Annotated in this window: 413 protein-coding genes, 9 tRNA genes and 22 pseudogenes (1 of these 444 only partly in view); 257 read left to right on the top strand and 187 right to left on the bottom strand. The window is 43.1% G+C overall.

The window, feature by feature from the left end; translation table 11 throughout:
• Together macA and macB are read left to right on the top strand one after the other, a co-directional pair.
• Positions 1 to 871, top strand: partial view of a macrolide transporter subunit MacA gene (gene macA, locus Xish_RS02180; protein ID WP_099116507.1) — the 3' portion only. The gene continues 275 nt to the left of window position 1, outside the view; only the last 871 of its 1,146 coding nucleotides appear in the window; its start codon lies beyond the left edge, outside the window; it ends in the stop codon at positions 869 to 871.
• A 2-nt stretch (positions 872 to 873) separates the two neighbouring features.
• A pseudogene (macB, locus tag Xish_RS02175) lies at positions 874 to 2,828 on the top strand (macrolide ABC transporter ATP-binding protein/permease MacB).
• 82 nt (positions 2,829 to 2,910) lie between these two features.
• On the opposite strand, the gene cspD reads toward macB, so the two are convergent.
• A complete protein-coding gene (gene cspD / locus Xish_RS02170) occupies positions 2,911 to 3,123 on the bottom strand; it encodes a cold shock-like protein CspD (RefSeq protein WP_099116506.1) in 213 nt (70 codons plus the stop codon).
• Positions 3,124 to 3,450: 327 nt separating this feature from the next.
• Here cspD and clpS point away from each other — a divergent pair, with 327 nt between their 5' ends.
• Both clpS and clpA read left to right on the top strand, forming a co-directional pair.
• The gene (clpS, locus tag Xish_RS02165; RefSeq protein ID WP_099116505.1) at positions 3,451 to 3,771 is read left to right on the top strand and encodes an ATP-dependent Clp protease adapter ClpS; all 321 of its coding nucleotides are present in this window, start codon (positions 3,451 to 3,453) and stop codon (positions 3,769 to 3,771) included.
• Positions 3,772 to 3,803: 32 nt separating this feature from the next.
• Complete coding sequence (gene clpA, locus Xish_RS02160; RefSeq protein ID WP_099116504.1) at positions 3,804 to 6,089, top strand: ATP-dependent Clp protease ATP-binding subunit ClpA; 2,286 nt, start codon at positions 3,804 to 3,806, stop codon at positions 6,087 to 6,089.
• 116 nt (positions 6,090 to 6,205) lie between these two features.
• Here clpA and infA read toward each other — a convergent pair whose 3' ends face one another.
• The 5 genes from infA to trxB all read right to left on the bottom strand — a co-directional run bounded on the left by infA (position 6,206) and on the right by trxB (position 11,882).
• Positions 6,206 to 6,427 (bottom strand): translation initiation factor IF-1, encoded by a 222-nt coding sequence (gene infA, locus Xish_RS02155; RefSeq protein ID WP_045969938.1) that lies wholly within the window; start codon positions 6,425 to 6,427, stop codon positions 6,206 to 6,208.
• Between the two features lie 165 nt (positions 6,428 to 6,592).
• Positions 6,593 to 7,204 carry a leucyl/phenylalanyl-tRNA--protein transferase gene (aat, locus tag Xish_RS02150; protein ID WP_244185891.1) on the bottom strand — a complete coding sequence of 204 codons (612 nt, stop codon included), beginning with the start codon at positions 7,202 to 7,204 and terminating at the stop codon, positions 6,593 to 6,595.
• 82 nt (positions 7,205 to 7,286) lie between these two features.
• Positions 7,287 to 9,047 carry a heme ABC transporter ATP-binding protein/permease CydC gene (gene cydC / locus Xish_RS02145; protein ID WP_099116502.1) on the bottom strand — a complete coding sequence of 587 codons (1,761 nt, stop codon included), beginning with the start codon at positions 9,045 to 9,047 and terminating at the stop codon, positions 7,287 to 7,289.
• A gap of 2 nt (positions 9,048 to 9,049) precedes the next feature.
• Positions 9,050 to 10,819, bottom strand: a complete 1,770-nt coding sequence (gene cydD / locus Xish_RS02140) for a heme ABC transporter permease/ATP-binding protein CydD (protein ID WP_099116501.1) — start codon at positions 10,817 to 10,819, stop codon at positions 9,050 to 9,052.
• 103 nt (positions 10,820 to 10,922) lie between these two features.
• Positions 10,923 to 11,882: a thioredoxin-disulfide reductase gene (gene trxB / locus Xish_RS02135; RefSeq protein ID WP_099116500.1), complete on the bottom strand. Its 960-nt coding sequence runs from the start codon at positions 11,880 to 11,882 to the stop codon at positions 10,923 to 10,925.
• Between the two features lie 851 nt (positions 11,883 to 12,733).
• On the opposite strand from trxB, the gene lrp reads away from it, so the two are divergent.
• From lrp to serS, 5 genes are all read left to right on the top strand, one after another.
• A complete protein-coding gene (gene lrp / locus Xish_RS02130) occupies positions 12,734 to 13,228 on the top strand; it encodes a leucine-responsive transcriptional regulator Lrp (protein ID WP_004256338.1) in 495 nt (164 codons plus the stop codon).
• Between the two features lie 21 nt (positions 13,229 to 13,249).
• Positions 13,250 to 16,672: a DNA translocase FtsK 4TM domain-containing protein gene (locus Xish_RS02125; RefSeq protein WP_425274971.1), complete on the top strand. Its 3,423-nt coding sequence runs from the start codon at positions 13,250 to 13,252 to the stop codon at positions 16,670 to 16,672.
• A 71-nt stretch (positions 16,673 to 16,743) separates the two neighbouring features.
• Complete coding sequence (gene lolA, locus Xish_RS02120; protein WP_099116499.1) at positions 16,744 to 17,355, top strand: outer membrane lipoprotein periplasmic chaperone LolA; 612 nt, start codon at positions 16,744 to 16,746, stop codon at positions 17,353 to 17,355.
• Between the two features lie 7 nt (positions 17,356 to 17,362).
• A complete protein-coding gene (locus tag Xish_RS02115; protein ID WP_099116498.1) occupies positions 17,363 to 18,706 on the top strand; it encodes a replication-associated recombination protein A in 1,344 nt (447 codons plus the stop codon).
• Positions 18,707 to 18,796: 90 nt separating this feature from the next.
• Positions 18,797 to 20,086, top strand: coding sequence for a serine--tRNA ligase (gene serS / locus Xish_RS02110; protein WP_099116497.1), 1,290 nt, complete (start codon positions 18,797 to 18,799; stop codon positions 20,084 to 20,086).
• Between the two features lie 69 nt (positions 20,087 to 20,155).
• Here the strand turns inward: serS and Xish_RS02105 are convergent, their stop codons facing one another.
• The 5 genes from Xish_RS02105 to ycaO form a co-directional block, all read right to left on the bottom strand.
• A complete protein-coding gene (locus Xish_RS02105) occupies positions 20,156 to 20,971 on the bottom strand; it encodes a BPSS1780 family membrane protein (protein WP_099116496.1) in 816 nt (271 codons plus the stop codon).
• Between the two features lie 344 nt (positions 20,972 to 21,315).
• Positions 21,316 to 22,056: a pyruvate formate lyase 1-activating protein gene (pflA, locus tag Xish_RS02100; RefSeq protein ID WP_099116495.1), complete on the bottom strand. Its 741-nt coding sequence runs from the start codon at positions 22,054 to 22,056 to the stop codon at positions 21,316 to 21,318.
• A 129-nt stretch (positions 22,057 to 22,185) separates the two neighbouring features.
• A complete protein-coding gene (gene pflB / locus Xish_RS02095; RefSeq protein WP_099116494.1) occupies positions 22,186 to 24,468 on the bottom strand; it encodes a formate C-acetyltransferase in 2,283 nt (760 codons plus the stop codon).
• A gap of 54 nt (positions 24,469 to 24,522) precedes the next feature.
• A complete protein-coding gene (focA, locus tag Xish_RS02090) occupies positions 24,523 to 25,380 on the bottom strand; it encodes a formate transporter FocA (RefSeq protein WP_099116493.1) in 858 nt (285 codons plus the stop codon).
• A gap of 325 nt (positions 25,381 to 25,705) precedes the next feature.
• A complete protein-coding gene (ycaO, locus tag Xish_RS02085) occupies positions 25,706 to 27,469 on the bottom strand; it encodes a 30S ribosomal protein S12 methylthiotransferase accessory factor YcaO (RefSeq protein ID WP_099116492.1) in 1,764 nt (587 codons plus the stop codon).
• Positions 27,470 to 27,615: 146 nt separating this feature from the next.
• Between ycaO and ansB the strand changes: the two genes are divergently transcribed.
• The 11 genes from ansB (at position 27,616) to kdsB (ending at position 41,546) form a co-directional block, all read left to right on the top strand.
• Positions 27,616 to 28,659, top strand: coding sequence for an L-asparaginase 2 (gene ansB / locus Xish_RS02080; protein ID WP_099116491.1), 1,044 nt, complete (start codon positions 27,616 to 27,618; stop codon positions 28,657 to 28,659).
• 921 nt (positions 28,660 to 29,580) lie between these two features.
• Positions 29,581 to 30,669, top strand: a complete 1,089-nt coding sequence (serC, locus tag Xish_RS02075; RefSeq protein WP_099116490.1) for a 3-phosphoserine/phosphohydroxythreonine transaminase — start codon at positions 29,581 to 29,583, stop codon at positions 30,667 to 30,669.
• Positions 30,670 to 30,760: 91 nt separating this feature from the next.
• Positions 30,761 to 32,047 carry a 3-phosphoshikimate 1-carboxyvinyltransferase gene (gene aroA / locus Xish_RS02070; protein ID WP_167383202.1) on the top strand — a complete coding sequence of 429 codons (1,287 nt, stop codon included), beginning with the start codon at positions 30,761 to 30,763 and terminating at the stop codon, positions 32,045 to 32,047.
• 172 nt (positions 32,048 to 32,219) lie between these two features.
• Positions 32,220 to 32,906: a (d)CMP kinase gene (gene cmk / locus Xish_RS02065; protein WP_099116488.1), complete on the top strand. Its 687-nt coding sequence runs from the start codon at positions 32,220 to 32,222 to the stop codon at positions 32,904 to 32,906.
• Between the two features lie 192 nt (positions 32,907 to 33,098).
• Positions 33,099 to 34,772 carry a 30S ribosomal protein S1 gene (gene rpsA, locus Xish_RS02060; protein ID WP_099116487.1) on the top strand — a complete coding sequence of 558 codons (1,674 nt, stop codon included), beginning with the start codon at positions 33,099 to 33,101 and terminating at the stop codon, positions 34,770 to 34,772.
• A gap of 74 nt (positions 34,773 to 34,846) precedes the next feature.
• Complete coding sequence (gene ihfB, locus Xish_RS02055; protein ID WP_045969974.1) at positions 34,847 to 35,137, top strand: integration host factor subunit beta; 291 nt, start codon at positions 34,847 to 34,849, stop codon at positions 35,135 to 35,137.
• Positions 35,138 to 35,358: 221 nt separating this feature from the next.
• The gene (locus tag Xish_RS02050) at positions 35,359 to 37,710 is read left to right on the top strand and encodes a ComEC family protein (RefSeq protein ID WP_099116486.1); all 2,352 of its coding nucleotides are present in this window, start codon (positions 35,359 to 35,361) and stop codon (positions 37,708 to 37,710) included.
• 35 nt (positions 37,711 to 37,745) lie between these two features.
• Positions 37,746 to 39,494: a lipid A ABC transporter ATP-binding protein/permease MsbA gene (gene msbA, locus Xish_RS02045; protein WP_099116485.1), complete on the top strand. Its 1,749-nt coding sequence runs from the start codon at positions 37,746 to 37,748 to the stop codon at positions 39,492 to 39,494.
• A complete protein-coding gene (gene lpxK, locus Xish_RS02040; RefSeq protein WP_099116484.1) occupies positions 39,491 to 40,486 on the top strand; it encodes a tetraacyldisaccharide 4'-kinase in 996 nt (331 codons plus the stop codon). The genes msbA and lpxK overlap by 4 nt, the downstream gene beginning before the upstream one ends.
• A 127-nt stretch (positions 40,487 to 40,613) precedes the next feature.
• Positions 40,614 to 40,793, top strand: coding sequence for a Trm112 family protein (locus tag Xish_RS02035; protein ID WP_099116483.1), 180 nt, complete (start codon positions 40,614 to 40,616; stop codon positions 40,791 to 40,793).
• A 3-nt stretch (positions 40,794 to 40,796) separates the two neighbouring features.
• A complete protein-coding gene (gene kdsB / locus Xish_RS02030; RefSeq protein WP_099116482.1) occupies positions 40,797 to 41,546 on the top strand; it encodes a 3-deoxy-manno-octulosonate cytidylyltransferase in 750 nt (249 codons plus the stop codon).
• 124 nt (positions 41,547 to 41,670) lie between these two features.
• Here the strand turns inward: kdsB and elyC are convergent, their stop codons facing one another.
• Positions 41,671 to 42,489, bottom strand: a complete 819-nt coding sequence (gene elyC / locus Xish_RS02025; RefSeq protein ID WP_099116481.1) for an envelope biogenesis factor ElyC — start codon at positions 42,487 to 42,489, stop codon at positions 41,671 to 41,673.
• A gap of 168 nt (positions 42,490 to 42,657) precedes the next feature.
• On the opposite strand from elyC, the gene cmoM reads away from it, so the two are divergent.
• The 8 genes from cmoM (at position 42,658) to Xish_RS01985 (ending at position 54,388) form a co-directional block, all read left to right on the top strand.
• Positions 42,658 to 43,443: a tRNA uridine 5-oxyacetic acid(34) methyltransferase CmoM gene (cmoM, locus tag Xish_RS02020; protein ID WP_099116480.1), complete on the top strand. Its 786-nt coding sequence runs from the start codon at positions 42,658 to 42,660 to the stop codon at positions 43,441 to 43,443.
• Positions 43,440 to 44,762, top strand: a complete 1,323-nt coding sequence (gene mukF / locus Xish_RS02015) for a chromosome partition protein MukF (RefSeq protein WP_099116479.1) — start codon at positions 43,440 to 43,442, stop codon at positions 44,760 to 44,762. The genes cmoM and mukF overlap by 4 nt, the downstream gene beginning before the upstream one ends.
• Positions 44,743 to 45,465, top strand: coding sequence for a chromosome partition protein MukE (mukE, locus tag Xish_RS02010; protein ID WP_099116478.1), 723 nt, complete (start codon positions 44,743 to 44,745; stop codon positions 45,463 to 45,465). The genes mukF and mukE overlap by 20 nt, the downstream gene beginning before the upstream one ends.
• Positions 45,462 to 49,925: a chromosome partition protein MukB gene (gene mukB, locus Xish_RS02005; RefSeq protein ID WP_099116477.1), complete on the top strand. Its 4,464-nt coding sequence runs from the start codon at positions 45,462 to 45,464 to the stop codon at positions 49,923 to 49,925. The genes mukE and mukB overlap by 4 nt, the downstream gene beginning before the upstream one ends.
• 171 nt (positions 49,926 to 50,096) lie before the next feature.
• The gene (gene aphA / locus Xish_RS02000; protein WP_099116476.1) at positions 50,097 to 50,810 is read left to right on the top strand and encodes an acid phosphatase AphA; all 714 of its coding nucleotides are present in this window, start codon (positions 50,097 to 50,099) and stop codon (positions 50,808 to 50,810) included.
• A 283-nt stretch (positions 50,811 to 51,093) separates the two neighbouring features.
• The gene (ldtD, locus tag Xish_RS01995) at positions 51,094 to 52,812 is read left to right on the top strand and encodes a L,D-transpeptidase (protein ID WP_099116475.1); all 1,719 of its coding nucleotides are present in this window, start codon (positions 51,094 to 51,096) and stop codon (positions 52,810 to 52,812) included.
• A gap of 349 nt (positions 52,813 to 53,161) precedes the next feature.
• A complete protein-coding gene (gene mepK / locus Xish_RS01990; protein ID WP_099116474.1) occupies positions 53,162 to 53,710 on the top strand; it encodes a peptidoglycan L,D-endopeptidase MepK in 549 nt (182 codons plus the stop codon).
• Between the two features lie 45 nt (positions 53,711 to 53,755).
• Positions 53,756 to 54,388 (top strand): MBL fold metallo-hydrolase, encoded by a 633-nt coding sequence (locus Xish_RS01985; RefSeq protein ID WP_099116473.1) that lies wholly within the window; start codon positions 53,756 to 53,758, stop codon positions 54,386 to 54,388.
• Between the two features lie 84 nt (positions 54,389 to 54,472).
• On the opposite strand, the gene Xish_RS01980 is transcribed toward Xish_RS01985, so the two are convergent.
• The 4 genes from Xish_RS01980 to pncB all read right to left on the bottom strand — a co-directional run bounded on the left by Xish_RS01980 (position 54,473) and on the right by pncB (position 60,178).
• Positions 54,473 to 55,663 (bottom strand): amino acid aminotransferase, encoded by a 1,191-nt coding sequence (locus Xish_RS01980; RefSeq protein ID WP_099116472.1) that lies wholly within the window; start codon positions 55,661 to 55,663, stop codon positions 54,473 to 54,475.
• Between the two features lie 243 nt (positions 55,664 to 55,906).
• Positions 55,907 to 57,034 (bottom strand): porin, encoded by a 1,128-nt coding sequence (locus tag Xish_RS01975; protein ID WP_099116471.1) that lies wholly within the window; start codon positions 57,032 to 57,034, stop codon positions 55,907 to 55,909.
• Between the two features lie 308 nt (positions 57,035 to 57,342).
• Positions 57,343 to 58,743 (bottom strand): asparagine--tRNA ligase, encoded by a 1,401-nt coding sequence (asnS, locus tag Xish_RS01970; RefSeq protein ID WP_099116470.1) that lies wholly within the window; start codon positions 58,741 to 58,743, stop codon positions 57,343 to 57,345.
• 220 nt (positions 58,744 to 58,963) lie between these two features.
• Positions 58,964 to 60,178, bottom strand: a complete 1,215-nt coding sequence (gene pncB / locus Xish_RS01965) for a nicotinate phosphoribosyltransferase (RefSeq protein ID WP_099116469.1) — start codon at positions 60,176 to 60,178, stop codon at positions 58,964 to 58,966.
• Positions 60,179 to 60,504: 326 nt separating this feature from the next.
• Here pncB and pepN point away from each other — a divergent pair, with 326 nt between their 5' ends.
• From pepN to Xish_RS01950, 3 genes are all read left to right on the top strand, one after another.
• Positions 60,505 to 63,123: an aminopeptidase N gene (gene pepN / locus Xish_RS01960; protein WP_099116468.1), complete on the top strand. Its 2,619-nt coding sequence runs from the start codon at positions 60,505 to 60,507 to the stop codon at positions 63,121 to 63,123.
• A 235-nt stretch (positions 63,124 to 63,358) separates the two neighbouring features.
• On the top strand, positions 63,359 to 64,369 hold the full coding sequence (pyrD, locus tag Xish_RS01955; RefSeq protein WP_099116467.1) for a quinone-dependent dihydroorotate dehydrogenase: 1,011 nt from the start codon (positions 63,359 to 63,361) through the stop codon (positions 64,367 to 64,369).
• A gap of 164 nt (positions 64,370 to 64,533) precedes the next feature.
• Positions 64,534 to 65,085: a cell division protein ZapC gene (locus Xish_RS01950; RefSeq protein ID WP_099116466.1), complete on the top strand. Its 552-nt coding sequence runs from the start codon at positions 64,534 to 64,536 to the stop codon at positions 65,083 to 65,085.
• Between the two features lie 231 nt (positions 65,086 to 65,316).
• Here the strand turns inward: Xish_RS01950 and Xish_RS01945 are convergent.
• Positions 65,317 to 66,429, bottom strand: a pseudogene (locus tag Xish_RS01945) (YcbX family protein).
• Between the two features lie 138 nt (positions 66,430 to 66,567).
• On the opposite strand from Xish_RS01945, the gene rlmKL reads away from it, so the two are divergent.
• The 6 genes and pseudogenes from rlmKL to rmf all read left to right on the top strand — a co-directional run bounded on the left by rlmKL (position 66,568) and on the right by rmf (position 74,465).
• The gene (rlmKL, locus tag Xish_RS01940) at positions 66,568 to 68,703 is read left to right on the top strand and encodes a bifunctional 23S rRNA (guanine(2069)-N(7))-methyltransferase RlmK/23S rRNA (guanine(2445)-N(2))-methyltransferase RlmL (RefSeq protein ID WP_099118634.1); all 2,136 of its coding nucleotides are present in this window, start codon (positions 66,568 to 66,570) and stop codon (positions 68,701 to 68,703) included.
• Positions 68,704 to 68,707: 4 nt separating this feature from the next.
• Positions 68,708 to 70,614: pseudogene (locus Xish_RS01935) on the top strand (ABC transporter ATP-binding protein).
• 53 nt (positions 70,615 to 70,667) lie between these two features.
• A complete protein-coding gene (pqiA, locus tag Xish_RS01930) occupies positions 70,668 to 71,936 on the top strand; it encodes a membrane integrity-associated transporter subunit PqiA (protein WP_099116465.1) in 1,269 nt (422 codons plus the stop codon).
• 1 nt (position 71,937) lies between these two features.
• Positions 71,938 to 73,587 carry an intermembrane transport protein PqiB gene (pqiB, locus tag Xish_RS01925; protein ID WP_099116464.1) on the top strand — a complete coding sequence of 550 codons (1,650 nt, stop codon included), beginning with the start codon at positions 71,938 to 71,940 and terminating at the stop codon, positions 73,585 to 73,587.
• Positions 73,587 to 74,192 carry a membrane integrity-associated transporter subunit PqiC gene (gene pqiC / locus Xish_RS01920; protein ID WP_099116463.1) on the top strand — a complete coding sequence of 202 codons (606 nt, stop codon included), beginning with the start codon at positions 73,587 to 73,589 and terminating at the stop codon, positions 74,190 to 74,192. The genes pqiB and pqiC overlap by 1 nt, the downstream gene beginning before the upstream one ends.
• Positions 74,193 to 74,306: 114 nt before the next feature.
• Positions 74,307 to 74,465: a ribosome modulation factor gene (gene rmf / locus Xish_RS01915; protein WP_099116462.1), complete on the top strand. Its 159-nt coding sequence runs from the start codon at positions 74,307 to 74,309 to the stop codon at positions 74,463 to 74,465.
• Between the two features lie 98 nt (positions 74,466 to 74,563).
• On the opposite strand, the gene fabA is transcribed toward rmf, so the two are convergent.
• Both fabA and Xish_RS01905 read right to left on the bottom strand, forming a co-directional pair.
• Positions 74,564 to 75,082 carry a bifunctional 3-hydroxydecanoyl-ACP dehydratase/trans-2-decenoyl-ACP isomerase gene (gene fabA / locus Xish_RS01910; RefSeq protein WP_099116461.1) on the bottom strand — a complete coding sequence of 173 codons (519 nt, stop codon included), beginning with the start codon at positions 75,080 to 75,082 and terminating at the stop codon, positions 74,564 to 74,566.
• An 85-nt stretch (positions 75,083 to 75,167) separates the two neighbouring features.
• Positions 75,168 to 76,898 carry an AAA family ATPase gene (locus Xish_RS01905; protein ID WP_099118633.1) on the bottom strand — a complete coding sequence of 577 codons (1,731 nt, stop codon included), beginning with the start codon at positions 76,896 to 76,898 and terminating at the stop codon, positions 75,168 to 75,170.
• Between the two features lie 207 nt (positions 76,899 to 77,105).
• Here Xish_RS01905 and matP point away from each other — a divergent pair, with 207 nt between their 5' ends.
• Complete coding sequence (gene matP, locus Xish_RS01900) at positions 77,106 to 77,555, top strand: macrodomain Ter protein MatP (protein ID WP_099116460.1); 450 nt, start codon at positions 77,106 to 77,108, stop codon at positions 77,553 to 77,555.
• Positions 77,556 to 77,634: 79 nt separating this feature from the next.
• Here matP and ompA read toward each other — a convergent pair whose 3' ends face one another.
• Both ompA and sulA read right to left on the bottom strand, forming a co-directional pair.
• Entirely contained in the window at positions 77,635 to 78,753 is a 1,119-nt protein-coding gene (gene ompA, locus Xish_RS01895; protein WP_099116459.1) for a porin OmpA, read from the bottom strand.
• A gap of 356 nt (positions 78,754 to 79,109) precedes the next feature.
• Entirely contained in the window at positions 79,110 to 79,577 is a 468-nt protein-coding gene (sulA, locus tag Xish_RS01890; RefSeq protein ID WP_425275011.1) for an SOS-induced cell division inhibitor SulA, read from the bottom strand.
• Positions 79,578 to 79,920: 343 nt separating this feature from the next.
• Here sulA and Xish_RS01885 point away from each other — a divergent pair, with 343 nt between their 5' ends.
• The gene (locus Xish_RS01885) at positions 79,921 to 80,544 is read left to right on the top strand and encodes a TfoX/Sxy family DNA transformation protein (RefSeq protein ID WP_099116457.1); all 624 of its coding nucleotides are present in this window, start codon (positions 79,921 to 79,923) and stop codon (positions 80,542 to 80,544) included.
• 49 nt (positions 80,545 to 80,593) lie between these two features.
• Here the strand turns inward: Xish_RS01885 and Xish_RS01880 are convergent, their stop codons facing one another.
• From Xish_RS01880 to yccS, 11 genes are all read right to left on the bottom strand, one after another.
• Positions 80,594 to 81,121 (bottom strand): nucleoside 2-deoxyribosyltransferase, encoded by a 528-nt coding sequence (locus tag Xish_RS01880; RefSeq protein ID WP_099116456.1) that lies wholly within the window; start codon positions 81,119 to 81,121, stop codon positions 80,594 to 80,596.
• Between the two features lie 141 nt (positions 81,122 to 81,262).
• Positions 81,263 to 82,423: a hypothetical protein gene (locus tag Xish_RS01875; RefSeq protein WP_099116455.1), complete on the bottom strand. Its 1,161-nt coding sequence runs from the start codon at positions 82,421 to 82,423 to the stop codon at positions 81,263 to 81,265.
• A gap of 9 nt (positions 82,424 to 82,432) precedes the next feature.
• Complete coding sequence (locus Xish_RS01870; RefSeq protein ID WP_099116454.1) at positions 82,433 to 83,521, bottom strand: GNAT family N-acetyltransferase; 1,089 nt, start codon at positions 83,519 to 83,521, stop codon at positions 82,433 to 82,435.
• 1 nt (position 83,522) lies between these two features.
• Positions 83,523 to 84,383 (bottom strand): hypothetical protein, encoded by an 861-nt coding sequence (locus tag Xish_RS01865; RefSeq protein WP_099116453.1) that lies wholly within the window; start codon positions 84,381 to 84,383, stop codon positions 83,523 to 83,525.
• Positions 84,380 to 85,759: an AAA family ATPase gene (locus Xish_RS01860; protein WP_099116452.1), complete on the bottom strand. Its 1,380-nt coding sequence runs from the start codon at positions 85,757 to 85,759 to the stop codon at positions 84,380 to 84,382. Before Xish_RS01860 ends, Xish_RS01865 begins: the two co-directional genes overlap by 4 nt.
• Positions 85,749 to 86,600 carry a hypothetical protein gene (locus Xish_RS01855; protein ID WP_099116451.1) on the bottom strand — a complete coding sequence of 284 codons (852 nt, stop codon included), beginning with the start codon at positions 86,598 to 86,600 and terminating at the stop codon, positions 85,749 to 85,751. Before Xish_RS01855 ends, Xish_RS01860 begins: the two co-directional genes overlap by 11 nt.
• Positions 86,597 to 87,745 (bottom strand): DegT/DnrJ/EryC1/StrS family aminotransferase, encoded by a 1,149-nt coding sequence (locus Xish_RS01850; RefSeq protein WP_099116450.1) that lies wholly within the window; start codon positions 87,743 to 87,745, stop codon positions 86,597 to 86,599. The genes Xish_RS01855 and Xish_RS01850 overlap by 4 nt, the downstream gene beginning before the upstream one ends.
• A 34-nt stretch (positions 87,746 to 87,779) precedes the next feature.
• Positions 87,780 to 88,991 carry an MFS transporter gene (locus Xish_RS01845; protein ID WP_099116449.1) on the bottom strand — a complete coding sequence of 404 codons (1,212 nt, stop codon included), beginning with the start codon at positions 88,989 to 88,991 and terminating at the stop codon, positions 87,780 to 87,782.
• Positions 88,992 to 88,995: 4 nt separating this feature from the next.
• Positions 88,996 to 90,339, bottom strand: coding sequence for an ATP-grasp domain-containing protein (locus tag Xish_RS01840; RefSeq protein ID WP_099116448.1), 1,344 nt, complete (start codon positions 90,337 to 90,339; stop codon positions 88,996 to 88,998).
• Positions 90,340 to 90,343: 4 nt separating this feature from the next.
• A complete protein-coding gene (locus Xish_RS01835) occupies positions 90,344 to 91,372 on the bottom strand; it encodes a radical SAM protein (protein WP_099116447.1) in 1,029 nt (342 codons plus the stop codon).
• Between the two features lie 296 nt (positions 91,373 to 91,668).
• A complete protein-coding gene (gene yccS, locus Xish_RS01830) occupies positions 91,669 to 93,834 on the bottom strand; it encodes a YccS family putative transporter (protein WP_099116446.1) in 2,166 nt (721 codons plus the stop codon).
• Positions 93,835 to 93,900: 66 nt separating this feature from the next.
• On the opposite strand from yccS, the gene helD reads away from it, so the two are divergent.
• Positions 93,901 to 95,955 carry a DNA helicase IV gene (helD, locus tag Xish_RS01825; protein ID WP_099116445.1) on the top strand — a complete coding sequence of 685 codons (2,055 nt, stop codon included), beginning with the start codon at positions 93,901 to 93,903 and terminating at the stop codon, positions 95,953 to 95,955.
• Between the two features lie 23 nt (positions 95,956 to 95,978).
• On the opposite strand, the gene mgsA is transcribed toward helD, so the two are convergent.
• Together mgsA and hspQ are read right to left on the bottom strand one after the other, a co-directional pair.
• Entirely contained in the window at positions 95,979 to 96,437 is a 459-nt protein-coding gene (gene mgsA / locus Xish_RS01820) for a methylglyoxal synthase (RefSeq protein WP_099116444.1), read from the bottom strand.
• 246 nt (positions 96,438 to 96,683) lie between these two features.
• A complete protein-coding gene (gene hspQ, locus Xish_RS01815) occupies positions 96,684 to 97,004 on the bottom strand; it encodes a heat shock protein HspQ (protein ID WP_208614799.1) in 321 nt (106 codons plus the stop codon).
• A 229-nt stretch (positions 97,005 to 97,233) separates the two neighbouring features.
• Here hspQ and yccX point away from each other — a divergent pair, with 229 nt between their 5' ends.
• Positions 97,234 to 97,512 carry an acylphosphatase gene (yccX, locus tag Xish_RS01810; protein WP_099116443.1) on the top strand — a complete coding sequence of 93 codons (279 nt, stop codon included), beginning with the start codon at positions 97,234 to 97,236 and terminating at the stop codon, positions 97,510 to 97,512.
• A gap of 15 nt (positions 97,513 to 97,527) precedes the next feature.
• Here yccX and tusE read toward each other — a convergent pair whose 3' ends face one another.
• Positions 97,528 to 97,857 carry a sulfurtransferase TusE gene (gene tusE / locus Xish_RS01805; protein ID WP_167383201.1) on the bottom strand — a complete coding sequence of 110 codons (330 nt, stop codon included), beginning with the start codon at positions 97,855 to 97,857 and terminating at the stop codon, positions 97,528 to 97,530.
• 179 nt (positions 97,858 to 98,036) lie between these two features.
• Between tusE and Xish_RS01800 the strand changes: the two genes are divergently transcribed.
• A tRNA-Ser gene (locus Xish_RS01800) sits at positions 98,037 to 98,124 on the top strand.
• 174 nt (positions 98,125 to 98,298) lie between these two features.
• Positions 98,299 to 99,510: a tyrosine-type recombinase/integrase gene (locus Xish_RS01795; protein WP_099116442.1), complete on the top strand. Its 1,212-nt coding sequence runs from the start codon at positions 98,299 to 98,301 to the stop codon at positions 99,508 to 99,510.
• Here the strand turns inward: Xish_RS01795 and Xish_RS01790 are convergent, their stop codons facing one another.
• The 22 genes and pseudogenes from Xish_RS01790 to Xish_RS01695 form a co-directional block, all read right to left on the bottom strand.
• On the bottom strand, positions 99,511 to 99,717 hold the full coding sequence (locus Xish_RS01790; protein ID WP_099116441.1) for a helix-turn-helix transcriptional regulator: 207 nt from the start codon (positions 99,715 to 99,717) through the stop codon (positions 99,511 to 99,513). It abuts the gene before it with no gap.
• Entirely contained in the window at positions 99,707 to 100,069 is a 363-nt protein-coding gene (locus Xish_RS01785) for a hypothetical protein (RefSeq protein WP_244185888.1), read from the bottom strand. Before Xish_RS01785 ends, Xish_RS01790 begins: the two co-directional genes overlap by 11 nt.
• A gap of 195 nt (positions 100,070 to 100,264) precedes the next feature.
• On the bottom strand, positions 100,265 to 100,450 hold the full coding sequence (locus tag Xish_RS01775) for a hypothetical protein (RefSeq protein ID WP_099116439.1): 186 nt from the start codon (positions 100,448 to 100,450) through the stop codon (positions 100,265 to 100,267).
• Positions 100,447 to 100,983 carry a phage N-6-adenine-methyltransferase gene (locus Xish_RS01770; protein ID WP_099116438.1) on the bottom strand — a complete coding sequence of 179 codons (537 nt, stop codon included), beginning with the start codon at positions 100,981 to 100,983 and terminating at the stop codon, positions 100,447 to 100,449. The genes Xish_RS01775 and Xish_RS01770 overlap by 4 nt, the downstream gene beginning before the upstream one ends.
• A complete protein-coding gene (locus Xish_RS18505) occupies positions 100,976 to 101,146 on the bottom strand; it encodes a hypothetical protein (protein WP_167383200.1) in 171 nt (56 codons plus the stop codon). The genes Xish_RS01770 and Xish_RS18505 overlap by 8 nt, the downstream gene beginning before the upstream one ends.
• Before the next feature lie 11 nt (positions 101,147 to 101,157).
• Positions 101,158 to 101,343 (bottom strand): hypothetical protein, encoded by a 186-nt coding sequence (locus tag Xish_RS01765; RefSeq protein WP_099116437.1) that lies wholly within the window; start codon positions 101,341 to 101,343, stop codon positions 101,158 to 101,160.
• On the bottom strand, positions 101,336 to 101,599 hold the full coding sequence (locus tag Xish_RS01760; RefSeq protein WP_099116436.1) for a hypothetical protein: 264 nt from the start codon (positions 101,597 to 101,599) through the stop codon (positions 101,336 to 101,338). Before Xish_RS01760 ends, Xish_RS01765 begins: the two co-directional genes overlap by 8 nt.
• The gene (locus Xish_RS01755) at positions 101,596 to 101,925 is read right to left on the bottom strand and encodes a zinc-finger-containing protein (protein ID WP_244185886.1); all 330 of its coding nucleotides are present in this window, start codon (positions 101,923 to 101,925) and stop codon (positions 101,596 to 101,598) included. The genes Xish_RS01760 and Xish_RS01755 overlap by 4 nt, the downstream gene beginning before the upstream one ends.
• Before the next feature lie 101 nt (positions 101,926 to 102,026).
• A pseudogene (locus Xish_RS01750) lies at positions 102,027 to 102,479 on the bottom strand (SAM-dependent methyltransferase); the annotation flags it as partial.
• Positions 102,480 to 102,550: 71 nt separating this feature from the next.
• Positions 102,551 to 102,769, bottom strand: a complete 219-nt coding sequence (locus Xish_RS01745; protein ID WP_099116434.1) for a hypothetical protein — start codon at positions 102,767 to 102,769, stop codon at positions 102,551 to 102,553.
• Positions 102,766 to 103,386 carry a lambda exonuclease family protein gene (locus Xish_RS01740; protein ID WP_099116433.1) on the bottom strand — a complete coding sequence of 207 codons (621 nt, stop codon included), beginning with the start codon at positions 103,384 to 103,386 and terminating at the stop codon, positions 102,766 to 102,768. The genes Xish_RS01745 and Xish_RS01740 overlap by 4 nt, the downstream gene beginning before the upstream one ends.
• On the bottom strand, positions 103,367 to 104,104 hold the full coding sequence (bet, locus tag Xish_RS01735) for a phage recombination protein Bet (RefSeq protein ID WP_099116432.1): 738 nt from the start codon (positions 104,102 to 104,104) through the stop codon (positions 103,367 to 103,369). Before bet ends, Xish_RS01740 begins: the two co-directional genes overlap by 20 nt.
• Positions 104,101 to 104,319, bottom strand: a complete 219-nt coding sequence (locus tag Xish_RS01730; protein ID WP_141553929.1) for a hypothetical protein — start codon at positions 104,317 to 104,319, stop codon at positions 104,101 to 104,103. The genes bet and Xish_RS01730 overlap by 4 nt, the downstream gene beginning before the upstream one ends.
• Positions 104,320 to 104,372: 53 nt before the next feature.
• Positions 104,373 to 104,645: a hypothetical protein gene (locus Xish_RS01725; protein ID WP_099116430.1), complete on the bottom strand. Its 273-nt coding sequence runs from the start codon at positions 104,643 to 104,645 to the stop codon at positions 104,373 to 104,375.
• 9 nt (positions 104,646 to 104,654) lie between these two features.
• Positions 104,655 to 104,783, bottom strand: coding sequence for a hypothetical protein (locus Xish_RS19100; protein ID WP_279625591.1), 129 nt, complete (start codon positions 104,781 to 104,783; stop codon positions 104,655 to 104,657).
• A gap of 48 nt (positions 104,784 to 104,831) precedes the next feature.
• Entirely contained in the window at positions 104,832 to 105,230 is a 399-nt protein-coding gene (locus Xish_RS01720; RefSeq protein WP_099116429.1) for a hypothetical protein, read from the bottom strand.
• Complete coding sequence (locus Xish_RS01715; RefSeq protein ID WP_099116428.1) at positions 105,223 to 105,537, bottom strand: hypothetical protein; 315 nt, start codon at positions 105,535 to 105,537, stop codon at positions 105,223 to 105,225. The genes Xish_RS01720 and Xish_RS01715 overlap by 8 nt, the downstream gene beginning before the upstream one ends.
• 2 nt (positions 105,538 to 105,539) lie before the next feature.
• Complete coding sequence (locus Xish_RS18765) at positions 105,540 to 105,923, bottom strand: hypothetical protein (RefSeq protein ID WP_208614798.1); 384 nt, start codon at positions 105,921 to 105,923, stop codon at positions 105,540 to 105,542.
• Positions 105,924 to 105,992: 69 nt separating this feature from the next.
• Entirely contained in the window at positions 105,993 to 106,217 is a 225-nt protein-coding gene (locus tag Xish_RS01705) for a hypothetical protein (protein WP_099116427.1), read from the bottom strand.
• Positions 106,218 to 106,303: 86 nt separating this feature from the next.
• Positions 106,304 to 106,465: a hypothetical protein gene (locus tag Xish_RS18500; protein WP_167383199.1), complete on the bottom strand. Its 162-nt coding sequence runs from the start codon at positions 106,463 to 106,465 to the stop codon at positions 106,304 to 106,306.
• A 52-nt stretch (positions 106,466 to 106,517) separates the two neighbouring features.
• Complete coding sequence (locus tag Xish_RS01700) at positions 106,518 to 106,760, bottom strand: hypothetical protein (RefSeq protein ID WP_099116426.1); 243 nt, start codon at positions 106,758 to 106,760, stop codon at positions 106,518 to 106,520.
• Between the two features lie 379 nt (positions 106,761 to 107,139).
• Positions 107,140 to 107,382, bottom strand: a complete 243-nt coding sequence (locus Xish_RS01695) for a hypothetical protein (protein WP_099116425.1) — start codon at positions 107,380 to 107,382, stop codon at positions 107,140 to 107,142.
• Between the two features lie 731 nt (positions 107,383 to 108,113).
• On the opposite strand from Xish_RS01695, the gene Xish_RS01690 reads away from it, so the two are divergent.
• Positions 108,114 to 108,311, top strand: a complete 198-nt coding sequence (locus Xish_RS01690; protein ID WP_099116424.1) for a DUF2767 domain-containing protein — start codon at positions 108,114 to 108,116, stop codon at positions 108,309 to 108,311.
• Positions 108,312 to 108,336: 25 nt separating this feature from the next.
• Here Xish_RS01690 and Xish_RS01685 read toward each other — a convergent pair whose 3' ends face one another.
• The 3 genes from Xish_RS01685 to Xish_RS01675 all read right to left on the bottom strand — a co-directional run bounded on the left by Xish_RS01685 (position 108,337) and on the right by Xish_RS01675 (position 110,931).
• Positions 108,337 to 108,858: a DUF4411 family protein gene (locus Xish_RS01685; RefSeq protein ID WP_099116423.1), complete on the bottom strand. Its 522-nt coding sequence runs from the start codon at positions 108,856 to 108,858 to the stop codon at positions 108,337 to 108,339.
• Positions 108,858 to 110,024, bottom strand: a complete 1,167-nt coding sequence (locus Xish_RS01680; protein ID WP_099116422.1) for an XRE family transcriptional regulator — start codon at positions 110,022 to 110,024, stop codon at positions 108,858 to 108,860. The genes Xish_RS01685 and Xish_RS01680 overlap by 1 nt, the downstream gene beginning before the upstream one ends.
• Before the next feature lie 202 nt (positions 110,025 to 110,226).
• Positions 110,227 to 110,931, bottom strand: a complete 705-nt coding sequence (locus Xish_RS01675; protein WP_099116421.1) for an XRE family transcriptional regulator — start codon at positions 110,929 to 110,931, stop codon at positions 110,227 to 110,229.
• 103 nt (positions 110,932 to 111,034) lie between these two features.
• Between Xish_RS01675 and Xish_RS01670 the strand changes: the two genes are divergently transcribed.
• The 14 genes and pseudogenes from Xish_RS01670 (at position 111,035) to Xish_RS01605 (ending at position 120,168) form a co-directional block, all read left to right on the top strand.
• A complete protein-coding gene (locus tag Xish_RS01670; RefSeq protein WP_099116420.1) occupies positions 111,035 to 111,250 on the top strand; it encodes a transcriptional regulator in 216 nt (71 codons plus the stop codon).
• A 277-nt stretch (positions 111,251 to 111,527) separates the two neighbouring features.
• Entirely contained in the window at positions 111,528 to 112,259 is a 732-nt protein-coding gene (locus tag Xish_RS01665; RefSeq protein ID WP_099116419.1) for a helix-turn-helix domain-containing protein, read from the top strand.
• Entirely contained in the window at positions 112,260 to 113,111 is an 852-nt protein-coding gene (locus Xish_RS01660) for an ATP-binding protein (RefSeq protein WP_099116418.1), read from the top strand.
• Positions 113,112 to 113,133: 22 nt separating this feature from the next.
• A complete protein-coding gene (locus tag Xish_RS01655) occupies positions 113,134 to 113,550 on the top strand; it encodes a hypothetical protein (protein ID WP_099116417.1) in 417 nt (138 codons plus the stop codon).
• On the top strand, positions 113,547 to 113,882 hold the full coding sequence (locus Xish_RS01650; protein ID WP_099116416.1) for a nucleoside triphosphate pyrophosphohydrolase family protein: 336 nt from the start codon (positions 113,547 to 113,549) through the stop codon (positions 113,880 to 113,882). The genes Xish_RS01655 and Xish_RS01650 overlap by 4 nt, the downstream gene beginning before the upstream one ends.
• Positions 113,882 to 114,145 (top strand): hypothetical protein, encoded by a 264-nt coding sequence (locus tag Xish_RS01645; protein ID WP_099116415.1) that lies wholly within the window; start codon positions 113,882 to 113,884, stop codon positions 114,143 to 114,145. Before Xish_RS01650 ends, Xish_RS01645 begins: the two co-directional genes overlap by 1 nt.
• Positions 114,146 to 114,371: 226 nt before the next feature.
• Positions 114,372 to 114,815 (top strand): YbcN family protein, encoded by a 444-nt coding sequence (locus Xish_RS01640; RefSeq protein ID WP_099116414.1) that lies wholly within the window; start codon positions 114,372 to 114,374, stop codon positions 114,813 to 114,815.
• Between the two features lie 69 nt (positions 114,816 to 114,884).
• Positions 114,885 to 115,481: a recombination protein NinG gene (locus tag Xish_RS01635; RefSeq protein ID WP_099116413.1), complete on the top strand. Its 597-nt coding sequence runs from the start codon at positions 114,885 to 114,887 to the stop codon at positions 115,479 to 115,481.
• Complete coding sequence (locus tag Xish_RS01630; RefSeq protein ID WP_099116412.1) at positions 115,478 to 115,672, top strand: hypothetical protein; 195 nt, start codon at positions 115,478 to 115,480, stop codon at positions 115,670 to 115,672. The genes Xish_RS01635 and Xish_RS01630 overlap by 4 nt, the downstream gene beginning before the upstream one ends.
• A complete protein-coding gene (locus Xish_RS01625; RefSeq protein ID WP_099116411.1) occupies positions 115,669 to 116,307 on the top strand; it encodes a hypothetical protein in 639 nt (212 codons plus the stop codon). The genes Xish_RS01630 and Xish_RS01625 overlap by 4 nt, the downstream gene beginning before the upstream one ends.
• A gap of 910 nt (positions 116,308 to 117,217) precedes the next feature.
• A complete protein-coding gene (locus tag Xish_RS01620) occupies positions 117,218 to 117,451 on the top strand; it encodes a hypothetical protein (protein ID WP_099116410.1) in 234 nt (77 codons plus the stop codon).
• Complete coding sequence (locus Xish_RS01615) at positions 117,445 to 118,242, top strand: hypothetical protein (protein WP_099116409.1); 798 nt, start codon at positions 117,445 to 117,447, stop codon at positions 118,240 to 118,242. The genes Xish_RS01620 and Xish_RS01615 overlap by 7 nt, the downstream gene beginning before the upstream one ends.
• Before the next feature lie 123 nt (positions 118,243 to 118,365).
• Positions 118,366 to 119,811, top strand: a pseudogene (locus Xish_RS01610) (site-specific DNA-methyltransferase); the annotation flags it as partial.
• 39 nt (positions 119,812 to 119,850) lie between these two features.
• Positions 119,851 to 120,168 carry a hypothetical protein gene (locus tag Xish_RS01605; RefSeq protein WP_141553928.1) on the top strand — a complete coding sequence of 106 codons (318 nt, stop codon included), beginning with the start codon at positions 119,851 to 119,853 and terminating at the stop codon, positions 120,166 to 120,168.
• A 4-nt stretch (positions 120,169 to 120,172) separates the two neighbouring features.
• Here Xish_RS01605 and Xish_RS01600 read toward each other — a convergent pair whose 3' ends face one another.
• The gene (locus tag Xish_RS01600; protein WP_038193254.1) at positions 120,173 to 120,394 is read right to left on the bottom strand and encodes a hypothetical protein; all 222 of its coding nucleotides are present in this window, start codon (positions 120,392 to 120,394) and stop codon (positions 120,173 to 120,175) included.
• A 161-nt stretch (positions 120,395 to 120,555) separates the two neighbouring features.
• On the opposite strand from Xish_RS01600, the gene Xish_RS01595 reads away from it, so the two are divergent.
• The 5 genes and pseudogenes from Xish_RS01595 to Xish_RS01570 all read left to right on the top strand — a co-directional run.
• The gene (locus Xish_RS01595; protein WP_244185884.1) at positions 120,556 to 120,879 is read left to right on the top strand and encodes a phage holin, lambda family; all 324 of its coding nucleotides are present in this window, start codon (positions 120,556 to 120,558) and stop codon (positions 120,877 to 120,879) included.
• The gene (locus Xish_RS01590) at positions 120,876 to 121,271 is read left to right on the top strand and encodes a structural protein (protein WP_099116406.1); all 396 of its coding nucleotides are present in this window, start codon (positions 120,876 to 120,878) and stop codon (positions 121,269 to 121,271) included. The genes Xish_RS01595 and Xish_RS01590 overlap by 4 nt, the downstream gene beginning before the upstream one ends.
• Positions 121,268 to 121,729, top strand: a complete 462-nt coding sequence (locus tag Xish_RS01585) for a lysis protein (protein ID WP_099116175.1) — start codon at positions 121,268 to 121,270, stop codon at positions 121,727 to 121,729. Before Xish_RS01590 ends, Xish_RS01585 begins: the two co-directional genes overlap by 4 nt.
• Complete coding sequence (locus Xish_RS01580; RefSeq protein WP_244185847.1) at positions 121,722 to 121,988, top strand: DUF4752 family protein; 267 nt, start codon at positions 121,722 to 121,724, stop codon at positions 121,986 to 121,988. Before Xish_RS01585 ends, Xish_RS01580 begins: the two co-directional genes overlap by 8 nt.
• Before the next feature lie 857 nt (positions 121,989 to 122,845).
• Positions 122,846 to 123,163, top strand: a pseudogene (locus Xish_RS01570) (Rha family transcriptional regulator); the annotation flags it as partial.
• A gap of 11 nt (positions 123,164 to 123,174) precedes the next feature.
• On the opposite strand, the gene Xish_RS01565 reads toward Xish_RS01570, so the two are convergent.
• Together Xish_RS01565 and Xish_RS01560 are read right to left on the bottom strand one after the other, a co-directional pair.
• Positions 123,175 to 123,666 carry a transposase gene (locus Xish_RS01565; RefSeq protein ID WP_244186088.1) on the bottom strand — a complete coding sequence of 164 codons (492 nt, stop codon included), beginning with the start codon at positions 123,664 to 123,666 and terminating at the stop codon, positions 123,175 to 123,177.
• 22 nt (positions 123,667 to 123,688) lie between these two features.
• Complete coding sequence (locus tag Xish_RS01560; RefSeq protein ID WP_099116405.1) at positions 123,689 to 124,012, bottom strand: IS630 transposase-related protein; 324 nt, start codon at positions 124,010 to 124,012, stop codon at positions 123,689 to 123,691.
• Between the two features lie 84 nt (positions 124,013 to 124,096).
• Here Xish_RS01560 and Xish_RS01555 point away from each other — a divergent pair, with 84 nt between their 5' ends.
• From Xish_RS01555 to Xish_RS18495, 19 genes are all read left to right on the top strand, one after another.
• Positions 124,097 to 124,333, top strand: a complete 237-nt coding sequence (locus Xish_RS01555) for a hypothetical protein (protein ID WP_244185882.1) — start codon at positions 124,097 to 124,099, stop codon at positions 124,331 to 124,333.
• 31 nt (positions 124,334 to 124,364) lie between these two features.
• Positions 124,365 to 124,730, top strand: coding sequence for a hypothetical protein (locus tag Xish_RS01550; RefSeq protein ID WP_244185881.1), 366 nt, complete (start codon positions 124,365 to 124,367; stop codon positions 124,728 to 124,730).
• A 152-nt stretch (positions 124,731 to 124,882) separates the two neighbouring features.
• On the top strand, positions 124,883 to 125,062 hold the full coding sequence (locus Xish_RS01545; protein ID WP_099116403.1) for a hypothetical protein: 180 nt from the start codon (positions 124,883 to 124,885) through the stop codon (positions 125,060 to 125,062).
• A gap of 12 nt (positions 125,063 to 125,074) precedes the next feature.
• On the top strand, positions 125,075 to 125,707 hold the full coding sequence (locus Xish_RS01540) for a terminase small subunit (RefSeq protein ID WP_099116402.1): 633 nt from the start codon (positions 125,075 to 125,077) through the stop codon (positions 125,705 to 125,707).
• Positions 125,708 to 125,905: 198 nt separating this feature from the next.
• A complete protein-coding gene (gene terL / locus Xish_RS01535; RefSeq protein ID WP_099116401.1) occupies positions 125,906 to 127,348 on the top strand; it encodes a phage terminase large subunit in 1,443 nt (480 codons plus the stop codon).
• Positions 127,349 to 127,355: 7 nt separating this feature from the next.
• On the top strand, positions 127,356 to 128,456 hold the full coding sequence (locus tag Xish_RS01530) for a phage portal protein (RefSeq protein ID WP_099116400.1): 1,101 nt from the start codon (positions 127,356 to 127,358) through the stop codon (positions 128,454 to 128,456).
• Positions 128,416 to 129,375 (top strand): DUF2213 domain-containing protein, encoded by a 960-nt coding sequence (locus tag Xish_RS01525; protein ID WP_099116399.1) that lies wholly within the window; start codon positions 128,416 to 128,418, stop codon positions 129,373 to 129,375. The genes Xish_RS01530 and Xish_RS01525 overlap by 41 nt, the downstream gene beginning before the upstream one ends.
• 9 nt (positions 129,376 to 129,384) lie before the next feature.
• Complete coding sequence (locus Xish_RS01520; RefSeq protein ID WP_099116398.1) at positions 129,385 to 129,873, top strand: structural cement protein Gp24; 489 nt, start codon at positions 129,385 to 129,387, stop codon at positions 129,871 to 129,873.
• A gap of 78 nt (positions 129,874 to 129,951) precedes the next feature.
• Entirely contained in the window at positions 129,952 to 130,965 is a 1,014-nt protein-coding gene (locus tag Xish_RS01515; protein WP_099116397.1) for a major capsid family protein, read from the top strand.
• Between the two features lie 68 nt (positions 130,966 to 131,033).
• Complete coding sequence (locus Xish_RS01510) at positions 131,034 to 131,387, top strand: hypothetical protein (protein WP_099116396.1); 354 nt, start codon at positions 131,034 to 131,036, stop codon at positions 131,385 to 131,387.
• The gene (locus Xish_RS01505) at positions 131,387 to 131,800 is read left to right on the top strand and encodes a DUF4054 domain-containing protein (RefSeq protein ID WP_099116395.1); all 414 of its coding nucleotides are present in this window, start codon (positions 131,387 to 131,389) and stop codon (positions 131,798 to 131,800) included. The genes Xish_RS01510 and Xish_RS01505 overlap by 1 nt, the downstream gene beginning before the upstream one ends.
• 3 nt (positions 131,801 to 131,803) lie before the next feature.
• Complete coding sequence (locus Xish_RS01500) at positions 131,804 to 132,274, top strand: HK97-gp10 family putative phage morphogenesis protein (protein WP_208614796.1); 471 nt, start codon at positions 131,804 to 131,806, stop codon at positions 132,272 to 132,274.
• Positions 132,275 to 132,652 (top strand): hypothetical protein, encoded by a 378-nt coding sequence (locus tag Xish_RS01495; protein ID WP_099116394.1) that lies wholly within the window; start codon positions 132,275 to 132,277, stop codon positions 132,650 to 132,652. It begins immediately after the preceding gene.
• Positions 132,640 to 133,125 carry a phage neck terminator protein gene (locus Xish_RS01490; RefSeq protein WP_099116393.1) on the top strand — a complete coding sequence of 162 codons (486 nt, stop codon included), beginning with the start codon at positions 132,640 to 132,642 and terminating at the stop codon, positions 133,123 to 133,125. The genes Xish_RS01495 and Xish_RS01490 overlap by 13 nt, the downstream gene beginning before the upstream one ends.
• 14 nt (positions 133,126 to 133,139) lie before the next feature.
• Positions 133,140 to 134,603, top strand: a complete 1,464-nt coding sequence (locus Xish_RS01485; RefSeq protein ID WP_099116392.1) for a DUF3383 domain-containing protein — start codon at positions 133,140 to 133,142, stop codon at positions 134,601 to 134,603.
• An 11-nt stretch (positions 134,604 to 134,614) separates the two neighbouring features.
• Entirely contained in the window at positions 134,615 to 135,064 is a 450-nt protein-coding gene (locus Xish_RS01480; RefSeq protein WP_099116391.1) for a phage tail fiber protein, read from the top strand.
• Positions 135,064 to 135,477 (top strand): hypothetical protein, encoded by a 414-nt coding sequence (locus Xish_RS01475; RefSeq protein ID WP_099116390.1) that lies wholly within the window; start codon positions 135,064 to 135,066, stop codon positions 135,475 to 135,477. Before Xish_RS01480 ends, Xish_RS01475 begins: the two co-directional genes overlap by 1 nt.
• A 71-nt stretch (positions 135,478 to 135,548) precedes the next feature.
• The gene (locus tag Xish_RS01470) at positions 135,549 to 135,686 is read left to right on the top strand and encodes a hypothetical protein (protein ID WP_208614795.1); all 138 of its coding nucleotides are present in this window, start codon (positions 135,549 to 135,551) and stop codon (positions 135,684 to 135,686) included.
• Between the two features lie 218 nt (positions 135,687 to 135,904).
• Entirely contained in the window at positions 135,905 to 136,081 is a 177-nt protein-coding gene (locus Xish_RS18495) for a hypothetical protein (protein WP_167383198.1), read from the top strand.
• Here Xish_RS18495 and Xish_RS01465 read toward each other — a convergent pair.
• Complete coding sequence (locus tag Xish_RS01465; protein WP_141553926.1) at positions 136,078 to 136,269, bottom strand: hypothetical protein; 192 nt, start codon at positions 136,267 to 136,269, stop codon at positions 136,078 to 136,080. The genes Xish_RS18495 and Xish_RS01465 overlap by 4 nt on opposite strands.
• A gap of 165 nt (positions 136,270 to 136,434) precedes the next feature.
• Here Xish_RS01465 and Xish_RS01460 point away from each other — a divergent pair, with 165 nt between their 5' ends.
• The 5 genes from Xish_RS01460 (at position 136,435) to Xish_RS01440 (ending at position 141,130) form a co-directional block, all read left to right on the top strand.
• The gene (locus Xish_RS01460) at positions 136,435 to 136,956 is read left to right on the top strand and encodes a hypothetical protein (RefSeq protein WP_099116387.1); all 522 of its coding nucleotides are present in this window, start codon (positions 136,435 to 136,437) and stop codon (positions 136,954 to 136,956) included.
• A gap of 65 nt (positions 136,957 to 137,021) precedes the next feature.
• Positions 137,022 to 139,529 (top strand): hypothetical protein, encoded by a 2,508-nt coding sequence (locus Xish_RS01455; protein ID WP_099116386.1) that lies wholly within the window; start codon positions 137,022 to 137,024, stop codon positions 139,527 to 139,529.
• A 90-nt stretch (positions 139,530 to 139,619) separates the two neighbouring features.
• Positions 139,620 to 140,096 (top strand): hypothetical protein, encoded by a 477-nt coding sequence (locus tag Xish_RS01450; RefSeq protein WP_099116385.1) that lies wholly within the window; start codon positions 139,620 to 139,622, stop codon positions 140,094 to 140,096.
• An 86-nt stretch (positions 140,097 to 140,182) separates the two neighbouring features.
• A complete protein-coding gene (locus Xish_RS01445; RefSeq protein WP_099116384.1) occupies positions 140,183 to 140,581 on the top strand; it encodes a DUF4431 domain-containing protein in 399 nt (132 codons plus the stop codon).
• Positions 140,582 to 140,599: 18 nt separating this feature from the next.
• Positions 140,600 to 141,130 carry a hypothetical protein gene (locus Xish_RS01440; protein ID WP_099116383.1) on the top strand — a complete coding sequence of 177 codons (531 nt, stop codon included), beginning with the start codon at positions 140,600 to 140,602 and terminating at the stop codon, positions 141,128 to 141,130.
• Between the two features lie 18 nt (positions 141,131 to 141,148).
• Here the strand turns inward: Xish_RS01440 and Xish_RS01435 are convergent, their stop codons facing one another.
• Together Xish_RS01435 and Xish_RS01430 are read right to left on the bottom strand one after the other, a co-directional pair.
• A complete protein-coding gene (locus Xish_RS01435; RefSeq protein ID WP_244185879.1) occupies positions 141,149 to 141,409 on the bottom strand; it encodes an Arc family DNA-binding protein in 261 nt (86 codons plus the stop codon).
• Complete coding sequence (locus Xish_RS01430) at positions 141,390 to 141,638, bottom strand: Arc family DNA-binding protein (RefSeq protein ID WP_099116382.1); 249 nt, start codon at positions 141,636 to 141,638, stop codon at positions 141,390 to 141,392. The genes Xish_RS01435 and Xish_RS01430 overlap by 20 nt, the downstream gene beginning before the upstream one ends.
• Positions 141,639 to 141,749: 111 nt before the next feature.
• Between Xish_RS01430 and Xish_RS01425 the strand changes: the two genes are divergently transcribed.
• Positions 141,750 to 141,908: an Arc family DNA-binding protein gene (locus tag Xish_RS01425; protein WP_072059788.1), complete on the top strand. Its 159-nt coding sequence runs from the start codon at positions 141,750 to 141,752 to the stop codon at positions 141,906 to 141,908.
• 159 nt (positions 141,909 to 142,067) lie between these two features.
• Here Xish_RS01425 and Xish_RS01420 read toward each other — a convergent pair whose 3' ends face one another.
• Positions 142,068 to 142,352, bottom strand: coding sequence for an Arc family DNA-binding protein (locus Xish_RS01420; RefSeq protein WP_099116381.1), 285 nt, complete (start codon positions 142,350 to 142,352; stop codon positions 142,068 to 142,070).
• 42 nt (positions 142,353 to 142,394) lie between these two features.
• Here Xish_RS01420 and Xish_RS01415 point away from each other — a divergent pair, with 42 nt between their 5' ends.
• Positions 142,395 to 142,658 carry an Arc family DNA-binding protein gene (locus Xish_RS01415; protein WP_099116380.1) on the top strand — a complete coding sequence of 88 codons (264 nt, stop codon included), beginning with the start codon at positions 142,395 to 142,397 and terminating at the stop codon, positions 142,656 to 142,658.
• A 1-nt stretch (position 142,659) separates the two neighbouring features.
• Entirely contained in the window at positions 142,660 to 143,571 is a 912-nt protein-coding gene (locus tag Xish_RS01410; RefSeq protein WP_208614794.1) for a KilA-N domain-containing protein, read from the top strand.
• Positions 143,572 to 143,932: 361 nt separating this feature from the next.
• Here Xish_RS01410 and Xish_RS18850 read toward each other — a convergent pair whose 3' ends face one another.
• Positions 143,933 to 144,241, bottom strand: a complete 309-nt coding sequence (locus Xish_RS18850) for an Arc family DNA-binding protein (protein ID WP_244185878.1) — start codon at positions 144,239 to 144,241, stop codon at positions 143,933 to 143,935.
• Between the two features lie 110 nt (positions 144,242 to 144,351).
• Here Xish_RS18850 and Xish_RS01400 point away from each other — a divergent pair, with 110 nt between their 5' ends.
• The 13 genes from Xish_RS01400 (at position 144,352) to Xish_RS01335 (ending at position 153,993) form a co-directional block, all read left to right on the top strand.
• A complete protein-coding gene (locus Xish_RS01400) occupies positions 144,352 to 144,525 on the top strand; it encodes an Arc family DNA-binding protein (protein ID WP_099116379.1) in 174 nt (57 codons plus the stop codon).
• A complete protein-coding gene (locus Xish_RS18760; RefSeq protein ID WP_208614793.1) occupies positions 144,500 to 145,423 on the top strand; it encodes a phage antirepressor KilAC domain-containing protein in 924 nt (307 codons plus the stop codon). Before Xish_RS01400 ends, Xish_RS18760 begins: the two co-directional genes overlap by 26 nt.
• A gap of 200 nt (positions 145,424 to 145,623) precedes the next feature.
• Positions 145,624 to 146,382 (top strand): BRO-N domain-containing protein, encoded by a 759-nt coding sequence (locus tag Xish_RS01385; RefSeq protein WP_099116378.1) that lies wholly within the window; start codon positions 145,624 to 145,626, stop codon positions 146,380 to 146,382.
• A 271-nt stretch (positions 146,383 to 146,653) separates the two neighbouring features.
• Entirely contained in the window at positions 146,654 to 147,466 is an 813-nt protein-coding gene (locus tag Xish_RS01380) for a phage antirepressor N-terminal domain-containing protein (protein ID WP_099116377.1), read from the top strand.
• 79 nt (positions 147,467 to 147,545) lie between these two features.
• Complete coding sequence (locus tag Xish_RS01375) at positions 147,546 to 148,283, top strand: phage baseplate protein (protein WP_099116376.1); 738 nt, start codon at positions 147,546 to 147,548, stop codon at positions 148,281 to 148,283.
• The gene (locus Xish_RS01370) at positions 148,280 to 148,552 is read left to right on the top strand and encodes a phage baseplate plug family protein (RefSeq protein WP_099116375.1); all 273 of its coding nucleotides are present in this window, start codon (positions 148,280 to 148,282) and stop codon (positions 148,550 to 148,552) included. Before Xish_RS01375 ends, Xish_RS01370 begins: the two co-directional genes overlap by 4 nt.
• The gene (locus Xish_RS01365; protein ID WP_141553925.1) at positions 148,539 to 149,429 is read left to right on the top strand and encodes a baseplate hub protein; all 891 of its coding nucleotides are present in this window, start codon (positions 148,539 to 148,541) and stop codon (positions 149,427 to 149,429) included. Before Xish_RS01370 ends, Xish_RS01365 begins: the two co-directional genes overlap by 14 nt.
• Positions 149,410 to 150,102 carry a phage baseplate protein gene (locus tag Xish_RS01360; protein ID WP_208614792.1) on the top strand — a complete coding sequence of 231 codons (693 nt, stop codon included), beginning with the start codon at positions 149,410 to 149,412 and terminating at the stop codon, positions 150,100 to 150,102. The genes Xish_RS01365 and Xish_RS01360 overlap by 20 nt, the downstream gene beginning before the upstream one ends.
• Before the next feature lie 2 nt (positions 150,103 to 150,104).
• Positions 150,105 to 150,458, top strand: coding sequence for a hypothetical protein (locus Xish_RS01355; RefSeq protein WP_099116373.1), 354 nt, complete (start codon positions 150,105 to 150,107; stop codon positions 150,456 to 150,458).
• Entirely contained in the window at positions 150,455 to 151,645 is a 1,191-nt protein-coding gene (locus Xish_RS01350; RefSeq protein WP_099116372.1) for a baseplate J/gp47 family protein, read from the top strand. Before Xish_RS01355 ends, Xish_RS01350 begins: the two co-directional genes overlap by 4 nt.
• On the top strand, positions 151,645 to 152,271 hold the full coding sequence (locus Xish_RS01345) for a baseplate wedge 1 family protein (RefSeq protein WP_099116371.1): 627 nt from the start codon (positions 151,645 to 151,647) through the stop codon (positions 152,269 to 152,271). Before Xish_RS01350 ends, Xish_RS01345 begins: the two co-directional genes overlap by 1 nt.
• A 10-nt stretch (positions 152,272 to 152,281) precedes the next feature.
• The gene (locus Xish_RS01340; RefSeq protein ID WP_099116370.1) at positions 152,282 to 153,574 is read left to right on the top strand and encodes a gp53-like domain-containing protein; all 1,293 of its coding nucleotides are present in this window, start codon (positions 152,282 to 152,284) and stop codon (positions 153,572 to 153,574) included.
• 2 nt (positions 153,575 to 153,576) lie between these two features.
• Positions 153,577 to 153,993 (top strand): tail fiber assembly protein, encoded by a 417-nt coding sequence (locus Xish_RS01335; RefSeq protein ID WP_099116369.1) that lies wholly within the window; start codon positions 153,577 to 153,579, stop codon positions 153,991 to 153,993.
• Between the two features lie 103 nt (positions 153,994 to 154,096).
• On the opposite strand, the gene Xish_RS01330 is transcribed toward Xish_RS01335, so the two are convergent.
• On the bottom strand, positions 154,097 to 154,594 hold the full coding sequence (locus Xish_RS01330) for a hypothetical protein (protein ID WP_099116368.1): 498 nt from the start codon (positions 154,592 to 154,594) through the stop codon (positions 154,097 to 154,099).
• A gap of 37 nt (positions 154,595 to 154,631) precedes the next feature.
• On the bottom strand, positions 154,632 to 155,483 hold the full coding sequence (locus tag Xish_RS01325) for a hypothetical protein (RefSeq protein ID WP_099116367.1): 852 nt from the start codon (positions 155,481 to 155,483) through the stop codon (positions 154,632 to 154,634).
• Positions 155,484 to 156,509: 1,026 nt separating this feature from the next.
• Between Xish_RS01325 and Xish_RS01320 the strand changes: the two genes are divergently transcribed.
• Both Xish_RS01320 and Xish_RS01315 read left to right on the top strand, forming a co-directional pair.
• Positions 156,510 to 157,724, top strand: coding sequence for a tyrosine-type recombinase/integrase (locus Xish_RS01320; protein ID WP_099116366.1), 1,215 nt, complete (start codon positions 156,510 to 156,512; stop codon positions 157,722 to 157,724).
• 99 nt (positions 157,725 to 157,823) lie between these two features.
• Positions 157,824 to 159,545, top strand: a complete 1,722-nt coding sequence (locus Xish_RS01315) for a toprim domain-containing protein (RefSeq protein ID WP_483050726.1) — start codon at positions 157,824 to 157,826, stop codon at positions 159,543 to 159,545.
• Between the two features lie 446 nt (positions 159,546 to 159,991).
• On the opposite strand, the gene Xish_RS01310 is transcribed toward Xish_RS01315, so the two are convergent.
• Positions 159,992 to 160,771, bottom strand: a complete 780-nt coding sequence (locus tag Xish_RS01310) for a Thoeris anti-defense Tad2 family protein (protein WP_099116365.1) — start codon at positions 160,769 to 160,771, stop codon at positions 159,992 to 159,994.
• A gap of 609 nt (positions 160,772 to 161,380) precedes the next feature.
• Between Xish_RS01310 and Xish_RS01305 the strand changes: the two genes are divergently transcribed.
• The 11 genes and pseudogenes from Xish_RS01305 to Xish_RS19285 form a co-directional block, all read left to right on the top strand.
• Positions 161,381 to 162,040: a Fic family protein gene (locus Xish_RS01305; protein WP_244185876.1), complete on the top strand. Its 660-nt coding sequence runs from the start codon at positions 161,381 to 161,383 to the stop codon at positions 162,038 to 162,040.
• 42 nt (positions 162,041 to 162,082) lie between these two features.
• Entirely contained in the window at positions 162,083 to 163,120 is a 1,038-nt protein-coding gene (locus Xish_RS01300) for an IS630 family transposase (protein ID WP_141553924.1), read from the top strand.
• Position 163,121: 1 nt separating this feature from the next.
• Positions 163,122 to 163,835: a Fic family protein gene (locus Xish_RS01295; protein WP_244185874.1), complete on the top strand. Its 714-nt coding sequence runs from the start codon at positions 163,122 to 163,124 to the stop codon at positions 163,833 to 163,835.
• A gap of 65 nt (positions 163,836 to 163,900) precedes the next feature.
• Positions 163,901 to 164,668: a hypothetical protein gene (locus Xish_RS01290; RefSeq protein ID WP_099116363.1), complete on the top strand. Its 768-nt coding sequence runs from the start codon at positions 163,901 to 163,903 to the stop codon at positions 164,666 to 164,668.
• Positions 164,653 to 165,015 (top strand): DUF7079 family protein, encoded by a 363-nt coding sequence (locus Xish_RS01285; RefSeq protein WP_099116362.1) that lies wholly within the window; start codon positions 164,653 to 164,655, stop codon positions 165,013 to 165,015. Before Xish_RS01290 ends, Xish_RS01285 begins: the two co-directional genes overlap by 16 nt.
• Positions 165,016 to 165,103: 88 nt before the next feature.
• On the top strand, positions 165,104 to 165,601 hold the full coding sequence (locus Xish_RS01280; RefSeq protein WP_099116361.1) for a P-loop NTPase fold protein: 498 nt from the start codon (positions 165,104 to 165,106) through the stop codon (positions 165,599 to 165,601).
• A complete protein-coding gene (locus Xish_RS19290; protein WP_141553991.1) occupies positions 165,598 to 165,786 on the top strand; it encodes a P-loop NTPase fold protein in 189 nt (62 codons plus the stop codon). The genes Xish_RS01280 and Xish_RS19290 overlap by 4 nt, the downstream gene beginning before the upstream one ends.
• Before the next feature lie 78 nt (positions 165,787 to 165,864).
• Positions 165,865 to 166,626 (top strand): IS5 family transposase, encoded by a 762-nt coding sequence (locus Xish_RS01275; protein WP_099116360.1) that lies wholly within the window; start codon positions 165,865 to 165,867, stop codon positions 166,624 to 166,626.
• Entirely contained in the window at positions 166,623 to 166,997 is a 375-nt protein-coding gene (locus tag Xish_RS01270; protein WP_099116359.1) for a P-loop NTPase fold protein, read from the top strand. The genes Xish_RS01275 and Xish_RS01270 overlap by 4 nt, the downstream gene beginning before the upstream one ends.
• A gap of 34 nt (positions 166,998 to 167,031) precedes the next feature.
• Complete coding sequence (locus Xish_RS01265; protein WP_099116358.1) at positions 167,032 to 167,340, top strand: hypothetical protein; 309 nt, start codon at positions 167,032 to 167,034, stop codon at positions 167,338 to 167,340.
• Between the two features lie 190 nt (positions 167,341 to 167,530).
• Positions 167,531 to 167,620 (top strand): annotated as a pseudogene (locus Xish_RS19285) (IS982 family transposase); the annotation flags it as partial.
• Positions 167,621 to 167,645: 25 nt separating this feature from the next.
• On the opposite strand, the pseudogene Xish_RS01255 reads toward Xish_RS19285, so the two are convergent.
• From Xish_RS01255 to Xish_RS01250, 3 genes and pseudogenes are all read right to left on the bottom strand, one after another.
• Positions 167,646 to 168,017: pseudogene (locus tag Xish_RS01255) on the bottom strand (IS1 family transposase); the annotation flags it as partial.
• A gap of 18 nt (positions 168,018 to 168,035) precedes the next feature.
• On the bottom strand, positions 168,036 to 168,200 hold the full coding sequence (locus Xish_RS18490) for a hypothetical protein (protein ID WP_167383188.1): 165 nt from the start codon (positions 168,198 to 168,200) through the stop codon (positions 168,036 to 168,038).
• Positions 168,119 to 169,019: pseudogene (locus Xish_RS01250) on the bottom strand (reverse transcriptase domain-containing protein). Before Xish_RS01250 ends, Xish_RS18490 begins: the two are co-directional and overlap by 82 nt.
• Here Xish_RS01250 and Xish_RS18845 point away from each other — a divergent pair.
• On the top strand, positions 169,003 to 169,509 hold the full coding sequence (locus tag Xish_RS18845; protein WP_244185873.1) for a hypothetical protein: 507 nt from the start codon (positions 169,003 to 169,005) through the stop codon (positions 169,507 to 169,509). The pseudogene Xish_RS01250 and the gene Xish_RS18845 sit on opposite strands and share 17 nt — an antisense overlap.
• On the opposite strand, the pseudogene Xish_RS01240 reads toward Xish_RS18845, so the two are convergent.
• Positions 169,493 to 169,818, bottom strand: a pseudogene (locus tag Xish_RS01240) (IS1-like element transposase); the annotation flags it as partial. The gene Xish_RS18845 and the pseudogene Xish_RS01240 overlap by 17 nt on opposite strands.
• A gap of 114 nt (positions 169,819 to 169,932) precedes the next feature.
• Positions 169,933 to 170,643 carry a LexA family protein gene (locus Xish_RS01235; protein WP_099116356.1) on the bottom strand — a complete coding sequence of 237 codons (711 nt, stop codon included), beginning with the start codon at positions 170,641 to 170,643 and terminating at the stop codon, positions 169,933 to 169,935.
• A 100-nt stretch (positions 170,644 to 170,743) separates the two neighbouring features.
• Between Xish_RS01235 and Xish_RS01230 the strand changes: the two genes are divergently transcribed.
• The 8 genes from Xish_RS01230 (at position 170,744) to lldD (ending at position 177,012) form a co-directional block, all read left to right on the top strand.
• Positions 170,744 to 170,941 (top strand): Cro/CI family transcriptional regulator, encoded by a 198-nt coding sequence (locus Xish_RS01230; protein ID WP_099116355.1) that lies wholly within the window; start codon positions 170,744 to 170,746, stop codon positions 170,939 to 170,941.
• Positions 170,942 to 171,051: 110 nt separating this feature from the next.
• Entirely contained in the window at positions 171,052 to 171,504 is a 453-nt protein-coding gene (locus Xish_RS01225) for a DUF2335 domain-containing protein (protein ID WP_099116354.1), read from the top strand.
• A gap of 159 nt (positions 171,505 to 171,663) precedes the next feature.
• On the top strand, positions 171,664 to 172,206 hold the full coding sequence (locus Xish_RS01220; RefSeq protein ID WP_099116353.1) for an NADAR family protein: 543 nt from the start codon (positions 171,664 to 171,666) through the stop codon (positions 172,204 to 172,206).
• 103 nt (positions 172,207 to 172,309) lie between these two features.
• Entirely contained in the window at positions 172,310 to 173,065 is a 756-nt protein-coding gene (locus Xish_RS01215; protein WP_099116352.1) for a thioesterase II family protein, read from the top strand.
• Between the two features lie 181 nt (positions 173,066 to 173,246).
• A complete protein-coding gene (locus Xish_RS01210) occupies positions 173,247 to 174,146 on the top strand; it encodes an IS982 family transposase (RefSeq protein WP_099116351.1) in 900 nt (299 codons plus the stop codon).
• A gap of 40 nt (positions 174,147 to 174,186) precedes the next feature.
• The gene (locus tag Xish_RS01205; RefSeq protein WP_244185871.1) at positions 174,187 to 174,789 is read left to right on the top strand and encodes an RBBP9/YdeN family alpha/beta hydrolase; all 603 of its coding nucleotides are present in this window, start codon (positions 174,187 to 174,189) and stop codon (positions 174,787 to 174,789) included.
• A 219-nt stretch (positions 174,790 to 175,008) separates the two neighbouring features.
• The gene (locus Xish_RS01200; protein WP_099116350.1) at positions 175,009 to 175,788 is read left to right on the top strand and encodes a polysaccharide lyase; all 780 of its coding nucleotides are present in this window, start codon (positions 175,009 to 175,011) and stop codon (positions 175,786 to 175,788) included.
• 81 nt (positions 175,789 to 175,869) lie between these two features.
• Entirely contained in the window at positions 175,870 to 177,012 is a 1,143-nt protein-coding gene (gene lldD / locus Xish_RS01195) for an FMN-dependent L-lactate dehydrogenase LldD (RefSeq protein ID WP_099116349.1), read from the top strand.
• Between the two features lie 103 nt (positions 177,013 to 177,115).
• Here lldD and Xish_RS01190 read toward each other — a convergent pair whose 3' ends face one another.
• Positions 177,116 to 177,904 carry a PhzF family phenazine biosynthesis protein gene (locus Xish_RS01190; protein WP_099116348.1) on the bottom strand — a complete coding sequence of 263 codons (789 nt, stop codon included), beginning with the start codon at positions 177,902 to 177,904 and terminating at the stop codon, positions 177,116 to 177,118.
• Between the two features lie 112 nt (positions 177,905 to 178,016).
• On the opposite strand from Xish_RS01190, the gene Xish_RS01185 reads away from it, so the two are divergent.
• The 3 genes from Xish_RS01185 (at position 178,017) to Xish_RS01175 (ending at position 179,953) form a co-directional block, all read left to right on the top strand.
• Positions 178,017 to 178,778, top strand: a complete 762-nt coding sequence (locus Xish_RS01185) for an IS5 family transposase (protein WP_099116347.1) — start codon at positions 178,017 to 178,019, stop codon at positions 178,776 to 178,778.
• Between the two features lie 181 nt (positions 178,779 to 178,959).
• Positions 178,960 to 179,322, top strand: coding sequence for a hypothetical protein (locus Xish_RS01180; RefSeq protein WP_244185870.1), 363 nt, complete (start codon positions 178,960 to 178,962; stop codon positions 179,320 to 179,322).
• A gap of 187 nt (positions 179,323 to 179,509) precedes the next feature.
• Entirely contained in the window at positions 179,510 to 179,953 is a 444-nt protein-coding gene (locus Xish_RS01175; RefSeq protein ID WP_099116346.1) for a hypothetical protein, read from the top strand.
• Between the two features lie 173 nt (positions 179,954 to 180,126).
• On the opposite strand, the gene Xish_RS01170 is transcribed toward Xish_RS01175, so the two are convergent.
• The 3 genes from Xish_RS01170 to Xish_RS01160 all read right to left on the bottom strand — a co-directional run bounded on the left by Xish_RS01170 (position 180,127) and on the right by Xish_RS01160 (position 183,003).
• Complete coding sequence (locus Xish_RS01170) at positions 180,127 to 180,759, bottom strand: LysE family translocator (RefSeq protein ID WP_167383197.1); 633 nt, start codon at positions 180,757 to 180,759, stop codon at positions 180,127 to 180,129.
• 102 nt (positions 180,760 to 180,861) lie between these two features.
• A complete protein-coding gene (locus tag Xish_RS01165; RefSeq protein WP_099116344.1) occupies positions 180,862 to 181,797 on the bottom strand; it encodes a LysR family transcriptional regulator in 936 nt (311 codons plus the stop codon).
• Positions 181,798 to 182,061: 264 nt separating this feature from the next.
• Positions 182,062 to 183,003, bottom strand: coding sequence for a Kdo(2)-lipid IV(A) acyltransferase (locus Xish_RS01160; RefSeq protein ID WP_099116343.1), 942 nt, complete (start codon positions 183,001 to 183,003; stop codon positions 182,062 to 182,064).
• Between the two features lie 348 nt (positions 183,004 to 183,351).
• On the opposite strand from Xish_RS01160, the gene trhO reads away from it, so the two are divergent.
• A complete protein-coding gene (gene trhO, locus Xish_RS01155) occupies positions 183,352 to 184,410 on the top strand; it encodes an oxygen-dependent tRNA uridine(34) hydroxylase TrhO (RefSeq protein ID WP_099116342.1) in 1,059 nt (352 codons plus the stop codon).
• A gap of 261 nt (positions 184,411 to 184,671) precedes the next feature.
• Here trhO and bssS read toward each other — a convergent pair whose 3' ends face one another.
• From bssS to Xish_RS01120, 7 genes are all read right to left on the bottom strand, one after another.
• Complete coding sequence (bssS, locus tag Xish_RS01150; RefSeq protein WP_099116341.1) at positions 184,672 to 184,926, bottom strand: biofilm formation regulator BssS; 255 nt, start codon at positions 184,924 to 184,926, stop codon at positions 184,672 to 184,674.
• A gap of 237 nt (positions 184,927 to 185,163) precedes the next feature.
• On the bottom strand, positions 185,164 to 186,216 hold the full coding sequence (gene pyrC, locus Xish_RS01145) for a dihydroorotase (RefSeq protein ID WP_099116340.1): 1,053 nt from the start codon (positions 186,214 to 186,216) through the stop codon (positions 185,164 to 185,166).
• Positions 186,217 to 186,445: 229 nt separating this feature from the next.
• Positions 186,446 to 186,521 (bottom strand) — tRNA-Asn (locus Xish_RS01140).
• Positions 186,522 to 186,809: 288 nt separating this feature from the next.
• A tRNA-Asn gene (locus tag Xish_RS01135) sits at positions 186,810 to 186,885 on the bottom strand.
• Positions 186,886 to 187,180: 295 nt separating this feature from the next.
• Positions 187,181 to 187,256, bottom strand: a tRNA-Asn gene (locus tag Xish_RS01130).
• A gap of 459 nt (positions 187,257 to 187,715) precedes the next feature.
• Positions 187,716 to 187,791: transfer RNA gene (locus Xish_RS01125), tRNA-Asn, on the bottom strand.
• A 134-nt stretch (positions 187,792 to 187,925) separates the two neighbouring features.
• A complete protein-coding gene (locus tag Xish_RS01120) occupies positions 187,926 to 188,441 on the bottom strand; it encodes a YlaC family protein (protein WP_099116339.1) in 516 nt (171 codons plus the stop codon).
• A 506-nt stretch (positions 188,442 to 188,947) separates the two neighbouring features.
• On the opposite strand from Xish_RS01120, the gene cspE reads away from it, so the two are divergent.
• From cspE to Xish_RS01040, 16 genes are all read left to right on the top strand, one after another.
• Complete coding sequence (gene cspE / locus Xish_RS01115; protein ID WP_047766586.1) at positions 188,948 to 189,160, top strand: transcription antiterminator/RNA stability regulator CspE; 213 nt, start codon at positions 188,948 to 188,950, stop codon at positions 189,158 to 189,160.
• 818 nt (positions 189,161 to 189,978) lie between these two features.
• Positions 189,979 to 190,677: an MgtC family protein gene (locus Xish_RS01110; RefSeq protein WP_244185868.1), complete on the top strand. Its 699-nt coding sequence runs from the start codon at positions 189,979 to 189,981 to the stop codon at positions 190,675 to 190,677.
• Between the two features lie 206 nt (positions 190,678 to 190,883).
• A complete protein-coding gene (gene mgtA, locus Xish_RS01105; protein WP_099116337.1) occupies positions 190,884 to 193,583 on the top strand; it encodes a magnesium-translocating P-type ATPase in 2,700 nt (899 codons plus the stop codon).
• 1,549 nt (positions 193,584 to 195,132) lie between these two features.
• Positions 195,133 to 195,483, top strand: a complete 351-nt coding sequence (gene flhD / locus Xish_RS01100; protein ID WP_099116336.1) for a flagellar transcriptional regulator FlhD — start codon at positions 195,133 to 195,135, stop codon at positions 195,481 to 195,483.
• A gap of 2 nt (positions 195,484 to 195,485) precedes the next feature.
• Entirely contained in the window at positions 195,486 to 196,067 is a 582-nt protein-coding gene (gene flhC / locus Xish_RS01095; protein ID WP_099116335.1) for a flagellar transcriptional regulator FlhC, read from the top strand.
• A 134-nt stretch (positions 196,068 to 196,201) separates the two neighbouring features.
• Positions 196,202 to 197,083: a flagellar motor stator protein MotA gene (gene motA, locus Xish_RS01090; RefSeq protein ID WP_099116334.1), complete on the top strand. Its 882-nt coding sequence runs from the start codon at positions 196,202 to 196,204 to the stop codon at positions 197,081 to 197,083.
• 2 nt (positions 197,084 to 197,085) lie between these two features.
• Positions 197,086 to 198,102, top strand: coding sequence for a flagellar motor protein MotB (gene motB, locus Xish_RS01085; protein ID WP_099116333.1), 1,017 nt, complete (start codon positions 197,086 to 197,088; stop codon positions 198,100 to 198,102).
• 6 nt (positions 198,103 to 198,108) lie between these two features.
• The gene (cheA, locus tag Xish_RS01080) at positions 198,109 to 200,328 is read left to right on the top strand and encodes a chemotaxis protein CheA (RefSeq protein ID WP_099116332.1); all 2,220 of its coding nucleotides are present in this window, start codon (positions 198,109 to 198,111) and stop codon (positions 200,326 to 200,328) included.
• An 89-nt stretch (positions 200,329 to 200,417) separates the two neighbouring features.
• Positions 200,418 to 200,915 (top strand): chemotaxis protein CheW, encoded by a 498-nt coding sequence (gene cheW, locus Xish_RS01075; protein WP_099116331.1) that lies wholly within the window; start codon positions 200,418 to 200,420, stop codon positions 200,913 to 200,915.
• A gap of 177 nt (positions 200,916 to 201,092) precedes the next feature.
• Positions 201,093 to 202,796, top strand: a complete 1,704-nt coding sequence (locus Xish_RS01070; RefSeq protein WP_099116330.1) for a methyl-accepting chemotaxis protein — start codon at positions 201,093 to 201,095, stop codon at positions 202,794 to 202,796.
• Between the two features lie 55 nt (positions 202,797 to 202,851).
• A complete protein-coding gene (locus Xish_RS01065; protein ID WP_099116329.1) occupies positions 202,852 to 204,483 on the top strand; it encodes a methyl-accepting chemotaxis protein in 1,632 nt (543 codons plus the stop codon).
• Between the two features lie 6 nt (positions 204,484 to 204,489).
• On the top strand, positions 204,490 to 205,377 hold the full coding sequence (gene cheR / locus Xish_RS01060; protein ID WP_099116328.1) for a protein-glutamate O-methyltransferase CheR: 888 nt from the start codon (positions 204,490 to 204,492) through the stop codon (positions 205,375 to 205,377).
• Positions 205,370 to 206,422, top strand: coding sequence for a protein-glutamate methylesterase/protein-glutamine glutaminase (locus Xish_RS01055; protein WP_099116327.1), 1,053 nt, complete (start codon positions 205,370 to 205,372; stop codon positions 206,420 to 206,422). Before cheR ends, Xish_RS01055 begins: the two co-directional genes overlap by 8 nt.
• Before the next feature lie 80 nt (positions 206,423 to 206,502).
• On the top strand, positions 206,503 to 206,892 hold the full coding sequence (gene cheY / locus Xish_RS01050; protein WP_099116326.1) for a chemotaxis response regulator CheY: 390 nt from the start codon (positions 206,503 to 206,505) through the stop codon (positions 206,890 to 206,892).
• A 9-nt stretch (positions 206,893 to 206,901) separates the two neighbouring features.
• A complete protein-coding gene (gene cheZ / locus Xish_RS01045; RefSeq protein ID WP_099116325.1) occupies positions 206,902 to 207,558 on the top strand; it encodes a protein phosphatase CheZ in 657 nt (218 codons plus the stop codon).
• A gap of 113 nt (positions 207,559 to 207,671) precedes the next feature.
• Positions 207,672 to 208,475, top strand: a complete 804-nt coding sequence (locus Xish_RS01040) for an alpha/beta fold hydrolase (RefSeq protein WP_244185866.1) — start codon at positions 207,672 to 207,674, stop codon at positions 208,473 to 208,475.
• On the opposite strand, the gene Xish_RS01035 is transcribed toward Xish_RS01040, so the two are convergent.
• A complete protein-coding gene (locus Xish_RS01035) occupies positions 208,472 to 209,035 on the bottom strand; it encodes a recombinase family protein (protein ID WP_099116324.1) in 564 nt (187 codons plus the stop codon). The two genes, Xish_RS01040 and Xish_RS01035, sit on opposite strands and share 4 nt — an antisense overlap.
• A 318-nt stretch (positions 209,036 to 209,353) precedes the next feature.
• Between Xish_RS01035 and Xish_RS01030 the strand changes: the two genes are divergently transcribed.
• From Xish_RS01030 to Xish_RS00995, 8 genes are all read left to right on the top strand, one after another.
• The gene (locus Xish_RS01030; protein ID WP_099116323.1) at positions 209,354 to 210,730 is read left to right on the top strand and encodes an alanine/glycine:cation symporter family protein; all 1,377 of its coding nucleotides are present in this window, start codon (positions 209,354 to 209,356) and stop codon (positions 210,728 to 210,730) included.
• 195 nt (positions 210,731 to 210,925) lie between these two features.
• On the top strand, positions 210,926 to 212,077 hold the full coding sequence (gene flhB, locus Xish_RS01025) for a flagellar biosynthesis protein FlhB (RefSeq protein ID WP_099116322.1): 1,152 nt from the start codon (positions 210,926 to 210,928) through the stop codon (positions 212,075 to 212,077).
• Positions 212,070 to 214,172, top strand: coding sequence for a flagellar biosynthesis protein FlhA (gene flhA, locus Xish_RS01020; RefSeq protein WP_099116321.1), 2,103 nt, complete (start codon positions 212,070 to 212,072; stop codon positions 214,170 to 214,172). Before flhB ends, flhA begins: the two co-directional genes overlap by 8 nt.
• 374 nt (positions 214,173 to 214,546) lie before the next feature.
• Positions 214,547 to 215,557 (top strand): glycosyltransferase family 32 protein, encoded by a 1,011-nt coding sequence (locus Xish_RS01015; protein WP_099116320.1) that lies wholly within the window; start codon positions 214,547 to 214,549, stop codon positions 215,555 to 215,557.
• 908 nt (positions 215,558 to 216,465) lie between these two features.
• Positions 216,466 to 217,011, top strand: a complete 546-nt coding sequence (locus tag Xish_RS01010; protein WP_099116319.1) for a fimbrial protein — start codon at positions 216,466 to 216,468, stop codon at positions 217,009 to 217,011.
• A gap of 109 nt (positions 217,012 to 217,120) precedes the next feature.
• On the top strand, positions 217,121 to 217,825 hold the full coding sequence (locus Xish_RS01005; RefSeq protein WP_099116318.1) for a fimbrial biogenesis chaperone: 705 nt from the start codon (positions 217,121 to 217,123) through the stop codon (positions 217,823 to 217,825).
• Positions 217,826 to 217,855: 30 nt separating this feature from the next.
• A complete protein-coding gene (locus Xish_RS01000; RefSeq protein WP_099116317.1) occupies positions 217,856 to 220,348 on the top strand; it encodes a fimbria/pilus outer membrane usher protein in 2,493 nt (830 codons plus the stop codon).
• A gap of 63 nt (positions 220,349 to 220,411) precedes the next feature.
• Positions 220,412 to 221,431 (top strand): fimbrial protein, encoded by a 1,020-nt coding sequence (locus Xish_RS00995; RefSeq protein WP_244185865.1) that lies wholly within the window; start codon positions 220,412 to 220,414, stop codon positions 221,429 to 221,431.
• An 85-nt stretch (positions 221,432 to 221,516) separates the two neighbouring features.
• Here Xish_RS00995 and Xish_RS00990 read toward each other — a convergent pair whose 3' ends face one another.
• The 3 genes from Xish_RS00990 to flgA form a co-directional block, all read right to left on the bottom strand.
• Complete coding sequence (locus Xish_RS00990; RefSeq protein WP_099116316.1) at positions 221,517 to 221,957, bottom strand: flagella synthesis protein FlgN; 441 nt, start codon at positions 221,955 to 221,957, stop codon at positions 221,517 to 221,519.
• 24 nt (positions 221,958 to 221,981) lie between these two features.
• Positions 221,982 to 222,278, bottom strand: coding sequence for a flagellar biosynthesis anti-sigma factor FlgM (gene flgM, locus Xish_RS00985; protein WP_099116315.1), 297 nt, complete (start codon positions 222,276 to 222,278; stop codon positions 221,982 to 221,984).
• Positions 222,279 to 222,400: 122 nt separating this feature from the next.
• Positions 222,401 to 223,078, bottom strand: a complete 678-nt coding sequence (gene flgA, locus Xish_RS00980; protein ID WP_099116314.1) for a flagellar basal body P-ring formation chaperone FlgA — start codon at positions 223,076 to 223,078, stop codon at positions 222,401 to 222,403.
• A gap of 209 nt (positions 223,079 to 223,287) precedes the next feature.
• Here flgA and flgB point away from each other — a divergent pair, with 209 nt between their 5' ends.
• From flgB to budC, 15 genes are all read left to right on the top strand, one after another.
• A complete protein-coding gene (gene flgB / locus Xish_RS00975; RefSeq protein WP_074024371.1) occupies positions 223,288 to 223,704 on the top strand; it encodes a flagellar basal body rod protein FlgB in 417 nt (138 codons plus the stop codon).
• Positions 223,705 to 223,709: 5 nt separating this feature from the next.
• A complete protein-coding gene (gene flgC / locus Xish_RS00970) occupies positions 223,710 to 224,114 on the top strand; it encodes a flagellar basal body rod protein FlgC (protein WP_074024370.1) in 405 nt (134 codons plus the stop codon).
• A 13-nt stretch (positions 224,115 to 224,127) separates the two neighbouring features.
• Positions 224,128 to 224,847, top strand: a complete 720-nt coding sequence (locus Xish_RS00965; protein WP_099116313.1) for a flagellar hook assembly protein FlgD — start codon at positions 224,128 to 224,130, stop codon at positions 224,845 to 224,847.
• Positions 224,848 to 224,862: 15 nt separating this feature from the next.
• On the top strand, positions 224,863 to 226,059 hold the full coding sequence (flgE, locus tag Xish_RS00960) for a flagellar hook protein FlgE (protein ID WP_099116312.1): 1,197 nt from the start codon (positions 224,863 to 224,865) through the stop codon (positions 226,057 to 226,059).
• A gap of 21 nt (positions 226,060 to 226,080) precedes the next feature.
• Positions 226,081 to 226,836 carry a flagellar basal body rod protein FlgF gene (locus Xish_RS00955; RefSeq protein ID WP_099116311.1) on the top strand — a complete coding sequence of 252 codons (756 nt, stop codon included), beginning with the start codon at positions 226,081 to 226,083 and terminating at the stop codon, positions 226,834 to 226,836.
• A gap of 16 nt (positions 226,837 to 226,852) precedes the next feature.
• A complete protein-coding gene (flgG, locus tag Xish_RS00950; protein WP_074019644.1) occupies positions 226,853 to 227,635 on the top strand; it encodes a flagellar basal-body rod protein FlgG in 783 nt (260 codons plus the stop codon).
• 66 nt (positions 227,636 to 227,701) lie between these two features.
• The gene (locus tag Xish_RS00945; RefSeq protein ID WP_099116310.1) at positions 227,702 to 228,481 is read left to right on the top strand and encodes a flagellar basal body L-ring protein FlgH; all 780 of its coding nucleotides are present in this window, start codon (positions 227,702 to 227,704) and stop codon (positions 228,479 to 228,481) included.
• Positions 228,482 to 228,496: 15 nt separating this feature from the next.
• The gene (locus tag Xish_RS00940) at positions 228,497 to 229,615 is read left to right on the top strand and encodes a flagellar basal body P-ring protein FlgI (RefSeq protein ID WP_099116309.1); all 1,119 of its coding nucleotides are present in this window, start codon (positions 228,497 to 228,499) and stop codon (positions 229,613 to 229,615) included.
• Positions 229,612 to 230,628, top strand: a complete 1,017-nt coding sequence (gene flgJ / locus Xish_RS00935; protein WP_244186084.1) for a flagellar assembly peptidoglycan hydrolase FlgJ — start codon at positions 229,612 to 229,614, stop codon at positions 230,626 to 230,628. Before Xish_RS00940 ends, flgJ begins: the two co-directional genes overlap by 4 nt.
• 102 nt (positions 230,629 to 230,730) lie before the next feature.
• On the top strand, positions 230,731 to 232,368 hold the full coding sequence (gene flgK, locus Xish_RS00930) for a flagellar hook-associated protein FlgK (RefSeq protein ID WP_099116307.1): 1,638 nt from the start codon (positions 230,731 to 230,733) through the stop codon (positions 232,366 to 232,368).
• A gap of 38 nt (positions 232,369 to 232,406) precedes the next feature.
• The gene (flgL, locus tag Xish_RS00925; protein WP_099116306.1) at positions 232,407 to 233,369 is read left to right on the top strand and encodes a flagellar hook-associated protein FlgL; all 963 of its coding nucleotides are present in this window, start codon (positions 232,407 to 232,409) and stop codon (positions 233,367 to 233,369) included.
• Positions 233,370 to 233,853: 484 nt separating this feature from the next.
• The gene (locus Xish_RS00920) at positions 233,854 to 235,143 is read left to right on the top strand and encodes an HlyD family secretion protein (protein ID WP_099118619.1); all 1,290 of its coding nucleotides are present in this window, start codon (positions 233,854 to 233,856) and stop codon (positions 235,141 to 235,143) included.
• Positions 235,136 to 237,235, top strand: coding sequence for a peptidase domain-containing ABC transporter (locus Xish_RS00915; protein WP_099116305.1), 2,100 nt, complete (start codon positions 235,136 to 235,138; stop codon positions 237,233 to 237,235). Before Xish_RS00920 ends, Xish_RS00915 begins: the two co-directional genes overlap by 8 nt.
• Before the next feature lie 442 nt (positions 237,236 to 237,677).
• The gene (locus Xish_RS00910; RefSeq protein WP_099116304.1) at positions 237,678 to 237,902 is read left to right on the top strand and encodes a hypothetical protein; all 225 of its coding nucleotides are present in this window, start codon (positions 237,678 to 237,680) and stop codon (positions 237,900 to 237,902) included.
• 325 nt (positions 237,903 to 238,227) lie between these two features.
• Positions 238,228 to 238,986 carry a meso-2,3-butanediol dehydrogenase gene (budC, locus tag Xish_RS00905; RefSeq protein ID WP_244185863.1) on the top strand — a complete coding sequence of 253 codons (759 nt, stop codon included), beginning with the start codon at positions 238,228 to 238,230 and terminating at the stop codon, positions 238,984 to 238,986.
• A 109-nt stretch (positions 238,987 to 239,095) separates the two neighbouring features.
• Here the strand turns inward: budC and Xish_RS00900 are convergent, their stop codons facing one another.
• The 14 genes from Xish_RS00900 to fliF form a co-directional block, all read right to left on the bottom strand.
• The gene (locus Xish_RS00900; RefSeq protein WP_099116303.1) at positions 239,096 to 250,702 is read right to left on the bottom strand and encodes a non-ribosomal peptide synthetase; all 11,607 of its coding nucleotides are present in this window, start codon (positions 250,700 to 250,702) and stop codon (positions 239,096 to 239,098) included.
• Between the two features lie 338 nt (positions 250,703 to 251,040).
• On the bottom strand, positions 251,041 to 251,823 hold the full coding sequence (gene fliR, locus Xish_RS00895) for a flagellar biosynthetic protein FliR (protein ID WP_099116302.1): 783 nt from the start codon (positions 251,821 to 251,823) through the stop codon (positions 251,041 to 251,043).
• 2 nt (positions 251,824 to 251,825) lie between these two features.
• Complete coding sequence (gene fliQ, locus Xish_RS00890) at positions 251,826 to 252,095, bottom strand: flagellar biosynthesis protein FliQ (protein ID WP_099116301.1); 270 nt, start codon at positions 252,093 to 252,095, stop codon at positions 251,826 to 251,828.
• Positions 252,096 to 252,161: 66 nt separating this feature from the next.
• Positions 252,162 to 252,899: a flagellar type III secretion system pore protein FliP gene (fliP, locus tag Xish_RS00885; protein WP_099118617.1), complete on the bottom strand. Its 738-nt coding sequence runs from the start codon at positions 252,897 to 252,899 to the stop codon at positions 252,162 to 252,164.
• 46 nt (positions 252,900 to 252,945) lie between these two features.
• Positions 252,946 to 253,443: a flagellar biosynthetic protein FliO gene (fliO, locus tag Xish_RS00880; RefSeq protein WP_099116300.1), complete on the bottom strand. Its 498-nt coding sequence runs from the start codon at positions 253,441 to 253,443 to the stop codon at positions 252,946 to 252,948.
• 2 nt (positions 253,444 to 253,445) lie between these two features.
• Complete coding sequence (fliN, locus tag Xish_RS00875) at positions 253,446 to 253,853, bottom strand: flagellar motor switch protein FliN (protein WP_074023865.1); 408 nt, start codon at positions 253,851 to 253,853, stop codon at positions 253,446 to 253,448.
• Positions 253,846 to 254,853: a flagellar motor switch protein FliM gene (gene fliM, locus Xish_RS00870; protein ID WP_099116299.1), complete on the bottom strand. Its 1,008-nt coding sequence runs from the start codon at positions 254,851 to 254,853 to the stop codon at positions 253,846 to 253,848. Before fliM ends, fliN begins: the two co-directional genes overlap by 8 nt.
• 5 nt (positions 254,854 to 254,858) lie before the next feature.
• Positions 254,859 to 255,335, bottom strand: coding sequence for a flagellar basal body-associated protein FliL (fliL, locus tag Xish_RS00865; protein WP_099116298.1), 477 nt, complete (start codon positions 255,333 to 255,335; stop codon positions 254,859 to 254,861).
• A gap of 214 nt (positions 255,336 to 255,549) precedes the next feature.
• Positions 255,550 to 257,007 (bottom strand): flagellar hook-length control protein FliK, encoded by a 1,458-nt coding sequence (locus tag Xish_RS00860; protein ID WP_099116297.1) that lies wholly within the window; start codon positions 257,005 to 257,007, stop codon positions 255,550 to 255,552.
• Positions 257,004 to 257,450 (bottom strand): flagellar export protein FliJ, encoded by a 447-nt coding sequence (gene fliJ, locus Xish_RS00855; protein WP_099116296.1) that lies wholly within the window; start codon positions 257,448 to 257,450, stop codon positions 257,004 to 257,006. Before fliJ ends, Xish_RS00860 begins: the two co-directional genes overlap by 4 nt.
• 138 nt (positions 257,451 to 257,588) lie before the next feature.
• Positions 257,589 to 258,953, bottom strand: a complete 1,365-nt coding sequence (gene fliI / locus Xish_RS00850; RefSeq protein ID WP_099116295.1) for a flagellar protein export ATPase FliI — start codon at positions 258,951 to 258,953, stop codon at positions 257,589 to 257,591.
• Entirely contained in the window at positions 258,953 to 259,657 is a 705-nt protein-coding gene (gene fliH / locus Xish_RS00845; RefSeq protein ID WP_099116294.1) for a flagellar assembly protein FliH, read from the bottom strand. The genes fliI and fliH overlap by 1 nt, the downstream gene beginning before the upstream one ends.
• Positions 259,650 to 260,642, bottom strand: a complete 993-nt coding sequence (gene fliG / locus Xish_RS00840; protein ID WP_099116293.1) for a flagellar motor switch protein FliG — start codon at positions 260,640 to 260,642, stop codon at positions 259,650 to 259,652. Before fliG ends, fliH begins: the two co-directional genes overlap by 8 nt.
• A complete protein-coding gene (fliF, locus tag Xish_RS00835; RefSeq protein ID WP_099116292.1) occupies positions 260,639 to 262,351 on the bottom strand; it encodes a flagellar basal-body MS-ring/collar protein FliF in 1,713 nt (570 codons plus the stop codon). Before fliF ends, fliG begins: the two co-directional genes overlap by 4 nt.
• A gap of 239 nt (positions 262,352 to 262,590) precedes the next feature.
• On the opposite strand from fliF, the gene fliE reads away from it, so the two are divergent.
• Positions 262,591 to 262,902 carry a flagellar hook-basal body complex protein FliE gene (gene fliE / locus Xish_RS00830; protein ID WP_099116291.1) on the top strand — a complete coding sequence of 104 codons (312 nt, stop codon included), beginning with the start codon at positions 262,591 to 262,593 and terminating at the stop codon, positions 262,900 to 262,902.
• Between the two features lie 640 nt (positions 262,903 to 263,542).
• Here fliE and fliT read toward each other — a convergent pair.
• Genes fliT through fliD form a run of 3 tightly spaced genes read right to left on the bottom strand, consistent with a single transcriptional unit; the run spans position 263,543 to position 265,809 of the window.
• Positions 263,543 to 263,917, bottom strand: a complete 375-nt coding sequence (gene fliT / locus Xish_RS00825; RefSeq protein ID WP_099116290.1) for a flagella biosynthesis regulatory protein FliT — start codon at positions 263,915 to 263,917, stop codon at positions 263,543 to 263,545.
• Positions 263,917 to 264,327, bottom strand: a complete 411-nt coding sequence (gene fliS, locus Xish_RS00820; RefSeq protein WP_074023854.1) for a flagellar export chaperone FliS — start codon at positions 264,325 to 264,327, stop codon at positions 263,917 to 263,919. Before fliS ends, fliT begins: the two co-directional genes overlap by 1 nt.
• Positions 264,328 to 264,339: 12 nt before the next feature.
• Positions 264,340 to 265,809: a flagellar filament capping protein FliD gene (fliD, locus tag Xish_RS00815; protein ID WP_099116289.1), complete on the bottom strand. Its 1,470-nt coding sequence runs from the start codon at positions 265,807 to 265,809 to the stop codon at positions 264,340 to 264,342.
• Between the two features lie 275 nt (positions 265,810 to 266,084).
• Between fliD and Xish_RS00810 the strand changes: the two genes are divergently transcribed.
• The 3 genes from Xish_RS00810 (at position 266,085) to fliZ (ending at position 268,634) form a co-directional block, all read left to right on the top strand.
• Positions 266,085 to 267,068: a flagellin N-terminal helical domain-containing protein gene (locus Xish_RS00810; RefSeq protein WP_099116288.1), complete on the top strand. Its 984-nt coding sequence runs from the start codon at positions 266,085 to 266,087 to the stop codon at positions 267,066 to 267,068.
• 274 nt (positions 267,069 to 267,342) lie between these two features.
• Complete coding sequence (locus tag Xish_RS00805; protein WP_099116287.1) at positions 267,343 to 268,065, top strand: RNA polymerase sigma factor FliA; 723 nt, start codon at positions 267,343 to 267,345, stop codon at positions 268,063 to 268,065.
• A gap of 53 nt (positions 268,066 to 268,118) precedes the next feature.
• Complete coding sequence (fliZ, locus tag Xish_RS00800) at positions 268,119 to 268,634, top strand: flagella biosynthesis regulatory protein FliZ (RefSeq protein ID WP_099116286.1); 516 nt, start codon at positions 268,119 to 268,121, stop codon at positions 268,632 to 268,634.
• Positions 268,635 to 268,817: 183 nt separating this feature from the next.
• Here the strand turns inward: fliZ and putA are convergent, their stop codons facing one another.
• Positions 268,818 to 272,798, bottom strand: a complete 3,981-nt coding sequence (gene putA, locus Xish_RS00795) for a trifunctional transcriptional regulator/proline dehydrogenase/L-glutamate gamma-semialdehyde dehydrogenase (protein ID WP_099116285.1) — start codon at positions 272,796 to 272,798, stop codon at positions 268,818 to 268,820.
• 517 nt (positions 272,799 to 273,315) lie between these two features.
• Here putA and putP point away from each other — a divergent pair.
• Positions 273,316 to 274,800, top strand: coding sequence for a sodium/proline symporter PutP (putP, locus tag Xish_RS00790; protein WP_099116284.1), 1,485 nt, complete (start codon positions 273,316 to 273,318; stop codon positions 274,798 to 274,800).
• Positions 274,801 to 275,085: 285 nt separating this feature from the next.
• On the opposite strand, the gene Xish_RS00785 is transcribed toward putP, so the two are convergent.
• The 10 genes from Xish_RS00785 to Xish_RS00740 form a co-directional block, all read right to left on the bottom strand.
• The gene (locus Xish_RS00785) at positions 275,086 to 275,895 is read right to left on the bottom strand and encodes an OB-fold protein (RefSeq protein WP_099116283.1); all 810 of its coding nucleotides are present in this window, start codon (positions 275,893 to 275,895) and stop codon (positions 275,086 to 275,088) included.
• 135 nt (positions 275,896 to 276,030) lie between these two features.
• Positions 276,031 to 276,375 carry a hypothetical protein gene (locus Xish_RS00780; RefSeq protein WP_099116282.1) on the bottom strand — a complete coding sequence of 115 codons (345 nt, stop codon included), beginning with the start codon at positions 276,373 to 276,375 and terminating at the stop codon, positions 276,031 to 276,033.
• A 551-nt stretch (positions 276,376 to 276,926) separates the two neighbouring features.
• Positions 276,927 to 277,982 carry a FecCD family ABC transporter permease gene (locus tag Xish_RS00775; RefSeq protein WP_099116281.1) on the bottom strand — a complete coding sequence of 352 codons (1,056 nt, stop codon included), beginning with the start codon at positions 277,980 to 277,982 and terminating at the stop codon, positions 276,927 to 276,929.
• Complete coding sequence (locus Xish_RS00770) at positions 277,979 to 278,989, bottom strand: FecCD family ABC transporter permease (RefSeq protein ID WP_208614791.1); 1,011 nt, start codon at positions 278,987 to 278,989, stop codon at positions 277,979 to 277,981. Before Xish_RS00770 ends, Xish_RS00775 begins: the two co-directional genes overlap by 4 nt.
• Positions 278,990 to 278,991: 2 nt before the next feature.
• Positions 278,992 to 279,789: an ABC transporter ATP-binding protein gene (locus Xish_RS00765; protein WP_099116279.1), complete on the bottom strand. Its 798-nt coding sequence runs from the start codon at positions 279,787 to 279,789 to the stop codon at positions 278,992 to 278,994.
• Between the two features lie 106 nt (positions 279,790 to 279,895).
• Positions 279,896 to 281,050, bottom strand: coding sequence for a histidine decarboxylase (locus Xish_RS00760; protein WP_099116278.1), 1,155 nt, complete (start codon positions 281,048 to 281,050; stop codon positions 279,896 to 279,898).
• Positions 281,028 to 282,383, bottom strand: coding sequence for a putative histamine N-monooxygenase (basC, locus tag Xish_RS00755; RefSeq protein ID WP_099116277.1), 1,356 nt, complete (start codon positions 282,381 to 282,383; stop codon positions 281,028 to 281,030). Before basC ends, Xish_RS00760 begins: the two co-directional genes overlap by 23 nt.
• A 1-nt stretch (position 282,384) precedes the next feature.
• Positions 282,385 to 286,866: an amino acid adenylation domain-containing protein gene (locus Xish_RS00750; RefSeq protein WP_208614790.1), complete on the bottom strand. Its 4,482-nt coding sequence runs from the start codon at positions 286,864 to 286,866 to the stop codon at positions 282,385 to 282,387.
• 90 nt (positions 286,867 to 286,956) lie between these two features.
• A complete protein-coding gene (locus tag Xish_RS00745; protein ID WP_099116275.1) occupies positions 286,957 to 287,916 on the bottom strand; it encodes an ABC transporter substrate-binding protein in 960 nt (319 codons plus the stop codon).
• A gap of 58 nt (positions 287,917 to 287,974) precedes the next feature.
• Positions 287,975 to 290,824 (bottom strand): condensation domain-containing protein, encoded by a 2,850-nt coding sequence (locus Xish_RS00740; RefSeq protein WP_208614789.1) that lies wholly within the window; start codon positions 290,822 to 290,824, stop codon positions 287,975 to 287,977.
• Between the two features lie 239 nt (positions 290,825 to 291,063).
• Between Xish_RS00740 and Xish_RS00735 the strand changes: the two genes are divergently transcribed.
• Positions 291,064 to 293,187: a TonB-dependent receptor gene (locus tag Xish_RS00735; protein ID WP_208614788.1), complete on the top strand. Its 2,124-nt coding sequence runs from the start codon at positions 291,064 to 291,066 to the stop codon at positions 293,185 to 293,187.
• Between the two features lie 143 nt (positions 293,188 to 293,330).
• Here the strand turns inward: Xish_RS00735 and Xish_RS00730 are convergent, their stop codons facing one another.
• The 6 genes from Xish_RS00730 to Xish_RS00705 form a co-directional block, all read right to left on the bottom strand.
• Positions 293,331 to 293,672 (bottom strand): cupin domain-containing protein, encoded by a 342-nt coding sequence (locus tag Xish_RS00730; RefSeq protein ID WP_099118614.1) that lies wholly within the window; start codon positions 293,670 to 293,672, stop codon positions 293,331 to 293,333.
• 123 nt (positions 293,673 to 293,795) lie between these two features.
• Positions 293,796 to 294,539: a 2,3-dihydro-2,3-dihydroxybenzoate dehydrogenase gene (dhbA, locus tag Xish_RS00725; protein ID WP_099116274.1), complete on the bottom strand. Its 744-nt coding sequence runs from the start codon at positions 294,537 to 294,539 to the stop codon at positions 293,796 to 293,798.
• On the bottom strand, positions 294,536 to 295,420 hold the full coding sequence (locus Xish_RS00720; protein WP_099116273.1) for an isochorismatase family protein: 885 nt from the start codon (positions 295,418 to 295,420) through the stop codon (positions 294,536 to 294,538). Before Xish_RS00720 ends, dhbA begins: the two co-directional genes overlap by 4 nt.
• Positions 295,421 to 295,431: 11 nt before the next feature.
• On the bottom strand, positions 295,432 to 297,054 hold the full coding sequence (locus tag Xish_RS00715; protein ID WP_099116272.1) for a (2,3-dihydroxybenzoyl)adenylate synthase: 1,623 nt from the start codon (positions 297,052 to 297,054) through the stop codon (positions 295,432 to 295,434).
• Positions 297,048 to 298,217 (bottom strand): isochorismate synthase, encoded by a 1,170-nt coding sequence (locus Xish_RS00710; protein WP_244185862.1) that lies wholly within the window; start codon positions 298,215 to 298,217, stop codon positions 297,048 to 297,050. The genes Xish_RS00715 and Xish_RS00710 overlap by 7 nt, the downstream gene beginning before the upstream one ends.
• A 13-nt stretch (positions 298,218 to 298,230) precedes the next feature.
• Positions 298,231 to 298,887 carry a hypothetical protein gene (locus tag Xish_RS00705; protein ID WP_099116271.1) on the bottom strand — a complete coding sequence of 219 codons (657 nt, stop codon included), beginning with the start codon at positions 298,885 to 298,887 and terminating at the stop codon, positions 298,231 to 298,233.
• A 256-nt stretch (positions 298,888 to 299,143) separates the two neighbouring features.
• On the opposite strand from Xish_RS00705, the pseudogene Xish_RS00700 reads away from it, so the two are divergent.
• A pseudogene (locus Xish_RS00700) lies at positions 299,144 to 299,656 on the top strand (site-specific integrase); the annotation flags it as partial.
• A 22-nt stretch (positions 299,657 to 299,678) separates the two neighbouring features.
• Here the strand turns inward: Xish_RS00700 and Xish_RS00695 are convergent.
• Positions 299,679 to 299,754, bottom strand: a tRNA-Lys gene (locus Xish_RS00695).
• Between the two features lie 232 nt (positions 299,755 to 299,986).
• On the opposite strand from Xish_RS00695, the gene cycA reads away from it, so the two are divergent.
• Entirely contained in the window at positions 299,987 to 301,393 is a 1,407-nt protein-coding gene (cycA, locus tag Xish_RS00690) for a D-serine/D-alanine/glycine transporter (RefSeq protein ID WP_099116269.1), read from the top strand.
• Positions 301,394 to 301,451: 58 nt separating this feature from the next.
• On the opposite strand, the gene Xish_RS00685 is transcribed toward cycA, so the two are convergent.
• Positions 301,452 to 301,835, bottom strand: a complete 384-nt coding sequence (locus tag Xish_RS00685; RefSeq protein ID WP_099116268.1) for a nuclear transport factor 2 family protein — start codon at positions 301,833 to 301,835, stop codon at positions 301,452 to 301,454.
• Between the two features lie 142 nt (positions 301,836 to 301,977).
• Between Xish_RS00685 and Xish_RS00680 the strand changes: the two genes are divergently transcribed.
• Entirely contained in the window at positions 301,978 to 302,481 is a 504-nt protein-coding gene (locus Xish_RS00680) for a GNAT family N-acetyltransferase (RefSeq protein ID WP_099116267.1), read from the top strand.
• A gap of 550 nt (positions 302,482 to 303,031) precedes the next feature.
• On the opposite strand, the gene Xish_RS00675 is transcribed toward Xish_RS00680, so the two are convergent.
• Together Xish_RS00675 and Xish_RS00670 are read right to left on the bottom strand one after the other, a co-directional pair.
• Positions 303,032 to 304,024, bottom strand: coding sequence for a leucyl aminopeptidase (locus tag Xish_RS00675; RefSeq protein ID WP_099116266.1), 993 nt, complete (start codon positions 304,022 to 304,024; stop codon positions 303,032 to 303,034).
• A gap of 386 nt (positions 304,025 to 304,410) precedes the next feature.
• Positions 304,411 to 305,334 (bottom strand): LysR family transcriptional regulator, encoded by a 924-nt coding sequence (locus Xish_RS00670; RefSeq protein ID WP_099116265.1) that lies wholly within the window; start codon positions 305,332 to 305,334, stop codon positions 304,411 to 304,413.
• 61 nt (positions 305,335 to 305,395) lie between these two features.
• Between Xish_RS00670 and Xish_RS00665 the strand changes: the two genes are divergently transcribed.
• From Xish_RS00665 to Xish_RS00605, 13 genes are all read left to right on the top strand, one after another.
• Entirely contained in the window at positions 305,396 to 306,322 is a 927-nt protein-coding gene (locus tag Xish_RS00665; RefSeq protein ID WP_099116264.1) for a DMT family transporter, read from the top strand.
• A 43-nt stretch (positions 306,323 to 306,365) separates the two neighbouring features.
• Positions 306,366 to 306,752, top strand: coding sequence for a hypothetical protein (locus tag Xish_RS00660; protein ID WP_099116263.1), 387 nt, complete (start codon positions 306,366 to 306,368; stop codon positions 306,750 to 306,752).
• Between the two features lie 176 nt (positions 306,753 to 306,928).
• On the top strand, positions 306,929 to 307,330 hold the full coding sequence (locus Xish_RS00655; protein WP_099116262.1) for a GFA family protein: 402 nt from the start codon (positions 306,929 to 306,931) through the stop codon (positions 307,328 to 307,330).
• A 353-nt stretch (positions 307,331 to 307,683) separates the two neighbouring features.
• Entirely contained in the window at positions 307,684 to 308,781 is a 1,098-nt protein-coding gene (locus tag Xish_RS00650; protein ID WP_099116261.1) for an ISAs1 family transposase, read from the top strand.
• A 153-nt stretch (positions 308,782 to 308,934) separates the two neighbouring features.
• Positions 308,935 to 309,594 (top strand): UvrY/SirA/GacA family response regulator transcription factor, encoded by a 660-nt coding sequence (gene uvrY, locus Xish_RS00645; RefSeq protein WP_099116260.1) that lies wholly within the window; start codon positions 308,935 to 308,937, stop codon positions 309,592 to 309,594.
• A gap of 23 nt (positions 309,595 to 309,617) precedes the next feature.
• The gene (gene uvrC / locus Xish_RS00640; RefSeq protein ID WP_099116259.1) at positions 309,618 to 311,450 is read left to right on the top strand and encodes an excinuclease ABC subunit UvrC; all 1,833 of its coding nucleotides are present in this window, start codon (positions 309,618 to 309,620) and stop codon (positions 311,448 to 311,450) included.
• A gap of 56 nt (positions 311,451 to 311,506) precedes the next feature.
• Positions 311,507 to 312,055: a CDP-diacylglycerol--glycerol-3-phosphate 3-phosphatidyltransferase gene (gene pgsA / locus Xish_RS00635; protein ID WP_099116258.1), complete on the top strand. Its 549-nt coding sequence runs from the start codon at positions 311,507 to 311,509 to the stop codon at positions 312,053 to 312,055.
• 144 nt (positions 312,056 to 312,199) lie between these two features.
• Positions 312,200 to 312,275: transfer RNA gene (locus tag Xish_RS00630), tRNA-Gly, on the top strand.
• A 5-nt stretch (positions 312,276 to 312,280) separates the two neighbouring features.
• A tRNA-Cys gene (locus Xish_RS00625) sits at positions 312,281 to 312,354 on the top strand.
• Between the two features lie 6 nt (positions 312,355 to 312,360).
• Positions 312,361 to 312,447: transfer RNA gene (locus Xish_RS00620), tRNA-Leu, on the top strand.
• 163 nt (positions 312,448 to 312,610) lie between these two features.
• The gene (locus Xish_RS00615; RefSeq protein WP_099116257.1) at positions 312,611 to 313,876 is read left to right on the top strand and encodes a tyrosine-type recombinase/integrase; all 1,266 of its coding nucleotides are present in this window, start codon (positions 312,611 to 312,613) and stop codon (positions 313,874 to 313,876) included.
• 258 nt (positions 313,877 to 314,134) lie between these two features.
• A complete protein-coding gene (locus Xish_RS00610) occupies positions 314,135 to 314,569 on the top strand; it encodes a hypothetical protein (RefSeq protein WP_099116256.1) in 435 nt (144 codons plus the stop codon).
• Positions 314,570 to 315,012: 443 nt separating this feature from the next.
• Positions 315,013 to 315,222 (top strand): helix-turn-helix transcriptional regulator, encoded by a 210-nt coding sequence (locus tag Xish_RS00605; RefSeq protein WP_038190420.1) that lies wholly within the window; start codon positions 315,013 to 315,015, stop codon positions 315,220 to 315,222.
• Positions 315,223 to 315,294: 72 nt separating this feature from the next.
• On the opposite strand, the gene Xish_RS00600 is transcribed toward Xish_RS00605, so the two are convergent.
• On the bottom strand, positions 315,295 to 315,474 hold the full coding sequence (locus tag Xish_RS00600; RefSeq protein ID WP_099109885.1) for a YlcI/YnfO family protein: 180 nt from the start codon (positions 315,472 to 315,474) through the stop codon (positions 315,295 to 315,297).
• A 132-nt stretch (positions 315,475 to 315,606) separates the two neighbouring features.
• Here Xish_RS00600 and Xish_RS00595 point away from each other — a divergent pair, with 132 nt between their 5' ends.
• Entirely contained in the window at positions 315,607 to 318,381 is a 2,775-nt protein-coding gene (locus tag Xish_RS00595; RefSeq protein WP_099116255.1) for a DUF927 domain-containing protein, read from the top strand.
• A gap of 452 nt (positions 318,382 to 318,833) precedes the next feature.
• Here the strand turns inward: Xish_RS00595 and Xish_RS00590 are convergent, their stop codons facing one another.
• From Xish_RS00590 to Xish_RS00560, 7 genes are all read right to left on the bottom strand, one after another.
• Positions 318,834 to 319,097: a PAAR domain-containing protein gene (locus Xish_RS00590; protein WP_099116254.1), complete on the bottom strand. Its 264-nt coding sequence runs from the start codon at positions 319,095 to 319,097 to the stop codon at positions 318,834 to 318,836.
• A gap of 120 nt (positions 319,098 to 319,217) precedes the next feature.
• Positions 319,218 to 320,012: a hypothetical protein gene (locus Xish_RS00585; protein WP_099116253.1), complete on the bottom strand. Its 795-nt coding sequence runs from the start codon at positions 320,010 to 320,012 to the stop codon at positions 319,218 to 319,220.
• Between the two features lie 22 nt (positions 320,013 to 320,034).
• Complete coding sequence (locus Xish_RS00580) at positions 320,035 to 321,963, bottom strand: lipase family protein (protein WP_099116252.1); 1,929 nt, start codon at positions 321,961 to 321,963, stop codon at positions 320,035 to 320,037.
• Positions 321,963 to 322,763 carry a DUF4123 domain-containing protein gene (locus tag Xish_RS00575; RefSeq protein ID WP_099116251.1) on the bottom strand — a complete coding sequence of 267 codons (801 nt, stop codon included), beginning with the start codon at positions 322,761 to 322,763 and terminating at the stop codon, positions 321,963 to 321,965. The genes Xish_RS00580 and Xish_RS00575 overlap by 1 nt, the downstream gene beginning before the upstream one ends.
• A 5-nt stretch (positions 322,764 to 322,768) precedes the next feature.
• Positions 322,769 to 324,769, bottom strand: coding sequence for a type VI secretion system Vgr family protein (locus Xish_RS00570; RefSeq protein ID WP_099116250.1), 2,001 nt, complete (start codon positions 324,767 to 324,769; stop codon positions 322,769 to 322,771).
• A gap of 33 nt (positions 324,770 to 324,802) precedes the next feature.
• Positions 324,803 to 326,560: a type VI secretion system baseplate subunit TssF gene (locus tag Xish_RS00565; protein ID WP_099116249.1), complete on the bottom strand. Its 1,758-nt coding sequence runs from the start codon at positions 326,558 to 326,560 to the stop codon at positions 324,803 to 324,805.
• Positions 326,561 to 326,660: 100 nt separating this feature from the next.
• Entirely contained in the window at positions 326,661 to 326,948 is a 288-nt protein-coding gene (locus Xish_RS00560) for a hypothetical protein (RefSeq protein WP_099116248.1), read from the bottom strand.
• Between the two features lie 155 nt (positions 326,949 to 327,103).
• Between Xish_RS00560 and Xish_RS18305 the strand changes: the two genes are divergently transcribed.
• The 6 genes from Xish_RS18305 (at position 327,104) to Xish_RS00535 (ending at position 336,266) form a co-directional block, all read left to right on the top strand.
• Positions 327,104 to 327,391 (top strand): hypothetical protein, encoded by a 288-nt coding sequence (locus Xish_RS18305; RefSeq protein WP_141553923.1) that lies wholly within the window; start codon positions 327,104 to 327,106, stop codon positions 327,389 to 327,391.
• Positions 327,392 to 327,620: 229 nt separating this feature from the next.
• Positions 327,621 to 328,490, top strand: coding sequence for an integrase domain-containing protein (locus Xish_RS00555; RefSeq protein WP_099116247.1), 870 nt, complete (start codon positions 327,621 to 327,623; stop codon positions 328,488 to 328,490).
• Between the two features lie 480 nt (positions 328,491 to 328,970).
• On the top strand, positions 328,971 to 332,306 hold the full coding sequence (locus Xish_RS00550) for a P-loop NTPase fold protein (protein WP_099116246.1): 3,336 nt from the start codon (positions 328,971 to 328,973) through the stop codon (positions 332,304 to 332,306).
• A gap of 420 nt (positions 332,307 to 332,726) precedes the next feature.
• Entirely contained in the window at positions 332,727 to 332,996 is a 270-nt protein-coding gene (locus Xish_RS00545) for a helix-turn-helix domain-containing protein (protein WP_038221516.1), read from the top strand.
• A gap of 281 nt (positions 332,997 to 333,277) precedes the next feature.
• Positions 333,278 to 335,212: an HsdM family class I SAM-dependent methyltransferase gene (locus Xish_RS00540; RefSeq protein ID WP_099116245.1), complete on the top strand. Its 1,935-nt coding sequence runs from the start codon at positions 333,278 to 333,280 to the stop codon at positions 335,210 to 335,212.
• Positions 335,193 to 336,266, top strand: coding sequence for a restriction endonuclease subunit S (locus Xish_RS00535; RefSeq protein ID WP_099116244.1), 1,074 nt, complete (start codon positions 335,193 to 335,195; stop codon positions 336,264 to 336,266). Before Xish_RS00540 ends, Xish_RS00535 begins: the two co-directional genes overlap by 20 nt.
• Before the next feature lie 394 nt (positions 336,267 to 336,660).
• Here Xish_RS00535 and Xish_RS18840 read toward each other — a convergent pair.
• The 3 genes and pseudogenes from Xish_RS18840 to Xish_RS00520 form a co-directional block, all read right to left on the bottom strand.
• Positions 336,661 to 336,894 (bottom strand): annotated as a pseudogene (locus tag Xish_RS18840) (site-specific integrase); the annotation flags it as partial.
• 97 nt (positions 336,895 to 336,991) lie between these two features.
• A complete protein-coding gene (locus tag Xish_RS00525; RefSeq protein ID WP_099116243.1) occupies positions 336,992 to 337,738 on the bottom strand; it encodes a class I SAM-dependent methyltransferase in 747 nt (248 codons plus the stop codon).
• Positions 337,735 to 337,992 carry a hypothetical protein gene (locus tag Xish_RS00520; RefSeq protein WP_208614787.1) on the bottom strand — a complete coding sequence of 86 codons (258 nt, stop codon included), beginning with the start codon at positions 337,990 to 337,992 and terminating at the stop codon, positions 337,735 to 337,737. Before Xish_RS00520 ends, Xish_RS00525 begins: the two co-directional genes overlap by 4 nt.
• A 156-nt stretch (positions 337,993 to 338,148) precedes the next feature.
• On the opposite strand from Xish_RS00520, the pseudogene Xish_RS00515 reads away from it, so the two are divergent.
• Positions 338,149 to 338,580 (top strand): annotated as a pseudogene (locus tag Xish_RS00515) (transposase); the annotation flags it as partial.
• A 42-nt stretch (positions 338,581 to 338,622) separates the two neighbouring features.
• On the opposite strand, the gene Xish_RS00510 reads toward Xish_RS00515, so the two are convergent.
• On the bottom strand, positions 338,623 to 339,135 hold the full coding sequence (locus tag Xish_RS00510; protein ID WP_099116242.1) for a putative adhesin: 513 nt from the start codon (positions 339,133 to 339,135) through the stop codon (positions 338,623 to 338,625).
• A gap of 590 nt (positions 339,136 to 339,725) precedes the next feature.
• Between Xish_RS00510 and Xish_RS00505 the strand changes: the two genes are divergently transcribed.
• Both Xish_RS00505 and Xish_RS19250 read left to right on the top strand, forming a co-directional pair.
• Complete coding sequence (locus tag Xish_RS00505; RefSeq protein ID WP_099116241.1) at positions 339,726 to 340,643, top strand: hypothetical protein; 918 nt, start codon at positions 339,726 to 339,728, stop codon at positions 340,641 to 340,643.
• A gap of 93 nt (positions 340,644 to 340,736) precedes the next feature.
• Positions 340,737 to 340,864, top strand: a pseudogene (locus Xish_RS19250) (DUF1367 family protein); the annotation flags it as partial.
• A 122-nt stretch (positions 340,865 to 340,986) separates the two neighbouring features.
• Here the strand turns inward: Xish_RS19250 and guaA are convergent.
• Both guaA and guaB read right to left on the bottom strand, forming a co-directional pair.
• The gene (gene guaA / locus Xish_RS00495) at positions 340,987 to 342,564 is read right to left on the bottom strand and encodes a glutamine-hydrolyzing GMP synthase (RefSeq protein WP_099116240.1); all 1,578 of its coding nucleotides are present in this window, start codon (positions 342,562 to 342,564) and stop codon (positions 340,987 to 340,989) included.
• A 76-nt stretch (positions 342,565 to 342,640) separates the two neighbouring features.
• Positions 342,641 to 344,107 carry an IMP dehydrogenase gene (guaB, locus tag Xish_RS00490; protein WP_099116239.1) on the bottom strand — a complete coding sequence of 489 codons (1,467 nt, stop codon included), beginning with the start codon at positions 344,105 to 344,107 and terminating at the stop codon, positions 342,641 to 342,643.
• A 173-nt stretch (positions 344,108 to 344,280) separates the two neighbouring features.
• Between guaB and xseA the strand changes: the two genes are divergently transcribed.
• Complete coding sequence (gene xseA / locus Xish_RS00485) at positions 344,281 to 345,633, top strand: exodeoxyribonuclease VII large subunit (protein WP_099116238.1); 1,353 nt, start codon at positions 344,281 to 344,283, stop codon at positions 345,631 to 345,633.
• A gap of 223 nt (positions 345,634 to 345,856) precedes the next feature.
• Here the strand turns inward: xseA and speD are convergent, their stop codons facing one another.
• The 11 genes and pseudogenes from speD to panP form a co-directional block, all read right to left on the bottom strand.
• Positions 345,857 to 347,362: an adenosylmethionine decarboxylase gene (gene speD / locus Xish_RS00480; RefSeq protein ID WP_099116237.1), complete on the bottom strand. Its 1,506-nt coding sequence runs from the start codon at positions 347,360 to 347,362 to the stop codon at positions 345,857 to 345,859.
• A gap of 617 nt (positions 347,363 to 347,979) precedes the next feature.
• Positions 347,980 to 348,825, bottom strand: coding sequence for an S-formylglutathione hydrolase (gene fghA / locus Xish_RS00475; RefSeq protein ID WP_099116236.1), 846 nt, complete (start codon positions 348,823 to 348,825; stop codon positions 347,980 to 347,982).
• 100 nt (positions 348,826 to 348,925) lie between these two features.
• The gene (locus Xish_RS00470; protein WP_099116235.1) at positions 348,926 to 350,035 is read right to left on the bottom strand and encodes an S-(hydroxymethyl)glutathione dehydrogenase/class III alcohol dehydrogenase; all 1,110 of its coding nucleotides are present in this window, start codon (positions 350,033 to 350,035) and stop codon (positions 348,926 to 348,928) included.
• Between the two features lie 960 nt (positions 350,036 to 350,995).
• On the bottom strand, positions 350,996 to 356,800 hold the full coding sequence (locus Xish_RS19280) for an amino acid adenylation domain-containing protein (protein ID WP_425274968.1): 5,805 nt from the start codon (positions 356,798 to 356,800) through the stop codon (positions 350,996 to 350,998).
• Between the two features lie 143 nt (positions 356,801 to 356,943).
• A pseudogene (locus Xish_RS19455) lies at positions 356,944 to 359,220 on the bottom strand (condensation domain-containing protein); the annotation flags it as partial.
• 189 nt (positions 359,221 to 359,409) lie between these two features.
• A pseudogene (locus tag Xish_RS19450) lies at positions 359,410 to 364,044 on the bottom strand (amino acid adenylation domain-containing protein); the annotation flags it as partial.
• A 174-nt stretch (positions 364,045 to 364,218) separates the two neighbouring features.
• Positions 364,219 to 368,871, bottom strand: a pseudogene (locus Xish_RS19445) (non-ribosomal peptide synthetase); the annotation flags it as partial.
• A gap of 14 nt (positions 368,872 to 368,885) precedes the next feature.
• Entirely contained in the window at positions 368,886 to 369,908 is a 1,023-nt protein-coding gene (locus Xish_RS19245; RefSeq protein WP_341865748.1) for a non-ribosomal peptide synthetase, read from the bottom strand.
• A 26-nt stretch (positions 369,909 to 369,934) separates the two neighbouring features.
• Positions 369,935 to 377,458, bottom strand: a complete 7,524-nt coding sequence (locus tag Xish_RS19240; protein ID WP_341865747.1) for a non-ribosomal peptide synthetase — start codon at positions 377,456 to 377,458, stop codon at positions 369,935 to 369,937.
• Positions 377,413 to 391,536, bottom strand: coding sequence for a non-ribosomal peptide synthetase (locus Xish_RS19235; RefSeq protein WP_099116234.1), 14,124 nt, complete (start codon positions 391,534 to 391,536; stop codon positions 377,413 to 377,415). The genes Xish_RS19240 and Xish_RS19235 overlap by 46 nt, the downstream gene beginning before the upstream one ends.
• Before the next feature lie 277 nt (positions 391,537 to 391,813).
• Positions 391,814 to 393,493, bottom strand: a complete 1,680-nt coding sequence (panP, locus tag Xish_RS00450; RefSeq protein ID WP_099116233.1) for a pyridoxal-dependent aspartate 1-decarboxylase PanP — start codon at positions 393,491 to 393,493, stop codon at positions 391,814 to 391,816.
• Between the two features lie 415 nt (positions 393,494 to 393,908).
• Here panP and cspG point away from each other — a divergent pair, with 415 nt between their 5' ends.
• Positions 393,909 to 394,124: a cold shock protein CspG gene (gene cspG / locus Xish_RS00440; protein WP_074025031.1), complete on the top strand. Its 216-nt coding sequence runs from the start codon at positions 393,909 to 393,911 to the stop codon at positions 394,122 to 394,124.
• Positions 394,125 to 394,509: 385 nt separating this feature from the next.
• On the opposite strand, the gene Xish_RS00435 is transcribed toward cspG, so the two are convergent.
• Both Xish_RS00435 and Xish_RS00430 read right to left on the bottom strand, forming a co-directional pair.
• A complete protein-coding gene (locus Xish_RS00435) occupies positions 394,510 to 394,905 on the bottom strand; it encodes a structural protein (protein ID WP_099116231.1) in 396 nt (131 codons plus the stop codon).
• Positions 394,886 to 395,218: a phage holin, lambda family gene (locus tag Xish_RS00430; RefSeq protein WP_099116230.1), complete on the bottom strand. Its 333-nt coding sequence runs from the start codon at positions 395,216 to 395,218 to the stop codon at positions 394,886 to 394,888. Before Xish_RS00430 ends, Xish_RS00435 begins: the two co-directional genes overlap by 20 nt.
• A gap of 419 nt (positions 395,219 to 395,637) precedes the next feature.
• On the opposite strand from Xish_RS00430, the gene adiA reads away from it, so the two are divergent.
• The 5 genes from adiA (at position 395,638) to Xish_RS00405 (ending at position 401,857) form a co-directional block, all read left to right on the top strand.
• Complete coding sequence (gene adiA, locus Xish_RS00425; protein WP_099116229.1) at positions 395,638 to 397,911, top strand: arginine decarboxylase; 2,274 nt, start codon at positions 395,638 to 395,640, stop codon at positions 397,909 to 397,911.
• Between the two features lie 17 nt (positions 397,912 to 397,928).
• Positions 397,929 to 399,272 carry an arginine/agmatine antiporter gene (adiC, locus tag Xish_RS00420; protein ID WP_099116228.1) on the top strand — a complete coding sequence of 448 codons (1,344 nt, stop codon included), beginning with the start codon at positions 397,929 to 397,931 and terminating at the stop codon, positions 399,270 to 399,272.
• A 560-nt stretch (positions 399,273 to 399,832) separates the two neighbouring features.
• Positions 399,833 to 400,594, top strand: a complete 762-nt coding sequence (locus tag Xish_RS00415) for an enterotoxin A family protein (RefSeq protein WP_099116227.1) — start codon at positions 399,833 to 399,835, stop codon at positions 400,592 to 400,594.
• A 304-nt stretch (positions 400,595 to 400,898) separates the two neighbouring features.
• Positions 400,899 to 401,327: a universal stress protein gene (locus Xish_RS00410; protein ID WP_099116226.1), complete on the top strand. Its 429-nt coding sequence runs from the start codon at positions 400,899 to 400,901 to the stop codon at positions 401,325 to 401,327.
• A 92-nt stretch (positions 401,328 to 401,419) separates the two neighbouring features.
• Entirely contained in the window at positions 401,420 to 401,857 is a 438-nt protein-coding gene (locus tag Xish_RS00405; RefSeq protein WP_099116225.1) for a universal stress protein, read from the top strand.
• 144 nt (positions 401,858 to 402,001) lie between these two features.
• Here the strand turns inward: Xish_RS00405 and Xish_RS00400 are convergent, their stop codons facing one another.
• Positions 402,002 to 402,190: a hypothetical protein gene (locus Xish_RS00400; protein ID WP_244185859.1), complete on the bottom strand. Its 189-nt coding sequence runs from the start codon at positions 402,188 to 402,190 to the stop codon at positions 402,002 to 402,004.
• Positions 402,191 to 402,469: 279 nt separating this feature from the next.
• On the opposite strand from Xish_RS00400, the gene Xish_RS00395 reads away from it, so the two are divergent.
• The 3 genes from Xish_RS00395 (at position 402,470) to Xish_RS00385 (ending at position 405,768) form a co-directional block, all read left to right on the top strand.
• The gene (locus Xish_RS00395; RefSeq protein ID WP_099116224.1) at positions 402,470 to 403,510 is read left to right on the top strand and encodes an endonuclease; all 1,041 of its coding nucleotides are present in this window, start codon (positions 402,470 to 402,472) and stop codon (positions 403,508 to 403,510) included.
• Between the two features lie 327 nt (positions 403,511 to 403,837).
• The gene (gene phoH, locus Xish_RS00390; RefSeq protein WP_208614785.1) at positions 403,838 to 404,617 is read left to right on the top strand and encodes a phosphate starvation-inducible protein PhoH; all 780 of its coding nucleotides are present in this window, start codon (positions 403,838 to 403,840) and stop codon (positions 404,615 to 404,617) included.
• A gap of 275 nt (positions 404,618 to 404,892) precedes the next feature.
• Positions 404,893 to 405,768 carry a hypothetical protein gene (locus Xish_RS00385; protein ID WP_099116222.1) on the top strand — a complete coding sequence of 292 codons (876 nt, stop codon included), beginning with the start codon at positions 404,893 to 404,895 and terminating at the stop codon, positions 405,766 to 405,768.
• A gap of 171 nt (positions 405,769 to 405,939) precedes the next feature.
• Here the strand turns inward: Xish_RS00385 and Xish_RS00380 are convergent, their stop codons facing one another.
• Genes Xish_RS00380 through Xish_RS00370 form a run of 3 tightly spaced genes read right to left on the bottom strand, consistent with a single transcriptional unit; the run spans position 405,940 to position 408,425 of the window.
• Positions 405,940 to 406,122: a DUF2474 domain-containing protein gene (locus Xish_RS00380; protein WP_099116221.1), complete on the bottom strand. Its 183-nt coding sequence runs from the start codon at positions 406,120 to 406,122 to the stop codon at positions 405,940 to 405,942.
• A complete protein-coding gene (cydB, locus tag Xish_RS00375) occupies positions 406,079 to 407,086 on the bottom strand; it encodes a cytochrome d ubiquinol oxidase subunit II (protein ID WP_099116220.1) in 1,008 nt (335 codons plus the stop codon). Before cydB ends, Xish_RS00380 begins: the two co-directional genes overlap by 44 nt.
• Complete coding sequence (locus Xish_RS00370) at positions 407,076 to 408,425, bottom strand: cytochrome ubiquinol oxidase subunit I (protein WP_099116219.1); 1,350 nt, start codon at positions 408,423 to 408,425, stop codon at positions 407,076 to 407,078. The genes cydB and Xish_RS00370 overlap by 11 nt, the downstream gene beginning before the upstream one ends.
• 478 nt (positions 408,426 to 408,903) lie before the next feature.
• On the opposite strand from Xish_RS00370, the gene Xish_RS00365 reads away from it, so the two are divergent.
• The 3 genes from Xish_RS00365 (at position 408,904) to Xish_RS00355 (ending at position 410,763) form a co-directional block, all read left to right on the top strand.
• Complete coding sequence (locus Xish_RS00365) at positions 408,904 to 409,380, top strand: hypothetical protein (RefSeq protein ID WP_099116218.1); 477 nt, start codon at positions 408,904 to 408,906, stop codon at positions 409,378 to 409,380.
• Between the two features lie 138 nt (positions 409,381 to 409,518).
• Complete coding sequence (locus tag Xish_RS00360; protein ID WP_099116217.1) at positions 409,519 to 410,340, top strand: hypothetical protein; 822 nt, start codon at positions 409,519 to 409,521, stop codon at positions 410,338 to 410,340.
• Positions 410,341 to 410,367: 27 nt separating this feature from the next.
• Positions 410,368 to 410,763: a hypothetical protein gene (locus Xish_RS00355; protein ID WP_099116216.1), complete on the top strand. Its 396-nt coding sequence runs from the start codon at positions 410,368 to 410,370 to the stop codon at positions 410,761 to 410,763.
• A gap of 210 nt (positions 410,764 to 410,973) precedes the next feature.
• Here Xish_RS00355 and Xish_RS00350 read toward each other — a convergent pair whose 3' ends face one another.
• Positions 410,974 to 411,927: a hypothetical protein gene (locus tag Xish_RS00350; RefSeq protein ID WP_099116215.1), complete on the bottom strand. Its 954-nt coding sequence runs from the start codon at positions 411,925 to 411,927 to the stop codon at positions 410,974 to 410,976.
• Between the two features lie 530 nt (positions 411,928 to 412,457).
• On the bottom strand, positions 412,458 to 413,810 hold the full coding sequence (gene yegD, locus Xish_RS00345) for a molecular chaperone (RefSeq protein ID WP_099116214.1): 1,353 nt from the start codon (positions 413,808 to 413,810) through the stop codon (positions 412,458 to 412,460).
• Between the two features lie 438 nt (positions 413,811 to 414,248).
• On the opposite strand from yegD, the gene Xish_RS00340 reads away from it, so the two are divergent.
• The 3 genes from Xish_RS00340 (at position 414,249) to Xish_RS00330 (ending at position 417,412) form a co-directional block, all read left to right on the top strand.
• Positions 414,249 to 415,670 carry an aminotransferase-like domain-containing protein gene (locus Xish_RS00340; RefSeq protein ID WP_099116213.1) on the top strand — a complete coding sequence of 474 codons (1,422 nt, stop codon included), beginning with the start codon at positions 414,249 to 414,251 and terminating at the stop codon, positions 415,668 to 415,670.
• Between the two features lie 126 nt (positions 415,671 to 415,796).
• Positions 415,797 to 416,366, top strand: coding sequence for a HutD/Ves family protein (locus tag Xish_RS00335; RefSeq protein ID WP_099116212.1), 570 nt, complete (start codon positions 415,797 to 415,799; stop codon positions 416,364 to 416,366).
• 302 nt (positions 416,367 to 416,668) lie between these two features.
• Complete coding sequence (locus tag Xish_RS00330; RefSeq protein WP_099116211.1) at positions 416,669 to 417,412, top strand: omptin family outer membrane protease; 744 nt, start codon at positions 416,669 to 416,671, stop codon at positions 417,410 to 417,412.
• Between the two features lie 29 nt (positions 417,413 to 417,441).
• Here the strand turns inward: Xish_RS00330 and Xish_RS00325 are convergent, their stop codons facing one another.
• From Xish_RS00325 to Xish_RS19275, 4 genes and pseudogenes are all read right to left on the bottom strand, one after another.
• The gene (locus tag Xish_RS00325) at positions 417,442 to 417,660 is read right to left on the bottom strand and encodes an SDR family NAD(P)-dependent oxidoreductase (RefSeq protein WP_244185857.1); all 219 of its coding nucleotides are present in this window, start codon (positions 417,658 to 417,660) and stop codon (positions 417,442 to 417,444) included.
• Positions 417,661 to 417,711: 51 nt separating this feature from the next.
• Positions 417,712 to 418,902, bottom strand: coding sequence for a Bcr/CflA family efflux MFS transporter (locus tag Xish_RS00320; protein ID WP_099116210.1), 1,191 nt, complete (start codon positions 418,900 to 418,902; stop codon positions 417,712 to 417,714).
• 145 nt (positions 418,903 to 419,047) lie between these two features.
• Positions 419,048 to 419,182 carry a hypothetical protein gene (locus tag Xish_RS19090; protein WP_279625587.1) on the bottom strand — a complete coding sequence of 45 codons (135 nt, stop codon included), beginning with the start codon at positions 419,180 to 419,182 and terminating at the stop codon, positions 419,048 to 419,050.
• 516 nt (positions 419,183 to 419,698) lie between these two features.
• Positions 419,699 to 419,863 (bottom strand): annotated as a pseudogene (locus Xish_RS19275) (IS982 family transposase); the annotation flags it as partial.
• Positions 419,864 to 420,173: 310 nt separating this feature from the next.
• On the opposite strand from Xish_RS19275, the gene Xish_RS00310 reads away from it, so the two are divergent.
• Complete coding sequence (locus tag Xish_RS00310; RefSeq protein ID WP_099116209.1) at positions 420,174 to 420,734, top strand: hypothetical protein; 561 nt, start codon at positions 420,174 to 420,176, stop codon at positions 420,732 to 420,734.
• A gap of 387 nt (positions 420,735 to 421,121) precedes the next feature.
• Here the strand turns inward: Xish_RS00310 and lhgO are convergent, their stop codons facing one another.
• From lhgO to Xish_RS00295, 3 genes are all read right to left on the bottom strand, one after another.
• Positions 421,122 to 422,324 (bottom strand): L-2-hydroxyglutarate oxidase, encoded by a 1,203-nt coding sequence (lhgO, locus tag Xish_RS00305; protein WP_099116208.1) that lies wholly within the window; start codon positions 422,322 to 422,324, stop codon positions 421,122 to 421,124.
• Complete coding sequence (locus Xish_RS00300; RefSeq protein WP_099116207.1) at positions 422,317 to 424,287, bottom strand: TRAP transporter permease; 1,971 nt, start codon at positions 424,285 to 424,287, stop codon at positions 422,317 to 422,319. The genes lhgO and Xish_RS00300 overlap by 8 nt, the downstream gene beginning before the upstream one ends.
• Positions 424,288 to 424,362: 75 nt before the next feature.
• Positions 424,363 to 424,494 (bottom strand): TAXI family TRAP transporter solute-binding subunit, encoded by a 132-nt coding sequence (locus Xish_RS00295; RefSeq protein ID WP_279625650.1) that lies wholly within the window; start codon positions 424,492 to 424,494, stop codon positions 424,363 to 424,365.
• A 211-nt stretch (positions 424,495 to 424,705) separates the two neighbouring features.
• Here Xish_RS00295 and Xish_RS00290 point away from each other — a divergent pair, with 211 nt between their 5' ends.
• A complete protein-coding gene (locus tag Xish_RS00290) occupies positions 424,706 to 425,968 on the top strand; it encodes a tyrosine-type recombinase/integrase (protein WP_099116206.1) in 1,263 nt (420 codons plus the stop codon).
• Positions 425,969 to 426,106: 138 nt separating this feature from the next.
• Here Xish_RS00290 and Xish_RS00280 read toward each other — a convergent pair whose 3' ends face one another.
• From Xish_RS00280 to csrA, 13 genes are all read right to left on the bottom strand, one after another.
• Positions 426,107 to 426,424 (bottom strand): hypothetical protein, encoded by a 318-nt coding sequence (locus Xish_RS00280; RefSeq protein WP_099116204.1) that lies wholly within the window; start codon positions 426,422 to 426,424, stop codon positions 426,107 to 426,109.
• Positions 426,414 to 426,779 carry a hypothetical protein gene (locus Xish_RS00275; RefSeq protein WP_099116203.1) on the bottom strand — a complete coding sequence of 122 codons (366 nt, stop codon included), beginning with the start codon at positions 426,777 to 426,779 and terminating at the stop codon, positions 426,414 to 426,416. Before Xish_RS00275 ends, Xish_RS00280 begins: the two co-directional genes overlap by 11 nt.
• Positions 426,776 to 427,339 carry a hypothetical protein gene (locus tag Xish_RS00270; RefSeq protein WP_099116202.1) on the bottom strand — a complete coding sequence of 188 codons (564 nt, stop codon included), beginning with the start codon at positions 427,337 to 427,339 and terminating at the stop codon, positions 426,776 to 426,778. Before Xish_RS00270 ends, Xish_RS00275 begins: the two co-directional genes overlap by 4 nt.
• Before the next feature lie 12 nt (positions 427,340 to 427,351).
• Positions 427,352 to 427,954 carry a hypothetical protein gene (locus Xish_RS00265; RefSeq protein ID WP_099116201.1) on the bottom strand — a complete coding sequence of 201 codons (603 nt, stop codon included), beginning with the start codon at positions 427,952 to 427,954 and terminating at the stop codon, positions 427,352 to 427,354.
• Entirely contained in the window at positions 427,954 to 428,811 is an 858-nt protein-coding gene (locus Xish_RS00260; RefSeq protein ID WP_099116200.1) for an ORF6N domain-containing protein, read from the bottom strand. Before Xish_RS00260 ends, Xish_RS00265 begins: the two co-directional genes overlap by 1 nt.
• On the bottom strand, positions 428,811 to 429,029 hold the full coding sequence (locus Xish_RS00255; protein WP_099116199.1) for a hypothetical protein: 219 nt from the start codon (positions 429,027 to 429,029) through the stop codon (positions 428,811 to 428,813). Before Xish_RS00255 ends, Xish_RS00260 begins: the two co-directional genes overlap by 1 nt.
• Positions 429,029 to 429,217, bottom strand: a complete 189-nt coding sequence (locus tag Xish_RS00250) for a PerC family transcriptional regulator (protein ID WP_099116198.1) — start codon at positions 429,215 to 429,217, stop codon at positions 429,029 to 429,031. Before Xish_RS00250 ends, Xish_RS00255 begins: the two co-directional genes overlap by 1 nt.
• The gene (locus Xish_RS00245) at positions 429,204 to 429,485 is read right to left on the bottom strand and encodes an ANR family transcriptional regulator (RefSeq protein WP_099116197.1); all 282 of its coding nucleotides are present in this window, start codon (positions 429,483 to 429,485) and stop codon (positions 429,204 to 429,206) included. The genes Xish_RS00250 and Xish_RS00245 overlap by 14 nt, the downstream gene beginning before the upstream one ends.
• Entirely contained in the window at positions 429,482 to 429,817 is a 336-nt protein-coding gene (locus tag Xish_RS00240) for a hypothetical protein (protein ID WP_099116196.1), read from the bottom strand. Before Xish_RS00240 ends, Xish_RS00245 begins: the two co-directional genes overlap by 4 nt.
• A 70-nt stretch (positions 429,818 to 429,887) precedes the next feature.
• On the bottom strand, positions 429,888 to 430,304 hold the full coding sequence (locus tag Xish_RS00235; RefSeq protein WP_099116195.1) for a hypothetical protein: 417 nt from the start codon (positions 430,302 to 430,304) through the stop codon (positions 429,888 to 429,890).
• Between the two features lie 53 nt (positions 430,305 to 430,357).
• Positions 430,358 to 430,729 carry a hypothetical protein gene (locus Xish_RS00230; protein ID WP_099116194.1) on the bottom strand — a complete coding sequence of 124 codons (372 nt, stop codon included), beginning with the start codon at positions 430,727 to 430,729 and terminating at the stop codon, positions 430,358 to 430,360.
• A gap of 17 nt (positions 430,730 to 430,746) precedes the next feature.
• Positions 430,747 to 430,968 carry a hypothetical protein gene (locus tag Xish_RS00225; RefSeq protein WP_099116193.1) on the bottom strand — a complete coding sequence of 74 codons (222 nt, stop codon included), beginning with the start codon at positions 430,966 to 430,968 and terminating at the stop codon, positions 430,747 to 430,749.
• Positions 430,955 to 431,134, bottom strand: coding sequence for a carbon storage regulator CsrA (csrA, locus tag Xish_RS00220; RefSeq protein WP_099116192.1), 180 nt, complete (start codon positions 431,132 to 431,134; stop codon positions 430,955 to 430,957). Before csrA ends, Xish_RS00225 begins: the two co-directional genes overlap by 14 nt.
• 100 nt (positions 431,135 to 431,234) lie before the next feature.
• On the opposite strand from csrA, the gene Xish_RS00215 reads away from it, so the two are divergent.
• Positions 431,235 to 431,468 (top strand): hypothetical protein, encoded by a 234-nt coding sequence (locus Xish_RS00215; RefSeq protein ID WP_099116191.1) that lies wholly within the window; start codon positions 431,235 to 431,237, stop codon positions 431,466 to 431,468.
• Here the strand turns inward: Xish_RS00215 and Xish_RS00210 are convergent.
• From Xish_RS00210 to Xish_RS00200, 4 genes are all read right to left on the bottom strand, one after another.
• Entirely contained in the window at positions 431,446 to 431,703 is a 258-nt protein-coding gene (locus tag Xish_RS00210) for a hypothetical protein (RefSeq protein ID WP_099116190.1), read from the bottom strand. The genes Xish_RS00215 and Xish_RS00210 overlap by 23 nt on opposite strands.
• A gap of 23 nt (positions 431,704 to 431,726) precedes the next feature.
• Positions 431,727 to 431,897, bottom strand: coding sequence for a host cell division inhibitor Icd-like protein (locus Xish_RS18295; RefSeq protein WP_141553922.1), 171 nt, complete (start codon positions 431,895 to 431,897; stop codon positions 431,727 to 431,729).
• On the bottom strand, positions 431,894 to 432,157 hold the full coding sequence (locus tag Xish_RS00205) for a hypothetical protein (RefSeq protein WP_099116189.1): 264 nt from the start codon (positions 432,155 to 432,157) through the stop codon (positions 431,894 to 431,896). The genes Xish_RS18295 and Xish_RS00205 overlap by 4 nt, the downstream gene beginning before the upstream one ends.
• Positions 432,158 to 432,560: 403 nt before the next feature.
• On the bottom strand, positions 432,561 to 433,172 hold the full coding sequence (locus tag Xish_RS00200; protein WP_099116188.1) for a helix-turn-helix domain-containing protein: 612 nt from the start codon (positions 433,170 to 433,172) through the stop codon (positions 432,561 to 432,563).
• A gap of 123 nt (positions 433,173 to 433,295) precedes the next feature.
• Here Xish_RS00200 and Xish_RS00195 point away from each other — a divergent pair, with 123 nt between their 5' ends.
• From Xish_RS00195 to Xish_RS00150, 10 genes are all read left to right on the top strand, one after another.
• Positions 433,296 to 433,532, top strand: a complete 237-nt coding sequence (locus tag Xish_RS00195) for a transcriptional regulator (RefSeq protein ID WP_099116187.1) — start codon at positions 433,296 to 433,298, stop codon at positions 433,530 to 433,532.
• Between the two features lie 87 nt (positions 433,533 to 433,619).
• Complete coding sequence (locus Xish_RS00190) at positions 433,620 to 433,910, top strand: hypothetical protein (protein WP_244185854.1); 291 nt, start codon at positions 433,620 to 433,622, stop codon at positions 433,908 to 433,910.
• 228 nt (positions 433,911 to 434,138) lie between these two features.
• On the top strand, positions 434,139 to 434,513 hold the full coding sequence (locus tag Xish_RS00185) for a hypothetical protein (RefSeq protein ID WP_099116186.1): 375 nt from the start codon (positions 434,139 to 434,141) through the stop codon (positions 434,511 to 434,513).
• A 228-nt stretch (positions 434,514 to 434,741) separates the two neighbouring features.
• On the top strand, positions 434,742 to 436,373 hold the full coding sequence (locus tag Xish_RS00180; protein WP_099116185.1) for a DEAD/DEAH box helicase: 1,632 nt from the start codon (positions 434,742 to 434,744) through the stop codon (positions 436,371 to 436,373).
• Positions 436,370 to 437,347 (top strand): DUF7146 domain-containing protein, encoded by a 978-nt coding sequence (locus tag Xish_RS00175; protein ID WP_099116184.1) that lies wholly within the window; start codon positions 436,370 to 436,372, stop codon positions 437,345 to 437,347. The genes Xish_RS00180 and Xish_RS00175 overlap by 4 nt, the downstream gene beginning before the upstream one ends.
• Positions 437,347 to 437,766: an antiterminator Q family protein gene (locus Xish_RS00170; protein WP_099116183.1), complete on the top strand. Its 420-nt coding sequence runs from the start codon at positions 437,347 to 437,349 to the stop codon at positions 437,764 to 437,766. The genes Xish_RS00175 and Xish_RS00170 overlap by 1 nt, the downstream gene beginning before the upstream one ends.
• A 317-nt stretch (positions 437,767 to 438,083) precedes the next feature.
• Positions 438,084 to 438,485: a type II toxin-antitoxin system PemK/MazF family toxin gene (locus tag Xish_RS00165; RefSeq protein ID WP_099116182.1), complete on the top strand. Its 402-nt coding sequence runs from the start codon at positions 438,084 to 438,086 to the stop codon at positions 438,483 to 438,485.
• Positions 438,486 to 439,100: 615 nt separating this feature from the next.
• A complete protein-coding gene (locus Xish_RS18750) occupies positions 439,101 to 439,694 on the top strand; it encodes a hypothetical protein (RefSeq protein ID WP_208614784.1) in 594 nt (197 codons plus the stop codon).
• 145 nt (positions 439,695 to 439,839) lie between these two features.
• Positions 439,840 to 441,117 carry a site-specific DNA-methyltransferase gene (locus Xish_RS00155; protein ID WP_099116181.1) on the top strand — a complete coding sequence of 426 codons (1,278 nt, stop codon included), beginning with the start codon at positions 439,840 to 439,842 and terminating at the stop codon, positions 441,115 to 441,117.
• 16 nt (positions 441,118 to 441,133) lie between these two features.
• Entirely contained in the window at positions 441,134 to 441,451 is a 318-nt protein-coding gene (locus Xish_RS00150; RefSeq protein ID WP_141553921.1) for a hypothetical protein, read from the top strand.
• Positions 441,452 to 441,455: 4 nt separating this feature from the next.
• Here the strand turns inward: Xish_RS00150 and Xish_RS00145 are convergent, their stop codons facing one another.
• Complete coding sequence (locus tag Xish_RS00145) at positions 441,456 to 441,677, bottom strand: hypothetical protein (protein WP_099116179.1); 222 nt, start codon at positions 441,675 to 441,677, stop codon at positions 441,456 to 441,458.
• A gap of 317 nt (positions 441,678 to 441,994) precedes the next feature.
• Between Xish_RS00145 and Xish_RS18470 the strand changes: the two genes are divergently transcribed.
• The 28 genes and pseudogenes from Xish_RS18470 to Xish_RS00005 all read left to right on the top strand — a co-directional run.
• Positions 441,995 to 442,153: a LiaI-LiaF-like domain-containing protein gene (locus Xish_RS18470; RefSeq protein ID WP_167383195.1), complete on the top strand. Its 159-nt coding sequence runs from the start codon at positions 441,995 to 441,997 to the stop codon at positions 442,151 to 442,153.
• 65 nt (positions 442,154 to 442,218) lie between these two features.
• Entirely contained in the window at positions 442,219 to 442,605 is a 387-nt protein-coding gene (locus Xish_RS00140; protein ID WP_099116178.1) for a putative holin, read from the top strand.
• Positions 442,602 to 442,886, top strand: coding sequence for a phage holin family protein (locus Xish_RS00135; protein ID WP_099116177.1), 285 nt, complete (start codon positions 442,602 to 442,604; stop codon positions 442,884 to 442,886). Before Xish_RS00140 ends, Xish_RS00135 begins: the two co-directional genes overlap by 4 nt.
• Positions 442,879 to 443,289 carry a structural protein gene (locus Xish_RS00130; RefSeq protein WP_099116176.1) on the top strand — a complete coding sequence of 137 codons (411 nt, stop codon included), beginning with the start codon at positions 442,879 to 442,881 and terminating at the stop codon, positions 443,287 to 443,289. The genes Xish_RS00135 and Xish_RS00130 overlap by 8 nt, the downstream gene beginning before the upstream one ends.
• Positions 443,286 to 443,747 (top strand): lysis protein, encoded by a 462-nt coding sequence (locus tag Xish_RS00125; protein WP_099116175.1) that lies wholly within the window; start codon positions 443,286 to 443,288, stop codon positions 443,745 to 443,747. The genes Xish_RS00130 and Xish_RS00125 overlap by 4 nt, the downstream gene beginning before the upstream one ends.
• On the top strand, positions 443,740 to 444,006 hold the full coding sequence (locus tag Xish_RS00120; RefSeq protein ID WP_244185847.1) for a DUF4752 family protein: 267 nt from the start codon (positions 443,740 to 443,742) through the stop codon (positions 444,004 to 444,006). Before Xish_RS00125 ends, Xish_RS00120 begins: the two co-directional genes overlap by 8 nt.
• Positions 444,007 to 444,863: 857 nt before the next feature.
• Positions 444,864 to 445,433: a Rha family transcriptional regulator gene (locus Xish_RS00110; protein ID WP_099116173.1), complete on the top strand. Its 570-nt coding sequence runs from the start codon at positions 444,864 to 444,866 to the stop codon at positions 445,431 to 445,433.
• A 149-nt stretch (positions 445,434 to 445,582) separates the two neighbouring features.
• Entirely contained in the window at positions 445,583 to 445,933 is a 351-nt protein-coding gene (locus Xish_RS00105; protein ID WP_099116172.1) for an HNH endonuclease, read from the top strand.
• A gap of 289 nt (positions 445,934 to 446,222) precedes the next feature.
• Positions 446,223 to 446,684, top strand: coding sequence for a phage terminase small subunit P27 family (locus tag Xish_RS00100; protein WP_099116171.1), 462 nt, complete (start codon positions 446,223 to 446,225; stop codon positions 446,682 to 446,684).
• Between the two features lies 1 nt (position 446,685).
• Positions 446,686 to 447,702: pseudogene (locus Xish_RS18465) on the top strand (terminase large subunit); the annotation flags it as partial.
• Positions 447,703 to 447,862: 160 nt separating this feature from the next.
• A complete protein-coding gene (locus tag Xish_RS18460) occupies positions 447,863 to 449,089 on the top strand; it encodes a tyrosine-type recombinase/integrase (protein WP_099118794.1) in 1,227 nt (408 codons plus the stop codon).
• Complete coding sequence (locus Xish_RS00090; protein WP_099116170.1) at positions 449,067 to 449,291, top strand: helix-turn-helix transcriptional regulator; 225 nt, start codon at positions 449,067 to 449,069, stop codon at positions 449,289 to 449,291. The genes Xish_RS18460 and Xish_RS00090 overlap by 23 nt, the downstream gene beginning before the upstream one ends.
• A gap of 68 nt (positions 449,292 to 449,359) precedes the next feature.
• On the top strand, positions 449,360 to 449,641 hold the full coding sequence (locus tag Xish_RS00085) for a helix-turn-helix transcriptional regulator (protein ID WP_099116169.1): 282 nt from the start codon (positions 449,360 to 449,362) through the stop codon (positions 449,639 to 449,641).
• Between the two features lie 18 nt (positions 449,642 to 449,659).
• A complete protein-coding gene (locus Xish_RS00080) occupies positions 449,660 to 450,349 on the top strand; it encodes a Rha family transcriptional regulator (RefSeq protein WP_099116168.1) in 690 nt (229 codons plus the stop codon).
• 148 nt (positions 450,350 to 450,497) lie between these two features.
• Positions 450,498 to 451,517, top strand: a complete 1,020-nt coding sequence (locus tag Xish_RS18455; protein ID WP_167383187.1) for a hypothetical protein — start codon at positions 450,498 to 450,500, stop codon at positions 451,515 to 451,517.
• 15 nt (positions 451,518 to 451,532) lie between these two features.
• Positions 451,533 to 451,679 (top strand): annotated as a pseudogene (locus Xish_RS00065) (DUF4222 domain-containing protein); the annotation flags it as partial.
• A gap of 2 nt (positions 451,680 to 451,681) precedes the next feature.
• The gene (locus Xish_RS00060) at positions 451,682 to 451,987 is read left to right on the top strand and encodes a hypothetical protein (protein WP_099118608.1); all 306 of its coding nucleotides are present in this window, start codon (positions 451,682 to 451,684) and stop codon (positions 451,985 to 451,987) included.
• Positions 451,981 to 454,692 (top strand): DUF927 domain-containing protein, encoded by a 2,712-nt coding sequence (locus Xish_RS00055; RefSeq protein ID WP_099116164.1) that lies wholly within the window; start codon positions 451,981 to 451,983, stop codon positions 454,690 to 454,692. Before Xish_RS00060 ends, Xish_RS00055 begins: the two co-directional genes overlap by 7 nt.
• Before the next feature lie 433 nt (positions 454,693 to 455,125).
• Positions 455,126 to 455,359, top strand: a complete 234-nt coding sequence (locus Xish_RS00050; protein ID WP_099116163.1) for a hypothetical protein — start codon at positions 455,126 to 455,128, stop codon at positions 455,357 to 455,359.
• 18 nt (positions 455,360 to 455,377) lie between these two features.
• Positions 455,378 to 455,638, top strand: a complete 261-nt coding sequence (locus Xish_RS00045) for a hypothetical protein (RefSeq protein WP_099116162.1) — start codon at positions 455,378 to 455,380, stop codon at positions 455,636 to 455,638.
• Between the two features lie 229 nt (positions 455,639 to 455,867).
• Entirely contained in the window at positions 455,868 to 457,022 is a 1,155-nt protein-coding gene (locus Xish_RS00040) for a phage major capsid protein (protein WP_099116161.1), read from the top strand.
• Positions 457,023 to 457,063: 41 nt separating this feature from the next.
• Complete coding sequence (locus Xish_RS00035) at positions 457,064 to 457,612, top strand: HK97 family phage prohead protease (protein WP_099116160.1); 549 nt, start codon at positions 457,064 to 457,066, stop codon at positions 457,610 to 457,612.
• A gap of 2 nt (positions 457,613 to 457,614) precedes the next feature.
• Positions 457,615 to 458,830, top strand: a pseudogene (locus tag Xish_RS00030) (phage portal protein).
• Positions 458,823 to 459,125: a head-tail connector protein gene (locus Xish_RS00025; RefSeq protein ID WP_099116159.1), complete on the top strand. Its 303-nt coding sequence runs from the start codon at positions 458,823 to 458,825 to the stop codon at positions 459,123 to 459,125. The pseudogene Xish_RS00030 and the gene Xish_RS00025 overlap by 8 nt, the downstream one beginning before the upstream one ends.
• Complete coding sequence (locus tag Xish_RS00020; protein ID WP_099116158.1) at positions 459,125 to 459,571, top strand: HNH endonuclease; 447 nt, start codon at positions 459,125 to 459,127, stop codon at positions 459,569 to 459,571. Before Xish_RS00025 ends, Xish_RS00020 begins: the two co-directional genes overlap by 1 nt.
• Positions 459,549 to 459,716, top strand: a complete 168-nt coding sequence (locus tag Xish_RS18450; protein ID WP_167383186.1) for a hypothetical protein — start codon at positions 459,549 to 459,551, stop codon at positions 459,714 to 459,716. Before Xish_RS00020 ends, Xish_RS18450 begins: the two co-directional genes overlap by 23 nt.
• 128 nt (positions 459,717 to 459,844) lie before the next feature.
• A complete protein-coding gene (locus tag Xish_RS00010) occupies positions 459,845 to 460,204 on the top strand; it encodes a phage terminase small subunit P27 family (protein ID WP_099116156.1) in 360 nt (119 codons plus the stop codon).
• Positions 460,205 to 460,215: 11 nt separating this feature from the next.
• Positions 460,216 to 461,373: pseudogene (locus Xish_RS00005) on the top strand (terminase large subunit); the annotation flags it as partial.

Here is a 461,373-nt window from a genome sequence, read left to right as displayed (position 1 = left end):
CGATCCACAGACAGCAAAGAATGCTGTGGCGGAAATTCAGGAAACAGCAAAATCATTAGAGGCCAACCTTCGTGGGGCGCAGGCTGAACTAAGACTTGCACAGCTCAAAGTGAATCGCGTTAACCATTTGTTTAAATTACATTTAATATCTCATCAGGAATTAGATGCCAGCATAACGGATATGCAGTCTAAAGCTGCCAGAACTGACGATTTGGCCGCGCAAATTAAGCAAAATCAAGCCAAACTTGATACGGCAAAAACGAATTTGCAATATACCAAAATTATTGCCCCAATAGAGGGCATTGTGACAGATATTAAAACACTCCAGGGACAAACCGTGATTGCTGCACAGCAAGCGCCGACCATTCTGACACTTGCAAATCTCGATACCATGATTGTTAACGCAGAAGTATCGGAGGCTGATGTCATCAATTTAGAACCCGGACAAAAAGTCTCATTTACCATCTTAGGGGCACCAGGAAGGCAATTTCACAGCGTCCTGAAAGATATTCTACCAACACCGCAAACTGTGAATAATGCTATTTTCTACTATGCTCGCTTTGAAGTTCCTAATCCCCAACATATTTTGCGTTTGCAGATGACTGCTCAAGTAAAAGTAGAGCTTCAGACTCTGCATAATGCATTGATGATCCCAATTTCAGCTTTGGAGATATCTTCTCACCAATATACGTCTTCAACTCAATATTTACCTTCTACACAATATGAAGTGAGTGTCTTGCATAATGGCAAAGCAGAAAAACGTAAAATCACGATAGGGGCTTTTGATAACGCTAATGTTCAGGTGCTTTCAGGGTTGAAGGAAGGCGAACGAGTGATCATCAGTCGTAGCGATAGTAGCGTAGAGGAGTAATAATGAATACGTTACTGGAACTAAAAGGTGTTGGTCGTAGTTATCCGGCTGGAGAGAGTCAAGTCACTGTTCTGGATGATATTTCGTTATCTATACAGGCCGGAGAAATGGTGGCTATTGTTGGTGCTTCCGGCTCAGGTAAGTCTACTTTAATGAATATACTTGGCTGTTTGGATAAACCTAGCAGTGGAGAATATTGGGTTGCAGGAAGAAATATTGCTGACCTGGATAGTGATCAGTTGGCAGAGCTACGCAGGGAATATTTTGGGTTTATTTTTCAGCGCTACCATTTATTGACTCATTTAACTGCTCAACAAAATGTTGAGATTCCGGCAATTTATTCCGGTGTTTCCAAAATACAACGTCGTAAGCGGGCAGTTGAATTGCTAAATAGTCTTGGATTGGAAAATCGGATTAACTATCAACCAAGCCAGCTTTCCGGTGGACAACAACAACGAGTCAGTATTGCCAGGGCACTAATGAATGGTGGTCAGGTCATTCTTGCAGATGAACCGACAGGCGCATTGGATAGTACTTCCGGCCAGGAAATGATGGATATCTTGAAAAAGCTCTGTCAACGGGGGCATACGGTCGTTATTGTCACTCATGATCCTAATATTGCTGCACAGGTTCAAAGAGTGATTGAAATCAAAGATGGACGTATCATGAGTGAGGTACGCTCTTCTGAACAGCAAACCTTGCCTCATATTTCTTCTTCTGTAGATACAATTGTCGAGGTAAAAACCTCTTCAGTGCAACAAATATGGGGACGTTTTAATGAAGCTTTATTGATGGCATGGCGCGCCATGAATGTGAATAAGCTACGTACTCTGCTAACAATGCTTGGAATTATAATAGGCATTGCTTCTGTCGTAACGATTTTAGTGATTGGTGATGCAGCAAAATCAAAGGTGTTATCACATATCAAATCTATTGCCACTAACTCTATAACGATTTATCCGGGAAAAGATTTTGGCAGTGATAACGCTTTGGATATGCAGGCTCTGAAACTTACTGATATTCCGGCAATAAAATCTCAGCCCTATGTTCAGGCCGCTTCTCCCGAATTTGTGAATAGCGGGCGTTTACGTCAAGGCAATATGGATGCTAAAGCACAAATAACGGGGGTTGGAAGTAACTTTTTTCAGGTATATGCCATGAAATTTTCTCAAGGCATCCCTTTTACTTCAGATATGATTGAGAGTCAGTCTCAAGTGGTTATCATTGATGAGAATACACGTCAGAAGTTCTTTCCTTACCAGAATAATGTGATAGGCAAAAAGTTACTGTTAACAAATATGTCCTTGACGGTGATTGGTGTAATTGCTAAAGGGCAAAATCTTTATGGCAGTGATACATTACAAGTTTGGATGCCCTACAGCGCGATGAATAGCCGTTTGATGAATCAAAGCTATCTGAATTCGATTGTTGTCAGGTTGAAAGATGGCTATGAATCTAATGCAGCAGAAGAAAAACTTAATCAATTGCTCATATTCCGTCATGGTAAAAAAGACTTTCATACTTATAACATGAATAACACTATTAAAATCATGGATAAAACAACACAGACGCTGCAAATATTTTTAACGTTAGTTGCGGTAATATCCTTGGTTGTCGGAGGAATTGGTGTTATGAATATCATGTTGGTATCAGTTACCGAGCGTACAAGGGAGATTGGTATTCGTATGGCAGTAGGTGCCAGAACCAGTGACATTATGCAGCAATTCCTTATTGAAGCCATTTTGGTTTGTTTAATGGGGGGGTACTGGGGATTACTCTGTCATACAGTCTTTCTTTTATGGCGCAATTAATGTTACCGAACTGGAATTTCATTTATAACGTCACTGCATTTATCATCACATTTGGTTGTTCAACGACAATCGGGATAATCTTTGGTTTTCTGCCCGCAAGAAATGCAGCTCACCTCGATCCTATAGAGGCTCTGGCAAGGGAATAAAATATAGCACGCCACAAATAAGCTTATTGTCTATTTGTGGCGTGGAAATTACGAATTTATCGGGTGGCTATTCTTTTGATTTTTAACCACTTTCCAAAGGTACAATGAGACTGGCGTGGTTACCTTTGGGGCCTTGATGAACGCTAAAGTTCACTTTTTGACCTGCTTTCAGCGTCCTATAACCATCCATCTGAATGGTTGAATAGTGAGCGAATATATCCTCGCCCCCGCTGGCTGGGCAAATAAATCCAAAGCCCTTTGCATTATTGAACCATTTAACAGTACCTGTTTCCATACTTCTCTATCCCTCATATCACGATTTCGGGTTTAGGAGTCACTAAAAAATTTTAAAATATGAACAAACGTCCAGACAGAACGCGGTGTTCATAAAATATACTGTAGTGAAATTCGTTACGTCGTCAAGCATATAAACAACGTCAAGCTGTCTCAAATAACCAAAGTTTGATATAGATAACGGTATCTGATTTTTTAGATAAGATCCTGCTCTGTTAATCAAGGGAGGGATAAGCAGAGTGCTTTATGAAGTGATAAAATATATAGCAGTAGAATGAATTAGTTCATACTAAAATCCAGCGGACAGTTAATACCCAACGGAAGAATAATGACTGAGTTTTATAACGATTTGAAAGTTGAAGAATTTATTGAGGATGATGCAAAACAAAAACTACAGCCACCATCAATGTATATGGTTATTCTTAACAATGACGATTATACCCCTATGGAGTTTGTGGTTGACGTATTGCAAAAGTTCTTTTCTTATGATGTTGAACGAGCAATGCAACTAATGCTGGATGTCCATTACAAAGGGAAGGCAGTTTGCGGAATTTATACGGCAGAGGTCGCAGAAACTAAGGCTGCGCAAGTGAACATGTATGCTAAGGAGCACGAGCATCCGTTACTTTGCACGCTGGAAAAGATCTGATCTGGCTTACTGAAATTTAGGAGGAGGTGCTTATGCTCAATCAAGAACTGGAGCTTAGTCTCAATATTGCTTTTGCCAAAGCAAGGGATAACAGACATGAATTTATGACTGTAGAGCACCTGTTGCTGGCGTTGTTAAGTAACACATCAGCGCGAGAGGCATTGGAGGCTTGTAAAGTCGATTTGGCGATGTTACGCCAGGAATTAGAAAGTTTTATTGCACAAACTACCCCTTTGTTATCTGAGAATGATGACAGGGATACACAACCTACATTAAGTTTTCAGCGTGTTTTGCAACGTGCGGTATTTCATGTTCAATCTTCGGGGCGTTCGGAGGTTTCAGGGGCGAATGTCCTGGTTGCCATTTTTAGTGAACAGGAATCCCAGGCTGCTTATTTACTGCGTAAACATGACGTCAGTCGTTTGGATGTTGTGAATTTCATCTCTCATGGAACACGTAAAGATGAATCAGATAATGATGCCCACCCCAGTATCAATCCGGTTCCAGAAGAGCCGGTAATTAGTGAAGATCGGTTGGAAAATTTCACGACTAACCTGAATCAATTGGCGCAGAAAGGGCAAATTGATCCGCTTGTCGGCCGTCAAAATGAATTGGAAAGAGCTATTCAGGTGCTCTGTCGCCGCCGCAAGAATAACCCTCTGTTTGTTGGGGAATCGGGGGTTGGTAAGACAGCGATTGCTGAAGGGCTTGCATGGTGTATCGTGCAAAAGAATGTTCCCGAAGTGATGCAGGATTGTACTATCTATTCTCTGGATATTGGATCGTTATTAGCAGGTACAAAATATCGTGGCGATTTTGAGAAGCGCTTCAAGTCTTTGCTAAAAACATTGGAGCAGGACAATAAAAGCATTCTCTTTATTGACGAAATCCATACTATTATTGGTGCGGGTGCTGCCTCGGGTGGGCAGGTGGACGCAGCTAATCTTATTAAACCGCTGTTGTCCAGTGGACGTATACGGGTAATTGGCTCAACGACTTACCACGAATTCAGCAATATTTTTGAAAAAGATCGGGCTTTGGCTCGCCGGTTCCAAAAAATTGACATTCTTGAGCCTTCTTCTGAAGAAACGGTACAAATTATCAATGGACTGCGTGCTAAATATGAAGCACACCATGACGTTCGTTATACAGCGAAGGCCATTCGGGCAGCAGTTGAGTTATCTGTGAAGTACATTACCGATCGTCATTTACCGGATAAGGCCATTGATGTCATTGATGAAGCTGGTGCAAGAACCAGATTAGTGCCAGTTAGCCGCCGTAAGAAGACAATTAACGTTGCTGATATTGAAACTGTTGTTGCTCGCATAGCCCGTATTCCAGAAAAAACGGTGTCAGCCAGTGATAAAGATGTATTGAAAACATTGGATGAACGTTTGAAAATGTTGGTCTTTGGTCAGGACAAAGCGATTGCTGCTCTGACAGAAGCCATCAGGATGAGCCGTGCTGGATTGGGGCAGGATTATAAGCCAGTAGGATCTTTCTTATTTGCAGGGCCTACGGGAGTGGGGAAAACAGAAGTCACAGTCCAACTTGCCAAAGTATTGAATGTTAAATTATTGCGATTTGATATGTCAGAGTATATGGAGCGGCATACTGTCAGCCGTTTAATTGGTGCTCCTCCGGGTTATGTTGGATATGATCAGGGAGGATTATTGACCGATGCGATCATCAAACATCCTCATTCTGTACTGTTATTGGATGAGATTGAAAAAGCTCACCCTGATGTATTTAACCTGTTGTTACAGGTTATGGATAATGGCACATTGACTGACAATAATGGCCGTAAGGCGGATTTCCGCAATGTTATTTTAGTGATGACAACCAATGCAGGGGTACGTGAAATACAGCGTAAATCTATCGGGTTTACGGAGCAGGATAATAGCACTGATGGCATGGAAGAGATAAAACGGATTTTCACACCTGAATTCCGCAATCGCCTTGATAGCATCATCTGGTTTGATGCACTCTCTTCTGAAGTTATTCAGCAAGTTGTTGATAAATTTATTGTCGAGTTACAAGCCCAACTGGATGAAAAAGGTGTTTCTCTGGAAGTCAGTGCAGATGCTCGCCAATGGTTATGTGACAAAGGCTATGATAAGGCGATGGGCGCACGTCCTATGGCTCGTGTAATTCAGGACAATCTTAAAAAACCACTGGCGAATGAGTTGTTATTTGGTTCTTTGGTGCATGGAGGCTCAGTCAAAATTAAACTTGATAAAGCTAAACAGGCATTGGTGTATGACTTTAAGGGCGCTCAAAAATCAAATAAAAAGAGATCGGAAGATGCCGTGTTATAGATATAAATGGTATCAATGGTAGGAGCTGCTAATTGATGGATAGTAAAAATTAGTAGTGACCACACCACAGGTGAATTCTGAAAAATATATTCACCTGTGGTGTTAAGGGATCTTAATCAGCGGCTACGGAAAGTGATGCGTCCTTTTTCCGGATCATATGTAGTTAGCTCAACTGTAACTTTGTCTCCTGTCAGGATGCGGATGTAGTTTTTACGCATTTTTCCTGAGATATGAGCAGTGACAACGTGCCCGTTGTCTAATTCAACGCGAAACACGGTATTTGGCAGTGTTTCTAAAACAGTACCTTGCATTTCAAAATTAGTGTCTTCTTTGGCCATCTAATCCTCTAAATGTAACAACCATAGTTTTTAACCGGCAAGATAATGCCGAAAAACCATCATTATGTAAAGGAATGTCGTATTTTAAGCCATCATTTTACATACGGTAATATGATGGCTAATAACATCCCACCATGAACAGCATTTATTTCTAAGAGATGATTATCAATCCAGCTTTTGTACAGACCAGCAACCTGATTGCAATGGCTGCTTTCTTAATTGATAAAGATACTGGAGAAACTTTTCTCTCGGAATATTTTTAGCACCCAATGATTCTGTATGGTGATTTAGTACCTGACAATCAAATAGTTGACCACCATGACGTAAAAAATGGTGATAGAATGCGACAAAAGCACATTTGGAAGCATTCTCCATTTTACTAAACATCGATTCACCGCAAAATAGTGTACCGACACAAACGCCGTATAAACCACCTACAAGTTGGTGGTCATGCCAGACTTCAATTGAGTGAGCTAAACTTTCTTTATGTAAGGTTTGGTAACCTTTTTGAACATCGGTTCCAATCCAGGTGCCTTCTTGTCGTTGGGCGCAATTATATATTACTTCATCAAAGGCATAGTTTACCGTAATTTGGTAAGTATGTTTGCGAATAAATCGACGTAGCGTTCGGCCAATATGCAATTCTCCTGGAATCAACACGGCCCTGGGGTCGGGAGACCACCATAAAGGTGGCTCATCAGGCGAATACCACGGAAAAATCCCCTCATGATACGCTACTCGTAAACGTTCTGCACTTAGATCTCCTCCAAATGCCAATAAACCATTAGGTTCAACTAGCGCATTGGTAGGGGGGGGAATTCATATGAGTTACCCAATTGAGCTATCGACATAAGTTAGTTCACCTTTGCTCAGGATAACTCTGTAGCTGATAAAATTGTTGTCGCTGATAAAATTGATAGTAACGACCTTGTTGAGCTAGTAGCGTATTATGCTTACCTTGCTCGATAATGCGTCCTCCATCCATAACGCAGATCCGATCCATGTGTTGCAAGCCAGTGAGTCGATGGGTAACGATAATCAATGCCTTATGCTGACAACTACTGTGTAGCAGCGACAGAATTTGTTGTTCTGTATCTGCATCAAGCCCTTCAGTTGGTTCATCCAGCAGCATTAAAGGGGCATTGTGTAACAATGCTCTGGCAATACCCAAGCGACGCTGTTCTCCACCGGAAAGCTGGCGCCCACCCTCGCCCATCCAACAGTTTAGCTTTTTATCAGTGTCTAGCAAGTGTCCTAAACCTACTTGTTGCAGTACAGTTGTTAATTCATCGTCACGAGCATCTGGTTTTGCTAATAAGAGATTTTCACGCAAAGTATGACTAAAGACATGTATCCGTTGCGGAACGATAGACATCATTGAACGTAATGTAAACTCATCATAGTGGGAGATAGGGTGCTGATTGAGTTGAATCTCACCGCTATTGACGTCCCAGGCACGCGTCAATAATTGCAAAAGCGTTGATTTACCACATCCTGTTTTCCCCAATAAAGCAATATGTTCGCCTGATGTCAGGAACAGAGATATATTTTTCAATACTGGTTGTGGTTGGCCAGGGTAGGTGAAATCAACATTTTTTATTTCAAGGCTAAGCTTGTTATTTGCTTGCGGTCCCTGAGAAGGGAAAGTGACTTCTGGTTTTTGGTGCATCAACTGAGAGATACGAGTTGCAGATGCAATGACTTGCCCCATATGCTGGAATGCCACTGTGACTGGCCCAAGTGCTTCGAACGCAGCAAGGGTGCAGAATGTAAACAACGCTATTAATGCGCCCGCCTGACTATTTTCCCCCACACCAGCCGCGGCCAGCCACAAAATCAGAGTCACTGTAATACCAGTGGAAAAAATCATAATGGCTTGTGACAGTCCGGTTAAATCGGCTTGTTTTTGCTGGCTTTTCAACCAACTGTTTTCAATCTCTGTCATGGATTGACGAAAGCGTTTGAGTGCGCCAAACATGCTTAATTCAGCTTGTCCCTGCAAGGCGCTGGTAAGCAATGTACGATACTGACCGCGTTGTTGGGTAATGTTTCTACCATAATGTTTTCCTGCGTGGTAAAACACACAAGGTAATATCAGCAGCAGCCCTAACATAATACCGCCAATAGTATAGGCGAGGGTGACATCAAGGAAGCCTAAACCGAATGTCAGAGCGAGAATGACGACGAATGCGGCGAGGACAGGAGAAATAACTCGCAGATACAAGTGATCCAGCGTTTCGACATCCGCAACAAGCCTATTTAACAACTCACCTTGACGAAAACGGGCAATACCTCCAGGAGAAAGAGGTAGTATTTTTTGAAACGCGAAAACACGTAAATGTGCTAATACCCGGAATGTTGCATCATGGCTGACAAGCCGTTCACCATAACGGCCGGCAGTGCGAAAAATGGCTGCACCTCGAACACCAGCGGCTGGCAGCATATAGTTGAATGTATATAACCCTGCGAACCCGGCCAGGGCTGTACCAGCAAGGAACCAACCAGAGAGTGTTAGCAACCCAATACTGGCTAGCAGCGTCACAATTGCCAATGCCATACCTAAACTAATGAGAAACCAATGGCGGCGGTAGAGTGCGATAAATGGGAGTAATACACGCATGATTAAAGCTCCACACTACGGTGAGACAATAAACGAGAAAATACACTTTGAGACCGGCTTAAAGTTTGATAATCGCCTTGCTCAATAAATAATCCATTTTCCATTACCCAAATCTGGTCATACGATAGCGTTTCTTCTAACAAGTGAGTGACCAATAATGTGGTTTGTTGACATGAGGCTTGATTTAAAGCCATCATCACGCGCTGTTCGCTATGAGCATCAAGACTAGCGGCTGGTTCATCCAATAACAATAATTGGCAAGGATTTAACAACGCTCGTGCTACCGCAATACGCTGGGCTTGTCCAACAGACAAACGAGCAGCGTTGTCACCTATTACCGTATTAATTCCATCTGGAAGGCCGTTAATGAACTCGCTGACATAAGCCCGCTCCATCACATCATTGATTTGCTCTTGCGCTGCGTCATATTGACCAAGACGAATATTATCGAGCAATGTTTGTTCTGGCAGGTGTGGGTTTTGCCCAACCCAGCTTAAATGTTCGCGCCATTTGGTGAGATTGAGCTCACGCAACTCAATTCCATTGATTTTCAGGGAACCATGATAAGGCAAGAATCCCAGCAATACATTGATCAACGAACTTTTGCCCGCACCACTTTTTCCAACCAGAGCAATTCGTTGACGTTTATCAATGGTAAAATTCAAAGGACCGGCAAGACGATGCCCATCGTGGGACATAATTTCCAGACCACGAGCCTCAATGGCTACGGATCCTTTATCTGATAGTGTTTTCTCTCCGTTACTTGCGACTTGTTCTCCATCGCTGCTAAGTAAGGTGAAGAGCGATTCTGCCGCTCCGACTGCCTGAGCTTTGGCGTGATAAAACGTACCTAAATCGCGTAGTGGTTGAAAAAACTCAGGGGCAAGGATTAACGCGAGGAAACCTGCAAACAGCGTAACACCAACGCCATAGCTACCAAAGTGCAATTCTCCCAAGTAGGAAAAACCAAAATAAACAGCAACAACAGCAATGGAAATTGCAGCAAAAAATTCTAAAACTGCTGAAGATAGGAATGCCATGCGCAAAACTTCCATCGTTCTGTGGCGAAAGTTTTCTGTTGACTCCGTGATTTGTTCAACTTCCGCATCCCCTCGATGAAACAGACGCAAAGTATCCAAACCCCGTAAACGGTCAAGAAAATTACCGCTTAATCGGCTGAGAGCAACAAAATTGCGTCGATTAGCATCTGCGGCTCCTAATCCAACCAATGCCATAAACAGAGGAATCAATGGAGCGGTGACAAATAAAATCAATCCTGCGGCCCAATTAATTGGAAACACAGTAATCAGGATTAAGATAGGGATCATCGTAGCAAGAGCAATTTGGGGTAAATAGCGAGAGTAGAAATCTTGCATATCTTCTATCTGCTCCAGAATAATGGTTGCCCAGCTTCCGGCGGGTTTCCCCTTAACCCACATTGGGCCTAGTTGTTCGAGCTTATCCAGTACCATATTGCGAATTTGTTGGCGTACAACTTTGCCACAAATAAACCCGATTCGCTCCCGAACAGCATTAATAATCGCCCGTAATGTAAAAGTAGCGGCCAACATTAGAAATTGGTCAATAAGGTTTTCACGAGGAATATTGTCCATAATCAGGGCTTGGAGAATTGTCGCCAAGAGCCAGGCCTGAGAAATAATCAGCAATCCACTGATTAAGCCAAGTAGCATTGATAAACGAAGCCACCGACGGGCAGGTGCAGTTTGCTGCTTCAACCATCGAACAAGTTCAGATTGTCTTGTTTTGTCCATAAGAAAAATTTCTGATTAGGGGGTGATGATATGGAATATCAAACCAGGCTGTATGTTACCTGTTAAAAAGCGCTATCGAAATAGCGCCTTGGGGAAAGATAGATTATTTGGTTGCTAATCCGTCAAGGAAACGTTCAGCATCCAGTGCAGCCATACAGCCGGTACCTGCTGAGGTGATAGCTTGGCGATATACATGATCCATAACATCTCCGGCGGCAAAGATACCAGGAATAGACGTCTGGGTAGCATTACCCTGTAAGCCAGACTGGACCTTGATATATCCGTTTTCCAGCGCTAGTTGTCCATCAAAGATGCCAGTATTTGGACTATGACCGATGGCGATGAAAACGCCGGTAACACCTAGTTCTTCGGTGTTGTCACTTTTCGTATCACGAATGCGAATGCCGGTAACACCCATATCATCACCCAGAACTTCATCCAACGTACGATCAGTATGCAAAATGATATTACCGTTCTTCACTTTTTCCATCATGCGGTCAATCAGGATTTTCTCTGAACGGAAAGAATCACGACGGTGAATCAAATGTACTTCAGAAGCAATGTTCGCCAAATACAATGCTTCTTCAACGGCAGTATTACCTCCACCGACTACAGCAACTTTTTGTTTACGATAGAAAAACCCATCACATGTTGCACAGGCAGATACACCACGACCTTTGAAAGCCTCCTCGGAAGGCAATCCGAGATAACGGGCTGAAGCACCTGTCGCGATGATTAAAGCATCACAGGTATATTCCTGATCATCACCAAATAAACGGAATGGTTTGTTTGAGAAATCAACTTTCTGAATATGATCAGAAATGATTTCTGTTTGAAATTTTTCGGCGTGCTGGAACATGCGCTCCATCAAACCTGGGCCAGTCAGCCCCTCAGGATCACCTGGCCAGTTTTCAACCTCAGTCGTGGTGGTCAATTGGCCGCCTTTTTCAACTCCAGTAATAAGGACAGGATTTAGATTAGCGCGGGCTGCATACACAGCAGCAGTATAACCAGCAGGACCTGAGCCAAGAATGATAAGTTTACTGTGTTTGGCTGTGCTCATGAATACCTCATTTCCATTATCGCATATTGCAGATTTAGGGATTGTAGGAGAAATAATAAGTTAAAAAAAGCAATTATCAGATAAAATATTCATGTTATTAACGATTTTACCGATAGATAGTAACTATGATGTAATCGTATTGTAAGAGATGATAGTTTAATTTCCTGAATTGAACATCATTTATACACATGAGATATGAAATAAGCTATCGAAACGATTTACTGAAAATTTGTTTGGCAGGTTGTTCTGATTTTTGTTCATTTACTTTGACAATCGGCTGTGCATTTGCGAAAACATCAGTGTAAGAGATAATTATCTCCCCTGCTAATCAATTGTTTCTATAAAATGGATAAATTAGTGTGAGTGATTTTCTCATAGAATATAAAAATTGCCGTTAAGCTGTTTATGAAAAACCTAGTGTTTTTGGTGCTAGTATCTTGAGAGATAGTGTGCTGGGAAATGATGTTTCTGAGAGACGATGTTCTGGTAAATCGTGTCGTATTCCTAATGGATTTCAAGTTATAGTGCGGCGGCAAGGGAACAAAACCTCAAGCGCATAGAAACCAGTATGAGTTATGAGTGGCTGACATATGAGTAACTGAGTGATTGGGGTGAGTGAGCACAGCTAACATAGCAGCAACTTGGAAATCAAAAGGGATAATTAATCGAATTCTGGAAGATTGTAGTCTAGGAAGTTGTATTTTGGGAGATTATTTCTAAAAGTTATAGTAGTCCTTAAACCTTGGTTACAGATTGAGTTTTAACCTTTGAAGACATCTTTTCCAGCTCAACAGCTTGAAAGAGATAGGGAAAATGTTTTAGGTGTAGGAATATAAAGAGAGAGCAATAAGATGATAGATAATAAGAAGCGTCCAGGAAAAGATCTTGATCGTATAGATCGTAATATCCTTAATGAGTTGCAAAAAGATGGCCGTATTTCTAACGTGGAGTTATCCAAAAGAGTTGGTTTGTCACCAACACCTTGTCTGGAACGTGTGCGCCGCTTAGAGCGTCAGGGCTTTATCTCTGGCTATACGGCTTTGCTGAATCCTCATTATTTGGATGCATCCTTGCTGGTATTTGTTGAAATTACGCTGAACCGCGGTGCAGCAGATGTATTTGAACAATTTAATACTGCTGTCCAGAAACTAGAAGAAATCCAAGAGTGTCATTTAGTTTCTGGTGATTTTGACTACTTGCTAAAAACACGTGTACCAGATATGTCTGCATATCGTAAGTTGCTTGGCGAAACTTTGTTGCGTCTTCCCGGTGTTAACGATACCCGTACTTATGTTGTGATGGAAGAAGTGAAACAGAGTAATCGCTTGGTGATTAAGACTCGTTAAACTTTCATCTAAAATGTACAGATGCAAAACAGGAAAAACTTAGGTACACTCCTGTTTATGCATACAGTTCCAACGCTGAGCTACCCTCAGCGTTGTTCCATTTCATCAACAGAAAAACCTGGAGAGCCTTTCTTGAACCAGGAATATACAGAAGACAAACGTGTTAAGTTAAAGAAGATAAGCAGTGGCCGCCGGCTTCTGGAAGCCGTTCTATTGGTTATTGCTATCTGTGCTGTGTATTTGATAGTAGCGCTTATCAGCTTCAATCCATCTGATCCCAGTTGGTCACAAACGTCATGGCATGAACCTGTCCACAATTGGGGCGGCAGTGTTGGTGCCTGGTTATCTGACATTTTATTCTCGGCATTTGGTATTCTTGCCTATGCAGTCCCGCCATTTATGTTGTTAGGTTGTTGGAATGCTTTCCGTCAGAAAAATAGGCAAGAGTACATTGATTTCTTCACACTTTCATTACGCATTATTGGTGCGTTAGCCCTGATACTGACATCATGCGGTTTGGCTGCACTCAATGTTGATGATTTAAATGATTTTGCTGCTGGCGGAGTCATTGGCAATTTATTCAGTAATGCGATCCTGCCTTGGTTCAATATCCTGGGGGCAACATTGGCTCTGCTTGGCATTTGGGCCGTTGGATTCACATTGTTTACGGGATGGTCATGGCTCACGATTGCAGAAAAAATTGGCGCAGCTATTCTGGATTCATTGAGTTTTATGATCAATCGTGGCCGTAATCATGCTGAATGTGACGAAAATGATTTAGAGGATGCGTTAGTTTCCGAACGTATAGCCAGTGAACAAGCACATGCAGATAAACATGAAATGGTTAAATCTGCGGTTGCAACTGAAACAGCAGATGCAGATGATGTATTACTGACAGCCCCAACATTAGCCGAATTAGCGAATACAGCTCCGGTGTCACAACCTGCATCAGCCTCTCCGGCTATGGAAGAAAACGGCTCATCCGAGACAGCCGAACATTCACTTAAACCTGAAGATACACCGCAGCCAGCTATATTGACAGCGGCGACTGTTCCAGTATTTGATCAACCTCAGGAACAGGAACCTGTTCGCTATTCTTTTGAATTACCCGATGATTACCAATCAGATACACATCCACAATCAGACGATTTTTCTCAGGCTATTTCAAATCTATCCACAAACAGTTCTGCTGGCACGAATACGCATTCACAAGATGATGTAACCGATACATTTACGCTTCCTGAAAATGGTAATGTCAATGTGAAAAATGCGGCCGCGGATATTGCTAGCTCTGCTGTTATGGTGAGAAATCCGCAGGTTAAACAAGGTATTGGTCCTGAAATGCCGCGCCCTAATCCTGTTAGGATCCCAACACGTCGCGAATTGTATGGTATCAAAGTGCCTTCTCACCGTTTGGCAGAACATATGCAACGGAAAGAAAAAGAGAGGCAGAATGAGTTGATTGCAGAAGCTAATGAACAGCGAATGGATGTTCAACAGCAAGACATGTTGCGTCAGCAATTCCTCGAGCAGCAACGTGAGCGCTATGGCACTGATTTTGAAGAAGGAAACAGAGAGTCAGAGTCTCGTGAAGACAGTAGGCTGATAGATAAGCAACCAACGGTAGCTGATGAGTGGACGAAAAATAGCGCAGATGGACAGATTGTAGACGAACGGCCAGTAGATGAACAGCCAGTAGATGAACAAAAAGTACAGGAAGAAGCGTTGCGGATAGCGTTTGAAAAACAACAACGTGAACGTTACCAACTACATCAACCTGAGCCGACTGAATTTCTTATGCCAACAGAGCCACCGGCTCAACAAATTCAGGACAAAAATACAGCAATAGTTCTTGATTCTCACGAATCGAGAGATCAACATACTTTTGCACAGCAACCGCAGCAAGATAGCCTGTTCCATCCATTTTTGATGCGTAATGATCAGCCATTGCCAAAACCAACGACGCCGATGCCTTCTCTGGATCTTTTAGCGGAACCACCAGCAGAAGAAGAACCGGTTGATATGTTTGCGCTTGAGCAAACCTCTCGTTTAATTGAGGCGCGTTTGAACGATTATCGTGTTAAAGCAGATGTTGTTGGATTCTCTCCAGGGCCTGTAATTACACGATTTGACTTGGATTTAGCGCCTGGGGTGAAAGCTTCACGTATTTCTAACTTATCACGTGACCTTGCTCGTTCGCTTTCAGCGGTAGCCGTCCGTATCGTTGAAGTTATTCCGGGAAAACCTTATGTTGGTTTAGAATTACCTAATAAAAAACGCCAAACGGTTTATCTGCGGGAAGTTCTGGATTGTGATAAATTCCGTGATAACCCTTCACCATTAACTATCGTTTTAGGAAAGGACATTGCAGGACAGCCGGTTGTGGCTGATTTGGGTAAGATGCCTCATTTACTGGTAGCAGGAACTACTGGTTCGGGTAAATCGGTAGGGGTCAATGCGATGATCCTCAGTATTCTGTATAAAGCGAAACCAGAGGATGTGCGCTTTATTATGATTGACCCGAAAATGCTTGAATTATCGGTTTATGAAGGCATTCCGCACTTATTGACTGAAGTTGTCACCGATATGAAAGATGCCGCCAATGCATTGCGTTGGTGTGTAAATGAAATGGAGCGACGCTATAAGCTGATGTCAGCTTTAGGTGTGCGCAACCTTGCGGGCTATAACGACAAGATCAAGCAAGCCGAAAATATGGGGCGGCCAATCCCTGATCCGTTCTGGAAACCAGGTGACAGCATGGATATAACACATCCTATGCTGAAAAAAGAGCCTTATATTGTTGTCATGGTTGATGAGTTTGCCGACTTAATGATGACAGCAGGGAAAAAGGTGGAAGAATTAATTGCTCGCTTGGCTCAGAAAGCACGAGCAGCAGGTATCCACTTAGTGTTGGCAACCCAGCGTCCTTCTGTTGATATTATCACCGGACTGATTAAGGCAAATATTCCGACACGTATTGCATTTACAGTATCCAGTAAAATAGATTCCCGTACCATCCTTGATCAAGGTGGTGCAGAATCACTGCTTGGCATGGGAGACATGCTTTATTTGGCGCCAAACTCCTCTATTCCTGTACGTGTTCATGGCGCATTTGTGCGCGATCAAGAAGTGCATGAAGTTGTGAATGACTGGAAAGCCCGCGGCCGCCCTCAATATATAGACAGTATTGTTAAAGGGGGAGAAGATGGTGAAGGCAGTATGGGACTTGATAGCGATGAAGAGCTAGATCCCCTGTTTGATCAAGCGGTTGAATTTGTAGTCGAAAAACGCCGTGTCTCTATTTCGGGTGTGCAACGTCAATTCAGAATTGGATATAACCGAGCGGCTCGGATTGTTGAACAAATGGAAGCACAACAGATAGTTAGCGCGCCTGGGCATAATGGCAATCGTGAAGTTTTAGCACCTCCGCCACATGAACATTGATTATCGCTGTGAAATGTAAACAGTATCACAATTGATGGCTGATAATAAAACGAATTGAAGGTATCTTGCACATGAAAAAACTGATGTTGATTGGTTGTCTGATGATGGGGGTGAGCATAGGCTCTGCCTGGGCTAATGCAATGCAGGATCTGCAAGGGCGTTTGGGAAAGGTGAATAGTTTTCATGCTAGTTTTACTCAAACAGTAACTAGTAATGATGGTTCAACAGTTCAACAAGGAGAAGGGGAGCTTTGGATCAAACGCCCTAATTTGTTTAACTGGCATATGACGTCACCTGATGAGAGTGTTTTAGTTTCTGATGGCAAGACGCTGTGGTTTTATAATCCTTTTGTTGAGCAGGTGACTGCAAATTGGTTAAAAGAAGCGACAGGAAATACGCCATTTATGCTGATTGCACGCAATGATCCTGCCGACTGGAAACAGTATAAGGTTATGCAAAACGGTAATAATTTTGAGCTTATTCCCTATAATACCAATGGCAACTTAAAACATTTTTCAATTACTGTGACATCAGAGGGAACAATCCAAAAATTTACTGCCGTTGAACAGGATGGGCAAAAAAGTGCTTACCAATTGAAAGGGCAGCAAAATGTAAACGTGGATGCGGCGAAATTCAAATTTACCGTACCGGAAGGTGTCACGCTGGATGATCAGCGCCAGTGAGGTCTAAGTGAACAATCTTTCTCTCGATTTTTCACAAAATGAATTTCAGCCACTGGCCGCAAGAATGCGGCCAGTCACATTAGATCAGTATATTGGACAACAACACTTACTGGCGGAAGGAAAACCTTTGCCGCGAGCAATCCGGGCAGGTCATCTTCATTCCATGATTTTATGGGGACCGCCAGGAACAGGAAAAACAACACTAGCTGAAATTATTGGTTATTACGCTCAAGCTGATATTGAATGCATTTCGGCAGTCACTTCTGGCATAAAAGAAATTCGTGAATCCATAGAAAAAGCACGGCAAAATCGTAATGCAGGGCGTAGAACTATCTTATTTGTTGATGAGGTTCATCGATTTAATAAGAGCCAGCAGGATGCGTTCTTGCCACATATTGAAGATGGTACGATCACATTTATTGGGGCAACCACCGAAAATCCCTCCTTCGAATTAAATTCAGCCTTGTTGTCACGGGCTCGTGTCTATTTATTGAAGTCACTTTCGACGGCAGAAATTGAACAGGTTCTTATTCATGCCATGAATGATACAGAACGTGGCATTGGCGGACAAAATATCGTCTTACCGGACAATACTCGCCAGATGATAGCAGAGCTTGTGGCGGGAGATGCACGTCGCTCACTGAATTTGCTGGAAATGATGTCGGACATGGCAGAAACCAATGTACAAGGGCAACGGGTTTTAACGCCGGAATTACTGAAAGAAGTGAGTGGGGAAAGGAGTGCCAGGTTTGATAATAAAGGTGATCGATATTACGATTTAATTTCTGCACTGCATAAATCAATCCGCGGTTCAGCACCTGATGCAGCACTTTACTGGTACGCCCGAATTATTACCGCAGGCGGTGATCCTCTTTATGTTGCCCGTCGGTTACTGGCAATTGCTTCTGAAGATGTGGGTAATGCTGATCCACGCGGAATGCAGATAGCTATTGCTGCATGGGATTGTTTTACGCGTGTCGGAGCGGCTGAAGGAGAAAGGGCGATCGCACAGGCCATTGTCTATCTTGCATGTGCACCGAAAAGTAATGCTGTTTATACCGCATTTAAGGCAGCTATGGCGGATGCACAAAACAAACCGGATTATGATGTTCCTGCCCATTTGCGTAATGCCCCGACTAAGCTAATGAAGGACATCGGGTTTGGTGAGGAATACCGCTACGCTCATGATGAAGTAAACGCGTACGCCGCCGGCGAAGTTTACTTCCCACCAGAAATGCAACAAACACGTTATTATTATCCAACTGCCAGAGGGCTGGAAGGTAAGATTGGTGAGAAGTTAAACTGGCTAATGGAACAGGATCAAAATAGCCCAATAAAACGCTATCGTTAATTTTCTTGATACGGTAAGGTTTATATCTAACAACTTCAAACTACAGCTCTTAGCTGTCGTTTTTTCAATAACAACAAGCACAGGACTAGCATGCTCGATCCAAATATACTGCGTAATGAGCTAGACGCAGTCGCCGAAAAACTGGCTCGCAGGGGTTATACCCTTGATGTGGAGATGCTGCGCAAATTAGAAGAGCGCCGCAAAGTTTTACAAGTTGAAACTGAAACCCTGCAAGCAGAACGTAATTCCCGATCGAAGGCTATTGGTGCAGCGAAAGCCCGTGGTGAAGATATTGAACCACTGCGTCAGGAAGTGAATCAGTTGGGAGAAAAACTGGATTCAGCAAAAGCTGAACTGGAAACTTTGCAGGCAGAGATCCGTAATATTGCATTAAGCATGCCGAATATCCCTGATGATTTTTCTCCGGACGGAAAAGATGACAGTGATAACCTGGAAATTAGTCGTTGGGGTGAACCACGCCAATATGACTTTGAAATCAAAGATCATGTATCACTGGGTGAACTGACTGGCGGCCTTGATTTTGCGGCTGCGGTTAAACTGACTGGTTCGCGTTTCGTTGTAATGAAAGGGCAGATTGCTCGTCTGCACCGTGCCATCACCCAGTTCATGTTGGATTTGCATACAGAGCAGCATGGTTATCTGGAAACTTATGTCCCTTATCTGGTGAACCATGATTCTTTGTATGGTACAGGTCAGCTACCTAAGTTTGGTGAAGATTTGTTCCATACCAGACCATTGGAAGAAGAATCTGGCAGTCATTATGCCCTGATCCCAACTGCGGAAGTCCCGGTCACTAACTTAGTTCGTGATGAAATTTTGGATGAAAGCGTGTTGCCATTGAAAATGACGGCGCATACTCCTTGCTTCCGTTCTGAAGCGGGTTCTTATGGTCGTGATACCCGTGGCCTTATCCGTATGCACCAATTTGATAAAGTTGAATTGGTTCAGGTTGTTCATCCAGCAAAATCCATGGAAGCATTGGAGGAGCTGACTGGGCACGCTGAGAAGGTATTGCAGTTACTGAATCTTCCTTACCGTAAGATGTTGCTGTGCACAGGTGACATGGGAGCGAGCGCAAGAAAAACTTACGATCTGGAAGTTTGGTTACCAGCACAAAATACTTATCGTGAAATTTCCTCTTGTTCCAACATGTGGGATTTTCAGGCTCGTCGAATGCAAGCGCGTTTCCGTGGTAAAGATGACAAGAAAACTCAGTTGGTACATACACTGAATGGTTCTGGTCTTGCGGTAGGTCGTACTTTGGTTGCCGTGATGGAAAATTATCAGCAAGCAGATGGCCGTATTGAAATCCCAGAAATATTGCGTCCTTATATGAATGGATTGGAATATATTGGTTAATACCATATTTTCTTAATAAAAAAGCGCCGAATATGGCGCTTTTTACATATAAATATCTATTGAAAATATTTAATTGATTAAATGAGATTTTGTTTCTTGGGTTTCTGTAGCATAAAAAATGCTGCGATAAGTTGTATAATAGGTTGCCATATACATAGGTAAAGTAACAATCAAACCTAAACCAAGTGGAATTGCGGAAATAAACACCAAAATACCTATCAATAAGAAGAACAAGAAACCACCGAATAGATTTTTTCTTACTGCACTTAAGCTCATTGATATTGCTTCACCAAATTTTAAATCATTAATGATAATCAGGGCAGGAGCAAACCAACTAAATGCAAGAGAAACGATGCTAAAGAAGAATATAACCAATATTGCCAGCATTAAAGTAGAAAAACTACCCATAAATAGCATAGGGTCTGAATCTTGTCCTGCCAATAATATTTGAATTAGGCTTGTTCCACCAAGTATGACAGCAGCAATGACACCAAGCATATATATGCCGAAGACAAGTGCACCAACGGCAACTAATGAGCCAAGTTTATTTTTAAACCCATGGAAAAGTAATTCTATTTCAAAATCACCGGTTGTTCGCTGCTTTTCACTGGCAGCAATAAATCCAGCAATAAATACTGAACTAAACAGAATCGTGGCAATACTGATGATAGGGATGAATTGTGAAATTGCAATGATAACGAAATAGATTAAATATAACAGTATCCATTTCAGTGGTTTTGCTTTAAACGTTTCCCATGCATTACCAATCCACTCTGTTGCAGCTCCAGCACCTACAGCCCGCCCATTTGGAATGAAAGTCTCTTTTTCCTTGCTCAGGGAGACGCTGTTCTCTCCTGAATTGATATTCATATCTTGAGTATCCATATTTTTCCGATTTATTCTATTAAATGGTAATTACTGAATTTATTTTTCTATATTTCTATTTCATTAACACAAATCGTTATAGAAAACGGAAGGATTATCATATAAAAATTATTAATCAACAAGTATTAATTTTAATCCTTATCAGCGGAAAAAGGGGAGGTTTTATAGGTAATAGTGAATATATGTGATTTCTTTATTGCATTCATATAATAACTGCAAGGAGGCGATTGGATCATAAGTCATTAACAAAGAAACTGACTTCAATGTTTGAAAGCCAGTTTCTATTAAGAGTTATAGATTTCTTTATTAATTAGATAGTTAATTACCGAGTGGCAGGAATAAATCTAATAGATCACACGATGTCCATAGGTACTTAAAATTTCTCTTACTTTCTCCATTGTCTCTTTTGATGGGGGTTTAACACCTTCCAGTTTATATTCCTCCCCCATGGCAATCCATTTATGCTTACCCAGCTCGTGATAAGGTAATAGCTCTATTTTTTCAATATTTTTCATGTTCTTGGTGAATTCACCAAGTAAATGAACTGATTGATCATCATCCGACCAACCGGGAACAACAACATAACGGATCCAGGTTTTTTGATTGCGTTTTGCCAGATAACGTGCAAATTCGAGAGTCCGATGATTGGATACGCCAATTAATCTTTGGTGAATCTCATCATTAAGCTGTTTTAAATCCAGCATAACCAAATCGGTAACATCCAGTAGTTCATCGATCACCGCATCATAACGGCGAACAAAGCCATTCGTATCCAGACAGGTATGAATGCCTTCTTCATGGCAAGCCCTAAACCAGTCACGAACAAATTCGGCCTGAAGAATTGCTTCACCACCGGAAGCCGTGACTCCACCACCGGAAGCATTCATAAAATGGCGATAGGTTGTTGCTTCTTTTATTAACTCTTCGACTGTTACCGTTTTTCCGCCATGGGTATCCCAGGTATCGCGGTTATGGCAATAGAGGCAGCGCATAAGGCAACCTTGGAAAAACGCGATAAAGCGGATACCAGGACCATCTACGGTTCCGCAAGATTCAAAAGAGTGGATACGGCCAAGTACGGACATGAAAGGACTTCTCCAAAACTAGCAAACTAATAAAGGCTCCAAGGATTAAGGAGCCTTTTTGTATGTTATTTCAATAGAAATAATGACATTTTATGTTAACGCGATACTCATTGACTCTATTCCAAATAATTACATGGTTTGAGTAAATGTACGGGTAATAACGTCCCGTTGCTGTTCTTTAGTCAAAGAATTAAACCGTACAGCGTAACCAGATACACGAATAGTTAACTGCGGGTATTTCTCAGGATTTTCCATGGCATCCAACAGCATTTCACGGTTCATCACGTTAATGTTCAGGTGCTGACCACCTTCGATATCTGCTTCGTGATGGAAATAACCATCCATCAGGCCGGCCAGATTTGCTTTACGCACTTCATCATCTTTACCCAGTGCATTAGGTACAATAGAGAATGTGTATGAAATACCATCTTTGGCATAGGCAAACGGCAGTTTAGCGACCGAAGTCAATGAAGCAACTGCACCTTTTTGATCACGTCCGTGCATTGGGTTAGCGCCAGGCCCGAATGGCGCGCCAGCACGGCGTCCATCAGGTGTATTGCCCGTTTTCTTACCATAAACCACGTTTGAGGTAATAGTCAGTACCGACTGGGTTGGCACTGCATTACGGTATGTTTGCAGTTTCTGAATTTTCTTCATGAAGCGTTCAACCAGATCACAAGCGATATCATCGACACGTGGATCGTTGTTACCAAATTGTGGGTATTCACCTTCAATGTTGAAATCAATTGCCAGGCCATCTTCATCACGGATTGGGGAAACTTTCGCGTATTTAATGGCAGACAATGAGTCAGCGGCAACGGATAGACCTGCGATACCACATGCCATAGTACGGTATACATCACGATCATGCAGTGCCATTAATGAAGCTTCATAACTGTATTTGTCATGCATATAGTGGATGATATTCAGGGCTGTGACATACTGTTTTGCCAGCCAATCCATGAAGTGATCCATTCGCGTCATAACCTTGTCATAATCCAGCACAGCGTCTTTCATTGGCTCTTCTTTTGGGCCAACTTGCATTTTCATTTTTTCATCTACGCCGCCGTTGATGGCATACAACATGGTTTTTGCAAGGTTTGCACGGGCACCGAAGAACTGCATTTGTTTACCAACAATCATTGGGCTGACGCAGCATGCGATAGCGTAATCATCGCTGTTGAAGTCGGGGCGCATCAGGTCATCATTTTCATATTGCAGGGATGAAGTATCGATAGACACTTTTGCGGCAAACTTTTTAAAGTTAATTGGTAGTTTTTCAGACCACAGGATGGTCATGTTAGGTTCTGGGGATGGCCCCATGGTATACAGCGTATGCAGGAAACGGAAACTGTTTTTGGTGACAAGAGTACGTCCATCTAACCCCATACCAGCCAGTGATTCAGTTGCCCAAATTGGGTCACCAGAAAACAGCTCATCATACTCTGGCGTACGCAGGAAACGTACCATGCGCAGTTTCATAACCAAATGGTCAATCAGCTCTTGGGCTTGTTGTTCAGTTAATTTACCTGCCTGAATATCACGTTCGATGTAGATATCGAGGAAGGTAGAAACGCGCCCAAAGGACATTGCAGCCCCGTTTTGCGATTTAACGGCTGCCAGATAGGCAAAATAAGTCCATTGCACGGCTTCTTTGGCATTGGTAGCAGGATTGGAAATATCATAGCCATGTTTAGCAGCCATCTCTTTGATTTGACCAAGAGCACGATGCTGTTCGACGAGTTCTTCGCGCAGGCGAATGGTCGCTTCTAAATCTTCACCATTTTCCAATTTTTCCTGTAGGGAAGTGAATTGGGCAAATTTCTCATCACGCAGGAAGTCGATCCCGTACAATGCAACGCGACGGTAATCACCGATAATGCGACCACGACCATAGGCGTCAGGCAAGCCAGTCAATACACCAGATTTACGGCATTTCAGGATATCGGGGGTGTAAACATCAAATACACCCTGATTATGCGTTTTACGATACTCAGTGAAAATTTGTTTCAGTTTTGGATCTAGATCACGATTGTAAGCTTTACAGGAACTTTCAACCATTTTAATGCCACCAAATGGAATAATGGCACGTTTCAGAGGTGCTTCGGTTTGCAGGCCAACGATTTGTTCCAGCTCTTTTTCAATATAACCCGCATCATGAGAAGTTATTGTAGATGCAATGTCAGTATCAAAATCTATCGGCGCATGGGTGCGGTTTTCGATTTTGATACCTTCCATGACTTTTTCCCACAACGCGTTTGTCGCTTCTGTGGCATCCGCGAGGAATGATTCATCACCTTCATACGGGGTATAGTTTTTCTGGATGAAATCACGGACGTTGACTTCATTCTGCCAGCTACCCTCGTTAAAGCCTTGCCATGCTACTGAGAATTTTTCGTTTAACTCGGACATGATACTTCTACCTTTTAACAGTGGAACTTTTAAGAAATCTTATGCAGAGGCGAATTAATGATTTTTGCCACCACGTAAATAAATCAACCAATAAGTCACCCCAACCAATAGCGCACCACCAATGATGTTACCTATCGTAACAGGGATCAGGTTATCGGTAATAAAGCTTGAAATATTAAGTTGAGGAAATTGTTCAGGGGTTGTTCCTACTTTCAGCCAAAATTCATCTGGTGCGAAGTTTTTGATAATGATCCCAAATGGAATTAAAAACATGTTAGCGATACTGTGTTCAAAACCGCTAGCGACAAACATGCCAATTGGCAGGATCAGAGCGAATAATTTGTCGATTAGACTGCGTCCGGCATAGCTCATCCAGACAGCGAGACATACCATCAGATTGGCTAAAATACCCAGGCATATCGCTTCGATAAAGGAATGGTGCATTTTATGATCTGCTGTCTGTAATACATTCAATCCCCAGGTTCCATTGGCAACGGCATATTGGCCGGAGTACCAAACCAAGGCCACGAAAAACAGGGCACCAATCAGATTACCGATGTACACGTTAATCCAGTTTTTGATCATTTGAGACCAGGTAATACGCCCTGTCGCTTTTGAAATAATTGTCAATACAGTGGAAGTGAAGAGATCGACACCACATATAACCACTAACATCAAGCCAAGGGAAAAACAGATCCCACCAGTTAATTTAGCCAATCCATAAGGAATGGAAGAAGTCCCTGTTGTTGCCGTAATATAAAAAACAAAAGCAATGGAAATAAATACACCTGCCATGATTGCCGATAAATAAGTCACTGCGGGATGTTTATTGACCTTATATACACCGCTATCATCAGCGATTTGTGCCATTACAGCAGGTGAAAATAAATTGAAAGGGCTGTCAGTTTTCATCCTAACACTCTCTTTGTCCTTAATTAATCATAGCACGCATTGATAGTAACAAACGGGGATTTGCCTGAATTTGATATGGATCATATTAGACCGAGAGTTTAATGAGATATGTCAGTCTGAATGTGGTGAATTGAAACTAATTATATGATTTATATATAAAAATATTTTTTAAAATTTATAAAAAATTTTTATATAAGCAGTTTTGGACTTTTAGAGCTTAAAAGTAAAATAACAGGTTAAATTGTCATTTATTTGTTATTGCAAAAATGAATTATATTTAACCTGCGGTTTACTTTTTATGATGAATAAACGTTAATGAAACAGTTTATTGTTTGATCCAAAATTCACGCTTAGCTTTTTGCAGCTTCTCATAAGCATTTAACAATGCTTGATGGGCAGGCAGTGCTTTTAATTCTGAATCAATAGGCCATAGGCCATAGAAGCAATTTTCTCCGGTAATAGCTGCGGAAGCAGTATCAACAGTATCTTGGCCGTACATTTTTACAAATGCCTGATAATATTGCTCTGGTTGGCGCTCTTCCTCTTGGGTTAACAGTAGCAGCGTTTGCAGGCAGCGATAATAGTTAGCTCGCTCAGCGGTGAAAACAGAAGCATTGAAATCCTGTGTCCATTCAACCCAAATCAGTGCTTGTTCCAAATCCCTGCCTGCCAGTGCCAGCATGGATTTCAATTCACCGATACGCAGGTTGCTCCAGCCGTTATCTTTACCCGCTGCAATTCCCAGTAATTCACGGACACGGGTGAAGTCATCTAAACCTTCATCATCTAATTGTTCGAGAAAAGCCAGATACTCTTCTGGCTGCCATTGACTCTCAGGCAATGCCAGAATGGTATCACGCAAATGCGTTCCCATAGTGTTATTGGCAATGTGCAAATCTTCAACCGGATAAATATCTGACATGCCAGGAACCAGAATGCGGCAAGCGTAAACGCCAAGATGCTCATAATCAGCGATATAGACTTCAGCATCCAGTTTATTGAAGATCCTCATCAGGGTGGTGAACTCTTCTTCTGTTGTCCCGCTGAAATTCCAGTCAACAAACTCATAATCAGCATCCTGCTTGAATAGATCCCAACTGATTGCACCACTGGAATCAATAAAGTGAGTTTCCAGATTGGTATGTTCAGAAACTTCTTCATCATCAAAACTTGGTGGAGTAAAAACGTCCAGATCTTTCAGACTACGGCCTTGCAGTAGCTCTGTGACTGTACGCTCCAGTGCAACACCAAAATCAGGATGGGCACCAAAAGAAGCAAAGCAAGTACCATTATTAGGATTGAACAGGACGACACAAATGACCGGAAACTGCCCACCCAGTGAAGCATCGTAACAATAAAGCGGGAAGCCTTCTGCCTGCAATTTATTGACTGATTCAACTACGCTTGGATAGCGGTTCATAATATCTTGTGGAATTTCCGGCAGGCTGATGCATTCTGCGATAATGCGGTTTTTTACATAGCGCTCAAATACTTCAGATAATCCCTGTACACGTGCTTCGTTCATGGTATTGCCGGCTGACATGCCGTTTGAAACATACAGATTTCCGATAATATTCATCGGAATATAAATCATTTGATTATCTGACTGGCGCGCGAATGGCAAGGCGCAGATCCCACGCTCTTCATGACCAGATTGCAGATCCACTAACTGGCTGGCACAAAGCGCGTTATCTGGATTGTAAAAACGATGCAGACGGTCGTCTAAGATACCTTGTGGCAGAGAGTCATCTTCTGGCAACGGGAACCATTTTTCATTTGGGTAATGAACAAATTCACTGTTAGCAACGGTATTACCCAGATAAAAATCAGCAAAGAAATAGTTTGTCGATAGACGCTCAAAATATTCTCCCAATGCAGAGGCCAATGCAGCTTTCTTGCTGGCGCCCTTGCCATTGGTAAAGCACAGTGGGCAGTCGCGATCGCGGATATGTACTGACCAAACATTTGGGACAGGATTGAGCCATGAGGCTTCTTCAATATTAAAACCAAGGGACTTCAGTTTGTGCTGAAAGCGATTAATGGAGTCCTCTAACGCGGCGTCTTTGCCTGAGATATAGGTTTGCGTCATCGTGATTCACTTCAATTTATGTCAAGGGCGCATATCATACGGCGTTTTTTTTATCCGCTCTATCAGTTCCTAAAAATTATTGTTAATTAGAGTTTATTTATTCTTGGTTTACATAATAAAATAGCTTTTTTACAAGAGGTTGAATAATGAAAAAGACTAAAATAACAGCAATAGCCGGTTTTCTGGCTTTAGTTAGCGGTTCTGCTTTCGCTTTGCCAAATATTACTGTTTTGGCAACAGGAGGCACAATTGCTGGGGGTGGTGAATCGGCAACTCAATCTAGCTATACCGCCGGTAAAGTAGGTATTGATTCGTTGCTGAATGCTGTACCAGCAATTAAAAATCTGGCTGATTTGAAAGGCGAACAGGTTGTTAGCATTGGTTCTCAGGATATGAATGACCAAGTATGGCTGACTCTGGCGAAAAAAATCAATGCAGATTGTGATAAAACCGACGGTTTTGTAATCACTCACGGCACTGATACTATGGAAGAAACCGCTTATTTCCTGGATCTGACCACACAATGCCAGAAACCTATCGTGATGGTTGGCGCAATGCGTCCATCTACTGCGCTGGGTGCTGATGGTCCATTGAACTTGTACAATGCGGTTGTGGTTGCTGCTGATAAAAACTCAGCAAACCGTGGTGTGCTGCTGGTGATGAATGACTCCGTGATCCATGGTCGCGATATCAGTAAACTGAGCACAACTGAAGTTCAGGCGTTTCAGGCTGTGAATGCAGGTGCACAGGGCTTCGTTCACAATGGTAAAGTGCACTACTATTCTGCGGCACCAGTAAAAGCGAACAAAGCCGCTTTTGATGTGAGCAAGCTGGATAAATTACCAAAAGTAGGTATCGTTTATAACTACTCCAACGCTTCTGATTTGCCAGCGAAAGCGTTCGTTGAAAATGGTTATCAAGGCATTGTTAGTGCAGGTGTCGGTAATGGTAACATTTATAAGTCTATTTTTGACACACTGACTAAAGCAGCTAAAGAAGGTGTTGTTGTTGTTCGTTCCAGCCGTATTCCTTTTGGTTTTACAACTCAGAATGCGGAAGTTAACGACAGTAAATATGGCTTTGTGGCTTCAGAGCGTTTGAATCCACAGAAAGCCCGCGTGCTTTTGCAATTGGCTTTGACACAATCTTCTGATGCAGAAAAAATTCAGGAAATGTTTAATAAATATTAATTTCCGATTGAAGTATAGAAAGGCGCTTTTGATGCGCCTTTTTATATTTTTAATTCTATTGATTTAGTTGGCGTATTAATTTTCCACAAACGCCTTAAAAATCTTGAATTTTTCTAGGTGTACCATCACGGCCATTATAAACTGAAACATCAATACACTTATTTTTTAGGTCATGCATTCAAAGCGTTGATCACCCTCAAACATAAAATTCACTCTTTCACTTGTTAATATTTTTTGGGGAGGCTTGCTACTCCATGTGCCATTTTTTAGAGATAACGAATCTAATTCCAGAATAGAGTCGGTGCTATTTTTGATACTAATAAATGCTGAGCTAAGTGCACGAATAGAAAATGTAGATAAAAACAATAACATAATGAAAATTAGATAGGATAATGTAGAGGAGTTTATTTTTTCATTTTCTATGCTCCTTTAGCATGATTGTAACTTATTGATATATTTTACTGATTAATTTAATTAATCAGTGATTCAATTTTGAAGGGGGAAGGTGAGTTTGTGTTGAAAGGTTTTTTATTGCTTCGAGAAAAGGGTATATTTGAAAATATTGGTTGATTTTGTCAAGGATTTATTTAAATAAGTAATGTGGTTTTGATGCAATAAATTTTTTTAATTTTATGATTTAAATGTTTTCGGTGAGGGGGTGTTTTATTGTTGGTATCCTAAGTTTGTTTTTATTTTGAGTATTAAGCAAGGACGATATTATCCAGACTTTATTTTTTTGGTTTTTTGTTATTTGGATTATAGTTTATTGCGTTATTTGTAATAAGGTGATCTATCAGTGGATTATGCGGTAGCTAGCAATTGTAGTTTACGATAAATGTTTAATAATTATTGCAGCGGCAAGGCGGGAGTGATAAAACCAATGCGTCCGATTTTATTGTATCCATTAATAGGGTGAAGTTAATGAGTCAGGTATATAATTTCAGCGCTGGCCCTGCTATGTTGCCAGCAGAGGTATTACGACGTGCAGAGCAGGAACTTTGCAACTGGCACGGTTTGGGAACATCGGTGATGGAAATCAGCCACCGCAGCAAAGAATTTATGGCTGTGGCGGCCGAAGCAGAAAAAGATCTCCGAGATTTATTAACAATACCTGAGAACTACAAGGTGCTGTTTTGTCACGGCGGTGCACGTGGGCAATTTTCGGCGTTACCACAGAATTTATTAGGTGGCAAAACGACCGCAGATTATATTGTGAGCGGCTACTGGTCTGAATGTGCCGCGAAAGAAGCAGCAAAATATTGTACGCCAAATGTTATTGATATCAGGGCAGAAAAAGACGGCGTTAAAAGTGTGAAGCCAATGAGTGAATGGGCTTTGAGCAGTGATGCGGCCTATGTTCATTATTGTCCTAATGAAACCATTGAAGGCATTGCCATTTTTGAAGAGCCTGATTTCGGTGATGATAAAATTGTCATTGCCGATTATTCTTCAACCATTCTCTCTGCATCAATTGATGTTAGCCGTTATGGTGTCATTTATGCAGGGGCACAAAAAAACATTGGGCCTGCTGGGATTACCGTCATTATCATCCGTGAAGATCTTTTGGGTAAAGCACATCAACATACGCCATCTATTCTGGATTATACTGTGCAGGCTCAATACGACTCTATGTATAACACCCCTCCGACATTTGCATGGTATCTGTCTGGCATGGTATTCAAATGGTTGAAAGAACAGGGAGGGCTACAAGAGATCAGCAAACGTAATCATGCAAAAGCCGAACTTCTTTATCATGCAGTTGATAGCAGTCAGTTGTATATCAACCGTGTTGCCCCCCAGAACCGTTCTATCATGAATGTACCATTTCAACTGGCTAATCCTGCGTTAGATGGTCAGTTTTTGGAAGAAGCCTATGCGCACGGGTTGCATGCATTGAAAGGGCATAAAGTTGCAGGTGGCGCTCGTGCTTCTATCTATAACGCCATGCCTTATGAAGGAGTAAAAGCCTTGGTTGAGTTTATGGCTGATTTTGAACGCCGCAACGCATAACTTTTTATCATCGGGAGGGGTAGACCTCCCGATCTCAAAATCCTCAATTTATCCTGACAACTAAAATCATATCCGGAGATCCCTCTCTATTATGCAATCCCTGACGTTACAACCTATTTCCCATATTAATGGAACAATTAATTTACCTGGCTCTAAAAGCGTTTCTAACCGCGCTTTGTTACTTGCTGCTCTCGCTAAGGGAACAACCCGACTAACCAATTTATTGGACAGCGATGATATTCGTTACATGCTTAATGCCCTGACTGCATTGGGTATTTCTTATCATCTCTCTGCTGATCGTACTGTTTGTGAAGTTGATGGCATCGGCGGGGGCATTACGGATAAAAAGGAATTTGAATTATTTCTGGGGAATGCAGGTACAGCGATGAGACCACTGGCTGCGGCGTTGTGCTTAGGTGACAACAGCGTGGTATTGACCGGTGAACCTCGTATGAAAGAGCGCCCGATTGGTCACTTGGTTGATGCGTTGCGTCAAGGAGGAGCAAAAATTGATTATCTTGAGCAGGAAAATTATCCACCTTTACATATCAAAGGGGGATTTTTAGGCGGAAAAGTTACCGTTGATGGTAGTGTTTCCAGCCAGTTCCTGACCGCTTTGTTGATGGCTGCTCCATTGGCAAAAAACGACACGGAAATTCGCATACAAGGTGATTTGGTTTCTAAACCTTATATTGATATTACATTGGCATTGATGAAAAGTTTTGGTGTCACGGTAGACAATGAACAATATCAGGTTTTTCACATTCAAGGCCAACAGCAATATTTGTCTCCGGGGCAGTATCTGGTCGAAGGAGATGCTTCATCGGCATCTTATTTTTTGGCAGCGGCGGCAATTAAAGGTGGCACCGTTCGTGTCACGGGCATTGGCAGAAATAGCCTGCAAGGGGATACAAAATTTGCCAATGTGTTGGAACAGATGGGGGCAACTATTCGTTGGGGGGATGATTTTGTCGAATGCGAACGCGGTACATTAACAGGTATTGATATGGACATGAATGCTATTCCTGATGCGGCAATGACAATTGCAACCACTGCACTGTTTGCACAGGGAGAAACCGTTATCCGCAATATCTACAATTGGCGGGTAAAAGAAACTGATCGGCTAAATGCAATGGCAACTGAATTAAGGAAAATAGGTGCTGAAGTAGAAGAGGGGGATGATTATATTCGAGTTTCTCCGCCAGAAAAGCTTAATCATGCTGAAATTGAAACCTATAATGATCACCGAATTGCGATGTGTTTCTCATTGGTGGCTTTGTCGGATACTCCAGTCACCATCCTTGATCCAGGTTGTACTGCAAAGACATTCCCAGATTATTTCAATCAGCTTGAAAAACTCAGCCATTACGCCAAATAGATGGAGAAGCAAAACTAGGTAAAGGATAGAAATAAATGGGTCTTGCCTGTTTCTCTCATTTGCTGAGCGCGTATAATAAGACAGGTTTTTATTGCTTGCTAATTAAGCAGTTTTTTACATTCGGTAAATGACCTGTCTGTTATACGAATGTTATGCGAAAAGGAGGATAATGATGGCGGCGATAGCCCCAGTAATAACCGTTGATGGGCCAAGTGGTGCTGGCAAGGGAACACTATGTCAGGCATTGGCGGAAGCGTTAGATTGGCAGTTGCTTGATTCTGGTGCCATTTATCGTGTATTGGCACTGGCTGCCATCCATCATCAGGTGGATATCCAGTCTGAAGACGCACTGGTTCCTCTGGCTGCAAATCTGGATGTTCGTTTTGTGCCGGCAAATGGCAAACTCCGGGTTATTCTGGAAGGCGAAGATGTCAGCAATGAAATTCGTACCGAAACCGTTGGAAATACGGCTTCACAGGCGGCAACATTCCCACGTGTCCGTGAAGCTCTCTTACGTCGGCAAAGAGCCTTCCGTATTGCTCCTGGGCTGATAGCCGATGGTCGCGATATGGGAACAGTCGTATTTCCGGACGCGCCAGTGAAAATATTTCTTGATGCAAGTGCGGAAGAACGCGCCCGCAGACGTATGTTGCAGTTGCAGGAGAAAGGTTTTAGTGTTAACTTTGAGAATCTTTTGTCCGAGATACAAGAACGGGACTTCCGTGATCGCAATCGAGCAGTTGCGCCTTTAGTGCCTGCACAAGATGCATTGATTTTGGATTCGACCAGCATGTCTATCGAAGAAGTGATTGATAAAGCACTGGCTTATGCGAGAAACACGCTGGAAATACCCGCATAATCTTAATTTTCTCAAATACACTATTGCAGTCGTGTATCGAGAAGATGTATATAGAATTCTAGTGTATTGGTAGTGAAATATTCTGGTACACTAAAACACCTTGTAACAGGGAAAAGTTGCGAGGTATGTAAAACAACCCCATTCGGCTGGAAGCTAAATGGACGTTAATTAAAAATCTTGAAGATCATAAACATGACAGAATCTTTTGCTCAACTCTTTGAAGAATCCCTACAGGTTATCGAAACTCGTCCAGGTGCCATCGTTCGTGGTGTTGTGGTTGCTATCGATAAAGACGTTGTATTGGTTGACGCAGGCCTGAAATCAGAATCTGCAATTCCTGTAGAACAATTCAAAAATGCTCAAGGTGAGCTGGAAATCCAAGTTGGCGATGAAATCGATGTAGCTTTGGATGCGGTAGAAGATGGTTTCGGTGAAACTATCCTGTCTCGTGAGAAAGCGAAACGTCACGAAGCATGGCTGATGCTGGAAAAAGCATACGAAGAAGCTGAAACTGTCACTGGTATTATCAATGGCAAAGTAAAAGGTGGCTTCACTGTAGAACTGAACGGTATCCGTGCGTTCCTGCCAGGTTCACTGGTTGATGTTCGCCCAGTTCGTGACACTGCTCACCTTGAAGGCAAAGAGCTTGAGTTCAAAGTCATCAAGCTGGATCAGAAACGCAACAACGTAGTTGTTTCTCGTCGTGCAGTTATCGAATCTGAAAACAGCGCAGAACGCGATCAATTGTTGGAAAACCTGCAAGAAGGCATGGAAGTTAAAGGTATCGTTAAGAACCTGACTGACTACGGTGCATTCGTTGATCTGGGCGGCGTTGATGGCCTGCTGCACATTACTGATATGGCTTGGAAACGTGTTAAACACCCAAGCGAAATTGTCAATGTGGGCGATGAAATCACAGTTAAGGTGCTGAAATTTGACCGTGAGCGTACCCGCGTATCTCTGGGTCTGAAACAACTGGGTGAAGATCCATGGGTAGCAATCGCTAAACGTTATCCAGAAAGTACTAAACTGACTGGTCGCGTAACTAACCTGACTGATTACGGCTGCTTCGTTGAAATCGAAGAAGGCGTTGAAGGTCTGGTACACGTTTCAGAAATGGATTGGACCAACAAGAACATCCACCCATCCAAAGTTGTTAACGTTGGTGATGTTGTGGAAGTTATGGTTCTGGATATCGATGAAGAACGTCGTCGTATCTCTCTGGGTCTGAAGCAGTGTAAAGCTAACCCTTGGCAGCAATTTGCTGAGACTCACAACAAAAACGATCGTGTTGAAGGTAAGATCAAGTCTATCACTGACTTTGGTATCTTCATCGGTCTGGACGGCGGCATCGACGGTCTGGTTCACCTGTCTGATATCTCCTGGAACGTTGCAGGTGAAGAAGCAGTTCGTGAATACAAGAAAGGCGACGAAATCGCTGCTGTAGTTCTGCAAGTAGATGCAGAGCGTGAGCGTATCTCCCTGGGCATCAAACAACTGGCAGAAGATCCATTCAACAATTACCTGTCTGTAAACAAGAAAGGTGTGATTGTTACTGGTAAAGTCACTGCAGTTGACGCAAAAGGTGCTACAGTTGAATTAGCTGACGGTGTTGAAGGTTACCTGCGCGCATCAGAAGCTTCTCGTGACCGCGTTGAAGATGCAACTCAAGTTCTGAACGTTGGCGATGAAGTTGAAGCTAAATATGTTGGCGTTGATCGCAAAAACCGCGTAATCAACCTGTCTGTTCGTGCAAAAGACGAAGCTGATGAAAAAGACGCTATCTCTTCTGTGAACAAACAAGAAGATACAAACTTCGCTAACAATGCAATGGCTGAAGCTTTCAAAGCAGCTAAAGGCGAATAATCTAAGTCAATAACGACGGGTAATATTCTCTATAAAAAGAGTATTACCCGAATACGGTAGTTTAGGGAGGTACTATGACCAAGTCTGAATTAATCGAAAGACTTGCAGAGCAGCAATCTCACATGCCGGCCAAAGCCGTTGAAGATGCAGTGAAAGAAATGCTTGATCATATGGCAGAAACACTAGCCGCAGGTGAACGTATTGAAGTTCGCGGATTCGGCAGCTTTTCTCTTCACTACCGGGCTCCGCGTGTGGGTCGTAATCCAAAAACAGGTGATAAAGTGGAGTTGGATGGTAAATACGTTCCTCACTTTAAACCCGGTAAAGAATTGCGTGACCGCGTGAATATCTATAGCGATAGCTAAGAGATATCAGTTATTACTTAATTAAACTAACGGCACCCCAGGGTGCCGTTTTTTGTGTCTTTGGTTTTTGTGATAATAGACGTATTTTTTTGAATCGTTTTCTCTGCTTAAAAATTAATTTGTGAAGCGACTCCACGGTAACATTTCTCTGACTAGCAGTCAGAACCACTATGTAATAATCTCTCTCGTGTGAATGGAATATCAACACAGAGGCATAATGGATGCAGCCTATAATATTTTATCTTTTTACCTATTTATTCACCATTTGGCGAAAACCGACGCCATTGATCAGTCTAAATTTGGTTGCATTAGTCATTATATTGGGAATTTTTCCCTTATTATTCCTTGCAGAGCTTCCCCAACAAAAAATTATCCCATATCTGGTTATTATTGCATTTTGTTTAATTTTTTTTCCTTATAAAATCATGCGGCTAATATCATTAGGGTTATGGGCATTTATTTTTGGATGTTGGCATGGTCATCATATATTGGCACAAGTCACTTATTTCAGTGAAACATCCCGCACTGCAAACGTTATGATTGATAGTGTATCGTTGAAAAATAATATGAAGGGGGATGATAAAAAGGCACGTTATCGTATTAGGCTGATTGAGAGTGATGGGAAATATATTATTCCTGCCTTATATGCGTCAGTATTATGGAACTCTCAAGAGTTGTTATGTGCCGGTCAAAAATGGCAGGTAACAATGAAACTCAGGCCTGTTCATGCCCAATTAAATCACGGTAGTTTTGATAGCCAACGATATTCACTTTCTATTCGCCAGCCATTGAATGGAAAAATTATTGAGGCAAAACCACTCGATAAAAATTGTAACCTTCGACAAGATTTCATTAATAAATTGTTGCCAGAAATTCAGCCATTAAAACAGGCTGGTATTGCATTAGCACTTTCGTTTGGTGAAAGGGAATGGTTGGATAAATCTACTCGGTTGCTATTACAGCAAACAGGTATTGCCCATCTGATGGCCATCTCAGGGCTGCATATTGCAATGGCCAGCTTATTTGGCTGGAGTTTTGCAAGAATGGCGCAATTTTTCTTTCCTGCAAAATGGATTGGGTTTCGCTTTCCATTGATCATGGGCTGGTTAACCGCAATGCTGTATGGATGGTTGTCTGGTTGGGGAATTCCAGCCGTTCGGGCAATATTGGGACTAACCTTGTGGATTTATTTGCGGTGGAAAAGCCGGCTTTGTTTTTCATGGCAATGGGCTTTATGGAGTGCCGCACTTATTTTATTTTTCGATCCTTTGGCAATACTTTCTGATAGTTTCTGGCTCTCATTTACTGCGGTGATGGCATTGTTATTTTGGTTTTATTGGATGCCTTTGTCAGGCAAAGTGCGTCATGGTTTGTGGTGGTCATGGCTGCGCGGGTTGCATATACAGTTGGGCATGATGTTAATGTTGTTACCGTTGCAACTTTTGTTATTTCAGGGTGTTAATATTGCATCACTGGTGGCTAACCTATGGGCTGTTCCGATTATCTCTTTTTTATCTGTTCCATTGGTTATGTTGGGAATAGTTTGTAACTTTTTTCCGATTATTCAGCCACTTTTATGGCAACTTGTGGATTACAGTATCTTATTTGCGTTGGCACCTTTACCTCCCTTGACGCACTCATGGCTTGAAACAGGGCACTATCCTATTGTCATGACGCTGGTAGGCTGGTTTTTCGTTGTGATCTGGCGTTTAGGTTGGTGGAAGTCTTATAAATGGTTGTTGGGGGTTTGCATAGGGATCATTGCTTGTTACTCCAAGCGTTCCAATAATGATAATTATCAATGGCGTTTTTCAATGCTGGATGTGGGGCACGGATTAGCTGTGGTCATTGATAAGGGAGGGAAAGCGATTGTTTTTGATACAGGTAATCGCTGGGAAACGGGCAGTATGGCAGAAAAAATCATTGGGCCTTATTTACGTTGGCATCGGTTAACACCAGAGCAAATAATCCTGAGCCATGATCATTTGGATCATACTGGAGGAATGGAATATCTCATTGAAAAATATCCCGATAGCCAAATTAGAAGCCCTTCGCTAAATCAGGCTCATTTGCCTTGTATCCGTGGTGAGAAGTGGACATGGCAGGGACTAAATTTTGCAGTTCTCTGGCCACCAGAAAAAACAGAGATCGTTGGTAACAATCAATCTTGTGTGATCCGCATTGATGACGGTAAATACAGTCTATTGTTAACGGGAGATTTGGAAAAGCAGGGTGAATACCGCTTATCGGAGCTTGAGAAACATCACCTGAATGCAACAATACTACAAGTCCCTCATCATGGGAGTAATACCTCTTCTACCTCGGTATTTATACGCAAGGTGATGCCTCAATATGCTTTGGCTTCAGTTGCACGCTATAGCCCGTGGAGACTACCTTCCGTAAAAGTGAAACAACGCTATAAAAATGCTGGAATTGAGTGGCATAGCACAGCAGTTTCTGGTCAGATAACCGGCTATTTTTATCGCGATCACATTAAATTAAAAGGTTATCGACAACAAATAATGTCACGGTGGTATCATCAGTGGTTTGGTATTCGTGGCGATCATGAGTAGAATGATTCGCTATTTCTTTTGGTTTTGGTAACTCAATAATGAATGATAAAGACCTTTCTACCTGGCAGACCTTTCGCCGATTGTGGCCGATCATCACTCCCTTTAAGGTCGGTTTGTTAGTCGCGGCGGTTGCACTAATTATTAATGCTGCCGGTGATACATTGATGCTTTCCTTGTTGAAGCCTTTGCTTGATGAGGGTTTTGGCAAGGCCGACATTAGCGTATTGAAGTGGATGCCACTGGTTGTTATCGGATTGATGTTGTTGCGTGGCATATCTGGTTTTGTATCAAGTTATTGTATCTCTTGGGTATCAGGCAAAGTGGTTATGCAGATGCGTCGTCGTCTGTTTAATCATATGATGGGAATGCCTGTTTCCTTCTTTGATCAGCAATCCACAGGAACTTTGCTTTCTCGCATAACATACGATTCAGAACAGGTTGCTTCCTCTTCCTCCAGCGCATTAGTCACAGTGGTTAGGGAAGGGGCATCAATTATTGGCCTGTTTATACTGATGTTCTATTACAGTTGGGAACTCTCCCTTATTTTGATTGTCATTGCACCGATAGTTGCGGGAGTTATTCGCCTTGTTTCTGTGCGCTTTCGTAATATCAGTAAAAATATGCAAAACAGCATGGGAATGGTGACAACCAGTGCTGAACAGATGCTGAAAGGGCACAAAGAAGTTTTAATTTTTGGTGGTCAAAAGATTGAAACTGAACGTTTCAACAAAGTCAGTAACCATATGCGCCAGCAGGGTATGAAAATGGTTTCTGCTGATTCCATTTCAGACCCGATTATCCAGCTTATTGCTTCTTTTGCATTGGCATTTATCCTGTATGCGGCCAGTTTCCCTGAAATTATGGGCGCCTTAACCGCAGGGAAAATTACGGTTGTGTTTTCATCTATGATTGCCCTGATGCGCCCGTTGAAGTCCCTGACTAACGTTAATGCCCAATTCCAACGTGGTATGGCTGCATGCCAGACTTTATTTACTATCCTGGATATGGAAAAGGAAAAGGATGACGGTAAACTGGAAATCAAAAAGGCAAAGGGCAATATTGAATTCCGTGAAGTCACATTCTGTTATCCAACTAAAGATCATCCGGCATTGAAAAATATTTCCATGACGATCCCAGCAGGAAAAACGGTTGCATTGGTTGGACGCTCAGGCTCAGGTAAATCGACAATTGCCAATCTCCTTACTCGTTTTTATGACGTAAATGAAGGGGAAATAGTACTAGATGGTCATGATCTGCGTGAATATACGTTAGCTTCACTGCGTAACCAAATTGCGTTGGTGTCGCAAAATGTCCATCTATTCAATGATACGGTTGCCAATAACATTGCTTACGCTAGCGAAGGGCAATTTAGTCGTGAAGAGATAGAGCGTGCGGCAGAGATGGCTTATGCAATGGATTTTATTAAAAAGATGGATAATGGCCTTGACACCATGATTGGCGAAAATGGCGTTTTGCTTTCTGGGGGGCAGCGTCAGCGTATCGCGATTGCCCGTGCTTTATTACGTGATTCTCCAATTTTGATTTTGGATGAAGCAACTTCTGCATTAGATACGGAGTCTGAACGTGCAATTCAGGCTGCATTAGATGAGTTGCAGAAAAACAGAACTTCATTAGTCATTGCTCACCGTCTTTCTACTATTGAAAATGCTGATGAAATTATCGTCATTGAAGATGGAAATATCATGGAAAAGGGTAACCATGCGACGCTGTTGCAACATGATGGGGCATATGCACAATTACATAGGATGCAATTTGGCCAATGATTGAGCGCATATGGTCGGGCCGCTCATGGCTTTACATCATATTATTACCATTATCAGCCCTTTATGGGCTGGTAAGCAGCTTGCGTCGTTTAAGCTATAAACTAGGATTGAGTCGTTCCTGGAAAGCTCCGGTGCCTGTTGTTGTTGTCGGTAATTTGACGGCAGGAGGAAATGGTAAAACTCCGGTTGTCATTTGGCTGGTTGAACAGTTGCAGCAAAAAGGTTACAGGGTTGGCGTTGTTTCGCGTGGTTATGGCGGGAAGTCGGAACATTACCCGCTATTCCTTACCGATGAAGTGACGACGGCACAAGCGGGAGATGAACCTGTTTTAATTCGTCGCCGTACTGGTGCACCTGTTGCAGTGGCACCAAAGCGAGCCGAAGCCATTCAGGCATTATTGGCACGCACTCCGGTAGATATCGTAATTACTGATGATGGCCTCCAGCATTATGCTTTACAACGAGATTATGAGATTGTAGTAATTGATGGCGTTCGTCGTTTTGGCAATGGTTGCTGGTTGCCCGCCGGCCCTATGCGAGAATTAGCAGGACGCTTGAATAGTGTCAATACCATCATTGTTAATGGTGGAACACCAGAAACCGGTGAATTACCAATGACCCTAAAAGGCAATTTGGTCGTTAATTTGCTGACTGGGGAAACACGAAAAGTCACTGATATTTCCAATGGCATTGCGATGGCTGGGATTGGTCATCCCCCGCGTTTTTTTGCAACATTGCAGCAATTAGGAGCTAATTTACAGAAAACACATGCTTTTTCTGATCATCAGGCGTACGAAAAATCTCAATTATTAGCTCTGGCAAATAGTGATCAAAATTTATTGATGACAGAAAAAGATGCAGTTAAATGTTTCCAATTTGCGCAACCTAACTGGTGGTATTTACCTGTACACGCTGAATTTCCAGAGGAAAAAGGGCAAAAGGTATTGGATGATATCTGTACCTTACTTCCAGAATTAAATACTCGCCAATAATATTGGGTTATTCTCACAATACCAAACAAAATAAGGGAAATTAAACAAAGCAACAAAGTTAACGGTAATACATGGCTTGTGGTATTCTGAGCCACATCAAATTTAGGACCCGTTACTTGGGGGATATATGGATCACCGTTTACTCGAAATCATTGCTTGTCCGCTATGTCATGGCAAACTCAGTTATGATAAAGAAAACTTTGAACTGATTTGCAAGTTTGATCGTCTCGCTTTTCCCTTCCGTGATGGCATCCCTGTATTATTAGAGAATGAAGCACGTGTCTTACCTACAGAGGAAAAGCAATAACCCATGTTTACCGTTATCATTCCGGCACGTTTTTCCTCAACCCGTTTACCTGGAAAACCATTGGCTGATATTCATGGTAAGCCAATGGTGGTGCGTGTGATGGAACGGGCTGTTCGTTCTGGTGCTAATCGGGTTATTGTAGCGACAGATAATCAAGAAGTTTTTGATGCAGTGACTGCCGCAGGCGGTGAAGCTTGCATGACAAGCGAAAACCACCATTCAGGCACAGAGCGTTTGGCTGAGGTTATCGATAAATACCAATTTGCTGATGATGAAATTATTGTAAATGTTCAGGGTGATGAACCCCTTATCCCTGAAAAGATTATCAAGCAAGTGGCTGATAATTTGGCTGGCAGTGATGCAGGGATGGCAACGCTTGCCGTGCAGATCCAAGATGCGGAAGAGGCATTTAATCCTAATGCGGTCAAAGTCGTGATGGATTCGCAAGGTTATGCCCTCTATTTTTCTCGCGCGACTATCCCGTGGGAACGTGATCGTTTTATGCAATCAACTGGGACGATCGGCGACCATTTCTTACGCCATATTGGAATTTATGCGTATCGGGCAGGGTTTATTCGGCACTACATTCAGTGGGAACCAAGTCCATTGGAAAGTATCGAAATGCTCGAACAATTAAGGGTGCTTTGGTACGGTGAAAAAATTCATGTTGCAAAAGCACTGCAAGCGCCTGGTGCAGGTGTTGATACACCAGAAGATTTGGAAGCCGTCAGAAAAGTTTTTGCTACGCTTTGATTTTCTTGCCTGATATGGCGATCAATTGGGTACGATTTAAAAGAGAATGCGGTAACGTTAATACCGCATTCTCTTTTCCTCTCTTCTCGTTACGTTTCACTTCCAATGCTGGTGTTACTTCTCATTAGCTTTTTTTCTGAAAATCCTTTGATTTTTCAATGCTCATATCCTGATTTACAGGTTTAATATCCTGCCAGATACGCCCTAATGTCTCATACCAGGCACGCTCAGTGTGTGATAGATAGTAGGAGGAAGGAATATATTTTTCCCAAGAATATAAAGGTGTTGTGACAGCCAACTGATTAGCAGGGCCTGCAATTGGATGCAGACCTCGTTGTGCAAAAAACTTGAGAGATCTTTCCATATGATTGGCAGAAGTGACAAGAATGAAAGGTTGTTGCCCGACGACTTTTTCAACTTCGGTAGCTTCTTCTTCTGTATCCAAGGGTTTCTTTAATGCTATGGTGTCTTCTACAGGAATGCCCAGTGATTGTGCTACCATAGCAGCAATTTCGGCACTACTAATGGCATTAACGCCTTTACCACCAGTAAAAATCATTTTAGCACCAGGATTAAGATGATATAACCGAACTCCCTCCGTCACTCTGGGTAAGCTATTATTAATAAGGTTGGCGCTGGGAGCCCATTGAGGGTTATAAGTAAAACCACCGCCAAGAACCACAATATATTTTACGGGAGTTATAGGTGTTGTGTCTGGTTCATAGCGCTGAACATATTCTCCCTCGACAGGGAGTAAAAATTTATCCGCGATAGGTTGTAAACTAAATAAAAGTAATGCCACCCAACTAAGTGATAAAATAGTTTTCCCTATTTTTTGCCAGCGAGTGAACCAGAGTAATAGCAGGGCTGCAAAAGAGACGATAATAATCAACGGCAAAGGCATTAATAGTGAGCCGATATATTTTTTTAGCAGAAATAACATTGATTGGCCTTGGGTTGGTTAAATTACAATCGCGCAATGGCGAATTTAAGGCTAAAAGTAGTTAATTAAATGATTATTGTGCCAAAATAATAGTAGTAAAAATAGCAGTAGATAGCATAACTACTCAATAGATAAATTAAACTTAGCTTATAAATGGGGCAGATTTTCATGCGGGATCGCAATTTCGATGATATTGCAGACAAATTTTCGCGTAATATTTACGGCACAACCAAGGGTCAAATCAGGCAGGCCGTCGTCTGGCAGGATATTAACGAATTGCTGAATTATTTGCCTCAACGTCCTTTGCGCATTTTGGATGCAGGAGGCGGTGAAGGGAATATGGCTTGCCAATTAGCTGAATTGGGACATCAGGTCATACTTTGTGATCTCTCAAAAGAGATGATCCAGAGAGCAAAACATAACGCTGGAGAGCGGGATGTTCTCGGACGGATGCAATTTATCCAAAGCTCGGTACAGGAAATTCACCAGCATATTGAACAGCCCGTTGATTTGATTTTATTTCATGCTGTGTTGGAGTGGATCACTGACCAAAAAGAGGCAATAGCAACATTGGAAGAGATAATCACGCCTGGTGGTGCACTTTCATTAATGTTTTATAATGCTAATGGGCTGGTCATGCGTAACGCCATTTTGGGTAATTTTCATTTAGCGACACCTAATATCCAGCGTCGCCGAAAACGTTCTCTATCGCCACAAAATCCATTAATACCGGAACGGGTATATCAATGGCTAACTGAACTTAAGATGGAAATAACAGGTAAAACAGGCGTGAGAGTTTTTCACGATTACCTGCAAAGTCGTCAATTACAAGACACAGATTTTCCGGCGTTGCTTGAACTTGAACAGCGTTATTGCAGACAGGAGCCCTATATCAGCCTGGGGCGTTATATTCATGTGATGGCACGCAAGCCTACCTTAAAGAGCGAATTATGAGTGAATATTCCCAGACGGTTCCTGAACTTGTGTCCTGGGCCAGAAAAAATGATTTTTCAATTTCGTTGCCACCAGAACGCTTGGCTTTTTTGCTGGCTATTGCTGTATTAAACAGTGAACGGCTCGATGGTGAAATGAGTGAAGGGGAGCTGGTGGATGCCTTTCGTGAAGTGTGTAAAGGTTTTGAGCAGACTTCGGAAGCGGTATCTGTCAGGGCGAATAATGCCATTAACGATATGGTTCGCCAAAAGTTACTTAACCGTTTTACCAGTGAACTGGCGGATGGCAATGCCATTTATCGCCTGACTCCGTTGGGAATTGGCATCAGTGATTATTACATTCGCCAGCGTGAATTCTCCACGTTGCGCCTTTCCATGCAGTTATCCATCGTTGCTAACGAATTGCATCGTGCGGCAGAGGCAGCCGAAGAAGGGGGGGATGAATTACATTGGCATCGCAATGTTTTTGCCCCTCTCAAATATTCTGTCGCTGAAATCTTTGACAGCATCGATATGTCCCAGCGCTTAATGGATGAACAGCAAAACAGCGTCAAAACCGACATCGCCGCACTACTCAACCAGGATTGGCAGGCTGCTATCGCTAATTGCGAACAACTGCTGTCTGAAACCTCCGGCACACTGCGGGAACTTCAGGATACATTAGAAGCTGCGGGTGATAAATTGCAGGCTAATCTATTACGCATTCAGGCCGCGAATATGGACAGCGGCGGTTCTGGACAGGTGGATAAACTGGTTTTTGACTTACAAAGCAAATTGGATCGCATTATTAGTTGGGGGCAACAAACCATTGATCTGTGGATTGGTTATGACCGCCACGTCCACAAATTTATCCGAACCGCCATTGATATGGATAAAAACCGCATTTTTGCCCAGCGCCTTCGTCAATCTATTCAACACTATTTTGACAGCCCGTGGGCACTGACCGTCGCTAATGCAGAACGTTTTCTGGATATGCGTGATGAAGAGTTGACTCTGCGCAGTGAAGAGGTAATGGGAGAATTACCGCCAGAAATGGAATACGAAGAGTTTAGTGAAATCAATGAGCAATTAGCTGAAATGATAGAGCAGGCGCTGGCAGTTTACCAACAGGCAAAACTTCCTCTGGATTTGGGGGCTGTACTGCGCGATTACCTTGCCCAGTATCCACATAAGCGCCACTTTGATGTGGCACGTATCTTGGTGGATCAAGCCGTGAGGTTGGGCGTTGCAGAAGCAGATTTCTCTGGTTTACCAGCGGAATGGTTAGCGATTAATGATTACGGAGCCAAGGTGCAGGCACATGTCATCGACACATATTGAACAATTTATGCCAGTGAAACTGGCTCAGGCATTATCCAATACACTTTTCCCTGAATTAGACAGCCAACTGCGAGCTGGACGTCATATCAGTCTGGATGATCTTGATAATCATGCTTTTTTAATGGACTTTCAGGAAGAATTGGAAACGTTTTATGCGCGTTATAACGTCGAGTTAATCCGTGCACCAGAAGGTTTTTTCTACCTGCGTCCCCGTTCGACGACGCTGATCCCGCGATCTGTGTTGTCAGAATTGGATATGATGGTGGGTAAGATCCTGTGCTATCTCTACCTCAGCCCCGAACGTCTGTCCAATCAGGGAATATTTACCTTTCAGGAATTGTACGAAGAATTACTGTCATTGGCTGATGAAAATAAACTAGTGAAATTAGTAAACCAACGTTCGACGGGTTCAGATCTGGACAAACAAAAATTGCAGGAAAAAGCGCGTACTGCCTTAAACCGTTTACGCCGTCTGGGCATGGTTTATTTCCTGCAAAACGACAGCAATAAATTTACGATTACCGAAGCGGTATTTCGCTTCGGTGCAGATGTACGCAGCGGTGATGACCCACGCGAGGCACAATTACGGATGATCCGTGATGGTGAAGCCATGCCAGTAGAAGGGGAAACATCGCAGGAAGATAATGAACATGAAGAAGCATCGGGGCATTCAGCGAAAGGTGCGGAGGATGAGCAGTCATGATTGAACGCGGTAAATTTCGCTCACTGACGTTAATTAATTGGAACGGTTTTTTTGCCAGAACGTTTGATCTTGACGAACTTGTGACAACCTTATCCGGCGGGAATGGTGCAGGTAAATCAACGACAATGGCGGCGTTTGTGACCGCATTGATCCCTGATTTAACATTGCTCCATTTCCGCAATACGACAGAAGCGGGAGCAACTTCGGGTTCACGCGATAAAGGGTTGCACGGTAAGTTGCGGGCAGGTGTTTGTTACTCCACTCTGGATGTTGTTAATTCTCGCCATCAACGCATCATCACCGGTGTCCGTTTACAACAAGTGGCAGGACGTGATCGAAAAGTTGATATTAAACCCTTTATGATTCAGGGTGTTCCTGCGTCGATTCAGCCAACACAGTTATTGACTGAAAATATCAACGAACGTCAGGCGCGGGTTCTGCCATTGAATGAACTAAAGGAACGTCTTGATGAGATGGACGGCGTTCAGTTCAAACAATTTAATTCGATTACAGATTACCACTCCCTGATGTTTGATTTGGGTGTGATCCCAAAACGTTTGCGTTCCGCGAGTGACCGCAGCAAGTTTTATCGCCTGATAGAAGCATCGTTATATGGCGGCATTTCCAGTGCGATTACCCGCTCATTGCGTGATTATTTACTGCCGGAAAACAGTGGCGTCAGAAAAGCATTTCAGGATATGGAAGCCGCATTGCGTGAAAACCGTATTACGCTGGAAGCTATCCGTGTCACCCAATCCGACCGTGATCTTTTCAAACACCTTATTACAGAAGCTACGACCTATGTGTCTGCCGACTATATGCGCCACGCTAACGAACGCCGCGTTCATCTGGATGAGGCATTGGCTTTGCGCAGTGAATTATTTGGCAGCCGCCGCCAATTGGTCACTGAACAATATCGCCATGTTGAAATGGCGAGGGAATTGGCAGAACAGAGCGGTGCCTCTTCTGATTTAGAAATGGATTATCAGGCTGCCAGTGATCACCTGAATCTGGTGCAAACGGCGATGCGTCAGCAGGAAAAAATTGATCGCTATCAATCTGATATTGAAGAACTGACTTATCGGCTGGAAGAACAGAGCGAAGTTGTCGAAGAAGCGAAAGATCTGCAGGCAGAGTATGAAGCCACATCTGAAGCAGCGGAACAAGAAGTTGATGAACTGAAAAGCCAGCTTGCTGACTATCAACAAGCGTTGGATGTTCAGCAGACTCGCGCTATTCAGTACCAACAAGCACTGCAAGCATTAGAGCGTGCCCGTGAGCTTTGTCAGCTTCCGGATCTATCAATAGAAAACGCTGACGAGTGGCAGGAAACCTATCAGGCCAAAGCACAGCAGGCAACGGAAACTTTGCTGACACTGGAGCAGAAGTTGAGTGTGGCTGATGCGGCTCATAGTCAATTTGAGCAGGCTTATCAACTGATAAAAAATATCGTTGGTGAAGTGAGTCGTAGTGAAGCGTGGCAAGCCGCTCGTGAAGCGTTGCGTGAATGGTCATCCCAGCGTCATCTGGCTGAACGAGTCCAACCCTTGCGTATCCAGTTGTCCGAGTTGGAGCAACGTCTGAATAGCCAGCAAAATGCAGAACGTTTGCTGGAAGAGTTTTGTAAGCGTCATAACCAGCAATATCAAGCAGAAGACTTAGAGGCGTTACAAGGTGAACTGGAAGCTCAGTTAGAAGAATTGAGCCTGGGTGCCAATGAAAGCGGTGAACGTCGCATCCAAATACGCCAGGAATTTGAACAGCTCAAGCAAAAAATTCAGGGACTGACCGCACGGGCACCAGTGTGGTTGGCGGCACAGGAGGCCTTGAACCAGCTTAGCGAACAATGCAATGAAACATTCGAAAATAGTCACGATGTGACTGAATATATGCAGCAATTACTTGAGCAAGAGCGCGAAATTACGGTCGAGCGTGATGATATTGCTGCACAGAAACGTGAGCTGGAAAAGCAGATTGAACGTCTGAACCAACCAAGTGGCGCCGAAGATAGCCGATTGCTTGCATTGGCAGAACGTTTTGGCGGTGTTTTACTGTCTGAAATTTATGACGACATTACCATTGATGACGCACCTTATTTCTCCGCACTGTATGGTCCTGCGCGTCACGCCATTGTTGTACCTGATCTCTCGCTGGTTCGTCCGCATCTGGAAACACTGGAAGATTGCCCGGAAGATCTCTATTTGATTGAAGGAGATCCACAGTCTTTTGACGACAGCGTATTCCATTTTGAGGAGCAGGAAAACGCAGTTCTGGTGAAATCATCCGATCGTCAATGGCGTTATTCCCGTTATCCTGTAGTTCCGTTATTTGGACGGGCAGCAAGAGAAAGTCGTCTGGAAGCACTCACTCTTGAACGTGATACGCTGGCAGAGCGCTACGCGACACTTTCATTTGATGTTCAGAAAGTTCAGCGTGCACATCAGGCTTTCAGTCGTTTTGTGGGTAAACATCTTTCTGTTGTATTTGATGATGATCCAGAAGCGGAAATTCGTCGCTTGAGTCAGCGTCGTACTGAACTGGAGCGTGAGTTATCGCAATTTGAAACTCAGGCTCAGCAGCATCAGCAGAAACTTGTTCAGATAAAAGAGAGCCTGTCACTATTGAATCGTCTGATTCCACAAATGACTATCTTGTTGGATGAAACCCTGCTTGATCGCGTGGAAACAGTGCGTGAAGAAATGAGTGAAGCTCAGGAGGCTGCACGTTTTCTACAACAACACAGTAATGCTCTGGTTAAACTTGAGCCACTGGTTTCTGTCTTACAGAGTGATCCACAGCAACATGAGCAGTTGCAAAAGGATTATGAGGTCGCGAAATACAGCCAGCATCAGGCTAAACAACAAGCCTTTGCCTTGACAGAAGTTGTGCAACGCCGCGCGCATTTCAGCTATAGTGACTCTGCCGGTATGCTCAGTGAAAATACCGACCTGAATGACAAACTACGTCAACGCCTTCAACACGCAGAATCTGATCGTAGCCGTGCGCGTGAAAAATTGCGCCAGCAACAAGCACAATATGCGCAGTTCAACCAAGTATTGGCATCATTGAAGAGTTCTTATGACACTAAGCAAGATATGTTGAAAGAACTTGAGCAGGAGATGAAAGATATCGGTGTACAGGCGGATGCTAACGCCGAAAGCCGTGCGCGTGAACGTCGTGATCAGCTCCATGCCGCTGTGAATGCTAACCGTTCCCGTATTAACCAACTTGAGAAACAGATTGCGTTCTGTGAGGCAGAAATGGAAAACCTCCAGAAGAAACTGCGTAAATCTGAACGTGATTATTACCAGAAACGTGAACAAGTTGTCTCTTCTAAGGCGGGCTGGTGTGCAGTCATGCGTATGGTAAAAGACAATGGTGTTGAACGTCGTTTACATCGTCGCGAACTGGCCTATATGGAGGGTGATGATTTGCGCTCAATGTCGGATAAGGCACTGGGAGCATTGCGTCTGGCTGTAGCCGATAATGAACACCTGCGTGATGCGTTGCGTTTGTCCGAAGATCCAAAACGCCCTGAACGTAAGATCCAATTTTTTGTGGCGGTTTATCAACATCTGCGTGAACGTATTCGGCAAGATATTATCCGTACGGCTGATCCGGTTGATGCCATTGAACAGATGGAAATTGAGTTGGCGCGTTTGACGGAAGAATTAACTGCCCGTGAGCAGAAACTGGCTATTAGTTCCAAAAGTGTGGCGAATATCATTCGAAAGACCATTCAACGTGAACAGAACCGTATTCGTATGTTGAATCAGGGGTTGCAGGCGGTTTCTTTTGGACAGGTTGGTGGTGTGCGCCTGAATGTGAATGTGCGTGAAAGTCATTCCCTCTTGTTGGATGTGCTTTCTGAGCAGCAGGAACAACATCAGGATCTGTTCAACAGCCAGCGCCTGACTTTCTCAGAAGCGATGGCGAAGCTTTATCAGCGTTTGAATCCACAAGTCGATATGGGGCAGCGTTTACCACAAACCATTGGTGAAGAATTGCTGGATTACCGTAATTACCTTGAGCTGGAAGTTGAAGTTAACCGAGGTTCAGATGGTTGGCTAAAAGCGGAAAGTGGCGCCTTGTCTACGGGGGAAGCGATTGGTACGGGGATGTCTATTCTGGTTATGGTCGTACAGAGTTGGGAGGAGGAATCACGTCGTCTGCGTGGTAAAGATATTTCACCATGTCGATTGCTGTTCCTTGATGAAGCTGCCCGATTAGATGCGAAATCCATTGCAACGTTATTTGAGCTATGTGAACGCTTACATATGCAGTTAATTATTGCTGCGCCGGAAAATATCAGCCCAGAAAAAGGGACAACTTATAAACTGGTACGTAAGATTTTCAATAACCAGGAACATGTACATGTTGTTGGGTTACGTGGTTTTGGGCAAGATATTCCGGTAACTGAGCAGTCACAAACACAGGCACAGCCTATATTGCAAGAATAACTTCATCAGTGAATGATACTTCTTCTAAGAAAGGGGGCATATTATGCCCCTTTCTTAATTGAGGGAAAATCCATTCGGATATTCGTCTCCTTGTGCGATATGTCTCGTTTTGATGTGATGAGAAAGTTTACTATTTCACACCGTTACTACTAATGTAAAAAAGGAATAACGATGCGTAAAATTACCCTGGCATTCAGTGCGATTGTGCTTGCTTTTGGTTTAAATAGCATGGCACAAGCAAAAATGTTTATGCCTGAGCAAGTTGATTCAGGCGTTTCTGCGGCAGATTTGTCCCAACGTCATGCAGTGCATTGGGTATCCGTAGAGCAGATTAAGCGGAGTCTGCAAAACCAACCCGCAATGGCAGTGGGGTTTGATATTGATGATACCGTACTGTTTTCAAGTCCAGGTTTTTATCGTGGTAAATTGGAATATTCGCCTAATGGCAATAGTTATCTGAAAAACGCAGCATTTTGGGAAAAAATGAATAATGAATGGGATAAATTCAGTATGCCAAAAAAGATCGGCATTGAATTGGTTCAGATGCATTTGAAGCGAGGCGATGATATTTATTTCATTACTGGCCGTACAAAAACGAAGACGGAAGCTGTGACTAAATATTTGCAGGAATACTTGCACATACCTACTGATAAAATGAATGCCGTTATTTTTGCAGGCGATGAACCAGGTAAAAATAATAAAATCAGTTGGATGAAAGATCATAATCTGAAAATTTATTATGGTGATGCAGATGCTGATATTGCCGCAGCTCGTGCATTGAATATCCGTGGTATTCGTATCTTGAGAGCATCAAATTCTTCTTATCAGCCTTTGCCTAAAGCGGGTCGGTTTGGAGAAGAGGTGGTCATTAATTCTGAGTATTAATCTTAAAATTCAATACAAAATTTAGCACAATATACTTTGATTAAAGGCACTAGACGTGCCTTTTCTTTTTTTAAATCATTATAATTTAAATTATTATGATGAAAAATTTATTTTCCTTGGGTTTTATTTTATCTGGTGAGATTAAATTTGCTTAGATAAGCATCCTATCTAAAGCAGTAATTATGTATATAATTACTAGTATTCTTTCTGATAAAATAGGGCTGCGGATAATTATAATAAGTCATTGGATAGCTGCACACATAATAAAGTGAGGTGAGCTCTTATGGTGAAGAACACAGTCAGATTACTGAAAGTTTCTTTTATCTGTAGTACGTTAGCGGTATCAGAGGGAGTTTTTGCAAATCAACAAAATGGACTGTCGTTGAGTGGTATGCAACAATTACCAGAAGAACAAAAAAAAGCAGCTTCTATTATTTTATCTGATAAGGAAGCTCCTATTTCTCCAGTATTTTCTATTGATAAAAGCCGAAAGCAGTTACAAATTTGGTTGCCACAACAAATAAAACCGATATTCCTTGAGCAATTGGCAAATTTATATGTTAACAATAAAATGCAACCATTATGGTCAGATAAAAAAGCTATTAATCAGTTCGAGGATCAATTGGTTGAAATTTCTCTGGCTGGTTTTCAACCTCAATTTGAAAAATGGCTGATACAACTTCATAACCCTGAATTAAGTGAAATGGGGCGTGATGTTATCTTATCTGATGCTATGTTAGGTTATCTCCATTTTATTAATAATATTGATAAAAAAGGGAGTGCATGGTTATACAGTAAATCTCCTTATAAAATTGAATCACCCTCAACTCATTTAATTCATACATGGCAACAACATATTAATAATAATAGTACTTTTTCTTATATTACGAGCCTATCACCGAATCATCCTATGTATGAAAATATGCGTAAGGAGATGCTGGAACAATTGGCTGATCAACGGCCATGGACTGAGTTTTCATTGCAAGGAACTCTAAGACCTGGACAAAGTAGTGAGAGTGTTATTGCATTGAGAAAAATATTATCTCGTTTAAGGATATTGGATTTATCTGTTACCAAATCCGATAATAGGGTTTATGGTAAAGAATTAACAGAGGCTGTAAAACGTTTTCAAGCCTTACATGGCTTATCAGCCGATGGAGTTATCGGCAAATCTACTAAAGTATGGTTAAATACAACACCACAAACCCGTGCTCGTGTTATGGCATTGAATATTCAACGACTACGGATTATCCCTGGAAATATTCCTACAAGTATTTTAGTTAATATTCCTAATTACTCACTTTCCTATTATTTAGATGGTAAAGAGGTATTGAGTTCTAAAGTGGTCGTTGGACGGCCAAGCCGAAAAACACCTATCATGAGTAGTGAATTAAATAATGTGGTAATCAATCCTCCGTGGAATGTACCAACCAGCATGACTCGAAAAGATATTGCACCCAGAGCGATGCGTGACTCTGGTTATTTTCGCACGCGTGGGTATACGGTTTTTTCCAGTTGGAGCAATGATGCTAAGGTTATCGATCCTTCTTCGATTAACTGGAGTGTAATAACACCGAATAATTTTCCCTATCGTATTAGGCAAGCACCTGGCCCCACTAATTCATTGGGACGTTTTAAATTCAATATGCCAAATTCAGAAGCTATTTATTTACATGACACACCTAATCAGGCCTCTTTCAGCCGAGAAATGCGGGCTGTTAGTTCTGGTTGCGTACGTGTCAATAAGGCTCCTGAATTGGCTAATATGCTGTTGGGAAAAGCAGGTTGGGATAAAACTAAAGTCAATAGTTCATTGAAAACATGGTCAACAAAATATGTTAATATTCCCCAAAAAATCCCTGTTTTTCTTTATTACCAAACAGCGTGGGTTGATGAAGAAGGAAATCCGCAATACCGAGACGATATCTATGATTATGATAAGAATGCAAGACAGCATTCAGAGTCCCTTTCCAAGATCTTGGTAGCCAGAAATGACTTATAACTTCTTCCGTTACTAATAAGACTTAAAGAAATAAGTCTGGTGTTGATATATATGTTATAAACGGAGGTGAAAGTATCATTTTCATCTTCGTTATTTTTTATTACTTAATTATTTTAAACGTATTTTTTATCATGGTTTGTTTTTAGTGTGCTGTTTTATTCTTGATCTGCAATTTTAATATTATTTTAATTATGTTATATAGATCACAATAATAGGGCGATGAATTTACAGTAACATACAAAACCATTGAAACTATCTTTTATTTTTTGATGTCTTATTGTTCGATGAAGTTTCATTATTAATGAATTTATATAGTTAATATATTAAAGAATGGCAGGGCATATTACACATGAATAACATTGATTACGATCGCCGAAAATGGCTTGGTATAAGTCTGACTGCATTGGGTTTAAGTTTGTTACCTCAATCGGCTTTGGCAGCGTTGACAACACCTCGTCCGCGAATTTTACGTTTTGATAACCTGCATACCGGAGAAACACTCAAAGCAGAATTTTTTGATGGTCACCGGTATAATAAGTCGGAATTATCCCGACTGAATTATTTATTCCGTGATTTTCGTCAAAATGAGGTTAAAACCATTGACCCGAAATTATTTGATCAAATTTATTTATTACAAATGATGATGGGAATAAATAAGCCTGTCCAATTAATTTCTGGTTATCGTTCTCTGGTGACAAATAATAAGTTGCGCCATGTCAGTGGTGGGGTGGCAAAACATAGTTACCATACCCGTGGGCAAGCAATGGATTTTCACATTGATGGTGTTCAGCTCGCACATATTCGTAAGGCGGCATTAAAAATGCGGGCAGGGGGGGTGGGGTTTTATCCAAAAAGTAATTTTATTCATATTGATACAGGCCCAGTCAGGACGTGGTAATCTTATTACCAACAATGAGTCTTGATTGTGGAGTGAAACAAAATAATGAAATACCACATTATCCCCGTTACGATGGCGATGCAAAATTGCACATTGATTTGGTGTGAGGAAACTCAGGAAGCGGCGATTGTTGATCCAGGTGGTAATGCCGAACAACTTATCGCTGAGATAGAGCGCCGCGGGTTGAAGCTCAGCCAAATTTTGCTGACACATGGTCACTATGATCATGTAGGTGCTACTGTTGAAGTTGCGAAGCATTTTGATGTGCCTGTTTACGGGCCACATAAGGGAGATGCATTTTGGATAGAAGGTTTGGAAATTCAATGCCAAATGTTTGGTGTTGAACCATGTCCCTCTTTTACGCCAGATCGTTGGTTGGATGAGGGGGATACACTGAAAATTGGCAGTATTGAGCTATCTGTTTTACATTGTCCGGGACATACACCAGGGCATATTATCCTGACTAACCACACCGATAAAATCATTTCAATGGGAGATGTGTTGTTTAAGGGTAGTATTGGTCGCACTGATTTTCCGGGCGGAAATTATGATGTATTGATTCAATCTATTAAGGAAAAGGTATTGCCATTGGGGGACGAATATCAATTCATCCCTGGTCATGGTCCAATGTCAACATTAGGACATGAGCGGAAAACTAATCCGTTCTTACAAGATTAATTGCAAACGTAAAGATAGTGTGAAGAAGATAAAAGCCGCTTTGTCAGCGGCTTTTGAGAAAAGAGGTTAGGTATTCAGATGAGACTAGAGTACTGCAACGATAGCTTCACACAAAGGAACCATATTCTCCAATGTCAGACCTGCTACGTTGATACGGCCAGAGCTAACCGCGTAAATACCATACTCTTCACGCAGGAGATCGACTTGTTCTTTAGTCAATCCGCTGAATGAGAACATACCATTTTGAGCGCTAATAAAACTAAAGTCTTGTTTCGCACCTTTTTCTTGTAAGGTGTTTACAAATAGTTGGCGCATACGCTGAATGCGTTCGCGCATGGTTGCCAATTCCTGAACCCACTCAGCTTTCAGTTCATCATTGGACAAAATGGTGGTAACAACGGAAGCACCGTGTGCCGGTGGGTTGGAGTAGTTGGTACGCACAATAGATTTTGCCTGGCTGAATGCTTTTTCTGCGGTATCGCTGTCCGTTGCAACGATAGTGCAAGCACCAACACGTTCATTGTACAAACCAAAGTTTTTGGAATAAGAGCTGGCAACGATTAACTCATTGTGGTTTCTGGTAAAGATACGCAGACCTTCGGCATCTTCATCCAATCCTTTGGCAAAACCTTGGTAAGCAAAGTCGAATACGGGCAACCAGCCATTTGCAGCAGATAAATCTGCCAGTTTCTGCCACTGTTCAGCAGTTGGATCGATACCCGTCGGGTTATGGCAGCAACCATGCAGCAGGACAACATCACCTGCTTTTGCTTCAGACAAACTTGCAAGCATGCCATCGAAATCCAAGGCATGATTTTCTGCATCATAATAGTTGTATTCACGGATTTCTAAACCCGCGCTGGAGAAAACGCCTTTGTGGTTTGGCCAGGTTGGATTGCTGATCCAAACACGTGTTGCATTGGTCTGTTTAGCGATAAAGTCAGCCGCAATACGTAATGCGCCGGTTCCACCTGGGCTTTGTACAGTACGGGCGCGTTTGTCAGTGACGATAGGGCTGGTTTTACCGAAAAGCAGTTCCTGAGTAACATGGCCAAATTCAGGTAATCCACTAATTGCCAGGTAATTTTTGGTGGTTTCGTTTTCCAGCAGGAACTTCTCTGCTTTTTTAACGGTAGTCAGAACAGGAGTTTTACCTGTTTCATCTTTGTAGACTCCGATACCCAAGTTAATTTTATTTTCACGGGGATCTGCTTTAAAGCTATCCGCTAAACCAAGAATCGGGTCGGCAGGCGCTGCTGTGATTTTTTCAAACATTTTTTTGATTCCAAGACTCGGAGAGTTAAGCCCAAAATAAGTTATACGCCGCTCAGGGTAACCTTAAGGAATCCATTTGCCAACCACTTGTAGCAAAAAGAATAAAATCTTGTGAAGTAGTTTACGGAGTGAAAAAAAGAGCCTGAAAAAACAAAGAAGTAAAACGTAAAAAGCAGCGCCGGAGCGCTGCTTTTTCTGAGATAAATGTGTTTAACTTTTCGTTAAACAGTTTATCAGCAGTAATTAGAACTGATAAGTCAGGCCAACACCGAATACGTTGCGAGCGTTTGCATCGCCCCCTTCGTTTTTGTCCAACAGGTTGATTTTGTAATCAACATAGGTAGACAGGTTTTTGTTAAAGTAGTAGTAAGTACCTACAGAAACATATTTAACCAGATCAGCGCTGTAGCGTTTCTCACCTTCACCCAGTTCTTTACCTTTAGATTGAACGTAAGCCAGAGATGGTTTCAGGCCAAAATCAGAGAACAGGTATTGTGCAACCACTTCAAAGTTCTGAGTTTTGTTAGCGATACCTTCCACTTTCTTACCATCAAACAATGCTGAACCTGGGGTCATATTACGGGTTTCGCCGTACATTGCTGCCAGGTATACGTTGTCAGCATCGTATTTAGCACCGATGTTCCATGCTTCAGCACGTTCGCCTTTAGCATATCCATCATTCCACTGACCATTTGCACGAGTAGAATTAGCGTAAGAAGCACCAACAGTGATACCGTAACCTACTTTATAAGTAGTTGCCAGACCGTAGCCATCGCCATTTGCTGTGCCATTTGCTGTGCCATTTTCTGTAGCGCCAGTACGGCCATTCTTAGTACGCTGACTGTTTTGGCCTTGGTATTGCAGGGCAAAGTTCAGACCGTCAACCAGACCGAAGAAATCAGTGTTGCGGTAAGTCAACAGGCCAGTAGCACGGCCAGTCATGTAGTTATCAGTTTTAGACATGGAATCGCCACCGAAGATTGGCAGTACGTCAGTCCATGCGTTGATGTCATAGTTTACGCCGTAGTTACGACCGTAATCCAGTGAACCGTAGTCAGCAAATTTCAAACCAGCGAAAGCCAGACGAGTAGCAGTTTCTTGTTCGCCTTCTTCAGTGTGAGCTTTCAGATTGTATTCCCAACGACCAAAACCAGTCAGTTGATCATTGATCTGAGTTTCGCCTTTGATGCCGATACGTGCATAAGAAGCATCACCGTCTTCACCGCTTCTTTTATCAGCGATTTGGTGACGAACGTCTACTTTACCGTACAGATCCAGTTTATTGCCATCTTTGTTAAAAATTTCAGCCGCGTTTGCTGTACCAGCAGCCAACAGAGCTGGAATTACCACTGCAAGAATATTGCGTTTCATTATTATTACCCTCATTGGTGTTATCTAGACACCTGCCACTGCCAGAAATAGAACACTAAAAAATTTTGGAACTATTTGTGGGTATCGAGTGTCTTATTAGTCGGCGACCAGTTTTCCATTGGTAATGAATTTTATCTACCCTCAAAATGCTACAAAAGCGCAAAATCAGTAACAAAGTGAAAATAGGTATTTCAAAATGTAAATATCAGGGAACTTTTTTCGTGTGCTTTTCGCTATAAAATAAAAAAAGCCAACTTTCGTTGGCTTTTCCGGGGATTGGTTTTTAGCTTATTTATTGATCTGATTCATTAGAAACTTGCGTTTCTTGGTGTCCGTGGGAATGGAATAACGTCACGAACGTTGGATACGCCAGTAACATAAGCGACCAAGCGTTCGAAACCCAAACCGAAACCGGCATGAGGGACAGTGCCGTAACGACGCAGATCACGATACCACCAGTAATCTTCTTTATTCAGTCCCATTTCTTCCATACGCTGATCCAGCATATCCAGACGTTCCTCACGCTGGGAACCACCGATAATTTCACCGATTCCTGGAGCCAATACATCCATTGCTGCAACGGTTTTGCCATCTTCGTTCATGCGCATATAGAAGGCTTTGATGTCTTTTGGATAGTTTTTCATGATCACTGGCGCTTTAAAATGTTTCTCTGCTAGATAACGCTCATGCTCCGATGACAAATCTACACCCCAGAAAACAGGGTTTTCGAATTTCTGGCCACAATTTTCCAGAATTTCTATTGCATCGGTGTAATCCAACTGAACGAAATCTGAATCAACAAATTTTTCCAGGCGAGTAATAACTTCACTATCAACACGTTCTGCAAAGAACGCCAGATCGTCAGCACGCTCTTCTAAGGCAGCCTTGAAAACATATTTCAGCATTTCTTCAGAAAGCTTGGCGATATCATTCAAATCAGCGAAAGCCACTTCCGGTTCAACCATCCAAAATTCTGCCAAGTGACGGCTGGTATTGGAGTTTTCTGCACGGAAAGTTGGCCCGAAGGTATAGATTTTGCTCAATGCACAAGCATAGGCCTCGCCGTTTAACTGACCGGATACAGTAAGGAAAGCTTCACGGCCGAAGAAGTCCTGGCTGAAATCAACTTCGCCCTTATCTGTACGTGGCAAGTTTTGCAAATCCAAAGTGGAAACACGAAACATTTCGCCAGCACCTTCTGTATCTGATGCGGTAATCAGCGGAGAGGATACCCAGAAGAAGCCTTTTTCATGGAAGAAACGATGCAGGGCTTGAGCCAGTGTATGGCGAACACGGGCAACTGCACCGATCAAATTGGTACGTGGGCGAAGATGAGCCACTTCACGCAGGTATTCAATACTGTGGCGTTTAGCAGCCATTGGGTAAGTATCAGGATCATCAACCATGCCAACAACAACGACTTTAGTGGCCTGCAATTCAAAATCCTGCCCCTTACCTTGCGATTCCACCACTATACCGGTGATTTCGACAGAACAGCCCGTGGTTAAATGTAATATTTCATCCTGATAATTAGGTAAACTATTATTAACGACGGCCTGTAATGGATTAAAGCAGGAACCGTCATAGACGGCGAGGAACGAGATACCAGCTTTAGAATCTCTCCTTGTACGTATCCAACCGCGAACGGTGACTTCGTTGCCAACCGGAACCCGGCCTTGCAGTACATCGACTACAGGCGCTACGCTCATAAATTTCTCTCTTTTTTATATAGTGGATTAATAACTAGATAGATTTACCAAATACTCCTGAATTCAGGAGCAGATCGTCTATCTTACTTGTCATCTCTCAGGAAACAAGAGGAAATTGCGGGTCTTAATGAGGAAACAGGGGGAAAAGTTGTGTTTTTATTTGCGTAACCAACATGAAGCCGGTTACGCAAAAGATAATTAGCCAGTTATGCTGTTTTTTCTATACCGCTTTCTCTATATAAGGAATGTCGAATGCCCGACGCAACCTATTAACAAACTCATCATCTTCACAGATGGTTTTTCCGGGGCTATCCGAAAGTTTTGCCACGGGTTTGCCATTGCATTCGACAAGTTTGATAACAATGTTCAGGGGTTTTATGCCCGGAATATTACAGGTCAGTCGTGTACCAATGCCGAAAACAACATTAATTCTCTTGTGAAAATGGTGATACAGTGCCAGTGCTTTTTGCAGATCTAAACTGTCAGAGAACACCAATGTTTTCGTCATTGGATCGATATCCAGTGATTGATAATGAGCTATCGCTTTTTCACCCCATTCAATAGGATCACCTGAGTCATGGCGCAGACCCTGGTAAGCTGTTGCTAATGGTTTGTCAAAATCTCGCAGAAAAGCATCCATCGTGATGCAGTCAGTCAGGGCAATACCTAACTGGTTTGGATATTCATTCAGCCAAGTTTGCAACGCAGCCCTCTGACTATTGGCCAGTTCCGGACTAATTTGTTGGTGAGCCTGAAACCATTCATGGGCTTGTGTGCCAAGAGGGGGGAGATCAAGCTGTTCTGCCAGTTGATAATTACTGGTTCCAATAAAATAAGGGAAGCTATTTTTCAGCTCATTGATAATGGCATATTGCACGGCGTGTGAAAAACGACGGCGTGTACCAAAATCCATTAATTTAAAACCGGATAGATCGATATTTTTTTCCGCGGCGTCTTTGTAAAACAGTTCAATCAGTTTTCTCAACTGAATAACGGCGCTTTCAGGTGTTATTTCAGGTGAGTGATGACGATGAACCAATTCGCTGATCAGGGCAAGCAAGGGCACTTCCCACAAGATAACTTCGTGCCATAAACCGGAAATACGGATGGCTAATTGCCCTTCATGGGTAACAGAAACTTCAACTTGTTTAGGGTTAAAGCGAAATGTTTTGCACCAGTTCAGGTAATCCTCTTTAAAGAACGGGAGGCGAGAAAGATAATCAACTTCGCGTTCTGTCAATGCTAAGTCTGCCATCATGTCAATTTGATGACGTAATGGCTCGGCGTATTCTCCGAGCAGTTCATCACCACGACAACGAAATTCTGCAACAACAGGAATATTGTTGTAATGGTGGTACACTGCTTGCTGCATATGAAACTTATAGGCATCAGTATCAAGCAGCGATTTGATAATCGGGGTAGCGTCTAAAGTCATGGCGCGTCAGGCATCCTCGCGGAGCATATTCGTGTCAGCTAAATCGATAAAGTCGGGAGAGTATACCGTGATTATTGGGTTATTGAAGCTATATAGCTGCATATACTTTCCTGAATCTAAAGATTAAGGTTAATCCATTTATAGATAATATCATGTTAAATGAGATATGAGATGACAATTAGCACGAAAGTACTAATATACCGACCACATCATTTATACTTTTATTTAATAAGTTATTAACATCCAAAAAAAGAGACTTATTGATTGAAAGGAAAATTTCTCTATGGCAGCGTTTATGTTTTTAAAAGTAATGGAAAAGGTTCCCTATGACACAACAGCGACTCGTTAAGCACCGTCTGGATTATCAAGCACCAGATTACACAATTACCAATATTGATCTCGATTTTGAGTTGGATGCTGAAAAAACAACGGTGACGGCAATCAGTCAGGTAAAACGTCAGGTTAATGATATTACCCCATTGATTTTGGATGGAGAAAATCTCACGTTAAAAGGCATCTATATCGATGATAAAGCGTGGGAGCATTATCAGGAACAGGATGGAAAATTGTTGATTGAGCAACTTCCAGCCCAGTTTACCTTGAAAATTGTAAATGAAATTCACCCGACAGCTAATACAGCTCTTGAAGGACTGTATATGTCTGGCGATGCCTTGTGTACTCAGTGTGAGGCAGAGGGATTCCGTCATATCACTTATTATTTGGATCGTCCAGATGTTCTGGCTTGTTTTACTACTCGCATTACGGCGGATAAGTCCAAATACCCATTCCTGCTTTCCAATGGTAACCGTATTGAACAAGGAGAGCTGGAAGATGGGCGCCATTGGGTAAAATGGCAAGACCCGTTCCCCAAACCTGCTTACTTGTTCGCATTGGTTGCAGGGGATTTTGATGTTCTGCGTGATACGTTTGTGACCCGCAGTGGCCGTGAGGTTGCACTGGAATTATTTGTTGATAGAGGCAACTTGGATCGCGCTGACTGGGCTATGACATCGTTGAAAAATTCAATGAAATGGGATGAAACCCGTTTTGGTTTGGAATATGACCTTGATATTTATATGATTGTCGCCGTTGATTTCTTCAATATGGGAGCGATGGAGAACAAGGGATTGAATATCTTCAATTCCAAATATGTTCTGGCAAAAACAGAAACAGCGACTGATGAAGATTATCTTGCCATTGAAGCTGTGATAGGACATGAATATTTCCATAACTGGACAGGAAACCGCATTACATGTCGTGACTGGTTCCAGTTAAGCCTGAAAGAGGGGCTGACAGTATTTCGTGATCAGGAGTTCAGTTCTGATCTAGGTTCCCGTTCGGTTAACCGTATTAAAAATGTGCGTGTTATGCGTTCTGCACAATTTGCCGAAGATGCTGGCCCTATGGCTCATCCTATCCGTCCTGATCAGGTGATGGAAATGAATAACTTCTATACGTTGACCGTCTATGAAAAAGGCGCGGAAGTGATTCGGATGATCCACACCTTATTAGGTGAAGAACAATTTCAGGCAGGTATGCAGCTTTATATCCACCGTCATGATGGTAGCGCGGCGACCTGTGATGATTTTGTTCAGGCGATGGAAGATGCTTCAAACGTCGATTTGACCCTCTTCCGCCGCTGGTATAGCCAATCAGGGACACCAGTCCTGACTGTTCGTGATGAATACGATGCAGAAAAACAACAATATATTTTGCATGTCAGTCAAATGACATCATCAACGGCCGATCAGAAAGAGAAACAACCGTTGCACATTCCTTTGGATATTGAACTTTATGATGCACAAGGAAGGGTGATTCCGCTGCGTCGTCATGGCCAGCCTGTGCATCATGTTTTAAATGTTATAAATGCGGAACAATCATTTGTCTTTGATGAGGTTCCATCACAACCTGTTCCTTCTTTACTGCGTGAATTTTCTGCACCAGTGAAACTGGATTATCCTTACAGTGATGAGCAGCTTTCATTCTTAATGAAACATGCGCGTAATGAGTTCTCCCGCTGGGATGCGGCGCAGGCATTGCTAACCAACTATGTGAAGCTGAATGTTGTCCGTCAGCAAAAATCTCTGCCACTGGAATTGCCAATGCATGTCATTGATGCTTTCCGGGCTGTATTGTTGGATAAAGATATTGATCCGGCTCTGGCTGCATTGATCTTGACCTTGCCGTCTGAAAATGAAATGGCAGAACTGTTTACGGTGGTAGATCCGAAAGCTATCCATGATGTCATTCGTGCCATGACAAAGGCACTGGCTAATGAAATGGTGGATGAGTTTTCCGCGGTTTATCACAGTCTTCATACAGGTGAATACCGTATAGAGCATAAGGATATTGCAAAACGTGACTTGCGTAATACTTGCCTCTACTATTTGGCCTTTATTGATACCAAAGAGTTGGCAGATAAGCTAGTGGCGGCACAATATTACCACGCTGATAACATGACTGACAGTATCGCTGCTTTATCTGCGGCTGTATCTGCTGAATTGCCTTGCAGTTATCAGTTAATGGATGAATTTGATCAGCGCTGGCATCAGGATGGTTTGGTTATGGATAAATGGTTCAGGCTGCAAGCAACCAATCCAGCCTTCGATGCACTTGATAAAGTTCGTAACTTGATGAAACATCGCTCTTTCAGCTTGAGTAATCCAAACCGTGTTTATTCACTGTTGAGAGTGTTCTTTAGTAAAAATGCTGTGGCCTTCCATGCCGAAGATGGCAGTGGTTATCAATTTTTGGTAGAAGTACTAACCGAACTGAATAGCTTAAATCCGCAAGTGGCATCACATTTGATTGATCCATTGATTCGTCTGAAACGTTATGACGAGAAACGTCAGACTTTGATGCGAGCAGCACTTGAACAGTTAAAAGAATTAGAGAACTTATCTGGTGATCTGTTTGAAAAGATTACCAAAGCACTTGAAAGTTAATAAATGAGATCGTTAACAAATCCCGTTGCTATTTTAAACGGGGTTTGTTTTTGCTTGCTTGTTTTACCTGCCTATAGAGAGGACTTTTTTGTTTACTCATATAATGGTAAATTAGTCCCCTCTTCCTGCTACAATAACGCAGCAATTATGTATGTATGAGATTGCGTATAATTCAAAATGTATAACTGACAATTCTCACGTAAAGATCATCATAAAGAACAATAGGTTAATTTAAATGTATTACTCTCTAGTACGGAAGGCGTTGTTCCAGCTTGATCCTGAACAGGCACATGAACTGACTTTCCGCCAGCTTAAACGCGTCATTGGTACTCCTTTCGAATTTCTCGTCCGCCAATCAGTTGCTACTAAACCTGTTACTTGCATGGGGTTGTCTTTTAAAAATCCACTTGGTCTAGCCGCTGGTCTCGATAAGAATGGTGATTGCATTGATGCGCTTGGAGCGATGGGCTTTGGGTTTGTTGAAATTGGCACAGTGACACCGCGCCCGCAAGCTGGAAATGATAAACCAAGATTATTCCGTGTGGTTGAAGCAGAAGGGATCATCAACCGGATGGGGTTTAATAACCTTGGAGTGGATAATCTGGTTGAAAATGTTAAGCGTGCAAAATATAACGGGATTATCGGGATCAATATTGGCAAAAATAAAGATACTCCGGTTGAAAATGGAAAAGATGATTATTTAATTTGCATGGATAAAGTTTATCCTCATGCAGGTTATATCACTATCAATATTTCTTCTCCTAATACGCCTGGCTTGAGAACATTACAGTACGGTGATGCACTGGATGATCTCTTGTCTGCAATTAAAAATAAGCAAAATGAACTTCAGCAAAAGTTCCAAAAGTATGTTCCTGTTGCTGTTAAAATCTCCCCCGATCTTTCAGAAGAAGAATTAATAAAAATTGCTGATAGTTTAATGCGTCATCATATTGATGGCGTTATTGCAACAAATACCACACTGGATAGAAAGATTATTGAAGGTTTGAATCATTGTCAGCAGGCAGGGGGATTGAGTGGACGCCCTGTGCAGTTGCGCAGCACAGAGATTATCCGTCGCCTTTCGCAAGAATTAAAAGGTGAAATACCGATTATTGGTGTAGGGGGAATTGATTCACTTGTTGCAGCCAGAGAAAAAATAGAAGCAGGTGCTTCATTAATTCAGATATATTCCGGTTTTATCTATAAAGGACCGAAACTCATCAAAGATATTGTTAATCATATCTGAATATTTGCTGCAATTGGGGGGTGGGGGTTTATTTCTGCCCTCAATTCGTCTATATTTTGTCTTATAGATTAAAATTAAATTCTATCATTTATTTTTTAACTTCTATTTCGCTGGCCAATGCTTATTTTAACAGAAAAGCTATTTTGAGCATAAAAGGGTAATCAATGAAAATTAAACCTGATGATCAGTGGCGCTGGTATTTTGATCCTGAGCACAGTCGTGTCATGCTCGATCTCGCTAATGGCATGGTTTTTCGTTCTCGCTTTCCTGCCAAAATGTTGACTGATTACGCTGTTACAATGAAAGAAATGTCATTCTCAGTTGATGATGCCGCGCTTTTTTACACCTTCGAAGAACATTCGCGTAGTATCAATATGGCCCCTGCGCTTAGAGCTGAATTAGCTTTAAATGGCGTGGTTGCGTTACGTTTTATGAAACCACAAATGCCCAAGAGCTGGTATTTCTCTCATGTTTCTTTAGTAGAAAAACCAGAACACGGTGAAATTATTCAGCTTAAATTACAGGATAGTGGCACTGAAGCGCTGTTTATGGTCGCAGAAGTCGGTGATAATGCCAGTTTGTGTCTATTGGTACAGAAAAAGCTAGAGTTGCACGATCGTGTAATGAGTTTTTGTGATCCCATTAAGGTCATGAATGATCGCATCATACCTTATATTGAGCCAACTCAATCATCGATATATGATAGAGCGATTTAGTGCTGCTGGATCGCTATATCCATAATTTTATTAACCTAATTAAATTACTTCTGTCAGCATTATTAAATACTCTTTATCATACACAACCAGATATATTTATAGAGCCAATCAATGGAATGTTTTTTTCATAATTTGTTGTCTGCTTAAGAAATCAGTAATAAAAATCAGACAGCTAGCTTATTTATACTGCCCGATTTAGCTACAAATTTTATCGTTATATGTTATTAATGTTTATATTAATTCAATGATTAAATCATTTTGAGGTATACAGCTACATGCCAGAATTTTTCCATTATTCTTGATGGAAGTTGATTTTAATGGTAATACATCCCCTTTAACCAGAGATATCTTACAGGAGCCACAAATTCCTGCACGACACGAATAAGGAATTTGAATACCCTGATTTTCGAGTTGTTCTAAAATAATTTGTTGATTATTACCAATAAAACGTTGTCCATTGAACTCAATAGCAACGGATTGTTGAGTATCTTCCTTTACAGGTAAATCAGCCGCTTGTTCACCACTACCATATTCGCGTGGCGTTCTCTTTTCCAAAATGGTGACACGATCCCCAATTCGGATAATGCCACTATTACGGGCAATGGCATTTTGCCCAAAATCAACCGCACCATTTTCTTTAGCTGTTCTGAAAGACTGTAGTGTAGCCAGTGGTTCACTTTGCGGATTTTTACGGCCTTTTTCCGGACTGACCGTTGTCAATATACAGCGACTGCACGGTTTTGGTAGATCGAAAACAATATCGCCGATTTGGATGGTTTGCCAGCTATCTTCTTCAAACGGGGCGGCGCCTGTGACAATGATATTGGCACGGAACTGCTATATTTTAATGCTGGCAGGACAGCGTTGTTGCAAGGCATGAAAAGAAGCTTCATTGATAATTAAATAGGGAAAACCATCTGCGAATGATAAAGAAATATCAGGAAATTTTTTTACCCGCCGAGTGAGTTCCTCACTAAGCCAGCGTAGTTGTACGGGTTTATCAAAAAAACCACTGAGCCAGCTATTCACTCTCTCAGGAGCGACTAAAGCGGTAAAATGATTTCCCCAAACTTCGGTAGGGAAACGCTCTTCTTTAAAATCATCATAAAATACCGTAGCGCTTTCTCCGTTGGGAGCCTGTAAATACAGACCGTTATGCAGCATAGTTGGAGTAAATAGCAGCATTTGTGGATATTGGCGGGCAGTAATAAAAGTACCGTCTATCGTGGTGATCATAAAATGGCGATCGAACGTCAGGCCATTTTCATTGACGAGAGAATGAGAGAGTTGTAATCCACGCATGGATTTTACGGGATAGGTATAGAGGTGCGACAGAGCTAGCATCCATTATCTCCAGAATGTTTTTATCTTTACTAAAGTGTTTTTATATTTATTGTGTCAGCAACTTTAGGACATGTCGAAGGTATTGGCTATAATGTGCCACAATTTTTTTGGTGGTGAACTTTTGTAATGATTAATAAGATGAACTCTCTCTTTGCCAGCACGGCACGTGGACTGGAAGAACTATTAAAAAATGAACTGGAAATCCTGGGAGCGCAATCCTGTAAGATTGCTCAGGGTGGGGTTCATTTTCAGGGCGATGATCGGGTGATGTATAAGAGCCTGCTGTGGAGCAGACTGGCATCCCGTATCATGATGCCGCTTAACGAATTTAAAGTTTACAGTGACTTGGATTTGTATCTTGGTGTCCAGTCCATTGACTGGAGTGAGATCTTCTCCGTTAATAGTACATTCTCCGTGCATTTTAGCGGCACAAATGAGGAGATCAGAAATACACAATATGGCGCACTGAAAGTAAAAGATGCCATTGTCGACAGTTTCATGCGCAAAATAAAGCAACGTCCTGATGTTGCTAAACAACAACCTGATGTCCGTATCCATGTCTTCCTGCATAAAGAGAAAGCAACCGTATCACTCGATTTGAGTGGGGATAGCTTGCATATTCGTGGCTACCGTGACTTAGCGGGACAAGCACCACTGAAAGAGAACCTTGCGGCTGCGATTATTTTGCGTTCTGGTTGGCATACCGGAACGCCAATGGTTGATCCTATGTGTGGTTCAGGGACGTTGCTAATAGAAGCGGCCATGATGGCAGCCGATTGTGCGCCTGGTTTACATCGTAAGCATTGGGGATTCATCTCATGGTTGAAATTCAACGAAACAATCTGGCGTGAAGTTATTACAGAAGCGCAGGTTCGTTTTCGTAAAGGATTACAGGAAACAACTTCCCGCTTTTTTGGAACGGATATTGATCGCCGTGTAATGGATATGGCACGTTCAAATGCCCGCAGGGCGGGAGTATCCCAGTTGATCCAGTTCCAGCAGGGAGATGCAAGTAAACTGGAAAATCCCCTGCCGGAAGGGGCAGAGGGAACGGTATTAAGCAATCCGCCTTATGGAGAACGTCTCGAAAGTGAACCTGCGTTGATTGCGTTGCACAGTGTATTTGGCCGCGTAATCAAAGCTCGTTTTTCTGGCTGGCGTTTATCACTGTTCAGTGCTTCACCAGAGTTGTTGAGTTGTTTGCAATTACGTGCAGAGCGTGAGTTTAAGGCCAAAAATGGCCCTCTGGATTGTATCCAAAAGAATTATTTCATCCAGAAAAATGAACAGCTAGCAGATATATCTCAGCCATTGGATATAGGCATCGCTGAGGATTATGCTAACCGTCTGCGTAAAAATGAGAAAAAAATTAGCAAGTGGGCCAAACAGCAAGGTATTGATTGTTATCGTTTATATGATGCAGATTTACCTGAATATAATGTTGCTGTTGATCGCTACGCCGATAAAATCGTTGTGCAAGAGTATTCCCCACCGAAATCTGTGGATGCCAATAAAGCTCGTCAACGCCTATTTGATGTGATCAGTGCAACAATGAATGTACTTGGCCTATCATCCAATCAACTGATCTTGAAAACTCGTCAACGTCAGAAAGGCAAAAGCCAGTATGAAAAGATGGCCGAAAAGAAAGAATACTTTTTGGTAAACGAATATGGCGCGAAATTCTGGGTTAACCTGACCGATTATTTGGATACGGGGCTATTTCTTGATCACCGTATTGCCCGCAAAAAGTTGGGCGAAATGAGCAGAGACAAGGATTTCCTTAACTTATTTGCTTATACCGGCTCGGCAACAGTTCACGCAGGATTGGGCGGTGCGCGTTCGACAACCACGGTTGATATGTCTCGTACTTACCTTGAATGGGCTGAGAAAAATTTACAGGCGAATGGCTTAACCGGACGTCAGCACCGTTTGATTCAGGCTGATTGCTTAGGATGGTTAGCTCAGTCCCGTGAACAATTCGATGTCATCTTTATTGATCCACCAACATTCTCTAATTCCAAGCGAATGGAAAACACTTTTGACGTTCAGCGTGATCACATCGAATTAATGAAACAACTAAAACGTCTGTTACGTCCGGCTGGAGTCTTAATGTTCTCCAATAATAAACGGGGTTTTAAAATGGATTTTGCTGAATTGAATAAATTAGGGCTGGTTGCGACCGAAATAACAGAAAAAACATTATCGCAGGATTTTGCCCGTAACCGCCAGATCCATAACTGCTGGCTGCTGCGTCACGCTGGTGAGGAAAAATAACATTATGTCATTGATTAATCTATCCGGTGCCTGGTTGTCATTCAGTGATGCACCGTTGTTGGATCATGCTGAGCTGCATATCGAAGAAAACGAAAGAGTGTGTCTGGTTGGGCGAAATGGCGCAGGAAAGTCCACACTGTTGCGCGTATTGGCAAAAGAGCAGCCATTGGATGATGGTTCGGTGATTTATGAACAAGACTTGATTGTTGCGCGCTTACAACAAGATCCCCCCGTGATGTCGAAGGCACAGTATTTGATTTTGTTGCCGAAGGGGTAAAAGAGCAGGCTGAATACATTAAAGCATTCCATCATACTTCGCGTTTGGTCGAAACAGATCCGAGTGCGAAGAACCTCAACCGTCTGGCGGAGTTGCAGGAAGTGCTGGATATCCGTGGCCTCTGGTCATTAGATAGCCGGATTAACGATGTTCTGAAACAACTTTCTCTGCCAGCAGAAGCGAAACTGTCTTCACTGTCTGGTGGTTGGTTGCGTAAGGCTGCGCTAGGTCGGGCGTTGGTTTGTTCTCCAAAGGTGCTGTTTCTTGACGAACCGACCAACCACCTTGATATCGATACCATCGAATGGCTGGAGAATTTTCTAAAAAATTTCAATGGCAGCCTCGTGTTCATTTCTCATGACCGCTCATTTATTCGCACGATGGCGACGCGTATTGTTGATCTGGATCGCGGAAAGCTGATCTCATGGCCGGGAAATTACGATAAATACCTTGAAGGAAAAGAAGAAGCTCTGCGGGTTGAAGAGCTGCAAAATGCCGAGTTTGACAAAAAACTGGCGCAGGAAGAAGTTTGGATCCGTCAAGGTATTAAAGCACGGCGTACCCGCAATGAAGGTCGGGTAAGGGCACTGAAAGCATTACGTGTGGAGCGCTCTGAACGCCGCAATGTTATGGGAACAGCGAAAATGCAGGTCGAGGAAGCGACACGTTCCGGTAAGATTGTCTTTGAAATGGAAAATGTGAATTACCAGATTGGTGATAAAACATTGGTCAAAAATTTCTCGGCGCAAGTCCAACGTGGTGACAAAATTGCGTTAGTGGGACCAAATGGCTGCGGTAAGACGACATTATTAAAGTTAATGTTGGGCGATTTGTCAGCAGACAGCGGACGTATTCATTGTGGTACAAAGCTTGAAGTGGCTTACTTTGATCAGCATCGTGCCGCATTAGATCCTGATAAAACGGTGATGGATAACCTTGCCGAAGGTAAACAGGAAGTTATGGTTAATGGGCGTTCCCGCCATGTACTGGGTTATTTGCAGGATTTCCTTTTCCATCCCAAACGGGCGATGACGCCTGTGCGGGCATTGTCCGGTGGTGAACGCAATCGCCTGTTGCTGGCACGTCTGTTCTTAAAACCAAGCAATTTACTTATTCTTGACGAACCCACCAATGATCTTGATGTTGAAACATTGGAGTTACTTGAAGAATTGGTTGATAGCTATAGCGGAACTGTGATTCTGGTGAGCCATGATCGTCAATTTGTTGATAACTCAGTCACTGAATGCTGGATTTTTGAAGGCAACGGTGAAATCAACAATTATGTAGGGGGATATTACGATGCCCAGCAGCAGCGGGCGCAAACTGTTTCCCTGCGACAAACCGCAGAGAAAAAGGCCAACGTTGAAAACAAGACGGTAAAAGTTAAAGAATTGCCTAAACGGACGAATAAGATAAGTTACCATTTACGGCGAGAATTAGAACAACTACCCTTATTATTAGAGAAATTAGAAGAAGAGATCGAGAAATTACAATCTCAGGTCAGTGACCCAGAGTTCTTTAATCAACCACATGAAATTACGCAAAATATTTTGCATGAGTTGGCAAATAAAGAACAAGAATTGGAAAAAACATTTGATCGCTGGCAAGAGTTGGAAATGATGCAAAATGGATGATTGCTGCCACATAGCATAAAAAAACGTGTGAGTTTTGTTAAAGGAGAAACACTTTGTGTTCCAATAATCACCAGCATGATAGGCTGGCTCTTTGTCCCCAGTGTGACATGCTGGCGGTTGTGCCTGATTTGGAACAAGGGAAAAAGGCAGTTTGTCCACGGTGTAATACCTTACTGACAGCAAAATGGAGAGAGCCGCGTAATCAACCAACAGGTTATGCATTAAGCGCATTAATCATGCTTTTTCTCGCTTGCCTGTTTCCTTTTGTTAGCATGAGTGTTGCGGGAATGGTGAGTGAAATAACGTTGACTCAGATCCCCGAAGTGATGTTCAGTGAAGATTATTCCAGCATGGCGGTTTTTTTCCTGATCTCGGTTCAGCTTGTGCCGACATTCTGTATGGTTGCCATCATCCTTTTATGCCAGAACATCAAAATGGCGCGCCGCCTGAAAATAGAGCTGGCGCGCATTTTGTTTCAGATGAAAACATGGTGCATGGCCGAGATCTTTCTGGCCGGAGTGCTGGTGAGCTTTGTCAAACTTATGGCACATGGTGAAATCAGTATCGGCTTGAGTTTCTTCCCTTACTGCCTGTTTTGCCTGTTTCAGGTCAGGGCATTTCAGTGCCTTGACAGACATTGGTTCTGGAATGAAATAGCACCGACTCCTGAAGTTTGCCCTACCTTGCAGGCCGGAAAACCAGGCTTAGTGCAAGGTGTCAGGCTTTGCCAATGCTGTACTGCAATTTTACCTGCTCAGCAATCTCAGTGCCCCCGCTGTCATACAAAGGGGCATGCCCGCCGTCGCAATAGCCTTCAGCGCACAATGGCACTACTGATAACATCAGCCATACTTTATATTCCAGCAAATATTTTGCCTATCATGGTGACTCAATCGCTGGGACAGCAAATTAATTCCACTATTCTGGAAGGTATTATTTTGCTTTGGGGCTCTGGCTCTTATCCTGTTGCAATGGTTATTTTTATTGCCAGTATTATGGTGCCTTTATTGAAAATGCTGGCGATTGGTTGGTTATGCTGGGATGCAAAAAGCCAAACAGGCCGTGATTCTGAAAAGATGCATTTTGTTTATGAAATGGTGGAGTTTGTTGGGCGTTGGTCAATGATTGATGTCTTTGTGATTGCCATTTTGTCCGCGCTGGTTCGCATGGGGCAATTGATGAGTATTTATCCTGATTTGGGTGCTATCCTGTTTGCTCTGGTAGTTATTTTGACGATGTTTGCATCAATAATGTTCGATCCGCGTTTAACTTGGGACAAAGCTAACAGCCAATTTGAGCGACATAAGAATGAGGAGTTGTAAGGTGACGGATAAAGAAGAAGATTTGACTCAGGCCAGAATTCGTAAACTTAAGAGTTGGTCACCTGTATGGATAGTACCCATTATCACCGTGCTGATTGGAGCTTGGATACTGTTTTACCATTTCAGCCATCAGGGACCAGAAGTCACATTGATAACTTCCAATGCTGAAGGTATTGAAGCAGGCAAAACTAAAATTAAAAGCCGCAGTGTTGACGTTGGGGTTGTCGAAAGCGTGTCTTTGAGCGAAAACCTGGGGCAAGTTATCATTAAAGCGCGCCTAAATGATGGAATGAATCGTTTGCTACGTACAGATACTGCTTTCTGGGTTGTCAAACCCCAGATTGGCCGTGAAGGCGTTTCTGGTCTGAGTACATTACTGTCCGGCGTTTTTATTGAATTACAGCCTGGCACTCAAGGCGAAGAAGAAAGCCGCTTTTCATTGCTTGATACCCCACCACTTGCTTCCCCTGATGCAAAAGGTATTCGTCTGATTCTGACCAGTGAAAAAGCAGGACGATTAACACCAGGAGATCCAGTGCTCTTTAGGGGATATCGAGTGGGCTCAGTTGAGGCTGGCACGTTTGATCCAACATCCCGAGTGATTCGTTACCAAATTTTCGTTAAATCACCTTACGACGCTTTACTGACCACCAATGTCAGATTCTGGAAAGACAGCGGTGTCACGTTTGATATGTCATCACAAGGCATACGAGTTGATGTTGCTTCATTATCGACCTTGTTTGGGGGAGGAGTGAGTTTTGATGTACCACAAGGTTGGGAACTGGGTAAACCAGTGAAGGAAAAGGAAGTCTTTAAACTCTACGATAGCGAAAAAAACATCCAAAACGCACTGTATACCGAACATACAGACTTTTTACTATTTTTCTCTGATTCTGTGCGTGGCTTACAGCCGGGTGCGCCTGTCGAATTCCGTGGTATTCGGGTAGGAACGGTGGCAAGAGTTCCTTTTTATAGTGAAGACATTAAGCAGCGTCTCGACAATGAATTCCGTATTCCTGTATTGATTCATGTAGAACCTGGGCGATTTGTGAAAGAGTTAGGTAATGGATTCGATACAGACAACGAATTGAAGGAAACTATTACCAGGGGATTGAGAGCCACTTTAAAACCAGGCAATTTACTCACAGGAGCGTTGTTTATTGATCTGGACTTTTTCACTAATGAAAAACTCTGGAAAGGCCCATATGAAATCGCCGGTTATAAGATCCTGCCTACAGTAAGTAGTGGTTTGGCGCAAATTCAACAGAAAGTCACCTCGGTGCTGGACAAAATTAACAATATGCCGATTGAGGCAGTGTTTGTTCAGGCAACACAAACACTTAAAGAAAGTCAGAAAGCAGTCAAAACAGCGCAGAAAACGATGGATGAATTAAATCGCATTCTTGCGAGTAAAGAAGCACAAGAACTGCCTAAAGATATACAAAATACATTGCATGAGTTGAATCGCAGTATGCAGGGGATCCAGCCAGGTTCACCGGCTTATAGTAAGCTGATGGATAATATGCAACAGCTAGAGCAGGTATTACGTGAATTGCAGCCTGTTTTGAAAACACTCAACAACAAAAGTAATGCATTGGTATTTGAAGCAGAAGCGATAAAAGATCCTGAACCTAAAAAGGCGCCTAACTGATGAAAAAATTGATTTCAAAATTGGCATTTTTTATGTCTGCCAGCGTACTTATTGTGGGAAGTGGGCTTCTTTCGGGATGCAGTAGTAGTCAGCCACAAAAAACATATTATCAATTACCAGTTTTGGCTAACTTGGCATCACAGGAAGGTAAATTGGGGGCTAAACATGAACGGCAACTGTGGATAAAAAGGTTTAATCTTTCTGACTACCTTACCGCGCCAGGAATTGTGTATCAAACAGGGGAGGTGAGCTATATCAACGCATCGAACCATTTATGGGCTAGCCCCTTGCAGCAACAGTTACAACAAGCATTGATTTCTGAATTGAGCGCAGCATTTCCATATCGTCTGGTTTCTCAGCAGGAATTAGAAAAAGAGGCAGATGTGCTGGATATCACAATAACGGCTTTTCACGGGCGCTATGACGGACAGGTATTGATTGAAGGCTATTGGATATTGTCTAACTCAGACAAGGTGATTAAGCGGCCATTCAGCCTGAAATTAAAACAGGAGAAAGATGGTTACGCTGAATTAGTGCTTACTTTAGCGAAAGGTTACAGCCAGTTAGCCAAATCCATTGCCAGCCAACTCCCTTTGCAAAGTTAACCGAGCTATGAATATTTTTGCTTGATATTCATTTCACGCAGGGGTATCACTAGAACCAGTCGGGTAAAAAACGAACATTGTTCATCTTCATGGTAACAAGTGAGGAAATAAGGCATGAAAAGACAGAAAAGAGACCGTTTAGCAAGGGCACTTTCCAGAGGCTATTATGCAGGCATTTTGGGACGGCCACGGGAGAATTGTCCTTATTATTCATTGGATGCTCGTTCGTATTGGTTAGGGGGATGGCGCCAGGCGCAGGAAGATCGGGTTTGAATTCAGCAAATAGGAGAAACACCTCCGCAGTAGCGGAGGTGCTCAGTACATTGGGGACAGTAATGGATAAACCTTAGGTCACCAGCAGTATGAGATGATTAAAAGGCACTGGTATCCTTAAACAAGCCTACTTTCAAATCAGTCGCAGCATAAATCAGTTTGCCATCTACCAGAACTTCACCATCAGCCAGACCCATAATTAATTTGCGATTAATGACACGCTTGAAATTAATGCGATAGGTCACTTTTTTGGCTGTTGGCAATACCTGACCGGTAAATTTAACTTCCCCAACACCGAGCGCGCGGCCTTTACCTTCTCCCCCGATCCAGCCCAGAAAGAAACCGACAAGCTGCCACATGGCATCAAGGCCAAGGCAGCCAGGCATGACAGGATCATTGACAAAATGACAATCGAAAAACCACAACTCAGGGGTGATATCGAGTTCAGCCTCGATATAACCCTTATCGTAATTACCGCCGGTTTCTGTCATTTTCGTGATGCGATCCATCATCAGCATATTGCCAGAAGGCAGCGGTGGTCCATTCTCACCAAACAATTTACCTTGCCCAGAGGCTTGAAGTTCTTCTTTCGTGTAGGACTCTTGTTTTTTAAACATATTTTCAGATAGCCTTATAATCGTGTAAGGCTAGAGAATAGCGTACACTTGTACACCCAACAACTCCGATCAGATAACGAAGGAGTTAACCTAGCCAGCGTAGAAACCAAGGAAGACGAGGTCTTTCTTGAATATTAGCTTGTGCAATGCGTTCACATATCATAGCTAACAAGTGTTCTTTTTGTGGATCATAATAAGGAATACCTGTTAACAATGATATCGTCTCAGAAACATGCTCAACTGCCCAAATATGAAATTGCCCATTTTTGACTGCATCAATAACATCTTGATTTAAGCACAAATGTTGAACATTTGTGGCTGGAATAATAACCCCCTGATGACCGGTTAACCCTCGGTAGTGACATATACGGAAAAAACTCTCAATTTTTTCATTAACGCCACCAATAGGTTGTACATAACCAAACTGATCTACAGCCCCCGTAACGGCAATTTGCTGGTCGATAGGTTGTTGTGACAAAGCACTGATAAGGGCACACAATTCGGCAAGCGAAGCACTGTCACCATCTACTTCACCATAGGATTGTTCAAAGACAATCGAAGCTGAGAACGGTTGTGGCTGCTCTAATTTCAATTCAGAAATTAAATAAGCCTGCATGATCATCATGCCTTTTGCATGGATATTGCCGCCTAATTCGACTTTGCGTTCCACATCGATAAATTCCCCGTCCCCTAAATGTGCAACACAACTAATACGAGAAGGTTCACCCATTGGATCAGGATGTCCGGGATATTCGAGTACAGATAGCCCATTGATTTGACCGATAACTGAGCCTTGCGTGCGAATCAATATCTGGCCTTGCAGAATTTCATTTATGCTACGCTCAGCCAAATAACCATGACGCCAGATGCGATTATCTTCCGCTTGTTGCAGGGAGTGTTTGGTGATCTGCTTTTCCTGCTGATAATTGGCAGCAGCTTCTAATTTTTGTTGTACCCATTGAATATCCAGAGGTAACCGGAACTGATCTTCGGTGTAACGAGTAGCAAGCTTAATTAACTCAGGCCAGGCATCAGCACTTAACGGTGGCAAGTTTTGTTGCTGAATGATCCCGTTAACGTACTGGCACCATATGGTTAGATCATCTTCTGCATGAAAGGGCATATCCAGCTCAAATTCGCCATACAATGCATTGCTTGCCAGTTCAGGTTCAATGGCCTGTAACTCTTCAAGACTGAGCCTGTCACCGACTAAAATCAGACGCAAATCTAATTCCATTGAAGGTATTGGTAATGGCAGGGGACGATTTTCATCGTGTGACAGCCAGTCAAAACGGCGTTGAATGATCATTTGCTTAAGACGAACCCACATCAATGGCTGAGAGAGTAGGGTACGCAAAGGCAAAATCAAGATACCACCATTTACTTGATGGATAAGGCCTGGTTGCAGTTGAAGTATTCCTTGGTGCGTATAAACATTGCCAAATAGTTGCTCTGGCTCAATCCACTCACGGTAAGCAACTCGTTCGGTTGGCGCAAAAATACCTTCCCCTGAAGAGTGCCAGGTAATGGTTTGATGTTCTATCTGGTAATAACCACCGATATTTGGATGACTTTCCGGTAACAAAGAAGAAATAGTATTGGATAGAAGAGACAGATAAACATCACTCTCTTCTGCTTTCAGTAGCATAAAAGGTTGACGCAGGGAGGTCTGACAGAAAAGGGATAACCCACTATGCAATCTGGGTTGAACCACATCTATTGTGATGGGGGACAATTCAGCGACAGAATTAAAGAGTGCCTGATAAGGCGCATTGTTTGGCTGTAATGCCTGCCAGTCTAGTTTTATATTCGTCAAGGTGATAGCTACATCATATAGTGAAAAGGAAAACATTTAGTATACAAGATTAGGCAATGAATCGACATGCCAGAATTTTGAAAGCAGCGACATTTGAGCCAGCGCTTTTATTGCTTGTAAAATATGCCAATATTTTATGTTGTTATAGGCAATTTTAAGAAATAGTTGCTATGCTTAATTTAAGTTACGCTGTCACTGAGAGATGAAATGAAATATCAACAATTGGAAAATCTGGAATGTGGCTGGAAATGGGCTTATTTGGCAAAAAAACACCGTGAAGGTGAGCCAATTACTAAATACATTGAAAAAAGTGCCGCACAAGATGCAGTCAATGAACTAATGAATTTGGAAAGTGAGCCAGTCAAGGTACTGAAATGGATTGCTCTGCATATGAATCCGGATTTGTCCAACCGAATGAAGCAAACGATTCGGGCACGGCGTAAACGTCATTTTAATGCGGAGCATCAATATTCGCGTAAGAAATCCATTGATTTGGACTTTAATGTCTGGCAGCGGCTTTCAGCGCTCTCCCGCCGCCGCGGTAATACCCTGTCAGAAACAATCATACAGTTATTGGAAGATGCTGAATATCGGGAAAAGTATGCTCATCAAATGTCGAGTTTGAAGCAGGATCTGGAAGCCATACTAGGGAAATAAGCCTGTTGATAAACAGGGAAGGAATTAAGATAAAAACCCCACCTAAAATGGGGTTTTCAATAAATTGATTAGAATAGCCTTACTGAGCAGCTTTTGGCTGAGTCACTACTTCAGTAGTACCCTGAATGTTGATATCTACACGACGATCTGGAGCCAGACAGTCGATAAGTTTAGAACGAACTTTAATTTTGTCACAGGTAGAGCCAGTGACAGGGTTTGCCTTACCGCGACCTTCTGCCTGAATGCTGTCTGCAGGGATGCCTTTAGCAACCAGATAATCGACGACGGACTGAGCACGTTTCTGGGACAGTGGCAGGTTGTAATTTTGGCTGCCGATGCGGTCAGTGTAGCCGATTACCAGAACCTTACCCTGGGTTGGATCGATTTTAGCCAGTTGGTTATAAAGGTTGTTCAGTTCCTGCTGACCTTCTGCTTTCAGTGTTGATTTGTTGAAATTGAACAGAACATCAGAGCGTAGTGTAAAGCTCTTGCTTTCAACTATAGGTGCTGGCACAACTGGAGGCGCGACTGGTGCAACGACTGGCGCAGCTTCATCCTGACCGAAACGATAAGAAACACCAACGCTCAGCAGGCCATTATCTGGACGGGCGCCAACGGTAGTCGCATCACCGATGTTGTTCACCCACTGGTAATCCAGACGGGTTGCCAGATTTTTGGTCAATGCGTATTCGACACCAATTGCGGCCAGAGGGGAAATACCGGTGTCCCTGTTTTTCAGCCTGCGCTGGTCTTTTTCACCCGTTCCGGCTACTGCGTTGGCGTTGTAGGTTGCAGAGGAATTTGCATGCCATACCATACCACCAAGGCGAGTATAAACATCCAGATTGTCCAGGACAGGGTAGCTCAGTTTAGTGGCCAGTTGAATACCTTGAGCGCGGAAAGCACCATTGTCAGTGCTGCCTTTATAAGCGATGCGACCTAACCAGTCATAACCCAGTTCAAAACCTAGATAGGGGTTTACTTGATAACCAACATAAGCACCTGCACCTAACTGGTTTTTGTGGGGAGAGCCGTTGCCAATCCGGTTATCATAACCATTGCCGTAGAAATTTACGTCATGGTATTGAGACCAACCCAGCTTAGCACCGGTATACCAAGTGTTGTCTTTTGGAGCTGCTTGAACTGCAGTTGCAAAAGCTGCCACTGCCACTGCTACTGCGATAGCTGTCTTTTTCATTTTACGCCTCGTTATCATCCAAATAGGCAATTGGCTTTAAAAGCCTTATTGTTAGCCACTGGTTAAAATGTTTTGTTAGGTAATCATGCTTTAATCAGAAGATGTGTTCTGAAATATAAGAGCGGTCAGCACAACTCCCTAAACTGAGTAAAGTCTACAATGAAGTTAAAAAGTTACAAGTGCACTGTGACTAGTAGCACAAAAAATTTAATTATTGACTGACAAAAAATAAATATTTCTGACGAACATTTACAATGTTTACAATATTAATGCATAGATTCTCATTGCAAACAACATTGATTATCAATGAGTAGCCTGTTTTTTATAAAAAATATTGGGATTAATCCTAATTTTAATTAATGATAGTAATTAGAGTAAATTTGTAGCCTATCTGATTGTGAAATAAATTGATGTGATAAATTTAGTGGGCGCATAATAAAACCGAGAGTAATACCTTTTTGTGCGGCTATTTGTAGCGTATTTAATTGATATTCTGATAATTCAGGCAACCAACCCAATACAATACTGTAATTACCACTCGCTAACGCTTTTTCCATGGCACTAATTGAAGCAATAGGACGGATTTGGTTTAGTTGGACAACTTTATTTAAGGGAAGCCCAGTCTCTATTAGCCATTGGCGACTTAACCTTTTATTAGGATTCACCCAAAGTAACCACCGATTTTCTTTTCCAGACTGGCGTAATAAAGGAAGAAGGATGTGATTAATGACAGTCTGTTGTTCATTGTAAACCAGCTCACTAACCATGCCTTTTATCATGTGTGAAGTGCATTGAGGTGGTTCCAAAGAAGATATTCTTTTCATGGTCATCCCAACCATTGTTTCGTTTATTTTATATTCGTCTACGGTTGTGCCAGTAGCTGTTGTCTTCTCGATGAGATATTCCCACGCTGATCGGATGCTCATAATGTTCCTCGTCATAATAAGCTGTATATTTATACAGTATAACGATATTTGATTAAAAGCAAGTCTCTTTTTTTCAAAGCGCTTCGCAAAAATTTACAGAAATTCGGATTTTTCTGCCTTAACGATTGGCAGTTGGAAATAGATTGCGTATGGTTTTAATTAGTTGTTCTAGTTATCTATTTTATTAACAAAAGGCATGATTAAACATTACTTTGGAATGTGATTCATGGAGTGATAAAAAATGTTTTTATCTGGGACTCGTTTTGCTCAATTGCAACATGGTGTATCTTCACTGGGAACGCTTAAGAAAAAATCTCAATTTGGTGGCATTGGATTGTTAATTGATGATGTTTTATTTGCTATCAGTTCTGATGGAGAGCTTTATTTAAGAGGAAATAGTCATGCTGAGGTACTATTTAAAGCCAGGGGAATGGAAAAGTTTATTTATTCAAAAAGAGGAATACCTGTGACTTTGCGGTATTATCGTGTTAATGAAACACTTTGGCAGGATCAAAAACAGTTATTCGAATACGTAAATTTAGCCTACCAATACACAATGAAGGAAATAATTGATAGGCAAAAAATACCTCTTAGGCTGAAAGATCTCCCTAATTTAGGAATAGCTTTAGAAAGGCAATTATGGAAAGTTGGTATTTCTAGAGTAGAAGAATTAAGAATGTTGGGGGCAAAAGCGACTTATCTCAAACTCCAGCAACATAGGAAAAAAACAAATGTCAGTTTATTGCTTGCATTAGCAGGTGCAATAGAAGGCTGTCATGTTGCTGTATTACCAGAAAAATTACGTGGCGAATTAATTAGCTGGCACAACGAGTTGGTTCACTATAATTCAGATAATCATCCATAATAAGTAAAATTTGGTGAATAGGGGCGTAAGCCCCTACTATTTCTTGGTTTCATGCGACGGCTGAGGTTTTTGGGGTAACTTTCTCTTCTGCTATATACTGAATGGTATGGCTTAATATAGCTGGATCATGTTCAAAATCATTCAGGGGAACATGATGAACCTGAGCAATAGTAGACAGGCCTTTTAGTAGATGGCTGGCAGAGTTATCAAAGGGTTTTTCGGTGACTAATATGATAGGACGTTTTAAGGCGGAAGCCCAACCTAACTCAATATGGGTGCCATCTGTTCTTATTAGTTGTTTCTGTTGTGGGCAGACAGGCAAAATAGCAACAAAAATATCACATTGTTCCATCCATTGGCGATCCCGCCGGGAAACTTCCTCAGGAGTAAATAAGTGTGTTGTTTCGCCAAATTGCTCTGTACGATGAGCCGAAAAAACTTCTGCACCAAGTGATTCCAGATGGTGAATAGCCGATTTAATGTGAACTTGTAATTTATTGTCTAATAGCCTTAACTTCAATGCGTGTTGGATAGGGCCACCAACAAATACTTTAACATCAGGAAATATTATTGACATAGAGTCGCCTCTTATGGAAATAAGTTTTAATGTTTATGAATAGATGATAATAATTTCTTTATACAGATATTAAAGAATTATTATTGGAATAAACTGCATTTTCATTGTTGTGTTATATCTAACTTATGGTTATGTTATGTATTACAATTTTTGATTGGATAATCTATTTTCAATATAATCAGCAATGATATCATCTGAATTATTTTGAAAAATATCATGACAGAAATTAGTGTTGTTTTTTTCTTTTTCAAGAAATTGACTTATCTTATTCATGGCGCGTTTTCTTTCTTTAGGGTTATTAATAAATAAGTTATTGCATTTTTTAATTAATGCTAACCCCTCTTTCTCTGGTAGATATGGAGGGATATCAGGGTAACCATATTCTGGTTGCCATAATAAACCGTATTCATGACTATAATAATTTTGTAAATACACCTCTAATTGTAATTGTTGACTATAGTTTTGGGGTGGTAAGAAAAAAACATCTTTATTGAGAGCGACACATTCATAAAATGTTGTCAGACCCGGATTGGCTAAAACCTTACGAGCACGGTGTAATTTTTGCAGGAAATCATGCCTTGAAAAACAGCCAATATGGATATGAGGATGTGTCTTGGCAAATATTTCTGCCAAATTTACGATAGTTTTACCCCCGCCTGCAATAGTAATGTTGGTTTCATTTTGCAGATAGGGAATAGACAATAACTCTTCGAGGAAATGATAATAAAAATCTGTTGTATCAGCGTAGACTGTATCAATGCCACCAAGAGTAATTAATATACCTTCTGGAGGGTGATCATCCATCATGCATTGTTGTAGAGAATTGTGAAGAATTGGTGGAATAACCTGATAATGACCAAGCTTATCATAGAGTCGTTCAATATTGCGTTCTATTCCATGAAAGTCTTGAATAAATGTCTTTTCAATTTTGTGCAGATCAACATGAAGATTATCCCACATCCAAAATAGAGTGTCGATATAGATAATTGCTGTATTAAAATTTGAAACGAACTCAATCGAGTTAAGATTAGTATTAATGATATACAAACTTGCACCAGAAATAAGCTCAGAATAGCGTGATAGTTCTGTAACTGAAGTGGTATCACATTCATAAACCTCATCAAACAGGCCAGATTTTTGACCTAATTGAGAAGAAGTCAGTGTGCCTAATAAAATAAATTTAGTGTCCGGTGTTAATTTATTTCGGTGCTTTAATTTTTCCACCACATTTAACGTGGTGGATATTGGACCAAAACAGAATGGGTCTGCGTCAAAAATAATATATGGAATATTTTTTAACATATTGTTCTCTCATAAAGGAATATTTACATTTTCTATATCAAATTGTTTGGTATAAGGACAATATAAAAAAGTACTACCATGGAGGTTATTAAGATGTAATCGTCCAGAAAGATTGAGATTATTTGTCATTAAATGAGCTAAGAAAATATTGTGCAAATTTTGATGGGAGATAATAATCCGCATAGAAGATGTTGATAGCTCATCGCCAATTTGCATAATAAAACGATGGATTCTATCAGCCGCATCCATCACCTGTTCTGAATCTTTGAAAGGAGAATCAAGGGGGGTATACAGTAACCGATAAGCATAATCTTCACCATAATGATGCGGAATATCCGCAAGTTTCATACCAATAAGCTCTTCTGGAAAGAATTCACAAAGTGCATCAGTCTCTTGTATTGAACAAGATTTATATGCTGAGCTGAGGGCTTTGGCAGTTTCAAGTGCCCGTCGTTGAGGTGAGGTATAAACATTTTGCCACGGAAGTTTCCCTAATATTCGTCTACCAATTTCTTCAGCCTGTTTGATTGAAGTGGCATCAAGGGCGATCACATTATCTTCAGGACAGTAATCTAAATGGTCAAGCGGGGTAATTTTCCCATGTCTGATCCACAGTATCTTTAAGGGGGGGATGGGGCCATTGTAGTGTATGCGTCCATCTGCTTGATGGCTGCTTGAAAGTCCATGAGATTGCCAAAAAAAGTTGGCATTTTTTCCTGCATCTGTCTCCAAATGAACATGTGTGGCACCGTGGCGACGTCCCCATTGCAACATGGCATGCCATAACCCATAACCCAGCTTCTGGCGCTGGTATTCATCCCTGATATAAAATTCAGCAATATTCAGGGTCACTTTTTCTTCTCGTTCAAGATACACATTGGCTAATCCCACTAATTGTTTGGCAGCTAGCAACAAAAACAGCCCCCTGTCACCTTGTAGGATGCGTTGTTCAAGGATAGTATGGTTTTCCTTTGCAATAGCCTCTTCTGACTGATCCCCAAAGACTTCTGGCCAATGGCGTTGAAAATATTCTCCATAAAGATGAAGAAATGAATTCCACAAGGGAGATTGAGGGGTAACTTGTTTGAGTTCTAACATTTTACTGACTCCATTCAACTCTTGATGAATTAAACATCAACATAACTTTTTCACACCATTGATGATAATTTAAACTGGCATGCTCTTTTTCTTGTCGAGGTTTGGCAAGTAACGGCTGAACCATTCCCTGATGTTTAAGTAATTTTTGCAGGGAGGGAGAACATTTCCCCCAATTTAATACGGTACGATAGGGGCTTGATTGGTAAGAAGCGTACAGTGAGACATTGTGGATATCATCTTCAATAAAATGAGATTGTAGGTGCTCTCTTAATGCCGCGAATTTTTCTTCGGCTGCGGTATAAAAAGTAGAAAAAATATTTCTGACAGAAGAGGGAATATGCTCTCTGTTTGTTAGGCGAAGGCGCAATGCCCCACCAGTACGGATAAGTTTATTGCCGTTGAAAGAATAATAAGCGGCATGAACATGCAGGATCTCCTGTAAACAATCTTTCTTTCCATAACCCTGAGAAAGATCCAGAAATACATGAATATTGGGATTGTTTTGTATTTCTCGCAAAAACTCCATGCAGCCTGGATCGATATAACCCAAAGGATGAGCGAGAAGTATGGCACATGGTTGTGGAAGAGAATTTAGCATTGCCATCGTAGCCTGGATATCCGCTTGCAAAATCATGCTGGCTTGCTTTGGCGGTAAAACAGGATAGAAAAGTGGTTGCCAATTGGCTGCGTAAACAGATTCAACCATGCTTTGACATATCCACTCTGGCATCAGGCAATAGCCCTGAGTCGCTACAGTTTGTAGATCTTCGCGGAAAAAATCTCGTACTGAACAGCCATAATTCATGATATCTTGCTGAGACGGTATACCTTGTAAAGAGAGTAGATTGCGGTGAAATATCATGGTGTGATCCTGAGATGAAGACGCTCAATATATTCATTGGCTAACTGGTCATAGAATTCATTTTCTCTGCCCCATAGATCAAGTTGAAGGCCAGTATAAGGGCAATAGAGCGTTTCCAGATGACTAATCAGGCAATTGATTCCCATTAATTTCTCTCTACCCAGATAGCTACAACCCCATTTAGCGGCATACCATTGACCCGCACCGTTATTTATCATCAATGACCAGGCACCAGGAGTGCCGTTATCGTCATAAGTGACTGCCAGATGATATTGGTTACTTTTGGATAATAGGCCAGGGAGATATTGGAGATCCTCACGGCTCAGGCTGCGCATATCACTCTGTTGAATGGTTTTCCAGCCTTTTGCGTCTATATATAGCGCATCTTGCCACAATTGCTCTGTTTGACTCGATGTACTGTAACGTGTGACGGTATGGTGAGTGCGTGCTTTCTTAAGACTGCGTTTTAATCGTGTTGAATGCTGGATCAAAAAGTCAGCGACTGTTGTTTGAGGAGGTACGTTGACAATAGGGGCTGACCATTTGCTCTCTTCATGACATTGTAAACCCTGTTGTTGTGCTAAATCATGCAGGTAGAAATAGGCGTGGGATTTTGCGTTCAGATACTTAAATAAAACAGGTTGCAGCTTTAAAAAAGAGAGTAATGCTTTTTCTTCTTGGGCCGTAAAAGTGAAATCGAAGAAAGTATTGCTTTGCCACTGTTGCTGACCTTTTTGCCAAACCAGATCAACATACTCAAAACGCCGGAATTCAGGGTAACGTAATGCTGTTCCTAAACGCCATAAATGAGAAGTGGTTGGATTGGTAAAAAGAGCTATTGGTGCAGATTGTTGCATAATTGCCTGGCTTATCAGTGCGACAATACTGTCTGGAGAATATTTCGCACTATCAAGCAAAGTTTCATGAGGTACATTGTAATCCCATAAACTATCCTGGGCGACTTCTCTGATACGGGAGGCTGGCAAACGATCTTCTATAGCTCGCTCCTGATTACGGACAATTAGTGTTGGTTCCTGCGCAACGAGCCGATAATGCAGAATTCGAACACCTTTTCGCGTAAATAGGGAATGGATAGCGTCAATTTCTTCAGGATAAATGAATACGCCATCCAGAATGATCAAGTCACTGCCCGCATCAAGGCAATCATCAGCAACCTTTAACAACCGCAAGGTATCTTCCATGATGATTTTTGGCGTAAGGGGTGTTCTTGGTTCAACAAAATGATGAAAAGTATCCCATGGTAAATAGGAGACGGTCAGCCCCTGCGCCAGCATGACCTCTTTCAAGCGGTTGCATGTGGTGGATTTACCACTTGCCGGTGTTCCTCTAATGACAACAACAGTTTTATGCTTCATTGCCTAATACCTTTAATTGCCAGCCTCGCATGATATCTACAATAGAATGTTGATTAAAGATGGTCTGATAATAATCGTCATGACCAATTTTAGCGGCACGATGCAGAATCTGTTTTGCGGTAAGACGTAACTCGATTTTATGATTGCTATTGCCCAAACACATTTCCTTACCTTGTGTGTTTGGTGGCGGGGTGTAAAGCAATATATTGCAATGCTGTCCAATAGCATGATAGTAAATCTGGATTGCTTTTTGTTGCGTGGTATTTTCCACAAACTGCGCTTGCTCTGGAGGAATTTCAAGTGCTGTGCTGAGGAATTCGGGGGTATAAAGGGTAATGTTGCGGTAATACACATCCAACATCATCTGTTCTTCATCTGTTCCCTGCGGATAAGTAGCATCCGGTTTTTTGGCGTAGAGACCATATAACATCGAGGTTGGCAACACTGTCTTGATGTGGGGAACCAATTGATCAATATGTTGGCGGATCTTATCTTCGCAGGTATCCACCCAATAGATTGGGGGTAAAGGGATGTTAAGCTGCTCCAAAGTATAAACAATGCCGGCTTCTAACCATTCTCTCATTGTTTTGTGGTTAGCTTGTTGAGGATCAAAATGCAGCAAGTCGGCCATCATAATTGCTTCATGGGATTGAAAATAGAGATAAACAGGGGCATTGTGCTGTGAAGCGATAATTGCTGGCAACACAGAATCGATCAAATCTTGTAGTGAAAGTCGGGCAGGTACACCTTTTGCATAACAGATACAAGAGCCTCCCAACACATATTGAACAGGCTGATCTTTCCCGCTGAGTTGAGTGAAAAAGTCCTTGTCTAATATCATGATAGGTTCCCTTCCATAGCCCACTGTAAAACATTTTCGTAAGTCGTATTATCAATAGGTACAGGCAGGCAAATGCGGTCACTCACGATGACTTTATGTTTTTCTAATGCTGATGCAGGGAATGGACTGTCCTGCAGAGCCCAAGGGAAATGGTCAGAGTAGGGAGAAAGCTGATTTTTTATAATCGGATGGTTAGCCAGATCCCAGGCTTGCCAATCATATAGTAGTGTTGAATTGAAGCGTTCTTTGGGCAATTTGCTGCGTTTTAACCAGACAGAAACGGGTATCGTACCCTCCGGACGTGGGGTGATCCAATCTATGGGTAAATGTTGCAGGATTGTCTGATAACGCTCTATTAATAAGGCACGAAACTGTTCAATATTTTCCAGTTGGTTAATCAGTAATGCAGCTTGTATTTCATTGAATTTATTATTGTCACCAAAACCAATACTATTGCTCCAATCTGGATAGCCTTCTGCTGTACGCTCAGCACCGTGGTCAGTCATCATGCAGGCATTGGTGAACAGAGAATTACTTTTGGCAATCAGTAAACCGCCCTCACCACTACTGATTAATTTATTGGCCTGAAAACTGAAACAACCATATTCGCCAAATGTGCCCACAGGCTGATTTTGATATTTTACCCCCATCGCTTGTGCACAGTCTTCAATCAGGTACACATTATGTTGTTGGCAAATTTGGGCGATTTCAGCAATTGAAGCAGCAGTGCCTTCCAAATGAACGGCAATGACTGCCAGAGGTTTGGTATCCATTTGATTTAACGTCTTGTTTAATTCCTTTGGACACATCATGCCATTGCCATCGACATCAACGAGAACAGGGATTAATCCGCAACTGAGCACGGCATTAGCAGTAGCAATAAATGAAATGGAAGGAATGAGTACCCATTGCCCTATTTTGGGTCTAAGTCCAAGCAAAGCCGCTTTGAGCGCGACGGTACCATTTGTCAGTAGGATGGCATGTTGGGTATGCAGAATATTTTGTAACAGCCTTTCTGCCTGACAGCAATATTGGCTCTCTGTGGCATATCTAAACACCGCTTTATTATCAAGAACGGTTTGCAAGTGGTATTGTATATTATCAGCAATCTTGGTATTACCGAGATAAGGTCTAAGATATGACATAGTATAATCCTAATAATCAATATTTTTATTAATATCACCTGTGCCAATGATGAACCGGAGCAGGTACTTTATTCATTTGAATTATTAAATAAACAGCTATTGCAATCAGTAAAAGTATGGAGAAACCGCCCACAGGTAAAAAAGATTGTGTGGAGCCAGGAGCAATAGATACGGTGATTGCAGCTATTGGGAATGAAAAATTCATTGTGATCTGAAATAAAGAAAATAGACGACCTTGTTGCATTTCCAGTCCCTTTTGATAAATGGTCTTGGTAATTAAGATATTGAAATACATTATTGCAATGTTATAGAGTAAATAGAAAAAGGATTTAGCATAAAAAATTTGTAGCTGAAAAAACAGAATGCCAAATATAAACAGACCAATAAATATTGAAATGGGATAACGTTGGATACGATTATCAACGCTGGTTTTATTGAGTAATGTTGTAAAGAAAATGGGTATTAGGGCACTAAGTAAATAGAACAGGGTGACCAATCCATAACTTTCATTCGCCAAACTTTGCATAACAACAACAGGGAGTGCCACCATCAAAAACGCATTGGCAAAAATGGTGAAGACAATAGCAATGGCAAATATCTTATAATAACTTTGTTGAAACACAGAACGTAACCCAACGGATAACTGAGATTTTTGCTCTGCTGTACGTTTTATTTTCATTTTTATCATAAGATAGCAGACATAAAAATAAGGCAGCAGAGAGAATAGCTTGATAGTCACAATCGTATCTATTCCTTGAGTAATTCCCAGTAAGGCACCAAATCCAGGGCCAAGAGCTGAAATAAGCGATGTAGCAATAACAATATAGAGAGAGACATTCAAATGCTTACCACCTTGTTGCTCTGTCCAGTCATTAAGTTCATGCCAGGCAACACGAGACCATGGAATTTCATAGGCAAAAAGAAATTCCAATAATGAAATAAACAAAAGCAACATAATGGGAGAAAATGTTATTTTGCTCAATAACAATATTAATAATAACAATGTGCTAAAAATTTCAATCAATAATATAACAATACGGAAGCTCCAAATATTTGTTGAGTAATCAATTTTATAGCCCCATAACAAAGCGCCAATGGATGTGAATAAAAATATGACTCCCATATTGGCATAATAGTATGTCGCTGGTGTATTTTCAGATAATAGTATATAGGGGTACCCGACGGCAAGAATACTTGATCCAACACCATTAATAAATAAAGAAATAAGAAACAAATATCTTATCATCGTATTAATCTTGTTTTATGATTGTGTAATGGAATTTAGAGTTGTAATTGTTTAAATATTTCAAACACTCATGTTCATTTTTAGCGGAGCAAATAATATACCCCATGTTTTCAGTGTAATGGGTGTTGGAAAAATAACTACCCGTTTTGGCATATTGCTTCCATTCAATCACATGCTCATCAATAATTTCTTCTATAGGCGTTATGGATTTTACTTCTCCAATCGGTGGATTAAAAATGATCATGCCAATGCAATTGAGATCAGCATTCTCTATGGAGAAAGAAAGCTCTTTGCAAACCAAAGCAGGGGAAATTAATGCATTGATAAAGACATCAAAGGCATGCTTACTATAGGCTTGCGCATGAAGATCGAATAGTCTGAGTCCTGGTGGACGTGATGCGGTTTCGCAAAGTATGAGATTGTCGGTATTTTCTTCAATGAAGATTTCAGTATGAGTAAAACCGTATTCGAGATTGAATGCTTGCAATATCCGTCGATTAAATTCAAACAGCCTGTGGCTATCAGAAGAATTTGGCAGCATGGTATGCCATATAAAATGACTGGGTTTGGGTTGATCGGAAGAAAGTAATGAACAGGCGTAAGCACCGATGCCTTGATAGATAACCTTATGCTGGAATACTGCTGCATCAACATGCAGTAATTTACCTTGGATTTTTTCTTCCACTAGATACTCTTCAGGTGCATCAAGTTCCTGTAATGCATGAAACAAGGAAGTGCGGTTTGGATGCTCGGTAACTCCCATCGACCCCCAAAATGAACGTGGTTTTACAATAAAACCAACCTGGTTGCCTTTGTGCTTGGCAGAATTCTCAACGGATTCAGTAAAGACCTCGAAATGTTCAGGTGAGGTTAGTATTTCTGATGCTAGCGTGAATTTGGGACAAAATAGCCCATGTTCATTGGCAGTCTTCCGCATTATCCACTTATCTCTAAATGATTGGGCGACATCAATTATGCGGGTATCTTGGTTAATATGGGTTGCGATGGTAGCCATCAATTCAACATGAAGCTCAGAAAAAGCCATAAAATAATCGATGTGAATTGGAGCCGTGATAATTGATAGTGTGTCTTTGACCTGTTTTAGTGCTTCTATTATTTTTTTACAGGCGTGGTTAGCTAACGGATCATCAACCACTATATATGCTAATGCTAAAGAGCAATCCGTTGAGTCCAGCCATTTTTTCTTGATCAACAGAATAAGATTTAAATGACATTGATAGCAGAGTTGAACAAAACGTTCACTATCTTTGATATCTGGCATACAGAAGATAGTCGGCTTCCCGCAATGAAAATTAGCCTGATTATTGATATGTATTTCTAGAGACATGGTTTTACCTTAATCTATTGGCAGGATCACAGCCTTTAATACAGTTACAAGTGATTACGGGATACATTTTTTTACGGAAGAGTGAGAATTTATCACCATGCCAAATATCGTGTAATGAACTTTCCAAGACATTCCCCATAATATATTGCTCAGGGTTTGGTCGATACATCGTGGTATCGCAAGGGTAGACATTTCCTGTTACGGCATCAATAAATAGTGTTGTCAATGGAATGGCACATGCTTTTTTGCCAGATGCGTTATAATGTCCCATTTCAGCGCGGCAATAATCCTCCTTATTACGGCCGAAAATTTCATAATTGCCATCCATAAATAGATGGCGTGAAATCTGTTTACTTTCCAGTAGAGTATTTATTTTCTGCATAAATAAATTAATTTGAGCAGTATTTAAAAACAGCAAAGGATAATCTTTAATCGGAATAAGATTAACACCATCAACGTTCAGTTCGGCCATTTTAAGCAGAAATTTATCGATAGTGTCATAATTTAATGAAGTAACAACATGGTTGACGACAATAATAGAGCCGGATATTTCCTGCTTAATATATTCCATAGCATCATAGAGATTGTTTGTTAACCAACGAATGCCTCGTGACTCGCCATTTTTTTGGGGGTCTACATGATCAATTGAGATATAAAATTTTCTGACAAGATGGCTCTTGTTTTGTACACGATTGAAGATCTTTTTTGATAAAGCAGTTCCATTGGTTGTAATGGAGATTGGTGTATTTTTGTTACAATCCAGAATAGCCAGAAAATCTTTTGATAAAAAAGCTTCTCCTCCATGAATATTGACTTCCTGTGGTGATAGGGCCTCTAACTCTTGCCAAAGTCTAATCATGTTTATTTGTTTGTGTGCATCAATCTGAGCGGTTTGCCACACATCGCAAAATTCGCAACGTGCATTACAAATATTATTTATGCGTATAAATGCATAATTAAGTTTAGGGGTGACAAAAAGCTTTTCTGGATCCAGACCAATAGGGTATTTAGCAATGGCAATAGTCTCTTCCATATTATTTCCATTTGTTTATAGATTCAAAAGTGATAATTATTACTATCAATAAAAGGTAAAATAAATATAATTGATTGTTGTTTTTTTAGAGATTTGAAACTTTACAGAAGTTTCGCATATAATCAATATCAAAAACGAATGCTTATGATATTAATATTTGTAAGTATCAATTTTTATTGAAATTGATGGGATGTTTATATAATTTATTTTATGGTCGTTTTTTAATAGTGTTTATTAAATTGTTGGGAAACAATCATTTCATTTCCAAGGGCAGTGTTGCCCCTGGAGATAATTTATTAGTGTGGTTCTTGCTTACTGATTTGTTTTTTTAAACAAACAATTTCCGGTAATAGTTCAATGAGCAATCCTATTTGCTGTAGTATAAGTTGGACTTTACTGTTACTTTCAGAAGGTATCAGATTAATTTTTTCTAACAAATTATTTACCGAGGCTTGCAATATAGCATCATTTATCTGGCCTTGTTCTAATGTGGATTCAACATAACAGATTGCGTTATTAAGAATATCTAAAATTGCCGGATCGTTAAGTTTATCTCGATGAGCACCCAATGCAGAAATATAACTTAACATGGTGTGATTAAGGCAGAGCAGACGGAAAGCAGCTTCTTGGGAAATACGATAACTTTTGGGTTCCGATGCCATATTTGAAATCACTGATGCCAGTTCAGCATCATAATTGTGAGCTTCACGACGGGCGACCCGATAACTCAGACTATTGCTTTTGCCTTGGTGATATTGGGTTAAAATCGCACTAAGATAGCGGCAATTAGCTCCCATTGTGCGGCTAATTACTTGAGGTAATTGACGAAAATTCCAATCTGGCCAGATGAAACTGACAGCAAGTAAAGCAATACCACAACCTATCAATGTATCGATAATTCTTGGTAATGCTACTTCAAATCCTTCGCCTAATAAATTGAAACTCAGTAATACCAATAAAGTAATAAAGAGCGTTGCATGTGCATATTGGCTATTACGAAAGGCAAAGAACAGCATGCCAGAAATAACAATCAATACCAATTGACCTTCAATAGAAGGAACAAAATAGAGAATGGGCAGGCCAATTAGAATTCCCGCCAGTGTACCCATAACACGTAAAGCCAGACGGCGACGAGTGGCGCTATAATTTGGCTGGCAGACAAATAAACTGGTTAATAAGATCCAATATCCGCGCTGTAAATCAAATAGCTGAATAATGGCATAACCAGTGCACAACAAAATGGACATGCGAATCGCATGGCGGAATAGAGCAGATTTGGGGGTTAAGTTACTTTTGATCCTAAACCATATATCACGCCAGCCAGTTAACGCTTCATTCGATAACTGTGTTTCTTCTTGTTTATCTTTTGGAACGGTATCTTGAGAAAAAAGATATTGACCCGAACCGAGTCCTGTTAATTGAGCATCAATGGCACGTAAGTTTTTTAACAAATTATCAAATGCCATAATCTTAGCATCAGTGCCTTGCTGATTTCTTAAACGCTCAATCGAGCTTTCAAGGTAGTTGAATGCATTTTCAAACCGAGGGTTATGTTGATATTGTTTATGCAGAAGAATAGATTGTGAAACCTGCTCACATGCTCTGGCTTGCATGGAAAGCAATCTCTGGACACGGAACATAATATCACTATGGCGAAATACTTCTCTTAGCTTTTGATATTGAATATGGGATGAACTGGCACGTTCATGGATATCCTGTGCTACAAAATAATAATGTAATGTATGGCGAGTACCCCGTTGTCCCCTGTCTCCCTTTAAACGACTTAACAAAGAACTTTTGGCCTGATTGAGTGTTGCAACTAACGCGCTGTTTGCCATGGCAACATCAAATACAGATTGTTTATATTCCTCAGCCTCAGAATCGGGATCAAATAGACTGGTTTTAGTATAAAGATATACTGAAAGTTGTTGATAACAGCGTGCTAAATTTTCTTGCAAGGGACGAATAGGAAATAATAAATGGCCTGTTAATGTCAGCAAATTATACCAAATTGCGCCAATAAGCAGTAATAAAGGCTGTTGGTACCAGACAGGGAAGATTGACGAACCAAGCATGGTATAAATGGCAATCAATAACGCACCAAAAGCGATGGTGGCGTAACGTTGCCCTAGTGCACCAAGCAAGATAAAGCCACAAGTGGATATCGCCAAACCTAACATAAAAAACCATGGATAGGGAAACAGCAGAGTAATAGAAGCAGAGGCAGCAAAGAAAGAAATTAAGGTAATAGTGAGGTTACGTAATCGTCCAACTAAGCGGTCATCCAAGTCGGTTAATGCTGCCGCAACGACGCCCAATAGCAGTGGAATTGTTATTTTGAGTTCTTCCCCTAATAGCCAAGGGATAAGAGTGCTTCCTGTTAGTGCAATGAATATACGGATATAATAGAGGGTGTGACTGTTATACAAAAAATGGCGGGAGCTGGATAAAACCGTTAGCACAAAATACCCCTAACAACATTTACGTGATGAAGTAGTTCAACAATTTTCAGGTACGGTGCCACGACAATGGAACTAAAATCAACGCAAATCGGCCAACGCCTCGCTCAACACCCTTATAATCGGGTACGTTTACTTAATGCTGGCATTGAAGTGAGCGGTGATAAGCACCAGTACCTTATTCCATTTAATCAATTAATTGGTATTCAGTGTAAGCGAGGGATTGTTTGGGGGGAACTGGAATTTGAATTGCCAGAAGCAAAAGTGATTCGCTTGCATGGCACTGAATGGCAGCAAACACAGCGTTTTTACCATTATCTATTAAAAAAGTGGCAAAAATGGAGCGTCGACATGAGCGATGTCAGTGCTGGTGTTTTGGCAGCTCAAGTAAATGAAATAGTTAAAATCAAGCAACAGAATCGTTGGCTGAAAACTGCTGATTTAGCTTTTGTGCAGCAACAAATCCAAGAAACATTTCAGGCTTTACCCTTACCATTACAACGAATCGCACAATTTGAAAATTGTCGCGACAATTATAAGATTTGCCTGAATTGGTTAGAGGAAGGTGAAAAGATAATCCAAACGCTGAACCGGCAATGGATTGATCACATGCTGGTACAATATGAGCAATTCTTTCAGACAATAGAAACAGCGCCACTTGATCGTTCTCAGTGTCAGGCAGTTATTAATGGTGAACAAAATATTCTGGTATTAGCGGGGGCAGGCAGTGGAAAAACGTCTGTTTTAGTTGCGCGTGCGGGGTGGTTATTGTTGCGTCAACAAGCACTTCCTGAGCAAATTTTGTTGTTAGCTTGTGATTGTCAGGCTACTGATGGAATGAATGAACGTATTCAGGCTCGTTTAGGAACCCAAGAAATAAAAGCAAAAACATTTCATGACCTGGCACTGCATATTATTCAGCAAGGTAGCAATAAGTCACCAAAAATTAGTGAGCTGGAAATTGATGCCCAAAAGCGCCGAGATTTTCTCATCCAAGAATGGCAAAAACAGTGCAGAGAAAAAAAAGCACAGGCTAAAGGCTGGCGAGAATGGCTGAATGCAGAATTAGATTGGCAATTACCGGAAGGTGAATATTGGCATGATACGTTATTGACGACGCGTTTATCGGTTCGTTTAGAACGTTGGCTGGAATTAATGCGTATGCATGGTGGCAGTCAAAAAGAGATGATTGAACAGGCTCCTGCGGCTTATATTGATATATTTCAGAAACGCCTGCAGCTTATGGCACCTTTGCTGAAATCCTGGAAATTGGCATTAAAATCTGAAGGGGCAATCGACTTTTATAGTTTGATCCATCAGGCGGTGAATATTTTACAGAAAGGTCGATTTATCAGCCCGTGGAAACATATTCTGGTGGACGAATTTCAAGATATTTCACCTTTGGGGATCAAATTATTGACGATATTGAAGATACAAAACAAACAAAGTCATCTATTCGCTGTGGGAAATGATTGGCAGGCAATCTATCACTTTAGTAATACTGAATTATCATTAACGACTGCATTTTCAACCTATTTTGGTAAAGGGGTTGAATGTGCATTAGAAACAGCTTATCGATTTAATGACCGTATTGGGGAAATAGCCAACCAATTTGTGCAACAAAATCCTTACCAATTAAAAAAGCATCTCACTAGCCTGACAAAAGGCAATAAAAAATCAGTTGTGATTTTACCGGAAGAGCAGCTAGAGGCATTGCTTAATAAAATGAGTGGTTATGTTACTAAGCAGGAAACCATCTTATTATTGGCTCGCTATCATTATCTCAAACCAGAATTATTGAAAAAATCGCTGACGCGCTGGCCAGATTTGAAGATTGAATTTATGACAATTCATGCGGCTAAAGGGCGGCAAGCCGATTATGTCATTATATTGGGGTTACAGCAGGGTAAAGATGGTTTTCCGGCACCAGAGAGGGAATCTGTGATGGAACAAGTTTTATTGCCACAACCTGAAAATTTCCCTGATGCGGAAGAGCGTCGTCTTTTATATGTTGCATTGACGCGAGCAAAGAAGCAGGTATGGTTAATGCAGAAACTGAAAAGCCCATCTGTTTTCATTCAGCAACTGGTGCGGTTGGGAGTACCGATTCAGCGTAAGCCCTAAATTTTTCCTGATGACTGTTGACGTCATTTCAACCTCTCGTTGAGATAATGCTGATAATCTGGCACGCAAATATCAACATCCTGAGAAAAAAGTACTGAATTGATAAGAAAATCGGCAGTTGAGCAGTTTGTTGCAACAGGAATATTCCAAACCGTTGCTACACGTAGCAGAGCTTTAACATCAGGATCGTGAGGAACCGCGTTTAAAGGATCCCAAAAGAAAATTAAGACATCGATTTTGCCTACAGAAATCAGTGCACCAATTTGTTGGTCACCTCCCATTGGTCCACTCAACATACTCGTCACTGGCAATCCTGTTTTTTGCTTAATTAAGTGTCCCGTTGTGCCTGTGGCACATAAGGTATGCTTTACCAACAAAGCCTTATGGGTATTAACCCAAGCCAGCAGAGAGTTTTTACAATGATCGTGTGCAACAAGAGCAATCTTTTTTGATTCAGGTAAGGTGCGAACAGTTGATTCCATAGAAATACCTTTATATGAATAAATTATTTATCATAAACACTGTAGCAGATAAACCAAATGAAAAATGCTGCGGGGATATAGGGAAACAAAATGAGCGTTCAATATATAGCAAGGATTAGATATTGTGATGGTTCGGTGTCCAAAAATTGAGATCCCGCGATTGGGGATGGAAAAATGAAACAGGTGGCGATTGGTTCATAATTCACCACCTTATTGTTATGATTTGGATAACGGTAACAAGCGTATTTAATTTCGTAATCGTGGAGCTTGTAATTGATTGCGGATAGATTCAGCTAACTCATCCAGAGAAGATTGCTCTGGATGTTCATCTGATGTTTCGTAAGTCAATTGGGCTTCTGCCAAATAAGTATGGATAGGTTGACCATCGTCATCTTCCATTACAACGTGATACCACGGCGCTGAACGTAAGGTGGCATTAGATGCGATATCATTTTCCTGCGGCTGTTCTAAAGAATATTCAGCATCAATATCTACAATAACACCCAAATAACCCAGCAATTTATGTCGTACTTGCTGGCCGATACCGAATTTGCTGGCGATCATCATAGTCACCTCCAAAGAAACCTTGCAATGACTTTTATATAAGGGCGGTAAGGTAAATTTCAAGCGCACACCCGGTAACGGTAGCCGGAATTTTGCATGATTTTTGAAACTAAGGTGGCATGTGACCGCCATCTCATAATTTTAGGTTAGCTGTTGCGTATATAAAATACAATAACAAAAGTAGGTTTAACGTTTCAAAGTTCTCATCATCTTATCTGGGAGGAATATAACGATGACTAAATGCAACATGACTATTTATGTTTATGGAAGGGTGCAGGGAGTTGGATTCCGTTATCACACCTACCGTTGGGCAAAGAAAAATAAGCTGGCGGGATATGTCCGTAATATGAATGATGGGAGTGTGAAGATCGTCGCTTGTGGCAACGATGCACAAATCAACATGTTAATACATTGGCTAGAGCAGGGGGGGCCTTCGGGGGCCAAAATAGAACATTTTCAATCTCAATTTTGTGAAGCAGAAGAGATGAGTGATTTTAGCATCCGTCATTAGTGACGGATGAATAAATCAAATACATTTGACTGGTTTGGGAAGACCTGCAATTTTTGTTGCTTGTTTTGCAGGCCCTTTGGGAAACAGGCGATAGAGGTAACGGCTATTTCCTTTCTCCTCACCATATTTTTGGGAGATCGCTTTGACTAACATACGAATAGCGGGTGAAGTATTAAATTCTTCATAGAACTCACGTACAAAACGGATAACTTCCCAATGCTGTTCGGTCAGAGTGATTGCTTCCTGCTCAGCAATGGTAGGAGCCATAGCTTCTTGCCAATCACGGTAGTTTTTTAGATAACCTTGTGCATCGGTTTCGATCTCACGACCTTCAAATACCAACATAACTTTTACCATCCAATAACGATGGCTGCAATTTAGCAAAAATCACTACTATTCCCAAGAAAGATCATCAAAATGCTGAATAAATAGACCAATAGATAGTGTCGTGAGTAAATTAGCGGCAGTTGAACGGATAAATACTTTACATTGGGAACTGTGGTGTTTATAGTGCTCGACATCGCGGAGGGGTGGCCGAGCGGCTGAAGGCAGCGGTCTTGAAAACCGCCGATGGGAAACCATCCGAGAGTTCGAATCTCTCCTCCTCCGCCACTTCTACTTCTCGCAACGTCTCCTAAAGTCCACTTTTTCAAACAAAATCAATAAATAACAATAAACCTAAGTCTCCTAATATCTCCTAACATCTCCTGAAAGCGACATGAAATTGTGTATAGTTTTGTGTATAGTTTTTCCTATACACATCTTCCTATACACATGGGTGAAATGATGAAGCTAACAGACGTGGCAATTAAAAGATCTAAGCCAGAAGCAAAGGCTTATACTCTCTCCGATGGAAACGGTCTTTGGTTGTTAATAGAACCGAATGGATCCAGAGGTTGGCGATTCCGTTATCGTTTTGAGGGTAAGCAGAAAATGCTATCTTTGGGCACTTACCCTGAAGTGCCTTTAGCGGAAGCAAGGAAAAGAACAGCAGAGTGTCGCTCTATGATTGCTGATGGTATCAATCCTTCTGAAGACAGAAAACAGAAGAGGCGAGAAAGCACCATCATGTCTGAAAATACTTTTGAAAAAATCACTCTTGAATGGTACGAGAAACGCAAAGATAGATGGTCGGCAGGGTATCGCGCTGACATGATGAGTGCTTTCGAAAATGATGTCTTTCCTTATATTGGTAATAGACCAATAGCAGATATAAAACCCTTGGAATTACTGGACGTTCTTACGAGAATGGAAAAGCGGGGTGCAACGGAGAAATTAAAAAAAGTTCGTCAGCGTTGCGGTGAAGTTTGGAAATATGCAATTATCACCGGCCGTGCTGAATATAATCCAGCCCCCGACCTTGCCAGTGCTTTTATTCCACATAAAAGAGAGCATTACCCACACCTTGATGTTGATGAGTTACCCGAATTCCTGAAATCCATTGATAAGCACATGGGTAGCCAGATTGTTAGGCATGCGCTGAGAATTTTAATTATTACAGGATTGCGCCCTGGTGAATTAAGAAAGTTAGAGTGGAGTGAAGTTGATCTGGAAAAAAGGCTTATTCAAATTCCTGCCGAAAGAATGAAAATGCGTAGGCCACATAGTGTGCCTTTGTCCGATCAGGTAATGACTCTACTTCAACAACTAATTCCAATTAGCGGTGATTACCAATATGTATTTCCCAGTCGAACAGATTATAAAAAACCTCTTAGTGAGATGGCTATGAATACCATGATGAAGCGCATGGGATACGGTGGTAGAGCTACAGGACATGGATTCCGTCACACTATGAGTACTGTATTGCATGAGCAACGTTTCCCTTCTGAATGGGTGGAATTGCAGCTTGCTCATGTGGATAAAAATACCATTAGGGGCACGTATAATCATGCCCTTCATTTGGATGGTCGCCGCGAAATGCTTCAATGGTATGCTGATTTTATGAGTTCCTTGGAGTGCGGGAAAGATATTACTAATAGTCGTTTTAAAAATGACTGATTAAGTATTATCTTTAATTGGGCAGCGGGATTCATTGATACGCTGCTCAATCCACTCATTAATCTCGCTTTCTATAAAAGCAATTGAGCGAGAACCGATCTTAACGGGTTTAGGGAACTCCCCTTTATCAATTAATTTATAAGTCCATGATTTGCTATAACCTGTTCTACTCAAAACCTCATCTAGTCTGATTAATTTATTTGACACTGGAATTCCCTCCTTTCTGATATCCATTTTCCAAAATAACCCTCGCCACCTTTGCAGGTGTTGCTTTATCACCCCACGTTGCACCGAAAATAATGTCGCTCAGTTCTGCTATGAGAATATCGCTCAAATTCTTCGGTCTTGCGGAGTAGGGCACCTCATCGGGCACCCCGTTCATGATGTCAATAACGAGTTCGGCGATTTCCTTTTCTCCCCGTTCTGGCTTACGGTATCCAGAATGCCAGACTACATCGGTGATATCAGCAGGATCGTCCCAGACTGAGGCGATGATTTGTTTGAGGTGGAAGGAGTTATTGATTTCCCCCATTTCCTGATGACAATATATGAGTTTCATTTTATCTCCTTCTGAATCATCCGCACATAATACGCCAGCACTGATTTAGCGCTGAATTTCATGTGGTTGAGTGGTTTAAATTTGGGTGTGTATTTATCGAGAATTGCGGTTACTGCGGTATCGTCGTATTTGGGCAGGGCGGTTAATTCTTTCAGGCAATCCCTTGCCACCTTCCTCCGTGCGTTCTCGAATTCGCTAGTCATCGGTAAGTGTGGTTTTTATTTCCGAAGCTGGAAACTCAATATCATTTAATGCATCCTGTACAGTATCAGTTATGGACAAAACCAAACTTTCATCAGATAACTTGTCATCACCATAAAAATCACAAAACTCTTTAGCTGATTTACGAGATATTTCAATTGATATTTTTGGTATATTCACGTTATTTTCCTTATTTCGTTATTACCTATATTGAATAGGTGTTCTTTATCTACAGTAGTTATTAACTTGCGCGGAGTAATAAATGGTCGCCATATTAAAAACATGGAACCTTTTGTATTCCTGCTGACTTTTATTTTTAAGTTCGCTGGAATAAATGAAATCCTGCCACCTGTTACTAATCTGACCTCATCCGCTGTTTCTCTTGCTAATTTAAACCAACCCACAGAAGTATCAGAAGGGACTAACATAACGATTGGTTGTAATTGCTTCTGGCATTCAATCGCCGCTTTTTCTACCCACGGCGTAATATTGGAATAGGGTGGATTACAGAATATAGAACCGTAGCTCACCCAATCACATTCCAGTGCATTATCTCGTTCCGTGAGATAATGGGCGCGCAGGGTGTTTTGAGCATCGGCGGCGGCATCTAAATAAAATCTGAATTCTAAATCGAGAGCTAAAAATAACGGAAGTGGAGTTTGCCAGAGGTCTTTAAATTCTTTTGGTGTGTTACTTCCTCCGAAATCACTCATAATCCTCCCCGCACTCTCTGCTACAAAATGCACCATGTGTTGCTTCCTCTGTCTCACACCACCGACACATACCGTTGATACTGGTTAATGCTGATGGCCGGTTCTGGAGGGCGTGAGATATATTCAGCTCATTTAATTCATTCGCTGCGTCGATAATATCCATGTTATTTCTCGCTATTTTCTGGGGTGGGTAATATCATTACTTGCTTCCCATCCAGCCTTAAATGCTTCCCAATAATTCTGGGCTGGCATGTTAAAATAATTTCCATTACTATCTTTTTCTAATGCATTTTCAGAATAACGAAACTCAGTTAAAAGAAATTTCTCAAACGCTTCTCTGCATAAATCTGAATTAGTCATTATTTTTCCTCGTTGCTGAAAATGTAGACTCCAATTCAATATTAAATGTTCCGAATAATTCGCCATTATTAAATATGGTCATCTCAATAGGCCCTCTATCATCAAATCCATCATGATTGGCATAATAATCATCGGCACATTCCTCAGCCAAATAATCGGGATATGAATCATCCCATATTGGATTTTCTAATTCATATCTGTCTGTCGGATCTGCTAAATCATTAGCGTCTGTTACTGCGTATTCTATTTTTCTCACCCAAACCTCCTGCATATATTCGCTGCCCGTTCGCACATATCAGTATCAAACCAGCCGAAGTGACAGGTGTTGAAACTGATGTCCAATTGACTTGCTAACCATTGATACGCTTCCGTGCGCTCTAAATTACGACTCCTCACGACATCATCGAAATACCGATGTGCCGATGCTCTGGCCTGTCGGGTTTTCTTATCTGCCAGTGACCCCATTGGGATATCGGTTTCCGGATGAATACTGACACGCGCACCACATGTCCAGCAGTGATATAACCAAGGCCAGCGGTTATCGTGGATGCGCTTAAAAACATTCAGGTGATGTTCAATCATCACGTGCCTGCCACAATATCGGCAGTGTGTCGGAATGGGGTAGGGGTCGTTAACTCGTTGTACTGCTCTAGGATTGGGGTTCCATGGGGTGTATTGCATGAGGAATTTTCCTTCATGAATGCCACCCAATGCGTATTCGCCCTCTTTCCTGACGGGTGGCCAAACAATGGTGACTGAGATACTAATGCTAATATCTCGCTAGTTTTGATTTGCGTTTCATTCCATTTAAAAATCAATGTTCCGGCTGGCTTTAACACTCTGAACGCCTCATTAAATCCCTGAGCTAAATCATCTCTCCATGTATCCCTGTTCAATGCGCCGTATTTTTTCCGTTGCCAGCCGTTTTCACCTGCCCGTTCCAGATGAGGTGGATCAAACACAACCAACTGAAATGTATTATTAGTAAATGGCAATGCACGAAAATCACAGACAATATCCGGTTCGATATGTAGCTCTCTGCCATCACATAAAATGTGACTCTCTCGCCGGATATCGCAGAAAATGACATTAGGATTTTTGCGGTCGAACCAAAACATTCGGCTACCGCAACACATATCCAATATGGTTGACACAATAATCCTCCCGCCGCATAGCAGCGTAGTGATAGGGTTGGGGTTGGGGTTATTTAGTTAATATTTGGATTGCCGAGCACAAACACTCGGTGTTGAAAATCGGTGGAATGGTATAATCTGGGTTTCAGCTTTTTGCCTGTTTTTTGTCTTTCTGCATACTCTTTAACCCATTTTCTATTGCAGATGACGCATTTTCCATTTGCTACGAACCGCTCCGTGTGTCCGTAGCGGCACGGCTTACCCTGAAAATATTTACTCGGTTCCGTGGTCATTGATCTCTCCCTAATAGAGCTATATTTCTTATTGCATCTTTGAGTTCGTCAATAAACGATAAAACCTCGGTTTCAATTTCCTTGGCTAATTCCTCATTAAACAATATCCGTGTTTTGAAGTAGGAAAGATTAGGAGGTAATCGATCATCGTAGCTAATGAAGTCACACCATTTACGGCCAGTACACATCATTTGGGCGTGCATCTGTAACAGATATTCACGCTTTGGCTTTTGGGTTTTGATGGTCTCAATGTGTGTCCATGTGTTAGGGCATTTGATTTCAAGTAATCCATCGTCATTGACCAACCCATCCGGGCTAGCGCCAAAGAGTTCAATGACAGGGTGATCAATAAACCCTGTTTCAATAACACTGGCATCGAACTCATTGAGGCAATACATTTCCCGTGCTACAGCTTCTAACTCGTTTCCGCGTTCCATTGCAGCGGATTTAAACCCCTCTTCATACTTCCCTGTAAAATGCTCACAAATGAGTTTTGCCATGTAGTTATGGCGAGAGGCGGAATAGCCATTCTTGGTTTTAGCCATGATGTTAGCCAATCCGCTGGCGGTTACTTTCCCTAATCTGGCCTGATGCCATTCATCCGTTCTCTGCTCCATTTGTCACCTCGCTATATTCAGCTTCTATTGCTATGGTTTCTTTAATGCGTTCCTTTTCGGTATTACCGATGATTTTCTTCTCTTCCAATGAGAGTGATATCCAGAGCCTTTCAAAAGCTTCCATGCCAATTTTTGCCGCTTCTTCACAGCGAGAGATCAAGGATTGGCGGTCAGCGTGACTTTCCTGTCCGTTGACTACCTCAGCCGTAGTTCCGGCTGTGATGCGTTCTGCCTCATCTTGGTCATAGATACCCGCAAATCCAAATGCTAGACGGGCACACTGGATCATGGCTTTGTGCCGCAACATTCTTTTTGGGTGGCTTTGCCATGGTTGCGTAGTTCTTTTGCATTCACTCATGTATTCCGTTACTGTTGTTGGGTGAGTGCGATCTTTCCGATAAATTTTGCATGTACATGACTCAGCGTCCTGACTGAACTCCATGCCGTCAAACTGTTTGTTTTCGTTGATGATACGAGCCCATCCATCTACGCCCACAACAGGAACAATCCCTGTTTTATCTGGAAATGCATAAACCTCTTTTGTCCACGGGTTGAGGTTGTACTGATTAGCAACAATAAGAAGAGCAACAAATTGTTGTTCCGTAGCGTTACCTCTAAACGCCGTTGCTTTCAGTGTTTCAATGAGTTCGTCCTCTTGAACTCTCATCCCTAGCTTGTCCGCTAGCGTGCCAGCCAGTGATACCAAAGCTGTACTCATACTGCCTCCTTCTGAACTTTAAACAAACATAGGTTGTACAGCAGTCCATTAACCATCTCGTCAATGTCACTGCCAGTGTCGAATAGCTCACCGAATAATTCATTCATCCGTGGTGAGAAAATTGACTGAGTTCCCTCTGGCAGTGATTCATATAGCCTGTGAGCGTCTTTTTCCTGTTGTTCCTCTAGCGCCTCCTGATGGGCCGCCTCTTCCATGCTCCGCTCCTCTTGTGCGTCCTGCATCCAGCAGGGATCACATCCGAAACCCCTCATGCCGCCTCCTTGTGCATATTCTGGGCGAGAGCCATAAGTTCCCGATAGGTAAATCCCGCTTTTTTCATTTCTTCCGCGAGACGTTCTGTATCACAATGCACTCTGGCATATTCCAGTGTTTCGCTGATATCGAGGTCAGAACGCATTGCAAACTCTTTGAATGGAATATCGAATTTCATATCACCCAGATCGTGATAATTGATATAGATTCTCCCGTTAAATACCCGCTCTTCTGGTTGGATATAGCTATAATTTATTGATGGCAACATATTTACCTCCTAAACCGGAATAAATACGACTATTGAGATGATGAGTAATGCAACGCGGCGCTTCCATACGCGCCGGTTCCTGACTGCCTGTGGTTTTTTGGGTACGACTGCGCACTCATCAAACATGTTGTTACGCACGTAAAAATCCCTCGCCGGTGAAAACGATTAGTGATTTCTGAGATTGGGTTATTTTTGGGTCAGACTGATGAGCGCCTTAGCGTGCAGCTCGGCGGATTCGCGGTCGAGGTGGATTAGGTCGCGTTTTAAACGAGCGTTATCATATGAATCATCATCCCAAGTAGCCCTGCGATACAAATGGTTGAAAGCGTCGTCTGTTATAATTGGATAATAGTATTCTTGGTCATACTCCAGTAGCCCACTCACGGGCTCCGGTACATCGTATTCCCCGATTCTGATAGTGCGGGGTTTTAATCTGTATTCACGGTCAGGTAAGAACAATATTTCACCATTTTCGGGCAGCCAGTCTCCCCAATATTTAAATTCGAAATACTCCCACGGCCTATCAGTAATATGAGATAATCTAGCGTACTCAGATATTAAATCAGCGTGTATATGTTTAGCCATTGTTATTATCTCCTAAATTATTTATTTTGATAGTATTATCCCAATCTAAAGAATAACCCTTATATCCAGTTTGTGTTACATACATACCATGAGGAGGTAACATGTGTAATTTTTCTGTTATCTCCATTCTGCAATCATAAGTTCCATTATTAAATATTTCTTCTACTAATCCTTTATCACCATTAAGAAGAATAGCTTTATGTCCAACTTTAAGTTGTGGGTAATAGTCTCTTTCAAGTTCTTTCTTTATAACATTTAATTCACCATCTGATATGCAATAACCATTTGGTATATTTATATACATCATTGTTATTCTCCTGTTGGCGGTTCTTGATTAATCTTGTTCCATTTTTCACTGAGAAAATGGGACATATAGGTTATTTCTCTACCGAAATGCGTTCTGATGGTAATCTGACCGCCGTCAATATTGGTTATGATGACCTCTCCCCAATCCTCTGTTTTATGCGTTAACTTATCGCCAACATTAAAATTAAACTCGCGCGGGTGTTTCGGCATCGTTATTTCCCGAACATTTAACATTGCGTCAGCAGTTACATATGCCCATCGCGCTATATCGTCGCTGCCAAAAACACAACCCGCTTTGGTTGCATATAGATCGGTTGCGAGTGCCTGCATAGCCTTAGCCGCAAAATAATCTCTTAATGTTATTTCATTGGGTTTTTTATCGTTCATTACATCTTCCTATATTCAGGTAATAAAAAGCCCCGCATTTGCGAGGCTGTTATTTGGTTGCGCTAGCTTTTATTTATAAAATGGAATTCCATCATAAATACATACTATTGGTGGATATAAAACAAATGCAGCTAATATTAGACACAATATTTTACCACCTATCTTTTTTACTACTGTACATGCTGCTATAACTAAAATAAACCCAACAATAGTGGACGGCCAACCTAATATATTTCCAGCTAATACAACGTAAAACAAGTGAATGGTTTTTATTACTGTTAATATATCTTCCACACATGTTCCCTCATGAACCAATTGTCGAATCCATGAATATATCAGAGTAACTCACCACAGCCCACTCGAAAATGGGCTGGAGTTAGTCAACTGAGAGCAGCCCATTGGCGATAACGTGCACGTTGATTCCAACATAATTGCGTAAAACTACGGCGAAGTTCAGAGCGCGGGGCATGAGATAAAGCACGAGCGCGATAATATTCAAAATCTTCTTTACATTCAGCCGCAAATTTAATTGGTGTAGTCATATTTATTTCCTTTCAGAATTAATGCTGTTTATTTGGAATTAGCTGGAGTTAGTTAATTTTCACCGACAATTAAATCGAATTCTCTTTTAGTAATGGCTGGCTGCAACCCGTTTGCAAAAAGTATTTCATTCTCCGGTTCTGGTGACTTTATAAAACGCCAGCCTTTGAATAATCTTCCTGTGAAAATGTTATCCATGTAACTTGGAAAGCAGCCTATTTTATCCCGCAAAAATTCCAGTGCTGCCATTCTTTCTGAGATATCCGATTTCATCCGATTAAATTCATAATCAGTCATCACACCCTCACTATTAGTTATTATTGCGCCTGTATGTTTAACCACATCAGGCGGTAGTGGTTCCTCGAATTCCCCAACGCGCAGAAATCGGTTAGAATAAATTCCCTACAATAATGAGAATAAAATTTAATCTATGGATAGAAATAAATGGAAAAAGGTTGTTGGTTGGTTGGGTAAGCAAGCTAACAAATCGAACTTTGCTTTTTTGGGTTACATCCTGTTAATAGCGTTTCGTCCTGAGCCACTCGAATTATGGCTACGCGAGCACTATCCTAGTGTTTCGCCAGAAACCTTTGCTTATTTCGTTACGATGTACCTTATAAGCGCGGCTATAGTTTATATTCCATCAATGCTGATTAAATATCTGAGAAAGAAAATCTCACCCCCTCACCGTCAACCCGCCTGACTCCAATCTACGGCGGGACTTGGTTTTGGTTGAAACTGACTTTTTCGATGGAACGCCGTTAACTGTCGTAATGAAACTGGTTAATGCGTTAACAGTGTCGCGTTCCTGCTTGGTCATGCGTTGTTTGGGTTGGCGGTTGTTCCAGAAATTTTCACGCTGTTTTCTCTCCAGCTCACCGAAAAAATTATCGAAAATTGATTCAAGATTATCTTTCATGAAACTTCTCCGTTAATTGGCTTTGACGCTATGGCGATGTTCACCACACCTCAAAGCCAACTGCACTTTGAACCACACTCTCGCAGTGGTCGCGCTCATGCCCTTGAGTTCCTGTCGCATCTTTGCCGCTAATAACCGGTGCAAGTCTGGCTGTCTTGCTGCTTTACCGACACGTCTTCTTCCTCATTAACCCTCACCAGCGCGTGTGCAGTTCGACCTGCTTCTGGCTCTCTTCATTGAGAGACTCGGGGCTACCTCATAACAGCAGCTTCAAGTTCAACTTCGCGGTCTATCCGCTTTGGTTTACATAAATTCTCCTTGGTTAATAACACGACTGAGCTTCATAACGAGTACGCCTTTACGGGCTGGTTGTCTCGCCCGATTGCCTGAATGATTACCCGATAATCTGAGTAACTACCCGGCGCTATTTCAATTTGCTAGGGCTCGTCAGTTGCCTGTCGTTGAGTTCGGATTGTTAAAGAGCGTGTTACTTTTATCTTTGGCTGTGTGCCTTTGATGTGTTTATTTAAAACTATAGTTGTTTTATTGTCAACAACTAAGGTTGTATTTATTTTGATATTTGGTTGTTTATAAGTTGGCGTGGTTGTTTTTAAAGGGGTTTTTTTAAATGTTTTTTCTGAGGTGTGATTGCGGTCACTAATTGGTCAATAAACAAACTCAATCTGTTTGGTCGGTGCTGTTTTGTATAAAAAACATGCGGGGTTATTGATATGAATAATAAAGAGCAGGTTTATAGCGATGTTTGCTGTGCTATAGGGCGTGCGGTGGTGCTATTAAAAGATCAGGTTATCACGGAGCGTAGTATCTGGTTGATGTTGAAATCATTGTCTGACCAACTGGATAGTGACGACCAGTACATGAAACAGATATACAGCACTGCTATAAAATGGATGGAAGAGAGGATGTGAAAAAAGCCCTCGCGAGAGGGCCTGATTATATTCTTGATTTCCAGTCTGTGTAGAAATCAAGCTCTTTAATCATGGTGAAAACATTGCAACATCTTAACCCAAAATGTTTGCATACATCTGGTATTTTTCTATTATGCCTCTGTTTCTTGGGGCTTGGTTGTTCATTAGTTACAACTATTCTGTTTTCAGGTTGAGCTAATGCATACGAAATCAAGAATGGGTCTTTCCCTATTTTGTCCAATTCTACATCGGTAAGATCCGGAGCATATCCTTCTTTTACCACTTTATTAAGAAGGGGTATATTTACATTCTCTTTTAATTCAAGGATGTTTTTGTTGGTTTTATCATGAACCCATTTTGCATGCTCATCCTTATCACCACCTTGAACTTCATCAAGTATTTCTGCTGGTAGTTTTATTGAGTTGTTTTGCGCATGAAACAATATCCAAGACCAAAATTCAGGAACTCTCTTTAATGGGTAATAAAAAGAATGGGCATGAATAATTATATTAGCATCAATGAGATATAAATTTCCTTCGTTTGACATTATAATCCTACCAATTCAATGACATTGCCTGATTGAACACCCAAAACTTTTCCCGCCTTTGTTTCAGTCAAGACACCTTCCATAATGGATCTTCGTACCACCTCGATTAGAGCATTTCCAACTTTGTGTTTTTTGGTTGTATAGTAAGAACCACCACTACCACCTTGTTTCCCCCCTTTTTTGTTGGCTAGCCATTTTTCTTTAAAGTGATTTGAAATATAACTCCAGTCTTCTTTGTTTATTATATTTTGTGAGAACAAACGATAGGAGATCATTGATGAGCTAATATTAAAATCCGCACTCAATTTGCTAATATTAATTAGCATTTCTTCTATAGATAGACATGACAAAGAATCTATCACTTCAAGTTCGCTTTCACAAAGAAGGATCTGGCTAGCTATATCATTACAGTATTTCTCAACTTTATTTTCAGCATACGCATTACTGACCCCTGTATCTCCAATAAATATATGAGCTAGCTCATGCAACAGAGTGAAAGACCATGCATATTTTGAATCATTATCATTAATGATAATGAACGGAGCGATGTTATCTGATAGTGCGAATCCCCTAAAATATTCTACGGAGATATTACTATGATGGCTGCCTAGGTTGCCTATCAAAAGAACAAAAATACCCATATTTTCAATTTGTTGTCTAAGGTAATTAAAGGCTTCATGGCTATTTTTTTGTTTTCTGTATTGGCTAATATCAAACTTTGAAAACTTCAAAAATTTTGATTTCGCTTGGTGCAAAGGCGGAAGATTTGCCAACGAACCAACAAAAGGCAATGTAGATGCAGAATCACTATCTATAAGTGCCTCTTTGACGATATTTTGTTTTACATATACCTCTCTAATGAGAGCGTCAATATTTCCATTTTCGAGAGGAGAAGGGCTATTAGGTAGCGTCCTAAAGTCTTCACCTTTATTTGCAACTATAGGGGGAGTTTCCAGAAAAAAAGTGATAAACGAGCGACGATATGTTTTAGCGATCTCATTAAGCTGATTTTTAGTTGGAGCTTTTTCGCCTGATTCATACAGCCCTAAAATATCCTCACCAGACATACGAGAACTGCCCAGAGACAACTTTTTAGCCGCCTCTTGTACACTTAGCCCTGCTTGTTCTCTAGCCCATTTGAGCATTTCTGGATTAGGTTTAGACATGGTTATTTGCCATAATTAACATATAGTTACGGGTTATCAATCTTTGTTATCTAGTGATTTGTTTCATAGATTAAGCATATTGTCAATATAGCAAACATTGATTATGTCATCTATATGTAATTTATCTATCCTCTAACATTTTGATAAGAAATCGCTTAATTTGTGAGGTTGGTTAGGAGGCCGCGAAGTGCAGCCTATGGTGTTAACCGTGAAACCTATATGCGCGTGATTGACTGACTAAAACTTTTCCTTGAATAAAAAGCTCGCTAGCTTCATGCTCATTTAAGTACCAAGTTTCATACTTTTTATTGTCTGAGATAATCGCCATTTTTTTGTATTGTAGTTGCAACCTCTTTATATATATTTGATTACCAAGAATAAAAATATATATCCCATCCCCATCGAAATGCTTCACTGAAACATCAACAAATATCTGATCCTTAGACTCAAACGTACCAGCCATCGAATCACCATTAACAGCAATCATTTTTATATGCTCTGCTGGTCTACCACCAAATAGTGACTTAGCTTCCCCATTTGCGTATTCAATAGAACGAATCGTTTCAATAAATTCATCTCGAACCATAACGCCTCTTCCCGCACTTGCTTGGACATCAAATACTTCAACTTTGTAGTATTGGGAATCACGTTTAGATTCATCCTCTATGGAGGTGCCCGCCCGGATTCCTAAAGTGGTGTCAGAATCTTCTCTAGCACCAGAAAGCCATTCAGGGCTAACGCCAAGAGTTTTAGCTATATCAATCAGTTTTGTTGAGCTTAAAGCATTTCCTCCTTCCAATTTTTGGATGGAGGCTTGAGTTACACCAACACGCTCGCCTAACGCTTTTTGCGATAGACCAGCCTGTTTGCGTGCTTTTTTTAATCTTTCTGCCAGTGTCGTTTTCATATCTGCAAAATACAACTTGGGTTGTGTTTTTTCAAACGAATTTAGTTGTTGTCAAATAACAACTATAGTTTTATATTATCTATAAATAACAACGGAGGTTTTCATGAACCATGTAATCAAAACCGCTATTGATGTTGTTGGGTCACAGAAAAAACTAGGCTTAGCATGCGGTATAACGCAACAAGCGGTCTATAAGTGGCTGCATAACAAATCAAAGGTTTCTCCTGAACATGTTAGTCGGATCGTAAGTGCTACAGGAGGGAAGGTTAAGGCGCATCAAATTAGACCTGATCTTCCGCACTTGTTCCCAATGAAGTAAATGTCATCGCTCTTTAACAATCTGCCCTCACGACAGGCTGCTGGTGTGACCCTAGCAAACTGAAATCGCGCCGAGTAAAACTCAGGCAATCGGGGAGTTATACCCCGTAAAGGCCGACCATCATGATGCTATGTCGTTATCAACCATCATCTATCTCAGGATAGTTGAACTCTCTTTTTATTTTCTAAACAAAGTCTAACTGTAATTTCACTTTAGGAATTTTACGTACCTGAATAATCACGAGCCTTGGTGAAAGTGACAATCAAGGAATAAGAAAATGAGCATGATTTTAATGGCTAAGGCCATGCAAATAAAAGTAGGAAGTACAGCAAGGAAGATGGTGCTTATTAAATTAGCCGATAACGCCAATGATAAAGGCGAATGCTTCCCATCGTACCAGAATATCGCAGATCAGTGTGAAATGAGCCGAAGAAGTGTCATTAATCATATTGACGTCTTATGTGAACAAGGTTTGGTCAAAAAGGTTTATCGAAAGGGTGAAAAAGGCAATTCATCCAATATTTACATCTTAGATTTAGATGGTGCAAAAATTTCACCCCCTAGTGAAAATTCTGCACTAGGGGTAGTGAAAGAATTGCACCAACCTAGTGAAAGTATTGCACCACCCCCTAGTGAAAATTCTGCACCCAGAACCAGTCACTCTTTTGAACCAGTCAATGAACCTATAAAAACAATAGCGAAAGTCGCTAAAGCTCCTCGTGGGGAAAGTAAATATTCGTTCAGGGGAGAGGTAATAAAACTTAACCCAAAAGACTATGCCAATTGGAAAAAGATTTTCCCTCACATCGATCTGGATACTCAACTCCAACGGCTGGATATCGAGTTTCAGGCTGAGAAGCCCAAGAATTGGTTTGTGACGACCAGCCAGAAACTGAATTACCAGAACGTACAAGCAGGCAGCAAAATTAAACCTGCCAAGCGGATTACTGGAAACTTCTCAGATCGCAACTACGGCCAAACAGACATACCCAACTGGGCGGAGGGTTAGATGAATTATCAAACTGAATTAGAGTCCCTGAAATCAAGACTGGAGAGAGCCACGCAGGGATTCACGCCGCTTGAAGGCGCTGTTACTAATACATCCATAAAACAATGCGAGACACATGGTGAATTTGAGTGTCACGTACGATACATGGAAAAGATGCCTAAAATCAAAGCGATCACTGAATGTCCTCATTGCTTGAATGAGAGCATAGCTGAGATGGAAACCAAGATAGCCAGACACAACGAATGGGTATCTGCTGAAACACTAAGAAACCTCATGATTGAATTCGATGTACCCAAACGATTTGAAAGGGCGAGTTTGGATAACTACGACCCCGTCAATCGTGAAGCAGAGCGGTGTTTGAAGGTTTGCAAAGCCTATGCGACAAAATGGCCGGACAGACTGAAGCAAGGAGGCGGGTTGGTGATGTGTGGTATGCCAGGAACCGGAAAAAACCACCTCGCTATTGCTATCGGAAAGCATGTTATTCAGGAATATCAATCGTCAGTCAGATTCACGTCAGCAATCAAGATAGCTCGCGATTTTAAATCAACGTGGGCTAAAGGTGCTGATCTAACAGAATCAGAGGTCATTGACCGTTACTCAACACCAGATTTATTGATTATTGATGAAATCGGTGTTCAGTTCGGTAGCGACGCGGAAAAAATAATCCTCTTTGAAATTATCAATAACCGCTATGAATCCATGAAACCAACAATTCTGCTCAGTAACTTACCTAAAGATGAGTTATCTGAATTTATCGGTGAGCGCGTACTGGATCGCATGAATGACGGTGGCGGATGCACTTTGGCGTTTACGTGGGAGAGTTATCGATCACGTCAGCGAGCAGCTTAACCCCACCATAAGGACTTTTGAGATGAAATTAACTGAAACCGAGATTAAACAAATCGCAATTTGGGCGCTGGGAGAGGACACCGGAATATCATCAAAAACCATAGTCAGCATAGCGCTAGGGTTGAATGAAGGCGTCGTTTACAGATGGGATATGCCACATGATGTTGCTGATTTTGGACGTTGTTATAGGCTCATCAATCAGATCCCCAGACTAGCTGAATATCTACCTCTGGTAGCTGATAAATGCCCGCAATGGCAGCCGTTAGTTGCTATCTGGGATGAACTATCCCGACTGTATGAGGCTGATTTACAAAATAATGGCCGCACATGTTATGACAAAATCAAATCGCTGCATGAAGAGTGCATGGCTGCTGCTGGTTACGTAAGGATGAATGATATTTATTGGGTTCACAAGAGCAAATTACAGGGGGAAGAATGAAAATCAAACAGCTACAACAACAAATCCACCAACAAAATATTGACGCTGGTTGGTGGGATAATCCCCGTGAACGCGGAACATTGCTCTGTTTAATCCACTCCGAAATCAGCGAGGCAATGGAGGGGGAACGCAAAAATCTGATGGATGATCATTTGCCTCATCGCCCTATGGCTGAGGTGGAACTGGCTGATGCTGTCATCCGTATTTTGGATTACGCAGAGGCATTTGGTTATGACATTGAGGGCGCGATTGCTGAAAAATTAGCATACAACAGGCATCGGGCAGACCATAAACGAGAAAATCGCGCCAAATCTGGCGGTAAGGCATTTTAATGAAAATCAAAACAAGCAAATACTCATCAGTTGCTGCTTCCTGCATAACTGCCAGTGACTTAATGGATATTGAACAGAGGGCGTTCTACCCGAAAATTGATAGCACTCCAGATAAAGCAGTTGTAGTTAGGAGGCTAAAAAAAACATCCAAAGGATATAGCGTTTATTACGAACAATTAGGTAGATGCGATGGATTTTGGAGCAGTGCGCCACTTTATAAATTCATCAAAATGTTCCCCTACGAATCTAAGATTAAGTCATAAATTAATAAGGACTTTTGAGATGAAAAAAGCCAAAAAAGGAGCAAAGAATTTACTAATTCGAATATCAATAGCGACGTTTGTTTTGGTTCCTCTCTCCGTAATTATTCTTATCACTTGGCCTTTTACAATCGAGAGTTGAGCCACCGTGTCACCAGCGATGTACTGAGGGTGATCTACTGAAATGGAAAGAAGAGGATGCTATTTTCGAGGGATTATAGGAGGTTAGATGGAAGCTGATTTTTGTTTCCATGAATCGAACAAATCCCAAGCATGGGAAATCCTGAAAGAAACACTCCAAACGCAACAACCCCACCGCATCATCATCAAACCGTGGAAAAACACCAGAAGCCTATCTCAGAACGCGACTGCGCATATGTGGTTCGGTGAGATTAGTCGTTATCTGAAATCTAACGGGGCGAAATTTTCACCAGATGAAGTTAAAGAGATGATGAAACACACATTCTTGGGCTATGAGGTGGTGGAGCGGATTGATGCCAGAACTCAGGAGGTTGAGCACGTCAGAACACTGCGCCAGACCTCCAAATTAGACACTGGCGAAATGTTTCGATTCATGGAGCAGGTTGAACAGTGGGCTGTGGGTATTGGTTGTTTCGTGACAGTACCCGAAAACTCAGAGTATATGAAACTCAAACAGGAGCAGGAACGGTGAAATACCTCATATTCATCGGATTTTGGTTCGCATTATCACTAATGATGGGACTGGTGTTAGGGGGATAGGGTGGCAAAGTTTCGACAACGGAAATGTAAGGAATGCGGAGAGCGGTATGAACCAGAGCGGCAATTACAAAATACCTGCTCAATCCAATGTGCAATAGCCAGAGCCAAGAAACAAGAGCAGAAAAGACAGGAGGAACTGGAACGACGACGAAAGAAAGATAATGAAATCAAACAGAAGTTAGCCCGCGACAAACTCAGAGCCAGACGCCTAGCAGTAAAACCCCGCAGTTACTGGATTCAACAAGCCCAACGAGCCGTAAACGCCTATATCAGAGAACGAGACCGCGATTTACCGTGCGTTTCCTGTGGCGCCTACACGTCTGCTCAATGGGATGCGGGTCATTATCGGACTACCTCCGCAGCGCCGCAACTGAGATTTGATGAACGGAATATTCATCGTCAGTGCATTGTCTGCAACCAACATAAATCGGGGAATCTGGTTCCATATCGGGTGGAGTTAATCCGGCGTATCGGTCTGGAGGAGGTTGAAAGTATCGAATCCAATCATGACCGCCACCGATGGACGATTGAGGAATGCCAGTCAATTAAATCTGAGTTTCAGGAGAAATTAAAAATACTGAGACAGGAGGCCGCATGAGCATAGTCTTTGATGATTTTTATGAGGCTATCGAAGACGCTAGACATAAAAAAGAGAAATACAACCGAGACTACAACATAATCCAGTCCAAAGACCGCGCCATTGTTGTTGGTGAGATCATGCAGGGTGTCAGGATCATGTTTAGCACCGCCAATGATAGGTATCACACAGTATTGCCGGAGGTGAGATGAGGGATATTAACAGCTACAGGCATGTAGCCAATGCGCCAAGGAAATCATACCTAGGCAAAGTGCGCAGATTAACGCCAGCACAGGAGCGATGGGTCAAAGCAATCTTATCACTATGGGCTGATGAAATGGGTGGCTCGGCCTATTCTGGAAGATATGGCGGTGGTGGCTGCGATGGAATATGGCGATTTGTAAGTGGGTGGTCAGGAGAGCAGCAAGAGAAGTTTATGGATGTATTCGATAGCCTAAGAACTGCCGGATATAGAGGGGAAGAATTACTGAAAAAAGCCCACATGATTTTATTTCCCAAGCAATCACTCAGCGACATGTTTCAACGCGCCAACGATGTAGATGAAGCTGATTTTGTAGAGCAGGCTATCTTAAAAGCTTTTAGTAAGTCCAACCCTGTATATGTCCTCGCCACTGATTATTATCTTCGCAGAAACACCGTGCAAACTCTCGCAAATTATATGCAGAGTGACATTGCTCCGTGGTTGACCATCAAACAATGTATTGATCGGGTGAAATGGTGTATTAGTTTATTTCATGCCAAAGTTTATATGGTGTTGCAGGATGAAATAGTGCGAGAGCGCTCACAAAAAGGAATAGAAACAATAAATATTTCTGAAATAACTTGAAAAAAAGTTATGGGAGTGTATATTTTAGGTATGCTCGGAGCAAGAAGCGAAAGAGCGGGTAACAAGGCAAATCGGGGCGGCGCTTGTTATCGATTCCGCCCAGTTGGTTACTTCGACTTAGGTCTGGGACTCCAACCACTCCGGCTGAGAGGTCGGAATAAATTCCAAACCTCGCACTCGCGGGGTTTTTTCATTTCTACCAGTCGTCAACTCAGAGTTTGCAGCTCAACTCGATCATGGTCGGTCAACACCTACATCAATTTTAAATCAATAGGTTAAGTGTGATTTTGGGTGATGCGGTCAACATACTGATCGGGAGAGAATACTCATGAAAGATGAGTTCGAATGGTGCGATGAGTTCGATGGTTTTATTCAACTCCTGCAAAATATGCAGTAGTTCAAAATCCCGATATCGGAATTCCGGCATCGGAACAAATTCAAATAGTTAGGAATTCCGAACGGTTCAAATTCAAGGCATTTGAATAATGGTTGACATGGCATTTATTTCAACCAATTGTAATAACCTTCACACAAAGGCATTCAGTTAAAATAAGTCATGAGAATTTATAAAATCTATTAGCAACTGAGAGTATTGTGGAGCGATAGGTTTAAAGTGATTTAATATCAACATGGGCGTAATTATTAAGTTTTCATCATTAATTGGGATTTTATTCTATAAATTGAAATTATAAAGAATTTATATCTGAAATGATGTATTTAAGTGATCAATTAGGAGTTATCTTCTGATGATCGGGTAATTGTCATTCGATTGTTGCTATCTTCTTTAATTGTGTCGCTAAATATTGTTAACTTCGCTTATCGTGTTCCCAGATGGAATTTTATGACGTGCTACAATACAGAGCATAAATATGCGTAATTGGATTTTTTTACCAGTTATAAGGGGGAGGATATGACTAAATTTGCAAGAGCGATAAGATATTTTACAGCATCTCCTGATAAGATACTGACGCGAATCACGAAAGCTCCTTCTTGTAGCAGTACAAAGGATGAGGGGAAGATTATTGTTGATGAATATGGAAATCTGTCACTAAACCCCAACAACAAAGAAATTCAAGAATATTTTCGCGCAAATGTAAAAGCTGTAAGTGAAAAGTATAAAAAAAAGGCTACTAAACAATGCTAGGAGCTGCTCTTGTTTTAGTTGTCTTGGTGTGTGGTTACTTTTACACGAGTAACCACTTGCCTTCCCGCTTTAAGCAAAAAGAAGCCATTGGTTGGAATGCTTACTTTGATGTCGCTCTCAATGGAAGCCTTTTCCTTATCCAAGGTATTGCTTTATCAATAGTAGTATGGATTATATTGTTCTTGCTCATGTTTTTCCTAAATATTCCGTTATATTTAGGTTGCGAGTGCACTCCTTTTCGATTTGCTTTTACTATTTTCAACTCTAGCTTTCTGGGATTAAAAATGCCTTTATTTTTAACCCTAGGAATGACTATTGCTATATGTATCTCTTCTTCTAGAGATGCAGCTAAAGAATTTAGCAATCCGGAAAAAAGAAGAAAGTTGTATAGAGAAATTGCCTCACATAACTCCGTGGAAAAGATCTTGCTTGAATCAATAGATATGGGTTTGTTAGTTTTGGTGAGTTTGAAGTCAAGGAAGGTTTATGTAGGCATGGTTGATGAGTCACGGTTTGAATCATTAGATACAGCTACGCTAGTTATCTTTCCCTTCTTGAGTGGATACAGGGATAAAGATACATTAACTTTTTATATTGAAAATAACTATGCGATACATTATTTTGAAAATAATATCACGTTTGACTCGCAACCATTATCTGTTTATCACTATCGTCATGCGTTACCAAGAGAACAAATAGAGTCTATTTCTTTATTCGATACCAGTACTTATTACGCATTTCAATCTAAATTAAAAAAAGAAGAAAACAAAACGCTGGATATGGACAAATAGCCCTTCCTAAAATATATTTTTTAATGAATTAATAAAAGGCCGCATTAAGCGGTCTTTTCTGTTTATGCCACCGCAATCACTTCCAGAACTTCAGTATCTCTTATTGCGGCTGGCGACCTATTCATTACAGGGAACTCGTTGATGGCAATTGAAGAATGCTATAACTTCACTTGGCAGGGTAAGGCTCGCGCACGCCAAATAGCCCAAGTGCCACCAACAGGCACTTTGCGCCCTTGTAAAGAAGAGAGTGTGAATTGGGATACCACAGGGAACCTGTTTATTGAAGGTGACAATCTTGAAGTGCTTAAGATATTGCAAAAGTCTTATCACAAGAAAATAAAGATGATTTATATCGACCCGCCTTACAATACGGGCAAGGATTTTATCTATAAAGACCGGTTCAGTGATACATCGGGTCGGCGTCATACAAATTGGCTGAATATGATGTTTCCGCGGTTGCTCGTTGCTAAAAACTTACTTCACCCAGAAGGAATGATATATATCTCTATAGATGATAATGAAGTCTTTAATTTAGTGAAGGTTTGCGAAGAAATATTTGGATACGACGCCATTAAAGTTATTGTCATTAAAATGAGTGAAGCCAGCGGCCTCAAAATGGCCAGCGTCAAAAAGCAAGGTACTATTCCAAAATTAAAAGAATATATCATTGCGATAAAACCGAGTGGTATCAATAATATTGAATTCACCCCCATAAAGAAGTCTGGGTGGGACTCGGAGTATAATATATATTTGGATAATTTTAGCAGGGAGAATAGGGACTTTTACGACGCGATAAAAGATTCGGCGTATCTTAGTGACGAGCAGTTAAAAAAATTAGATGAAATTTTATCAGGGGTAACCTTAAGGTCTTTGTCCGAAGTATATAAAGGACCCGTTTCCAAAAAGAATGAATGGCTTTTCGATAATAGCTGGCGAATATGTCAGTGCGTCAAATCCAGTAGTGTTTACAAACTAAGCGAAGAAAAGAAGAAGAACAAGAAAGTAAGTGGCGTTTTCTCTGTTAAGTCAGCTCAGGGGTTAGTGTATCTTGTACGCGGAACATACCCAGAAACCAGCCAAAACCCCAGACTGCAATTAATATTTGCCTCTGATAACCTGTTTGTTCATCCTGGCGATCTTTGGTCTCACATTAAAACTACAGGGCTTAATAACGAAGGTGGTGTACCTTTCAAAAATGGGAAAAAGCCATTAAAGCTCGTGACTGAACTGATTGGCTCTTTAAAATCCCTTAATGATGGCGATATCGTTTTAGACTTCTTCGCGGGTTCAGCAACGACGGGCGAAGCGGCAATGATAGTGAGTAAAAATAAAAATATTAAATTAAATTACATACTGGTTCAGTTGCCCGAAAATTTAGAGGACACTTACAAATTAGCCAGTACTGAGATGAAAAAGCAAATAAAAGCGTCTATGGATTACTTAAATGAATCGGGTAAGCCACTTAACTTAACAGAATTGGGAAAGCAAAGAATGAGAATAAGTATTGAAAAATACAAAGCTGAATCTCAAATGGGTGGGTTTAAGGTATTTAAGCTTGATCAAGCTTAACACTCCAATCTTACCCCTATTAACTCACTAGCGAGGTGAATGATGAAGATTATAGTAAATTTTCCTAAAGTGAATTCGAGATTGGAATTTAAAAACAATGATGGCATAAAACAGCAAAGCATATTGTCTTTTTCTTCTAAACGAGTGGCAACACTAGAAGCTGATGTTTATGTTTGCCTGCAAAAAGAAGATGAAGTCCTTTTTCATGAAACGCCTCATGTAAAATTATTTTATGTCGAAGACTATAATGAAAGATCGACGTTTTCAGATTTTGAACTCAGAGCAACAGAGTGGGCTAAAAGTAAGTCGTTAGAATTTGTGAGTCATATTAATAAGGTGCAATCACTTGCACCTTGATTTGCTATTTCAGAAGGTTGATTAAGTCCTTGCCAGCATGTCCCCTTGCGTGACTTGAGACGTGTTTTAATACCATCTTTTCTAACTTCTTCTTTGTCTCTTCTGGATTAGCGGATTCTGAGATAAGAAACTCAATTATTGCAACAGTTAATTCATAGCTTAATTGGGACTTGTCATAAAGAAAATTTTGTTCTGGTGACATTCTATGCCCGCCAATGACAATCATATTTTTTCCTTTTTAGAGGTAATCAGCCATCCCTCTGCGGGTTGATTGATTTTTGGCTGATCTAACAGCTTACCTTAACTATCAACCCATTACTTTTAACCAACTCACAGGGGTAACCATCGTTCACCCCACGGACGCCCATTGTTCAGATGGGGTGGAATATGAAGATGAAAGAAAATCCTGATTTATGGGCTGACATATTAAACGGCCTGAAAAACTCATGGCCGCAAATATCCGGCTCTGTTTTGGCGGCATTAATTTGTTACGGGCGCCTGATTTATGACGGCGTGGAACGAAAGAACCGCTGGGTCGAGGCACTACTGTGTGGTGCGCTGTCATGGAGTGTATCCAGTGGATTGGAGATGTTCGGCATTCCTGCCAATTTTGCACCGGCTATTGGCGGTGCCATTGGGTTTATTGGTGTTGAGAAGCTGCGTGAGTTTGCTGTTCGTGCCATTAATAAACGCTTGGGAGGTAAAGAGTGACCAGAGGTATTAGGAATAACAATCCGGGCAATATCCGCCATGGTGACCAATGGCAGGGACTGTGCAGCAGGCAGACTGATAAGTCATTCTGTCAGTTTATCGCACCAGAGTACGGTATTCGGGCAATGCTCAAAATCCTGCACAATTACGTGAAACTCTACGGCGATAATACCATCCGCCAGTTTATTTCCCGCTGGGCACCACCAAATGAGAATGACACTGAGAGCTACATCACGTATGTGAGCCAAACAGTCGGTGTATCCAGTCATGCCGTGATTGATGTTAACGACAAATCCATCATGACAGCATTGACTAAAGCGATGATCCAGATGGAGAACGGCAAGCAGCCTTATTCTGATGACATCTTCGAACGGGCGCTTGAGATGCTATGAAATTCAACAGCCACTACTTCACTTTCGGTATCATGGGGTTGCTCGCTGGTGCATTCTGGTTCTATTACGGTGAGTATCGGGGCAAGGCCGAAGAATACCATAACTTAAAGTTAGTGTATGACGGACAGGTCATCGCGATAAACGAGCAGCAAGAACGTATCCAGCACCTCACAGAGTTAAACACCAAGCACACTCAGGAACTCGCCCATGCCAAGACTGAAATCGATACTCTTCGGGCTGATGTTGCCGCTGGCCGTCGCAAGCTGCGCATCAAAGCCACCTGCCCCGTGTCTGAAACCGTTACCTCCGGCAGCGTGGTCGATTCAACCACCGTCGAACTCACTGGAGAAACTGGATCTACTGTTCTCGATATCCGAGAAGGCATCATCAACGACCGGGCAAAACTGAGATATTTGCAGGATTATGTAAATACTGAATGCAGAGGAAATAATGGGTGAGATGATTATTGGCTATATGACAGGCGGTCTCATGGTAATTGGTTACCTGTATATTTTGCTTAAGGCGATGAACTGGTTGGGCGGCCTACTGGTCAGTGCCTATTACAATCGCCGCAAGGAAGAGCGAAAGCAAAAAGCTGTTAACGAGCTGTATGATGCATACCAACTTGACCGGATACAGGATGGTCACACTATGAAGATAGCTACGAAAGGCGGCTTAGTGATTATGATGTATCGGCAACAATCAGATGGCAAATAATAACCTGCCACCCCAGAGCAAATGATACTGAGGTGGCAGGATGCGATGCTTTAACTTCAGGTAACTCATAGTCTATGGATTTCATGAGTAATTACATGAAATTAATACGGCGGGTTAGCGATCCACGCCCGTTTTATTGCAGGTAAAACGTTTTTTTCATAATCGGGTAAGCTATGAACATTCGGATAACGGGTCTGTACATACTTAACTCCTCTGAATGTTGGCTCTGAAGTAAATCCAAGCAGGTATAGATATCTGTCTATATTCGACATATTAATAGACCCATAAGCTAAGTCAGCGAATGTGGCTTTAATAGTTAATCTTCCGGTTCTATCTGTACTTAAGAACCTACATTCAATGAGATACTCTAAATATACGTCAAGAATATCAGCACCGAGAGAATGGGGCTGTGAATGCGTAGTGACCGTTTGAGCACAGGAAACTCGCCTGCTTCTTACAAGCGGGTCTTTGGTTCTAAATGGATCTCGTGGATTTATCGGCATAACGACCTCCTCAAAAACACATGTGCGAAATACTTAATTCTATATTTATCTAATAACAAGCGAATAATGCTTAACAATTAGTTACCCTCTGAAACTAAAGTGAATATTTCTTTGCCCATTCCCTTGAGTGGTTAAAGAAATAACCCATGCTGCCACCTCGTTCCCATCGCGTACCCAACGCACACGGGATGGTGGCATTTTTATATCTGAATTTCACCGTGCATTCACACGCATACCAATAAAAACGCAGAGCCTTACAGAAAGTCGAGCCTGAGAAAACCGTTATTAATAGGGTATTTCTGCGGGCGGTTTTTCTGTGTGAACAAGTTCGGCTTTCTATAAGGAAAATACCCGATGAAATTAGTCAAAACGAATAAAGCCAATCTTCCCGTAACAGAAGCACCGACCATGACCAGCTTGGAAATGGTGGATTACATCAATGCTGACCGTAAGGCTAAAGCAGAGGCAGAGGGATTAGCGTTCCCGTGCAAAAAGTACAAAAAATTACGTCATTCAGATTTCACTAAAAAGGTGCCAAAAGTGCTTGGGGAGGGGTGTGCGAAAAATTTCTCACACCCCATAAAGAACCAACAGAACGGCGAGATTTACCCAGGATATAAATTCCCCAAGCGTGAGTCTTGTCTGATGGCAATGAGCTATAGCTATGAGTTATAGCAGAATCATCATAACCTGACATATTCAATATGCTCCGTAAACAACTCATCAACCGAACATCTTTTTTGCCTCCTGATCGCTTTTGCTCCGCCCCATTTGTGTTCTATTGGGTTCAAATCCGGACTATAAGCGGGAAGCCATTCCAGTTGACATCTGCTGTCTGCTATCGCTTGTGCCGTGTCATTCCGTTTATGGAAAGGCGCATTGTCCATCACTATCACGGTGCCGTGTGGAAGCTTTGGCAGCAAATCTTGTGTCATCCACGCATAAAAAACATCGGCATTAATATTCTCGGTAAACAAGCTTAAGGTGACGAAGGTATTTTCGAGAATGGCATCAATGACGTTGATACGGCCTTTTGCGTGCCAGTCATGCGAACCAAAACAGCGTAACCCTTTTTCCGAATAGCCATGTTGACGTGGCATCGACTGAGCAAAACCACTTTCATCCAAATACACAATCGGCCTGCCAGCCCGCTCATAGTCGCTGATGCGCTCGATAAATACCTGACGAGCCTGAAGATCAGCGCGAGGGTGTTTTAACGTTTTTTTTATGGGTGATCCGAAGCCGTTTCAAGGCATAATGAATAGCCGATTGTGAGACACCTAAACGTTTTGCTCTTTCCCATTGATAGTCATCGGGAAAGTGTTGGACATCCGCCATGAGCACTGCATCAGGGATTTTCGTGGCAGGTTTATTGCGGGTCATGCAAGGTTCTATCTGATTGCACCACCGGAACAAGGTGCGCATGGAGACTTCAAAATGGGCACTCGTTTGTTCAAAAGTCAACGAATGCTTGTCTTTGTATGCCAATACTCTCTTTCGAAAATCTAAGCTGTAGCCCATCTCATTTTATGCCTTGTCATCTTAGGTTTAGATATTATGTCATATTGATATGATTTAGCTATACAAGCTCAGGTGTTCGATCACATGACTGATCTTGAGGTGAAATCTGGCTTCGGATTTACCATCCAACAACTACAAGACATGCTTGTTTTGGCAAAAAAGGCGTCTGACGAGGATTCCTCTGATGCTGGCCGCAGACTGAGAAAGCGACAAGATGACCTGATTACCCTCAATAAGGCTGAAAAGCTGATTAATGACCTCGGTCAGGTGGCTCTTGGGTTGATTGGTGGCGGTAAAGAGGTAATCACTAATGAAAGATAATATATCACCATGCGATTTCTTTTGTAGCCGAGTGGCCGAGGCGTACTTACTTCATTTAGTGGCGACATGGCGTCGCCCTATTTATCGGTATGAAACTGGCGACATTGAAGTCTGCAAACATTTTCTATGGGGCCTGTTAGATGGATACCCCAAAGACAGAATGAATGATGGCTATCGAGCGCGATTCTACTCAAAGCTATTGAAAGAATTTGACGCCACTCCGATTAAGGGAGCTATTATTTGCGGTGGCAAAGTGCCGGAATTGAACAGTAGAGGGATTAAGTACATGAATGCTCTCGTTCATCAATATGGCGACATGCTAACTGACATTGGTGTGCAAGATGAATATGGAACGCTGATCCCGCCAGAGAGTTACAAAGGTATAAATTTAGAGTGATTACCCATTATATAAAATTCTGCAAAGCATCCATATTCGGGTGCTTGATAGAGGTTTGTGTCAGTTTTGGGCTGAAATGGTCTCGCTCCGATAGGGGGTTTATATAAATAGAGCCAGTTGTTTATTCTGAATTCAACCAAAGAGAGGTAAATATGCCTGAGCACCAGATACCACCGGGACTGCGCCCGATCAGACCTTTGCCTGATATCGCTCCTAAAGAAGAAGCCAAGGCTAAGATGTTGCTGGATATCGTCAAACTCAAACGATACTACGGACTCAATAACGAAGAATTAGAGCAGGTCATGAAGATAGCTTGTTACTTATCGAAGTAAGGAATCAAGACAATGGCACAAAAGAAACCTACACTCACCAATGAGCAGCAAGTTCTTTTTGATGCCCTAACAAAACAACAGCAAAAATTCGTGTTAGGTATCTTAAAAGGACTGAATCAGACAGATGCCTACAAACAGGCTGGCTACAAGGCAAAAACGGAAGAAACAGCAAGATCTTGTGCAAGTGAAATCCTAACAAATCCTAACGTTAAAGCGTTTCTCGATGCCATGAACCAAGAGGCGGTTTCTGATGCGGTTATGAGTCGTCAGGAAGCCTTAGAACGCTTATCAGCAATGGGGCGTGTATCTATTCATGATATCGCCGACTTCCGTAACAGTCAGGTAGGGGAAGACGACGAAGGTAAGCCCGTATTTCAGGCTACTTGGCAATTTAAAGATTCAGCCTTGCAGAACCCAGCAGCACTCAGTGCCATTTCAGAACTGACCACCGGAAAAGACGGCATCAAGTTAAAGCTACATGATCCGAAAACCGCCATTAAACAGCTGGCGGAACTGCTTGGTTGGGAATCAGCGAAAAAAGTCGATTTGAGTTCTACTGACGGCTCAATGTCCCCGAACAATATCGACCTCAGTCACCTGAGTTTTGAGCAGCTACAGGAATTGAGAAAAAATCGTGAAAAGTAGCCCTATTTAACATAATGGCTCTAACACGAACATGCGATTTTGAGTTCAGTTAAATTCGCTACCCAAACGGTTAAAACTTCAAATCTTCCCGTCAAATTCAGTATCTTTATTTGTTACTGATTTGTTATCAAAAACGTGAAAATCATTTCACCGTGATTTTGGCGCGAACCGCGTATTTTTCTCACTTTGGGCACCGACATGGATATCGATAATGCAATGCTGGATGAGGCTATCGAAAGAGAGATTGCCCGGCGCAGTCTGCATGAGTTCATTCAGTATATAAACCCTGACTATATCACCAGTGATTTCTCGCGTCAGGTTTGCGCGGCACTGGATGAATTTTTGATTGATATGATGGCAGGCAAACGCCCAATCCTGATACTGGGTGCGCCGCCACAGCATGGTAAATCGGATATTGTTTCGCGTTACCTGCCAGCGTACTTCTTTGGTAAATACCCGGATAAGCGTGTTGCTGGCTTGTCCTACGGCAAAGATTTAGCTTCTGACATGAACCGTGACGTGCAGCGCATCATGGTGAGTGAGGAGTATCGCAATCTATTTCCAGCGTCATCACTGAATCCAAAGCGGGTTGTGACCATTGAGACAATGGCGAAAAGAAACAGCGAAACATTCGAGATTGTGGGTAACAAAGGATCTTATATTGCAGCGGGTGTTGGTGGGCCATTAACGGGCAAGAAAGTTGATTTAGGCATCATAGACGACCCGATTAAAAACGCTAAAGAGGCATTAAGCCCAACAACCAAAAATGCCATCTGGAACTGGTACGTCTCCACCTTCAAGACGCGCCTGTCGAAAAACAGCGGCGAAATCATCATGGCGACGCGCTGGGCAACAGACGACTTGTCCGGTAAGGTGATTGAAATCAGTTCAAAAGCGAAGGTGCTGGCATTCCCTGCTATCAATGAGGAAGGCGAAGCGCTGGTGCCGGAATTACACCCGATAGATAAGCTGTTAGAGACCAAAACGATATTGGGTGATTACTTTTGGTCAGCAATGTACCAGCAATCACCTAAACCGTCCGGCGGCACAATCTTCAAAGAGGATTGGGTGAAATACTACCTGCCTAAAGATTTACCTGAGAAATTCGATCGGGTTATCCATAGCTGGGATATGACCTTTAAGGATAGTGAAGGCACTGACTATGTTGTGGGTCAGGTCTGGGGTAAGAAAGGTGCTAACTCCTATCTATTGCATCAAGTGCGCGAACGTATGAGTTTTACAGCCACCCTGAAAGCGGTCAAGAAAATGGCTGACCAATTCCCCGATGGTCGCCGTAAGCTGGTGGAAGATAAAGCCAATGGCCCCGCGGTGATTAATTCACTCAAAAACACCGTATCCGGCCTGATCCCCGTCGAGCCGGACGGAAGCAAGGTTGCCCGCGCCCACGCGGTTACGGCTGAATGGGAAGCCGGAAACATCTTTTTGCCCCATAAAGATATCGCACCGTGGATCACCGAGGCGGTGGATGAAATCACCACGTTCCCCGTCGGCGCACATGATGACGTGGTGGATACCATGACACAGGCACTACGCGATTTGTATCAGAAAAAGCGGGGTATCAGTATGAACCCAGGCATCGTTAATCAGGCTGTGCGCCATTCACGCATCATTCGTCGGTAAACATCATATGATAAGAAAACAAAAACGTCAGGTGGCAAGGTCACGGCGGGGATTCGCTTTGTCTCAAGCAATAGCAGACAAACTGGAATCAGAGAAATATATCCCGACGTATGAAGAAGTTAAGAGTATCTATGGTCCAGCAAAAACACTGGGGGCACCGAAAGAAGCAACACTAGCTATGGATGCCTCTTTAAGCTCAGCAGGAGCCTATACCCTTATCCAGCATGCATGGGAGCATGGACAGGGTTATGCGCTGGGGCCATCATTTATGGGTTATGCGGCGTTATCATCACTCACACAGAACGGACTAATCAGAGCCTGTATTGAAACCGTGGTTGATGATATGACGCGGGAGTGGATAGAAATTAAGTTGTTAGATAGCCCCGAAGATAAAAAGAAAATTGAAGATGCACTGATCGACTTCAAGGTGAAAGATATCTTCCATAAGGCAGGTGAATTTAACGGTTATTTCGGTGGCTGCCTGATATTCATTGATACGGAGGCGACAGATAACCAATTACTGGTGCCGCTGGATATCTCAGAAAAATCAGCAGAGCTGAAAAACTTTAAACGCTTTGTGCTGGTGGAGCCTATCAATATTTTTCCCGGCAGATATGAGAGCACTGACCCACTGAGTCCTCGCTATTTTAATCCTGATACATGGTGGATATTGGGTAAAGAGGTTCATAGTTCCCGATTAATACGCATTTGCGGCAATGAAGTACCGATTCTACTTAAGCCTTCATACAACTTTATGGGAATGCCACAGGCACAATTGTTGTACGACTATGTGATCCACTTTCAAGACAGTCGAACTTCTGCCGCACGGTTGTTGGAGAAGTTTTCTCTGACAGCATTAAAAACCAACATGGAAGACATTCTGACCAACCCAAACGCGACTAAATCACTGGACGGCCGATTAGCTTATCTGGCTTCCGTTCGTTCAAACGATGGCATTCTGGCGATTGATAAAGAAATGGAAGATATCATCAAATTGGAAACTCCACTAACTGGAGTGACTGATATTGTCCGCCAAATGCTGGAACTGATTGTGGTGATTAGGCTCTATTGGCACAACGCCAGTATGGGAATCGCCCTATCTGGATAACGCATTAACCGTAACAGACCAGATGGCAATTGATGCCATTCAGAATGGTTCGTTAAAGGAACTCAGTTGCGGCTATTTTTTTGAACCTGATTTCACATCGGGTGAGTTTAACGGGGCTACATATGATTTCGTGATGAGAAATATCCGAGGGAATCATGTAGCACTGGTCAAAGAAGGTCGGGCTGGTCCCGATGTGTACGTACATGACGGTTTACCGTCTCAATTACAGGAACAGACAATGCCACAGGAAAACCAAGTGCCCGGTAGTGTTGAGAATAACACCGCGATTACACAGGACGATCCTAATGCGGCTCAGTCAACTGAAAACCAGAAGCCGACTGAGTTCGTAATAGATAACGATGCCGTCAGAAAAAAAATGACGGAGTTAGGATTGGCAACAGATGATGAAGCTGCTGTACAGACCTTTATTGGTGGTATGCAGTTTGCCCATGAACTGGCAGAAGGCGAATCAACCTCAGCGCCCGTTGGGGACAACGGTCAGGAAAAACCCAATTCGGTGAACGATAATCCGGTTGGGGAAAATTCGGGAGAAAACAAGGAGAATACAACCGCCATGGATCATAAGCCGAAAATCACAATGGATGCTAACGCTATTCGCCAGCAGGCCATTGAACAAACTAAGGTGCATTTTAAGGCACTCAATGAAGCTGGGCAAAAAGTCCGTTCGCTGGTGGGAGAGCTGGACATCATGGCTTTTGATAGTGCCGAAGCGATTTATGCGCATGCATTGAAAAATAAAGGCTATGACCCCAAGAAATACGACAAAACCGCATATAAAGGCATGGTAGATATACTAGCAACACAAAAGCCCTCTGCATTCACACAGAATCCGGTTATGGATGCCGCGCCAAGTAGTCTAGAAGGTCCATTTGCGGGTTTGAAAAACATTAAAATCTAAGAGGTTATCATGGCATTACAAAAACAGGTTGGACTGTACTACGCTCCGGCGGTTCCCGGTGACAGAGCCACACAAAACCCCGTGATTTACACGCAGGGCAATCCGCGAGCAGAAGGCGAGATCACCATCGGTCATTTCGTGTTTGCAGGCACGGATCCATTCCGGCAGGTCAAAGCCTCCACAACAGGCAAAAGCGCACCGGTGGGCTTTGTTGAGCGCATACTAGCGTATTACAACTATAACCTGACATCGCCTGCAACAATGACTATCCCAGACCAGACAGACGTTACAATTGCAGCTCGTGGTGATTTCTGGTGTGCGCCAACCAATCAGAGTGCGTCCACTGGTCAGACGGTGTTTGCATCTACGACTGATGGCAGTATTCAAACAGGTGATGCAAAAACCCCGATTGAAGGTCACGTCAAAACCGACTGGATTGTCAAATACTACGACACTGACAGCAACCTCGCCCTAATTTCTAACTGGCAGACTGCCTAATTACCTGACTGAAATTATTCACGCATGACAACACCCTGTAATAACGGGTGGAATTTGTCATGCGTACTGGAGAATAGAATGAGTAAACTCTCTTTTGAGCAGGCCAAAAAATACGGCTTTGTTTTTAACGGTGCCCGTGAATGGATCACCCGCGACAATATGCCGCGATTGATTCAAGATGCGGCGTTAATCACCTCACCAAACTCTACTATTCCGGCTGAATTGCTGGCCTATGTAGATCCGACAATTATCGAAATTCTCACCGCTCCGCGTAATGCACGCGAGGTGTTCAGTGAGGAAAAACGCGGAGACTGGACAACGCCATATATGAAATGGCGCGCGAATGAGGTCACGGGTAATACCGCCGCCTATTCAGATTTTGGTCACTCCGGTAAATCTGGCACGAATTACGAATGGCATGTTCGCGAGCAATATCGCTATCAAACTATCATTCAGTATGGTGATTTAGAGGCGGATATGGCGTCTGAGGCGAAAATCAATCTTGCTGCGGATAAACAGCGTGCAGCAGCGACCATTATCGATATCGACAGCAATAAATTCTACCTTTTAGGGGTGGCAGGCCGTGAAATTTACGGCGCATTAAATGACCCAAACTTAACTCCTGCGATTGTTGCTGCCCCTTCAGGGGAAAAGAGTTCAATTAAGTGGATTGATAAAAACACACGGCAGCGCTATAACGATGTTCTGAACCTGTTTGCGCGTTTGGTTAATCAGACTCAAGGGTTAGTTTCTGAACGTGACAGGTTAATTCTGACTATTTCTCCAACACTGCGCGTGCAACTCGGGGATGCAACAGACTTTAACGTTTCAGTGATGAAGATGCTGACGACCTATTTCAGTAACCTAGAAATCGTCAGTTTGCCACAATTGGGCGGAGTAAGTGGTGAAACTATGCAGTTGATCGCCCCTAAAGTTGCAGGCATGGAAACTGGGTTGTTAGGTTTTGGTGAGAAAATGCGAGCAGGTCGCATTGTGCCTGAAATATCTTCATTCTCGCAGAAATTCACTGCAACCACTTACGGTGCGGTGATTCGTATCCCTGCAGCCATAGCTCAAATGACGGGCATGTAACTCATACATAACAATCAAAAATTCAATGGTCTCTCAGGAGGCCATTTTTTATTTCGGAGAAAGTCAGAATGTCAAAAGAAAAAACTGTTAGTGTCCGCCTTAATCACCCGCATGGTATTGAGTTCCCAATGCCGGATAGTACCAGTGTGGTTTTGGCGGGAAATGCCTTTCATCTATTTGGACAGGAAAAAGGCATACTTCCAGTTGGTCTCTATGGAGAAACGACAGTCGATGCGGATAAATGGGATTACATCTTGAAAACTTACGGTGAGATGGCAATTTTCAAAAACAATCTGTGCATCTGGGATGAAAAAGAGGCAAGCGCCAATGACAAGGCGCGCGAGAAAAAAAAGCTTCGTCATGGTCGTGAGCCAGTTGATACCAGTAAGACCACCACTAAACCTGCAAAGGAGAATGCCTGATGGCGGTCGTCACATTTGATAGTGGCGAATTCCTGAAACTGTATCCTCGATTTGCGGGCGTCCTGACGGACGGACAACTGCAACAGGCGTTTGATGTAGCCTGCCTACTGCTGGATAACTCCGATAACTCGATTATTCCCTATGAACCCAATGGCACACAGGAACGTAAGACGCTACTGTATCTGCTGGCCTGTCATATTGCGACAGTAACGTTATGGGGAAATAACGAACAGGCGGGACCCGCATCCAGCGCAACGGAGGGGGCAGTCAGTGTCTCGTTTGCGGTTCCTGATGTTGCCAATGCTTCGTGGTTTAAAACAACGCCATGTGGACAAATGTACTGGCAGGCAACCCGTAAGTATGTGGTGGGTGGACGCTATTCAGCGGTGAAACATTATCATCCGTGGGGATAAATCATGGCTATCAAAGGTGGCGATAAGCTCAGAGCGGCACTGGAACGCATCGCCAATACACAAACAATTCAGGTACAAGCTGGAGTATTGGCAGGTGCTACCAATGAAAAAACGGGTGAATCGATCGCCCCCTATGCTGCCGCTAATGAATTCGGTACAAAAAACATTCCGCCCCGTCCTTTTATGCGCGCGACTATTGCGAACAAATCTAACGAGTGGGCGCAACTTCTTGCTAGTCAACTTCGCGGAAGGATGCAGGATGGCAGTAATATAGAGGCTGCGTTCAATGTGGTGGGTAAAGAAATGGCGTTAGATATCCAAGACAGTATCGAGCAATCATTACCCCCTCCGAATGCCCCAGCAACCATCGCGAGAAAAGCCAAAAAAGGAATAGCTGCTCCAGATAAAACGCTGGTGGACACCGGTAGTATGCAGCGAGCGATTGATTATGAAATCGTGAAAGGAGGGAAATAAATGAATGTCAGAGGTATTGCCAACAGCCTAATCACTGCTGTTAACCCGAATACCAACGCTGTTCTACTAACAAACGATGGATATACGATAACGGACTCCGGTAAACAGATCCCCAAATATACTGAACATGAAATCACGGTGCAGCTCCAAAGTCTCAGCACGCAAGATTTAGAGCATTTGGGGGTGATTAATCAGCAGGGGCAGTTCATCTATGCCTATACCAGAGGGCAAATATCAGCAATCCGGAGAACAAAACAGAAAGGCTCTGACCGAATAAAATTCACAGCCTACGGTGAAAATGAGGAATCAGAATGGAATGTTACCAAAGTCATTGAGTCCTACCCGACGTGGGTTAAGGTGCTGCTATGGCGGCAATAACAGTTATTCACGCTGATTTGTTCATTGAAGTTAGAAAATATCTCATTGAGTTATTTCAGTGCGACGTTACTCAGGGATATCAAAATGATGTTCCAGCTCCTGAAAACGGTGTTGTGATGCACGTTTTGTTTGAGCGAGATATTGATTACATTGCCAATTATTACCATCACGAATCGGCAACCATCACAGCACAACGCTCTGTCGAATTGACTATGCAGTTAGATTTTTACGGTGATGAAGCTGATTCACGAGCACGGGTAGTGGCAAATCTCTGGCAGTCGAATTATACCACAGCTCGATTCAAAAAATGCCAGCCACTCTACAGTGAGCAGCCTCGCAAAATGGTTCTGTTGAACGAGGCTAACCAGTACGAAAACCGCGTAATGCTTGAAATCAAGCTGCAATATAACCCCGAAACGATCTACTCAGTCGATAGTACCGACTCATTCTCTGTTGATCTCAACGCTATTTAATAAGGTAAATACCTATGAATTCTATTCCGGCAAGTGACATTGTCAGCGTCCTGCCCGGCGTTGTTGGCACGGGCGGAAATCCCTTGGCATTGAACGCTATTTTTATTACTAAAAGCACCCCTAGCGCCATGTTGGGTGTAAAAGCATTCGGCAGTTCCGAGCAGGTCTCAGAAATCTTCGGAACGAAATCCAAAGAATATGAAGCCGCACAGGTCTATTTTTCAGGCTTTGTCGGCTCAACAACCCGACCCGAAACGCTGTATATCGCGTCAATGGTGACAACCAATCAGGCTGCAAAGCTGGTGGGTAGCAAAGTACCAATCAGGGATTTTAACCATATCCCTCAAGGACTGGAGCTGGATATTGACGGTAAGCACCAAGTTGTCACCATTACGCCAGTAGAAATTAAATCCTATTCCGCATTGGCCGAGGCTGTATCAGCATCACTAGCCAAAGCCGGTGTATGCAAATATGACCCTACCAGCCGTACATTTGCCATTGAAGGCGCTAAAAAAGGTACTGGTGGTACTATCAGTTTCGGCTCTGGTGATTTGGCCGAATACATGGGGCTGACAGAGGAAGCAGGCGCACAGAAAAATAATGGTATTGATGCGGATACTATTGATGAATTGATGCCTCGCATTACCAAAGAGGTGAATAATTTTGTTTCCATTATGGCGATTGGTGATTTCAGTTCTGATGAGAAAATAGCTATTTCCAGATGGGTGACGTTACAAAATGACCGCTATGTACACGTGTTGTATTCCAATGGCGATTTGGTGGCATTGGAGGCATTGGAGGCAATTTCTAGCGCCATTCACGAATCCGATATTGGCGGAACGTGCCTGATGTACGGAGACCATACTCATGGCGCATTTGCTTGTACCTATGCGGCATCATTGAATTTTAATGAATTAAACGGTCGGGCAACATTTGCGTTCCGTCGTCAGGAAGGTCTAAAACCCACAGTGACCGAGAAATCATTAGCTGATGAGCTATTGCGTCTCAGATTTAATTTCTATGGTGCTTACGGTACAGCCAATGATCGGTTCATATTCGTGAATCAGGGTTCAATTTCCGGCAAATTCAAATGGATGGATAGCTACGTCAATCAGGTATTCCTGAACAGCCAATTACAACTGGCGTTAATGACCATGCTCACCAGTTTTAAATCCATTCCCTATAACGAAACCGGAAAAGCTATTCATCGCGCAGCTCTCAAAGACCCCATTGACCAAATGTTACGGTTTGGCGGTATTCAGCGCGGCGTTGTTTTGTCTGAACAACAGAAAAAACAAATTAACGTCGAGGCGGGTTTTGATGCTGCTGCTCAGATTCAGGCTGAGGGCTGGTGTGTCCTCATTGATGACACACCTGCACAGACTCGCGGATTACGTAAATCAATGCCATTGAAATTCTGGTATGCCGACGGTGGTAGTGTCCAGAGAGTCGAGCTTCCATCAATTAACGTCCAGTAAGGAGCAATATAATGACAATGGGGCACAACCCAAACACGATCACCTCAGCAAATGCCGTACTCATGCTGAGGTGTAAAGGGGTGTATGACGATTACGTCCAGATTCAGGGATTTCAGGCGGATAATGCGTGGGAATTCGGCGAGGTCACTCTCGGAGAAACCCGTATTGGGGTGGACGGGAAGCAGTCTGTCGGCTACGTCCCTCATGAAACACAGTGGACGCTGTATCTGGAGGCGAACAGCCCGTCAACTCAGGTAATGGAGAATATTCGAAAAGATTTCAATAGTAATAAAGAGGCACGGTTTATTGATATTGTGGTGGAGCTCCCTTCTATCAAAAAACGCTATAGCGGCACGGGTGGACTAATCAGCATGACAGGGGGCGCGAGCGGCAAAAAATTATTGGACGGAACCAGCTACAAATTCAACATGATCACTAACGGCGCAGAGGAAATTGCATAATGTCCAACTTGAAATCCAAAACAATCACTATCGAATCAGGCCGTGATGTAGGGAAAATGTTTGTTATCACTGAAATGCCGATTGTTAAGGCTGATGACTGGGCGATGCGTGCCTTATTCACTATCGCTAACGGTGGTATTGATATTGGTGATATCCGGCCTGAAATGGGAATGATGGGGATGGCGCAAGTTGCTATTAAGGCATTATCAAGCATTCGTGCGGAAGAAGGTATTCCGCTACTGAATGAACTACTCGACTGCGTACAAATCGTTCCATCCGGAGGGAATGCCCGAGCTATCGAGTTCAATTCCGATATCAGAGATGTTAAGACAATGTTTATTCTGCGAAAGGAGGCGCTAGCTATCCACATTGATTTTTTAACACAAGGCGCTGGCTCAGACTCGAAAAATTAAAGGCTGGCCTGCCGCTAAAAGATGGCATTTTGGCAGAGACAAATAACGTCTCCAGCATCGTGTATCAGGTCGTGACGTCAGGGTATGCGACCTATCACGAACTCTCTACGATATATGGACTCGAAGCCGCGCTGAATCTGATTGAAATACATCAAGTCAGTGAATACAACAAGCAGTTGATGGAAAAACTCAATAGCGACCCGCATTAACATCGCCTGTATGTTATTTAAGCGCAAATGCTATATTTGAATCACGCTAAATATAAGTGAGGTGACAGATGTTAAAGCAGATTGCCGCCGCTTTACTGTTATTCCCATGTGCGTTGCTGGCGGGTAATCGCCGTATTAAGCAGTAGCGATGCGTTTAGCCCGGTAAATGCGGTACTAGATAGGTGTAACAGAATGAATTAACTCATTGGAGAAAAATAATGAAATTTGAAGATCTAGAGTTTGATGCAAGAAAAGCAGCGATTGAAGTATATAAAACAATTGTTATTCGTGAAGCGGGATTAGTCGATGGCAAGGAGAAGGAAATACAAACAGCCAGACTGGAAAATCTGGCTGAAAGTATAGTGAAAGGCTTTTCAAAACTTATTGAAAGCTAACTTTTTTCACTCTTGATTTTCTTAAAACGCAATTCTAATTTATCGAAAACCTTAATTATAGCGTCTGCTTTTTTTGAGCCATCAATAGGTTCACCAACAAAGGCGCCAGACCTTATCAATTCTATTACAACCTGATAAGCAGCATCAGTCGGTTTCAGTAATGGACTTTTTAATTCATCAGCCATCATTTTTCCTCATTTTGTTTGTGGATCAACCAAGCTATCACTTTCCCTTAATTGCGAAAAGTGAGTGCAACCTCGCCTGATGTGGTTAAAAGCAGGCATAAATCTAAGGCCGTGCATTGCATAGCCTTTTTGTTTTAGGTCACGTTAAATTTTCTAAAGGTGGTAATCATGCTCATTCGTAATAACGAACTTATGGAGAAAGGCATGTCAATTACTTATGAAGACATTAAGAAACAAAGAGCCAATCTTGAGAGTAAGTATCGACTTCGCAAAGCTGAGTTACAGAAATATGGACATAAGTTAGTCCATGAGTATTGTGCTTCATTATCACTAACAAATAGTGTTTGGCGGGATAGTGAAGGTGATGAATATAGCTATGTTTCAATTGGATCTGTGGATGAAAAAGGTAAGTTCCACAAAAAACCTTTAGAGTCACTCAGTCTAAGTGAAAACTACGAGTTAAAGTTCAAGATAGCTACTACCGTTGATGATTCACCTTTGACGGGAGGTGATCTTCATGCTGTTAGTATTTCAATGTGGATAATAAATGGAAATCTTCATGTTGATGTGGGTGGCGGACAGAAAGAATTCATCATTTCTTCTCCATCAGAAGAGGGGGTTTTTATTGAAGTATGTTCTGCAATAAAGCAGTTAATCATAATGAGCTTTACGGACTCAAGGCTTGACTAAAAGCCTTAGTTCACCTGCACAGGGTCGCGATTGCGACCTTTTTTGTTTCTAAAAAAGGAGTCCCAATGGCGACCTTAGTTGACACGCTGCTTGTCGCGTTAAAATTGGACATGTCCGGTTTTGCTAGTGATGCGAACAAAGCAATCAAAGCACTTGATGATCTGGATAAGAAGGCTGATGGCGCATCTACTACGGTAGTGAAATTGTCAGATGGAACCGATAAGGCTGCGGACAGTTCAAAAGATTTGAATCAGTCTAACCAATCTTTGACTAAATCGACTGAAATTGTCGGTAAAACCACTAAAAATACATCTAATGTTGTGTTGAGTTTTTCCGACAAACTCAGTGACGCTTCCGATAAAACTCAGAAAATGAGTAAGTCCGTTGGCGGCGCTGTTAAAGCACTTGCAGGCCTGTTCACGACGATTTTCGTCTCTAGCGGGCTGGCAAAATTGGTTAGCGAGGTCTCACAGTCTAACGATCAGCTTCACTTTCTAAGCAAAAATTTAGGCATGAACGCGGACACCATCAAAAAGTGGCAGAACGTCGCGGAAATGTCTGGTGGTAGCGCGGACGGCATGGCGGCCACCATGTCCAGTCTCAATAAATCACTGTGGGATTTGGTTACAGTCGGCGATGCGTCCATATTGCCATTTTTCAATGCGCTAGGTGTTGGGGTGGTAGATTCCTACGGGAAAATCAGAAATCTGGACGATATACTACTGGATATGGCAGACAGCTTATCTAAGCTACCACGCCCACAAGCGTATAGTATTGCTAAAAGTATGGGATTGGATGAAGGCACTATCAATCTGTTACTTGAAGGAAAAGATGCGGTTCAGAAAAAACTGGACGCGCAGAAAAACGTAGTCATATCCACCAAAGAGGAACTGGAACTTAACCGCCAACTCAGAGAGCAAAACTCAGTGCTCGGCCAACAATGGGAAGGACTGAAAACTATTGTTGCTAATTACCTGATACCGAGATTGTTGAAACTCTCTACTATGGTGACAGGGTTCCTTGAATACCTGAATAAAAACCGAGAGACGGCTCTTAATGTATTTAGACTGCTATCAGTCTTTTTAACACTGACGCTTATCCCAGTATTATTCCGTGTAGGCCGTATGTTACTACTGGCTTTTGCTCCATTGCTTGGTACTACAGGAATCATTCTTGCCCTTGCTGCTGCACTCTGGGTATTGTATGACGATTACCAGACATGGAAAAAAGGCGGTGATTCTGTACTTAACTGGAAAGAGTGGGATGAATCAATCACGTGGATACTTAAGAAACTGGGTGAGTTCAAGGAGTGGTTCAAAGATACTACTATCGGCAAATGGTTCACTGATGAAAAAGGCGAACTGGATTCATTCAAACTCACCCTAGGTGGCCTTGCGTTATTCTTAGGTGGCCCTTGGTTAGCGAGTATTTTAACTACATTAGGCTTGGCAGGGTTAGGTTTATTGAGGTTCTTTGGTTGGCCTGGTGCATTGATTGGTGGTGCTATTTGGGCTTTCAATGAACTTAAGTCCAAGATTGATGAATTCGACTGGGATTCAGCAGCTAAAGATATGGCGAAAGTAGGTGTTAAAGCAGCTAAGGCCGTAAAAACAGTCAAAAAGCTAACAAACGCCGAAACAGTATCAGAGCAAGGCCAAGTACTGTTTGATACAGCAAAATCATTACCCGAAGTGAAACTCATCACCGATTCAATACAGGTGGGCACAAATATAGTAAAGAGCAACACAGACGAGCAAGGTAGAGTTAACTGGTCTGGTGTGGTGGGAAGTACCGTTGATTCATTTAATAAGGCTGCAAAAATCGCTGCTGATGGTGCAAAGAATAAACCGAAGCCCAAGCCATTACCTGAAACTCAAAAAGGTAATACCAGAGGAGAACGTAACAACAACCCTCTTAATATGGAGTTTGCCAAGCAAAAAGGGGCAACAGTAGAGGATCACCCTGAGAAGCGCTTTGCTAAATTTAACACTCCTTATGAAGGGGTGGAGCGCACAGCATGGCAATTGAGGCGATATTTCAATGGGCTGACAGATAACGTTAAACGCCAATCCGTCGATTTAATTGTACGAAAATGGGCGCCCCCAGGTGGAAAAGATAAAAACCGCACAGAGGATTATATTGATAGGGTTGCGCAGCGGCTAGGCGTCGGTAGGCATGATCGATTGGATTTAAATAACCATAACATGATGTACGCCCTTATGAATGCCATGAGTCAGGAGGAGATAGGGAAACCACTTCCGTACGATAAGAATCTGGTTATGGCTGCAATCAAGAGGAAGAGTGATCCTACCGTCAATTTAGCTAATAATATTAATTCATTCTCTGAATATATATCAAAACCAATGGTCAGCAACATGCCAAACGCAGGCGCTGAATTTTTGTCTCAGACTCAAAAAATAAATTCCATGCCTACTACTGTGAGCAACAAAACTGATATCACCATCGGAGACATTAATGTAACCACTACAGCTAATACGGTGACTGGAACGGTAACGGATGCAGGACAAGCAGCTAGAGAAAGTTTGTCTCAAATAATCCCATCTATGGGATAAGGGAGGCGTAATAGCAACTTTGCTTTTCTGTATCTTATTTGTTCAGAAGGATTATAATTAAATCAAGTTTACTGGAGTCTGAGGTGATGAATGTTTGGGAAGATTACTTGTATAGCTATTTTATTTGCTTCAATGGGAGCCATTGCTGATAACGGAGTTTATGTTAGTGATAATGGCAAACTTGATATTCGTAATGGGAACTATTTTTGTGGTATTTATCCAAGTGGGATATTAAGCAATTTTAAAGAATTCCCGTCCGGCCATTTCCCACGGGCTATGTTAAGAATCGAGCAAGATGAAGAGGGAAAATATCTAGTTACGGATCTTCATCCAAACATACCGATAAGTGCAAAACCATCCCCATCTTGGGGAAGCTTTGCCGCAACGGTTAAGCTTGAATCTAGCAGTAATAATTCCGTGAAATATAAAGAGTATGTGAACGATAGTAACTATGCATTCCTTATAGGCAGTGAAAAGCTGGGTATGATGGCAATTTTAAGCACAGATGACGCATTTAGCCCTATAAATACAGTGTTAGGTAAGTGCGAAAGAATGAATAGTTATTAATAGCCGCCTAGCGCGGCTTTGTTTTTACTGTATTTTCTTTATACAAGATGCCAGAATTACTTTAACGAATCTTAAGAGGATGAAAGATGTTAAAGAAAATTGCCGTTGCTCTATTTTTGGTGTCCGCTACCGCTAATGCTACCGATCTCCCGTATTTTAAGACTGTTGGTGTAAGCGGTATTCTTTCAACTGTAGACGGTGATGATGATGGCTTGCCATATAGTTTAAAAGAAATGCCAGTCATAAAATTGGATTCTCCAGTAAACGTGATTGCGCCGTCAAGTGATGATGAGGACACCGAGACATTTACAGAAATAGGTGTGAGTACAATACAGCTAGCAATGGACAAAGACTGGATGATGGAAAAGTTCAGACAAATGAAAGGGCAGCGAGCAAGAGTTATGTGTGGTTTTTATCATTCTCACACTGCACATCATGTGACGCCTGTTGTTTGTGATGTGGCAAATATAACTACTATAAATTAAAAGGCTAGGATCGTTAGCATGAAAAAGACGCTCCAGCTGTTACTTCTTTTGGTAATCGGGTTTGCAATCCATCTCTATTATGAGACGGAAAAAGGACGCGAGCATATTGCCCAGTTGAAATCAAAACCTGCTTCTCAATTGACTACTCAGGAAAAACAAGAACTTGCTGAACACGAAAAAATAGAGAAAGACAGGCAAACTCGAAAAATTGCACATGAAAAGGAAGAGAAGAAGCGTAAGGCTGAGGAAGAAAGAAAAGCTCGTGAATATTACTTAGCGAACAAGGATGAAATTGAAAGGGAAAAACTTAAGACACGGATGTATATTGCATGTAGAGATATTCCAAAACTAAGTTTGAAATACCCCAAAACCTATGAAGAAGATAACGTCATCTTGGAAGAGAGAAAGCTTGATGGACGCCCTATTTATTACTTGTACATCGAATTTTCAGGAACCAATGCTTTTGGAGTGAGGATGAGCCAAAAATTTCAATGTTATAGGTATATTGATGACCTTAAATCTCCTATAACACACTCATTCTACGACTAAAAACAGCCCCACTGGGGCTTATTTTTTAGTAAGTTTATCCAGTTGAGCTTCTACTTTGGCTAATCTTTTAGCTATAGATGGTAGCTCATCATCTGAGATTTCGTGTTTCATATGAACCCAATGCTCAATAGCTGCAACCATTTCAGCATTTGCTGAACGCCCATTAATATCAGCCAAGTTATTGATTTCATCTTTTAACTCAACAGGTAATCTCAGATTAACCTGCGGGTTTTTATATGGCCTTTTAGACACAACTACCTCATTTTTTCTGGTTTTCATACATCCGCTTAACGGTTTCCATAAATAACTCTTTGAATTTGTCTGATTCAAGCTGCGCTAGTTCATCTATGTTTTTAGGTTTTGTTTCTTCGTCAATAGCGGATTGCAATATCATGTTTATTTCAGAGTTCATGGAACGACCATTTTTAGCAGCTCTTTCTTGAATTTTTTCTTTTAAATCATCAGGTATTCTAACCCCAAGAGGGGTAATGCTTCTCATTCCTTTCATGTTAGCTACTCATTGACAGTATTTGGCATCACAGTGTAGCTAAAAAAACATTGACGAAATACGGTCATTGTATTAGCTTTATGACTACACCTTAGCTACACGGATGATGATATGAAAATTAGAGAAATACCACCTCTTGGACTAAGAATAGAACCAGAGTTAAAACAGGTCTTGAAAGATGTAGCGAAAAAAGAAGGGAGATCTCTTAACTCAGAATTGGTTCAGCGACTCAAAAGAACATTGCGTGAAGATGGACTTATAAATGCCTAAAATGGTGAAGCCCCAACCATCGTGGGGATAGTCAGGGCTTCTAATTGTCTACTACCAAAGCAAGGAATATAGACATGACTAGTATAGCAAAAGTGAGTAGCGAATTCACAACATTCAAATTCGATGACAAAGATGTTCGTGTTGTTAAAAAAGACAATATTAATCAATTTTCACTGACAGCAATTCTTTTTTCAAAAGATCAATTGCGTTTTCAACTTTCGCTTTCCACTCTCTATCTAAGATTTCGTGCTCATCAGGAAAATCTTCAAAACTGTAATGTCCTACACCCTCTGAATCCTTGAAAAACTCATACTCATCTATCGATGACTCTATCATTTTAACTATCTCTGCATTGACAGAGCGTCTATTTTCGCTAGCGATTTGATGAACTTTTTCTTTCAATTCTTGAGGTAAGCGAATGTTAATTTGTGGGTCTCTACTCATAGCAACCTCAAATAAATATAAATCATGTTGACATGGTAGCCAATGGCTACTATCTTATCAATGGTAGCCATTGGCTACCATTATAGAGGAGTTATCATGCCAATTAGCGATAGACCGCCTCAAGTAAATATTCGTATGCCTAATGACTTACGAATCACATTGAGGATGTTAGCAAAAATTCATGGGCGTTCAATGAATTCAGAAATTGTCCATGCTTTAAACAAATATGCATCAATAAACGGTGAAGCCCTAACTACTGGTAATAGTCAGGGCTTCGAAATTGCCAGAGTCCTTGGAGAAAACTGACATGACCAGTATAGCAATTCGTGAGCCACATAACACTAATCAAATTATTATCTCTGATATTACTATTCACCAAGATTCACATGGTCGTTATTCATTAAACGATCTACATACTGCATCCGGTGGTGAACAAAAAAATAAACCTGTCCATTGGCTTGATACTCAACACACTAACGATTTAATTGAAGAAATTTCAAAGGTAGGATTTTCTACCTTTGAACCTGTATTCATAAAAAAAGGTCGCTATGGCGGCACTTACGTATGCAAAGAACTTGTTTATTCTTATGCCATGTGGATCAGCGCTGCTTTCGCTCTGAAAGTTATTCGCGCCTACGATGCACTTGTAACGGGACAAATAGAAGCCAAACCCCGTAAACAGCCTAAACAGATAGCCGGACGCATCACACCAGACCAGCAAGAGGCTATCAAACAATTGGTTCTCAATCGTGGCAAGGCGTTACCAAAAGAGAGCCAAGCCAAAGCAATGATAACTATGTGGTCAGCCCTGAAAACTCACTTTGGATGTACTTACAAAGAAATAGAAAGTGAGCAGTTCACAGAAGCACTTTCTTTAGCTGCACGAGTTCCATTAGAGGGTGAATTGTTATCAAAAGAAGAATTACCCGCACCAGTAGCACAACAGCAAATATCAGACAGTGACCTGCAAACACTCTGTTGGCTGTGGCAGCATTCTGTCGATATGGCTAATTACATGATGGATATAGAACCGTTACTTCAATTAGCCGAACATAGATTAGCTGGGGCGTATGCTACCCATCCACAAATCGCTATCAAATGTGCCAATAGTGCAAGACAAATACTGGAAAAGGCCAGTGAGCATATCCAAATTAAAGCTATTCAGATGGATAATTGGATGGTGCTACATAACCTGAGAAAGCCAAACTATCCATTTTAACTGTGAGCCAAGGATGGCCTCATGAGTTCCTCGCTCAAACTGAAAGAATACACAGTATGCCTATGGCTAGCGTGAATAACAAAACTGATATCACCATCGGAGACATTAATGTAACCACAACTTCTAACACAGTAAAAGGCACTGTATCGGATGGCCTGCTTATTACCAATGTAAAGACCTAACAGGAAACACAATAAACTGATAATAGGTGCGTAATCATGCAAGATTTTTTTAATATAGTTAAGGAATTCCATTTTTTATTCGAGCCGCTCGCTTGGTTGTTTTTTGGTCTTGTATGTGGAGGCATGTTTGGTTGGCCTCCATTTTCTGGACGGAATTGAAAGATAAATAGTCAGTCAGGTTATTTATCTTTTTTATGACTAACTAGTTTTGCGACGACTCTTGCTGTATTTAATATTTCTTCCTGTTTTTGGGTAAGCAACCTTTTAAATTCTTCTATTCCATCCTCGAGTGTGGCCTGAGCATCCTCTGGCGACATGTTTAGGTCGATCTGACTAACACCAGTATCAAGTGCATCTTGCAAAATCTGAATAATCTCAGAGTTCATTGAGCGCCCATTCTTTTTAGCTCTCTCAGCAATAGCATCACGCATTCCGTCAGGAAAGCGTAGATTAAACTTGTCTTGCATTTGGCTTGGATACTTAGCCATTTTCTTATTTCCTCGCATGATAATAAAAATATTGTAGGATTAACTTGACACCCTCCGCAATGGTGTTAAATTAATATCAATGGTGTCAAATTAATCCCAAGGAGATAAAAATGAAAGATGCCCTGTACACAGAAAGAGCAACAGAAACGTTCAGCTTACGTTTACCGAAAAGAGTGAAAGAACACGTTATGTCAAAGGCGAAAGAAGAAGGCTTGTCTTTGAATTCAGCAATTATCCAAAGGCTGGTATGGAGTATCAATGATGAGAAAAAGAGAATTGGGTAATAAAGTCGAAACCTCGAAGGCTACCACCAACGAGGCCTCTAATTTGTCAGTAACGCTTCAAGAAACTAACATGTCAACCCATAACAAAGAGAGTGACAAAGTGAATATAGCAAATAATAACCTTCCTGTCATTGCAGGCGTGGAAATCACTACCGATTCAGAAGGTCGTTTTAACCTGAATGCTTTGCATAGGGCTAGTGGCACTGGTTCAAATAAAGCTCCGAATCAGTGGCTAAGAACCAAGCAAGCTCAAGAGTTGATCAATGAACTTGAGTCTAACTCATTGAAAAATATTCAGACTGCAAATATGCAGTCTGGTCTAAAAGTGATCAATGTTAACAATGGTGGTAATAATCAAGGCACTTTCGCTCACGAACTTCTCGCTGTTTCATATGCCGGATGGATAAGACCATCGTTCCAATTGCAGGTAAACCAAACCTTCATTGATTACCGTTCTGGTAAGTTGGCACCAGTAACTACAGACCCAATGCAGATGTTGCGTGACCCCGATACGCTGCGTGGGATACTCCTTACTTATACCGAGAAAGTGATTGCACTGGAAGATCAGGTCGCTGAAATGAAGCCAGATGTAGATGCCTTTGAACGCATAGCCAAAAAAACTACTGGCAGTATGTGTATTACCGATGCCGCGAAACACCTACAAGTAAAGCCGAAAGTTCTTTTCGATACCCTGTCTTCAAGCAAATGGATTTATCGCCGTTTAGGTAAAAAATCTTGGGTTGGCTATCAGGATAAGTTACAGCAAGGTTTACTGGAACATAAAATAACCGTTGTTGCCAAAGATGATGGAACCGAACGAGTTTGCGAGCAAGTACTTGTGACTGCAAAAGGCATTTCCAAACTAGCTAAGATGTTGAGTGTGGGTAAAGCAGCTTAAAGAATACAGAATAAAAACAGCGAAGCCTTAGCTGCGCTAACAACTAAGGCTCCTGAGTGTTATTTATCGTGTGAGACAAACAACTTAGTCATTGTAACGAATGACAAATCAAATTTCCAGAGTACTTGCAGGCGCTCTGAAAACAGAAAACCAGTATTTTGCAGTTACTGGTGTTCATAGGTATATCACTGGAGAGAGATATGAAGTCAATTATCAAACATTTTGAGTTCAAGTCAAGCAACGACCAATTAGTAACCATTTCTGGCCTGAAATATAAAGGTAAGCCAGTATTCTTTGCTGTGGGATTGGCAGAGAGTTTAGGGTATACCAATCCATCCAAAGCATTAAAAGATCACTGTAAGCATCTGATTAAACTTAATTATAACGAATCGTTAGAATTGGGCTTAGGTGAAAATCCTCGTGGAGTCATCCTTGCTGGTCAATCAGATATGTTCAGATTGGTGATGCGTAGTAATTTGCCTTCGGCCGAACGTTTCCAAGATTGGGTGTTTGAGTCTGTGCTTCCATCCATTATGGAAACAGGAAGTTATTCAATCAAACAGAGTCAATCTGGATTACCTGAATATCGCCGTGCCAGAACGTTGAAAATGTCGGTTGATGCGATCTCCAGCCTGTTTGACCTGATGCCAAACTTGAGTAGAGAAGCGAAGCAGTGCGCAGCAGCCAATATTGTTAACCCTATCGTCGGTTTTGAAGCAGTCCCTCTTCCTGTGCTGGAGGAAAGATACTACACAGCGGGTGAAGTTGGAAAAATGCTGGATGTGTCAGCAAACAAAATCGGACGGGTTGCCAATGAGCATAACCTCAAAAATGAACAACACGGCAAGTTCTTTTTGGATAAATCCGCTCACTCAAGTAAGCAAGTCGAAGCATTCCGTTATAACGAGAATGGCATTAAGGCGCTGAGACATTTAATTCATGGTGTTGAAGTAGCTTAAGGATTGAACACAAGGACGTGATCAAATACTGATCTATTTAACAGAATCGGCCAATCTAACAGTGATTGCTAGGGTTAACAATATGTATTTACCCGTATTGCGTGTGTAAATGATTGAATCTTCGAAGTGCTTCGCAATTCACGGCCAATCACCTTTACATAACGTTACAATTACGCGATAAATATTGTCGCTCTCAAACGGCGAAGCCCCAACTATTGCAGTAGTCAGGGGCTTCTTATAAACGTCTAATACCATCTCAAGGAAAATAGACATGTCTATTATAGCAACTAAAGAAGTTAGTAAAACCATTAACGTTCCATTTTATGGCGCAGATCTCTATGTCGTTAATTATAACGGTGAGCCGTATGTACCGATGAAACCGATTGTCGATGGCATGGGATTAGCGTGGGAACCTCAGTTACGCAAACTAAATCAAAGGTTTGCTAAAGGTATGATCAAAATGGTGATACCTTCTCTGGGTGGCGCTCAAGAAACAGTTTGCCTTGCATTTAGAAAATTAGCCGCATGGTTAAGTTCTATCAGTCCCAATAAAGTTAAAGCATCAATCCGTGAGAAAGTTATCCGCTATCAGGAAGAATGCGATGATGTGCTTTATGAATACTGGACTACGGGTGAGGTTAAGGCGAAGAAGACTTCAACCCAAGATCGCACTCCTCTTCGCGGCCTAGTCAATACTCTGATGGGTAAATATGGCATTAGTGATAGAACGTTATTCCAGATGGTGCATCGTGAGTTTGGGGTAAACCATATTGACGAACTCAGCCATGATCAACTTCCGTCTGCGATAGCGTATTTGGCAACTAAAGTGATTGAGGGTGAGTTTTTGGGGCGGGAAGAGCTACCTATACCTCAACAAATCGATCTGTCACTCGAACTTAGAAATGCCAATGCTCTATATCGAAACCTAATGCACCTCAAGGACACTTGGGATACGCTCAACCCACATTTATCTGTTTTGGCACCTGATATAGCGCAGGAGTTTAACGGAGCATTTAGTAACGTGAGTGGTCCTATATTAATTCTTAAGAACGGCCTTGAGCGAAAAGTCAGTTTGTTGAACTAAATTTAAGCCAAGGATGGCTTTAAATATCCAATGAACCGCTTAACTGCGGTTTTTTTACATCCAAAAAACGGGGTGAACTATGTTTGGAAAACCAGATATCCCTAACTGGAAGGGTATCCCCAACGCTGCAATCGATGCCGGAATTAGTCTGGGTGGTGCGGCGTTAATCAATACACTGTTCGGCAACTACTGGGGGATATTTAATCAGTATGGTATCCCTCTTTTACTGGCAGATAGCGTGATATCCCTGCAATACCAGAACCAGTATCGGGTTGTAAGTGCTCCGATAGAGAACGGTTCATTTGCTACGTACAACAAAGTTGGAGAGCCATATAAAGTTACGGTGCAGTTAAGTAAAAGCAGTGGTGGAACGTTAGAGCGAGGTGCTTTTTTGTCCCAGCTTGAGATTTTAGCTAAAAGCACCCTGAAATTTCATGTCGTCACACCTGAATTCGTCTATATCAACGCAGCTATCGTGGGATATGACATCGCAAGGGAGGCTAAGGATGGCGCGACGTTGCTCAAAGTGAATCTTCACCTCGAAGAAATCAGGGAAGTCAAAGTGAAATATGACAAGGAAGAGGTTAAAAATCCTGATGATGCCAAGAAAAAGGATACGGGCGATCAGACGCAAAAAGTGGAATCTCAGAAGCAGCAAGTGGAAAAGGGGGATAAGTCGTGGTGGAAATATGTAATAAGTAATCCTGAATCAGCATTTAATGATGCAATGAAGGAATCCTATGAATTTGCGGATCAATTAACCGGAGGGAAACTAAAAGAACTTAATAAATGGTTATCTGGAGGATTCCAATTGTGATTGTTGAAATAGCTATATCCCCCATTCCTAACCAAACAACCTCATTTTCTATTGGTGCAGATTTAATTGAATTAACCCTAGAGACTCGGTTAGGAAATATATTCGCCACGGTAAAACAAAATGGTGAATATCTGGTATGTAATCGTATTTGTCGGAATCTTACCTATATATGCAGGTGGCTAGTATTTTTGGATATAGAGGGTAATACCGATCCCGAATATTCCGGACTCGGTTCCCGTTATAAATTGGTATGGAATGATGAAATTTAACAGAAAAGTAATAAAAATCACCCTCACTCTCTCAGGCAAAGACGAATCATTCACCTCCAGCAATCAAAATAAACTTTCTGCAACCGGATTACGGATTAGCGCCGAAATCAATTACGGCAATGGTGCTATTGCTCCTCATGCTCGAATCAAGGTTTACGGATTGCCAATGGAGACGATGGAGAAACTATTGCATATCAGATTTCGCACATTAAAAGCATTGCGTAATACCGTGACAATTGAAGCTGGTGAGGAAGGTAAAGAGTTATCACAGGTCTTCAAAGGTGGTATTACCTTTGCCTGTCCCGATATGGGGGATGCACCTAATATTGCGCTAGTGATTGAAGCACAAACTGCCATTTTGGAAAAAATGACTGGAGTTGATGCAGAGAGTTATGAAGGCGAGCAAGATGTTGTAAATATCATGGGTAATATCTGTAAACGCATGGGATATTCATTTGAATCTAATGGCGTTAGTGAGAAATTATCTGATGTATATCTAGGAAATACGGATATGGAGAAAATTAAATGGTTGGCAGAAGCTGCAAATCTTAATTTATATATTGAAAGCAATTCCATTGGTGTAACTAGAAAAGGACAACCAAGAAATTTAAAAATCCCTGTTATTTCTCCAGAGACTGGATTAGTTGGTTATCCAGTTCCTTCAACGAGAGGTATTGATTTTAAATGTTTCTATGACCCATTGGTAAGATTTGGTGGCATTGTCAGAGTTACTGGTAGCCAGATATCTATCTGTAATGGTGATTGGCTGATTTATGGCGTCAGAATAATTTTAGAAACCGAGCAGGATTCAGCACAGTGGTTTATGGATGTTGGAGCTAGCCCAAGAGGTGATAGTTATGCCGCAATCAAGAAGTGATGAACAAGTTTCATTATATGATCCACAGGTAACTATTGGTGGAGCGATGACCCAAGAGGCCATCATCTGGTCGCTCATTGGCAAGATGGGAACGGTGACAATATGCAGGGTGGTAAAAGTTAAGGGCGGTGGCGTCGCTCCTGTGGGGTATGTTGATATCCTGCCACTGGTACAACAAGTGGATGGCGCGGGAAATATCTATAACAACTCAGTTATCTACAATGTGCCGTATTTCCGGTATCAGGGCGGTGCAAATGCGGTGATTCTCGACCCGAAAGTAGGTGATTTGGGAATTTGCCTCGTCTGCACCCGTGATATTTCAAAGGTGAAGCGAGCCAAGAGGTCAGTTCCACCTGAGAGTAAACGGCGATTTGATTGGGCTGATAGTCTCTATATCGGTGGATTACTCAACGGTGTACCTAGTCAGTATGTTCATTTCCTCGAAAACGGAATCAATGTTGTTTCCACAGGGGTAGTGAATGTCAAGGGTACAAAGATCATTTTAGATGCACCAGTAGAGACAACCAGCACCATTCATGCCAAGAGCGATATCACCGATAACACAACCACCAATTCCCTATCAATGGCGGGAATGCGGACAGTCTACAACAGTCATAATCACCACGATAACGGGCAGGGTTCAAATACCAGCCCGCCTAACCAGAAGGCGTAATCATGCGGACATTATTTTTAATGCCTGCCACATGGGATTTAACTCTCGATGCGGCGGGGAATATTGCTATTGCCTCAGACCAGTACGCCAGAGCGCAATCAGTGGCCAATGCCTGTCGAGTGTTTGTGAAAGACCTGTACTACTCACAAGGTGACGGTATTCCGTATCTGGAGAAAATCTTAGGTAAGAACCGCTATTCACTGGCGATGTACCGCAAGTATTTAGAGGATGCAGCGATGTCTGTCGAGGGAGTGATATCAGCTACGGCGGAACTCAGCACCGCCAATGACAGGGTAGTGAGGGGACGAATACTGTTTACTGACATTAACGGAACCAAGGGAGCCATCGAACTATGATCCCAAAACTACAAATTACCCCGCAGGGGATATTAGCACCCCCTACGCAGGAGGTGATTGACGGCTGGTGGCAGGTACTTAAAGGGTGTTTTGGTGACAATCTCAATACCGACATGAAAACCCCACAAGGCCAACTAGTGACGACGCTAACTGCGATTATCACCGACGAACGCAACTTCTTTATCAATCTCCTGAACAGCTTTGACCCTCGTTACGCTGACGGCATGATGCAGGATGCACTGGGTTATATCTATTTTCTACAGCGCCATCGTGCTACAAAATCAGTTGCTGAGGTTACGATTAACGGTCTGGCAAACACTGTTATTCCGGTTGGATTTCAGGTTACTGATGACTCAGGAAAAACATGGAGCACTCAGACAGAGGACAGGATTGATGATAATGGATTGGTAACGGTCAATGTTTACTGTGATGTTGCTGGTAGGATTTCGGCTGCAATAGGCGCAATTAACCGCGTCGTCAAAAATGTCAATGGAGTTGACTCTGTTATCAATAAATCAGCAGCTATCGTCGGCAGAGATGAGGAATCACGGCAGGAATTTGAATTGAGACGACAGGAATCTGTCGCGGTCAATGCCAAAAATACCAATACCGCGACCTATGGCGCAGTATCCAATATCAAAAATGTCATTGATTGTTATGTCGTTGATAATCCAGATAATGAAACTATCACGGTTGGGGTAACAAACTACCCATTAATCAGAAACTCTATCGCTGTCTCTGTCGTGGGTGGTGATGATAATGAGATAGCGCGACAGATTCTGGCAAAAGCTGGCTCTGGGTGTTCTTTTGTAGGGAATACAAAGGTCAAATATGAGGACACAGATAATTTCCCCTACCTGCCGCCTAGTTATGACATTAAATTTATCCGGCCACACCATATTCCTATCGAGTTTATTGTTACATTTGAGGATAAGCTGAGGTTAACGCACCAAGATAAATTGGCTGTTCGCAATGCGATAATGAGTGAGTTCGAAACAGGCAGGGGTAAAGGCCGGATAGCTAAACGCCTAATTGCCAGTGATTATATTTGTGCAACTGCTCAATCAACGCAAGAACGGCTAATATCGATTCAAATAGCACGACGACACAATACGGCGGCTAACTATCTGGATTTCGGTATTGATGAATTTCCTACTCTGTCCATAGATGACATAAGGATTGAGTGATGATTGATATAAAAGAGACATTTCTCAGCCAATACGCCAACAGCCCTACAATTTGCACCATTCTCAATTCAGTTAATGAAGTTATTGACCCCAGAGCGAATGCAAATGAATTTTATCATCTGGCGGCCAATGTTCTCACAGCGAGGGGGTTTGGACTGGATATTTGGGGCAGAATTGTCGGCATTGGCAGGGATTTATCCATACCAGACCCGAGTATTGACTATTTCGGATTTAACGAGACAAATAAATATTCCCCATTTGATCAAGCGCCTTTTTTCTCTGGAGGAACCGATACATCTTATATGATGGATGATTCGACATTCAGGGATGTCATTTTAATGAAGGCATTTTCTAATATTTTATATACAACAGCTACTAATATTAATCAATTTCTGAAATGCTGTTTTTTACGAGGACGTTCATATTATTTAATAACCGGACATATGACGGCACGATATGTATTTGAATATCGATTATCTGAATTGGAAAAGAATTTAATTTATAACCGTCAAATATTGCCACGACCATCAGGTGTAAAAATAAGTATCGTAGAATTACCATTAGGTGAATTTTTCGGATTTTATGGAACCGGATTTCAACCATTCGATCAGGCATCATTTGCATAATAGGTGAATAATGAAAAACCCAAATTTAATACCAAAGCCTTTTGCTCAGAACGGACAAAAGGATGAAATACCTTCTGACTACAAATCAGATTTACCCAACCAAAAAGCCACATGGGACGCTGGATTTCCACAGATTACAATGATGCCTGTTACGGCTGGTGGATTGCCACCCAGCGGCAGGGATTTTAATGGTATATTTAACCAGATATCCGATAATATCGTTCATTTATCTAAAGGCGGGAAATATAAATTCTCACTGGAGTACGCTAATTCTATTGGCGGATACCCTAAGGGAGCCATATTACAATCTGATGATGAAACAAAAGAATATCAAAGTCTGATTGATAATAACAAAATTAACTTCAATACCGAATCGGCAGTTAAAATTAACTCAGCGTGGAAACTGGTTAATACAAATCAAATTCTGGATGAATTGAATAAAAAATTCGATAAATCGGATGTGGTTCAATCTGTAGGCAGTGGTATATCACAGGTAATGAGCCAAAAATCAGTAACCGATGCTATGAACACACGCCTCGAAAAATCCCGAAACGGCGCCGATATCCCCAACAAATCGGAGTTTGTGAAAAACCTCGGTTTATCAAATACCATGAGATGGGCTGAAGAGGCGGTGCCTAATTACCGGGAAATCAACGGCAAGCCACTGTCCCAGAATATTATATTGAATGCAGATGATGTGGGTGCGGCAACACCAAAATGGGTGTCCGAGGGGTTTGCCCGGGGCAATATCGCGGAGATGGTCGTCACGGGCGCATTCCCCCGCGCGATATTACAAAATAACGGGGGTGACCGTTTTGCCCTGGAGGCGGAATTTAATAATGCCTCGGATAACCTCCACCTCTATCGGCGAAATGCGGGTTCCGAGAAAAACAATTACGTTATTTCATTCCCTAAAAAATCAGGCACGTTATCGACCCTTGACGATTTAGTCGCCTATCTGGCGTCATATGTGACGCAGGCGGAGTTTAATTCACTGCGGGATACGGCATTACGGGATCTGCGGGGATGGTGGAAATCCGGCCACACCGGGATTATTCTCCAGTGGGGATATACAGAACGAAAATTGGGGGAATCGCGGGAATGGGTGGAATTTCCGATCCCCTTCTCGACAGATTGTTTTGGCGGTATTGCGACACCCAATATGGATGACCGTATCAAAGGGGTGATGTCTGCCTATTTTGGGGGCAGTACACGTTGGGGGGCGTGGGTGACCATTGATCATGTGTCTGACGTTCCAGACGATTTCAGAGCTAAATTATTTTATTTTGCAATAGGATATTAATCATGTATCACTACTCTCCGGGGGAAAATCTGTTTTACCCCACTGAATTGCAACAGGATTATATCAACGCGGGTACATGGCCGTCTGATGGGATTGCGGTGAATGAGGCGATGTATCGTGAGTATCGTAACCCACCAGAGGGTAAGCGGCGTATTGCAGGCACGGATGGTTTACCTGCGTGGGGCGATATTCCGCCGCCAACGCCAGAGGAATTACAGCGACGTGCGGAACGGCAAAAACAATATCGGATGACACAGGCCTCAAACGCTATCGCCCCGTTACAGGATGCGGTTGACCTCAATATGGCCACCGATGCCGAGAAATCCGCCCTCACTGCCTGGCGTAAGTATCGGGTACTGCTCAATCGGGTGGATTGTTCTACCACGCCTGATATCCAGTGGCCGGAACAGCCGAAATAAATACAGGGGCACTATGCCCCTTATGCCAGCAGATTCGGTGTGGAATGTGAGGCAGGGGGGCGTGATGGGAAAAAGCCCTCGCGGGGAGGGCTTGAGGTTAGTGTTAATTTTGTTGTCGCTTTATTTTTTCTTCAAATAGTTTTTTAATTTTAAATGGAATAAAAAAGGAACAAGAAAAGGCTACAATACTGAAAAAACATATTAATGGTTCCAAAATAATAGTTATTTTTTCAGGTTTAGTGTTAATTAGTTTGGTTATATCACCTTGAGGTAAGGTGAGGTAATAAATAAAAATTAAACATAACACAACCAAATATATAAAAAATAAAAACAAATATCTTTGAAACCTGATTTTGAATTTTCTTTCATTATTATATCTGTTTTCTTCTGACGTATTTGTTGTAGCAGTAGCCACTTCTCCTGAGGTTGATATAACCAATAGGAGAAAGCCTGTTAAGATAGAAAACATGTTTGCTACAAAGTTAAGTAGATCTTTATTATATCTTATTTTGTCATGAAAAAAATAAGTTATAATTACAGCGAATACAGGTATAGCTATGAATGTAGCTATGTATCCAAAATCTTTTTTTTGTGAATTCATGTTCTCCTCCTGATCCGCATTTTATGCCATTCTTTTATTATACTACAGTGCCTATGAAATGAATAAGAATTTCTTTTGCATATTTATCTTTTATTGTTTTCGTTCCGTAAGGTATCGTGTAATAGTCTTTTTTTGTTTTTATTTCTGAGCTTTTAATTTTGTTATCCTTGCGAGTTACAATGTAAAAATCTTCTGATAATTCATTGACAACAGATTCTATATCATCACTGATAGACTCAATAAGACCAAAATTACTTTTATGATCAAGGAATAACATTCCGTAAAAAGGAGTGTCGCTATTATTTTCCTTTTCGAAAATAGATAATTTATTTTTTATTTTTATATCATCTATAACTTTCATTGTTGTCGAGACACCTATCACTAGATGCTTTATTTTTTCACGTTGTATTTTATCTACTGTGCTTTTATTAACCTTGTCTTTTATTTTTACACCTACACCCAATGTCTTAAATATTCTATCAAGTCTTGTTCTTTGATGGGTATAAATAATTTGATTTATTGTATAGATATGCTTACCGTCTATTATCATAAAAACATGACTATTATCATAATTTTCAATAGAGTGTAAGTCTTTTTCTTTATCATCATTTGAACTATTTTTACTTTCAGATACTATTGCTGGTGTAATTGGAACCAGCGCGTGCGGTTCATAAAATGTGATATGTACAAAAATTCTCTCTGGTTCCATTTCAAGTTTTTTTATCCGCATTTTATGTGATTGACTTATCTTAAAATCAGAGCCTTCAACGAATTCTTCATGCTCACCCAATGCCTGCAATAGACTTTTTTCATTATTGTATTCATAATCAAATACATAAGCTGTCGCTGTTTTTTTGAACTCTTTGGTTTTAGACTCTGAAAAATTCATATCCATTCCATTTATTTAAAAAAATTTCTATGTTTATGTCACTGACTCTAAAGTGTGTTGTTTTCATACTAAATCACTTCCCCTAATATATGATCGGAATATTCCTAATCTGTGAAGTGAAAAGAAAGCTAATTTATCGAAATGTGATAAAAAATATATTTCAAATTAAAACTGTATTTTATGGTTATTATTGATGTGTTATTTCCCTACTTGGATAATTTCTTCCAACCCCTTGATATCTCTTATTTCTGTCAGAGAACCAGAATTCTTGCCCTGAGCGAGAAATGAGTAAAATCAACATGTTAGCTAAGGGTGGGATTTCCCGTCTTTTGGGCTTCTTCCGTTTCAAACGGAGCGATTAAATACCGCTCACAGCCGTCATTTGAAATCGCAGCAGTGCACTTGTTTAACTTTATTCTGGGGAAATTAACCACAGGGATCTCTTTAGTTTAAGGAGCCACCAGTTTCGGAGGTTCCTTCTCTTACTGAACATAATGACTACGAGACTTATTTGGAAAACTCCAAAAAAGGTCGTCTGTGAGCCGAGAATCCTAATCAACATTGTTAATTGGGATTTAAAAGCCCATTTATGTTAAAGGGCAGATTGCTGCCCTATAGTGTCTGTATCTTTGAGTAATATGCATGTGTTCGATTCCTGAGTTAGCGGAAAAAGGAGGAGTCGAACAAAACTGATATATTTTGCTCAAGTGTTCATTTTTATTCACTAAATTTTTCTGTGTATAGTGATGTGTGTAGTTTTATTTTGTTATTTTTTATTTTTGTTTTAAATCAATATATTATTGTTATTGTTCGAATCTCTCCTCCTCCGCCATCTACACTTCTAGCAGCATATCTTAAAGTCTACTTTTCCCAGTAAAATCAACGAAAACTCCCAAATAAAGCGCTATTAACGTCTACTGGCATCTATTGCAATGTACCCCAGTCAGGGGGTATATATAGGGGTAACTTTCTGTACTCCCTAAAAAAATACCCCCATTACTGTGAGGGGGCAAGGATGCTGGAAATATGAAACTGACAGCCCGACAAGTTGAAACAGTAAAACCCCAAGATAAAGATTTTAAGCTATCGGATGGCGGTGGCTTGTATCTGTTGGTAAAGATAACCGGCTCTAAATACTGGCGACTGAAATACAGAATTGCAGGAAAAGAAAAATTACTCGCTATTGGTACTTTTCCACTTATTACGTTGGCAGAGGCCAGAAGAAAACGTGATGAAGCCAAGAAACTGATAGCCGAAGGTATTGATCCCAACCAAGATAAAAAACAAAAGAAATTGGCAGCTCAGGGAGAAATCAGTAATACCTTTGAAAGCATTGCGCGTGAATGGTACGAGGGAAGAAAAGACAGGTGGTCTGTTGGTTATCGTGAAGATATGATGGACGCATTCGAAAAAGACGTTTTCCCTTATATTGGTCATCGTCCGATTGCTGAAATAAAACCCCTCGAATTATTAGACCTCCTTTCTATTATGGAAAAGAGAGGCGTCACCGATAAATTAAAGAAAGTCCGCCAACGCTGTGGTGAAGTTTGGACATATGCAATTATTACTGGCAGGGCAGAATATAACCCAGCTCCAGATTTAGCGAGTGCTTTTATCCCTCATCAACGCGAACATTACGCTCACCTTTCAGTAGATGAATTACCTGAATTTCTCCGTTCCATTGATAAATATATGGGAAGTCAGATAGTCAGAACGGCTTTGCGAATGCTGATATTAACGGGCGTTCGTCCGGGAGAACTTCGTAAAGCTGAATGGTCAGAGATTAATTTAGATAAGGCTGTTTGGACAATTCCAGCCGAAAAAATGAAAATGCGCCGCACTCATGTAGTGCCGTTATCAGAGCAAGTTATCGATTTATTGAAACAGATTCAGCCTATCAGCGGCAGCTATCAATATGTTTTCCCAAGCCGGACAGATTACAGAAAGCATATATCTGATATGGCAATCAATACCATGATCCGCCGCATGGGATATTCAGGGCGGGCGACAGGCCACGGCTTCCGCCACACCATGAGTACCATTCTGCACGATCAAGACTTCAACACTGCATGGGTTGAAAAACAGCTAGCTCACGTCGATAAAAACAGCATCCGAGGCACTTACAACCACGCGCAATATCTGGATGGTCGCCGGGAAATGCTGCAATGGTACGCCGACTATATGGAGATGCTGGAACAAGGCGAAAATGTGCTGATCGGAAAATTTGGCAAAAGGGCATAAAGATAGAGATTTTTTAAGAAAAGTAACATAAAAAGCAACGCCCCAGAGTGCTGTAACACATCTGAGGCGTCTGACCAATAACCGTTAATTGGAGTAACGATGATGGCTGATACACAGTCTAACCAAACTCATCCTAAATTTACATCTTCAGATAAAACAGACGAACAAAAACCACTCGATTTTATCCAAACAGTAAAAAAATCCGCCATGTATCACTGGGAAAATCTGCTACCTGCCTGTGGTATTGATATTCCCGAAAAGGGTAAACATGGCGCTTGCTCTGTCTGTGGTGGCACTGACCGTTTCCACTTTATCGACGATCACCATCACGGCAATTGGCATTGTCGCCAATGTGACGTTCCGAACTATGGTGATGGGCTGGATTTAGTGGCAAAGACCAACCGGATCTCGATTTTTGAGGCTGCAAAAATTGTTGCAGATGTGCTGGCATTGCCTTTGCCAGAACCCAAACCAGCCAAAACGCTGACTAGGAATGCTAAGCCAATTGCTGAACGTATCGCGGCACTGGTTGCCACTGCCGTTACGGGTGAATCTCAATATCTGGTGAAAAAGGGACTGCAATGCCCTAATCAGCGGTTATTAAAAGATGGTTCTTTGTTGCTGGTGACTCAGACACTGGATGGCACAATCACGGGCGCACAGACCATCAAGCCGAACGGCGAAAAACACCTTGTTGCAGGTACACAGAAAAAAGGCAGCTTTATCTCGATCACTGAGATTACCGGAACGCCGGACACAATCATCATTACCGAAGGTTACGCTACAGCTTTAACTGTCAGTCAACTACATAAAGGCGTGGTACTGGCAGCGATTGATGAAAGTAACCTATTGATTGTTGCCGAGCAGGTTAGAGCGCAGTATCCAAACTCCAGAATCATCATTGCCGTCGATAACGACTGGCACGAACCGGAAGAACGAGACAAAAACGGCATGCTGAAAAAGAATATCGGCAAGGTTGCAGTAGAGAAGACCGCCAAAACGATTAACGGATGGGTAACGCTACCGCCTACAGAGTATAAAGCTGATTGGGACGATTATCGCCAGCAACACGGTATAGACACGGCAAAACAAGCCTTTGCTCAGGGGCTTTATCAACCGACATCAACCAAGAAAAAAGCAGCCATTCAGCTTAATAATGATGTCGAACCTTTAAAACTGACATTATGCCAGATGGGAGCCAGCCAGCGCGGGGAAGTGTTGCTGGCACGTTATAACGGTGATCTGGCACTAGATGGTGCTTCGGAAACCGTTCATCATTATGACGGTATTATCTGGCGTCCGGTCAGTGACCGTGATTTAAGGCGGGAAATGGTGGCTGCTTTTATGGAAGGGAAATTACCGTATTCACCGCATGGTATTAGTTCAGCCGTAGACGCTTTGAAACTACAACTTCCCATGATGCAGCCTCCAGAACGTCACTTAATCGGGTTTAGTAATGGCGTATTTGACCTGAAAGCTTGTCAGTTCCGGCCTCACCGTAAAAATGATTGGCTGCTTCTTGCCAATGACGTTGAATTCAATACCCCTGTTTCGAGGGAAACTCTGCAAGATCACGCACCACAATTCTGGCGCTGGCTCAATCAAGCAACTGCCAACTGTGAAAGCAAAGCATATAGAGTATTAGCGGCTCTGTTTATGGTGCTGGCGAATCGTTATGACTGGCAACTTTTTCTGGAAGTCACCGGAGCCGGAGGCAGTGGCAAAAGTATCTTTGCCGAAATTTGTTCCATGCTGGCAGGTAACATTACTAGATGGAAAACGACTCTGGGCAGAAAAAAATCTGAACCAGATTTAACCTGACAGACACCTGTATAAATAACCGGTAACTGTCAGGTCAAGTCTGAGCTAGTACAGATAAAAGATATTTTTAATAATGTCAGATGGATGGCGTCAGTAATGTTTGGGTTATTCACCCTCATTGGCTTATTTGTTGCACACGAATTCAAATTGACTCTGTTCTTTTTTGTTCTGGCAGTAATCCCCTGCTTCCCTGAAATCTGGCGGTTCCTGAAAGCCAGAATTAACGATAAAGGTAACAGGTAGGCATATCAAACATACTGAGCTATTTTTAACCAACCCTCTTAAAGAGGGTTGCCTCTGAGTTTATTTCCATGCCTCTGTTTCAAACGGAACGATGATATAGCACTAAACCTGTACTATGCAGGAGATAAGGAGGTATCAACAAGTTAAAGGTAAGTTTACGAGGAAAAGGCCACATTAAGTAGCCTTGAATTCAGTGTGTAGATTTATTTCCAATTGAGCGAGAAAGCTTTAGTTTGTCCTGTTTGTTGCATTTGCTGTAACAAGACACCTAGTTTTTGCGCTTCAGAATGTTGAGAATGGAATTCAACACCATAATCTCCAACACCATAAACTCCAGTACTGCCTACCAGGGATGGCTTGCCAAGATTATAGACCATGCCGTCAACAGTTACCCAAAGGTCATTATCTTGAAATAATTTTACAACCCTCTGTCGACTTTCTTCATTTGGTTTAACCTCTACATCAAAATAAAACTCTCCAGAGTTCCAAAGAAAAGCCCATATTCTGACAATATCAACTATATTGTTTTGTTTTATGCTTAAAATACCAAAAGGATTCCAATTAGTGTTTATTACATATCCCCAAGCGATTGGTTCGTTCCAGTTTTTAGGCGTACCTCTCCCTGATGTAAGATCAAAAGACAGCATACATTCAACTGGTGTTATTTTGGACAATAACACCCAATCGCAAGACATTAAATCCTCTTGTGTTGGCTGCCAAGATGTTGTTCCCTCTTTATCAATTATCCCAATTTGAGGTAGTACATTGTTATCAGATGAACCCGGAAGGAGCTTTATATATTCAACTTGCGCATCCCAACCATTACGGCGAACAGACTTTCCTACATACACCTGAATCAACGCCCATGGTAAAGAACCAATTGGTGCAACGTTATCAACTTCGACATCAACCTTCTTATTGTATTTGTACTGCTCAGGATCAAACGGACATTTTTTATCATCCAGCTTATTAACGTCCGGCATAAACACCTCACTTTATTATTCGTTAAAGGTTATTTCATCTTGCGGTTAACTCACCAGAAACCTTACTGAGGTCAAATCTTCATCTCAATCGGATTACGACTATAGCAAGGCTTATAATTTGAAAGGTGATAGGTAATTTAGTGAGGTGTGTATTTGAAATGTTGTTCCGAATACCCGTTATTGAACATAGAGTGTTAATTGTTCCGTAATGGGAATTCCCATATCGGGGATTACTCTATAGCAGAACCAAAATAATATGACATAATGTTTTAGTATGAATGACAAGACTGTATTACTTATGAAGTAGGTAGGCTACGTCAAATTATGGTTATTCTGCCATACCGTAAGGCAAAAGTGACGGTCTCACAAGAATTAGGGAGTTAACCAACTGTTGCGGGGGATCACTATGGTTGCTGCTTTTTCTCAAAGTGAGGATGAACGAAAATATCAATAAGTTAGAAGGTGAGAAATTCAACCTTTATCTGAGTGGTTGATCTTACTTATTTTTGCCACAGAACCAGAGTTCATAGAACTAATTTATTCATATTGATCCCCTTAAAGGTTTACGCCATAATCATCTATACATCAAATTTTCAAATCTGAGGTAATATGGCTAAACACCATGTAGAACAATCACCTAAGCTTGATTTTAAAAATCTGGATTTTGTTAAATTCGGGGAGTACCTCAATGAATACAGTATTGTTGATAAGCAAGGAAGATACCTCCATTGGAGTCAGCTTAAATGGCGAGTTCCCAGCAAAGAGGCTGAAAACATCTGGTATGCGGTAAAGTTCCGTAGGGATCAAGCAAAAAAAAGTACGGGCTTGTTTGATAAAAACGGGAATGAGTTTCATTTTTGCATACATGATTCGCTGGAACCAAAGTTGCATAAAATTGTACAACTTGGTGCAGGTAAGGTTGCTGCAATCGCTGGATCTCAAGCATCTGGTCATGTTCAACAGAATTATTTAGTTTCCTCTTTACTGATGGAAGAAGCTATCACAAGCGCTCAACTGGAAGGTGCAGCAACTACCCGGGCTGACGCAAAAAAGATGCTGGAGGAGGAGTTAGCGCCCAGCACGCCTGATGAGAGGATGATTCTGAATAATTATAGGTTATTAAGGCTGGCGGATAACAGAAAACAAGAACCCTTGACGAGGGATCTGATGCTTGAGTTTCACAGAATAGCGACTCATGGTGTATCTGAAAACGAAAATATACCGGGGGAATTTAGATGCAGTAATGATATCTATACCAATCGCCATTGAAGATGCTTGATTTCTTATCCAAATCAGATCATGCTTGCAACCATGAAAATTCATCTGACACCAGAACAAAAACACGCCCTTGAATTGATGCATGATACTACTCGCGACAGTCGAGTCTGTGATCGCATTAAGGCGGTGCTTTTGGCCTCAGAAGGTTGGACTGCTCAGATGATTGCACAGGCCTTGCGTATTCATGAAAGTACGGTCAGCCGTCACCTGAAAGATTTTATCGCGCAGGAAAAGCTCACCCCAGAAAATGGCGGCTCTGAAAGCCATCTCTCTGCCGAACAAACCGCCGACCTGATTGATTATTTGACCGCCAATTTGATGCATACCACAACCCAAATTGTGGCCTATGTCCAAGCCCGTTGGCAGGTTTCTTTCAGCGTGGGCGGAATGACAAAATGGCTTCACCGCCAAGGTTTCAGCTATAAAAAACCCAAGGGTGTTCCTCATAAATTCGATGCGCACAAACAGCAACAATTTATTGATGACTACAAGGCGCTGAAAGAGGAAGCGGGGCAGAATGAACCGATCCTATTTATTGATGCGGTGCATCCTTCACAGTCCACAAAGCTCAGCTATGGCTGGATGAAAGCAGGAAAAAATCAGGTAAAAGGGATCGAAACCACCGGCAGTCGTACCCGTCTCAATATTCTGGGCGCCCTGAATTTACAACGGATTGAAGACACCGTGATCCGTGAATATCCGCGCATCAATGCCGAAAATATCGCCTATTTCTTCGGTGCGCTCCGGGAAACTTACCCGCTTTCGCAAAAAATCCACCTCATTTTGGATGGAGCGGGTTACCATCGAGCCGAGTTGGTGAAAGATATTGCGTATGTCCTGAATATTGAATTGCATTACCTCCCACCTTACAGCCCAAACCTCAATCCGATAGAGCGATTGTGGAAGTATATGAATGAGCAAGTGCGTAACAATATCTATTTTCCGGATGCGAAGACCTTCCGTGAAACTCTTCGTCACTTTTTTCATGTCACTTTGCCAGAAAAAGCGAAAGAGCTCACGACTCGACTGACTGATAATTTTCAGATTTTAAAACCTGCATCTTCAAGTTAGATTGGTATATATTGGAAATGATGACAATCCATTATTTTACCCGCCAAACCATGAAGAGTTAGAAAGCAGATTAGAAGAAGTATGTGCTTTTGCTAACGAAAATCATAATGGAGAGGAAGGCAGGAAATTTATACCACCCGTCATCAAAGCGATTATTCTTCATTTTATGTTGGGGTATGAACATGCATTTAGGGATGGGAATGGCAGAACCGCAAGGGCGATATTTTATTGGTATATGCTAAAGAATGGATATGATATTTTTGAATATATTTCAATAAGTAAGGTTATCAAAGAACACGCTAAAGATTATGGTATGTCATATCTTTATGTTCAGAAAGATTATGGGGATTTAACTTATTTTATCGACTTTCATGTAAACATTATTTTAAACGCATTTGATGAATTACAAGAATATTTAAAAGTAAAAACAAAAGAATTCTATGAGATTGTCAATGTGTTGGAAAATTCAAAATATAAAAGCAAGCTAAGTTTCATTCAGAAAGACTTAATCAAAAAAGGGGTTAAAGAGCCTGGAAGATTGTTTAAAGTGAAATCGGTTCAAAATTTATATGATGTTAGCGAAAATACAGCCAGGAAATTACTGAAAGAACTTGAAACAATGAAGATATTTCTTCCCACCAAAATAGGGCGAGCAACTCATTATATTGCTCCCGCAGATCTACGCAGTAGGCTAAATAAGATATCAAAATCGTAGGATACTTTTTCTTCCCCCTCGCACCGTAAGGGGGAAGGCTAAAATGGTGTCCGGAAGTTCTTGAAGTGGTAGAGGGAACTTATGCAGGAAAACAAGAACATTCCATTGATGATCCTATTTTAGATAAAGCTATGGCAGCGTTAGAAGGTGCTTCAATTAAATTTTCTACCGATGTAATTAACGATGCTAATGTCAGACAAAGCTATACTTCAAATATTAAAAAAGTGGTTTCTGAAATTAAGCAGATGGTGAGTACAAAAAAAATCTCAGTGAAAGAAGCCGCTGAGTTTTGTTACGAAATGCGTAATCAAATTATGGCAGAGCATAGAAAATTCACGTCAGCACAAGGGTTGGCCTTTGCTGAGAGACATAAAAAAACACCTCCATCTTTTGAAAAACTTATTGATAAATATTCTCAGAAAAAATTTGGAAAAGTATTTGGTAGCCTTACTCCAGATCAAAAAAGTACAATTTACTATGAGATCATAGAAGCCTCAGCAAGAGACAACCCCAAATTCACAACAGCAAATAAACGATTAAAGGTTATAGGAAAAATAGGAATTATCTTTACGGCAGTATTAGCAACACATGAAGTATTGAATGCTGAAAACAAACCTAAGGAAGCTATTAAACAAGGTATACAAATTGGTGGCGGTGCTGCTGGTGGAGCACTTGCTGGTTTTACTGTATCTCCGGTATGTGGGCCTGGTGCTCCCGTTTGTGCCGTTGTTTTGGTATTAGTAGGGAGCGCGGTAGGAGCAATTGTTGGTTCAGTGGTTGCTGATACTTTAGATGAAGAAATAGAGGAATTTACCCGTTGGGCAATCAATTAACTGATATAGATTTATGTGAAGCGTTATCTGATATCTTTGTAGATAATGAAGTTGATTATGAGTATATAGCTTCTGTAGCAAAACATTTTCCACTTGAGCATGTTGAAATGGTCTTTTTCAAGTGGGTAGCTCCGGTGTGCTATACCAATGGTTTTACTTCTGTACCTCCTGTATGGACTTTTTTTGAACGTGAACAGCTTTGGGCAGATATTCAGGAATTACGGAGAAAACAGCTATCGGTAGGTAATATAGGAAAAATAAAAGAAAAGATCAGACAACATTTTTTACGTAAGTATCTTGAAAAGGAGTGGCAGTGTTTGAAGAAAAAACTAACTGATCATTTATAACGGTGTTGCACTTTAATATATGAATAAAAATAAGAAGTTCAATGATGTGAATAAGATTAAATTAAAAAAATAATTGGAGAGAACCACGATGAGAGTTTTACCTAAAGAACAAGATTTTTCTGAAGGATTTACTGAAGATAATGATTTGTTTAAAAGGAAAGTATTGCACAAACAAATTTTAGATATTGTTTTAAATTCATTTGATGATAGTTTGGTATTAGCTCTTGATGATAAATGGGGTAATGGGAAAACTTCTTTTGTCAAAATGATGCAAGGTGAAATAAATAAAGATCGTGAAATTAATGTAATTTATTTTGATTCTTATAAAAATGATTATCAATCAAATGCTCTTGTAGCATTATTATCCTGCGTTTATAACATGATTGATAAGGAACAATATAACAATTCTGATATAAAAATTAAGTTTTTAAATGCAAGTAAAAAAATTTTAGTAAGTATAGTTAAGAACTCTCCCAAAGCCTTAGTTAGAATTTTAACTTCTAATTTAATTAATGAAACTGTAATTGAGTCTGCTGGTGATTCAATTACAAATGCTATTGCAGATCCTTTAGATAAAAGTTTATAGAGGATAAAATTATCAACTACAAAAAAGAAGAAGATGAGATAGAAAATTTTAGATCAACGCTTATAGATTTTTACCAAAAAACCGGTAAAAAAACTCTTTTTATAATTGATGAGCTTGATAGATCAAGGCCAGATTTTTCACTTGATCTTTTGGAAAAAATAAAAAACTTATTTAGGGCGTGTTGATGTTTTGTGAGGGATTATTAAACAGCATGATGATTTGGTATAATTACTTTCGCCAAAAAACAACCAGACCTCATCATCATGCCGCGAACTATGTTAACAGATCTCCAATGGAATAAGCTATCTGCGTTAATGCAACATGCGGGTTGGATTTATCACAAACCTGAACACCGTTTGACCGTTGAAGGTATTCTTTACCGAATGAGAACGAGCGTTCCCTGGCGCGATTTACCGCCAGAATTCGGCAAATGGAATAGTGTCTTTCAACGTTTCAATGCGTGGTCAAAGAAAGGGGTTTTACAGCTCATTTTCAAGTGGTTATCTGGGTTTGCTGATAGGGAATGGTTGTTTATTGATGGGAGTATCGTCCGTGCTCATCAGCACAGTGCCGGAGCGGCTTCAGATGATGATGAGGCGATTGGCAAAAGTTGTGGTGGACGTTCAACCAAAATTCATTTGGCCGTCGATAGTTATGGCTTGCCTGTTCATTTTGAATTGTCCGGGGGACAAGTGCATGACATTGTTCATGCTGAAAGTTTAGTCGAACAATCGCCCCCTTCGGACTTTGTGATAGCTGACAAAGGGTACGACAGTCAGGCTTTCAGAAATCATATTGAACAGCAAGGAGCAACACCGATTATTCCCTACCGGAAAAATAGCCGAAAATCGGATAAACAGATTGATAAATGTTTATATCGTTATCGTCATTTGGTGGAGAATGCGTTCGCTAGGGTTAAACATTTTCATGCAATAGCAACAAGATACGATAAGCTTGAACGGAATTACGCCAGTATGTTGGCTCTGGCGTTTATCATTGTCTGGTTGCCCATGTGGGTTGAATGAATTATGACCTTAAAACATCAACAGACCCTACTGTGAAAGGTTTTTATTTTTTGTTAGTAACAAATAAAGAACAATTTAGCAAAACAATTCAAGCTAGATATGGTAATATTAATGCGCCAATATACTTAAATAAGTTTATTCATTATTGGTTTTCATTGCCAAAGGTTAATATTGATTTAAGTAGTAGTTATAGCTATGCCATTTCTAATTCAACTATTGGAAAATATTTGAATGAAATAGATAGGGCTAATATTTTATCAAGAAATAATGTTATCTATTATTTGTTGGTCAGGTTGCTTGCTAATAATGCATGTTCTTTAAGGGAAGCAGAAAGATGTATATTCTATACTTATACTAATAAAAAATCATGATGAAATAAGTAAATATCACAATGAGGTTTTTCATATGGCAATGGCGTTGATAACTTTTTTAAAGATAACAAATCAAGAGTTGTTGGATAAAATAATAGAAAGAAAAATTTCTAAAATAGAAACTATACAAAGAGTAAACTTAGATAAAAACTCTTCTATTCATAGTGATGACCATTCATTGTATGTTTTTGATTATGCATTATCTTACCATTTCGCATCTGATAATGAGTTAGTAGAAAAACGTAAAGAAAAAACCTTCTTAGATATAGAAGGAAATAATCGTAAAAGAATAAATATATTTGAACAAATATTAAAACATATAAATAATATGATTATTAATTAAACCCAATTTTCTGTGTAAGGTAATCATTAATTTTTTAGGTGAAATTTTTAATCTCCCTTATATAAAAGGGAGTTTTTATATAAATAATATATTAACGCGATGCTCGACTTTTAGGGGGAGTTGAAATGACATAGCCGCTCCTTTATAACTTTAAGTCGTCAAAAATAGAGAAATAAAGGAACAAAAGGCTATGTCACAGCAAGATTTTATCATTTGGGTGTTTTGTTGGGTAGATGACAATTTAACGCAGTTACAGCAAGGTAGACGATTCAGAAGCCGGTCGTGACTCCAATGGTTAGATTGCCCTATAAAGAATAGTATTCCCGTTCGATGAAAGTCCCTATCACCTTATCGTGCATCTCCTCTGATTTGGAATAACCTATCGTCCTTCGATTCAGTCTTTTTAAACGTGTACGTAATGTCAGATTGGTTCTTTCTATACGTTGGGTATAATGTTTTCCAACAATATGTTTTTCTTCAGGAAGTCGGTTGTAAGGTGCATAATCATCCGTACAGTAAAACCTGACATTAAAAGGGGATAATAACTCAAGGAGTTTGCGTAAAGTCGCCGTACTGCGATCACCAAAAACATGTGCCACGACTCGCTTGAGGCGAGGCTCCCAGGCATACCTGAGCCAGCGTTGATTCTTTTTACTTCTCACAAATGACCACATCTGGTGAGTAGACCTACCCAGTCACCCGGGCAGATCCCTCCTCAGAACCGGACATGCAGAACTACCGCATCCGGCTCCCGACAGATCCCAGTCGTCATACCTATTCAGCAAGAATTGAACATTGAATGGACTTTCCAGCTTGAAGGATAACCCAGCACTTTCAGGATCAGAGTCAGCTTTTCCCACGTTAGCCCCCGACGCCCTCCCTTCCGGTTAAACCATCTGTAGAGTACCCGCTTGCTTTGGTAGATAAATTGCCCGGTGTGAACGGCTGATTTCATCAAACCATTCATCTATCACATAGTGCAGGTAGATATTGGCAAGTATTGACGATACGATTGACCCTTGGGGACATCCGCACACATTGTCGGATATCTGTTTACCCTCGATAACGGGTGCCGTTATTAAGACCTTGATGAGTCTGAGGAAACGGCGATCTGATATCTTCTTCCGCAGTAAATTCATCAGCTCAATATGAGGTATCGTGTTAAAGTACTGTCGGATGTCAATTTCCACAACCGCCCCATTCCAGTTACGGTATGTTTGCTGTTGTAGTGCCTTCAATGCCGCATGACAATTTAATCCCGGCCGAAACCCGTATGAACACGGCAGAAACAGCGGCTCATAAATTTGGCTGAGAATATCACTGCCCGCAAGTTGCACCAGTTTGTCCTCTATGCACGAAATTGCCAGTGGCCGTTGACTACCATCCTCTTTCGGGATCGGCGTGATTCTGGCGGCTTTCGGGCGATACGTCCCTCTGCGTATTCGCAGGATGAGATTGTGAATATTCCCATCAAGATGTTCACCGTAAGCGGATTTTGTCATGCGATCAATACCTACCGCTTTATTCCCGTCAAGCCGTAGGAATTGTCCTTTCAGCATGTCACTGTTCAGCAGATGCCCTAAATTATTGAACACTTGCTGTTTGTTACAGGCTGATTTCTTGCCTATACGCTCAAGTTTTGTTAACCATGGTTGTCCGTCGTTGCTGTGTACGGTCATTGTTTCCCTCTCACGTTCGATCTGTCTGCCAGCCCTTCGCTCCGCGATCATTACTCGTTTCATTACTACTATGGCTGACTCCGACTTCCTGATACCCCTCTCTCAGGCCTTGTGTTTTGGCACTTGTGCCCGATATACTCATTCCCTTGAGAGGTGTCAGGATCTCCTGGGTTCCGCACTGTTCTCTACGACGCCTGAGACTCCGGTGTGTGCTTCTGACTGGAAAAAAAATCGCCAGTGTGCCCATTCAGAAACTATTGCCTGCTGGTTCGACGATACCATCGGCACAACACAATCAGTGAATTTCGGAGTTATCACGTTCACCTATTGGTTTCGGCTCGAATGTTTCGCTGTCTACGCTTCATCTCCTTTGTTACCGCCGGAGATGCAAGACTCGCTACGTAGTGATCTGGCTAATCTTCTACGACGGGACTTTCACCCGCAAGAAACAGAGCAGCTTTTCCCAGCGCACCATCGACATCACAGATAAGCTGGACTTCATTTCCCTCAAGAGGAAGGTTGGTCACATTTTTCGGGGAGAGTTTTTTAACGTGCGAATGACGGTGTTAATCCCTATCTTCAGTACACGAGCGGTATCACGAACACCGGAGTTATTCACTGCCATATCAATAATTTGCTTTTTCACGCCGGGATAACAGGCTTGATAGGCATAGTTCAGTTGAAAGGTTTTACGGCAGGCATAGCAGTGATAGCGGGGATGGTCAGTACGTTCTTTTCTATGCCCTTTAACCTCTTCTGTTTTATGACAGTAACGACAAACCACATCAACTTTAGCCATCTCTCACTCCATAATAAAAAGCAGGGAGTTTATCACAATATCTAATCATTGAGAGCATGACCGTTTTGTACATCTTGTCCAAATGGAATAGAAAAATTATTGTTATACCATCACCTAAGGTAATTCCCCAACCCTCGCTTCCACAACCACGCCAATAATATGTACTTGATTATTAATGGGAATCATATTGTATTGGGGATTTAATGGTTTTAGAAACTTATCGTATCCCTCTGTAATCAGTTGCTTGAAAGTTAGTTCTTTCTCCCCATCAAGTTTTGCTACTACTAAATTGTTGGGAGTTGGCTTCACTTCTGGGTCAACTAAAATGATCATGCCTTGTGGTATGCTAAGTCCATTCGGCGATACCATTGAATCACCTTTTACTTCCAGCCAAAAAGCACGTTGTGAACACTCAGCAGACGTTTCGTATCCCTTTTCAATGCGGTTGGTTTGATATTTTGGTGTCAGCTCTTCGAACCAATTACCAGTATTTGCCCAGTCGAGTAGTGGGTATTTGTGAGAGAGTCGATAACTGGCAAATGTTGCATTATCACCATAAAGAACCGTGACAAGCTTCCTTGCCTGTTTATCCAGTGATGGGCTGAAATCTGCAATTTGGACTTCCAGTTTTTGGGCAAAATAGACCGCTATCTCCAAGTTAAGGGCGTTTATCCCATTGAGATAGTGTGAAATTGCACTTTGTGTCTTGCCAATTTCTTCTGCAAGCGTTTCCTGAGAGATACCGAGCTGCTTTTTCTTGGACTCAAATAGCTCTTTTAAACGTGCTGAATCGGCAAGTTGTTCTGCTGTTAGCTTCTTTTTCATGGATTCATTTTAATACCAATGCTATTAAAATGATAAATACTAAAAGTATTGAAATATTTAGTACTTTAGATATTATTTTGAAGGAGAAAGGAGAAACCATATGGAAAAAATCCCATTATCAGAATATGTAAAGTTGAATGGACAAGTTAAAGCAGCACGTTTAATTGGAGTTCATCAAACAGCGATCAGTAAGGCATTGCGCTCAGGGAGGAAAATATTTTTGATTCGTCAGGAGGATGGAACCTACAAAGCTGAAGAATGCCGCCCGTTCCCTAGTCAAAAGCAAGGAATATTGTGAATAGAGAAGATATCAGAAGTACGATTAATTCATTTCTATTATAGGTTGAACTTAATTATCTCACTGATTTTATTAAAGTGTTTTTTGTGTATATTACTGGGGAATAAAACGTGAACTCTAACATTGGTTTTTACTTCAGAGCGATAGGGAGCATTCTTGACATTATGCCCGTAAATGATTACCGCAATGCTTTAGATGCTGATTCATTAAATGGATATTTACTTGAAAATAAAGGGGTATCTCATTGTCCTGACTCATTTCCGTCCCCTGAAGTATTGAAGAGTTATGAATCAATTTTACCGGGTTATGCCGAAAGAATATTTACTCTCAGAGAAAAAGAGCAGTTTTTTCAACATGAAAAGCAGAATAAGGCGTTGGATGGATTGATAAACAGGGATAAAAGAGGGCAATGGATGGGCTTTTTCATTACTATATTTATCTTAATCATTGCAACTGTTTTTGCTTTCAAAGGAGAAATGTTATTTGCTGGTACTTTAATTACTATTGACTTGGTGGGATTGGTTTCTGTATTTGCCATTGGTCGTAAATTGAATATTAAATGATTTCAGAATAATATGAAGATCTATTTAAATAACATATGATTATATTTTTATGCTATGCCAATTAAAATGATGTGATATGCATCGACAAACATAAAAGAATTTGTATGATAGGGAGTGTTTATGTATTGAAGATAAATTAGCATGTTATAGAGAGTTAATATGGATATTAAAACCTTATGTGATTTTCACCAATCAGGAAAGAAACTGAAGTATCTTTTTTTCTGGGGGCACAAAACCGATCACTCCAACCACATAACCAAATCTTGTCTAAGTCAGTGGTATCCAGCTCCATTTACTGTTGATAATATAGAATATGCCAGTGCGGAACATTATATGATGGCAGGGAAAGCCCGTTTGTTTAATGATCACGAAGCGCTGAAAAAAATTATCAATGCTAAAAATCCAGGTGCAGCAAAAGCATACGGGCGTGAAATACGTGGATTTAACCAATCGATTTGGGATAGACATCGATTAAATATAGTGATTGAAGGAAACTTAGCGAAGTTTTCTCAAAACAAGTCATTGGCAGAATTTTTATTGAATACAGGGGATAAAATATTAGTTGAGGCTAGTCCTGTTGACCGCATTTGGGGGATAGGATTATCAGAAGACACCCTTAACATTAATAATCCTTTGATGTGGGATGGCCTTAATTTACTAGGATTTGCATTAATGGCTGTACGCGATAAGTTAAAAATATAAGCTAAAATATAGAGCCTAATCTGATAGGTTCTATATTTTTTATTGTTTTACTTGGGGAATTGTTGTTGTGGTTTATAATTTGATCAATTAAAGGAACTTCATCTTGTCTGATTCAGTTGTATTTTCTGCGAGTAAAAAGCCAGAGGCTGGAGCACAGCTATTATTTTTTCATCACGCCGGAGGCTCTTGTTTTTCCTACATTGAGCTGGCTCACAAGTTATCAGAATTTATTGAAGTTTATTGTCTGGAGCTTGCAGGCAGGGGAATGCGTGTCTCAGAGCCTTTTCAGGTAGATGTTGAAACTGTTTTTTCCGATATCCTTGCCGCAATAAAGCGTTTAAAGTTAGGAGAGGATAAACCTTTATTATTGTTTGGGCATAGTTTGGGAGCAGAACTGGCTTATCAGGTCGCTTGTAGGCTGGAGAGTGAATTACCCAAAAAGAAAGTAGCGCTTATTATCTCTGCCCGTGGCTTTATTGATCCCGAAGAGTTCAAAAATAAGCCATTTGAGGAATATTCTGATGCTTATATCTTGAATATCCTTGAGCAATGTGAAGGAACACCAGCCAGTGTTCTTGCTAACCCTGAATTACGTAATTATGTGATCGAAACAATGAGAAACGATCTTATTTTATTAGATTCTTTGTCTTTATTACCGAAGATAAAGTTGAATATCCCAACCTATGTGATAGGAGGTGATCGGGATAATAGAGTTCCTGTTTCTCGTTTGGCGGAATGGTGGCGAGTGTTACCTGCGCCGATAGAACAACAGATTTTCACAGGAGGGCATTTTTATTTGTTTAATAATCACTCAGTGATTTCTTGGCTAGAAAAACAGGCCAGAAGATTAGCAAGGTAAGACATAGATTATGTACATTATTATTGACTTACTTCAATCTCAAGCTCTTAATGATTAAATGTTTGTCTCCATAAATAGATAATTTAACGCGATGCTCGACTTTCGAGGTGAGTTGAAATGACATAGCCACTCCTTTATAACTTTAAGTCGCCAAACTGAGAGAAATAAAGGAACAAGGGCTATGTCACAGCAAGATTTTATCATTTGGGTGTTTTGTTGGGTAGACGATAATTTAACAGCGTTACAGCAAGGCACACGATTGAGGAGCCGGGGGATCCCACCTAAGTTGAGTGATGCGGAAGTCATCGCGATGGAAGTGATTGGTGAATTCTTAGGATTTTCAACAGATAAAGGCATTTGGACGTATTTTTGTACCCACTGGCGCGCATGGTTTCCGGGGTTAGGTTCACGCGCTAACTTTGCCAAACAAGCCTCTAATCTTTGGGTTGTCAAACAAAAACTGCAAGAAAAGCTGGCGAGATTATTGGGCGCGTTCGACAAGCCGGTACATATTATCGACGGATTTCCGCTGTCCGTCTGTGGATTCAAAAGAGCAAAAGGCAGTGCCAACTTTAAAGGACAAGCCGATTATGGGTACTGCGCCGCCAAAAACGAAACTTACTACGGCTTTAAAGGGCATCTTATGATAGATGAAACCGGCGTGGTAACGGGGTTTACGCTGACACCCGCCAATGTCAGTGAGCGTGAAGCAACCTGGGATGTAATCGGCCCGATAAAAGGCTATTTGCTGGGTGATAAAGGGTATTTAGGTACTGAATTTAAACAAGAAATGAAAAAAGAAGGCATTGAAATGATAACCCCGGTGCGTGCCAATATGGATGACCCTGTCCCCAGAGAGACGAGAAAGCGCATTAATGCCAGGCGACGTTTAATTGAAACCGTCATTGGCCAACTCGCCGGGCAATTTGCTATCGAAAAGTGCTGGGCACGGGACTTGTGGCACTTGAGTAATCGAATAGCCAGAAAACTGCTTTCTCACACGTTGGGTATTTTTGCCAATTTTAAACAAGGAAAAAATCAACGCGACTGGCTCCAACAAGCCAAGGTTATAGGGTGTTAAAGTCGAGCATCGCGTTAATTTATTAAATAGGAGAAAGTTAGTGATATCAGAAAAAATAAGTGGTCAAGGGCGGTTTTCGGGCAAAAAAATAATTATTGTTCATGGATATACTGCTTCGCCTTCATCACATTGGTTCCCTTGGCTGAAAGATAAACTTACTGAACAAGGTGCGGAAGTTATCATACCTACAATGCCTGATACATCATCTCCTAAACCTGAATCATGGGCAAATATGCTGATAGATATCGTGCCTGAGATAGACAAAAACTCGATTTTTATCGGTCATAGTCTCGGTTGTATCACGCTATTGCGGCATTTAGAATCGATGCGTTTTCAGCATCTTCATATTGGTGGATATATTTTGGTTTCTGGATTTGACTCTCCTCAAATTACTTTACCAGAATTAGATCCTTTTACTGCTGAACCATTAGATTATGCTTTCTTGCGCGAGATAACCGGACACCGTTTTTCACTTATTTCTTCTAATGATGATATTGTTTCTCCGCAATCCTCCCAGGCTTTGGCTAATTCTTTGCAAACAGAAGTGATTAATATTTCTAATGGTGGACATTTCCTTGATCGGGATGGATTCACTCGTTTGTTACCTGTTTATGATATTCTGGAAAGTATACTATCAGAATAAGAATAGATAGATGATATCTTCCAACCCTCCAGTTTATTAGTCTTATTCTGGAGGGTGATATGAAATATAAAAGACCAGTGAGTTATTTTAAATATGGTTTTTTGGTTATAAAGTTTGACTATATAAAAAATGGAAACAATATAAAAATATATTTAGGAAGGTTTTTTCTTATGTTATTTGGAGTTTTATGTGAAAATATAATGTACTAAGGATTTAATTATGGTGCCAATTCATTCCTCTCTTGTATCTAATGCAAATAATGATGATTTGATTAATGTAAATTTTGCACACAAGATAGGGCAATATTCTGCCAAAGATTTCAAATCCGATTGGGGTATTTCACCAACATTATCGTCTGGTCTTCGTCAGGGAAGATTAAATATTGTTATTGATCCCCAAGATGATAATAACAAAGTGTTAGAACTCACTTATCTTGCTAATGCTGTTGGTTCTGAGGCTGCTACCTCATTCAATGCACCGATTAATGGTCAGCATGAAGCATTATGGTTACAGTATAGGGTGATGTTCAGTAAAGAATTTATGTGGATTAAAGGTGGGAAATTGCCAGGGTTAGCTGGTGGCGATCATCCATCAGGTTGTATTGATAATAACAGTTTCGATGGTTTCAGCAGTCGTTTGATGTGGAGAAAAGCCGGTGAATTATTTGGTTATCTCTATTACCCAGAAAAAAATGAACAATGTGGCGATTACGTTAAATTAGCAACCTATTTAAAGAAAAATATTTGGTATACCCTAACACAATATATAAAGCTGAATAGTATCGGTAAGCATAATGGTATTTATATCCAATACGTCGATAATCAACAAGTTTTTAGAACGGATAATCTTAAGTTGAGAAACAAAAATGAGGTTTTTATTGATGCAATAAAATGGAGCTCTTTTTTTGGTGGTTCTACGCTAGATTGGGCGCCACCAGTGGAACAATATGCTTATTTTGATGATTTTATTGTTAGTGTAGAACGGCCTGATAACGTTTAATATGTTGGGGATAACGATGACCAGACGAAATAGTATGCCATAAAATATGAGAATAACTTTCCAACATTAGGGTAAGATATTATGATTATTTCCGCTTCAACTGATTATCGGGATGCAGCACAAGCTAAATTACCGCCTTTTCTGTTCCACTATATTGATGGCGGAGCTTACGCAGAGCATACCCTTAAACGTAATACCGCAGACTTATCTAATATTGAATTACGTCAGCGTGTATTGAGAGATATGTCCAAATTAAGTCTGGAAACCAGCTTATTCGGCGAGAAGATGTCAATGCCGGTGACACTTGGTCCTGTTGGGTTGACAGGAATGTATGCGCGTCGTGGTGAAGTGCAAGCTGCACGTGCCGCCGCCAAAAAGGGGATCTCGTTTACTTTGTCGACGGTATCAGTATGCCCGATTGAAGAAGTCGCTCCTGTAATAGATCGCCCAATCTGGTTTCAGCTCTATGTGCTAAAAGATCGTGGTTTTATGCGCAATGTACTGGAAAGGGCACAGGCTGCGGGAGTTAAAAATCTGGTATTTACCGTTGATATGCCAGTACCTGGGGCGCGTTATCGTGATGCACATTCCGGTATGAGTGGCCCGAATGCAGCCATGCGTCGTATTTTGCAGGCGATAACTCATCCTCAATGGGCATGGGATGTAGGATTGTGGGGTAAGCCACATGATCTGGGTAATATTTCTGCATATCGTGGCAAACCGACTAACTTGGAAGATTATATTGGCTGGTTGGGAAATAATTTTGATCCATCAATCTCATGGAAAGATTTGGAGTGGATACGTGACTTCTGGAAAGGGCCAATGATTATAAAAGGCATCCTTGATCCTGAAGATGCTAAAGATGCGGTTCGTTTTGGGGCTGATGGTATTGTGGTTTCAAATCATGGTGGACGCCAGCTTGATGGTGTTTTGTCAACGGTACGCGCCTTACCTGCGATTGTGGATGCAGTCAAAAATGACATTACTATTCTTACTGATTCTGGTATTCGAACCGGATTGGATGTGGTGAGAATGATTGCCCTGGGCGCGGATAGTGTTTTGCTGGGGCGTGCTTTTGTCTATGCGTTGGCTGCGGCAGGTGAAGCGGGAGTTTCTAATTTGCTGGATCTGATTGAGAAAGAGATGCGGGTAGCGATGACCTTAACCGGAGCGAGATCAATCTCGGAAATTAATTCAGATCTACTGGTGTGTAATCAAAGTTAATATAGATGGTCGTCATTATTGGTCAGTAGAATTTATTCCGCTGACCATACTCAATGAACTCTCTAAATGGCTATAAGACGATATTTATATCAAAAATAAGAAGTTATATATTTTCGATCACTATCTGACCATGTGAAAAAAGTTTTGCTTTACCTGTCAGGTAGACACGCTTCCCCGCTATTCGACATAACAGCTCACCACCTCGTTCTGATAATTGGCGGGCATGAAGCTCAGTTTTATTGAGGCGTTTTCCCCAAAAAGGGGCAAGAACACAGTGGCTGGAGCCTGTAACAGGATCTTCATTGACACCTTTAGCTGGTGCAAAATAGCGAGAAACGAAATCAGTGGACGAATCACCGAGAGCGGTAATGGTAAGTCCTGGCAAGGGCAGGGCAGCAATCTTATTAAAATCGGGTTGGGTATTGATGATTTGTTCTACGGAATCCAAAACACAAATATAACGATCATGTGAAGCCAATACTGCGGAAACATTTTGTCCCAGAGCGTCCTGTATAACAGGGATGAGCGCATTTTCTTCATGGCACTCAGCGACAGGGAAATCCAATGTAAAAACACCATCTTGATGGGAAACTCGGAGTTCACCGGAGCGGCTTTTGAATGTGAGTAACTTCTCTTGGATGTTGCGATGGGTTATAAGGACAAATGCGGTCGCCAGCGTTGCATGCCCACATAGATCTACTTCGACTTTAGGTGTAAACCAGCGTAGGTGATTTTCTACCAGAAAAGCGGTCTCTGGCAGGCCAATTTCAGCAGCGATAGAAATCAGTGTTTCATCTGTTGGCCATTTATCCAGCAAGACAACCGCAGCGGGATTGCCAGAAAACGATTTTTCCGTAAAGGCATCGACGTGATAAATAGGATATGGATGCATCAAAATCTCACTTAATTTTTATAGGGCGTGTTGATGTTTTGTGAGGGATTATTAGATAGCATGATGATTTGGTATAATTACTTTCGCCAAAAAACAACCAGACCTCACCATCATGCCGCGAACTATGTTAACAGATCTCCAATGGAATAAGCTATCTGCGTTAATGCAACATGCGGGTTGGATTTATCACAAACCTGAACACCGTTTGACCGTTGAAGGCATTCTTTACCGAATGAGAACGAGCGTTCCCTGGCGCGATTTACCGCCAGAATTCGGCAAATGGAATAGTGTCTTTCAACGTTTCAATGCGTGGTCAAAGAAAGGGGTTTTACAGCTCATTTTCAAGTGGTTATCTGGGTTTGCTGATAGGGAATGGTTGTTTATTGATGGGAGTATCGTCCGTGCTCATCAGCACAGTGCCGGAGCGGCTTCAGATGATGATGAGGCGATTGGCAAAAGTTGTGGTGGACGTTCAACCAAAATTCATTTGGCCGTCGATAGTTATGGCTTGCCTGTTCATTTTGAATTGTCCGGGGGACAAGTGCATGACATTGTTCATGCTGAAAGTTTAGTCGAACAATCGCCCCCTTCGGACTTTGTGATAGCTGACAAAGGGTACGACAGTCAGGCTTTCAGAAATCATATTGAACAGCAAGGAGCAACACCGATTATTCCCTACCGGAAAAATAGCCGAAAATCGGATAAACAGATTGATAAATGTTTATATCGTTATCGTCATTTGGTGGAGAATGCGTTCGCTAGGGTTAAACATTTTCGTGCAATAGCAACAAGATACGATAAGCTTGAACGGAATTACGCCAGTATGTTGGCTCTGGCGTTTATCATTGTCTGGTTGCCCATGTGGGTTGAATGAATTATGACCTTAAAACATCAACAGACCCTAATGAAAAACAAAATACAGAATGTTGAAATGACATTGATTTATAAAGAGTTATTTTATTTGGTTGCAAAATGCACAGCAATTATAGTGTTGACCTTAGGTGATAATGGTTATTAAATAATAATCTTTTGTTATAGTTTCACTAAGGAAGGATATGAAAATCAAAGGTTCCCATTGCCTATTTTTTATTTTGTCAGTGTGGTTTTCTCAAGCTCAAGCTCAAGCTCAAGCTCAAGCTCAGGCTTTGGATTTAAGCTACCAGGGTGATATACCTGTGGATAACAAACCCTCAGAAGAATACCTGAAAAAAAGGGACAAATTGCACGATGGAAATTGGGAAAGGGAGAAATTGGTTAAAGATAATGTTTTAGCCGAAAAGCTGGAAAATGAACGGAAAGAGTATAATAAGCGATCTTCTGATTGGCATAGGTCGAACAGCTTTAGCTTTAAGGATTACTCCCCTAATTCACAAGGCCTGACACGAGATCTAGAACGCATAGAACACATCATGAAATAAAACTAGCCGTTTTCAGAGAGCAAACTAAACGTCATTGCTATAAGGCACAAGTCAAAAGATGTTTGAGATTTTTATTGATTGAAGCCACTAGCCGTTGGCGAAGACTTAAACCTCCTCTGGAAGTCATGATGCACAGTGTGATAATGATTAATAATAGTTCTTTGTTATAGTCCCAATAAGGAAAAATATGAAAATCAAAGGATTTCATTGTCTATTTTTTATTCTGTTAGTGTGGTTTTCTCAAGCTCTGGCATTGGATCTAAGCTACAAAAGCGATATACCAGCGGATAACAAACCTTCAGAAGAGTACCTGAAAAAGAGGAACACTCTGGATCGTGGAAGCTGGAATACGGAAAAACTGGCTAAAGATAATGCCTTAGCTGAAAAGCGGGAGAATGAACAAAAAGAATATAATGATAAATTTAATAAGCATTATAATGGACTTGATAAAAAGAGCAGGGAACTTTCTTATGGCTGGAATGGGTATTCCCATAAGCCGGACATTATGCAGCATTTCATAGAGCAGAATAAACGCCGTTGCTATAGGGAAACAAGGCAGAAATTAGAAAAAGAACAAGGAAATGGTTATTCTTATTCTGATATTAAAGATGCTTGTTATTCTTACTATTAATTAATCTAACTGGCAATTAACATAAGTTTAAATTGGTCTCTTAAATGTAAAAAAACGGTGAAATAGTGTGTAAGGATGCTGAAAATGGCGAAAGGATTCGCAAATTTAGCAGCAACTGACAGGGGCATTCGATCTTGCCAAATATGATTTAAGAGCATGCGATACATTTCTGTTTAAAACTGGATAATACATAAGTTAATGGCTAATGCTATAAATATCAAACAGGTAATTCTATGAAAGATAATCTGTATTGATGGTTTGCTGGATATCGCTTTATTTAAAAAGCCAGATAAATAGGATATTAGAGAGAATATAATAAAAGCAATTATGGCAAATAGTAAACCTAGATATAATAGTTGAAGAGACACTGGAATGGTGATTGCATTATCAGTAGTGAATTGAGGCAGAAAAGCCAAAAAGAAAATAATTACTTTAGGATTTGATAAATTCATAAATAAACCTTTTTTAATGAGTTTTTTTGTATCATTAAAACTGTCGGTGTTACTTTTGAGATGAATTGGTCTTGCTTTAAAGGCTCCCAAAGCCAGATAGCTTAAATAAAAAACGCCAAATAGTCTGATAATTTCAAAGGCTACTGTATTAGCTTGTATTATTGCTGCAATGCCTAATGAAACTAAAGAAGTATGTATTATTAATCCAATGCATAGGCCAATGGTAATGAATATCCCAGATTTATACCCATTTATTGCAGACTGGCTTAAAACTAAAAGATTATCAGGTCCTGGCAAGAAGCATAGGAAGGTTGAAATACCGATAAATGTAACTAGTGTTTCTATAGAAAGCATATTTATTACCATTATAAAATTAAAAATAACTGATGTTACTATCTATATGAAAAAGTGCTGATTATATTAATGTAACAAGGTCATATAAAAAAGACGAAAAATCTACTTATAGGTATGAATTAATTTCATGCCATGTTCGATAGTTCTTTTAAGATGAGCTTTGATCAGAAGAAAACAGATATCCCTAAACCATCTATGCTCTGGATCTTGGTGATGTTTAGCATGCCATAGCAAATAGTATTGTTGTGTTTTAATATCAATAGGTAAGCGTCTTATTTGTAAATCATAGTTTTGAGCAAAATCAGCAGCAATATGCAGCGGTATGGTTAGCATGGTGTCTGTTTTTAATAATAATTCAATGGCAGCCTGAAAAAAAGGAACTGTAGTGTAAATGTGACGATTTAGGTTCATCATTGCTAACGTACGATCTACAGAGCTATCTTTATCTCCGCCACCACTAATCAGAATATGTCGTCCTTCTATATAGTCATTAATAGTCATATTGCTATTAGCTTTGGAGTGTGTATTCCTAAATACAACGGCGAGTTGGTCTTCAGCCATCATTTTGCCGTATAAGTTATCAGGTATCGAATCGGCAATGGTCGCGATTAAATCAATATCTTGCTCAGCAAACTTATGCAAATTTTCTTTATGCCACAATTTATATTCAGTACTCACGTTAGGAGCATCAACTTCAATGTTAGAAATTATCGTTGGCAAGATGGCCTGGGCGACATAATCACTGGATGCTAAGATGAATTTTCTCTTACAAAGGCTTGGTTCCATTACCTCTGGTATATAGAGGTTATCTAATTGCTGCATCAATGCCGGAAGCTTTTCTTTCAATTTTTCGCCTTTTTGGGTGAGAATAAATTGATTTGCTTCCCTCACAATAATTTTGTCATGAAAATCTTCACGCAGTTGATGTAATATTTTGCTCATTGCTGATTGTGTAACACCTAATTGCTTTGAAGATTCAGTCAGATTAAGGGTTTGCAATATTGACACTAAAGCTGGTAATAACTTGTAATTATTCAAGATGTGTTTTCCATGAAATGAAACATTTGGTGATTATAATAATGTTATGTAGCCAATGTGAATGTTGGATAAAATGCCACTAAATATCTTTGATTCGGGTATGGAATGTTAGTGGCAATTTAACCAAAGTCTAAGTTACTTAAGATTTTTCTTCTTCATGCAGTCAGCCCATCAAACGGCGGATGGGGATTATAAAAACAAGCAAAATAGTGGAGCAGATGACCAACGATAGTGATATGTTGGAAAACAGCCAGATAATGTTTATCAGTGGATGTTATTGTTGTCACCATACAAAGATGGCATACCTTTAGGGCGAGTTTTGAAACGACGATGCAACCACATATATTGATCAGGTGCCTGCATAATTTCCTTTTCGATCACTTTATTCATAAATGTTGCTGCTTCTACTTCATCTTGTAGAGGAAAATTTTCTACAGCAGGCTGAATAATTAACTCATAACCCTCTCCATTGGGTAACCTTCGAGGAGTAAAAGGGATCAGTGCAGGTTTGGCCAAACGGACGAGAATTGAGGTTCCAGTCGTGGTTGCAGCATGTTCAACAGCGAACAATGGGGCAAATACACTGTTACGTGGGCCATAATCGTGATCAGGAGCGTACCAAACAATTTCACCATTTTTTAGGCATCGGATCATGCCCTTAACATCTTTCCTGTCCAGCATATATTTATTGGAACGAAGGCGTCCCCAAGTTTGTAGCCAATCCATGACAGGATTGTCATTTGGACGATAAACACCAATACCCGGGTTCAGCATACCAAAAATACGCGCCCCCAATTCCAGTGTTAAGAAATGGATACCAATGACGATAATTCCTTGGCCTGTGGATTGTACTTTTTGGATATGTTCCCTTCCGGTGACTTTGAACCAGCGTTTTATCCGCCAATCAGGCCAAAACCAAGCCATTCCGGTCTCAAACACGCCCATTCCAACAGATTCGAAATTTCTGACTAGCCATTCACGTCTGTTCTCTGCTGGCATATCAGGGAAACACAGTGCCAGATTGCGCTCTGCAATTTTGGCTCGTTTTTTCAAGAAACGTAGCGACAGTCGACCAAGTCGGGTTCCCATCCAATAAATTGCTGGGTAAGGTAGTAAAACCAGTAAGTAAAGTATGCCAATACCTAGCCAAGTCAGCCAGTGGCGGGGATGTAACAGTGAACGACAAAAAGGAGGTGCTTGTATCATGTGTTTTCAGTGTGTTATTTGTTATTTTGAATCGGTTTGATCTGTCTGAATCATAGATGCCTAAGATAGACTCTAAAAATCGTATCGGTGTATTGTGACACTTTTTAGTGGAATATCGAAATTTTGAGGCACTAAATATTTAATTTGGTGACAATTTGTTCTCCAGATTTACTGTTTGACAAGGTTTTGCCATTTCTGACCGCATCATAGTTACCATCCCACAAGAGTGGCGCGATGGAAAAACATAAATCACTACCTGCTAACAGCCATTTTCGTTATGATATCCAGCTATCAATGGGACGACCATTGAATTTTTTATTTTTTAATCGAAATTCAGGAAAGTACACCATGCCAGTGTTACATAACCGTATTTCTAATAAAGAGCTGAAAGAGCGCATGTTGGCTGAAATTGAGCCGCGCACTACTATCTCTTTTTATAAATATTTCACTATTTCCGCACCACAGACTTTTCGCGATAGCCTGTATCAAAAGTTTACCGAGTTATCTGTCTTTGGGCGGGTTTATATCGCCAGAGAAGGTATCAATGCCCAAATTAGTGTGCCTTCCAAAAATGTCGATGCATTGAAGGCATTGTTGGATGAGACAGATCCGGCATTATATAATTTACGCCTTAATATTGCGCTGGAAGATGACGGTAAATCATTCTGGGTATTGCGTATGAAAGTGCGTGAGCGCATTGTTGCAGATGGTATTGAAGATGAAACTTTTGATCCATCCAAAACAGGCGAATACCTGAAAGCGGAACAGGTTAACCAAATGTTGGATGATCCTGATACCGTCTTTGTCGATATGCGTAACCACTATGAGTATGAAGTTGGGCATTTCGAAAACGCGATTGAAGTTCCATCGGATACGTTTCGTGAGCAGTTACCAATGGCTGTAGAAATGCTGAAGGACAATAAAGATAAAAATATTGTTATGTATTGTACTGGCGGAATTCGTTGCGAAAAAGCAAGTGCTTATATGCTGCATAACGGCTTTAACAAAGTTTACCACGTAGAAGGTGGTATTATTGAATATGCCCGTAAAGCGAAAGAGCAAGAATTATCAGTTCGGTTTGTTGGCAAAAACTTTGTCTTTGATGAGCGTATGGGGGAGCGTATTACTGAAGATGTTATTGCTCACTGTCACCAATGCGGCACGACGTGTGATAGCCATACCAACTGTAAGAACGATGGTTGCCATTTGTTATTTATTCAGTGCCCATCTTGTGCAGTGCGTTTCGAAGGTTGTTGTAGTGATGCTTGCCGTGAAGAGATGAAACTGCCAGAAGAAGCACAGCGGATTCGTCGTGCCGGAAGAGAGAATGGAACAAAGATTTTTAATAAATCCCGCTATCGATTAAATGATGGTTTGAATATTACATCACTGCAATCTATTAAATAATCGTGTTTTAAGTAGTATTCTTTTCCATTTTTCAAATCGCAGCTTTATTTTCTGTGTTTACTTATCCCATTCACATAACAATTATGTGAATGGGAGTTTATTCTATTGTCGTTGCTTGGCAACTTGAGCACTTAATACAATATTATGAAGGATAATAAACCATATGGATAATTTTTTGATTGATAGGCGTTCAGTTGTTCATTTGGGACACTCAATATATTGAGTGTCCGAATGTGTTGGAAGTGTTAGAATTATTTATCGCTAATGTTTAATATGATCAAGTTGGCTGTATTCTGAGGATTCTATTTTTTCAATCCCAGCTTGTAAAATGAGGATAAGCTGTTTAGCTACACCAGTTGTTAACCATAACGTTTTGTCAACACTGACATTTTCTGTGGTTTGATCTTGGGTGGATGAGTAATGAAGGCGTATCATCATAGCGTCATAGGCATCGACAGTACTGATATCCCAGCCTACAACAGGGTGTGTTTGAATTATTTCATTTTCTTTTCCCATATAACCTCCTAATCAGACTACAGAATCATTATTGATATAATTGACTAAGAGCAAAAGGTCTCGTCTAAGACAAGCCTTTAGCAGTATAAACCTTTTTGGCCATCTACGAAGTGAAAAAAGCAGGATTTTTTGCATCAGAGCTGAAGGGGATCATTATTGGCCATTTCTGCTTTTTATAAGGCCGCTGGCAGTGTGCGGAAAGAAAGAACAGTTTCCGCACGAAAGAGCGTGATAAAATTATTTACATACCCTTACATTCCATCCTGCATCTTCTCCGGCAAGGAATGGAATTAACTTTTCGCCACCACATTCGATGTATTCAACAACTGGAGTTGGTTGGCGGGTGAGTTCAATAAATCCATCATTAACTGGCAAACCGTAAAATGCAGGGCCATTTAGGGAACAGAAGGATTCGAAATATTTCATTGCACCTATTTCTTCAAAAACAGTAGCGTAAGCTGCCAGGGCGGTTGGAGCATTGAAAACACCCGCACAGCCACAAGAGGATTCCTTACGGTGCGATACATGGGGAGCGGAATCCGTGCCTAAGAAAAAGCGGTTACAGCCACTGGCAACTGCTGCTCGCAGCGCTTCCTGATGAATGTTGCGTTTTAGTACAGGTAAGCAGTAAAGGTGGGGACGAATACCACCAACCAGCATATGATTGCGATTGAACATTAAGTGCTGCGGTGTCAGTGTCGCACCTAATTTATCGCTGCCTTCAAGAACGTATTCTGCGGCTTCTTTGGTTGTAATATGCTCGAAAACAACTTTTAATTCAGGAAATTGTTGACGTAATGGTTCCAATATTTGTTCGATAAAGCGCGCTTCACGGTCAAAAATATCAATATGAGAGTCGGTAACTTCCCCGTGGATCAGCAGCGGCATACCTATTTTTTCCATGGTTTCCAATAATGGGTAGATCTTGTGGATATCAGAAACACCGTGACTGGAATTCGTTGTTGCATTGGCGGGATAGAGTTTGCAGGCGGTAAAAATACCTTCTCTATAGCCAAGCTCAATTTGATCGCTGGCTGTTGAATCTGTCAGGTAACAAGTCATAAGAGGTTGGAAATGATGATCTGACGGAGTAGCTGCAATTATTCTCTCTTTGTAGGCTTTGGCGCTGGCAACATCTGTCACTGGAGGGACAAGGTTAGGCATGACGATAGCTCGGCCAAAAAAACGGCTGGTATGGGGTACAATGGTTTTTAGCATCTCACCATCACGAAAATGGACATGCCAGTCGTCAGGGCGGCGGATTTTAATTGTATATGATTCAGTGGTCATGGAACCGGCTCCGGAATATAAGTGAAAAATGATGGATGCTGATTCAGCAATCCTCAAGCCGGAGGAGAATGATAAAGTGAAAATAGCTAAATAGCTATTATTGAATGATAATATTCTCTGAATTTTGAAAAATTAGAATTTTAAGTCTATTTGGGTGAGGGTATTCAGAGAAAAATATCATATCAAGCAAGGAAAAACGAGAAGTAATAACACGAGGGTGAATTGAATTTGGCTCCTCCAGCTGGACTCGAACCAGCGACATACGGATTAACAGTCCGCCGTTCTACCGACTGAACTATGGAGGAACTCCTTCAAGACGGGGCGAATATTAACGGCATTTTTTACGTTTGTCAAAGCAGAAAATGGTTATAACTGTTTGGTTGCTGATAATCTGTACGCCACGGGTGTTTTTTGACTTGAAACTGACTGGTTACGGTAAATCGGGGAACAGAAGTAGGGGATGGGAGTAAGTAACCGAAGAAAAAAATCAGAAGAAAGATCCCTGAAAAGTAAAAGCGTTAAGGAGGGGAAAGATAGAAAACAGAAAAGCAAAAAGCCTGATTAGTTAAACCAATCAGGCTCTTCAGAATATTTGGCTCCTCCAACTGGACTCGAACCAGTGACATACGGATTAACAGTCCGCCGTTCTACCGACTGAACTATGGAGGAACTCCTTCAAGACGGGGCAAATATTAACGGCATTTTTTACGTTTGTCAAAGCAGAAAATAGCAATAACTGTTTGATTGCTCGCAATATGTACTCATTGGGTTGTTTTTGATCTTATTTATGTTTTTAGCGTAGGTATCACGCTGATAATGCGATTTGAAATCTCGAAATAGAGAAAAAATAGGGGAATAAAGAAATGGAAACTAAATGCGATTACAACGAAAAAAAGATGGATAACGTGCGGTATGCAAAAGAAAAAAAACCGAAAAACAATGCCAATCGGGACTTCTAAGAATTTGGCTCCTCCAGCTGGACTCGAACCAGCGACATACGGATTAACAGTCCGCCGTTCTACCGACTGAACTATGGAGGAATTGGGTTGTTCTTGAAAACAGGGTGAATGTTACAGTGAATGGTTTGATCTTGTAAAGCAAAAAAATTAAAAATAAAACTGACCGATCTGTTTTTCATCAAAATGGCGTTTTTTTGTTAGTTTTCATTAAAAAATATCTAATAAATTGAAAATTTATTCATTTTATAATATTTACGTGCTGTTGTTTATTCTCGAAAAAATAAAATTATTTGTTATTTATCTCTGTTTTTTTGAATGCTAAGTAAACAATGCAAGATTTTACAAAATAGATATGTGCAGGATTGGTTTTCAATAGATGCTGGTAACACGAGCACAGAACATGTAATTTTAAGAATGGGAAATAGAAAATCAGGATAGAAAAACGGCTCCCCGATTGGGAAGCCGCTTGATAAGGCTTAGGTTAAGTTATTTTTCTCAACCTTAACATCACGCTAACTTATCTAGCGAGATGTTCAAATTTGGCTCCTCCAGCTGGACTTGAACCAGCGACATACGGATTAACAGTCCGCCGTTCTACCGACTGAACTATGGAGGAATTGGGTTGTTCCTGAGAACGGAGCGAATATTAGCGATGAACTGGAATAGTGTCAACGCAAAAATTCTTTTTCCTTACTGTTTGCTCATCATGTGAGCTTGTTGGTTTTTCATTGTACTATTCCATTGAATTTACTAGATTCCTGCGCTTTTATTAAGCATGTTAGTAGATTGAGCATAAGGTGATTGTTCTGAACACGCGAGCATAAACACATCATAAAAACAAATTCCCTGTTTCCTCTGCATAATATGCTTGATGTCTTCTTTGATTGTGCCTGGTACTTGGGGGTGAGCGAGTATCTTATTGATCGCTTTCTTAGAAACTTGCTCGTTGACAAACCACTCTCCGTTATAGCATACCCGTAAATCAAGTACGTCAATATCTTCGAAATGATAGACTGGCTTGATATCAAATAGCAGAACGGCTGCCATAACAATAAAAGCTAGAGTAAATGTAAAAAGAGACCAGACACCAAAATAGGGTGCGTACCACACGAGCATAGCAAGAAAAGCATAGGCAACCACCATTGCCAGACATAGGTAAGGATGATGGCGAATAAAAATGCTGTTGAAATGTACTTTACCATCACGATGTTCTTTAAGGTTGATTCGCTTAAGATCCTGAATCAATATCTGTTTTATGATTTTCATAATATTAACCCACTTATTTTGTAGAAATTGTGTCGTAAAAAATGTTGCAAAAATCGTGATCGAATTGAAAGTTATGGCATTTTCAAGGTTAGCATGTCCTGAATCTATACCTGTATAGCAATTGCTTTAATTTATTTGGCAAATTGTTATTGTTGGCAAACAATATGTTATATTTTTCTTGCTAAGAAAAAGTTGAATAAATCAAATAAAATTATAAAAAAACCTGTTTATTATATTATTCTGTTCTAATATTGAGCGCCTGAGTTTTTTTTAAAACGATAATACATAAAAAGGTTGATATTCGCGTGCGGTCATGCGTTAATGCGTTTGGCCTGATTAACAGACCTACTTTATGTACGACATCTTGAGTTAATGAGTTATGTGTAAGTGCTATCCTTGGTAGCCTTTGTTGACCGTTTCCTTCTTAGTGCCTCCATAAGTAATAGCTGATACTGGCCAACACATGCCCGAGGTGGCGAGTTTTTTTTGATATATAGGAAAGTCAAATGTCTGACAAAATGAAAGGTCAAGTGAAGTGGTTTAACGAATCTAAAGGCTTTGGTTTCATCACTCCAGCTGATGGTAGCAAAGACGTATTCGTACATTTCTCTGCCATTCAAGGTAACGGTTTCAAAACCTTAACAGAAGGCCAGAACGTAGAATTCACCATTGAAAATGGTGCTAAAGGCCCAGCAGCAGCAAACGTAACTGCTATCTAATTTCTGCCTTTATGCCTTATTTAAGCTCGCCAGCGCGAATGCCGTGGCGGGCTTTTTGTTTTCTTGCGCTGTGCTTTTCTGCACCATGAAATTTATTTCACGGATCTTAAAATCTTATTTTATGTGTTCAATGCTAAAATTTTCTTAGTTCATTTATTTAGTTGATAAGAATAACTTAGTGAAAGGTAACTTGATAAAACAAAAAACCATTTCTGTTTTGTGGAACAATCTGCTTGATTAAGGCCTTTACTTGTTAATTTTAACTGTTTATACTCCCCCACAAATTCTATTGGAGAACGATCAATTGGACAGTCGAAGTTTTTATTTAAATAAAAAATAATCTGGTAAGCTGTTCATCTCCCTTCGATTTGCTGCTTACCTGAAATGGTGAGCGGTACTGCTTTAACTTCATGAGTTGTACCCGCCTGAAGAAAAATCATCCAATGCTAAGGATCTACTCAGTTGGAATTCTTAGTAAGGTATTAACTGAAGAATATCGGGGTATACATGATGTGGTTATATACTCACTCCTTATTCCCTCCGGGAACATACGAATAATCGATTAAAGATTCGTCGCCAGAATATTCTATGTACTATGAAGAGATTGTCTCTTCAGGCTATTCTCTGCGTATTAGTTTCATAACGAATTAAAAACGCAACCAATAAAAAGCTCAGCAAATAAAATTAAATGAGCCGCCTTTATGTACGTGATGTTCTGCATCTAACAAATTTCAAGCTTGCACTAATCAATCAAGTCCACAATCAATAACTTGAAGGACTTAGAATATTTCTATCCATTTGATGTTATGGAGAATCCCATGTTGTTAACATCTATCGCAATGCACTTACTATCCGCGCTGTGTTTCGGCGCCTTGATTGGGGCTGAACGCCAATGGCGCCAACGTATGGCAGGATTAAGAACCAATGCCTTGGTATCAACAGGTGCTGCACTTTTCATGATTACTGCAATGAGTGCTTCTGATGGAAATCCTGATCGCATTGCTGCACAAATTATCTCTGGAGTTGGTTTTCTTGGTGCTGGCGTGATTATGCGTCAGGGAATGAGCATTCGTGGTTTAAATACAGCAGCAACATTATGGTGTTCTGCGGGAATAGGTGAGTTGTGTGGCATGGGGCAATACTGGGCGGCTGGCATTGCTACTGCGATTATTCTCTGCGCAAACATTTTACTGCGGGAGATCGCGCAACAAATTAATACTCAGTCGCACCAGCAAGCTATAGATCTGGAGCAGCGTTATAAGATCCATATTGTTTGTGACATAAATGATGAAATTTTGGTAAGAACTTTGATTTTACAAGCCCTCAATGGGTTAGGTGTCAGATTACAATCATTGAGCAGTGCAGATGCTATTCAGCCTGGCAGGCTTGAGGTTTGTGCGGAAATATTGGCAACGCCTGCGGATCAAAGAGAAATCGAATCGATTGTATGTCGAGTGAGTTTGGAAAAAAGCGTCACTTCAGTTAATTGGAAAATTGCGGCTGAACTACCAGCTTAGAATATTTTTTTGTTATTAATTCCACAATTTCATATCAATAAGGAACCAATATGGACGATGCCCCTCCCTTTATACCAAATGAGGTGTTGCCTATGGAGTAAGTCATTTTGTTTCTCAGATAGGCGACGCATAAAAACTTTATATGGAAATTATCCCTTACAAAAACGGGATAGTTGCTATTGTAAACTGAATATAGAGAACGCGTTATGACTGAGAAATACACGAATAAATCAGCCAATTTTTTCAAGGAAAAAGAATTTATCGTCGCGAAACGAGCTAACCAGAGCCTTGAACATATCCTTACTGATCTTAACGGTAGTACATTGGGTTTAACTGATGATAATGCCATAGAACGTTTAAGGCAGTATGGTATTAATGAAGTTGCGCATGAAAAGAAACCCCATGCCCTGATGCAACTTATCACAGCTTTCCACAATCCATTTATCTATGTATTGCTACTACTGGCTACAATCAGTTTTTGTACTGAATACTTGTTGCCATCATTCAACGGAGAAAAAACAGAGCTTACGGGTGTCATTATTATTCTAATAATGGTTACATTAAGCGGATTACTTCGGTTTTGGCAGGAATATCGAACAAATAAGGCATCGGAAGCCTTAAAATCAATGGTGAATACAACCGCAACAATTTTGAGACGCCCTTCTGGCAATACCAAATCACAGAAAAAAGAAATTCCAATCAAGTACCTGGTTCCGGGAGATATTGTTTATTTATCTGCCGGAGACATGATCCCAGCAGATCTATACTTAATTGAGTCCAGAGATTTATTTATCAGCCAGGCAATTTTGACGGGGGAAGCGATCCCTGTCGAAAAATATGACACGATGGCTCATGTGAGTGCCAAGACAGCTCGTCCTGATAATGTAACAGAAACAGAGTTACTTGAACTTTCTAATATCTGCTTAATGGGCACCAATGTGACTAGTGGTACTGCGACTGCGATGGTAGTGGCGACAGGAAAGCAAACATATTTTGGTTCACTGGCAAAATCTATCGTAGGAACGCGTGCACAAACTGCATTTGATCATGGTGTTAATAGCGTTAGCTGGCTATTGATCCGCTTTATGTTGGTTATGGCACCAGTTGTATTTTTAATCAATGGATTAACAAAAGGGGATTGGCTTGATGCGGCATTGTTTGCACTGGCGGTTGCAGTTGGTTTAACACCTGAAATGCTGCCCATGATTGTCAGTTCCAATCTGGCAAAGGGCGCTATTGCTATGTCAAAGAAAAAAGTCATTGTCAAACGACTCAATGCAATACAGAACTTTGGTGCAATGGACATATTATGTACGGACAAGACAGGAACACTGACTCAAGATAAAATTATTCTCCAGCACTATTTAGATACAGAAGGCAGGGAAGATACTTCTGTCCTTCATTGGGCTTGGTTAAACAGCTTTCACCAAAGTGGTACTAAAAACGTAATGGATCAAGCCATTGTTAGGTATGGATGCGATAATTCAGACCTTGATTTCCTTCGCAGCTACAGAAAAATTGATGAGTTACCTTTTGATTTTGTTAGACGCAGGTTGTCAATTTCTATACAAAATTTGTCTAATCACTATCAATTAGTTTGCAAAGGCGCAGCAGAGGAAATGTTATCAGTTTGCTCCTATATAAGGATAAAAGAGAAAATTATTCCTCTAACTGAAGAAAGCAGCAACAATCTAATGGAATTAGTTAGCAGTTATAACGAACAAGGTTTCAGAGTGCTAATCATAGCGACTCGCGAGTTAAGTCACTATGAAGTGAAACACCCACTTTCTGTTGCAGATGAAAAGGAGATGGTGCTACAAGGTTTATTAACATTTTTAGATCCACCAAAAGAAAGTGCTGCAATGGCAATTGCGGCATTAAGGGAAAATGGCGTTTCAACTAAAGTACTGACCGGAGATAATCCTGTTGTTACGGCCAAAATTTGTCGAGATATGGATTTAGATTCTGGAAATATTCTTATTGGCTCTGATATTGAGCTAATGAGTGATGAAAACCTTTCAAAAGAAGTGGAATTAAGGTCAGTTTTTTGTAAGTTAACCCCTCTGCAAAAATCACGCATTTTAAAATCATTGCAAAATAATGGACATACTGTTGGTTTTCTTGGTGATGGAATAAATGATGCGCCGGCATTACGGGATGCCGATGTTGGAATTTCAGTTGATACAGGGGCGGATATCGCAAAAGAGTCAGCAGATATCATTTTGCTTGAGAAGAATTTAATGGTGTTAGAAGAGGGGATAATTAAGGGAAGGGAAACGTTTGGGAATATCATCAAGTATTTAAATATGACGGCTAGCTCGAATTTTGGAAATGTATTTTCTGTATTAGTTGCCAGTGCATTTATTCCATTTTTACCGATGTTAGCCATTCATTTGCTTGTACAAAACCTAATGTACGATATTTCTCAACTGTCTTTGCCGTGGGACAAAATGGATAAGGAGTTTCTGAAAAAGCCCCGTAAATGGGATGCAAAGAATATAGGCCGTTTTATGCTCTGGATTGGCCCTACTTCGTCTATCTTCGACATTACCACTTACGCTGTGATGTGGTATGCGTTTGCAGCTAACAGTATAGAACACCAAGCATTATTTCAATCTGGGTGGTTTGTGGAAGGATTACTATCACAGACCTTGGTTGTACATATGTTACGCACACAAAAAATTCCTTTTGTACAAAGTACGGCTGCACTCCCTGTTTTATTAATGACATTAATAATAATGGTACTTGGTATTTACATTCCATTCTCCGCATTTGGTAACCTGATTGGGTTACAACCATTACCGTGGGAGTATTTTCTATGGTTAATAGGGACATTAATAAGCTACTGTATTATTGCTCAAATGATGAAACGGGTTTACATTCAGCGATTTGGTGGATGGTTGTAAATAATTCTCATTAATTAACACCTTATTCTGTGTGGATTAGGGGAGTAATCCATACGGAATATATGACATTATGACTCTAATTATGATGAAAATTTTGCAGATATTTAGAATAGGTCTTGATGTTATTCTTTAAACATGATCTTCCTATCACAATACAAATGAATTTAAGGAAGTAATAGCGTTACATTTACCTCTTATTTTTTTTATTTGAAACGTCAAGTTAATCTATCTATTACTGTTTAATTCCAAGGTTAAATAGGAAAGTCTGCCTTTTATATCTGTTTTTATTTATATTTGTTTTAGTTGTTTATTCTTCTTTTAATTAGGTTTTATGTAATAATATGTTGTTGCCAAATTTGCATTTAGGAATTATTTTATAATTATATTTCTTGTTATTTAAGTAAATTAATTTTTAGTCAAGAAGCCGCCTTATTTGAAAATTTAACTGCTGATTTACCTGTGCTGAAAGGCCCCATAAAACATTTGCTATTCTTATCATTTGTGTTACGGATGCAAAAATAATTAATTAATTTTTCTTATTTATTGTGCGTGTGAGCTGGCTAAAGAGGGGAAGTAATCAGCAAATGTTGCTTAGTTAAATTTATGTCACAAGCAGGCAGTGTATATACTTGTTTGGTTTAGATAAATTTATTGATTGTGATGAAAAAAAATATCTTTGATAGATTGCGGGGGAGATTAAATTTTGTTTAATTAGCAAAGCTTTGTTAGTTGAGTTTATGAGAGATAGAGATGCAGATGTTTTTTTATTTCAATATCATACTGTATTTTATCTTGTTTTTGTGATCTGCGTGATGTTTGTATTCAAAGTGGGTGTATGTGTGTTTTTTATTCTGCTTGAAAATGGTGCGATCGTAAACTAAAAATGATCATACTGATATCTTTTTAATAACTAGTATTCACATTTAATTAATAAATTTGGCATGACTATGATCTAAATCAAGTTATAGTGGAAGATGGGTATCTACCCACATTATCAAGAAGCAAATTTTATTAGAATATTGATAATTTAACTAAAGGAAAGATTTTTTATCGTTATTTTGGATTTATAAGCTTAATAGATCGTGTAAAACCAAAAACTTTCCCTAATATTTTTATTTAAATAATTTAACTTATTAATTGTAGACTATTTTTAGTTTTTTATTGCTTGAATAGTTAATGAGCTAGAATCATAATAAAAAGCACTAGTTTTGTGATCAAGATCACATAATATTTAAAATGACATATATTCTCCGTTGTATAAGTTGATGATTCAGGAGTAAAGTTAATTAGCATTAAGAATATTCTTAATCAATTGTGGCAAGTGCATTACCCAGATGACGCAATAATATTTTTACAACCCATTACCGAAATATTTTAGAAATTGGGCGATCCCAAGAGTAATACAAAGGACAGTTACTGCTCTGGCTAAAGATGTATATTTCAGTTATGTCGGAGATTATTGAATCTCATGCTACTGGTAATTTTGTCGTGAGTGATTCTTTGATCACTTAATTTGATTTTTTCATGTAATCGGACGGGATATATAGAAATGAGTACGGCTGAATTGCTCAAACATATTTATGACATAAATTTATCGTATTTGCTTTTGGCACAACGGCTAATTAACCATGAGAAAGCATCTGCGATGTTCCGTTTAGGTATTAGTGAATCGATGGCTGATACGTTGGCCGAGCTGACATTGCCTCAGTTAGTAAAATTAGCTGAAACAAACCAACTGATTTGCCATTTTCGGTTTGAAGACCACGAAACTGTACAGCAGTTAACTAAAGAATCGCGGGTGGACGATCTGCAACAAATTCATACAGGTATCTTACTGTCTACTCATCTTTTTCAGCAGTTATCCGCCCAGGATGACACCTCAATCAAGAGAAGAGCGTAAAGATGGTTGAAAAAAGTATTGTTCAGGAAGCGAAAGATATTCAGTTGGCAATGGAACTCATCACTTTAGGCGCACGATTGCAGATGCTTGAAAGTGAAACACAACTAAGTAGAGGCCGATTGATCCGGTTGTATAAAGAGTTGCGGGGAAGCCCTCCGCCTAAAGGGATGCTCCCCTTTTCGACGGATTGGTTTATGACTTGGGAACAGAATATTCATTCGTCAATGTTCTACAATGCTTACCGTTTTCTGTTGAAAAGTGGACATTGTGAAGGGGTAGAGGCTGTTGTCAAAGCTTATCGTCTGTATCTTGAGCAATGCCCTCCAGAGAGTGAAGGAGGGCCTGTTCTGGCATTAACCAGAGCCTGGACATTGGTTCGTTTTGTCGACAGCGGGATGTTGCAGCCAACACAATGTCGCTGTTGTGGAGGAACTTTTATTACACATGCTCATCAGCCAGTAAATAGCTTTGTTTGTAGTCTTTGTCAGCCCCCTTCACGGGCAGTAAAAAAACGTAAACTTTCCTCTCAACCTGCCGATACTAATTCACAACTGCTGGATGGATTTGCTCAGCAAGCTGTGTGAATTTAAATGGGAAAGTAAAATTCAGGTTACGGGTTTAATTATAAACGCTGTAACCTGTCGTCACATTTTTCTTCATTTATCAATTCTCTCTGTTCAGATCCCATCTGCTCACCAACTTAGCTAAAGGATATCGCGTGTTAGTACTTTTAGGATATATCGTGGTTTTTGGTGCGGTAATTGGTGGCTACCTGCTTGTCGGTGGTCACATGGGCGCACTTTATCAGCCAGCGGAATTTTTGATTATTGCAGGTGCGGGAATTGGCGCTTTTATCGTAGGCAATAATGGCAAGGCGATAAAGGCAACACTGCGTGTTTTACCAAAAGTATTACGCAGATCAAAATACAACAAGACAATGTATATGGATCTTATGGCGTTGCAGTTTCGTCTGTTGTCTAAATCCCGCCAGAATGGGCTACTAGCTTTAGAACGGGATATTGAAAATCCAAACCAAAGCGATATTTTTACACAGTACCCCCGTTTGTTAAAAGATCAGTATTTGATGAATTTTATTACTGATTATATGCGCCTTATCATCAGCGGTAACATGAATCCTCATGAAATTGAAGCCTTGATGGATGAAGAAATCGAGACTTATGAACAGGAAAGCGAAATACCAGCGACTAGTATGGCAGCAGTAGGGGATTCATTGCCTGCATTCGGAATTGTTGCGGCTGTCATGGGAGTCGTCCATGCTCTGGGATCTGCGGATCGTCCGGCAGGAGAATTAGGTGTGTTGATTGCTCATGCTATGGTGGGAACATTCCTTGGGATCTTATTGTCCTATGGCTTTGTTTCCCCTCTGGCAACACTCCTTCGTCAACGCAGCAGTGAGCAGATCAAAATGATGCAATGCATTAAAGTGACGCTGCTTTCCAGTTTGCATGGTTATGCACCACAAATTGCTGTTGAATTCGGTCGTAAAACATTATTCCTCACAGATCGTCCTTCGTTCACAGAGCTGGAAGAACATGTTCGTCGGGTCAAATCCCCTGTACAACAAGAAGCTGAAGAATAACTATGAGAGAGAATAATGTTTCCGTCGTCAGAATAAAGAGGCGTCGTAAAAAACATGATTCGAACCATGCTGGTGGATCATGGAAGATTGCTTATGCTGATTTTATGACTGCAATGATGGCATTCTTTTTGGTTATGTGGTTGATATCGATAGCTAGCCCACAGGAATTGACCAGTATTGCAGAGTATTTCCGTACCCCTTTGCAAGTAGCGATCAATCAGGGACAGAAAAGCAGTGATAGCACCAATCCGATCCCTGGGGGAGGGGATGAGATTTTCCAGCAGGATGGGGAAGTTTTCCGCCAATCTAATGTAGTTGAAACTAAAGAAGAAAATCGTCGATTAAATCGGTTACGCCAGCAACTTGACCAATTAATTATTACCGATCCTCGCCTTAAAGAGCTGCGTCCTCACCTATTGATTGACATGATGGATGAAGGTTTACGTATTCAGATTATCGATCGAGAAAATCGCCCAATGTTTATGATTGGCAGTTCAAAGGTCGAAAGTTACATGAGCGATATATTGCGGGCAATTGCCCCGATCTTGAACGATATTCCAAACAAAGTCAGCCTTTCTGGTCATACCGATAATTTACAATATGCCAACGGTCAGCGGGGTTACAGTAATTGGGAACTTTCTTCTGATCGTGCCAATGCATCAAGGCGTGAACTGCTGATTGGTGGTCTGGATGAAGCCAAAGTTCTGCGCGTTGTGGGTATGGCATCTACTGTGAACATGCAGAAAGATATCGAACCTAATGCGCCGGTTAACCGTCGTATCAGCATTATTGTATTAAATAAAGATGCAGAAAAAAGGATTGAGCAGGAAAACAGTGGTGGTAACGCCATGACCGCTAACAATAGTATGGATATGCAAGAAGTCATCAGAATGGATTCAAATGAGGGAGCGGCTGCTCAGCAACCCACCGAACAATCCCATGTGATCATAAAACATGAAATCACAAAATCGGAACAGCCATCGGTTGAACCGTCGGGTGATAATAAGATGACAGAGTAAGTAACGATGGATATTACCGCGTTTTATCAAACTTTTTTTGATGAAGCAGATGAACTATTGGCTGATATGGAGCAGCATTTGTTACTGCTCGATGCCGATGAACCTGATCATGAGCAGTTAAACGCAATATTTCGCAGCGCCCATTCTATTAAAGGAGGCGCTGCGACTTTTGGTTTTACCAAGCTGCAACAGACTACACATGTTTTGGAAAATCTGCTCGATAGCGCCAGACGTGATGAAATACGTTTGACCATTGACATTATCAACTTGTTTTTAGAAGCGAAAGATATTATGCAGCAACAATTGGATGCCTATAAAAGTTCTCAGGAGCCGGATGAAGACACATTCAATTATATCTGCGAGACACTGCGCCAGCTTGCATTAGAACTACAACAAGGGCAGCAGGAGGAATTTTTTGCCGCATCACCTGCGATTCAGGCTGAACTTGTGATGGAAGATGTAGCAAATGAAGTTAAGGAAAAACAGGCAGTAGCATCGTCTCAGTTCGAAGAAAATCAGCCGGAAGAGAGACATTCTCCAGCAGGCAAATCCAATCATGGGCAGATCCGTGTTCATTTATCAGGATTGAAAGAACGCGAAGTCAGTTTAATGAAGGATGAATTGGGACATCTTGGTGAGCTTTATGATGTAGAAAAGACTACCAATAGTCTTGAAGCTTCATTGATCACATCTGCGACAGAAGATGATATTACGGCTGTATTGTGCTTTGTGGTTGAGCCTGAGCAAATCACTTTTTTACCAACAAATGAATCTCAGTCAGAAGATGCGGGTACTGAAACAGAACAAGAGGCTGTAGTAACAACCGATACGGTGAAAATTGCTACAGAAAATAGTGCAACAGACAGCAATCCAATAAAAGAGACGGCAGCAGAGACTACCACAGCAACAAATACGACCATTGCAAATGATCCACAGCCGACTCATGCTGCGAAAAAAACAGATGTACGTGAAATTGGGCGTCCGGCACCACGTCCAGTAGCGGGATCGCCACGCCAACGTGCGGAATCATCCAGTATTCGTGTTGCTGTTGAAAAAGTTGATCAGCTTATCAATTTAGTGGGTGAATTGGTCATTACCCAATCTATGCTGGCTCAGCATTGTAACGGTCTGGAGCCAACCAAACATAGCGAATTGCTAAGTTGTATGGCTCAATTGCAGCGAAATTCCCGTGATTTGCAAGAATCTGTTATGTCAATTCGCATGATGCCGATGGAATATGTTTTTAGCCGTTATCCGCGTTTGGTGCGGGATTTGGCTGGGAAACTCAATAAGAAAGTGGAATTGACACTCATTGGCAGTTCGACAGAACTGGATAAAAGTTTGATTGAACGGATTATTGATCCGCTCACACATCTGGTACGTAACAGTCTTGATCATGGTATTGAAAGTCCGGAAAAACGCCTTGCTGCGGGTAAACCAGAAACAGGTAATTTAACTCTGTCAGCCGAGCATCAAGGTGGAAATATTTGCATTGAAGTTATTGATGATGGTGCGGGGCTTAACCGTGAGAAAATTTTGGCAAAAGCACAATCTCAGGGATTAAGTGTCAGTGAAAATATGAGCAACGAAGAAGTGGCTATGCTGATTTTTGCTCCTGGTTTCTCTACCGCAGAAGTGGTAACTGATGTCTCTGGCCGTGGTGTTGGTATGGATGTGGTCAAACGCAATATCCAAGATATGGGCGGACAAATTCAGATTAATTTTCAGGCAGGAAAGGGAACAGTCATTCGCATTTTGCTGCCACTGACATTAGCGATACTGGATGGCATGTCAGTCAGAGTTAATGAGGAAGTTTTCATCCTGCCACTGAGTGCGGTAGTAAGTTCATTGCAACCGCAAGAGGAAGATATTTACCCATTGGCAGGTGATGAAAAACTATTGCTGGTACGTGGAGAATATTTACCTCTGCTTGAACTGTATCACATATTCGATATCCCTAATGGGATCACTGAGCCAACGAAAGGCATTGCTGTGATTGTGCAAAGTGCCGGACGCCGTTATGCCTTGCTGGTGGATAAACTGGTGGGGCAACATCAAGTTGTTGTTAAAAATATTGAGAGCAATTACCGCAAAGTACCGGGTATTTCGGCGGCCACCATTATGGGGGATGGTAGCGTTGCGCTCATCATTGATGTTCCTGCTTTGCAAAAGCTTAACCATGAACAATTGGCTCAGCGCAAAGCGGAATTAGTGAATAACAATTAAAAGATATTCAATAAATTTCAAGCTGGCGTAACCGCAAAGGCGCCGCTTGAAAGGAGAAGGGCAAAAATTTCACACTAAAAGGTAACATCATGTCAGCCATAGAAGAATTTAGTAAATTATCGGGGGAAACGACCGGAAAGGAATATCTGGTTTTCACCTTGGGTGATGAAGAATATGGAATTGAGATATTAAAAGTGCAGGAAATTCGCGGTTATGACCAAGTTACCCGCATTGCAAATACGCCTGCTTTTATAAAGGGGATCACCAACCTGCGTGGGGTAATTGTTCCTATCATCGATTTGAGGATCAAATTCTCACAGGAAGATATCACCTATAACGACAACACAGTTGTGATTGTCCTGAATTTACTTAACCGTGTTGTTGGGATTGTGGTTGACGGTGTGTCTGACGTGCTGTCCCTGAAAGAAGATCAAATTTGTCCTGCACCAGAGTTTGCGGTCACTTTATCAACGGAATATTTAACGGGGCTAGGTTCTATTGATGAGCGAATGCTGATTCTGGTTGATATTGAAAAACTTCTCAATAGTGAAGAAATGGCATTGGTTGATTCAGTTGCCAAAGGTTGATTAAAGATTGATGTTTTGGGGCTACTGCAATAAAAAACAGCAGCCCTTTTGTTTTAGATCAAAAAAGTGCTGCAAAAAATCAATTTTTAGAATTATACGTAAAGTTCCCTTTTAATGTGCCGATAACTATCTGTAATTCTAAAAATCGGTATAGAAATTTAGTAAAAAAGGGAAGTTATGTTTAACCGAATGAAAATAGTGACGGGATTAATCTCAGTCATCATCTTGTTTGGTGCTTTGCAACTTATCTCCGGGGGATTGTTCTTCAAAGGGTTGAAGAATGATATACAAGCCTTTGAATTAATAGATAAAATGCGAGAGCAGCAAATCTATCTGGATGAGAGCTGGGTTAACCTGCTGCAAGCCCGTAATAACATAAACCGTGTTGGCATCATGTATGTGATGAAAAATCGCGGTGTTGAAGGTAGTTATAAGGTTGATGACGCTCTGGCAGAAGCCAAGGCTAATATTGCCCGTGCTGAACGACTCTTCGAAAAATATGAACAGACTGAAAAATTGTCTTTTTATGATCAAGAACATTTGCAGCGTTTGAAACATACCCATAATGATTACCTTAATGCGCTTAAAGAGTTAGTTAGCATGCTAGCGCATGACAGGTTTGAAGAGTTTTTCCTCCAGAAAACGACAGATTATCAGAACGCGTTTAATGTGGAATTTAACTTTTATCTATCCGAAAGCTCAAAATTCTATGATCAGGTATTACTGGAAGCTGATAAAGCTTATAACAATATCGTTGTTTCATTGATCCTTGTGATGACTCTGCTGGCTGTGGTCATAGTGATAAGCTGGATTGGCTTACGTAAGGCATTGATCGATCCGCTGCACAAACTGCTGGATAATATCAGAGCCTTCTCGAGAGGGGACTTGACTCAGGCGATCACTGTAACTGGCAATAATGAAATGGGCATGTTAGCCGTTGGCTTGAAACACATGCAGGAAGAACTGATTAATACGGTCAGAAGTGTCCACCAAAGTACCGAAACCATCTATACCGGCACCAGCGAAATTGCCGCTGGTAACAACGATCTTTCTTCTCGTACTGAACAGCAAGTGGCTTCGTTGGAAGAAACGGCCGCCAGCATGGAGCAGTTAACTGCGACAGTAAAACAGAATGCTGACAATGCTCGCCAAGCCAGTAACTTGGCTGACAACGCCTCTGAGATTGCCCGTCAGGGGGGGAAAGTGGTCGCTAATGTCGTGCAAACCATGCATGAAATTGCAGACAGTTCTCGTAAGATCTCTGATATCACTGGTGTCATTGATGCCATTGCTTTTCAAACCAATATTCTTGCTCTTAATGCTGCCGTGGAGGCTGCCCGTGCCGGTGAGCATGGCCGTGGTTTTGCCGTGGTTGCCGGTGAAGTGCGCAACTTAGCACAGCGCAGTGCAGAAGCGGCTAAAGAGATCAAAGGATTGATCGAAGACTCGGTAAATCGTACAGATACCGGCTCTATGCAAGTAGAAAGCGCTGGCGAGACCATGAACAAAATTGTCGATTCTGTTACCCGCGTGACTGACATTATGGGGGAAATTGCATCGGCTTCTGATGAGCAAAGCAGAGGGATCACGCAAGTTGGTGTTGCTATTTCCGAAATGGACAGAGTCACACAACAAAATGCGTCATTGGTTGAGCAATCTGCTGCTGCGGCAGCGGCATTGGAAGAACAGGCCAAAATATTAACCAAAGCGGTTGCAATGTTCCAGTTACCGGAGCAGGCAGAAAGGAAGCAGCCTGAAAAAAGAAAACATGAAGTTTTATCGGCGACAAAATCGTCGACTCCTCCAGCTAATAAAACAAATCCTCCCGTGCTGAAGAAAGACAGTAATGTGGAAGACCCATCTAATTGGGAAACATTCTAAAAAATAATAGCGATAACCACGGCTGCATAATGCAGCCGTTAAACGAGGTGATTACATGTTAGGCAAGCTTCGCATATCAACCAGTTTGTATCTGTTACTGATGATGTTTTGTGTTATGCAAATTATTTCGAGTGGTTTGTCTCTGGGAATAATTCATACAGACCAGACATATATCGAAAGAATTGATCTGGGAACTCAACGGAGAGATACCCTTAGCTTGAGTTGGTCGGCATTGTTGCAAACGCGTAATACTTTGAACAAAATCGCAATAGCCCACAAAGTGGGGCAACCACAAACGCAGATAGAGGCAATGGAAGCGTTACTCAAAGGCTCAATGAATGACGCAGACCGGAATTTTGCCAAATTCAGTTCACTACCTCGGATGGAACAAACTGATCATGGTGCAGCTTTATTAACTGCGGTTGAACACTCTTATCAAGAATATATCAATGCATTAAAAGAACTAAAAACTTATCTTTATGAAGGTAATTTTCAGGCTTTCCTTGATCAACCTACAGAAGATTACCAGCGTAAGATGGAAGTTGCATTTAACAACTATATGCAGTTTCTCGGTGCTAACATTAACTCAGCGGTTTCTGAGGGACAATTTTACTACAAAGTATCCATTGTCATGTTTTTTGGTGCTGTTTTGATGGTATTTGTGGTTTCAGTAGCAGCTAATTGGTGGTTGAAACGTAATCTGCTCAGACCGTTTTCGAATATGAGAGCTTGTTTCCAGGATGTAGCTGAAGGGCGTTTGGATAAAAAAATTGCTGTTTTCACTAATGATGAAATTGGTGATATTTTCCGAAAACTCCGCGACATGCAGTCATCATTAATCAAATCCATTGCTGCTGTTCGCGAAAATACCAACCAGATGTATTCTGGCATTCAAGAGATCACTCAGGGCAATACGGACTTATCTTCACGTACAGAACAACAAGCAGCATCACTGGAAGAAACGGCTGCCAGTATGGAAGAGTTGACTGTTACCGTTAAACAGAACGCAGAAAATGCGCGTCAAGCCAGCGAACTGGCGATATCGGCTTCCCAGACTGCTTCAAAAGGTGGTGAACTGACCACAAGTGTTGTGGTAACTATGGATGAAATCGCCAAAAGTTCGAAGAAAATCAGCGCCATCATCAGTGTTATTGATGGTATCGCTTTCCAGACCAATATTCTGGCATTGAATGCTGCCGTTGAAGCGGCACGTGCTGGTGAGCAAGGGCGTGGGTTCTCTGTAGTAGCCGGTGAAGTACGTGATCTGGCGCAACGTAGTGCCGAAGCCGCGAAAGAAATCAAAACGTTAATTGATGAATCTGTCCATCGAGTTAATCAGGGTTCAGAGTTAGTGAACAATGCGGGACAAACGATGGATGAATTAGTTAGATCGGTGAATCAGGTGACTGATTTAATGGCTGAAATTGCTGCTGCTTCTGATGAACAGAGTCGTGGCATTCATCAAGTTGCTCAAGCTGTCAGTCAGATGGATCAAGTCACACAGCAAAATGCTGCATTGGTGGAACAATCTGCCGCTGCCGCTGCTGCCCTTGAAGATAAGGCAGACATATTGGTGAAAACCGTTGCTCAATTTGAACTGCCTGACAGTTTGGAAGATGAGTACGCTTATCAAGAGACCGCTACATCAAACATGACTGATGAGCATGTTGTGAGTCAACTACGCTGAGGTCAGATGAAAGCCAATTCAATAGCTTCAGATTCTGATGCTACTGCACCGCTGAACTTTATGCTTCAGCGGCATGCTTTGTCGGATGCGCAATTTGATCGCATCTGCCAGTTTATCTATCAACGGGCTGGCATAGTACTGGCGAAAAATAAGCGTGAGATGGTATATAACCGTTTAGTCAGGCGGCTTCGTGTATTGGAGCTTAATGATTTTGGTCAATACTTGTCGATTCTGGAACAAAACAGCCACAGTAAAGAATGGGAATCTTTCATTAATGCATTGACCACAAATCTCACCGCATTTTTCAGGGAATCCCATCATTTTCCTATTCTGGCGGCGCATGCCAGCAGGAAAAATAGTGGGACATACCGCGTTTGGAGTGCTGCCGCTTCAACGGGAGAGGAGCCATATTCTATTGCAATGACCTTGTGTGATGCACTGGGGCATCGGTCAAATCGGATAAAAATCATTGGCAGTGATATTGATACCAGTGTGCTGGAAAAAGCCAGGCGGGGTGTTTATCGGCTGGAAGAATTGCAGTATCTGAGTGAAAGCCAGAAGAAAAAATATTTTTTCAAAGGGGTTGATCGCTTTGAAGGGTATGCACGGGTTCGTCCTTTGCTTGCTGAGCTAGTGAGTTTTCAGCATTTGAATCTGCTCGATTCTGATTGGGCACTCGAAGGTAAGTTTGATGCAATATTCTGCCGTAATGTGATGATTTATTTCGATAAAAAGACACAGGAAAGGATCTTGCGTAATTTTGTCAATTTCTTAAAACCGGATGGTTTGCTCTTTGCAGGGCATTCCGAAAACGTCACTCAAATCAGCCGAGAGTTCTACTTGCAAGGACAGACCGTTTACGGTGTAGGTCGGGCAAGGAGGGGTCATGAATAAAATAACTGTTCTGTGTGTGGATGATTCGGCGTTAATGCGTCAAATCATGCGGGAAATTATCAATAGTCACCCTGATATGGAAGTCGTGGATTGTGCGCCGGATCCATTCGTTGCCCGCGATTTAATCAAAAGACACAATCCGCAGGTATTAACCTTAGATGTTGAGATGCCACGCATGGATGGCATTGATTTTTTAGAAAAATTAATGCGGTTACGCCCGATGCCTGTGGTGATGGTGTCTTCTCTGACCGCAAAAGGTTCGGAAATCACATTGAAAGCACTGGAATTGGGTGCGGTGGACTTTGTGACCAAACCACAACTGGGGATCCGTGAAGGTATGCTGGCTTATAGCGAACTGATTGCCGAAAAAATCCGTGCCGCCGCTCAGGCTAAAATCAGTCTTGCGGAACCGGCGTCCGTAAGTACAGCACCATTGAATTTCAAGCCACTACTATCCAGTGAAAAACTGATCGCGGTAGGGGCGTCAACAGGAGGAACAGAGGCAATCAAAAACCTGCTGCAACCCCTGCCGATCACCAGTCCGGCTTTATTGATTACTCAACATATGCCTGCGGGTTTCACCCGTTCTTTTGCTGAAAGACTTAATAAACTGAGCCAGATCACGGTAAAAGAAGCTGAGGATGGGGAACGCGTTCTGCCAGGGCATGCCTACATTGCACCTGGCGATCGTCATATGGAACTTTGCCGCAGTGGTGCCAATTATCAAATCATGATAACCCATGCCCAGCCAGTTAATCGCCATCGTCCTTCTGTTGATGTTCTCTTTCGTTCTGTTGCTAAATATGCCGGACGCAATTCGGTAGGCGTTATTTTAACCGGTATGGGTAATGATGGTGCGGCGGGCTTGCTGGAAATGAAGCAAGCAGGGGCTTACACATTAGCTCAAAGTGAAAAAAGTTGTGTCGTATTTGGAATGCCACGTGCCGCGATCCAGTTAGGGGCGGTGGATGAAATCATGGATCTTCAAAAAATCAGTAAAACTATGCTGGCTAAAATCAGTGCGGGGCAATCGGTTCGTATTTAGTCGTTGTATTTGGTAGTTGTATTTGATGTTAATTTTTGCAGCGCTGTGCTGCTGGGTAAGTGAAATTCCAAGGAGTTTTTATGGCAAGTAAGGATTTGAGATTTTTGGTCGTTGATGACTTTTCAACTATGCGTCGAATTGTGCGTAATCTGCTGAAAGAGTTGGGGTTCAACAATGTAGATGAAGCACAGGATGGGGCAGAAGCGTTGACTAAACTCCGCACTGCCGAATTTGATTTTGTTATTTCTGACTGGAACATGCCAAATGTTGATGGTCTCGAATTGTTGAAAATGATCCGCAGTGAAGAAAAACTGGCAGCCTTACCTGTTCTGATGGTAACGGCAGAGGCAAAAAAAGAAAACATTATTGCAGCAGCACAAGCTGGAGCCAGCGGTTATGTAGTGAAACCGTTTACTGCGGCTATTTTGGAAGAGAAACTCAATAAAATTTTTGAAAAACTGGGGCTCTAAGGAGACAAAATGAGTGAAAATCCAGTCATGCCGAGAAGTGAGGCGATCTCGACCAGTGAGATAATCAGCCGTATTGGGCAGTTAACCAGAATGCTGCGCGATAGTTTACGTGAGCTGGGATTGGATCAAACCATCGCTCAGGCGGCTGAGGCGATCCCAGATGCAAGAGAGCGATTGAATTACGTCGTTCAAATGACGGCACAAGCGGCTGAAAGGGTATTGAACTGCGTTGAAGTAGCCCAGCCTCGTCAGAACGAATTGGAAGCTTCAGCAAAAGCCTTAACCCAACGTTGGGATGAGTGGTTTGCAAACCCGAAGAACTTGGATCTGACCGATGCCCGCTCACTGGTAACGGACACAAGAAACTATCTGCATCTCGTCCCTGATCATGTCTCATTTACCAACACCCAATTGCTTGAGATTATGATGGCGCAAGATTTTCAGGATCTTACTGGGCAGGTCATTAAGCGGATGATGGAGGTCATTCAGGAGCTGGAAAAACAGTTGGTCATGGTATTAATGGAAAATATGCCTTCTGATCAGATGGCTAAAGCAAAAAAAGAGAACGACAGCCTTCTTAACGGCCCTCAAGTTAACCAGAATGGTGCTGGTGTTATTACCAACCAAGAACAGGTTGATGATTTATTGGATAGTTTAGGTTTTTGATAGCGAGTATAATTGTTTTAACGAACGGAATTTTTATATTTTAAGTGCGCTTGGGTGAGCAGGATAGCTGACCAAGCGCCTGCTCCAACGGCATTAGTGCAGAGGAAAACATTGTGGAGTCGATTGATAAAGTCATTAAGTTGAAAGATTCATTGGTTTCTTACCGCAAGGTATTTCCAGAAAATAAGCAAAGTAACAAAAAACCAATAGTCTTCCTGCATGGCACAAATAGCAGCGGTAACAGTAGCTTTGGCGAGATAAAAAAAGCATTTATCAGTGACCGAGCTGTCATAATCCCCGATTATGCAGGATGTGGAAATTCTGAACTACCACCAGAAACATTGACTGTTGAGCACTTGGCGGCACAAGTTGCTGCTGTGATAGAAGACAGCAGTAATATTCCTGTTGATTTAGTCGGTGTTTCTCTGGGTGCAGTCGTTGCGGCAGTTGTAGCAGCCAAATATCCAAATCTCATTGATAAATTGATATTGACCGCCCCATGGGCGACAAATCATGATCCTCGCCACCAATTGATATTCAATACTTGGTTACATTTGGAATTGAATGATAAAGCATCAGCAATGGCTTTCGCTTTATCACATGCCCTAAGTCCTGAATTTATTTCATCATTGGGACATGAAACCATACAACGGATTTGCTCTCAACCGGCAGAAAAAAAGATAGAAAAACGTATTGCTTTGGGATTATCCATCGATATAAAAGAGTATCTTGCTCAAATAGATAAAAATACGCTGGTTATTGGATTAAACAGTGATACGTTAATCCCGCCTTATTTGGTACGTGAAGTTTATAAGAATATTAACAATAGTACATATAAAGAGATTAATAGTGGTCACGCGGTACAAATTGAGAAGCCAGCAGAGTGGGTTAGTCTGATAAAAGAATTTATAAACTAATTAACCATTTCCCCTACGGGTAAGTACTTATAAATTGTTGATAACGATACATTATAAATAATCGACAACTGCTTGCGGCCATGCCCTTTATTCAGTAATCTCGCGGCTTGTTGTCGATTCTCCTCGGTAAACACGACTGGTCGTCCACCAATTCGCCCCTGTTCCCGTGCTGCGGCTAAACCTGCATTGGTTCTTTCTACAATCAGTTCACGTTCCATTTCTGCCAGGGCACTCATCACATGGAAGAAAAACCTTCCCATTGCCGTACTGGTATCAATACTGTCAGTCAGGCTTTGAAAATGCACCCCGCGTTCATGCAATTCTGAAATGAGTGTGACCAGATTCTTCACACTGCGCCCCAGTCGATCCAATTTCCAAACCACCAGTGTGTCGCCAGACTTAAGGTGCTTTAAGGCTCGTTTTAGCCCTGGACGATTAGCTGTTTTCCCACTGATTTTGTCTTCAAAAATCAGTTCACAGTTAATACTGATTAACGCATTTCTTTGTAAATCACTATTTTGGTCATTTGTTGACACTCTGATGTAACCAACTCTTGCCACCGAGAATCCTTTAGTTACTCTGGGAACGATGTGAAAGACAAATAATACCTATTTATTTGCTATAAAAAACCTTTAATTTATTTAATGCCGAGATAAAAATTGGCTAACCGGAGGGGCGATATCAGAATAAGTAATGTAACAAGAATTATTATCAATGTAATTGATAAAGAATAACCATAACGAGTGATTCAACTCACAGTATCAATTTTTTCTTACCAAAGATAGCCAATTAATCCTCGCTTATTTCTTCAAAATGCTCTTTTATTTAATTGAAATGATTTTGTTGCCAACTTGTTACATTGAATGCCGAGGGTGTATATGGAATTGATTACACAATGGTTAGCTGCACTAAATGGGATAGTATGGGGTGTTCCCATGCTAATTGGGCTTTTGGGTATTGGTATTTTCATGCAAATCCGCTTGTCCTTCTTACCAATCCGTAAATTAGGCACGGGGTTCAAATTACTCTTTCAAAAAAATGAACAACGGGGTGAAGGCCAGATTTCACCTTTTAACGCACTAATGACCGCATTGTCAGCAACAATCGGGACTGGAAATATTGCAGGAGTGGCGACAGCCATTGTGATGGGTGGGCCAGGAGCTATGTTCTGGATGTGGATGACCGCATTAGTGGGCATGGCGACGAAATATTCGGAAGCGGTACTGGCGGTACGTTTCCGTGAAACCGATAAAAACGGTAATTACGTTGGCGGTCCGATGTATTACATCAAAAATGGCTTGGGAAAAAAATGGGTTTGGCTGGGAACACTCTTTGCTTTCTTTGGCAGTATTGCGGGTTTTGGTATCGGCAATACAGTACAAGCCAACTCCGTCGCTGACGTATTGCAAAGTAATTTTGGTATTGAAAAAACCATAACGGCCGGAATCTTGGTCGTTCTGGTTGGTGCCGTGTTAATTGGCGGTATTAAGCGTATTTCTGATGTTGCTGGTAAGTTAGTGCCTATTATGACGGTCGGTTACTTTGGCGCGGGAGTTATCGTTTTGGCACTTAATTTTACAGCTATTCCCGATGCACTTACTTTAATTGTCAAATCAGCTTTCACACCTGTTGCGGCACAAGGGGGATTTGCTGGTGCAGCCGTTTGGGCGGCAATCCGTTTTGGTATTGCCCGTGGTGTATTCTCTAACGAAGCGGGGATGGGAAGTGCGCCTATTGCTCATGCAGTGGCAAAAACGCAAAACCCTATTCGTCAGGGGTTGATTGCTATGTTGGGAACCTTTATTGATACGATCATCGTCTGTTCCGTGACGGGTTTGACCATTATTATTACTGGTGGCTGGTTGACTGGTCAAACAGGTGCAACATTGACCGCAGCTTCCTTCTCAGCGGTGCTTCCAGGAGGTAACTATATCGTTGCTATTGCCCTGGCTATTTTCGCCTTTACAACCATCTTGGGATGGAGTTTTTATGGTGAGAAATGTGTCCAATATTTATTGGGGCCAAAAGCCATAGTCCCTTTCCGTATCGCTTGGATTATCGCCTTGCCGATTGGGGCGACTCAGTCGTTAACCTTTGTCTGGTTGCTGGCGGATACCCTTAATGCCATGATGGCGATCCCTAATCTGATAGCAATTGCCTTTCTCAGTCCGGTTGTTTATCGCCTGACGAAAGATCATATTCGTGACGTTAATGCCGATAGCCTTGACATTAAGACGCCAGTTAAAACGGATTGAAAAGTGATTTGAGATGGCTGCTGACAGCCATCTCAATCCAAGACAGTTGTCATAATGCCTCAAATACCCCCGCAAATTTTGCAGTGTTCCTGCCATTGAATTTTTGGGCTTTTGTCATGCTTAACATAATTTTATTTGCCTTCTCCTAAAGGCAAATTTTCTGCATGTAATCACGAATGCTCACCAAGGAAAGCTGTGGCTGAAGATAGCGATCTCGAAAAAACCGAAGAACCCACACCCCATAAACGGGAAAAAGCGCGCAAAGAGGGTCAAATTGCACGTTCTAAGGAACTCACTTCAATCCTGATGTTGGCAGGAGGGGTAAGCTTGCTTTGGATGAGTGGACAATCGATGACCCATGAACTTTCCTTGATGGTATTTGAAGGATTCAACTTCGACCATAGCATGGTCAGTAACGACAAACAGATGGTGCAACAAGTTGGTCGGTTACTGAAACAAGCGGTTTGGGCATTGCTGCCCGTTTTTATCGGATTGGTATTGATTGCCCTCAGTGCACCAGCATTGATGGGGGGGCTGCTATTCAGTTCAAAATCCATCAAATTTGATTTGACTAAGCTAAATCCCATCTCTGGTTTGAAGAAGATCTTCTCCATGAATGCGCTGGCGGAATTATTTAAAGCCATCTTGAAGGCATCGCTGGTGGGAGGTGGTGCGGCCTTGTTTATCTGGCTTAATTGGCCAACTATGCTCAATCTGACTGCTCAGCACCCGCTGATAGCCTTGAGCGATGCCATGATGATGCTAATTTTTGCCAGTTATATTGTCTTATTTATGTTGATACCCATGGTGGCGTTTGATGTGTTTTATCAGATCCGCAGCCACTTGAAAAAATTGAGAATGACCCGTCAGGAGATCAAGGATGAATTTAAGGAGCAAGAAGGGGACCCACATGTAAAGGCAAGAATTCGTCAACAGCAGCGAGCGGCTGCGCGTAAGCGCATGATGGCAGACGTACCGAAAGCGGATGTTATTGTCACCAACCCGACTCATTACGCCGTTGCCTTGCAGTATGACAGCAAAAAAATGAGCGCCCCCAAAGTATTGGCAAAAGGGGCGGGTCTCATTGCCTTGCGCATTAAAGAAATGGGTGTGGAAAATCGTATTCCATTACTGGAAGCTCCCCCCTTGGCACGGGCGTTGTTTCGCCATGCTGAGGTAGGTGGGGTTATTCCTGCGGCGCTCTATGCTGCCGTCGCAGAAGTGCTTGCCTGGGTTTACCAATTGAAACGTTGGAAACAGGAAGGTGGCCTGAAACCGAAAAAACCTGAAAATCTGCCAGTGCCACCAGCACTGGATTTTGCTGGAGAAAATAATCGTCATGGCTAATCTGGCCTCATTGTTTCGTTTATCGGGAAATCGTTTTCCGGGAAATATGAAAGGCTCCCAGTGGCAAATGCTTGCAGGGCCTGTACTGATCCTCATGATCTTGTCGATGATGGTATTGCCACTGCCACCATTTCTGCTTGATCTGCTATTCACTTTCAACATCGCGCTTTCGATCATGGTTTTGCTGGTGGCAATGTTCACCCGCAGGACACTAGATTTTGCTGCATTTCCGACAATTTTGCTGTTCTCAACCTTATTACGCCTGTCACTTAACGTCGCTTCCACGCGAATTATCCTGATGGAAGGACACACGGGATCTGCCGCAGCAGGGCAAGTTGTGGAAGCTTTTGGCCATTTCCTTGTTGGCGGTAATTTTGCCATTGGTATCGTGGTTTTCGTCATCTTGATCCTGATTAACTTTATGGTCATTACTAAAGGTGCAGGACGTATTGCAGAAGTCGGTGCGCGTTTTGTATTGGATGGAATGCCTGGTAAACAGATGGCGATTGATGCTGATTTGAACGCTGGGTTGATTGGCGAAGATGAAGCTAAAAAGCGTCGTGCAGAGGTTACACAAGAAGCGGATTTCTACGGTTCAATGGACGGTGCGAGTAAATTCGTACGTGGCGATGCGATTGCCGGATTGATGATATTGGTAATTAACATCATTGGTGGCTTAATCGTTGGTGTTGCTCAACACAATTTATCCTTAGGTGATGCAGCGGAAGCCTATACCTTGCTGACCATCGGTGATGGATTGGTTGCCCAGTTGCCGGCATTAATCATCTCCACGGCGGCAGGTGTTATCGTAACTCGCGTAGCGACGGACGAAGATGTTGGCCAGCAAATGGTGACCCAGCTTTTCAACAACCCTAAAGTAATGATGTTGAGTGCGGGTGTCCTTGGTCTGCTTGGATTGGTGCCGGGAATGCCTAATTTCGTCTTTCTGTTATTCACGGCGGCCTTGGCCGGAGGGGGGTATTTTCTATTACGTAAAGACAAAAATCCGTTGGTAATGCAACATGAAGAAATGAAAGCGGTAGAAGAACAACAACAAACTGCTGAAGCTTCATGGTCTGATGTGCAATTGGAAGATCCACTGGGAATGGAAGTGGGCTATCGTTTGATCCCAATGGTGGATTTCCGCCAAAACGGTGAATTGCTTGGCCGTATTAGTGGTATTCGTAAAAAATTTGCGCAAGAAGTGGGATATCTGCCACCGGTCGTGCATATTCGTGACAACCTTGAATTGGCACCAGCCAGCTACCGTATCATGATGAAAGGTGTAGAAATTGGGCGTGGCGAAGCACATCCGGGACGTTGGTTGGCGATTAATCCGGGTGGCGCTATAGGTGAACTGCAAGGTGACTTGACGACAGATCCCGCCTTTGGTCTGGCTGCTGTCTGGATTGATGACAGCCTAAAAGAACAAGCGCAGGTGCAAGGTTATACTGTTGTGGCGGCCAGTACGGTTGTGGCAACTCACCTAAACCATTTGCTATCCCAGCATTCTAGTGAGCTGTTTGGAAGACAGGAAGCGCAACAATTGTTTGAGCGTGTTAGCCAGGAAATGCCGAAACTGACAGAAGATTTCATTCCTGATGTTGTGAGCCTGACAACGTTGCATAAAGTCCTGCAAAACTTACTGGCGGAACAAGTGCCGATCCGCGATATGCGCACTATTATTGAAACACTGGCAGAACATGCTCCGGTACAGAAAGATCCTTATGAATTGACTGCCATGATCCGAATCGCGCTTGGCAGGGCGATAGCCCAGCAATGGTTCCCAGGTGCAGACGAAATCAAAGTTATTGGATTAGATACCGGTTTGGAAAGATTACTGCTGCAAGCACTGCAAAATGGCGGCGGATTGGAACCAGGTTTGGCAGAAAGTTTGGAACGTCAGGCAGCAGAAGCATTGGAGCGTCAAGAAATGCTTGGAGCGCCACCGGTATTATTGGTCAACCATGCACTTCGTCCACTGTTGTCTCGTTTCTTGCGTCGTGTACTGCCTCGGTTGGTTGTGCTGTCCAACCTCGAAATCACTGACAATCGTCAAATCAGAATGACGGCAACGATTGGTGGTGCGAGGTAACTTCAACTGTCTTGTGACAAACCTTATTATTTTGATAAGGTTTGTCAGTCTTTATCTGTCACTTATCGTGTATGTGAAAATCCCCCCAAAGCGCTCATCATATAATGCATTGAAATAATATAAAAAATGAGAGTATTACTATTATGAAATGCTATTTAGTGCATCGAAAAACCTCTTTTATCAGGGGGGGGATATTTCATAATAAAACACCTTTTTGATAGTGTGCCTTTATTTTTTTCTTCTTTACATCGCTATCGTCATCGTTTATATATTGCAGTAATGAGCTGTAAATACTACCTTATAAAATTCATTGCTAAAGAAAAAATAATATGAAACAGAAGTCCATTTAATAGAAAATATTTGGAGAAAAGAAAATGAATATTCCTAAAAAAATACATTACTTTTGGGCAGGAAGTGAAATTCCGGAGGATTTTTTAAGAAATATTATTAATGTTAAGGCTGAAAATCCAAATTTTGAGATTCATTTGTGGGGGCCTAAAAATGATTTATTTTTCAAAACGATATATTCTCTAAAAGAAATAGATGTGGATATTAACCAATTATTTAAAACAGGATATCATTTTCATGATTCCAAAGATATAGATAAAGCATTCTTTTCTTTAAATGGTTATATGGATAAAGAAAAAATTAGGTGTTTACATTCGGTGTATCATCGACAACTAAACGGATTTTATCATAATTACGCATCAGCAAGTGATATTGCGCGTTTAGTTATCCTTTTTGCACAAGGGGGAATTTATCTTGATGTTGATGTAGAGCTTGCCAGTTCTTTTCCCAAGTTTTTATCAGATGATAGATCTCATAACATAGATCAAATTTTGGAAAGAAAAGCGATATTTGGAAATATTGAAATCTCGGACGAGATTGCTTTTGGTGATGTCTCAGGAGCTAACTGGACAATAGAGAATTTTGGCAATGCCATTGTTGCTGCTCCTGCTAAATCAAGAAAAATAATAGCGTTATTGATAAAGATGGAAAACAGATTGCATATACTGCATGTAGGAGTATCAAAAGGATGGGAAAATTGGAGAAAAGATCCAGATTCGCGCAGATCTGAAACGATATGGGCGATGGGGCCTGGGCTTTATTCCGATTGGATTGATCTAGAAGAAAGAGGTCCCAGTGCTGCCAAAAGACCTCGTATGGAAAATGAAAATACAGTCATTCCTCCAGCACATTTAAGGATAGAGAAAGAAGGTGAAGTTATGTTTAATATTGTTGATGCAAGGGCAAAATGGGGAGAATTGCCTGCTAGAACTATAATTGATGAGAAAACTGGAAGAGAAGTAGCTATTAAAATTTATCCTTCTGAAAGCCCTTTTAACTTAAAATCGAGTTATAAGGGGCTGCTCCGAAAAAAATAATTTATTGTTGTTTATTACTCATATGGGCTATTCTCCAATTTCTCCCACGTCAATAATAGAAGATATAAAAAATTGATTGTACAATCCTTGAATTATTTATTAAATGAATATGTAGTGGCATTTTTTCAGATGAATTTAAAATTCATATCACCAATAAAATAATAACCATTGTGTGTTATTTATAAGTCTAAATGTTAACTAAATCATAACTTTTTTATATTGAAAATATAACTTTTAACATAGTAAAACGCTTAGAAAAATATCGTGCTTAAAGCCGAAAACCCATTTTTGCATGATATTCAAATGAATTTTAAATCCCATAATCTGTTTGCTATTTGAACTAAAAATCACAATTTTTAACTCATTGACAGTATGTAGCGATCGAAATAAGTATTTCAATAGTTTTTATCTATCAATTGTTTCTAATAAATAGTTAATAACAATTTTAATGATAAAATGAGTTAGTGTATCTTTGCTCCTTCGAAAATAGTGATTTTATTGTTCTTGTTCATATAATATCTTGTTATAAGTGAAATCTTTTATAATAAAATGAAACAGGGAGATCATAACGTGGTGGGTGTTTTTTAATCAAAAAAGCGAATTTTGTAATTTTTATACATATAAATCACATGAGTTGACGGGAAGAATAAAAATTATCAGACCAGTATTTGGGCTGAAATATATATGGAAATAAATGTATATGGAAATAAATACATCTCCATTTCTCTTTTAATCACTAAAAATATCTTTGTTAAGAATCCCCTGATTTAAAGGATTATATTTATTAAATTCTGAAATGGAATGAATGAGGTTTTTGGCTTTTAATTTATTAATTTTTATAGGATTTTAATCGAAAGGCATGTGCATTTCGATGGGTTTTACACACATAATATAAATGGAATAATTAAATGAAGTTATTAGTAAAATCAGCTATTGTCGTGGCAATTTGGAGCTCTATGATTGTTTCTGCATTTGCTATTAATAACAATGGCAGTATTACTTTTACCGGTAAAGTGACTAAAGGAACATGTTCTACTGCTGTAGCTGGGGAGGAGGGTAATGTTATGATGGCTGATGTTGGTGTGGGCGATTTTACAAGAGCAGGTGATGTTAACGGTGATACGCCTTTTAAAATTAAGCTGAGTGATTGTGAGTCATCGGGTGATTCTTCAGTAAAGATTAAATTTACTGGTACGCAAGATCGTGATAATAACAAGGTATTAGAAAATATTGCTTCGGGGTCTTCCGCAAAGGGTGTTGGTATTGGTATTTATAAGAAATCAGGGGAGCAAATCGTAATAGGAGGCTCACCTGTGACAGTGGAGACTTTAACTACTAAAGACACTTCTAAAGAATTGCAATTTATTGCTAAATATGTAGCAACAAAAGATAAAAATAATATTACCTCTGGCCAGGTTCAGGCGAGAGCCGCATTCACAGTAGAATACGACTAATTCTAACTCCTTACATTCCCATTTTCTTTTTTTGATTATATCTGTGATATTCCCACTGCATTTGGTGGGAATATTCCTTATTTTGAATTCATGTAGGGATAGAATTATTATGTCGAAACATTTTTGGGTCGGGCTATTATTTTTTCTGCCTGTTTTCCTTACCCCCCCTGCCTATGCTGGAATAGCACTGAGTAGTACCAGAGTGATCTATGAAGCCTCGCAACGTGAAGTCGCTATTTCTGTCATCAATGATAGCAAAGATGATGTATACCTCATTCAGTCTTGGGTAGATATATTTACTCCAGCGGTTGGATCTTCGGGTCAAAAAGCGCCATTTTTAGTCACACCACCTTTATTTCGTCTGGATGGTGAACAGGAGAATCGTCTGCGAATTATTCTATTGGATAATACATTGCTACAAGATCGTGAATCTATCTTTTGGCTTAACGTTAAGGCTATTCCTGCTTTGAAAAATGATGAATCAAATCGTTTGCTGATCTCGCTGAAAAACCGGATAAAACTCTTTTATCGTCCAGAAGGATTGACAGAGCAACTTGCAGCAAAAGCTTATCAACAACTTATTTTTTCTCGGCAAGCAGGGCAATTGGTGGTGCAAAATCCAACACCTTTTTATGTCTCCTTTTATGACATCAAACTTGGAAAAGATGCAATACCGGAAGCTGGCATGGTGGCACCCTTCAGCAGTCGACAATGGTCGTTACCTGTAAACTCCGGTAATCGCATTATCTGGAGAGCCATTAATGATTATGGTGGTATCACCGAGCCTCAATACCAAACATTATCGTCCATATAATAGCCTATCAGTTAGAAGATGCTTGATGTCATGCGTTTGATTATTCCTGCTGTTTACCGGTTGTTGTTGTTGATGCTGGTAATGCCTGCTATTGGGTATGCCAGTGAATATTTTGATCTTAATGCGTTGGAAATCGATGATCCCTCCGCTCCACCGCCTGATTTAAGTTATTTTGCAGAAAAAGGGGGTAGTGCACCAGGAACATACAGAGTTGCTATCCGTGTTAATGATCAGGATAAAGGCACTCAGAATATCCAATTTGTGATAGGTACAGGAAAGAAACTGCAACCTGTCTTATCTGTTCAACAATTGATGGACTGGGGGATCAATACATCTGCTTTTCCTGATTTGGAGCCAGAAGGGCAATTATCTGATTTATCTGATGTTATTCCTTATGCCAGTACATCATTCCAAGTGAGCCAACAAACCCTACTGATCACCGTTCCTCAGGCGGCGATGGCAACGATAGCTGGCGATGCGATTGATTCATCACTTTGGCAGCAAGGGGAATCAGCGTTATGGGCTAGTTATGATTTAAATGGGATCAACACTTGGGGTAAAAACAGTTCTGGTGCGAATAATTTTTATATGAATCTACGTAGTGGTTTGAATTGGGGAAACTGGCGTTTACGAAATTATTCTACCTATTATCGAAATTTTGGCAGAAATAAAAATAGTCGTGATAAATCCCGTTGGGAAAATCTAAGTACATCTTTGCAGCGTGATATTCATGTCCTAAAAAGCCAGCTCGTGGTTGGTGAAACCAATACACAAGGGGATTTGTTTAGCGGATTTGCCTTTCGGGGAATGACCTTGATGTCGGACGATAACATGCTGCCGGATAGTCAACGGGGATTTGCCCCCGTTGTGCGGGGGATCGCAGAAAGTAATGCGCAAATCACTATTCGTCAAAACGGGTACATCATTTATCAGGTTAATGTTCCACCTGGTGCTTTTGTCATTGATGATCTTTATCCAACCTCTTCTGGGGGAAATTTGGATGTTGTGATCCGAGAAGCCGATGGTCGTGAACGCCATTTTGTTCAACCATTTTCATCAATTCCTGTGATGTTGAGGGAAGGGAATTTAAAATACAACTTTACAATGGGGGAATACCGCAATTCGCTTGCAGGTGCCGATCAGCCATTCTTTATGCAGAGCGAAATTTATTACGGCCTGCCATATGCAACAACCTTGTATGGCGGAATGTTATTATCGTCAAAATATCAGGCGTATGCAGTTGGCATAGGTTACAGCCTTGGTTACTGGGGATCACTGGCGTTTGATATCACACAGTCGCAGGTTGATATTATCAATCAAGGTCAACAACGAGGTTGGGGCTATCGGGCGCAATATACTAAAGACTTCGAACAGACTGGCACGAATTTGTCTCTGACCAGTCATTATTACCCTTCACCGCATTTTTACCAATTTCAGGACGTCAATACCAGAGGGGCGTATGATGAGCTGTCACATCAAAATAAACATAAATTTCAGTTCACACTGAGTCAAAGTTTGTCAGATTATGGCAGTCTCTATTTTTCCGGTTATGTGCAGAATGATTGGGAAAGCAGAAATACTACCCGCAGTTTGAATGTCGGGTACAGCGTAAATCATGCCAATATCCATTACACCCTGAATTACACTCAAAATAGGAGTTCAGGGGACACAATGGCAGATAACCAGTTAGCGTTTAATATACAGATCCCGCTAGACCGTTGGCTACCGGATAGCTGGGCAACTTATAGCATCAATCATAATCGCCGTGGCGATATCAACCAATCAATTGGATTGAGTGGCACGGGCTTGGGTAGACTAAATTACTCGCTGCAACAGAATCACAGCAATGATGGTCAGGGTACGAGCAGCGATATCAACCTTAACTATAAAGGTTGTTATGGAGTACTGTCCGGTGGATATCACTACGGTGATGATTCACAGCAGATGAGTTATGGCCTTAGAGGAGGCGTAGTTGCTCATCGTCATGGTTTGACTTTGTCGCAACCGTTGGGGGAGACGATTGTTTTAGTCAAAACGTCTGGGGCTACCGGCGTTAAGGTTACTGGCTATAGCGGTGTTGAAACGGATGGACACGGTTATGCTGTATTACCTTATGTCAGCCCTTATCACCGTAATCGTATCGCTCTGTTGCCGGATTCTTTTGGGGAAGGCGTGGAGATTGGCTCCAATATCCAGACGGTTATTCCAACACAGGGAGCTATGGTTTTGGCTGACTTCCAAACACGGATCGGTCGCAGGGTATTGTTCACCTTGACTTATCAGGGTAACCCTATCCCTTTTGGCGCAATAGCAACTTTGAACGAAGAAAATACATTGCGTTCCCTTACTGCTAATCAAGGCATCGTTGGTAACGGGGGAGAGGTTTATTTCGGTGGTGTGCCAGAACAGGGAGAACTCTTTGTTCAATGGGGAAGTGGGCAGTTTGAACAATGTAAAGCGCGTTTTCTTTTGCCGAAAAGTAAAGCAATGGTGATTTCAACAAACGTTGATTGTCATCCATAAAAGTAAATCATCATAGCGTTTTCGGAAGTACAACATAACAATAATTTATATAAGGGATTACTTGTGAATATATCAATTCCTTCATGGCTACTATTTATACCCATATTTTTATCCTCCTGTGCGGGATATGCTTATACTGATGTTTTTTGTACAGCACCTTCACAAACATTGAATTCATATAAGATATCGCTGCCGGTAGATGTGCCTGTAGATCAAGAACTGGAAAAATCGAATGATAGATTGAGAATGGATGCAAGCCCTGTGATTGCTTGTTACGGGAAGTCTTTGGACAAAATTGAGGCTGTTCTTGGTATCAAAGCGTATGGAGTGCCGGCAAAAATGATTAATGGCAGAAAAATTTTTCCTTTGGGCAATAGTGGCATTGGGTATGCAATTAGAGGATTAACTGGAGACCCTGGTGATAGAAAGTATATTCGAGGAAATAGTAATAGTACGGTACTTAAAACTGTTGCTTTGCGAGATCAGGGCGGAAAAATGAGTGTTGGAATTGCACTTTTATTTTACCGCATAGGTCAAGTCAGACCTGGTCAATATCCTTCCCAGCCTGTGGCAACCGCGACGGTCAATCTACGAAATTCTGGTGAACGAGGTTCAGGTAAATATATCGAAATAGGGCAGTTCAGCACAGGGAATATAGTCGTTGAATCACGATCTTGTGCCTTTGATAACAATCCAATTCCTGTTGTATTAGAGCCGATAACGAGTATGCAGTTACCTAAAGTGGGCTCCACCGCAGCGGAAAAAGCATTTGATATACCTTTAAATTGTGATGCACGCATCAAAGTTAATATGCTTTTACAGGCGGGTTCTCAAGGAGCTTACGCCCCTCAACAGGGGATTATCAAACTTAATCCTCATGCTAATACAGCCAGAGGGGTGGGAATTCAGATTTTGGATGGTAAAAAGGCAGTTCCTATTCCCCTTGGTAAAAAAATTGAATATATCGAAACTATAACAGAAGGGCCTGTCAATATTCCTTTAAAAGCGCGTTATTATCGGTATGGTAACGTTAAGGAGGGAACAGTAAATGCGACAGCAACATTCACCATGAGTTATGAATAATGCAGGTATACAGAAACAGACCCCTTATCATTGTCAGTAAACCAAGAGGTCTGTAGAGCTTACTGCTTAAGCAGTAATCGAATGTTCAAACGCTGATCTTGTGGCCTGATAGCGCTGAATGATGACGGGCTTGGCCGTCTGCACCATAAAGAGAAGGGCTGTGGTGAGCTTTCAGAAAAGCGATTGTTTGACCGTTCAACTCAATATGTTGTTCCAATAAAAATCCGTTATGTGAATTTAAATCACGGATATGTTCAACAGATTGACTAATTTGACTCCATAATACTGCTAGTCTTTCGTAGTTAGCATAAGGAGCATTTATTTTCAGCGTTTCATTTAATTGCCGGCGTTTTCGTTCAGCGTGATCGAGTGCTGAAAGTAAAAATGTCTTTTGTTCCGTCACGCGATGTAAATGATTCACCTCAATAAAGCCTTCGCCCAATATGCGCTGTTCTTCTGCCATAGTTTGCGAAAGCGAATTTAAGTGCATGCTTTGCTGTTCAAGCAAGAGTTGAAGTTCTTCCATTTAGGGCTCTTTAGATTTTAGTGTTTATTTATCATATTCCATGTTTTCAAGGGCCTCCCTGAATAGAGCATCAGCAATTTTACCGCTGTCCATCGTTAGGGTTCCCTTTGCAATGGCTTCTTTCAATTGTTGCACTTTCTGGATATTAATATCCTGACTGCTTGGCTGAACGAGCTTTTTCTGCGCTTCGCTCAGCTTAACTTGTGTATCTGCGCTTTTTTCTGCAACAGCCACAATTCTGCGAGTGCTCTGAGCACCTTCATTGGCGCGTTGCTGTAAAGCAGCCATAGCCAGTAGAGGTTGAGTGCGTTCAATACTCATAATCGTCATCCTTTAATCAGGCATTATTTATTTGTCTTAGGTAGCAGGCGATATACCGCTGGCATGCCTGTAAATCATGGTCTGTTGGTTATATCGGCTTAAGGAAATAAAACTTTAGCCATTTATAACATCATTTTTACACTGCCATTTTCTTGTGCTTCACCAGTAATAACCTGTCCGGAGTTCAGGCGGATACGGATATTATCAAAACTCGCGGCATTGTTAATCGCTTTTCCTTCGTAACGCACCTGAAAATGGTGTCCATCTACGGTGACAACCACATTTTGCCCAGCTTTAATTGCCCAGGGACGTCGGATCATATTACGTGTAATGAATTGTCCGGCAGGTATATTGCGCAGCGCAATACCATTTTGTATGGCTTTTCTGTTACGGATTATGTCGTTTGGCAGCTTATCTAAAGATCCCGTTTTTACCTGAAAATCTTTTTCTGTCAGGACTATGTTACGGTTAATTGCTCGTTTAGAAACCAAATAAGGGCCGATGACATTGACATAAACCTGAATAAAACGGCGTTGCTGACCACAAGTTACAGGGACGGAAAGATTACCCCAATTTTTATTGCCAAGTAATGGTTGTATTTCAGGGAGTTCACAAATTGGCCATTGTTGCTCAGGTGTTTTGATCTCCACTGAGACTTTATGATTCGATGCGTGATGGATCTGCCTGAAATAATCATCCATTAACTGCGGTATGTTGTTTCCCCAAGCTAAAGCACTACCGAAAACAAAAAATAGATTAAGGAAAAAGGCAAGGAGCCCGATAAGCTTTAATGCAGGCATTTCACCACCTTAAATCCTGTTAGCGAACCATGATTGCAAAAAATATTCAGCACCGGTTGGGTGTTAGTAGTGTAACTCGATTGATTATTCGTTAATGGGATAAATAGCAATTCAATTTGTTTCTATTCTTCGAATTACCTTTTTTTTCTCCGTTTATTCTGTTAGCGGTTTGGGGATTCTCCCCGACAGAACAAATCCGAGGGAGGAATATGCTCGATAAATTAGACGCCGCCTTTCAATTTCGACAAGAAGCGCTGGCACTCCGCAACCAGCGGCAGGAAATTTTGTCTGCCAACATTGCCAATGCGGATACCCCTGGCTATCAGGCGCGTGATATCGATTTTGCTGCCCAACTGAAAAAAGTCATGGCACATGGTCGTGTAACGGGGAATGGAATTGGGCTAACTCTGACTTCCGATCGACATATTCCCGTACAACCTCAAAAACGTCTGGAGATGGATCTGCTGTATCGGGTGCCATACCAGACAGCTATGGATGGAAATACCGTTGACATGGATATAGAACGCAGCAATTTTGCAGATAATAGCTTGAAATATCAGGCTGAACTCACTATGACCAATGCACAAATCAAAAGCATGATGTCAGTTCTACAGTCACAAGGATAATGGGAATGTCTCTACTCAGTATTTTTGATATTGCCAGCTCGGCGCTTTCTGCCCAGTCCCAGCGACTGAATGTCAGCGCCAGCAATATGGCGAATGCCGACAGCGTTGTTGGGCCGGATGGCGAACCATACCGTGCCAAACAAGTGGTCTTTCGTGTCGCCGCTCCAGCAGGCCAAGAGGTGGGCGGCGTTCGCGTTAGTGAAGTGGTGGATGATCCTTCACCTTTCCGCCTTGAATATCAGCCAGGCCACCCGCTAGCCGATGAAAAAGGTTATGTCCGTATGCCGAATGTGGATGTGGTTGGGGAAATGGTCAATACCATCTCAGCTTCCCGCAGTTATCAGGCGAACGTTGAAGTGCTTAATACCACCAAATCCATCATGTTGAAAACCCTGACATTGGGCCAGTAACAGGAATATCGTTATGGGAATTACCTCTTCAATTAATGAATCATTGGATAATTCGGCAGTCGGTGAACTCGCTAAATTGACCAACCAAAAACCGCAAAATAGTGGTGATATTAAAGATAGCTTCTTGAATATATTGGTTGCTCAGCTTAAAAACCAAGATCCAACCAACCCAATGCAAAACAGTGAATTGACTTCACAGATTGCGCAGATCAGTACGGTTGAGGGGATTGAAAAACTCAATAAGACGCTGGGTTCCATTGTCGGACAAATGGACAGTAATCATGCGATGCAAACGGTGGCAGTGATTGGTCGAGGTGTCATGGTTCCTGGCAATGAGGTTTTGGTTGGTTTCAACGGGGAGAAGAACATCGACGCATCACCGTTGGGCTATGAACTGAACCGACCTGCCGATATCGTCAAAGTGACTATCAGGGATAAAAGTGGCGCAGTCGTTCGGGAGATGGAATTCAATAAATTAGATCCTAATTCATCTGAATATTTGAATGCTGGTTTACATAGCTTCAGATGGGATGGCAAAGACGCAGACGGCAATGCAGTGGAACAAGGCGCTTATAACTTCAGCGTTTACGCAAGCCAACAAGATCAAACGTTGATGGTCAATTCCCTGAGACATGCCAAGGTTCAAGGCGTTGTGCGGCAGGAGAATAGCACTAAATTGGATTTAGGGCTGGTGGGTACGGTAAGCATGGGCGAAGTTCGTCAGATTCTTTAGTTAAACGGAGGACATATGTCTTTTTCACAAGCGGTCAGTGGCTTGAATGCCGCAGCGAGCAACTTAGACGTTATTGGTAATAATATCGCAAACTCGGCAACATACGGATTTAAGTCCAGCTCTGCTTCCTTTGCGGACGTTTTCAGCGGCTCAGAAGTGGGCTTGGGTGTTAAGGTTTCTGGCATGGTTCAGAATTTTAAAGACGGCTCAACCACGACAACTAACCGCCAATTGGATATGGCAATCACACAAGGCGGTTTTTTCCGCATGGAGGATTCCAACGGTAATATTTTCTATTCCCGTAACGGTCAGTTCAATCTGGATTCAGACCGCAACCTGCTCAATATGCAGGGTATGAAACTGACGGGTTATCCGGCGGTGAACGGCGTCATTCAACAAGGTGGTGCAGTAGGGCCGATTTCGATCCCAACGGCAATGATGGATGCGAAAGCAACGGACAAAATTTCGTTGTCAGTTAACCTGAACTCAACGGAAAAAGCCATTACAAAAAAATTAAAACCAGACGAGAAAGATACGTTTAATTTCAGTACACCCATGCAAATTTTCGATAGCTTGGGTAGCCAGCATGATCTCAACATATTTTTTGTTAAAACAGAAAATAATAAATGGAAAGTTCATGCCCAGGATACTTCTGTAACAGATTCTGAAGCTAAAGAATTGGGTGATTTGTCATTCACTACAAGTGGCCAAATGACCGCGATTGATCCATTCACATTTATAATGCCTGCACGGAATGGTTATGCTGAAGCGAAAATCACCATCGATTTAAATGGAAGTAAGCAGCAGAGCCTTGCACAAAGTTCCAGCAATAACCCAAAGCAGAATGGTTATGCCGCAGGTTATTTCACCAAGTACCGTGTAGATAATGACGGTAAAATCTACGGTACTTATTCCAACGATCAAAATCAGGTATTGGGTCAGGTGGTACTGGCAAACTTTGCCAACCCTGAAGGTCTGGCTGCACAGGGCGATAATATTTGGGCAGAATCCGGAGCATCAGGTAGTCCGGTTGTGGGACTTGCAGGCTCAGGTAACTTCGGTAAGCTGATCAGCGGTGCGCTGGAAGCCTCAAACGTAGATATGAGCCAGGAGCTGGTCAATATGATCGTCGCCCAGCGTAACTACCAATCTAACGCCCAAACCATCAAGACGCAGGATCAAATTCTGCAAACACTGGTCAGCATGCGTTAATAAGCTCAGGCGGATAGCTTTATGGATCATGTCATTTATACCGCTATGGGGGCTGCACGCCAAACGCTGGAGCATCAGGCTGTCACTGCCAATAATTTGGCCAATGCGTCAACACCAGGCTTTAAAGCTCAGCTTGCGGCACTGCGTGCCGTGCCGATTGAAGGTGAAACCTTGCCAACACGCTCGCTGGTCGTTGCCTCCACCCCTGGCGTGGATAGCCGTCAGGGACCCATGAATTATACCTCCCGTTCGTTAGATGTGGCAGTCGGACAAGGTGGCTATCTGGCTGTCCAGCTAGAAGACGGGACAGAAGCCTATACCCGTAACGGCAGCATCCAAATTTCACCCGAAGGGCAACTGATGGTGCAGGGGCGCCAGTTGATGGGCGAAAACGGGACGATTGATGTTCCGCCGAATGCAGAACTGACTATTGCGACAGATGGTGCCATTTCTGCCTTGATTGCCAGCGATCCACCTACTTTATTGGGCCAGATTGGCAAACTGAAAATGGTCAAACCGGAAGGCAACCAACTGGTTCGCGGCGATGATGGCCTGTTCCATTTAACGCCACAGGCACGGGAACAGCAGGGTAATGAATTGGCGGCCAGCACAGAAGTGAAAATCATGCCCGGTGTTCTGGAAGGCAGTAATGTTAATCCAGTGGAAAGCATGGTGAACATGATAGCCAACGCGCGTCGTTTTGAGATGCAGATGAAAGTCATACACAGTTCCGATGAAAATGCCCAGCGGGCTAACCAAATTCTCGCTATGAGCTAATCGGGGAGATAAATTTATGATCCGATCTTTATGGATTGCCAAGACTGGGCTGGATGCTCAGCAAACCAATATGGATGTTATTTCTAACAATCTGGCAAACGTTAATACCAACGGTTTCAAGCGCCAGCGTGCGGTATTTGAAGATTTACTCTATCAAACCGAACGTCAGCCGGGAGCAATGTCGTCTGAACAGACTAACCTGCCATCGGGCTTGCAGATCGGTACGGGCGCGCGTCCAGTAGCCACCGAACGGTTGCACAGTCAGGGCAATCTGGCACAAACCAACAGCAGCCAGGATGTAGCAATCAAAGGGCAAGGCTTTTTCCAGATCCAGTTGCCTGATGGCACCAGTGGTTATACCCGTGATGGTTCATTCCAGAAAGATCAGAACGGCCAGTTGGTAACGGCTGGTGGTTTTCAGGTAGTGCCTGCCATCATCATTCCAGACAATGCCACTAAGCTCAATATTGGCCGTGATGGTATCGTCAGCGTAAACGTGCAAGGGCAAAATGCACCCCAGCAGATCGGGCAACTGACATTAACCACTTTTATCAATGAAGGTGGGCTGGAAAGTATCGGTGAAAATTTATATCTGGAAACCAACAGTTCTGGCGTACCAGTAGAAAATGCACCAGGTATCAATGGTGCTGGTGTGCTCTATCAAGGCTATGTTGAAACGTCTAACGTCAATGTGGCGGAAGAGTTGGTCAATATGATCCAGGTGCAGCGAGCCTATGAAATCAACAGTAAGGCAGTATCGACCTCTGATCAAATGCTGCAAAAACTGACACAGTTATAACCTAACTATTAATGGTGGGGGAACGCGTCCCCCACTATTTCTACGATAAACTTAAGAGCATAGAAGATGGATACAATGCCCGTTGCCGAAAGCCATGCTAAAAACCATGTAGCTTATGGCTCCACTGGTTTACGGAAAAACCAGAGAAATAAGTGGCGTATCAGTATATCTGTGGTGGTACTCGCATTGTCGGCACTGACATTGGGGGGATGTGCTTATATGCCGCATAAACCGCTGGTGGAAGGGCAAACAACCGCAAAACCCGCCGAAACGCCAGCTCCAACGCCAAATGGTTCTATTTTTCAAACTATCCAACCGGTCTATTACGGTTATCAACCGCTGTTTGAAGACCGCCGCCCACGCAATATTGGTGACACGCTGACGATTATCTTGCAAGAAAACGTCAGTGCGAGCAAAAATTCTTCAGCCAATGCCAGCCGTAATGGAAAAACCAGTTTCACGGCAGCTTTGACTCCCCGTTTTTTACAGGGATTGATGGGTGGTGAAAAAACCGATCTAGGCATGGAAGGAAATAACGAATTTGGCGGCAAAGGCGGTGCGAATGCCAACAATACCTTCAGGGGCACCATCACTGTGACCGTAGATACACTGCTGGCTAATGGCAACCTGCATGTGGTGGGGGAAAAACAGATCGCCATTAATCAGGGGACGGAATTTATTCGTTTCTCTGGCGTTGTTAACCCGCGCACTATCACAGGCAACAATACGGTGAGTTCCAATCAGGTTGCTGATGCCCGCATTGAATATGTTGGTGATGGTTATATCAACGAAGCGCAGCACATGGGTTGGTTGCAACGTTTCTTTATCAATATCTCACCGTTTTAAAAGAGGATGGTCAGGATGAAAAAATTAGTCGCCAGCCTTTTTACGCTTTTGTTGGTGCTATCCGGTACGTTCACATCTGCCAGTGTTTTTGCTGAGCGTATTCGTGATTTGACGACAATTGAGGGAGTCAGGGATAACGCGCTGATTGGTTATGGTTTGGTCGTTGGGTTGGATGGAACGGGTGACCAAACCATGCAGACACCGTTTACGACCCAAAGCCTGAGTAACATGTTGTCACAGCTAGGGATCACCGTACCCGCGGGTACCAATATGCAACTTAAAAACGTCGCTGCCGTGATGGTGACGGCAAAGTTGCCGCCTTTTGCCCGTGCGGGGCAGAACATTGATATAGTCGTTTCCTCACTGGGTAATGCCAAGAGCTTACGTGGCGGTACATTGCTGATGACTCCCCTAAAAGGAGTAGATAATCAGGTTTATGCCTTGGCTCAGGGGAATATTCTGGTGGGTGGTGCCGGTGCGAGTGCCGGTGGTAACAGTATCAAAGTCAATCAGCTTGCCGGTGGCCGGATCTCCAATGGTGCGGTGATTGAACGTGAATTGCCAACACAGTTCGGCCAGAAAGGTACACTGAACCTGCAACTGAACGATGATGATTTCGGGCTGGCTCAGAAAATCAGTGATGCGGTTAACCGATTAAAGGGAACAGGGACGGCGACACCGTTGGATTCTCGTACTGTTCAGTTGCGTTTGCCGATTGAGAGCAGCGAACAGGTGAGATTTCTGGCTCAGGTGCAGAATTTGCCTATCCGTGTAGATGCCGGCGATGCCAAAGTGATTTTCAATTCCCGAACAGGCTCCGTGGTGATGAATCGCAATGTTACCTTGGACAGTTGTGCGATAGCGCATGGTAGTTTGTCTGTGACCGTTGAACGCCAGATAGCAGTTAATCAGCCCAATACGCCATTGGCGGGAGGCAGTACCGTTGTGACCCGTAATACAGGGATTGGCATTCAGGAGCAGGGCGGGGCGTTGCAGCAACTCAGTGCCAGCGCGAATCTGACCCAGGTTGTGCGTGCATTGAATGCGTTAGGTGCAACACCAACCGATTTAATGTCTATCTTGCAGGCTATGGAGAGCGCCGGTTGTCTGCGGGCGAAATTGGAGATTATCTGATGAATGACTTTCTGACGATGTCCAATGCAGCTTACGATGTTAATTCATTGCATTCACTGAAAGCTAAATTGTCACAGGAACCACAACAAGGGCTACGGCAAGTAGCCCAACAACTGGAAGGTGTCTTCGTCCAGATGATGCTGAAAAGTATGCGTTCTTCATTGCCACAGGATGGCGTTTTAAGCAGTGAGCAGACACGTTTTTATACTTCGCTGTACGATCAGCAAATTGCTCAGGATCTTTCCCAAAAGGGTTTGGGATTTGCTGACATGATCGTCAAGCAATTCTCTAACGCTAATAATGTGCCTGCTGAATTAGCCAGTACTGTGCCGCTGCCACTGGATAATGAAATCCTGCAAACATTACCGAAGCAGGCACTGGAGCCATTTATGCGCCGAGCTATGCCTGACTCTGGTGCTATATCTAAAAATTCATCTCCGGTTTTTTCTAATCGTTCTGCTCAGCATAGCTCATCTCAATACAGTTCAGTACAACCAAAGTCATTGCCAATGCACAATGCCAGCTTTGTTTCCATGCTTTCCTTGCCAGCACAGTTAGCGAGCCAGCAAAGTGGTATTCCTCATTTATTGATTATTGCTCAGGCAGCGCTGGAATCTGGCTGGGGGCAGCGAGAAATTCTGACTAAGGAAGGCAAACCGAGTTATAACTTATTTGGTATTAAAGCGGGAAAACACTGGCAAGGGCCCGTCACCAATATTATGACGACGGAATACATAGATGGTGAACCGAAGAAAATGCAGGACAGCTTCCGCGTCTATGGCTCTTATATGGAAGCGATAACGGATTACGTCAAATTGCTGACGGAAAACCCCCGTTACACCAAGGTTGCACAATCAACTACAGCGGAGCAGGGAGCGTATTCCTTACAAGAGGCTGGATATGCCACCGATCCCGGTTATGCCAAAAAATTAGTGTCGTTGATCCAGCAGTTAAAGAACACCGGCAACCAAATGGCAAAAGCCTATACCTATGATTTCGATAACCTGTTTTGAGGACATCAATTTTGTTCAAGGATCAGGGTATTTTGCCGATAACTGTAGCAGTGAATTCCCTCCCACGATGGAGGCATAACGAAAACGTAAAAGGATCGACACATGTCCAATAATCTTATCAATACTGCCATGAGTGGTATTAATGCTGCGCAGGTGGCAATGAGTGTGGTGGGTAATAACATTACCAACTCTAAGGTCGAGGGATATCACCGACAAACAACGGTAATGTCGCAAAATAGTGGAAAAATGTCACCAGTTGGCTTTATTGGCAATGGTGTACATGTTAATTCCATTAATCGTCAATATAGTGAATTTGTCAGTCAGCAATATAATGCGGCACAAACTAAATTTCAGGCGTCAGATACATACAATAGTCAGGCTTCTCAAGTTGACAATCTGCTGGCGGATAAGGCAACCAGCCTTTCCAGCTCTATGGAAGATTTTTTTAAGAGCCTGAGCACGCTTGAAAATAACGCAGAAGATAATGCGGCAAGAACCACTGTACTGGGCAAAGCTGAAGGTTTGGTTAACCGATTTAAAGACGCTGATCAAGTTCTCCGTAAGATGGACAGTGGTATCAATATCAAAATTGAGCAGAATGTTAAAGACATCAATAAATACGCGGAAGAGATAGCCTTTCTGAACGATGAAATTTCTCGTATGCGTGGTGCAGGAACGGGTGAACCTCTGGCTTTACTGGATAAACGCGATGATGCGCTTGATAAGTTAAATCAACTTATTGAAGTAGATTTGATTAAACAAGACGGTAATACCTACAACGTCACATTTGGTGGCGGGATGTCTCTGGTATCGGGTAGCAAATCCTATCGATTGGAAGCGATTCCATCCAGTGCAGAGAACAGCCGTATCACGTTGGGCTATAACAATAGTATAGATACGAAAGAAATTGATGAACGCTTTATCTCGCAAGGAAAGTTGGGTGGTGCATTGCGTGTGCGTAGTGAAGTGATAGACCCAACCCGCAATCAATTAAACCAATTGGGCTTAGTGATGGCGGATCGGTTCAATCAGGTTCAGCGTGGTGGTTTCGATCTGGACGGTAAACAAGGTAGTGATTTCTTCAACTTTGCGCAGCCAGAAACTATTGCTAACGGCAATAACAAAGGTAGGGCTGAAATTAAAGTGGAATATACCGATACCACTAAAGTAAAAGACAGTGACTACACGATTAAGTACGAAGGTGGTGGCTGGAAAGTACAGCGTATTACTGACAGGGAAATGATCTCTGCAACTGAAAATGGCAATACACTGGAATTTGACGGCCTGAAAGTTGAGATTAATGCGACCAATCCACAGGATAATGATCGGTACACACTGAAAACGGTCAATAATGTCATAGCAACACTTGAAGTTAAGATTACGGAGTCCTCTCAACTGGCAACTGCGGGCGCCAAAGACTCTGGTCCAAGCGATAACACCAACGCGAAGAAATTCACTCTCCTGCAAAAAGAAAAGCTAATTAATGGTAAAAATACCTTGACCGATGCTTATGCTTCGTTAGTCAGTACTGTGGGTAGCAAAACCAATAGTTCTCAACGTCTTCTGGAAACTCAGAAGATCAACGTAGAAGCACGTTACAAAGAGCTTGATTCCATTTCTGGCGTTAACATGGATGAAGAATACGGCGAACTGCAACGTTTACAGCAATACTATTTAGCAAATGCCCGTGTTATCCAGACTGCGTCGACGCTGTTTAATGCCATCTTGGATATCCGTTAATCATACGACTGGCTAAAGAGAAATAAGGAAGTGATATTGTGCGTATAAGTACGAATCTTTTATACAGCCAAAAAATGAATGGGGTTTTTGGCGCTCAGGCTAAATGGATGCAGTATGGTGAACAGTTATCCAGTGGCAAACGTGTTATCAACCCATCTGATGATCCGTTGGCTGCTTCGCAGGGTATTATGATTGCCCAATCTGAGTCGCAGAATCAGCAATTTGTTACGGCTCGTGTCTTTGCCAAGAATACGATGTCAACCCAATCGAGCACTATTGCCAGTGTTGTATCGGTGACACATAGTGTTAAGGAAACATTAATTGCGGCGGCCAGTGCACAAAGTGATCACGATCGTGAATCTTATGCCCAACAATTAGATGGCCTTAAACAACAAATATTGAATCTCGGAAATAAAACCGATGGCAATGGCCGCTATATTTTTGCTGGTTATAAGACGGACGTTCCACCTTTCGAGGCTGATAGCAGTGGAACAGTTCACTATAAAGGTGGGCATGAGGCTATAAGCCAAAGAGTGGATGATAATCGTTCCATGATTATTGCCCATACCGGTGAAAAAATCTTTTTATCGGCAACGTCTAATCCGATTAAAGAGCCTGATGGTAGTACAAGTGAATCAGATATTTTTGCCTCCATTGATTTTGCGCTTGAGGCGCTTGGAAAGCCATTCACTAATGCCAGCAAAGCAGAAAGAGAGGAAGCAGGCGAGTTGATTAACAAAGCTATCCGAGGTGTAGATAATAGCTTGAACAACTTATACTCTGCGGACGCCGTATTAGGGATACAGCTTCAGGAAATGGAACAACTGGATGCGCTAGCCAGTGAACGCAGTATTGCCAATAAAGTGCGTCTGGGGGAATTGGTTGATGTCGACTTACTCTCTACCATTTCCAGCTATTATCAGGAACAGGCCGCATTACAGGCTTCTTATAAGGCTTTTACTGATTTAAAAGGGATGTCATTGTTTGAAATGTATCGCTAATTGAGGCTGGTATATTTTCAAACGTTCATGTTGCAGTTTTACTTTTTTATCTCAGTGACATAGCCCTTGTTTTTCATCAAATAAGAAAAAACAAGGGCTGATTTATTTCCTTTTATCTCTGCATGTCATAATCACGGATAATGGCGGCAACTCTCCGGCGATAATCAGCAAAAATACCATTGCATTCTAATTTTTATGCATCCCGTATAGGCTCGATGGGTATTAGCTTATTCAAAACCTTTTTTGTATCATATTTAATTTTAATTTGCGTAATTATATCAATATATTGGAAAAAGAACCGTTTGTTATTTACGCCAAATAAGAATTTTACTAACGGTTTATACTACGTTGAGATTAAATACAGTATATTACATGTCGTAAAATAAAGTGGTAATATTTCCATTGCACTGATAAATATTGATTTAATATTCCATTTTAAATTGCAATGGCTAAAAAACACAAACATTAATTACACATGGCTATTATGAATAATTTGTTTAGGAAAGAAGCTATAGAAAATAGAAAATCTAAATGGACTGGAGAAGCACTATTAATAGCAAGAATTCCCGCCTGGATTATTTGTATTGCCTCATCATTTTTTTTGGTTATTTTATTTATATTTATTACTTTTGGTAGTTATACAAGACGTATTAATGTCTATGGCGAAGTGATAACCACGCCTCATCCAATAAATATTTTCTCTTCTCAACAGGGTTTTATTTCTCAGGAATTTGTCAAGGTGGGAGATTTTGTAAAACAAGGACAAAAAATCTATCAGGTGGACTTTAGTCAAATTACCGAGTCAGGAAAAATTAGTACTAATACAAAAAACTCATTAAAAAATCAATTAGTTCAGATTAATAATATTATCCAAAAATTACAAGATAATGAGCGCATCACCTTAATAAGTCTGGAAGAACAAAAAAAGCAGTATGAAGAATCACAAAAAGAGTCTAAAGTTATTGTTGATAATGCCCGTCTAGGGGTTGAATTTGCAAAGAAAAACATGGAGAGCTACAAGCTCTATCAGAGACGAGGGCTTATTACAAAAGATCAGTTTAATGGCTATGGCTATTCCTATTATCAGCAACAAAATATGTATCAGAATCTATACAGCCAGTATATCAGTGATACATTGAAAATTACTAATCTGAATAGTGAAATTACTCTTAAGCGAGCTGATTTTGATAAACAAATTTCTGAATATAAAATTCAACGTGACGATTTACAACGAAAATTAACTGAAATGACAGCCAATGGCTCTCTATTTATAACCTCTCCGACTAATGGGCGCATTGAATCACTCGGTTTTACCGTTGGTCAGGCAATAACCTTAAATGATATTCTCGCTCAAGTTATTCCGGATAATATAAAATCTAATTATTCTTTAATTCTATGGGTTCCTAATAGTAGTTTGCCTTATATTTCGAAAGGTGATGCAATTAATATACGCTATGATGCATTTCCATTTGAGAAGTTTGGGCAATTTTCAGGGTATGTTGATAACATTTCATATATTCCGGCTTCTATTCAAGAAATGTCTTATTATAGAAGCGCTCCTATAAATAAAACAGGAGAAAAAAACGAATCCTATTATAAAGTTTTGGTTAACTTAGATAAAAAACAGTTTAACTATAACGGAAGAAAATTAAATTTATCGAATGGCATGAAAGCCCAATCTACTTTTTTCCTTGAAAAACGTCCTCTTTATCAATGGATGTTCTCACCATTCTATGACATGAAAAAAACATTGATGGGACCACAAAATGGATAAAAAAAATTATGAAACTATTACTAATAAGTTGAATCTAGGATTCAAAAGGAAAATCCCCAAAATTTTACAAACCGAAGCATCAGAGTGTGGGTTAGCAAGCCTAGCAATGGTTTTTCATTATCATGGATTACAAATTGATTTATCCCATTTACGTAGTCAGTTTGGAATTTCTACACGTGGCGTTGTACTGACTACATTAGTGAATATTGCCAGCGCCCTTAAATTCAAAACCAGAGCCGTATCGCTGGATCTTGATGAACTGTACGCATTAAAATTACCCTGTATTCTGCACTGGGATATGAATCATTTTGTTGTTTTAGTTAAAGTTAAGAAAAATAAAATTACCATCCATGATCCCGCATTCGGGCAAAGGGTCTTGAGTACACAAGAGTTTTCCAAACATTTTACTGGCATTGCATTAGAATTGTGGCCAAGTCATGATTTTGTCCCTGCCAAAAAACAAAGCAGATTACGTATTATATCACTGCTAAATAATATTCAGGGACTTAAAGCAACACTGGGGAAAATTTTCTTCTTATCTCTTGTTATAGAAGCTATTAATGTACTGATCCCTGTGGGAATGCAGCTAATTATGGATCACGTTATTATCGCAAAGGATAATAGCTTATTAACTATTATTTGTTGTGGCCTGCTTGTCTTTATTCTATTTAGAGTAAGTGTCTCTACTTTGCGTAGTTGGATATCCATTACAATGGAAACATTTGTTGATGTGCAATGGAAATCAGGGGTGTTCGATCATCTAATGAAATTACCTTTAGCTTATTTTGAAAAACGTAAGTTAGGTGATATCCAGTCACGATTTGGTTCATTAAACATTATACGAACCACTTTTACGAAAAATATTGTTAATAGCATTATCGACGCGATTATGTTGATCAGTGTTTTCATTATGATGTTATTCTACGGTGACTGGCTCGTCTGGGTAGTATTAGCGTTCACTGTTGTTTATGTCATCTTAAGGTTACTGACTTATCAATATTATAGGCAACTTTCCGAAGAGCAAATAGTTAAGGATGCCAGAGCAAATTCCCATTTTATGGAAACTTTATATAGCATTAATACATTAAAATCCTTGGGATTATGTGAAAATCGGGCAAAATCCTGGTTAAATTTGAGTATCGATACGATTAACTCAAATACCAAACTTGCCAAAATAGGTACAATCTTTGATATCGCTAATACTCTTATTGTTGCTTGTGAACAGATTATTATTCTGTGGTTAGGTGCCTCATTAGTTATCAATAATCAAATGACTCTGGGAATGTTTGTCGCTTTTAACGCTTATCGTGGGCAATTTGCTGACAGAGCAAGTAATTTGATCGACATGGTACTCAGATTGCGCATGTTAAATTTACATAATGAACGCATTTCCGATATAGTACTTTCTGAACCAGAAAGAGAAGTACCAAACCGGAATATTGTTATTTCAGGGTTACCGGCAGAACTCACTATTTGCAACTTGTATTATCAATACGATAATTTATCAAAACCCATCATTTCTAATTTTAATCTTAGTGTCAAAGCGGGAGAAAGTGTAGCTATTGTTGGCCCATCTGGTGTAGGCAAAACAACATTAATGAAATTAATGTGTGGGTTGTTGATGCCCAGCAAAGGTACTATTTTAATTAATGGACTAGATATTAATATTATTGGTCTGAATAATTATCGTAGATGTATTTCTTGTGTATTACAAGATGATAAATTACTTTCTGGCTCTGTCGCTGACAACATATCTGGATTCGATCACGCTCCTGATATTGAATATATACAAGAATGTGCTAAGCGTTGCAATATTCATAATGATATTTTATTAATGCCGATGGGATATGAAACACTCATTGGTGAGCTAGGTGGCGGAATGTCCGGCGGACAAATACAGAGGCTATTGATAGCCAGAGCCATTTATCGACGACCAAGCATTTTATTTATGGATGAGGCAACAAGTCACCTTGATTCAGATAATGAAAAGTATATCAATGAGTCAATATCAGCGTTAAATATAACAAAAATTATTATTGCGCACCGTCCATCAACCATTGCATCTGCTAAACGTGTCATTTCAATAGCATGAATTGTCTGAAAAGATAGATAAAAAATCATTTGGTGCAGACCATGAATTATATGACAAAGGAATGTATCTTTAAATAATGTTAACATTAAAAAATATGTAACTTAATTTGATATTAAATAATCGTCGTTTAATTAATGTTGATATTAAGTGAATTATGATAAAACCCGAACTCAAATATAATTTGGTTGCAGAAAAATATAAACTTTAACTATACATTGGTCGTAAATATTAGGATTTTTAAAATAAATCAAGAAATCCATTGGAGATATACTAATATGATTTTTTGTCATTTTATTTGTCAGCCTGTTTTTTGTGAGGGTTTTAATTTTTCTGGAACCATATTCAATGAGCTGTCTGATTAGTGTTGTGGTTTCATGTTTTATTCTAAAGCTTTTATTCTAAAACATATATATATCAATGATATAAATAAATGGGGTTATATATGAAAGAGTTAAATAAAGTTGAGTTAGAACAAGTCTCCGGTGCTGGTTTTTTGGGTGATATATTGAAGACCGTTGTTGATGTAGTTGATAGAATAATTGATGGTGTAGCTGAGGCTCTTCATGACAAAAATATCATATCTGAAAGTACCGCAAAGGATATTGAACACCTTGCTGATGGTGCAGCTAAATTTATAGATGCTACAATTGATAAATTTGACATATAATATTTTATTTGGAGCTGAAGATCACATATTAATATTGACTGTTCAAACAATAGTTTGACACTAGCTAAATAAAATTTAGTCTTGATTATTTAATTACAGTGTTAATCATCAGCCACTCTGACCAGAGTGGCTGATTTCTTATAAGTATTCCATCGGATATAGACGCTGCTTAAACCAATATTTAATGATTAACCTATCATAAAAAAAGACATAGCAAGATAATTAACAAAGAATATTCTGGTGAATATTAAAGACGGAACCAATTCATTAATTATATTTGATATTACACGCTAAGCTTTAAAAATATATCAATGAGGGTAATAAAATGATGCGATTTGAGGGTAAAGTTGTCGTTATTACTGGTGCAGGTAGTGGCATTGGCGAGGCTACAGCAAAGCGTTTTTCACAAGAGGGAGCCATTGTGGTCTTGGCTGGGCGGGATACAGAGAAGCTTAACCGTGTATTGAGCGAATTATCATCGGACAAAGCGTTGGTGATTCAGACGGATGTTGCGAACCGAGAATCGGCTAACAATATGATTGATGAAACCGTCAGGCATTTTGGCCAAATAGATATTCTGGTGAACAACGCAGGTTTGTATGTGGTAGGTGATTTATTGAGTACTTCACAAGACGACGGTAATGCAGTGCTGGCTACGAATCTCAATGGTGTACTCAATTGTAGCTATTTTGCATTACCTCATTTACTAAAAAGCAAAGGGTGTATTGTCAATAATGCCTCGGTATCTGGCTTGGGGGGAGATTGGGGCAGTGCTCACTATTGCGCAGCAAAAGGCGCTGTCGTGAATTTAACCCGCGCGATGGCTCTGGATTATGGTTCACAAGGAATTCGTGTCAATGCTGTTTGCCCAAGTTTAGTATTGACGCCAATGGTGGCTCGTTTTGATGATGAAACGCTTGCACATTTCGATAGTCGTATTCCGTTAAAAAGAGCTGGTCAACCTTTTGAAGTGGCAGCCGCCATTGCATTTTTAGCCAGTGAAGATGCCAGTTTTATCAATGGCGTCAATTTGCCGATAGATGGCGGGGTAAACGCCTCCAATGGTCAACCTAATTTTAATTAAAGGTGTTTTCTGAAAGGTACGGTTCAGAAAATATTATTTATCTGGCATTGTTTATCGAAGGTGGCTCCACAAGGAGTGGAACCACTTAATTTTATTTTGGCTAATGGTATCAGTTTGCGCTATTCGCTACCGTTGAGCGATTTGAGTTTATCGCTCCGGCCAGTTCATATAATGTGGGATGCGTGAACAAGGTTGCTAATGGAATTTCCATGTTTTGTTCACACATACGAGCCAACAATTGTATCGCTATCAATGAATGACCTCCCAATGCAAAGAAATTATCATAACGACCGACTCGTTCCCGTTGCAGCAATTTTTGCCAAATCTCAGCCAGTGCAGTTTCCACATCACCGAGGGGCGCTTCGTAACCGAAAGTTGTTCCAACCGTAGATTGGCCTGATGTCAGTGTATCTTGCGGTAAGTCAGCCTGAATAGCATTGAAATCGTTCATTAGCTGTTGGTGTTCTGTGGCAGACAAGGTGGCAATGTTCATAATTGGTTTCTGTGGCTCGGTTTCCAATGTTTTTACCAAATCCGCTAAAGCCGTCGTCATATATGCAATCAGGTGTGCCGGATCAATTCCTGATATAGTCTGAGCTGTCAGCAGGAAGCTTTTACCCAAATCATCTACAGCCAGGTAGATGGGATAGTTAGTCCTTTCTCGTCCTGTTACCAGACGTATACCTTCCCATCGGGCATTGGCAACATCCGGTTGACTATGGCGATAATTAAGGAGTGTATTAAAAAGCGGCAGAGGGTGTTTTACACCACTGCAACGTTGAGCCAACGCCAGGGGTGCCTGTTCGTGCTCAAGTAACTGCGTCAAATTGCGGTACGCTGCCTGCACAGTTGCTTGTGTGCTGTTCCCCGCCAGCGTGATCCGCACGGGTAGGGTGTTAATAAATAATCCCAATATTCGCTCAATATCGGCACTTCCTTGCATACGTCCTGACAAGACTGTCCCAAAGACAACATCATCTCGCCCGCTTATTTTTGCCAGAACTTGTGCCAAAGCAACATGGAACAGAACCCCAGGACTCACTCCTTGACGGCGTGCTTGTTTACGAATAGCACGGGTCAGTGCGGCATTAAGTGGCTTGATGATCTCCGTGGCAGGCCTGTCACCACTGTGAACATCTAATATGCCGAAAGGCGTAGTGGGTGTATCCACCTCAGCGAGTATTTTGCGAAAATAGGCTGCGTGATCTGGCATCGGCACACGCAAGGACTGGGCGATAAAATGGCGGTATGGTAAGACAGGCGGTAATTTTTCACTACGATGATGCAGTAGCTCATTGATTTCAGTAATGATGATATTCAGCGATATATGGTCATTGAGGATATGGTGGCAACACAATGCTAATAGCCACTCGCCCTGATTCGGATCATATGTGATATCAGCAGCGAATAGCGGAGCCTGGCTGATATCGAGGCGGCGTTGGTATGGATCTGTCAGTGCCAGCAATTGCGATGGCACGTCTTTATCGTTATCTGGCTCGAAGGTTTTGATACACAGAGGTGCCTGGCGCCAGACAACTTGTACTGGCTGTGTTAAACCCTGCCAGCAGATGGCAGTGCGTAGAATATCGTGACGATGAATAACCTGTTGCAAAGCAGCCAGAAAAGCATCAAGACGCTCGCGGGTGTTGAAGGCAAGCAAGAGGTGCAACAGATAAACATCTCCTTGTGTTTGCAATAGATGATGGAACAGCATGCCTTCCTGTAATGGTGCAAGTGGGTAGATATCCTGAATATTGTCGGCACCATTAGAAACGGTAGCAGAGATGGTATCAATTTCTTGCTGTGTCAGGGAAACCAACGGCAGCATATCGGGAGTGATGGCGGTGCAACCATCGGGGATGAGATTGGAAGGTGCGGTAAACGAGCTTTCATCATCTTGAATTTCCCGCATTATTTTCGCCATTTCAGCCAGTGTTGGGGTGGAAAATACAGCACGAACATCAAGGTGCCAGCCGCAGTTGCGCAACCGCTCAATCAGGTTGACAACCATCAGGGAATGACCGCCGAGTTCAAAGAAATGATCATAACGCCCAACCTTTTCCAGCCCTAGTAATGCTTGCCAAATCTCAGCCAGAGCAATTTCCACTTCACCGTGCGGCTCTTCATAAGTATGGGTTGCAATGGATGTTTGATCCGGCATCGGTAGCGCCTGACGGTTAATTTTGCCATTAGGCGCCAACGGAAAAGCATCGAGTATCACAAATGCGCTGGGCAGCATATAGTCGGCGAGATGTTGTGCGAGTTGCTGGCGCAGTTCTGTCAGTACCAGTTTGATATTCGGTTCGGCGACCAGATAAGCAATCAGGCGCTTATCACCCGGCTTATCTTCACGGGCAAGCACGATAGCCTCACGCACGCCGTGGCATTGCATCAATCTGGTTTCGATTTCTCCCAGTTCGATACGAAAGCCGCGTAGCTTGACCTGAAAATCATTGCGGCCAAGATATTCGATATTGCCGTCAGATCGCCAGCGAGCCAAATCGCCGGTCTTATACATGCGCGCGTTGGGATGTTCGCTAAAGGGATCGGCAACAAATTTCTCTGCTGTCAGCGCTGGTTGGTTTGAATAACCACGGGCGACCCCCATTCCGCCGATATAGATTTCGCCACTCACGCCAACCGGAACCGGTTGACCAAGAGTATCCAAAATATAGATACGTGTATTGGACAGTGGCCGGCCGATCGGAATATTGTTGGTGATAGACGGCGTTTGTTTATTATCTGTCACCATCGCTTTATCTATCTGCATAACGGTAGCAGTGATGGTAATTTCTGTCGGGCCATAAGCGTTGAACCAGCGGCAGGACTGGGTTTCTGGGCATGACAGCCAATCCATTAAATAGCGGTATTCCACTTTATCTCCCCCAACAATAACAGTGCGTATAGAGGGGCTGAAACCGACACGCCTTGCCTTCATTTCTTGCGCCCACTGGTGCCAAAAAGCCGTCGGTATATTGATGATTGTCACTTTCTGTTCACGTAAAAAATCAACAAACGCGTTATTCGGTATTTTGATATGAGGTGGGCGCAGAACCAGCGTGGCACCCGATGCCAGAGTAGGGAAAATATCTGACACTGAAATATCAAACGCAAAGGTCACAAATTGCAGAATACGATCTTCCGGACAAGGCTCACTGATCTGGCAATGAGCATGGATAAGGCTGACAACATTGCGATGTTCCAGCATGACGCCTTTGGGGTTTCCGGTTGAACCTGAGGTGTAGATGATATAAGCCAAATGGTGCGGCTGAATGCCCATTTGCCTGTGATCAGGGTTATAAACAGGCTGTTTTTGCAGATTATCTTGATGAATTTCATCGTCCAGCAACCAGATAGTAATATCTTGTATTGGTAAGCGTGTCTGTAAATGTTTTTGGGTCAGCAATATTGCAGGCTTACAGTCTGACAACTGATAAATCAGCCGCTCGGCAGGATATGCTGGATCAAGCGGGATATAACCGGCACCCGCTTTTAAGATCCCGAATAGACCAATGATCATATCCAAACCTCGTTCAACATGAATTGCCACGCGATCATCAGGGCGTATACCAAAAGCAATCAAACTATGTGCCAGTTGGTTGGCACGGCAGTTAAGTTCATCATAACTCAAGAATTGTTTTTCAAAGATCACCGCCGTGGCATTTGGTGTGCGTTGTACCTGGGCTTCGAACAGTGGGTGAATCAACGTATCATTTGGAAAGTCAGCTTGCGGGGCATTGAAATCAACCAATAATTGTTGGCGTTCTGCAATGGGCAGCATTGGCAAGCGGGCAATAGCCTGTGTTTCATCGGTTGTCATGGCAGTCAGTACATTGGTGAGATAACCCACCATGCGTTCAACTGTCGTTCGGTCGAAGAGACTTGATGCATATTCCAGATAGCCACTGAGACCGTTCTGGCTTTCGGTCAGTGACAGTGTCAGGTCGAAATATGCGCTGCGGTGTGGTGGTGCCATCAACGAGACAGATAAACCCGACAATTCAAGGGATTGAGAGGGAGTGTTGTTCAGTGCCAGCATCACCTGAAAAATCGGATTGTAGCTCAAACTGCGCTCAGGTTTTAGGACTTCCACCAATTGTTCAAAAGGCAGATCTTGATGTGCGTAAGCGGCCAGCGTCTGTTCACGAACATGAGCGAGCAAATTTGCCACCGAATTGTACTGTTCCAGTTTTATACGTAAAGGTAGGGTGTTGACAAAAAAGCCGATCAGGCCTTCAAGGTCACTCAATGAACGGTTGGCGACGGGAATACCAATGACAATATCATCCTGTCCGCTTAGACGGGCAAGCACGATACTCCAGGCTGTAAGCAACGTCATAAATAATGTTGCATCCTGCCGTTGTCCAAGCGCCTTGAGAGCTGACAATAAGTCAGCATTCAGGTGAAGTGGAACATGAGCGCCTGTGTAACTTTGTTCTGGCGGGCGTGGGTGATCAAGAGGGAGAGACAACAAGGTTGGTGCGTTTTGCAGTTGCTTCTGCCAGAAATCCCGTTGTGCAGTGATAACCTCACCTTGCAGCCATTTCTGTTGCCAGACGGCATAGTCCGCATACTGGATGGGAAGATGGGGTAAAGGATCGCTACATTCCCCTAGTGCAATACGGTAGAGGGTACTCAGTTCGCGGAGCAATATCCCTGCTGACCAGCCATCGGTGATGATGTGATGCTGGGTAAGGAGCAGCACATGTTCTTTATCAGACAGTTGCAATAATTGGCCTCGAATCATTGACTCATTAGCGAAATCGAATGGGGTTTGTGTTTCAAGTTTGGCTAATTCGTTAATACGGGCTAGGCGGGATGTTTCGTCTAATTTGCGCAGATCCCGATAGGTCAGAGAAAAACCCGTATCTGCACTGTCGATGTATTGGTAAGGTTGTTCATTAATCAGGATAAAACGGGTGCGCAAACTTTCATGTCGGCTGACGAGATGGTCAAGTGCGGCCGTAAGCGCAGCATGATCGAGATATCCGCTAAGATGCAGGATTATCGGGATATTGTAAGCCAGATTCGCTTTGGTATTAAGTTGAGCAAGGAACCACAAGCGTTGTTGGGAAAAGGAGAGTGGCAGTGGTTGATTGCGATTGGCAGGCGGAATAACGATTTGGGTTGTCACCGGCGTGTCGATGAGCAAGGTAGCCAAATCGGCCAGAATCGGGTGGGAAAAGAGTTGCTGCAAATGCAATTCTCGCGCCAGTTGCTGGTGTATGCGTGCGGCAAGCTGAATGGCGAGCAGGGAATGACCACCGAGTTCAAAGAAATGATCATGACGGCCAACTTGTTCCAATTTCAGCAAGGCTTGCCAAATCTCGGCCAGTGTTGTTTCTATGTCTCCGATGGGGGCTGCATAATTGCGGGTCGCGAGTGCTGTTTGCTCTGGCATTGGCAGTGCCTGACGGTTGAGTTTGCCATTGGGTGTTAATGGAAAGGTTTCAAGTGTCACAAAGGCACTGGGTAGCATATACTCGGCAAGGTGTTGTGCCAGTTGCCGGCGTAGTTCTGCTGGTATCAATGTTGCATTGGGTTCGGCGAGCAGATAAGCAACCAGACGTTTTTCATTCGGTGTATCTTCTCGGACAATCACAACGGCTTCTCGCACACCGCGACAGTGTGCCAATATCGTCTCAATTTCACCGAGTTCAATGCGGAAACCCCGTATCTTGATCTGAAAATCATTACGACCAAGGTATTCAATATTACCGTCAGGTAACCAACGAGCCAGATCACCACTTTTATATAGGCGGGCATCAGGATCTGGAGAAAAAGGATCAGTAAAGAAGCGTTCTGCGGTGAGTTCTGGCAGGTTCAGATAACCGCGGGCAACACCTACTCCGCCAATGTAAAGCTCCCCGATAACACCGATTGGCACGGGTTTTTTGTGACTATCAAGCAGATAAATTTGGGTATTGGCTATGGGTTTTCCAATCGGTACTCGTCCGATATAACGGTCAGGCACGCATTGCCAGGCAGTGACATGAATCGCAGTTTCAGTTGGGCCATATAAGTTATGTAGCTGGCAATGCGCAAAATGGGACAGACATTTCTGCTGTAAGACATAAGGAAACTCTTCACCACTGCATAAAATATGGCGCAAAGAAGGGCAGCATCCGGCAGGAGTGGCATGGATAAATTGCTGTAGCATGGCCGGCACGAAGTAAATAAGAGTAATCCGGCGTTTTTCTATCTCAGACAGCAGATAGTGCGGATCTTTGTGACCATCGGGGCGAGCCAAAATTAATTGTGCCCCAAACATCAGCGGTGGGAATAGCTCCCAAACGGAAACATCAAAACTAAATGATGTTTTCTGTAAAACCCGATCCTGCGGGGTTAGTTGATAAGCCTTTTGTGACCAGAGCAGGCCATTTACGACACTACGATGTTCATTCATTACCCCTTTGGGCAAGCCCGTTGAGCCAGAAGTATAAATGACATAAACCAGGTGGCGTGGAGTGAGGCCAAGGATCTGGGGATCTGGGTTACTGATTGGCATGTTTGCGGTAAGGAGCGCAAGATTGTTGAGATCCACAATGGGGACGTTGATCTGCCGATTAATTAATATTTTTGGGGTAAATACAGTTTGGGTAAATAAGGCAACGGGCGCTGCATCTTCAAGTATGTAGGCCAGTCGTTCGGCTGGATAGCCTGGATCAAGCGGGACATAGGCGCCACCGGCCTTAAGGATAGCGAGTAATCCCACTATCATGGCCGGACTGCGTTCAGAACAAATCGCCACCCGATCATCAGGACGGATACCTAAGGTAATCAGATAATGCGCTAAGCAATTGGCTTGCCGGTTCAGTTCAATATAGCTCAACGATTGCTCTTCAAAAATGACAGCAATTGCAGCGGGATTTTGCTGTACCTGCTTTTCAAACAGTTGGTGAATAAACGTGTCTTGTGAGAGGTCAGTTGTTGTATTTTGAGAGAATACGGCGTCTTGAGAAGATTGGAGCGCATTGAAATCCATCAGCACTTGTTGGCGCTCCTCAATGGGTAAAATCGAAATAGCCAAAATTGGCTGGTGGGGTGAGGTTTCCAGCGCTGCCACCAGCCCCGTCAGAGCAGTAGTCATATAGCCGATCAGACGCATTGGATCGATGCCCGATATGGTTTGGGCAACCAAACTAAACCCATCACCCCAATCATCAACAAACAAACCGATGGGATAATTGATTCTCTCTTCTTGCATCAGCAGACGCACACCTTCCCATTTAGCAAAAGTGGTATCCGCCTGACTATGACGATAATTGAGTAGTGTGCTAAAGAGCGGCAAAGGGGAAATCACGTTACTGCAATGCTGAGCCAGTGCTAATGTGGCTTGTTCGTGCTCCAGCAACTTCATCAAATTGAGGTAGGTCTCCTGAACGGCTGCCTGTGCGCTATTATCTGTCAGCCTGATCCGAATGGGTAACGTATTGATAAGTAGTCCCATCATGTGATCGATGCCGGTACTGCCCTGCATGCGTCCCAGTAATACCGTACCGAAGACGACATCGTCGCTCCCACTGGTTTTTGCCAGCACCAGTGCTAAAGCAACATGGAACAATATACTGGGGCTGACACCCTGACGTCGGGCTTGTGTGCGGATGGCTCTGGATAATGCCATATCCAGTGGCTGTTTAGCCTCCGATATCTGCTTATCCTCACTGTGAAGATCCTGTATCCCGAAAGGCGTTGTTGGGGCATCGATGTCGGAGAGTACCTGACGGAAATAGGTTTCATGCTCTGAAATCGGTAAATGCAGGGATTGAGCGACAAAGTGACGATAAGGCAATATTGGAGATAATTTTTCAGCATGGCAGTTGTCAAGATGCCTATTTTCGGTATGGTCAGATAATAATGCATCAATTTCATCAATAATACGTTCCAGTGTTATATGGTCACAGATTAAATGATGGAGACACAAAACCAGTAACCACTCATCCTGATGCGGATCATAGGCGATGTCAGCAGAGAATAGTGGCGCCTGACTCACATCAAGGCGGTATTGATGGGGATCGGTGTGCGCCAGTAATTGGGAAGCGATATCCTGTTCGTCATTGGTTAAAAATGTATTAATGTTCAAAGAAACTTGTCGCCAGACGATTTGCACGGGTTGTGCCAACCCCTGCCAGTAGACTGAAGTGTGCAAAATATCGTGACGGTTAATGACCCGTTGTAAGGCTGCCAAAAAGGTATCGAGCCGTTCACGGGTGTCGAAGGCAAGCAAATTACGTAACAGATAAGTATCGCCCTGTTTCTGTAACAGATGATGGAACAAAATGCCTGCCTGTAGCGGCGCGAGAGGATAGATATCTTGGATATTAGCCGCACCACCAGGGATCGTTGCAGCGATGGCATTAATCTCGTGCTGGGACAGGGAAACTAAAGTCAACATGTCGGGGGTAATGGCTGTACAGCCGTCAGGGATGAGATTGGGGGGGACAGTGAATACCGTTGCCTTTTCTGGCTCTGTCTTCTCTTGAACTGTATCTTTTTGAACCGGCAGTAGCGCTTTTGCCATCTCCTTCAATACGGGTTTGGTGAATATAACCTGAATGTCAAGAGACCAGCCCAATTCACGTAGTTGTTCGATCAGGTTAACGGCTATCAGCGAGTGCCCGCCAAGTTCGAAAAAATGATCGTGGCGGCTGACATATTTCACTCCGAGCAACATTTGCCAAATTTGACTCAGGATGGTTTCCGCTTCTCCTCTGGGCGCCTGATAGCTGCGTGTAACGATTGCCGTGTGATCGGGTTTGGGAAGAGCCTGACGGTTAAGTTTGCCATTGGGTGTGAGTGGGAAGGCAGCGAGTGTCACGAAGGCACTGGGTATCATGTATTCTGCAAGGTATTGTGAAAGTTGTTGCCGTAATGCCATGGGTTCCAGTTCAGTATCTGCCTTCGGTAGCAAGTAGGCGACAAGCTGTTTTGCTGCCGGACTATTTTCATAAGGTAATACTATGGCTTCACGCACGCCGTGACATTGCCGCAGCCTCGCCTCGATCTCTCCTGGCTCAATACGGAAACCCCGCAGTTTAATTTGGAAATCATTACGGCCGAGATATTCAATTTTGCCATCGGGCAGCCAACGCCCCAGATCACCGGTTTTGTACATACGGGCATTTGTATTCTGGGAAAACGGATCGGCAAGAAAGCGTTCGGCAGTGAGTTCGGGACGGTTCAGGTAACCGCGGGCAACGCCGACACCAGCGATATGAATTTCTCCCGCGACTCCTTGGGGAACGGGTTGACCGTGCATGTCAAGGATATAGATCTGGGTATTGGCGATGGGGTATCCAATCGGTGGGGCATTGTCTCCCTGACTCTCACATCGGCAAAGAGTCGCACAAACAGTGGTTTCCGTCGGACCATATGCATTGATCATCTTTCGTCCTTGTGCCCAACGTTTGGTCAGCGTAGGTGGGCATGCTTCCCCTCCCACCAGTAAGGTTTGCAGGGTTGCCGGCAGTGTGTCCATACTTGCCAGAGCAGTAGGGGACAAGAGGGCGTGAGTAATGGCGTGAGTCTCTAAATAGTGAGACAGGATTGTTCCCGGCAGAAGATTTTCCCGTCTGGCAAGGTAAAGGCAAGCCCCCGCCAATAGCGCCATGCAGTATTCCCAGATACAGGCATCGAAACTGTTTGAGGCAAATTGCAAAATCCGACTGTCTGGCGTGATGGCTAATATGTCTTGCTGGGTGATAATCAAGTTACACAAACTGCGATGTTCTATCATGACCCCTTTGGGCTGCCCTGTGGAGCCGGAAGTGTAGATAACATACGCCAGATGACGAGAAGTTAGTCCCAATGCCTGAACTTCTGGGTTTTCTTCCGATCTTTCATCCAAAACAGAATGGCCTGAAATATCAAGCAGTATGGTTGGCAGGTGACGGCTCCCTATTTCTGGCATCGTTGCTTGAGTAACCAGTACCACAGGGGCTGAGTCATTGAGCATATATGTCAGCCGCGGGGTTGGATAAGTCGGATCGAGGGGAACAAAAGCACCGCCGGCCTTGAGGATACCTAATAAGCCAACCACCATTTCCAGACTGCGATCAATACAAACTGCCACCCGATCATCAGGGCGCACGCCGAGAGCAACCAGATGGTGCGCCAGACGGTTGGCACGTTTGTTTAGCTCATCGTAGCTCAACGATTGCTCTTCAAAGACCACGGCTGTGGCATCAGGTGTGCGCCGTACTTGTGCTTCGAACAGTTGATGGATCAGAATATCTTGCGGGAATTCGACTTGGGTGGTATTGAAATCCATCAATACCTGTTGGCGTTCAATGTCGGGCAGGATTGGCAGATTGGCTATTTTTATCTGCGCAGGAGATGACATCTCCAGAGAAGTGAGAACCGCGTCAAGTAAGACAGCAAGACGGGAGCGGAGTGCTATGACCTCAGTGCTACTCAGATAATCAGGCGAAAAAATGAATTCAATGGCAATCGGGGGAGCGATATCTTCAGGACAGTCGGTGTTGGTATATTGCTTCATTCTGATACATAGAGGATAGGGGGCACCAGAATGTAGCTCTAACTGTTTGACGCTTATGTTTTCGCCTTCCATATGCAAATTGGTTTTAAACGGTTCGAGAGATAAAGTCACGTCAAATAATCGGGCATTTCCGTCTTGTCGTTGTGAGTGTATGTGTCGGTTGAGTTCTGCAATGGGAAAGCGTTGATGCTTATGGCAAAGACTCATTTCGGTTGCAGCTTTGCGCATAACATCACGAAATGTATCCTCCGGTGAAAGCGTTATACCAATGGGGATCACGGATGCAAACATGCCCATTGTGTCCTTTTGTCGCGTATTTTTGCGGTTGTGCAAGGGAATACCGATAACAATTTCATTAACATCTGCTGTTCGTGCGAAATAGCAGGCCAGAATGGCATACATGAAATGCAGGAAGGGCAATCCCTGTCCGCCAGCGACTTTTTCGATACGTTGAAGAAGGGGCTGATCGATTGACCAAATGACAGGTTGAGAAGCAAGAGGTTTGGCGTGTTTATGCTCCATTGTGTGAGTGAAATTGACAGGTTGAAGCAAGGGAGGTGGCAGGTTTTCATAGCGTTGCAACCAAAATTGCCGGTCGTGTGAGTAGTGTTCAGAAGCAAGATAATTGAGGTTATCCGTAATAAAATCCAGATAAGAGTGAGCGGAGTTGTTTGGTTTTTTTTCTTTTATCAGTCGGTTATAGGTATCGATAACCTTATTGATGAGTATAAATATACCTGTGCCATCCATGATCAAATGATGACAGCAAAATTGCCAGTACCGACAGGTATTACTTACTCGTAATAATTTGGTGCGCCACAATGCTTCATTCAGGTGAAATGGGCGCGTGAATTCGGCATCCATATCCTGTTTTACTCTGGTTTCAGCATCTGGATGGGATGAAAAATCCTGTATATCTACGATGACAGGAAGAGAATGAACAACTTTTTGGCTGGGTAAAGCGTGGATGTTGAGAAACTGCAAACGCAGAGTGTCATGACAATCAACAACAAATTCAAAGGCGCGGACAAATAATGCTTCATTCAACTCTCCTTCAATGCGAATAAAAGTGCTGAGGTTGTAGTTAGAAGAATGGGGATGGATAGCCTGATCAAACCAGACGGCTTGTTGGGGAGAACTAAGGGGATAGGTAGGAGAAGAGAGAGAATTGTTATTACAAATTACTGCGGAAGTTTGTGAAGCGCTGTTATGTAACATTTTCATTTCTCCTTTGTAATTATTTAGTTTTAATTTGTTGCGCCCATCTGAAAATAAATTAAATACTGACTGTGGCTATTTTTTTGTAAAAACAAACTATAAACAGGTTGTTTTTTGGTGGTTAATACTAAATACATAACTGATAGTAACATTTTGAAATTAAGTTAACTGAAATAAATACAGTATGTCGATATTTTTTGTTGTAAAAATGTTAAATTCGGATGCGGATGCGGATGCTATGGTGGATGCTTGAAGGGGAATATCAGGGCAAGGTGGTTATGGTACTGTTATCAGAATTTTATTCCGCCAGATTGACGGGTTGATCAGAAAAATAGGCGTTACAGTACCAGTTCATGAATGATTATCGCCAAATGGTCAAACATTTCGCCAAATAACCGCTCAGTAAATGGCGCCAAGGTTGGAAACAACAGGGAAAGCGTGAAAATCCCGACAGTCAGCGTCAGCGGAAAACCGACCACAAATACAGAGAGTTGTGGTGTCATCCGGTTTAACATGCCCAGAGAGAAATTCATAACCAAAAGTAAGGTAATCATTGGCATTGCCAGCATCATGCCATTGATAAAAATCAGACTGGCATTTTGGGATAGTAACAGAAAACCCTTTGGGTTCAGTTGGGCTGACTGAACGGGAATGGAATAAAACGTATCTGCCAGAATGGATAGTAGCCATAAGTGCCCGTCAAGAGCGAGGAACAGCAACGTCATCATCATATTGAGAATGCGGGCTAAGATAGGCATATTCGGGCCACCGGTAGGATCAAAAAACGTGGCGAATGAAAGCCCCATTTGTAAGCCGAGTATTTCACCGGCATGACGCACTACGGCAAAGGCGATCTGCATGGTTAATCCCAAGGCCATACCAATCAGTACTTGTTGTATTAAGACCCAAATTCCGGCAACAGAAAAAATCGGAATTTGCGGGGAGGGGAGGGTTGGAACGAGTAAGGCTGTGATCGCTAAGGCCAGACCCATTTTCACTTTTATCGGTATCTGTTTTTCACTGAAAATGGGTGCAGTGCTGAACAAGGCCAACAGGCGCACCAATGGCCAGAAAAAATCGCTGACGAGGCGGGAAAGTGTTTCGCTATCAAACGGGATCATAATTAACCGATAATAACCGGAATACTGCTAAACAGCGTGCGCATGTAATCCAGCAATAAATTTAGCATCCATGGTCCGGCAGTGACGATAGTCACGAAAACGGCCAGGATTTTCGGAATAAACGATAAGGTCATCTCGTTTATCTGAGTTGCCGCCTGTAATAAGCTGATGATCAAGCCACTAATTAAGGCAGATAAAAGAGGTGGGGCAGCCAGTGCTAACGCCACTTTCATCGCCTCAACACCGAGGGCCATTACCGATTCTGGAGTCATAATTTTCTCAAACCGCTTTTTAATCTTTATTCCGATAAGATTTCACATTGGACATAAAGTTATTGATTAAACATAAAAACTTTGAGCCAGTGAGCCAAGCAAGAGTTGCCAACCATCGACCAAAACAAACAGCATAAGTTTGAACGGCAGTGAGATAGTGGCTGGTGGAACCATCATCATCCCCAACGCCATCAAGACACTGGCAACAACCAGATCGATGATCAGGAACGGAATGAAAAGAGTAAAGCCAATCTGGAACGCGGTTTTCAATTCACTGGTAATAAACGCAGGAACGAGCACGCGCATCGGAACAGCATCCGCCGTTTCAAATGCACCCTGATCAGCGAGGCGGGCAAACAGAGCCAGATCATTTTCCCGTGTCTGGCGTAACATGAATTGGCGTAAAGGCTTGGCTCCCTGATCCAGCGCGACTTCCAGTGTGATTTTATCCTCACTGTAGGGCAGGTAAGCGTTTTGATAAACTTTATCGAATACCGGTGCCATGATGAAAAAAGTCATAAACAACGCCAGACCTAACATAACCTGATTAGGCGGAGCAGAAGGTGTTCCCAACGCATTGCGCAGCAAACCAAGTACAATGATGATACGGGTAAAACTGGTCATCATTAGCAGGGCAGCGGGAATGAACCCCAGTGCTGTGATGAAAATCAGGGTTTGGACTGGCAATGACCAGCTTTGTCCGCCATTGGCCAGAGGCTGGCTTATGATGCCAGGGAACTCGGCCGCAGCGTTCATAGGAAACAGTGGCAGCAGGAGCGCTATAAACAGCGTCGTCAAACGCATTGGAGAAAGCCGCGAGACCAATTTTTTGCCTGTCATAAAAAAAACGCTATTTTTCATCATCGTCCTTGTCATTTTTGCTTTTTCGCTGGAGTGTATTTTTTAGCATCTGACCAAATGGCAGCGATTTGAGCGCGGTTTCCTTGCCTACGTTATCAGGTGGGGCAGGCATTTGATGCAGCATATTGATCTGTTGGGATGTGACGCCTAAAACCAGCCAGTTACCCTCGACTTCTACCACAACAACGCGTTCTTTCGGCCCAAGGGAGCAGCTTGCCTTAACGTTTAGCAAACGATGATCCCTGCTTTTAGCAGGGGAAAAACCCAAACGGCGAACTAACCATGTTATGAAGAAAATCAGCAATAAAACACCGCCCAGAGCACTGCTGACTTGCATCAGCGTTTGGCTGGCCGGCAGAGGATCACTATTGCCTGTCTGTTTGATCGTATTCATATGGGTATGGCTGGTTGCCGTGTTAACAGGTGCAGCATCAGATGCCGCACCTTGTTGAAAAGAAGTATGAACGGAAGGCGGGTTTGCCATCATAGTTAACGACTCAAGCGACGCATGCGTTCGGAAGGCGTGATGATATCTGTGATACGGATACCGTATTTATCAGATACGACAACCACTTCTCCTTGCGCGATCAAATAACCATTAATCAGAATATCCAAGGGTTCTCCCGCCAGACCATCAAGGGGAACGACTGAGCCTTGTGACAGCCTTAACAGTTGTTTGATGGTCATTTTAGTCCGCCCCAGCTCGACCGAGAGCTTGACAGGAATATCCATGATCAAATCAATATCGGAGAGTTGGGCTAACGCATCCTGCACTTCCAGATTCTCAAATATTGACGCGCCGCCGTCAGAGGTTTGCTGTGCGGCCTGTTGTTCCAGCGCTTCTGCCCACATATCTTCAGTCGAGCTGGTATCTGTAGGTTGTTTAGCATCACTCATTGGGCTTTTCCTCATCCAGAGCAGTTAAAACAGGGTTAATCAGGTGTTCAACACGCAGGGCATATTGCCCGTTCAGTGTTCCATATTGACTGGTGAGCACAGGCACACCATCAACGTGAACGATTAAGCGTTCAGGTTTTTCAATCGGCAAGATATCGCCTCTTTTCAATTCAAGGATCTTTGACAGCCGCAGAGGAATATCAACAAAGTTCGCCACCAGTTCTAATTCTGAATGTTGAACTTGCTTCACTAAACTTTCACGCCACTGGCTCTCTTCCTGACGCACATTTTCCACAGGGGGATTGGTCAGACGCTCGCGCAGAGGCTCTATCATGGCAAATGGAATACAAATATTGAATTCGCCGGTCAATGCACCGATTTCTACTTGGAACGGTGTAGTTACCACGATGTCATTCGGTGAAGTAGTGATATTGGTAAATTTCACCTGCGTCTCGGAACGCACGTATTCCACTTCGAGTTTAAAGATGGAATCCCATGCGTCGCGATAGGCATCCAGTGCCAGTTTCAGCATCCGGTTAATGATCCGCTGTTCGGTATAGGTAAATTCACGGCCTTCCACTTTGGTTGGAAAACGACCATCCCCGCCAAACAGGTTATCAACGGCGATATAAACTAGGCTAGGTTCGAAAGCGAATAGTGCAGTTCCCCTCAATGGCTTTAAATGAACCAAATTGAGGTTGGTTGGCACGGCCAGATTGCGGGCAAATTCGTGGTAAGGCTGAACCTTGATAGCGCCAACCGTAATATCTGGGCTACGGCGCAACATGTTAAACAGCCCCATTCTGAATTGGCGGGCAAAACGTTCATTGATGATTTCCAGTGACTGCAAACGTTCGCGTACGACACGGCGTTGCGTATTGGGATCGTAAGGGCGTACCTCACTTTCTCGTGACGCAGTTTGTTCTACGTCATCAGCAGAGGCACTGTCACCATTGAGCAGAGCGTCGATCTCTGCTTGTGAAAGAATATTGTCACTCATTATGATTATCGCAGAATAAACGTGGTAAACAACACATCGGTGATTTCCTGATCGGGTTCATCAGGTATGAGTGTCGGGTGTAGTGTCTGTTTGATATCTGCCACCAAATTCATCTTGCCGTCATCTTTTGCCAGATCGGCGGCTTTCTGACGAGATAATAACAGCAACATACGACTACGAACTTCTGGCAGATATTCATGGAAGCGCTGACGGGTTTTCTCGTCAGTCAAACGCAGTGTAATGCCAACGTACAGAACACGATCGAAATGCTCTTCGTTGTCGATCAAATTGACGGTGAAAGGCTCCAAGGTCATAAATACGGGAGCATCAATGGCTTTGGTTTTTTCTGTATTGCTATTGGTTGACTGGCTCATTACCCACCAGCTATACCCTCCGATGGCAGCACCAAGAACAGCAATCAGTACTAACAGTATCATCCAAATTGGATTTGTGCGTTTATGCTCGTAGCTATAATCAGACATGGACAGATAAATTCCTGTTTTCTGTTGCGAATAAGTCTCCGCGCATTCCGTGGCGAAGCCCTTATCCATCAAAATCAATATCAATTATCCCGCGTCTTTGTTTCGGCAATGGCTGGAACAAACGGGGAAAAAACCATTAACTCATACGTTTGTCAGAGACCTGTTTTCGTTTTATCCGATGTCTCACGAAATTAGGCTAATGTTTAGGTGGTCATCAGGCAAAAGTATCAATACCTCCTCTGGCCGAGGTCATTTGTTGAGGTGTTACCCGAATGGTTGATACAGGGGAGGTTGTGATCCCCATTGTTGAAGCTAAATCAGGCTCTTGCGTTTCAGCATGGGAATTAGCATTGTTGTTCGGGTTATTGGCATGGTTATCAGCAAAATAGGCTTGTTGTCCGTTTCCCTGAGCATCACTGTTGACGCTGCTTTGTGCCAATTGTATGCCGTTTTCAGCCAGTGCATGACGTAATCCTGGTAATGCCGCTTCCAAAGCCGCACGAACATTTTGATGGGCGGAAACAAAATGCAATTGTGCCTGATTGTCTTCTACGCTCATGCGGATGTGCAACGCTCCCAGCTCTTGAGGATGTAAGCGAAGTTCTGCCTGTTGCAGGCCATTACGGTTAAAGAACAGTACATGTTGATTGAGCTGTTGTTGCCATTCTTCACTGCCAAGATGCGCATTCAATAAAGGTGTCGTGGTGCTGCTAAGCTGAAACTGTCCCGTTGGCTGTTGTCCGGCTGAAAGCAGGGAAGGGGTTGGCAATACCGCTGGTGAGTCGATAGATGCTGCTTCTACTGTCGAGGATGTCAATGCTGGCGCGGCTTGTAGTGCCATCTGGAGCAGATTTGGATCTTTGCTATTGCCTGAAACTGTCTCTTTAGGAAGAGTCTTACCAGATTCAGCTTTATTATGGGTCGCAAGGTTCTTGGTCGCCAGTTTGAATTGTTCGGTGAACGGCGCCGGTTCAGCCTGGAGATTGACGGAACCTTCTGTCTTATTGTTTAGAAGGGTTTCCTGTTTAGCAGAAAGTTGGATGTTTTTATCTTGCTCATCAACTTTAGAAGATTGTTCGGCAAGATTGGGGCCAGTTAATCTACCATCTCTGGCATTGCTGCCTAATAGTGTATTAACAATGTTGTTTTCGCTATCCAGCCTGGCACTTTCCGGCAATGCATCTTCTGGCGAATAATTTTCCAGCCGTTTATTTTCTAACGGTTCATTGCCCATCAAACTCTGTGGTTTTTCAGCAAGAATAGCGGAATTTGTATGTGGGGCAAGCAGCCCAGCAAGCTGGATGGGTATCGCCGCACTTAATGCTTCGGCTGATAAGAGATCTTCATCTTTTAATGCAGCGAATTCAGCACTGTTTTCTTGCTGTGTTGTTTTCACACATGCTTTATCCTTGGCCACACTGTTATTATCTGACACTGTTGCCACTGGCGGCCAGCCGCTTTCCGCTGTTTTATCAGAAGTGGATTTTTCCTCTTTCAGGCTATTTTTATCTGCCTGAGTAGCGGGCTTCCGTATAGAGGCTGTTTCTGCATCAAAAAGTTGCCCAAATTGAGAAGAATGGTTACCGTTCACGGCATTATTTAGAGCCGGCTGACTGTTATCCGTACCTTTATCCGTGAATTTTAAATCAGTAGGCAAAAGAGTGAGATTCATTGTTTCATTCTCCGTTGTGCACCACGTTGTGCGTACTCGTCCATTTGTTTTTGCTCCATGCGATTTTGGTGTAACTTCAAATTATGCTCTGCCCGCTGTTGCAATGTGTCGAAGGCGTTCAGACGTTGCTGTTTTTCCTGCCATTGTGATATGGCTTGTTCAAGACGTTTTTTCCATTGGTTGAGCTGCAATCTGTGCTGTTCAATTGCCATTTCCAGCGTTTTCATAAACTGCTGATAATTTTGCCAAGTCGAGCAGGACATACCACTGCTGAGCGTGTCATTCAGACGGGTACGGTACTCATCCTGATAATTCATTAACGCTGTAAGTTGTTGCTCCATTTGTTGGTGACTTTGTCGAATCTGCGCAAGTTGCGATGCTGCCTTTTCTGCCGCATCCTGGGCAAGTTCACGCAAAGTCATGAGAGGGGAGTGTTGTTGCATGCATTTCCTCGTATTAATCACCAACAGACATCAGCGTGACTGAATGACACCAATAGTAAACTTATATCGGCACCGTATTGATAAATGTTATACCTCTTGGAAAAAGTATTTTTTAGTTAAATTCCCATAAGTAAAATATTATGTTGGCAATAATTGTTGAAGCTGAGTACAGGCTTCATCGTATTCGCTGCGTTCGTCAATGCCTTGTTGCAGGAATTGAGCCATATGAGGATAAAGTTCAATCGCCCTGTCAAGCAGGGGATCGCTGCCCGCAGCATAGGCACCAACGTTGATCAAATCTCGGTTGCGTTGATAGCTGGAAAGCAACTGTTTGAAATGTTGCACTCGCCGATAATGGGTATTGTCTATCAACGCCGTCATGGCTCGACTGATAGACGCTTCGATATCAATAGCCGGATAATGGCCGGATTCCGCCAGTGAACGTGATAGCACGATATGGCCATCCAGAATGGCTCGCGCCGCATCGGCAATTGGATCTTGCTGGTCATCACCTTCGGTCAGCACGGTGTAAAATGCGGTAATGGAGCCGCCATCACTGACACCATTACCGGCTCTTTCCACCAGTGCCGGTAACTTAGCAAATACAGAAGGGGGATAACCTTTAGTTGCTGGCGGTTCGCCGATAGCCAGGGCAATTTCGCGCTGTGCCATGCTGTAACGGGTCAGGGAATCCATAATTAACAAGACATGTTTACCTCTGTCTCGGAAATCTTCGGCGATGCGTGTTGCATAAGAGGCGCCTTGCATCCTCAGCAAAGGTGAAACGTCGGCAGGAGCGGCAACGACGACCGAGCGTGATAATCCCTCCGTCCCCAAAATATTTTCGATAAAGTCCTTAACTTCACGACCACGTTCACCAATTAATCCCACAACGATCACATCGGCTTGGGTATAACGAGCCATCATGCCAAGCAGCACACTTTTACCGACACCGGAGCCGGCAAATAATCCCATACGTTGCCCACGTCCCACTGTCAGCAAGGCATTGATGGCACGAACGCCAACATCCAATACAGTGCTGATGGGCGTTCTTTGCAGGGGATTAAATGGCGTTGTTGTCAAGGGGGCGCGATAGCCTGTATCAGGGGCAGGTAAACCATCAAGGGGGCGACCGGCACCATCCAGAACTCTGCCGAGTAATTCGGGTCCCAGAGGCAAACGGCGTCCGGCTCCTATATCTTCGCCATAAGAACGGGCATAGACGCGAGCGCCCGGCACAATGCCTTCCAATTCTTCCAGTGGCATCAGCAACAGTTTTTCGCCATTGAAACCGACGACTTCACTTTCAACTTCTTCAATGGTGTTGCCATTCTGGCGCTCGATCAGGCAAGTAGCACCGAGCGGCATATGCAGGCCGGTGGCTTCCAGTACCAGACCAGTGGCGCGGGTCAGGCGTCCATAGCGACGTACTTTGGGGGTTTTTTCCAGACGCTTTTCTAATGAATCCAAAGTTGCCAGCCAGCGACCCAATCTTGCCGTCATCACAATTCCCCCGGTGCTGCCAGACGACACATTTCATGCCAGCGGGTAGCTAAACTGGCGTCCATATCTCCTTCATCGGCACTGATTTTACAGCCCCCCGGATGCAATTTGTTGTCTGCAATCAGGCGCCAGCCGTGCAGCGCCAAAACTTCCCCTAGTTGCTGCTCAACCAGCGGAATGTTTTGTGGATGAACACGTAACTGGGGTTTGCCGCTGAACATGGGTTCTTGCTGGATAAATTCGCGAATTTGATTCAGCAGGGCAGTGCCATCACAAACCGCAGGCTGCCCAAGAATATGATGGGCAGCAGTTAATGCAAGTTGCATCAGGCGGGAAGCAATAACGGTATCCAATCCATCCAGTGAATGGCTAAAATCTGTTAGCAAAGTTTTCCACTGATCAATAATAATTTGCTGCTGTTGTTTGGTTTCCTGCAAACCCTGTTCTTGTCCTGCTTGTCGGCCTTCCTGAATACCTTGCTCATAGCCTTGTAGCTGGCCTTCTGCGAAGCCCTGCGCATGGCCCGCCTGACGAGCCTGCTCTTTTAGTTCGTCCAATATTCTTGCTTGTTCCAGTAGCCGATCCTGTTCGCTTGGCACCGGCACCTCAACCATGGGTTCCAGTTTTGCCCGCAGAGTTTCCCACTGAGTCAATTCGCCTGGTTGCCAAGGCCGCCAGTTTTTATTATTCGACTTATCAGACATAGGTATCGTCACCACCATTTAGGATCATTTCGCCAATTTCTGCCAGACGACGAACAACAAGCAGGATGGCTTTCTGTTCAGCTTCCACTTGAGACATCCGCACAGGGCCACGATTTGCCAAATCATCGCGCATGATTTCAGCAGCCCGCTGTGACATATTGTTGAGGAAGTGGTCGCGCAATGCTTGATCGCAACCTTTCAATGCCACAAGCAAGGAGTCGGTGGAAATTTCCTGCAACAGGCGTTGGATACTGCGATCGTCCACATTGATAAGATTTTCGAACAGGAACATTTCATCAATGATTTTCTGCGCCAGTTCGTTATCGTAGGAACGAACTGCTTCAATGACACCTTCTTCTTGCTGGCTTTTCATCAAGTTGATGATCTCTGCCGCAGTACGAATACCGCCCATCTTGCTGCGTTTCAGGTTCTGACCATCCAGCAGGTTATTCAGTACTTCCGTCAGTTCTGCCAACGCGGAGGGTTGTACCCCCCCAAAAGTAGCGATACGCAGCATAACATCGTTACGCAGGCGATCATCAAACAGGGCAAGAATATCGGCAGCCTGACCACGGTTCAGGTGGACCAAAATGGTGGCGATGATCTGCGGATGTTCATCGCGGATCATGTCGGCCGCCATCTGCGGCTCCATAAAGTTGAGGGTCTCGATGCCCGTTGTGGTATCACGGGACTCAAGGATATCCTCAAGCAGACTGGAAGCCCGTTCTTCACCCAATGCCTTAATCAGGACATTGCGCAGATAGTCATTAGCATTGATGCTAAGGGCAGTAAACTGCCCCGCATCTTCTTCAAACTCGGCCAGTACTTCAACCAGTTGCTGGTTAGAGACTTGTTTCATTCCCGCCATCGCGACACTCAGTTGTTGCACTTCTCTGGAATTCAGGTGCTTAAACACCTCGGCCGCCTGATCTTCTCCCAGGGTCATTAACATGACGGCACTTCTTTCTGTTCCGGTCAGGCTCATTGTTCGTTACTCATCCATTGACGGATCACCAGCGCGACGACGCGAGGATCTTTTTCTGCAAGTTCACGCAGACGCTGGCTTTGCAGCTCAACATTGACACGTTGGCGAGCCAGTTTGCGGCGCATTTTTTCATCCAATTCAGCATTGGTTTCTGTTTGCTGTTTCGGCGGGTTCTTTTGCGCTGTCAGCGCAGCTTTTTCCGCGGCACGTTTTTTGGCGATTTGTGGCACGATCATCTTGCGCCATAGTAGCCATGCAACCAGTACCAACAGTAACCAACGACCTGCTTCTAACAGTTTCTCCAGCAGGGCAGGGTGCTGCCAGAATGGCAAAGGTTCTATCACTTCGGTGGTGTTATTGAACGGTGTGTTAACCACATTCAGGCTATCGCCACGGTCAGCAGAGAAGCCCATAGCTTCACGAGTCAATGCTTCGATTTGTGATAGCTGTTCTGGTGTCAGCGCTTGTGTTTCAGGGCCATTTTTGCCCTGAGCAGTGGCATAGTTGACGACAACCGCAACCGAAAGGCGTTGCACTGCGCCAGCCTGCAATTGGGTATGACGAATGGTGCGATCCACCTCATAGTTAGTGGTTTCGTCATAACGGTTATTGCGGTTGTTGCTTAACATACGCTCGTAGCTATTGTTTTTGTTAGCGTTATTGCGCTGTTGGTCAGGTTTTTCGTCACCGTTGCCTTTGGTATTTGCGTTCGATTTTTCAATGGGGGCACTTGGCGCAGCACTTGGCTGGTTTGATAATGCACCGGGAACGCCCCCTACCTGCGGTCCGCCGCTTTGCTCACTGGTACTACTTTGTTTAGAACGGACAGCAGCCTGATTCGGTGGCTGGTTAGGTTTATATTCTTCTGCTGTTTCTTCGCGACGGGAGAAGTCAATTTGTGCAGTTACCTGAGCATGCACATTGCCACGGCCGACCACCGGTGCCAGAATGGTTTCAATCCGATGCTGGAAACGGTTTTCCACTTCCTGTGTATATTTCAACTGAGTGGTATTTAAATCGCGGCTAGTGGCATCGCTTTGTGTTAGCAAACGCCCAGATTGATCCACAATCGTGACATTACTGGCGGGTAAGCCGGCGACACTACTTGAAACCATATGCACGATGGCATTGATTTGTCCTTCATCCAATACCCGTCCTTGTAGCAACCCTACCGTCACTGAGGCTGACGGCGATTTTTGTTCACGAACGAACAGAGAAGGCTTAGGCAAAGCCAGATGGACGCGGGCACTCTGGACTGGGCCAAGTGATTCCACGGTGCGTGCCAATTCACCTTCCAGAGCGCGTTGGTAATTTATCTGCTCACTGAACTGGCTGATACCGAATTTTTCTTTATCCAATAGTTCGAAACCCGCGGCTCCCCCTTTGGGCAGCCCTTGTTGTGCCAGTTTCAGACGCGTTTCATGCACCTTATCGGCAGGTATCATGAGTGCCGCACCATTCTCGGCAAAACGGTAAGGGATATTCATCTGGGTTAATTGCGTAACAATCTCGCCACCATCCTTATCGCTCAGATTGCTGTAAAGTACCCGATAGTCGGGACTGCGCAACCAAAGAAACAGGGCGACGAAGATAGCGATGGCAGCAGAGCCAGCAACTAACAACGGAACTTTTGGATCAGCTTTTATCCTGCTGATGATAGCGTTGAAGCCTTTATTTTGGTTTTCAACGTCGGTTGTTGCTGCACTCATAGACGATCCTTGCCTTGCTGGTCAACATGAATACTAAAAGCGTGGCGTAACAAAACAGACTCCCCATACGCAAGCGAAAAGATTCTTCCTATTATTAATCCCATCATTATTCGCTGTTCACACCTTTTTTAATGGCACAATAAGCTTCGAATTTTTACTTCAATTACCCGCTTTAGTTTAGAAAGGCTATGTTACGTTGGCATCACATAATCAATAGGGTGATTTAACGCGAGGTTTTTATGTCAATTCCGGTCATTGAAGGTGTACTGCAACAGATGCAGGTTCAGGTTTTGCAAGCAGCAAATATTGCCAAACCTATGCCAATACAAGACGGTTTTGCCAGTCAACTGACTGCGGCAGTGGAAAAAATAAACCAAACACGCCTGAGAGCGACAAAGCAGGCACAAGATTTCACGCTGGGAGCTTCAGGCGTGGAATTAAATGATGTTATGGTGAATATGCAAAAATCGACCATTTCTCTGCAAATGGGGATTCAGGTGAGAAATAAACTGGTCAGCGCGTATCACGAGATTATGAATATGCAGGTTTAATCGGGTATTTTTGGTAAGTATAAAATAATTAACTATCATTCTCGTTTGGGGCATATATGGGGGGTATTAAGAGCCGGCTTCCTGTTCTCAGTGGTTTCGCTATTTTCGTTTATTTATGCCCCATAGAGTTTCCTATTTCAGTCAATTTCATGAACGCACCGAGAAATCTGTTGCAACGATTTTAAGGTACTTATTCTTCATCTGGAAGGTGATTATTTATTATCTAATTCCAGTCTGAAAACGTTATCGACAACTTATCTTTTTCAGTGAACACCTGCGAGTTTAAGCTGATAACGGACAAATCCTATTTTTGCAACGGATAATATCGTTATGATAACGATATTATTTATATAGTTTATTTGTATTCTTCATCTTTGAATTAAAAATAATACGTGTTGATAATATCGCCTGTTAATTGCCTCATAGAATCGGAATCGCCACTATCATTTGATGGTTAAATTTTTGTTAAAAATATAGATAAGATACCTTGATTGTTTGAAAATTATAAATACAATAAAGTGCCGAATTAGGTTAACCAAAAAAATGATAGTGACGAGTTGACACCACCTGAAATAAAAAAATAAATGACACCATCAATCAGTGTTATTGTTAAATGGAATCATTGTTGCCTTTGTGATATCTATTTTGATTCAGTTGTTGTTAACTCCATCTCATAGTTATTGATTGGGAATTGTCCATATGTATCATGTAAGAGTTGTTTACAGCTTTCCTGTTTAATCAGGTCGCTGAGTTCATTTAACCTTCTTTGCAACAATCTCTTAGTTTCTTTTTCATTATCCAGGACAGTTTGCAAAATTTTGGTTAATTGCTGCTGTAATGAAATAGAGGCATCTGAGTTTTCTGATAATAAAGTCACCACTTCTACTGCCTTTAGATAAGTGATTTCCATATCAACAAGTTCATCCCACTTTTCATTTCTGGCTAAATCAATCATTTGCTCACTTAAACTAAGGATCTGCTGATAAGCTGACAAAAGATCCATATCATTTTTCATTAAACAATATCCTGACTGGCGTTGTAATGAGGATCTATTTGCCGCCAAGAGTCGGAAATCTCGGAAAGTAAATCAATCACTTCGGTAATAGCCTTCTCATCATTGCGTAAATTGGCATGGAGTAAACGGCGGCTCATATAATCATATAAAGCAAAAAGATTCTGGGCAATCTCACCGCCTTTTTCGAAATCTAATCCTTCTTTGAGGCCATTATCAATGATATTAATCGCCTTTGAAATAGCTAACCCTTTTTCTGGAATATTCCCTTGTTGTATCAGAATGATTGCACGACGCAGGGCGCTAAGCGCCCCGTTGAACAATATCTGAATCAACTGATAGGGAGAGGCATTCATAATTTCGCTTTCAAGATCTACCTGAGCGTATAACTGGCTTGCCGAACGTTGATACATTGGTGTCCTTTTTTATCCTAAGAGTTGGGCTAAAGATAAGTTTGCTTGAGCCATTGAACCGACAAGTTTATCCAGTGCTGTAAATTGTTTTTTATAGCGCTCCATTGTGGCTTCAATGTTTCTGTTAGTCTGTTCTGCTTGTCTTTCCAGTTTTTTCAGGGTCTTATTGATACCTTCTGTTGCTGTATCGATAGTTCCTTCATGGCTATCTAGCGTTTTTTTCAATAAATTATACGTCTGGGTAGCAAAGCCGGTTTCTTTTCCATCCCCCATAAAGAAAGCCTTAACGTTGGCAGGTTTCTCTTTCAGGTTTTTTTCCAGCTTTTCGTTGCTAATTTCCAGCGTGCCATCCTCTTTTTGTTTGATGCCCAATTTATTCAGGGTAGCGATATCATCAACATGTTGTGCCGCAAACAATTGTTGTCTTAACTGGTTTTGAATACTTTTTAAAGTACCGTCACCAAGCAGGGGACCATTATCTTTTGAAGGTGCTTCACCTGTTCCAACTTTCTTGTATTTGGTCAATGAACTGAACGTGCTTTGTAGCTCATTATAAGTATCAACCCACTTTTTAATCGCCTCTTTCATTGGCTCAATATCACGAGAAACCACCAGTGTTTCTGATATTGTTTTCTTTTCAGTTTTGCCGTTGATTTCGACTTCTTCTGTTTCTGAAACTTTTTTCAGATTCAGGGTAATGCCTTCTGGTGCATCTTTTATTTCATTAGTCTGGCGTTCGATTTCAATGCCATTGACGGTTAATTTTGCATTGGCAGGATCTACCACTTGGTTCATTGCACCTGAACCACCACCTTTATCGTCAGACTCGTAGTTCAGCAAACTATTCAGGGTATCATCACCTTGAACTTTAATCGTCATGACTGATTTTGTGCCCGCTTTTTTCGAAGTCAGGATCAAATAATTTTTATTATCTTCTGCTTTGATAATGCTGGCATTAACATTACCTTCTTGTTTATTAATCGCATCACGAATTTCGACCAGAGAAGTTTCATTATCTTTCAGGGCAATGCGCATTGGCTTTTCTTTTTCTTCATCGGCTTTCTCTTTACCGACTTTTTCAGCCCCTGGCTGCGTAATAATAATGGTACGGGTACCTTTACCTTGTTCCCCTAATGGAGTTTTTATATCAGGAAATGCCTGAGATCGCAAAGACTGAGCCTTGGCAAGCTGTTGAACTTCAATAACATAGTTACCCGGGCTGGCTTTGGAATCTGTACTCGGAGTAAATGTTTTATGATCTTCACTGGTTTTAGTGGTATTGAGTTTATCGAATTTTTTAAGTTCTTCAGATGCACTCTTTAATTTTTCCAAACTGCCTTTTAATGTGCCAAAACCGGTTAGTTTGGCTTTATAACTGCTCTGCTGCTGGGTTATTGGTTGTAAACGTTTTCTTTCTTGTGCTTCAAGTTGATCTAGTCTCCCAGATGCCCCAGATGTGGCCCCTACTGTGGAAATAGCCATATTGACTCCTTTTAATAAAAAGCATCGCTGGGTGTGTTATCGGATTAATTGGTGAAAAGTTTACTGACAAAATAATTTTTTTGATGGCTGGAATAGTTGATGAGAACAGGCGCTATTTGGGTTATCGGGGAAACGTGAGAAAAAAATAAAAAAGTTTTTTCAAGAAATATTAAAGGTTCTTTTTAAGGAGCCGATAAAACTGTTGGCGGTGATGAACACCGTGAGCAAAAGGCTCAAACTAATTATATCGACTTGATTTTAAAAGGAACTCTACTATGGCATCAGTTATTAATACTAACTACTCATCTCTGCTGGCGCAAAATAACCTGACCCGATCTAAAGGTACTCTGGGTTCTGCTATTGAACGTCTGTCCTCTGGTTTACGTATTAACAGCGCGAAGGATGACGCTGCTGGTCAAGCGATTGCTAACCGTTTCACTGCTAACGTTAAAGGTCTGACTCAGGCTTCCCGTAACGCAAATGATGGTATTTCCATTGCTCAGACTACCGAAGGTGCTCTGAACGAAATCAATAACAACCTGCAACGTATCCGTGAACTGGCTGTTCAGTCTACAAACGGCACTAACTCTGAAAGTGACAAGAAATCCATTCAGGAAGAAGTCGATCAGCGTCTGAAGGAAATTGACCGTATCTCTAAGCAAACTCAGTTTAACGGCGTAAAAGTATTGAGTGAAGAAGCCAAAGCAATGACTATTCAGGTTGGTGCTAGTGATGGTGAAGTTATCAAAATTGATCTGAAACAAATTGATAAAGGAACATTAGGTCTGGGTGAGTTTAGAGTTGCATCAGAACAAGATAAAAAGCAAAAAGAAGCAGTAACAGCCGCTGACGCTGCAGTAAAAACGGCTAAGGATGCATGGGATAAAGCACCTGCTGCTGACAAAACTGCTAAAAAAACGGAGCTTGATACAGCAGAAGCCAATCTTAAAACAGCAAAAGAAGCAAAAGGGACTCTAAAACCTACAGAAAAGCCATTGGAAAAATTAGACGAAGCTCTCGCTAGAGTTGCCAGCCTGCGCAGCTCCCTGGGTGCAGTACAAAACCGTCTGGAATCCACCGTTAATAACCTGAACAACACCGTTAACAACCTGAGCGCTGCTCGCAGCCGTATCGAAGATGCTGACTACGCGGTTGAAGTTTCTAATATGAGCCGTGGTCAGATCCTGCAACAGGCGGGTACTGCTGTTCTGGCTCAGGCGAACCAAATTCCACAATCCGTTATGTCTCTGCTGCGTTAATTTTTATTTACCAGTTAGGCAATTATGCAGGGCAACCTGCATAAACGACGCTTATAAAATAAGGATCGGTGCGCCGATCCTTATTTTTTAGTATTTAGTTAGTGTTTTTATCAAGATTGTCAAGGACAGCCTGAAACTGATTATGCATTTGGGCGGACAGCAAAAATTTCGCATAGGTGAAAAAGAAGTGCTTTTACTTCATTGTTCCAACGATTGGACCGATTAGGGGATTGGATAATGGTATCCAGTCTCTTATCCAAAGGTGTCTGTTGTTGTGAGCGATTTGTATACCGCCGAAGGCGTGATGGACAAAAATAGCCTCTGGAAGCGCTATGTACCACTAGTTCGCCATGAAGCATTGAGGCTACAGGTCAGATTGCCTGCCAACGTAGAACTCGATGACTTGCTTCAGGCCGGTGGCATAGGCTTACTGAATGCGGTGGAGCGGTTTGATTCCATGCAGGGAACCGCCTTTACCACCTATGCGGTACAGCGCATCAGAGGTGCAATGTTGGATGAGTTGAGGAGCCGTGATTGGGCTCCGCGTAGTGTGCGGCGTAACGCACGTGAAGTCACGCAGACCATCCGTAAACTTGAGCAAGAGTTAGGCCGTCCAGCCAGTGAGCAGGAAGTTGCTAAAGAATTAAAGATTAATCTGATAGAATACCGGCAAATACTGTTAGACACGAATAACAGTCAACTGTTTTCTTATGACGAATGGCACGAAATTCACGGTGAAAGCTGTGAGCCAGTGATTGAGGAGGAGCATGAAGCAAACCCCCTGCAACAATTACTGGAAGGTGATCTTCGTCAGCGGGTAATCGAGGTCATAGAATCGTTACCTGAACGGGAAAAGATGGTTCTTACGTTGTACTATCAGGAAGAACTGAATCTTAAAGAGATCGGCGCAGTGCTTAATGTGGGAGAATCCCGCGTAAGCCAGCTTCACAGCCAGGCGATAAAAAGGTTGAGGGCGCGTTTGAATCCAGAGAAGTAACTTTTTGCTTGTTTGTTTTTTTTGTTAAGACTATACACAGGGCTTTATCTCTTATGTCTATTACAACACAAAAGAAACGGCCTCTTAGCCGTTATATCAAAGATTATAAACACAGCCAGACTCATTGTCTGCACTGTCATAAAACCCTCGACCGTATTTCGCTGGTTTTTAACGGTCAGGTCATCAATAAGGAAGCTATTTCTGAGATGACTGAATTGGTGGATGACAAAACCTGGAATGAGTTGCAGGGTAAATTTGTGGCGCTGTGCCGCTTTTGTAGTGAAATTTATTGCAATAGCCAGACTGATTATTTCGACATTATGTCATTTAAACAATATCTGTTTGAGCAAACAGAGATGAGTCATAGTACTGTGCGTGAGTATGTGGTTCGTTTAAGGCGTTTGGATGAATTACTGACTTCAAGTAATTATCCAACCAGTGAGTTTACGCCAGAAAAGATCCAGGAGAAGCTCAGTGAGGAATTATCTCAATCTGCTTTTAGCAATTATAATATTGCCCTGCGTAAATATGAACAATATCTGAGCTGGCAACAGAATGGTCGTCATTGATTAATTATACCGACAGGTAATATTATTAAATTGAAACGATTCCAGAGGGGAATGCGATTATCACGCACTCCCCTCTATGTATATTTACGTTGAACGGATTAATTTAGCCACTTATTTTAATGACTAAATAAATGGCTTTATCAGAAATAACTTGCACCAAAAAATGACATTCGCTGTTTCATGTTAACCAATGGTCATCAGGCTGGCATTACCGCCTGCTGCCGCCGTATTAACACTTAATGAACGCTCATGCAGTAAGCGTTCTAGCAGTAAATTGGTTTCACCACGGGCAAAACCCTGTACGGAAATAATCGGCCCTTTACGTTGGGCAATCACTTCACATACATGGCGTAATTGGTCACAATCACCATGATAAATAACCGCTTCCATCGCTGTTTCTTCATTCTGCCAATCATTGATCCAATAAATATGCTGGCGAACCTCATTAGGTAACTGACGATGTAACCCTTGATGCAGTTCGTCTTTCTCCCAAATTGCCTGACAACCGACAGAAAGCACCGCGGCTAATTGCACCAATGTGTCTTGTTCGTTGTCTGCAAGGCAAAGAACATGACCGCGCGGCAGTAAGGCATAAGTATTGCGCTCTCCAGTTGGCCCTGGTAACAGGCGTATTGTTCCGCCTTGTGCCAGTAAACTGTATTCCTGAATTACCTGATTCAATCCTTCATTATTCTGCTCGGTTGCCCAATTTGCCAGTTTGTAGAGCGGCGAGTGCAGGTCAACACGGGCTTTGGCATCAAGCTCATATTCTGTATCCTGCCGTTCCAGAGTTTGGCTGGCAGCATTGAGAGGGCGCTGTGACAGCAAACGATACAGATACAGTGGCCCACCGGCTTTTGGTCCTGTACCTGACAAGCCTTCACCACCAAACGGCTGCACGCCGACGACTGCACCCACCATATTGCGGTTGACATATATGTTGCCGACTTTCGCTTTGCTTGTGACCTGAGCGATGGTCTCATCAATACGGGTATGGACGCCCAATGTTAAGCCATAACCGGTAGCGTTGATCTGATCCAGCAGATTATCTAACTCACTACGTTTAAAACGGACGACATGCAGGACTGGCCCGAAAATTTCTTTCTTCAATTCATCGAAACTTTCCAGTTCAATCAGCGTTGGTTTAACGAAAGTGCCTTGTGTCCACTCCTGGTTATCTGTGGTATTTTCATATGCCGCCTGATAAATTGTCCGGCCTTTGGTACGCATGGTTTGGATATGACGCTCGATACCCGCTTTCGCTTCTGCATCAATGACGGGGCCAATATCTGTGGATAATCGCTCAGTATTCCCCATCCGGCATTCAGCCATCGCCCCTTTCAGCATAGTGATAGTTCTTTCAGCCACATCTTCCTGAATACACAGGATACGCAGGGCAGAACAGCGTTGTCCGGCACTGTCAAAAGCGGAAGCGATGACATCGGTAACAACTTGTTCGGTTAGTGCGGAGGAATCAATGATCATGGCATTCAGGCCACCGGTTTCTGCGATCAACGGTGTCGGGCGCCCTTGTGCATCAAGGCGGCCAGCAATATTGCGCTGCAACAAACTGGCGACTGCGGTAGAGCCGGTAAACATGACACCGCGTACACGCTCATCACCGACCAGCAGTGCACCTACTGTTTCTCCTTGTCCGGGCAATAATTGCAGTGCATCGCGAGGAATACCTGCCTGATGCAATATTTTTACCGTAACGGCAGCAATAAGTGGTGTCTGCTCTGCGGGTTTTGCCAGAACACTATTACCTGCTGCCAATGCAGCCGCGATTTGGCCGGTGAAAATTGCCAGCGGGAAGTTCCACGGGCTGATACACACCACAGGTCCTAGTGGGCGGTGGGTATCATTGGCGAAATCCTGGCGAACCTGACTTGCATAATAGTGGAGAAAATCCACCGCTTCGCGTACTTCGGCAATCGCATTGTTGAATGTTTTACCCGCTTCACGAACCAGAATGCCGAGCAAGGATTGCAGATTGTTTTCCATCAACTCCGCTGCACGCACTAAAATTGCGGCACGTTCTGAAGGGGGAGTGGAAAACCAAATTGTGCCGGCATCGGTAGCCACATCCAGCGCATAGCTAACTTCCTGTTCAGTAGCTTCGCGCACATAACCCACGATATCGGAGTTTCTGGCGGGATTGTTCACAGGCTTAAGCGCCGGCAGTTCTCCTGTCGGTTGGTAATCGCCACCTAATAACGGTTCGCTGTGCCACGTTTCCATTGAAGAACTGAGCAGGGCGCTGGAAAGAGAAGCTAAACGATGTTCATTGGCGAGATCCAACCCTGATGAATTGACACGGTTTTTGCCGTATAAATCACGGGGCAGAGGGATTTTAGGATGGGGCAGGCCGATTTGCCCTTCGGTTTGAGCCAATTCCTGTACAATTTTTACCGGATCAGCAACCAATTCATCAATCGGTAGTGAGGTATCTGCAATACGATTGACAAATGAAGTATTGGCTCCATTTTCCAGCAAACGGCGCACCAGATAGGCCAGTAGTGTTTCGTGTGTGCCTACCGGTGCGTAAATACGGCACGGACGATTGAGTTTACCTTCTGAAATCTTGCCGACGACTTGTTCATAGAGCGGCTCCCCCATGCCATGCAAACACTGGAATTCATATTGCCCCGGATAATAGTTTTGCCCCGCCAGATGATAAATGGCGGATAAAGTATGGGCGTTGTGGGTAGCAAATTGCGGGTAGATCAAATTAGGGACGGAGAGCAGCTTGCGGGCACAGGCAAGGTAAGAAACATCGGTATAGACCTTGCGGGTATACACCGGATAGCCTTCCAAGCCATCGATTTGGGCACGTTTAATTTCACTATCCCAGTAAGCCCCTTTCACCAGACGGATCATCAACCTGTGACGGCTGCGTTGTGCCAAATCAATAATGCTATCGATGACAAAAGGACAACGTTTTTGGTAAGCCTGAATGACAAAACCAATACCGTTCCAGCCTTCCAGTTTTGGTTCGAAACACAATTTTTCCAGCAAATCGAGGGAAATTTCCAGACGATCGGCTTCTTCTGCATCAATATTGATAGCGATATCGTATTGACGAGCCTGTAAGGTCAGGGAAAGCAAACGAGGATAGAGTTCCTCAATAACACGTTCATATTGGGCACGGCTATAACGTGGATGCAGGGCAGAAAGTTTAATAGAAATCCCTGGCCCTTCATAAATACCACGGCCATTTGATGCCTTGCCAATGGCGTGAATAGCCTGCTGATAGGAAACCATATAGGCTTGTGCATCTTCTTCGGTTAATGCGGCTTCGCCGAGCATATCATAAGAATAGCGGAAGCCTTTTTCTTCCAGTTTACGAGCGTTGGCAAGGGCTTGGGCGATGGTTTCTCCCGTCACAAATTGCTCACCCATCAAACGCATTGCCATATCCACACCTTTGCGCACCAACGGCTCGCCACTTTTGTTGATAATACGGTTCAGGGATTTGGATAACTTGGCTTCATTATGGGTAGATACCAGCTTGCCAGTGAACAATAAGCCCCATGTTGCAGCGTTGACAAACATGGAGGGGCTTTGGCCTAAATGGGAATGCCAGTTGCCGTTACTGATCTTATCGCGGATCAAGGCATCACGAGTGGCTTTATCGGGGATACGCAGCAGGGCTTCGGCGAGGCACATCAAAGCTACCCCTTCCTGCGAAGAAAGTGAAAACTCTTGCAACAATCCCTGAACCAAACCTGATCGGCCAATGCCCTGTTTTTGTTGACGCAGCTTTTCGGCAATGGAATAAGCGAGCTGATGCGTTGCCTTGGCTTGTTCTTCAGATAGCTGTGCGCGTTGCAGCAGCATAGGAACCGCTTGGATTTCGGGGAGGCGATAGGCCGCAGTAATTGCCGAACGTTTCACCGATTGGGGTAAAATATGTTCGGCAAAATCCAGAAATGGTTGATAAGACGCCTCAATCGGTGATTCTACTTCGGAAATCAATTCTTCTTTGTTATCCTGATCCGCTGATATTTCTGGGAGTTTTTCCTCGTTTTCCAGACGTTCAAGATAATTAAAAATGGCTTGCTTAATTAGCCAGTGTGGGGTGCGTTCAATTCGTTGTGCTGCGGCTTTAATTCGATTGCGTGTTGCTTCATCAAGCTTCACACCCATAGTGGTACTACCCATTTTCACTCCTTAATAGGCAAGACTAAAACAAGTTGCATAACAATATCTTCCATGTTGCAACTTTGTGCAACTTTGTTAAGGGTGGTCATTCTAAATTTGTGAAATTAATCTTGTTTTTGTTCTCTTTTTAGATAATTTTATTATTGATTTTTATTTATCATATTGATATTTATTAATTTTATCTTAATTGTGTAAATTTTAGGTATAACCAGTTATTTAATTTTAGGTACAACTTTTGGAGTGATAAATGTGATTTAGCAAGCGTTTTTTATAAAAATACAGTTAATTTGTTGTTAAAAATGTTTTAGCTAAACTAGGATAGAATGTAATTTTAAAATAATTACAAGTGTAAATAGTGCATATGAAAACTAATGTCATCTTCAGGTGCAACTGTTATTGCAGCCTGATAAAAAGCGAAGTATCACTTGGAAGTACTGCACGCACAGATGACATTATTTACACAAATAACACATTTGCAGATACATAATTTATAAAAACACTATGGAGAAGAACCTGCATGACAGTAAATTCACCAATGCTCATTACCTTCATTATCTATATCGCAGGGATGCTGCTGATAGGTTTTATGGCTTATCGTTCTACCAAAAATTTTGATGATTACATCTTGGGGGGCAGGCGATTAGGTAGTGTGGTAACAGCATTATCTGCTGGCGCTTCTGATATGAGTGGCTGGTTATTGATGGGGCTGCCGGGGGCTATTTTTTTCTCTGGAATTTCAGAAGGTTGGATCGCATTAGGTCTACTGCTGGGGGCATACCTGAACTGGCGCTGGATTGCAGGTAGATTACGCGTTCATACTGAAGTGAGTAATAACGCATTGACGTTACCAGACTATTTCACTCATCGCTTTGAAGATAAAAGCAAAATCCTGCGTATTATCTCTGCATTGGTTATCTTGATTTTCTTTACTATTTACTGTGCATCGGGTGTTGTGGCTGGTGGGCTGTTATTTGAAAACACGTTCGGTATCAGTTATGAAAAGGCTATCTGGTTAGGTGCATTGGCAACGATTGCCTATACCTTCCTCGGTGGTTTTTTGGCGGTGAGTTGGACGGATACAGTTCAGGCAACTTTGATGATTTTTGCTTTGATTTTGGTTCCTGTGCTGGTTTTGTTCAAAGTGGGAGGCGTTGGCTCCGCCATCACTATTATTGAAGCAAAAAATCCGGCTTATTTAGATATGTTTAAAAATCTGAATATTATTGCCATTATTTCTTTGTTGGGATGGGGATTGGGCTATTTTGGTCAGCCGCACATTCTCGCTCGCTTCATGGCGGCAGACTCTCACCAGACTATTCATAAAGCCCGTCGCATCAGTATGACGTGGATGTTACTGTGTCTTGCAGGTACTGTGGCTGTTGGCTTCTTTGGTATCTCATATTTTGAAATATATCCTGAGCAGGCAGGGGCGGTATTGCAAAACCGTGAACGTATCTTTATAGAATTAGGTGTGCTCTTGTTTAACCCATGGATCACGGGAATATTACTGTCTGCGGTACTGGCTGCGGTTATGAGTACATTGAGTTGCCAGTTGCTGGTTTGCTCCAGCGCACTGACAGAAGATCTCTATAAAGCATTTATACGTACCAAAGCTAGCCAGAAAGAATTGGTATGGGTTGGTCGTATGATGGTTTTGTTGGTAGCTATCATTGCCATTGTGATTGCAACTAATCCGAACAATAAGGTACTGGCATTAGTTAGTAATGCTTGGGCCGGATTTGGTGCAGCATTTGGCCCTGTAGTTTTGATCTCGGTACTTTGGAAACGTATGACTCGTAATGGTGCATTGGCGGGTATGCTGGTGGGCGCTATCACAGTGCTGGTTTGGATGGAATACCACTGGTTTTCCTTGTATGAAATCATTCCAGGCTTTATCTTTGCGACGATTGCTATTATCGTGGTGAGTTTGCTAGGAAAAGCGCCAAGTCAAGCGACACAACAGCGTTTTCTTGAAGCAGAAGCGCACTATAAGACGAAATAGTCAATAAAATAAAAAGCCTCTGATTATTCAGGGGCTGATTTGTTATCTCCATCAATCAGTTTGTCGTCGGGTTTATTGATAATTCTCGTAACCTTACCATTCTCAACAACAACTAGCGTGGATCACACGATATCATTAGGTATCTCCATTCCTTCTGTAAAGGTCTCGCGCTGAGCGTAGACTTCCATCGTAATGGTATATCTGAAATTTTGGGGGTATTTTACTTACGGGAAACACAAAATGTGAGCAAAGTTTAGAAGGGGAAAAGCCCCTTTCGGGGCTGGATTATATTTCTAGTGTAGCGGGATCTACTCCTAATTTTTTCATCACTGCCTTAATCTCTTCGTTATTTTTCAAATTATCTTCGCCGTATTTAGAGATAGCAGAAAATAAACATTTCTGATCAATGGTGCCACATGTTTTAAAATCTTCTGTCGCTACAGAAGCAATCTTAACAAACAGAATTATTTCTTTATCATACTCGTTTGCTTTACCTGGGTTTTTTAAAGCATTATTTGCAGATGATACAAGCTTATCGGTCAATTCATCTACGGCAACCGAAACCGGAGTACAATCCCTCACCGATGGTGATCCTATAATGACACTGCTACCAACGCAGGCGTATTTAACCTTTTGATTTTTATTTAGCTCAGCGGCAAGATCTCTATATTTTTTAGAAAAATTGACATGTACTTTATTAAACATATCACCTGTTTTTAATGTCACAACAGGAATATCGCCAAAGCTAGAATCTATTGAATCAATAATACCAGATATGATAATTTTTTTACCTTTGTAGATCTTATCACCTCTGGCTTCATTTTCTGCGTAGACTTTTTGCATTTCTCTGGCTGATACAGCTAAATATTCTGTATCTAGTTGTGAACTACCTCCATCAAAGCTGGTTTCCACTTCATCGTAAATCATCTCTTTGACGGTTTTTAGTTCATTTTCGGTCAACTTAATTGCTTTTTTCGATGATGTTGCCGCAGAGGAATTGCTACTTGATGATTTACTTTCATCATTTCCTGCAATGAAGCCTATAACGAGAAGAACAACAAATACTATCCCTACCCATTTCAATACGTTTTTCATTTATATATCCACATACATTAAGTTATCTAATTATTTTAATTGCGTATTTAATTATCTAACGTCAAGTTTTTTGGTTTTGTTGTACAGATATTGTGTAATTATCAACCTCCCCCTTTTTAGGGGGAGATTTTGCAATTAACTCGCTGTAACGGTTTCTTTTTTACTTGCTTTTTTCTTCAAAATCATTGAGATAATAATTGCTAATACAAAAAGAACTATATGAAAGCCAACATAGAACCAATAAAGCCCTACGCCATCGCCACCATCGCTGTGTATTGAGGCTGCCGTCACCATGAGACTTGGAGATAAAAAAGCCGTGGAAATGATGTTCATACCAAATGTTACACCAGATAATGTTGGGCTTTTATAAAATGACATTAGAGCAAGAACACTACAGAACATAGCGATAAATACGCCACCAACTGGAATAAAGATAGACAAAGCAGCAAATACAAGAGCAATAATAGATAATGCTTTCATTTTTAAACATCCCTAATTAAGGCGCCAAAATGTTCAGAAGCCTCCCACTGAAAGGCTGGGCTGATTCCCCATTACTGGGTATTATATTCACCACCATTTCGGCATTGTTAAGTTTAAGTTTTATTCATATTCACTTTATTTAAGCGATATATCTTTGGTAGTGGTTCCGACACCAATTACAATAATATTTTTTTATTTAATCCTTGTCAAAATATACAATTAATTATTAGCGGGATAAAACATTAGTTAACACACAAATCACTCTATTTATTGCTCTTGCGATACCGACATAGGCATATTTAACTTATTTTTTTGGTAAGAAAAATGTAATATTCTGTTCAACTTTAATATTTCCCTATTTAATTGTTTTATGGTTGATGTTGTTATTAAATGAATGAGCGGGTCGTGACATCAATTTTTTTGAAAGAAAAGAGTATTAATTAACCTCTGATGATATATTTATTGTGGGAAATAGGCATGGCTGGAATAATAGGTCATATATTTAATATGTTGTTTTTCATCTATATAAATCGATAGCATGTCCCAGATATTCAGCGTTTACGTAGTGCGCTTAGCCGCATTGTCAGGATGAACAGGGGCACACCAATGAGTGTGAAACTCAACCCGACAGGGAGAAAGATTCCTGCGGGTGCTGCTTTCGCCATGATATCCGCGGTGACGACCAGATTTCCACCCACCAGAGCGGAAAGAAACAGTCGGGCGCGGCCTGTAGCCGATGAAATAAAGCTAGCCAGATGCGGTGCCAGTATTCCCAAAAAGCTCAATGGTCCTACTGCGGTGACAGATGCTGCGCTTAGCAGGACAGAAAACATCATCAGCAACGGGCGGGAATATTTGATAGGCTCCCCAAAGGACATAGCAAGTTCATTTCCAAGCTCATAGCGGTTTAAAGCGGGGCCAGTGATCAGAATTCCGATAATACTCAATAAGAATAATGGCGTGAATGATGCGATAATTGACCAACTGGCCTGAAACAACGATCCTTGCATCCATCCAGCAAGATTCAAGGATAATTCTGTCGGAAGATAGAGAATAAGAAAAGAGCTGACAGAACTAAGAACGGACGAGACGGCAATCCCCATCAGTAAAATTGCTAAGCCACTTGCGCGATTATTGCCGACGAGCAAAGTCAAAAACAACGCAACAATCAGTCCGCCAACTAGTGCAGCAAGGACGATCAGCATCTTAGGTGCGGAAGGAACAAACGCCAGTAAGACTATGATCATCGTCATAGATCCCTGACTTATGCCAAAAAGGCCGGGGTCAGCCAGCGGATTGCGAGCAATCGGCTGCAAAATAGCACCGGCAAGGGCTGCGCACCAACCTACCATTAATCCCAATAAAATATGGGGTATTCGTACAACCCAGAGCGCATAAAACTGGTGGTGATCAAGGGAATATCCAAAAAGCATATGCGTGAATTCACGTATACCAACGTTTGTAACCCCGACGTTTAAAGAAATAGCCATGAGTATGATCGTGATGGTAAATAGGCATAAACCGACTTTTATGTCACGGGTACGCATCTGTAATCCGTTGGCGAAACGTAGTACCCTTTGTCCGTCTGTTGCTTGACCGAAGTTCATAGTGATCTCTCCGATGTTGCTAAAAGATAGCGCTTTCTGATAATCCAGATAAAAAACAATCCTCCCAAGAAATCCATTAGAATGCCGGTATGTATGACATAAGGCTGGAAGAGTGTCTGCGCACAGAGATTGGCAATCAAGCAGATACTTGCCCCCGCCAGAGCACAAGCTGGCAGAGACAGCATAAAATTCTGACCAACCAGAGGCTTGACAATATGGGGTACAACCAACCCCACGAAACCAATCGGACCGCATATGGCAACGGCAGAACTGGATGCAACTATGGCTGCAATCAGCGCAATGCGTGAAACAAGCGTTGCATTTGCGCCAATCGAAAGCGCTTTTTCGTAACCGAGCAGAATAAGTGTCAGTGGACGTGCCAGTAATAAAAGTACCATCAAGGCCAGTATACCGAGCCACCAGAAATGGTGAAGTCTTGTGATATAGACATGATTGATAGCCCCTGCTAACCAGCTCAAATATTCAGTTCGTAATGCAGGATAGGCAAGAAGAACAGCATTGCTTATCCCAAGATAAAGCATCGTTATTAATGTGCCTGACAGTATCAATAGCAAGTCGCGAGAAACGCCGTTAACACCTGCCAGGCGAGATACTGCAAGAGATGACAGAAAGCCGAATAACCCGCCGACAAGGGCAGCTATGCCTTGTAATGTCAGATCGAACTCAAAGCTGATTGCACCTATTATGACAAATAGTGTCGTACCGGCATTGATTCCCAATGTTGATGAGGAGGCTAGTGGATTGCGGATAAGCCCCTGGAAGACGAGGCCACTGCATGCCATCGCCGCACCGACATAAACACAAATCAAAGCCCGTGGCAGTCGCTGGTATAAAATAACCGCCTGTTCATAGTCTTGCGGTTCGGACTGCGTTAAGGCCGCATAAATTTGCGAAACTGGCGCAATATTTACGCCAAAAGAGAGACTAGAAAAAAAGATCAGCAGCAATACAAAAGGGGCGAATATAAAAAACAAACTGGATTTCATCGTCATACTCCGGACTGATTTCCAGGGTGGTTTATACCCGGATAAGGCTGACAGATAAGGCTGCCGTTGTAACTAAAAATATCAGCCGGAATATCGAATACGCGTCGGATATTATCTACCGTTATCGTTTTATTGACAGCACCTGCTGCAATAACGCTACCAGTATTTAGCATCACAACATCATCGGCAAAAGTTGTTGTTAGATTTAAATCATGTAACACCACAACGATGGTTTTCCCGTGCTGGAGTGAGAGATCGCGAACCAGTTTAAGCACCGTATATTGATATTTGATATCTAGGTGATTCACTGGCTCGTCCATAAGAATGATGTCAGTGTCCTGTGCAAGCACCATTGCCACCCAGGCGCGTTGGCGTTGCCCTCCTGAAAGGGAGTTGACTTGAGAGCCAGCCTTATCGGCCAAGCCAACGATTTCCAATACATCATGAAACAATTTGCGATCCCGCGGGGATGGCCCGCCGAAAAGTGAATTGCGCCCACAAGCTGCCAGCTCGATCAACTCTCCCAGTGTCATGTAATCCGGGCAGTGGCATTCCTGCGGCAGATAAGAGATTTTTCGAGCCAGCGCTTTGCGACCTATCTCTGTAATTAGCTTACCTTCTAGCAGAATTTCTCCACTTTTCAGAGGGATGAAACCCATGATGGACTTCAGCAGTGTCGACTTACCGCAGCCATTAGACCCGACGAGTGCGGTGATGCGCCCTTGGGTAAAGTCTACTGACAAATCATGCAATACGGTTTTTTTGCCGTAAGTTGCGGTGATATTTCTTGCTGTAAGCACCAAAGGCTCCTTCAGTTTTATATAAAATAAATTACAGTGTAATAGTTATGATTTGGTTAGCATATCAAAATCACAGGGGAAGCCCCAATGTAGTTGTTTTTACCTCTCACATGACAGCATCTTGCACTTGAACTATCCGGTGCGATTCAGCAATGACATCGTTGATTAATGCATCGATTTTACTACTGTCGTGATGATGTGCCGTGGTGATTAGGTGTGCAATATCTCCCGACCTTGCCAGACAATACTTCTTCCAGACGGCTGTCGACGGGCATGGAAATACCACTGTAATGGAGTTGTCATGACGCCAGGCTTCTATTCCGGCAGAACGGAAACGCTTGACGGCATATTGTGCCATCTCTAGGCAGTGTTTAGTGCGGCACTGCCAATCAGCAAACGAGTGACTGCGAATGGCCGCCCATATCATCAGTGGCGTCTGGCCATTACGTGAGCCTGAGATGGTTTTGTCCTGAGCCGAAATGTAATCAATATCGACTGTAATACGCTCAACGTTTTTCCGTTTTGCAACAACAATCCCGCAAGGAATAGGGGAACCTATCATTTTGTGTCCGGAGACACTGATAGAGTCGATACCATCTGCAAAGGTAAAAGGCTGCGGGTTATCTACGAACGGCAGGATCATCCCACTTAATGCAGCGTCTGCGTGCAGATAGTAATTCTCGCGAGCGATACCGATTTGCTGCATACGTTGTTGAATGATCTTGATGTTATCTACCGCACCGAGCAATGTTGTACCGATATTGGCAAAAATGATTGGATGTGGTTCTTTATGAGCGATGATCTTCTGTATCAGGTCATTATCGTCTATCTCACCAGTGGGTAAGGATTCTACTAAACAAGATTTGATACGCAGTAATTTAACAATTTTTGCCACCGAATAATGCGTATCTTTTGAATAATAAAGTGTCCCCTCAGGAAATAGTTCTCGCCCAAGATAGCAGCCGAACATATTACCTTCCGTTCCTCCGTTGGTGACATAACCCCAACTGTCTTCGAAAGGGATTTTGAACAGCTCAGCAAAGTATTTCATGACCTCTTTTTCGAACTCAAAAGAGTTTAAGAGATAGTTGCACTCCGCTCCCCAGTCACCGCAATTGTTGATAGAGAACTGCATGAATCTCTGTAAATAAGAATAATCAAAGTCTGAGGACTCAGGATAGCCAATATTGAAATACTGGTTTTTAACACAGTAATGCCAAAACGCATCTAGCCTGTTTTTATCGGCAAAGGACAATGTCATCTTTATCTCCGGTATTGTAATACTCTGGCAGACCAAAGCTCTGGAATGACGAATTTTGAGGCAAGCGATAATACTCCTGCCCAAGAAGCTGGTTGGCAATAATCCCATTGCGATACGCGCCAAGCCCCAGATCGGGAGAGCCAATACCGTGTTGAAAAATTTCAGCATTCTGGACGAAAATAAGGCCTTTTCCTTTGTCAATGCGTTGAGCACTAAAATCCTCTTTTACAATAAAATCACCATAATCGTCAGTTGCAAGCACTGTATTCTTGAGTCCTTCTAACCATTTTGGGCTGGTGTGCTCATAACCTGTAGCAGCGACAATAGCATCAGTTTCAATGACGCCGACTTTATCCAGATGCCGATGACGAAAAATGACCCGCAACGCCTCAGAGTCTCCAGAGTTTTCCACCTGTTCGACCTCGCAGTTTGAAATAAGCGAAAGTTTTGGATCACGACCACCGATGGAGCCTTCATACAAAATGTCGAAGATATCTGCGATAGTTGAGACACTGATACCTTTATAAAGCCCGCCCTGACCCGCCACGATCTTGCGGCGTTTCTCTCTTGTTATACTGTGAAAATGGTTCATGTAGGCCGGCGTGAAACATTCCTGACCGAGTTTCGACGATTCCATAGGATGAAAACCGGCAGATCGGGTGATCCACTGGATTGAAGCGCCAGCCTCTATCATTTCAGGTGTCAACGCATTGTGAAGCGCCAGTACGCATTCGGCAGCACTTTGCCCTGAACCAATTACAGTGACACGCCGACACGTTGAGAGCTGTGCACGCCTGTTTATGAACTCTGCCGAATGTAAGATAGGAGCTTTGGTCTGGATTTTAGCCCACTCAGGCAGAAACGGAGCGGTTCCTATACCGACAGCAAGGTTACGACTGTAATACTGATGCGTCGATCCCATATGAGGCTTACTTTCAACAATGAAATGATCGGAAACCGGATCATAAGCCACATCAATGACATTTTCACCGAACTGGCAGGAGGGGAGTTGTTGCGTTACCCAGCGGCAGTAATGGTCATATTCCTGACGTGGGATCTGAAATTTTTCGTAATAGTAGAATTTGTAAAGACGATCATGTTTATGAAGATAATTAAGAAAACTCAGAGGGTGTGTAGGCTCTGCCATTGTTACCAAATCCGCCAGGAATGGAACCTGCAGTGTTGTACCTGATAACAGGAGACCCTCATGCCAGCGAAACTCAGGTTTACGTTCGAGGAAAAGGCTGGTCAGATCAGAGTGTGACGAAAGTAGTGCCGCCAATCCCAGATTGAAGGGACCAATACCAATACCGATCAGGTCAATATTATTCATATCAATAATCCGAGCTGTTTTCTAAAGTTTTTTCATTAAGATGCTGTTCGACTTCTGCGACGTTACGACAACGCAGCAGTTGCGAGAGCGAAAGCACGATTGCAAATTCTTCATAGATCCGTGCTGAAATTGTTTTCAGATGCTGAGGACGCAGCCCCATGCTGATGAAGTCACTGGTTCCATCGATGTGGCTAGTACGCGATTGACCGAGCACGTCCAGATAGATTTCCAACACCTTCTTTTTCATCGTTGTTTCTTGTGCAGGGAAAGAATCGTGCGGAATAGGGGGTTGCTCATGTACCGACTCCATCAACAATCTGCGTGCTTGAGAGCGATCAGGCTTGCCATTTGGCGAGAGCGGTAATTCGGTGACCGGCAGTATCCGTGTTGGGATATGCGATGGTGGCAGGCATTGGCAGGCATATTTGCGCAATTCTGCTCCTGACAAAGCATCCTTTTGTAGCGGCACATAAAGTACGCCGATGGATGTTTCACCGTACATTTCCTCGCCATAGTCCACCACAAGAACATGCTTGACCGACGGATGGCGAACCAGTTCATTTTCGATGTCCGGCAACGAAATACGTACTCCACGCACTTTGACGTAACCGTTAACACGGCTATCAAAAACAATGATGCCATCACGACGATAGTGTCCGTAATCACCAGTTCGGAACGCGCGGATCTCTTCTCCGTTCGTATCTTTGATGGTCACAAAATCGGTCTGGGTGAGGCTTCCGTTTTCCAGATAGCCCAATGCGACATTGACGCCTGCCGTATGAATAAGGCCAGAAACACCCACCGGACAATGGTCGCCACGCCCGTTTAGCAGAAAATAGCTATTAGCTGGTAAGGGCCTTCCATAAGGGATCGGGCTAACATCGTCCTTCCCTATTTCGTGCCATATACTCCATATAGTCGTCTCTGTTGGTCCCCCCAACGAAATCAACCGTACTGACGGCAGGAGTGTACGCAGGCTACTAATCACAGAAGGTTTGATGTAATCGCCCCCCTGCGCAATCAGCCGCAGGCTTTTCAATTCATTCCCCTGGTGGCACGCGAGAAGCATTTCCAAAATAGCGGGCACAGAGCACCATAATGTCACCTTGTGTTTGGCAACCAACTGGTTCCAGCGTAGTGCATCCTTTTCTTCACCGATGGCGGGAAGAACAAGGGTCGCACCAGCAGTCAGGCAGCCAAAAACGTCGAAGACCGACATATCATGATGTAAAGGCGTGACAGAAATGAAGACATCCCGATGCGTTACGGACCATTCGTCAAGGGTGCTGGTGATGACATTAGATGTTGATTTATTGGATAAAACAACACATTTCGGCCTTCCGGTTGTCCCAGATGTGTAGAGATAGTAAGCGGGCGCTTCACTTGATGAGAGAGCGTCAAGCGTAAGCGGAAGTTCCGCCAAGGGCTCGGCAGACAAGAGTTTTTCAGGCGTTTCTGCTGGGTGTTCAATCCCTTCTCTTTTTGCCGCTACCACAAGGTCTGGATGGCAGTTTTCAAGGAGATAGTGCAGTCGCTCTGAGGGAGAGTTTGCGTCTATCGGAACCCAGATCACTCCCGTCAACGCACAGGCCAGGGTCACAGCCGTGTGTTCAGGCCCACGGTGCATACAGAGGGCAATGACACAACCCTTGGAAAGCCCTTTATCTATGAAAGCTCCCATTATTCGACGCACATTACGTCCCAGTTCGGCGTAGCTGATATGCCTGTCGCCACTGATGAGTGCCGTTTTGGTGTTTTTGCTGTCGAAGATATTGGCGGCTATCCGGCTGAGAAATTGCCCACAGTGAAAATCAGCTTCAATACCGTTTAATCGATAGTGATTTGTATCGATAATATCCTGCGCCGAAATTGCGAATACGCCTGAAGCTGCGATGACCTGCATTGCCTTGCCTATAGCTCTTAAAATGTCTTGCACGAGAGCCGATTCAATCGCCGCAGTGGCATAATCGATATCAAAGACAAGCGCTTTGTCTGCATTGATCGAAAAACGAATATCCATCGCGACTTGTGGTGTCTGCGTCAGTCCACTATGCAACTGCATACAACTGTCCTGACTGGACACTGGCCACGAGAGTCCGTTGGTAATCACTACAGGTAAAACAGGACCAGCACCATGCTTTTCAACCAAAAGCCGGGTAATGTCTATACCTGAAAATGCAAGATGTTCAAGCCCTTCCAGCACATCGTTCTGTAGGGTGTTGGCTCGCTCTGAAAGGTTGCCCTGCTCAGCATTCCAGTTGACCACAATAAAACTTGAACGATTGCACAAAACACCGGATACCTGAGGCGCGACGGGAACACCGATGAACAAACTCCTCTCTTCGAACCAATGGGACATAACCTCAAGTACCAGTGTCATGATGGTAGAATTCTTGAAAAGCATTTGTTTGGCACCGGCTTTCGACACTGCGGTATAATCTTCCCGTGCTACAATCAGGCTTTGCCGTGCATAGCGGGAAGTGCCTATTTGTGCCAGTGGCTTTATCCACGGAAATCGTAGTGGACCGCTGACTGCCTCAAGCTTTGTTTTCCAATATGCTTCATCTATCTTGCGCCTCTCAGCGATATTTTCCCCATCCAAGGGAACATCAGTATCCGCCACGATTGATAACTTGCCCTCGAAAAGCTCTACCATCAGGGCGGCTATCGACCGTCCATCAAGGATCAGTGCGTCGAAACGAACAAATGCGATCAAATCATCCTCTTCCGGTTTATTCTCCGGCAAACGGAACAAAGTGATGTCCCACGGAGAACGATCCAAGTCGAAAAGTGCATGCGCAAATTCTTCACGGTGGTTTTCCACATGACGGAGTGCCTCTTCTCGTGACATGGTGCTCAGGTCGATTTGCTGTAAATTGATATCCGCTTCTGCGCTAACATATTGGACGAGTCGCTTTGCATCTATTCGGGTGCGCAAACTTTCATGACGTTGAACCATATCCGCCAGGTGATTTCGCAGATGGGCCAATTCCATGTGTCCGCGGTACTCGCGAAATTCTTGCATTGCAACGCCACCAAGCGGTAATTCTGCCCGCCGCCCAAGCAGATATGCCAATTGCAGCGAGGTTAATGGTTTTTCCATGCTGTTCTTCCGGTCGATTTTTACAGCAGAGTCAGTGGTTCTGAGTCTGGTTATCGGTGATGGGGCTGCTACTTCATCGGGGGAATGTATTGCCTCATCGAAGCGTTGCGGATATGTAGCGATTTCACGGACGAAATTGACAAAATTGTCGAACATGGGGGTTATCCATTCTTCTGGCAGCATGTCCAGACGAATGTCCCAGTTGATGAGAATACCACCGTCGGCGGAAGCAATTTGTGCATCGAGCGCAACTTGTGGACCTTGTGAGATAACCCAGTTCATGGGACCAAATGCGTTCCTCACGCGATCTGAAAGAAGCTCTCCCCCCGGTATATCCAGTGCCGCGGTGAAGACGACAGGAGCAAATTGCGTCGCGCCATGATGTCGGGAAAGATCGCGCATCAGATTCACGCCCGGATAAGCCGAATGGGCGAGCAAGTCTGTCAGTTGCCCGCCAAGCCGTTTACAAAGATCAGCAAGACTTTCTGCTTCATTGATACCCACGCCGAGGATGAGCACATTAGAAAAATCGCCGACGATCCTTTCCACGTCATCTACAAGGGGGGAACGCCAGAACATCGGCACATTAAGCCGAAAGCATTTATCTCCGGTATGCTTTCCAAGAACAATAGAGAAAAGTCCCAACATCAGGCTCGACATGGTTATCCTGTGTGTTCGGGCAAGTCTTTTCAGCGCCTGACGCTCGTCTGGCTGGAGCCATGCTGCCAGTCGATGGCTGTGAGTCTGAGTGGGCAAAGTTTTGTTAATAGGCAACAAGGGAGCAGGCGGAATGTGAGGAATACGCGAGCGCCACCAGATTCTGTCCCTTTCACGGGCCGCTTTAAAATAGGGATCGGTGCGCACTTGGTCGCACCAGTCGAAATACGACGTGATTACCGGAGCCGGCTGATCCGGGTTATCATAAAATATCGCCAGATCTTCCATTAACACCCTGAAACTCGAGGGATCGATAGCTATCATATCTGTATCGACATGCAGGCGAAATTTTCCGCCATTTCGCAGACTGAGCGAAAAACGAGATGCCTGACCAGAAGAAAGATCAAGTTTCTGATGAGTCCACTTCACACGTTTAACAAGAAGTAATCTTGCCTCCTCTTGTTCTGGTAATCCCCTAAAATCCTCAATCTCCAGCAACAACGACTCATCGGATGGAATAGCAGACTGAAACCCTTCAGCGTTGACACAGAGCCTTAGCATGGGGTGCAGAGAATAAACGCGTTTCAGGGCCTGTTTAAGTCGTTCTATCTCAATGTCATAGCCGTCGAATTCAGCATAAAGATGCGCGGCAACACCCCCCAAGTCGGTCTGAATATTACGCCCAACCCAGCAGGCTGCCTGCATTGACGTTAATTCTCTCATAGTTTATTCACGTAGTTGAAAAATCCTGATTAATAGGGGCAAGTATAAAAATAAGTTGAATTCACACAGCCTCTGGCAGACGAGATCATTTTATTGCTTTGTCTTAGCCCATTCTTCCACGGCTCTGAGAGTATGTTCCGCGCTGGCAAACGTGGGGGTAAAAACTTTGCCTGCGTTAAGAAAAATAATCCGTTTTTCGCGAGCGGGTTTCATATAGTGAGCCCATCCAGGCACAATCCGATCAAGTGCGGAGCGAATAGCGTTCTCATCGTGCTCCTTGCTGCCCCAACTGTTGAGTACTACCAGAACGTCTGGATTGAGTTCACCTAATTTGTCGGCACTCAACTGTAAAAGTAGTTGAGATGAGGTGGCAGAAAGACCACCTTGTGCCGAGAGATTCAGGCGGGTGAAACCAAGATCTTCTAATGCTTGAGTGAAACCGGTTGCTTCTCCGACGACATTAATCTGATCTGTTATAAGGATCGGTAGATAGGTTTTATTAGCAGGATTTTCCGGCAAAAGGTCGCGCGTTGCCGCTACGCGTTGTAAATACATCTCCCGCCGTTTTTGAAAGTTCTGCTCACGTCCGGTAAGCCTGGCCAAATTTTCTTCAATATTGAAATTATTGAGTTTTCCAGAAAGGAAATTTTGTAGATAAACAGGAGCGACTGTTGAAAGCTGTTTCACCTTGTCGATATCGAATTCTGTTCCAATAATGAGGTCGGGTTTAAGCGCGTAAAGTTTTTCCAGATCGATTTCCCGACCAGCACTAATACCTTGTGGTTTTGTGTACCCTTCACCGAGCACAGTATCGACGAAATCTGCACCAAGCTGATAGGTACCATCTTCCGAACGACCATAACTGCCAACCGGTTGAACGCCCAGCTCCATTAGGGGCAGACCAATAGCTGGCTCACTCATCACCACAATACGTTGTGGCTTCTCAGGAATAACGACTTCCCGTCCCATAGTATCCGTGACCTGCCGCGTTGCGGCAAAGGCTGATGTGCCCATTAAGCACAGTAATATGACAGTAATAACAGAGCGCATAACGTTTTCTCTTTCAGAGCGGAGTAGGGTTATTGGTTGGTTCACATCCCCATAGACATCACACAGGAATTTGAGCAAGGGGAAGGCTTGAGACCTCAGGTGTTGTGAAGAATGTGAAAACTTTATCTATTGTTTCACGGATGCGTTGGACGTGTTCTTCAGGATAACGATCCGCACGATAAGTTATCACCAGTCGCATTATTCTTTCTCCATCAATGACATCTTCCATGATCTCGAATTGGAGACCAAACATGGATTCTTTTTTATCGGGATCGATTTGTCGGTAACGTATATCGTTACCAGACGGGGTTTTAAGGACACCATTCAGCGCATTATTGGCATGAATCTGAATATAAACGTCGAAGATAAGGCCATCTTCAGGTGTCATCCCCAACGATTGTTGAATAATATCGAGCGGTACATCTGCATACGGCATTGAATTATTGATAGTGTCTCTGGTGTCTTCTATCAGTGCGCTGACGGGTTTCTCTGGATAGAACTGTAACCGATGAGCAACCATGGTGGTAAAATAGCCTACTGTTTCATAGGTATCGGGATCAGTACGACCCGATGCAGAGGTACCGATCACGATATCCTTCAGCTTGCCAAGCTTGTGCAGCGAAAGCGCAATTGCAGCGTAAACGACACTGAACAGGGATGCATTATTTTGCCGAGCGAAGGAATAAAGACGATGAGTGATTTCAGGCTTAGGTTTGTACTCGATCCAACCGGCTTCTGACGAACTTTCATGTGCTGCGATAGTCTTCCGGTTGTCAGATAGGGAGAGTTCCAATCCGCGTGTTGCATCACGCAACATGTTAGTCCAGTAATCGAGATGCTTTTGATTAAAGCCGTCTGCCTGCTGTTGCAGAGCAAACTTATGGAATGACAATGCGGGTTTTTTCCAGACAGGAGCCATACCTACAGAACGCGATAAATAAGCCTGGGCAAGTTCCTCCATCAGGACGTTCAACGACCATTCATCAATAGCCATATGATGAACGAGGAATGACAATATTTGACGTCCGGTTTCTGGATTGCGGATCAGCCGTATTCTGATCGGCAATTCGCGGGAAAGATCGAACTGATAAGCAGCTTCGTCATCAAGATGTACACCTTTGCTTTCGTGACTATGCCAGAACCACTTATCATTGGTCACATCCGACATGGCGACAATCTGCTGACAGGCCTCACCATTTTGAACATGGAATAGGGTGCGCAGGCTGGGATGACGCTCGATAAGATCAGAAAAAGCCTGCTCAAGGAGCACTTCGTCAACCTCATCAAGAAAATCCAGCGCGAATGGCAGGTTGAAGATGGTGCCAAATTCATAAGCGTTATAGGCATTCCAAAGAGAAGTTTGTGCAAGCGCCAAGGGAGTCGTCAAACGCTCGTTTTGCGTCTGTACCGAAAGCTCCGTTCCTTTACTCTGATTTGTCATCACTGCGCGCGATGCCAAGGCAGAAGCTGAAGGGTGGCTGAAAAAATCACCGAAGTGCACTTCCAGCCCGTGCGTGCCAAGCAGTTTACCGATAATACGCGTTGCCAGCAGAGAATGACCGCCACAGTCGAAAAAATCATCATCCAGCGTCATATCTGTAACGGCTAAAGCTTCACGGAACTCTGACAATATGATTGCTGCTATTTCATCAGTGCCGGTGGAGATTTCCTTGTCGGGAATGTTGTGAGCAGAATGTACAGCAGTGCCAGACACAGAATTCGCGACTAAACCCGTAATGGCATCTTCACCACTTTTAAGAAATGATACAAAACGATTTAGCAGGAACTCGCCAGTATGACCAGAAATCGCCTGACCGGTTGTTAATATAAGGCTAATTTCTTCTGCATCTTCACACTCTGTCGCCAGTTCAAAATCGGGGCGCATTTCATAGGTTGGTAACAGGATAGGCTGACTTAATAAGCGCTGTTGTTCAACTAGGCCGTTCGGACGAGATAGCAATCGAACATATATCCAAGACTCATCGTTCCCTGTTACGGGAGCACCGGAGAGAAAATCGTCTTCGTCTGATTGCGCCTGAAGCCTATCCATGACGGATTTGATGATCTGTGTTTCCGCCATGCCACACTCGATAATAATGCGGCGGAAACCGTCCGACTGTAACAGACAAAGTGCAATTTTTTCTTGGCCGCTGAGCAAGCCAATGAACTGGGCGAATCTGGCTGAAATTATGGCTGATACATAGTGAGGTTGTCTGTCGCGAGGAAGGGATGTTTTCAGTTCATTAATTTTAAACCCTGTTTTCCAACGCAATGCGAGCCGGTCTTTATTCAGGTCGGCTGTTACACCAAAAGAAGAGTGAATGATGGTGTTCTCACTATTGCAACGGCGTAGCCAAGGTACGAGAGAAGTCGCCTTTCCGTCGAAAGGTAGTAAGGAAACGCGTTTTAGGGATGGGGACTCAACCCTGTGACCGGCATAAACGCGGAGCAGTATTTCAAGTATCTCGTTTTCATCACAGGTTTGTGCCAATATCTCATGCAAAATAAGAGATAAAAAAACTTCATTATTTTTTTGTATTATCAATATCTTAAATGGTGGGTGTCGCTCAGGAATCCAAGCAGATGCTTGCACAGCTAGCATCTGCTTAATCATGTCTGTATGTGAGCTGGCATGGAAAAATTCAAGACATGCCTGCCAGCCTGAGACTCTGGTTTTATGCAACTCACCATCATCATTTAATTCATAGCGTGCATTCAAATCCGGTACGACTTTAATAATTGACTGAATAGCATATACCATCATTGAAATATTAATATTGTCATAAAGCCGCCAGGCTGAGAGTTGCTTGAGAATTCGGCCAGGATTCTGTTGCTGCAATAGCCAGATATGTTCTTCATAACGGGATACGGATATATGTGATAAATTTCCTGAATCAATATTCAACATGTATTTTCTCGTTTTATCAAACTGAACAGTCGTTTTTTACAATGCATTAATACGAGCCAATATCCATTAAATGCCACATAGAAATAGGAGGACTCATGTTGCCCGCAGGATGTGCGTTGCAGTGGCTACCGTATTTGAAGCGAATTGACAAATATACAATTGACAAATGTGAAGGTTAACATAATATTGGCAGCCTGTGAACATTAATGATAATGATAATGATAATGAGAATTATATCCATGAAGGCGGTCGCACCTATTGGTGTAAAGATGGGGAATCTGCTTTTTTCACACAAAAAAGTGTTACTTAGTAGTGCGATTTTGTTTTCCTTATCATCCTTGGGGAATCAAGCTACCGCTTTGACCCAGGTAGAGAAAAACAAAACGGGAAGTGATGACGCCGATGTCATCACGGTAACGGGTGAAAAAACAGAAAGATCTCTACAGAGAACATCAAGTTCAGTGACGGTTATCTCCGGACAGGAGTTACAGAGTAAGCCTGAGGTGACAACCATCGCTGATATTTTACAGGGTACACCCAATGTTCTTTACACTAGCAGTACAGGTGCGCCAAGTATTCGCGGTATTGAGACCAACGGGCCTCTCGTAGGAGGGAATACCTTTCTTTCCAAACCTATACCTCGAGCGACCATTAGTGTTGATGGACGTTATATCAGCTCCGCAGAATTTAGTTTGGGGAGAGGGCCTGTTTGGGACGTGAATTCAGTAGAAGTATTCCGTGGTCCACAAACAACGACACAGGGGGCAAATAGCATTGCCGGTGCGGTGATTGTCAAGACTAACGATCCCACCTTTACCCCCGAATTCGATGGGCAGATTTTGTACGGAAGCCGCCAAAATAAACGAGCCTCCTTTACTGTCAATGGCCCACTGACAGAAGATCTCGCAGTACGCCTCGCCATGGATTACAGCAGCAGAAATACGTTCATTAAATATACCAACCCTGGTTTCTATGATTATGATATGAACAAAGATTTCGAGAATCTGGATATCCGCGTTAAGGCACTTTGGCAACCGCTGGATAGCCCTTGGTTGGCCAAACTGACCTATTCCCATATGGCCGCAAAAAATCCTGACAGTGAGTCGGCGTCATTGCCCTACCGTGATTTGAAAAACTCGACTCAAAGCACTAACAGAGCCAAGACCAACAGTGATGTCGGTATCTTAGATCTTCAATATACGTTCGAAAACGATATGGTGCTTTCCAACCAGCTCCAATATTCTACAACGCAGTATCGTTACACCTTCACGAAGGCAATTCCAGGTATTGCAAATCGCGATTCGAACAATGTTTCCAACGAAATACGTTTGAACTTTGGTGATGAATATTCAATCTGGAGTGGAGTGACAGGGCTCTATTATTCGCGTGATAAGGCCACGAATGTGCTTGATAATTCGTTAGGCAAGGCAGACGCCGATCTGACTAATACCAGTGTCGGTCTTTTCTCAGAGACGACTAGGCGTTTTGCAGAAAAATGGGCTCTGACTGGCGGCTTGCGTTACCAATATGACCAGGTCAAGCATGAAGGGGTCACCAGCTATGTGCCTGGCGTCTATCATGAATATAGCAAAGGGTTCCATGCTATTCTGCCGAAAGTTTCTCTCGCCTATGACGTTACTAACGATATAACCGTCGGTACTCTGATAAGCAAAGGCTATGCGCCGGGTGGTACAGGTGTGAATTTCTCTGGGCATTCCTATTACACCTTCGCTCCAGAGAGGGCTTGGAATTACGAGTTGTTTGCGCGTGGTAGCGCGCTCAATAATCGATTGCTGGTATCCGGTAATATCTTTTATACAGATTATAAGGGGTTCCAGAGTTCTGTAGAAGATTACAGGGAAGACAAACCTAACGGTTCTATCCTTGTCAACGCCGATAAGGCGGTAACCTATGGACTTGAACTGGAGGCCGATTATCGTGCGCTGGACAATCTTCGCCTACGCGGTGGGCTTGGGCTGCTTCATACCGAAATCAAAAAATTCGCCGATTATCGAGGCAACTTGTTTGAAGGAAAAAAATTCGCTAAAGCGCCTGGCTACATGTTTAATGTCGGTGCTGATTGGAACATCATCGAAAAAGTTCGTTTGAGTGGCGATCTTCGTTACGTAGATCGTTACTTTTCAAATGACCAGAACGATCCCGAGTTGCGAGTCAGTTCCTATTTAGTGTCCAATCTCCGTTTATCATATCATCCGACCAACTATCTGGAACTCTTTGTTTATGGAAATAACATCTTTGACAAACGTGTGCCGACACAGAAATACCAAGATCGTACGGCTGGGATCTCAGGATATATGCTGGAACCGCGTGAAGTGGGCATCGGTATGAAAGTACGCTTCTAAGAATCAGCATTAACTGCACCGAAGTATAGGTGGCAGGAGCAGGGGGGGGGGGGGAGCTAACCAGTCGCTCCCCTTTTCTCTATCTCAAATCATGCGCAGCACTTATTGTCTGAATTCACAACCTGAAAATTTTTATTAAGAATTTATTGGCCTGCATGCGCGACTATATAGGGTTCTATTAATAGCAGCTTGGTTAATTCCTTGGATGAAGGTTTACTTTCTTCTCCTTTAGGCACCACAAAAAACTCACCTTGCTTTATTATTACGTGATCATTTTTAAAATCTATACGAAGTTCACCTTCAATAACCATAAATACCTTGTCTTCATCCTCATGTGTGTGCCACATAAAATCACCCTCGGCGAGCAATATGATTATCTTATATTCGTTTGTTTGGGCTATCACCTTTGGTGACCAGATTTCCTCTATTAAATCAAATTCTTTTTTTAAATTATTGACTTTTCTCAATGCGGTAATATGGCTCATGTTATATCTCTTTCCTTTAACTAGTTTTTGGTTTAAATTTTTAATACTTACCCATTCCATAGAATTATAGTTTTTCCATTTTTATAGTGTCATACAGGTAAACAGATTTAAATATTCGGTTTATCAGGCACCGAGCGTAGCGCCCCCATCAATGACAATATCCTGCAACGTTATGTGGCTTGCTTGGTCGGAGGCCAAAAATAAAATGACGTTGGCTATTTCTTCTGGCTGTGCGATTTTCCCGAGTGGAATGCCGAGTTTAAATTGTTCGGTAAGGCCGTTAATCAGACGTTGATGTGCCATATCATCGTTGAGCATTCCCTCCAACATTGGAGTCAGTGTAGAACCGGGCGAAACAATGTTACATCGTACCCCAAAAGGTGCCAGTTCCAGCCCCACACTCAGACACAGGCTACGCATCGCAGCCTTAGAAGCGCAGTAAACTGCCATATTAACGCGCGGCACGTGGGCTGCGTTGGAGGCTATCGAAACGATATTGCCGCTGCGTTGACGCTGGAAATGTGGAATGAGGATTTTAAACAGATTGAATGCAGCACCCGCATTAACGTTGATTGAACTTTCCCAGTCTTCACGGCTTAACGTTTCTGCAGAGCCAAGGCGCAGAATTCCCGCACCGTTAACCAGCACGTCCAGCCCATTTGCCTTCAGCAATGGAGGGCAAATTTTTTGCACCGCATTGGCATCGCTGACATCCAGAATGAGTGTCTCAAACGGCATTGAATTAGGAAACTTCAGATCGAATCCAAAAACTCTGGCTCCTGCCTCGTGAAAATGGAGAGCTGTTCGGGAGCCGATACCGTTCCCTGCTCCCGTCACCCAGACGGTTTTTCCCTTGAAATCGTTCATTTCTCTTCCAGATCGCCGTTCAGCAGTGAGAGCCAATTTCGCAACGTTGGTTGTTTCATCAGCGTGATAAAATCAATTTCGTACCCTTCCAGACGGCACTTTGACACGAAAGACATTGTACGTAGCGAGTCTAAGCCGTAATCAAGCAGGTTTTCGTCATCATCAATGTCGTATGCATCTTCGTCCAATGCGGGTTGCAGTATGGCAAGCAAACGTTCGCGATCCCATCTATTTTCTGCTGCGGGAGGAGTAAGCGCCGACAGCACCATAGAAGTACTCAATACCCGACCGGAACGACCCGCGGTATAGCGAAGCGCCATCATATGCTCTTCCCGGCTGAAGTCTGCCAGCGCATCACTTATCATAAAAGCCTGTATATCACGCATAAAGGCATCAGTGGCAGTAGTTAGGCAGCCGATATGGGCGTACACGCCGCAGATCATAAGCTGATCGCGCTTATGTTCTTGCAAATAGGCTTCCAAGTCAGAGCGCTGAAACGCGCTGTAACGCCACTTCACCAATACAGTGTCCTTCGGTTCGGGGGATAGTGCTGACGCGATTTTTTGTTGTTCAGGATAGCGATTTAAGCCAGGCCCCCACATATCATTCAGTAGTGCTCGATCGACGTCGTTCTGTTGGTTCGGCTGAGCTGTGTAAAACACTGGAATACCGAGCTCATGGCAACGTGTGCGCAGAATAACTATGTTGTCGATAACCTGCTGAATCATCTTGCTCTCCTTTCCCCAGAAGTTGAGGAAATATTCCTGCATATCGTGAATCAGCAGAGCGGCGCGCTGCGGCTCCAATTTCCACTCGACTTTATTTACAGGTAAGGCGGTTTCATCGGGCAGGGTATAGTCCTGAAGTTTAGGAATGCTCATAGCGTATTTTCTCAATTTTCTAAGGCGGCGCTGGCAAGTACACGTAACGCCTGTTTGTTGATTTTTCCTACCGGAGTGAGCGGCAGCTCAGGTAGACTTTCAAAACGATCGGGGATCTTGTAATCGGCTATGCCCTGCTCACGTAGCCAGCGGCGCAGGACGGCTGGTTTCACGGATTCGCGTTCGCGCGTTACTACATAAGCGCAAGTTTTCTCGCCCATGAGACAGTCAGGAATAGCGACCAATGCGGCGTACACCACCGCTGGGTGGCGCAGCAACAGGTGTTCAACCTCTTCAGCGGCAATTTTTTCGCCACCACGATTTATTTGATCCTTCTCACGTCCAACGACTTTCAGATATCCATCGGGAAGCTGAATGACCACGTCGCCAGAACAATAAAACCCGTTACTGTCGAACACCGTCTGGTTATGTTCTGGGTTTCGGTAATAGCCTCGAAAGGTGTATGGACCTCGGGTCATCAGCAATCCAGGCTCTCCATGCGGTACCGGTAGGCCTTCTCGGTTTGCGACCCATACCTCATCATCTTCACTGATTGGACAGCCCTGAGTTGTGAAGGTATGCACATTGTCATCGTCTAATCGGGTGTAGTTCACCAGACCTTCTGCCATACCAAATACCTGTTGGAGCTGGCAGCCAAGCTCTTCTGGAATGCGCCTGGCCAGCGTTTCTCCCAGAGGAGCACCGCCAACCTGCATCACTTTCAGACTGGAGAGTTCGTTGGCGTGACCCCTGATATTGGCATATTCCAGCCAGATGCTGACCGCAGGTGGCACCAGAGCGGCAATATTGATCTGATGACGAGCTATGAGCGGAAAACATCCATCTGGACTTGGATCGGGGGCGAGAATAACCTGACCACCTGCATAAAATACACCCAGCGCACCCGGTGAACTCATAGGATAGTTGTGTGCGGCCGGCAGGGCGCAGAGATATCGGGTTTTACTGCTGATGCCACAGATCGGATTGCTGGCGCGGATACTGTAATAGTAGTCGTTGTGGGTGCGTGGAATCAGCTTAGGGGTGCCAGTGCTACCGCCGGAAAGTTGGAAAAATGCGACCTCATCCGCCGGCGTTGGCGTAGGCGTGAAGTCTTCCGGCTCCTCTGATATCAGGCGTGAAAGCGAACGGTTCGAATCTGAATCCTCATGATGAAGCACCACTATACTTAATCCAGGGCACTTGGCTACCAGAAGATCAATAAGCGCATCATCATGAAACTGGCGATGCTGGCGATCGGCAATGAGTATCTCTGGCATAATCTGGTGTGCATACGCAGTTAATTCGCTGCTCTGGTGGCTATAAAGCGCGTTAACCGGCGCGACACCCAAGCGCAGTAAGGCAAAAAAGACGATATAAAATTCAGCCTCGTTGCCAAGCTGCACCAATGCGGTTTGTCCCTGACGCACGCCACGTCGGTGTAGGGAAGCGGCGAGCCGGCTTACTGCTTCATTAAGCTCTCGATAGCTCCAATGCCGCTCCCCGCAGAATAGTGCCACGGCATCGTTCTCGCGGTGAATATCGAGAATCTCGCTCAACGGGCGATCAATCCAATACCCTTTCAGGCGATAACGTTCAGCCAGATCCTGAGGCCAGCGGGTGAATTCAATCATAATGTCTGTTCCTTTTGCGTTGCAAAACCAAGTGCACTCAGCATGGTGTTAAATTTAGTGCGGGTTTCCAGCCATTCATTTTCCGGAACAGAGTCCGGAACGATGCCGGCGCCGGCGAATAGCTCAACTTGATGAGGTCGAATCTTGCCACAGCGGATCGCTACAACCCATTCCCCGTCTCCGCGGGCGTCACACCAGCCGACAATACCGCCAAACCAGCCTCGGTCGAATGGCTCCAGCTCGCCGATAAGATTACGAGATGAGGTATAAGGAGCGCCGCATAATGCGGGAGTAGGATGAAGTAGGCAGGCAAGAGACAGCGCGCTATCGCGATCATTTGCCACTATACCCTGAATTTCAGTAGCGAGATGCCAGAGTGTGGGCGTGCTGAGTAGCGAGGGTTCTGGGATTGTCAGAGACCAGCAGAGATCTGTCAATTGGCGACGAATAGCCTCCGTAACCACCAAATGCTCATGGCGATCTTTTTCGGAGGCCAACAATTTTTCCCTGACATTTCTGTCACTGGCGTCATCGTTGCCTCGCCGTGCTGAGCCGGCAAGAGGACAGGATCGCAGGACATTACCCTCTTTACGTAGCAGTAGTTCAGGGCTAGCACCAATCAGAGTTCCATCTGCCAGCGGTAGGTGAAAATTGTAGCTCTCCGGATTCTGCCTGTTGAGCTGCAGCCATAGGTTCAGAGCGCTAAGCGGGGGAATGCTTTCAATCTGCAACAGGCGCGACAACACGACTTTATTTAGTGTACCAATGCGCAGCGGATTCAGGGCACTTTTCACCATGGCGCAAAACGCATCGTGATCAGGAATGCAGTGAGCTTGGCCCTCCACCTGCACCGGAGAATCGGAGAGATGAAAGGCATGGCGATCAATCCAATAGCAGGTCTGTGGAATAAACAGCGAACAGGGTTGGCGTTTATCAAACGGAATAGCCCCCACGACAATGGGATTTTCTACTCCGGCCTGCTGAGCCTGACGAAACAACTGTTGCACCTTCTGTTGGAACTCACCTTTGACGTGATGTCCGGATGCGGCTGGATGTGTCAAGGTGGCAAAGCATCCCCGGGCGAGCAGGCTTTTGTGGGGCGACAGAAAGATAAAGTCATCCTCTTGCAACGTTAGTGAAAGAAGGTCGTTGGCGATACCAGACAAAATCAGGTTCCTCTTATTGGTGTAGGGGCCAGCTTTTTCCCCCTCCCTGAGGGGAGAAAATACCAACGGCAACGTGAGAATGAGCCGCCGGTGGTGCTGGATACCAGATATTATTAGCTATAGTTGACTGTGGAGAACATGCTGCAGCCGTAGCTGTAGAAACACGCTTCTTTTCCGCAGCAGGAGGCGACATGGTGAGGTTGTTGACGTTAAACTGCACAGATGTGTCTTTCAGGTTGGAAGCATTTTCTCTTAGATCATTATGTGACATGTAGCAAAAGCGACGGATGACGACTTCATCGTTGCGGTTAGATGAACCTAGATAATTGGTGAAGGCATTTTTGGTGTAATTTAGTACGTTGGGTACGAAAGTTGTTCTTTGGCGAACCATCTGGTCACGAGTAAGCACGGTGATTGTCTGCCGTGTTTTGAGAAGTAGAATCGTCGTTTTGATGCCTGATACGCGACTTTTCGCTACAATCCTTTTCATTGGTAGCGTTACGCTTTTCAGCTCCGCGGCTGCATCCCTCATGATCTCTTCCCCATCGCTAGCTGCATATGCCCCATCAGATAACGTGGGTGTTGAAAACAGTGCCGACTGAAACCCAAACCCTGAGTGTCTGGTGATGATTTTCACCACCACAAGTTTTTTTCTTCTTATCTTAAACATAATCAAACACCGTCTGATTTGCCTTATAAAAATATTTAGTAACAATTAATTAATTTTTGCTGCTTACAGGCGGCGTCAGAAACTCAATTTGACAAAACGTTCATCAGAATGGGGTATGAGCTCCTGAAAAGGAAAACGCCATTACAATATTTTAAATAGAAATGATTATCAATGTAATTTGCATTATTGATCAATGGCTTTTTCTTGTAAAAATTTCTATCAATATGGCAATGGAAAGAAGTCATGCAACAATTGCATGGGTACCAGACTTAGAAGATCTAATATCTTAGAGTTGGAATGGGCACAGGTTGATTTGGTAAGAAGAGTGGCTTGGGTAAATCCAGACCAATCTAAAAACTATCGGGCTATTGGAGTTTCGCTCAATGACACTGCTTATCAGGTTATTCGGAAACAGATAGGCAGGCATACAAAGTATGTTTTTGTCAGAGAGCGAAAGTTGAAGGGGGTTATTGATATGGTGCCAATGAGGGTTGATGCCAATAAGTCATTCAAGTCTGCCATGAAACGGGCGGGAATAGAAGGATTCCGATTCCATGATCTGCGCCACACGTGGGCTAGTTGGCTGATTCAATCCAGTGTCCCATTATCAGCACTGCAAGAAATGGGGGGATGGGAGAGCATAGAAATGGTTAAACGATATGCTCATTTATCCCCAGTGCATTTGCAAGAACACGCGAAAAATATTGACAGTATTTTATGCGCGCATGACACGAATATGGCACTCAAGAAAGCTACTGGAAATAATTAACACTATAACCTATTGATTTAATTGGTGGGTCGTGGGAGGTTCGAACTCCCGACCAATTGATTAAGAGTCAACTGCTCTACCGACTGAGCTAACGACCCGACACGTTTAATTATTCTCCAGTATCAACCGAGCGTCAATGGACTATATTCATTTTTTATTAATCGAATAAAATACGCACAATAAACTCTTGGCTAATTGGTCGAATTGCAATCACTCTGTTTTTCATGTGAAATCCTTCTGTTAATACCGCGGTTGTCTATGTCACAATATTCTATTAAACACAGCTTGAGGGTATTAAGGCCATGCTGTGAGAATAAATTGGATACAACTATGGAAGAAAAAAAACGACCCACTCACACTACTGAAACTGAAAGTTCGCACTTGCAGCGCAGTCTCACCAACCGACATATACAACTCATCGCAATTGGTGGTGCCATTGGTACTGGCTTATTTATGGGATCAGGTAAAACTATCTCTCTTGCGGGGCCGTCGATCATTTTTGTTTATATGATCATAGGCTTTATGCTGTTTTTCGTTATGCGGGCAATGGGAGAGTTATTGCTTTCTAATTTGCACTATAAGTCGTTTAGCGATTTCTCCGCTGATTTATTAGGGCCGTGGGCCGGTTTTTTTGTGGGCTGGACTTATTGGTTCTGTTGGGTAATTACTGGCATAGCGGATATTGTTGCTATTACTGCTTATGTTGGATATTGGATACCTGGTTTTCCAGAGTGGGGAACTTCGCTTTTGTGTGTTTTGGTATTGTTAACTCTTAATCTCGCGACAGTTAAGCTGTTTGGTGAATTGGAGTTTTGGTTTGCCATGATCAAAATTATTGCCATCATTGCCTTGATTGTAACAGGAGGCATTTTGATTGGTATCAACTTTAAATCACCCGCAGGGCATGTCGCAGCACTTGCTAATGTCTGGAATGATGGTGGCATGTTCCCTATGGGGTTAAGTGGTTTTTTTGCTGGATTCCAGATAGCGATATTTGCTTTTGTTGGCATTGAGCTGGTGGGAACTGCCGCAGCAGAAACTAAAAACCCGATGAAATCTTTACCAAAGGCGATTAATGCTATTCCAATCCGCATTATTACATTTTATGTGTTGGCTCTGATTGTCATTATGTCAGTCACGCCGTGGCGTGCTGTCAGTGCGGATAAAAGTCCTTTCGTGGAATTGTTTATCTTAATCGGATTGCCTGCCGCCGCCAGCGTTGTTAATTTTGTAGTTCTGACATCTGCGGCATCTTCGGCAAATAGTGGGGTTTTCTCTACTAGCCGGATGTTGTTCGGTCTGGCGAAAGAAGGAGACGCACCAAAGCAGTTTAGCCGTCTTTCCCGTCGTTCAGTCCCCGCATCAGGATTGATCTTTACTTGCCTGTGCCTCTCTTTTGGTGTCATTTTGATCTATTTTATTCCCGATGTGATGCGAGTTTTTACTCTAGTGACAACCGTCTCTGCGATCCTGTTTATGTTTATTTGGAGTATGATCTTATGTTCCTATCTGGCTTATAGAAAACATCGCCCAGAACTGCATCAGGCTTCGGTGTATAAAATGCCATTTGGTATTGTCATGTCTTGGGTATGCTTGGTTTTCTTTGCTTTTGTCTTGGTATTGCTTTCCTTGCAACCAGATACCCGCCAAGCGTTAATAGCCACGCCAATTTGGTTTATTATTTTAATGATCGGATTTCAGATTGTGAAAAAGCGTAAAACCCGCCTTATTTGTTAAGTAAAATAATCCTGTCAATTAATTTTGATATGGCCCAAATATTGGGCCATTTTTTATCTTAAGCAGGCGTGATCGTACCTTGATGAAATCTAAGTTGCCATTTATCGGTTGAAGATAATTGCCAAATTGATGAACGAAGTGCCTGATTGAATGGGTTGCCAGTTCGATCAAGTTCATAAGACTGATAAGTCAGTAATACAATATTTTTATCAAGACAATTCATAAAAAAATCTTTTGAGAAAAGTTGAAAAGTAGTTTTTGTTTCTGTAATTAATGCATTAATCACCTCTTTTTTAGTATAAACATAACCTGATTTACTAATTTCCAGAAAATCATCGTGTAATATCATATTCAGCCAATCGGTATTATTTCTTTTTTTACTGTGAAGACTCACTTCAAGATTTTTGAGTAATTCAAAAATGGCTACATTTTCCTGATCCATATGTGCTCCAAAGAAAATAAGGTGGTATAAAATAACATCAATAGTAGGTTGGATTACTAATTTAAATGAATGTTAACACACTATTTACATTTGTTTTTTTATCAGGTAGTAATAAAGAGAACAAGCTGAAAAGAGGCTGTGTATGGAAATTATAATAAGGGCAACTGAGCCAGAAGATGCTGAGCATTATCAACGAATCTTTAGTCACCCTGATGTTTACTCCAATACGTTACAACGACCATGTCCTTCGCATGAAATGTGGCGTGAACGTTTAAAATTAAATAAAACACAAGGGCATATTGATTTTGTGGCCGAAGTAAATGGCAAGGTCGTGGGTACAATAGCGTTATTTACCTATGCCAATCCGAGACGTAGACATGCCGTGGGAATTGGTATTGGTGTTGATGCGGCTTATTTTGGTAAGGGTGTTGGTTCAAAGTTGATGGCTTTTACCATTGACTATGTATTCAATTGGTTAGGCTGCATCAGAATTGAACTGGAAGTTTTTACTGATAATGAAAAAGCAATTGCTCTGTATAAAAAGTTTGGTTTTGAAGCTGAAGGCATACGGCGTATGCAGTCATTTAGAGATGGTCAATATTGTGATGTGATGGGAATGGCATTAATTAATAGTCGATTTGTATAATGTTTTTAGGGATTATGGTAGCAAATAATAAACTGGTTCTTGGCAAAAGGGATTTTGCAGAAAATTTGAAATATGAAGACGGAGAATCACTTCTCCGTCCTATATAATCATTAATATAATAATGCGAAGAACATATACTCTTTTAAATAGGCCACATGGCTGTTCCAACGGGAACAACAGCCTTTTCTTGCATAATTTCAACCGCCTCTTCAAAAGTTTCTTCTTCAAACCATTCGTTTAATTCGATAGTGATATTTTCCATATTAACCTCAGTTTTACTAAGTTTATGATGATTGGACTATAATGAAGAATAATTTATCTATGATATATTGCAGGTAACAATGTTATATGATAATGAAGGAACATGGATTGTAAATAAATATGTTGTACAAAAAATAAAAAATTATTTCATCTGGTGTAATGGCACGATTTTATTAAAAATTTATAAAGGTTTTACTGTTTAGTCTATTTTTGGCTTTTAAAATAACTGTATTATTGTTTTTATTGATTGTTATATATTATAATTGAACTTTATGAAGTTATTGTCAATCTAAATATTAAATAATTTATTATTAAAAAAATTTTTCTTATCAAAGAATAGTTTTCCTCCTTGAAAAATAAGATCTAAATGGTGGCTACCCATTGCACCACCACCTAATCCAAGATGCAAGCCAGGATGCCGCTCTTCAAAACCAGCGTTTAAGCCGTACAACCTTTTAACACCATAGTTTGTCCCAATACCAAATTCTTCAATTACACTATTGCTTGGATTTGCGGATAAATATTTGTCAAAATCTTGGGAGAAAATAGGGTCATGGCATGTAAAGTCAATGACTTGGCTATTTTTTACTTTTATTTTGAAAAAATCTTTTACGACACCATATTTAATAGCAAAAGGGATAGTACTGAGAAAAGTACCACTAAAAGTGATACATCCTTCTAGATTGTGCAGTTTTGTTGCTATTTCACCAGGAGTGATATCATAACTATCTTTACCATCAATTGATGTCCATGATTGGTTTTCGCTAATTGTTGCGGTAAGAATGCAATCATTCCCTTGTTCAAAGATAATTTGTTTACTTGCCATAGCAAGATTTATGAGGGATTGGTTTCTATTACTTATTATTTCTATTTGCTCAGAGAAAGCTTCATAAAAATGTTCACCATAATCCTTAAAGATAATTGATTTTCTCCAATTTTCTTGCATGACTTGCCTTATGGGAGACAAAAACTGAGGCCCAGATGGTGTAAAAGGCTTTAATGTTGATGAAAGATAAAAAAACATGAAAATATCACATTTTTTAATTTGTTCAATTAAAATTGATGAGGGGGTAGAATCGAGAGGCAGTAAGTAAGTTTCCAATAAAGGGAATTCTGTCGCGGCACTTGAAATATTTTCAATAATATTCTTATGTTGCTCATCCCATCCAATTAATAAGTTAATGATCTCTCCATTTTCTTTCTTTTTATTGACTGAAGGATGATGAAACAAGTTAGAAAACATGTTTCTTATACTTTTGTTTTTTTCATCAATGATTAACATAATAACCTCATGATTAAAAATGAGAAAGTGTTCCCCTATTTTTTCTATATATGAAAATAGTGGTATATTAGTAATAATAAAGAATATATATCAATTTTAGAAAAATCACTTGGATGCCCTGATGATGGAATTAGCGTCTTACTGCATTATGTTTCAATAAATTGTTAAAACGTTTATTTTTTAAGAAATTGGTTTAATGAGGTAGTGATACCTTTCATATTAATCTTGAATTTACCTAATTCTATAACTATTAGGCTATGTTGTAATTCACAATATCATAACCATATCATAACGTGAATAAATGGATTGTAAATAATATGTATGTAAAATCGGATAGGAAATTATTTTATCCGATTTTATCTGTGTGATCGTCCCGACAGTTTATCCTAATTTTGAAAAACCACATCTGCCAAAAAATCTGCCACTTTTCGTATCCTGGGAGAGTGAGCCAAATCAGATTGAATAACAAGCCAGATGGGTCTATCTATACCTAAATCGGGCAAAATACAAATAAGCCCTGCGTCATTGGCCGCAATATGGGGCAACACGGCTAATCCCAAACCCGCATTTGCTGCCGCAATTTGAGAACAAATCGAAGTTGTTGCGACAGAAAGTGAACGCCCTTGTAAGGCTTGTCTAAGCCAGTTAACGGAAGGAAGTTGCGAATATTCACTTGCCCAGCCAATAAAATTGGCGTCGTTGTATTCACCTCTAAATATACCAGGGGGGCAAGTAGCTAAGTAGGTTTTACTTCCATAAAGGCCAAATCCCAGAGTTCCAAGTTGCCGGACATTAACATGACCTTTCTCAGGTCTGATGATACGAAGTGCTAAGTCAGCATCACGGCGGTGAAGGTTTACAGGGTAGTTATCTGTTGTGATTTCTAATGTCAGATTTGGATAGTTTTTTTGTAAGGCCGGCAAGTTTGACATAATTAAATGATTGGATAATGTTTCGAGTGTGGCAAGACGTACATTTCCCGCAATAGTTGCCCGCAGATCGGTTTCAAACAAAAATGAATTTGCGGCTATTTCCATGGCTTTGGCTTTTTCCAATAGTTCTGCGCCATATTCTGTTAGTTGATAACCTGTTTGGTGCCGTAAAAATAAGGGCATGCCAAAGGTATTTTCCAAACGTTCGATTTTTCTCGATACCGTTGCTACACCAATACCAAGAAGCTCGGCCGCTTTACTAATCGTACTTGTTCGTGCGACTGCCAAGAATATTCGAATATCATCCCAAATAAGTGATTGCACAATTTGTTTTCCGTTTATGAAAATTTGATTACCAATATCGTCTAAATATTTCAATTTTAAAAGATGTCACAATGATTACTTTGATTGAGATAAATTAAAAATTAGGATTATGAATATGAGAACAACTCCACAGTTAGCGATTGTACTGACGTTAATTGCAACATTCTTTTGGGGATCAAATTTTCAGGTAACGAAATTTGCACTTACGAGTTTGCCACCGTGGACAGCTTCTGTTGAGCGTTTTTTCTATGCCGTTATCTGTATTTTTATTTTTTTGGCATGGAAAGAGGGAATTCATAGTAAAGTCTTGAAACAAAACTGGCGGGCATTTATTGTTCTTGGGGCAATTGGTGTAGCAGGATTTAATGGGGCATTTTTTGTCGGCCTGCAAAGTTCCAATCCGGTTACTGCTGCTTTGATTGTGGCAACGACGCCTATCTCTACCAATATTCTGGAATCTATTGTAAATCGTCGGTTACCTGGATTGATGCGAGTTGTTGGTATGGTGATCAGTTTGTTGGGAGTTGCTTTGGTTATTACCAATGGTGAATTGATTTTGGACGGTGTTAATCAGGTAGTAACCGGCGATATAATCATTTTTATGGGAAGTCTTGGTTGGTCAATCTACACAGTGGGAACACGGATATTTATCAAAGATGCGACGCCATTAGCGACTACGAGCTGGACGATGTCTTTTGGTGCGATCATATTAGTGTTTATTGCGATTTTTGTGGAATCACCAATGGCTGCATTATCTTCCGGAACATTTGAAAGCCATTTGGCCTGTTTCTATATAGGTATTGGTGGTTCCACTGTTGCCTATCTTTTTTGGAATATGGGTGTCGCTATTCGTGGGGCAGGGAAAACGGCGGTATTTTTTAACTTTGTTCCCATATTTGCACTCATGATACAGTTAATGATAGGAAATATACCCAGTTTGTCACAAATGATTGGTGTTGTTATCACTATTGTGGGTGTGTTCTTGGGGCAGGGAATATTGAGGGATGTCCGGCTCATGATCATTGATAAAAATAAAAACTAACATACAATCACCAGGGTAACTAATTTATTAGTGGGGATCTGGTATGGAAAAATTTACTGATAAATTAATTAGCTTTGACCGATTTCTTTTACGGATACTGCGCTTTCTTTTGCATGCATTCCTTATTTTTCTGATCGGTATTATTCCTGGTGTACTGGGTTTTTTCTTGATCGAGAGCCATGCTATTCCTGATGCAATACTAAATTCAGTTTCAATGATTGGAACACAAACCTTGCATATTGAACCAGTCAGTACTCTGGGAAAATATTTCGCTGCCATTTATGGGCTATTCCTTCAGGCTATCTTTTTTATCGCTATAGGTATGGTGGTGACACCTTTTGTCCACCGAATACTGCATAGCTGGCACATTGATGATGATGATGATGATGATGATGAAGAAGAGGATAACAAAGATGTGAAAAATAAATAAGTTATTCTTCTGCCATCAAGCTGTAACTTAATGTTTCTAGAACTTATTTGTATGGCTAAAAGTTAGAGAACCATTGTAATGAGCATGGTATTTTTGATGAAATAGAGTAGTAGATTTATTCAATCTCAGATATAAGAGTTTTCACTATAAATTTATTATAGATAGAGAGTGAAATAATGAATAAAGGTCGTTGTTTATGCGGTGCGGTGGGTGTAAAAACCAAACAATACATTGAAGATATTAATGTATGTCATTGTGAAACTTGTCAAAAATGGAGTGGTGGTCCATTTTTATCTGTAGACTGTAAGGATGATTTAAAAATAGAGGGAGCTGAAAATATTTCAACATATCCGTCATCCGAATGGGCAGAACGCGCTTTTTGTAATAGGTGCGGCACACACCTTTTTTACCATTTGCACCACCCAAGTACTTATTATGTTCCAGTTGCATTGTTTGATAATAGTCATTTAGGTAAATTATCTCGCCAAATTTATGTGGATAGCAAGCCTGCGTATTATAACTTTGTTGAAAAAACGCCTATGCTGACTAAAGAGGATATCCTTAACTTATTTAAATAATCGTTGCAATATGGGGGAAAATATCGCCCTCATATTGTTCTGGATTAAAATGGGTTACTATGAATAATATAGGGATATATTTTTAAAAAATATTAAATTAAATCAATTGGCTATATATTCATTTCCTTTCATTGACATGTGACAATTTTCTTTCTGTTTTGCACTAATGTTAGTATACTCCGTTATCTCATCCAAAAGGTTTTGATATCACTCCAGAGAGAAGGCAGGGTGAGATCTCATATATTTAGTAAGGCTATTTAGGTTAAATAAAGACCAGAATATAACTTCTTATAGCTCTTTCTCTCATTAAAACGATAAGATCACGCTATTCCATAAAAATAGCGATCGTAATAATGAGTATTTTTAACTTTATCAGTAAGATCGATGACCCGCGTTCTGATATCAATAAAAAGCATGAGTTAATGGATGTGATTTTTTTGGCTTTTGCAGCCGTGTTATGCGGGGCTTCTGGCTGGAAAGCGATTCAAGAGTTTGGTGAGATACAAATTGAGTGGCTTAAAAAATATACGCGCTTTACTCATGGCATTCCTCGTCGTCACTGTATTGCTAATATTATCAAAATGATAGAGCAGGATGCACTGGTTGAAGCCTTTTATGACTGGATCAACCAGCGCCGGGTCAAGGCAGGGAGAAGCCTTATCGCTATTGACGGAAAAACGATGAGAGGCACTTGCAAAGGCACCCTGTTTGAAGCCCTCCATGTGGTCAGTGCTTATGATGTCGAGTCCGGTGTTGCCCTATATCATCGGGTCGCAGAAAGTAAAGGGAAAGAAGGCCCAGTCGCAAGGCAACTCATTGAATTATTGGCGCTTGATGGGGCTGTAGTCACGATGGATGCCCTGCATTGTCAGAAAGAAACCCTTGAGTTAATTACCCAACGAGGCGGCGATTTTATTGTGGGTGTCAAAGGTAATCAAAAAAGTCTGGCTGAGTTTGTTAAATCCCATTTTGCTGCACATTATGAAAGTCATGAACTTGTTGAATTTACAGAAAAAAGCAGTGGTCATGGACGAGAGGAGTTCCGTCATGTTATGCAAATTAGTGCGACGTTGTCAGAAGAATTTCAGGCAAAATGGCCTTCAATACAATCGGTTATCGAAGTGGTCAGTGAACGAAGTGTGAAAGGCCACCCCCCTCACCGTGATTCACGCTGGTATGTCAGTTCACTCCCTTTAGATGCGGAGCTAGCGGCCACGGCAATAAGAAAGCATTGGTCGGTGGAAAATGAGCTGCACTGGGTTTTGGACGTCACTTTTCGGGAAGATGCAATCTCGCTGAAAGATCCTGATGGGGCGGCACAAATGGCCCTTTTTAATCGAATTGCATTAAATGTGATTAAACAAAATACCAGTATAAAGGACAGTCAGGCCGCTAAACGCCGAAGAGCAATGTGGTCAGCGGAATTCCGTAGTCAGCTTATATTTGATTAAACTTAATACAAAGTGGAATCCCGCCCTGAGAGAGAAGGTTATCCTTTCCAATTTATATTATGAAAATCATAAGGATAAACTCGGTATGTCGATTTTATTTTGGAGTTTATTAATTTTATCATTATTGGAATATTACGTTAGTGGAGATGTTGTTTGATTAATGTTTTATTAGTTGATGACCATGAACTGGTGCGCATTGGTGTGAGAGGCATCCTTGATGATGTAAAAGGGATAAAAGTCGCAGGAGAAGCCAGTAGTGGAGAAGATGCGGTCAGATGGTGTAGATCAAACAGCACGGATGTCGTCATAATGGATATGGGAATGCCCGGTATAGGAGGGTTGGAGGCAGCTAAGAAAATCATTCGTTATTCACCTGATACACGCGTGATTATGCTAACTATCCATACTGAAAGTTCTTTACCCACAAAAGTAATGCAAGCAGGGATTAGGGGATATTTGAGCAAGGCAGCAGCTCCTCAGGATATGATCAATGCAATTCGGACTGTTTATGCAGGCCAGCGTTACATTTCCCCGGACATAGCCCAGCAGATGGCTCTCAACCAGTTATCCCCACCAAAAGAAAACCCGTTGGACGGACTTTCAAAGCGGGAATTGCAGATCATGACAATGATAACTCAGGGACGTAAAGTTAATGAAATTTCTGTGTTGCTTAATCTGAGTCCAAAAACGGTGAATAGTTACCGCTATAGAATGTTCAGTAAACTAAATATCAAAGGTGATGTAGAATTGACCCATATGGCAATACGCTGTGGATTGCTTGATGCACAAAATATGGTAACTCACGGTGGATAATAAGATTTGATGGGTGATCAATTGTGGCAGAACTATTTAATTCAAAGGTATTTTTAAAAACAGTTACCAGTCAGCCAGGCGTCTACCGCATGTATGATATCACTGGCACAGTGATCTATGTTGGTAAAGCCAAGGATCTAAAAAAACGGTTATCTAGCTACTTTCGGGTGCAGGTTAGTAGCCGCAAAACAGAATCATTAGTGAAAAACATCGTCCAGATAGATGTCACCGTTACCCATACAGAGACAGAGGCGCTTCTGCTCGAACATAACTACATCAAGCTGTATCAGCCTCGCTACAATGTATTACTGAGAGATGATAAATCTTATCCTTATATTTTCTTGAGTAGTGATATCCATCCCCGTTTAACCTTATATCGTGGAACCAAGCATGCAAAGGGAGAATATTTCGGCCCATTCCCCAATTCTCATGCAATACGCGATACTTTGGCTTTATTGCAGAAATTATTTCCTATTCGCCAATGTGAAGACAGCGTGTATCGCAATCGTTCTAGACCTTGTTTGCAATATCAGATTGGACGCTGCCTTGCCCCTTGTGTTAAGGGATTTGTAACGGATGAAGAATATCAGCAGCAAGTTGAATATGTCCGCTTGTTTTTGGCGGGGAAAGATCAGCAAGTATTGGATAAGCTGGTAGCAAAAATGGAAGAAGCAAGCCAACAGCTTAAATTTGAAGAAGCTGCTCGTTATCGCGACCAGATTCAGGCTGTGCGGCAAGTCACTGAACGACAATTTGTTTCCGGAAAAGGTGATGATCTCGATGTTATCAGTGTCGCTTTTGAGGCGGGGATGGCCTGTGTGCATGTTTTATTTATCCGTCAGGGTAAGATATTGGGCAGCCGAAGTTATTATCCAAAAATTCCAGTTGATACAACATTAGATGAAGTAGTGCAAACTTTCCTTGGTCAATTCTATCTCCAAGGAAGCCAAAACAGGACATTGCCGTCAGAAATTTTACTGGATTTCGCATTACCTGAAAAAGAGCTATTGGAAGAATCGCTTTCTGAAATATCGGGTAGAAAAATCTATATCCAAGCACGACCAAGAGGAGATAGGGCGCGTTATTTAAAATTGGCGCGTACCAATGCTGCAACAGCGTTGATTACCAAACTCTCCCAACAATCGACAATTCATCAGCGATTAGAATCACTGGCCACATTTGTCGATCTTGAAAAAATCCGACGTATGGAATGTTTCGACATCAGTCACACGATGGGAGAACAAACTGTTGCATCATGTGTTGTTTTTGATGCTAATGGTCCGGTTCGTGCAGAATATCGACGCTATAATATTACAGATATCACCCCAGGTGATGATTATGCTGCGATGAACCAAGTCTTGCGTCGTCGATATAGCAAAGCTATCGATCAGACAAAAATCCCGGACATTATTTTTATTGATGGTGGAAAAGGGCAGCTTGCACGTGCGATTGAAGTTTTCGATTCTTTAGAGGTTGAATGGAATAAAAAATATCCTAAGCTCATTGGTGTTGCGAAAGGCAGTGATCGTAAGGCTGGGTTAGAAACCCTATTTTTTGAAGCGGAAGGAGAAGGGATAGCACTTCCTCCTGATTCACCTGCGTTACATGTTATTCAACATATTCGTGATGAATCTCACAAACATGCCATTACAGGGCATCGTCAGCGTCGGGAAAAAGTGAAAAAGACCAGTACATTGGAGTCGATTGATGGTATTGGGCCAAAACGTAGACAAATGTTACTTAAATATATGGGTGGATTACAGTCTTTACGCAACGCAAGTGTAGAAGAGATCGCAAAAGTGCCTTCTATTTCTTATGCACTGGCAGAAAAAATCTATAATGCATTGAAACACTAGAAGTATTGATGCACCATACTGAGAAACTTAACTTAGCCAGATAGTTACTAAGCATTATGCAATTAAATATTCCAACATGGCTTACCCTATTTCGTATTGCCTTAATTCCATTCTTTGTTTTGGCATTTTACTTGCCATTCCAATGGGCACCGATGTTATGTGCCATTATCTTTATTATCGCTGCTGCAACAGACTGGTTTGATGGTTTTCTTGCCCGTTTGTGGAAACAGACGACGCGTTTTGGTGCATTTCTTGATCCGGTAGCGGATAAAGTTATGGTAGCTATTGCGCTGGTGCTGATTGCAGAACATTACCATACGTGGTGGATTACGTTACCTGCTGCGACGATGATTGCTCGTGAGATCATCATATCTTCTTTGCGTGAGTGGATGGCAGAATTGGGAAAACGCAGTAGTGTAGCCGTTTCTTGGATGGGAAAAATAAAAACTACAGCACAAATGGCGGCATTGGTTGCCTTATTGTGGCGTCCTTGCATTGAACTCGAAGTGGGAGGATTCATCCTATTATATGCTGCTGCGGTCTTGACGTTCTGGTCAATGTTTCAATATTTGAGCGCTGCATGGAATGATTTGCGTGAAGGTTGATCGAAATGACGTAAAAACAATCGAACGAACGAGTTTTATAAATAATTGTGTTGACTCATTTCGTGAAGTAAGTAGAATGCAACGCATCGAACGGCATGTGAGATTTACAAAACAAATTAAGTAAATCAAGCAGTTCGAGGAAGGGCGGGAATAGCTCAGTTGGTAGAGCACGACCTTGCCAAGGTCGGGGTCGCGAGTTCGAGTCTCGTTTCCCGCTCCAAAGAAGGCGCGTTGGCAGAGTGGCCATGCAGCGGATTGCAAATCCGTCAACCTCGGTTCGACTCCGGGACGCGCCTCCAAATTTAGCCCAGGTGGTGAAATCGGTAGACACAAGGGATTTAAAATCCCTCGGCCTTTAGGCTGTGCGGGTTCAAGTCCCGCCCTGGGCACCAAATATAAGTTTACTAACGTCTACACTAGTAAACTAACTCCTAGAAAGACCTGATTAATCACAGGTCTTTTCTTTTTAGGTCTACTCTAGTCTATTGCAATCAACATGTACGGCGGGGCATAATCAGGGGCATCTACACTTCTATTTTAAATGTGCCCCTTATAATGAAACTAAACGCACGACAAATCGAAACAGCAAAGCCCAAAGAAAAAACCTACAAACTCGCCGATGGCGGCGGTCTCTATTTAGAAGTTACGACACGCGGCTCGAAGTACTGGCGTATGAAGTACTACCGCCCCACCGATAAAAAAGAAGACCGACTGGCTTTCGGTGTCTATCCGGCCATCTCTTTAGCGGGTGCTCGTACCAAAAGAGACGACGCTAAGAAGTTGATTGCTCAGGGCATTGATCCCAAAGCCGAGAAAAAAGACGCACATGCAGGGGCAAAAGGAAAACATACCTTTGAAAAAGTCGCCCGTGACTGGCACGCCAGCAACAAACGTTGGAGCGAAGATCACGGCAACCGCATTCTACGCAGCCTTGAACATTATATATTCCCGCATATTGGCAGGCTTGATATTTCCACTTTACGGACAAGCCAACTGTTAGCGCCGATCAAAACCGTTGATGCTGATGGAAAACATGATATTGCCCAGCGATTACAGCAACGGGTGACATCTATCATGCGTTACGCTGTCCAGAACGATATTCTTGATTCCAATCCGGCTAACGATATGGCTGGCGCACTTTCCACTGTTAAATCTAAACATCACCCCGCCCTTCCCCACGAACGTTTACCTGAATTTTTAAGCCGACTTTCTCGCTATCGTGGACGCTTAATCACTCGTATCGCGGTGGAACTGACTTTATTAACATTTGTCCGTTCCAGTGAATTGAGATTTGCCCGTTGGGAAGAACTCGACCTTGAAAATGCTGTCTGGAAAATCCCTGCCACAAGAAAAGCCATTAAAGGCGTTAAATTCTCCGAACGGGGCATGAAAATGAAAACGGAGCATATTGTCCCTTTGAGTCGTCAGGCTGTCATTTTGTTCAAATCATTACGCGAACTGAGCGGTGACTGTGAAGTCATGTTCCCTAACGATCACGATCCACAAAAGGTCATGAGTGAAAGCACGGTTAATAACGCCTTGCGTGGCATGGGCTACGATACCAAAACCGATGTTTGCGGTCATGGATTCAGAACAATGGCGCGCGGGGCTATGGGTGAATCAGGATTATGGAATGATGATGCCATCGAACGCCAGTTAAGCCACGTTGAAAGAAAAAACGTCAGAGCTGCCTATATTCACACCTCTAAACATTTAGATGAGCGACGGTTGATGGTGCAATGGTGGGCTGATTATCTAGATGCCAACAGGGAAAAACATATCACACCGTATGATTTTGCTAAAAAACACCGGAAGAAGTGACTACAAGAAATGATATTTTGATCTTTATTTAATCTAAATAATCTATTACCGTTGTGAAGTTCTCCCTTAAAGGTGAAGACTGGTCTCCAACTTTCTAGCATTGAATTACCCCAGAGCTACGCCAACAATTGAATGATGCTGTAGAACGCGAAGATATGAATTTTGGTTACTGGATGAAATAACTTGTAAGGGTGGCACTCCGTAGTCAGGACATCAAGCAAAAAAGATTAAATCACAGCTATTGCGGGGAGAATAATAATGCAAAAATTTAGAGCAATCTTTTTAACAATACTTGGTGCTAAAGCATCTATAGCCCTGTTGATCATTTTTTGTAGTTTGAGTTTTTTGTTTGGCCAATACCTTAATGACATGAACTTATTTGCCAGCTCAGGCGCAATGGTTTTAGCCTTTGGCTTAATACATACAATCAAATATACCACTTTGAAAAAACTAGCTAATCGTGAAGTAGAAATAAGTTCGCGTAGTGGCGTTACAGGCCCCCCGCTTAGTGTAGAAGAATCTAAAAAAATGAGAGAAGAAAATCTTATCAGGGCACGTATCGAAGTGCGAGAAGAGATAAAATCTGAAATGCTTGGCGTTTTTTTAACAATATTTGGTACCTTTCTATGGGCATATGGAGGATATATAAGAATCATTACACCACTCGTAGATTGGATGCAAAAACTAATATAACCTAAATTCTGGATCAGAATTTGACGTTCTGTCCCAGAGAAACAAGGTCGAGGATGACCATAGATTTAACCTTTCATATAGAAAAATAAAATTTGACTATTTTTCATACTTTGCTGGCACTGATAGCAAAGTATGGTTTTTGTACAAAACATAAAGACTAAAGTCATACAATCAAATCGTTGTCAACGATTTCTTTTACAATTCTTGTATCGTCAATCTTTTAATTTTCAACATAAATATCATGATATTCCATTTATATCATTGGTTATTTTCCATCCTTGTGTGTCCGTGGCACAAAAGTCTGCTTTTCATCCAGTCAACAATTAATTCTACAAATTGAATAAAGAGTTTACGCTTTCAATTAAACAGAATTTTTAAATAATCCTCTGTCATCAAGTAACGTCTACCAAGGCATTTCAAGGACTCGATAACAGGGGGTATACATGCCAACGATTACAACATCTAAAGAAAGTCTTATTCGCCTGCCAGAAGTTCAGCGCAGAACGGGCTACAGCAAGGCATGGATCTACAGGCTGATTAAAGAAGATAAGTTCCCGAAGCAAGTCAAAATCGGCCCTCGTTCGGTTGCGTTTGTTGAATCAGAAATTGATGGCTGGGTAGATCAGCGGATTGCTGAGTCTCGTGGAATTTAATGACATGTACCTACCATTTGATAAGAATAAAAAAACTAAGGGTAGCACTTGCCTACCCTTAACTTGCTTTTTTCAGAGGTTAGATTCAATACCTCTTGACTGCAATTCTCTGCGGACAATGCGCTTAATCCACGCAGCTAAAGACTCATCGCCATCTTGTGCCTGGGCTATTTCCATGAGCGCCCGTAGTTCAGGATCAAGTCTGAATTGGAATGGGGGATTGCCCCGACGAGTATTTTTGTGTGTTGACATGTCAATTACACTCACTGTAATGTGTTTATGTGTCATTACACATTACCTATATCAATATGAAAAAACAACGCCCCAGTGTGCTGGAACACATCTGAGGCGTCTGACCAATAACCGTTAATTGGAGTAACGATAATGGCTGATACACAGCATAACCAAACTCGCCCTAAATTGACATCTTTGGATAAATCAGACAGCCAAAAACCGCTCGAATTTATCCAAACCGTGAAGCAATCCGCTATGTACCATTGGGAAAATCTGTTACCTGCCTGTGGTATCGATATTCCTGCAAAGGGTAAACATAGCGCTTGCCCTGTCTGCGGCGGCACCGACCGTTTTCACTTTATTGATGACCACCATCACGGCAACTGGCACTGTCGCCAGTGTGATCTTCCGAACTACGGCGATGGATTGGATTTAGTAGCGAAAACCAACCGTATCTCAGTTCTTGAGGCTGCTAAGATTGTTGCTAACGTACTGGCATTACCTTTGCCAGAATCCAAACCAGCCAAAGAAATCACTTATCCAGTACAGCCGATTGCCAAAAGAGTCGCGGCACTGATGGCTCAAACTGTTGCTGGGCCATCGCCCTATCTGGCTGCAAAGGGACTACAACACCATAATCAGCGTTTACTGGAAGATGATTCCCTATTATTGGTACTGACAGCGTTAGATAAAAAGGTCACTGGTGCACAAATCATCAAACCTGACGGTGAGAAAAAATTACTGTCTGGCAGCCAGAAGAAAGGCGCATTTATTACTGTATCAGAACTGGAAAAAAATCCCGACACGCTAATCATTACCGAGGGTTATGCCACGGCACTGACGGTTAGCCAACTCTATAAAGGCACTGTTCTGGCGGCGCTGGATGCTGGCAATTTGTATTCTGTCGCTAAAACCGTTAGGGAGCGTTGGCCGGGCACGAAAATTATTCTGGCAGCAGATAATGACTGGCATCATCCCGACGAACTGGATAAGAACGGCAGACCAAAGGTAAATATCGGCAAGGTTTCAGCAGAGAAAGCGGCTCTTGCAGTGAATGGTTGGGTTACGTTACCACCTACGGAATACAAAGCCGATTGGGATGATTATCGCCAGCAGCATGGTATTGAGGCCGCAAAGCAGGCATTCAGTAATGGATTGTATCAGGCGGTAGAGAACGTAGCAGTGTCAAAATCTGTAACCACTGATTCAGATGAATACCGAGAGAAAGGATACGACCCGCTAAAACCCCATATCGATATCCGCAAGAATGGGATTTATTGGGTTGAACCGAAAGAACAAGGTGGCGAAATCGTCGAAGTCGAAAAATGGCTGAGTGATTACATGGAAATCGTTGGTATTGGCAATGATGGCAGCGAAGGTTATCTCATTATTAAGCTACGTCAGGAAGGCACAGGAAAATATATTGTAGAAGCACTTCCCCGCCGTGAAATCGGGATGCCGGTTGGCTGGGCTAGACTGCGTTCGCGAGGAATGAACATCACCGTAAAAAACAGTCTGTTGCCTGTTTTAGCTGAGCATCTGCAACGCAGCGGCGATCGCCGTGAATGGGTTGTGACACAGAAAGCAGGCTGGCACTGCGGCGCATATGTCATGCCGGACGGTGAAATCATCGGTCAGCCCTATATGCCTGTCGCGTTCAGTGGCGGCACATCTGCCATTGCCGGTTATGTGGTCAGGGGAAGCGCCGAACAGTGGAAAACACACGTTGCGTCATTACTGCAAGGCAACCGCTCAATGATGCTGGGCGTACTGGTGGGATTGTCTGCCCCACTTAATTCACTGACAGGCGGGACCTGCTTTGGTGTGCATTTATTCGCCCAATCCTCCGCAGGGAAAACCACCACCGTTGAGGCGGCCAGCAGCTTATACGGTGATCCCGAAGAACTGAAATTATCATGGCATGGTACTAACCACGGTTTAAACAATGAGGCCGCAGCCCGTAATGATGGCTTTATGCCCATTGACGAAATCGGACAAAGCTCGAATCCGAAGGAAGTCGCTAACAGTGCCTACAGCCTGTTTAACGGTGTCGGTAAAATTCAGGGAAAACGGGAAGGTGGGAACCGTGCCGTGATCCGCTGGAAGATTGCTGCTCTTTCAACAGGTGAGGAAGATTTAGAAACGTTTCTGATAAAAGGTGGGATCACCCCAAAAGCCGGACAGCTTGTCAGGCTGCTCAGTGTACCCTTTATTGATACGGCATGTTTCAATGGCTATGAGGATGGTGATTCTCATGCAAGAGCCATTAAGCGTGAATCCAAACGCTATTGTGGTGCAGCGGGTCGGGCATGGGTTCAATGGTTGTCTGAGTATCAGGAGCAGGCAATAGAAATGACTGCCGGTAAAGAAAAAGAGTGGCTTGATAGCCTGCCAGAAGAAGCCTCAGCGCAAGTCAAGCGCGTTGCCGTGCGTTTCGCGTTACTGGATGCCGTTGGAGAGCTGGCATCCCATATCACCGGCTGGAGTAAAGAAGCGAGTCATGCTGCGGTAAAACAAAGTTTCGATGACTGGTTAGCCGATTTTGGCATCGGAAACCGGGAAAAATATCAGGTAATAACGCGAACGCGTGACTTTATCCAGAAATACGGGCTGTCACGCTTTCAGCCTTATACCTACGGCAGGCCAAACGGGGATATTGATACCTCACACGCCATGAGGATTAGTGATCTTGCGGGGTATCTGGTGCATAACCGCCGTCATGACGGACAGGCGGAATACCACATTATCCCCAGTGTATTTGAAGCAGAGATATTGCAGGGATTACAGAAGAAATCCGGCTTTGAAGCCTTAGAAGAGGCTGGAATGCTGGTTAAAGCGGAGAAAGATCGCTTTATCAGCAAAACCATCTCAGTCAATGGTACTCAAGGACGGTTTGTGGTGCTGATTTTCAGGGATGAGGATTAACATCACGTAGGAGAAAAAAACGTTGGGATAAAGGGATATTGGGATAAGAGAGATCTATTTTAATAAATATCAGTTAGTTACATTTATTTAAAATATCCCGTGTTATCCCGCTCTATCCCGTAATGTAGAGTGATTACAAATAAAGCGATATTGTGACAGTGGAGGTTATCCCGGAAAATATTTTTCTCTGGTAGGTTGTAATTAATTGAATTTAAATGATTTTAAAGTGGTAACGCCATGTCGCGGGATAGACTGGGATAGTATGGGATAGAGTAATGCAATGAAATATATAATAAATATGTCATTTACCCCGTTATCCCGTGAAAATCTGTGCAGTTATATAAAGATAATCGATAATAACGGTTATGTTTTTTCAGCTCTCCGAGCTACCGGGTAAATGTATTAGCCCGGTAACTCGGAGAAGACAAGCGCAGCGCGTCAGTGTGGTTCTATTAAGCGAGAAACTCTTTCTGACTGGAAATCAGTTTAGCGCCACACTCTGTATGCATTCCCTCTACTGCAATAGCTTTCCCATTATTCTTTAAATTCTCACTGCCTTCGACAATAGGAAAAACTCCCTCGCATTTAGGACATTCGACTAAATCCGTTTCTCCGGCAACGGGAATACCTTTGTAAGTATAACCACCCACAGCTGTAATTACTTTACCGCCGTGATCGGTTGTGTCGTTTAATAAAATAACGGCTTTGTTTGCCATATTTTAACCTTATACCTGAAACATTCGGTTATCAATGATTGATATCAGCCACCAGATCAGTAACTCTAAATAAATCATAGGAGGTTCTGATCTTGAGGTGGTTTTAATAAATATTTATAACTATTCCCATTGTGATGTATTATTTATTTTCCAATAATCAATGGAATCCCTATCCGAATCAACCTTACCATCTGGATATTCAACTCTGGATGGTTCGTCACCAGCAGGAATAATGATCTTGGGCATTTTAGTTTCATCTAAAATAGGTTTATAAGTGATTTTCCACTCGTTTCCATCTATGAGCCTTAACCCAAAATATGTTAATCCACCAGATTTACCATACAAACCTATTTGGTTAGGAATATCGTAATCTTTTCTTAAAAAAGGGTAAATAGTTGGTCGATAATCAATCGTATTTAGCATTTCCTTCATACTTTCAGGTTTTTTTGCTCCATTAATAAACACCTTTATACCAGTTCCAGTGTAGGGAATAGCTTTTTTCATTATATGTTCAACATTTATATACGAAAGAGATATTGTAATAGTATCGATTCTCCATTGACACCATCCACCTCCATATGAAGGTATTTTCTCCTTAAAGTAACCTGTCTTTGGATCAACTAATATATTAAATTTGTTCCAATGATGATTAGGTTCATGATAAAGAGTACCACCCGCGGTATGATGAGCAGAAAGACATTTAACTGAGGTATAACCTCCTCTTAAGCTCGGTTTGGTATTTGGTGGAGCAATGCCTTCAACCGTTATCCATTTATTTTCCCGGGGTGGAAAGAATGGGTTAGCATTATTTCTATAAGAATGCCAAGATTCCGAGATTATACTCGATAAAAAGTCACACCCTGTCAAACATAGAGTTAGCGGTAATAATGTTAGTGGCATAAATTTTATTGCCATTTCTATGAGCCCTCATCATTTTTTATCGTTTTTCAAAATAACGTTGCAAGGCTACTAAGCCTATTTTATCATTTCGAGTAACTTCTAGCGTACTTGCTAGCTGATTATCTATCTCCATTAAAAAATAGTGTTTTCTAATCTTTTTTCTATCCAACATTGCCCGAATGGAGGTTGGTTCACTTTCTAAAAATGATAAATCTTCATGAGGCCTTTGAGTTTTTCTATCTAGGGGAAGGGCGCATAATTCCCTTAATCTTTGATCAATATACTTTGAGTATAAGGTACTACTATGATCTAGAGCTCCTAATCCTCCTTTATCAATAGAGTTTTCATTATTATATGGGTATAAAGAACTTATTTCTTGCTGCCTAAACTGATCTATTTTCGACTGTGCTTGTTGCTCGATAAATTCGACAGTGTCTTTTTGAGTTTTTTCATTTAGTGATGGTAGTAAGTACAGTTTAGGTTTTGATTCTAAATAAGACGAAACATAAAAATAAACTAACTTGCCATGGTGTAAAAAAGGATCATCATTTTTGCTAAATAATTTAAAACCTTTTGCAACAAGTCTTCCTGCCAAAATCGATGGATACCATTTTGAGGCTTCTTCCGCAATAGGGCTATCGAATAATTCAATTAAGATGCCAGAAGGAGTAGTGCCTATTTGAAATGCAATATTATCCATATCCTTGTTGAAGGGTACAGAAGGAACAGTATCATTTTCATTGACATGGCGGTAGTGAGTAATATCAGCAAGCTCTTGAACCGCCATTTGGGTGAATGTACGTGGCATACCGTAAGTATAAAGGCAAGGATTATGTGCTTTTAGTTGTGCGCTATGAATTAAAGCAAGCGCACCACCTAAACTATGGCCACAGACAAATAATTTTCTTCCCTTCACTAATTTAATAATATGATCAAATATACCTATTGTCTTATCAAGCTGTAGAACCTTTGATTGATTTATAAGATGAAAACCTTCCCAAAAACCTTTATGTATTTTCCCATTTTCGATAAAACCACTACATATTCCTTTGGGAGTACAGCCTAGCTCTAGTGGCTGGAATGTTAAATCTGTTATAGCATCTGTTCCACTTTCAGTACCACGCCATCCAATGATAATTTCTTTCTTATTTACCACATAAAAAAGTTGAGTATCTCCTTTAGGAATTGTTTGTTTTTTTGAATCAACGAATACTATTTCTGTATAACGTTCGCTAAATGGGACATCATAAACAATAGGGGAAAAAGACTGGTCGTTGATCCGATAAGGTGAGCGTGACAAATCAAGTAGCTGTTTACTAAAAAAGTGAGTTACTGAACCGAGATAGCTTTCATCATCGTTAGAATAGGTTAATATGCTCATGAGTGAGAGATTATAGGCATTAACCAGTGAATAATCTTTTTGATGATGCAACAACAAAGACCATGCCCTAAATGGACACACTTCAATAACATAGCGATATTCATCGACATATGATGGATAAACTTCAAGACCTCGTGGTTCACTATCAGGAAAATGGTAACTTGGAAGAGGCTTTTCTCCTTTCCATTTTTCAATAACGGGAAATTTATCAACTAATTCTCCAATTTTTGCATAACGATATTGGTGACCTGATTCCTGACTTTCTTTAAAAACAGGTGAAATGGCTTTCATGGCTTCGGTAGAGCGAGTGTATTCACTGTTACGCTTCGTTCTCAGTGGGCGTTTTTCCATTTCATCGGCAAGTTCTTGCCCACTAAGAAATAAACGTAAAGGGGAAGCCAATAATTGTTCTTCCCGGATCATACCATTTCCGTCTGTTGTTCCTTTACGCGTGATTTTTCTATTTTTTAATGTATAGGGCATATTGGCTATGGGTTTATGATGTTCATCGACAAGCTGAATTTCTATTTTGTTCTTTAACATGGCCTGACAATCATGACAATAAATCGAATTTGCATTACTCATCAATCTTTCTCCTGTTCTTTTTCTTGTACCATCGCCAACAGATAATCCTGACCAGAGATTTTCTCAACGTATTGACCCGCTTCAATTCTTTGCTGCAACCACTGTTCTATTCGTAGTTCCAGACTACCCACAGGCTGATCCAGTTGTTTCGCCATTTCACCGTGGTTTTCCCATAAATCATCATAAAGTGAACTACTTAACACTTTCAGACCGTAAGGGGATCGCAGCCAGACTGTCAGCAGGTGTTCACCCAGGGTAAACGGGATTTTACTGTTACTTTCACCACAGGCTTCGGGACGGCAAAACCACATCGGCTGTGGTGTGTCGATCATCAGTTCTGTCACCGGTGATAACATCAGGGACCAGTCGCTGACCGTGAAAGCGGGCACCATCGCACCGAAAACGCGGGCGTCCATGATGCGAAACAGCACCTGTTCGCCATTCATCATCACTAACTGGCGGTGTTGCCAGTGAACAAGCTGCTTCTGCCACGACATAGTGCTGCGGTACGCCCAGCCCCAACTGTTATCACTGAGTGCGTGGCGATCTAGTATTTCCCCTATCTGGAATAACCCGTGGCTTTTTGCCTGTACCAGCCATGGGCTTTGTTTCAACATCTTGTGCATTGGTGTACCACTGTAGAGCGGAAATGCTTGTTCGACCCAATCATTGCGATAAAACTGATCGATCGGGTTGGGTTGCGCCAGAGAATTGAGAATAAAGAATACCGGGGCATCATTGGGTTTATTCAGCCATGCCTGCCAGCTTGTTGTAGTTTCTGTCATCGTCTCTTCCGTCATTATGATTATTCCTTTTTGGCGGGTTTAATCACCGGACTGACATCCTGCTGAGCCAGTAATGGGCAGTATGGATGAGCCGGAAATTCCACCATCGGCAACGGCTCGACACCTTCCGGCAGTTGCAGTGCCAGCCCGCGTCCATTGCCGCCTGAACCTTGTCCAACATTAATCGGTGAGCAGAGAATGCCGCCCGGTGTGACTTTCAGAAAACTGCCGCCCACTTTCAGGGTGATTTCGGCTGCCGCTTCCAGCACCACTTTGCCGCCGCTTTTCAGATGGATTTCCTGTCCGCTGTCAATCACAGTCGCGTCGCCGGTCTGGATATGCTGGCTGCCGGCAATCCGGTGGGAGACATCCCCTTCGGTGGTGATTTTGCGCGAACCGGCGACCTGATGATGGTCATCGGCGCGGATATCGTGGTAACGGTTGTTATCGATGCGGCTCTTCTGGTCATGTTTGATATGCCAGTAGGCATCGTTTTCGATATGGGCAGTCAGGTCTTTCTGGCCGTGAAAATAGATTTCTTCGCTGTCTTTCGCATCCTCAAAGCGCAGTTCGTTAAATCCTTTGCCTTTGTGGGTTTTGGTTTTAAACGTGGTACGAGTTTTTTGAGCCGGCAAATCCAGTGGTGGGCGGTTCAGGCCGTTATAGACACAGCCGGTGACGATGGGGCGGTCGATATCGCCGTTCAGGTAAGAGATAATCACCTCCTGCCCGATACGGGGTATCGCCATAAAACCAAAGCCGTTACCATTCCAGCCCTGAGCTACGCGCACCCAGCACGAGGCACCATCATCCGGTGGGTCATAGCGGTTCCAGTGAAAATGGACTTTAATCGCTCCGTCTTTATTAACGAAGATTTCCTCACCTTCCGGACCGACCACGATGGCAGTTTCATCGCCATCTGCCAGAGGCTTGTAGTGGAAAGGCGGACGATAATCATCCAGACCGGAAATAAAACTGAACTGGTTGGAAAGCGTGGTGCCTTCACCGGCATCATTTCCCAATGCCTGCGGGCAGCGACCGTGATGGCTGATACCGACCACCTGCCAGCGAACATTAAGCAGTTTATGGGGATGATTTTTTATCTCGAAAATTTTACCTGGCATCAGTTTGATGCAGTTACTGCTACCGCTGCCGGTCTGCTTCTGGTTATCCAGCGCTTCCTGCCGGTATTTTAAAAACGGTTTGGCGGCCGCATCTTTCTGAAAACGCCCGTAACTTTCAAACACGGTATAGGGGGTCTGGCTACCAAAATCGCGGAAACCTTCGCTGCTGTGCATATGGGAGAGGTGATAGCGCGGGTTTTCCGGGTTGAAATCTTTGTGCAAACTGCGCTGCGGACTCATGCCGACGCCTAACCGTACCTGATAAATCGTATCTACCCCATGCGCGGTTTCCGGCTGGGGCTGGTATTGCAGCGGCAAGCCAGCGGTCATACCCAGATGGCTGTCACTGAAAAACAGCGTTTCATCCTCAAACCAGAAACTGATACCTTCTTCCGCGGCTAACCGGCTGAAAAATGCATAATCGGATTCCCGTTTCTGGGTCACATATTCCCGCTCCTGATGCACATCGTAGAGTTTCGAATCGGCTTTCACCCGATGTTTTTTCAGCAGGCTGTTTAAAATGGCCGGCACATTTTGCTGATGATAAATCCGGCTGTCCTGATTGAGCGTCAGCCGCCAGCAGGCAGGGCGGACGGTGACGGAATAGATTGTCTTATTACCATCGGTGCCCACCCAGTCCGCATGGGAGATGATGCCGGTGATTTTGCGTTGCTCCGTTTCACCATAAAAAATCTGCAACACCGCTTCCTGCATCAGCAGAGAGGCCAAATCAATCTCCACCTGTGGTTTAAACGGATTCGGGTTGCCCGTTCTGACCAGTGTCATGTTCAGGGTAAAGAGTTCGGATAATCCTTCCTGTAGAGAAAATTCGCCAACCGCAAAGGTGTCTTCCGGCACACCCGCGATACGGCAGGTAAAACGTAATCCACTTTTCATTTTTTATTCCTTATCGGTTATGACATGCATGCCTTACATGGCCGGGCGTAATCCATCGACATGCCAGAACTGCCATAGCACTTCACTGTTGTCCGGCGTAAAAATCTCCAGCATGACAAACGAAGATTGGGTGATAAAACAAGCCAGCGCCTGATTGATTAACCGGCAGAAGCGATACATTTCTCCCTGATTACGATAACAATCAGGGTTCAGCGTCAGTGAGAGTAAATGCCCGCGAATGGGGCGCCCCCGCCGCATCCGGTCAGTCAGACGCTCTTCCACCTGTACAATGCCGTCAATGTGTTGGCGGAACTGGCGGCTCAAGGGGCGATGCGTGTCAGCATACGGGTCAAACAACCGGAGAAACTGTTTCAGGCTGTCGGTGGCAAACAGCATCATCGGTGGGCTGGAAAGACAGGAAAGCAGCGGCCAGCCGTTATTTTCCTGTAACAATGGCGGATAATCAGTGGTGACCGGCGTGATATTGTGGACGCTGAGATGAGACGGCGAATTTTCTTGCGTCACGGTAATAGTATCTTGCGTTAATCCCAGCGCCTGTTCATGGTAGCCAGTGAAATAACACGAAACCTCAATGGCAGGTAAGTTGTTTGCCGGTTTACCGGTCAAATCAAAAAAACACAGCCGATGTTGGATCCTGCCCAGAAAATCCTGCTCGGTCTGGAGCTGGTAGTAAAACGTGTCGGGCTGTGCATCATCATCGAAAAAACGCCCTGCGGGAACAAACTGCTCAATCGGCAGCCAGTGATAAGGCGTGCCACGCTGCTCACTGTCTTCGGGCTGCACCACCACCTGAACCTCCCGCAGCCGGTACAAGCACACCGATCCGCCCAATGGCAGCGGATAGCGGTGATTACCGGCTTCCAACCGGACAGGTGGGCTGGCCTGGTTTTCCAGATGGATCGCCGGCACACAACCCAACAAAAATGCCCCCTCGACATCCTCCAGCGGCAATTCGCCCCCGAAACGCAAAATCAGCTCAAACGTGCCATCGTCATTCAGCGGGACTTTTGCGCAACTGCTGCTGATATCCAGCGTGACAAAGTTATACAGTTGGGATAGTGCATAATATTCCACCAGCGGTTGCAGGCCGGAATACGTATTTTTGGGCACAGGCAGCACCGGACTATCAAGCAGATCATGCCAGCCATAAGGAAAACCGCGCAGCTTTCGCTGCTTGCCCTGCGTGTTCAGGCTGACTTCACAAATATGTTGATCCAGCCACAGGCTGAGCTGGGCGGCCTTTTCGGTGTCAGTGCCAAGGAAAAAAGATAAGGCTCCGCTTTGCCAGACCGGGGATGCCGTGCCGGTCTGGCACAGGGTCAGAATAATTTCACTGTGAGTGCCGGTTTTCCTGACTGCGCGCTCCTGGACAATCAACGGTTCAATATGCAAAGGACGGCAGGTTTTAAAGTTGATCAACTGCCCGTTAAGGCTGGCTGACACCGATGTACTGATCGGGATCTCGGCAGTGCCCTGATGTTCATCATCCGTGGGCGTAAACTGTACTATCGTCGTCGGTGGAATAGGAGACAGGGCTAACGGCCAGATACGGGAGAGAATGCCGTGAACAATTTCGGGCAAATTATCCTCCAGCTTGTCCCGCAGATTGGCAATCAAAAACGCAAAGGCTTCGAAAACACGGGCAATATCAGGGTCATGAGAGGAAACCAGAAACTCAGCCAGATGCGGTGACTCTTTCGCGATGTGCTCAGCCAGCTCTCTCAGGTAAGCGCGCTCTTTTAGATAAAGCGATTCTTTGTTGTTTTTCATTGAATTTAACTTGTGTTTTATCAATTAGGCTTCAGTATCATGCTGAATCTCAGCGAGATAAAATGCATAGCTGAACAGAAAAGCACATTTATTCTACACATTAATCAATCAAATTAATTAACGAATTAAATCCAGTTTTTGGCTGGTGCTGGCAGAATATAGGGGGATCATCGGCATATGCACGGTAATTCAGGCAAAAATCAGGCTGGCAGGAATCCTTAATGGTTTGACTCTCGCCTGTCTGACCGTTAATATCTTTCTCTACAAAAATGATCCCTCGCCTGTCAGGATCGCCTTCGGGTGGCGAATGAAAACTCCCGTAGCCTGCAAGGGAGAGCAAGCATTGCGGTACATCTGCCCACCTTTGGAAGCAGATATTGTCAGACATAAACCCCTTGTCTGGTCATGAAGGTTTCTTAAACTAAAAATACGCCCAAAAGGTGTTGTTATCTTGTCGCCGAAGGGTGTTGAACGTGGGTTCATACACTGACTTTTCAAATCAACATAAATCCTGTTTATCTTCAATGAACAACAGGATGGCTTTTGCGCATCCGTTCATACTTTTTCTATCCCTGTCTGAATTATTCAACAGACAATTTTTCTACCGCTAAACCATTAACGCATGACTACCGTTTGACATTGAATCTGGCGGCGTTTTGCTGTACCCGTTGGTATTTCAACGCTTTCATAGTCTTTGCTGATTGTTCGAAAACTCAAGGCGTCACTTTTTGCGGGTTACCGCTGAAAGTGACGCCGCAGCCAAAGCACACCACAACCCTGACAGGCTCACGCCTGCTTCACCACGCAGTAAATCTGACACTGCATTTTTAGATTGAAAAAGGAGAACTTGACGATATCGAGGCTGGCTTTTCGCCGGTGGGGATGACCTGTTTATACAGGCGGCAGTACCGCGTACTCAACCGATACCCCGCAATACCTCAACCTGCGTTCACTCTGGCGCACAGATATCCGTCAAGGGCAAGGCAGGTTTTTCTGTTTTGCCAGAATGGTCGCGCGCCAGAGATTGCATGTTGTCAGGTATAGATCGCGGGAGAAGCTGATGAGTCGATTGATGAAGGAATTAAAATTTTTTGCACGACAAGGCGGCGGCAGTCATAAAACCTGTCATGATCGCATTCGGATTGCCGGACGTTTAGGCGCGTTGTTATTGAGCCTGAATATTCAGGTGAAAAGTCTCGGTCATTTGAAGACCAAGCACGTAGAACAGTACGTTGATGCCCGTTTATCTCAGGGGATTGCCAAGCGAACAGTGCAAAATGAAATGTCCGCACTGCGGAATATCTTCCGCATGGCAGGCAAGGAAAAGCTGGAAACTTCGCCGCGCCTGAGTAATCAGGCATTGGGATTAAGTGGAACCAGCCGCGCCGGAACGAAACAAGCGATCCCTGATGCTACGTTTCAGGTTGTTTATCAAAAAGCCCTTGAGCGTGATGCCGGATTTGCTGCCACACTGAAACTCGCCCGATTGCTGGGGCTACGTTCTCAGGAAGCAGTGCAATGCAGTGCCTCACTGAAAAGCTGGCGCAAACAGTTAGAGCAGCCTGAGCCGAAACTGCATGTTATCTTCGGCACAAAAGGTGGACGACCACGGCAAACCCGTGTATTGGATGTTGCAGCGGTGAAAGAGGCTGTTGAGCAGGCAATCGCTATTGTAGAACAACGTAGTGGCAGGTTGATTGATAAACCGGATCTCAAACAAGCCATGAACTATTGGCGAACGCATACCACAAGGATTGGTTTAACAGGTCATCATTCACCTCACAGTTTACGCTATGCCTGGGTGCAGGATGCTCTGGTGTTTTACCAACAAAATGGTTTTAGCCATCAGGAAGCAAGAGCGCTGGTTTCAATGGATTTGGGACATGGTGATGGTCGCGGGCGCTACGTTGAGCGGATTTATAGCCGTTAAATTGTATTAGCTGCATTAATCATAATCGACCTGACATTATTGATAATCTGAGCGAAACCTAATCAGATAGTCGGCTTTATATCAGAAGCGAGCTTCTCTGATCGTCTATTCATAAGTTCGATCTCTGGCTACAATACTCCAGCTTCAATAATTTTTTAAAAAACTATATCTCCTCTAAAAAGAGCAGTATTTTTCACTGAATACTGACATAGAAGTTTTTTTGATCAACACAACCTCGGCTATAAGGCTTTTAGTTTTATTTTGCTTTTTGTTACCGCTTTGCAACATCAAATCTAATGTTATACATATAAGGCTGATTGATTTTGGAGAGAAGCACAAAAGTCTCACAAGCTTGTATTGAAATGTATAATGAAAATTTGTTTATGATTAACAAGTGGAACGGTTGTAATGCGGCTACACTGCAACCTTAAGATTACATTTTCATGCTGGTAATAATTAGTCTATTTTTGTGGAGAAAGTATGCCGTTAAAGCTACAGCAAGAATCGCCTTCTGATAATGATTTATTTGAAGGTGAAAGTCATAAAAAAGTGGCTGAACGAATGGCCGGGGTGTTACGTGAAGTCGATAACAACATTGTAGGACTTGAGGGGGAACTGGGTTCTGGCAAATCAACTATTATAAATCTTCTAAAAGGCGAACTGGGTACTGAATATCGGTTCATTGAGTTTGATGCTGAACGTTATCACCACGGTAATACAAAGAAAGCGTTGATTGAAGTCATTTACAAGGGACTCAGTAATGAAACAGGAGCAGACCAGAAGAAGCTGGATACCTACCGTAATCAGGCTCTTGGTAATATTATTGAGTACGAAAAAAAAGTAAACAGTCGGCTGAGTTGGTGGACGGTCATGTTCATTCTGTGCTCATTGCTGGCAGTACAGATGATTAGATACCTATTCATTGATATCAGCACGTTGATGATGACGGATAAGGCCGTCAGTAAATTAGTTCTATTACTGGAAGCGATTGGTTTTCTGTCTCCGGGAATACTCCTATTAGCACTCTTGATGAAACGAGTATTTAGCACCAAACCAGAGAATAAGAAGCAAAAGGATAAGGATAAGGATAAGGATAAGGATAAGGATAAGGAATCAATCACTATTGGCGATCTGTTTAAACGTAACAGTACAGATATAATATCTGAAACTTGGATGGTGAATCGTGAAGTGGGAACCATTGAACTTCACAATGCCCTGTCAGGTTTCACGGACAAAGATACGCTTCATCATGATCTTCGTTTCATTCTTATTATCGATAACCTAGACAGAATTGTGCCTGACAAAGTGAAGGAACTATGGAGTGATATGGAGCTTATTGCCGGAACGACGCATGAATATTTTCGTGTTATCATTCCTTACTCTGCACGCCAAGTAGCTTCATCTCTTGACATGGAAGGGCATAGCGGGCGGGAATTTATTGCTAAGCGTATTCCTGTCACTTTCAGTGTCCCACCTCTAATTACAGCCGGATGGCAGGATGCTTTCAAAACAATGTGGTCTCAGACTGTCAGCGATTCGGATGAGGCATCTTGCACTGAAGTTATTCAGTTGGTAGAACGGTGGCGTCCCCAACAGTATCCACGCATCACACCACGTCTTCTGAAAAAATTGGTGAATGATATTTATATTCTGAATCTGACGGTTCCGGTTGGCTCTCCTGAAGAACCTTCTCGCTTCGTTCTCATAGCACTTTATATTTTGATGGTGAGATATGGTGATTATGATATCAGAGCTCTTCTACGTGATCCGTTCCAGGGCGAGCTAAATGAATCTGCGAGTCTAGCACCAGATGAGCAATCCGATAAGCTTAAGGCTAACTACGCTCAGTTGAAGCGCATATTCAACAATGATGCGAATCGTTGGAGCGAGTATCTTATGAGCGTACATTATCAAGCACCGGCAGCACTAGCCCGAAGCGAATTAATTGATACCCCACTCATAGACGCCGTGAAATCGAAAGATTCCATCGCACTTGAAAGACTTATTACAATGTGGGGCTTTACTCATGCCTGGCATCGTTGCGCTTCCGGGATGGATATGTCTTCGTGGCTGGAGACTGCGGCTGCGTTGCCATCAACCATACTTAATTTGGTTCAGCCACAAATTACTTTTGCATTGCAGCAACTGAATACCAGTTATGCGATACAAGCTCGAGAAGTTTTTAATCCCTCCCTAAATACCGCACTTTTAAACTTAATACGGCTTAATTCGATCAGCATTGAGTCATTCATGAAACGCCAACGTACTTTTATCATTTCGGAGCTTGATGACTTACAGTCAGCGCCAAAGGATAGCGATACGAATGTTACCTCACTCCTCCGCGAGGCTGATCAGTATTCCCAATTGTTCGGTGCTAGTCTATTTGATTCAATGGATGTTGAAATACATGGAGATGTGTATGCGCGCTATCTCCTAAACAATGAGGAAAAATGGAAAGGGCTAAATATCCCTGCTATTCACTTGGGCGATATTGAGACGGAAAATATGCTCCTTACTGTGTTGGAAGAACCCAGTGTGGATGTATTCAATCCGGGCGTCCTTCGGTTCATTGGTACAGGTAGTCTGTCTACTGAAAATATTATAAAAAAAGATCAGGATATTCTTTTATACATCAGCAAATTGTCGTCAAATTTTACCAGTAGGGTTGTAATCGATAATTTTATTGATTTCAGAAAACTCATCTTCACTGAGCAATGGAATTCATCCAGCCAACTTTCTCTGTTTGCCCATCAAACTACAATGCAGCAGAATTATCCGATTGAATTTGCCGCACATGTCGTTGCACATATGGTTGCAACTGGCAACTTTACCGGAATTGAGGGTTATAGTGATTATATTGAGGATGATAAGTACATCGGACTTCTTACAAACTATTTCAAATGTAGCGAGAGCTGGCATAAAATTGCCAACTCATTATCAAACAACAAAGTGATACCGTTTGTTAAAGGTGCAATTCAACGGCTTTTCGAAGAAGGGAAGCTGGAACGATTAGCCACAATCCAGTATGTGAAGAAAGATTATCCATTATTGAGTGCACACATTACTGGGATTGATCTGATGGAACCCGTCATTACGCGTCAAGAATTCCTCAACAACAGACTCAATTTGAACGAGATTGAACTGATAGATGAAGAAACACTCCTCGATTTGCTTCGAACTGAGGCTCTACCGGACACCCATGAAAAACTTTATTCTTTAAGCGAGTCATTATTAGCAGCCGATATGCTCTTAGGTTCATTCAAATCGATTTCTTCGAATAATCAGATAATTTTACGCCATATTCAAAGTACGGGCAGAAAAATCCATCTGAACCCTGATGTTAATGGCTTTGCGGCGTGGTATCGGTCTGTTTCGGGGGAAGAATTGGCGCAGGGTAAATACATTCGTTTCATCTGGGAGTTGCTTGATGACGAGCAGCAACAGGAAATTTTGGTACAACTACATGATGTCCTGCTAGAAATTCAGGTTAGCCAATCTACTCGGATTAAACTCATTCATGATTTTGGCGATGTAATTAACTTTACTGAGCCCGAAAAAGGAACCTCTCGCCGTGGCATTGGTGCATTATTTACCCTTGCGGAAAAAGATGTTTTGTTACGGGAGTGGCTGGACAGGCAAAATTATTCGTTGAGTCATTGGCCTAGCGCAGAAAATAGTTCTGTTGCAAAGTATATTATTGCTCATCAGAATTTATTTCCTGGCATTTGCAAGTCGTCAAAATTCATTGCAAAAAGGATCAAAGAGGCAGAAGTTGAACAATTATTGGAAAATATAGAGCAAGTTTTGGAAGATTGAGTTGTATTAGTCTCAACCTGCTCTCAGACCAGTCATGAACTACTGGTGAGTACATACTACAAAAATTGATTTAACAGGCTGTCATTCCACCATAGTCTACGCTATGCGTGGGCGCAGGATGCGCTGAACTTTTGTCAACAACATAGTTTAAGCCGTTAAGCTTAGTGGTTCAGTTATTGAGTCTGCTAAAACAATCAGTTAAAGTAACCCCGCCATTAGCAAAATCTAGTGGTCAGGGTTTCGCAGCCTTGAATTAACGTCCACACTGGTAGGAATTTTCTACCAGTGTGCTTGCTATCACCCTTTCAATGGTGATTCAGGCAGGGGAAGCTTCGGCTTCGCCGGTTGGACGTTACCGGTACTGCGAACCCTGTCTGGATTACCACCATCAATGATTAATTAATGGAAAGGGTAGCAGGAATGAATAACAATAATGTTCAAAATGATTGGCACCAAGCGGATATCATCGCTGCATTACGTAAGCGCGGTACAACCTTAGCGGCTCTCTCTCGTGAAGCTGGACTTAGTTCATCAACATTAGCAAATGCACTCAGCAGACAGTGGCCCAAAGGCGAATGGATCATTGCTAACTATCTTGAAATCCATCCTTCAGAGATCTGGCCTAGCCGCTATTTTGATCAACGTGGTCAACTTATTGAGCGTAAAGTTCGCAATAAACCACAGGAATAACTTGCTTCAATTTGTGATCCAGTTTGTGAAAATGATAAATTTTAATATGAAGCCTTGAGAGTGAAATGGCAGCCAAATTGACCATTTTCAAACCTTACGGCTTTTTTTGCTTTAAAGTGATAATAAAAACACCCATTCTGCGGTCCCTCCTAAAATCAGGTCTAATCCCATTATTTATTGTGACGAATCACGTAAATTATATAAAGTAACTGGAATAGCTGGAAAATTGAAATCTAACAATCCTCTACTATCATTTCTTAAAACGGAATGGAGAGTGGAAAGTGGCGAAAAGAGAAGCGCAAACAGATTTATGGGTTCATGGTTTACTAAAAGAAGCTGGAATTAAACACGATGCTCAGGGAAGCACAATACTTGAGATTAACAGCGCTTTGAAAACCGCTTCCAAAAACGGGTCTGGAAAAATTGGTTTTCCTGAATTTGTTGCTGTTGTGAAAGATTTCATTCTTGTTATAGAGAATAAAGCGGATATATCTAAACACGTAAAGTTAGATGCTAAAGGTGTAATAAGTCTTGAGCCGAAAGACGTTAAAGACTTTGCCGTGAACGGAGCTTTGTTCTATAGCCAGCATTTAGCCCAAAACACATCATATAAAAAAATCATTGCTTTTGGCATTTCAGGCGATGAGAAAAGACATAGAATCAGCCCCTACTTTATTGATGAAACCAAGTATTACCGCGAGCTACCAGAAGTCGAATCTTTTATCTCATTCAATAATAGTAATATTGTCGAATACTATACTAGAGAAATTCTGCAAGAAAATACTGAACAAGAAAAAGAGCTTGCTGAGATTCTAAAAGATGCTTCTGAACTTCACGAAGATTTGCGTAATTACGGTAATTTAAAAGATATCGATAAACCTCTTATCGTTTCGGGAATCTTGCTGGCGTTGCGAGAAGAAGAATATCGTGGATTTGATGTGTCCCATTTAACGGGTGATGATGTTGATACAGATGGCGATAAAATTTATAACGCTATTGAAAAGAACTTAAAGCGCTCAAATGTTGCCCCAGATGTTAAACGTGATAAGATTCTAAGTCAGTTCTCTATCATTAAAGATACGTATATCCTGAATGAAATTAACACCACCCTAAATAAAACACCTCTTAAACACTTCACCGAATTTCTACGTGACAAAATTTACAAAAGCATCAAATACACTCGATCGTCAGAAGATTATTTGGGTCGTTTCTACGGTGAGTTTATGTCTTATTCTGGTGGTGATGGTCAAACACTTGGGATTGTTTTAACTCCTAAGCATATTACCGATCTATTTTGTGATTTGGTGGACATTAAACCAGATGATGTCGTGTTAGATCCTTGCGCAGGTACAGCAGGCTTTTTAATTGCCGCTATGTACCATATGCTGGCTCAAACTGACAATGAAAATACCAAAAAAAACATTCGTCAAAAACAACTACATGGTTTTGAGTTGCAGCCCTACATGTTCACCATTGCCACTACGAATATGATTTTGCGTGGTGACGGTCAAAGCAATCTGATTAATCATAATTTCCTGAGCGAAGACCCAAACGTGCTTCAATTACATAAAGCTACAATTGGGATGATGAATCCACCATATTCACAGGGTTCAAAGAAAAACCCTGATCTTTATGAGATTGCTTTTACTGAACACCTGCTTGATTCTTTGGTCAAAGGTGGGTGTGTGATTGTCATTATTCCTCAGTCTTCCGTTACGGGTAAAACCAAAGAAGAGCAAGCTATCAAGGCAAACATATTCAAAAAACATACCCTAGAAGGCGTCATTACGCTCAATAAAGACACCTTCTATGGAGTGGGAACCATGCCTTGTATTGCTATTTTTACCGCAGGAGAACCCCACCCTGTTAATAAAGAATGCAAGTTTATTGATTTCCGTGAAGATGGTTTCAAAGTAAGCCCTCATATTGGTTTGATTGAAACGGAGCAGGCAAAAGATAGAAAACAGCATTTATTAGATGTTTGGTTTGAACGTATCGAAGCCGAAAGCAGGTTCTGCGTAAAAACCACTGTTGAAGCCGATGATGAATGGCTTCATAGCTTCTACTACTTCAATGATGAAATTCCAACTGATTCAGAATTTGAAAAGACTATTAGTGATTATCTGACTTTTGAATTTTCAATGATTATGCAGAATCGAGGATACTTGTTTGAATCGAATGATTCCGAAGAGGTAGATGATGCTTCTAAAGCCTGAAGGTAAAGAGTGGAATGAATTCTTTCTTAAGGATATTTTTGGAACCGTTCAGCGTGGAAAACGTCTGACAAAGAATAATCAAATTGGTGGAGAACACCCCTATGTTTCATCAACAGCATTAAACAATGGTGTTGATAACTTTATTGGGAATGATACGGGTGTTCGTATATTCTCAAACTGTTTGACTATCGCTAATAGCGGCAGTGTTGGTTCCAGTTTTTATCATCCATATTGTTTTGTGGCTAGTGACCATGTTACTCATTTACAAGATGATAATTTCAATCAGTTTATTTACCTATTTATTGCTAATCAAACCAGCAGATTGTCAGAGAAATACAACTTTAATCGTGAAATTAACGACAGGCGTATATCAAGAGACAAAATAATACTTCCTGTCATCAGTAACGATGAACCAGACTACCTATTCATGGAGGAATACACTAATGCCTTGATGGATAAGAAAAAGGCTGAATATGTTGAACATTGCCGAAAAAAGTTAGCCAAGCTTGAATATAAAGAAATTGATGTGCTTGAGGATAAAGAATGGTGTGAGTTCTTTATTAATGATTTGTTTGACGTCCAAATTGGCAAAAACATTGATGGGAATAAAGTGGATAAATGCTCTGGAATGTCCCCTTATATTACTAGAAAAGAAGTTAACAATGGCAATGATGGTTTCTTGGATTATAACCAAGAGTATCTATTTAAAGATACTCCAGTAATCACAATAGGTAATGAAACGGCATCGCCGTTTGTTCAAACATCTTCATTTTTTACAGGGACAAAGGTAAACATATTAAAACCTAAAAATGTGTTTCAAGAGAAAGCATTATTTTTCATTGCACAATCATTAAGACAGCATAAAGACAAGTACTCGTTTTCTTACACGATTAATTCAACCCGTTTAAAACGACAAATGATTCTACTTCCTGTTGCTGAAGATGGAACACCAGATTATGACTACATGGCGCAATATACAATGAATTTAGAGTATCGAAAGCGCAAACAGTATCTTGAGTATTTGGATTCTCAATACAAGAGTTATGATAAGTGAGTGATGTTAATTTTGCGATAAACTCCATGAAAATGATAAATTATTATATAGATCCCTGAGCATAAAACGACACCTTAATTTGACCATTTTTGAACCTTATGGCTGTTTTCCTTTAACGAAAATAAAAAATAAAATCAATAAGATAAGAAACATAAGAAGCAGAATATTCTGGGGGCATTAATAGGGGCATAAAATAAATACATAAAAATAAATTAAATATATTCAATTCGTTATATTTATTTGCTAGTCCCGCCCTGGCACCAAATTAAAACTTGCTGTAAAACAGTGGGTTAGGATTAGAAAAGGCCACCGCAAGGTGGCTTTTTTCTTTGACGTAAATCACGTTTCACTATTTGTTCACTATATTCTTTCACTATATTTTTTGACCATCCGTTTACTTTTTTTGTCCCCCAACGACCGGAACAACATTCACTTTTCTATCATATCTTGCCGTTTGAGTAATGTTTTTATGTCCAGTGATTTTTTGTTTTTCGGCCAGTGTACCCTCTAGATCTGAAATCCCTTTTGCTTTCAGATCATGAAATGTGAAGTTAAAGTCCAGCTCTGGAAATTTTTCAATAGCGGCGGCTCTGGCTTTTTTCCAGCGGCTGTTAAACCCATCACGGGTTTTAAAGCATCAATCAACAGAGATTGCTGTGGCGAACGAAGGGCTTTCTTACGGAGTGTAGTATCCAGCGTGATGGGCAGATATTCCATCTGTCCTCCTAGCGGTTTACCGCAGTAACAGCATGAATATCAAAGTTAACAGCAATCGAATTGGCACCACCAATTGTCATGACATTTTCCATAAATTCATGAGCGTAAGCCTCCCCACCTTCCAGCTCAATATAGCGAGTCACGTAGCTAGTAGATAAAAAAAACAATGCTAATTCTTCTGCAGAAAGGAAAATAATATTGGCAAACACCTCTCGTTGTGCGTTATACAAGTGCGGACAATCACGCATCAGTTCGAGCGTATCATCATATTGTGTCAGACGAGAATCTCGGTACTTTGCCCAGCGCGAGATCAATTCTTTTTCAATATAATCGCGCAAAGGCCCATAAACCATTGGAAAATCATATTTATAGGCGCAAAAAAGCCCTCCGGATTTTAACCACTTTTGTAAATTCATTAACACTACTTGACGATCCATCCAGTAAAATGAGGTTGCACTGGTTATCAGGTCATAATTGCGTGGCGGAGAAAAAGTTTCTGCTGGAGATACGCTAAACGTTATATCAGGATAGCTATGGCACGCTCGCTCAATAAGAGCATCACCAAGATCACACCCTTGAACATAAGCAAAATACTCTTTCAAATGAATGGTAGAAACGCCATTGCCGCAGCCAATATCCAATGCAGCTTCATTTGAAGGTGCTCGGACAGAGAGTGAACGATATAACTCATCGGGGTAGGTGATCTTTCCCCTTGCGATATCATAAGATTCTGCATTTTCATTAAACTGTTTCACTGTGTTATCTCCAATAAACTTTCATGGTAATCGCCTTTATGGACAAAGTTAATATAGGTGCCACAACCGCGAATAAAACGATAGGAGTGAGCCACACTCGCTGGGATGAAAACACTGGCTGGGCTATGTATATGACGAATATCGCTCCCAAGATCGACTTCCACCTCTAGTACTACAGTCGTACGCTCCATTGTGGCATGATAGCTCATGATATATTCTTCCTGAAAATAGGGGGAGGTGTTCAATGCACTCACCTGTCAACCTTTGGGAACAAGAACTGCTCTCATTACACACGCGTCTGACACCGTTATTTCACCATGCCAGTCCACAGCAACGCAGCCTCGCTTATCTCCGGTGATGTTGAGCGTAAAAATAGTGTGTGGTGGCAAGGGCCCAGATATACCAGCGCCGACAAGGTTGTGGACAGTCTGCCATCTTCGTTTTGGGAAAAACATTCCGCGGGATTGGGGACAAAGGGAGAAGGTTGGTACGACTGGGTTCGGGAGCCGCTTTGGCGTTTACAACCCAGTGAGGAAGAGCGGGATTATGGTCATTATCTGCTGGTTCAGCGCAGCCGGGATGAGAAACAAGAGCGGGCTTATTATATCGTCTATGCCGGCAGAGAACAGGCTGACCTGAAAACCCTGGTTCAGGTGGCAGGGCATCGCTGGGAAATTGAAAGTGGTTTTGAGGAAACGAAGGGGGAATGTGGCCTGGATCATTATGAAGTGCGGCAATGGCCCAGTTGGTATCGGCACATTACCTTATCGCTATTAGCTCATGCGGTGCTGGCGGTCTTAAATAGATCCAGCGTTTATCCCAAATTTCCAATAGATTACTGAAAGATGACAAATTGCCACCTTAGAGTAAATGATACTGGAGTTCTAATAATTAGGTCTTGGGTTAGTTGGTGATTCTATATACAACGCTCTTTGGTCTAGCTTATTTATCCTGCATGCTACATTGTATATGAGCTGATAGCCTAAATTTAATTTATTGATAGCTTCAAAAACATCTGACATATGCGCTTTGCTATGAGGCTTTATTTCAATAATATCAACCTGATTGTTAGGTTCATAATCTGAAAATTTATCATTATGTGTTAAGGAATAATTTTTAATTATGCTGCCTCCTAAGATCTCATAGGTTATAAGATGATTTGAATGACTATTGAAATACAAAACATCATCTGCCATTTTTTTACCAATTGACACCCCATCGGGTTTGCAATTAAAAACTAATTTAATCCTAAAGGGGACATAAGTGTACCCAGAACCTTGACAAAAATAATTTCTTTTTGGGGTATAGCCACCATGAGCTAAAATAATTGCAGTCCTGGCTGAATTTACAGCCTTTTTAATGATTAAATTTTTATAGGGGACGATTACAGTTGGCATATATATTCATGCTCTATTGATTAGTGATAATTTAAATCTTATTTCACTATTTCTATCCAATAATAAGCGAATAATTCTTAACTATTAGTTACTCACTGAAATTGAACCAATATTTTTTCACCCGTTTACTTCGCGTACCCAATGCATACGGGATGGTTGCATTTTTTATATCTGAATTCCGTGCATCAAAAACGCATATTTAATCCAATGAACCTAACCCTATAGAAATGAGCTTCCGAGGAAACCAGTAGAGCTGGCGCGTTTCGAGGGCTGGCGCTGGCCGCAGATTAGTCCATTTTCATCCCCCCTTTCTCATGGCAGCCGACATAAAATAAAGACACAGGATTTCTTGTTTTACCTTCTGGGGCTTTCAGTGTCATTTCAAACAGCAGGTGGCTGAATTATAACAACAATGCTGTGGAACATTTGGTGAATCTTTACCGGTGACGGAATGCTGTTTTGCAGGTGAAGCCGCTGCTGGAATATATTGGGTTGGCATGAACTGAAATTAACGCTATAAAGCATTATTTCTGGCGTATCGTTACATTCGCAGATATATATTAAAAGCTGAATTTAGTGTAGGGGGAGTTATGGGACAGTATCGACACACAATCTCTAATATTATAGCAATGCCTGATGATGTGTTGCTGCAGCAAACGGTTGAAGTAAATTTTCATCAGGAGAAGCGATTTCATTATTTTTTAGATACACCAAGACATAAGTCGGGAGATCGGCTCAATATTATAGGACACTCATCTCCAGTGGGCAGAACAATATTATTTGCTGGAGCATCTGCGTATAATCCCGGAATGAATTTGAATGTTTTTTGCCAAACAATCAAAGCATTATTAACTGATATAAGAAGCAGAGGACAAAATATTCTCTGTGTCAGAATAATAGCTTGCTACTCTGGATCTAATGGGCTTGCTCAAAAATTGGCCGATTATATTAATATGCCAGTTAAAGGCTCGTTAGGAGGCACACGAGTTTATCCAACGACGCAATTTCGTTCAATGCCCAATGTAAACCGTCATTTTATTGATAAAACAGATAGAGGTGGTCACTATTATTCAGAGGAAGAGGATAGGCAGTTGAGGCATGATCCTGCTTATGGTTTGTATCAGTGGTACTATCCTCAATCATCAGATCCAGATAGTGCATTTGATGCGTTTGCCAATCAACGAGTATCAAGGCTTCAGCGTTCAGAACCAGATAGTGCATTTGATGCGTTTGCCAATCAACGAGTATCAAGGCTTCAGCGTTCAGAACCAGATAGTGCATTTGATGCGTTTGCCAATCAACGAGTATCAAGGCTTCAGCGTTCAGAACCAGATAGTGCATTTGATGCGTTTGCTAATCAACGAGTATCAAGACTTCGGCGTTCAGAACCAGATAGTGCATTTGATTCGTTTGTTAATCAACGAGTATCAAGACCTCAGCATTCAGATTCAGATAGCGAATTTGATGCGTTTGTTAACCAACGAGTACCAAGAAAAAATAGTCGGTAGCATAACGGATTATAACCCGCTAAAATCATTCCATTGGCCTGAACACCCGAACCTAAACTTAAGTTGCTGTGCCATGGCCTTAAAGGATCAAGAATGGCGCAGCATAGCTTTATCAAAATCTCCGACGACACCCTACGGCCTGCTATTCCGGTCGCCAGAAAATACCTGCATTCGAAAATCAAATTCGGCGATGTGTTGTAGATTTCAAGAAAGCCCGTAATTCAATCATAAAACGGTTCATAATAACTTTTTTACTGAGTTGCAAACGAAAAAAACCACCAGTAACTTACTGATGGTTTTTAGGTTTATAGGTGCTTAAGTTTTGTCATCAGGTTATCGTAAATCATTCCCACTCAATTGTTGCTGGTGGCTTACCGCTAATATCATAAACTACCCGCGAAATACCATCGACTTCATTAATGATCCTGTTCGATACACGACCTAAGAAATCATATGGCAGATGCGCCCAATGAGCGGTCATAAAGTCGATAGTTTCTACCGCACGCAGGGATACAACCCAATCGTATTTACGGCCATCTCCCATAACGCCAACAGAGCGAACTGGCAGGAATACGGTAAATGCCTGGCTGACTTTATGGTACAGATCCGCTTTATGCAGTTCTTCAATAAAGATAGCATCAGCGCGGCGCAGTAAGTCACAATACTCTTTCTTCACTTCGCCCAATACGCGAACGCCAAGGCCTGGGCCTGGGAATGGGTGGCGATATAACATGTCATATGGTAAGCCCAATTCCAGACCGATACGGCGCACTTCGTCTTTGAACAACTCTTTCAGCGGTTCAACCAGACCCAGTTTCATATCTTCTGGCAGGCCACCGACATTGTGGTGAGATTTAATAACATGGGCATTACCCGTTGCAGAGGCCGCTGATTCGATAACATCCGGATAAATTGTGCCCTGTGCCAGCCAGTTAACCTGAGTCTGTTTTGATGCTTCTTCATCAAAAACATCAATAAATACATGACCAATGGCTTTGCGTTTAGCTTCCGGATCATTAATTCCTGCCAATGCAGACAGGAAACGCTCTTCCGCTTTAACGTGAATGATGTTCAGGTCAAATTTACCGGCAAACATCTCCATCACCTGATCCGCTTCATTTAAACGTAGCAGGCCATTGTCTACGAAAACGCAAGTCAGGCGCTTACCAATTGCACGGTTCAGCAACAGTGCAGTGACAGAAGAATCCACCCCGCCAGACAGTGCCAGAATAACTTGATCATCACCAATCTGTACGCGCAGGCGTTCTACAATATCTTCAATAATAGAAGCAGGTGTCCACAGTGCTTCACATTGACAAATATCCAGAACGAAACGTTTCAGGATATTCATGCCCTGATGAGTATGAGTGACTTCCGGATGGAATTGCACACCATAAAAACGTTTTTCATCGTTGGCCATAATAGCAAACGGGCAAGTATCAGTACTGGCGATGGTTGTGAAACCAGCAGGGATAGCCGTTACTTTATCGCCATGACTCATCCATACATCCAACAGGGGTTTGCCGGTTTCGCTCAGGGCATCCTGGATCTCGCGGAATAGTTCGCAATTATTCTTGATTTCAACCTGCGCATAACCAAATTCACGCTCATCAGAGTTAGAAACCTGGCCGCCCAATTGCATAGACATGGTTTGCATGCCATAGCAAATACCCAGCACAGGTACGCCCGCATTGAAAACATATTCCGGTGCACGTGGGCTATTGTGCTCAGTCGTACTCTCTGGTCCACCAGAAAGGATAATACCATTCGGGTTAAATCCACGGATTTGTTCTTCAGTGACATTCCATGTCCAAAGTTCACAATAAACACCGATTTCGCGAATACGGCGAGCAATGAGCTGAGTGTATTGCGAACCAAAATCAAGGATCAAAATGCGATGCTGATGGATATTAGTTGTCATTTGAGGTGAGTTCCAAAAACAAGTGGCAATTAAAAATAAAAAAACAGTGACCCGCGGGTGGGTCACTCTAAATATGTTAAAGACCTAAACGGTAGTTGGGTGATTCTTTGGTGATAGTCACGTCATGAACGTGGCTTTCCTGAATACCCGCACCACTGATACGAACGAATTCTGCTTTAGTTCTCAGTTCATCAATGGTTGCACAACCGGTCAGCCCCATACAGGAACGCAAGCCACCCATTTGCTGGTGGACGATATTTTTCAGCAGACCCTTGTAAGCCACACGACCTTCGATGCCTTCGGGAACCAGTTTGTCAGCCGCATTATCAGTCTGGAAGTAACGATCAGAGGAACCTTTGGACATCGCACCCAACGAACCCATGCCGCGGTAAGATTTGAACGAACGTCCCTGATAAAGCTCGATTTCTCCCGGTGATTCTTCCGTTCCCGCCAGCATGGAGCCAACCATTACACATGATGCACCTGCCGCAATCGCTTTGGCGATGTCACCGGAAAAACGGATACCTCCGTCGGCAATTACAGGAATGCCAGTTCCTTGCAGTGCTTCAACTGCGTCTGCAATGGCAGTGATTTGAGGCACACCAACACCGGTAACGATACGAGTCGTACAAATAGAACCTGGGCCGATACCCACTTTAACGGCATTTACACCCGCTTCTACCAGCGCTTTAGCACCTTCACCTGTCGCTACATTACCGCCGATGATTTGCAGATCAGGATACTTAGCGCGAGTTTCACGAATACGCTGCAACACACCTTCAGAATGGCCGTGGGAAGAGTCAATAAGCAGTACATCGACACCCGCAGCGACCAATGCATCAACACGTTCTTCGTTGCCAGCACCAGCGCCAACCGCCGCACCGACACGCAAACGGCCTTGTTCGTCTTTACATGCGTTTGGCTTACGCTCCGCTTTTTGGAAATCTTTTACCGTAATCATGCCAAGCAGGTGGAAATTATCATCAACAACCAGCGCTTTCTCCACCCGTTTTTCGTGCATTTTGTGCAAAACCACTTCACGAGCTTCGCCTTCTTTTACGGTTACCAAACGTTCCTTAGGCGTCATTACTGCCGTCACCGGCTGATTCAGATCAGTCACGAAACGCACATCGCGGCCAGTAATAATGCCCACTAATTCGTTCTCTTCTGTTACTACGGGATAACCCGCAAAACCATTGCGTTCGGACAACTCATGAACTTCGCGCAAAGTCGTCTGTGGCGTTACAGTAACAGGATCAGTGACTACACCGCTTTCATGCTTCTTCACGCGGCTGACTTCTTCAGCCTGGCGTTCAATTGACATATTTTTATGAATGAAGCCAATGCCCCCTTCTTGTGCCAGTGCGATTGCCAGTGAAGATTCCGTTACAGTATCCATAGCTGCGGAAAGCATAGGTACATTCAGGCGAATAGTGGAAGTTAATTGGGTGGACAGATCTGCGGTGTTAGGCAAGACTGTTGAGTGGGCAGGAACCAACAATACATCGTCAAAAGTTAATGCTTCTTTTTTAATTCGTAACATGGGCAATATCTCACCAGGCTATGGAGCAATAAGAGGGATAAAATATTGCCGCGGCATTATACAGGCCGAAATCGGTTGCCTCCAGCATTTTTTGAAAAAAATTCTTGATTAGTCGTGTAATGAGACTAATATCGGTTGATTAAGTCCTTGTTTTAAAATTTGATCTAGCTCACATGTCACTACCAACCAATACCGGAATTTTTTCTGTTAGCCGTTTGAATCAGACTGTTCGCCAGCTATTAGAGCTGGAAATGGGCAGGATCTGGTTGTCCGCTGAAATATCCAATTTTTCTCAGCCATCATCAGGGCATTGGTACTTCACATTAAAAGATGAAAGGGCACAAGTTCGTGCTGCCATGTTTCGAAGTCATAACCTGAGGGCAACGTTTCGTCCACAAAATGGCCAACAGGTATTGGTTAGGGCACAAATTACCCTGTATGAACCGCGGGGTGATTATCAACTGATAGTGGAAAGTATTCAGCCTGCGGGTGATGGTTTGTTGCAACAACAATTTGAAATATTGAAGCAAAAACTCGCCACAGAAGGCTTATTTGATCAGCTTCATAAGAAGTCACTTCCCTCTCCGGCAAAACGACTCGGTGTCATCACATCTTCCAGTGGTGCTGCATTGCACGATATTTTGAATATCTTGAAACGCCGTGATCCTTCCTTGCCCGTTGTTATTTATCCTACCGCTGTTCAGGGAGCCGAAGCACCATTACAGATTATTCGGGCAATCGAGCTGGCAAATGCGCGACAAGAGTGTGATGTTCTGATTGTCGGACGTGGCGGAGGATCGCTGGAAGATTTGTGGTGCTTCAATGATGAACAAGTGGCACGGGCAATATTCCAAAGTCATATTCCCATTGTCAGCGCTGTCGGCCATGAAACCGATATCACCATTGCGGATTTTGTCGCTGATTTACGTGCACCAACGCCTTCTGCGGCAGCAGAGTTGGTTAGCCGCAATCAAACAGAATTATTACGGCAAATACAATCCCTGCAACAACGCCTTGAAATGGCAATGGATTATTTCTTCGCGCAAAAACAGCGGGTATTTAATTTATTGCAGCATCGCCTTCAGCAGCAACGTCCTGATTTGCAATTGGCGCGTCAGCAGAATCATTTAGCTGAGTTACGGCAAAAGTTGATTGATAGTTTGTCACGTTGCCTAAAACAGCACTCAATTTCATATGAAAAATTGAATCAGCGATTACTGCAAATTCACCCTGAGCGGGAAATCCAGCGTCATAGCCAATCTATCCAGCAGTTTGATTTCCGCTTGAAACAGGCCATTGAACGGCAATTAGGGCGTTATCGGGAAAAATTTGCTGTTTCCTGCTCGCGTATGGAGGCTGTCAGCCCATTGGCAACGTTGAGTCGTGGTTACAGTATTAGCGAAGCTCCTGATGGAAAATTGCTAAGGCAAGTCAGGCAAGTAAAAGCAGGTGATATGCTGAAAACACGGTTGCAGGATGGCTGGGTTGAGAGTCAGGTGACACAGGTTGGATTGGATCCTAAATAAAAAACAGCCCCTGCCTGGGGCTTATTCTGTGTTTATACAACGTGTTAATAGAAATTAGTCCCTATCCAATTTCGTTTGGTTATTCATTTTAATCACATTGATTGGATAAATATGACAAATGAGAATGTTTGATCAAGGATAATGCAGTATAGATGTGAAACTTATTTGAATATTTTTTATATAAAACGATTTAATCTAAACGGGGGCTTTCAGGGCTTTAAAATTAAAAACCTCGCTGTAATATCTTATATTCATATTCTTGAGCATTAAGCTGCGTTTGTAGCCGCATCATAAATGTATCTTGATGTTTAAATTCATTGCAAACGAATAAATCAAGAGCGGCATATTGATGTTCAGGCCAAGTGTGAATAGTAAAATGTGACTCTGCTAATATTAGCGCACCACTGACACCCCATGGTTGGAATTGATGGAAGTGATGAGTAATCACATTCAGCTCACATTGTTGGGCAATCTCAAGCATGATTTTTTCAATGGCTGATACAGATTTCAGTACTTCTGCATCACAATCTTTCATATCTATGATCATGTGAGTGCCAAGTTGTCGTGTATTATCCGATGTACTGACTTTTTCCTGACCACGATATTGAAATTTAGTGCCGTGACACTTATTACAAGTTGCCTCTATGAGCTGTTCTATCGTTAATATGTTCTTTCCGTGTCCAATGGTTATCATGTTATTACATGATTTACATTGGTAAAATTTTACACGAGGGTTAATTTCTCCGGTATAGAGTTTATCTGAATAATTATTTCCTCCTGGGATTGTTGGGTATGTTTGAGGTGTAACAGAAAGAACATAGAGATCGCTGACATTACTGATAATACTTCCGCCATGATATTTATTGAATTGCGGATAAATATGTCTGATAAGAAGATTTTGGTTGTTAAATAACCTTTGAGCTTCTTGGTTTTCCATTGGTTTTTTTTGACCAAAGGAGAGTAAAATCTCACTATTATCATTTTTAGTGAAACTAATAGCACGTGATAAAAATAGTTTTAATCCGCTCAATGTATAAGGAGGATCAGTCAAGACGATATCAAAATTTTTAGTGTATACATTAGAAAGTTTCAGATCTAAGTATTCAGTATTAATGACAAAATCATTTTGCTCTGCGACATCCCGAATAAATATTAGCAGGTCCTGATCGATATCCTTGACAAAAATATTTTTTGAGCAGCCGTGGCCGAGTTTTTTAAATGCCATCATCAGGGCTAAGGAAGTTAAATCATCATCACCCAAAAATAAAATATTTTGTTTAAATACTCTTGGGTTATTAAGTAATAGCATTACCCGGCGTATTGATGTCTCTAATGTCGCATGTGCTTGATCTAACAAAACATTGACTTTAGGTCTGCTGTTATATATAGGCGCCAATAAAACGGAAAGCTCTTGCTCAAACTCTTCTCGTTTCTCCTCTGATGACAGCAAGTTATATTTATTTATATCAATTGATCGGTATCCCAGCTCATTTTGTACATATTTTACGCCGATAGAGTTTAACTTAAAAACACCTTTGTTTTCAGCGTAATCATATTTTATTAATTCTTTTTTAAATGCGGAGATGATAGGAATAGGTAGACCGCTTTTTAATGAAATATCTTTGTTTGATGTTCGGTCATATAAATACAGGCGTATTAATAATGTCTCTAGCACTTCAACTGGGTGTGACAACTCCATATTGTTTCTTATAACATTCAGTGTGTTCATGGTAATCTCTTTTTACGTGACTTGCTAATTTCACAACGTAATTAAAACTCAGAATTATTAACCCAGATGTTTAAATTCCATTTGAATCTGCTACTGTTGTTATTTTTGAAGTTTGCAATTTATCCTCCTGCCATAAATTCTGGAAATTCACTTATATTGTTGATAAATTTAACCATTATATAAGGAATCATGATTTTCAATTAGTTTCTATTACTTTTGAAACAGTAAATAAGGATAGTGTGTTTATGATTTTTTCTTAACTGAATCCATCAGTATTGTGATATTATTCGCAAAATTAATGTAAGTATACTCAAGTTGGAGTATATCCCTCAGTTTTATTGGATGGGAAATAATCAGATCTTTTTTTAAACTAACAATAACCCGTATTTTATTTTTACTAAATTATCTAAATAATAATAACAATAAATAATTATCCTGTATAAAATAATTACAATGTGATAGTTTTTTAATTACCGAAAAAGGTGAGCTATCTTCTTCCACAGCGATGAAAGAGTTTGCCACTAAATATGGTTCATCACACTTCAAAGTGAGTGTTTTGCCAGAATACTCCCATCTGGATTGTAGGTGGAAATTATAGCTATCTCGACTTGAACTAATTATTTCCGCTCAATATGCCTTTGCATTGCTTTGGCATGATAAGAGATATGATCTTCAATAAAGCTGGCGATAAAGTAGTAGCTATGATCATATTCTGGCCGAAGATTGATAGTTACTGGATAACCGGTTTCATCGCAAATATCTTGCAATAAATGAGGGCGTAACTGTTCATCTAAAAAGTCATCATTGAGACCCTGATCAATCAAAATAGGAAGCTGTTCTTGCGCATTTTTGATCAGTTCTACAGTGTCATATTGTTTCCAATCTGATGTATTTTCGCCAAGATAGGCTGAAAATGCTTTTATTCCCCACGGAACCTGGCCAGGAGCCACAATAGGTGAGAATGCCGATACACTGCAATAACGTCCTGGATTTTTCAATGCAATGGTCATTGCACCATGGCCTCCCATTGAGTGTCCACTGATTGCCCGTATATTCGTTACCGCAAAGTGTGTTTCAATCAGGTCGGGAAGTTCTGAAACAACATAATCATACATACGATAGTGTGAAGCCCAAGGGTGTTCTGATGCATTGAGATAAAAGCCAGCACCTTTTCCAAGATCATAGGCGGGATCGTCAGCGACATCATCACCTCGTGGGCTGGTATCTGGAACAACAATGACGATACCCTGTTTAGCTGCATAACGTTGAACACCTGATTTTGTGATGAAATTTTGCTCGGTACAGGTCAAGCCAGAAAGCCAGTAAAGGACGGGTAATCTTCTGTCTTTAACCTGAGGGGGTAAGAAAATGGCAAAACGCATCTCGCAATCCAAAACTGTTGATTCATGTTGATAGACATCCTGCCATCCACCAAAACAAGCGTGATGTTCGATTCTTTCCATTACTTCCTCTCTAAAGTCATTTGTTGCAGTGATTATTTTATTACTTGTCAGATACCGTGTTGGAGTGCAACACGGTTTTCTGTCTACGATCCCGATTTAATCAGTAGTAAATGACTGTTCGGATCGATTTACCTTCATGCATTAGTTCGAAAGCTTCATTAATATTTTCCAGAGGCATCGTATGGCTAACGAAAGGTGCAAGTTCGATTTCACCTTTCATGGCTTTTTCCACCATGCTCGGTAACTGGCTGCGTCCTTTTACGCCGCCGAAAGCTGTGCCTTTCCATGTCCGGCCGGTAATAAGTTGGAATGGCCGAGTGGAAATTTCTTGTCCAGCGCCCGCTACACCGATGATGACTGATTGCCCCCATCCTCGGTGCGCACTTTCCAGAGCGGCGCGCATGACATTGACATTACCAATACATTCGAAAGTATGATCAACACCCCATTTTGTCATCTCCAGAATGACCTGTTGGATAGGTTTGTCGTAGTCATTGGGATTGAGGCAATCTGTGGCACCAAATTGTCTGGCAAGATCAAATTTAGCTGGATTGGTATCAATGGCAATAATGCGTCCCGCTTTTGCCTGACGGGCACCCTGAACAACAGCCAGACCAATCCCACCGAGTCCGAAAACGGCAACAGAATCTCCCGACTGCACTTTGGCGGTATTGTGTACGGCACCGATACCAGTAGTCACACCACAGCCTAATAGGCAAACTTGTTCATGATTTGCAGTTGGATTTATTTTTGCCACGGATACTTCTGCTACGACAGTGTATTCACTGAATGTGGAACATCCCATGTAATGATAGACAGGTTGTCCATTGTAAGAAAATCGAGTTGTACCATCTGGCATGAGGCCCTTACCTTGCGTTTCACGGACTGCGATACAAAGGTTAGTTTTCCCAGACTGACAGAACTCACATTTGCCACATTCCGCCGCATATAATGGAATGACATGGTCACCTGGTTTTACACTTGTGACACCTTCACCAACTTCGACAACGACACCGGCTCCTTCATGCCCCAGAATAACAGGGAATACCCCTTCAGGATCGCTGCCTGAAAGGGTAAAGGCATCCGTATGACAGACACCTGTGTGGCTGATTTTTATCATTACTTCGCCCGCTTTTGGTGGAGCAACGTCAATTTCGATAATTTCGAGTGGTTTGTTTGGCCCAAAGGCAACGGCAGCACGTGATTTCATATAACCCCTCTTTATTTGTTGAACAGAATATTTTAATACTTCTATTTGTCCGGGTATTATCCGTATAATTTGATTTTATTTTTGAGCTATGACCAATCTTATTGTATTTAAAAAATATTATTTTGGAACATTAAGGGTCGTGTATTCAGGTATTGTTCTTCTATCTACAATACCCCTTTTTGCGAGATAACTTACATGGCTACAGTGGAAGTAAAAGTTTGAAGGCGATCAATGCGTTGAATACATGATCGAGTTTTTTCAGAAGATTTTTAAGCGTTTTTTTGTTCTGCCTTCCAAATTTGTGAGCAATCATACGCTTTAACCGAGGCGTCCAGGCGTATCATCACCAACGTTGCCATTTAATTTCTCTGAAAAAGGGGGTATACCCCATTATCAACGGGGTGAATACGTTACCGGAATTAAAATATTAATACGGTCGTAAAAAATACATATTTAAGTGAGGTAATTATGAAAAAAATTATTTTGATTGCAATCGCAATACTTACATTCAACCTAAGTCAATTTGCATTTGCGAATTCTAATCCTAATCCTTACTCACCCAAAGAAGATTGCTGTCAAATGAAAGCTGAAGATGACTGTATTCTATCATGGAATCCTTTTTGTGAAAGGAGCAAATACAACGCCTGTATGAGTGATCCAAGCCAGTGTATATATGCTACCACTCAGAAGTGATCCGTTTTTAAAATTATATTTGAGGATTTACACCTCCGTCGAGTCTAAGAAACGCCAATCTATTCCAAGACAAGTGCTCTGTAAAGCACCACGTTACCCTTATAAAAATACCGCTCGTACTTAAGCGAGCGGTATTACTTTGCGGACTCATTAGTCGCTTCATCGTGATTCAGATTGTCAGGAAAATACCGCATAGTTTGCCTCTTTAGGGTCACTAATCATATCGGTCATATTTTTCCCTCACATAAGGTTCAGTAGCTTTATTTATCAATAAGGAACATGCAAATTCTGCCATAGGTTGGTTACCCATTGCCCGACATAGGGTGCGGATAACATGGTCATATGATTGCCGGGCACAACCAGCGTATTGAGTTCAGCTACGTGAAGGCGCCACTGGGTTTCACGCCTCCTCCTTTCATCCTTATCACCTTCCTCTGCGTTAATCAGATGCATAAGCCCTTCATAACGGGTACGAGGTATATAGCCCGTGTTCAGATTAGCCTGCATAACGCGAACAATGCCTTGCAACATTGATATTGGTGTTTTTGCCGGAAAAAGACCGACTTTAACCAAAGCACTATGCAAATGCTGAATTTGTTCATCCGGCGCCAGATCATCAAAATCTTGTCTGGCGAGCGGAAGAGGCTGGTTTAATATCATATTGTAGATATCAATTAACTCCATTATTGTCTCAACACGGTTGACCGACTTGAGGGCATTTCCTTGCTGATCAGGCTCATCGGTATCGATAAGAATAAGACTGGAGACCCGTTCCCCTTCAGCTTGCAATTGCAAGGCTATTTCAAAGGCAATCCAACCCCCAAAGGAGTGACCGAGCAGGTGATAAGGGCCATGAGGTTGGATTTGCCGGATATGCTGGATATAGGCACGGGCAGCCCCTTCAACACTGCTGTAAGGAAAATGATGCTCAATCGTGAACCCACGTGCCTGTAAAACATATATTGGAAGTTGCTGTGGGAACGATAGGGACAGTTCGAGCAAACTGGATGGGCTGGCACCGGCACCAGGCAGGCAAAATAGCGGCGATACTGATGGAGACCCCTGCTGAATAATAACTAGTGGGTCGAAAGCAGGAATATCCCGTAAATTTTCAGTGATTGAATCCACAATTTGGTTTAGCAAAGGGGGATGCATGATGGAGAAATGTGTCCCGCCGATAGGGTGGAGCACCGAATCATGACCGACAATATCATGCCAGCCGTGCCAATTATCGCCGTTGACTGACTCTTCTGCAGTATAGATGTGGACAGGTAAGGCGGATTTTTGCGCGATGTACCCTTGACCAAGCTGTGAAATTATCTCGGCGGTATAGATACGCAGGAAAATATCTTCGCGCGTGATACCTGCCGGCAACCACTGGTGTTCAATAGAGTGATCAAGTACCTGCTCCACGTTACTGAGGTTGTGAAGTTCCGCCAACGCTTTCTCATCGTCAATAATCCCTTGGTCATGCAGTGCGCTAATGAGCAATTCCATTTGTCTTGCTTTCTTGTTTACAGATTGGTCGGTAGTTGTTGAGAAGTCACCACTCTCTTTATAGGCATAATAATAGGAATCGATCATACCGAGAAACTCAATTGTCTCACCGTCACTTATTAACTGCTGGGCTATCTCATAGGCAATCAAGCCACCAATCGACCATCCCATCAGACGATAAGGCCCTTGTGGTTGGATACGGCGGATGGCCTGAATATGGCAAGTGGCCAGCTCTTCAATCGACACCGGAGGACGCTCCAGTGTATGGATGCCGAGCGCCTGCAAGGCATAGACCGGAAGTTCAGGTGGCAACAGGGTAACCAAAGGAGAATACACCAGTGGATCACCGGAAGTTTCGTGAACCAAGAACAAAGGTAGCGAAGTGCCGGTCGGATTGAGTGGTACAGGATTTGCCTCAAAGGGAGATACTGGCATGACGAAGTGCTCCTTAACAGCCTGAGCCAGATCACATAAGGTTGGATGGGCGAACAAGGTAGTGAGTGAAATCTCCATGTTTTGTTCGCGCATGCGATTCAACAACTGTACAGAGAGCAGCGAGTGCCCGCCAAGCTCAAAGAAATGATCATGGCGACTGATCCTTTCCAACCCCAGTAAATTTTGCCAGATCTGAGCCAGCGCGTTTTCTGTCTCCCCGATGGGAGATTCATAGCCACGCGCCACGAAAGCGGACAAATCGGGGGCAGGCAGAGCCTGACGGTCGAGTTTGCCGTTAGGGGTGAGCGGGAAAGTGTCCAGAGTGACAAAGGCACTGGGCACCATATAGTCCGCAAGATGCTGCGCCAGTTGCTGGCGCAGTTCCGCGGGCACCAATTCAGCACCTGTCTCTGGTCGCAGATAGGCGATCAGCCGTTTCTGACCCGGCTTGTCTTCGCGGGCAATGACTACCGCTTCACATACGCCGTCACATTGGGTGAGTCTGGACTCGATTTCTCCCAGTTCGATACGGAAACCGCGCAGCTTGACCTGAAAATCATTGCGGCCGAGGTATTCGATATTGCCATCGGGCAGCCAGCGCCCCAGATCACCGGTTTTGTACATACGGGCATGAGGTGTGGTTGAGAACGGGTTGGGAACAAAGCGTTCCGCTGTCAACTCAGGGCGATTGAGATAGCCTCGAGCTACACCGGTGCCCCCAATATAAATCTCACCGACAACGCCAAGAGGCAGTAACTGGCCTTGTGTATCCAGAATATAGATCTGAGTATTAGCTATCGGTTGACCAATGCTGGGTTGTGACAAGGATAAACCAATCGGACAGAGCGTGGCATCTACCGTACATTCTGTTGGTCCGTAAACGTTGATAAAGCGGGTGGTTTCTATGTCTTGCAGTCTGGACCACATGGAAAGGGGGATAGTGTCACCACCAATCAGCACCAATTTGGGTTGATAACCTGCCCGTGTTCCCAATCCAGCCTCTAACAGCCATTGTAATTGCACTGGCGTGCAGTCGAACATCTCCACAAGGTGGTGGGCAAAATAGCGCCAGAGTTGTTGACTATCGGCACGGATCTGTTCAGGCACGATAATCAATGTGTGACCTGAAAGTAACTGGAGCCAGATTTTCACTGAGGCATCGAACACAATACTGGCATTCATGGCTATGCGATACGGCGAGTTGAGGGCGAGTTCTGCATTCAATCCAGTATGCAGATTGATGACATTCCTGTGTGTCACCATCACCCCTTTGGGCTGTCCGGTAGAACCGGAAGTGTAAATCACATAGGCCAGATGGTGTGGCGTTAGTCCCAGCGCTTGCGCATCGGGATTGTTTTCCGCTTCTTCATCAAAGATAGAGGGTAATTGAGTATCAAGTAATAGGCTGGGTAGATTGCTATCCAGCATCTCAACAAATGCAGACTGGGTAAGCAGGGCTACTGGTGCTGCATCGTCTATCATGTAAGCCAGTCGTTCAGCCGGATAAGCTGGGTCCAGTGGCACATAGGCTCCGCCGGCTTTGAGGATAGCCAGCAGTCCCACCATCATTTCCAGACTACGTTCAACACAGAGAGCCACACGATCATCAGGACGTACTCCCATGGCGATTAGCTGATGCGCCAGACGATTGGCACGGCAATTCAGTTCACGGAAGCTGAAAGACAGATCTTCGAAGATTACGGCTGTGGCTTCAGGCGTGCGGGCTGCTTGTTGCTCAAACAATTCATGGATCAGGCTGTTCTGTGGAAAGTCAATTTCGGTGGTGTTGAATTCGGCCAGTAGCTGTTGGCATTCAGTGGCAGGCAGAATTGACAGCGCCAAAACAGACTGCTGGGGTTCGTTCATCAGGGCTTCGGTCAGGCCGCTGATAGTTGCGACCAAATAATCCGCTATTCGGGCAGGATCAATTGTCGCGACGGCTTTGACTGATATGCTGAAATCTTCCCCAAGGTCATCCACTGAAAGGGTCAACGGGTAATTAGTTCTCTCCTCAGAAAACAACGGGCGTATGCCATCCCAGACAGTATCATTTGTGTTTGGCCGGCTATGGCGGTAATTGAGCAGGGTACTAAACAGCGGTATCGGTTGTTCTACGCCACTGCACCGCTGTGCCAGCGCTAACGGCGCCTGCTCATGCTCCAGCAAGGCGGTCAGATTGTGATAGGTTTCCTGCACAATTTCGTTCACCGTGCGCCCGTTCAGAGAGATACGCAGGGGCAGGGTATTGATAAACATCCCCAGTATTTGATTGGCACCCGCACCGCCTTGCAAGCGACCCAATAATACCGAGCCAAATACCACATCATCGCGGCCACTGGTCTTAGCCAATACCTGCGCCCAGCCTACATGGAACAGGATACTGGGGCTGACTCCCAGCCGGCGTGCCTGAGAGCGAATGGCTTTCGCCAGAGTGGCGTCAATTGGAAGACGATGTTCGGCGATAGCACGATTATCGCTGGGTACGCTGAGTATCCCAAAGGGCGCGGTGGGTTCATCAATATCCGCCAGTTGGGCGCGGAAATAGGCTTCATGCTCTGCTGCGGGCACACTTAATGTCTGGGCAATAAAGTTGCGGTAGGGCAGCATCGTGGGCAGTGTTTTTGTCTTGCCCTGAAGTATCTGGGCAATTTCCGCCAAAATCAGCTCCAGTGTCATATGGTCACTGACCAAATGATGGAAACGCAAAGCCAGCAGCCACTCATTCTGTACCGGATCATGGGCGATATCGGCGGCAAAGAGGGGGGCATGATTCAAATTAATACGGTGCTGATGCGGATCGGTATAAGCCTGTAACTGTGCCGGAATAGCGTCCATTGTGGCAGGGGTGAACTCACGGACACTCAGCGGAGCCTGACGCCAGACCACTTGAACCGGTTTTTCCAGTCCTTGCCAGAAGACGGAGGTGCGCAGAATGTCATGGCGGTTAATCACCTGTTGCAGGGCATCTAAAAAGCTATCGAGGCGGTTGCGGGAATCGAAAGCAAGCAGGCTCTGCAATAGATAGGTATCCCCCTGTGTCTGTAACAGATGGTGGAACAAGATCCCTTCCTGCAACGGGGCGAGGGGGTAGATATCCTGAACATTACTCGCGCCGCCAGTGATCTGCCCAACGATGGTATTAATTTCGCTTTGGGAGAGCGAAACCAACGACAGCATCTCGGGGGTGATAGCCGTGCAACCTGCGGGAATAAGGTTGGGGGGCACGATAAAGGTGCTGGCTTCATGCTGGATAGCCAGCGCCATATCGGTGAGGACAGGTGAGGCGAATACACTACGAACCTCGATTTGCCAGCCCAAATGACGTAATTCTTCGACCAGACTGATAATCATCAGTGAATGACCGCCGAGTTCAAAGAAATGATCGTGACGACCAACTTGTTCCAGTCCTAGCAAATCTTGCCAAATCTGTGCCAGTGCGATTTCGGTCTCCCCGACGGGGGCTTCATAGCCGCGAGTGACAATCGCCGATAAATCGGGAGCCGGTAGCGCCTGACGGTCAAGTTTACCATTCGGGGTCAGCGGGAAAGCCTCTAAGGTCACAAAGGCACTGGGCAGCATATAATCAGCCAGATGCTGAGCCAGTTGTTGGCGCAGTTCCGCAGGTATCAATTCAACCCCTTCCTCTGGTCGCAAATAAGCGATTAACTGTTTCTGCCCCGTCTCATCTTCGCGTGCAATCACTACCGCCTCACGCACGCCGTCACATTGGGTGAGTCTGGACTCGATTTCCCCCAGTTCGATACGGAAGCCGCGCAGCTTGACCTGAAAGTCATTGCGGCCGAGGTAGTCGAGATGACCATCGGGCAGCCAGCGGCCGAGGTCGCCGGTTCTGTACATACGGGCGTCTGGCTCCGACGAGAATGGATCGGCGAGGAAGCGCTCCGCGGTGAGTTCGGGGCGGTTCAGATAACCGCGGGCTACGCCGGCGCCGGCAATATAAATTTCCCCTGCCACACCACGAGGGACGGGCTGGCCGTGTGCATCCAGAATATAAATTCGGGTATTGGCAATCGGGCGCCCAATCGGGGGCGGATTATCTGCTGAACTGCCATCGGAAGAGGCACATGAATAAAGTGTGGCACAGACCGTGATTTCCGTTGGTCCATAAGCATTGAGCATCTGGCGCCCTGATGACCAGCGTTTGACCAGAGTTGGTGGACACGCTTCCCCCCCACCAGCAAGGTTTGCAGGGTATCGGGCAGGGAATCCATCGCAGCCAACGCGGTCGGTGACAAGAGAACGTGGCTGATGGCCTGATCTGCTAAGTAACCGGACAGGATAGCGCCGGGCAATAGGCTGGCACGTTGGGCGAGACAGAGGCGGGCACCCGCCATTAAGGCCATGCAACATTCCCAAATACTGGCATCGAAGCTATTTGAGGCGAACTGCAAGACGCGACTGTCAGCGGTAAGTGACAGGGTAGGTTGCTGGGTGGCTATCAGGTTGCACAGGCTTTGATGTTCGATCATCACCCCTTTGGGTTGCCCCGTTGAACCGGAAGTATAAATCACATAGGCCAGATGGCGTGATGCTAACCCCAAAGCGTGAGGCTCTGGATTGCCAGTCGGTTGTGTTGTCAGGCGCGGTTCGGGGTTATCCAGTAAGACCGTGGGCAAGGCATTAAACTGAGTGAGCCACTCTGATTTGGCTAATTTCGTCTGGGTCAGTAAAGCCACAGGAGCCGCATCTTCCAGCATATAGACCAACCGTTCGGCCGGATAAGTGGGATCAAGCGGCACATAAGCCCCGCCAGCTTTGAGGATAGCCAGTAAGCCGATCACCATCTCCGGACTGCGCTCGGCACAGAGGGCGACCCGATCATCCGGCCGCACCCCCAACGTAATCAGATAATGCGCCAACTGGTTGGCACGGTGGTTTAATTCACCATAGCTGAGCGTTTGTGCCTCAAAGACAACGGCGATGGCTTCGGGATGCTGCGCGGCCTGTGCCTCAAACAGTTGGTGGATAAGCGCCTCTTGCGGGAAATCGGCTTGAGTAGCATTGAAATCCACCAGCAGTTGTTGGCATTCGGATGCCGGTAATAGCGGCAACGTGGTAATAAGCTGAGTTTCATCCGCCGTCATGGCGGTCAGCACATTGGTTAAGTAACCGACCATCCGTTCAATGGTCGTGGTGTCGAATAAATCGGTAGCATATTCCAAATCACCTAGCAGACCGTCTTCGGTTTCGATCAATGACAAGGTTAAATCAAAGTGAGCGCTGGGATACATCTGTTCAACAGGTGTGCATTGGATTTCGGGTAACACTATCGTCTGGGTTGGGGTGTTGTTTAAGGTCAGCATTACTTGAAAAATTGGACTATAGCTTAGATTGCGTTCGGGCTGGAGCGCTTCCACCACCTGCTCAAAGGGTAAATCCTGATGAGCATAGGCGGCGAGTGCCCGTTCCCGCACCTGAGCCAGCAAATCGGCCACACAAAAATCATCATGGAAAGTGACACGCAGAGCCAGCGTATTGACGAAGAAACCGATTAGTCCTTCAAGCTCATGGTGCGGGCGGTTAGCGATTGGGGTGCCGATAACAATATCATCCTGCCCACTGAGCCGAGCCAGCACGAGACTCCAGGCACTGAGTACCGTCATAAACAAAGTCGTGTTATGGCGCTGTCCAAGCTCTTTCAGTGCAGCTAATAGATCCACATCGATGCGTACAGAAACTCGGTCACCAACAAAGGTTTGTACCGCGGGGCGTGGCCGATCCGTGGGCAGGGTGAGCAAGGCCGGCGCGCCTGCAAGCTGAGTGCACCAAAAATCGTGTTGTGCAGCGAGAGTAGCCTCTTGCAACCATTCACGCTGCCAGACGGCATAATCGGCGTATTGAATCGGTAGTGGTGGTAAAGGATTGTCTTGACCATCAAGGATGGCACGATAAAGAACACTGATTTCATGGATCAGCACACCGATAGACCAACCATCAGAGATAATATGATGTTGCGTAAGTAGTAAGATATGCTCTTCGTCTGCCAGTTGCAGTAGTTGACCGCGGATCAGCGGCCCTTGGGCAAAATCGAAGGGCACCTGTGCTTCAAGATTAGCGAGTTCGGTAACACGTTGGGTATGTAAGGCCGGATCTAACTGGCGCAAGTCTTGATAGGTTAGAGCAAAGCCAATGTCAGCCGGATCGATGTGCTGACAAGGTTGGCCTGAGACCAGCACAACGCGGGTGCGTAAGCTTTCATGTCGAGTGACCAAATGGTCGAGTGCACGAGTTAAGGCATGGCGATTAAGCCGGCCAGTCAGACGTAACGCCACAGGGATATGATAAGCCAGACTGGCCGCCGGATCGAGTTGACCCAGGAACCATAAACGTTGTTGGGCAAAGGACAGGGGCAATGGTTGGTTGCGCTCAGCTAAAGGGATCGTTACCTGAGTGATTGTTGAAGTGTTAGTGAGTGTTTGAGCTAACTGTGTCAAAACAGGTTGTTCAAAGAGTTGTTGTAACGGCAACTCCCGAGCTAATAGTTGACGAACTCGTGCGGTCAGTTGGACGGCAAGCAGGGAATGTCCCCCCAATTCAAAGAAATGATCGTGACGACCAACTTGTTCCAGTCCTAGCAAATCTTGCCAAATCTGTGCCAGAGCGATTTCGGTTTCCCCGACGGGGGCTTCATAGCCGCGAGTGACAATCGCCGATAAATCGGGAGCCGGTAGCGCCTGACGGTCAAGTTTACCATTCGGGGTGAGCGGGAAAGCCTCTAAGGTCACAAAGGCACTGGGCAGCATATAGTCAGCCAGATGCTGCGCCAGTTGTTGGCGCAAATCAGCGGGCACCAATTCAACCCCTTCCTCTGGTCGCAGATAAGCGATTAACTGTTTCTGCCCCGTCTCATCTTCGCGTGCAATCACTACCGCCTCACGCACGCCGTCACATTGGGAGAGTCTGGACTCGATTTCCCCCAGTTCGATACGGAAGCCGCGCAGCTTGACCTGAAAATCATTGCGCCCCAGATATTCAATATTGCCATCGGGCAGCCAGCGGCCGAGGTCGCCGGTTTTGTACATGCGGGCGTCTGGCTCCGACGAGAATGGATCGGCGAGGAAGCGCTCCGCGGTGAGTTCGGGGCGGTTCAGATAACCGCGGGCTACGCCGGCGCCGGCAATATAAATTTCCCCTGCCACACCACGAGGGACGGGCTGACCGTGTGCATCCAGAATATAAATTCGGGTATTGGCAATCGGGCGGCCAATCGGGGGCGGATTATCTGCTGAACTGCCATCGGAAGAGGCACATGAATAAAGTGTGGCACAGACCGTGATTTCCGTTGGCCCATAGGCATTGAGCATCTGCCGCCCTGATGACCAGCGTTTGACCAGAGTTGGCGGACACGCTTCCCCCCCCACCAGCAAGGTTTGCAGGGTATCGGGCAGGGAATCCATCGCAGCCAATGCGGTCGGTGACAAGAGAACGTGGCTGATGGCCTGATCTGCTAAGTAACCGGACAGGATAGCGCCGGGCAATAGGCTGGCACGTTGGGCGAGACAGAGGCGGGCACCTGCCATTAAGGCCATGCAACATTCCCAAATACTGGCATCGAAGCTATTTGAGGCGAACTGCAAGACGCGACTGTCAGCGGTAAGTGACAGGGTAGGTTGCTGGGTGGCTATCAGGTTGCACAGGCTTTGATGTTCGATCATCACCCCTTTGGGTTGCCCCGTTGAACCGGAAGTATAAATCACATAGGCCAAATGGCGTGATGCTAACCCCAAAGTGTGAGGCTCTGGATTGCCAGTCGGTTGTGTTGTCAGGCACGGTTCGGGGTTATCCAGTAAGAGCGTGGGCAAGGCATTAAACTGAGTGAGCCACTCTGATTTGGCTAATTCCGCCTGGGTCAGTAAAGCCACAGGTGCCGCATCTTCCAGCATATAGACCAACCGTTCGGCCGGATAAGCGGGATCAAGCGGCACATAAGCCCCGCCAGCTTTGAGGATAGCCAGTAAGCCGATCACCATCTCCGGACTGCGCTCGGCACAGAGGGCGACCCGATCATCCGGCCGCACCCCTAACGTAATCAGATAATGCGCCAACTGGTTGGCACGGTGGTTTAATTCACCATAGCTGAGCGTTTGCGCCTCAAAGACAACGGCGATGGCTTCGGGATGCTGCGCGGCCTGTGCCTCAAACAGTTGGTGGATAAGCGCCTCTTGCGGGAAATCGGCTTGAGTAGCATTGAAATCCACCAGCAGTTGTTGGCGTTCTGATGCCGGTAAGACGGGGATATCTCGGATCGCTTGTTGCGGATTATGCACTAAGGCATCCACTAAACCACTGATGGCCGTCGCCAGATAGGCGTTGATTTGTTCTGGCACAATATCGGTGACGGTCAGAGCTGTTAATTGGAAACCGTCCCCTAAATCATCCACTGACAAGGTAATGGGATAGTTAGTGTGTTCCTCTGCGGTCAAAATACGTATACCCGCCCAGATGGTATCAACCACTTCGGTTTCACCCGATGGGCCATGACGATAATTGAATAAGGTGCTGAACAGTGGCATGGGTTGCTCCACGCCGCTACACCGCTGTGCCAGCACTAACGGCGCCTGCTCATGCTCCAGTAAGGTAGTCAGATTATGATAGGTTTCCTGCACGGTTTCTTGTACCGTGCGCCCGCTTAGAGAGATACGCAGAGGCAGGGTGTTGATAAACATCCCCAATGTTTGGCCGGCACCCGCACCGCCTTGCAGGCGACCCAGTAGCACGGAGCCAAACACTACATCATCGCGGCCACAGGTGTGTGCCAGCACTTGTGCCCAGGCAACATGGAACAGGACACTAGGGCTGACACCTAAACGACGCGCCTGAATGCGGATATCTTTTGCCAGATCGGGAGTGATAGTGAGATGTGCTTTAGTAACAAGGTCGTTGTCAGTTTGTACATCAAGTACCCCAAACGGCGCCGTGGGTTCGTCAATATCCGCCAGTCGGGCGCGGAAATAAGCTTCATGCTCGGCGGTTGGTGTATTTAAGGTTTGAGCGATAAAGTTGCGATAAGGCAATACCGCCGGCAATTTCTCCGTATTTGCCTGCAAGATAAGTGCAATTTCCGCAAAAATCAGCTCCAGAGTCATATGGTCACTGACCAGATGATGGAAGCGCAATGCCAGTAACCATTCATTTTGTGCCGGATCATGGGTGATATCAGCAGCAAACAGCGGGGCGTGGTTCAGATCGATACGGTGCCGGCGTGGATCCGTGTGAGCCAGTAATTGCGCCGGAATATCGTCCATTGTGGCAGGGGTAAATTCACGGATTGTGAGCGGTGCCTGACGCCAGACCACCTGAACTGGCTGTTCCAGTCCCTGCCAATAAATGGCGGTGCGCAGGATGTCATGGCGGTTGATGATCTGTTGCAGTGCATCCAAAAAGCTATCGAGACGATCACGGGTAGCGAAAGCGAGCAAACTTCGTAGCAGATAATTATCCCCCTGTGTCTGTAACAGATGATGGAACAGGATGCCCTCCTGCAAGGGAGACAGGGGATAGATATCCTGTATATGACGTGCACCGCCTGGGATTTGCTCAACGATAGTATTAATTTCGCTTTGGGAGAGCGAAACCAACGGTAGCATATCAGGAGTGATGGCTGTGCAATCTTCGGGAATACGGTTGGGGGGCACGACAAAGGTGCTGACCTCATGCTGGATAGCCAGAGCCATATCGGTGAGGATTGGTGAGGCGAATACACTGCGAACTTCGAGCTGCCAGCCCAGTTGACGCAGCTCTTCGACCAGACTGACAATCATCAGCGAATGGCCACCGAGCTCAAAGAAGTGGTCATGGCGACCGACCTGTTTCAGGCTCAAGAGTTTTTGCCAAATTTGTGCCAGGGCGATTTCGGTCTCCCCGACGGGGGCTTCATAGCGGCGCGCCACGACTGCCGATAAATCAGGAGCAGGCAGAGCCTGACGGTCGAGTTTGCCGTTAGGGGTGAGCGGGAAAGAGGCTAAGATCACAAAGGCACTGGGCACCATATAGTCAGCGAGGTGCTGAGTGAGTTGCTGACGCAAATCAGCGGGCACTAATTCAACCCCTTCTTCTGGTCGCAAATAGGCCACCAGCCGTTTCTGACCGGAGTCATCTTCGCGAGCCAGTACCACCGCCTCACGCACGCCGTCGCATTGGGTGAGTCTGGACTCGATTTCTCCCAGTTCGATGCGGAAGCCGCGCAGCTTGACCTGAAAATCATTGCGGCCGAGGTATTCGATATTGCCATCGGGCAGCCAGCGGCCGAGGTCGCCGGTTTTGTACATGCGGGCATGAGGTGTGATTGAGAATGGATCGGGAACAAAGCGTTCCGCTGTCAACTCAGGGCGATTGAGATAGCCACGGGCAACACCCACCCCCCCGATATAAATTTCACCCGCCACACCAATTGGAACGATTTCCCCGCGGGTATCGAGAATATAGATTTGGATATTAGAAATAGGATGCCCAATCGGTACTTGTCCGGTATGGCGATCTGGAACACATTTCCAGGCGGTCACATCAATAGCCGCTTCCGTTGGTCCATATAAATTATGCAGTTCACTGTGAGGTAAGTGAGACAGACAGTGTTGTTGCAAGGCATAGGGCAGCGCTTCCCCGCTACATAAAATTTGGCGCAGAGAAAGACAACGTCCGGCCGGAATGTAATGAAGGAAAATTTGCAACATAGAAGGCACAAAATGGATCGTTGTAATATGGCGGTTTTCTATTTCTTCCAATAAATAGTGCGGTTCTTTGTGCCCGCCAGGGCGAGCCATGACTAATTGTGCTCCAAACATCAGGGGAAGGAAAAACTCCCAAACGGAAACATCAAAACTAAATGGCGTTTTTTGTAAGACGCGATCTTGCGGAGTTAATTGATAAGCCTCCTGTGCCCAGAGTAAACGATTAACCACACCGCGATGCTCATTCATCACCCCTTTGGGTAATCCCGTTGAACCAGAAGTGTAGAGGACATAGGCCAAATGGCGTGATGTCAGCCCCAAAGCCTGAGTATCTGGATTGTCAGTCGATTGTGTTGCCAGGAATTGTGTTGCCAGGAATGGCTCAGGGCTATTAAGGATGTTATCCAGTAAGATCACAGGTAAGGTGCTGTCAAGTTTATCGTGTAACGTGGCCTGAGTCAGTAAAACCACAGGGGCAGCATCTTCAAGCATATATGCCAACCGATCGGTTGGGTAGGCTGGGTCGAGAGGGACATAAGCGCCACCGGCCTTGAGGATGGCGAGTAATCCGACCACCATTTCCAGACTGCGTTCGACACAAATCGCTACCCGATCATCAGGATGTACACCCAGTTCAATCAAGTAGTGAGCCAGACGATTAGCATAGCGGTTCAACTCCTCATAGCTGAGAGATTGATCGTCACACACTACTGCTATTGCGCTGGGCGTTGTTGCAGCCTGTTCTTCGACTAATTGGTGGATTAGTGCTTCTTGTGGGAAATCGGTTTGAGTCGCGTTGAAATTTGTTAGCACTTGTTGCCGCTCTGCCGCCGGTAAGATGGGAATATCGCGGAGCCTTTGCTGTGGATTGTGAACCAGAGCATCGATCAAACTACTTATAGCAGTGGCCAGATAGGCGGTGATCCGTTCTGGTGCGATTTCCGTGACAGTCTGGGCGGTCAGTTGGAAGCCGTCCCCTAAATCATCCACTGACAGGGTAATGGGATAGTTAGTGTTTTCCTCTGAGGTCAAAGTACGTATGCCTGTCCAGATGGTTTCAACCGCTTCGGTTTTGTCCGATGGGCTATGACGATAATTGAGCAGGGTACTAAACAGCGGCATGGGTTGCTCCACGCCACTGCACCGCTGTGCCAGCACTAACGGCGCCTGCTCATGCTCCAGCAAGGCGGTCAGATTGTGATAGGTTTCCTGCACAATTTTGCTCACCGTGCGCCCGTTCAGAGAGATACGCAGGGGCAGGGTATTGATAAACATCCCCAGTATTTGATTGGCACCCGCACCGCCTTGCAAGCGACCCAATAATACCGAGCCAAATACCACATCATCGCGGCCACTGGTCTTAGCCAATACCTGCGCCCAGCCTACATGGAACAGGATACTGGGGCTGACTCCCAGCCGGCGTGCCTGAGAGCGAATGGCTTTCGCCAGAGTGGCGTCAATTGGAAGACGATGTTCGGCGATAGCACGATTATCGCTGGGTACGCTGAGTATCCCAAAGGGCGCGGTGGGTTCATCAATATCCGCCAGTTGGGCGCGGAAATAGGCTTCATGCTCTGCTGCGGGCACACTTAATGTCTGGGCAATAAAGTTGCGGTAAGGCAGCATCGTGGGCAGTGTTTTTGTCTTGCCCTGAAGTATCCGGGCAATTTCCGCCAAAATCAGCTCCAGTGTCATATGGTCACTGACCAAATGATGGAAACGCAAAGCCAGCAGCCACTCATTCTGTACCGGATCATGGGCGATATCGGCGGCAAAGAGGGGGGCATGATTCAAATTAATACGGTGCTGGCGCGGATCGGTATAAGCCTGTAACTGTGCCGGAATAGCGTCCATTGTGGCAGGGGTGAACTCACGGACACTCAGCGGAGCCTGACGCCAGACCACTTGAACCGGTTTTTCCAGTCCTTGCCAGAAGATGGAGGTGCGCAGAATGTCATGGCGGTTAATCACCTGTTGCAGGGCATCTAAAAAGCTATCGAGGCGGTTGCGGGAATCGAAAGCAAGCAGGCTCTGCAATAGATAGGTATCCCCCTGTGTCTGTAACAGATGGTGGAACAAGATCCCTTCCTGCAACGGGGCGAGGGGGTAGATATCCTGAACATTATTCGCGCCGCCAGTGATCTGCCCAACGATGGTATTAATTTCGCTTTGGGAGAGCGAAACCAACGACAGCATCTCGGGGGTGATAGCCGTGCAACCTGCGGGAATAAGGTTGGGGGGTACGATAAAGGTACTGGCTTCATGCTGGATAGCCAGCGCCATATCGGTGAGAACAGGTGAGGCGAATACACTACGAACTTCGAGCTGCCAACCCAGATGGCGCAGCTCTTCGATCAGACTGACAATCATCAACGAATGGCCACCGAGTTCAAAGAAATGATCGTGACGACCAACTTGTTCCAGTCCTAGCAAATCTTGCCAAATCTGCGCCAGTGCGATTTCGGTTTCCCCGACGGGGGCTTCATAGCTGCGCACCACGACTGCCGATAAATCGGGAGCCGGTAGCGCCTGCCGGTCAAGCTTGCCATTCGGGGTCAGAGGGAAAGCCTCTAAGGTCACAAAGGCACTGGGCAGCATATAATCAGCCAGATGCTGCGCCAGTTGCTGGCGCAAATCAGTGGGCACCAATTCAACCCCTTCCTCTGGTCGCAGATAAGCGATCAACTGTTTCTGACCAGATCCATCTTCGCGTGCAATCACTACCGCCTCACGCACGCCGTCACATTGGGTGAGTCTGGACTCGATTTCCCCCAGCTCGATACGGAAGCCGCGCAGCTTGACCTGAAAATCATTGCGCCCCAGATATTCGATATTGCCATCGGGTAACCAGCGGCCGAGGTCGCCGGTTCTGTACATACGGGCGTCTGGCTCCGACGAGAACGGATTGACAAGGAAGCGTTCAGCGGTAAGTTCTGGGCGATTTAAATAACCACGAGCTACGCCGTCCCCCGCGATATGGATTTCACCCGTTACACCGACAGGAACAGGTTGACCATGCGTATCCAGAATATAAATCTGGGTATTGGCAATCGGCCGGCCGACAGGAATAGAGTGGGTGACATCAACGGGGGATGTAATCGCATAGGTAGTGGCAAATGTTGTGGTTTCCGTTGGACCATACCCATTTATCAGGTGAGCGGGCTGGGACACCGCCAACTGCACTTGTTGTATCTTACTTGGGTCAAGGACATCCCCGCCGACAAGCAGGTAACGTAATTGTCCAAACAGGGGGATGAGATTATCCAGATATTCGTTAAATAAGCCGGCTGTTAACCAAAGTGCCGTGACTTGTCCTTTTATCAGTACATGACAGAAACGCACCGGTTCGAGCAGCACCGATTGTGGCACCACTTGCAGGCGTGCCCCATTGAGCAGGGCAGACCAGATTTCCCAGGTTGAGGCATCAAACGCGACATTGGCACAATGAGCCACACAGTCACTCTGGGCAATATCAGCAAACCCGCTATTAATGATAAGACGAAGGACATTACGGTGCTCGACCATCACCCCTTTGGGCTGTCCCGTCGAGCCGGATGTGTAAATGATATAGGCCAGATGGTGTGATGTCAGTCCTAAGGTGTGGGCTTGTGGATTGTGAGCCGGCTGTGTCGCCAGTGACATTTCCAGAGTATCAAGCATGATGACAGGCACCGTTGCAGGTACAGTGCCGTGCAGTTTATCGGACTGGGTGGTTTGGGTCAGTAGTACCACCGGCGCGGCATCATCGAGCATAAAAGCCAACCGCTCGGCAGGATAGGCCGGATCGAGCGGGACATAAGCGCCTCCGGCCTTAAGGATAGCCAGCAAGCCTACGATAGTATCCAGACTGCGCTCAGTGCAAATCGCCACCCGATCATCCGGCCGTACTCCCAAAGCAATCAGATAATGCGCCAACTGATTAGCACGGTGGTTTAATTCACCATAGCTCAGTGTCTGGTCTTCACAGACGACAGCCAGGGTATCGGGATGTTGTGCGGCTTGTGCCTCAAACAGTTGGTGGATCAATGCTTCTTGCGGGAAATCAGCGTGCGTGGCATTGAAATCCACCAGCAGTTGTTGGCGTTCGGATGCCGGCAATAGCGGCAACGTGGTAATAAGCTGAGTTTCATCCGCCGCCATGGCGGTCAGCACATTGGTTAAGTAACCGACCATCCGTTCAATGGTCGTGGTGTCGAATAAATCGGTGGCATATTCCAGCTCACCGGCCAGCCCGGCCTCGGTTTCACTCAGTGATAACGTTAAATCAAAATGTGCACTACACAGTTCCTGAGGTATCGTCGCCAGTTGCAAACCCGGTAGGATCAATTCTTGGGCAGGTGTGTTGTTTAAGGCCAGCATTACCTGAAAGATGGGATTGTAGCTTAAACTACGTTCAGGCTGGAGTGCTTCCACCACCTGCTCAAAAGGCAGATCTTGATGAGCATAGGCGGCGAGTGCCTGTCCCCGCACCTGAGCCAGCAAATCGGCCACACAAAAATCATCATGGAAAGTGACACGCAGAGCCAGGGTATTGACGAAGAAACCGATTAATCCTTCAAGTTCATGGTGCGGGCGGTTAGCAACAGGCGTGCCGATAACAATATCATCCTGCCCACTGAGCCGAGCCAGTACAAGACTCCAGGCACTGAGTACCGTCATAAATAACGAAGTGTGATGGCGCTGCCCCAATTTTTTCAGTGCCACCAATAAATCCGCATTAATATGCACAGGCACTCGGTTGCCCACATAGGTTTGTACTTTGGGGCGTGGCCGATCTGTGGGCAGGGTGAGTAAGGCCGGTGCGTCTGCAAGCTGGGCGCACCAGAAATCCCGTTGTTCAGTGAAGGCAGCACTTTGTTGCTGCTCCTGCTGCCAGATAGCATAATCCACATACTGAATCGGCAGGGGAGGCAAAAGATCATCATGACCATCCAGAGCCGCACGATAAAAGGTGCCCAGTTCTTGCACCAAAACACCGACAGACCAGCCGTCAGTGATAATGTGATGCAGGGTCAGCAACAGCACATGCTCTTCGTCCGTCAACTGCAACAATTGGCCACGGATCAGTGGACCCTGGGAAAAATCGAAGGGCGCCTGTGCTTCGAGATCAATGAGCTCGGCAACACGTTGGGTATGTAAGGCCGGATCGAGCGGGCGCAGGTCATGGTAAGACAGGGCAAAACCGATGTCAGCCGGATCGATATGCTGGCAGGGCTGGCCTTCGTTCAGGACAAAGCGGGTACGCAGACTTTCATGGCGTGCTATCAGGCGGTCAAGTGAGATTTTCAGGGCGTGGTGGTCGAGCTGACCCGTGAGACGTAATGTCACAGGCAGGTGATAAGCCTGACTGGCCGCCGGATCGAGCTGACTGATAAACCACAGCCGTTGTTGGGCAAAAGAGAGTGGCAAAGACTGATGTCTATCAGCGGGTTTGATAAATAATTGCGGTTGATCCCCACGGGCTTTCAGTTGTTCTTCAATTCTTTTTTCCAGTACCGCACGTTTCAAGTCATCAATACTCATATTAATCTTTGTCATTATTTACTGCCTCCGCGGGGCACTTCCCCGCCTAAAATTGCCATCAGTTCTTCTGCCGACAGAGAGTTAAGATCGTCTTGGATAGATGCCAGTTCGTTTTCCCCGACCACATTCATTTGGGCGGAAAAAATGACGTTGGCCTGCACCGCCAATGTGGGCGATGTGAATAATTCAGTCAGGGGGATATTGACCCGAAATTGTTCTTGTATGCGTGTGATCAGTCTGACGACCATTAGCGAGTGGCCGCCGAGTTCAAAGAAGGTGTCGTGGCGACTGATACGCTCCAGCCCTAACAGCTCTTGCCAGATTTGTGCCAACGCGGTTTCTATCCGGCCTTGAGGGGGTTCATAACCCTGAGTGACAACGGCAGATGAATCCGGTGCAGGCAGAGCCTGCCGGTCAAGTTTGCCGTTGGGGGTCAGCGGGAAAGCCTCTAAGGTCACAAAGGCACTGGGCAGCATATAGTCCGTGAGGTATTGGGTGAGTTGCTGACGCAGTTCCGCGGGTATCAATTCAACCCCTTCCTCTGGTTGCAGGTAGGCTACCAGCCGTTTCTGCCCCGGCTCATCTTCGCGTGCAATCACTACCGCCTCACGCACGCCGTCACATTGGGTGAGTCTGGACTCGATTTCCCCCAGTTCGATACGGAAGCCGCGCAGCTTGACCTGAAAATCATTGCGCCCCAGATATTCAATATTGCCATCGGGCAGCCAGCGGCCGAGGTCGCCGGTTTTGTACATGCGGGCGTCTGGCTCCGACGAGAATGGATCGGCGAGGAAGCGCTCCGCGGTGAGTTCGGGGCGGTTCAGATAACCGCGGGCTACGCCGGCGCCGGCAATATAAATTTCCCCTGCCACACCACGAGGGACGGGCTGGCCGTGTGCATCCAGAATATAAATTCGGGTATTGGCAATCGGGCGACCAATCGGGGGCGGATTATCTGCTGAACTGCCATCGGAAGAGGCACATGAATAAAGTGTGGCACAGACCGTGATTTCCGTTGGCCCATAGGCATTGAGCATCTGCCGCCCTGATGACCAGCGTTTGACTAAGGTTGGCGGACACGCTTCCCCCCCACCAGCAAGGTTTGCAGGGTATCGGGCAGGGAATCCATCGCAGCCAACGCGGTCGGTGACAAAAGAACGTGGCTGATGGCCTGATCTGCTAAGTAACCGGACAGGATAGCGCCGGGCAATAGGCTGGCACGTTGGGCGAGACAGAGGCGGGCACCCGCCATTAAGGCCATGCAACATTCCCAAATACTGGCATCGAAGCTATTTGAGGCGAACTGCAAGACGCGACTGTCAGCGGTAAGTGACAGGGTAGGTTGCTGGGTGGCTATCAGGTTGCACAGGCTTTGATGTTCGATCATCACCCCTTTGGGTTGCCCCGTTGAACCGGAAGTATAAATCACATAGGCCAGATGGCGTGATGCTAACCCCAAAGCGTGAGGCTCTGGATTGCCAGTCGGTTGTGTTGTCAGGCGCGGTTCGGGGTTATCCAGTAAGACCGTGGGCAAGGCATTAAACTGAGTGAGCCACTCTGATTTGGCTAATTTCGTCTGGGTCAGTAAAGCCACAGGAGCCGCATCTTCCAGCATATAGACCAACCGTTCGGCCGGATAAGCCGGATCAAGCGGCACATAAGCCCCGCCAGCTTTGAGGATAGCCAGTAAGCCGATCACCATCTCCGGACTGCGCTCGGCACAGAGGGCGACCCGATCATCCGGCCGCACCCCTAACGTAATCAGATAATGCGCCAACTGGTTGGCACGGTGGTTTAATTCACCATAGCTGAGCGTTTGCGCCTCAAAGACAAGGGCGATGGCTTCGGGATGCTGTGCGGCCTGTGCCTCAAACAGTTGGTGGATAAGCGTCTCTTGCGGGAAATCGGCCTGAGTAGCATTGAAATCCACCAGCAGTTGTTGGCGTTCTGATGCCGGTAAGACGGGGATATTTTGGATCGCTTGTTGCGGATTATGCACTAAGGCATCCACTAAACCGCTTATGGCCGTCGCCAGATAGGCGTTGATTTGTTCTGGCACAATATCGGTGACGGTCAGAGCTGTTAGCAGGAAATCATCCCCTAAGTCATCCACTGATAAGGAGACAGGATAGTTAGTGCGCTCTTCTGCGGATAAAACACGTATGCCTGCCCAGATGGTATCAACCGCCTCGGTTTCACCTGATGAACTATGACGATAATTCAGTAAGGTACTGAACAGTGGCATGGGTTGCTCCACGCCGCTACACCGCTGTGCCAGCACTAACGGAGTCTGCTCATGCTCCAGTAAGGTAGTCAGATTTTGATAGGTTTCCTGCACGGTTTCTTGTACCGTGCGCCCATCCAGAGAAATACGCAGGGGCAGGGTATTGATAAACATGCCCAGTATGCGATCAGATCCTGCGCCCCCTTGCAAGCGACCCAGTAGCACGGAGCCAAATACCACGTCATCGCGGCCACAGGTGTGTGCCAGCACTCGTGCCCACGCAACATGGAACAGGACACTTGGGCTGACACCTAAACGACGCGCCTGAGTGCGGATAGCTTTGGCCAGAGCTGGTGCGATAGAGAGGTGTGCTTTAGTGACGAGGTCATTGCCAATTTTTACGTCAATTACCCCAAACGGCGCCGTGGGTTCGTCAATATCCGCCAGTCGGGCGCGGAAATAAGCTTCATGCTCGGCGGTTGGTGTATTTAAGGTTTGAGCGATAAAGTTGCGGTAAGGCAATACCGCCGGCAATTTCTCTGTATCTGCCTGCAAGATGAGCGCCATTTCCGCAAAAATCAGTTCCAGAGTCATATGGTCACTGACCAGATGATGGAAGCGCAGTGCCAGTAACCATTCATTTTGTGCCGGATCATGGGCGATATCAGCAGCAAACAGCGGGGCGTGGTTCAGATCGATACGGTGCCGGCGTGGATCCGTGTGAGCCAGTAATTGCGCCGGAATATCGTCCATTGTGGCAGGGGTAAATTCACGGATTGTGAGCGGTGCCTGACGCCAGACCACCTGAACTGGCTGTTCCAGTCCCTGCCAATAAATGGCGGTGCGCAGGATGTCATGCCGGTCGATGACGTGTTGCAGCGCCGCTAAAAAGTCATCAAGGCGCTCACGGGTATTGAACGCGAGCAAGCTTTGCTGTAGATAATTATCCCCCTGTGTCTGTAACAGATGATGGAACAGGATCCCTTCCTGCAAGGGAGCCAGCGGATAGATATCCTGAACATTACTTGCGCCACCTGGGATCTGTTCAACGATGGTGTCAATCTCAGTTTGGGAAAGTGAGACTAAAGGCAGCATATCGGGTGTGATAGCCGTGCAATCTTCGGGAATACGATTAGGGGGCACGACAAAGGTGCTGACTTCACACTGGATAGCCAGAGCCATATCAACGAGGATCGGCGCAACAAATACGCTGCGAACATCAAGTTGCCAGCCCAGATGGCGTAACTCTTCGATCAGGCTGACAATCATCAGCGAATGACCACCGAGTTCAAAGAAATGGTCATGACGGCTGACCTGTTTCAAATTCAATAGTTTTTGCCAAATCTGCGCCAAAGCGATTTCGGTCTCCCCGACGGGAGCTTCATAGTCGCGCGTGACAATCGCCGATACATCAGGAGCCGGCAGGGCCTTACGATCGAGTTTACCGTTAGGGGTGAGCGGGAAAGTCTCTAAGGTGACAAAGGCGCTGGGCAGCATATAGTCCGTGAGGTGTTGGGTGAGTTGCTGACGCAAATCAGCGGGCACTAATTCAACCCCTTCCTCTGGTCGCAGATAAGCTACCAGCCGTTTCTGCCCCGGCTCATCTTCGCGCGCAACCACTACTGCCTCACGTATGCCATCACATTGCGTGAGTCTTGCCTCGATTTCCCCCAACTCAATGCGGAAGCCACGCAACTTGACCTGAAAATCGTTACGGCCGAGGTATTCAATATTGCCATCGGGGCGCCAGCGGCCGAGGTCGCCGGTTTTGTATATGCGGGCATCTGGCTCCGAAGAAAACGGATCGGTCTGGAAGCGTTCGGCAGTGAGTTCAGGGCGATTGAGATAACCACGGGCAATACCAACACCGCCGATATAAATTTCTCCCGCCACACCGAACGGAACGGGTTGACCTTGTGTATCCAGAATATAAATTTGAGTATTCGCAATAGGCCGACCTATCGGGGGGACTCTTTCATCCTGAATATCACATGGGGAAAGCGTTGCACACACAGTGGATTCTGTCGGTCCATAAGCATTGATGATGATACGTTGGTCGGTTGCCCAACGCTTGATCAACGATGATGAACAAGCTTCACCGGCCAGCACCAAAATGGTCAGGTCAGGTAATTCAGCATCCGGCGTTAATGCGCTGGCTGCAACAGGTGGCAGGGTTACATGAGTGATCGCCTGAGTTTTCAATGTCGTCATCAGAGCTTCACCGGGTAATAGCGCTTCACGGGATGCCAGAACCAGACAGGCTCCTTGACACAGTGTGGTGGCAATTTCAGAGATGCAGGCATCAAAACTAAAAGAAGCAAATTGCAATAGTCGGGTGTTAGCCGTGATATGAAAGGCTTCAATTTGTGCCTGAGTCAGGTTGTACAGACCACGATGCTCAACCATCACCCCTTTGGGCAGACCAGTAGAGCCAGATGTGTAGATAACATAAGCCAGATGGCGTGAGGTTAACCCCAGCACACAGGCATCAGGATTACTTATTGCATAGTCATCGAGGACTAAGGTGTCAAGCAGTACAGTAGGTCGGTCACCGCTCAGTGTCCCAACTAACGACGTTTGGGTAAGTAACGCCACTGGGGCGGCATCATCCAACATAAAGGTCAGTCGTTCGGCTGGATAGGCCGGATCGAGCGGCACATAGGCCGCTCCTGCCTTGAGGATACCCAGTAATCCCACCACCATCTCCAGACTGCGTTCGACACAAATGGCGACCCGATCATCCGGCTGTACCCCCAGCGCAATCAGGTAATGTGCTAACTGATTGGCGCGGTGGTTTAATTCACTATAGCTCAGAGTCTGTTCCTCAAAGGCAACGGCGATAGCCTGAGGATGCTGTTCCGCCTGTGTTTCAAACAGTTGGTGGATCAAGGCCTCTTGCGGGAAATCTACCTGAGTGGCATTGAAGTCCACCAGCAGTTGTTGTCGTTCTGATGCAGGTAGCATCGGCAACGTGGCAATCCGTTGGGTTTCATCCGCCGCCGTTTCATCTACCACCATAGCGGTCAGTACATTATTGAAATAACCGACTATTCGTTCAACAGTTGCGGTATCGAATAAATCGGTGACATATTCCAGCTCACCGATCAGACCAGACTCGGTTTCGGACAATGACAAGGTTAAATCAAAGTGAGCGCTGGGATACACTTGCTCAATAGGTGAACATTGGATATCAGAAAATGCCAGCGTCTGGGTAGGCGTATTGTCTAAAGCCAGCATTACTTGGAAAATCGGGCTATAGCCTAGATTGCGTTCGGGCTGGAGTGCTTCTACCACTTGCTCAAAGGGTAAATCTTGATGGGCATAAGCGGCCAGTGCCCGTTCCCGAACCTGAGCCAGCAGATCGGCCACACTAAGATCATCATTAAAGGTGATGCGTAAAGCCAGCGTGTTAACAAAGAAACCAATCAATCCTTCAAGTTTATGGTGTGGGCGATTAGCAACCGGCGTACCGATAACGATATCATCCTGCCCACTGAGTCGTGACAGTACAAGGCTCCAGGCACTGAGCACTGTCATAAATAACGTGGTGTGATGGCGCAGTCCCAGTTTTTTCAGTGAGTCCAATAAGCTTGCATCAATGTGCACAGGAACTCGGCTACCAACAAAGGATTGTACTGCCGGGCGCGGTCGGTCGGTCGGAAGAGTCAGTAAAGCCGGCGCTCCTGCAAGTTGGGTGCACCAGAAATCACGTTGTGCCGTGAGCGCCGCTTCTTGTAGCCAGTTACGTTGCCAGATGGCATAGTCGGCATACTGAATGGGCAGTGGTGGTAAAGGTGTATCTTGACCGTCAAGGAGGGCGTGATAAAGCACACTGAGTTCATGTATCAGCACACCGACGGACCAGCCATCAGAAATAATATGATGTTGCGTGAGCAGCAAGGCATGCTCTTTATCTGCCAGTTGCAGCAAGTGGCCGCGGAACAGCGGACCTTGGGTCAAGTCAAAAGGTGTTTGCGTGTCGAGTGCCATTAATTCTGCAATACGGTTGATACGTGCTTCAGATGTTAATGCGCGCAGATCCTGATAAGTCAGGGCAAAGCCAATATCGGCCGGATCAATCTTTTGGCAAGGTTGGCCGGAAACCAGCACAAAGCGGGTACGCAAGCTTTCATGGCGGGCGACCAGATGGTCAAATGCCCGGGTTAAGGCATGGCGATTAAGCTGACCTGTCAGGCGCAGTGCCACAGGAATATGATAAGCCAGACTGGCAGCCGGATCGAGTTGCCCCAGAAACCAGAGCCTTTGTTGAGCAAAGGACAGGGGCAACGACTGGCTGCGATCAGCGACCGGGATCACTATCTGAGCCATTGTTGAAGCACCGGTGAGTGTTTGAGCCAAATGCATCAAAATGGGTTGATCAAAGAGTTGCTGGAGTGACAAATCCCGTGCCAACTTCTGGTGTACATGTGCGACCAGTTGGACAGCAAGCAGCGAATGGCCACCGAGTTCGAAGAAGTTATCGTGACGACCAACTTGTTCTAACCTTAACAAATCTTGCCAAATCTGCGCTAAGGCGATTTCTATGTCGCCCACAGGGGCAACATAATCTTGTACCGCCACGGCTGATAAATCCGGTGCTGGCAGCGCCTTGCGATCCAGCTTGGCATTGGGGGTTAGGGGGAAGGACGCCAGTGTGACAAAGGCACTGGGGAGCATGTGTTCCATCAAATTGGAACTTAGTTGTTCACGCAGGCTGGCGGGATTGAGAGTGACTCCCGATTGTGGAATGAGGTAAGCAACCAAACGCTTATCACCCTGTTCTTCTTCACGGGCGATCACTACAGCATCCTTGACGCCTTCACAAGCAACCAGCCGCGTCTCAATTTCGCCTAATTCAATGCGGAAACCGCGTATCTTGACCTGAAAATCGTTGCGACCGAGATACTCAATATTGCCATCGGGCAACCAGCGACCGAGGTCGCCGGTTTTGTACATGCGGGCGTCTGGCTCCGACGAGAATGGATCGGCGAGGAAGCGCTCAGCGGTGAGTTCAGGCCGGTTCAGGTAACCGCGGGACACACCTGCACCACCAATGTAAATTTCACCGCTCACTCCAAGAGGTACGGGCTGACCGTGTGCATCCAGAATATAAATTCGGGTGTTGGCGATCGGTTTTCCGATGGGAATGTTATCAACGATACTATCCTGCTGATGAATATCAAATGTGATGCAACCCACCACCGTTTCGGTTGGGCCATATTCGTTGATAATGCGTGATTCTGGTGACAGATCACGCCAAAGTTCGACCACAGATTGAGAGAGCATTTCCCCCCCAACGATAAAACAATGGGCAGGACAAGTCCGTTTTGCTGCCAGTAATCCCTGACCCATTGCGGCGAAAAGGGTCGGGGTAACGTTAACCAGCGTAGTGGATGCCATAGAGAGGGATAACAGAGCAGGCACCAACTCAGTCAGTGTCTGGCCTTCACGGATAAGGTGCACTTTGCCGCCACAAAGCAGAGGTAAATAAAGACTGGAGACGGTGGCATCAAAAGCAAAAGGTGATGACACAATGCTGTCTGTCTGTTCGGTCGTTACATAATGACTTAGCCCCCACTGTAGGTAATTTCTGAATCCGGCGTGTTCAACCATTACGCCTTTGGGTTGGCCGGTAGAGCCAGAGGTATAGATGACATACGCCAGATGATGTGAGGTCAGCCCCAGCGTTTGGGGGTCAGGGTTGCTTTCCGCATCATTGTCGAAGACAGGAGCATCAAGCAGCACGATAGGCAAGTTGGTGCCCAATCTCTCAATCAGGGAAGTCTGGGTAAGTAATGCTACCGGCGCGGCATCATCCAACATATAAGTCAGACGTTCGAGTGGGTAAGTTGGATCGAGTGGCACATAAGCAGCGCCAGCCTTGAGAGTACCCAATAATCCCACCACCATCTCCAGACTGCGTTCGACACAAATGGCAACTCGGTCATCGGGTTGCACACCCAACGCCAATAGATGGTGCGCCAGTTGATTGGCACGGCGGTTCAATTCACCATAGTTTAGTGTCTGATCTTTATAGACGACCGCGATCGCTTCGGGATATTTGGCGGCCTGAGCCTCAATCAATTGGTGGATAAACACTTCTTGGGGGAAATCGACTTGAGTGGCATTGAAATCTATCAGCAATTGTTGCTGTTCCGCCGCAGGTAAAATGGAGATATTCCGGATCGCTTGTTGTGGATTATGCACTAAGGCATCGACCAAACCGCTTATGGCTGTCGCCAGATAGGTGTTGATTCGTTCTGGTGCAATTTCGGTGACAGTCAGGGTAGTTAGCAGGAAGCCGTCTCCTAAGTCATCTACCGATAAGGAGACAGGGTAGTTAGTGCGCTCCTCTGCGGCCAAAATACGTATGTCTGTCCAAATGCTATCCCCCCCTCGGTTTCACCCGATGGGCTATGACGATAATTCAGTAAGCTACTGAACAGCGGCATGGGTTGGGCTACACCACTGCACTGTTGTGCCAGCACTAACGGAGCCTGCTCGTGCTCCAGTAATGCGGTCAGGTTATGGTAGGTATCCTGCACAATTTCTTGTACCGTGCGCTCACCCAAGGAAATGCGAATGGGCAGGGTGTTGATAAACATCCCCAGAATTTGATCAGCCCCTGCGCCGCCTTGCAGACGACCCAATAGTACGGAGCCAAACACTACGTCATCGCGGCCGCTGGTTTGTGCCAGCACTTGTGCCCAGGCTACATGGAATAACACACCAGGGCTGACACCTAAACGGCGCGCCTGAGTACGGATAGTTTTGGCCAGATCGGGGGCGATGGGCAGACGAGCCTCTGTTACAAGGTTGTTGTCAGTTGATACCTTGAGCACCCCAAAGGGTGCCGTGGGTTCATCAATGTCCGCCAGTTGGGCGCGGAAATAGGCCTCATGCTCAGTGGTTGGTGTAGCCAGAGTTTGGGCGATAAAGTTGCGATAGGGCAATACCGCCGGCAAGCTCGCCGTTTCACCCTGCAAGATGAGTGCAATTTCCGCAAGGATCAGTTCCAGTGTCATATGGTCACTGACCAGATGATGAAAGCGCAATGCCAGCAACCATTCATTTTGTGCCGGATCATGGGCGATATCAGCAGCAAACAGCGGGGCGTGATTCAGATTAATACGGTGCTGGCGTGGATCGGTATGACACTTGAGTTGGGTGACAACGTCACCGACCGTCGCTGGGGTAAAAACGGTAATGGGCAGTGGTGCCTGACGCCAGACTACTTGCACCGGTTGTGCCATCGCTTGCCAGTAAACGGCAGTGCGCAGAATATCATGCCGGTCGATGACGTGTTGCAGCGCCGCTAAAAAGTCATCGAGGCGTTCACGGGTATTGAACGCGAGCAGGCTTTGCAGCAGATAATTATCCCCCTGAGTCTGTAACAAGTGGTGGAACAAGATCCCTTCCTGCAAAGGAGCCAGTGGGTAGATATCCTGGACATTACTCGCGCCGCCTGGGATCTGCTCAACGATGGTCTCAATCTCAGATTGGGAAAGCGAAACCAAGGGCAGCATATCGGGGGTGATGGTCGTGCAATTCTCTGGGATACGGTTAGGGGGCACGACAAAGGTACTGGCCTCATGCTGGATAGCCAGAGCCATATCGGTGAGGACAGGTGAGGCGAATACACTGCGAACTTCGAGCTGCCAGCCCAATTGGCGCAGCTCTTCGATCAGGCTGACAATCATCAGCGAATGGCCGCCTAGCTCAAAGAACTGGTCATGGCGGCTGACCTGTTTTAACCCCAATAAATTTTGCCAAATCTGCGCTAAAGCGATTTCGGTCTCCCCGACGGGGGCTTCATAGCTGCGTGCCACAACCGCCGATAAATCGGGAGCCGGCAGAGCCTTCCGGTCGAGTTTGCCGTTAGGGGTTAACGGGAAAGTGTCCAGGGTGACAAAGGCACTGGGCAGCATATAGTCAGAAAGGTGTTGAGCCAGTTGCTGGCGTAATTCAGCCGGCACCAGTTCGGCACCTTCCTCCGGCCGCAGATAGGCGACCAGCCGTTTCTGCCCCGGCTCGTCTTCGCGGGCAATGACCACCGCCTCACGCACACCGTCACATTGGGTAAGTCTGGCTTCGATTTCTCCCAATTCGATGCGGAAACCGCGCAGCTTGACCTGAAAATCGTTGCGACCGAGATACTCAATATTACCATCGGGCAGCCAGCGACCGAGGTCGCCGGTTTTGTACATGCGGGCGTTTGGCTCTGCAACGAAAGGATCGGGCAGGAAACGTTCGGCCGTCAGTTCAGGCCGGTTCAGGTAACCACGGGACACACCGGCACCGCCAATGTAAATTTCGCCGGTAACTCCCAGAGGAACAGGCTGACCGGTAGTGTCAAGAATATAGATCTGGGTATTGGCGATGGGGCGACCAATATGAGACACAATATTGGTCGTCCGATCCATGCATGTCCAGGTCGAATACGTTGTCGTCTCAGAAGGACCATAGAGATTGCAGATATGTTCCACAGCGGAATGGGCAAACAGATGTTCGACAATATGGGATTTCAGCGCTTCACCCGCCAAATTAATGGTTTTAACGGTGGGGGGAATGGCGTTTGCCTCGCTCAAATGCGTGATAGCCGACGGCACCGTATTAATTAGGCTGAGCCTCTGTTCTGCCGCGGATTTAGTTGTGATTAACGACAGGGCATCAGAAACAAGGTGAACTGTACCACCAGAAATCAGTGGTGCAAAACATTCGTACACGGACAAATCAAAATTAAATGAAGTCGCGAACAGGGTATGGGCCAATGCTTCAGCGCTAAAAGTTCGCTGAGCCCAGGTCAGGAAATTTACGGTATTACGGTGGGTGATCGCAACTCCTTTGGGTAATCCGGTGGAGCCTGATGTATAGATCACATAAGCCAGATGATTTGACGTTAAGCCCATTCCTTGAGCATCAGGATTGCCTGCTGATTGATTTAAGTATCCTTGAGTTTCATTATCGAGCAGGTTGTCGATGAATACCGTAGGTACAGAGTGAGTCAGTCTGTCAGTTAGTTTTTTCTGGGTGATGACCACGACGGGAGCCGCATCCTCAAGCATATATGCCAATCGACTTGTTGGATAAGCAGGGTCAAGTGGGACATAAGCGCCTCCCGCTTTAAGAATGGCCAGTAATCCCACCACCATTGCTACATTGCGTTCGACACAGATAGCAATTCTATCGTCTGGATGTACCCCTAGCATCATTAAATGATGAGCCAAATCATTGGCATAGCGGTTCAATTCTCCATAACTGAGAGATTGGTCGTCGCATACTACAGCTATTGCACTGGGCGTTTTTGCAGCCTGTGCTTCGACCAGTTGATGGATCAGGGCTTCTTGTGGGAAATCGGCTTGGGTGGCATTGAATTCTACCAACAGTTGATGTCGCTCCGATGCCGATAATATTGGCATGCTGGCAATAGCTTGTTCAGCATCGCGTGTTATTGCTACCAAAACCTGTTTCAGGTAACCGATCATGCGCTTTATTGTTGCAGGATCAAATAGATCAACGGCATATATTAGTTCACCGGACAAACCAGATTCGGTTTCAGTCAGTGATAGGGTCATATCGAAGTGAGTACTGTAGTGTACTTGTTCAATTTGGGTGAGTTGCAAGTCGGGTAACGTCAAGGTTTTGACTGGCGTATTGTTTAAAGCCAGCATCACTTGGAAGATTGGGCTATAGCTTAAGCTACGTTCAGGCTGGAGTGTTTCCACCACCTGTTCAAAAGGCAGATCCTGATGGGCGTAGGCCGCTAAGGTTTTTTCCCGCACCTGGGCAAGTAAGTCAGCGACACATATGGAATCATCCAGAGTGACACGCAGAGCCAGTGTATTGACGAAGAAACCGATCATCCCCTCAAGTTCATAGTGAGGACGGTTAGCTACAGGTGTACCGATGACAATATCATCCTGACCACTAAGCCGAGCCAATACGAGACTCCAGGCACTCAACACAGTCATAAACAAGGTAGTTTGATGGCGCTGTCCCAGTTCTTTAAGCGAAGTTAATAAGCTTGCATCAAAGTGGACAGGAACACGGCCGCCAACATAAGTCTGCACCGCGGGGCGGGGTCTGTCGGTAGGCAGTGTTAATAAGGCCGGAGCCCCTTCAAGCTGAGAACACCAGAAATCGCGTTGTTTAGCAATGACAGTTCCTTGTAACCATCCTCGCTGCCAGATGGCATAATCGACATACTGAATGGGGAGTGGCGCTAAAGGCGCGTCTTGATCGTCGAGAAGGGCGCGATAAAGGACACTGAGTTCATGCATCATGACACCAACGGACCAGCCATCAGTGATAATGTGGTGTTGCGTGAGCAGCAAAACATGCTCTTCGTCTGCCAGTTGCAGCAGGTGACCGCGGATCAGCGGATCTTGGGTAAAGTCAAAAGATGTCTGTGCTTCAAGAGCGGACAAATCAGCAATATGGCCGGAGTGCATTTCTGGCGCCAGCGGGCGTAAGTCCTGGTAAGGCAGGGTAAAGCCAATGTCAGCCGGATCAATATGCTGACAAGGTTGGCCGGAAACCAGCACAAAGCGGGTACGCAAGCTTTCATGGCGGGCGATCAGGTGATCGAATGCACGGGTTAAGACAGGGCGATTAAGCTGCCCCGTCAGACGTAATGCCACAGGAATATGATAGGCTCGACTGGCCGCCGGATCGAGTTGGGCGAGGAACCATAAACGTTGTTGGGCAAAAGACAGTGGCAAGGGTTGATTGCGGTTAGCCACAGAAAGGGTGACCAGAGGAGGGGTTGACGTCTCCGTCAACTCCTGAGCCAAGTCGATCAAACGTGGTTGGTCAAAGAGTGATTGTAACGATAACTCGCGCGCCAAGTGTTGACGGATCCGAGCTGCCAGTTGGACGGCCAGCAGGGAATGACCGCCGAGTTCGAAGAAATGATCGTAACGTCCGACCTGTTCCAACTCAAGCAAGTCTTGCCAAATCTGAGCCAGAGCAATTTCTGCTTCGCCCACCGGTGCGGCATACTCGCGTGCCACCACCGCCGATAAATCCGGGGTCGGCAAGGCCTGACGGTCAAGCTTGCCGTTCGGGGTCAGCGGGAAGGCATCTAGCGAGATAAAGGCACTGGGCAACATATAATCGGTCAGGTGCTGAGCGAGTTGTTGTCGTAATGTCGCCGGCACCAGTTCAACATCTTTTTGCGGTAACAGGTAGGCCACCAGCCGTTTTTGCCCCGGTGCATCTTCGCGGGCGATCACCACCGCTTCGTGTACGCCGTCACATTGGGTGAGTCTGGACTCAATTTCTCCCAGTTCGATGCGGAAACCGCGCAGCTTGACCTGAAAATCATTGCGGCCGAGGTAGTCGATATTGCCATCGGGCAGCCAGCGACCGAGGTCGCCGGTTTTGTACATACGGGCATTGGGAGCCCGGGAGAATGGATCGGTCAGGAAGCGTTCTGTGGTGAGTTCAGGTAGGTTCAGATAGCCACGGGCAACACCGGCACCGGCGATATAAATTTCTCCTGCCACACCGAGAGGAACAGGCTGGCCCTGTGTATCCAGAATATAAATCTGAGTATTGGCAATCGGGTGACCGATAGGAATGGAATTGGATACATCAACCGGAGATACAATCTCGTAGGTTGCAGCAAATGTTGTGGTTTCCGTTGGACCATATCCGTTAATCAGGTGTACGGGTTGAGATGCAGCTAATTGCACCTGTTGTATCTTCCTTGGGTCGAGTACATCACCGCCAATCAGCAAATAACGTAATTGCCCAAACAGGGGCTTAAGGCTGTCGAGATATTCATTAAATAAGCCCACAGTCAGCCAGAGGGCGGTGACTTGCCCCTTGATCAGTGAATCGCAAAAACGTATTGGATCGAGCAGTACGGATTGCGGCACCACATGCAGGCGTGCCCCATTGAGCAGGGCAGACCAAATTTCCCAGGTTGAGGCATCAAAAGCGATATTGGCACAATGGGCAACGCAGTCGTGGGCATTGATATCGGCAAAGCCATTATTGATGATCAGGCGCAGGACATTGCGATGCTCGACCATAACCCCTTTGGGTTGGCCGGTCGAACCTGAGGTGTAAATCACATAGGCTAAATGGTGCGATTTCAGCCCTAATATCTGAGCGTCTGGGTTGTCAGTCGGTTGCGTCGCCAGCATCGGTTCTTCATGGTCAAGTAGATGATCCAGTAAGACCGTCGGCACGGTGTTGGGCAGAGTATTAAGCTGGGCTGTCAGGGTCAATAAAACAACCGGTGCCGCATCCTTTAGCATATAAGTCAACCGTTCAATCGGGTAGTTTGGATTGAGCGGGACATAGGCGCCACCGGCTTTCAGGATAGCCAGTAAGCCGACCACCATTTCCGGACTGCGTTCGATACAGAGGGCGACCCGATCATCCGGCCGTACTCCCTGCGCAATCAAATAATGCGCAAGCTGGTTGGCTCGTTGGTTCAGTTCGTGATAACTCACGGTTTGTCCTTCGTAGGTCACCGCCGGAGCTTGGGGATGTTGTAATGCCTGAGTCTCAACAAGCTGATGGATCAGAGCCTTTTGTGGGAAATTTCTCTGCGTTGTGTTGAAACCCACCAGCAATTGTTGCCGTTCTGATTCTGGCAAGATAGGAACATCCAGTATCAATTGTTGCGGGTGGTGAACCAGTGCGGTCACCAGACCGTTTATGGCCGTCGCCAGATAGGTGGTAATACGTTCGGCAGCAATGTTTGTCACGGTCAGGGCGGTTAATTCAAAGTTATCCCCTAAATCATCGACGGACAGAGTAATGGGATAATTGGTGCGTTCTTCAGCCGCGACCAGACGCATTGCTGTCCCTGATATGTCAGTGGTTTTGTCCTGATCCGATGGGCTATGGCGGTAATTCAGTAACGCACTGAACAGAGGCATCGGTTGGGCTACGCCACTGCATCGTTGTGCCAATGCTAATGGGGCTTGCTCATGCTCCAGCAAGGCGGTTAAATTGTGATAGGTTTCTTGCACGATGGTGTGTACCGTGCGCCCACCCAGAGAGATACGCAGGGGCAGGGTATTGATAAACATGCCCAGTATGCGATCAGCTCCCGCACCACCTTGTAGTCGACCCAGTAGTACGGAGCCAAACACCACATCATCACGCCCGCTGGTTTGGGCTACTACCTGCGCCCAGGCTACATGGAACAAGACACTAGGACTCACCCCTAGCCGACGAGCCTGAGAGCGAATTGCCTTCGCCAACGCGGGATCAAGCAGCAGGCTATTTTCGTTGATAGTACGTTCGTTGATAGTACGTTCGTTGACAGTACTATTATCGCTATCGCTGGGTATGCTGAGTATCCCAAAGGGAGCGGTGGGTTCATCAATATCTGCCAGTCGGGTACGGAAATAGGTTTCATGTTCTGCAACTGGCACACTTAATGTCTGGGCAATAAAGTTGCGGTAGGGCAACATGGCAGGCAGGTCTGCTGCATTACCTCGGAGTATCTGAGCAATCTCGGCAAAAATCAGATCTGATGTCATGTGGTCATTGACCAGATGATGGAAACGCAGCGCTAGCAACCATTCATCTTGTGCTGGATCATGGGTGATATCAGCAGCAAAGAGGGGCGCCTGATTCAAATTGATACGGTGCCGGAGTGGATCAGTATGAGCCAGTAATTGTGTTGGAATATCGTCTGTTGTGGCTGGGATGAATTCATGGATAGCCAGCAGTGCCTGACGCCAGACCACTTGAACCGGTCGTGCCAGATTTTGCCAATAAACCGCAGTGCGCAGGATGTCATGACGATCAATAACTTGCTGTAAGGCTCCCAAAAAATTATCAAGATGTTCGCGAGTGCTACAGGCAAGTACGATCCGCAATAAATAGTCATCACCTTGTGTTTGTAACAGGTGGTGGAACAAGATCCCTTCCTGTAAGGGAGCCAGTGGGTAGATATCCTGAATATTATTTGCGCCCCCAGGGATCTGTTCTACGAGGGTATCAATCTCAGATTGGGAGAGGGAAACCAACGGCAGCATATCAGGGGTGATAGCTGTGCAGCCTTCAGAAATAAGGTTAGGTGGCACCACAAAAGAATGGGTGTTGCGCTGGATAGTCTGGGCCATATCGGTCAGAATGGGTGAAGCGAATACACTGGGAACCTCAAGCTGCCAGCCCAGTTGGCGCAGCTCTTCGACCAGACTGACAATCATCAGCGAATGACCGCCTAGCTCAAAGAACTGGTCATGGCGGCTGACCTGTGTTAATCCCAATAGTTTTTGCCAAATCTGTGCCAGAGCGATTTCGGTCTCCCCGACGGGGGCTTCATAGCCGCGAGTGACAATCGCCGATAAATCGGGAGCCGGTAGCGCCTGACGGTCAAGTTTACCATTCGGGGTGAGCGGGAAAGCCTCTAAGGTCACAAAGGCACTGGGCAGCATATAATCAGCCAGATGCTGCGCCAGTTGTTGGCGCAAATCAGCGGGCACCAATTCAACCCCTTCCTCTGGTCGCAGATAAGCGATCAACTGTTTCTGACCAGATCCATCTTCGCGTGCAATCACTACCGCTTCACGCACGCCGTCACATTGGGTGAGTCTGGACTCGATTTCCCCCAGTTCGATACGGAAGCCACGCAGCTTGACCTGAAAATCATTGCGCCCCTGATATTCAATATTGCCATCGGGCAGCCAGCGGCCGAGGTCGCCGGTTTTGTACATACGGGCGTCTGGCTCCGACGAGAATGGATCGGCGAGGAAGCGCTCAGCGGTGAGTTCGGGGCGGTTTAAATAACCACGAGCTACGCCGGCGCCGGCAATATAAATTTCCCCTGCCACACCGCGAGGGACGGGCTGGCCGTGTGCATCCAGAATATAAATTCGGGTATTGGCAATCGGGCGCCCAATCGGGGGCGGATTATCTGCTGAACTGCCATCGGAAGAGGCACATGAATAAAGTGTGGCACAGACCGTGATTTCCGTTGGTCCATAAGCATTGAGCATCTGCCGCCCTGATGACCAGCGTTTGACCAGAGTTGGTGGACACGCTTCCCCCCCCACCAGCAAGGTTTGCAGGGTATCGGGCAGGGAATCCATCGCAGCCAACGCGGTCGGTGACAAGAGAACGTGGCTGATGGCCTGATCTGCTAAGTAACCGGACAGGATAGCGCCGGGCAATAGGCTGGCACGTTGGGCGAGACAGAGGCGGGCACCCGCCATTAAGGCCATGCAACATTCCCAAATACTGGCATCGAAGCTATTTGAGGCGAACTGCAAGACGCGACTGTCAGCGGTAAGTGACAGGGTAGGTTGCTGGGTGGCTATCAGGTTGCACAGGCTTTGATGTTCGATCATCACCCCTTTGGGTTGCCCCGTTGAACCGGAAGTATAAATCACATAGGCCAGATGGCGTGATGCTAACCCCAAAGTGTGAGGCTCTGGATTGCCAGTCGGTTGTGTTGTCAGGCACGGTTCGGGGTTATCCAGTAAGAGCGTGGGCAAGGCATTAAACTGAGTGAGCCACTCTGATTTGGCTAATTCCGCCTGGGTCAGTAAAGCCACAGGTGCCGCATCTTCCAGCATATAGACCAACCGTTCGGCCGGATAAGCCGGATCAAGCGGCACATAAGCCCCGCCAGCTTTGAGGATAGCCAGTAAGCCGATCACCATCTCCGGACTGCGCTCGGCACAGAGGGCGACCCGATCATCCGGCCGCACCCCTAACGTAATCAGATAATGCGCCAACTGGTTGGCACGGTGGTTTAATTCACCATAGCTGAGCGTTTGCGCCTCAAAGACAACGGCGATGGCTTCGGGATGCTGCGCGGCCTGTGCCTCAAACAGTTGGTGGATAAGCGCCTCTTGCGGGAAATCGGCTTGAGTAGCATTGAAATCCACCAGCAGTTGTTGGCGTTCGGGGTCTGGCAGCATCGGCAACGTGGCAATCCGTTGGGTGTCATCTGCCGTCATGGCAGCCAGTACATTGTTGAAATAACCGACGATCCGTTCAACGGTTGTGGTATCGAATAAATCGGTGACATATTCCAGCTCACCGACCAGACCGGCCTCGGTTTCAGTCAGTGACAAGGTTAAATCAAAGTGAGCATTTGGGGACATCTGTTCAATGGGCGTGCACTGCACATCGGGTAACGTCAGTACCTGAACGGGGGTGTTATTTAAGGCCAGCATTACCTGAAAGATCGGGCTATAACTTAAATTGCGTTCGGGCTGGAGCGCTTCTACCACTTGCTCAAAGGGTAAATCCTGATGAGCATAGGCGGCGAGTGCCCGTTCCCGAACCTGGGCGAACAGATCAGTGACAGTAACGGCATCATTCAGGGTGACACGCAAGGCCAGCGTATTGACGAAGAAACCGATTAGTCCTTCAAGTTCATGTTGTAGACGGTTGGCAACCGGCGTGCCGATAACGATATCATCCTGCCCACTGAGCCGAGCCAGTACCAGACTCCAGGCACTGAGCACCGTCATAAACAAGGTAGTATTATGGCGCAGTCCCAGCTTTTTCAGTGAAACCAATAAATCTGCATCAATATGCACAGGAACACGGTCGCCAACAAAGGATTGTACTGCCGGACGCGGCCGATCTGTAGGGAGAGAGAGTAAAGCCGGCGCCCCTGCAAGTTGGGTGAACCAGAAATCACGTTGGGCAGTGAGCATGGTATCTTGTAGCCAGTCACGTTGCCAGACAGCATAGTCAGAGTATTGAATGGGGAGTGGCGCTAAAGGCGCGTCTTGATCGTCGAGAAGGGCGCGATAAAGGACACTGAGTTCATGCATCATGACACCAACGGACCAGCCATCAGTGATAATGTGGTGTTGCGTGAGCAGCAAAACATGCTCTTCGTCTGCCAGTTGCAGCAGGTGCCCGCGGATCAGCGGATCTTGGGTAAAGTCAAAAGATGTCTGTGCTTCAAGGTCGGATAAATCAGCAATATGGCCGGAATGCATTTCTGGCGCCAGCGGGCGTAAGTCCTGATAAGGCAGGGTAAAGCCAATGTCAGCCGGATCAATATGCTGGCAAGGCTGACCGGAAACCAGCACAAAGCGGGTACGCAAGCTTTCATGGCGGGCGATCAGGTGATCGAATGCACGGGTTAAGACAGGGCGATTAAGCTGCCCCGTCAGACGTAATGCCACAGGGATATGATAGGCTCGACTGGCCGCCGGATCGAGTTGGGCGAGGAACCATAAACGTTGTTGGGCAAAAGACAGAGGTAACAACTGGCTGTGATCAACGATGGAAATTGTTACCTGAGTGCTGGTTGAAGTGTTAGTGAGCGTTTGAGCTAAATCCATCAAAACAGGTTGTTCAAAGAGTTGCTGCAACGGCAACTCTTTCGCTAACCGTTGGCGAACTCGTGCAGCCAATTGGGTAGCGAGCAGGGAATGGCCGCCGAGTTCGAAGAAATGATCGTAACGACCAACTTGTTCTAACCCTAACAACGCTTGCCAAATTTGCGCCAGAATGATTTCTATTTCGCCCACGGGAGCAACATAATCTCGAACGACTACTGCCGATAAATCGGGGGCAGGCAGTGCCTGACGGTCGAGTTTGCCATTGGGGGTCAGCGGGAAAGTGTGCAGGGTGACAAAAGCACTGGGTAGCATATACTCGGCTAAGTGCTGGGCAAGTTGCTGGCGCAGTGCAGCGGGCACCAGTTCAACACCTTTTTGCGGTAACAGGTAGGCCACCAGCCGCTTTTGCCCCGGTGCATCTTCGCGGGCGATCACCACCGCTTCGTGTACGCCGTCACATTGGGTGAGTCTGGACTCAATTTCTCCCAGTTCGATGCGGAAACCGCGCAGCTTGACCTGAAAATCATTGCGGCCGAGGTAGTCGATATTGCCATCGGGCAGCCAGCGACCGAGGTCGCCGGTTTTGTACATACGGGCATTGGGAGCACGGGAGAATGGATCGGTCAGGAAGCGTTCGGCCGTCAGCTCCGGGCGATTGAGGTAACCACGGGCGACCCCCACACCGCCGATATAAATTTCCCCCGCCACCCCGCGAGGAACGGGCTGGCCGTGTGCATTCAGGATATAAACCCGGGTATTGGCAATCGGGCGGCCAATCGGGGGCGGATTATCTGCTGAACTGTCATCGGAAGAGGCACATGAATAGAGCGTGGCACAGACCGTGATTTCCGTCGGCCCATAGGCATTGAGCATTTGCCGTCCTGATGACCAGCGTTTGACTAAGGTCGGCGGACACGCTTCGCCCCCCACCAACAAGGTTTGCAGGGTATCGGGCAGAACATCCATCGCGGCCAATGCGGTCGGTGACAAAAGAACATGGCTGATGGCCTGATCTGCTAAGTAGCGAGACAGGATGGCGCCCGGCAACAGACTGGCCCGTTGGGCCAGATAGAGTCGGGCGCCGGCCATTAAGGCCATACAACATTCCCAAATACTGGCATCGAAGCTGTTTGAGGCGAACTGTAAGACACGACTATCGGTAGTGAGTGCCAGGGTAGGTTGTTGGGTGGCTATCAGGTTGCACAGGCTTTGATGTTCGATCATCACTCCTTTTGGTTGCCCCGTTGAACCGGAAGTATAAATAACATAGGCCAGATGGTGTGACGCTAACCCCAGGGTTTCAGGGTTTGGGTTGTCAGTCGGTTGGGTTACCAGATTTGGTTCGGGGTTATCCAGTAAGAGGGTGGGCAAGGTGTTAAACTGAGCGAGCCACTCTGATTTGGTTAGTTCCGCCTGGGTCAGTAAAGCCACGGGGGCCGCATCTTCCAGCATATAGACCAGCCGTTCGGCCGGATAAGCGGGATCAAGCGGCACATAAGCCCCGCCGGCTTTGAGGATAGCCAGAAATCCGATCATCATCTCCAGACTGCGTTCGACACAGAGGGCGACCCGATCATCCGGCTGCACACCCAGTGCAATCAAGTGATGAGCCAGACGATTAGCATGCTGGTTCAATTCTTCATAACTGAGAGACAGCTCTCCACACACCACCGCTGTTGCATTGGGTGTTTTTGCAGTTTGTGCTTCGATCAATTGATGGATCAGTGTTTGTTGCGGGAAATCCCTCTGGGTGGCATTGAAATCCACCAGCAGTTGTTGTTGCTCTGTTTGTGGCAATATGGATAAATTTTGGATCTGGGTTTCTGGAGATGTCAGGGCGGCTTCTATCAACACCATGAGACGAGCCTGGAGGGCTATCACTTCAGCACGACTCAGGTAATCAGGAGAAAAATGAAATTCAAGTGTGACAGATTTTTGAGCATCCTCATTGTTATCTAATACATATTGATGGACAGCAATAGTAAGAGGAGATGAGGCACCACGCTGTATTTTTGAGTATGTAAGTGTGGCATTTGGTATATCGGCATTCACATCTATTTGCCCAAATGACAGCGTAATATCGAATAACTGGGCTCGTCCGGTCTGCTGCTGGATTTGTGTGAGCCGGTTGATTTCCTCGATTGGAAAACGCTGATGTTTGTAGCAACGGCGTAATTCTGCGGCGGTTTTGTCCATCACATCAAGGAAAGTATCATGGGGCGAAATAGTGATACCGATCGGGATCACTGATGAAAACATCCCTGCGGTGTGTCTTTGTTTGCTGTTTTTACGGTTATCTATGGGAATACCAATAACAATATCTTCATTTTCGGTACTGCTTGTTAGTGAATAAGCAGTACGTGAGAAATAGCAAGCCAGCGCAGCATACATAAAATGCAGGACGGACAATCCATGTGCAGCGACAATGTCTTCGATCCGCTGAAAGAGCGTTTTATCCAGTTGCCAAATGAGAGGCTCGGGGTGTTCGCTATCAGCTATTTTTTCTAAATTTGATGGCTGAATTAAGGCAGGAGGTAAGTTTTTGTAGCGATCTGACCAAAATTGTTGGTCTTGTAGATAGCGCGGTGAATTTAAATAGGTGTGATCTTCATTAATAAAGTCGAGGTAAGAGGGGGCTGCTTTTGTAAATTTTTTTCCTCTGCTTAACCGAATATACGTGTTGGTTATCTCTTCGGAAATAAGTCTTAAAGTCTTTATATCGCCAATAAGCTGATGACAGCAAAACTGCCAGTACCAACGATTATCACTTACCCGTAACAGTTCAAAACGCCATAGTTCACTGTGCAAATCAAACGGTCGCATGAAGGCAGTACGGATGTATTGTTCAGCTTGTTCTTCTGCGTCAGCATAACCTGAGAAATCGTGGATTGTCACAGACACAGGCGAGATATCGGTGAGTTCTTGCAGTGGTGCTTCCTGAGTTTTAACGAGCCGTAAACGTAATGCGTCATGACGATAAACAACGGTCTCAACAGCGCGTACTAACAGCGTTTCATCCAACTTTCCTTCAACAAGAATAACTGAACCTAAGTTATAGCAAGTACTATGAGGACGGAAACACTGATCGAGCCAGATGACTTGCTGGGGAGAACTGAGTGGAAATTTAATATTATTGCTACTATTGCATGACATAGGCATTGTTTAACTCCTACTTGCGCGACTAGTTAACCAGGCTAATTAATTAAATTTGAGTTATGTACATTGCTGCACGCTAGAATATGATTGGATAACTAACTCTTTCATAAACGGATGCTTTGTTTTTTGAAATTTTGTTATAAAAGGAATGGGTTGTATATTTTTTGATTATTTGTATAAAAAATATTGATATAAAAGTTGGAGGGAAGAGCTTTTGAATCGAGTCAGGAAGTTAGGTTTCTGCACATGCAATCAATATTGAAGTAAATTGAATAACCAATTATTGTTTATTGATTAAATTGTGTAGCGTTTGCCAGAGCGGGCTTTGTTGTGCCAGTTGACGCTGCTCCTTAAGCATATTCTCAAGTATTGCCAACGTGGTCAGAGGATTTGCCAGCACGACACGCAAAACGGTTGTTGGCTGTCTGGCCCATTGCACGGGATTGAGAGTGGTATGTGAAACAAAAGATTTTCCCGCAGTCCACTGCATCGCTTGGATATTCTGGTTCAATACATTAATGAATTCATGCAGTTGTTGTTTCACCTGTTCTGAACCTTCCCGTAATGCCGGTAATACCTTTGGTGGCACATACCGATAGGTCAACAGACAAAGCTGTGGCTCACTGATTAACTCAAAATCTTCTTGCTGGCGGATGAGATCGGCAAATTGTTGCGCTTTCTCAATGCTTGCATCTATCAGGCCAGCTAATCTTTGGCGACCAAGCAGATGGAAGTTACTGTGTAACATCAGCGATATTGCACTGCGTGAACCTTCCAAAGTATGACGTCCCAGATCCTTCGATCCTTTGCGCACAATATAATTAGCATGCTGGGCAATGGCGTTGGTCAGGGTAGGTTGACGGAACAACACCATACCTGCTCCTACGGGTACATACATTTGCTTATGAGCGTCGATCGTCACTGTATCAGCACGTTCGATGCCCGTAAGTAAGTGCCGGTAGCGTTCGGATAGTAAACTCGCTCCGCCCCAGGCGGCATCAACATGAAAATGGCACTGCTCCTGTTCAGCGATATCCGCCAGAATGTCCAGTGGATCAATAGAACCGGTTTCTGTGGTACCCGCTATCCCGACAATAGCCATAGGTTTGATATTGCGCTGGCGCAGTTTCTGTAATTGTATGAAGAGGGCATCAATGCAAATCCTGCCATCTTTGTCGGTATCCACTTTTATCAGGGCATCTTGCCCTAATCCAAGGATATCTACCGTTTTTTTCAGCGAATAGTGTCCCAGTTCCGATACCAGAATGGCTAAGCCACTATAGCCATAGTGAATCAGCCCTCTGGCTAATCCCTCACGTGCAAGGCCAGCAAAATCCCCGTCGGCTGGCATAAGCTGGTTTCGGCACGCCCACATGGCGGTTAAATTCGCCACAGTTCCGCCAGAACAGAAGGTCGCCAGAGCGTGGTCACTGTTGTGAAGCCACTGCTTATAGAAAGTTTCATCACAGTGGTATACCAACTTGTGCATCATGCCCAGAACCTGGCGTTCCAGCGCAGTTAAAATATGTGATGTTTCCAGTTTGACCAGATTTTGATTCAGTGCTGTCACTATCTTGCCGAGTGCAGGCAAATGTCTGGGAAGAGCTGATGTCATGTGACCAACAAAGGTGGGGGATGATACAGGCACAACCTGATTGAGGATATTTTCGCTTAGATGCTGGACATACGCCCCAGCATCAACCGGAGATTCAGGGATAATTACGGAAGAAAACTGGTTTTCAAGCTCCGCCAATTTGTGGATGGGGGTGTTTAACTTGTGAAGACAGTAAGTGACAGGGTCACCAGCAATTTCTGTTTCCAATTTGGCCAGATCTTCCTCACCAATACAGGAAATAAACTGGTCAAGTAGTGCCTGCCATTCTTGCGCATCCAGACAGTGAGTATTAAGCGTTTTTTTATCCGCTTCATCGTGATCCAGATTGTCAGGAAAATACCGCATAGTTTGCCTCTTTAGGGTCACTCATCATATCGAACATGTTTTTCTCCCACATACGGTTCAATAACTTTGGGATCAACAATTTTTTCCATAGGCGGGTTTAATATCATATTATAGATATCAATCAACTCTATTATTGTTCCAATATGGTTGGCTGACTTGAGGGTATTTCCTTGCTGGTTACAACTGTAGCCTGCCAGATGGCTAAAATAAAGCTTGCTTAATATTCCGGGGCATGCGTTAATAGTCTGGTCGGTTTGAAAGACAGACCTCATACAAAGCAGTTTATTAAAGCAATTCTCATTTCCAGGCGTTATCCCAGATATCCCCTTCTTTTTGAGTTTCTCCATTAAGCGCTAAGTAGTTTCTGTACATCAGGCCATGTTTGCCTAAAAGGCTCAATAAAAGGAAATATCGCATGTCTAATAAAATGACTGGAATAGTAAAGTGGTTTAATGCAGATAAAGGCTTTGGTTTTATCTCCCCTACAGATGGAAGCAAAGACGTGTTCGTGCACTTCTCAGCTATCCAGAGTAATGACTATCGTACTCTGTACGAAGGCCAGAAGGTCGAGTTCTCTATCGAGAAAGGTGCCAAAGGTCCGGCAGCAGCAAACGTTGTGCCAACAGCATAAGGCCTTCCCTGAATCCCTTTCTCTGCGATAACGAAGACGGCTTCCGGCCTGAGTGGACAGAATGACGGGATGTCAGAATATTTTCAGTTGCCGGTATGGTTGTATCCATACCGGCAACTGAATAAACACAGCAGATCGGTATATCTAACTGCATTTCTATCAGAGAAGGAATGTATACCGGAACTCCCGCCCCAAAAAAGTTGCCGTCATTCCGCTCCAATCCCGCCATAAATACATCCAAGTCGAAGTTATTCAGTGACTTTGTTAATCATGGTCATTACCTGTTTTTAATTCCTAAGCAGACGCTTTTTCAAAAAGTTTGGGGTTATAAATGGATTATTTGTAACCGACCATTTCACCGCCAATAGACGGTGATGATTAGAACTTATAACAATTCGAATGCTCGTTTAATGACCTCATCGGAATAAGGTTGTTGGCCATTTTCCATTTGAATAATAGACTTAACCAGTCGGCGCATTGTGGCAACATTTTCTACATCCACCACGGCACTACTGGTTACGCCAACTGATTGACACACATAAGCAATATAACTTTCGGTATTATTTTCATTCGGTGGTGCCCAGCGAGAAATAAACTGACGAATAGTATTATCCCCGTATTTGCGTTCATAATTACGCAGAATTTTTAGCATCGCCCGTATACCATATTCCGGTGCCACAAATTGACAAAATGAAGTATCTGTCTGGATATCACGCAAACCCCGCCATTTATCACCATGACGGATATTGCCGGGGTTGTGGTTACGAATCCCTCTTGTCATGGTTATCTCCTAAACGTTTATTGATGGCTCGAATAGCAAACTCGCGTAGCTTCTCTACGCCAATAAAACCAACGGCACCGCCGAGAGCAGGTGAAATACTGTTTGGAATACCAAATAGTTCCAGTCCGCTGGAAAACCCCCACGACAACGCTCCACATAGTAGCGGTTCGACCCAGCGATTTTTCCGTTCCACACCGTCATAAATAAGCCGGCCGTAACAAATCATGACGGCCAAAATAGAGCCAGAAATTTGCGGCCAAGCGTTTCTTAGACCGTTTAATAAATCGGCCCATAAATCAGGATGTTCTTTCATTACTATTCCCATAATTTAATGATAGGCATCACAGAAGCAGAGTTTTCAACACTGACTTAATGACGTCCCGTACTCTTCCATAGTAACGCTGGTAAAGAAAATCCACATGGTGACGCTATTGTGCCCTGGCTCTTACTAACCCTAGAAACGCCAAATTTTTTGGCGTACAAAAAATAGACAGAATGAAGGGAAATTGCACAAACTCAAATAGGCACTATATTAATCAGTGTGATTTTTAATAAGAAAACTATATTTTTATAAATAGTTAATTATCAATATTATATTGTTGATAATTTTTTGTTATGGCTTATTTGGCATCGATAAATTTTCCTGTTCGTATCAACTATTCGATGGTCATTGCCAAGTCACTCTGAATTTATCCTGTTAGCTCAAGTAGATATAGAGTAAGGAATAATGTCATGAAAGTATTGATAGCAGAAAACGAAGTGGGTACAAGATATCATAGTCACTACGTGGAAAATGCTGTGCATAGGTTGGCAGATAAATTAATCGAGAAAGATGTAGATGTTGTTATTTCTGAGTCTTTTGATGATAGTTATACAATAATTTCGGCCAATGAACCGTTTGATTGCTTAATGATAAGCTGTGCACTCATCGATGATGATTTATATCTTCAAATACAGAAACTACTCAATAAATTATTTGAACGACAGGAAAATGTGCCGGTCTTTTTGTTAAGTGATCGGGAAAAAGCGGTATTTTTGCTAAATCATGAATTACTTGAACAATTAACTGAATTTGCCTGGATATTGGAAGATTCTGCGGATTTTATTGCTGGCCGTGCCATTGCAGCCATGCAGCGTTATCGTCAACAATTATTTCCTCCTTTAATGTCAGCATTGATGAAATACAGCCGAACCTATGAATATTCCTGGGCGGCGCCTGGGCATCAAGGCGGAGTCGGATTTAATAAAACACCCGTTGGCCGCTTTTATCATGACTATTATGGGGAAAATCTCTTCCGTACCGATATGGGAATTGAACGAGCTTCATTGGGTTCGCTATTAGATCATTCCGGTGCATTTGGTGAAAGTGAAAGAAATGCCGCCAGAGTATTTGGTGCAGATCATTCTTATTCTGTCGTGGTGGGAACGTCAGGCTCTAACCGCACGATTATGCAGGCTTGTATGACCGAAGATGACGTGGTCATCATTGATCGAAATTGCCATAAATCCATTGAGCAAGGGCTGATACTGACAGGCGCCAAACCTGTTTATATGCTGCCGAGCCGTAACCGTTATGGCATCATTGGACCCATCTACCCGCAGGAAATGCAGGCTAAAACATTACAGAAAAAATTGAAACAAAATCCACAGCTCCAAGGCATGGCTAATCAGAAACCTGTTTATAGCGTAGTGACAAACTGTACCTATGATGGTGTCTGTTATAACGCCAGGCAGGTGCAGGAGTTATTAGATAAAAGTGTCGATAGAATACATTTTGATGAAGCATGGTATGGTTATGCGCGGTTTAACCCCATTTACCATGATCATTTTGCCATGCGCGGAGACCCGAAAAACCACTCTGGGCCGACAGTTTTTGCTACCCACTCATCTCACAAGTTGTTGAATGCACTATCTCAAGCCTCCTTTATCCATGTACGGGACGGACGCAAGCCCGTGGAGTTTTCAAGGTTTAATCAAGCCTACATGATGCATGCAACAACGTCTCCTCTGTATGCGATTTGCGCTTCAAATGATATCGCGGTTTCAATGATGGATGGCAATAGCGGCTACTCATTGACTCAGGAAGTGATTGAAGAAGCGGTTGATTTTCGTCAGGCATTAGCGCATTTGCATCGAAATTTCAGTAAGAAAGGGGATTGGTTTTTTAAACCCTGGAACCAAGAAAAAGTGACAGATCCTGCGACTGGTAAGAAAATAGCTTTTGAGGATGCCCCTAAGGAATTACTGACGAAGGAGCAAAGTTGCTGGGTAATGCGTCCGGGAGACAGTTGGCACGGATTTGAAGATTTGCCTGATAACTGGAGTATGCTTGATCCGATTAAAGTCAGCATATTGGCTCCGGGCATGGGGGATAATGGTAAGTTGAAAAAACAGGGCGTGCCGGCAGCATTAGTCACCGCATGGTTAAGTCAGCATGGTATCGTACCAACCCGTACCACAGACTTTCAAATTATGTTCCTGTTTTCAATGGGGATCACCAAAGGAAAATGGGGCACATTACTTAACACCTTGTTGTCTTTCAAACACCATTATGATGCTAATACGCCTTTGAATAGAGTTTTGCCAGATTTGGTAGAGCAGCACCCAGAGGTATATGAGCATTTAGGATTAAAAGAGTTAGGCGATAAAATGTTCGATTATTTACGGCAGAATAATCCGGGTGAAAAACTGAATCGGGCATATGCGGGTTTACCTAAAATGGAAATGACTCCGCGAGCCGCTTATCAGGCCATTGTGACCAATCATGTGGAGATGGTGGCACTGGACGATTTACCTCATCGTATTGCTGCGAATTCTATCATCCCATATCCGCCTGGTATTCCCATGCTGCTTTCAGGCGAGAACTTTGGTGATAAAACCAGTCCTCAAATTGGATATTTACACGCATTACAAAAGTGGGATCACGAATTTCCTGGTTTTGAGCATGAAACGGAAGGCACAGAGATTATCGACGGCATTTATCACGTCATGTGTATAAAAAAGTGAAAATGGGAAGATAAATTATGGCTATTGTTTCAGAGGCAAATGTTTCAGAGGCAAAAAAAGTCGGATTGATCCCCGTTACCCTGATGGTTGCGGGTAACATCATGGGATCGGGCGTTTTTCTTCTGCCAGCCAGCCTGGCTTCAACCGGAGGTATTGCGATCCTTGGCTGGCTGGTGACTATCATTGGTGCCGTGGGGTTATCGATTGTCTATGCGAAAATCTCCTCACTGGATGACAGTCCAGGCGGTTCTTATGCCTATGCACGACGAGCCTTTGGCCCTTTTTTAGGCTATCAGACTAATATTTTATATTGGCTGGCGTGTTGGATCGGTAATATCGCAATGGTTGTGATTGGCGTTGGTTACCTGAGTTATTTTTTCCCCATCCTGAAAGATCCCATTATTTTAACCATCACTTGTACAGTCATACTGTGGATATTTGTCATTTTGAACATTATCGGACCACATGTTATTACCAGAGTGCAAGCGGTAGCGACAACCTTAGCGTTGATTCCGATTGTAGCAACCGCCGTATTGGGTTGGTTCTGGTTCAACGGTAAGACCTATATGGATGCGTGGAACGTCAGTGGATTGAATACCTTTGGCGCCATTCAGAGTATCTTAAACGTAACATTATGGTCTTTTATTGGTGTTGAAAGTGCTTCTGTTGCTGCTGGTGTGGTTAAAGATCCTAAGCGTAACGTGCCGATTGCGACTATTGGTGGTGTGCTTATCGCGGCCGTCTGTTATGTTCTGTCCAGCAGCGTGATTATGGGCATGATCCCTAACGCGGCGTTGAAAATCTCATCGTCACCTTTTGGTGATGCTGCCCGATTGGCATTGGGTGATACCGCTGGAGCCGTGGTTGCATTTTGTGCTGCGGCAGGCTGTTTGGGATCATTAGGAGGCTGGACATTGCTTGCAGGGCAAACAGCCAAAGCTGCCGCAGACGATGGGCTGTTTCCTTCAATCTTTGCCAAAGTGAACAAAGCAGGGACTCCGGTTGCGGGTTTGTTGATCCTAGGGGTTCTAATGACGATTTTCCAACTCAGTAGTATTTCGCCAAATGCAGCGAAAGAATTTGGGTTGGTCTCTTCCGTTTCGGTTATTTTTACCCTGATACCTTACCTGTATACCTGTGCAGCTCTGCTGCTAATTGGTCATGGTCATCTTGGGCAAGAAAAAACGCGATATATCATCATTACGTTTATTGCCTTCATTTATTGCATCTGGGCGGTTTTAGGGACTGGAGCAAAAGAAGTGGTATGGACACTCGTTGTTATGATGGTGATAACGGCGATGTATACCTTTAACTACAATACGAAACATCCTGTCCCTTTTCCATTAGATAAAAAAGATTAATTCCGATTTTAGGGTGTCACATATTTTGGTGCTGTCATTACAGCACCTTTTTTTTGATCAAAAAACATTCGCAATTTGTGATCTTGCCCTAATATTCACGCTTCTGCGTGTAGTATTTAAATAACAAAGGAAATGATTTCATACTGGACTCAGATGGTAAGGCTTTACCTTGCAGATTGTTATCTTTCTTTGTGGAGAAATAAGATTATGAAAAAATATATATTACTCATACCGATAATGGTGGCTTAGGGTTGTTCGGCTTGCGTAAACGATACGAAAATAACAAAGGCAACACATTCTTTAAAACCTGACAATATTGTTCATAAACCACTGATTTTCAGAACCGGCGACATGAAGGAATGTGGGTCTGGTTATGTGGTTTGGGGCATGGTCAAATGGTGCAATTTTTAGATGATGAAAAGGGACATGAATGTGACAGATGGGGTGCTGACCAACATAGAGGCCCGAAATTCAATTCAGTACAAACCTGGTTCCCATAATCGTAAATCATTTTTCTGGTTTATCTGAAAATTGATAAAATTTCAAGTGAGGAACATTTAATGAGAATTTTAAAACTCTTTTATTTATTATGCGCTTTATTTTTATACATAGCACAATCTTATGCTCAGCCAGCAATTGATAGAGTTTACCGAATGGATTCTCGCCCTCTGGAATGCATCATCAGAGATGGAGGATTTCTTCCCCTCGGAACGAATGATGACGTTGTGCAGCATGTTCAGTCGGTCAATCTGGAAGGGCATAGGATTGGCCGGTCAGCATTTGTGGCAACGTCTACCGATCGAGAGTTTGCTTTTGAGTGGGGCGCCGATTTTGATAATGAGCATCTGCCATTTTACATTTATGACATACGGCCAACCTCTAATTTTTATAGTGTGCTTTTATCATTTCAGCACCGTTATCGGCAGACAGGTGATAGCCGTTATCAACGTCTGATTGATACTTTTGGGTATCAGGCAGAATATGTGGCACTTGGTGGTATTGGTCTCGAACAAGTTTATGGAGTGCAGGAGTATGTGTATGATGAAGGGGAAGAAGATTATGTTGAAAGGGGGGCTTATATACCTAATACATTGTACCGAGATGTTCAAACAGGACCTAATACCGGCCCTTATATACAGCACACCCAACCACAAAATGAAATAATCACATCTTTATCTTATTGTGTTCTTAATCTGTCTCTCCCGCGTTATTCTGCTCGTCTTACAGCCACTACTCACGATAAGTACCCATTCTTAAAAAAATTAAAAAGATGTCATGACAGCTTATCGATAATCGCTTTTTTAGACTCCACTATTTTGTAATAGTATTCAATTTAATTTCACTCCACCTGTTCTAAGGTGGAGTGATTAGTTCTGGATTAATAAGACGATTTTTGAGCAGAAGTAGTAACATTTTATGCTTATTATCTTAATCAATAAGGTTTATGGAATAAATTATCATTCGATGTAATAGACAATTATGAGTTTATCTGGCTAATCTCTATCAATAAATCTGAATAGGAGCTAACATGTTTAGGTGTTAGATAACTCACAGTAAGTTTTCCATATTTCAATATACTAGAAGAAATCAGGATAACTTGGTATTTCGGTAAGTAGGAGCGTGCATATGTACAAAACTATTTTAGTACCAGTAGATATTTCAGAAGAAGATCTAACCAATAAGGCTGTTGGCTGCGCTCTTAAAATCGCCAGAGAAACAGGAGCCAAATTACATTTTTTACATGTATTACCCATCTCATCGGCGATTATTAATGCTTATGCACTAGGCTATATGGAAATTAAGGATAAGGCGACTATCAAGGCAGAACAAGACTTGAAAAAGTTGGTTGATTCCATTGAATTACCAAATCATCAGATCTCCTATTCAATTGCATTTGGTTCACCAAGAGACGAAATCACTGCTACAGCGGATGAAATTGGCGCTGATCTGATCGTTATTGGCTCAAGACGACCTAATATCACGACTCATCTGTTGGGTTCCAGTTCTGCTGGGGTTGTCAGATATGCAAAAACATCGGTATTAGTAGTACGGTAACTATTGGTAGTGATAATGATAATCTGTTGATTTTGTTGCTTTTAACTAATGCTCAATAACTAGCGGTTATATCCGATTACAGGGGAGTATGTATGTATAACACGATTTTAGTTCCAATTGATATTGCAGAAGATATATTGACTGATAATGCAATCAAACATGCTGAATATTTGGCAAAAATATCTAATGCAAAGGTTCACCTTTTTCACTCTGTGCCAGATATTTCCCGATTTTCCGTGAATTATAGTTACCACTATGATTTATTGAGTGCTTTTGCCAAAAAAGCAATAGCGAATTCTGAAGAGGAACTGAAAAAAGTCATAGAACGAATCGATGTACCTAAAGATAGGGTATCATTCTCTGTTGCCTTTGGCTCTCCACGGGATAAAGTGTTGTCTACAGCGCGTGAGATTAATGCAGATTTGATTATTGTCGGATCTCGCCGGCCTGATATTTCAACTCATTTACTGGGTTCAAATGCGTCGGGTATTGTAGGATATGCTAATATCTCTGTTTTGGTTGTGAGATAGTCAGCAGCAACTGGATAAAGTTAATTATTTTCGATAAACCTGTGCATGAACATATCACGGTTATTTTTTAATAATGAACCCATTATCTAATAATGGATAATGGGTTATTTGAGTTATAGCAAACTTATAGAAAATTTTGGTTAATTAATCAGAAAACGAATTCAGCGTAATATCTAACTGATTCTTACCAGCAATTATAATTTGAATTTGTAAATTGTTTTCTGAACTGTTAGTGGTAATGATGGTTACTTCTTCATTGCCTGAATATTTCTTTACAACTTCCAGCAACTCTTGCTCAAGTTGTTCAGTTTTAGTGCTAATGTTAATGGCCATTTATCCTACTATATTCAATTAAATATTTTAGAAATACCTTGATATTACCTGAATAAAAAGGGTCTAATAGTTTAATGATGTTTATGTTTTATCGCTTAATATGCCGATAAAATAGGTTAATCGGTGTATTAAATCATATTACTATCAATTTATTCAAATAATATATTGACGTTTTCCTAATCGTTAAAAAGAAATCGAAAAATAATATTTGTCATTGTATGGTGTTGTCAGGCAGGATAATAAATGGATGTTATGCACAATAAATAAATAGGTATTATTTTGAATAGTAAAATTAGCCACTTGGCACGTTATCTTTTGGTTTTTGGGTTAACTCTCTCTTTTCATGCATGGAGTGCACCAACCAGCTTCGAACAAGCTAAAGTTGAATCAAGAAAAAATATTTATAACGGACAAACAAAATCAGGTATAGGCACACTATATTGTGGGTGTGATTGGCAATGGGTAGGCAAAAGTGGTGGGCGTGTTGATCTGGCTTCTTGCGGTTATCACGTCAGATCACAGCAAACAAGGGCTGCACGTATTGAATGGGAACATATGGTACCAGCCTGGGTATTTGGGCACCAGCGCCAGTGTTGGCAAAATGGTGGGCGGAAAAACTGTGTTGAAACCGATCCTGTATTTCGCATGATGGAGTCAGACATGCATAATTTGGCGCCAGCAATCGGTGAAGTTAATAGCGATCGTAGTAATTATGGTTATGGAATGCTCGCCAGAAACACACCGAATATGTATGGTTCATGTAGCAGTAAAGTGGATACCAAATCACGTCTGTTTGAACCGCGTGATAGGGTAAAAGGCATGGTTGCCAGAGTCTATTTCTATATGCATGACCGCTATAATCTGACTATGTCACGTCAACAACAACAATTGATGATGGCGTGGGATCGCCAGTATCCAGTGGATGACTGGGAGCGTGAAAGAGATAACAGAATTGCTAAGATAATGGGGCACCATAATCCATTTGTAACTGGCAGCAAAAAGTGGCAATTGGGACATAAAAATTCAGGCCAAGGTTTAATATCACAGCAAGGATTGATGGCACAAAAAGGAGGAGAGGCACAGAGCCGTGTGCCAAAGCAAAGTCATTTGCAGGCAGAAAATAGCCAGATATCAACCCAAAGAATGACAGCAAAAACGGCGCAAGATGAGACAATTAAGGGGAATAAAAATAGTCAAATTTATCATTTTGCACACTGCGCTGGCTATAAAACTGTGGCAGATAAAAACGCAATTTATTTCCGCTCAGAATCAGAAGCCAAAAAAGCGGGGTATCGTTTGGCTGGTAATTGTAAAAAGTAGCTGCTAATGCATTACTAATAAAAATCAAACAATGTTTCAGTAAAATTTAACCTTCGAGCTTGTCATAAATAAAAAACTGTCATTATACTGACATCATAGTCCGTTAGATTACACCAAAGAAACGGAAAGATGCGAGGAATGCTAATGACAGATATTGAAACTGCATTCTCGGTTAGGAGCCGGCGCTTAAGATCATGTCACTGATAAAAAGTGACAATCTTAGCGTCGGTTTTTTTATGGTTCTTTCATGAGCTTAAAAGGGAGCTCCTATCTATAACATCGATGTTAAGACACCGCAAAGTGAAGCTAACGATAAGGTGTGCGACTATGGGTAGACAGAAAGCAGTGATGAAATCTCGCCGTGAAGTCAGGAGGATGTTAAAAAGGGGGGCACGTTATCGGGATAACGATAATGTCACTTCACTGGTACAGATTGGGGGGGTTGAGGCCATCGGAATGGCGCGTGAAAACAGGGATACGTCAGAAATTATGCCGCGCAGCGAAGCGCAGTATCGCTATATGCGGGCAATCAATAACAAGCAATTGATTATTACCAATGGTGAAGCGGGTTGTGGCAAAACCTACGTTAGTGCCGTGATGGCGGCTGATGCTTTAATCAATAAAGAGGTTGATAAAATTATTGTGACGCGTCCGGTATTACAGGCAGAAGAAGATCTTGGTTTTCTGCCGGGAGATATGGCGGATAAATTTGCCCCTTATTTCCGGCCGGTTTATGACGTGCTATTAAAACGCATGGGCGCTTCATTTTTGCAATATTGCTTACGTCCTGAAATTGGCAAAGTAGAAATTGCTCCTTTTGCCTATATGCGAGGAAGAACATTTGAGGATGCATTTGTGATCCTCGATGAAGCGCAAAATGTTACGGTTAATCAAATGAAAATGTTTTTAACACGATTGGGAGAAAATGTAACAGTAGTTGTAAATGGTGATATTAGCCAGTGTGATTTGCCGACAAATATCACATCAGGGCTGGTGGATGCATTGGAGCGGTTTTCTGATGATGAAGCTATCAGTGTGATCCATTTCTCCCAGCAAGATTGCATCCGCTCTAAATTGTGCCAGAAAGCGTTGATAGCTTATGGTTGATTAGCCGTAGATTTCAAATTTTATAGACATGTAGCAAAGAAAAAACTCCCGGCTAACTTTGTGGCTGGGAGTAATAGTTTTGTTTTTAATGATCGGTATATCAGGATGCTTTGCACCAGTTTAGCCGTGAGTTACATTACCTCGTGAATTTTAGGTTGCAGTGTGGCCAATAAAGTGGCAATTTGAAAGACATAAGTCAATTCGATTTGTAATAGATGCAATTTACGTTAATTAAAATTTTATTTCATTATTAAATGTTTATTGAGGGCATAGTTATGGATCATGATGAAAAAGAAAAATTAGAATTACGGCAAAGAAAAGCCTGGGATAAATATAGAGAATGTGTGCGTAGTCGTTGGAATACAAGTGCTATAAATAGAATGATGGAGAACGGAAGCCGCTGGAGGCTTTTTTTCCCCCAGAATTTACATGCTGGTATGCAACATAATATAGAAAACTTACGGCATCAAATTCAAATGCAGCCACTTTCAGATAAAGAGCAACAGTTTGCAGATGTTTTTATGAAAAAAGATTTTTTCATTGTTCATGCAAGTGATGTTAATCTAATAAATAATAATGAAAGAAACTTGCTTATTTATTCAAGGCATCGTCTTCAGGAGAAAGGCATTAAGTTTCCAACTCACCATTCCTCTGTGCAGGATATTTTAGGGTTAGGTAATGATGATTATGTGTTTTTTTCACTTGAAGTAGGTTATACATTAAAAAAGCCCCTAAGTATATTTGGTGCTAACTTTTATCGTATTCCTTATAGAAGGGAAAATATGGCACTTCGTCATTCTTCTATGACGCTGATTGATCAAATTAAGCTGAAAGCGCCAGATAGTAGAATGCTTGAAAAAATAAGTCAGCAAGCACGTACCTATCTCAAAACAAGGGGATTTGTAAGAGAAAATGTACATTTCTGTGGTATTGATAATTGTTTAGAAGGATTACTTTATTCAATTATTCTTGAAACAAGAAACCTTGGTAGATTGTCGATGGAAAAAGATGTAAATTTGATTTTATCTGCACGAACTGATGATGAAATGAATCGGGTTATTAATGGATTATTCCGCCCTGAAGTCAGGGTGCCAAGAATGGTAGGAATTCCTAACGATGCTTACCAGGCAATAATGAATAAAAGGTTTTAATAAAACCTGATAGGTTATAGATTAATTTATTGTTCAAATTCATATTCTAGTTACCAAGTATGGCGATAAAATTGGTAAGGGAAGGTTCTAATCTCATTAAACAATCTTGTTGTTACCTTGATTAAAACCTTAACCCAGATAATCATCCCAGTAATTAAAAAAGATTGATCATCACTTAATTTTCATTCCAGCCATTGTCATTAGAGTACGAAATAACGTGGATACAGCGTATAAAGCCAATACGCTGCAAAACCAAATTGCTACCATCCAACCCAAACGCTTCCATAGTGAAGGGCGTTGTGATGCTGTTTTAATGGTAGCCTTGTTCGTGGGTGATTTTTCCTCGGAAAACATAATAACTCCAAAAGGTATAAGTCAAAATTATCGGGATAATGAACAGAGCACCAACCAGCATAAAACCTAATGATTGAGGAGGGGAGGCTGCCTCTTCATAGCTAATGAAGGGCGGGATAATGTTCGGCCAAATGCTGATCCCTAATCCAGTAAAACCCATGAAAATCAATAATAATGCTGCCAAAAACGGGGTGTAATGGCTTGAATTCTGGTCAGATTTCAATAGTTTCCAGCTTGACCACAATACCAATAATGGTACGGGCATGAAGAAAAACAGATTCGGTAAGCCGAACCAACGTTCGGCAATCGTTGAGTGAGCAAGTGGTGTCCAAATACTGATAATGGCAATAATTGCTAGCATCAGCAATGTCAAGGGATGCAGAACCCGATACATCTGTTGTTGCAGATGGCCTTCTGTTTTCATCACTAGCCAACCACATCCCAATAAGGCATAAGCGATGACAAGCCCAATCCCACAAAATAGAGGAAAAGGAGCCAACCAATCAAAATGGTTGCCAATATAAACACGATTTTCGACAGGAAAACCTGCAATAACTGCCCCAACAACGATACCTTGCATAAAAGTGGCGAGAATTGAACCGGCCATAAATGCCTTATCCCAAAAGTGTTGGTGCTTTGGTGTGGCCTTAAAACGAAATTCAAAAGCAACACCACGAAATATCAGGCCTAATAACATAATGGTTAATGGAATTGCCAGTGCGTCCAAAACTACTGCATAAGCCAGTGGGAACGCGCCAAATAATCCAGCGCCTCCCAGAACCAACCAAGTTTCATTGCCATCCCAGACAGGAGCAACAGAATTCATCATCAGATCACGATCGGATTGCTCTTTAATCGCTGGATATAAGATGCCGATCCCAAGATCAAAACCATCCATCACGATATACATCATGGTGCTAAATATGATGATCAGGAACCAAATAAGAGGAAGATCAATGCCCATTTACTGACTCCTTATTTGGGACTTGTGGAAGGCCTTGACGGATGAGTTTCATCATATAGACGTAACCAACACCGAAGACGGCGGCATAGACGACAAAGAAAATAAGTAGGCTGATGCTCATATGGATTTCACCGTGTGCTGATACCGCATCTTTGGTGCGCATTAAGCCGTAGACGACCCACGGTTGACGGCCTATTTCTGTAGTGAACCAGCCTGCCAGAATTGCAATAAGGCCGGAAGGTGCCATCAAAAGCATAAAGCGGAGGAAGAGTGGGTTTTCATACAGGCGTTTTTTATGACGCAACCATAATCCCCAGACGCCGGCAAAAATCATCAAAATTCCCAATCCCACCATGATGCGAAATGACCAAAACACCATTAAAGCATTTGGGCGATCTTCAGGGGCAAATTCTTTCAGTGCCGGCACTTGTTTATCCAGACTGTGTGTCAGAATCAGGCTGGCAAGATAGGGGATTTTGACTGCATAATGCGTCTCTTCCGCTTCCTGATTGGGAATACCAAATAGAATCAGTGGAGTGGCTTCACCAGGATGATTTTCCCAATGACCTTCCATAGCAGCGATTTTAGCCGGTTGATATTTTAACGTATTCAGCCCGTGCATATCGCCAATCACGGCTTGTAATGGGGCAATAATCAGGATCATCCACATCGCCATTGACAACATTTTCCGCATGGCGGATGAATCATTGCCCTTCAGTAAATGCCAGGCAGCAGAAGCAGCAATGAAAAATGCTGCGGCTAGAAATGCCGCTGTCCCCATATGTAGCAGGCGATAGGGGAACGATGGATTGAAAATGACCGCGAACCAATCAACAGGAACAACCTGATTATCTATAATTTCATGGCCTTGTGGGGTTTGCATCCAGCTATTAGAGGCCAATATCCAGAATGTAGAAATAATCGTGCCGAGCGCCACCATACAGGTTGAGAAAAAATGTAGCTTTTCTCCGACCCGATGCCAGCCAAACAGCATGACACCGAGGAATCCAGCCTCAAGAAAAAATGCGGTCAGCACCTCATATACCAACAACGGGCCAGTAATGGTGCCGGCAAAATCAGAAAAGAAACTCCAGTTGGTGCCGAACTGATAAGCCATTACCAAGCCAGAAACAACCCCCATACCGAAATTAACTGCGAAAATTTTTGACCAGAAGTGATATAACGTTTTGTAGTCCGTATTACGTGTTTTAAGCCATAAGCCTTCCAATACCGCCAGAAAGCTTGCCAAGCCTATGGTAATGGCCGGAAAGATAATGTGAAAAGAAACCGTAAAGGCGAATTGAATCCTTGCGAGTTCAAGGGCAGTTAACCCTAACATAGTGACCTCTTATTGAAATCTTTGGGTATATAGGTAAACGAAGTTAGAAGGTATAGGTAAGTAGAACACAGGGAAATGAGGTATAATAGTGACAATTTTTTATATATTGACTATAACAATTTTAAATGAAATCCAGTCATATAGTGTGTTGTTGGCAATGGATAATTCTTAGCGCTAATTTTTTCTAATTAAACGACTATAACTGAACAATTTCAATGTGATACATGCAGCCTTATCGGCGGAGTAGACGGTATTCGTTATCAAGGCAAAACTGAGTCCATTAAGGGATAAAAAAACAACAAAAATCGTCGACATCGCGGAAAATTTAAACTAACTTATTCATAGCCTGTTCCTCCCCGGAACTGTTTTCGGCGTTCACCAAAACTTCGCTTCAGGAGCTGGCCTCTTATTCATCTCTTATCCAGAATTCGGGCTAAATATCACATCATAAAAATTAATTATCATATAAAGGCTCAACATGAAAAATATAAAGATCAACATAAAAAAATTTTTTTTAAAACTAACTATTAGCTTATTGGTTTTTAGTATTGTAAATATCATTTATGCAGGAACTGACAAAACACAATTAAATTCTATTACAAAAGAAGAGCCTGCTCGACTTAAATCTGAACTCATCAATTCTTCATATGGTAAAAATTGCACTGATAAGGCTAACTATTTGGGCTATGTTAGCTCTATTTCGATCGGATATGGAGGAAGTAATACGGCTGATATCCAAAATAGGATAAGTATTACAGTAATGGATAAAAACAGGAAAAATCGAGAATGGTATTGGACGCTATATGACGCAGACACAGATGCAGGTAAAGCGATTTATACTGTAGCGATGTATGCCGCAGTCAGCGGAGAAAAAATTTCTGCTCAATGCTCTATAGGAGGTGGTGGAGGTCATTATGACATAAAATCTTTATGGGTTGGACCTGACGCTTGGTAATGTAGAGATGCATATCATGAGGTTAACAAAGTTTGCGTTGAAAGATAATGGCGGCGGAAGGTGAATGTTTATAATCCCAAAGTAAACCGCTAGATGTAAAAAACATTATATTTCAAAAAATCAAAGGAAATTAAAAGCATGAATTTTTTTTTGAAACGATCACAGGCGATATTTCTTCTAAGTCTTACACTGTCTGTTTCAGCGGTGCAAAGCTATGCCGCATTTAATGAAAATGATCCAGTTAACAACCTTTATTCTGCTTCATATAATCACGGGGGAAAGATAAATTGTGGGCGTGGACACTCACCTCCATTGTCGCATACAGAGAAAAGTTTGGGGGATTCACAATGCAATGATTTTTTTATTGTTTATCCCCTAGCAAAAAGTCTAATTCCCATTACCAATATATTGCTAACTAGCTCTAAACCTAAACCTAAACCTAAGCTTAAACCTAAAATTGAAACATGCGAAGTTGAACTAAACACAACCAAGACTTGGATTTTCGGTTCATGGTATAGTACCTTTATCAGTAAGCCGGGTTGTCAGATTAAGCTTAGGTTAATTTGTGATGGAAATGAAAATGCGTGTTCTCCTTCTATTGGAGACTATTCAACATCCAATAAATTTCAAGTGATAATATTTGATAATAAAACAAACTATAAAAAAGAAACTCTTGTTCGCACTCAAAACACAGAAAAAGCTAACGTGACTCACCATTCGACCATTCTAAAATCAATAGATAATATGAAGTTTGAAAATAAAGGCAGCGGCATTGCAAAAATTTCATATATTACTTCTAGTTGTTACAAGGATACTGGCCCAAGCTCATTTGAAGTTAAACCAAATTTAGATCGTGCTTTTACCATAAAAACTAAAAATAATGTTGATTTTTCCTGGTCGAATTGTTTTGATCAAGATAAAACAATCAGTTGGAAAATTGAATATACTACATATGAATAAATAATTTTAATAAAGAGGTCAAATAAGATGAAATCATTTTATATACTTGCTTTATTTTTGAGTATAATTAGCAACATAGCGGTTGCTACACCTAAAGATACTACAAATAATGCACAGCCTAGATTAAATATCGTTGACCCAATGATGAGTCTGTCTGCTGCAAGTGATTGCGCTCTCAATACGGGTTATCTTATTTCTATATCTGTAGGATATGATGGTAATAAAAACTGGACAGCTTATAAAATTAAAAATGAAAAAGGTACTCAGGCTTGGTATTGGGGCGCTGATCAAATTAATACTCCAGCAGGGCAAGCCATCCTTGCAACAGCAATTTATGCTGCATCTAGTGAACAAAAAACTTTAATTCAATGTGACACCAATAATCATATTAAATCTTTGTGGGTTGGACCTGATGCTTTTTAGTTCATTTAGTTGCATTAATATAGAGGATGTTGGACATTAAAAAAACGCTAACTTTGCGATGAGTCTTGTTGCAACCACGATATATATAATTACCAAAATATTTAAAAAATTAATGCTTCATTAAACATAAAACCATCCGCTATGCGGATGGTTTTATGTTTTTATCAAAATTAACGTATTATCTGATAGTCAATAAACTGAGAAATTGTATCATTTCAAACTGTAATGAAGAATTGGGTTATACCTACGCGTGCAAGAAACCATGTTTTGGATCCAACGCCTCTCTCCATCGGATAAATGAATCATGTGTCTTGCAAGGTGTTGATATTGTGGTCGATTATAAAGATAAAGCACTTGCAAAAATTCAAATTGAAAACTTTCCATAAGAGCTGGCTGTGGTCTATCTTGTAAAGTTTCAAGAGAGGCAACACCTAGTTCATCAGCAATATGCCATCTTTCTCTTGGTGGTGGATAAAGCGCAATTGTATTTGTTCTTGGCCTTGGATGAGAAAGCCCTACTGCATGTCCAAACTCATGGAGAAGAACTGTATAAGTGAAATTTTCTAGTAAAGCGGTTCTGTCGTTGGTTCCAAAGTTAGTTTCTAATTGTTGTAACTCTGCTCTATTTATTTCATTACTTTGCCTAATGTATATTCCAGGCGATGTAATAAAAGGGTATTGTCTATTAAGATTTCTTAATTCTGAAAAATCCGCATCAAGTGTTATTGCAATAGCACGTCGAAAACTACCAAAAAAAGAAGTTGGCGCTGTTCGTATAATAAAATTTGGAATGCCACCACCTGATGAAATCGGTACTATAGTTAGGCCATTATTATTAAGAATTTCATTCCAATATGCAGCCGCTTCATCAACAAGAGGCTGCAAACGAATATCTTCACTCTCACCACCTTCTATATTAAAATGAATTGTCATTTGTGGGTTTACTTCATAACGCATAAAAGGTCCATAATGGTGTACTACTGAATATGGCATAGGAGTATTAGTGTGCAGTGTGTTTGCCTCAATGAAGAAACTAACATGATTATAGACTGGGTCAGATGGATCGAAATTAGAAGGTTGAGCATAGCCATGAATCGGTGCTGTAAGTAAAATAAAGCATAACAGATTAAATACTTTTGATGACTTGGGGAATTTTTTATACATATGGTTTACCCTTTTATTTTATATTTATTTAAAGATACACCCAAAAGTAGGATACTCAATGCGCCTTCATATTCAGACTGAATATATGAGGTTAAGAATGATATGAATGACATATATATAAAATCCTCTCTTAATTTTAAAAATAAGATTGATTTATAATATAAAAAATTAATAAATAAGTTTTATGATTTGCACATTTATAAAAATTATGATGCTAATTTTAAGGCTTTGAATCTCGCCCAAAACTTGCTAAAAGATTATCTGAAACAAAACACAGTAAAAGAAATGAAAATTACAATAAGATTGTTATTTATAATGTAAAGTTAAAGTATTACATAATTGGAGATGATGACCATCAGAACTCACTTTTGGCGATTATGGTTACCTAAAATTCACGATACTCCCTTAACTCTATAGAGTCAATTAATGTATAGAGATGATGAACCAATTTACCTCTCTAAAAAACGCAGTGGGGTGGAATTGTCAATAATATGAAAGCAGGCTCAGTATTATCGAGCCTGCTTAGCCGGTTAAGCAAAACAAATTTTTGCCCAGCGTGCCAGACCTGTTGTTACTGAACCGAAGTAATTACCCCCAACCAGCGGGATACCTGACAATTTTTGTTCAATTGCCTGGCGTAAAATAGGGGAATTGGCTGAGCCACCTGTCATAAAGATCACATCAGGTTGGGTTCCACTTTGTGCCACAGCTTCACTAACCAATTTTGCCATCTTCTCTTTAGTGGAATCGATTGCCGCAATCATCTGATCACGTTGAATATCAATTTCAATTATCTCTGATAATAGATTGAGCTTAACACGACACTCAGCTTGTCCTGAAAGAGCAATTTTGGCTTCCTCTGCACTGAGAACCAGGCTGTATCCCAATGTTTCTTGGTACACTTTCAATAAGCGTGCGAGTTTTTCGGGTTCTTGAGCATCTCTGTGCAAGGATTTTAATGCCGTTAAATTCTGGCGAGAGTAGAACTCTTTCTGGGCTTGTATATCATTGATGGCAATCGGGTTCCAAAACTGCGTCAGTGGCATGTCAATCCCTGAGGTAACTTTGCTGCCTAATCCAAAAGGATGCATGAGTTGTTTAAAAGTGAGATTAATATCTAAATCATTTCCCCCGATACGTTGACCTGTGTGCGCTAGTAAGCTGTCATTGCGTTCAGATAGGTTTCGCCAGCTTGGTCCCATTTGAATAACCGAGCAATCTGTTGTTCCACCGCCAATATCGACAACCAATACCGTTTTATCTTCTGTTAATGTGGCTTCATATTCCAAGCCTGCTGCTACTGGTTCAAATTGGAATTCAATATTGCGAAAACCTGCTCGTTTTGCTGCATTAAATAAGATACCTTTAGCTTGTTGATTCGATTTATCACCGCCACGCCCATGAAAATTGATTGGGCGGCCAATGACGACATCTTCGACAGCTTGCTGTTTATTAGTTTCTACTTGTTGTTTGATATTTGCCATCATGGCACAAACCAGATCTTCAAAAAAACTGATTTGAGTATCTCTTAACCCCATAGCACCCAGAAAAGACTTTGGTGATTTAACGTAATAAACATCTTGAGGATCTTCCAAATATCGAGCTAATGCTTTTTGTCCAAATGCGAGATCATCTGGCAAAAGTTCAATGCCTTCTTCTTGGTTTGCCGTGATCGCGCTACGAAGTAATTGCTCACCTGTTTGATTGCCTGGTTTGATATTCCAGTGGCGAAATAAATGCTCAGAAACGGCTTCTCTGGTCGGTGCAGCCAAAGCAGAAGGCATATAGAAACTACCATTTTCAATAGCAATTAGTTGCGGTGTATCTTCGATCATTTCTGCAACCGCGCAATTTGATGTGCCATAATCAAAACCGATGAACATAGGTTTCCTCATATTTAATCGTGGAAATTTTAAAAAGGGCAGATGCTATCCTAAATTAGTTCTGAACGCGAGCTTAGCTTGCTCTAATGAGCTGATTAACCCACTATTTTGTTGTGAGATATTCAGGATTTTTATTCAAAAAAAGAAAACCATGAATGCTGAAATAACCCATTATTTTCCCCTTAGAATGTATTTGTGAGAAAATTATAGAGAAGTATTTTATTAATAATAAATCCATTTTTAACAGTATTGAAAAATTCATTAATTAATATTTATTACTTATTACGAAATGTCTAAGCGCAGATATGTAGGAATTATCTTTTTCAGGTGAATCTATTTATTCTAATCATAGAGTGATTTCTGTTTCTGAAAATCCCAAGTATAATATCGAAAATTTTTTATTTTATACCTATAACAGTTTAGACAAAGGCCAAACATATGACGCGTTACGAACAATTGGCTGGAATGATCCGCCAACAAATAGAGGACGATATTTGGCTAGTGGGTGACAGATTGCCTTCGTTGCGGGAGTCAGTGAAATCTTCAGGCTTGAGTTTGATGACTGTGCTACAAGCCTACCAATTGCTGGAAAGTCAGGGATGGATCGTGGCGCGCCCACAATCAGGGTATTACGTTGCCACTCGATTAAAACCCTTTGCGGCGGCAAAAGGCGGAAAGGGGCTAAATCTAAGTGAAAATGTGGAGATCAGTGCTTCCATATTTGATGTCTTACAGGCATGCAAAGATCCGCAAATTATTCCTTTCGGTTCAGCATTTCCCGATCCTTCTCTATTGGTCGAACCTAAATTGTCAAAAATACTGGCTTCAGTCGCTCGCCGTTTTGTGCCACACAGTTCGCTGGCAAATTTGCCTCCAGGTAATGAAAAGTTACGGCGTAATATATCCCGCCGTTATGCTGCCCACGGCATCCATGTTTCCCCTGAGGAAGTTGTTATTACCGCCGGAGCAATGGAATCATTAAGTTTTAGTTTGCAATCTGTCACTTCACCGGGAGATTGGGTGGTGATTGAATCACCCGCTTTTTATGGAGCGTTGCAAGCGATAGAACGGTTACGTTTGAAAGCCATTGCCATTAAGACAGATCCTCAGACAGGCATTGATTTGCATAGTTTGGAAGAAGTTGTGCAGAAATATCCAATAAAAGCCTGCTGGTTAATGTCGCGTTTTCAAAATCCACTGTGCTGTACAATGCCTCCTGAAAATAAACAGCGATTAGTAGGGATTTTGAACCAAAACCAGATAACCCTGATTGAAGATGATGTATATGGTGAATTGTATTTCGGGCAGGAGCCTCCGGCACCAATAAAAGCATGGGATACTGAAAATAATTTCATGCATTGCTCATCATTTTCAAAATGCCTTGCCCCTGGTTATCGGGTAGGTTGGGTTGCAGCAGGCAAACATGCGCAAAAAATTCAGCAATTGCAGATGATGAGTACGGTATCTGCCAGTACGCCGACGCAATTGGCAATTGCGGACTATTTGGCGCAGGGAGGATATGACAACCACCTGCGTCGATTGAGGCGGCAATTGGAACAACGGCAAAATCGGATGCTATGGGCAATTAGTGAATACTTTCCCCAATCCGTGAAAGTAAACAGTGCACATGGTGGTTATTTTCTCTGGCTGGAATTTGAACCACCTTTTAATGCTAACCGACTCTATCAGTTGGCATTAGCAAAGAATATCAGCATTGCACCAGGTAGCATGTTTTCCACTAGCATTCAGTTTGATCATGCTTTTCGCTTGAATACTTCATTTGCCTGGAATGAAACTCAGGCTTTGGCAATGAAAGAATTGGGGAATATGTGCCATATGCTTTTAAAGGAATGTAGGTAATCAATCACACTTTAACTGTCTCAATATTGTCGCAGGGAAAATTATTTGCCAATGTTCCGGTTAACAAGTTGATATTGGTTGTTTTTTAGCTCGGTAAACAAAATTTTAAAGTGGTGAGGGAGTGGCATGAAAATGAAATGCTTCGATTATGCAACATTACCAAGAGTGCAATGGTCTGGAGGTGGGGGCGAAACAAGGGATATTGTTTGCTGGCCTGTGTCTGATGATTTCTCTTGGAGAGCTTGTTTTACGACTATCCATCAAAGCGGGGTATTAGGACAACTCCCTGATGTTGAATGCTCAATCCTTTTATTAAAAGGAAAGGGGTTCCGTTTAACTAGCCCAGGTTTTTTGGAGCACGAATTAGTGAAAAAGATGGCTCCATTTAACTTTTCCGGTGATATTTTGACCCATGCGGAATTATTGGATGGCTCTGTTCAGTGTTTCAATATCATGACTCGTCGTTCATGTTGGGCTTCTGAGATTTCCGTTATTTCTGATGAACGTTTACTGCCAACATCACATAGTGGCGTACTTTATGTTTTAAAAGGACGTTGGGAAATGACAGGAGCGAATTGTGTACAGCTTGCTTTTGGTCAAGGTGCATGGTGGTTGCCGGATATACGAGAAGGGGTAATTAAGCCATTGATTGCAGATAGCCAGCTATTGTGGGTTGATTTACGTCCGATTGGCTGAATGGGGTAATCATAAAAAATTAATATAATTAACGGCCTGCTATAAAGCAGGTCGTTGAGTTTTATGTAATTAAATACAGTGGCTTTAAGTTTTGGTTAAAAAAACTTTACCTAAAAAATGAAAAATAGCGAAAAGAGTATAATCTTAAACTATAAGCATATAACGATAAAAGTAATATACATAAGATATTATTATTTCTGTCATTGATAGTTAAATAAATTATCTATTATGGTTATGGATAGCTATCAAGATAACAGAAATTATAAAAATTCAATCCATACTTTGGTAAGGTTTTAATAATTATGAAAAAAATATTGATAGCTACTTCATTATTGACTTTTTCCTTTGGGATCATGGCAACACCTGCTCTATCACAATTGGATTGGAAAATTGGCGATGCTCTGATTGCCAGAGGCAAAGTTTTCTGGACTCCCCTTGATAGTCTGACCGTGAATGCTGATGGTTGGGCCAGATTATCGTCAAGTGATAGCAAAATGGTTGATGATTTAAATGCCGCAGGTTGGTTAATTAAACAATCTAATTACAAATTAGGGGCGGTATTAGGTTATCAGGAAACACGTTTCAGTTGGACGGCTTATGGTGATCATTATATCTATGATAATAGTGCTAATATCGGAGAGTTTTCTACAGGGATGGTCGGTGTTGGCTATAAACAAAAATATAGCGTGCCATATATTGGATTATCTGGACAATATCGTTATCAGGATTTTGAATTTAATTTTTTACTAAAATATAGCCCGTGGGTAAAAGCCTGGGGTAACGACGAGCACTATATGCGTCGCTTAACCCTTCCTCAGCGATCTGATAATGTGCATTACTTCGATGCCAGTATAGAAGCTGGTTATTATTTAACGCAAAATACGAAGGTGTATACAGCATTTATCTGGAATAAATATCGCGAAGGTAAAGGCAAAACGAAGTTCACCTATTATGATGCGGACTACACTAAAGATTTAGGTGATGATTCTATCGGGATTGAAAACCGAAACTACAGTCTCGATCTTGGATTACAGTACCATTTTTAATTTGTAGTGGCATAAAGATCTCGGACACCTTAAAAGCCTGCTAATGTTATGTCACCTGATATCCATTTTACGGATATAGCAGAATTTATATTTTGAAGCTGTTGTGCCGCCACTTTCAGTTGTTCAGATCTTCGTGCATTAATAACAACATTTACACCTTCAGCCACTAGTGCAGCAGCGCAAGCAAATCCTAAACCTTCGCTGGCTGCACATATGACAGCCCAGCGACCCGCGATTCCAAGATCCATATTCTCTCCGTTAGTGTGACAGTGAAGATAACATTATCAATGTTGGTTGCTCTATAAGCGCCGGTTTTTTGTTTCGGATACCCTATACAGGGTAAAAGTAATGAAAACAAAACAAATCAAGGCAAGAATGAAAAGTCCCCACATTAAACCCGTTGCTGTTGTTGTATGCCCACTAGAGAAAAACCATAATACAATGGCTGCTCCGGCCATTTTTAGTGCGCCTTGTAACGCACTGCCTGTTCCGGACAATTTTGGATGTCCATGCAAACTTATCCCAAGTAATAATGGAGAAGACAGTCCACATCCTAGCCCTACCGCAAAACTATAAATAATGATAAATTCAATCGACAATATCTGAGTAAAATAAATAAAGATGAGCGCCATCGCTGTAAACAACACTAATAACGGGAGTGAAACTTTCAGAATTCTTTCAGGTGTGGAATGTGACAACCATTTTTTTGTCAGCAACGAACCTATTACAATCCCAGCAGAATAAACCATAAACAGATATCCATTCTGTGATGAAGATAATTCAAATTGTGTCTGGAATACGAAAGGGCTGGCAGTAAAATAACCAATGGTAATAGCAAACAAAACGGCAGAAACAACACTGTATACAACAAAATTAATGTCAGATAACAGAATTCGAAAACCTGTTATTCGGCCATTGTCTGTTGATTTCATCGGTGATGTTTCCGGCAACGTCATTTTTACAAAAAATGCACCTATCAGCATCATTATGGTAAGGGCTATAAAATTAAACTTCCACGGCAGATATTCTGTAATATACCCGCCAATGACAGGTGCAAAAGCAGGCGAAACTTGTGATGCCATCGAAAAAATAGCCAGCGATTTAGATAATTCTGTCTTATCGCGGAAAGTATCGCTGAGTATAGCTCTGCTAATGACCGGACACCCACCTGCACCAATACCGGTCAGAAGCCGGAATAGAGATAGTGTGTGAAATGATTCAGCCGTAGAAGTCAGATAATTACCGATAGCGGAAAATAATAAGGAAAATACAATGACAGGAATGCGTCCGTGTTTATCGGAAAGAGGCCCATAAAAAAGTTGGGATACAGAGAAACCAATGAGATAATAAACAACAAGGCTTTGTGCCTGATTGTCAGTAATTGCGAGTGCGGTTTTTATTATAGGGAGTGCTGGATTATAAAGATCTATAGAAAATAACCCCAATACCAGTATAACGCACGAATTGATGATAATAAGTTTTGACTTCATGCCTTTTCACCTTTTATACAGGGCGCGAGCATACTTTGATTAATATTCGTACTTAAAATGTTTATATCGTTCTTTAACTCTTTGGTTGACTATAAAAGTTTAAAGAATTGTATTTTTGGTCAAATATAACTCGATAAAAACACTATTAAAGTTGTTTTTTTAAAAATAATAACCTGCAAAAGGCAGCTAAAATAGTGTGCTCGCGCCCTGGTGTAAAACCGGCTTCTTTTAAGCTGAAAATCTGGTATCTTTCTATTTCGGTCAGTTGTGTATAGGCCATAGTGCATTTTCCTTTGGCGAGAAAGATGCCTACTATAGCAACTGACCGCCTTTTTCAGAAATTGCACTTATTAGGCGAATCCAATTTTCATAATAATATTGCAGACAAATGAAACACCCTGCTTTTTGGTAACTGAGTGTTTATAAAACCAAATATGAAATTCATTTTTATGTAATTTAACCATGTTGTTAAACTTTAATATGTTTTTACTTTCGTGAGATGGAATTAAAATATGATCTCCTTATTTTTATTATCGTGTAAATTCTAACAATTGTACTTTGCAGATGTTTGTCAGTTTATAATCAAACATTATAAAGAAAAAATATAAAATATAAAATATAAAATATAAAATATAAAATATAAAATATTAATTTCTTTAATTATATAATAAATTCATTCATGAAATAGTCTGAGTGGTAATCTTAAAAATTTCTTCTCTCAGGAGAAAACCACTTCTAAAAATTGCGGTTCTAAAAGTCATTTGTCTTATTAATTAACTTAACGCGATGCTCGACTTTAACACCCTATAACGTTAGCTTGTTGAAAACAGTCGCGTTGACTTTTACCTTGTTTAAAATTAGCAAAAATGCCCAACGTATGAGAAAGCAGTTTTCTGGCTATTCGATTACTCAAGTGCCACAGATCCCGCGCCCAGCACTTCTCGATAGCAAATTGTCCGGAAGTTCTTGACCGCTACACTGACTGACTGTCAGGTCGGCTCGGTCGCCGTCCTGTTTTGCTTAGTGGTGGAATTGCTTACACGGTTGCTTCATTCGGCCTTGCCATAACGTCAGATCCGAGCATAGGGCAAATAGATGTACTGCATTGCAAAAAATTTATCATAATGCATAAAAACATATAAAAATAATATAAATATACGATTATAGTTATAATATACAAATGTAAAACAATGCAAACTGCAACTTGTTACAGTTTAATATAAACTTTATGTATTGTAATATATAATTTCAATTAGGCAGTCGAGGTTAATATGAATTATTTTAAAGAATATACAGCATATATTTTACTTTTGACTATGATCTTATTTGCAAATAATGCTTTATCTAAAGAAAGTACAGCGCAAATTGATAAGAAAGTAGAAACTACTAAAACCAAGGGCCCCTCTAATTTTGCTTCATACTACAATATGTACGTAAAAAATAATAGTGTAATTGCACAGGTAGAAATGACACGTACTGGATACGATTGTATGTATGGGGCAGGACCCCAAAAAATAGATTTAGACCCTCAAGGAAAAACAGCCTTTAACTTAGAGACAAATAATGGTTTCTTTCAAGGTTGTACTAATGTAGATAAAGTAGTGAAATGGTCTGTTAAGTACATGGTTCCAAATTCTAAAGATAGATACTGTAATATTAAATTGGTTACAACTGTAGATGACTTTGTAAATCAGAATTGGAGCACTACTTTCACACATGCAGATTCAAACTGTAACGTTCCCCTTAAATTTATATGTAATGGCAGTGAATCAGCATGTCAAACTGGTGACACTAATCCTAAAAATCAAATTATTTTGGAGATAGTTGATTAATTTATAGGGATAGTGACCGGGTAGCTGCGATAACCGCCAACTTTTTCCGCTTTCTCTCCTGTATCAAAAACGAATGTTTTTAGCACAACTTAGTACTACAGCCGTAGCCCGTATTGTGTGATGTTACTTTGGCAGCTAATCGGATGAATCTATCCGTACTTGTAATTCGTGTCAGATATCCAAGTTGTGGCGGAACAAAACAATTTTCGAGACAAGTGACTGAGTTATACAGCATAGCAGAACGTTAGTACGCCTGTGGCGTGCTAACGTTCCAATAATTCTGTGTGGCGAGAAGAGCTCTGATTAAGCAGGTTAACCTACGAATACCGTGACACGGGTTACTTCTTTGTGAAAATGTGTCTCGCGTTTTCTGGAAGTGTGATTAGCTTAATGATTGTCGTTCACCATCGTGAAATATCGCCTCACAATTTCCCTGCCAATCTCCATTGAAGCCGTGGCTGCCGGTGAAGGTGCATTACAAACATGCAGTGAACGAAGGCCTTTCACAAAGTGAAAATCATCCACTAATTTGCCATCAATGGTCAGGGCTTGAGCGCGTACGCCGGCTGGCCCTGGGGTGATATCTTCTGGCTGCAAATCAGGAATAAGTTGGCGGGCATTTTCGGTAAAAAGCGGGCGAGAAAAGGAACGTCGCATTTCAGCCATACCTTCACAAAAATAACGTGTGGCGATTTTCCAAAACCCTTTGTAAGCCAATACTTCTGCTAAATCCCGTAGGTTAAAATCTGTTTTGTGATATCCCTCGCGCTTAAATGCCAATACAGCATTTGGGCCAACATCGCGTTTGCCATTGTGCATTCGCGTAAAATGAACGCCGAGGAAAGGAAAATCAGGGTTAGGTACAGGATAAATCAGATGGTTAACCAGATAGTTTTTGTTGCTATCCAGAACATAATATTCACCACGGAAGGGAACGATTTTCATCCCTGTCTCATAACCTGCCAGCTTGGCAATTCTGTCACTGTGCAATCCGGCACAATTCACCAGCCATTTTGCCTGATAACGGGTTTGCTGAGTTTGAACTTCAATATAATCACGATGTTCGTGAATACCTTCAACTTGCTGCTGATAATGAATATCTCCACCCTGACTTTGAATTATTTCAGCCAATTTTGCTGCAATTTCTGGGTAGTTTACGATCCCCGCATCCGGTACTAATATTGCTTCAAGGCCGTTGACATAAGGTTCTCGCTCTTTCAATTGAGCTTGTGAAAGATGGCTTACTTCAAGGCCATTTTTCAATCCTCGCTGATAGATATTTTCCAGCAAGGGAAGCTCCTTGAGTTGTGTGGCGACAATTACCTTACCGCAACGGTCGTAATATAATCCATGTTGCTGACAAAATTCATATATCGTATGGTTGCCTTGTTTCGCCAGTTGTGCTTTTAAACTTCCGGGGGTGTAATAAATGCCGGAGTGCACAACGTTACTATTGTGACCACTTTGGTGTACAGCCACACTATTTTCTTTTTCTAATATCAGCAAGCGCAAGTGCGGATGCTGTTCTTGTAAGGCATTAGCGGTGCCAAGCCCGACCAATCCTGCACCAATAACAATCACGTCATACATTTTTAGAATGTTCCTCATTATTTTTATTTTTTACATGTTCCGATTTATTGCGTAAGAAATGCATGGTTCCTGCCCCGATAATCAATACTATTCCGGCCAAGTCTGTGAATATGCCCGGTTTGATTAGCAAGATCGCGGCAATAGCGAAGAGAATTCTTTCTAACCAATGAGTTTTGTACATCCAGAAATTAGCGCTGGCAACGGAAAGTGAATAGATGCCAATCAGTGCAGTCAGGATCATATAACCAATAGACAGGACGTTTAAGTCACCACCCTGTATCAATAAAGCGGGGTTGTACACCAGAATAAAGGGAATGATAAAACCGGGTAGTGCCAGATGGACGGCATTCCATGAGGTTTGCATTGGATCAGCGCGGGCGATGCTGGCCGCCGTGTAACTGGCTAGTGCGACAGGGGGGGTAATATTGGAAAGTGCACCAAACCAAAAAACAAAGAAATGGGCAGCTAATGGCAAAACCCCAGCCTTGATCAATATAGGTGACACCGTCACTGCAACAACAATATACAAGGCAGTTGAAGGTAGTCCCATACTGAGGACAATACAAACTACCATAACAACCAGCAGGATCATCCAGAGTGTATTGTCGGTCAGAGATACGATATTGAATGCGAGTGTTGATCCAATGCCTGTCATGGTGACAACACAGATAATAACGCCAATAGCCGCACAAGCGACAGTGACCTGAATAGCCCCGCGGGCAGCTTCATTCAGAGCCGCGACGATTTTTCTGGGCGTCATGCGTACAGAAGTATCTGGTGTGATCCAACTTGCGATAATAATCGCGATAATGCCAAGGAAACCGGCATAAATCGGCGTTTTTCCAGTCAATAAAGTTCCAATCACGATAAAGAGTGGCAACAATAGCAGGCCTCGGGATTTGAGTACCGCTTTGACTTGGGGAATATTTTCCTTGCTGACACCTTTCAATCCTTGTTTTTTGGCTTCCAGATCAATGGCAATAATCAGGGCTGAGTAGTAGAGCAGAGCTGGAATGATGGCCGCAATCACAATGGTTGTGTAAGAAATCCCCAAAAAACCGGCCATGATAAATGCCGCTGCTCCCATAATCGGTGGCATAATCATGCCCCCCGTTGATGCCGCCGCTTCGACAGCACCGGCAAAACGGGGAGACAGGCCGATGTTTTTCATCAGGGGAATAGTGAAGGTTCCGGTTGTGGCAACGTTGGCAACCGCACTGCCACTCAATGAACCTGTCAGGGCAGAGGAAATAACTGCAACCTGGGCAGGACCTCCACGGCGACGTCCAGCCATTGCCATAGCCAGGTCATTGAATAATGCCGTTGCACCGCTGACACTTAAAAATGCACCAAACAGGATAAAAACAATAATTGCTGTTGATGCCGTGGAGAGGGTAATCCCGAAAATCCCTTCACTGGTCATAAATAAACGGAATAGCAGACGTTCAAGTGAAAATCCGGCATGACCGAAGATTCCCATAAAATAGTTGCCAAATAGAGCATAAATGATGGAAAAAATGGATAAACTCGGTATGAAATAGCCGGTTGTACGCCTTGCTGCTTCAAATAATACACCGATACCTATGACAGACATCACATAATCTGTGGTATCAGGAATGCTGTTGCGCACAACATGTAAGTCAGTGTAAGTAAAATAAAAATACCCATAGCTGGCTAATATGAGCAGAATAAAAAAGTAATCCCAATAATTAAATTTAGGGGTTGAATAACGTTTGGACATCGGAAACAGAATAAAGCCTAACACCAGAATACCAGCAAGAAATGTGGCATTACGATTAAATTCCTGCGTATTGGATAACGCATTGGAATAGATAGCGTAGAGGGAAATAGCGATGGCAAGTATTGTCGTGAACTTCAAATAGAAGCCAATTAAATGGCGGCTGCCTGATCCTGCTTCTTTATCCAGCTCCATCGTGGATGGTGTTACATTATCAGTATTCATGGTGACTCCATAATATTATGGTCAAAACATGATGGGAAAATTACGTTGAACTTTATGATTCCAGGTCAAAAATCATTACTGGCTGTCTATAGATTTAAGTTCTGGAGGCACAAGATAGTCAGGAATATCCAGGCCAATTTCGCGATAATATCGATATGCACCAAGATGTAATGGTACGGCAACACCTTTCAATGCGTTTTCAGGCAGAATGTATTTACTTAGTCACACCTTATCATTAACAGTCACGCGTAATCATGGGTTTTTAATTAATATAATGATTTTAATTGTAATTTTATTTATTTTCTGCTTTCCTTAAGCATAAATAGTCACAGAGATTCATCAAATGTCATGAAAAAAATGTACATAACGATGTACATAAACTACATTAAAAGCTGTATTACTTTTTGAGGAAGATGATATGGCAATTACTGATTCTTGGCTCCGTTCTATTAATGGTAGGCCTCAAGAAAAAATCACTACCAAGTCAGATAGGGATGGTCTGTCTGTTCGTGTGACACCTAAAGGAAAAATCATATTTCAACTCAGGTATCGCTGGAACGGGAAAGGGGATCGAATTGACATCGGAACCTATCCAGCAACTAGCTTAAAAGAAGCTCGTGACGCTGTAACTTCCTACCGTGGAGAATTGGAACAACACCGTAATCCTAAAATAGTTAAACGGATACACAAAGAGTCAGCATTAAGCGCTGTGACCGTAGAGGAATTAATACGGGAGTGGTGGAAAATTACAATGCAGGGAACAAAGGTTAATGCTGATAATATATTACGTTCTTTCGAAATTTATGTCTTCCCAAAAATCGGCAAATTACCCCATGACGAGCTGACACTTCATGTCTGGCTTTCTTTGATTGAAGATGTTGCCAAACAGGTTCCTTCTATTGGTGATCGCATATTAACATATTCTAAGAAGGCTCATAAGTGGGCTGTTCGGAGGGGAATAACCAACCTCACTCCATTATCTGATGTAGAAAAAAGTGATATAAGTGGAAAATATATAGATGACGATACCGATTTAGATTCTGAAATTGGCGAAAGAACATTGAGCGAAGAAGAATTGGTGGTTCTTTTCTGTGTTATTAATAACCCTAAATATAATCCACGTAATGCACTAATAATAAAATTGTGCTTGTTATTTGGTTGTCGTATTGGTGAGCTATTGAAAGCCAAAGTTAGCGACTTTGACTATGAGAAGAATGTTTGGATTGTTCCTCCTAAAAATCACAAGACAGGCAGAAGATCTAAAAAACCCATTATTAGACCCATTATTCCTGCGGCTAAGGAGTTAATTGGGCAGGCGAAGAAATTAAACTATGGGAGTGAATATCTGCTTACTGTGCGCCGTGGAGAGTCATTTACAAAGAGAAGTTATTCTAACATAATCTTAACTCTCAATAAAAAAATGTCTGAATATCTTGGTGATTCCTATGTTTCTTGGTCAATCCACGACTTACGAAGAACCATGCGCACCGGAGTATCTGAATTAACATCGCCTCACGTAGCTGAAATCATGATTGGTCATAAACTACCGGGTGTGTGGCAGGTGTACGATAAGCACACCTACCTAAATGAGCAGAGAGAGGCATACGAGCGCTGGTGGGATAAGCTGACTAAAATTGTTTCCCGCCCTCCCACTCAAGAATATCTTGCCGTAAAAAGTTAAGCTGGTCAGATTTAAATCTGGGCTTTGGGAAGCCTTCTCTTTTCTGCTTCCCATTGCTGCACCACAATCTTATTGTGTGCGGTTTTACACCATACCGATCTGCCAGTTCCTTTGTTTTGATGTAGGGTGATTCTGCCATCACTCGCCTCCTTTCTGATATCCATTTTCCAAAATAACCCTCGCCACCTTTGCAGGTGTTGCTTTATCACCCCACGTTGCGCCGAAAATAATGTCGCTCAGTTCTGCTATGAGAATATCGCTCAAATTCTTCGGTCTTGCGGAGTAGGGCACCTCATCGGGCACCCCGTTCATGATGTCAATAACGAGTTCGGCGATTTCCTTTTCTCCCCGTTCTGGCTTACGGTATCCAGAATGCCAGACTACATCGGTGATATCAGCAGGATCGCCCCAGACTGAGGCGATGATTTGAGTCAGGTGGAAGGAGTTATTGGTCATTTTTGTCCATATCCTCAATTAACTTACACGCTGCGGTGATGATATCCATGTCAATTGTGTAACGTATATTGTAATGACCGCATTCGGTCTCTCCACAATCGTTACAAATGTCTCGAATCACCTCTTTTAATTTTTTGTTTTCTTCCCGTGACTTCACTAATGCCTGAGCGGTATAAAACAAAACATGATCTATCAATCTTTGGTTATCATCTCCAATTGGTTTATCTAAATTAGCCGCTATGGCCAATTGCATATCACGCCAATCATTAGAGCCATCGGTGACTGCGACAGTCAGGCTGTCTGCGTGATTCTCATGGATATTGACCAGAACAACTGGATTTTTAATTTTATTCATGCCCGTTTCTCCTCTACTACTGGCGCAGGGACATCATCCATGTAGCACCAGTGGGTGACCTCATCGTTTTCGTGTTCTGACCATTGTTGCGTGTCAGTATTCCAGTAGTCGTAACCTGCACGGGAAATGGAACCAAAAGAAACATAAACAAGACACAAAGGAACCCACTTATCATCATCTACAGGCATCCTGTCCTGAACGCTCACCCAAGGGATTACTTGGGCTTTCTTGCTTTCATTTGCCTTCTTCAATAACCAATCTGCCCACTCGCGCCCGTCGTCAATATGACCGGATAAACCAATTTCATTCTGTGCGTTATCGATGTTGATCATGATTTCTTGCCCCTTTTGTTTTTCTTCGGAGTTATCTTCACTTCTGCCACTTTGGGTGTCCACCAGTTCACGAATGCCTTTTACTCCATCGACAATAGCGACGTTGATTTCTGTTTTTCCAACTTGCATCGTGAAGTGATCGCCGCCGTTACGGGTCGTTACGTCGTGATAGATGGAGGCTGCGTAAGTATTCGCGAGTGCGTTGAGGCGAAAGTTTTTCGTTATCATGTGAGCCTCCTCTCAATGAAAGATCGGCGTAGAGTCAAACTCACCAGACTCGACCGCTTCGATTAAGCTATCGTGCAGGATAGAAAGTCCCTCACGCCCTTTCTCGGATAACCAGTTACCTTCCTCTGGCTGCTTATTGACGAAATCCATGTACATTCTGACCGCCATATCCGCGCCTTCTTTGCTACCGCACTGCTCAAAGGCGATCCCCTCAATATGGGTTGCCAGCATCAGGCGTTCTGCTAGTGGGTATACCGTGATTGCAGATGCACCATTAATATAGATAGCGGCGGTATCAGTGCCGCCCTGACCGTTATCAACCTCACGGGTGCCGTTTCTGTCTATTTGCTCTTGCACGAATGAAGCTGACACAATCCACCGCCACAACATCAACCGTTGTTCATTGTTTGGCTCATAAAAGCCCGCTTTCCAGCCATGAGAGAGAGCCAGTACCAAATCAAAGCCCAGCAATAAATCGCGGTCATACTGACCTGCGTCTAATGATTTCAGTGCCTCTACATAACCTACGATTTCAGTATTCGCCGCCTCAGTGATGACAATCACGCCATACTTGCCGTAATCAAATGCTGTTTCAGTGTGATGAGGCTTTTTCATTATTTGACCTCCGGCGTATAAACCGCTTTGTCATGCTGGTATTCACCGTTCCAGCTCTTCTTCATGGGAAGCTCGCCTTTCATGTACAGGGCGTAAAGACGATGACAGCCTTTTTCCAGTAGCACAGCAGTACGGGTGATAAAGGGATCTTGTCCATGCGGCTTTATCTCGTTTTCGTCTTCGGTGAGGTAGCGATCACGGGCGTAGGAAGCGACACGCCAGCGCGGTTTTTTCTCCGGGTCTTTCTGCTCGTTGTAGAGCCAGTTCCGCTCCATCGCCCACCACATGATCTTGGCGGTATTCACCCCGTTCAGGCCTTTGCAGAAAGCAGGAAGGGTTATGCCTTTGGTAAAGTGTTTTTCCAGACTGCCAACCGTTGCACTCAGGGTTTTGTTCTCACCCTCAAGGCGTTCGACATTTTCGGCATACACAGACAACATGGAACGTAACTTCGCGGGATTACTTAACAGTTCCGCTTCGGTTGTGATGCTGTCGCGGCGGGTGAAATAGAACTCAGTCAGATCATCGAAGTAATTCCAAGCCTGGTCTGTTTCTAACATCTTGGAATGGTTCGCTGCGCCGCGTTCTGTCCAGAGATAAAAGGAGCGTGCTTTACTCGAAATTTGCACACCTCTAAATGAGTTGCGCAAAATTTCGACTTCATTACCTTCGATGCGGTGGTAATGCTTGCCTTCAATAAAGCGAGATTTGTTTCTGTTGAAATTGTTCGTGATTTGCTGGGTTGTCGCACCATACCCCGAAGCTAACTGCTCGGTCGTCACAACACGCTGACCGCGATACTCAACGATCTGTAATTCTTTGGCTGATACTGGAACTAATTCATTTTTCTTGCTCATTATTTCGCTTCCTTAAATCCAATCTTCATTTTTTTCGCTAAACGGCGCTGTTTTCGATTTAATGGCATCTGAATTTGATCGCCGGTTTTTTTAAAGTTAGAAAGGTGCTTACATACATTGGTGTAATCAGCTACCTCGTTGCGTTCTAGTCTGATTCCTTGAGGAATAGTCATTCCCGCAAAACCCTGTTGAGTTCTACTTCTTTTTCTTTTCGCCATTACCACCCCTCCTGTATTTTGATTTGTGCTTTCCGGACGCAGCGCAGATTATTCTTGGTACACTCTTGTTCTTGCTTGTAATCTTTGGATAAAGAAAGAGCATCACCCCATTTATCAGCAGCACGACGAAATAAATTCTGGCTTTCTAATTCTTTGGCTTCTTGTATTGCTTGTTCATATGCTGTCATTATTCACCGCCTGTTTATTCATGTGCCTTTTTAATGCTGCGGCCATTCGTTTATTTTCTTTTTGGCTTCTTAATGCCGTACTATGGCAATGATGTAATGAATGTCTTTTTTTGTTATGTTCTTGACGATATTCAGCCCAGAGTTGATTCTTTAAATTGGTGGCTACATTTTTGGCCTTTTCCCAATATTCGGCTGCAAGGTCGTACTTTTCTTCTTTCTCTTTTTGGGTGGCTGTATCAGCAAGATATAAATAGGATTTATTTGTCATGTTATTGGCTCCGTTTTCTTGGCAATAAGTTTTAATATCTCATTCATAAATTCATTACCTTCTTCGGTTAAATTTCCGAACTTGGTATAAAAGCTGTTATATGTCCCTATAATAAGTTTTTCTGCTTCCTGTTTGCTCTTGAGTTCCTGTACATATATTTCAAAGAAACGAATTAAGGCTACGTTTAATATTTCTTCGTCCAAATCCAGTTGGTAATTAAATCTTCCCACTTTGACTACCACAGAGTGACAATCATGTTTCTTTTGTAATGCATTCAATTTAACGTGAATAAATGCCTTTCGCTTTCTTTCAAGTAAAGTTGATTGTGTCATTTTCTATTTCCCGTTTTCAGCGTAAGCGATCCCCCAGCGATGGCGCTGTAATTAAATTTTGTTTGTTATTTTATTTTGTTTGTAATGAGCAGAGTTTATTATCTAATTCCATTAATTCATCATATACTCTTTTATGTTCTTCCATTTTCTTAGCGTGTTCTTTTTTAAGTCGAAGGAACTCCTTTTCTTTTTTAATATCGTCTTGTAACTCATTTAATATCCGAGAATGCCTCAGTATAAACTCAGGACGCATTTCACCAAACATCAGTTTAGTTGTTCCGTCTTCCTGTTTAACTTCTTTTAAAGGATAGTTGCTTTGTCTGCATTCATCATCAAACTGCTCTTGCGCCCGAATATAAGCTAATTTATTCAGTGCACCGCTCTCAGTCAGATAGGCTTTATTAGCACCACGAACGACGTAAACTTCACGTGTTTCAATAGTAATATCTTGGCCTGTGGCGATTTCGATAGGTTTTAGGGTTGTCATTGGTTATTTTCCTTATAATTTATAATTGTGTTAATTACAGAGACGGATATTATTTATTGATATTCTATTCCTCGGACTCGTGCTATTTCTTTGCCTATATTACACACTGCAATCAATGCAATACTAAGTAATTGTGCACCGGTCAGACTTTTATCCGTATCAATTAATAAAGAAACATATGTTCTTAGATTTTCTATTTCACTCGCAACACCTTCCAATTCATCGAATGCCTGATTATCTGACATGATATAATCTTTATTTATGTCCCTTAACCGCTGAGCTAAATTACATGCCTGACGATGCACACCACGACATATTAAATAAGTATCCGGTTCTGCTTCATTCTGAGTTGCAGTTACTACGGGAAACATCGCGGCTTCAATTTCTTCTGCAATTTCTACGGCGGTTTGTAGTTTGTTTGACATATTCCACCCTGATATATTTATTCGAAGTTATTGTTTAATGCATTAAGGTCACGATACTGACACATTGACAATCTATGCGCGGCTCGTAACTTTAAATAAACATCGGTATCTATATCTTCCTCAGCTAATTTTAATAATGGTGCTAATAAAGCCTGCATTTCTTCATTAATTTCCAATGCATTCTCTAAATAAGATTTATCACCAACTGATATTTTTGTTTTCATATCATTCTGTCTCATTATATTCTTGCTGAATACGTTGATATATTTCCTCACGGTGCACAGAAATACCTTCGGGTACTTTAACGCCTATTTTAATTTGATTGCCGTTGATACCTAATATTACAACTTCGATATCATCACCTATGATGATTTTCTCTTGTCGGCGACGGGTTAGAATTAACATTTATGCCTCCTTGATCAAATTATGCTGATTTACCTTTTTATTTTACCTTTCAGGTGGTGCTACTCTTAACCGTTCTCATAACAAAAAAAGGTAATTAAGCATGCTTAAATCTACACTCATTGCTAAATGCTTATTGCAATGCCGTATGATTTCAGACCTCAGCACCGGAGAAAATGCAGTAGCAAGCATTTTTAAGGAGTATTTCCCACAACATTCATTTAATAAATGGAATACTCATTTACCCGATAACGTGATTAATTTTTATTTAAAAGCCACTAAAGGCAGCAGCACAATTCATGTTGATTCATTCATTAAAGATTTATGGGATCTTTAATCGCAGCAAATGCTTCATGTTCATGAATTGTCGTTTTCCCAGCCAAATTAGCTTCATGTTCCAATGAGGTACTATCAACTGATAGCGCCTCCAACACCGCTTTAAGGAAAAATAAATAATCAGCCGATATTGCAGATTTTGTATTCAAATAACACAAAGGTGCGCCGTTGACCCGTAATTCAATTATTTTTTCGTTGTTACCATTTGTGATTATTTCAGGTTCTTTCTTTTGCATTTTATTTCCCCTCAAAATTAATATTATTTACCTTGGTTACAATTAACTATTTGACCCATCCAGCCGTAAATGACATATAAGGGTGCTAATAACCTTCTTGCTTCTTGTTCATCGCGCGCTTGAGCTTTAACACATATAGGGCGTGTTTGTTCCATATTGGAGCGTTCAATTGCGCCGAAGATAAATGTTTTCATGAGTCATGCTCCTTGGAAATGAAATATTTTTTCAATTCTTGATATTCATTAATAATATCCTGAGCTTTTTTGTTGGCTTCGCTTGGGTTTTTAAAAACGTCAACCAATATCATGTATCTACCATTTCTCTTGTAAAGTATATAAACGCAGTCTTGGAATACCTTTAGAGAATAATTTGGGATTGGTTCTTCATGTTTTTGATTTGCCATATAAGTGATAGGTATGTGTTTTTTGAACTCATTTTTATTTCTTATATCCATAGCATAAGGCTCTTTTTTATTTAAATTATGATATCCACTGATTTCAATTTTCCTTATTGGAAATTAACTGGAGTTACGGCCAACCATCTGTCAAAACCCCTTTTAACCCTTGGTGATTACTCTTATCACCTTGCTGCAAATAACGTTATCACTAAAGGTTTAACTAGTCTATACCTAAAGTGATAAAAATTTAATTTTTCTATTATGCTATTGAAATTGAATGAATTTAATTCAATGATAGATAAATTGTTTTTTACCTTGATAATTACGTGAATTTAAGTAATATTTAAAGCACTGTATGTAAAAACAGTGCTTTAGAATAAAAGGGGGATGATTTGGAAGTATTTCGAGTGAACCCAGGAGTCTACGCAAGGAAGATTGAAGTTGAAGTTGAGGATGGGGATTATCGCCTCCGCTTCATTTCACGAAATAAATATACAATAACACCTATAATTTCAACATTGGGAGACACGGCTATCAATGGCACTCTGCTGTCATCAACAGACAAGAAATCCATAGAACCACCTTGCACATAACGATAAACAGAGTAGTTCTTTCCTATGCGCGCATAAACTAAATCGTTATTGGCTGCTTCCACTAATTTGTCGATAACGATCAATGTTCCCTCTGGTGCTTCTGAGCAACCAGTATTTTGAGTAATTCTATAAGCTCGACACGAAGCAAGGTCTTTAGGTGATTCCGAAAACACGGGCACCATAAATACTTCGTTTGTTTCATTCTCTTCGTCATAGATTTTTACAGCCATTGAGTGGCTGTAGTGCATAATAGCTATGTCAGAGTCATCCATTTGATATTTATCACCGCTTCCATCGCTAAGCCATTCAGGGCGAACCCCCAGAACTTTCGCTATATCGACAAGCTTTCCCGTCTTTGCTGCCTTTCCAGAAATTAATTTCCATATCATGGATTGAGCCATATCCGCTTCTTTTGCGAGAGCGGACTGTGTAAGCCCTCTTTCTTTCATGGCTTCTTTCAGTCTATCTGCAAGAGTCATATCTACCTCGTTAGATTTTTTACTAATTCTATCTCTAAAGTGATAGGTTTACAAATATACCCATAGTGATTGATTTATATTTAAAGTGATAATATTATCACTATAGAGCTAATGGAGGGATAAATGAAGAACGTAGCAATAGAAAAAATAATAAGCATTGCGGGAAGCCAAACGAGGCTAGCTGAAATTTTAGGGTGTAGACAGTCACTTATAAGTTCATGGTTATACAGAAAAAAGAGAGTTTCAGTCTCTTTGGTTCCTGACATTGTGGCGTTTTCAAACGGTGCAGTCCAAGCCCACGAACTACGCCCCGATCTGCCCAAAGTCTTCCCACCGCCCACGGAGGCAAGCCATGAATAACATTCAGCCGGTGGTTGTTTCTGTACTTGCGCTGGTGGTCATTCCGATCTGGGGTGTGTGGTTGTTGTCTGTGATCGGGATTTAGTTATGGGGCACTTTCCTGACTACATCAAAGTCACCATGCCATCGCATTTCTACCCAGACGATGGCGCATGGATTCAGGAGATGCTGGGGAAACTACGGGTTAGCACACGGGCAAAGATAACTGCCAAGTACTCAGAAGTGTATCAGGCGGCATGGAATGAGGAACCCGTTTCATACCGCAAAGACAACGCAGCGCGACGAGCTGCCAACATCCGGCTCAGGGAATTTGTTGTGAAGTACGAAAGAGCGGCGCAGGGGTATACGGACGAGCCGTTGAGGGTGGTTAACCAGTAATTAATTTTGGAGTTTATATGTATCGCCTAACTAGTACATCGATAGGGAAGAGGACCAGGGGGGTAAGGGGGGATTGGGGAGTTCAGTAAGGTAAAGCACAGCCAAGTAAGAACACATTACTTAAATAGATCTCAGTAGGGAATACATAAGTTAATTAAGTGCACTAATAGGGTTTCAAAAATCGCTGTACTACCCAAGTGATACAAAATAACCATTGAGGAAACAAAAATGAGCACAGAACTGAAAGAAAAATTAATCACCTTGCTGGAAGAGCAATTTCTCACTGTCGCCGACATGCAGAACTTTGAAGCGGTACTCACAGCAAAGATCCGTGAGCAAGGCTGGTTCCTGCAAAAGAATTTCACCGTGACCGGATTAAGCGATGGCCGAAATGGTCGCGTCGATTACATGGTGACCACTCGCGCAGGGGCGAAATGCGCTATCGAGGCTGACAACCGATCACCGCGCAAACGATCACTGTTGAAATTAAGCGAGCTGCCCGCGGGTATATCCGGCTTCGTGCTGCTCAAAGATGGCAAGCAACCTTTGCGTTACAGCGTGAACGGGGTTGATGTGATCCGTGCTACCAAGTTCAGGTGCTAGCAAGGGCTGAGAAGTCACAGAAGTTAGGAAAGGTTGTGCTCTGGCAGTGAAAATTATTCAAGTGAGGGTATCGATGTTAACGAAGAATGGAAATGTAAGAGGGTGCAAGAAACCGAACAGCGACACTTTGGCGAGCAAAACTGTTCAGGCTCTTGCAGCAGGTACTAACGAAAAGTTACCTGCGCAAAGTATCGCACGGCAACACAGAAAAATAAAGGGAGTAACATCATGCTAGAAATTACCCCCAACTTTGCTCAGGAACGCGCGCTAAACATGCTGCGTCAGGACTGGAAGAACTTTAACTCTTTCATGGTGTACGCACCCACAGGCGCAGGCAAGACTGGATTATCCGCATTTATCACCTACGGCTTTATGTCAAAGGGAATGCGGGTTCTCTTCGTTGCCCCATTTACCGTCCTGATAAATCAGACTGCCCAGCGCTTTATCGAGTATGGGTTACCGGAAGATGAAATCGCTTATATCTGGCGTGATCACCCCAATCAAGATTCGTCTAAGCTAATTCAAATTGCGTCGGCGGACACGCTAATTCGCCGTGACTTTCCCGAAGATATCGATCTGCTGGTGATTGATGAAGCACACCTGAAACGCAAGAAGATACTGGAAGAAATCACCCGACTGACAACCGAAACAGAGTGCAAGGTCATTGGCTTGTCGGGCACACCGTTTTCGCCGTTCCTCGGTCACTACTACCAGAAGCTGATTAAGCCGACCACGATAAAAGAGTTAATCCAGCGTGGTGATCTGAGTAGTTATGAGTTCTATGCCCCAACAAAACCTGATTTAACGGGGGTGAAATCCTCCACCAATCCGGTATACGGCAGTGATTACAAGGAAGATGAGATAGCCGAAATCATGTGCGGGGCTGACTTGGTGGGGGATGTGGTCAGTAGCTGGCTTAAGCTGGGTGAGAACCAGCCCACGATTTGTTTTTGTGTCAATGTCAGCCATGCCAATTTTATCACGGTCGAATTCAATCGCGCTGGTGTTAACGCGAAAGTCATGACTGCCAGTACGCCGCACGAAGAAAGAGATCTGATTATCCATCAGTTTGAGCAGGGTGCAACGAAAATCATCGTCAATGTGGGCGTGTTGGTGGCGGGTTTTGACAGTGATGTGCGGTGCATTATCTACGCTCGACCCACCAAGTCAGAAATTCGCTGGCTCCAAACAATCGGCAGAGGCCTGCGTACTGCCAAAGGTAAGGACAGGTGCATCATTCTGGATCACTCCGGCACAGTCCACCGCCTCGGTTACCCTGATGATATCGAGTATGACGAGCTGCCCAGCAAAAACGACGGCATGAAAACCCGTGACAGTTACCGCGAGCAGGAGAAGCGCGAGAAGTTACCGAAAGAATGCCCCTCCTGCCATTACATGAAACCCGCAGGCGTTTATGTCTGCCCGAAATGCGACTTTAAGCCGCTATCAGGTGAAGATATTGAGGTCGATACTAGTCGCACCATCCAAAAACTCAGCAAGAAAGAGCGCATCTACACACAGGCCGAAAAGCAGAGCTTCTACTCACAATTAAAGTGCTACCAGAACCAGCGCGCCTCACAAGGAAAGACTATCAGTGATGGCTGGGTATCCAACACGTTTAAAGACAAGTTCGGCGTCTGGCCGCGTGGGTTTCATGATACCCCGCAGGAACTGACCCCCGAAGTGAATAACTTTATCAAACATAAACAGATTGCGTGGGCGAAATCCCGCAAGAAAGCGGAGCAAGCGCCGCCGTCCAGTGACGAACAGCAGGAACTGAGCCTTGAGGCTGTACAACGTCGGGTCAGTGATATCCGCGAGCACTTTGGTATGTCATCCAGTCAGGGAGAAGCACGATGAACAGAATAAAAACCGCCGATGCGGTTATTGGGCGCTGGCCTGAGATCTTCGCTTATTACAAATTGCCACCGGTGACAGGAAAGAGGCACTTCAAGGGCAACTGTCCAATCTGTAAGCAAAAAGGCAAGTTCCGCATTGATGATCGGGATGGCAGGGGAACGTTCATCTGCACCTGTAACGCAGGGGATGGCTGGAAGTTACTCACCCTGACACAGGGCAAAGAATACAAGGCGCTGGCTGATGAGATTGATCTGTTGCTGGGCATCCAGTCCGATAAACGTAGCGTGGGGAAAAAAGAGACCAATATCACCACATTCAGAAACAGAGTGACCGCCTGCTATACCAACTTATCCAACCTGAAAGGTACACAGGGCGAAGCCTATCTGCGAAATCGGGGCATTCATGTTTTGCCTGCTGACAATGTGAAGTACTGCGCCGAGCAGCCTGTTCGTAACGGGAAACTACAAGCTATCTGGTCATTAGTGACGGACGCTAAAGGGACATTGTGTTACCTGCACCGCACCTATCTTGATGGCGATAAAAAAGCGGACATCACGCCACAAAAGAAACTGGATGCGATGCAGGAAGATAGCTATCGCGACCATGCCCAGTCACTAGCGATCCGTCTTTTCCCAGTCGATTCGACATTGGGGATTGCGGAGGGCATCGAAACCGCATTGTCCTGTAAACAAATCTACGGGGTGAATACCTGGTCAGTGGTAAATGCGGGGCTTATGGAGCGCTTTCTGGTTCCCAAAGGGGTTAAGCATTTAATTATCTTCGCAGATAACGACTGGAGCGCCACAGGTCATGCGGCGGCAATGGTGTGCGCGACTAAAAATCTGAAAGCGAATAACGACTTAGAAAAGGTCAGTGTTCGTTGGCCTGACTTTGGGGATTTTAACGACCTGCTCCAGAACGGGGATCAGGCCAGAGAATTGGTATTTCCGAAAAAGACAGCGGAGACAGCATAATGCGTGATATTCAACTGATCATGGAACGTTGGGGAGCGTGGGCGGCTGACAATCAGGAAGGGGTTTACTGGTCGTCTATTGCGGCAGGATTTAAGGGGTTAATCCCAAACAAGGTTAAGTCACGCCCGCAGTGCTGTGATGATGATGCCATCATTATTTCCGGCTGCATGGCGAGACTGAACAAGAACAATAGCGAGGCTCATGATTTATTGTTCGATTATTACGTATTTGGTAAGACGTTTATGCAGTTAGCATATGACCATCATTGCTCTGATACGCACATTGGGAAGAGGCTACAAAAGGCAGAGGGCGTTATCGAGGGCATGTTAATGATGCTGGATATTTCACTGGAAATGGATAAATACATCCAGAAAGAGCCACTGGATATTAACCAACACCAATTATGCAGTAACTTTTAAAAATAAATCTTTACGATCGTAAAAACGCTGCTATTGTGATAAGAGTGATAGCTATGTCACGTAGCTTATTGGCTTTTCTCGACAGATGAGAAACAGTGATGTAGCGTTATCATCTGGTTTATTTATTTCAGACATTTTACCTCGCTTCGGCGGGGTTTTTTGTTTTGCACAGTAATAAACTTTGAGTTTACAACTAAGCCTGTAAATCATTATTACAAGACTAAATTCAGGCTTATGCATTGCGCGGGCTTTTTGATGTGAAAAAGTACAATATTTGGTGTAATATCATTCGATTGTTAACTAACCAGATATGAGCAATGGGATTAAGGTATCAGCCACGTGTGGGTTCCGTTCTTATGTGTGACTTTAAAGGACTAATTGTTCCCGAAATCGTAAAAATAAGACCAATCATTGTGATAGCCAGAAACAGACAGAATAGTAAGCTGGTTACTGTTGTACCCATAAGCACAACAGAGCCTATACCAGCGCTTAGTCATCACCATGAATTGTTAGAAAACCCGATACCGGGGAAAGAGTATGTCAGATGCTGGGCGAAGTGTGACATGATCACGACTGTTTCTACAGGGCGACTTGATAAAATTAAGGCCCGAACTTGGGAAGGCAGGTGTTACATAGAGCCACAACTATCTGATAATGAAGTGAGGTTAATAAAGAATGCTGTTCTTCATGGGATAGGTATGTCTCACCTAGTCAAATAGCTTGACATTCCGACCCTACTATTCGATACTTCTTTTCGAACCCTTATGGGACTTGTAAGACTTCCGAGTAGGAAGCTAGGTGCGGAAAACGGCGATGACAAGTCTACTGCACCTATTGAATATTCTAAAACCCTGCCAAATGGCGGGGTTTTTTGCTATCTATCAGTCGTCAACTTAGAGTTTACAGCTCAAAGTGAACGTTACGATCAACATCTATATCGTATTTAAATCAATATATTAAGTGTTATTTTAGGTGTTTCGGTCAACATACTGATCGGGAGAGAATACTCATGAAAGATGAGTTCGAATGGTGCGATGAGTTCGATGGTTTTATTCAACTCCTGCAAAATATGCAGTAGTTCAAGATCCCGATATCGGAATTCCCATATCGGAATAAATTCAAATAGTTAGGAATTCCGAACGGTTCAAATTCAAGGCTGCGCATGGCGTGGCCTTTTTGTTTTCTGGTCGCCAACTACCGAGAAAGTGTTGGGTGCGTTTGCGGATTTACCTATTCCAGCCGATCGCAAACGCTCATATTGGCAGGATCACAATTTAGCATCTGAAATCATGCAGGCACGGCCTGTTATCAATAATAGGCGGAAGCGATACCTTATGAATAAGAAAATATATAAAATAATTAGACGATTACCTGTCATTGGTGCCGTTTTCCGCATTGCTAATGCTTACGCCTGCGAAGGTAGTGATGAGGGTAATAAGAGTTTTGCTCCTATACATATGTGGTGGAGCAGGATTTTTAAGAAAATGGCGTACCTGTTTTTTTTCGTATTGGTATTGAGTTTAATTAATTATCAATATATTTCAGTATGGACATGGGAACCATCTGATGCGATTTTATCGGTCTTTCCTAGCATACTTGGTTTCGGTATTGGTGTGTTTGCCCTAATGTTTGTAATGCCAAGCAGTTTTCTAAAGTTTTTGAATGAAGGTAAAAAAAGTAAACAAATAAATTTTGGCCCTGAAATAGTTCCTGTTGATATGGGTTATCCCCTCGTTGTATTTGTTTTGGTTATAGTATGGGCTGCGATAAACAAAATTTTACCTTGTCAGACTTTTAGATTTATTAGTGTTTGGGCGTTCTTCTATGGATTGGCAATGACGCTTGAGTTAATTTCGTTTTTATTCAATTCATCATATATGATCCAGAAAATAAATCTAAAAAACGATAATGATAATAAGAGTGATTGATTTTATTTAGGTATTATTGTTTTATACACATATCACCTTTTAGGAATTTATTCCAAACTCTTCCCAATTCGCCACCGCAATCACTCACAGAACCTCAGTATCGTCTATTGCGGCTGGCGACCTATTCATTACAGGAACCTCGTTGATGGCAATTGAAGAATGCTATAACTTCACTTGGCAGGGTAAGGCTCGCGCACGTCAAATAGCCCAAATGCCACCAACAGGCACTTTGTGCCCTTGTAAAGAAGAGAGTGTGAATTGGGATACCACAGAGAACCTGTTTATTGAAGGTGACAATCTTGAAGTGCTTAAGATATTGCAAAAGTCTTATCACAAAAAAATAAAGATGATTTATATCGATCCGCCTTACAATACGGGCAAGGATTTTATCTATAAAGATAACTTCGGTGGTAATTGGCTAAATATGATTTACCCCAGACTGAAATTAGCCCGAAATTTATTGTCTGATGATGGCATGATATTTATATCGATAGATGACCATGAAGTGGTTAATTTATCCCATTTGTGCAATGAAATATTCGGTGAAGAGAATTTCGTCGAAAGATTTATCTGGCAGAACGGCAGAACCTCCGCATCCATTTTCATCAGGGAACATGAATATATTCTGGCCTATGCAAAAGACCGGACTCAGTTATCTCATATTGTTTATAAGGGTGATGATAGATTAATTTCTGACCGTGCAATAAAAAAGGTCAGTTTTAAAAACCCTGCATCAGAAATAACCTTTCCCGCTGGCATTAAGTTCTTGGGTGAAAATAAAACGTTTCCATCCATATTTGGAGATAAAGAAGTTGTTGAAGTGACTTCGGGGGTATTTGAATGTAAGGATGGTGTCTTAGCTCGCGAAGTCACACTAAAAGCGGGCTGGACAATGAGGCGCCAAATTGAAAATTGGCTGTCAGGAAAGGAGACCTTTGACTCTAAAGGGCAGCAGGTTGTTGAGTTCTTCTTCAAACCTAATGGTGTCCTCCAGTATGTTAAAAAGCGAGGCACCGAACACCCAAAAACCATTATAACCGGCTTTACCACGAAGCAGGGAAGTCAAGAGGTGGAAGCGCTGCTTGGTTCACCTGTTTTTGATTACCCCAAGCCGGCAGGGCTGATTGAGCACTTAATGAAGGTCACGGGTAGCGAAGATATCATTCTGGACTTTTTCGCTGGCAGTGGCTCGACAGGCCATGCGGTGTTAAAACAAAACAAGAAAGATGGTGGTGGACGAAAATTTATCTTGGTTCAATCGCCGGAGCCTGTCTCAAACAATGCGAACGCAACAGCGTATTGTATCAGGGAGTCAATACCCGAATTGATTTCCCGCATTGCCCTAAAAAGAATAAAGCATGCCATCCTGAAAGAAGATAAAACTCAGGGTGTCAGAGTTTTTAAATTAGATCACAAAGCTTAACTCACTAGCGAGGTGAATGATGAAGATTATAGTAAATTTTCCTAAAGTGAATTCGAGATTGGAATTTAAAAACAATGATGGCATGAAACAGCAAAGCATATTGTCTTTTTCTTCTAAACGAGTGGCAACACTAGAAGCTGATGTTTATGTTTGCCTGCAAAAAGAAGATGAAGTCCTTTTTCATGAAACGCCTCATGTAAAATTATTTTATGTCGAAGACTATAATGAAAGATCGACGTTTTCAGATTTTGAACTCAGAGCAACAGAGTGGGCTAAAAGTAAGTCGTTAGAATTTGTGAGTCATATTAATAAGGTGCAATCACTTGCACCTTGATTTGCTATTTCAGAAGGTTGATTAAGTCCTTGCCAGCATGTCCCCTTGCGTGACTTGAGACGTGTTTTAATACCATCTTTTCTAACTTCTTCTTTGTCTCTTCTGGATTAGCGGATTCTGAGATAAGAAACTCAATTATTGCAACAGTTAATTCATAGCTTAATTGGGACTTGTCATAAAGAAAATTTTGTTCTGGTGACATTCCATGCCCGCCAATGACAATCATATTTTTTCCTTTGTTCAGAGGTAATCAGCCATCCCTCTGTGGGTTGATTGATTTTTGGCTGATCTAACAGCTTACCTTAACTATCAACCCATTACTTTTAACCAACTCACAGGGGTAACCATCGTTCACCCCACGGACGCCCATTGTTCAGATGGGGTGGAAATATGAAGATGAAAGAAAATCCTGATTTATGGGTACACAAGACATCTTGGCGACTCTCGCTGGGGCAAAGGCATTTTTTTTGTGTCCATGTGATTGTGATTTAACCTACTGATTGTGTATAGTATTTGTTCGTATTGCATAGATAGGGAAAGGTTATGTTCCTTGGTGTATTTATTGTTATCGCTGGCGTTATCTCTTTACTTGAGAATTTTGGTGTCATTTCCTCTGATGTTAAGTGGGGAATACCCCTTGCCATTATCTGTATTGGAGCCAGCTTTATTTATGATGCAATAAAAGGGAAGGATAAAAAATAATCCTGTCAATCTCAATCAAGGTCACTTAGGTGGCCTTTTTTATTACTTGAAAATAGGACTGAAACATGAATGAGCCGTTAACAGGCACTGCGACCGTCTCGTTAGCGGGCGTTTCTATAGTCGGTCTATTCAGTGGTATGGATGCCGGAATTGTCATCGGCTCTTTTGCTGGAGCTGTGATATTTGTTCTTTCATCTAAAGATATCAGCATACCAACTCGCATTTGCTTTTTTATTGTGTCTTTTGTTGTTGGCATTCTTGCTGCAAAAGATGCTACCGGTCTCCTTAGTTCCTACTTTGAGAGAAGCATTGATAACTCAGTAGGCGCTATGTTTTCTTCAGCGGGTCTGGTGAGTATTTTAAGTGCTATATCTAAACCTGAAGCTGTTACTAAATTTGTAAATGATGTGATTGGCTCTGCTATCGATAAGTGGAGAGGGGGTAAACGATGAACGTCCCTATATTACTAGTTTACATAAACTTCTTTGTTTGCTCGCTAGCTGTCATAAGACTGATGAGCTACAGAAGGAATGGCGCACAGTATAAATTTATTCCGTCGTGCATTGCATGGCTTTTAATTGTTGCATTAGGTTCAGTGCCACTTCGTATACTAACGAATGTATATATTGAATCAGACCCTTTTGAAGTGGCGATTAATGTCATTCTTTGTATTCAAATCATCTTATCTGATGGAAATGTGAATCGAATGTTCAGAGGGGTAATAAATGAATGAATCCACACGTGGTATTCGCAACAACAATCCGGGCAATATTGATCACAACCCAAAGAATAAATGGCAAGGCCAGTTGCCTCATAACCCGAAGATTGAAAAGCGGTTCTGTCGGTTCGAGTCACCAGAGTATGGCATTCGGGCACTCATGAAGTTGCTGACCAATTACCACAAAGGCGGTCATAACAGCGTGTCTAAAATCATCAACCGCTGGGCACCCAACATAGAAAACAACACCTCAGCCTATATCAAGGGTGTTGCTAAGTCGCTGAATGCTGAACAGCATCAAGTTCTGGACATCAATAAAGCGACGCTGATTGCGTTAGCTAAGTCGATCATTCGGCATGAGAACGGCAAGCAGCCTTATTCTGATGACATCTTCGTACGGGCGTTTGAGATGCTATGAAATTCAACAGCCACTACTTCACTTTCGGTATCATGGGGTTGCTCGCTGGTGCATTCTGGTTCTATTACGGTGAGTATCGGGGCAAGGCCGAAGAATACCATAACTTAAAGTTAGTGTATGACGGACAGGTCATCGCGATAAACGAGCAGCAAGAACGTATCCAGCACCTCACAGAGTTAAACACCAAGCACACTCAGGAACTCGCCCATGCCAAGACTGAAATCGATACTCTTCGGGCTGATGTTGCCGCTGGCCGTCGCAAGCTGCGCATCAAAGCCACCTGCCCCGTGTCTGAAACCGTTACCTCCGGCAGCGTGGTCGATTCAACCACCGTCGAACTCACTGGAGAAACTGGATCTACTGTTCTCGATATCCGAGAAGGCATCATCAACGACCGGGCAAAACTGAGATATTTGCAGGATTATGTAAATACTGAATGCAGAGGAAATAATGGGTGAGATGATTATTGGCTATATGACAGGCGGTCTCATGGTAATTGGTTACCTGTATATTTTGCTTAAGGCGATGAACTGGTTGGGCGGCCTACTGGTCAGTGCCTATTACAATCGCCGCAAGGAAGAGCGAAAGCAAAAAGCTGTTAACGAGCTGTATGATGCATACCAACTTGACCGGATACAGGATGGTCACACTATGAAGATAGCTACGAAAGGCGGCTTAGTGATTATGATGTATCGGCAACAATCAGATGGCAAATAATAACCTGCCACCCCAGAGCAAATGATACTGAGGTGGCAGGATGCGATGCTTTAACTTCAGGTAACTCATAGTCTATGGATTTCATGAGTAATTACATGAAATTAATACGGCGGGTTAGCGATCCACGCCCGTTTTATTGCAGGTAAAACGTTTTTTTCATAATCGGGTAAGCTATGAACATTCGGATAACGGGTCTGTACATACTTAACTCCTCTGAATGTTGGCTCTGAAGTAAATCCAAGCAGGTATAGATATCTGTCTATATTCGACATATTAATAGACCCATAAGCTAAGTCAGCGAATGTGGCTTTAATAGTTAATCTTCCGGTTCTATCTGTACTTAAGAACCTACATTCAATGAGATACTCTAAATATACGTCAAGAATATCAGCACCGAGAGAATGGGGCTGTGAATGCGTAGTGACCGTTTGAGCACAGGAAACTCGCCTGCTTCTTACAAGCGGGTCTTTGGTTCTAAATGGATCTCGTGGATTTATCGGCATAACGACCTCCTCAAAAACACATGTGCGAAATACTTAATTCTATATTTATCTAATAACAAGCGAATAATGCTTAACAATTAGTTACCCTCTGAAACTAAAGTGAATATTTCTTTGCCCATTCCCTTGAGTGGTTAAAGAAATAACCCATGCTGCCACCTCGTTCCCATCGCGTACCCAACGCACACGGGATGGTGGCATTTTTGTATCTGAATTTCACCGTGCATTCACACGCATACCAATAAAAACGCAGAGCCTTACAGAAAGTCGAGCCTGAGAAAACCGTTATTAATAGGGTATTTCTGCGGGCGGTTTTTCTGTGTGAACAAGTTCGGCTTTCTATAAGGAAAATACCCGATGAAATTAGTCAAAACGAATAAAGCCAATCTTCCCGTAACAGAAGCACCGACCATGACCAGCTTGGAAATGGTGGATTACATCAATGCTGACCGTAAGGCTAAAGCAGAGGCAGAGGGATTAACGTTCCCGTGCAAAAAGTACAAAAAATTACGTCATTCAGATTTCACTAAAAAGGTGCCAAAAGTGCTTGGTGAGGGGTGTGCGAAAAATTTCTCACACCCCATAAAGAACCAACAGAACGGCGAGATTTACCCAGGATATAAATTCCCCAAGCGTGAGTCTTGTCTGATGGCAATGAGCTATAGCTATGAGTTACAAGCTCAGGTGTTCGATCACATGACTGATCTTGAGGTGAAATCTGGCTTCGGATTTACCATCCAACAACTACAAGACATGCTTGTTTTGGCAAAAAAGGCGTCTGACGAGGATTCCTCTGATGCTGGCCGCAGACTGAGAAAGCGACAAGATGACCTGATTACCCTCAATAAGGCTGAAAAGCTGATTAATGACCTCGGTCAGGTGGCTCTTGGGTTGATTGGTGGCGGTAAACAGGAACTCACCATGTAGTCATAGTCAAAATACCAAAGTCCGATTATCGGATATTGGACGATTAATCACTTTCTGAACGTTTTCTCAGCATTTTATATCACCACAGTACGAAATTTGTCGGGGTTATATCAACCTGAGTAGTTAATTATTCTGAATGAGGTGACACTATGCCGCCCCGTATTCCCCGAGCCTGCCGCAAGCGTGGTTGCCCTAAGACAACAACCGATCGCAGCGGCTACTGTCCTGACCATCTGCACACAGGTTGGCAGACTCACCAGCAAGGCCAGAACCGACACGCACGCGGCTATGGTTCTAAATGGGACAAGTTAAGAGCCAGAATCAAGGCTCGCGATAAACACTTATGCCAGCAATGCTTACGTGAGGGAAGGGCTATCACAGGGACAACCGTTGACCATATCAAACCCAAGGCGCACGGTGGAACAGATGAGCTAACCAATCTGGAGCTTCTCTGCTTCCCTTGCCATAAACGCAAGACAGCAACGGAAAGACTACAATGAGTGAGAGACAAGTCAAGCTATCACGGGTATTCAAGGGCGGAAGCGATATTTACATTTAGTTTCAATGGAAATCATATCAAAGGGAATGGTCACGATGAGGTTAGGCCTGTGATGATTTGGTTTCAATTTGAAATTATTCGCCTTTGACATAATCGCACAGGGGGAGGGCGGGTGAAATAGCTACCCCTCTCGCCCCTGAGTACCGCCGCCTTCCCTCTTTCCACATCGCCGCGAAATGCAAACCTTTTTTTGGGGTGCCCCAACTGCACCGTTTTACAGGAGAAATCACATGGCAGGACGACCGCCAACCCCGACTCACCTGCGTTTGGTGAGGGGTAACCCATCAAAACGCCCGATTAACACCAATGAACCGATGCCGGGAAAAGGGGTGCCCAATGTCCCCAAACATTTTGGGAAAATGGGGCGGTACTGGCACGAGCGGATCGCTGGGGAACTGGATAAAGTCGGTGTGCTAACCAGTCTGGATGCCAAAGCCCTTGAGTTACTGGTTGAAGCCTACGTTGAGTACCGGACGCACTGCGACACATTGGAAAACGAAGGTTACACCTACCGCACCGATCAGGGATTAATCAAAGCACACCCCGCGGCAGGGATGAAAGCCGATGCATGGAAACGCATTCACGCCATGCTCAGCGCCTTCGGTATGTCACCCTCCAGCCGCTCCAAGGTCAACATGGCAGGGGAAGACAAAGTGGATCCGCTGGCTGAATTTCTACAGATGAGAGATTAGTATGGCAAAAGTATCTGACGGCATTCGCTACGCCGAACGGGTCGTGGCAGGTGAGATTGTCGCAGGGGAACTGGTAAGACTCGCCTGTCAGCGGTTCCTGAATGACCTGAAAACGGGCAAGGAACGAGGCATTATATTCAGTGAACCCCGTGCCCAGCATATCCTGAACTTTTACAAATTCGTGCCCCACGTCAAGGGGGCGCTGGCAGGCCAGCCCATTGAGCTGATGGACTGGCATGTCTTTATTCTCATCAATATCTTTGGCTTTGTCCGTCCGCTGATTGATGAACAGACTGGCGAAACCGTCCTACGCAATGATGGCAGCGGACGACCGGTGATGGTGCGCCGTTTTCGCACCGCCTATAACGAAGTGGCACGCAAAAATGCCAAATCGACCTTATCCTCCGGCATCGGGTTGTACATGACAGGGGCGGACAGTGAGGGCGGGGCGGAAGTCTATTCGGCGGCAACGACCCGTGATCAGGCGCGGATTGTGTTTGAGGATGCCAAGAACATGATCAAACAAGCCAAATCCACTTTGGGCAGGTTGTTTGAGTTTAATAAGCTGGCAATTTATCAGGAACAATCGGCGTCCAAGTTTGAGCCACTGTCCAGTGATGCCAACAACCTTGACGGCCTTAATATCCATTGCGGCATTGTCGATGAGCTGCACGCCCACAAGACCCGCGATGTGTGGGACGTACTGGAAACCGCCACCGGTGCCCGGTTGCAATCATTGCTGTTCGGCATCACTACAGCGGGATTCAATAAGGAAGGTATCTGTTACGAGCTGCGCGACTACGCCGTCAAGGTGCTGCGCGGTCAGGTGGACGATGACACTTTCTTCGGCATTATCTACACCCTCGACAAAGACGACGACCCGTTTGATGAAACCGTCTGGCAGAAAGCCAACCCCGGATTGGGCATCTGCAAACGCTGGGATGATCTGCGCCGGTTGGCGAAAAAAGCCAAAGAACAGGTCTCAGCGCGGCACAATTTCTTCACCAAGCATATAAACTTTGTAAATGACATGGGATTACATGTGCTCATGTTGTTTATAATTTCATGAAAAACAAAAATAAATCCATTTTTTGTGTTTTCATTCGTTTTGGTGTTTGTGGATTGTTGCACCTCTCTGCGTATTGCAATGTGTATTGCAAAATGAAAAGGTTTAGTAGATGGCTGTAAACAAGCTCAGTGATAAAAAGCTCAAATCCTTGTACGGTAAACCTGTTGAAAAACAGCAGACGATAGCGGACGGGAACGGGTTATCAATCAGATTAAGTAAACAAGGGACAATCAGCTTTGTTTTCTTCTACCGCCTGTATGGGCGTGAAAGTGCGCCGATATGGTTAACATTGGGTAAATACCCCGATTTAAGCCTTAAAGTTGCAAGAGAGCAAAGAGATAAATGCAGGGCATGGTTAGCTAAAGGGAAAGATCCACGAATACAAATAAAAATAATAAAAGAAGATACGTTAAAACCTGTCACCGTGAAAGATGCCATAGAATATTGGCTCAATAATTATGCCACCAATAAACGAAAAGCAGCAATCTATATTAGAGGTTGTTTTTCTAAACATATTTACTCAGAGATTGGAAATATTCCATTAAATGAATGCACATTATCAATGTGGATTAGATGCTTTGATAAAATTAAAGAGAATGCACCAGTGCAAGCGGGATCTCTTTTGAAAATCTCACAACAGGCATTGAAATTTTGCCGAGTAAGAAAATATGCAATTAGCCATGAGATAGATGATTTGGATGTTGGTGATGTGGGTGAAAAAGCTAATAGAAGAGACAGAGTGTTAACTAATGATGAATTACGTGATGTATGGCTCTATATAAATAAAGAATATGATAACCACATTATGTCTCACGAAAACAGAATTATTCTTCGGTTTTTAATCGTTTTTGGGTGTAGGCTTTCCGAAATACGTCTATCGAAATGGGATGAATGGGATTTTTCAAACAATATATGGAGAGTGCCGCCAGAGCACAGTAAAAATGGCAGGGAAATAATCAGACCGATCCCCAGTAATTTTAAAAACTGGTTGTTGTTATTGAACCAATCAACAAAAAAGAGAGAATATGTCATTGGCTTTGATGTCAAACAATGTACGGCAAGTGTGACTATTGCGAAAATATGGAAAAGATTAAACCACAAAGAAAAGTGGACAGCGCACGATATACGAAGAGTGTTTGCTACCATACTCAGTGATAACGGATTTGAACATAACGTGGTTGAACAACTATTAGGCCATTCACTCAATGGAGTCTCTGGAATATATAATCGAAGTCAATATATTGAACAAAAAAGAAATGCACTCTACTGGTGGGTGAATTATTTAGACTCTTTAATTGAGGAGGAAATAGAAAATGATACATATATTCACTCGTGAAGAATTAGAATATTCAGATGAACTTGATAGACTAATTAGAGAAGAAGAGTGTGAATGGTTAACCTCATTAGGAAGAAGACACAGGTCATATCTTGAAAAAAATGGCAAGTTTCCTTTAAAAATAACGATAGGTCCACAAACTAAAGTTTATCGATTGTCTGAAATTCAGGCATGGATAAAAGGCACTTGGAAGCCAGAATAAAATTAAACATCATTTAAATTAATAATAACCTCGCTCGCGGGGTTTTTGTTTTTGGAGAATATAAAAATATGGCAATGAAGTTTACATCACCGACACCACAAGAACGACAATCAATTTTAAATGAGTATGGCGAGAAATATGATCGTCGAATCAGGGAAAAAGAATGTGAGCATCTTTCCAGTTTATCGCGTTCTCGTCGTTGGGTATTAGAGGAAGAAGGTAAATTTCCTAAACGCGTTCCATTGGGGCGTAATTCCGTCTCATGGTTATTAAGTGATGTTTTGTGGTGGGTACGTAATCCTCCAACAGTAGAGAACGTAAATAACCCCTATAGCCGAAAATCAAATTAATTAAGACAGGGTAGAAATATGACATCTAAAAATATGGCCTTAAATGGTCAGGGACTTGCTCACACTGAAAACAGCCAAGAGCTTATTTTGGTTCAGCATAGAACTGAATCGAGAATTGATTCACGCCTGTTTGCTAAGCGCATCGGAATTCAGCATAAGAGCCTTTATGAATTAATTAGGAAGAACACTAAGAATTTAAGGCAGTTTGGAATCCTTCCGTTTCAAACGGAGCGATTAAATACTGAGCAACTTGGTGAACGTAAGCATAAATACGCCTTGCTCAATGAAGACCAGTTCGACTTTATGTGCCGACTTATTAGAGGGCGTGATCATGATCTGATGGTTCAGTTTAAGCTGGATGTAACAAAAGCCTTTGCTAAGAAGCGAGCTGCTGAACCTATACGTCGTGAATATCTGCCTAACTATCATGAATCCCGTGATGCTTTACGTGATCTGGGCGCAGAACGTCACCATTACATCAACCTTGCTCGTACTGAGAATCGCTTTGCGGGTTTACTGGATGGTGAACGCCAGAACGCAGATGAGCAACAGTTAGGATTACTTGTCTGTATTCAGAAGATTGAACAGGCTGCTTTTCAAGATGCAAGGAATGCAGGGCAATCACCAACACAAGCACTGAGGGAAGTAAGCCGCCGTATTGAGCTGTTCGCAACACTAATGAACCCTACAGGGCGCATTGGAGGCTAATTTGATGAGCGGTCATAAAGCACTCTCTGTTCCCCCGAAACGGGGGAATCAAAGACCAAATATTGAACAATTAACCTCAAGTCGGGGAAAAATTAACTATAGGAATTCCTTTAGTTTAAGGAGTCCCGTTACCGAGGTCATTAACTCAGTGACCTCGAAGAATACCGTAGTCCTCACTTTGGCTGGTCACTCAGAGAAACTTTTCGCTCAGTTCCAATCGGAGAAATATTTCGCTGATGGGTATGCGAATATTTTCGGACACCTCAGTAACTCATTGATTTCCCCGCTGACCGTCAGATTGGCGTTTGGTCGTAGTTTGGGAGGCTCCCCGATTATTTCGGGGTGGCTGCTTAACCCATTGATATCTAATCGCACTGCAAATATGCAGTCTGGTCATAATATGCGCGTATCATTTAGCGACGCGCAAACTTTGCAGTCATCATTTAGTGGAGTGCAAAAAGAAAAGGATAGCACGGCGAATGCTACCCTTTGGGATCACGCGTCTTTGCGTCATGAGATAAATCAATTGGTTAACTACTATGATTATTTCGAGTCAGTCAACCAAGTGAAAGATATTCATTCGGTTAACCACCGGACTTATTGTCGGTCGGTTAGTTATTGTTCAATGCCGCGAGATTGCAACTCTTTACGGATAATTCTCTTTATCCATGCAGATACAGAAGCGTCACCATCTTGGGCTAACGCTGCTTTTATTCCTTGCTCAAGGGATGGTTCTACTCTTAACGCGATTTGCTTATTTCCCTTTCCTGATATTTTAATGGTTGACACTTGGTTTACTCCTGTTTATATTGGACTTATACATCAAGTGTATGACAAGTGTAGACCAAAAACAACAACGCCCCGAAGTGCTACAACACTATCGAGGCGTCTAACCAAAAACGTAAAGGAGTCTTACGCTATGGATACCCCACAGCATAACCAAACTCGCCTTAAATTTACATTCCTAATTGCATCAGGCACTCAGCGATTGGTGGATATTCATCCGGCGCGCCTTATCACTGTGCTGGCGGATAGTGAAGTTGAAGCCCGTCTACTGGCTGGCATGTCCTCGCTGATATTCGTTTCCCGTCAAGCATGGGATATCGGTATCGATACTCCTTTCAACTGTAGCGATATGTCTACCGTTCAGGGGGTGAATCATGCGTAACCCAGCCCCCATGACTATTACACCCATAAGAACGGGGAAGCCGTACAAGTGCTGTCAGTCGCCTTTAATCGCGTGACCTTTGTCCGTGATGGTTATCACACCCCGTGCACCATGCCATTAAGCCGATTCACTAAAGAATACACCTACGCAGGGAGAGCATGATCATGTCTGATATCTATAAACATTTGGTACGCACCAGCTTTAACGACCTGAGCACCGAAGAACTCAAAGATCTGCGCAAAAACTCCGAAGGGGCATTGAGTAGCGTGATGGCGGCAATGTCTGCAATGGGGGAAATGGCTTTCTGGTCAGTTGATAACGAAAACTATGACAATCGTCAGGCAAGGGAGGATTTACGCCGTATCGGTGAAGCCCTGATGTACCTGCCCCGAATTGCCGAAGCCCTGAATGACACGCAGCAAAACGCTCAGTTTGAAATCCATCACCGCGAGGGATTCCCAAAATGGTAAGTCATATTGATATTCGGTCGGTGAAAGCAGCGGCGCAAGGGCAATGGCAAGGTTTGTTGTCTGCTTGTGGGGTGGATGTTCCAGCAAAGGGTAAGCATGGTGCTTGCCCTATCTGTGGCGGTACTGACCGTTTTCACTTCATAGACGATCACGGTAACGGTGACTGGCATTGTCGCCAGTGTGATAACCCGAATCACGGCGATGGCTTTGATTTACTGATGAAGGTCAAAGGTATCACGGTAATTGAAGCGGCTAAGGTGGTTTCTGAGGCGTTGTTGCTTCCCTTACCAGAACCCAAGCCCGCCAGAAAGGAGGCGCTAAAATCAGAGGCTCAACCCATCACCGAGAAAGTTAACAAGCTGGTGGCTCAATCCACTATCGGACAATCCGACTACCTGACTCAAAAGGGGCTGCAATGTCCCAATCAGAAGCTACTGAAAGACGGTTCGTTGTTGCTGGTCATTCAGGCACTGGACGGCACAATCACCGGTGCGCAGGTCATTAAGCCGAGTGGTGAAAAGCGCTTTGTCCCCGGCTCGAAGAAAAAGGGGAGCTTTATCCCCTTATCGCCCGTAATTGGAACGCCGGACACGATCATTATTGCTGAGGGCTATGCAACGGCCTTAACGGTCGACCAATTGCATGAGGGCTTGGTGCTGGCTGCTATTGATGAAGGAAATTTACCGACTGTGGCTAAACAGATCAGAGAGCGGTGGCCAACAGTAAAAATCATTCTGGCGGCTGACAATGATTGGCACTCACCGGAAGAACTGGACGACAAAGGTAAGCCCAAGAAGAACGTCGGCAAGATTGCAGCCGAGAAGACCGCTAAGGCTATTAATGGGTGGGTAGCGTTACCGCCAACAGAGCACAAGGCTGATTGGGACGATTATCGCCAGCATCACGGTATCGAGGCAGCAAAACAGGCATTCAGTGAAGGGTTGTATCAGGTGGGGGAGAATATGTCAGTATCAAAATCAATCGTCATTAATCTGGACGAACACCGGACAAAAGAGCGTGATCCGTTAAAGCCCTTTATTGATGAGCGTAAAAACGGAATTTATTACGTTACGCCAAAGGTGGACAAAGAGAGCGGCGAAATTATCAACCATGAGCAATGGCTCAGTGACTCAATGAAGGTGATCGGGCGCGGTCGTGATGATATTGAATTTTATCTGATTATCCAGTGGGAAGAAGACGGGACAACTTACACTGAGGCAGTGAAAACAGGTGATGTTGGCGCAAATGAAGGCTGGCGACAGCTCAAAGCCGCAGGATTGAATATTGCCACTAAACCTTTTTTACGTCACACGCTATCGGATTGGTTACAACGCTGTGCTAAAAAAACCGACTGGCACATTACCCACTCAACAGGCTGGCAGCATGGGGCTTACATCTTCCCAACGGGCGAGGTGATTGGCACTCCAGAGAAGTCCGTTATCTTTTGTGGCAGAACATCATCAATACGCGGGTATACCGTGGCAGGAACGCCTGAAAGCTGGCGTGACTCAGTAGCCAAATTAGCCAAAGGCAATCCCTTTATGATGCTGTCCATTGCGGCTGCGTTAGCTTCCCCGGTTATCGGTTTATTGCGTGATGATGGCTTTGGGGTTCACTTTTATGACCAGAGCACCGCAGGGAAAACCACCGCGCAAAGCGTCGGCTGTAGTGTCTTTGGTGAGCCGTCTGCCATGCGTTTAACGTGGTTTGCAACTACATTGGGATTGATTAATGAAGCCGCCGCCCATAATAACAACCTGTTACCTCTTGATGAAGTCGGGCAGGGATCATCGGTTAAAGATGTGGCTAATGCGTCTTATGCGCTGTTTAACGGCAAAGGCAAGTTACAAGGGGCAAGAGGTGGCGGCAACCGTGACATTCTCCAGTTTAAAACGATAGCTATCAGTACTGGCGAGGTCGATCTTGATACGTTTGTCAGAAGTGAGGGCAAGCGCATGAAAGCAGGCCAGCTTGTCCGGTTGCTGAATATTCCGTTCAGTAGCCCGACTGTTTTACATGGTTATCAGGATGCCAGAGAACACGCTAAGGCAATCGAAAAAGCCATTGCTGACAATCATGGGGCTATTGGGCGGGTATGGTGTGAATATCTGACTCAGCATCAAAAAGCAACGAGAAACACCATTGAAGAAGCCAAAATCCGCTGGAATGGGTTGATCCCCAAAGGCGCTGGGGCACAACTTCCCCGCGTGGCAGAACGGTTCGCCATCTTAGAGGGGGCACTTATTGCAGCGACGCATCTCACCGGATGGACAGAACAGGAAAGCAGAGACGCAATTCAACACTGCTTTAATGCGTGGGTGGCTGAATTTGGTACTGCCAATAAAGAACACCAACAGATACGGGAACAAACCGAGGCATTTTTAGACCGTTTTGGATTGAGTCGGTATGCACCAGAACCGTACACCTATGATCATGCCACTATTTCTAACCTTGCAGGCTACCGAAAAGATACCAGCGATATCCCCAATAATGCCGGCCTTATCCATTTCTACACATTCCCAGATGTGTTCGAGAATGAGGTATCAGAAACGTTCGATACGAAGATGTTTGCGCGGGTTCTCGCTGAATCAGGGATGCTAAGAAAGGCCGCAAATGGTGGCTTTAAGGTGCAAGGCATGAAGCACAACGGCTCACCCCGTAAGTATTATGTGCTGATGTATTCCACTGATGAAATAGAAGAATAAATTCTCTATACGCGTAAAACTGACCGACAACACCGACAAACCGACAACAGTAATATAAATATCTTATAAATCAATATACTAAAATGTTAAATGTTTGTCGGTACGTTGTCGATTTGTCGTTTTCATTGGCGGACTTAAAACAAAGCACCTGCCAGAAGAAAAACTTTCTTTTTTTGGTAGGCAAAAGGATTCGGATAAATATGAAAGAGTTTATAAGTAGCGTTGTCGGTTTTCGACAACAGGAAGTGATGTTTATCTACATGAAAGATAACAATAATATTGTAATTCTAGCGATATCAAAAAATTGAGCGACAATTAACCGACAACGATTTAACAGTGTATCTAATTGATATTAAATTGTATTTTACCTCATTGTCGGTTTGTCGGTGTTGTCGGTAACTTTTCACTATATATATACAAAAATGGAGAACATATGTTAGATGCAACAACGATTGAAAGACAGGCAGCTAATTCAGCCGCGTACTGGATGGAAAGAGCAGTCAAAGAAATAGATGCTTTGTTCGGTGAGGGGTATGCCAAACAGCACCCAGAGCTTATAGCCGCATTCATGAAGACAGCGGCACGGGATGAATTAGCGATGAACATTCGTGGGATAGCTGAAGCCTTAGAAACTTTCCAAGTAACCCTATTCAGAGAAGTAGAATAATTATATAAGGGGAATATTATGCCGATTACGCAAGAAGATATCAGAGAACACTACGATTATTACGGTATTACGCAGTTAGACGATTTACATACAAGCGAGTACCGCCAGTTGGTCAATGGTCATGCTTTTTTCTTTCAGGATTCAGGTGGTAGTCTGCGCCACACATTTTCTGAGGAAATACTGGCAACCAATAAAGAGCAGTTAGATGTATTGATAGAACAATTACAGGCGTTCAGAGAAATCATGAACGACGCGCCGGATTGGATGAGTGAAAAATAAAAGTAAAGATTTGTAAATATCCCGTCCTCATGTTTCCCCTTGTTTAGACCTCCTATCACGAGGTCTTTTTTATTATTTTTCATGGTGTTAAATAGTGATTGCTGAACCATGTAGGCACGTCCTGACTTCAATTGCTCTGTAGCAAGTCCTCAAAGGCGGTAGTGCTAACCCGCTACCGCTTCCTCAAACCTGCATGACAGCGAACCCTTAACCTACATGCAGAGGCACCATGAAGAAATTACTCGAATTACGCCAGCAAAAAGCCGATTTAACCCAGCAGATGCGTTCTCTTCTCACCAAAGCCGAAGACGAAAAGCGCTCTCTTAATGCCGATGAAGCTAAACAGTTTGACGAGCTGCGCAGTCAGTCCGGTGCCCTGAATGCAGAAATCGCCCGTTATGAGGCTTTATCGGATGAAGAGCGAAATCAGGCCAAGAACCAGCCCGCCAGTAAAACACTCAGCAATGATGAACTGCGTCACTATATCGTGACCGGAGAAACCCGCACCTTGTCTACGAGCGTACCCTCCGAAGGTGGCTATACCGTTATCCCTGAGCTGAATAAACAGATCATGCAGCAACTGGCTGATGAGTCGGTTATGCGCCGGATTTGTACGATTAAGACCACGCGTAGTAATGAGTATAAACAGCTTGTTTCGGTCGGGGGTGCAGCCGTCGCCCACGGGGAAGAAGGCAAGGCACGCAGTGAGACAGCCACACCGACGATGGAAGAAGTCAGCATCAAGCTGTTTCCGATTTATGCCTACCCTAAGACTACCCAAGAAATCATCGATTTTAGCGATGTCGATATTTTAGGCTGGTTAACCTCAGAAATTGCAGATACGTTTGTTGATACCGAAGAAACCGATCTTGTGAGTGGTGACGGCAGCAAGAAAGCGAAAGGCTTCCTGTCTTATCCTCGTGATACCCAAGCCGATAAAGCCCGTGCGTTCGGTACGTTGCAAAAGCTGGAAGTTGCCAAACTGGAAGCCGATAGCCTGATTGACCTGAAATTCCTGCTCAGGAACAAATACCGTAAAAATGCGGTGTGGGTGATGAACTCCACGACGGCTGCCAAAGTGCAGAAGCTGAAAAACGGCAACGGTGATTACATCTGGCGCGAACGTCTGCAAGCAGGTGATCCTGATATGTTACTGGGCTTGCCTGTCCATTATCTCGAATTTATGCCGGATGATGCTATCGGTCTGGGTGACTTCAAACGCGGTTACTTCATCGTTGACCATGATACCGGCACACGCACCCGTCCTGACAATATCACCGAACCGGGGTACTACAAGGTACACACGGATAAATATTTGGGTGGTGGTCTGGTGGATTCCAACGCAATCAAAGTGCTCGAAATCAAAGGCACGAAAGCGGGTTAACGATAAGGGCACTGCGCCCCTTTGTAGTCTGGAGTCTACCAATGAAAAATGATTTTGAAATCCGCACCGCTTCCCTGTCTGCCAGTGATAAGAAACTGACCGGTTATGTCATTAAGTGGAACAGCCGATCACAAGTTTTGTGGGATGAGTTTGTCGAGCAGTTCGCCCCGAATGCGTTTAGCACCAGCTTAACGGCGGGTACAGATGTCAGGGCGCTTTATGAACATGATCACATGAACCTGTTAGGCCGTACTACGTCTGGTACATTGCAGCTTGCCGAAGATGCCACCGGATTACGCTTTGAGTTAACCCCGCCTGATACCCAATTAGGGCGTGATGTACTGGCACTAGTTGAACGGGGTGATATTTCCGGTATGTCTTTTGGCTTTCGAGCTATCAAAGATCAGTGGGATGTGGGTCAGGAGCCTTATCTGAGAACCGTTTTAGAAGCGGAACTACGGGAAATCACTGTCACCAGTTTACCCGCCTACCCTGAAAGCGGTGTTGAGATTGCCAAGCGTTCGCTGAATAGGGTTAAGCCTAACAATGTTGATTTGCGTCATTACTGGCTGCAACTGTCCGAGGTGTAACTATGTGGCCTTTTAAGCGTAAAGCCGCTGAGACTCGCAGTGTCAGTATTGATGAGTTTCTTTCTCTGGCAGGTATATCTAACACCAAATCAGGCGAGCATGTTTCACCGTCTACAGCCGAAGGCTTACCCGCCGTGATGAATGCTGTCACGGTGATTAGTGAAGCCGTGGCGACCATGCCTTGCTATCTCTATCGGGTTCAGCACCAGAACGGCAAGGAGTCCCGCGAATGGCTCAGTGATCACCCCGTGGATTATTTGCTCAATGAATACCCGAATGACTGCCAGACGCCTTTTCAGTTTAAGCGAACCCTGATGCGTCATTGCTTACTCAATGGTAATGCGTATGCAGTCATAGTCTGGGGAAAAGACGGACAGCCACAATCGTTGCACCCTTACCCACCGTCAGCGGTTGTGCCGCAACGATTATCGGATCACCGCTTTGCTTACACCATTACCGAACCTTATAGCGGCAAGGTCAAAACCTACCTACAAGAAGAAGTATTGCATTTGCGTTATGCCACCGAAGATGGCTTTTTGGGGCGTTCGCCAGTCACCATCTGCCGTGAAACACTGGGTTTGGGGCTGGCACAACAGCGCCACGGTGCCAGCATAATGAAAGAGGGCATGATGGCAGCGGGCGTGATTAAAGCCGCTGACTGGCTGGATGGCATCAAGGGCAATAAGGCACTGGAAGCCCTCGAACGTTATAAGGGCGCTCGCAATGCAGGGAAAACGCCCATTCTTGAGGGGGGATGGAATACCAACAGTTAGGCATGAGCAACCAAGATGCGGAATGGCTGGCCTCTCGTCGCTTCACGATTGAAGATATTGCCCGTATGTTCAATGTCAGCCCGATCTTCCTGCAAGAGTATTCGAACAGTACCTACAGTAATTTTAGCGAAGCATCACGCGCTTTTCTGACGATCACCATGCGCCCGTGGCTGGCTAACTTTGAGCAGCAAATCAAGTCCGCCTTGCTGATGAACTCACCAAAACGAGGCATTCGCTACCAAGTTGAATTTGACACAGCCGATCTACTGCGAGCCAATCCGAAAGAACGCTTTCAGAGCTACGAGACGGCGATTAAATCCGGTGTGATGTGCCCGAATGAAGCCCGTGAACGCGAGGGATTATCCCCCGTGATGGTGGCGATGAGTTTAGCCAGGCATGGAAGCAAGAGGTCAGTATTAAAAAAACAGAGGTGAAAGATGAGTAACCCTCTCATAACATTGGACGAAATCAAACAACATTGCCGGATAGATGAAAGTGATACGTTAGAAGATACCTTACTTCAAGGTTATGCCAATGCTGCCTTAGAAGTCTGCCAGCAACATATCGGCAAGCGCTTTGATGATGGCTTGGTATTCAGTCCGGCGATCAAAGTTGGCTGTTTACTTTATATCGGTTTACTGTATGAAACTCGTTCGATGGTGGCAGATAAGGAACTGAAAGAAATCCCGTTCACCATCAAATCATTATGGTCTGTCTATCGTGATGTAGGAGTCTACTGATGCCGTGGCAACCGTTAAAGCGCTGTAGCTATCCCAATTGCCGTGAGCGGGTCAAGTCTGGTCGCTGTGAGCAGCACAAACGGGAAGCTAGACGACAACAGGACAGTAAACGAGGCTCAAGGCGTGAGCGAGGTTATACCCCTGCATGGGATAAATACCGTCTGCAATTCCTTAAGTCCAATCCGCTGTGTGTGCATTGTTTCAAGGTAGGTGTGTATGCCCCAGCGACGATTGTGGATCATATCATACCCATTGACGGTGGTAGTGATGTGCTGTTTTGGCCTGACTTCAATCACCAGCCGCTATGTAATAGCTGCCACAGTCGAAAGACCGTGACCACTGACCCAACAACGAAACAGCGGCGTAAGAATGGGGAATATCGGGAACTGGAAGCAAAGGCAGCCCAGCGCAATAACTGGATTCATGAGTATAACCAAGATGCGTGAAGATGAAGTGGATCAACTCCTTAAAGGGTTACTCAAGCACAGTGAACCTTACCGACAACAAAATCAGATTGCGCCTGAGAAACCCACAGCGAGGCGCAAGACACAGCGTGATAGGGAGCTAATGGAATGCTTCCGAAATCGCTAGAGAAGCACTCAGAAGGGGTGGGGTGTCAAAAATGACAAACGCCCTGCCTCATGGCACCACCCGCCCCCTCGAATTTTTATGCACGGCACTTTTTTCAATAGCAGTAACTTCATAGGAAACAATAGATTATGGCAAGAGCACCCAAACCCCCCGTTTATTTAAATGAGATTGCCGCCGAGCAATGGAAATCAAAAGCCAAAATCCTCAACGAACGGGAAGATCTCAGCCCAGCAGACTGGAACAACTTAGAACTCTATTGCGTTAACTATGCGATTTACCGTAAAGCCGTTGAAGACATTGAAGTGCGCGGGTTCGCAGTGGAAGGTTCACGCGGTGCAGCGACCAGTAACCCCTCACTGAAAGCGAAAGCCGATGCGGAAAAAATCATGATAAAAATGTCGTCATTGCTGGGCTTTGATCCGGTTTCCCGCCGCCGAAATCCGGTAGAAAGCGATGAACCCGACGATTTAGATGTGCTGATGGCCTGAGTGATACCCCGATGAACGCATGGGAACAGTACGCTTTTGATATCAAAAACGGCAATATTCCGGCCTGTAAACGGGTAAAACAGGCCGTGAAACGCTACTTTAACGACCTGAATAACCCGCTTTATATGTTCGATACCGAAGTTGTAGAACGTTTTGTGGGCTTTTCCCGTCTCTGCCCGCACGTCAAAGGCCACTTGCGCGGTAAGCCGATTATGCTTGAACCGTGGCAACAGTTCGCCTTTGCGAATCTGTTCGGCTTCAAGGTTAAGGCCACCGGTCGCCGGAAATACCGCAGTGCTTATATTCAGGTGCCGCGCAAAAATGCCAAATCCACGGTAGCCGCGATACTGGCTAACTGGTTTCTGGTGATGGAGAACGGGCAGCAGGATATTTACACCGCCGCCGTGAGTCGGGATCAGGCGCGTATTGTGTTTGATGATGCCCGCCAGATGTGCCTGCTTTCAAAACCACTCAAGAAGCGGGTATCTATCCAGCAACACAAAGTGACTTATACCAAGAGCAACAGCCTGTTAAAACCGTTGGCAGCCAAAGCCGCCACGATTGAGGGTACTAACCCCAGCCTTGCTATTGTCGATGAGTATCATTTGCACCCCGATAACGCGGTTTACTCTGCCCTTGAATTGGGGATGGGCGCCCGTCCCGAAGGCATTCTGTTTGCCATTACTACGGCAGGCAGTAACGTGATATCCGCCTGTAAACAGCACTATGATTATTGCTGTCAGATATTGGAGGGTGAAGAACAAAATGAATCCCTGTTTGCCCTGATCTACGAACTGGACGACGAGAACGAGATTGATGATGAAGCCCTCTGGATAAAGGCTAATCCTAACCTGAATGTTTCCGTAGACAGTGATGCTTTGCACGACACAATCCAGAAAGCACGAGGCATTCCCTCGCAATGGACTGAGATGCTCACCAAACGCTTTAATATCTGGTGTCAGGGTGAAACGCCGTGGATGGGTGAAGGCGCATGGAAAGACTGCCAGTCAGACTATGACGAAAACGACCTCAAAGGCTTGGAATGCTACGCTGGATTAGATTTATCTTCAACGGGGATATCACCAGTATCTGTTACACGTTCCCCGTGGATAACGAACTGTTATTACTGACCCGCCATTACTTGCCGGAAGCCCAGCTACAGAACCCTG

It is taken from the genome of Xenorhabdus ishibashii (genome assembly GCF_002632755.1).
Classification (GTDB): Bacteria; Pseudomonadota; Gammaproteobacteria; order Enterobacterales; family Enterobacteriaceae; genus Xenorhabdus; species Xenorhabdus ishibashii.
This window is presented reverse-complemented; position numbering and strand designations above follow the sequence as displayed.

Bases quoted from the DNA above. Each gene is read 5' to 3' on its own strand.
- cspD (WP_099116506.1), bottom strand. From the start codon at position 3,123: ATGGAAACAGGTACTGTTAAATGGTTCAATAATGCAAAGGGCTTTGGA.
- clpS (WP_099116505.1), top strand. From the start codon at position 3,451: ATGACTGAGTTTTATAACGATTTGAAAGTTGAAGAATTTATTGAGGAT.
- clpA (WP_099116504.1), top strand. From the start codon at position 3,804: ATGCTCAATCAAGAACTGGAGCTTAGTCTCAATATTGCTTTTGCCAAA.
- infA (WP_045969938.1), bottom strand. From the start codon at position 6,427: ATGGCCAAAGAAGACACTAATTTTGAAATGCAAGGTACTGTTTTAGAA.
- cydC (WP_099116502.1), bottom strand. From the start codon at position 9,047: ATGCGTGTATTACTCCCATTTATCGCACTCTACCGCCGCCATTGGTTT.
- cydD (WP_099116501.1), bottom strand. From the start codon at position 10,819: ATGGACAAAACAAGACAATCTGAACTTGTTCGATGGTTGAAGCAGCAA.
- trxB (WP_099116500.1), bottom strand. From the start codon at position 11,882: ATGAGCACAGCCAAACACAGTAAACTTATCATTCTTGGCTCAGGTCCT.
- lrp (WP_004256338.1), top strand. From the start codon at position 12,734: ATGATAGATAATAAGAAGCGTCCAGGAAAAGATCTTGATCGTATAGAT.
- Xish_RS02125 (WP_425274971.1), top strand. From the start codon at position 13,250: ATGCAAAACAGGAAAAACTTAGGTACACTCCTGTTTATGCATACAGTT.
- lolA (WP_099116499.1), top strand. From the start codon at position 16,744: ATGAAAAAACTGATGTTGATTGGTTGTCTGATGATGGGGGTGAGCATA.
- serS (WP_099116497.1), top strand. From the start codon at position 18,797: ATGCTCGATCCAAATATACTGCGTAATGAGCTAGACGCAGTCGCCGAA.
- Xish_RS02105 (WP_099116496.1), bottom strand. From the start codon at position 20,971: ATGGATACTCAAGATATGAATATCAATTCAGGAGAGAACAGCGTCTCC.
- pflA (WP_099116495.1), bottom strand. From the start codon at position 22,056: ATGTCCGTACTTGGCCGTATCCACTCTTTTGAATCTTGCGGAACCGTA.
- pflB (WP_099116494.1), bottom strand. From the start codon at position 24,468: ATGTCCGAGTTAAACGAAAAATTCTCAGTAGCATGGCAAGGCTTTAAC.
- focA (WP_099116493.1), bottom strand. From the start codon at position 25,380: ATGAAAACTGACAGCCCTTTCAATTTATTTTCACCTGCTGTAATGGCA.
- ycaO (WP_099116492.1), bottom strand. From the start codon at position 27,469: ATGACGCAAACCTATATCTCAGGCAAAGACGCCGCGTTAGAGGACTCC.
- ansB (WP_099116491.1), top strand. From the start codon at position 27,616: ATGAAAAAGACTAAAATAACAGCAATAGCCGGTTTTCTGGCTTTAGTT.
- serC (WP_099116490.1), top strand. From the start codon at position 29,581: ATGAGTCAGGTATATAATTTCAGCGCTGGCCCTGCTATGTTGCCAGCA.
- aroA (WP_167383202.1), top strand. From the start codon at position 30,761: ATGCAATCCCTGACGTTACAACCTATTTCCCATATTAATGGAACAATT.
- cmk (WP_099116488.1), top strand. From the start codon at position 32,220: ATGGCGGCGATAGCCCCAGTAATAACCGTTGATGGGCCAAGTGGTGCT.
- rpsA (WP_099116487.1), top strand. From the start codon at position 33,099: ATGACAGAATCTTTTGCTCAACTCTTTGAAGAATCCCTACAGGTTATC.
- ihfB (WP_045969974.1), top strand. From the start codon at position 34,847: ATGACCAAGTCTGAATTAATCGAAAGACTTGCAGAGCAGCAATCTCAC.
- Xish_RS02050 (WP_099116486.1), top strand. From the start codon at position 35,359: ATGCAGCCTATAATATTTTATCTTTTTACCTATTTATTCACCATTTGG.
- lpxK (WP_099116484.1), top strand. From the start codon at position 39,491: ATGATTGAGCGCATATGGTCGGGCCGCTCATGGCTTTACATCATATTA.
- Xish_RS02035 (WP_099116483.1), top strand. From the start codon at position 40,614: ATGGATCACCGTTTACTCGAAATCATTGCTTGTCCGCTATGTCATGGC.
- kdsB (WP_099116482.1), top strand. From the start codon at position 40,797: ATGTTTACCGTTATCATTCCGGCACGTTTTTCCTCAACCCGTTTACCT.
- elyC (WP_099116481.1), bottom strand. From the start codon at position 42,489: ATGTTATTTCTGCTAAAAAAATATATCGGCTCACTATTAATGCCTTTG.
- cmoM (WP_099116480.1), top strand. From the start codon at position 42,658: ATGCGGGATCGCAATTTCGATGATATTGCAGACAAATTTTCGCGTAAT.
- mukF (WP_099116479.1), top strand. From the start codon at position 43,440: ATGAGTGAATATTCCCAGACGGTTCCTGAACTTGTGTCCTGGGCCAGA.
- mukE (WP_099116478.1), top strand. From the start codon at position 44,743: ATGTCATCGACACATATTGAACAATTTATGCCAGTGAAACTGGCTCAG.
- mukB (WP_099116477.1), top strand. From the start codon at position 45,462: ATGATTGAACGCGGTAAATTTCGCTCACTGACGTTAATTAATTGGAAC.
- aphA (WP_099116476.1), top strand. From the start codon at position 50,097: ATGCGTAAAATTACCCTGGCATTCAGTGCGATTGTGCTTGCTTTTGGT.
- ldtD (WP_099116475.1), top strand. From the start codon at position 51,094: ATGGTGAAGAACACAGTCAGATTACTGAAAGTTTCTTTTATCTGTAGT.
- mepK (WP_099116474.1), top strand. From the start codon at position 53,162: ATGAATAACATTGATTACGATCGCCGAAAATGGCTTGGTATAAGTCTG.
- Xish_RS01985 (WP_099116473.1), top strand. From the start codon at position 53,756: ATGAAATACCACATTATCCCCGTTACGATGGCGATGCAAAATTGCACA.
- Xish_RS01980 (WP_099116472.1), bottom strand. From the start codon at position 55,663: ATGTTTGAAAAAATCACAGCAGCGCCTGCCGACCCGATTCTTGGTTTA.
- Xish_RS01975 (WP_099116471.1), bottom strand. From the start codon at position 57,034: ATGAAACGCAATATTCTTGCAGTGGTAATTCCAGCTCTGTTGGCTGCT.
- asnS (WP_099116470.1), bottom strand. From the start codon at position 58,743: ATGAGCGTAGCGCCTGTAGTCGATGTACTGCAAGGCCGGGTTCCGGTT.
- pncB (WP_099116469.1), bottom strand. From the start codon at position 60,178: ATGACTTTAGACGCTACCCCGATTATCAAATCGCTGCTTGATACTGAT.
- pepN (WP_099116468.1), top strand. From the start codon at position 60,505: ATGACACAACAGCGACTCGTTAAGCACCGTCTGGATTATCAAGCACCA.
- pyrD (WP_099116467.1), top strand. From the start codon at position 63,359: ATGTATTACTCTCTAGTACGGAAGGCGTTGTTCCAGCTTGATCCTGAA.
- Xish_RS01950 (WP_099116466.1), top strand. From the start codon at position 64,534: ATGAAAATTAAACCTGATGATCAGTGGCGCTGGTATTTTGATCCTGAG.
- rlmKL (WP_099118634.1), top strand. From the start codon at position 66,568: ATGAACTCTCTCTTTGCCAGCACGGCACGTGGACTGGAAGAACTATTA.
- pqiC (WP_099116463.1), top strand. From the start codon at position 73,587: ATGAAAAAATTGATTTCAAAATTGGCATTTTTTATGTCTGCCAGCGTA.
- rmf (WP_099116462.1), top strand. From the start codon at position 74,307: ATGAAAAGACAGAAAAGAGACCGTTTAGCAAGGGCACTTTCCAGAGGC.
- fabA (WP_099116461.1), bottom strand. From the start codon at position 75,082: ATGTTTAAAAAACAAGAGTCCTACACGAAAGAAGAACTTCAAGCCTCT.
- matP (WP_099116460.1), top strand. From the start codon at position 77,106: ATGAAATATCAACAATTGGAAAATCTGGAATGTGGCTGGAAATGGGCT.
- ompA (WP_099116459.1), bottom strand. From the start codon at position 78,753: ATGAAAAAGACAGCTATCGCAGTAGCAGTGGCAGTGGCAGCTTTTGCA.
- sulA (WP_425275011.1), bottom strand. From the start codon at position 79,577: ATGAAAAGAATATCTTCTTTGGAACCACCTCAATGCACTTCACACATG.
- Xish_RS01885 (WP_099116457.1), top strand. From the start codon at position 79,921: ATGTTTTTATCTGGGACTCGTTTTGCTCAATTGCAACATGGTGTATCT.
- Xish_RS01880 (WP_099116456.1), bottom strand. From the start codon at position 81,121: ATGTCAATAATATTTCCTGATGTTAAAGTATTTGTTGGTGGCCCTATC.
- Xish_RS01875 (WP_099116455.1), bottom strand. From the start codon at position 82,423: ATGTTAAAAAATATTCCATATATTATTTTTGACGCAGACCCATTCTGT.
- Xish_RS01870 (WP_099116454.1), bottom strand. From the start codon at position 83,521: ATGTTAGAACTCAAACAAGTTACCCCTCAATCTCCCTTGTGGAATTCA.
- Xish_RS01865 (WP_099116453.1), bottom strand. From the start codon at position 84,383: ATGATATTTCACCGCAATCTACTCTCTTTACAAGGTATACCGTCTCAG.
- Xish_RS01860 (WP_099116452.1), bottom strand. From the start codon at position 85,759: ATGAAGCATAAAACTGTTGTTGTCATTAGAGGAACACCGGCAAGTGGT.
- Xish_RS01855 (WP_099116451.1), bottom strand. From the start codon at position 86,600: ATGATATTAGACAAGGACTTTTTCACTCAACTCAGCGGGAAAGATCAG.
- Xish_RS01850 (WP_099116450.1), bottom strand. From the start codon at position 87,745: ATGTCATATCTTAGACCTTATCTCGGTAATACCAAGATTGCTGATAAT.
- Xish_RS01845 (WP_099116449.1), bottom strand. From the start codon at position 88,991: ATGATAAGATATTTGTTTCTTATTTCTTTATTTATTAATGGTGTTGGA.
- Xish_RS01840 (WP_099116448.1), bottom strand. From the start codon at position 90,339: ATGTCTCTAGAAATACATATCAATAATCAGGCTAATTTTCATTGCGGG.
- Xish_RS01835 (WP_099116447.1), bottom strand. From the start codon at position 91,372: ATGGAAGAGACTATTGCCATTGCTAAATACCCTATTGGTCTGGATCCA.
- helD (WP_099116445.1), top strand. From the start codon at position 93,901: ATGGAACTAAAATCAACGCAAATCGGCCAACGCCTCGCTCAACACCCT.
- mgsA (WP_099116444.1), bottom strand. From the start codon at position 96,437: ATGGAATCAACTGTTCGCACCTTACCTGAATCAAAAAAGATTGCTCTT.
- hspQ (WP_208614799.1), bottom strand. From the start codon at position 97,004: ATGATGATCGCCAGCAAATTCGGTATCGGCCAGCAAGTACGACATAAA.
- yccX (WP_099116443.1), top strand. From the start codon at position 97,234: ATGACTAAATGCAACATGACTATTTATGTTTATGGAAGGGTGCAGGGA.
- tusE (WP_167383201.1), bottom strand. From the start codon at position 97,857: ATGTTGGTATTTGAAGGTCGTGAGATCGAAACCGATGCACAAGGTTAT.
- Xish_RS01795 (WP_099116442.1), top strand. From the start codon at position 98,299: ATGAAGCTAACAGACGTGGCAATTAAAAGATCTAAGCCAGAAGCAAAG.
- Xish_RS01785 (WP_244185888.1), bottom strand. From the start codon at position 100,069: ATGAAACTCATATATTGTCATCAGGAAATGGGGGAAATCAATAACTCC.
- Xish_RS01770 (WP_099116438.1), bottom strand. From the start codon at position 100,983: ATGAGTGATTTCGGAGGAAGTAACACACCAAAAGAATTTAAAGACCTC.
- Xish_RS18505 (WP_167383200.1), bottom strand. From the start codon at position 101,146: ATGGATATTATCGACGCAGCGAATGAATTAAATGAGCTGAATATATCT.
- Xish_RS01765 (WP_099116437.1), bottom strand. From the start codon at position 101,343: ATGACTAATTCAGATTTATGCAGAGAAGCGTTTGAGAAATTTCTTTTA.
- Xish_RS01755 (WP_244185886.1), bottom strand. From the start codon at position 101,925: ATGATTGAACATCACCTGAATGTTTTTAAGCGCATCCACGATAACCGC.
- Xish_RS01745 (WP_099116434.1), bottom strand. From the start codon at position 102,769: ATGACCACGGAACCGAGTAAATATTTTCAGGGTAAGCCGTGCCGCTAC.
- Xish_RS01740 (WP_099116433.1), bottom strand. From the start codon at position 103,386: ATGGAGCAGAGAACGGATGAATGGCATCAGGCCAGATTAGGGAAAGTA.
- bet (WP_099116432.1), bottom strand. From the start codon at position 104,104: ATGAGTACAGCTTTGGTATCACTGGCTGGCACGCTAGCGGACAAGCTA.
- Xish_RS01730 (WP_141553929.1), bottom strand. From the start codon at position 104,319: ATGGAAGAGGCGGCCCATCAGGAGGCGCTAGAGGAACAACAGGAAAAA.
- Xish_RS01725 (WP_099116430.1), bottom strand. From the start codon at position 104,645: ATGTTGCCATCAATAAATTATAGCTATATCCAACCAGAAGAGCGGGTA.
- Xish_RS01720 (WP_099116429.1), bottom strand. From the start codon at position 105,230: ATGGCTAAACATATACACGCTGATTTAATATCTGAGTACGCTAGATTA.
- Xish_RS01715 (WP_099116428.1), bottom strand. From the start codon at position 105,537: ATGATGTATATAAATATACCAAATGGTTATTGCATATCAGATGGTGAA.
- Xish_RS18765 (WP_208614798.1), bottom strand. From the start codon at position 105,923: ATGAACGATAAAAAACCCAATGAAATAACATTAAGAGATTATTTTGCG.
- Xish_RS18500 (WP_167383199.1), bottom strand. From the start codon at position 106,465: ATGACTACACCAATTAAATTTGCGGCTGAATGTAAAGAAGATTTTGAA.
- Xish_RS01700 (WP_099116426.1), bottom strand. From the start codon at position 106,760: ATGACTGATTATGAATTTAATCGGATGAAATCGGATATCTCAGAAAGA.
- Xish_RS01695 (WP_099116425.1), bottom strand. From the start codon at position 107,382: ATGAAAGATAATCTTGAATCAATTTTCGATAATTTTTTCGGTGAGCTG.
- Xish_RS01690 (WP_099116424.1), top strand. From the start codon at position 108,114: ATGAATAATAAAGAGCAGGTTTATAGCGATGTTTGCTGTGCTATAGGG.
- Xish_RS01685 (WP_099116423.1), bottom strand. From the start codon at position 108,858: ATGTCAAACGAAGGAAATTTATATCTCATTGATGCTAATATAATTATT.
- Xish_RS01680 (WP_099116422.1), bottom strand. From the start codon at position 110,024: ATGTCTAAACCTAATCCAGAAATGCTCAAATGGGCTAGAGAACAAGCA.
- Xish_RS01675 (WP_099116421.1), bottom strand. From the start codon at position 110,931: ATGAAAACGACACTGGCAGAAAGATTAAAAAAAGCACGCAAACAGGCT.
- Xish_RS01670 (WP_099116420.1), top strand. From the start codon at position 111,035: ATGAACCATGTAATCAAAACCGCTATTGATGTTGTTGGGTCACAGAAA.
- Xish_RS01665 (WP_099116419.1), top strand. From the start codon at position 111,528: ATGAGCATGATTTTAATGGCTAAGGCCATGCAAATAAAAGTAGGAAGT.
- Xish_RS01660 (WP_099116418.1), top strand. From the start codon at position 112,260: ATGAATTATCAAACTGAATTAGAGTCCCTGAAATCAAGACTGGAGAGA.
- Xish_RS01655 (WP_099116417.1), top strand. From the start codon at position 113,134: ATGAAATTAACTGAAACCGAGATTAAACAAATCGCAATTTGGGCGCTG.
- Xish_RS01650 (WP_099116416.1), top strand. From the start codon at position 113,547: ATGAAAATCAAACAGCTACAACAACAAATCCACCAACAAAATATTGAC.
- Xish_RS01645 (WP_099116415.1), top strand. From the start codon at position 113,882: ATGAAAATCAAAACAAGCAAATACTCATCAGTTGCTGCTTCCTGCATA.
- Xish_RS01640 (WP_099116414.1), top strand. From the start codon at position 114,372: ATGGAAGCTGATTTTTGTTTCCATGAATCGAACAAATCCCAAGCATGG.
- Xish_RS01630 (WP_099116412.1), top strand. From the start codon at position 115,478: ATGAGCATAGTCTTTGATGATTTTTATGAGGCTATCGAAGACGCTAGA.
- Xish_RS01625 (WP_099116411.1), top strand. From the start codon at position 115,669: ATGAGGGATATTAACAGCTACAGGCATGTAGCCAATGCGCCAAGGAAA.
- Xish_RS01620 (WP_099116410.1), top strand. From the start codon at position 117,218: ATGACTAAATTTGCAAGAGCGATAAGATATTTTACAGCATCTCCTGAT.
- Xish_RS01615 (WP_099116409.1), top strand. From the start codon at position 117,445: ATGCTAGGAGCTGCTCTTGTTTTAGTTGTCTTGGTGTGTGGTTACTTT.
- Xish_RS01605 (WP_141553928.1), top strand. From the start codon at position 119,851: ATGATGAAGATTATAGTAAATTTTCCTAAAGTGAATTCGAGATTGGAA.
- Xish_RS01600 (WP_038193254.1), bottom strand. From the start codon at position 120,394: ATGATTGTCATTGGCGGGCATAGAATGTCACCAGAACAAAATTTTCTT.
- Xish_RS01595 (WP_244185884.1), top strand. From the start codon at position 120,556: ATGAAGATGAAAGAAAATCCTGATTTATGGGCTGACATATTAAACGGC.
- Xish_RS01585 (WP_099116175.1), top strand. From the start codon at position 121,268: ATGAAATTCAACAGCCACTACTTCACTTTCGGTATCATGGGGTTGCTC.
- Xish_RS01580 (WP_244185847.1), top strand. From the start codon at position 121,722: ATGGGTGAGATGATTATTGGCTATATGACAGGCGGTCTCATGGTAATT.
- Xish_RS01560 (WP_099116405.1), bottom strand. From the start codon at position 124,012: ATGGGCTACAGCTTAGATTTTCGAAAGAGAGTATTGGCATACAAAGAC.
- Xish_RS01555 (WP_244185882.1), top strand. From the start codon at position 124,097: ATGACTGATCTTGAGGTGAAATCTGGCTTCGGATTTACCATCCAACAA.
- Xish_RS01545 (WP_099116403.1), top strand. From the start codon at position 124,883: ATGCCTGAGCACCAGATACCACCGGGACTGCGCCCGATCAGACCTTTG.
- Xish_RS01540 (WP_099116402.1), top strand. From the start codon at position 125,075: ATGGCACAAAAGAAACCTACACTCACCAATGAGCAGCAAGTTCTTTTT.
- terL (WP_099116401.1), top strand. From the start codon at position 125,906: ATGGATATCGATAATGCAATGCTGGATGAGGCTATCGAAAGAGAGATT.
- Xish_RS01530 (WP_099116400.1), top strand. From the start codon at position 127,356: ATGATAAGAAAACAAAAACGTCAGGTGGCAAGGTCACGGCGGGGATTC.
- Xish_RS01520 (WP_099116398.1), top strand. From the start codon at position 129,385: ATGGCATTACAAAAACAGGTTGGACTGTACTACGCTCCGGCGGTTCCC.
- Xish_RS01515 (WP_099116397.1), top strand. From the start codon at position 129,952: ATGAGTAAACTCTCTTTTGAGCAGGCCAAAAAATACGGCTTTGTTTTT.
- Xish_RS01510 (WP_099116396.1), top strand. From the start codon at position 131,034: ATGTCAAAAGAAAAAACTGTTAGTGTCCGCCTTAATCACCCGCATGGT.
- Xish_RS01505 (WP_099116395.1), top strand. From the start codon at position 131,387: ATGGCGGTCGTCACATTTGATAGTGGCGAATTCCTGAAACTGTATCCT.
- Xish_RS01500 (WP_208614796.1), top strand. From the start codon at position 131,804: ATGGCTATCAAAGGTGGCGATAAGCTCAGAGCGGCACTGGAACGCATC.
- Xish_RS01495 (WP_099116394.1), top strand. From the start codon at position 132,275: ATGAATGTCAGAGGTATTGCCAACAGCCTAATCACTGCTGTTAACCCG.
- Xish_RS01490 (WP_099116393.1), top strand. From the start codon at position 132,640: ATGGCGGCAATAACAGTTATTCACGCTGATTTGTTCATTGAAGTTAGA.
- Xish_RS01485 (WP_099116392.1), top strand. From the start codon at position 133,140: ATGAATTCTATTCCGGCAAGTGACATTGTCAGCGTCCTGCCCGGCGTT.
- Xish_RS01480 (WP_099116391.1), top strand. From the start codon at position 134,615: ATGACAATGGGGCACAACCCAAACACGATCACCTCAGCAAATGCCGTA.
- Xish_RS01475 (WP_099116390.1), top strand. From the start codon at position 135,064: ATGTCCAACTTGAAATCCAAAACAATCACTATCGAATCAGGCCGTGAT.
- Xish_RS18495 (WP_167383198.1), top strand. From the start codon at position 135,905: ATGAAATTTGAAGATCTAGAGTTTGATGCAAGAAAAGCAGCGATTGAA.
- Xish_RS01465 (WP_141553926.1), bottom strand. From the start codon at position 136,269: ATGATGGCTGATGAATTAAAAAGTCCATTACTGAAACCGACTGATGCT.
- Xish_RS01460 (WP_099116387.1), top strand. From the start codon at position 136,435: ATGCTCATTCGTAATAACGAACTTATGGAGAAAGGCATGTCAATTACT.
- Xish_RS01455 (WP_099116386.1), top strand. From the start codon at position 137,022: ATGGCGACCTTAGTTGACACGCTGCTTGTCGCGTTAAAATTGGACATG.
- Xish_RS01450 (WP_099116385.1), top strand. From the start codon at position 139,620: ATGTTTGGGAAGATTACTTGTATAGCTATTTTATTTGCTTCAATGGGA.
- Xish_RS01445 (WP_099116384.1), top strand. From the start codon at position 140,183: ATGTTAAAGAAAATTGCCGTTGCTCTATTTTTGGTGTCCGCTACCGCT.
- Xish_RS01440 (WP_099116383.1), top strand. From the start codon at position 140,600: ATGAAAAAGACGCTCCAGCTGTTACTTCTTTTGGTAATCGGGTTTGCA.
- Xish_RS01435 (WP_244185879.1), bottom strand. From the start codon at position 141,409: ATGAAAACCAGAAAAAATGAGGTAGTTGTGTCTAAAAGGCCATATAAA.
- Xish_RS01430 (WP_099116382.1), bottom strand. From the start codon at position 141,638: ATGAAAGGAATGAGAAGCATTACCCCTCTTGGGGTTAGAATACCTGAT.
- Xish_RS01425 (WP_072059788.1), top strand. From the start codon at position 141,750: ATGAAAATTAGAGAAATACCACCTCTTGGACTAAGAATAGAACCAGAG.
- Xish_RS01420 (WP_099116381.1), bottom strand. From the start codon at position 142,352: ATGAGTAGAGACCCACAAATTAACATTCGCTTACCTCAAGAATTGAAA.
- Xish_RS01415 (WP_099116380.1), top strand. From the start codon at position 142,395: ATGGCTACTATCTTATCAATGGTAGCCATTGGCTACCATTATAGAGGA.
- Xish_RS01410 (WP_208614794.1), top strand. From the start codon at position 142,660: ATGACCAGTATAGCAATTCGTGAGCCACATAACACTAATCAAATTATT.
- Xish_RS18850 (WP_244185878.1), bottom strand. From the start codon at position 144,241: ATGGCTAAGTATCCAAGCCAAATGCAAGACAAGTTTAATCTACGCTTT.
- Xish_RS01400 (WP_099116379.1), top strand. From the start codon at position 144,352: ATGAAAGATGCCCTGTACACAGAAAGAGCAACAGAAACGTTCAGCTTA.
- Xish_RS18760 (WP_208614793.1), top strand. From the start codon at position 144,500: ATGATGAGAAAAAGAGAATTGGGTAATAAAGTCGAAACCTCGAAGGCT.
- Xish_RS01385 (WP_099116378.1), top strand. From the start codon at position 145,624: ATGAAGTCAATTATCAAACATTTTGAGTTCAAGTCAAGCAACGACCAA.
- Xish_RS01380 (WP_099116377.1), top strand. From the start codon at position 146,654: ATGTCTATTATAGCAACTAAAGAAGTTAGTAAAACCATTAACGTTCCA.
- Xish_RS01375 (WP_099116376.1), top strand. From the start codon at position 147,546: ATGTTTGGAAAACCAGATATCCCTAACTGGAAGGGTATCCCCAACGCT.
- Xish_RS01365 (WP_141553925.1), top strand. From the start codon at position 148,539: ATGATGAAATTTAACAGAAAAGTAATAAAAATCACCCTCACTCTCTCA.
- Xish_RS01360 (WP_208614792.1), top strand. From the start codon at position 149,410: ATGCCGCAATCAAGAAGTGATGAACAAGTTTCATTATATGATCCACAG.
- Xish_RS01355 (WP_099116373.1), top strand. From the start codon at position 150,105: ATGCGGACATTATTTTTAATGCCTGCCACATGGGATTTAACTCTCGAT.
- Xish_RS01350 (WP_099116372.1), top strand. From the start codon at position 150,455: ATGATCCCAAAACTACAAATTACCCCGCAGGGGATATTAGCACCCCCT.
- Xish_RS01345 (WP_099116371.1), top strand. From the start codon at position 151,645: ATGATTGATATAAAAGAGACATTTCTCAGCCAATACGCCAACAGCCCT.
- Xish_RS01340 (WP_099116370.1), top strand. From the start codon at position 152,282: ATGAAAAACCCAAATTTAATACCAAAGCCTTTTGCTCAGAACGGACAA.
- Xish_RS01335 (WP_099116369.1), top strand. From the start codon at position 153,577: ATGTATCACTACTCTCCGGGGGAAAATCTGTTTTACCCCACTGAATTG.
- Xish_RS01330 (WP_099116368.1), bottom strand. From the start codon at position 154,594: ATGAATTCACAAAAAAAAGATTTTGGATACATAGCTACATTCATAGCT.
- Xish_RS01325 (WP_099116367.1), bottom strand. From the start codon at position 155,483: ATGAATTTTTCAGAGTCTAAAACCAAAGAGTTCAAAAAAACAGCGACA.
- Xish_RS01320 (WP_099116366.1), top strand. From the start codon at position 156,510: ATGAAACTGACAGCCCGACAAGTTGAAACAGTAAAACCCCAAGATAAA.
- Xish_RS01315 (WP_483050726.1), top strand. From the start codon at position 157,824: ATGATGGCTGATACACAGTCTAACCAAACTCATCCTAAATTTACATCT.
- Xish_RS01310 (WP_099116365.1), bottom strand. From the start codon at position 160,771: ATGCCGGACGTTAATAAGCTGGATGATAAAAAATGTCCGTTTGATCCT.
- Xish_RS01305 (WP_244185876.1), top strand. From the start codon at position 161,381: ATGGCTAAACACCATGTAGAACAATCACCTAAGCTTGATTTTAAAAAT.
- Xish_RS01300 (WP_141553924.1), top strand. From the start codon at position 162,083: ATGAAAATTCATCTGACACCAGAACAAAAACACGCCCTTGAATTGATG.
- Xish_RS01280 (WP_099116361.1), top strand. From the start codon at position 165,104: ATGAGAGTTTTACCTAAAGAACAAGATTTTTCTGAAGGATTTACTGAA.
- Xish_RS01275 (WP_099116360.1), top strand. From the start codon at position 165,865: ATGCCGCGAACTATGTTAACAGATCTCCAATGGAATAAGCTATCTGCG.
- Xish_RS01270 (WP_099116359.1), top strand. From the start codon at position 166,623: ATGAATTATGACCTTAAAACATCAACAGACCCTACTGTGAAAGGTTTT.
- Xish_RS01265 (WP_099116358.1), top strand. From the start codon at position 167,032: ATGGCAATGGCGTTGATAACTTTTTTAAAGATAACAAATCAAGAGTTG.
- Xish_RS01235 (WP_099116356.1), bottom strand. From the start codon at position 170,643: ATGAAAAAGAAGCTAACAGCAGAACAACTTGCCGATTCAGCACGTTTA.
- Xish_RS01230 (WP_099116355.1), top strand. From the start codon at position 170,744: ATGGAAAAAATCCCATTATCAGAATATGTAAAGTTGAATGGACAAGTT.
- Xish_RS01220 (WP_099116353.1), top strand. From the start codon at position 171,664: ATGGATATTAAAACCTTATGTGATTTTCACCAATCAGGAAAGAAACTG.
- Xish_RS01210 (WP_099116351.1), top strand. From the start codon at position 173,247: ATGTCACAGCAAGATTTTATCATTTGGGTGTTTTGTTGGGTAGACGAT.
- Xish_RS01200 (WP_099116350.1), top strand. From the start codon at position 175,009: ATGGTGCCAATTCATTCCTCTCTTGTATCTAATGCAAATAATGATGAT.
- lldD (WP_099116349.1), top strand. From the start codon at position 175,870: ATGATTATTTCCGCTTCAACTGATTATCGGGATGCAGCACAAGCTAAA.
- Xish_RS01190 (WP_099116348.1), bottom strand. From the start codon at position 177,904: ATGCATCCATATCCTATTTATCACGTCGATGCCTTTACGGAAAAATCG.
- Xish_RS01185 (WP_099116347.1), top strand. From the start codon at position 178,017: ATGCCGCGAACTATGTTAACAGATCTCCAATGGAATAAGCTATCTGCG.
- Xish_RS01180 (WP_244185870.1), top strand. From the start codon at position 178,960: ATGAAAATCAAAGGTTCCCATTGCCTATTTTTTATTTTGTCAGTGTGG.
- Xish_RS01175 (WP_099116346.1), top strand. From the start codon at position 179,510: ATGAAAATCAAAGGATTTCATTGTCTATTTTTTATTCTGTTAGTGTGG.
- Xish_RS01170 (WP_167383197.1), bottom strand. From the start codon at position 180,759: ATGCTTTCTATAGAAACACTAGTTACATTTATCGGTATTTCAACCTTC.
- Xish_RS01160 (WP_099116343.1), bottom strand. From the start codon at position 183,003: ATGATACAAGCACCTCCTTTTTGTCGTTCACTGTTACATCCCCGCCAC.
- trhO (WP_099116342.1), top strand. From the start codon at position 183,352: ATGCCAGTGTTACATAACCGTATTTCTAATAAAGAGCTGAAAGAGCGC.
- bssS (WP_099116341.1), bottom strand. From the start codon at position 184,926: ATGGGAAAAGAAAATGAAATAATTCAAACACACCCTGTTGTAGGCTGG.
- pyrC (WP_099116340.1), bottom strand. From the start codon at position 186,216: ATGACCACTGAATCATATACAATTAAAATCCGCCGCCCTGACGACTGG.
- Xish_RS01120 (WP_099116339.1), bottom strand. From the start codon at position 188,441: ATGAAAATCATAAAACAGATATTGATTCAGGATCTTAAGCGAATCAAC.
- cspE (WP_047766586.1), top strand. From the start codon at position 188,948: ATGTCTGACAAAATGAAAGGTCAAGTGAAGTGGTTTAACGAATCTAAA.
- Xish_RS01110 (WP_244185868.1), top strand. From the start codon at position 189,979: ATGTTGTTAACATCTATCGCAATGCACTTACTATCCGCGCTGTGTTTC.
- mgtA (WP_099116337.1), top strand. From the start codon at position 190,884: ATGACTGAGAAATACACGAATAAATCAGCCAATTTTTTCAAGGAAAAA.
- flhD (WP_099116336.1), top strand. From the start codon at position 195,133: ATGAGTACGGCTGAATTGCTCAAACATATTTATGACATAAATTTATCG.
- flhC (WP_099116335.1), top strand. From the start codon at position 195,486: ATGGTTGAAAAAAGTATTGTTCAGGAAGCGAAAGATATTCAGTTGGCA.
- motB (WP_099116333.1), top strand. From the start codon at position 197,086: ATGAGAGAGAATAATGTTTCCGTCGTCAGAATAAAGAGGCGTCGTAAA.
- cheA (WP_099116332.1), top strand. From the start codon at position 198,109: ATGGATATTACCGCGTTTTATCAAACTTTTTTTGATGAAGCAGATGAA.
- cheW (WP_099116331.1), top strand. From the start codon at position 200,418: ATGTCAGCCATAGAAGAATTTAGTAAATTATCGGGGGAAACGACCGGA.
- Xish_RS01070 (WP_099116330.1), top strand. From the start codon at position 201,093: ATGTTTAACCGAATGAAAATAGTGACGGGATTAATCTCAGTCATCATC.
- Xish_RS01065 (WP_099116329.1), top strand. From the start codon at position 202,852: ATGTTAGGCAAGCTTCGCATATCAACCAGTTTGTATCTGTTACTGATG.
- cheR (WP_099116328.1), top strand. From the start codon at position 204,490: ATGAAAGCCAATTCAATAGCTTCAGATTCTGATGCTACTGCACCGCTG.
- Xish_RS01055 (WP_099116327.1), top strand. From the start codon at position 205,370: ATGAATAAAATAACTGTTCTGTGTGTGGATGATTCGGCGTTAATGCGT.
- cheY (WP_099116326.1), top strand. From the start codon at position 206,503: ATGGCAAGTAAGGATTTGAGATTTTTGGTCGTTGATGACTTTTCAACT.
- cheZ (WP_099116325.1), top strand. From the start codon at position 206,902: ATGAGTGAAAATCCAGTCATGCCGAGAAGTGAGGCGATCTCGACCAGT.
- Xish_RS01030 (WP_099116323.1), top strand. From the start codon at position 209,354: ATGGAATTGATTACACAATGGTTAGCTGCACTAAATGGGATAGTATGG.
- flhA (WP_099116321.1), top strand. From the start codon at position 212,070: ATGGCTAATCTGGCCTCATTGTTTCGTTTATCGGGAAATCGTTTTCCG.
- Xish_RS01015 (WP_099116320.1), top strand. From the start codon at position 214,547: ATGAATATTCCTAAAAAAATACATTACTTTTGGGCAGGAAGTGAAATT.
- Xish_RS01010 (WP_099116319.1), top strand. From the start codon at position 216,466: ATGAAGTTATTAGTAAAATCAGCTATTGTCGTGGCAATTTGGAGCTCT.
- Xish_RS01005 (WP_099116318.1), top strand. From the start codon at position 217,121: ATGTCGAAACATTTTTGGGTCGGGCTATTATTTTTTCTGCCTGTTTTC.
- Xish_RS01000 (WP_099116317.1), top strand. From the start codon at position 217,856: ATGCGTTTGATTATTCCTGCTGTTTACCGGTTGTTGTTGTTGATGCTG.
- Xish_RS00990 (WP_099116316.1), bottom strand. From the start codon at position 221,957: ATGGAAGAACTTCAACTCTTGCTTGAACAGCAAAGCATGCACTTAAAT.
- flgM (WP_099116315.1), bottom strand. From the start codon at position 222,278: ATGAGTATTGAACGCACTCAACCTCTACTGGCTATGGCTGCTTTACAG.
- flgA (WP_099116314.1), bottom strand. From the start codon at position 223,078: ATGCCTGCATTAAAGCTTATCGGGCTCCTTGCCTTTTTCCTTAATCTA.
- flgB (WP_074024371.1), top strand. From the start codon at position 223,288: ATGCTCGATAAATTAGACGCCGCCTTTCAATTTCGACAAGAAGCGCTG.
- flgC (WP_074024370.1), top strand. From the start codon at position 223,710: ATGTCTCTACTCAGTATTTTTGATATTGCCAGCTCGGCGCTTTCTGCC.
- Xish_RS00965 (WP_099116313.1), top strand. From the start codon at position 224,128: ATGGGAATTACCTCTTCAATTAATGAATCATTGGATAATTCGGCAGTC.
- flgE (WP_099116312.1), top strand. From the start codon at position 224,863: ATGTCTTTTTCACAAGCGGTCAGTGGCTTGAATGCCGCAGCGAGCAAC.
- Xish_RS00955 (WP_099116311.1), top strand. From the start codon at position 226,081: ATGGATCATGTCATTTATACCGCTATGGGGGCTGCACGCCAAACGCTG.
- flgG (WP_074019644.1), top strand. From the start codon at position 226,853: ATGATCCGATCTTTATGGATTGCCAAGACTGGGCTGGATGCTCAGCAA.
- Xish_RS00945 (WP_099116310.1), top strand. From the start codon at position 227,702: ATGGATACAATGCCCGTTGCCGAAAGCCATGCTAAAAACCATGTAGCT.
- Xish_RS00940 (WP_099116309.1), top strand. From the start codon at position 228,497: ATGAAAAAATTAGTCGCCAGCCTTTTTACGCTTTTGTTGGTGCTATCC.
- flgK (WP_099116307.1), top strand. From the start codon at position 230,731: ATGTCCAATAATCTTATCAATACTGCCATGAGTGGTATTAATGCTGCG.
- Xish_RS00920 (WP_099118619.1), top strand. From the start codon at position 233,854: ATGAATAATTTGTTTAGGAAAGAAGCTATAGAAAATAGAAAATCTAAA.
- Xish_RS00915 (WP_099116305.1), top strand. From the start codon at position 235,136: ATGGATAAAAAAAATTATGAAACTATTACTAATAAGTTGAATCTAGGA.
- Xish_RS00910 (WP_099116304.1), top strand. From the start codon at position 237,678: ATGAAAGAGTTAAATAAAGTTGAGTTAGAACAAGTCTCCGGTGCTGGT.
- budC (WP_244185863.1), top strand. From the start codon at position 238,228: ATGATGCGATTTGAGGGTAAAGTTGTCGTTATTACTGGTGCAGGTAGT.
- Xish_RS00900 (WP_099116303.1), bottom strand. From the start codon at position 250,702: ATGTTACATAACAGCGCTTCACAAACTTCCGCAGTAATTTGTAATAAC.
- fliR (WP_099116302.1), bottom strand. From the start codon at position 251,823: ATGATCCCGTTTGATAGCGAAACACTTTCCCGCCTCGTCAGCGATTTT.
- fliQ (WP_099116301.1), bottom strand. From the start codon at position 252,095: ATGACTCCAGAATCGGTAATGGCCCTCGGTGTTGAGGCGATGAAAGTG.
- fliP (WP_099118617.1), bottom strand. From the start codon at position 252,899: ATGCGTTTGACGACGCTGTTTATAGCGCTCCTGCTGCCACTGTTTCCT.
- fliO (WP_099116300.1), bottom strand. From the start codon at position 253,443: ATGATGGCAAACCCGCCTTCCGTTCATACTTCTTTTCAACAAGGTGCG.
- fliN (WP_074023865.1), bottom strand. From the start codon at position 253,853: ATGAGTGATGCTAAACAACCTACAGATACCAGCTCGACTGAAGATATG.
- fliM (WP_099116299.1), bottom strand. From the start codon at position 254,853: ATGAGTGACAATATTCTTTCACAAGCAGAGATCGACGCTCTGCTCAAT.
- fliL (WP_099116298.1), bottom strand. From the start codon at position 255,335: ATGTCTGATTATAGCTACGAGCATAAACGCACAAATCCAATTTGGATG.
- Xish_RS00860 (WP_099116297.1), bottom strand. From the start codon at position 257,007: ATGAATCTCACTCTTTTGCCTACTGATTTAAAATTCACGGATAAAGGT.
- fliJ (WP_099116296.1), bottom strand. From the start codon at position 257,450: ATGCAACAACACTCCCCTCTCATGACTTTGCGTGAACTTGCCCAGGAT.
- fliI (WP_099116295.1), bottom strand. From the start codon at position 258,953: ATGACGGCAAGATTGGGTCGCTGGCTGGCAACTTTGGATTCATTAGAA.
- fliH (WP_099116294.1), bottom strand. From the start codon at position 259,657: ATGTCTGATAAGTCGAATAATAAAAACTGGCGGCCTTGGCAACCAGGC.
- fliG (WP_099116293.1), bottom strand. From the start codon at position 260,642: ATGAGCCTGACCGGAACAGAAAGAAGTGCCGTCATGTTAATGACCCTG.
- fliF (WP_099116292.1), bottom strand. From the start codon at position 262,351: ATGAGTGCAGCAACAACCGACGTTGAAAACCAAAATAAAGGCTTCAAC.
- fliE (WP_099116291.1), top strand. From the start codon at position 262,591: ATGTCAATTCCGGTCATTGAAGGTGTACTGCAACAGATGCAGGTTCAG.
- fliT (WP_099116290.1), bottom strand. From the start codon at position 263,917: ATGAAAAATGATATGGATCTTTTGTCAGCTTATCAGCAGATCCTTAGT.
- fliS (WP_074023854.1), bottom strand. From the start codon at position 264,327: ATGTATCAACGTTCGGCAAGCCAGTTATACGCTCAGGTAGATCTTGAA.
- fliD (WP_099116289.1), bottom strand. From the start codon at position 265,809: ATGGCTATTTCCACAGTAGGGGCCACATCTGGGGCATCTGGGAGACTA.
- Xish_RS00810 (WP_099116288.1), top strand. From the start codon at position 266,085: ATGGCATCAGTTATTAATACTAACTACTCATCTCTGCTGGCGCAAAAT.
- fliZ (WP_099116286.1), top strand. From the start codon at position 268,119: ATGTCTATTACAACACAAAAGAAACGGCCTCTTAGCCGTTATATCAAA.
- putA (WP_099116285.1), bottom strand. From the start codon at position 272,798: ATGGGTAGTACCACTATGGGTGTGAAGCTTGATGAAGCAACACGCAAT.
- putP (WP_099116284.1), top strand. From the start codon at position 273,316: ATGACAGTAAATTCACCAATGCTCATTACCTTCATTATCTATATCGCA.
- Xish_RS00785 (WP_099116283.1), bottom strand. From the start codon at position 275,895: ATGAAAAACGTATTGAAATGGGTAGGGATAGTATTTGTTGTTCTTCTC.
- Xish_RS00780 (WP_099116282.1), bottom strand. From the start codon at position 276,375: ATGAAAGCATTATCTATTATTGCTCTTGTATTTGCTGCTTTGTCTATC.
- Xish_RS00775 (WP_099116281.1), bottom strand. From the start codon at position 277,982: ATGAACTTCGGTCAAGCAACAGACGGACAAAGGGTACTACGTTTCGCC.
- Xish_RS00770 (WP_208614791.1), bottom strand. From the start codon at position 278,989: ATGAAATCCAGTTTGTTTTTTATATTCGCCCCTTTTGTATTGCTGCTG.
- Xish_RS00760 (WP_099116278.1), bottom strand. From the start codon at position 281,050: ATGACATTGTCCTTTGCCGATAAAAACAGGCTAGATGCGTTTTGGCAT.
- basC (WP_099116277.1), bottom strand. From the start codon at position 282,383: ATGAATAATATTGACCTGATCGGTATTGGTATTGGTCCCTTCAATCTG.
- Xish_RS00750 (WP_208614790.1), bottom strand. From the start codon at position 286,866: ATGAGAGAATTAACGTCAATGCAGGCAGCCTGCTGGGTTGGGCGTAAT.
- Xish_RS00745 (WP_099116275.1), bottom strand. From the start codon at position 287,916: ATGCGCTCTGTTATTACTGTCATATTACTGTGCTTAATGGGCACATCA.
- Xish_RS00740 (WP_208614789.1), bottom strand. From the start codon at position 290,824: ATGTTGAATATTGATTCAGGAAATTTATCACATATATCCGTATCCCGT.
- Xish_RS00735 (WP_208614788.1), top strand. From the start codon at position 291,064: ATGAAGGCGGTCGCACCTATTGGTGTAAAGATGGGGAATCTGCTTTTT.
- Xish_RS00730 (WP_099118614.1), bottom strand. From the start codon at position 293,672: ATGAGCCATATTACCGCATTGAGAAAAGTCAATAATTTAAAAAAAGAA.
- dhbA (WP_099116274.1), bottom strand. From the start codon at position 294,539: ATGAACGATTTCAAGGGAAAAACCGTCTGGGTGACGGGAGCAGGGAAC.
- Xish_RS00720 (WP_099116273.1), bottom strand. From the start codon at position 295,420: ATGAGCATTCCTAAACTTCAGGACTATACCCTGCCCGATGAAACCGCC.
- Xish_RS00705 (WP_099116271.1), bottom strand. From the start codon at position 298,887: ATGTTTAAGATAAGAAGAAAAAAACTTGTGGTGGTGAAAATCATCACC.
- cycA (WP_099116269.1), top strand. From the start codon at position 299,987: ATGGAAGAAAAAAAACGACCCACTCACACTACTGAAACTGAAAGTTCG.
- Xish_RS00685 (WP_099116268.1), bottom strand. From the start codon at position 301,835: ATGGATCAGGAAAATGTAGCCATTTTTGAATTACTCAAAAATCTTGAA.
- Xish_RS00680 (WP_099116267.1), top strand. From the start codon at position 301,978: ATGGAAATTATAATAAGGGCAACTGAGCCAGAAGATGCTGAGCATTAT.
- Xish_RS00675 (WP_099116266.1), bottom strand. From the start codon at position 304,024: ATGTTAATCATTGATGAAAAAAACAAAAGTATAAGAAACATGTTTTCT.
- Xish_RS00665 (WP_099116264.1), top strand. From the start codon at position 305,396: ATGAGAACAACTCCACAGTTAGCGATTGTACTGACGTTAATTGCAACA.
- Xish_RS00660 (WP_099116263.1), top strand. From the start codon at position 306,366: ATGGAAAAATTTACTGATAAATTAATTAGCTTTGACCGATTTCTTTTA.
- Xish_RS00655 (WP_099116262.1), top strand. From the start codon at position 306,929: ATGAATAAAGGTCGTTGTTTATGCGGTGCGGTGGGTGTAAAAACCAAA.
- Xish_RS00650 (WP_099116261.1), top strand. From the start codon at position 307,684: ATGAGTATTTTTAACTTTATCAGTAAGATCGATGACCCGCGTTCTGAT.
- pgsA (WP_099116258.1), top strand. From the start codon at position 311,507: ATGCAATTAAATATTCCAACATGGCTTACCCTATTTCGTATTGCCTTA.
- Xish_RS00615 (WP_099116257.1), top strand. From the start codon at position 312,611: ATGAAACTAAACGCACGACAAATCGAAACAGCAAAGCCCAAAGAAAAA.
- Xish_RS00610 (WP_099116256.1), top strand. From the start codon at position 314,135: ATGCAAAAATTTAGAGCAATCTTTTTAACAATACTTGGTGCTAAAGCA.
- Xish_RS00605 (WP_038190420.1), top strand. From the start codon at position 315,013: ATGCCAACGATTACAACATCTAAAGAAAGTCTTATTCGCCTGCCAGAA.
- Xish_RS00600 (WP_099109885.1), bottom strand. From the start codon at position 315,474: ATGTCAACACACAAAAATACTCGTCGGGGCAATCCCCCATTCCAATTC.
- Xish_RS00595 (WP_099116255.1), top strand. From the start codon at position 315,607: ATGGCTGATACACAGCATAACCAAACTCGCCCTAAATTGACATCTTTG.
- Xish_RS00590 (WP_099116254.1), bottom strand. From the start codon at position 319,097: ATGGCAAACAAAGCCGTTATTTTATTAAACGACACAACCGATCACGGC.
- Xish_RS00585 (WP_099116253.1), bottom strand. From the start codon at position 320,012: ATGGCAATAAAATTTATGCCACTAACATTATTACCGCTAACTCTATGT.
- Xish_RS00580 (WP_099116252.1), bottom strand. From the start codon at position 321,963: ATGAGTAATGCAAATTCGATTTATTGTCATGATTGTCAGGCCATGTTA.
- Xish_RS00575 (WP_099116251.1), bottom strand. From the start codon at position 322,763: ATGACGGAAGAGACGATGACAGAAACTACAACAAGCTGGCAGGCATGG.
- Xish_RS00570 (WP_099116250.1), bottom strand. From the start codon at position 324,769: ATGAAAAGTGGATTACGTTTTACCTGCCGTATCGCGGGTGTGCCGGAA.
- Xish_RS00565 (WP_099116249.1), bottom strand. From the start codon at position 326,560: ATGAAAAACAACAAAGAATCGCTTTATCTAAAAGAGCGCGCTTACCTG.
- Xish_RS00560 (WP_099116248.1), bottom strand. From the start codon at position 326,948: ATGTCTGACAATATCTGCTTCCAAAGGTGGGCAGATGTACCGCAATGC.
- Xish_RS00555 (WP_099116247.1), top strand. From the start codon at position 327,621: ATGAGTCGATTGATGAAGGAATTAAAATTTTTTGCACGACAAGGCGGC.
- Xish_RS00550 (WP_099116246.1), top strand. From the start codon at position 328,971: ATGCCGTTAAAGCTACAGCAAGAATCGCCTTCTGATAATGATTTATTT.
- Xish_RS00545 (WP_038221516.1), top strand. From the start codon at position 332,727: ATGAATAACAATAATGTTCAAAATGATTGGCACCAAGCGGATATCATC.
- Xish_RS00535 (WP_099116244.1), top strand. From the start codon at position 335,193: ATGATGCTTCTAAAGCCTGAAGGTAAAGAGTGGAATGAATTCTTTCTT.
- Xish_RS00510 (WP_099116242.1), bottom strand. From the start codon at position 339,135: ATGCCAACTGTAATCGTCCCCTATAAAAATTTAATCATTAAAAAGGCT.
- Xish_RS00505 (WP_099116241.1), top strand. From the start codon at position 339,726: ATGGGACAGTATCGACACACAATCTCTAATATTATAGCAATGCCTGAT.
- guaA (WP_099116240.1), bottom strand. From the start codon at position 342,564: ATGACAACTAATATCCATCAGCATCGCATTTTGATCCTTGATTTTGGT.
- guaB (WP_099116239.1), bottom strand. From the start codon at position 344,107: ATGTTACGAATTAAAAAAGAAGCATTAACTTTTGACGATGTATTGTTG.
- xseA (WP_099116238.1), top strand. From the start codon at position 344,281: ATGTCACTACCAACCAATACCGGAATTTTTTCTGTTAGCCGTTTGAAT.
- speD (WP_099116237.1), bottom strand. From the start codon at position 347,362: ATGAACACACTGAATGTTATAAGAAACAATATGGAGTTGTCACACCCA.
- fghA (WP_099116236.1), bottom strand. From the start codon at position 348,825: ATGGAAAGAATCGAACATCACGCTTGTTTTGGTGGATGGCAGGATGTC.
- Xish_RS00470 (WP_099116235.1), bottom strand. From the start codon at position 350,035: ATGAAATCACGTGCTGCCGTTGCCTTTGGGCCAAACAAACCACTCGAA.
- Xish_RS19280 (WP_425274968.1), bottom strand. From the start codon at position 356,800: ATGCTCAATGCTTATGGACCAACGGAAATCACGGTCTGTGCCACACTT.
- Xish_RS19245 (WP_341865748.1), bottom strand. From the start codon at position 369,908: ATGCTCAATGCCTATGGGCCAACGGAAATCACGGTCTGTGCCACACTT.
- Xish_RS19235 (WP_099116234.1), bottom strand. From the start codon at position 391,536: ATGCCTATGTCATGCAATAGTAGCAATAATATTAAATTTCCACTCAGT.
- panP (WP_099116233.1), bottom strand. From the start codon at position 393,493: ATGCGGTATTTTCCTGACAATCTGGATCACGATGAAGCGGATAAAAAA.
- cspG (WP_074025031.1), top strand. From the start codon at position 393,909: ATGTCTAATAAAATGACTGGAATAGTAAAGTGGTTTAATGCAGATAAA.
- Xish_RS00435 (WP_099116231.1), bottom strand. From the start codon at position 394,905: ATGACAAGAGGGATTCGTAACCACAACCCCGGCAATATCCGTCATGGT.
- Xish_RS00430 (WP_099116230.1), bottom strand. From the start codon at position 395,218: ATGAAAGAACATCCTGATTTATGGGCCGATTTATTAAACGGTCTAAGA.
- adiA (WP_099116229.1), top strand. From the start codon at position 395,638: ATGAAAGTATTGATAGCAGAAAACGAAGTGGGTACAAGATATCATAGT.
- adiC (WP_099116228.1), top strand. From the start codon at position 397,929: ATGGCTATTGTTTCAGAGGCAAATGTTTCAGAGGCAAAAAAAGTCGGA.
- Xish_RS00415 (WP_099116227.1), top strand. From the start codon at position 399,833: ATGAGAATTTTAAAACTCTTTTATTTATTATGCGCTTTATTTTTATAC.
- Xish_RS00410 (WP_099116226.1), top strand. From the start codon at position 400,899: ATGTACAAAACTATTTTAGTACCAGTAGATATTTCAGAAGAAGATCTA.
- Xish_RS00405 (WP_099116225.1), top strand. From the start codon at position 401,420: ATGTATAACACGATTTTAGTTCCAATTGATATTGCAGAAGATATATTG.
- Xish_RS00400 (WP_244185859.1), bottom strand. From the start codon at position 402,190: ATGGCCATTAACATTAGCACTAAAACTGAACAACTTGAGCAAGAGTTG.
- phoH (WP_208614785.1), top strand. From the start codon at position 403,838: ATGGGTAGACAGAAAGCAGTGATGAAATCTCGCCGTGAAGTCAGGAGG.
- Xish_RS00385 (WP_099116222.1), top strand. From the start codon at position 404,893: ATGGATCATGATGAAAAAGAAAAATTAGAATTACGGCAAAGAAAAGCC.
- Xish_RS00380 (WP_099116221.1), bottom strand. From the start codon at position 406,122: ATGTTTTCCGAGGAAAAATCACCCACGAACAAGGCTACCATTAAAACA.
- cydB (WP_099116220.1), bottom strand. From the start codon at position 407,086: ATGGGCATTGATCTTCCTCTTATTTGGTTCCTGATCATCATATTTAGC.
- Xish_RS00370 (WP_099116219.1), bottom strand. From the start codon at position 408,425: ATGTTAGGGTTAACTGCCCTTGAACTCGCAAGGATTCAATTCGCCTTT.
- Xish_RS00365 (WP_099116218.1), top strand. From the start codon at position 408,904: ATGAAAAATATAAAGATCAACATAAAAAAATTTTTTTTAAAACTAACT.
- Xish_RS00360 (WP_099116217.1), top strand. From the start codon at position 409,519: ATGAATTTTTTTTTGAAACGATCACAGGCGATATTTCTTCTAAGTCTT.
- Xish_RS00355 (WP_099116216.1), top strand. From the start codon at position 410,368: ATGAAATCATTTTATATACTTGCTTTATTTTTGAGTATAATTAGCAAC.
- Xish_RS00350 (WP_099116215.1), bottom strand. From the start codon at position 411,927: ATGTATAAAAAATTCCCCAAGTCATCAAAAGTATTTAATCTGTTATGC.
- yegD (WP_099116214.1), bottom strand. From the start codon at position 413,810: ATGTTCATCGGTTTTGATTATGGCACATCAAATTGCGCGGTTGCAGAA.
- Xish_RS00340 (WP_099116213.1), top strand. From the start codon at position 414,249: ATGACGCGTTACGAACAATTGGCTGGAATGATCCGCCAACAAATAGAG.
- Xish_RS00335 (WP_099116212.1), top strand. From the start codon at position 415,797: ATGAAAATGAAATGCTTCGATTATGCAACATTACCAAGAGTGCAATGG.
- Xish_RS00330 (WP_099116211.1), top strand. From the start codon at position 416,669: ATGAAAAAAATATTGATAGCTACTTCATTATTGACTTTTTCCTTTGGG.
- Xish_RS00325 (WP_244185857.1), bottom strand. From the start codon at position 417,660: ATGGATCTTGGAATCGCGGGTCGCTGGGCTGTCATATGTGCAGCCAGC.
- Xish_RS00320 (WP_099116210.1), bottom strand. From the start codon at position 418,902: ATGAAGTCAAAACTTATTATCATCAATTCGTGCGTTATACTGGTATTG.
- Xish_RS19090 (WP_279625587.1), bottom strand. From the start codon at position 419,182: ATGGCCTATACACAACTGACCGAAATAGAAAGATACCAGATTTTCAGC.
- Xish_RS00310 (WP_099116209.1), top strand. From the start codon at position 420,174: ATGAATTATTTTAAAGAATATACAGCATATATTTTACTTTTGACTATG.
- lhgO (WP_099116208.1), bottom strand. From the start codon at position 422,324: ATGTATGACGTGATTGTTATTGGTGCAGGATTGGTCGGGCTTGGCACC.
- Xish_RS00300 (WP_099116207.1), bottom strand. From the start codon at position 424,287: ATGAATACTGATAATGTAACACCATCCACGATGGAGCTGGATAAAGAA.
- Xish_RS00290 (WP_099116206.1), top strand. From the start codon at position 424,706: ATGGCAATTACTGATTCTTGGCTCCGTTCTATTAATGGTAGGCCTCAA.
- Xish_RS00280 (WP_099116204.1), bottom strand. From the start codon at position 426,424: ATGACCAATAACTCCTTCCACCTGACTCAAATCATCGCCTCAGTCTGG.
- Xish_RS00275 (WP_099116203.1), bottom strand. From the start codon at position 426,779: ATGAATAAAATTAAAAATCCAGTTGTTCTGGTCAATATCCATGAGAAT.
- Xish_RS00270 (WP_099116202.1), bottom strand. From the start codon at position 427,339: ATGATAACGAAAAACTTTCGCCTCAACGCACTCGCGAATACTTACGCA.
- Xish_RS00265 (WP_099116201.1), bottom strand. From the start codon at position 427,954: ATGAAAAAGCCTCATCACACTGAAACAGCATTTGATTACGGCAAGTAT.
- Xish_RS00260 (WP_099116200.1), bottom strand. From the start codon at position 428,811: ATGAGCAAGAAAAATGAATTAGTTCCAGTATCAGCCAAAGAATTACAG.
- Xish_RS00255 (WP_099116199.1), bottom strand. From the start codon at position 429,029: ATGGCGAAAAGAAAAAGAAGTAGAACTCAACAGGGTTTTGCGGGAATG.
- Xish_RS00250 (WP_099116198.1), bottom strand. From the start codon at position 429,217: ATGACAGCATATGAACAAGCAATACAAGAAGCCAAAGAATTAGAAAGC.
- Xish_RS00245 (WP_099116197.1), bottom strand. From the start codon at position 429,485: ATGACAAATAAATCCTATTTATATCTTGCTGATACAGCCACCCAAAAA.
- Xish_RS00240 (WP_099116196.1), bottom strand. From the start codon at position 429,817: ATGACACAATCAACTTTACTTGAAAGAAAGCGAAAGGCATTTATTCAC.
- Xish_RS00235 (WP_099116195.1), bottom strand. From the start codon at position 430,304: ATGACAACCCTAAAACCTATCGAAATCGCCACAGGCCAAGATATTACT.
- Xish_RS00230 (WP_099116194.1), bottom strand. From the start codon at position 430,729: ATGTCAAACAAACTACAAACCGCCGTAGAAATTGCAGAAGAAATTGAA.
- Xish_RS00225 (WP_099116193.1), bottom strand. From the start codon at position 430,968: ATGAGACAGAATGATATGAAAACAAAAATATCAGTTGGTGATAAATCT.
- csrA (WP_099116192.1), bottom strand. From the start codon at position 431,134: ATGTTAATTCTAACCCGTCGCCGACAAGAGAAAATCATCATAGGTGAT.
- Xish_RS00215 (WP_099116191.1), top strand. From the start codon at position 431,235: ATGCTTAAATCTACACTCATTGCTAAATGCTTATTGCAATGCCGTATG.
- Xish_RS00210 (WP_099116190.1), bottom strand. From the start codon at position 431,703: ATGCAAAAGAAAGAACCTGAAATAATCACAAATGGTAACAACGAAAAA.
- Xish_RS18295 (WP_141553922.1), bottom strand. From the start codon at position 431,897: ATGAAAACATTTATCTTCGGCGCAATTGAACGCTCCAATATGGAACAA.
- Xish_RS00205 (WP_099116189.1), bottom strand. From the start codon at position 432,157: ATGGATATAAGAAATAAAAATGAGTTCAAAAAACACATACCTATCACT.
- Xish_RS00200 (WP_099116188.1), bottom strand. From the start codon at position 433,172: ATGACTCTTGCAGATAGACTGAAAGAAGCCATGAAAGAAAGAGGGCTT.
- Xish_RS00195 (WP_099116187.1), top strand. From the start codon at position 433,296: ATGAAGAACGTAGCAATAGAAAAAATAATAAGCATTGCGGGAAGCCAA.
- Xish_RS00190 (WP_244185854.1), top strand. From the start codon at position 433,620: ATGGGGCACTTTCCTGACTACATCAAAGTCACCATGCCATCGCATTTC.
- Xish_RS00185 (WP_099116186.1), top strand. From the start codon at position 434,139: ATGAGCACAGAACTGAAAGAAAAATTAATCACCTTGCTGGAAGAGCAA.
- Xish_RS00180 (WP_099116185.1), top strand. From the start codon at position 434,742: ATGCTAGAAATTACCCCCAACTTTGCTCAGGAACGCGCGCTAAACATG.
- Xish_RS00175 (WP_099116184.1), top strand. From the start codon at position 436,370: ATGAACAGAATAAAAACCGCCGATGCGGTTATTGGGCGCTGGCCTGAG.
- Xish_RS00170 (WP_099116183.1), top strand. From the start codon at position 437,347: ATGCGTGATATTCAACTGATCATGGAACGTTGGGGAGCGTGGGCGGCT.
- Xish_RS00165 (WP_099116182.1), top strand. From the start codon at position 438,084: ATGGGATTAAGGTATCAGCCACGTGTGGGTTCCGTTCTTATGTGTGAC.
- Xish_RS18750 (WP_208614784.1), top strand. From the start codon at position 439,101: ATGAATAAGAAAATATATAAAATAATTAGACGATTACCTGTCATTGGT.
- Xish_RS00155 (WP_099116181.1), top strand. From the start codon at position 439,840: ATGGCAATTGAAGAATGCTATAACTTCACTTGGCAGGGTAAGGCTCGC.
- Xish_RS00150 (WP_141553921.1), top strand. From the start codon at position 441,134: ATGATGAAGATTATAGTAAATTTTCCTAAAGTGAATTCGAGATTGGAA.
- Xish_RS00145 (WP_099116179.1), bottom strand. From the start codon at position 441,677: ATGATTGTCATTGGCGGGCATGGAATGTCACCAGAACAAAATTTTCTT.
- Xish_RS18470 (WP_167383195.1), top strand. From the start codon at position 441,995: ATGTTCCTTGGTGTATTTATTGTTATCGCTGGCGTTATCTCTTTACTT.
- Xish_RS00140 (WP_099116178.1), top strand. From the start codon at position 442,219: ATGAATGAGCCGTTAACAGGCACTGCGACCGTCTCGTTAGCGGGCGTT.
- Xish_RS00135 (WP_099116177.1), top strand. From the start codon at position 442,602: ATGAACGTCCCTATATTACTAGTTTACATAAACTTCTTTGTTTGCTCG.
- Xish_RS00130 (WP_099116176.1), top strand. From the start codon at position 442,879: ATGAATGAATCCACACGTGGTATTCGCAACAACAATCCGGGCAATATT.
- Xish_RS00125 (WP_099116175.1), top strand. From the start codon at position 443,286: ATGAAATTCAACAGCCACTACTTCACTTTCGGTATCATGGGGTTGCTC.
- Xish_RS00120 (WP_244185847.1), top strand. From the start codon at position 443,740: ATGGGTGAGATGATTATTGGCTATATGACAGGCGGTCTCATGGTAATT.
- Xish_RS00110 (WP_099116173.1), top strand. From the start codon at position 444,864: ATGAAATTAGTCAAAACGAATAAAGCCAATCTTCCCGTAACAGAAGCA.
- Xish_RS00105 (WP_099116172.1), top strand. From the start codon at position 445,583: ATGCCGCCCCGTATTCCCCGAGCCTGCCGCAAGCGTGGTTGCCCTAAG.
- Xish_RS00100 (WP_099116171.1), top strand. From the start codon at position 446,223: ATGGCAGGACGACCGCCAACCCCGACTCACCTGCGTTTGGTGAGGGGT.
- Xish_RS18460 (WP_099118794.1), top strand. From the start codon at position 447,863: ATGGCTGTAAACAAGCTCAGTGATAAAAAGCTCAAATCCTTGTACGGT.
- Xish_RS00090 (WP_099116170.1), top strand. From the start codon at position 449,067: ATGATACATATATTCACTCGTGAAGAATTAGAATATTCAGATGAACTT.
- Xish_RS00085 (WP_099116169.1), top strand. From the start codon at position 449,360: ATGGCAATGAAGTTTACATCACCGACACCACAAGAACGACAATCAATT.
- Xish_RS00080 (WP_099116168.1), top strand. From the start codon at position 449,660: ATGACATCTAAAAATATGGCCTTAAATGGTCAGGGACTTGCTCACACT.
- Xish_RS00060 (WP_099118608.1), top strand. From the start codon at position 451,682: ATGTCTGATATCTATAAACATTTGGTACGCACCAGCTTTAACGACCTG.
- Xish_RS00055 (WP_099116164.1), top strand. From the start codon at position 451,981: ATGGTAAGTCATATTGATATTCGGTCGGTGAAAGCAGCGGCGCAAGGG.
- Xish_RS00050 (WP_099116163.1), top strand. From the start codon at position 455,126: ATGTTAGATGCAACAACGATTGAAAGACAGGCAGCTAATTCAGCCGCG.
- Xish_RS00045 (WP_099116162.1), top strand. From the start codon at position 455,378: ATGCCGATTACGCAAGAAGATATCAGAGAACACTACGATTATTACGGT.
- Xish_RS00040 (WP_099116161.1), top strand. From the start codon at position 455,868: ATGAAGAAATTACTCGAATTACGCCAGCAAAAAGCCGATTTAACCCAG.
- Xish_RS00035 (WP_099116160.1), top strand. From the start codon at position 457,064: ATGAAAAATGATTTTGAAATCCGCACCGCTTCCCTGTCTGCCAGTGAT.
- Xish_RS00025 (WP_099116159.1), top strand. From the start codon at position 458,823: ATGAGTAACCCTCTCATAACATTGGACGAAATCAAACAACATTGCCGG.
- Xish_RS00020 (WP_099116158.1), top strand. From the start codon at position 459,125: ATGCCGTGGCAACCGTTAAAGCGCTGTAGCTATCCCAATTGCCGTGAG.
- Xish_RS18450 (WP_167383186.1), top strand. From the start codon at position 459,549: ATGAGTATAACCAAGATGCGTGAAGATGAAGTGGATCAACTCCTTAAA.
- Xish_RS00010 (WP_099116156.1), top strand. From the start codon at position 459,845: ATGGCAAGAGCACCCAAACCCCCCGTTTATTTAAATGAGATTGCCGCC.